This is a genomic window from Enterobacter cloacae complex sp. 309I3 (genome assembly GCF_050031595.1).
Taxonomy (GTDB): Bacteria; Pseudomonadota; Gammaproteobacteria; order Enterobacterales; family Enterobacteriaceae; genus Enterobacter; species Enterobacter cloacae.
Window position 1 is genome coordinate 4,568,275 of sequence record NZ_JBLGWI010000001.1, and the last position, 378,990, is coordinate 4,947,264.

323 protein-coding genes, 11 tRNA genes, 9 rRNA genes, 3 pseudogenes and 1 riboswitch (1 of these 347 only partly in view) are annotated in these 378,990 nt (G+C 55.5%); of the genes and pseudogenes, 137 read left to right on the top strand and 209 right to left on the bottom strand.

From position 1 onward, the window contains the following. On the bottom strand, nucleotides 1-409 hold the 5' portion of the coding sequence (gene bioH, locus ACQG22_RS21945) for a pimeloyl-ACP methyl ester esterase BioH (RefSeq protein WP_038420750.1). It extends 374 nt beyond the left edge of the window; the window shows 409 of its 783 coding nt (coding positions 1-409); it begins with the start codon at nucleotides 407-409; the stop codon falls past the left edge of the window. 35 nt (nucleotides 410-444) lie between these two features. Between bioH and gntX the strand changes: the two genes are divergently transcribed. The 3 genes from gntX (at nucleotide 445) to gntT (ending at nucleotide 3,470) form a co-directional block, all read left to right on the top strand. Then, entirely contained in the window at nucleotides 445-1,128 is a 684-nt protein-coding gene (gene gntX, locus ACQG22_RS21950) for a DNA utilization protein GntX (protein ID WP_038420751.1), read from the top strand. Nucleotides 1,129-1,189: 61 nt separating this feature from the next. Then, nucleotides 1,190-1,765, top strand: coding sequence for a Fe-S biogenesis protein NfuA (gene nfuA / locus ACQG22_RS21955; RefSeq protein ID WP_013099096.1), 576 nt, complete (start codon nucleotides 1,190-1,192; stop codon nucleotides 1,763-1,765). 388 nt (nucleotides 1,766-2,153) lie between these two features. After that, complete coding sequence (gntT, locus tag ACQG22_RS21960) at nucleotides 2,154-3,470, top strand: gluconate transporter (RefSeq protein ID WP_013099097.1); 1,317 nt, start codon at nucleotides 2,154-2,156, stop codon at nucleotides 3,468-3,470. Between the two features lie 111 nt (nucleotides 3,471-3,581). Here gntT and malQ read toward each other — a convergent pair whose 3' ends face one another. Both malQ and malP read right to left on the bottom strand, forming a co-directional pair. Beyond that, nucleotides 3,582-5,660, bottom strand: a complete 2,079-nt coding sequence (gene malQ, locus ACQG22_RS21965) for a 4-alpha-glucanotransferase (protein ID WP_023619865.1) — start codon at nucleotides 5,658-5,660, stop codon at nucleotides 3,582-3,584. Between the two features lie 9 nt (nucleotides 5,661-5,669). After that, nucleotides 5,670-8,063 carry a maltodextrin phosphorylase gene (malP, locus tag ACQG22_RS21970; RefSeq protein ID WP_369706720.1) on the bottom strand — a complete coding sequence of 798 codons (2,394 nt, stop codon included), beginning with the start codon at nucleotides 8,061-8,063 and terminating at the stop codon, nucleotides 5,670-5,672. A 585-nt stretch (nucleotides 8,064-8,648) separates the two neighbouring features. Here malP and malT point away from each other — a divergent pair. Further along, the gene (gene malT / locus ACQG22_RS21975; RefSeq protein WP_029883766.1) at nucleotides 8,649-11,354 is read left to right on the top strand and encodes an HTH-type transcriptional regulator MalT; all 2,706 of its coding nucleotides are present in this window, start codon (nucleotides 8,649-8,651) and stop codon (nucleotides 11,352-11,354) included. A 61-nt stretch (nucleotides 11,355-11,415) separates the two neighbouring features. Here malT and ACQG22_RS21980 read toward each other — a convergent pair whose 3' ends face one another. The 3 genes from ACQG22_RS21980 to glpE are packed head-to-tail and all read right to left on the bottom strand — an operon-like array spanning nucleotide 11,416 to nucleotide 13,401. Then, nucleotides 11,416-12,174 (bottom strand): DeoR/GlpR family transcriptional regulator, encoded by a 759-nt coding sequence (locus ACQG22_RS21980; RefSeq protein ID WP_013099103.1) that lies wholly within the window; start codon nucleotides 12,172-12,174, stop codon nucleotides 11,416-11,418. Nucleotides 12,175-12,190: 16 nt separating this feature from the next. Next, nucleotides 12,191-13,021, bottom strand: coding sequence for a rhomboid family intramembrane serine protease GlpG (gene glpG, locus ACQG22_RS21985; protein ID WP_013099104.1), 831 nt, complete (start codon nucleotides 13,019-13,021; stop codon nucleotides 12,191-12,193). 47 nt (nucleotides 13,022-13,068) lie between these two features. Next, nucleotides 13,069-13,401 carry a thiosulfate sulfurtransferase GlpE gene (glpE, locus tag ACQG22_RS21990; RefSeq protein WP_014833569.1) on the bottom strand — a complete coding sequence of 111 codons (333 nt, stop codon included), beginning with the start codon at nucleotides 13,399-13,401 and terminating at the stop codon, nucleotides 13,069-13,071. A gap of 250 nt (nucleotides 13,402-13,651) precedes the next feature. Between glpE and glpD the strand changes: the two genes are divergently transcribed. After that, the gene (glpD, locus tag ACQG22_RS21995) at nucleotides 13,652-15,160 is read left to right on the top strand and encodes a glycerol-3-phosphate dehydrogenase (protein WP_040020737.1); all 1,509 of its coding nucleotides are present in this window, start codon (nucleotides 13,652-13,654) and stop codon (nucleotides 15,158-15,160) included. Between the two features lie 86 nt (nucleotides 15,161-15,246). Here the strand turns inward: glpD and glgP are convergent, their stop codons facing one another. The 6 genes from glgP to asd form a co-directional block, all read right to left on the bottom strand. Then, nucleotides 15,247-17,694: a glycogen phosphorylase gene (glgP, locus tag ACQG22_RS22000; RefSeq protein ID WP_013099108.1), complete on the bottom strand. Its 2,448-nt coding sequence runs from the start codon at nucleotides 17,692-17,694 to the stop codon at nucleotides 15,247-15,249. Between the two features lie 18 nt (nucleotides 17,695-17,712). Further along, nucleotides 17,713-19,146, bottom strand: coding sequence for a glycogen synthase GlgA (gene glgA / locus ACQG22_RS22005; protein WP_013099109.1), 1,434 nt, complete (start codon nucleotides 19,144-19,146; stop codon nucleotides 17,713-17,715). Next, nucleotides 19,146-20,441, bottom strand: a complete 1,296-nt coding sequence (gene glgC, locus ACQG22_RS22010; RefSeq protein WP_013099110.1) for a glucose-1-phosphate adenylyltransferase — start codon at nucleotides 20,439-20,441, stop codon at nucleotides 19,146-19,148. Before glgC ends, glgA begins: the two co-directional genes overlap by 1 nt. Beyond that, nucleotides 20,434-22,431 (bottom strand): glycogen debranching protein GlgX, encoded by a 1,998-nt coding sequence (gene glgX, locus ACQG22_RS22015; protein WP_047351998.1) that lies wholly within the window; start codon nucleotides 22,429-22,431, stop codon nucleotides 20,434-20,436. The genes glgC and glgX overlap by 8 nt, the downstream gene beginning before the upstream one ends. Continuing rightward, on the bottom strand, nucleotides 22,428-24,614 hold the full coding sequence (glgB, locus tag ACQG22_RS22020) for a 1,4-alpha-glucan branching enzyme (RefSeq protein WP_013099112.1): 2,187 nt from the start codon (nucleotides 24,612-24,614) through the stop codon (nucleotides 22,428-22,430). The genes glgX and glgB overlap by 4 nt, the downstream gene beginning before the upstream one ends. A 239-nt stretch (nucleotides 24,615-24,853) precedes the next feature. Further along, a complete protein-coding gene (gene asd / locus ACQG22_RS22025) occupies nucleotides 24,854-25,957 on the bottom strand; it encodes an aspartate-semialdehyde dehydrogenase (protein ID WP_029883894.1) in 1,104 nt (367 codons plus the stop codon). Nucleotides 25,958-26,134: 177 nt separating this feature from the next. Here asd and yhgN point away from each other — a divergent pair, with 177 nt between their 5' ends. Together yhgN and ACQG22_RS22035 are read left to right on the top strand one after the other, a co-directional pair. Beyond that, nucleotides 26,135-26,728, top strand: coding sequence for an NAAT family transporter YhgN (yhgN, locus tag ACQG22_RS22030; protein WP_003861574.1), 594 nt, complete (start codon nucleotides 26,135-26,137; stop codon nucleotides 26,726-26,728). Nucleotides 26,729-27,134: 406 nt separating this feature from the next. After that, entirely contained in the window at nucleotides 27,135-27,581 is a 447-nt protein-coding gene (locus ACQG22_RS22035) for a hypothetical protein (protein ID WP_029883906.1), read from the top strand. A 147-nt stretch (nucleotides 27,582-27,728) separates the two neighbouring features. Here the strand turns inward: ACQG22_RS22035 and gntU are convergent, their stop codons facing one another. The 5 genes from gntU to ACQG22_RS22060 all read right to left on the bottom strand — a co-directional run bounded on the left by gntU (nucleotide 27,729) and on the right by ACQG22_RS22060 (nucleotide 32,680). Then, nucleotides 27,729-29,069, bottom strand: a complete 1,341-nt coding sequence (gntU, locus tag ACQG22_RS22040; RefSeq protein ID WP_014833577.1) for a gluconate transporter — start codon at nucleotides 29,067-29,069, stop codon at nucleotides 27,729-27,731. Between the two features lie 3 nt (nucleotides 29,070-29,072). Further along, nucleotides 29,073-29,600, bottom strand: a complete 528-nt coding sequence (gene gntK / locus ACQG22_RS22045; protein WP_038420757.1) for a gluconokinase — start codon at nucleotides 29,598-29,600, stop codon at nucleotides 29,073-29,075. 126 nt (nucleotides 29,601-29,726) lie between these two features. Then, on the bottom strand, nucleotides 29,727-30,722 hold the full coding sequence (gntR, locus tag ACQG22_RS22050) for a gluconate operon transcriptional repressor GntR (RefSeq protein WP_014833579.1): 996 nt from the start codon (nucleotides 30,720-30,722) through the stop codon (nucleotides 29,727-29,729). 101 nt (nucleotides 30,723-30,823) lie between these two features. Then, nucleotides 30,824-31,519: a pirin family protein gene (locus tag ACQG22_RS22055; RefSeq protein ID WP_048972508.1), complete on the bottom strand. Its 696-nt coding sequence runs from the start codon at nucleotides 31,517-31,519 to the stop codon at nucleotides 30,824-30,826. A 123-nt stretch (nucleotides 31,520-31,642) separates the two neighbouring features. Continuing rightward, the gene (locus tag ACQG22_RS22060; protein ID WP_023621444.1) at nucleotides 31,643-32,680 is read right to left on the bottom strand and encodes an oxidoreductase; all 1,038 of its coding nucleotides are present in this window, start codon (nucleotides 32,678-32,680) and stop codon (nucleotides 31,643-31,645) included. Nucleotides 32,681-32,989: 309 nt separating this feature from the next. Here ACQG22_RS22060 and yhhY point away from each other — a divergent pair, with 309 nt between their 5' ends. Then, entirely contained in the window at nucleotides 32,990-33,478 is a 489-nt protein-coding gene (gene yhhY / locus ACQG22_RS22065) for an N-acetyltransferase (RefSeq protein ID WP_013099120.1), read from the top strand. A gap of 54 nt (nucleotides 33,479-33,532) precedes the next feature. Here the strand turns inward: yhhY and ggt are convergent, their stop codons facing one another. Then, complete coding sequence (gene ggt, locus ACQG22_RS22070; protein ID WP_173675158.1) at nucleotides 33,533-35,278, bottom strand: gamma-glutamyltransferase; 1,746 nt, start codon at nucleotides 35,276-35,278, stop codon at nucleotides 33,533-33,535. Nucleotides 35,279-35,400: 122 nt separating this feature from the next. Between ggt and ACQG22_RS22075 the strand changes: the two genes are divergently transcribed. Beyond that, on the top strand, nucleotides 35,401-35,778 hold the full coding sequence (locus ACQG22_RS22075; RefSeq protein ID WP_013099122.1) for a DUF2756 family protein: 378 nt from the start codon (nucleotides 35,401-35,403) through the stop codon (nucleotides 35,776-35,778). Here the strand turns inward: ACQG22_RS22075 and ugpQ are convergent. From ugpQ to livK, 10 genes are all read right to left on the bottom strand, one after another. After that, nucleotides 35,762-36,508, bottom strand: coding sequence for a glycerophosphodiester phosphodiesterase (gene ugpQ, locus ACQG22_RS22080; protein ID WP_013099123.1), 747 nt, complete (start codon nucleotides 36,506-36,508; stop codon nucleotides 35,762-35,764). The two genes, ACQG22_RS22075 and ugpQ, sit on opposite strands and share 17 nt — an antisense overlap. After that, nucleotides 36,505-37,575 carry a sn-glycerol-3-phosphate import ATP-binding protein UgpC gene (locus ACQG22_RS22085; RefSeq protein ID WP_020687753.1) on the bottom strand — a complete coding sequence of 357 codons (1,071 nt, stop codon included), beginning with the start codon at nucleotides 37,573-37,575 and terminating at the stop codon, nucleotides 36,505-36,507. Before ACQG22_RS22085 ends, ugpQ begins: the two co-directional genes overlap by 4 nt. A 1-nt stretch (nucleotide 37,576) precedes the next feature. After that, nucleotides 37,577-38,422 (bottom strand): sn-glycerol-3-phosphate ABC transporter permease UgpE, encoded by an 846-nt coding sequence (gene ugpE / locus ACQG22_RS22090; RefSeq protein WP_150057914.1) that lies wholly within the window; start codon nucleotides 38,420-38,422, stop codon nucleotides 37,577-37,579. Then, nucleotides 38,419-39,306 (bottom strand): sn-glycerol-3-phosphate ABC transporter permease UgpA, encoded by an 888-nt coding sequence (ugpA, locus tag ACQG22_RS22095; RefSeq protein ID WP_040020748.1) that lies wholly within the window; start codon nucleotides 39,304-39,306, stop codon nucleotides 38,419-38,421. Before ugpA ends, ugpE begins: the two co-directional genes overlap by 4 nt. Nucleotides 39,307-39,408: 102 nt before the next feature. Beyond that, nucleotides 39,409-40,725 (bottom strand): sn-glycerol-3-phosphate ABC transporter substrate-binding protein UgpB, encoded by a 1,317-nt coding sequence (gene ugpB / locus ACQG22_RS22100; RefSeq protein ID WP_369706719.1) that lies wholly within the window; start codon nucleotides 40,723-40,725, stop codon nucleotides 39,409-39,411. Nucleotides 40,726-40,981: 256 nt separating this feature from the next. Further along, a complete protein-coding gene (livF, locus tag ACQG22_RS22105) occupies nucleotides 40,982-41,695 on the bottom strand; it encodes a high-affinity branched-chain amino acid ABC transporter ATP-binding protein LivF (RefSeq protein ID WP_013099128.1) in 714 nt (237 codons plus the stop codon). Nucleotide 41,696: 1 nt separating this feature from the next. Beyond that, nucleotides 41,697-42,464, bottom strand: coding sequence for a high-affinity branched-chain amino acid ABC transporter ATP-binding protein LivG (gene livG / locus ACQG22_RS22110; protein ID WP_013099129.1), 768 nt, complete (start codon nucleotides 42,462-42,464; stop codon nucleotides 41,697-41,699). Next, nucleotides 42,461-43,738 carry a branched chain amino acid ABC transporter permease LivM gene (gene livM, locus ACQG22_RS22115; RefSeq protein WP_013099130.1) on the bottom strand — a complete coding sequence of 426 codons (1,278 nt, stop codon included), beginning with the start codon at nucleotides 43,736-43,738 and terminating at the stop codon, nucleotides 42,461-42,463. Before livM ends, livG begins: the two co-directional genes overlap by 4 nt. Then, nucleotides 43,735-44,661 carry a high-affinity branched-chain amino acid ABC transporter permease LivH gene (livH, locus tag ACQG22_RS22120; protein WP_013099131.1) on the bottom strand — a complete coding sequence of 309 codons (927 nt, stop codon included), beginning with the start codon at nucleotides 44,659-44,661 and terminating at the stop codon, nucleotides 43,735-43,737. Before livH ends, livM begins: the two co-directional genes overlap by 4 nt. 46 nt (nucleotides 44,662-44,707) lie before the next feature. Continuing rightward, nucleotides 44,708-45,817: a high-affinity branched-chain amino acid ABC transporter substrate-binding protein LivK gene (livK, locus tag ACQG22_RS22125; protein ID WP_028028112.1), complete on the bottom strand. Its 1,110-nt coding sequence runs from the start codon at nucleotides 45,815-45,817 to the stop codon at nucleotides 44,708-44,710. Nucleotides 45,818-46,241: 424 nt separating this feature from the next. Between livK and panM the strand changes: the two genes are divergently transcribed. After that, a complete protein-coding gene (gene panM, locus ACQG22_RS22130) occupies nucleotides 46,242-46,625 on the top strand; it encodes an aspartate 1-decarboxylase autocleavage activator PanM (protein WP_057072388.1) in 384 nt (127 codons plus the stop codon). A 91-nt stretch (nucleotides 46,626-46,716) separates the two neighbouring features. Here panM and livJ read toward each other — a convergent pair whose 3' ends face one another. The 6 genes from livJ to ftsY form a co-directional block, all read right to left on the bottom strand. Further along, nucleotides 46,717-47,817, bottom strand: coding sequence for a branched chain amino acid ABC transporter substrate-binding protein LivJ (livJ, locus tag ACQG22_RS22135; protein ID WP_014833593.1), 1,101 nt, complete (start codon nucleotides 47,815-47,817; stop codon nucleotides 46,717-46,719). Nucleotides 47,818-48,013: 196 nt separating this feature from the next. Further along, nucleotides 48,014-49,279 carry a 4-aminobutyrate--2-oxoglutarate transaminase gene (locus ACQG22_RS22140; RefSeq protein ID WP_369706718.1) on the bottom strand — a complete coding sequence of 422 codons (1,266 nt, stop codon included), beginning with the start codon at nucleotides 49,277-49,279 and terminating at the stop codon, nucleotides 48,014-48,016. A 136-nt stretch (nucleotides 49,280-49,415) separates the two neighbouring features. Continuing rightward, nucleotides 49,416-50,273 (bottom strand): RNA polymerase sigma factor RpoH, encoded by an 858-nt coding sequence (gene rpoH / locus ACQG22_RS22145; RefSeq protein ID WP_008500093.1) that lies wholly within the window; start codon nucleotides 50,271-50,273, stop codon nucleotides 49,416-49,418. A 251-nt stretch (nucleotides 50,274-50,524) separates the two neighbouring features. Then, the gene (gene ftsX / locus ACQG22_RS22150; protein ID WP_013099139.1) at nucleotides 50,525-51,580 is read right to left on the bottom strand and encodes a permease-like cell division protein FtsX; all 1,056 of its coding nucleotides are present in this window, start codon (nucleotides 51,578-51,580) and stop codon (nucleotides 50,525-50,527) included. Further along, a complete protein-coding gene (gene ftsE / locus ACQG22_RS22155; protein ID WP_013099140.1) occupies nucleotides 51,567-52,238 on the bottom strand; it encodes a cell division ATP-binding protein FtsE in 672 nt (223 codons plus the stop codon). Before ftsE ends, ftsX begins: the two co-directional genes overlap by 14 nt. 2 nt (nucleotides 52,239-52,240) lie before the next feature. Then, a complete protein-coding gene (ftsY, locus tag ACQG22_RS22160) occupies nucleotides 52,241-53,698 on the bottom strand; it encodes a signal recognition particle-docking protein FtsY (RefSeq protein ID WP_038985055.1) in 1,458 nt (485 codons plus the stop codon). Nucleotides 53,699-53,825: 127 nt separating this feature from the next. On the opposite strand from ftsY, the gene rsmD reads away from it, so the two are divergent. Both rsmD and ACQG22_RS22170 read left to right on the top strand, forming a co-directional pair. After that, nucleotides 53,826-54,428 carry a 16S rRNA (guanine(966)-N(2))-methyltransferase gene (rsmD, locus tag ACQG22_RS22165; RefSeq protein WP_029883606.1) on the top strand — a complete coding sequence of 201 codons (603 nt, stop codon included), beginning with the start codon at nucleotides 53,826-53,828 and terminating at the stop codon, nucleotides 54,426-54,428. Then, nucleotides 54,412-54,693 carry a DUF1145 family protein gene (locus ACQG22_RS22170; protein WP_013099143.1) on the top strand — a complete coding sequence of 94 codons (282 nt, stop codon included), beginning with the start codon at nucleotides 54,412-54,414 and terminating at the stop codon, nucleotides 54,691-54,693. Before rsmD ends, ACQG22_RS22170 begins: the two co-directional genes overlap by 17 nt. Nucleotides 54,694-54,747: 54 nt before the next feature. On the opposite strand, the gene ACQG22_RS22175 is transcribed toward ACQG22_RS22170, so the two are convergent. Further along, entirely contained in the window at nucleotides 54,748-55,104 is a 357-nt protein-coding gene (locus tag ACQG22_RS22175; RefSeq protein WP_029883607.1) for a DUF2500 domain-containing protein, read from the bottom strand. Nucleotides 55,105-55,233: 129 nt separating this feature from the next. On the opposite strand from ACQG22_RS22175, the gene ACQG22_RS22180 reads away from it, so the two are divergent. The 5 genes from ACQG22_RS22180 to ACQG22_RS22200 all read left to right on the top strand — a co-directional run bounded on the left by ACQG22_RS22180 (nucleotide 55,234) and on the right by ACQG22_RS22200 (nucleotide 61,097). Continuing rightward, the gene (locus ACQG22_RS22180; RefSeq protein WP_013099145.1) at nucleotides 55,234-55,860 is read left to right on the top strand and encodes a lysoplasmalogenase; all 627 of its coding nucleotides are present in this window, start codon (nucleotides 55,234-55,236) and stop codon (nucleotides 55,858-55,860) included. Nucleotides 55,861-55,936: 76 nt separating this feature from the next. After that, nucleotides 55,937-58,111, top strand: a complete 2,175-nt coding sequence (zntA, locus tag ACQG22_RS22185; RefSeq protein ID WP_369706717.1) for a Zn(II)/Cd(II)/Pb(II) translocating P-type ATPase ZntA — start codon at nucleotides 55,937-55,939, stop codon at nucleotides 58,109-58,111. Between the two features lie 196 nt (nucleotides 58,112-58,307). Then, the gene (locus tag ACQG22_RS22190) at nucleotides 58,308-59,279 is read left to right on the top strand and encodes a TRAP transporter substrate-binding protein (RefSeq protein ID WP_013099147.1); all 972 of its coding nucleotides are present in this window, start codon (nucleotides 58,308-58,310) and stop codon (nucleotides 59,277-59,279) included. Between the two features lie 11 nt (nucleotides 59,280-59,290). Then, a complete protein-coding gene (locus ACQG22_RS22195; RefSeq protein ID WP_013099148.1) occupies nucleotides 59,291-59,800 on the top strand; it encodes a TRAP transporter small permease in 510 nt (169 codons plus the stop codon). A gap of 10 nt (nucleotides 59,801-59,810) precedes the next feature. Next, nucleotides 59,811-61,097 carry a TRAP transporter large permease gene (locus ACQG22_RS22200; protein ID WP_369706716.1) on the top strand — a complete coding sequence of 429 codons (1,287 nt, stop codon included), beginning with the start codon at nucleotides 59,811-59,813 and terminating at the stop codon, nucleotides 61,095-61,097. Between the two features lie 5 nt (nucleotides 61,098-61,102). Here ACQG22_RS22200 and tusA read toward each other — a convergent pair whose 3' ends face one another. Further along, nucleotides 61,103-61,345 (bottom strand): sulfurtransferase TusA, encoded by a 243-nt coding sequence (tusA, locus tag ACQG22_RS22205; protein ID WP_014833603.1) that lies wholly within the window; start codon nucleotides 61,343-61,345, stop codon nucleotides 61,103-61,105. A gap of 167 nt (nucleotides 61,346-61,512) precedes the next feature. On the opposite strand from tusA, the gene ACQG22_RS22210 reads away from it, so the two are divergent. After that, nucleotides 61,513-62,178, top strand: coding sequence for a 7-cyano-7-deazaguanine/7-aminomethyl-7-deazaguanine transporter (locus tag ACQG22_RS22210; protein ID WP_013099151.1), 666 nt, complete (start codon nucleotides 61,513-61,515; stop codon nucleotides 62,176-62,178). Between the two features lie 72 nt (nucleotides 62,179-62,250). Next, on the top strand, nucleotides 62,251-62,808 hold the full coding sequence (locus ACQG22_RS22215; RefSeq protein ID WP_013099152.1) for a DcrB family lipoprotein: 558 nt from the start codon (nucleotides 62,251-62,253) through the stop codon (nucleotides 62,806-62,808). A gap of 4 nt (nucleotides 62,809-62,812) precedes the next feature. Here ACQG22_RS22215 and ACQG22_RS22220 read toward each other — a convergent pair. Further along, nucleotides 62,813-64,065, bottom strand: a pseudogene (locus ACQG22_RS22220) (MFS transporter). 109 nt (nucleotides 64,066-64,174) lie between these two features. On the opposite strand from ACQG22_RS22220, the gene ACQG22_RS22225 reads away from it, so the two are divergent. Both ACQG22_RS22225 and acpT read left to right on the top strand, forming a co-directional pair. After that, nucleotides 64,175-65,224, top strand: a complete 1,050-nt coding sequence (locus tag ACQG22_RS22225; protein ID WP_013099154.1) for an AI-2E family transporter — start codon at nucleotides 64,175-64,177, stop codon at nucleotides 65,222-65,224. 104 nt (nucleotides 65,225-65,328) lie between these two features. Next, entirely contained in the window at nucleotides 65,329-65,928 is a 600-nt protein-coding gene (gene acpT, locus ACQG22_RS22230; RefSeq protein ID WP_095908371.1) for a 4'-phosphopantetheinyl transferase AcpT, read from the top strand. Here acpT and arnF read toward each other — a convergent pair. The 8 genes from arnF to ACQG22_RS22270 form a co-directional block, all read right to left on the bottom strand. Then, entirely contained in the window at nucleotides 65,879-66,283 is a 405-nt protein-coding gene (arnF, locus tag ACQG22_RS22235) for a 4-amino-4-deoxy-L-arabinose-phosphoundecaprenol flippase subunit ArnF (RefSeq protein WP_369706715.1), read from the bottom strand. The genes acpT and arnF overlap by 50 nt on opposite strands. Beyond that, nucleotides 66,280-66,618: a 4-amino-4-deoxy-L-arabinose-phosphoundecaprenol flippase subunit ArnE gene (gene arnE / locus ACQG22_RS22240; protein WP_013099172.1), complete on the bottom strand. Its 339-nt coding sequence runs from the start codon at nucleotides 66,616-66,618 to the stop codon at nucleotides 66,280-66,282. Before arnE ends, arnF begins: the two co-directional genes overlap by 4 nt. Continuing rightward, nucleotides 66,615-68,270, bottom strand: a complete 1,656-nt coding sequence (gene arnT / locus ACQG22_RS22245; RefSeq protein WP_369706714.1) for a lipid IV(A) 4-amino-4-deoxy-L-arabinosyltransferase — start codon at nucleotides 68,268-68,270, stop codon at nucleotides 66,615-66,617. The genes arnE and arnT overlap by 4 nt, the downstream gene beginning before the upstream one ends. After that, on the bottom strand, nucleotides 68,267-69,169 hold the full coding sequence (gene arnD / locus ACQG22_RS22250) for a 4-deoxy-4-formamido-L-arabinose-phosphoundecaprenol deformylase (RefSeq protein ID WP_062935252.1): 903 nt from the start codon (nucleotides 69,167-69,169) through the stop codon (nucleotides 68,267-68,269). Before arnD ends, arnT begins: the two co-directional genes overlap by 4 nt. Beyond that, on the bottom strand, nucleotides 69,166-71,148 hold the full coding sequence (arnA, locus tag ACQG22_RS22255; protein WP_013099175.1) for a bifunctional UDP-4-amino-4-deoxy-L-arabinose formyltransferase/UDP-glucuronic acid oxidase ArnA: 1,983 nt from the start codon (nucleotides 71,146-71,148) through the stop codon (nucleotides 69,166-69,168). Before arnA ends, arnD begins: the two co-directional genes overlap by 4 nt. Beyond that, nucleotides 71,145-72,128: an undecaprenyl-phosphate 4-deoxy-4-formamido-L-arabinose transferase gene (gene arnC / locus ACQG22_RS22260; RefSeq protein WP_013099176.1), complete on the bottom strand. Its 984-nt coding sequence runs from the start codon at nucleotides 72,126-72,128 to the stop codon at nucleotides 71,145-71,147. Before arnC ends, arnA begins: the two co-directional genes overlap by 4 nt. Before the next feature lies 1 nt (nucleotide 72,129). Then, on the bottom strand, nucleotides 72,130-73,269 hold the full coding sequence (gene arnB, locus ACQG22_RS22265) for a UDP-4-amino-4-deoxy-L-arabinose aminotransferase (RefSeq protein WP_058650531.1): 1,140 nt from the start codon (nucleotides 73,267-73,269) through the stop codon (nucleotides 72,130-72,132). 324 nt (nucleotides 73,270-73,593) lie between these two features. Further along, complete coding sequence (locus ACQG22_RS22270) at nucleotides 73,594-74,100, bottom strand: phenolic acid decarboxylase (protein ID WP_058661219.1); 507 nt, start codon at nucleotides 74,098-74,100, stop codon at nucleotides 73,594-73,596. Between the two features lie 99 nt (nucleotides 74,101-74,199). Between ACQG22_RS22270 and ACQG22_RS22275 the strand changes: the two genes are divergently transcribed. The 3 genes from ACQG22_RS22275 to ACQG22_RS22285 all read left to right on the top strand — a co-directional run bounded on the left by ACQG22_RS22275 (nucleotide 74,200) and on the right by ACQG22_RS22285 (nucleotide 76,677). Beyond that, nucleotides 74,200-75,081, top strand: a complete 882-nt coding sequence (locus ACQG22_RS22275) for a LysR family transcriptional regulator (protein ID WP_045294878.1) — start codon at nucleotides 74,200-74,202, stop codon at nucleotides 75,079-75,081. Nucleotides 75,082-75,113: 32 nt separating this feature from the next. Further along, nucleotides 75,114-75,908, top strand: coding sequence for an SDR family NAD(P)-dependent oxidoreductase (locus tag ACQG22_RS22280; protein ID WP_040020772.1), 795 nt, complete (start codon nucleotides 75,114-75,116; stop codon nucleotides 75,906-75,908). Nucleotides 75,909-76,014: 106 nt separating this feature from the next. After that, entirely contained in the window at nucleotides 76,015-76,677 is a 663-nt protein-coding gene (locus ACQG22_RS22285; RefSeq protein ID WP_013099181.1) for an HAD family hydrolase, read from the top strand. Between the two features lie 60 nt (nucleotides 76,678-76,737). Here the strand turns inward: ACQG22_RS22285 and ACQG22_RS22290 are convergent, their stop codons facing one another. Then, nucleotides 76,738-77,763 (bottom strand): TerC/Alx family metal homeostasis membrane protein, encoded by a 1,026-nt coding sequence (locus tag ACQG22_RS22290; RefSeq protein ID WP_014833633.1) that lies wholly within the window; start codon nucleotides 77,761-77,763, stop codon nucleotides 76,738-76,740. Between the two features lie 330 nt (nucleotides 77,764-78,093). On the opposite strand from ACQG22_RS22290, the gene ACQG22_RS22295 reads away from it, so the two are divergent. Then, entirely contained in the window at nucleotides 78,094-79,428 is a 1,335-nt protein-coding gene (locus ACQG22_RS22295) for an MFS transporter (protein ID WP_038983925.1), read from the top strand. A 35-nt stretch (nucleotides 79,429-79,463) separates the two neighbouring features. Here the strand turns inward: ACQG22_RS22295 and ACQG22_RS22300 are convergent, their stop codons facing one another. Beyond that, entirely contained in the window at nucleotides 79,464-80,201 is a 738-nt protein-coding gene (locus tag ACQG22_RS22300) for an IclR family transcriptional regulator (protein WP_040020775.1), read from the bottom strand. 169 nt (nucleotides 80,202-80,370) lie between these two features. On the opposite strand from ACQG22_RS22300, the gene ACQG22_RS22305 reads away from it, so the two are divergent. Next, complete coding sequence (locus ACQG22_RS22305; protein ID WP_013099185.1) at nucleotides 80,371-81,063, top strand: RraA family protein; 693 nt, start codon at nucleotides 80,371-80,373, stop codon at nucleotides 81,061-81,063. Continuing rightward, nucleotides 81,063-82,016: an NAD(P)-dependent oxidoreductase gene (locus ACQG22_RS22310; RefSeq protein WP_045294873.1), complete on the top strand. Its 954-nt coding sequence runs from the start codon at nucleotides 81,063-81,065 to the stop codon at nucleotides 82,014-82,016. Before ACQG22_RS22305 ends, ACQG22_RS22310 begins: the two co-directional genes overlap by 1 nt. 16 nt (nucleotides 82,017-82,032) lie before the next feature. On the opposite strand, the gene ACQG22_RS22315 is transcribed toward ACQG22_RS22310, so the two are convergent. Continuing rightward, nucleotides 82,033-83,229, bottom strand: coding sequence for an NAD(P)/FAD-dependent oxidoreductase (locus tag ACQG22_RS22315; protein ID WP_038983950.1), 1,197 nt, complete (start codon nucleotides 83,227-83,229; stop codon nucleotides 82,033-82,035). Between the two features lie 228 nt (nucleotides 83,230-83,457). Between ACQG22_RS22315 and pitA the strand changes: the two genes are divergently transcribed. Continuing rightward, nucleotides 83,458-84,957, top strand: a complete 1,500-nt coding sequence (gene pitA, locus ACQG22_RS22320) for an inorganic phosphate transporter PitA (RefSeq protein ID WP_013099193.1) — start codon at nucleotides 83,458-83,460, stop codon at nucleotides 84,955-84,957. A gap of 54 nt (nucleotides 84,958-85,011) precedes the next feature. Here the strand turns inward: pitA and uspB are convergent, their stop codons facing one another. Further along, nucleotides 85,012-85,347 carry a universal stress protein UspB gene (gene uspB, locus ACQG22_RS22325; RefSeq protein ID WP_003861224.1) on the bottom strand — a complete coding sequence of 112 codons (336 nt, stop codon included), beginning with the start codon at nucleotides 85,345-85,347 and terminating at the stop codon, nucleotides 85,012-85,014. 282 nt (nucleotides 85,348-85,629) lie between these two features. Between uspB and uspA the strand changes: the two genes are divergently transcribed. After that, nucleotides 85,630-86,067, top strand: coding sequence for a universal stress protein UspA (gene uspA, locus ACQG22_RS22330; RefSeq protein WP_003861223.1), 438 nt, complete (start codon nucleotides 85,630-85,632; stop codon nucleotides 86,065-86,067). Nucleotides 86,068-86,158: 91 nt separating this feature from the next. Here the strand turns inward: uspA and rsmJ are convergent, their stop codons facing one another. Together rsmJ and prlC are read right to left on the bottom strand one after the other, a co-directional pair. Continuing rightward, complete coding sequence (gene rsmJ, locus ACQG22_RS22335) at nucleotides 86,159-86,911, bottom strand: 16S rRNA (guanine(1516)-N(2))-methyltransferase RsmJ (protein WP_369706713.1); 753 nt, start codon at nucleotides 86,909-86,911, stop codon at nucleotides 86,159-86,161. Nucleotides 86,912-86,918: 7 nt separating this feature from the next. Beyond that, nucleotides 86,919-88,961: an oligopeptidase A gene (gene prlC, locus ACQG22_RS22340; protein ID WP_013099196.1), complete on the bottom strand. Its 2,043-nt coding sequence runs from the start codon at nucleotides 88,959-88,961 to the stop codon at nucleotides 86,919-86,921. A gap of 213 nt (nucleotides 88,962-89,174) precedes the next feature. Here prlC and ACQG22_RS22345 point away from each other — a divergent pair, with 213 nt between their 5' ends. The 3 genes from ACQG22_RS22345 to ACQG22_RS22355 all read left to right on the top strand — a co-directional run bounded on the left by ACQG22_RS22345 (nucleotide 89,175) and on the right by ACQG22_RS22355 (nucleotide 93,274). Then, nucleotides 89,175-90,017, top strand: a complete 843-nt coding sequence (locus ACQG22_RS22345) for a 23S rRNA (adenine(2030)-N(6))-methyltransferase RlmJ (protein WP_369706712.1) — start codon at nucleotides 89,175-89,177, stop codon at nucleotides 90,015-90,017. A gap of 71 nt (nucleotides 90,018-90,088) precedes the next feature. Continuing rightward, the gene (gene gorA / locus ACQG22_RS22350; protein ID WP_149897019.1) at nucleotides 90,089-91,441 is read left to right on the top strand and encodes a glutathione-disulfide reductase; all 1,353 of its coding nucleotides are present in this window, start codon (nucleotides 90,089-90,091) and stop codon (nucleotides 91,439-91,441) included. A gap of 183 nt (nucleotides 91,442-91,624) precedes the next feature. After that, on the top strand, nucleotides 91,625-93,274 hold the full coding sequence (locus ACQG22_RS22355) for an alpha,alpha-trehalase (protein WP_013099199.1): 1,650 nt from the start codon (nucleotides 91,625-91,627) through the stop codon (nucleotides 93,272-93,274). Nucleotides 93,275-93,332: 58 nt separating this feature from the next. Here the strand turns inward: ACQG22_RS22355 and ACQG22_RS22360 are convergent, their stop codons facing one another. After that, nucleotides 93,333-94,922, bottom strand: a complete 1,590-nt coding sequence (locus ACQG22_RS22360) for an STY4199 family HEPN domain-containing protein (protein WP_094916687.1) — start codon at nucleotides 94,920-94,922, stop codon at nucleotides 93,333-93,335. 148 nt (nucleotides 94,923-95,070) lie between these two features. Here ACQG22_RS22360 and ACQG22_RS22365 point away from each other — a divergent pair, with 148 nt between their 5' ends. Continuing rightward, on the top strand, nucleotides 95,071-95,610 hold the full coding sequence (locus ACQG22_RS22365) for a GNAT family N-acetyltransferase (protein ID WP_038983930.1): 540 nt from the start codon (nucleotides 95,071-95,073) through the stop codon (nucleotides 95,608-95,610). A gap of 71 nt (nucleotides 95,611-95,681) precedes the next feature. Beyond that, a complete protein-coding gene (locus tag ACQG22_RS22370) occupies nucleotides 95,682-96,008 on the top strand; it encodes a glycoside hydrolase family protein (RefSeq protein WP_369706711.1) in 327 nt (108 codons plus the stop codon). On the opposite strand, the gene ACQG22_RS22375 is transcribed toward ACQG22_RS22370, so the two are convergent. Beyond that, nucleotides 95,987-96,589, bottom strand: a complete 603-nt coding sequence (locus tag ACQG22_RS22375; RefSeq protein ID WP_038420781.1) for a helix-turn-helix transcriptional regulator — start codon at nucleotides 96,587-96,589, stop codon at nucleotides 95,987-95,989. The two genes, ACQG22_RS22370 and ACQG22_RS22375, sit on opposite strands and share 22 nt — an antisense overlap. 173 nt (nucleotides 96,590-96,762) lie before the next feature. Further along, on the bottom strand, nucleotides 96,763-97,521 hold the full coding sequence (locus tag ACQG22_RS22380; RefSeq protein ID WP_020686105.1) for an SDR family NAD(P)-dependent oxidoreductase: 759 nt from the start codon (nucleotides 97,519-97,521) through the stop codon (nucleotides 96,763-96,765). 119 nt (nucleotides 97,522-97,640) lie between these two features. On the opposite strand from ACQG22_RS22380, the gene ACQG22_RS22385 reads away from it, so the two are divergent. From ACQG22_RS22385 to ACQG22_RS22395, 3 genes are all read left to right on the top strand, one after another. Continuing rightward, on the top strand, nucleotides 97,641-98,540 hold the full coding sequence (locus ACQG22_RS22385) for a LysR family transcriptional regulator (protein WP_029883692.1): 900 nt from the start codon (nucleotides 97,641-97,643) through the stop codon (nucleotides 98,538-98,540). Between the two features lie 50 nt (nucleotides 98,541-98,590). Then, nucleotides 98,591-99,616: an inner membrane protein YhjD gene (yhjD, locus tag ACQG22_RS22390; protein WP_013099206.1), complete on the top strand. Its 1,026-nt coding sequence runs from the start codon at nucleotides 98,591-98,593 to the stop codon at nucleotides 99,614-99,616. A 263-nt stretch (nucleotides 99,617-99,879) separates the two neighbouring features. Then, a complete protein-coding gene (locus ACQG22_RS22395) occupies nucleotides 99,880-101,202 on the top strand; it encodes an MFS transporter (RefSeq protein WP_013099207.1) in 1,323 nt (440 codons plus the stop codon). A 93-nt stretch (nucleotides 101,203-101,295) separates the two neighbouring features. Here the strand turns inward: ACQG22_RS22395 and ACQG22_RS22400 are convergent, their stop codons facing one another. Both ACQG22_RS22400 and pdeH read right to left on the bottom strand, forming a co-directional pair. After that, nucleotides 101,296-103,338 carry an AsmA family protein gene (locus ACQG22_RS22400; RefSeq protein ID WP_368267668.1) on the bottom strand — a complete coding sequence of 681 codons (2,043 nt, stop codon included), beginning with the start codon at nucleotides 103,336-103,338 and terminating at the stop codon, nucleotides 101,296-101,298. Between the two features lie 66 nt (nucleotides 103,339-103,404). Then, nucleotides 103,405-104,178, bottom strand: a complete 774-nt coding sequence (pdeH, locus tag ACQG22_RS22405) for a cyclic-guanylate-specific phosphodiesterase (RefSeq protein ID WP_013099209.1) — start codon at nucleotides 104,176-104,178, stop codon at nucleotides 103,405-103,407. Between the two features lie 229 nt (nucleotides 104,179-104,407). Between pdeH and ACQG22_RS22410 the strand changes: the two genes are divergently transcribed. Next, a complete protein-coding gene (locus ACQG22_RS22410; protein ID WP_013099211.1) occupies nucleotides 104,408-105,337 on the top strand; it encodes a sugar kinase in 930 nt (309 codons plus the stop codon). 62 nt (nucleotides 105,338-105,399) lie between these two features. Here the strand turns inward: ACQG22_RS22410 and ACQG22_RS22415 are convergent, their stop codons facing one another. The 9 genes from ACQG22_RS22415 to bcsR form a co-directional block, all read right to left on the bottom strand. After that, nucleotides 105,400-106,893, bottom strand: a complete 1,494-nt coding sequence (locus ACQG22_RS22415) for a M16 family metallopeptidase (RefSeq protein WP_023620051.1) — start codon at nucleotides 106,891-106,893, stop codon at nucleotides 105,400-105,402. 226 nt (nucleotides 106,894-107,119) lie between these two features. After that, entirely contained in the window at nucleotides 107,120-108,406 is a 1,287-nt protein-coding gene (locus ACQG22_RS22420; RefSeq protein WP_013099213.1) for a dicarboxylate/amino acid:cation symporter, read from the bottom strand. Between the two features lie 159 nt (nucleotides 108,407-108,565). After that, nucleotides 108,566-110,572, bottom strand: coding sequence for a biofilm formation regulator HmsP (gene hmsP, locus ACQG22_RS22425; protein ID WP_369706710.1), 2,007 nt, complete (start codon nucleotides 110,570-110,572; stop codon nucleotides 108,566-108,568). Nucleotides 110,573-110,691: 119 nt separating this feature from the next. Next, nucleotides 110,692-114,174, bottom strand: a complete 3,483-nt coding sequence (gene bcsC, locus ACQG22_RS22430) for a cellulose synthase complex outer membrane protein BcsC (protein ID WP_369706709.1) — start codon at nucleotides 114,172-114,174, stop codon at nucleotides 110,692-110,694. After that, on the bottom strand, nucleotides 114,156-115,259 hold the full coding sequence (bcsZ, locus tag ACQG22_RS22435) for a cellulose synthase complex periplasmic endoglucanase BcsZ (RefSeq protein WP_023620049.1): 1,104 nt from the start codon (nucleotides 115,257-115,259) through the stop codon (nucleotides 114,156-114,158). The genes bcsC and bcsZ overlap by 19 nt, the downstream gene beginning before the upstream one ends. A 6-nt stretch (nucleotides 115,260-115,265) precedes the next feature. Next, nucleotides 115,266-117,689, bottom strand: coding sequence for a cellulose biosynthesis cyclic di-GMP-binding regulatory protein BcsB (gene bcsB, locus ACQG22_RS22440; protein ID WP_048972551.1), 2,424 nt, complete (start codon nucleotides 117,687-117,689; stop codon nucleotides 115,266-115,268). A 10-nt stretch (nucleotides 117,690-117,699) separates the two neighbouring features. Next, nucleotides 117,700-120,315 carry a UDP-forming cellulose synthase catalytic subunit gene (bcsA, locus tag ACQG22_RS22445; protein ID WP_262819614.1) on the bottom strand — a complete coding sequence of 872 codons (2,616 nt, stop codon included), beginning with the start codon at nucleotides 120,313-120,315 and terminating at the stop codon, nucleotides 117,700-117,702. After that, entirely contained in the window at nucleotides 120,312-121,064 is a 753-nt protein-coding gene (gene bcsQ, locus ACQG22_RS22450; protein ID WP_013099219.1) for a cellulose biosynthesis protein BcsQ, read from the bottom strand. The genes bcsA and bcsQ overlap by 4 nt, the downstream gene beginning before the upstream one ends. A gap of 11 nt (nucleotides 121,065-121,075) precedes the next feature. After that, nucleotides 121,076-121,264 (bottom strand): cellulose biosynthesis protein BcsR, encoded by a 189-nt coding sequence (bcsR, locus tag ACQG22_RS22455; protein ID WP_013099220.1) that lies wholly within the window; start codon nucleotides 121,262-121,264, stop codon nucleotides 121,076-121,078. 173 nt (nucleotides 121,265-121,437) lie between these two features. Here bcsR and bcsE point away from each other — a divergent pair, with 173 nt between their 5' ends. The 3 genes from bcsE to bcsG are packed head-to-tail and all read left to right on the top strand — an operon-like array spanning nucleotide 121,438 to nucleotide 124,863. Further along, on the top strand, nucleotides 121,438-123,000 hold the full coding sequence (gene bcsE, locus ACQG22_RS22460) for a cellulose biosynthesis c-di-GMP-binding protein BcsE (RefSeq protein ID WP_214453276.1): 1,563 nt from the start codon (nucleotides 121,438-121,440) through the stop codon (nucleotides 122,998-123,000). Next, on the top strand, nucleotides 122,994-123,191 hold the full coding sequence (bcsF, locus tag ACQG22_RS22465) for a cellulose biosynthesis protein BcsF (RefSeq protein WP_028027931.1): 198 nt from the start codon (nucleotides 122,994-122,996) through the stop codon (nucleotides 123,189-123,191). The genes bcsE and bcsF overlap by 7 nt, the downstream gene beginning before the upstream one ends. Beyond that, nucleotides 123,184-124,863, top strand: coding sequence for a cellulose biosynthesis protein BcsG (gene bcsG, locus ACQG22_RS22470; protein ID WP_013099223.1), 1,680 nt, complete (start codon nucleotides 123,184-123,186; stop codon nucleotides 124,861-124,863). The genes bcsF and bcsG overlap by 8 nt, the downstream gene beginning before the upstream one ends. 101 nt (nucleotides 124,864-124,964) lie before the next feature. Here the strand turns inward: bcsG and birA are convergent, their stop codons facing one another. The 11 genes from birA to pepQ all read right to left on the bottom strand — a co-directional run bounded on the left by birA (nucleotide 124,965) and on the right by pepQ (nucleotide 136,484). Further along, entirely contained in the window at nucleotides 124,965-125,927 is a 963-nt protein-coding gene (birA, locus tag ACQG22_RS22475) for a bifunctional biotin--[acetyl-CoA-carboxylase] ligase/biotin operon repressor BirA (RefSeq protein ID WP_013099224.1), read from the bottom strand. Then, nucleotides 125,924-126,952, bottom strand: coding sequence for a UDP-N-acetylmuramate dehydrogenase (gene murB / locus ACQG22_RS22480; protein ID WP_100168881.1), 1,029 nt, complete (start codon nucleotides 126,950-126,952; stop codon nucleotides 125,924-125,926). Before murB ends, birA begins: the two co-directional genes overlap by 4 nt. 126 nt (nucleotides 126,953-127,078) lie before the next feature. Beyond that, nucleotides 127,079-127,194 (bottom strand): 5S ribosomal RNA (gene rrf / locus ACQG22_RS22485). Nucleotides 127,195-127,260: 66 nt separating this feature from the next. Beyond that, nucleotides 127,261-130,164, bottom strand: a 23S ribosomal RNA gene (locus ACQG22_RS22490). A 171-nt stretch (nucleotides 130,165-130,335) separates the two neighbouring features. Further along, a tRNA-Ala gene (locus tag ACQG22_RS22495) sits at nucleotides 130,336-130,411 on the bottom strand. Nucleotides 130,412-130,448: 37 nt separating this feature from the next. After that, nucleotides 130,449-130,525 (bottom strand) — tRNA-Ile (locus ACQG22_RS22500). Between the two features lie 70 nt (nucleotides 130,526-130,595). After that, nucleotides 130,596-132,135, bottom strand: a 16S ribosomal RNA gene (locus ACQG22_RS22505). The 16S, 23S and 5S rRNA genes sit together here with 2 tRNA genes alongside, the layout of an rRNA operon. Before the next feature lie 355 nt (nucleotides 132,136-132,490). Continuing rightward, complete coding sequence (hemG, locus tag ACQG22_RS22510) at nucleotides 132,491-133,036, bottom strand: menaquinone-dependent protoporphyrinogen IX dehydrogenase (RefSeq protein ID WP_013099226.1); 546 nt, start codon at nucleotides 133,034-133,036, stop codon at nucleotides 132,491-132,493. A 10-nt stretch (nucleotides 133,037-133,046) separates the two neighbouring features. Further along, nucleotides 133,047-134,498: a Trk system potassium transporter TrkH gene (gene trkH, locus ACQG22_RS22515; RefSeq protein WP_013099227.1), complete on the bottom strand. Its 1,452-nt coding sequence runs from the start codon at nucleotides 134,496-134,498 to the stop codon at nucleotides 133,047-133,049. A gap of 40 nt (nucleotides 134,499-134,538) precedes the next feature. After that, nucleotides 134,539-135,153 carry an IMPACT family protein gene (locus tag ACQG22_RS22520; protein ID WP_013099228.1) on the bottom strand — a complete coding sequence of 205 codons (615 nt, stop codon included), beginning with the start codon at nucleotides 135,151-135,153 and terminating at the stop codon, nucleotides 134,539-134,541. Then, on the bottom strand, nucleotides 135,153-136,484 hold the full coding sequence (pepQ, locus tag ACQG22_RS22525) for a Xaa-Pro dipeptidase (protein WP_013099229.1): 1,332 nt from the start codon (nucleotides 136,482-136,484) through the stop codon (nucleotides 135,153-135,155). The genes ACQG22_RS22520 and pepQ overlap by 1 nt, the downstream gene beginning before the upstream one ends. Nucleotides 136,485-136,674: 190 nt before the next feature. Between pepQ and fadB the strand changes: the two genes are divergently transcribed. Beyond that, nucleotides 136,675-138,864, top strand: coding sequence for a fatty acid oxidation complex subunit alpha FadB (gene fadB, locus ACQG22_RS22530; RefSeq protein WP_155022880.1), 2,190 nt, complete (start codon nucleotides 136,675-136,677; stop codon nucleotides 138,862-138,864). Nucleotides 138,865-138,873: 9 nt separating this feature from the next. Beyond that, nucleotides 138,874-140,037, top strand: a complete 1,164-nt coding sequence (fadA, locus tag ACQG22_RS22535; RefSeq protein WP_020688730.1) for an acetyl-CoA C-acyltransferase FadA — start codon at nucleotides 138,874-138,876, stop codon at nucleotides 140,035-140,037. 161 nt (nucleotides 140,038-140,198) lie between these two features. Here fadA and fre read toward each other — a convergent pair whose 3' ends face one another. Together fre and ubiD are read right to left on the bottom strand one after the other, a co-directional pair. Next, nucleotides 140,199-140,900, bottom strand: coding sequence for an NAD(P)H-flavin reductase (gene fre / locus ACQG22_RS22540; protein WP_013099232.1), 702 nt, complete (start codon nucleotides 140,898-140,900; stop codon nucleotides 140,199-140,201). 30 nt (nucleotides 140,901-140,930) lie between these two features. Beyond that, on the bottom strand, nucleotides 140,931-142,433 hold the full coding sequence (gene ubiD / locus ACQG22_RS22545; protein WP_161496900.1) for a 4-hydroxy-3-polyprenylbenzoate decarboxylase: 1,503 nt from the start codon (nucleotides 142,431-142,433) through the stop codon (nucleotides 140,931-140,933). Nucleotides 142,434-142,606: 173 nt separating this feature from the next. Between ubiD and rfaH the strand changes: the two genes are divergently transcribed. Then, nucleotides 142,607-143,098 carry a transcription/translation regulatory transformer protein RfaH gene (rfaH, locus tag ACQG22_RS22550; RefSeq protein WP_013099234.1) on the top strand — a complete coding sequence of 164 codons (492 nt, stop codon included), beginning with the start codon at nucleotides 142,607-142,609 and terminating at the stop codon, nucleotides 143,096-143,098. Here rfaH and tatD read toward each other — a convergent pair. The 9 genes from tatD to udp form a co-directional block, all read right to left on the bottom strand. Then, a complete protein-coding gene (tatD, locus tag ACQG22_RS22555) occupies nucleotides 143,095-143,877 on the bottom strand; it encodes a 3'-5' ssDNA/RNA exonuclease TatD (protein WP_013099235.1) in 783 nt (260 codons plus the stop codon). The genes rfaH and tatD overlap by 4 nt on opposite strands. Nucleotides 143,878-143,918: 41 nt before the next feature. Continuing rightward, nucleotides 143,919-144,689, bottom strand: coding sequence for a Sec-independent protein translocase subunit TatC (gene tatC / locus ACQG22_RS22560; protein ID WP_013099236.1), 771 nt, complete (start codon nucleotides 144,687-144,689; stop codon nucleotides 143,919-143,921). Nucleotides 144,690-144,691: 2 nt separating this feature from the next. Further along, entirely contained in the window at nucleotides 144,692-145,234 is a 543-nt protein-coding gene (gene tatB / locus ACQG22_RS22565; protein WP_023621768.1) for a Sec-independent protein translocase protein TatB, read from the bottom strand. A 3-nt stretch (nucleotides 145,235-145,237) separates the two neighbouring features. Beyond that, entirely contained in the window at nucleotides 145,238-145,492 is a 255-nt protein-coding gene (tatA, locus tag ACQG22_RS22570) for a Sec-independent protein translocase subunit TatA (RefSeq protein WP_013099238.1), read from the bottom strand. A gap of 76 nt (nucleotides 145,493-145,568) precedes the next feature. Next, entirely contained in the window at nucleotides 145,569-147,209 is a 1,641-nt protein-coding gene (gene ubiB, locus ACQG22_RS22575; RefSeq protein ID WP_057071190.1) for a ubiquinone biosynthesis regulatory protein kinase UbiB, read from the bottom strand. Next, a complete protein-coding gene (gene ubiJ, locus ACQG22_RS22580; protein ID WP_369706807.1) occupies nucleotides 147,206-147,811 on the bottom strand; it encodes a ubiquinone biosynthesis protein UbiJ in 606 nt (201 codons plus the stop codon). The genes ubiB and ubiJ overlap by 4 nt, the downstream gene beginning before the upstream one ends. A 13-nt stretch (nucleotides 147,812-147,824) precedes the next feature. Next, nucleotides 147,825-148,580, bottom strand: coding sequence for a bifunctional demethylmenaquinone methyltransferase/2-methoxy-6-polyprenyl-1,4-benzoquinol methylase UbiE (ubiE, locus tag ACQG22_RS22585; RefSeq protein WP_013099241.1), 756 nt, complete (start codon nucleotides 148,578-148,580; stop codon nucleotides 147,825-147,827). Between the two features lie 66 nt (nucleotides 148,581-148,646). Continuing rightward, nucleotides 148,647-150,104, bottom strand: a complete 1,458-nt coding sequence (gene rmuC, locus ACQG22_RS22590; RefSeq protein WP_048972351.1) for a DNA recombination protein RmuC — start codon at nucleotides 150,102-150,104, stop codon at nucleotides 148,647-148,649. 138 nt (nucleotides 150,105-150,242) lie between these two features. After that, nucleotides 150,243-151,004: a uridine phosphorylase gene (gene udp / locus ACQG22_RS22595; protein ID WP_003860792.1), complete on the bottom strand. Its 762-nt coding sequence runs from the start codon at nucleotides 151,002-151,004 to the stop codon at nucleotides 150,243-150,245. Between the two features lie 255 nt (nucleotides 151,005-151,259). Here udp and ACQG22_RS22600 point away from each other — a divergent pair, with 255 nt between their 5' ends. Beyond that, nucleotides 151,260-152,066, top strand: a complete 807-nt coding sequence (locus tag ACQG22_RS22600) for a dienelactone hydrolase family protein (protein WP_013099243.1) — start codon at nucleotides 151,260-151,262, stop codon at nucleotides 152,064-152,066. 59 nt (nucleotides 152,067-152,125) lie between these two features. Here the strand turns inward: ACQG22_RS22600 and metE are convergent, their stop codons facing one another. Next, a complete protein-coding gene (gene metE, locus ACQG22_RS22605; RefSeq protein ID WP_061772247.1) occupies nucleotides 152,126-154,387 on the bottom strand; it encodes a 5-methyltetrahydropteroyltriglutamate--homocysteine S-methyltransferase in 2,262 nt (753 codons plus the stop codon). Nucleotides 154,388-154,502: 115 nt separating this feature from the next. Here metE and metR point away from each other — a divergent pair, with 115 nt between their 5' ends. Next, nucleotides 154,503-155,456: an HTH-type transcriptional regulator MetR gene (metR, locus tag ACQG22_RS22610; RefSeq protein WP_013099245.1), complete on the top strand. Its 954-nt coding sequence runs from the start codon at nucleotides 154,503-154,505 to the stop codon at nucleotides 155,454-155,456. Here the strand turns inward: metR and ACQG22_RS22615 are convergent. From ACQG22_RS22615 to pldB, 3 genes are all read right to left on the bottom strand, one after another. Continuing rightward, a complete protein-coding gene (locus ACQG22_RS22615; protein ID WP_023621553.1) occupies nucleotides 155,344-156,243 on the bottom strand; it encodes a carboxylate/amino acid/amine transporter in 900 nt (299 codons plus the stop codon). The two genes, metR and ACQG22_RS22615, sit on opposite strands and share 113 nt — an antisense overlap. Before the next feature lie 82 nt (nucleotides 156,244-156,325). Beyond that, nucleotides 156,326-157,126 (bottom strand): sugar/pyridoxal phosphate phosphatase YigL, encoded by an 801-nt coding sequence (gene yigL / locus ACQG22_RS22620; RefSeq protein ID WP_013099247.1) that lies wholly within the window; start codon nucleotides 157,124-157,126, stop codon nucleotides 156,326-156,328. Nucleotides 157,127-157,151: 25 nt separating this feature from the next. Continuing rightward, nucleotides 157,152-158,144, bottom strand: coding sequence for a lysophospholipase L2 (gene pldB, locus ACQG22_RS22625; RefSeq protein WP_013099248.1), 993 nt, complete (start codon nucleotides 158,142-158,144; stop codon nucleotides 157,152-157,154). 111 nt (nucleotides 158,145-158,255) lie between these two features. Between pldB and rhtB the strand changes: the two genes are divergently transcribed. Beyond that, nucleotides 158,256-158,876, top strand: coding sequence for a homoserine/homoserine lactone efflux protein (gene rhtB / locus ACQG22_RS22630; protein ID WP_013099249.1), 621 nt, complete (start codon nucleotides 158,256-158,258; stop codon nucleotides 158,874-158,876). Here rhtB and rhtC read toward each other — a convergent pair. The 3 genes from rhtC to pldA all read right to left on the bottom strand — a co-directional run bounded on the left by rhtC (nucleotide 158,873) and on the right by pldA (nucleotide 162,344). Continuing rightward, on the bottom strand, nucleotides 158,873-159,493 hold the full coding sequence (gene rhtC, locus ACQG22_RS22635) for a threonine export protein RhtC (protein WP_014833703.1): 621 nt from the start codon (nucleotides 159,491-159,493) through the stop codon (nucleotides 158,873-158,875). The genes rhtB and rhtC overlap by 4 nt on opposite strands. Nucleotides 159,494-159,554: 61 nt before the next feature. Further along, nucleotides 159,555-161,384, bottom strand: a complete 1,830-nt coding sequence (recQ, locus tag ACQG22_RS22640; protein ID WP_029883130.1) for an ATP-dependent DNA helicase RecQ — start codon at nucleotides 161,382-161,384, stop codon at nucleotides 159,555-159,557. A 90-nt stretch (nucleotides 161,385-161,474) separates the two neighbouring features. Next, nucleotides 161,475-162,344, bottom strand: a complete 870-nt coding sequence (gene pldA, locus ACQG22_RS22645) for a phospholipase A (protein ID WP_013099252.1) — start codon at nucleotides 162,342-162,344, stop codon at nucleotides 161,475-161,477. A 162-nt stretch (nucleotides 162,345-162,506) separates the two neighbouring features. Between pldA and yigI the strand changes: the two genes are divergently transcribed. Both yigI and rarD read left to right on the top strand, forming a co-directional pair. Then, nucleotides 162,507-162,974 (top strand): acyl-CoA thioesterase YigI, encoded by a 468-nt coding sequence (yigI, locus tag ACQG22_RS22650; protein ID WP_013099253.1) that lies wholly within the window; start codon nucleotides 162,507-162,509, stop codon nucleotides 162,972-162,974. Nucleotides 162,975-163,025: 51 nt separating this feature from the next. Next, nucleotides 163,026-163,922 carry an EamA family transporter RarD gene (gene rarD / locus ACQG22_RS22655; protein WP_029883129.1) on the top strand — a complete coding sequence of 299 codons (897 nt, stop codon included), beginning with the start codon at nucleotides 163,026-163,028 and terminating at the stop codon, nucleotides 163,920-163,922. 71 nt (nucleotides 163,923-163,993) lie between these two features. Here rarD and corA read toward each other — a convergent pair whose 3' ends face one another. The 8 genes from corA to lptM all read right to left on the bottom strand — a co-directional run bounded on the left by corA (nucleotide 163,994) and on the right by lptM (nucleotide 170,955). After that, nucleotides 163,994-164,944 (bottom strand): magnesium/cobalt transporter CorA, encoded by a 951-nt coding sequence (corA, locus tag ACQG22_RS22660; protein ID WP_008501540.1) that lies wholly within the window; start codon nucleotides 164,942-164,944, stop codon nucleotides 163,994-163,996. Nucleotides 164,945-165,095: 151 nt separating this feature from the next. After that, the gene (gene ysgD, locus ACQG22_RS22665; protein ID WP_212743980.1) at nucleotides 165,096-165,152 is read right to left on the bottom strand and encodes a YsgD/CorL family protein; all 57 of its coding nucleotides are present in this window, start codon (nucleotides 165,150-165,152) and stop codon (nucleotides 165,096-165,098) included. A gap of 149 nt (nucleotides 165,153-165,301) precedes the next feature. Next, on the bottom strand, nucleotides 165,302-167,464 hold the full coding sequence (uvrD, locus tag ACQG22_RS22670; RefSeq protein WP_013099255.1) for a DNA helicase II: 2,163 nt from the start codon (nucleotides 167,462-167,464) through the stop codon (nucleotides 165,302-165,304). A 108-nt stretch (nucleotides 167,465-167,572) separates the two neighbouring features. Further along, nucleotides 167,573-168,289, bottom strand: coding sequence for a 5-amino-6-(5-phospho-D-ribitylamino)uracil phosphatase YigB (gene yigB / locus ACQG22_RS22675; RefSeq protein WP_369706808.1), 717 nt, complete (start codon nucleotides 168,287-168,289; stop codon nucleotides 167,573-167,575). Next, the gene (gene xerC, locus ACQG22_RS22680) at nucleotides 168,289-169,191 is read right to left on the bottom strand and encodes a tyrosine recombinase XerC (protein WP_013099257.1); all 903 of its coding nucleotides are present in this window, start codon (nucleotides 169,189-169,191) and stop codon (nucleotides 168,289-168,291) included. The genes yigB and xerC overlap by 1 nt, the downstream gene beginning before the upstream one ends. Next, a complete protein-coding gene (locus ACQG22_RS22685; RefSeq protein WP_013099258.1) occupies nucleotides 169,188-169,895 on the bottom strand; it encodes a DUF484 domain-containing protein in 708 nt (235 codons plus the stop codon). Before ACQG22_RS22685 ends, xerC begins: the two co-directional genes overlap by 4 nt. Continuing rightward, complete coding sequence (gene dapF / locus ACQG22_RS22690; RefSeq protein ID WP_013099259.1) at nucleotides 169,892-170,716, bottom strand: diaminopimelate epimerase; 825 nt, start codon at nucleotides 170,714-170,716, stop codon at nucleotides 169,892-169,894. Before dapF ends, ACQG22_RS22685 begins: the two co-directional genes overlap by 4 nt. A 35-nt stretch (nucleotides 170,717-170,751) precedes the next feature. Next, nucleotides 170,752-170,955: an LPS translocon maturation chaperone LptM gene (gene lptM, locus ACQG22_RS22695; RefSeq protein WP_013099260.1), complete on the bottom strand. Its 204-nt coding sequence runs from the start codon at nucleotides 170,953-170,955 to the stop codon at nucleotides 170,752-170,754. Between the two features lie 135 nt (nucleotides 170,956-171,090). On the opposite strand from lptM, the gene cyaY reads away from it, so the two are divergent. Then, nucleotides 171,091-171,411: an iron donor protein CyaY gene (gene cyaY, locus ACQG22_RS22700; protein WP_013099261.1), complete on the top strand. Its 321-nt coding sequence runs from the start codon at nucleotides 171,091-171,093 to the stop codon at nucleotides 171,409-171,411. A gap of 73 nt (nucleotides 171,412-171,484) precedes the next feature. On the opposite strand, the gene cyaA is transcribed toward cyaY, so the two are convergent. Continuing rightward, nucleotides 171,485-174,028 (bottom strand): class I adenylate cyclase, encoded by a 2,544-nt coding sequence (cyaA, locus tag ACQG22_RS22705; protein ID WP_369706809.1) that lies wholly within the window; start codon nucleotides 174,026-174,028, stop codon nucleotides 171,485-171,487. A 350-nt stretch (nucleotides 174,029-174,378) separates the two neighbouring features. On the opposite strand from cyaA, the gene hemC reads away from it, so the two are divergent. From hemC to ACQG22_RS22730, 5 genes are all read left to right on the top strand, one after another. After that, nucleotides 174,379-175,320, top strand: a complete 942-nt coding sequence (gene hemC / locus ACQG22_RS22710; RefSeq protein WP_032618596.1) for a hydroxymethylbilane synthase — start codon at nucleotides 174,379-174,381, stop codon at nucleotides 175,318-175,320. Continuing rightward, the gene (gene hemD / locus ACQG22_RS22715; protein ID WP_047352127.1) at nucleotides 175,317-176,057 is read left to right on the top strand and encodes a uroporphyrinogen-III synthase; all 741 of its coding nucleotides are present in this window, start codon (nucleotides 175,317-175,319) and stop codon (nucleotides 176,055-176,057) included. Before hemC ends, hemD begins: the two co-directional genes overlap by 4 nt. A gap of 21 nt (nucleotides 176,058-176,078) precedes the next feature. Continuing rightward, on the top strand, nucleotides 176,079-177,275 hold the full coding sequence (gene hemX / locus ACQG22_RS22720) for a uroporphyrinogen-III C-methyltransferase (RefSeq protein WP_038420796.1): 1,197 nt from the start codon (nucleotides 176,079-176,081) through the stop codon (nucleotides 177,273-177,275). A 2-nt stretch (nucleotides 177,276-177,277) separates the two neighbouring features. Beyond that, nucleotides 177,278-178,477 carry a protoheme IX biogenesis protein HemY gene (hemY, locus tag ACQG22_RS22725; protein WP_014833715.1) on the top strand — a complete coding sequence of 400 codons (1,200 nt, stop codon included), beginning with the start codon at nucleotides 177,278-177,280 and terminating at the stop codon, nucleotides 178,475-178,477. Nucleotides 178,478-178,632: 155 nt separating this feature from the next. Further along, nucleotides 178,633-179,844, top strand: a complete 1,212-nt coding sequence (locus ACQG22_RS22730) for an MFS transporter (RefSeq protein ID WP_222169264.1) — start codon at nucleotides 178,633-178,635, stop codon at nucleotides 179,842-179,844. A 506-nt stretch (nucleotides 179,845-180,350) separates the two neighbouring features. On the opposite strand, the gene ACQG22_RS22735 is transcribed toward ACQG22_RS22730, so the two are convergent. The 17 genes from ACQG22_RS22735 to trxA all read right to left on the bottom strand — a co-directional run bounded on the left by ACQG22_RS22735 (nucleotide 180,351) and on the right by trxA (nucleotide 195,502). Continuing rightward, nucleotides 180,351-180,427, bottom strand: a tRNA-Pro gene (locus ACQG22_RS22735). 42 nt (nucleotides 180,428-180,469) lie between these two features. Beyond that, nucleotides 180,470-180,556, bottom strand: a tRNA-Leu gene (locus tag ACQG22_RS22740). A 20-nt stretch (nucleotides 180,557-180,576) separates the two neighbouring features. After that, nucleotides 180,577-180,652: transfer RNA gene (locus tag ACQG22_RS22745), tRNA-His, on the bottom strand. 67 nt (nucleotides 180,653-180,719) lie between these two features. Further along, nucleotides 180,720-180,796, bottom strand: a tRNA-Arg gene (locus ACQG22_RS22750). Nucleotides 180,797-180,898: 102 nt separating this feature from the next. After that, nucleotides 180,899-182,284, bottom strand: coding sequence for a bifunctional threonine/serine APC transporter ThrP (gene thrP / locus ACQG22_RS22755; RefSeq protein WP_038985266.1), 1,386 nt, complete (start codon nucleotides 182,282-182,284; stop codon nucleotides 180,899-180,901). 197 nt (nucleotides 182,285-182,481) lie between these two features. After that, nucleotides 182,482-183,222 (bottom strand): lipopolysaccharide N-acetylmannosaminouronosyltransferase, encoded by a 741-nt coding sequence (gene wecG, locus ACQG22_RS22760; protein ID WP_369706810.1) that lies wholly within the window; start codon nucleotides 183,220-183,222, stop codon nucleotides 182,482-182,484. Between the two features lie 12 nt (nucleotides 183,223-183,234). Next, the gene (wzyE, locus tag ACQG22_RS22765) at nucleotides 183,235-184,587 is read right to left on the bottom strand and encodes an ECA oligosaccharide polymerase (protein ID WP_014833719.1); all 1,353 of its coding nucleotides are present in this window, start codon (nucleotides 184,585-184,587) and stop codon (nucleotides 183,235-183,237) included. After that, complete coding sequence (locus ACQG22_RS22770; RefSeq protein WP_369706811.1) at nucleotides 184,584-185,663, bottom strand: TDP-N-acetylfucosamine:lipid II N-acetylfucosaminyltransferase; 1,080 nt, start codon at nucleotides 185,661-185,663, stop codon at nucleotides 184,584-184,586. The genes wzyE and ACQG22_RS22770 overlap by 4 nt, the downstream gene beginning before the upstream one ends. Then, nucleotides 185,660-186,910, bottom strand: coding sequence for a lipid III flippase WzxE (gene wzxE / locus ACQG22_RS22775; RefSeq protein ID WP_102752782.1), 1,251 nt, complete (start codon nucleotides 186,908-186,910; stop codon nucleotides 185,660-185,662). The genes ACQG22_RS22770 and wzxE overlap by 4 nt, the downstream gene beginning before the upstream one ends. Before the next feature lies 1 nt (nucleotide 186,911). Continuing rightward, nucleotides 186,912-188,042, bottom strand: a complete 1,131-nt coding sequence (rffA, locus tag ACQG22_RS22780; RefSeq protein ID WP_014833721.1) for a dTDP-4-amino-4,6-dideoxygalactose transaminase — start codon at nucleotides 188,040-188,042, stop codon at nucleotides 186,912-186,914. A gap of 4 nt (nucleotides 188,043-188,046) precedes the next feature. Next, the gene (gene rffC, locus ACQG22_RS22785) at nucleotides 188,047-188,724 is read right to left on the bottom strand and encodes a dTDP-4-amino-4,6-dideoxy-D-galactose acyltransferase (RefSeq protein WP_038420802.1); all 678 of its coding nucleotides are present in this window, start codon (nucleotides 188,722-188,724) and stop codon (nucleotides 188,047-188,049) included. Then, nucleotides 188,721-189,983: a UDP-N-acetyl-D-mannosamine dehydrogenase gene (gene wecC / locus ACQG22_RS22790; protein ID WP_038420803.1), complete on the bottom strand. Its 1,263-nt coding sequence runs from the start codon at nucleotides 189,981-189,983 to the stop codon at nucleotides 188,721-188,723. Before wecC ends, rffC begins: the two co-directional genes overlap by 4 nt. Next, nucleotides 189,980-191,110 (bottom strand): non-hydrolyzing UDP-N-acetylglucosamine 2-epimerase, encoded by a 1,131-nt coding sequence (gene wecB, locus ACQG22_RS22795; protein ID WP_028028026.1) that lies wholly within the window; start codon nucleotides 191,108-191,110, stop codon nucleotides 189,980-189,982. Before wecB ends, wecC begins: the two co-directional genes overlap by 4 nt. A gap of 56 nt (nucleotides 191,111-191,166) precedes the next feature. Continuing rightward, entirely contained in the window at nucleotides 191,167-192,213 is a 1,047-nt protein-coding gene (gene wzzE / locus ACQG22_RS22800) for an ECA polysaccharide chain length modulation protein (RefSeq protein WP_028028025.1), read from the bottom strand. 13 nt (nucleotides 192,214-192,226) lie between these two features. Next, nucleotides 192,227-193,330, bottom strand: coding sequence for a UDP-N-acetylglucosamine--undecaprenyl-phosphate N-acetylglucosaminephosphotransferase (gene wecA / locus ACQG22_RS22805; protein ID WP_014833726.1), 1,104 nt, complete (start codon nucleotides 193,328-193,330; stop codon nucleotides 192,227-192,229). 242 nt (nucleotides 193,331-193,572) lie between these two features. Continuing rightward, complete coding sequence (gene rho, locus ACQG22_RS22810) at nucleotides 193,573-194,832, bottom strand: transcription termination factor Rho (RefSeq protein ID WP_001054528.1); 1,260 nt, start codon at nucleotides 194,830-194,832, stop codon at nucleotides 193,573-193,575. A gap of 340 nt (nucleotides 194,833-195,172) precedes the next feature. Beyond that, a complete protein-coding gene (gene trxA / locus ACQG22_RS22815) occupies nucleotides 195,173-195,502 on the bottom strand; it encodes a thioredoxin TrxA (protein WP_004386384.1) in 330 nt (109 codons plus the stop codon). 144 nt (nucleotides 195,503-195,646) lie between these two features. Between trxA and rhlB the strand changes: the two genes are divergently transcribed. Together rhlB and gppA are read left to right on the top strand one after the other, a co-directional pair. Continuing rightward, nucleotides 195,647-196,912 (top strand): ATP-dependent RNA helicase RhlB, encoded by a 1,266-nt coding sequence (rhlB, locus tag ACQG22_RS22820; RefSeq protein WP_013099279.1) that lies wholly within the window; start codon nucleotides 195,647-195,649, stop codon nucleotides 196,910-196,912. A 6-nt stretch (nucleotides 196,913-196,918) separates the two neighbouring features. Continuing rightward, nucleotides 196,919-198,403, top strand: coding sequence for a guanosine-5'-triphosphate,3'-diphosphate diphosphatase (gppA, locus tag ACQG22_RS22825; protein ID WP_013099280.1), 1,485 nt, complete (start codon nucleotides 196,919-196,921; stop codon nucleotides 198,401-198,403). Nucleotides 198,404-198,454: 51 nt separating this feature from the next. On the opposite strand, the gene rep is transcribed toward gppA, so the two are convergent. After that, complete coding sequence (gene rep / locus ACQG22_RS22830; protein ID WP_013099281.1) at nucleotides 198,455-200,479, bottom strand: DNA helicase Rep; 2,025 nt, start codon at nucleotides 200,477-200,479, stop codon at nucleotides 198,455-198,457. Nucleotides 200,480-200,564: 85 nt separating this feature from the next. Between rep and ppiC the strand changes: the two genes are divergently transcribed. After that, nucleotides 200,565-200,846 (top strand): peptidylprolyl isomerase PpiC, encoded by a 282-nt coding sequence (ppiC, locus tag ACQG22_RS22835; RefSeq protein WP_013099282.1) that lies wholly within the window; start codon nucleotides 200,565-200,567, stop codon nucleotides 200,844-200,846. An 85-nt stretch (nucleotides 200,847-200,931) separates the two neighbouring features. On the opposite strand, the gene ilvC is transcribed toward ppiC, so the two are convergent. Beyond that, nucleotides 200,932-202,407 carry a ketol-acid reductoisomerase gene (gene ilvC, locus ACQG22_RS22840; RefSeq protein ID WP_013099283.1) on the bottom strand — a complete coding sequence of 492 codons (1,476 nt, stop codon included), beginning with the start codon at nucleotides 202,405-202,407 and terminating at the stop codon, nucleotides 200,932-200,934. 152 nt (nucleotides 202,408-202,559) lie between these two features. On the opposite strand from ilvC, the gene ilvY reads away from it, so the two are divergent. After that, nucleotides 202,560-203,450 carry an HTH-type transcriptional activator IlvY gene (gene ilvY, locus ACQG22_RS22845; protein WP_013099284.1) on the top strand — a complete coding sequence of 297 codons (891 nt, stop codon included), beginning with the start codon at nucleotides 202,560-202,562 and terminating at the stop codon, nucleotides 203,448-203,450. Nucleotides 203,451-203,495: 45 nt separating this feature from the next. On the opposite strand, the gene ilvA is transcribed toward ilvY, so the two are convergent. From ilvA to ilvL, 7 genes are all read right to left on the bottom strand, one after another. Next, on the bottom strand, nucleotides 203,496-205,040 hold the full coding sequence (gene ilvA / locus ACQG22_RS22850) for a threonine ammonia-lyase, biosynthetic (RefSeq protein WP_014833732.1): 1,545 nt from the start codon (nucleotides 205,038-205,040) through the stop codon (nucleotides 203,496-203,498). A gap of 2 nt (nucleotides 205,041-205,042) precedes the next feature. After that, the gene (gene ilvD, locus ACQG22_RS22855; protein WP_013099286.1) at nucleotides 205,043-206,893 is read right to left on the bottom strand and encodes a dihydroxy-acid dehydratase; all 1,851 of its coding nucleotides are present in this window, start codon (nucleotides 206,891-206,893) and stop codon (nucleotides 205,043-205,045) included. A 60-nt stretch (nucleotides 206,894-206,953) separates the two neighbouring features. Continuing rightward, nucleotides 206,954-207,883, bottom strand: a complete 930-nt coding sequence (ilvE, locus tag ACQG22_RS22860; RefSeq protein ID WP_013099287.1) for a branched-chain-amino-acid transaminase — start codon at nucleotides 207,881-207,883, stop codon at nucleotides 206,954-206,956. 18 nt (nucleotides 207,884-207,901) lie between these two features. Next, nucleotides 207,902-208,165, bottom strand: a complete 264-nt coding sequence (gene ilvM / locus ACQG22_RS22865) for an acetolactate synthase 2 small subunit (protein WP_003860184.1) — start codon at nucleotides 208,163-208,165, stop codon at nucleotides 207,902-207,904. Next, a complete protein-coding gene (ilvG, locus tag ACQG22_RS22870; protein ID WP_013099288.1) occupies nucleotides 208,162-209,808 on the bottom strand; it encodes an acetolactate synthase 2 catalytic subunit in 1,647 nt (548 codons plus the stop codon). Before ilvG ends, ilvM begins: the two co-directional genes overlap by 4 nt. A gap of 2 nt (nucleotides 209,809-209,810) precedes the next feature. After that, the gene (gene ilvX, locus ACQG22_RS22875) at nucleotides 209,811-209,861 is read right to left on the bottom strand and encodes a peptide IlvX (protein WP_153908367.1); all 51 of its coding nucleotides are present in this window, start codon (nucleotides 209,859-209,861) and stop codon (nucleotides 209,811-209,813) included. An 86-nt stretch (nucleotides 209,862-209,947) separates the two neighbouring features. Next, the gene (gene ilvL / locus ACQG22_RS22880) at nucleotides 209,948-210,046 is read right to left on the bottom strand and encodes an ilv operon leader peptide (RefSeq protein ID WP_023620831.1); all 99 of its coding nucleotides are present in this window, start codon (nucleotides 210,044-210,046) and stop codon (nucleotides 209,948-209,950) included. Between the two features lie 341 nt (nucleotides 210,047-210,387). Here ilvL and ACQG22_RS22885 point away from each other — a divergent pair, with 341 nt between their 5' ends. Continuing rightward, nucleotides 210,388-211,908 carry a YifB family Mg chelatase-like AAA ATPase gene (locus ACQG22_RS22885; RefSeq protein WP_102752780.1) on the top strand — a complete coding sequence of 507 codons (1,521 nt, stop codon included), beginning with the start codon at nucleotides 210,388-210,390 and terminating at the stop codon, nucleotides 211,906-211,908. A gap of 32 nt (nucleotides 211,909-211,940) precedes the next feature. On the opposite strand, the gene ACQG22_RS22890 is transcribed toward ACQG22_RS22885, so the two are convergent. Continuing rightward, a complete protein-coding gene (locus ACQG22_RS22890) occupies nucleotides 211,941-212,279 on the bottom strand; it encodes a DUF413 domain-containing protein (protein WP_013099290.1) in 339 nt (112 codons plus the stop codon). A gap of 118 nt (nucleotides 212,280-212,397) precedes the next feature. Here ACQG22_RS22890 and hdfR point away from each other — a divergent pair, with 118 nt between their 5' ends. After that, a complete protein-coding gene (gene hdfR, locus ACQG22_RS22895) occupies nucleotides 212,398-213,219 on the top strand; it encodes an HTH-type transcriptional regulator HdfR (RefSeq protein WP_020685959.1) in 822 nt (273 codons plus the stop codon). Nucleotides 213,220-213,321: 102 nt separating this feature from the next. Here hdfR and ACQG22_RS22900 read toward each other — a convergent pair. From ACQG22_RS22900 to btuB, 9 genes are all read right to left on the bottom strand, one after another. Next, a tRNA-Trp gene (locus ACQG22_RS22900) sits at nucleotides 213,322-213,397 on the bottom strand. 53 nt (nucleotides 213,398-213,450) lie between these two features. Continuing rightward, nucleotides 213,451-213,527: transfer RNA gene (locus tag ACQG22_RS22905), tRNA-Asp, on the bottom strand. Between the two features lie 55 nt (nucleotides 213,528-213,582). Next, nucleotides 213,583-213,698: ribosomal RNA gene (rrf, locus tag ACQG22_RS22910) — 5S ribosomal RNA — on the bottom strand. 63 nt (nucleotides 213,699-213,761) lie between these two features. After that, nucleotides 213,762-216,665: ribosomal RNA gene (locus tag ACQG22_RS22915) — 23S ribosomal RNA — on the bottom strand. A 171-nt stretch (nucleotides 216,666-216,836) separates the two neighbouring features. After that, nucleotides 216,837-216,912 (bottom strand) — tRNA-Ala (locus tag ACQG22_RS22920). 107 nt (nucleotides 216,913-217,019) lie between these two features. Next, a tRNA-Ile gene (locus tag ACQG22_RS22925) sits at nucleotides 217,020-217,096 on the bottom strand. A gap of 70 nt (nucleotides 217,097-217,166) precedes the next feature. Further along, a 16S ribosomal RNA gene (locus ACQG22_RS22930) occupies nucleotides 217,167-218,706 on the bottom strand. 384 nt (nucleotides 218,707-219,090) lie between these two features. Continuing rightward, complete coding sequence (gene murI / locus ACQG22_RS22935; protein WP_102751775.1) at nucleotides 219,091-219,942, bottom strand: glutamate racemase; 852 nt, start codon at nucleotides 219,940-219,942, stop codon at nucleotides 219,091-219,093. Further along, nucleotides 219,887-221,740 carry a TonB-dependent vitamin B12 receptor BtuB gene (gene btuB / locus ACQG22_RS22940; protein WP_020686926.1) on the bottom strand — a complete coding sequence of 618 codons (1,854 nt, stop codon included), beginning with the start codon at nucleotides 221,738-221,740 and terminating at the stop codon, nucleotides 219,887-219,889. Before btuB ends, murI begins: the two co-directional genes overlap by 56 nt. 66 nt (nucleotides 221,741-221,806) lie before the next feature. Continuing rightward, a riboswitch (cobalamin riboswitch) is annotated at nucleotides 221,807-221,982 on the bottom strand. 104 nt (nucleotides 221,983-222,086) lie between these two features. Between btuB and trmA the strand changes: the two genes are divergently transcribed. Further along, a complete protein-coding gene (trmA, locus tag ACQG22_RS22945; RefSeq protein ID WP_369706732.1) occupies nucleotides 222,087-223,187 on the top strand; it encodes a tRNA (uridine(54)-C5)-methyltransferase TrmA in 1,101 nt (366 codons plus the stop codon). Nucleotides 223,188-223,266: 79 nt separating this feature from the next. Here trmA and ACQG22_RS22950 read toward each other — a convergent pair whose 3' ends face one another. Both ACQG22_RS22950 and fabR read right to left on the bottom strand, forming a co-directional pair. Beyond that, nucleotides 223,267-223,626, bottom strand: a complete 360-nt coding sequence (locus ACQG22_RS22950; RefSeq protein WP_340347263.1) for a YijD family membrane protein — start codon at nucleotides 223,624-223,626, stop codon at nucleotides 223,267-223,269. 9 nt (nucleotides 223,627-223,635) lie between these two features. Further along, nucleotides 223,636-224,274 (bottom strand): HTH-type transcriptional repressor FabR, encoded by a 639-nt coding sequence (gene fabR / locus ACQG22_RS22955; RefSeq protein ID WP_008501784.1) that lies wholly within the window; start codon nucleotides 224,272-224,274, stop codon nucleotides 223,636-223,638. 196 nt (nucleotides 224,275-224,470) lie between these two features. Between fabR and sthA the strand changes: the two genes are divergently transcribed. Next, the gene (sthA, locus tag ACQG22_RS22960; protein ID WP_014833741.1) at nucleotides 224,471-225,871 is read left to right on the top strand and encodes a Si-specific NAD(P)(+) transhydrogenase; all 1,401 of its coding nucleotides are present in this window, start codon (nucleotides 224,471-224,473) and stop codon (nucleotides 225,869-225,871) included. Here sthA and oxyR read toward each other — a convergent pair. From oxyR to argC, 4 genes are all read right to left on the bottom strand, one after another. Further along, nucleotides 225,854-226,771 (bottom strand): DNA-binding transcriptional regulator OxyR, encoded by a 918-nt coding sequence (oxyR, locus tag ACQG22_RS22965; protein ID WP_014833742.1) that lies wholly within the window; start codon nucleotides 226,769-226,771, stop codon nucleotides 225,854-225,856. The genes sthA and oxyR overlap by 18 nt on opposite strands. 326 nt (nucleotides 226,772-227,097) lie before the next feature. Continuing rightward, entirely contained in the window at nucleotides 227,098-228,471 is a 1,374-nt protein-coding gene (gene argH / locus ACQG22_RS22970; protein ID WP_095428051.1) for an argininosuccinate lyase, read from the bottom strand. A gap of 74 nt (nucleotides 228,472-228,545) precedes the next feature. Then, nucleotides 228,546-229,322 (bottom strand): acetylglutamate kinase, encoded by a 777-nt coding sequence (gene argB / locus ACQG22_RS22975; RefSeq protein ID WP_020686923.1) that lies wholly within the window; start codon nucleotides 229,320-229,322, stop codon nucleotides 228,546-228,548. Between the two features lie 6 nt (nucleotides 229,323-229,328). Continuing rightward, a complete protein-coding gene (gene argC, locus ACQG22_RS22980) occupies nucleotides 229,329-230,333 on the bottom strand; it encodes an N-acetyl-gamma-glutamyl-phosphate reductase (RefSeq protein ID WP_369706744.1) in 1,005 nt (334 codons plus the stop codon). A gap of 88 nt (nucleotides 230,334-230,421) precedes the next feature. Between argC and argE the strand changes: the two genes are divergently transcribed. From argE to gldA, 5 genes are all read left to right on the top strand, one after another. After that, nucleotides 230,422-231,573 (top strand): acetylornithine deacetylase, encoded by a 1,152-nt coding sequence (gene argE, locus ACQG22_RS22985; RefSeq protein WP_013099301.1) that lies wholly within the window; start codon nucleotides 230,422-230,424, stop codon nucleotides 231,571-231,573. A 271-nt stretch (nucleotides 231,574-231,844) separates the two neighbouring features. Next, complete coding sequence (ppc, locus tag ACQG22_RS22990; protein ID WP_013099302.1) at nucleotides 231,845-234,496, top strand: phosphoenolpyruvate carboxylase; 2,652 nt, start codon at nucleotides 231,845-231,847, stop codon at nucleotides 234,494-234,496. A gap of 93 nt (nucleotides 234,497-234,589) precedes the next feature. Further along, the gene (locus tag ACQG22_RS22995; protein WP_094916776.1) at nucleotides 234,590-235,354 is read left to right on the top strand and encodes a helix-turn-helix transcriptional regulator; all 765 of its coding nucleotides are present in this window, start codon (nucleotides 234,590-234,592) and stop codon (nucleotides 235,352-235,354) included. Between the two features lie 128 nt (nucleotides 235,355-235,482). Beyond that, complete coding sequence (gene fsa, locus ACQG22_RS23000; RefSeq protein WP_369706733.1) at nucleotides 235,483-236,145, top strand: fructose-6-phosphate aldolase; 663 nt, start codon at nucleotides 235,483-235,485, stop codon at nucleotides 236,143-236,145. A 12-nt stretch (nucleotides 236,146-236,157) separates the two neighbouring features. Beyond that, the gene (gene gldA / locus ACQG22_RS23005) at nucleotides 236,158-237,261 is read left to right on the top strand and encodes a bifunctional L-1,2-propanediol dehydrogenase/glycerol dehydrogenase (protein WP_108454033.1); all 1,104 of its coding nucleotides are present in this window, start codon (nucleotides 236,158-236,160) and stop codon (nucleotides 237,259-237,261) included. 39 nt (nucleotides 237,262-237,300) lie between these two features. Here gldA and katG read toward each other — a convergent pair whose 3' ends face one another. The 4 genes from katG to metB all read right to left on the bottom strand — a co-directional run bounded on the left by katG (nucleotide 237,301) and on the right by metB (nucleotide 244,337). Next, a complete protein-coding gene (katG, locus tag ACQG22_RS23010) occupies nucleotides 237,301-239,481 on the bottom strand; it encodes a catalase/peroxidase HPI (protein ID WP_246932920.1) in 2,181 nt (726 codons plus the stop codon). A gap of 147 nt (nucleotides 239,482-239,628) precedes the next feature. Continuing rightward, nucleotides 239,629-240,516 (bottom strand): methylenetetrahydrofolate reductase, encoded by an 888-nt coding sequence (gene metF / locus ACQG22_RS23015; RefSeq protein WP_013099307.1) that lies wholly within the window; start codon nucleotides 240,514-240,516, stop codon nucleotides 239,629-239,631. Between the two features lie 225 nt (nucleotides 240,517-240,741). Next, the gene (locus ACQG22_RS23020) at nucleotides 240,742-243,174 is read right to left on the bottom strand and encodes a bifunctional aspartate kinase/homoserine dehydrogenase II (RefSeq protein WP_038420815.1); all 2,433 of its coding nucleotides are present in this window, start codon (nucleotides 243,172-243,174) and stop codon (nucleotides 240,742-240,744) included. A 2-nt stretch (nucleotides 243,175-243,176) separates the two neighbouring features. Continuing rightward, nucleotides 243,177-244,337 carry a cystathionine gamma-synthase gene (gene metB, locus ACQG22_RS23025; protein ID WP_013099309.1) on the bottom strand — a complete coding sequence of 387 codons (1,161 nt, stop codon included), beginning with the start codon at nucleotides 244,335-244,337 and terminating at the stop codon, nucleotides 243,177-243,179. Between the two features lie 276 nt (nucleotides 244,338-244,613). Between metB and metJ the strand changes: the two genes are divergently transcribed. Continuing rightward, nucleotides 244,614-244,931: a met regulon transcriptional regulator MetJ gene (gene metJ / locus ACQG22_RS23030; protein WP_003862042.1), complete on the top strand. Its 318-nt coding sequence runs from the start codon at nucleotides 244,614-244,616 to the stop codon at nucleotides 244,929-244,931. Between the two features lie 48 nt (nucleotides 244,932-244,979). On the opposite strand, the gene rpmE is transcribed toward metJ, so the two are convergent. Further along, on the bottom strand, nucleotides 244,980-245,192 hold the full coding sequence (gene rpmE / locus ACQG22_RS23035) for a 50S ribosomal protein L31 (RefSeq protein WP_003862040.1): 213 nt from the start codon (nucleotides 245,190-245,192) through the stop codon (nucleotides 244,980-244,982). Between the two features lie 200 nt (nucleotides 245,193-245,392). Between rpmE and priA the strand changes: the two genes are divergently transcribed. From priA to rraA, 7 genes are all read left to right on the top strand, one after another. Further along, a complete protein-coding gene (gene priA / locus ACQG22_RS23040) occupies nucleotides 245,393-247,588 on the top strand; it encodes a primosomal protein N' (RefSeq protein ID WP_020686910.1) in 2,196 nt (731 codons plus the stop codon). Nucleotides 247,589-247,707: 119 nt separating this feature from the next. Beyond that, nucleotides 247,708-248,733, top strand: coding sequence for a DNA-binding transcriptional regulator CytR (gene cytR / locus ACQG22_RS23045; RefSeq protein WP_013099311.1), 1,026 nt, complete (start codon nucleotides 247,708-247,710; stop codon nucleotides 248,731-248,733). 93 nt (nucleotides 248,734-248,826) lie between these two features. After that, nucleotides 248,827-249,828 carry a cell division protein FtsN gene (ftsN, locus tag ACQG22_RS23050; protein ID WP_028028089.1) on the top strand — a complete coding sequence of 334 codons (1,002 nt, stop codon included), beginning with the start codon at nucleotides 248,827-248,829 and terminating at the stop codon, nucleotides 249,826-249,828. A gap of 94 nt (nucleotides 249,829-249,922) precedes the next feature. Then, a complete protein-coding gene (hslV, locus tag ACQG22_RS23055; protein WP_008501802.1) occupies nucleotides 249,923-250,453 on the top strand; it encodes an ATP-dependent protease subunit HslV in 531 nt (176 codons plus the stop codon). Between the two features lie 9 nt (nucleotides 250,454-250,462). Beyond that, nucleotides 250,463-251,794: an HslU--HslV peptidase ATPase subunit gene (hslU, locus tag ACQG22_RS23060; protein ID WP_013099313.1), complete on the top strand. Its 1,332-nt coding sequence runs from the start codon at nucleotides 250,463-250,465 to the stop codon at nucleotides 251,792-251,794. Between the two features lie 67 nt (nucleotides 251,795-251,861). After that, nucleotides 251,862-252,782 (top strand): 1,4-dihydroxy-2-naphthoate polyprenyltransferase, encoded by a 921-nt coding sequence (menA, locus tag ACQG22_RS23065; RefSeq protein ID WP_013099314.1) that lies wholly within the window; start codon nucleotides 251,862-251,864, stop codon nucleotides 252,780-252,782. A gap of 92 nt (nucleotides 252,783-252,874) precedes the next feature. Next, nucleotides 252,875-253,360 carry a ribonuclease E activity regulator RraA gene (gene rraA, locus ACQG22_RS23070; protein WP_013099315.1) on the top strand — a complete coding sequence of 162 codons (486 nt, stop codon included), beginning with the start codon at nucleotides 252,875-252,877 and terminating at the stop codon, nucleotides 253,358-253,360. Between the two features lie 583 nt (nucleotides 253,361-253,943). On the opposite strand, the gene zapB is transcribed toward rraA, so the two are convergent. After that, nucleotides 253,944-254,183: a septal ring assembly protein ZapB gene (gene zapB / locus ACQG22_RS23075; RefSeq protein WP_013099316.1), complete on the bottom strand. Its 240-nt coding sequence runs from the start codon at nucleotides 254,181-254,183 to the stop codon at nucleotides 253,944-253,946. Nucleotides 254,184-254,581: 398 nt separating this feature from the next. Here zapB and ACQG22_RS23080 point away from each other — a divergent pair, with 398 nt between their 5' ends. From ACQG22_RS23080 to fpr, 4 genes are all read left to right on the top strand, one after another. Further along, nucleotides 254,582-255,427 carry an MIP/aquaporin family protein gene (locus ACQG22_RS23080; RefSeq protein WP_013099317.1) on the top strand — a complete coding sequence of 282 codons (846 nt, stop codon included), beginning with the start codon at nucleotides 254,582-254,584 and terminating at the stop codon, nucleotides 255,425-255,427. A 21-nt stretch (nucleotides 255,428-255,448) separates the two neighbouring features. After that, on the top strand, nucleotides 255,449-256,957 hold the full coding sequence (gene glpK / locus ACQG22_RS23085; protein ID WP_038420817.1) for a glycerol kinase GlpK: 1,509 nt from the start codon (nucleotides 255,449-255,451) through the stop codon (nucleotides 256,955-256,957). A 123-nt stretch (nucleotides 256,958-257,080) separates the two neighbouring features. After that, nucleotides 257,081-258,091: a class II fructose-bisphosphatase gene (gene glpX, locus ACQG22_RS23090; protein ID WP_369706734.1), complete on the top strand. Its 1,011-nt coding sequence runs from the start codon at nucleotides 257,081-257,083 to the stop codon at nucleotides 258,089-258,091. A 96-nt stretch (nucleotides 258,092-258,187) separates the two neighbouring features. After that, nucleotides 258,188-258,934 carry a ferredoxin--NADP(+) reductase gene (gene fpr, locus ACQG22_RS23095; protein WP_013099320.1) on the top strand — a complete coding sequence of 249 codons (747 nt, stop codon included), beginning with the start codon at nucleotides 258,188-258,190 and terminating at the stop codon, nucleotides 258,932-258,934. Here the strand turns inward: fpr and ACQG22_RS23100 are convergent, their stop codons facing one another. Next, nucleotides 258,935-259,354 carry a DUF805 domain-containing protein gene (locus ACQG22_RS23100; protein WP_020686904.1) on the bottom strand — a complete coding sequence of 140 codons (420 nt, stop codon included), beginning with the start codon at nucleotides 259,352-259,354 and terminating at the stop codon, nucleotides 258,935-258,937. It abuts the gene before it with no gap. 112 nt (nucleotides 259,355-259,466) lie between these two features. Here ACQG22_RS23100 and ACQG22_RS23105 point away from each other — a divergent pair, with 112 nt between their 5' ends. Together ACQG22_RS23105 and tpiA are read left to right on the top strand one after the other, a co-directional pair. Continuing rightward, nucleotides 259,467-260,063, top strand: coding sequence for a DUF1454 family protein (locus tag ACQG22_RS23105; protein ID WP_013099322.1), 597 nt, complete (start codon nucleotides 259,467-259,469; stop codon nucleotides 260,061-260,063). Between the two features lie 111 nt (nucleotides 260,064-260,174). Further along, nucleotides 260,175-260,942 carry a triose-phosphate isomerase gene (tpiA, locus tag ACQG22_RS23110; protein ID WP_003862019.1) on the top strand — a complete coding sequence of 256 codons (768 nt, stop codon included), beginning with the start codon at nucleotides 260,175-260,177 and terminating at the stop codon, nucleotides 260,940-260,942. Between the two features lie 47 nt (nucleotides 260,943-260,989). Here tpiA and ACQG22_RS23115 read toward each other — a convergent pair whose 3' ends face one another. The 6 genes from ACQG22_RS23115 to cpxP all read right to left on the bottom strand — a co-directional run bounded on the left by ACQG22_RS23115 (nucleotide 260,990) and on the right by cpxP (nucleotide 267,137). Next, nucleotides 260,990-262,294, bottom strand: coding sequence for an SLC13 family permease (locus ACQG22_RS23115; RefSeq protein ID WP_102751770.1), 1,305 nt, complete (start codon nucleotides 262,292-262,294; stop codon nucleotides 260,990-260,992). A gap of 73 nt (nucleotides 262,295-262,367) precedes the next feature. Beyond that, nucleotides 262,368-263,111: a CDP-diacylglycerol diphosphatase gene (locus ACQG22_RS23120; protein WP_102751769.1), complete on the bottom strand. Its 744-nt coding sequence runs from the start codon at nucleotides 263,109-263,111 to the stop codon at nucleotides 262,368-262,370. A 110-nt stretch (nucleotides 263,112-263,221) separates the two neighbouring features. Continuing rightward, nucleotides 263,222-264,211, bottom strand: a complete 990-nt coding sequence (locus ACQG22_RS23125; RefSeq protein WP_013099326.1) for a sulfate ABC transporter substrate-binding protein — start codon at nucleotides 264,209-264,211, stop codon at nucleotides 263,222-263,224. A gap of 235 nt (nucleotides 264,212-264,446) precedes the next feature. Then, the gene (gene pfkA, locus ACQG22_RS23130; protein ID WP_013099327.1) at nucleotides 264,447-265,409 is read right to left on the bottom strand and encodes a 6-phosphofructokinase; all 963 of its coding nucleotides are present in this window, start codon (nucleotides 265,407-265,409) and stop codon (nucleotides 264,447-264,449) included. A 174-nt stretch (nucleotides 265,410-265,583) separates the two neighbouring features. Beyond that, a complete protein-coding gene (gene fieF / locus ACQG22_RS23135; RefSeq protein ID WP_013099328.1) occupies nucleotides 265,584-266,477 on the bottom strand; it encodes a CDF family cation-efflux transporter FieF in 894 nt (297 codons plus the stop codon). 153 nt (nucleotides 266,478-266,630) lie between these two features. Beyond that, nucleotides 266,631-267,137, bottom strand: coding sequence for a cell-envelope stress modulator CpxP (gene cpxP / locus ACQG22_RS23140; protein WP_013099329.1), 507 nt, complete (start codon nucleotides 267,135-267,137; stop codon nucleotides 266,631-266,633). A 150-nt stretch (nucleotides 267,138-267,287) separates the two neighbouring features. Here cpxP and cpxR point away from each other — a divergent pair, with 150 nt between their 5' ends. Then, nucleotides 267,288-267,986, top strand: coding sequence for an envelope stress response regulator transcription factor CpxR (gene cpxR / locus ACQG22_RS23145; RefSeq protein WP_003862004.1), 699 nt, complete (start codon nucleotides 267,288-267,290; stop codon nucleotides 267,984-267,986). Then, nucleotides 267,983-269,356, top strand: a complete 1,374-nt coding sequence (cpxA, locus tag ACQG22_RS23150) for an envelope stress sensor histidine kinase CpxA (RefSeq protein ID WP_013099331.1) — start codon at nucleotides 267,983-267,985, stop codon at nucleotides 269,354-269,356. The genes cpxR and cpxA overlap by 4 nt, the downstream gene beginning before the upstream one ends. A 98-nt stretch (nucleotides 269,357-269,454) precedes the next feature. Here the strand turns inward: cpxA and yiiM are convergent, their stop codons facing one another. Further along, on the bottom strand, nucleotides 269,455-270,129 hold the full coding sequence (yiiM, locus tag ACQG22_RS23155; protein WP_013099332.1) for a 6-hydroxyaminopurine reductase: 675 nt from the start codon (nucleotides 270,127-270,129) through the stop codon (nucleotides 269,455-269,457). 66 nt (nucleotides 270,130-270,195) lie between these two features. Further along, nucleotides 270,196-270,816: a superoxide dismutase [Mn] gene (sodA, locus tag ACQG22_RS23160; protein ID WP_003861999.1), complete on the bottom strand. Its 621-nt coding sequence runs from the start codon at nucleotides 270,814-270,816 to the stop codon at nucleotides 270,196-270,198. A 288-nt stretch (nucleotides 270,817-271,104) separates the two neighbouring features. On the opposite strand from sodA, the gene rhaT reads away from it, so the two are divergent. Continuing rightward, entirely contained in the window at nucleotides 271,105-272,139 is a 1,035-nt protein-coding gene (gene rhaT / locus ACQG22_RS23165) for an L-rhamnose/proton symporter RhaT (RefSeq protein ID WP_013099333.1), read from the top strand. Here rhaT and rhaR read toward each other — a convergent pair whose 3' ends face one another. Both rhaR and rhaS read right to left on the bottom strand, forming a co-directional pair. Continuing rightward, nucleotides 272,140-272,988: an HTH-type transcriptional activator RhaR gene (rhaR, locus tag ACQG22_RS23170; protein WP_013099334.1), complete on the bottom strand. Its 849-nt coding sequence runs from the start codon at nucleotides 272,986-272,988 to the stop codon at nucleotides 272,140-272,142. A gap of 73 nt (nucleotides 272,989-273,061) precedes the next feature. After that, entirely contained in the window at nucleotides 273,062-273,898 is an 837-nt protein-coding gene (gene rhaS / locus ACQG22_RS23175; RefSeq protein WP_013099335.1) for an HTH-type transcriptional activator RhaS, read from the bottom strand. Nucleotides 273,899-274,199: 301 nt separating this feature from the next. Here rhaS and rhaB point away from each other — a divergent pair, with 301 nt between their 5' ends. The 5 genes from rhaB (at nucleotide 274,200) to rhaM (ending at nucleotide 279,378) form a co-directional block, all read left to right on the top strand. Further along, nucleotides 274,200-275,669 carry a rhamnulokinase gene (gene rhaB / locus ACQG22_RS23180; RefSeq protein ID WP_369706735.1) on the top strand — a complete coding sequence of 490 codons (1,470 nt, stop codon included), beginning with the start codon at nucleotides 274,200-274,202 and terminating at the stop codon, nucleotides 275,667-275,669. Next, the gene (gene rhaA, locus ACQG22_RS23185; protein ID WP_094916571.1) at nucleotides 275,666-276,925 is read left to right on the top strand and encodes an L-rhamnose isomerase; all 1,260 of its coding nucleotides are present in this window, start codon (nucleotides 275,666-275,668) and stop codon (nucleotides 276,923-276,925) included. The genes rhaB and rhaA overlap by 4 nt, the downstream gene beginning before the upstream one ends. 116 nt (nucleotides 276,926-277,041) lie before the next feature. After that, the gene (rhaD, locus tag ACQG22_RS23190; protein WP_369706736.1) at nucleotides 277,042-277,872 is read left to right on the top strand and encodes a rhamnulose-1-phosphate aldolase; all 831 of its coding nucleotides are present in this window, start codon (nucleotides 277,042-277,044) and stop codon (nucleotides 277,870-277,872) included. Between the two features lie 46 nt (nucleotides 277,873-277,918). Then, complete coding sequence (gene fucO / locus ACQG22_RS23195) at nucleotides 277,919-279,067, top strand: lactaldehyde reductase (RefSeq protein ID WP_020686896.1); 1,149 nt, start codon at nucleotides 277,919-277,921, stop codon at nucleotides 279,065-279,067. Then, a complete protein-coding gene (gene rhaM / locus ACQG22_RS23200) occupies nucleotides 279,064-279,378 on the top strand; it encodes an L-rhamnose mutarotase (RefSeq protein WP_013099341.1) in 315 nt (104 codons plus the stop codon). Before fucO ends, rhaM begins: the two co-directional genes overlap by 4 nt. On the opposite strand, the gene ACQG22_RS23205 is transcribed toward rhaM, so the two are convergent. From ACQG22_RS23205 to ACQG22_RS23220, 4 genes are all read right to left on the bottom strand, one after another. Further along, nucleotides 279,366-280,643 (bottom strand): MFS transporter, encoded by a 1,278-nt coding sequence (locus ACQG22_RS23205; protein WP_129252938.1) that lies wholly within the window; start codon nucleotides 280,641-280,643, stop codon nucleotides 279,366-279,368. The two genes, rhaM and ACQG22_RS23205, sit on opposite strands and share 13 nt — an antisense overlap. A gap of 44 nt (nucleotides 280,644-280,687) precedes the next feature. Further along, entirely contained in the window at nucleotides 280,688-282,811 is a 2,124-nt protein-coding gene (locus ACQG22_RS23210; protein WP_369706737.1) for an alpha-galactosidase, read from the bottom strand. Between the two features lie 104 nt (nucleotides 282,812-282,915). Continuing rightward, nucleotides 282,916-284,010, bottom strand: a complete 1,095-nt coding sequence (locus ACQG22_RS23215) for a LacI family DNA-binding transcriptional regulator (protein ID WP_369706738.1) — start codon at nucleotides 284,008-284,010, stop codon at nucleotides 282,916-282,918. Next, nucleotides 283,929-284,477 (bottom strand): helix-turn-helix domain-containing protein, encoded by a 549-nt coding sequence (locus ACQG22_RS23220; protein WP_013099345.1) that lies wholly within the window; start codon nucleotides 284,475-284,477, stop codon nucleotides 283,929-283,931. Before ACQG22_RS23220 ends, ACQG22_RS23215 begins: the two co-directional genes overlap by 82 nt. A gap of 101 nt (nucleotides 284,478-284,578) precedes the next feature. Between ACQG22_RS23220 and ACQG22_RS23225 the strand changes: the two genes are divergently transcribed. Further along, nucleotides 284,579-285,238, top strand: coding sequence for an AzlC family ABC transporter permease (locus tag ACQG22_RS23225; RefSeq protein WP_058660926.1), 660 nt, complete (start codon nucleotides 284,579-284,581; stop codon nucleotides 285,236-285,238). After that, nucleotides 285,238-285,561, top strand: a complete 324-nt coding sequence (locus tag ACQG22_RS23230; RefSeq protein WP_058660924.1) for an AzlD domain-containing protein — start codon at nucleotides 285,238-285,240, stop codon at nucleotides 285,559-285,561. Before ACQG22_RS23225 ends, ACQG22_RS23230 begins: the two co-directional genes overlap by 1 nt. 39 nt (nucleotides 285,562-285,600) lie before the next feature. On the opposite strand, the gene ACQG22_RS23235 is transcribed toward ACQG22_RS23230, so the two are convergent. The 6 genes from ACQG22_RS23235 to fdhD form a co-directional block, all read right to left on the bottom strand. Further along, nucleotides 285,601-286,191, bottom strand: a complete 591-nt coding sequence (locus ACQG22_RS23235) for a hypothetical protein (RefSeq protein WP_336340757.1) — start codon at nucleotides 286,189-286,191, stop codon at nucleotides 285,601-285,603. Continuing rightward, the gene (locus tag ACQG22_RS23240) at nucleotides 286,182-288,611 is read right to left on the bottom strand and encodes a fimbrial biogenesis outer membrane usher protein (RefSeq protein ID WP_038985300.1); all 2,430 of its coding nucleotides are present in this window, start codon (nucleotides 288,609-288,611) and stop codon (nucleotides 286,182-286,184) included. The genes ACQG22_RS23235 and ACQG22_RS23240 overlap by 10 nt, the downstream gene beginning before the upstream one ends. Nucleotides 288,612-288,631: 20 nt before the next feature. Beyond that, nucleotides 288,632-289,315, bottom strand: a complete 684-nt coding sequence (locus ACQG22_RS23245; protein ID WP_369706739.1) for a fimbria/pilus chaperone family protein — start codon at nucleotides 289,313-289,315, stop codon at nucleotides 288,632-288,634. Nucleotides 289,316-289,389: 74 nt separating this feature from the next. After that, entirely contained in the window at nucleotides 289,390-290,088 is a 699-nt protein-coding gene (locus ACQG22_RS23250) for a DUF1120 domain-containing protein (RefSeq protein WP_013099351.1), read from the bottom strand. Nucleotides 290,089-290,495: 407 nt separating this feature from the next. Then, nucleotides 290,496-290,708: a DUF1471 domain-containing protein gene (locus ACQG22_RS23255; protein WP_013099352.1), complete on the bottom strand. Its 213-nt coding sequence runs from the start codon at nucleotides 290,706-290,708 to the stop codon at nucleotides 290,496-290,498. 114 nt (nucleotides 290,709-290,822) lie between these two features. Further along, nucleotides 290,823-291,659 (bottom strand): formate dehydrogenase accessory sulfurtransferase FdhD, encoded by an 837-nt coding sequence (gene fdhD / locus ACQG22_RS23260; RefSeq protein WP_369706740.1) that lies wholly within the window; start codon nucleotides 291,657-291,659, stop codon nucleotides 290,823-290,825. Nucleotides 291,660-292,042: 383 nt separating this feature from the next. Between fdhD and fdnG the strand changes: the two genes are divergently transcribed. Genes fdnG through fdhE form a run of 4 tightly spaced genes read left to right on the top strand, consistent with a single transcriptional unit; the run spans nucleotide 292,043 to nucleotide 297,566 of the window. After that, a complete protein-coding gene (gene fdnG, locus ACQG22_RS23265) occupies nucleotides 292,043-295,093 on the top strand; it encodes a formate dehydrogenase-N subunit alpha (RefSeq protein ID WP_086527976.1) in 3,051 nt (1,016 codons plus the stop codon). A gap of 12 nt (nucleotides 295,094-295,105) precedes the next feature. Continuing rightward, nucleotides 295,106-296,008 (top strand): formate dehydrogenase subunit beta, encoded by a 903-nt coding sequence (fdxH, locus tag ACQG22_RS23270; RefSeq protein ID WP_014833793.1) that lies wholly within the window; start codon nucleotides 295,106-295,108, stop codon nucleotides 296,006-296,008. Then, the gene (gene fdoI / locus ACQG22_RS23275) at nucleotides 296,005-296,640 is read left to right on the top strand and encodes a formate dehydrogenase cytochrome b556 subunit (protein ID WP_013099357.1); all 636 of its coding nucleotides are present in this window, start codon (nucleotides 296,005-296,007) and stop codon (nucleotides 296,638-296,640) included. Before fdxH ends, fdoI begins: the two co-directional genes overlap by 4 nt. Beyond that, nucleotides 296,637-297,566: a formate dehydrogenase accessory protein FdhE gene (fdhE, locus tag ACQG22_RS23280; protein ID WP_029882351.1), complete on the top strand. Its 930-nt coding sequence runs from the start codon at nucleotides 296,637-296,639 to the stop codon at nucleotides 297,564-297,566. Before fdoI ends, fdhE begins: the two co-directional genes overlap by 4 nt. Nucleotides 297,567-297,608: 42 nt before the next feature. On the opposite strand, the gene ACQG22_RS23285 is transcribed toward fdhE, so the two are convergent. Continuing rightward, nucleotides 297,609-297,899: a helix-turn-helix domain-containing protein gene (locus ACQG22_RS23285; protein ID WP_013099359.1), complete on the bottom strand. Its 291-nt coding sequence runs from the start codon at nucleotides 297,897-297,899 to the stop codon at nucleotides 297,609-297,611. Then, the gene (locus ACQG22_RS23290; RefSeq protein ID WP_013099360.1) at nucleotides 297,900-298,211 is read right to left on the bottom strand and encodes a hypothetical protein; all 312 of its coding nucleotides are present in this window, start codon (nucleotides 298,209-298,211) and stop codon (nucleotides 297,900-297,902) included. A gap of 229 nt (nucleotides 298,212-298,440) precedes the next feature. Here ACQG22_RS23290 and ACQG22_RS23295 point away from each other — a divergent pair, with 229 nt between their 5' ends. Next, on the top strand, nucleotides 298,441-299,358 hold the full coding sequence (locus ACQG22_RS23295) for an alpha/beta hydrolase (protein WP_114519389.1): 918 nt from the start codon (nucleotides 298,441-298,443) through the stop codon (nucleotides 299,356-299,358). A 12-nt stretch (nucleotides 299,359-299,370) separates the two neighbouring features. On the opposite strand, the gene fabY is transcribed toward ACQG22_RS23295, so the two are convergent. The 6 genes from fabY to ACQG22_RS23325 all read right to left on the bottom strand — a co-directional run bounded on the left by fabY (nucleotide 299,371) and on the right by ACQG22_RS23325 (nucleotide 304,116). Then, nucleotides 299,371-300,312, bottom strand: a complete 942-nt coding sequence (gene fabY, locus ACQG22_RS23300; RefSeq protein ID WP_013099362.1) for a fatty acid biosynthesis protein FabY — start codon at nucleotides 300,310-300,312, stop codon at nucleotides 299,371-299,373. Nucleotides 300,313-300,356: 44 nt separating this feature from the next. After that, a complete protein-coding gene (dtd, locus tag ACQG22_RS23305; protein ID WP_013099363.1) occupies nucleotides 300,357-300,794 on the bottom strand; it encodes a D-aminoacyl-tRNA deacylase in 438 nt (145 codons plus the stop codon). Continuing rightward, nucleotides 300,791-301,672 (bottom strand): virulence factor BrkB family protein, encoded by an 882-nt coding sequence (locus ACQG22_RS23310; protein ID WP_013099364.1) that lies wholly within the window; start codon nucleotides 301,670-301,672, stop codon nucleotides 300,791-300,793. Before ACQG22_RS23310 ends, dtd begins: the two co-directional genes overlap by 4 nt. After that, nucleotides 301,666-302,265: a glucose-1-phosphatase gene (gene yihX / locus ACQG22_RS23315; RefSeq protein ID WP_013099365.1), complete on the bottom strand. Its 600-nt coding sequence runs from the start codon at nucleotides 302,263-302,265 to the stop codon at nucleotides 301,666-301,668. The genes ACQG22_RS23310 and yihX overlap by 7 nt, the downstream gene beginning before the upstream one ends. A gap of 119 nt (nucleotides 302,266-302,384) precedes the next feature. Further along, nucleotides 302,385-303,185, bottom strand: coding sequence for a DeoR/GlpR family DNA-binding transcription regulator (locus ACQG22_RS23320; RefSeq protein WP_369706741.1), 801 nt, complete (start codon nucleotides 303,183-303,185; stop codon nucleotides 302,385-302,387). 34 nt (nucleotides 303,186-303,219) lie between these two features. Continuing rightward, nucleotides 303,220-304,116, bottom strand: coding sequence for a sugar kinase (locus ACQG22_RS23325; protein ID WP_058651831.1), 897 nt, complete (start codon nucleotides 304,114-304,116; stop codon nucleotides 303,220-303,222). 155 nt (nucleotides 304,117-304,271) lie between these two features. Between ACQG22_RS23325 and yihU the strand changes: the two genes are divergently transcribed. The 7 genes from yihU to ompL all read left to right on the top strand — a co-directional run bounded on the left by yihU (nucleotide 304,272) and on the right by ompL (nucleotide 313,009). Beyond that, the gene (gene yihU, locus ACQG22_RS23330) at nucleotides 304,272-305,162 is read left to right on the top strand and encodes a sulfolactaldehyde 3-reductase (RefSeq protein WP_335281776.1); all 891 of its coding nucleotides are present in this window, start codon (nucleotides 304,272-304,274) and stop codon (nucleotides 305,160-305,162) included. A gap of 17 nt (nucleotides 305,163-305,179) precedes the next feature. Further along, a complete protein-coding gene (gene yihT, locus ACQG22_RS23335) occupies nucleotides 305,180-306,055 on the top strand; it encodes a sulfofructosephosphate aldolase (RefSeq protein ID WP_029882357.1) in 876 nt (291 codons plus the stop codon). Between the two features lie 14 nt (nucleotides 306,056-306,069). Further along, on the top strand, nucleotides 306,070-307,311 hold the full coding sequence (yihS, locus tag ACQG22_RS23340; protein WP_058651826.1) for a sulfoquinovose isomerase: 1,242 nt from the start codon (nucleotides 306,070-306,072) through the stop codon (nucleotides 307,309-307,311). Nucleotides 307,312-307,328: 17 nt separating this feature from the next. Then, a complete protein-coding gene (locus ACQG22_RS23345) occupies nucleotides 307,329-309,353 on the top strand; it encodes an alpha-glucosidase (protein ID WP_369706742.1) in 2,025 nt (674 codons plus the stop codon). A gap of 45 nt (nucleotides 309,354-309,398) precedes the next feature. Next, nucleotides 309,399-310,781: an MFS transporter gene (locus tag ACQG22_RS23350; RefSeq protein WP_013099372.1), complete on the top strand. Its 1,383-nt coding sequence runs from the start codon at nucleotides 309,399-309,401 to the stop codon at nucleotides 310,779-310,781. 42 nt (nucleotides 310,782-310,823) lie between these two features. After that, entirely contained in the window at nucleotides 310,824-312,248 is a 1,425-nt protein-coding gene (locus ACQG22_RS23355) for an MFS transporter (RefSeq protein WP_369706743.1), read from the top strand. Nucleotides 312,249-312,322: 74 nt separating this feature from the next. After that, complete coding sequence (gene ompL, locus ACQG22_RS23360; protein WP_013099374.1) at nucleotides 312,323-313,009, top strand: porin OmpL; 687 nt, start codon at nucleotides 312,323-312,325, stop codon at nucleotides 313,007-313,009. A 78-nt stretch (nucleotides 313,010-313,087) separates the two neighbouring features. Here ompL and typA read toward each other — a convergent pair whose 3' ends face one another. Then, nucleotides 313,088-314,911, bottom strand: a complete 1,824-nt coding sequence (typA, locus tag ACQG22_RS23365) for a ribosome-dependent GTPase TypA (protein ID WP_008501854.1) — start codon at nucleotides 314,909-314,911, stop codon at nucleotides 313,088-313,090. 386 nt (nucleotides 314,912-315,297) lie between these two features. On the opposite strand from typA, the gene glnA reads away from it, so the two are divergent. The 4 genes from glnA (at nucleotide 315,298) to ACQG22_RS23385 (ending at nucleotide 319,587) form a co-directional block, all read left to right on the top strand. After that, a complete protein-coding gene (gene glnA, locus ACQG22_RS23370) occupies nucleotides 315,298-316,707 on the top strand; it encodes a glutamate--ammonia ligase (protein ID WP_013099376.1) in 1,410 nt (469 codons plus the stop codon). Nucleotides 316,708-316,892: 185 nt separating this feature from the next. Next, on the top strand, nucleotides 316,893-317,942 hold the full coding sequence (glnL, locus tag ACQG22_RS23375; protein WP_008501857.1) for a nitrogen regulation protein NR(II): 1,050 nt from the start codon (nucleotides 316,893-316,895) through the stop codon (nucleotides 317,940-317,942). An 11-nt stretch (nucleotides 317,943-317,953) separates the two neighbouring features. After that, nucleotides 317,954-319,366 (top strand): nitrogen regulation protein NR(I), encoded by a 1,413-nt coding sequence (glnG, locus tag ACQG22_RS23380; RefSeq protein WP_013099377.1) that lies wholly within the window; start codon nucleotides 317,954-317,956, stop codon nucleotides 319,364-319,366. Between the two features lie 110 nt (nucleotides 319,367-319,476). Next, nucleotides 319,477-319,587, top strand: coding sequence for a YshB family small membrane protein (locus tag ACQG22_RS23385; RefSeq protein WP_032618432.1), 111 nt, complete (start codon nucleotides 319,477-319,479; stop codon nucleotides 319,585-319,587). Nucleotides 319,588-319,654: 67 nt separating this feature from the next. Here ACQG22_RS23385 and hemN read toward each other — a convergent pair whose 3' ends face one another. Both hemN and yihI read right to left on the bottom strand, forming a co-directional pair. Beyond that, on the bottom strand, nucleotides 319,655-321,028 hold the full coding sequence (gene hemN, locus ACQG22_RS23390; RefSeq protein ID WP_040020365.1) for an oxygen-independent coproporphyrinogen III oxidase: 1,374 nt from the start codon (nucleotides 321,026-321,028) through the stop codon (nucleotides 319,655-319,657). A gap of 188 nt (nucleotides 321,029-321,216) precedes the next feature. After that, a complete protein-coding gene (gene yihI, locus ACQG22_RS23395) occupies nucleotides 321,217-321,729 on the bottom strand; it encodes a Der GTPase-activating protein YihI (RefSeq protein WP_040020367.1) in 513 nt (170 codons plus the stop codon). Between the two features lie 579 nt (nucleotides 321,730-322,308). On the opposite strand from yihI, the gene yihA reads away from it, so the two are divergent. Then, nucleotides 322,309-322,938, top strand: coding sequence for a ribosome biogenesis GTP-binding protein YihA/YsxC (gene yihA / locus ACQG22_RS23400; RefSeq protein ID WP_020686870.1), 630 nt, complete (start codon nucleotides 322,309-322,311; stop codon nucleotides 322,936-322,938). A 312-nt stretch (nucleotides 322,939-323,250) separates the two neighbouring features. Here the strand turns inward: yihA and polA are convergent, their stop codons facing one another. Then, nucleotides 323,251-326,043, bottom strand: coding sequence for a DNA polymerase I (polA, locus tag ACQG22_RS23405; protein ID WP_248048768.1), 2,793 nt, complete (start codon nucleotides 326,041-326,043; stop codon nucleotides 323,251-323,253). Between the two features lie 439 nt (nucleotides 326,044-326,482). Here polA and ACQG22_RS23410 point away from each other — a divergent pair, with 439 nt between their 5' ends. Continuing rightward, a complete protein-coding gene (locus ACQG22_RS23410; protein WP_013099384.1) occupies nucleotides 326,483-327,391 on the top strand; it encodes an acyltransferase in 909 nt (302 codons plus the stop codon). Between the two features lie 23 nt (nucleotides 327,392-327,414). Here the strand turns inward: ACQG22_RS23410 and dsbA are convergent, their stop codons facing one another. From dsbA to ACQG22_RS23425, 3 genes are all read right to left on the bottom strand, one after another. Continuing rightward, nucleotides 327,415-328,038 carry a thiol:disulfide interchange protein DsbA gene (gene dsbA / locus ACQG22_RS23415; RefSeq protein ID WP_013099385.1) on the bottom strand — a complete coding sequence of 208 codons (624 nt, stop codon included), beginning with the start codon at nucleotides 328,036-328,038 and terminating at the stop codon, nucleotides 327,415-327,417. Nucleotides 328,039-328,065: 27 nt separating this feature from the next. Beyond that, entirely contained in the window at nucleotides 328,066-329,052 is a 987-nt protein-coding gene (locus ACQG22_RS23420; RefSeq protein ID WP_013099386.1) for a serine/threonine protein kinase, read from the bottom strand. Between the two features lie 75 nt (nucleotides 329,053-329,127). Beyond that, on the bottom strand, nucleotides 329,128-329,397 hold the full coding sequence (locus tag ACQG22_RS23425) for a YihD family protein (RefSeq protein ID WP_013099387.1): 270 nt from the start codon (nucleotides 329,395-329,397) through the stop codon (nucleotides 329,128-329,130). A gap of 68 nt (nucleotides 329,398-329,465) precedes the next feature. Between ACQG22_RS23425 and mobA the strand changes: the two genes are divergently transcribed. After that, nucleotides 329,466-330,050 carry a molybdenum cofactor guanylyltransferase MobA gene (gene mobA / locus ACQG22_RS23430; RefSeq protein ID WP_347480564.1) on the top strand — a complete coding sequence of 195 codons (585 nt, stop codon included), beginning with the start codon at nucleotides 329,466-329,468 and terminating at the stop codon, nucleotides 330,048-330,050. After that, entirely contained in the window at nucleotides 330,047-330,550 is a 504-nt protein-coding gene (gene mobB / locus ACQG22_RS23435) for a molybdopterin-guanine dinucleotide biosynthesis protein MobB (RefSeq protein WP_347480563.1), read from the top strand. Before mobA ends, mobB begins: the two co-directional genes overlap by 4 nt. A 78-nt stretch (nucleotides 330,551-330,628) precedes the next feature. Here mobB and rrf (ACQG22_RS23440) read toward each other — a convergent pair. The 4 genes from rrf (ACQG22_RS23440) to ACQG22_RS23455 all read right to left on the bottom strand — a co-directional run bounded on the left by rrf (ACQG22_RS23440) (nucleotide 330,629) and on the right by ACQG22_RS23455 (nucleotide 335,594). Beyond that, nucleotides 330,629-330,744, bottom strand: a 5S ribosomal RNA gene (rrf, locus tag ACQG22_RS23440). A gap of 63 nt (nucleotides 330,745-330,807) precedes the next feature. Further along, nucleotides 330,808-333,711, bottom strand: a 23S ribosomal RNA gene (locus ACQG22_RS23445). A gap of 183 nt (nucleotides 333,712-333,894) precedes the next feature. After that, a tRNA-Glu gene (locus ACQG22_RS23450) sits at nucleotides 333,895-333,970 on the bottom strand. A gap of 84 nt (nucleotides 333,971-334,054) precedes the next feature. Continuing rightward, nucleotides 334,055-335,594 (bottom strand): 16S ribosomal RNA (locus ACQG22_RS23455). 455 nt (nucleotides 335,595-336,049) lie between these two features. On the opposite strand from ACQG22_RS23455, the gene ACQG22_RS23460 reads away from it, so the two are divergent. Both ACQG22_RS23460 and mdtD read left to right on the top strand, forming a co-directional pair. After that, complete coding sequence (locus ACQG22_RS23460; RefSeq protein ID WP_013099390.1) at nucleotides 336,050-336,757, top strand: FadR/GntR family transcriptional regulator; 708 nt, start codon at nucleotides 336,050-336,052, stop codon at nucleotides 336,755-336,757. Next, the gene (mdtD, locus tag ACQG22_RS23465) at nucleotides 336,754-338,187 is read left to right on the top strand and encodes a multidrug transporter subunit MdtD (RefSeq protein ID WP_020690262.1); all 1,434 of its coding nucleotides are present in this window, start codon (nucleotides 336,754-336,756) and stop codon (nucleotides 338,185-338,187) included. The genes ACQG22_RS23460 and mdtD overlap by 4 nt, the downstream gene beginning before the upstream one ends. Here mdtD and rbsR read toward each other — a convergent pair. The 7 genes from rbsR to kup form a co-directional block, all read right to left on the bottom strand. Beyond that, the gene (gene rbsR, locus ACQG22_RS23470; protein ID WP_013099392.1) at nucleotides 338,153-339,145 is read right to left on the bottom strand and encodes a ribose operon transcriptional repressor RbsR; all 993 of its coding nucleotides are present in this window, start codon (nucleotides 339,143-339,145) and stop codon (nucleotides 338,153-338,155) included. The two genes, mdtD and rbsR, sit on opposite strands and share 35 nt — an antisense overlap. A gap of 3 nt (nucleotides 339,146-339,148) precedes the next feature. Next, the gene (gene rbsK / locus ACQG22_RS23475) at nucleotides 339,149-340,078 is read right to left on the bottom strand and encodes a ribokinase (protein ID WP_028028127.1); all 930 of its coding nucleotides are present in this window, start codon (nucleotides 340,076-340,078) and stop codon (nucleotides 339,149-339,151) included. Between the two features lie 107 nt (nucleotides 340,079-340,185). After that, a complete protein-coding gene (rbsB, locus tag ACQG22_RS23480) occupies nucleotides 340,186-341,076 on the bottom strand; it encodes a ribose ABC transporter substrate-binding protein RbsB (protein ID WP_013099394.1) in 891 nt (296 codons plus the stop codon). 27 nt (nucleotides 341,077-341,103) lie between these two features. After that, entirely contained in the window at nucleotides 341,104-342,069 is a 966-nt protein-coding gene (gene rbsC, locus ACQG22_RS23485; protein WP_029883505.1) for a ribose ABC transporter permease, read from the bottom strand. Nucleotides 342,070-342,073: 4 nt separating this feature from the next. Beyond that, the gene (gene rbsA, locus ACQG22_RS23490) at nucleotides 342,074-343,579 is read right to left on the bottom strand and encodes a ribose ABC transporter ATP-binding protein RbsA (RefSeq protein WP_020690258.1); all 1,506 of its coding nucleotides are present in this window, start codon (nucleotides 343,577-343,579) and stop codon (nucleotides 342,074-342,076) included. 7 nt (nucleotides 343,580-343,586) lie between these two features. Then, nucleotides 343,587-344,006, bottom strand: a complete 420-nt coding sequence (gene rbsD, locus ACQG22_RS23495; RefSeq protein ID WP_340346712.1) for a D-ribose pyranase — start codon at nucleotides 344,004-344,006, stop codon at nucleotides 343,587-343,589. Between the two features lie 194 nt (nucleotides 344,007-344,200). Beyond that, nucleotides 344,201-346,069 carry a low affinity potassium transporter Kup gene (gene kup / locus ACQG22_RS23500; protein ID WP_013099398.1) on the bottom strand — a complete coding sequence of 623 codons (1,869 nt, stop codon included), beginning with the start codon at nucleotides 346,067-346,069 and terminating at the stop codon, nucleotides 344,201-344,203. Between the two features lie 223 nt (nucleotides 346,070-346,292). Between kup and ravA the strand changes: the two genes are divergently transcribed. Continuing rightward, nucleotides 346,293-347,789 (top strand): ATPase RavA, encoded by a 1,497-nt coding sequence (gene ravA / locus ACQG22_RS23505; protein ID WP_045901846.1) that lies wholly within the window; start codon nucleotides 346,293-346,295, stop codon nucleotides 347,787-347,789. Then, the gene (gene viaA, locus ACQG22_RS23510) at nucleotides 347,783-349,234 is read left to right on the top strand and encodes an ATPase RavA stimulator ViaA (protein WP_013099400.1); all 1,452 of its coding nucleotides are present in this window, start codon (nucleotides 347,783-347,785) and stop codon (nucleotides 349,232-349,234) included. The genes ravA and viaA overlap by 7 nt, the downstream gene beginning before the upstream one ends. Here the strand turns inward: viaA and asnA are convergent, their stop codons facing one another. Continuing rightward, on the bottom strand, nucleotides 349,235-350,227 hold the full coding sequence (asnA, locus tag ACQG22_RS23515) for an aspartate--ammonia ligase (protein WP_013099401.1): 993 nt from the start codon (nucleotides 350,225-350,227) through the stop codon (nucleotides 349,235-349,237). Between the two features lie 151 nt (nucleotides 350,228-350,378). Between asnA and asnC the strand changes: the two genes are divergently transcribed. From asnC to phoU, 20 genes are all read left to right on the top strand, one after another. Further along, entirely contained in the window at nucleotides 350,379-350,837 is a 459-nt protein-coding gene (gene asnC, locus ACQG22_RS23520) for a transcriptional regulator AsnC (RefSeq protein WP_008500198.1), read from the top strand. 90 nt (nucleotides 350,838-350,927) lie between these two features. After that, nucleotides 350,928-351,377, top strand: coding sequence for an FMN-binding protein MioC (gene mioC / locus ACQG22_RS23525; RefSeq protein WP_013099402.1), 450 nt, complete (start codon nucleotides 350,928-350,930; stop codon nucleotides 351,375-351,377). 374 nt (nucleotides 351,378-351,751) lie between these two features. Beyond that, complete coding sequence (gene mnmG / locus ACQG22_RS23530; RefSeq protein WP_032644275.1) at nucleotides 351,752-353,641, top strand: tRNA uridine-5-carboxymethylaminomethyl(34) synthesis enzyme MnmG; 1,890 nt, start codon at nucleotides 351,752-351,754, stop codon at nucleotides 353,639-353,641. Between the two features lie 107 nt (nucleotides 353,642-353,748). Next, the gene (rsmG, locus tag ACQG22_RS23535; protein ID WP_013099403.1) at nucleotides 353,749-354,372 is read left to right on the top strand and encodes a 16S rRNA (guanine(527)-N(7))-methyltransferase RsmG; all 624 of its coding nucleotides are present in this window, start codon (nucleotides 353,749-353,751) and stop codon (nucleotides 354,370-354,372) included. A gap of 616 nt (nucleotides 354,373-354,988) precedes the next feature. Beyond that, nucleotides 354,989-355,369 carry a F0F1 ATP synthase subunit I gene (gene atpI / locus ACQG22_RS23540; protein ID WP_008500194.1) on the top strand — a complete coding sequence of 127 codons (381 nt, stop codon included), beginning with the start codon at nucleotides 354,989-354,991 and terminating at the stop codon, nucleotides 355,367-355,369. An 8-nt stretch (nucleotides 355,370-355,377) separates the two neighbouring features. Then, entirely contained in the window at nucleotides 355,378-356,193 is an 816-nt protein-coding gene (gene atpB / locus ACQG22_RS23545; protein WP_013099405.1) for a F0F1 ATP synthase subunit A, read from the top strand. Nucleotides 356,194-356,242: 49 nt separating this feature from the next. Then, the gene (atpE, locus tag ACQG22_RS23550; protein WP_000429386.1) at nucleotides 356,243-356,482 is read left to right on the top strand and encodes a F0F1 ATP synthase subunit C; all 240 of its coding nucleotides are present in this window, start codon (nucleotides 356,243-356,245) and stop codon (nucleotides 356,480-356,482) included. Nucleotides 356,483-356,530: 48 nt separating this feature from the next. Next, on the top strand, nucleotides 356,531-357,001 hold the full coding sequence (gene atpF / locus ACQG22_RS23555) for a F0F1 ATP synthase subunit B (protein ID WP_013099406.1): 471 nt from the start codon (nucleotides 356,531-356,533) through the stop codon (nucleotides 356,999-357,001). Between the two features lie 14 nt (nucleotides 357,002-357,015). Then, nucleotides 357,016-357,549: a F0F1 ATP synthase subunit delta gene (gene atpH, locus ACQG22_RS23560; protein ID WP_013099407.1), complete on the top strand. Its 534-nt coding sequence runs from the start codon at nucleotides 357,016-357,018 to the stop codon at nucleotides 357,547-357,549. A 12-nt stretch (nucleotides 357,550-357,561) separates the two neighbouring features. Continuing rightward, nucleotides 357,562-359,103 (top strand): F0F1 ATP synthase subunit alpha, encoded by a 1,542-nt coding sequence (gene atpA, locus ACQG22_RS23565; protein ID WP_003862367.1) that lies wholly within the window; start codon nucleotides 357,562-357,564, stop codon nucleotides 359,101-359,103. 51 nt (nucleotides 359,104-359,154) lie between these two features. Then, nucleotides 359,155-360,018: a F0F1 ATP synthase subunit gamma gene (gene atpG / locus ACQG22_RS23570; protein ID WP_003862364.1), complete on the top strand. Its 864-nt coding sequence runs from the start codon at nucleotides 359,155-359,157 to the stop codon at nucleotides 360,016-360,018. Nucleotides 360,019-360,049: 31 nt separating this feature from the next. Further along, nucleotides 360,050-361,432: a F0F1 ATP synthase subunit beta gene (atpD, locus tag ACQG22_RS23575; RefSeq protein WP_003862362.1), complete on the top strand. Its 1,383-nt coding sequence runs from the start codon at nucleotides 360,050-360,052 to the stop codon at nucleotides 361,430-361,432. Nucleotides 361,433-361,452: 20 nt separating this feature from the next. After that, a complete protein-coding gene (locus ACQG22_RS23580; RefSeq protein WP_006177560.1) occupies nucleotides 361,453-361,872 on the top strand; it encodes a F0F1 ATP synthase subunit epsilon in 420 nt (139 codons plus the stop codon). A 137-nt stretch (nucleotides 361,873-362,009) separates the two neighbouring features. Further along, nucleotides 362,010-363,380, top strand: coding sequence for a bifunctional UDP-N-acetylglucosamine diphosphorylase/glucosamine-1-phosphate N-acetyltransferase GlmU (gene glmU / locus ACQG22_RS23585; protein WP_045293067.1), 1,371 nt, complete (start codon nucleotides 362,010-362,012; stop codon nucleotides 363,378-363,380). A gap of 237 nt (nucleotides 363,381-363,617) precedes the next feature. After that, complete coding sequence (gene glmS, locus ACQG22_RS23590; RefSeq protein ID WP_020690250.1) at nucleotides 363,618-365,447, top strand: glutamine--fructose-6-phosphate transaminase (isomerizing); 1,830 nt, start codon at nucleotides 363,618-363,620, stop codon at nucleotides 365,445-365,447. Between the two features lie 322 nt (nucleotides 365,448-365,769). After that, nucleotides 365,770-366,810 (top strand): phosphate ABC transporter substrate-binding protein PstS, encoded by a 1,041-nt coding sequence (gene pstS / locus ACQG22_RS23595; RefSeq protein WP_013099410.1) that lies wholly within the window; start codon nucleotides 365,770-365,772, stop codon nucleotides 366,808-366,810. A 127-nt stretch (nucleotides 366,811-366,937) separates the two neighbouring features. Beyond that, nucleotides 366,938-367,897 (top strand): phosphate ABC transporter permease PstC, encoded by a 960-nt coding sequence (gene pstC / locus ACQG22_RS23600; protein ID WP_013099411.1) that lies wholly within the window; start codon nucleotides 366,938-366,940, stop codon nucleotides 367,895-367,897. Next, a complete protein-coding gene (gene pstA / locus ACQG22_RS23605; RefSeq protein WP_013099412.1) occupies nucleotides 367,897-368,787 on the top strand; it encodes a phosphate ABC transporter permease PstA in 891 nt (296 codons plus the stop codon). Before pstC ends, pstA begins: the two co-directional genes overlap by 1 nt. A 47-nt stretch (nucleotides 368,788-368,834) precedes the next feature. Beyond that, nucleotides 368,835-369,608, top strand: a complete 774-nt coding sequence (gene pstB / locus ACQG22_RS23610) for a phosphate ABC transporter ATP-binding protein PstB (RefSeq protein WP_008500183.1) — start codon at nucleotides 368,835-368,837, stop codon at nucleotides 369,606-369,608. 14 nt (nucleotides 369,609-369,622) lie between these two features. Further along, nucleotides 369,623-370,348 (top strand): phosphate signaling complex protein PhoU, encoded by a 726-nt coding sequence (gene phoU, locus ACQG22_RS23615; RefSeq protein WP_008500182.1) that lies wholly within the window; start codon nucleotides 369,623-369,625, stop codon nucleotides 370,346-370,348. Between the two features lie 50 nt (nucleotides 370,349-370,398). Here phoU and yieH read toward each other — a convergent pair whose 3' ends face one another. Further along, a complete protein-coding gene (gene yieH, locus ACQG22_RS23620) occupies nucleotides 370,399-371,064 on the bottom strand; it encodes a 6-phosphogluconate phosphatase (RefSeq protein WP_013099413.1) in 666 nt (221 codons plus the stop codon). Nucleotides 371,065-371,229: 165 nt separating this feature from the next. Between yieH and adeP the strand changes: the two genes are divergently transcribed. After that, the gene (adeP, locus tag ACQG22_RS23625; protein WP_023621401.1) at nucleotides 371,230-372,567 is read left to right on the top strand and encodes an adenine permease AdeP; all 1,338 of its coding nucleotides are present in this window, start codon (nucleotides 371,230-371,232) and stop codon (nucleotides 372,565-372,567) included. A 61-nt stretch (nucleotides 372,568-372,628) separates the two neighbouring features. On the opposite strand, the gene ACQG22_RS23630 is transcribed toward adeP, so the two are convergent. The 9 genes and pseudogenes from ACQG22_RS23630 to rpmH all read right to left on the bottom strand — a co-directional run bounded on the left by ACQG22_RS23630 (nucleotide 372,629) and on the right by rpmH (nucleotide 378,353). After that, nucleotides 372,629-373,195 carry an NADPH-dependent FMN reductase gene (locus ACQG22_RS23630; protein ID WP_013099415.1) on the bottom strand — a complete coding sequence of 189 codons (567 nt, stop codon included), beginning with the start codon at nucleotides 373,193-373,195 and terminating at the stop codon, nucleotides 372,629-372,631. Nucleotides 373,196-373,231: 36 nt separating this feature from the next. Then, nucleotides 373,232-373,978, bottom strand: a complete 747-nt coding sequence (locus ACQG22_RS23635) for a 4'-phosphopantetheinyl transferase family protein (protein ID WP_013099416.1) — start codon at nucleotides 373,976-373,978, stop codon at nucleotides 373,232-373,234. Between the two features lie 149 nt (nucleotides 373,979-374,127). Next, a pseudogene (locus ACQG22_RS23640) lies at nucleotides 374,128-374,208 on the bottom strand (hypothetical protein); the annotation flags it as partial. Between the two features lie 60 nt (nucleotides 374,209-374,268). Beyond that, nucleotides 374,269-374,436, bottom strand: a pseudogene (locus tag ACQG22_RS23645) (multidrug transporter subunit MdtL); the annotation flags it as partial. Nucleotides 374,437-374,535: 99 nt separating this feature from the next. Then, entirely contained in the window at nucleotides 374,536-375,900 is a 1,365-nt protein-coding gene (gene mnmE, locus ACQG22_RS23650; protein ID WP_058678965.1) for a tRNA uridine-5-carboxymethylaminomethyl(34) synthesis GTPase MnmE, read from the bottom strand. Nucleotides 375,901-375,972: 72 nt separating this feature from the next. Further along, nucleotides 375,973-377,613, bottom strand: coding sequence for a membrane protein insertase YidC (yidC, locus tag ACQG22_RS23655; protein ID WP_020685445.1), 1,641 nt, complete (start codon nucleotides 377,611-377,613; stop codon nucleotides 375,973-375,975). Between the two features lie 2 nt (nucleotides 377,614-377,615). Beyond that, nucleotides 377,616-377,873 carry a membrane protein insertion efficiency factor YidD gene (yidD, locus tag ACQG22_RS23660; RefSeq protein WP_001307474.1) on the bottom strand — a complete coding sequence of 86 codons (258 nt, stop codon included), beginning with the start codon at nucleotides 377,871-377,873 and terminating at the stop codon, nucleotides 377,616-377,618. Continuing rightward, nucleotides 377,837-378,196, bottom strand: coding sequence for a ribonuclease P protein component (gene rnpA, locus ACQG22_RS23665; protein WP_028028049.1), 360 nt, complete (start codon nucleotides 378,194-378,196; stop codon nucleotides 377,837-377,839). Before rnpA ends, yidD begins: the two co-directional genes overlap by 37 nt. 16 nt (nucleotides 378,197-378,212) lie before the next feature. Further along, nucleotides 378,213-378,353, bottom strand: coding sequence for a 50S ribosomal protein L34 (gene rpmH, locus ACQG22_RS23670; protein ID WP_000831330.1), 141 nt, complete (start codon nucleotides 378,351-378,353; stop codon nucleotides 378,213-378,215). Between the last annotated feature and the right edge of the window lie 637 nt (nucleotides 378,354-378,990).

The following is a 378,990-nucleotide window of genomic DNA, read 5'->3' on the forward strand; positions in this document are numbered from 1 at the left end:
GGTAATCTTCGCTCAACTGCCGCTGGAAGTTGCTCAGTACGTCCGGCTTAATACCCGGCCACTCCTCCTGCGCACTGAAGTTCGGCGACGAGGCCACCGTTACCAGCGCCTGCACGCGTTCAGGATTCGTTAATGCAACCTCACTTGCCACCAGCCCGCCCAGACTCCAGCCGAGCCAGATAGCCTGTTGCGGTGCGGCGGCCAGAACCTGCTGCGCCATTTCGTCAAGCGACATCGCCCCATAGCCGCGGCTGCGGCCAAAACCGGGTAAATCCACCAGATGCAGCGTGAAATGCGAGGCAAGTTCCTCATTTACGCAATGCCATACTTCCGCATTCAGTCCCCATCCGTGCAGCAGCACAAGATGGCGATTTCCCGTCCCTACGGTCTGCCACCACAGCGTCTTCATCAGTTACTGTTCTCTTTTTTACATGGAGGTTGTCTATGCTAACAGTGCCCGGCTTGTGCTGGCTATGTCGAATGCCACTTGCGCTGAGCGCGTGGGGAGTCTGTTCCGTCTGCACGCGTTCGCTGGCAAGCCGCATCACGACCTGCCCGCAGTGCGGTTTACCGGCGTACAGTCCACAGTTTCCCTGCGGTCGCTGCCTGAAAAAGCCACCACCGTGGAGCGCCCTGGTGGCGATCGATGATTACGTTCCACCGTTAAGCAGGCTTATCCACGCGCTGAAGTTTTCCGGCCAGATTGCGCTGGCTCGCCCTCTCGCCCGCCTGTTATTGCTGGCGGTGTTGCAGGCACGGCGCACGCGCGCGCTGCCGAAAGTGGATATGGTGCTGAATGTGCCCTTATACCGGCGCCGTCACTGGCGACGCGGCTACAACCAGAGCGACCTGCTCTGTCGCCCGCTCGCCCGGTGGCTCGGCTGTCAGTACCCAGCCGCTGCGCTGACGCGCCGCCATGCCACTGCCATTCAGCATCAGCTGAGCGCCCGGCTTCGCAAAAGGAACCTCAAAAACGCCTTTCGCCTTGAATTCGCCGTCAAAGGGCTCCATATCGCGATTGTGGATGATGTCGTCACCACAGGCAGTACCGTTGCTGAACTTTCCCGACTGCTTTTGCAAAGCGGCGCCGCGTCGGTTCAGGTATGGTGTCTGTGCCGTACCTTGTAGCCCTTCTCCAATGGGCGTATGATTATACCCAGGTAATTTAGTCAACTATTAGGCCAAAGCTATGATCCGTATTTCCGATTCTGCACAAGCGCACTTTGCCAAACTGCTGGCAAATCAGGAAGAAGGGACGCAGATCCGCGTGTTTGTGATCAATCCAGGCACTCCGAATGCAGAATGTGGTGTCTCCTATTGTCCGCCAGACGCGGTGGAAGCAACTGACACTGCCCTTAAATTTGACCAGCTCACGGCATATGTTGATGAGCTGAGCGCGCCGTATCTTGAAGATGCGGAGATCGACTTCGTCACCGACCAGCTGGGCTCGCAGCTGACGCTGAAAGCGCCAAACGCCAAAATGCGTAAAGTATCTGACGATGCCCCGCTGATGGAGCGCGTAGAGTATCTGCTGCAATCCCAGATCAACCCGCAGCTGGCCGGTCACGGTGGTCGCGTTTCCCTGATGGAAATCACCGACGAAGGCTACGCAATTTTGCAGTTTGGCGGCGGCTGTAACGGTTGCTCCATGGTCGATGTGACCCTGAAAGAAGGGATCGAGAAGCAGCTGCTGAACGAGTTCCCGGAACTGAAAGGCGTGCGTGACCTGACCGAACACCAGCGCGGCGAGCACTCTTACTACTGATTCATTGCCCGTCTGTATTGCCCGGTGGCGCTGCGCTTACCGGGCCTACAAAAATAGTGCGGTCTGATGCCCTCACCCCGCCCTCTCCCACGGGAGAGGGTGAAAACATTAAAAACGGTAACCTTGCGGTTACCGTTTTGCGTTTACCTCCATATGTTGACCTGCGTCTCATAATTTAAATTTTGCCCTCCAGGGTGATTCTCAATCACGTCATGTTACCCGTATCATTCTCATGGGCACTAAACACACTCATAACAGCCGACTAAACTAAATAGTTTCCAAGGTATCAGTATTAGTGCCGTTAACCACTCTGTTCCCAGTTGGGACAACCGGAACGTGTCGTTGAAACAATGACGTTACCCATAACAATTCAAAGGCCAGGTAAATCATGCCATTAGTCATCGTTGCTATCGGTGTTGTGTTATTACTGCTCTTGATGATCCGTTTCAAAATGAACGGGTTTATCGCTCTGGTTCTGGTGGCACTTGCAGTCGGTCTGATGCAAGGGATGCCGCTGGTCAAAGTTATTAGCTCCATTAAAGCGGGTGTCGGCGGCACGCTCGGCAGCCTGGCGTTGATCATGGGCTTTGGCGCCATGCTCGGCAAAATGCTGGCGGACTGCGGTGGCGCACAGCGTATCGCCACCACGCTTATCGACAAATTTGGTAAGAAGAACATCCAGTGGGCAGTTGTGTTAACCGGTTTTACCGTCGGTTTCGCACTGTTCTATGAAGTGGGCTTCGTGCTGATGCTGCCGCTGGTCTTCACCATTGCGGCGGCGGCGAGCATTCCGCTGCTGTATGTCGGTGTGCCAATGGCAGCAGCGCTGTCCGTGACGCACGGCTTCCTGCCACCGCACCCGGGCCCAACCGCTATCGCCACCATTTTCCACGCCGATATGGGTAAAACCCTGCTGTTCGGTACGATTCTGGCCATCCCAACCGTGATTCTGGCAGGCCCTGTTTATGCCCGCTTCCTGAAAGGCATTGATAAGCCGATTCCGGAAGGTCTGTACAGCGCGAAAACCTTCACCGAAGAAGAAATGCCTGGCTTTGGCGTCAGCGTCTGGACCTCTCTGGTCCCGGTGATCCTGATGGCGATGCGCGCCGTGGCAGAGATGGTTCTGCCGAAAGGTCACGCGTTCCTGTCCGTTGCTGAGTTCCTCGGCGACCCGGTGATGGCCACGCTGATTGCGGTGTTGATCGCGATGTTCACCTTCGGCCTGAACCGCGGTCGTTCCATGGATCAGATCAACGACACGCTGACCTCTTCCATCAAAATCATTGCCATGATGCTGTTGATCATCGGCGGTGGCGGTGCGTTCAAGCAGGTTCTGGTCGATAGCGGTGTGGATAAATACATCGCGGCCATGATGCATGAAACCAACGTGTCGCCGCTTCTGATGGCCTGGTCTATCGCCGCAGTTCTGCGTATCGCGCTGGGTTCTGCAACCGTTGCGGCAATCACCGCGGGCGGTATCGTTGCGCCACTGATTGCCACCACGGGCGTCAGCCCTGAGCTGATGGTTATTGCCGTCGGTTCCGGTAGCGTGATTTTCTCACACGTGAACGACCCGGGCTTCTGGCTGTTCAAGGAGTACTTCAACCTGACTATCGGTGAAACCATCAAGTCCTGGTCCGCGCTGGAAACCATTATTTCGGTGTGCGGTCTGGTCGGGGTGCTGCTGTTGAATATGGTGGTCTGATGCCATAAGTCGGGTGGCGGCTTCGCCTTACCCGACCTACTCGCTCCATGTAGGCCCGGTAAGCGTAGCGCCACCGGGCAATAAAAAACCCGCCAGTGGCGGGTTTTTTTATCACTTCTTCGCGACTGCTTTTCGCCGCTTGTCCAAATCCTTAATCAGCCTGTTCACCCCGTCATCAGCAAACATCGTCTCAAGCGTGGTGGATAACTTGCGGCGCCAGTTCTTGTACTGATAGCTGGTGCCCGGGATGTTCACCGGCTCCGCCATATCAATCCAGTCTTCCGGCTGCAGGCCCAGCAGGGCGCTGTTGCTGTCGGCAATGTAGCGCTGCAATCCGCGGTTGAGCGTCGGCGTCATCGACATCAGCGACGCTTTATGCCCGGCGCGTTTCGGCAGACAGCCGTGCTTATGCAGTGCATCCAGCAGACCCTGCTTCGCCAGCTCGCGATCCTGATACAGGCCGCGAAGGACATCTTCATCCGGATAGAGACCCAGGGTTTTACCGAGCGTCAGATCGCCGCTTTCCCAATAGCCACGAAGCGTAGGAAGGTCATGCGTCGTCGCGACTGCCATTGACTGTTCAGGGTACGCTTGCGGCGCGCGGAAGGTTTTCTCATGGTCGTTTTCAAAATAGAGCACTTTATAGGAGTAAACGCCGCTGTCGCGAAGCTTACTGACGATTTCTACCGGCACGGTACCGAGATCTTCGCCGATCACCATGCACTGATGGCGCTTGCTTTCCAGCGCCAGGATCGACAGCAGATCGTCAACCGGATACTGAACATACGCCCCGTGATCGGCCGTCTCACCGTAGGGGATCCACCACAGGCGCAGCACCGACATCACGTGGTCGATACGCAGCGCGCCGCAGTTCTGCATGTTGGCGCGCAGCAGGTCGATAAACGGCTCGTAGGCACGCGCCGCCATTACGTGCGGATCCATCGGCGGCAGGCCCCAGTTCTGGCCGAGCGGGCCCAGAATATCCGGTGGTGCGCCTACGGAGGCCTTCAGGCAGTACAGCTCACGGTCACACCAGGTTTCCGCCCCGCCTTCTGCCACGCCAACGGCCAGGTCGCGATACAGACCGATCGGCATCTTATAGCCCTGGCTCACCTGCCAGCAGTCGGCAAACTGGCTGTACGCCAGCCACTGCAGCCACAGGTAGAAGTCCACTTCATCGGCGTATTTTTTACAGAACGCTTTGACTTCAGGCGTGTCGACGGATTGATACGCCTCTGGCCAGACCGGCCAGCCCCAGCGCATTTCGTCCTCTTTCACCTGATACGCATGCAGCGCATCGAACGCCGCCTGCCAGTAGAGGCTCTCGCCCTCCTGCGCCACAAACTGACGGAAGGCGGCCATCTCCTCGTCATCACGCTGAGAAAAGCCTTTCCACGCCAGACGCAGGGCAGCCATCTTCAGCGCCGTCACGGTGGAATAGTCCACCCAGTCTGCTTCGCGCGCCTGCTTCAGCGCCTGCTGAGTGGTGCTAAGTGCCCACCACGCCTGCGCTTCCGGGCTGTTTTTGAAATCGTCTAACGCATTCACGTCGATGTAAATCACGTTCAGCCAGCGACGGGACGACGGGCTGTACGGGCTGGCACTCTCCGGGTTAGCCGGATAGAGGGCGTGGATCGGGTTGAGGCCGATAAACGCGCCGCCGCGCTCCCCCACCGATGCCAGCATCTTTTTCAGGTCACCAAAATCGCCGATGCCCCAGTTGCTGTCAGAGCGCAGGGTGTAGAGTTGCACGCAGGCACCCCACAGCTTTTTGCCTTCGAGCAACGCCTGCGGCTCATAACAACGTTTTGGCGCCACGATCAACCGGCAGTGAAAGCGCAGCTCGTCCTGGGTGAGCGTTAGGGTGTGGTAACCCTCCGGCAGCTTCGCCGGAAGGGTGAGTGCTTTGCCGCCGGTGGCGTGACCTTTGTGCTGATGTCCCTCTTCGGTGGTCAGCAGCCAGGTAAACTCGCCGCGTCCTTCCACCGCCAGCGACATCTTTTTGCCCGCGGTGAAGACTTTAACGTTCGGTACCGGCGTGGCCGACGCTTTCGCGTCGGTTTTGTGCATGGCATCCAGCAAACGTCTTTTGGTGTCGGCGCCAATAGACTGTGGTTTGCCGTGAGCATTAATGTAACTGAGGCTGATCCCCGCCGCCTGCGCGGCACTGTCCAGACGTTTACTCTCCATCGCGCTTCCTTAGCGTTTTGCCTGCCAGATACGAGTCTGATAATCCCGGATTGAACGGTCAGAGCTGAACATTCCGCAGCGGGCGGTGTTCAGAATGCACGCCTGGGTCCACGCTTCCTGGTCACGGTACAACACGTCGACCTGTTTTTGCGCTTCCACGTAGGCCGTGAAGTCCGCCATCACCAGATACGGGTCGCCGCCGTGTTTGTCCATGCTGTGCAGCATCTGGTCAAACGTGTGCTTATCGCCATCGCTGTATTTACCGCTTTCCAGCTCTTTCAGCACCGCATCCAGCACTTTGTCCTTCTTACGCCATTTCACCGGATCGTAGCCTTTGGCCTTGAGGGCTTTCACCTCTTCAACCGTATGACCAAAGATAAAGATGTTCTCTTTTCCGACCTTCTCGGCAATCTCTACGTTCGCACCGTCTAGCGTACCAACAGTCAGCGCGCCGTTCAGCGCCAGCTTCATGTTGCCGGTACCAGACGCTTCTTTACCCGCGGTCGAGATCTGCTCGGAGATATCCGCCGCCGGGATCAGCATCTCTGCGGCAGAGACGCAGTAGTCCGGCAAGAACACCACTTTCAGCTTGTCGCCCACTTTCGGATCGTTGTTGATAGCCTCCGCCACTTTATTGATGGCGAGGATAATGTTTTTCGCCAGGTAGTAGCCCGGTGCCGCTTTCGCGCCGAACAGGAACACGCGCGGCACGCGGTCAGCCTGCGGGTTCTCGCGGATCTCTTTGTACAGCGCGAGGATATGCAGCAGGTTCAGGTGCTGACGTTTATATTCGTGCAGACGCTTAATCTGGATGTCGAAAATGGCGTTCGGGTTAATCTCGATCCCGGTACGCGCTTTCACAAACGCCGCCAGACGCACTTTGTTATCCCGCTTGATGGCGCGGTATTGTTCGCGGAATTTCGCGTCGTCCGCGTATTTTTCCAGGTTGATCAGCTGGTCCAGATCGTTGGCCCACTCTTTCTTCAGCGTTTTGTCCAGCAGACCGGCCAGCAGCGGGTTGCACTGTTTGATCCAGCGACGCGGCGTGATGCCGTTGGTCACGTTATGGAATTTGGTCGGCCACAGCTGGTGATATTCCGGGAACAGGTCTTTCACCACCAGATCCGAGTGCAGCGCCGCCACACCGTTCACCGCAAAGCCGCTCACCACGCACATATTTGCCATGCGCACCTGTTTGTCATGCACCACGGCCAGCTTCGCCCAGACCGCTTTGTTGCCCGGCCAGGTTTTATCCACCAGCGTTTTAAACTGGTCGTTAATCTTGTTGATGATCTGCATATGGCGCGGCAGCAGCGTTTTCACCAGCTTCTCGTCCCAGCACTCCAGCGCTTCTGGCATCAGGGTGTGGTTGGTGTAAGCAAAGGTGCGGCTGGTGATCGCCCAGGCATCATCCCAGCTCAGCTGGTGCTCGTCGATCAGCACACGCAGCAGTTCAGGAATAGCGATGGTCGGGTGCGTGTCGTTAAGTTGAATCACTTCAAAGTCAGGCAGCTGTGCCAGCTTGCGGCCCGCCAGGTGGTGACGACGCAGAATATCCGCCACAGAGCAGGCGCACTGGAAGTACTGCTGCATCAGACGCAGTTTCTTGCCCGCCAGATGGTTGTCGTTCGGGTAGAGCACTTTGGTCAGCTTCTCGGCGTCGATGCCCTGCTGTTCGGCACGCAGGAAATCGCCGTCGTTAAATTTGGTCAGGTTAAACGGATGCGCATGCTTCGCCTGCCACAGACGCAACGGTTGCGCCACGCCGTTACGGTAACCGAGCACCGGCAGGTCCCAGGCTTCGCCGATAAACGTAAATGCCGGTTCCCAGAGGCCTTGTTTTGATACTTTACCGCCAATGTTCACCTGCACATCCAGCTGCGCGTTGTGGCGGAACCACGGGTAGGTGTTACGGTGCCAGTCGTCCGGCGCTTCCATCTGATGCCCGTCTGCAAATGACTGACGGAACAGACCGTATTGATAGTTCAGGCCGTAACCAATGGCCGACTGCCCAACCGTTGCCATCGAATCGAGGAAACAGGCCGCCAGACGTCCCAGACCACCGTTGCCCAGCGCCGGGTCAATCTCTTCTTCCAGCAGGTCGGTCAGGTTAATGTCGTGTTCTTTCAGCACATCCCCAACCTCCTGATACCAGCCGAGGTTCAGCAGGTTGTTGCCGGTCAGACGACCGATCAGGAATTCCATCGAGATATAGTTGACGTGGCGCTGACCTTTTACCGGTTTTGCCAGAGGTTGAGCATCCAGCTGCTCTGCGAGCGCACCGCTCACCGCCTGCCACCACTGGTGAGGCGTCATCTCGTTAGCAGCATGAAGGCCAAAACGCTGCCACTGACGCGTCAGGGCAGCCTGGAATTGAGCTTTGTTGAAGGTAGGCTGTGACATAGGGGATCGGCATCCTTTAGAAAGAAAACACAAGTTGGCGCTAGTGTGCCTGGCTCATTTCTCCTCTTCCTCCTCCCGCAGGGGATTAGGCAGGGAGGAGTAGCGGGGATGAGCATAAAAGTGTGATCGAGGCCACTCTGAGAGCATAGTCGGAGTGTGTCAGGAAGATAAAAAGATAACCGGGAAGCGTGTCAGGAAAATGAAATGCAGTTTCGGGTGAAATTAAAACGCGCTGAAATGATTACTTACGTAGAATAATATTTCTGCAACCGGGTCAGAACGAAGAAGATTATTAATTTCACTAAACTTTACCCCGCGTTTATTAAATTTGACGTCACTATACCTTTCTGAAACCAGTTTCAGCGCAGCCGCAGCACAGCCATACAAGCCAGCATTGACGCGGCATCACAGCCCTTTCCAGAAAGTTCCATCATCTGTCTGAATGTTTTGTGACAGAGTGCAAATTCAGAGCCACCAAAACCAGACATAACTTGCAATAGTTCTCTTTCTGGCCGACCTTATATCTATTAATTACGAAGCGCAAAAAAAATAAATTCTCTCGTTCCCCACAGTGAAGTGAAACCTATGTTGATTCCGTCTAAATTAAGTCGCCCGGTTCGTCTTGACCATACAGTGGTCCGCGAGCGTCTGTTGGCTAAACTTTCCGGCGCGCATAATTTCCGACTGGCGCTGGTTACGAGCCCTGCAGGTTATGGAAAAACAACGCTCATTTCGCAATGGGCCGCAGGTAAAAGCGATCTTGGCTGGTACTCCCTTGATGAGGGCGATAACCAGCAAGAACGTTTTGCCAGCTATCTGATTGCCGCCATTCAGCAGGCCACCAACGGGCACTGCGTGGCCAGCGAAGTGATGGTGCAAAAGCGCCAGTACGCCAGCCTGTCCTCCCTGTTCTCTCAGCTGTTTATTGAACTGGCTGAGTGGCACCGCCCGCTTTACGTGGTCATTGATGATTATCATCTGATCACTAACCCGGTGATCCATGAGTCCATGCGCTTCTTCCTGCGCCATCAGCCGGAAAACCTGACCCTGGTGGTGCTGTCGCGTAACCTGCCGCAGCTGGGCATTGCCAATCTGCGCGTGCGCGATCAGCTGCTGGAAGTGGGTAGCCAACAGCTGGCCTTTACCCATCAGGAAGCCAAACAGTTCTTTGACTGCCGCCTGAACTCACCGATTGAGGCCGCTGAAAGCAGCCGCCTGTGCGATGATGTCGCCGGTTGGGCGACAGCGCTGCAGCTGATTGCCCTCTCCGCCCGGCAAAATAACAGCCCGACGCATCAGTCCGCGCGTCGCCTGGCGGGGATCAACGCCAGCCATCTTTCTGATTACCTGGTGGATGAGGTGCTGAACAGCGTCGATCCTTCGACCCGCCATTTCCTGCTGAAGAGCTCCCTGCTGCGTTCCATGAACGACGCGTTGATTGTGCGCGTCACCGGCTGCGAAAACGGTCAGCTGCAGCTTGAAGAGATTGAACGCCAGGGGTTGTTCCTGACGCGGATGGACGATCCCGGCGAATGGTTCAGCTATCACCCGCTGTTTGGCAGTTTCCTGCGCCAGCGTTGCCAGTGGGAGCTGGCGACTGAATTGCCGGACATCCACCGGGCTGCCGCTGAGAGCTGGATGGCGCAAGGCTTCCCGAGCGAGGCTATCCATCATGCGCTCGCCGCCGGTGATGCCAGCATGCTGCGCGATATCCTCCTCAACCACGCGTGGGGGTTGTTTAACCACAGCGAACTGACGCTGCTGGAAGAGTCGCTGAAAGCGTTGCCGTGGGAGAGCCTGCTGGAGAACCCGCGTCTGGTGCTGCTGCAGGCCTGGCTGATGCAGAGCCAGCACCGCTACAGCGAAGTGAATACCCTGCTGGCGCGTGCCGAGCAGGAGATGGAAAGCGATATGGATACCACCCTGCACGGCGAATTTAACGCCTTGCGGGCCCAGGTAGCAATCAACGATGGCGATCCGGAAGAAGCAGAGCGGCTGGCAATGGTCGCGCTGGATGAGCTGCCGCTGGCCAATTTCTACAGCCGCATTGTGGCGACGTCGGTACACGGCGAGGTACTGCACTGCAAGGGTGAGCTGACGCGCTCCCTGTCGCTGATGCAACAAACCGAACAGATGGCCCGCCGTCATGATGTCTGGCATTACGCGCTGTGGAGCCTGATCCAGCAAAGCGAAATTTTATTTGCTCAGGGGTTCCTGCAGGCGGCCTGGGAGAATCAGGAAAAAGCGTTCCAACTGATTCGCGAACAGCATCTTGAACAGCTGCCAATGCACGAGTTCCTGTTGCGTATTCGCGCCCAGCTTCTGTGGGCGTGGTCACGCCTGGATGAAGCAGAGAGCTGTGCCCGTCAGGGCGTAGAGGTGCTTTCCGGCTTCCAGCCGCAGCAGCAACTGCAGTGCCTGGCCCTGCTGGTGCAATGCTCGCTGGCGCGTGGGGATCTGGATAATGCCCGCAACCACCTGAACCGTCTGGAGAACCTGCTCGGCAATGGTCAGTATCACAGCGACTGGGTTTCGAACGCCGATAAGGTGCGGGTGATTTACTGGCAGATGACGGGTGATAAGAAATCCGCCGCCAACTGGCTGCGCCAGACGCCAAAACCTGAATTTGCAAATAACCACTTCCTGCAAAGTCAGTGGCGAAACATTGCCCGCGCGCAGATCCTGCTCGGTGAGTTTGAACCGGCTGAGATTGTGCTGGAAGAGCTGAACGAGAACGCCCGCAGCCTGCGTCTGATGAGCGATCTCAATCGTAACCTGCTGCTGCTTAACCAGCTCTACTGGCAGGCCGGGCGTAAAAATGATGCCCAGCGCGTACTGCTGGAGGCGTTGCAGCTGGCGAACCGTACCGGGTTTATCAGTCACTTTGTGATTGAGGGCGAAGTGATGGCTCAACAGCTGCGTCAGCTTATTCAGCTCAACACGCTGCCGGAGCTGGATCAGCACCGTGCCCAGCGCATCCTGCGCGAGATTAACCAGCACCATCGCCACAAGTTCGCCCACTTCGACGAGAACTTCGTTGAACGCCTGCTGAACCATCCGGAAGTGCCTGAACTTATTCGCACCAGCCCGCTGACGCAGCGCGAATGGCAGGTACTGGGGCTTATCTATTCAGGCTACAGCAATGAGCAGATTGCCGGTGAGCTGGCGGTGGCGGCAACCACCATCAAAACGCATATCCGCAATCTGTATCAGAAGCTGGGCGTGGCGCACCGTCAGGATGCGGTGCAGCATGCGCAGCAGTTGTTGAAGATGATGGGGTATGGGGTGTAGGTTTGTGCGGGCTGATGCCCTCACCGCGGCCCTCTCCCCGTGGGAGAGGGAGAATGGCTTCTCAACATAACTCTAACTGCACATTATTATCTTTAATCACCTGCATCACGCCCGCCGGTGGCATCACATCGGTATAAACCGCATTTACCATGCTGATGCTGCCCATGTTGACCATCGCGTTACGGCCAAATTTGGAGTGGTCCACCACCAGCATCACGTGACGTGAGTTTTCAATGATCGCGCGCTTGGTGCGCACCTCGTGATAATCAAACTCCAGCAGTGAGCCGTCGCTGTCGATGCCGCTGATCCCCAGAATGCCGAAGTCGAGACGGAACTGAGAGATAAAATCGAGCGTCGCTTCGCCAATGATGCCGCCGTCGCGGCTGCGCAGTTCGCCCCCGGCGAGGATGATGCGGAAATCATCTTTCTGCATCAGGGTATTGGCCACGTTCAGGTTGTTGGTCACGATGCGCAGGTTTTCGTGATCCAGCAGCGCATGGGCGACCGCTTCAGGCGTGGTGCCGATATCAATAAACAGCGTCGCCCCGTTGGGGATTTGGCTCGCCACTTTACGGGCAATGCGCTCTTTCTCTGCCGTCTGCGTGGCTTTGCGGTCATGCCACGAGGTGTTAACCGAACTGGACGGCAGCGCCGCCCCGCCGTGATGGCGCAAAATACGGTTTTGATCGGCAAGATCGTTCAGGTCGCGGCGGATGGTTTGTGGGCTGACGGCAAACTGTTCCACCAGCTCTTCGGTGCTGACGTATCCCTGTTTTTTTACCAGTTCGATAATGGCGTCATGACGTTGTGTTTGTTTCATGAAATATCCCTGGGAATTATGTTCGTTTTCGCGCATGGAGCGTGTCGGCAAACGCCATTGCCAGCCCGACGGCCAGCCCGGTGACGTGTGCACCATTGGCGATAGACATACCAAACAGATCAAACCATCCGGCAATTAGCCATATTAACGCAAAGGTTATCAATCCGCGCTGCAGATAGATGCCACTTTCGGGGTCGCGCTCGCCTCTGAGCCAGACATAGCCCATCAGGGCATACACCACGCCGGATAAACCACCGAACCACGGGCCGCTGAATTTATGCTGCACATAGCCGCTCAGCAGAGCGCTGATAAGGGTGATAACAATCAGCTTGCCGCTGCCCAGACGCTTCTCCACCGCGCCACCGAGATACCACCACCACAGCAGGTTAAAGAGAATATGCATCACCGAGAAGTGCATCAGCGCGTGGGTGAAATAGCGCCAGACGTCAAAATCGAGAGACGGGTCGTACGGCCACGCAAGCGCGATCATCACGCTCTGGTCGCCCACCACGTTCATAATGATGAAGACGATAATGCAGGCCGCCATCAGTAGCAGCGTAAACGGACCTGCGCGCTCGCGAATGGTGGCAAGGAAGGGGAAGCGCCGATAGTGCAGTCCGCTCCCCGTCTGCCCCGACTGCCAGCTCGCGGCGAGATAGCGAGGGTCGCCGGGATTCTCAAGAAAGCGGGCCAGTTCCGCATTCACGCGATCGGCCTGGCTTTCATCCGCCAGCCAGACATCGGTTTTCGTGTGCTGCTGAACGGTCAGGATGATGCCCTGGGTTGCCATATAGTCGACAAACGCCTGGGCGACGCGCGGATTGGTAAAAGAGGTGATCATCAACATGGGCGGCGGTCGCTTATTTCCACACAAAAGGGGACAGTATAGCGGGATCAGCGCTCAAAAGCGTATTCCACTTCTGCCGGGAAATGACGATGCCAGGCATCGAAACCGCCGTCGACGCTGTAGACCGCATCATAGCCCTGCTGAATAAGGTACTGCGCCGCACCTTTGCTGCTGTTGCCGTGATAGCACATCACCATCACCGGCGTATCGAAGTCGTTATCGCGCATAAACGCGCCCAGCGTATCGTTGGTGAGGTGGAACGCACCCGGGGTGTGGCCCATCGCAAAACTCTGCGGATCGCGGATATCCACCAGCACCGCCGTTCCCTGGTGCATCTTCTGGTGGGCTTCTTCTACGTTAATACATTCAAACTGATCCATGGTGTTCTCTTTCTGTTGTTCAGGTTGGGTGCGCTCTGATGCCCTCACCCCAGCCCTCTCCCACGGGGAGAGGGAGAAAAGTTAGTCGCACTATTTTACCCCGTAGTGTACGTCCTGGCGGCGGGTAAACGCCATTATGTTATCCATATCACTCTAAATTGTTTTTTTGATGTTACCAAAAGCTCGTTCCTTTGCTATTATGAGCGATATCGAACATTTCTGAGCTTTAACGAAAGTGCGTGAGGGTGTTATGGAAACCAAAGATCTGATTGTGATAGGCGGTGGCATCAACGGTGCCGGTATTGCGGCAGACGCCGCAGGACGCGGATTATCCGTACTGATGCTGGAAGCTAACGACCTCGCCTGCGCGACGTCGTCCGCCAGCTCCAAACTGATTCACGGTGGCCTGCGCTACCTGGAACACTATGAATTCCGTCTGGTCAGTGAAGCGCTGGCCGAACGTGAAGTGCTGCTGAAGATGGCACCGCACCTGGCCATCCCGATGCGCTTCCGCCTGCCCCATCGCCCGCATCTGCGTCCGGCGTGGATGATTCGAATCGGTCTGTTTATGTACGATCATCTGGGTAAACGCACCAGCCTGCCGGGTTCAAACGGTTTGCGTTTTGGCTCAGAATCGGTCCTTAAGCCTGAAATCGTGCGCGGTTTCGAATATTCCGACTGCTGGGTGGACGATGCGCGTCTGGTGCTGGCTAACGCACAGATGGTTGAGAAGAAAGGCGGCGAAGTGAAAACCCGCACCCGCGCCACCGCTGCGCGCCGTGAAAACGGCCTGTGGATCGTCGAAGCGGAAGACGTGGATACAGGCGAGAAGTTCAGCTGGAAAGCGCGCGGTCTGGTGAACGCCACCGGCCCATGGGTGAAACAGTTCTTCGACGAGGGGATGCATCTGCCATCTCCATACGGTATCCGCCTGATCAAAGGCAGCCACATTGTGGTTCCACGCGTGCACACCCAGAAGCAGGCCTACATTCTGCAGAACGAAGACAAGCGCATCGTGTTTGTGATCCCGTGGATGGACGAATTCTCCATCATCGGCACCACCGACGTGGAGTACAAAGGCGATCCGAAAAACGTCGAGATCGACGAGAGCGAAGTGAACTACCTGCTGAAGGTGTATAACGCGCACTTCAAGAAACAGCTGTCCCGCGATGACGTGGTCTGGACTTACTCCGGCGTGCGTCCGCTGTGCGATGACGAATCTGACTCACCGCAGGCGATTACCCGCGACTATACGCTCGATATTCACGACGTGGACGGTCAGGCACCGCTGCTCTCCGTGTTTGGTGGCAAGCTCACCACCTACCGTAAGCTGGCCGAGCACGCGCTGGAAAAACTGGCGCCGTACTACAAAGGCATTGGCCCGGCATGGACCAAAGGCGCGGTACTGCCTGGCGGTGATATCGGCGACAACCGCGATGATTACGCCGCGAAGCTGCGTCGTCGCTATCCATTCATCACAGAAGGCATGGCGCGCCACTATGCCCGTACCTACGGCAGCAACACGGAATTGATCCTGAGTGACGCGAAAGAGATTGCCGACCTGGGCGAACATTTTGGTCACGAGCTGTACGAAGCCGAACTGCGCTATCTGGTGGAACATGAGTGGGTTCGCCGTCTGGATGATGCCATCTGGCGTCGTACCAAAGAGGGTATGTGGCTGAATGCCGAACAGCAGTCGCGTGTGGCGCAGTGGTTGCTGCAGCATGCGGGGAAGCGTGAGCTGTCGTTGGCGTCGTGATGTAAAAAAGCCGGGTGGCGGCTCCGCCTTACCCGGCCTGCTCGATCCCGTAGGCCCGGTAAGCGCAACGCCACCGGGCTTTGTTTTTACAACCGCACCGGATCAATATGCCAGATATTCTCGGCATACTCCTTAATGGTCCTGTCGGACGAGAAATACCCCATATTGGCGATGTTATGCATCGCGACGCAGGTCCACTTCTCCTGCTGACGATAAAGCTCGTCCACCCTGTCCTGACAATCCACGTAGCTGCGGTAATCCGCCAGCACCTGATAGTGGTCGCCAAAGTTAATCAGCGAATCCACCAGGTCCCGATAGCGCCCTGGCTCGTCTGGGCTAAACACCCCGGTGGCGATTTGCGTCAGCACCTGACGTAGCTCCTCATCCTCTTCGTAATACTCACGCGGCGAGTAGCCTTTCTTGCGCAGCGCCTCCACCTCTTCCGTGGTATTCCCGAAGATAAAGATATTTTCCGCCCCCACGTGCTCCAGCATTTCGACATTGGCCCCGTCCAGCGTGCCGATGGTCAGCGCGCCGTTAAGGGCAAACTTCATGTTACTGGTGCCGGACGCTTCCGTCCCGGCGGTGGAGATCTGCTCAGAGAGATCGGCCGCCGGAATGATCAGCTGCGCCAGGCTGACGCTGTAGTTAGGAACAAAGACCACCTTCAGCTTGTCGCCGATATCCGGATCGTTGTTGACCACCTTCGCCACATCATTGATGAGGTGAATGATGTGCTTCGCCATGTAGTAAGCGGACGCCGCCTTACCGGCAAAGATCTTCACACGCGGCACCCACTCCGCCGTCGGATCGGCCTTGATGCGGTTATAGTGGGTGATCACATGCAGCACGTTCATCAGCTGGCGCTTGTACTCATGAATACGCTTGATCTGTACGTCGAACAGCGCTTTCGGGTTCGCCACCACGTTCAGATGTAACGCCAGCCAGACTGACAGACGTTTCTTGTTCAGCAGCTTGGCTTCTCGTACGGCTTTGTTCACCGCCGGAAAATCAATGTGCTGTTCAAGCTCGCTCAGCTGGCTGAGATCGGTTCGCCAGGTGCGGCCAATGTGCTCATCCAGCACCTCAGAAAGCGGCTGGTTTGCCAGCGCCAGCCAGCGACGCGGCGTGACGCCATTGGTCACGTTGCAGAAACGCGTCGGGAAGATCTTCGCAAAGTCCGCAAACAGCGACTGCACCATCAGGTTCGAGTGCAGCTCTGAAACCCCGTTCACCTTGTGGCTGATCACCACCGCCAGCCAGGCCATGCGTACGCGACGACCGTTCGATTCATCGATGATAGAAGCGCGGCTCAGGAGGCCGGTATCGTTCGGATACTGCTCCTGCAGCGTCTTGAGGAAGTAGTCATTAATTTCAAAGATGATCTGCAGGTGGCGCGGCAAAATTTTGCCGAGCATATCCACCGGCCAGGTTTCCAGCGCTTCGCTCATCAGCGTGTGGTTAGTGTAAGAGAAGACCTGACAGGTCACCTCAAACGCATCGTCCCAGCTGAACTTATGCTCGTCGATAAGCAGACGCATCAGCTCCGGGATCGACAGCACCGGATGGGTATCGTTGAGGTGAATGGCGGTTTTTTCCGCCAGATTGGCGTAGGTCTTGTGCAGCTGATAGTGACGGCTGAGGATATCCTGAATCGTCGCGGAGACGAGGAAATACTCCTGACGCAGGCGCAGCTCGCGCCCGGAATAGGTCGAGTCGTCCGGGTAGAGCACGCGGGAGACGTTCTCGGAGTGGTTTTTATCTTCCACCGCCGCGAAGTAGTCGCCCTGGTTAAATTTACCCAGGTTAATCTCGCTACTGGCCTGCGCGTTCCACAGACGCAGCGTATTGGTCGCATCGGTATCGTAGCCCGGGACAATCTGGTCATAGGCGACGGCAAGGATCTCTTCGGTTTCCACCCAGCGGGACTTTTTCCCTTCCTGCTGAATACGTCCGCCAAACCGCACCTTATAGCGCGTATTGTGACGTTTAAACTCCCACGGGTTACCGTATTCCAGCCAGTAGTCCGGGGACTCTTTCTGACGTCCGTCCACAATGTTCTGCTTGAACATCCCGTAGTCGTAGCGAATGCCGTAGCCACGCCCCGGCAGGGCCAGCGTCGCCAGCGAGTCGAGGAAGCAGGCGGCAAGTCGCCCCAGGCCACCGTTACCGAGCCCCGGGTCGTTCTCTTCGTCAATCAGCTCTTCTAAGTCCAGCCCCATCTCTTCCAGCGCGGTTTTAACGTCATCGTAAATACCGAGCGATAACAGCGCGTTAGAGAGGGTGCGGCCAATCAAAAATTCCATCGACAGGTAGTAAACCTGACGCGTTTCCTGCGATAGCTGGGCGCGGTTGGAGCGCAGCCAGCGTTCAACCATGCGGTCACGCACCGCAAACAGGGTGGCGTTGAGCCACTCGTGTTTGTTGGCGATGACCGGATCTTTCCCGATGGTAAACATCAGCTTATAGGCGATAGAGTGCTTCAACGCCTCAACGCTGAGCGTGGGGGAAGAGTAGCTAAAAGGAGCGTTCATATCAGTAACTTCGCCTCGTTACATCAAGCGTTGATAGAGATCGCGGTATGACTGCGCCGCAACGTGCCAGCTAAAGTCCATGGACATCGCCTGACGTTGAACGTAACGCCACAGCGACGGACGGGACCACAAGACGAAAGCACGCCGAATCGCCCGAAGCAGCGACCAGGCATTACTGTCCTCAAAGACAAACCCGCTGGCGATACCGTCCGCCAGGTTTTCCAGTGAGCTGTCAGATACCGTATCCGCCAGCCCGCCCGTGCGTCGCACCAGCGGCAGGGTGCCGTACTTCAGGCCGTAGAGCTGCGTCAGGCCGCAAGGTTCAAAACGGCTCGGCACCAGAATGACGTCCGCGCCGCCCATGATCCGGTGCGAGAACGCTTCGTGATAGCCAATCTGCACGCCCACCTGCCCCGGGTGTTCCGCCGCTGCCGCCAGGAAGCCTTCCTGCAATACCGGGTCGCCCGCGCCGAGCAGCGCCAGCTGTCCGCCCTGCTCCAGCAGACCCGGCAGGGCCTCCAGCACCAGGTCCAGCCCTTTCTGGCTGGTCAGACGGCTCACCACCGCAAACAGCGGCACTTTGTCGTTGACCTTCAGCCCCATCGCAATTTGTAACTGGCGTTTGTTTTCCGCTTTGTCTTCCACGGAATCACGGCCATAGCGGGCCGCGAGCAGCAGGTCGGTCTCCGGGTTCCAGATCTGTTCATCGACGCCGTTAAGGATCCCCGACAAACGCCCTTCACGATGGCGCTGACGGAGCAACCCTTCCAGGCCGTAGCCGAACTCCGGCTGCGTAATTTCACGGGCGTAGGTCGGGCTCACGGCCGTGATGTGGTCGGCATAGTAAAGCCCGGCCTTCAGGAACGAGATCTGCCCGTTAAACTCCAGCCCGTGCATGTTATAGAACGACCATGGCAGATCGATGTCATTCATGTGATGGGCGTAGTACATGCCCTGATACGCCAGGTTATGCACCGTAAAGACCGATTTCGCCGGATGGCCGCGCGCCGCCAGATATGCCGGAGCGAGCCCCGCGTGCCAGTCGTGTGCGTGCACAATGTCCGGGCGCCAGAACGGATCCAGCCCTACCGCCATTTCAGCCCCAACCCAGCCGAGCAGCGCAAAACGCAGCACGTTGTCGGTATAGGCAAACAGGTTCGTATCGTGATACGGGCTACCTGGTCGGTCATATAAGTGCGGCGCGTCAATCAGGTAGATGCCCACGCCATTGTAATGTCCATACAACAGGGTAATGCGTCCGGCGAAGGTGTCACGGCGCGTCACCACCTTTGCATCGGGAATGCCGCGCCGGATATCCGGGAAGGCAGGCAGCAGGACTCGGGTATCGACTCCGCCGGCGATTTGCGCCGCGGGTAATGCACCAAGAACATCCGCCAGGCCGCCCGTTTTTAACAACGGGAACATCTCAGAACATACGTGTAAAACCTGCATCATCGCTCCTGTTTGATCTGCAGCTTCCGCAACATTTCCCGTGTGACTAACACGATCCCCTCTTCAGAACGGTAGAAGCGACGTGCATCTTCTTCCGCGTTTTCACCAATCACCATTCCTTCAGGAATGACGCAGGCACGGTCGATCACGCAGCGACGCAGACGACACGAACGCCCGACCCAGACATCCGGCAGCAGCACCGCCGAATCGATATTACAGAATGAGTTTATACGCACGCGCGGGAACAGCACCGACTGCACCACCACCGAGCCGGAGATAATGCACCCGCCAGAGACCAGCGAGTTCAGCGTCATGCCGTGGCTGCCGGAGCGGTCCTGAACGAACTTCGCTGGCGGCAGGGATTCCATATGGGTACGGATCGGCCAGTTCTGGTCGTACATATCCAGCTCAGGCGTGACGGAGGCCAGATCGAGGTTGGCTTTCCAGTACGCTTCCAGGGTTCCCACATCGCGCCAGTAAGGTTCCGCATTCGGATCTGACTGCACGCAGGACAGCGGGAAAGGATGTGCATAGGCCATGCCAGCTTTGGTAATTTTCGGAATGATGTCTTTACCGAAGTCGTGGCTGGAGTGTTCGTCTTTGTCGTCTTCTTCCAGCAGCTCATAAAGGTAATCTGCATCAAAGACATAGATCCCCATGCTGGCGAGCGATTTGGTGTCATCTCCCGGCATGGTTGGTGGGTTGGCCGGTTTTTCAACGAAGTCGATAATTTTATCGTCCGCGTCCACGTGCATCACGCCAAACGCCGTCGCCTCGGCAACGGGCACCGGCAGACACGCCACGGTGCAGCGCGCCCCTTTCTCGACGTGGTCGATGAGCATGTGGGAGTAGTCTTGCTTGTAGATGTGATCCCCGGCGAGGATCACGATGTACTCCGCGTTGTAGCGGCGAATGATATCGAGGTTCTGGGTCACCGCATCAGCGGTGCCGCGGTACCAGTTTTCACCGTGAACACGCTGCTGGGCAGGCAGGAGATCGACAAACTCATTCATCTCTTCGCTGAAGAATGACCAGCCGCGCTGAATATGCTGCACCAGGGTGTGCGACTGATACTGCGTAATGACGCCAATGCGGCGAATACCTGAGTTCAGGCAGTTGGACAGTGCAAAATCGATAATTCGGAACTTACCACCAAAGTGAACAGCCGGCTTGGCGCGCTTGATGGTCAAATCTTTAAGACGGGTTCCGCGCCCGCCAGCGAGGATCAGGGCAACCGTTTTTAAGGGGAGCTGGCGTGCCAACATTAAGGGATCGTTCTTCTCTAATCTAACCATGACTAACTCCTTTTTTATCATCTTGGAATACGCACACTCCGTGCGCAGGCCCGTGCCAGACAGCCATTACTACCGGATTATCCGCTCCGGCAAAGGGGGGAACGGCGCGCCATTCCCCGTCAGGTAAAACAATCTCAGCGACGTCATCCGTCGCGTTCAGCGTAACCAGCCAGCGATCCGAAAGCAGGATCTGCAGGCGCGGTACGCCGTGTTGCCACTCTTGCGCGCTTAACGGTTGCGCGTCTTTATTCAGCCAGCGAACGTTGCCGTCGCCCTCCTCCCACCAGCGGTTGGCGGTGAGCGCGGGGATCTGCTGACGAAGGTGGATCAGCGCCGCGGTAAAGTGGATCAGGCCGCTGTTCGCTTCTCCCCAGTCGAGCCAGGTTAAGGTGTTGTCCTGGCAATAGGCGTTGTTGTTACCGTGCTGGCTGTGGCCATGTTCATCCCCTGCCAGCAGCATCGGCGTGCCCTGCGACAACAAAAGCGTCGTCAGCAGCGCATGCACGCTGGCGCGTCGCCGCTCAATAACATCCAGACTTCCGCCTAACCCTTCTATACCATGATTAAAGCTATGGTTATTGTTAGTGCCATCGCGATTCTCCTCGCCATTTGCCTCATTGTGTTTCTGATTGAAACAAACGCAGTCCCGGAGCGTAAAACCGTCATGCGCGGTCACCAGGTTGACGGTAGCAGACGGTCGTTTGCCATCACGTTTAAACAGATCGCTGGAAGCGGCAAAGCGTCCGGCGAACTCCCCCAGCGACAGGCTTCTCTCCAGCCAGAAGCGGCGTACGGCATCGCGATAGTGGTCGTTCCATTCGGCAAACAGCGGCGGGAAGTTCCCCACCTGGTAGCCACCTTCACCAATGTCCCACGGCTCGGCAATCAGCTTCACCCGCGAGAGCACCGGGCAGTTTTTGATCGCCTCAAACAGCGGCGCCTGCTGGCTGAACCCCGGCGTGCGGCCCATCACCGGCGCCAGGTCAAAACGAAAACCGTCGACGTGGAACGTTTCCACCCAATATTTCAGGCATTCATACGCAAAATGCGTCACCGCCGGATGGCTGAGGTTGAGCGTGTTACCGCAACCGGTCCAGTTGTGGTAATCACCATCCTCTCTGATCCAATAATAGCTACGGTTATCAATTCCGCGCATGGAGAGCGTCGGACCGTCGAGATCGCTTTCCGCGCTGTGGTTCAGCACCACGTCCAGAATCACTTCGATACCGGCCGCATGAAGCGCTTTCACCGCATCACGAAACTCGTCCCGCGCCTTGTCCGGGTGGGCGGCGTAGCGGGGGTCGAGCGCAAACATCGCCAGCGGGTTGTAGCCCCAGTAGTTGCTCAGCCCCAGTCGCTGCAGGCGAGGCTCGCTGGCGAAATGGGCGATGGGCAACAACTCCAGCGCGGTGATCCCGAGATGTTTCAGATAGGCGATCATGGTCGGATGGCCGAGCGCCTTATAGGTGCCGCGCATCTCTTTGGGAATAGACGGATGGAGATAGGTCAGCCCTTTTACATGGGCCTCGTAAATCACGGTGTTGCCCCACGGCGTGCCCGGCGGGGCATCGTCTTCCCAGTCGTAGCGATCGCCCACCACCACGCTTTTTGGGGCCACGTGGGCGCTGTCGCGGTGGTCTGGTTCCCCGTAGCCGACGTGGAACAGCGGGTCGTCTTTAAACTCGCCTTCCACGCGGTGGGCACACGGGTCAATCAGCAGCTTTGCCGGGTTAAACCAGTGCCCCTGAGCAGGCGCCCAGGGACCGTGAACGCGAAAACCGTAATGCATCCCTGGCCGTCCACCGGCCAGGTAACCGTGCCAGGTATCCCCGGTGCGCGCCGGTAAATCGTAACGATGTTCGTTACCTTCCCCGTCAAACACACAGAGTTCGACCCGCTCCGCGTGAGCAGAAAAGAGGGTGAAATTCACACCCTTTCCGTCAAAGCTCGCCCCGAGCGGTTCGGGTTTACCTGCCGTAAGCTGCGTCATTCGCCCTCCCGCACCAGCCAGATGGTACCGAGCGGCGGCAGCGTCAGGCTCAGGGAGTTGGGGCGCCCGTGGCTTTCGATGGCATCACTCTGGACCAGTCCGCCGTTACCGGCGTTACTGCCGTGGTAATGAATGGAATCGGTGTTGAGGATTTCGCGCCATTTACCGGCCTGATTAATGCCAAAGCGGTAATGATGACGTGGAACCGGCGTAAAATTACTGGCAACGATAATCTCGTTACCCGCTTTATCCCGGCGCACAAAGACAAATACCGAGCGCTCATGGTCGTCCACCACCAGCCACTCAAAACCGTACGGATCGAAGTCCAGCTCGTGCAGTGCTTTATGGTGGCGGTAGGTCAGGTTCAGATCGCGGACCAGCCGCTGCACGCCGTGGTGCCAGTTGTCAGCGCCCTCCAGCAGATGCCAGTCGAGGCTGGTATCGTGGTTCCACTCGCGCCCCTGGGCGAACTCGTTGCCCATAAACAGCAGTTTTTTGCCCGGGAAGGCGAACATCCAGCCGTAGTAGGCGCGCAGGTTGGCAAACTTCTGCCACGCGTCGCCCGGCATGCGGTCGAGAATGGATTTTTTACCGTGCACCACTTCATCGTGCGACAGCGGCAGCATGAAGTTTTCGGTGTAGTTGTAGAGCAGCCCGAAGGTAAGCTTATCGTGATGATACTGACGATAAACCGGGTCGAGCTTCATGTAATCGAGCGTGTCGTGCATCCAGCCCAGGTTCCACTTGTACCAGAAGCCCAGGCCACCCATTGACGGCGGACGGGAAACGCCCGGGAAGTCGGTGGACTCTTCCGCCATCGTCACCGCGCCCTCGACCTGCTCGCCAATAATGCGGTTGGTGTTGCGCAGAAACTCAATCGCTTCCAGGTTCTCGCGACCGCCATACTCGTTCGGGATCCACTCGCCCTCTTTGCGGCTATAGTCGCGATAGATCATCGACGCCACCGCATCCACGCGCAGGGCATCAATGCCGAAACGCTCGATCCAGTAAAGCGCGTTCCCGACCAGGTAGTTCGCGACTTCACGACGACCGTAGTTGTAGATCAGCGTATTCCAGTCCTGGTGATAGCCTTCGCGCGGGTCGCTGTGCTCGTACAGTTTTGTGCCGTCGAACTCGGCCAGCGCAAAATCATCCGACGGGAAGTGGCCCGGCACCCAGTCAAGAATGACGTTCAGCCCGGCGGCGTGTGCGGCATCAACGAAATAGCGGAAGTCGTCGCGCGTGCCAAAGCGGCGCGTCGGTGCGTATAACCCGGTGGGCTGATAGCCCCAGCTTCCGTCGAACGGATGTTCGTTAACCGGCAGCAGCTCCAGATGGGTAAAGCCCATCCATTTGGCGTACGGTACCAGCTGGTCAGCCAGCTCACGATAGCTCAGCCAGAAATTGTCATCGGTGTGGCGACGCCAGGAGCCGAGATGCACCTCATAAACGGAGATTGGCGCGTCGAAGCGGTTAGCCTGCTTGCGCTCTTCCGTCTGGACCACCTTCTCCGGCAGGCCGCAAATAAGCGAGGCAGTATTCGGGCGCAGCTCCGCTTCAAAGGCGTACGGGTCAGCCTTAATGCGCAGCTTGCCGTTGGCATCGATCATCTCAAATTTATAGAGCTGACCGTTATGCGCGCCGGGGATGAACAGCTCCCAGATGCCGGTTTCCCGACGCAGGCGCATGGGGTGACGACGACCGTCCCAGTAGTTGAACTGCCCGACGACGGAGACGCGCTGGGCGTTTGGCGCCCACACGGCAAACCGCGTGCCGGTAATACCATCCATGGTATCCGCATGGGCACCCAGCGTTTCATAAGGCCGCAGATGGGTACCTTCGGACAGCAGCCAGGCATCCATCTCTTTTAAGAGCGGGCCAAAGCTATAGGGATCGTCAATCAGGTTTTGCTGACCGTGCCAGATGACGGCAAGCTGATAACGAAAGGGGTTTTTACGACGGGGCATGACGCCCGAGAAGAAGCCACGTGAGTCGAGGCATTCCAGATTACCCACCTTGCGGCCGGTTTTGGGTTCGATGACCCACACTTCTGTGGCATCCGGTAACAGCGCGCGAACTTCCAGCCCGGCCTCTGTACGGTGCATCCCTAGCACAGAAAAGGGGTCGGCAAAATGACCCGCAATAAGCGCATTAATCACGTCTCTCGAAATACGATCGGACATGGTATTCATCCTGTTTTTTTATGTCGCCCTTTTTATTCGCTCCGGGACGACTTTTAATGTGACCTAAACGGTGCAGCTCATCCTCTCTGCTCCGCCCTACCCTCAGGTGAGAAATAAATCTTCCTTAAAGCATAGCCAACGACGAGGTTCCTCCTGATAAAAAATAAGACATCTGCGTTTTACTCCATGTAGTACGCAAAAAAAGGGGGTGAAAATCACCCCCGGTAGTTAACAAATTATTACGCCAGCTGGCGCAGCATGCGGCGCAGCGGCTCTGCGGCACCCCACAGCAGCTGGTCACCCACGGTGAACGCGGAGAGGTACTCTGGCCCCATGTTCAGCTTACGCAGACGGCCAACCGGCGTGGTCAGCGTGCCGGTAACGGCCGCAGGCGTCAGTTCGCGCATGGTGATATCGCGATCGTTTGGCACCACTTTCGCCCACGGGTTGTGTGCGGCAAGCAGCTCTTCCACGGTTGGAATAGACACATCTTTTTTCAGTTTAATGGTGAAGGCCTGGCTGTGGCAGCGCAGCGCGCCGATACGCACGCACAGACCGTCAACCGGAATGGTGTTCGCGGTAGCGAGGATTTTGTTGGTCTCCGCCTGACCCTTCCACTCTTCACGGGTCTGGCCGTTATCCAGCTGTTTGTCGATCCACGGGATCAGGCCACCGGCCAGCGGTACGCCAAAGTTATCGACCGGCAGTTCGCCGCTGCGGGTCAGCTCGGTGACCTTACGCTCGATATCGAGGATCGCGGACGCCGGATTTGCCAGCTCGGTCGCAACGCTCTGGTGCAGCTGGCCCATCTGGGTCAGCAGTTCACGCATGTGACGCGCACCGCCGCCGGATGCGGCCTGGTAGGTCGCCACGGAGACCCACTCAACCAGGTCCTGCGCGAACAGGCCACCGAGGGACATCAGCATCAGGCTGACGGTGCAGTTACCGCCGACAAAGGTTTTCACGCCGTTGTTCAGGCCGTCGGTGATCACGCCCTGGTTCACCGGGTCGAGGATGATGATGGCATCGTCTTTCATACGCAGCGAAGAGGCCGCGTCAATCCAGTAGCCCTGCCAGCCGCTTTCACGCAGCTTTGGATAGATTTCGTTGGTATAATCGCCGCCCTGGCAGGTCACAATAATGTCGAGTGCCTTCAGCGCTTCCAGATCGTAAGCATCCTGCAACGTCCCTGTGGTACCACCAAAGGACGGTGCAGCCTGGCCGAGCTGGGAAGTGGAGAAGAAGACCGGGCGGATAGCGTCGAAATCGCGCTCTTCAACCATGCGTTGCATGAGTACAGAGCCGACCATACCGCGCCAGCCGATAAAACCAACGTTTTTCATAGCATTTGTTTCCTGCAGAGGGTGTGTGCTGTTTGTGCAAGCCAGTATTGAACTGGGATATGCTTCACATTACAAAATGCTGCCAAAGTCGCAAGCGAAATTAATCGATGATTGCCCGGCAATCAGAAAAAGAGCTAATCATCCTAATAACCATAGAGAAATTCAGGGCTAATTTACATGAGTGAAATCATTTCTGCGGCGGTTTTATTGATCCTGATAATGGATCCACTGGGAAACCTGCCGATTTTCATGTCGGTGCTGAAGCACACCGAACCCAAGCGCCGCCGGGCGATCATGATCCGCGAGCTGCTCATCGCCCTGCTGGTGATGTTTATCTTCCTTTTTGCCGGCGAAAAAATTCTCGCCTTCCTGAATCTGCGTGCCGAAACGGTCTCCATTTCCGGCGGAATTATTCTGTTCCTGATTGCCATTAAGATGATTTTCCCGAGCGCGGAAGGCAGCAGCAGCGGCCTGCCTGCCGGTGAAGAGCCGTTTATCGTACCGCTGGCGATCCCGCTGGTCGCCGGGCCGACCATTCTGGCCACATTGATGCTGCTGTCGCATCAGTATCCCAACCAGATGAGCCATCTGGTGATTGCTTTGCTGATTGCCTGGGGCGGAACGTTCATCATTCTGCTGCAATCGTCGCTGTTCCTGCGCCTGCTGGGCGAGAAAGGGGTCAATGCGCTGGAACGCTTGATGGGGCTGATTCTGGTGATGATGGCGACGCAGATGTTCCTGGACGGGATACGTGCGTGGATGAAGGGATAGCAAGGTAAATGCAAAACGGCAATCTTAGATTGCCGTTTTTAGTGGTTGCTCCCTCTCCCCGTGGGAGAGGGCCGGGGTGAGGGCAACAGGCCGCACTCCTCAAAAATAATATTTCGTTTTGCGAGCCGCCTTCCAGAGCCTCTCTTGCCACCCCATCCCCAACGCAGTATCTTCTTGCCGCGCCTGCAAAATCAGGCGTCGGGATTAGCCTCCTGAACTTCCTCATCAGCAACACGAGTGTTATCGTGTCGCGCGCTTAGCTACACTCCAATGGTGGGCCAGGCGGGGGCGTCGCAAGACGCGCCGGTAGCTGATGAGGCCGGTAAGGCTAACCCTGTCTGGTTCCACCACCCGTGAGATTAGCCTCTCCAGTGGTGGATATACATTACGCATCAGAGGCGGTCTTATGACTACTACCCTTAGCTTTTCTCACTCCTTATTCACCACACCGTTCGATCACACAACCGACTTCACCGAGCAGGCAGACAACTGCGCGCGGTTTGTCGACGTGCTGGTTGAATGTGACGATCCAACCCAGAAGATGGCGCTGTGTGGACGACTTTCCGCCTGCCTCACCCTGCTTCAGCCCACGCTGCTTGAACCTGTACCAGAATATTTAAAAGCCAGCCTGACGGTGGATGACCTGCCGTTGGACGTGCCGGTATTCGAACCGGAAGTTGATCAGTTAGGGCGATATTGCCAGCTGTTAACGCAAATGCTGTTAGCGCATTCGCTGTCAGAAAGCGATGAGAGAGTGGCGGGAGATCTGCTGCAGGAGTTGGTGCGATTTTACAGCGATACGCTAAAAGCGCCGCGCTGGCTGCGCACAACGGAAGGCACAGTGCTGCTGTAAAAAAGCCGGGTGGCGCTTGCGCTTACCCGGCCTACGGGAACTGAGTTTTTTGTAGGTCGGGTAAGGCGAAGCCGCCACCCGACAAAATAAGATCTCTGCAGCCTGATGCCCTCACCCCAACCCTCTCCCAGAGGGAGAAAACCGGGGTTAGCTCAGCAGCGTAAACGCAATCATCCCGACAATCGCACCCGTAGTGCCGAGGATAGTTTCCATCAGCGTCCAGGTTTTCAGGGTTTGCGCTTCGGTCGCACCGGTAAATTTACCGAACAGCCAGAAGCCCGCATCGTTCACGTGCGACACCACAATCGAACCACCCGCGATACAGATAGACAGCGCCGCCATCTGCGCACCGGAATAGTTCAGCTGTTCAATCACCGGCATCACCAGGCCAACAGCCGTTAAACAGGCAACGGTCGCGGAGCCCTGAATGATACGCACCGCCGCCGCCAGCACAAAGCAGGTGACCGCGATGGGCAGTCCCATTCCGGTCAGCGCTTCACCCAGCGCCGGACCGACGCCTGAATCCACCAGCACCTGCTTGAACACGCCACCCGCACCGATCACCAGCAGGATAATGCCCGCTGGCTGCAGCGCAGCACCGCAGATTTCCATCACGCGGTCTTTCGGCATCCCCTGACGCATCGCCAGGCCATAAATCGCCACCAGACACGCCACCAGAATTGCCGTGAACGGGTGACCGATAAATTCGAACCATTCGTACGCGGTAGAGCCCACCGGTACAAAGCGCGCGGCAATGGTTTTCAGACCCACCAGCACCAGCGGCAGCAGGATCAGAGACAGGCTGAAGCCGAAGGACGGCATTTTACCTTCGCCCAGATGCGGCTCGGTAATATCATCAGGAATATGCAGTTCAACGTAGCGGCTGATGAAATTGCCCCACAGCGGACCGGCGATAATCATTCCCGGGATTGCCGCGCACAGGCCAATCAGGATCATCCAGCCAAAGTCAGCGTGCATCTGGGAAGCCAGCAGCATCGGTGCCGGTCCCGGCAAGAGAAACGCCGCCGCCGCGGCCACGCCCGCAAACAGCGGAATAACCAGCTTCACAAGGTTAGTACCGGTATGGCGTGCCATGGAGAACGCCACGCTAATCAGCAGCACCACGGCCACTTCAAAGAACAACGGCAGCGCGCAGATCAGACCGGCCAGGCCAATTGCATAGTGTGCACGACTGTGACCAAACGATTTCAGCATCTTGACGGCAATCTGGTCGACCGCGCCCGTCTCATGCAGAATCTTGCCAAACATCGCGCCCAGCGCGACCACAATAGCCAGGAAGCCCAGTGTGCCCCCCATCCCTTTTTCCATCGTCGCAGCGATCTTGTCGAGCGGCATGCCGGAAAAGAGACCTGCACCAATAGAAACCACCATCAAAGCAACAAAAGCATGCATACGCGCTTTCATCACTAAAAACAGCAGCAGCAATACCGAACCCACTGCTGTCAAAACTAGCGTTAATGTACTCAAAACTTACTGCCTTTTATTAATGACCTCGATGGTGCTGGCAACAACACCCTCCAGTGACTGATCGATATCAACCACTAAGACGTCTTTTTCATCTTCACCTGGCTCCTGCAGCGCTTCGAACTGTGTGACCAGCATCTGGGTTTTGAAGAAGTGGCCTTTGCGCGCCTTGAGACGGCTTTCGATGACGTCGAAATCGCCTTTCAGGTAGATGAAAGAGAGGTTCGGGTTGCCGTCACGCAGCAGATCGCGGTAGGTTTTTTTCAGCGCAGAGCAGACGATCAGGGAAACTTTATTGGTGCGCTGCATGGCAAACGCGGCATCGTTCAGCGCCTGTAACCACGGTTTACGGTCGTCGTCGTTCAGCGGCTCGCCGGAGGCCATCTTCATGATGTTGCTGCGCGGATGGAGGAAGTCGCCATCAAGAAACGCCGCATTAAGTTGATGCGCCACTTCGCTTGCCACGGCAGATTTACCGCTACCGGAAACGCCCATCAGGACGTAAACGTGGTGATCATGATTAGTCGTGCTCAAAGGGTGTCCCTCAGTCAATTGTTACGGGTAACAGTTATCGGTAACATTGTCCTGCCGGGGCAAAAGAGAAGCAATATCCAAACGTGCGCGATGTGAATAAGTGTGAGCTACTTCAAATTTGTCGGATTAAATAGATCCACCCGGTGACAAGGTGAAACCTAAATCTAACATTTTTGGCGTAACCGCTTCACCGCGAATGCGCGCCAGCAGGCGTTCTGCGCCAATGCGACCCATGCGTTCACGCGGTGTCAGGACGCTCGCCAGACGCGGCTCCATCACCTGGCCGATGTCATGGCCGTGGAAACCGGCTATCGCCATATCATCGGGGATCTTCAGCCCCAGACGCTGGCATTCGAACGCTGCACCGACCGCAAGGTCATCGTTGGTACAGAAAATACCGTCCAGTTGTGGATACTCGCGCCGTGCCTGCCGCATCAGCTCAATACCCGACGTATAGGAAGAGGACTGCTCCACCATCACGCTGTACGGGGTTAAATTTGCGTCAAGCATCGCCTGCTCGTATCCCTTCTGTTTGATGATAGTACGTTCATCAAGACGCGCACCCAGGTAGGCGATATGACGATGACCACGCGCGATGATCGCCGCCGTCATCTGCCGCGCCGCTTCGAAGTTGTCAAAACCCACGGCAATATCAAGGCACGGCGACTGGCTGTCCATCAGTTCCACCACCGGGATCCCGGCCACTTCGATCATCTTCAGCGTACGGGGGGTGTGAGTACGTTCAGTTAAAATCAGGCCATCGATGTTCCAGGAAAGCATCGATTCAAGACGTTCTTCTTCCAGTTCCGGTTTGTAGCCGTAGTGTGCCAGCATGGTCTGGTAACCAAACGCATCCGTGACGCTTTCAATACCGCGCAACACTTCGGCAAAGACCTGGTTAGTTAAAGAAGGCAGGAGGACGCCCACCGCACGACTGGTGGCATTAGAAAGAATATCGGGTGCGCGGTTAGGGATATAACCCAGTTCATCGAGAGCAGCGGCAATCTTGCCACGCAACGCTACGGAAACCTGTTCCGGGTTACGTAAAAAACGGCTGACCGTCATTTTGGTCACACCAACACGATCGGCGACATCCTGAAGTACGGGGCGTTTCTTTTTCATCGTCCTGAGAAATCTTGAAGAGAGAGATTTGCTCAGTTTATCACGGACAAAGCCCATCCTTCCCCTGTCAAAGGGAAGGATGGGCATTTATTTATGATTTATTACACCGGTGGCAGATCAAACAGCAGAATTTCACTTTCGCTGTCGGCATGCACGGAGAGCGCTTGCTCATCCCAGATGGCCAGACCATCCGCCGTTGTCGCTTTGGTGCCGTTGATGGACACTTCACCTTTCACCACCTGGATCCAGACGCGGCGGTTCGCGGCGATCTGGTGTACAGACTGTTCGTCTTTCGCCAGCGCCCAGCGGTACAGTTCCATATCCTGATGCACTTTCAGCGAACCTTCACGCGCATCCGGGGAGAGCACCAGCTGTTTGCCCTGTTTGGCGTCGAAGCGGCGCTGCTCGTAGCGCGGCTTGATGCCGGTTTCTTCTGGAATGATCCAGATTTGATACAGGTGCAGTTTTTCCGTTTTGCTCGGGTTGTACTCCGAGTGACGAACACCGGTACCCGCACTCATGATCTGGAACTCGCCCGCCGGAACCTGCTCTTTGTTGCCCATGCTGTCCTGGTGCTCAACCGCCCCTTCAAGCACATAGGTCAGGATTTCCATGTCTTTATGCGGGTGGGTACCGAAGCCCTGGCCTGCATCAATCACGTCATCGTTAATCACGCGCAGTGCGGAGAAGCCCATGAAGTTCGGGTCGTAGTAGTCGGCAAACGAGAATGAATGCCATGAGTCCAGCCAGCCATGATTCGCGTGACCACGTTCGTTTGCTTTGCGTAAGTAGATCATTGTTTTCACCCTCAGTTCGTTTCGATGGAGTAAGTGTGGACGCAAACCGCCTGGGATCATAGAGGGTGAAAATTGACTCCTCTGTTCAAAAATTATGAACAAGTGCAGAGGAGCCATTTTTGCTTATTTCGCAAGGGTTACCGTGGCAGGAGAAGCCTGTTCGAAGGCCCGTTCGAGGATTTCGAGGTTGGTCAGAACGTCAGATTCCTTGACGTAATTCGCCACGCCGCGGGTCAGGGTTGCATGCAGCGCGTCGTAGACGCGACCATAGTCGCCGGTTTCAGGCGTCAGCTCTTCTCTGACCGTCACACCTTCTGCGTTCACATACTCCAGTACGCCAACCGAATCATCCGCCGCAAAGCCCGGTTCACCCGGCATGATATTGGCCTTCAGGCTGGTCTCCTGCTGATCGATACCGTACTTGATAAACGAACCTTTCGTGCCGTGAACGATAAATTTCGGGTAGTCGATTTTCACCAGATGGCTGGTTTTAACGATGGCTTTCAGGTCGCCGTAGAACAGCTGCGCTTCAAAAGTATCGTCCGGGTTGGCTTTATTACGCAGGCTGCGAATGTCATACGCCACGTGGTCCGGGCGGCCAAACAGGGAGATGATTTGGTCCATGGTATGGACGCCAAGACCGTAGAAGGAACCGTCCTGCGGCAGGCCGGGCTTGGTCTCCGCCACCGGGCGGTAATAGTCAAAATGGCTTTCCATTTCGACGATGTCGCCAAGCTTGCCGCTCTCAATCGCCTTTTTCGCCGTCAGGAAGCAGCTGTCGAAGCGACGGTTCTGATACGGCGTGACGGTCAGCCCTTTGCTTTTCGCCAGTGCGAAGAGCGTTTTCGCTTCAGCGATGGTCGGGGTGAAGGGTTTTTCTACCAGCACGTTTTTACCCGCCTCGAGCGCGCGTTTCGCATAGTCGAAATGGCTGTCGGCATGGGTACAGACGATGACCAGTTTAACCTGCGGGTCGCCCAGGACTTCATTGAGATCGCTGGTGAAATGAATATGGGAATACTGCGGAGACTGCTCTTCCGGCTTCGCGCTGCGGCGGTAGATATGCGCCACATGCCAGCTGTCTTTACGGTTGAGAACATACGGAAGGTGATAGCGGGTCGTACTTTTACCAAATCCAATAAATGCGCAATGTAAGGTCATAGCTCAGTCCTTTTGGAAGGTTACTGGGTTTTACCATAGCGCATGTTTTGCCCTCACCCCAGCCCTCTCCCACGGGGAGAGGGCGAAAAAGGACAAAAAAAAGCCAGCTAAAAGCTGGCTAAAGTAATACTGGAAGCAATGTGAGCAATGTCGTGCTTTCAGGTTCCCGTAGTGGTCTTCCTGAATGCAGAGCAATAATAATCATTCTCATTCGCACTTGTCCAATACTTTTTGCAAAAAATAGCGGTTGACTCAAATTTCAAAGTCACTGATGTTGGAAAGGATGTTTAACTGACTGAGGAATAAGGAATGAGTGAGATAGTGATACGCCATGCGGAACCGAAAGATTATGACGCCATTCGTCAGATCCACGCCCAGCCGGAGGTGTACCACAACACGCTACAGGTTCCTCATCCCTCTGAGCAGATGTGGCAAGAGCGGCTATCCGACCAGCCGGGCATTAAACAGCTGGTCGCATGTATCGACGGCACCGTTGCCGGACACCTGTGCATCGCCGTTGCGCAACGCCCGCGCCGCAGCCATGTGGCTGATTTTGGGATCTGTGTAGGCGCGCAGTGGCAAAACCGGGGCGTTGCCAGCGCACTGATGCGCACCATGATTGATATGTGCGATAACTGGCTGCGCGTTGACCGCATTGAGCTGACGGTGTTTGTCGATAACGAGCCGGCGATTGCGGTGTACAAAAAACACGGATTTGAGATTGAAGGCACAGGCAAGCGTTATGCCCTGCGCAACGGCGAGTATGTGGATGCGTATTATATGGCGCGAATGAAGTAGTTAGTTGCCCTCACCCTAACCCTCTCCCACCGGGAGAGGGAATTACACAACAGATTAATACCCCGCCGTTAAATCATCCACCGACCGCGGGTCTGACGCGCCAAACAGCGCCCCGTCCGGCCCCACCATAATGCTCTGGGTGCTGCCCATCGCCTCTTTCACCGCTACCTTCTGTCCGCGCTGCTCCAGCAGTTTGAGGGTGTCCGGGCTAAAGCCCTTCTCGACGCGCAGTTCATCCGGCAGCCACTGGTGATGGAAGCGTGGGGCGTTGGTCGCCTCCGCCACGTTCATACCAAAGTCGATACTGTTCACCACCATCTGCAGCACGGTGGTGATAATTCGGCTGCCGCCCGGGCTGCCGGTTACCAGCCAGGTTTTGCCGTCTTTCACCACAATGGTTGGTGACATCGACGACAGCGGACGTTTCTTCGGCCCCACCGCGTTGGCATCCCCACCGACCAGCCCGTAGACGTTCGGTACGCCCGGTTTGGCAGAGAAGTCATCCATCTCGTTGTTCAGCAGAATGCCGCTGTTACCCGCCACAATACCGGTTCCAAAGGTGGTATTGAGCGTATAGGTAACCGCCACCGCGTTACCGTCTTTATCCACCACCGAGAAGTGGGTGGTCTGGTTACTTTCATACGGTGCCAGCTTGCCGGGGCGGATCTCGCTCGACGGCTTAGCCTTATTGATGTCGATCTGATCGGCAATGGATTTGGCATACGCTTTGTTGGTCAGCGCCTGCCACGGCACCTTCACAAAGTCCGGGTCGCCAAGGTATTCCGAGCGGTCGGCATAGGCGCGTTTTTCCGCCTCGGCCATCACCTGGATGGCATCGGCACTGCCGAAGCCAAACTTGTGCATATCGAAGTTTTCCAGAATATTGAGGATCTGCACGATGTGGATCCCGCCGGAGGACGGCGGCGGCATGGAGAAGACCTCATAGCCACGGTAGGTGCCGCTAATTGGCTCGCGCTCCACCGCCTTATACTCCGCCAGATCCGCTTTGGTGATGAGCCCGCCGTTCTTTTGCATCTCTTCGGCAATCTGGTCGGCAATCGCCCCTTTGTAGAAGGCGTCCGGGCCGTGCTCCGCAATCAGCTCCAGGCTTTTGGCAAGGTTCTTCTGCACCAGCTTATCGCCCTTCTTCAGCGGCTCTCCGTCTTTCCAGAAGATCGCCTTGCTGTTTTCATGGTTCGGAATGACTTCGCTGCCGTAGGTTTTAAGGTCATCGGCCAGGGCGTCGTTCACCACAAAGCCGTCGCGCGCCAGCTTAATGGCAGGCTGGACCACTTTGTTCAGCGGCATTGTGCCGTATTTTTCCAGCGCCAGCGAGAAGCCTGCGACGGTGCCCGGCGTGCCGGACGCAAGGTGCGAGGTCAGCGATTTTTTACTGTCCGGATTGCCCTGATCGTCAAGGAACATATCGCGGGAGGCCTGAGCAGGCGCCATTTCGCGGAAGTCGATAGCCGTCGTCTTCCCGTCTTTCGTGCGCAGCATCATAAAGCCGCCGCCGCCCAGATTCCCCGCCTGCGGGTGTGTTACCGCCAGCGCATAGCCGACCGCCACCGCGGCATCCACCGCATTACCGCCCTGTTTGAGAATATCGACGCCCACTTTCGTTGCCAGCGCATCCACCGAGGCCACCATCCCGTGCGTGGCCCGCACGGGATGAAACACATCTTCCTCCACGCCATAAGAGACCGGAGGAGCCGCAGGCGGGTTAGCCGCCACGCTAAATGTACCGCCTGCCATCAGCGCAGCGATGGCGACCCAGCGCAAAAGGGTTGGTTTCATCATTATTGTTCTCCAGGTGAAGGGAGCCATATTCCCCGCTTAAGCCTGGTTCACAACTCCTAAAAAATCATCGTCATGGTGAATTCGGGGTAAACTTAAGAGAAACCTCAAAGAAGGAGAAGATCATGAAACGCTTCCTGATCCTTACGGCGTTGCTCCCGTTTGCCGCACTTGCACAGCCACTCAATACGATGAATAACCCTAACCAGCCGGGCTATGTCATTCCGAGCCAGCAGCGTATGCAGACGGAGATGATGAGTCAGCAGCAACAGCAAAAAGGGATGCTGAACCAGCAGTTGAACACGCAGACCCGAATGCAGCAGCAGAGCCTGCAAAATCAGATGAACACAAACACCCAGCGCGTGCAGCAGGGGCAGATGCGCGAGCAACCGCTGCCGAATAAAAACGGCGGGATGCTTGGAGGGATGAGTTCGTCAGGCAGCGGACAGCAGCATATGCTGCCGTCGCAGTCTAATGGCAGTATGCTTAATCCGCAGAACTAAAGTCCGGGCCGATCAGGTCAATCGCATCGGTACAGATGCTGTCCACACCCCAGCGCAGCAGCTCAGCCGCACGCTGGGGTTTGTTGACGGTATACACCAGAATATGCAGCCCTGCCGCTTTCAGCATCTTAACCCTCGCCTCATCCAGCAGCTTATGATTGAGATGGATCGACACGCACGCTAAGCGGGTGGTCAGCTCACGCCAGTCCTCGCGCCACTCGTCCAGCAGCAGCCCGCGCGGCAGCTCCGGTACCGCAGCCTGTGCCGCTTCAAGGGCATCAATTTCAAATGACGACAGCAGCGGTGGCGTCATGCCTTCCCACAGCTCGCGTGCGGCCAGCGCAATCACGTTGCCCGTGAGCGGCCCGGTACCGGTCGTCGGTTTGATTTCGATGTTAGCCATCATCCCGTGTTGACGACAACGGTCGGCCACTTCCGCCAGCAGCGGCAGCGGTTCGCCTTTGTACTCGCCGCTGAACCAGCTTCCGGCATCCACCTTCAGCAGATCGCGCCACGGCAGTTCCCCCGCCACGCCCCAGCCGTTGCTGGTGCGTTCGAGATTGTCATCATGCAGCAGGAAAATTTCGCCGTCTTTCGACAGCTTGGCATCGAACTCAATCATCGTGTGGCCGTAGCGTGCGCCAACATCAATTGCCGCCAGGGTATTTTCCGGCGCCAGTTTACCGCCGCCACGGTGGGCGACGATGTGGGGATAAGGCCAGTTGCTCATACTCGTTGTCCTGTTTCACCGTCAAATAAGTGCAGGTGATTTTCCGGCAGGTGCAGCCACAGCGTGCTGCCTGCTTTCGGGCGTTCCTGATGCGGCAGACGCACCACCATTTTTTGCTCGCCCCAGCGTCCATGCGCCAGGTTATCTGCACCCAACATCTCCAGCGTGTCCATCACCAGCGGCACACCGCCGTCCGCCTGAGAGGTTAAACCAATATGCTCCGGGCGAATACCGAGCGTCATCTTACGCCCGGCGTAGCCACGATAGTACCAGTTGATGGGCAATGCCATCCCGCTTTCCAGCTCAAAGTGGGTGCCCGCGCTGCTGATCCGCCCTTCCAGCAGGTTCATTGCCGGGCTGCCGATAAAGCTCGCCACAAAACGGCTGGCCGGTTTTTCGTACACCTCCACCGGCGTGCCAATCTGTTCGGCAACGCCTTTGTTCATCACCATCACCCGCTGGGCAAGGGTCATGGCTTCGACCTGATCGTGCGTCACGTACAGGGAGGTGGTTTTAAGACGGCGATGCAGTTGCTGCAGCTCCAGACGCATCTGCACGCGCAGCTTGGCGTCGAGGTTAGAAAGCGGTTCATCGAACAGAAACACCGCCGGATCGCGCACGATGGCACGCCCCATCGCCACGCGCTGGCGCTGGCCGCCGGAGAGCTCGCGCGGACGGCGCTTAAGCAGGCCATCCAGCTCCAGAATGCGCGCCGCCTCTTTCACCCGCTCCTCGATATGCCCCTTGCCCATGCCGCGGATTTTCAGCCCCCAGGCCATATTCTCTTCCACGCTCATGTGCGGATAGAGGGCGTAGTTCTGGAACACCATCGCGATGCCGCGATCTTTGGGCTCCATCTCGGTCACGCGCTGGCGGTCAATCCAGATATCGCCGGAGGAGACGCGCTCAAGCCCGGCCACCATGCGCAGCAGCGTGGATTTGCCGCAACCGGACGGGCCGACCATCACGATGAACTCCCCGTCCGCCACGTCGAGGGTAAGCGGCTGAATCACCTGGGTTTTGCCATCCCAGCTTTTGGTCACTGCCTGAAGTTTTAAACCTGCCATCTTATTTCTCACTGTCCACTAAACCACGCACAAACGCACGCTGCATGGCTAAAACGATAACGATCGGGGGAATAAGGGTGAGCAGCATCGCCGCCATCACCTGGTTCCAGAGGGTGGTGCCTTCGCCGGTGGCGATCATGCCCTTGATGCCCGCCACGGCGGTGCCGAGGTTGACGTCCTGAATAATCAGCAGCGGCCACAGGTACTGGTTCCAGCCGTAGATAAAGGTGATCACAAACAGCGCCGCGAGGTTGGTTTTCGACAGCGGCAGCACGATGTCGCGGAAAAAGCGCATCGGTGAGGCGCCGTCAATGCGCGCGGCTTCAATCAGCTCGTCCGGCAGCGTCATAAAGAACTGGCGGAACAGGAAGGTGGCGGTCGCAGATGCCATCAGCGGCAGAGTTAAGCCCGCGTAGCTGTCGAGCATCTTCAGGTTGGCGATCACTTCCACCGTCGGGAAGATACGCACCTCCACCGGCAGCATCAGGGTGATAAAAATCATCCAGAAGAAGAGGTTACGCAGCGGAAAGCGGAACCAGACGATGGCGAAGGCCGAGAGCATCGACACCGTGATTTTGCCCACCGTAATGCCGAACGCCATGATGAAGCTGTTGAGCATCATCAGCCAGAACGGCGCGCTGTTGGCCCCCACACCCTGGGTCCAGATTGTTTTCATGTTCTCAAAAAGATGCGTGCCTGGGATCAGCGTCATCGGCGTGTCGAACACCGCTTTGGTGTCCAGCGTGGCGGCGACAAACGCCACGTACAGCGGAAAGAGGATGACGATAATCCCCAGAATCAGCATGGTATGGCTGAAAATCGTCAGCCCGCGACGGTTCTCAATCATTGGTAGCGCACCTTACTTTCGACATAGCGGAACTGCACCACCGTGAGGATGATGACAAGGAACATCAGCACGACGGACTGCGCGGCGGAGGCCGAGAGATCCAGCCCGGCAAACCCTTCGCGGTAGATTTTATAAATCAGCGTCGTCGTGGCCTGCACCGGGCCACCGGCGGTGGCCGCGTCGATGACCGGGAAGGTGTCGAAAAAGGCATACACCAGGTTCACCACCAGCAGGAAGAAACTCACCGGGGCAATCAGCGGCAGCGACAGCCTGAAGAAGCGGCGGATCGGGCCTGCGCCGTCAATGGCGGCGGCTTCCACCAGCGAACGCGGAATGGACTGTAGCGCGGCAAAGAAGAACAGGAAGTTGTAGCTGATCTGCTTCCACACCGAGGCGAACACCACCAGGAACATCGCCTGGCCGCTATTCTGGGCGTGGTTCCAGTCGTATCCGAATTCCGCCAGAAAATGGGTAATTAACCCGCGTCCGGGGTTAAACAGGAAGATCCACAGCACGGCGGCGACCGCTGGTGCCACGGCGTAGGGCAGCAGCATCAGGGTCTGATACAGACGGCTGCCACGCACCACGTAATCCACCAGCGCGGCGAAGAACAGCGAGGCAACAAGGCCGCTCACGGTGACCAGCGCGCTGAATTTGATCGTCGTCCAGAAAGAATCCAGGTAGTAGCTGTCGTGGAACAGCGCGATAAAGTTGTCCAGGCCAACAAACTGGCTGGAGAGCCCAAACGGATCAACGCTTTGCACCGAGTACCAGAGCGCTTCGCCCGCAGGCCAGATAAAGAAGATAACGGTGATGACCAGCTGAGGCGCGACCAGCAGATACGGCAGCCAGCGGGAACGAAACACCGGACGGGATGATGACATTGAGATTTGGTTCCTGAACAGTGCCGGGTGGCGGCTACGCCTTACCCGGCCTACATATGGCACGTCGTAGGCCCGGTAAGCGCAGCGCCACCGGGCATTTTTTTACGATTTGGTGGACTGCTCAAAGCGGCGCAGCAGCTGATTTCCGCGCTCTACCGCTGAATCCAGCGCCTGCTGTGGCGTTTTCTTGCCGGTCCAGACGCTTTCCAGCTCTTCGTCGACAATGGTGCGGATCTGCGGCATGTTGCCCAGACGCAGCCCTTTGGTGAACGGCAACGGCGGCTTGTTCAGCATCTGACGCGTTGCGATATCCGCACCCGGATTCTTGCTGTAGAAGCCCTGCTCGCGGGTCAGGTCATAGGCAGCTTTGGTGATCGGCAGGTAGCCGGTTTTCTGGTGCCATTCGGCCGCGTTTTCAGGTTTCGCCAGGAAGTCGAGGAACTCGGCCACTCCTTTGTAGGTGCCGGCGTCTTTGCCCTGCATCACCCACAGGCTTGCTCCGCCGATGATGGCGTTCTGTGGCGCGCCTTTCACGTCTGCGTCGTACGGCATCATGCCCACGCCATAGTTGAATTTGGCATAGTGACGGATATCCGCCAGCGAGCCGGACGAGGCGGTGGTAATGGCGCAGTCACCGTTGTAGAACTTCTCGGTGGATTCGTCTTTACGTCCGAAGTAGCTGAAATCACCCTTCTTGTTCAACTCTTCCAGCAGCGCGATGTGCTTCACCTGCTCTGGCTTGTTGAACTCCAGTACCGCGTCGGTGCCATCGAAACCGTTGTTTTTGGTGGCTACCGGCAGGCCGTGCCAGGCGCTGAAGTTTTCAATCTGGATCCAGCCCTGCCAGCCGCTGGCGTAGCCGCACTTCATCCCCGCCGCTTTCAGCTTCGCGGTGTACTCCGCCAGATCCTGCCAGGTTTTTGGCGGCTGCTCCGGGTCTAAACCGGCTTTCTTAAAGGCGTCTTTGTTGTAGTACAGCACCGGCGTCGAGCTGTTAAACGGCTGAGACAGCAGATGGTCGGTTTTAGAATCGGTGTAGTAACCCGCTACGGTCGGCACAAACTGGGATTCGTCGAAGTTGATCCCCGCCTCTTTGAACACTTCGTAGACCGGTTTGATGGCTTTGGAGGCCATCATGGTCGCTGTGCCTACTTCGTACACCTGCAAAATGGCAGGCGCATTACCGGTACGGAAGGCGGCAATGCCCGCGCTCAGGCTCTGCTCGTAGTTACCTTTGTACACCGGCACAATTTTGTAATCCGGATGGGAGTCGTTGAAACGCTGCGCCAGGGAGTCAACCTCTTTACCCAACTCCCCTTCCATGGAATGCCAGAACGGAATGGTCGTCACAGCCATTGCGTTCGTCGCAAAAGCCAGACCCAGTGCCAGACCCAAAGCTGTGTGTCGTAACGATGTCATTGTCATCTCTCTTATTGTGCCGGATGCGCGATATCACGCGTTTTATGCTCGCGAGGTAACATGACATGCTCGAATGACAGAAAAATAACTGTTTGTTTACAGATAAGTGACAACAAAAGGTCAGCGGGATGATGGTTGTGTGAAGGGGTTTGGGGTGTGGTTGGGTGCGGTCTGGTGCCCTCACCCCGGCCCTCTCCCACGGGGGAGAGGGAGAAAACACTAAAAATGGCAACGTGCGTTGCCATTTTGCTTTTACCTATCCGCCTAAATACGCACTCCGCACCGCTTCATTGGCCAGCAGCGCATCGCCGGTATCCTCAAGCACCACGTGGCCGTTCTCCAGCACGTAACCGCGATCGGCGAGCTTCAGCGCCTGGTTGGCGTTCTGCTCGACGAGGAAGATGGTCATCCCCTCTTTACGCAGCTGTTCAATGGTGTCGAAGATCTGCTGAATGATAATTGGCGCAAGACCCAGCGACGGTTCATCCAGCAGCAGCAGGCGCGGCTGGCTCATCAGGGCGCGGCCGATCGCCAGCATTTGCTGCTCACCGCCGGACATGGTCCCCGCACGCTGAATACGACGCTCCCACAGGCGCGGGAAGAGTTCGTACACCCACTTGATACGGGACTGATACTGGTCGCGGTCAGCGAAGAAGCCGCCCATTGCCAGGTTCTCTTCCACCGTCATGCGCGAGAAGACGCGACGCCCTTCAGGGACTATCGCCACCGCTTCACGCATGATTCTGGCGGTCTGCCAGTCGGTGATGTCTTTGCCATCAAACACAATCCGCCCGCTGGTGGCGCGCGGGTCGCCGCACAGGGTACCAAGCAGCGTGGTTTTGCCCGCGCCGTTAGCCCCAATCAGGGTGACGATTTCGCCCTGATTGATATGCAGGCTGACGTCGTGCAGCGCCTGGATCTTGCCGTAGTGGGCACTTACCTTGTCAAACGTTAACATCGCTTTTTCCATCTTATGCCTCACCCAGGTATGCGCGGATCACGTCCGGGTTGTTGCGGATTTCATCCGGCGTGCCGTTTGCCAGCGGCGTTCCCTGGTTCACCACGTAGATACGGTCAGAGATCCCCATTACCAGCTTCATATCGTGCTCAATCAGCAGGATAGTGGTGTCGTGATGATCGCGAAGCTCAGCAATCAGCTCGTCCAGCTCTTTGGTCTCTTTCGGGTTCAGACCCGCAGCGGGTTCATCGAGCATCAGGATTTCCGGCTGCGTTACCATGCAGCGCACAATCTCAAGGCGACGCTGGTCACCGTACGCAAGGTTACTTGCCTGGCGGTTGGCATGCGGCAGCAGACCGATACGGTCAAGCCATGTTGCCGCACGATCCAGCGCTTCGCTCTGCGCACGGCGGAAGGCTGGCGTCTTCAGCAGGCCGGAGAACAGACCGGTTTTCAGCTGCTGATGCTGTGCCACCAGCAGGTTCTCAATCACCGTCATCTCGCGGAACAGACGCACGTGCTGGAAAGTACGCACCACGCCCATACGGGCAATCTGCTGGCCCGGCAGCCCTTCCAGATGCTGGTCGCGCAGCATGATGGTGCCGCCCGTCGGCTTGTAGAAACCGGTCAGGCAGTTAAAGACCGTGGTTTTTCCCGCACCGTTCGGGCCAATCAGGGAGACGATCTCTTTCTTGTGCAGATCCAGATTCACATTGTTGACCGCCAGCAGGCCGCCAAAACGCATCATCAGACCGTTAACGGATAATAATGGCTGACTCATGCCTGCTCTCCTTTTGCTTGCCCGTTCTTCAGCTTCAGCTGTGGACGAGTCATCGGCAGCAGACCCTGCGGACGCCAGATCATCATCAGCACCATCAAACCACCCAGCATCAGCATGCTGTATTCGTTAAAGTCACGCATCAGCTCGCGTGAAACCACCAGCAGAATGGCGGCGAGGATAACAGCAAACTGCGAACCCATCCCGCCGAGTACCACAATCGCCAGCACAAAGGCGGATTCGGCAAAGGTGAACGATTCCGGGCTGACAAAGCCCTGACGCGCGGCAAACAGCGTGCCGGCAAAACCGGCGAACGCGGCGCTGATGGTGAACGCAGTCAGCTTAATGCGGGTCGGGTTGAGGCCCAGGGAGCGGCAGGCGATTTCATCTTCACGCAGCGCTTCCCACGCGCGGCCCAGCGGCATACGCAGCAGGCGGTTAATCACGAACAGGGTGATGACCACCAGCAGCAGCGCCACCAGATAGAGCCAAATCACGCGATCGGACGGATCGTATTTCACGCCGAAGAAGTTGCTGAAGGTATCCCAGCCGCCTTCACGGGCGGTACGGCTGAACTCCAGACCAAAGAAGGTTGGTTTCGGAATCTGGCTGATGCCGTTCGGGCCGCCGGTCACCTCGGTATTGTTGAGCAGCAGGATACGGACGATTTCGCCGAAGCCTAAGGTCACAATCGCCAGGTAGTCACCGCGCAGGCGCAGCACCGGGAAGCCAAGCAGGAAACCTGCCGCGGCAGAGACCAGCCCCGCCAGCGGCAAGCACGTCCAGAAGCCGAGACCGTAATAGTGGTTCAGTAGCGCAAAGGTATACGCGCCAATGGCGTAGAAACCGCCGTAGCCCAGTACCAGCAGGCCAGAGAGCCCCACCACCACGTTCAGGCCCAGACCCAGAATAACGTAGATCATGGTCAGGGTGGCGATATCTACCGTGCCGCGCGAGACCACGAACGGCCACGCCACCGCAGCCACCAGCAGCGCCACGAGGAACAGCTTCTGCTTAACGGTGGAGCCATCGATAGCCGGCAGGACAAACTTCGGTCCTGAGACGCCTTTCAGCGTTTTCTGGAACAGCGGACGCAGCAGCTGGAACAGGAACACCACGGCGGTGCCGATAAAGACCCACTGCCAGCGAATGTCAGCGGCGGTGTCTACCACAAGCTTTGTGCCGTTCAGCTCTAACTGAACGCCCATAAAGACGCCCGCCAGCACGAAGAACATGGCGGCAGAGAGCAGCGCCATTGCAAAATGCATCGGTTTCATACTTTCTCTACCTCCGGACGACCCAGAATACCGGTAGGCATTACCAGCAGAACCAGAATCAGCAGGGCAAACGACACCACGTCTTTATACTCGGTACTCAGATACGCTGAGGAGAGCGCTTCTGCCACGCCCAGAATCAGGCCGCCAATCATCGCGCCAGGAATACTGCCGATACCGCCCAGTACCGCCGCGGTAAAGGCTTTCATCCCGGCCATAAAGCCGATGTACGGGTTAATTACGCCGTAGAACTGGCCGAGCAGGACGCCTGCGACGGCCGCCATCGCGGCGCCAATCACGAAGGTCAGGGCAATCACGCGGTCGGTGTTGATCCCGAGCAGGCTCGCCATCTTCAAATCTTCCGCGCAGGCGCGGCAGGCGCGTCCCATGCGCGAGTAGCGGATGAAGAGCGTCAGGGCGAGCATCGCAATAAAGGTCACCACCCAGATCACCAGTTGCATGGTGGTGATAGAGGCAGAGAAGTTTTCGCTGGCGCCGACAATCCACTGGCCGTTGAACAGGCTTGGCAGCGCCACATCGCGCGAGCCTTCGGTCAGGCTGACGTAGTTTTGCAGGAAGATAGACATCCCAATCGCGGAGATCAGGGCAATCAGGCGCTTGGAGCTGCGTACCGGCCGGTAGGCCACCCGCTCGATGCTCCAGCCGTAGGCGCTGGCAATCACAATCGCGCCGACAAACCCGGCGGCGACCAGCAGCCAGCTGCTGTCGATACCCATCATCATCAGGGCGGCGATAATCATAAAGGAGACGTAGCTACCGATCATGTACACCTCGCCGTGGGCGAAGTTGATCATGCCGATAATGCCGTACACCATCGTATAGCCGATGGCAATCAGCGCGTAGGTGCTTCCCAGCGTGACGCCGTTAAACATCTGCTGCAGGAAATAGAGAAACTGCTCGGACATATGCAAACCTTTTTATACCCGCCCGGCGGTCCGGGCGGCGGGATAATTATTTGGCGGCCGAAGACGAACCGTCGGCGTGCCACTTAAAGACACCAAATTCAAATCCCTTCAGATCGCCTTTCTCATCCCAGTTCAGCGGCCCAATCACGGTGTTCGCCCCGTGTGCTTTTAAATCTTTCACCAGATCCAGCGGTTCTTTGCTGCCAGTACGGTCCAGCGCGGTGGCCAGTGACTGCACGGCGGCGTAGGTGATCCAGACGTATGGACCACTTGGATCTTTCTTCTGCGCCTTGAGCGCATCCACGATAGCCTTGTTCGCCGGATCCTGGTCATAGCGTTTTGGCATCGTCACCAGCATGCCTTCAGCGGCATCCCCGGCGATGTTAGACAGGGAGGCGTTACCCACGCCTTCTGGCCCCATGAACTGGGTTTTCAGACCGACCGAGCGCGCCTGGCGCAGCATCTGGCCCATTTCCGGGTAATAACCACCGTAGTAAACGAAGTCGATATTCTCTTTTTGCAGACGGGCGATCAGCGCAGAGAAATCTTTCTCACCCGCAGTAATCCCGTCGAAGAAGACGATGTTTGCGCCGCCTTTTTTCAGCCCGTCCTGAACGGAACGCGCCAGGCCTTCGCCGTACTGCTGTTTGTCATGAATAATGGCAATGCGCTGCGGTTTAACCGTCTCGAGGATGTATTTCGCCGCGGTTGGCCCCTGGGAGGAGTCCAGACCGGCGGTACGCATAATGTGCTGGTAGCCGCGCTGGGTCAGCTCCGGGTTGGTGGCACCAGGGGTAATCATCAGAATACCTTCGTCTTCGTAGATATCAGACGCAGGCTGAGTGGACGATGAGCACAGATGGCCGATCACATACTGGATGCCATCGTTCACGATTTTGTTCGCCACCGCGACGGCCTGTTTTGGATCGCAGGCGTCGTCGTATTCCACGCCTACCAGCTTGTCGCCTTTGATGCCACCTTTGGCGTTGATGTCTTTAATTGCCTGACGTGCGCCGTTGAACTCCATGTCACCCCACTGGGCAACAGGCCCGGACATGGCACCGACCACCGCAACTTTAATCTCTTCCGCCATGGCTGCATGCGAGAGAGACAATGCAACCATGCCCGCGATTAACGTCTTCGCGTTCCTTTTCATCTCTGAATCCCCATTCGTGATGTCGTGTATATATTTTGTTTTATTATGGTTAAAAAGCATTCTGTACTTTTAATGCACAACGCTATTTTTACCAGTGCCTTTAATGGTTTAGCGCAGGTTTTTATCAAAAACCAGACTAAAATCTCTATTTTTCAGGCGATTAAGCAAAGATAATATTCTGAAATCAGGCAGAGATAAACAAATAAAAGTGCAGTTTGCAGCATAAAATAACGGCACAAAGCGCCGAATAAATCACTGCCATTCAGGTTAAAATTCTGCTTATTTTTCGATCCATGTGTTTTCAAACTGCACTTCGCTCTGGCAAAAAACTAATCACCTGGTAACGGGGAATAAAAAGAGGAAGCCGCTGAGCGAATAAATTGAGTACACTGCCTCTACTCAATTTGATTTGGACAAGCAGCTAATGAAACTGACTATCGTTCGTCTGGTGACCTTTAGCGACCAGGATCATATCGACCTGGGCAAGATCTGGCCGGAATATTCCCCTTCGTCGCTGAGCGTTGACGAAACCCACCGTATTTATGCCGCGCGCTTCAACGAGCGTCTGTTGGCTGCTGTGCGCGTGACGCTGAGCGGCACGGAAGGGGCGCTGGACTCTCTACGCGTGCGCGACGTCACCCGTCGTCGCGGCGTAGGACAGTACCTGATCGAAGAAGTGATCCGTGAAAACCCGAGCATTAACTCCTGGTGGATGGCCGACGTAGGCGTGGAGGACCGTAGCGTGATGGCGGCGTTTATGCAGGCGTTAGGGTTTACGGCGCAGAAAAATGGGTGGGAGAAGCGCTAGATTTGTGCGGCCTGATGCCCTCACCCCAGCCCTCTCCCACGGGGAGAGGGGGCAAACATTAAAAAAGGCAACTTACGTTGCCTTTTTGCTTTTATTTGGCGTCAGTAGCAGTACCGTTGGCATGCCAGTCAAACACGCCGAACTCGAAGCCCTTCAGATCGCCCTTCTCATCCCAGGAGAGCGGCCCCATCACGGTATCAACAGAGTTCGCTTTCAGCCAGGTGGCAATCTCAGCCGGATCGGCTGACTGGTTCAGACCCGCCTGCAGAGACTGCAGTGCTGCGTAGGTTGTCCAGACGAACGCGCCGCTTGGATCCTGTTTCTTCGCCTTAATGGCATCTACAATCGGTTTGTTCGCAGGGACCTGGTCGTAGTTCTTCGGCTTGGTCACCAGCAGGCCTTCCGCAGACTCACCGGCAATGTTAGACAGGGAAACGTTCGCCACCCCTTCCGGCCCCATGAACTGGGTTTTCAGACCCGCTGCACGAGCCTGACGCAGGATCTGCCCCATTTCCGGGTGGTAGCCACCGTAGTAAACGAAGTCGATATTCTCTTTCTTCAGACGCGCCACCAGGGTAGAGAAGTCTTTCTCACCGGCGGTGATACCATCAAAGAACACGACGTCAGCATTCGCTTTCTTCAGGTTGTCCTGCACGGAGCGCGCCAGACCTTCACCGTACTGCTGTTTGTCATGAACGATCGCGATACGCTTCGGCTTCACTTTTTCGACAATGTATTTGGCGGCCGTTGGGCCCTGATCGGAGTCCAGACCGGTGGTGCGCAGGATCAGCTTATAGCCGCGCGACGTCAGCTCCGGTGCCGTTGCCGCCGGGGTGATCATCAGGATGCCTTCGTCTTCGTAGATATCAGACGCAGGCTGGGTGGAAGAGGAGCACAGGTGACCGATAACGTATTTGATGCCGTCGTTCACCACTTTGTTCGCCACGGCAACCGCTTGTTTCGGGTCACAGGCATCATCATATTTTACGATCTGCAGTTTTTCGCCTTTGATACCGCCCTTCGCATTAATGTCGGCAACCGCCTGTTCTGCGCCCGTAAATTCCTGGTCGCCATACTGTGCTACCGGACCGGACATCGCGCCCACCACGGCCACTTTAATATCGGCCTGCGCCATGGTGCTGAATGCCAACGCGATACATCCTGCCAGTAACGCTTTACCCTTCATGTTCATCCTGAGATTCCCCATTATTATGGTTATTACGATTGTTGTGATGTTGTTGTGTAGCGCTTTATTTCAGTTATAGGTATACCAGTCGCGCTTTTTCAGCATACTCTGCTAAAACATACCCCATTTTTATGATTTTGGAATAGCAAATTTGAAATGAATATATGATAAGCCCGGCAGGAATTTCACCGGGCTTCTGGCTTTAACGAGTCAGCGACGCAGAAATAATGTCCAGCGCTTTACGGAACTGCACTTCAGGGATTGTGAGCGGATAGAGGAAACGGATGACGTTACCGTACACGCCGCAACTCAGAAGCAGAAGGCCTTCCTGCAGGGCTCGCTCCTGAACCTGACGTGTGAATTCCGGTGACGGCTGCCCGGATTGCGGATCGTTAAACTCCACCGCCACCATTGAGCCTTGTGCGCGGATATCCGCGATATACGGACAGTGTTCCTTCGCTTTGTTCAGTACTTCCACCAGATGATGACCCAGGTGCGCTGAGCGCGTGCAAAGATCGTCTTCACCAATCACGTCCAGCACGGCATGTGCGGCGGCGATCGCCAGTGGGTTACCGGCGTAGGTACCGCCCAGTCCGCCAGGCGCAGGCGCGTCCATCACCTCGGCGCGGCCCGACACCGCCGAGAGCGGCATGCCACCCGCCAGGCTTTTCGCCATGGTGATCAGATCCGGCTTCACGCAGTGGTGTTCCATTGAGAACAGTTTTCCGGTACGCGCAAAACCGCTTTGCACCTCGTCGGCAATCAGCAAAATACCGTGGGTATCGCACAGGGCGCGCAAGGCCTGCATAAAATCCGCCGGTGCAATGTTGAAACCGCCCTCACCCTGAACCGGTTCAAGAATAATGGCCGCGACCTGGTCCGGGGCAATGTCCGCTTTGAAGATACGCTCCAGGCTTTTTAATGCCTCCGCCGTACTGACACCGTGCAGTTCATTGGGGTATTGGGCGTGATATACCGAGCCAGGAAACGGCCCGAAACCCAGCTTGTAAGGGGCAACTTTCCCCGTCAGCGCCATGGTCATCGAGGTGCGTCCATGAAAAGCACCGCCAAAGGCGATCAGGCCAGGGCGTCTGGTGTATGCGCGGGCAATTTTTACCGCGTTTTCGACGGCTTCTGCCCCCGTTGAGAAGAAGGCGGTTTTGGCCGGGCCGTCAATCGGCACACGCGCGTTGATTCGCTCGGCAAGCGACACATAGCCCTCGTACGGCACAATCTGGTACGCCGTGTGGGTGAAGGCATGAAGTTGTTTTTCAATGGCGGAAATGATTTTTGGATGGCGATGCCCGGTGTTCAGCACCGCTATTCCGGCGGCAAAGTCGATATACTCGTTGCCCTCGACGTCCCACACCGTGGCGTTTTCAGCTTTATCGGCATAGAAGTTACACATCACGCCGATGCCGCGCGGCGTCGCCTGTAAACGCCGGTCGTTCAGTTCGTTATTTTTCACCCTGTCCCCCTGAGAAAGTCGCCTGCTTAGCGCATCAGTAAGTGTTTGCCAGGGGGGAGAAATTCGCCAGAGCGGGCGCTAAAAAAACAAAACCCCCGGATTCGCATCCAGGGGCTCTCGTCATACTTCGCGGAAATTACGCTTCAATCGCGGCGCGAAGTTTTTTCATGGCGTTCTTTTCAAGCTGACGCACACGTTCAGCGGACACGCCGTAGCGGTCGGCCAGCTCCTGCAGCGTGGACTTGTTGTCTTCGTCCAGCCAGCGGGCACGGATAATATCCTGGCTACGCTCGTCAAGGCCTTCCATCGCATAGCTCAGCTTGTTCGCGGCCTGATCTTCCCAGTTGTCCTCTTCAATGCCGTCAGCAAAGTTAGAGGTCTTATCCTGCAGATACAGTACCGGCGCCATTGGCTGGCTGTCGGACGCATCGTCATCGGAAGACATGTCAAAAGTCATGTCCTGCGCGGCCATACGGGATTCCATCTCACGCACGTCTTTGCTGGAAACACCCAGCTCGCGCGCCACCATTTCTACTTCATCCTGATTGAACCAGCCCAGACGCTGCTTGGTTTTACGCAGGTTGAAGAAGAGTTTGCGTTGCGCTTTTGTCGTGGCGACTTTCACGATACGCCAGTTGCGCAGCACGTATTCGTGAATCTCTGCTTTGATCCAGTGCACAGCGAAGGAGACCAGTCGTACACCCACTTCCGGGTTAAAGCGACGTACAGCCTTCATCAGGCCGATGTTACCTTCCTGAATCAAGTCCGCCTGCGGCAGGCCATAGCCCGCATAATTACGAGCAATGTGAACAACAAAGCGCAGGTGAGACAGGATCAGCTTTTTCGCTGCTTCCAGATCGCCCTGGTAATGCAGCTTTTCAGCAAGCTCCTTTTCTTCCTCGGCCGTTAACATCGGCCAGGTGTTCGCAGCCCGGATATACGATTCCAGGTTACCAACAGGGGCTAAAGCTAAAGTTTGCATTTCTTTGGTCATTCATTCCTCTCAATGTTTCTTCTGGTCCAGGTTGTCCCCATCAGGCAACAACCATGCCAAAGCGTTTGAGCAACGAGATTAGCATTCACTCTTTTATCAGACAGTGATTTTATCCACAAGTTCCAGGTGCAACGGTGAATAAATTACGCACAAAATGTGACATGGAGATGATAACAGGGGAAGAGACAACAGGGACGCTTTCCCTGCAGAGCGAACATCTCGGTGCAGGGAAAGATTATATCACGCTTTTCTTAGTCGGGAGTAAAGTGGCGTAAATGTTGAACCGTCGCCAGCCATGCTGCCACCCAGCCAATCATGGAGCAGACCAGCAGCAGAAGAAGGCACTCATCGAACCCTAAACCACTGATATCAAACTTAGTTCCGAAGACCTGCGCCACCTCGGTCACGGCGGAGGAGAGCCGCATCACCAAAATTTCTGACAATATCAGTGAAAGAAATGCGCCGGAAAAACCGAGCAATGCGCCGCCGTAAAGGAACGGACGCAGGATGAAGCCATCCGTCGCACCAATCAGCTTTTGCACGTTGATGGTATCGCGGCGGGCGAAAATGCTCAGGCGCACGCTGTTACCGATGACGAGGAACACCGCCGCAACCATCAGCACGCCAATCATCGCCGACACGCGCCCCACCAGCCCGGTCAGTGCGGCAAGACGCGCAAACCAGCTGTCGTCCATACGCACTTCATCAATGCCTTTAATGGTAGAGATGCGGTCGCGCAGCGTATTAAGTGAATCCGTTCCCTGGAAGTCGAGCTTCGGGATCACCACCGCCACGGCCGGCAGCGGGTTCTCTTCGAGCATATCCAGCGCGCCGCCAAAGCCTGACCAGTTACGGAACTCACCCAGCGCTTCTTCGCGGGAAAGGTAGTTCACCTTCTCCACGCCCTTCTCGGCCTGGATTTGCCCCACCACCTGCGCCGCGGCGTTATCGTCGAGCGCTTTGTCCAGATAGACCGTGATCTGCGGAGACGGATAATACTGCGACGCCGCCTGATTCACGTTCTTATAGACCATATAGCAGACGCTTGGCAGCGTCAGCGAAATGGCGATAACCATCACCGTCAGGAACGTCGCCAGCGGTTTACTTTTCAGATCCTGCAACGCGCCGTGGAAGGCGTAGCGTACCTGTTCATTGAACACGTTGGTTTTGCGGGAGTTTGGCTTCGGCGCGGCTTTCGCCCGCTTCGGCGCATTACGGTTACCGTCACCACCACCCTGCGGCTTACGGAAACGGTCAAACCGGTTCCCGAACTGCCGAATCTGGTTCATTGCATCACGCTTGTTCACCGTGGCCTCCATGCAAATGCCCGTCGCTCAGGGTCAGCATGCGGTACGAACGGCGGGAAATGAGCCCGATGTCGTGCGTCGCCATCAATACCGTCACCCCAACGCGGTTGAATTCCTCAAACAGACGCAAAATCCCTTCAGAAAGGGCGTCGTCCAGGTTACCGGTCGGTTCATCCGCCAGCAATACCGCAGGCTTGTTCACCACCGCACGGGCAATGCCCACACGCTGCTGTTCACCGCCAGAGAGCTGGATCGGAAAGTTCTTCGCTTTGTCCAGCAGCCCGACCTTATCCAGCGCCGCAGAGACGCGACGGCGGATATCATCATAGCTGGCACCGGCAATAATCAGCGGGATCGCCACGTTATCGAAAACGGTGCGATCCATCAGCAGGTGGTGATCCTGGAAAATCATCCCGATCTGGCGACGCAGGAACGGCACTTCGCGGTTCTTAAGACGGCTAATTTCATGGCCGCTGAACCAGATTTTCCCGGCGCTTGGCCGTTCAATCCCACAGATAAGCTTGAGCAGGGTACTTTTCCCCGCGCCGGAATGGCCGGTCAGGAATGCCATCTCGCCTGGCTGCAGGTGGAAGGTCACCCCCTGCAGCGCTTGTCTCCCACCGAGATAGGCCTTGCTGACGTGTTCAAAGCGAATCATTGTTAGTCCTCTCGGGCAAATAATGCCTCAATAAAGTCGTCCGCCTTAAACGGACGCAAATCCTCAATACGCTCGCCCACACCGATGTAACGAATAGGAATGCCGAACTGATCGGCCACGGAGAAGATCACCCCGCCTTTCGCGGTGCCGTCCAGTTTGGTCAGCGTGATCCCGGTCAGTCCTACCGCTTCATGGAACAACTTCGCCTGGCTGACGGCGTTCTGTCCGGTGCTGGCATCGATGGTCAGCATAATTTCATGCGGTGCGTCTTCGTCCAGCTTCTTCATGACGCGGACGATTTTCTTCAACTCTTCCATCAGGTGCGATTTGTTCTGCAAACGCCCTGCGGTATCGGCAATCAGGACATCCACATTTCGCGACTTCGCCGCCTGGATGGCGTCAAAGATCACGGACGCGGAATCTGCACCGGTGTGCTGCGCAATCACCGGAATGTTGTTGCGCTGACCCCACACCTGCAGCTGTTCAACCGCCGCCGCGCGGAAGGTATCACCCGCCGCCAGCATCACCGATTTACCCTGCTGCTCGAACTGACGCGCCAGTTTGCCGATGGTGGTGGTCTTCCCGACACCGTTAACGCCAACCATCAGAATAACAAATGGCGTTTTGCCTTCAATATTAAGCGGTTCGTCAACTTTTGCGAGAATTTCACCCATCTCGTCTTTCAGCAGGCCGTACAGCGCTTCGGCGTCGCGCAACTGTTTGCGGCTCGCCCCTTCGGTCAGGTTGGCGATGATCTTACGGGTGGTTTCCACCCCAACGTCCGCAATCAGCAACTGCTCTTCCAGCTCTTCAAACAGATCGTCGTCGATCTTTTTGCCGCGGAACAGACTGATAAATCCGGAACCTAAATTTTCTTTGGTTTTTAACAGGCTGCGTTTCAGGCGGGCAAAGAAACCTTCTTTGGTCGGTTTTTCCTGCTCCTGAACGATCTCCTCTTCGGCCTGCTCTTCCACCGGCACGACGATAACCGCTTCTTCAGCCGCCTGAGCGGCCAGCGCCTGGGCTTCCAGCTCTTCATCGGTCAGCGCCGGCTCATGTGCCGCTTCTTCTTCCACCGCGTCGACAATTTCCACGGTTTCCGCTTCGGCCTGCCACTCTTCAGGGGAAACGTCCTCCGCTTTTACCTCTTCCGGCAGCGGCAACTCTTCATGTTCGATAACGGCCTGCGGCGCTTCAGTAACCGCTTCAACAACAGGTTCTGGCTTTTCGCTCTCCTGAACCTGTTCGGTGACCTCAACCACCTCTTCAGCAAAGGCTTCAGTCTCTTCTTTGCTGTGCGCATGCTCTTCCGCTTCGACAACCGCGGCGGTTTCTACAGGCGTTTCAGGCTGAGACTGCTCTTCAACGGCTTGTTGTTCTTCGGTTTTCTGTTCTGTTTCTTGCTCTTTTTCACCGAAACCCAGCCAGGAAAAGAAGCCACGTTTTTTTTGTTTTGCCATCTGCGACTACACTCCTCGCGGCGCTATATACATGGAAGCTAAAAAAATGATGAAATAGTCTAACACTTTACTTAATTGACATCACCGCCCGCAATCGCAGGCCAATTGTTAACAGAGCTTTCCTGAGATGAAGAAACCCAACCGCGCCCCAGCCGGTCAAATTCGTATTATCGGTGGCCAGTGGCGAGGCCGGAAACTCCCGGTGCCGGACAGCCCCGGTTTACGCCCAACCACCGACCGCGTGCGTGAAACGCTGTTTAACTGGCTGGCCCCGTCAATGGTAGACGCCCACTGCCTCGACTGCTTTGCGGGCAGCGGCGCATTAGGGCTGGAAGCCCTCTCGCGCTACGCCGCCAGCGCCACGCTGCTGGAGATGGAACGCGGTGTCGCGCAGACGCTGCAGCAAAATCTGGCGACGCTGAAAGCCACCAACGCCAAAGTGGTGAACACCAATACGCTCAGTTTCCTCGCGCAGCCAGGCACGCCGCACAACGTGGTGTTTGTCGATCCGCCGTTCCGTAAGGGGCTGCTGGAAGAGACGTTATCCCTGCTGGAAAGCAACGGCTGGCTGGCGGATGACGCGCTGATTTACGTTGAAAGCGAAGTGGAAAACGGGCTACCGCCAGTGCCGGTTCACTGGGATTTACACCGCGAAAAAGTGGCGGGTCAGGTCGCTTATCGTCTGTATCATCGTCAGGCACAAGGAGAATCCAATGCCAGTACTGATTAATCTGGGACGTTTGCTGATGCTGTGCGTCTGGGCGTTTTTACTGCTCAATCTGGTGCATCCGTTCCCGCGCCCGATGAATATCTTTGTGAACGTGGCGTTTATCTTTACCACCTTCATGCATGCCCTGCAGATGGTGATGCTGAAAAACGGCCTGCCAAAAGACGGCCCGCAGATGACCGGCTGGCAGCAGCTGCGCGTGTTTATTTTCGGCGTGTTTGAACTGCTGGTGTGGATGAAGAAGTTTAAGGCGCAGGTGAAGAAGTAAGGTGCGGTCTGATGCCCTCACCCTAACCCTCTCCCACTGGGAGAGGGGATCGTATTATTCAGCCCTGAACCCTTCAAACCGCGACCCTTTGTAACTCAGCATCCCTTTCTCACCTACCGTCAGCTGATGGTACTGCTGCGCCTCCAGGCGGAAGGTCATCTCCAGGCCGCCCGTTTCCGGCTTAAAGCTCGCTTCATAGCGCATGGTCGTTCCCGCAGGGGTAACCTGTTGCTGGCGCGAGCGCCGGTCATTAAGGGGTTTTTCGCGTTTATTGCTCACCACCACGCGCTTTTGCATCAACGGCGCGGCGTCGTTATCCGCTTTCTCGCGGCGCTGCTGCACAAAACGGAACGAGGCGGCAATGACGATAATCGCCACCACGATAATGAAAAACAGCGGCATCTTGCTCATTCAACAATCCCATAAGATTATGCGGAATTCAGGATACCCTGACTCCCCCGGCATTGCCAAACGCCTGCCCGCATCACTACACTGAAGATGAAACTGATTATTCAGCCTTAACAGATACAGGGAGTTAATATGCTTTGGTCATTTATCGCTGTCTGTTTTTCCGCATGGCTTTATGTCGATGCGTCATACCGCGGTCCGGCCTGGCAGCGCTGGTTGTTTAAACCCGTCACGCTGTTGCTGCTCCTGCTGCTTGCCTGGCAAGCGCCGATGTTTAACGCCATCAGCTACCTGGTCCTCGCCGGGCTGTGTGCTTCTCTGATTGGCGATGCCTTAACCCTGCTGCCGCGTCAGCGTCTGCTGTATGCCGTGGGGGCGTTCTTCCTGTCGCATCTGCTTTACACCATCTACTTTGCCAGCCAGATGACGCTATCCTTCTTCTGGCCGCTCCCGCTGGTGCTGCTGGTGATCGGCGCGCTGTTGATCGCGGTGATCTGGTCACGCCTGGAAGAGATGCGTCTGCCCGTCTGCACGTTTATTGCCATGACGCTGGTGATGGTGTGGCTGGCCGGTGAACTGTGGTTCTTCCGCCCAACCTCACAGGCGATGTCCGCTTTCTTTGGCGCGGCGCTGCTGTTAATCGGCAATATCGTCTGGCTGGGCAGCCACTATCGCCGTCGTTTCCGGGCTGATAACGCGATTGCCTCCGCCTGTTACTTTGCCGGGCACTTCCTGATTGTGCGTTCGCTGTATATCTAAATAAGCCTTGACTCTGGAGTCGACTCCAGAGTGTATGCTGCGGTTAATGAGAAAATTATCATTACCGGAGAGTGCCATGTCGACTCCAGAAACACCTAAAAAAGCCCCACAATTTTCAGCATTTAAGCTCAGCCCGGTGCCAGCGAAAGATGACTGCTGCTGTGACGGGGCATGCGAAACGCAAAACGCGCAGCCGCTGCCTGAAAGCGGAAACCATTACAGCTGGGTGGTTGACGGCATGGATTGCGCGGCCTGCGCCCGCAAAGTCGAAAATGCGGTAAAACAGATCCCCGGCGTCAGCCACGTGCAGGTGCGCTTTGCGACCGAAAAACTGCTGGTCAGCGCCGAGAGTGACGTTAGCGAGCAGGTTGTGTCCGCCGTCAGCCAGGCCGGTTATTCCCTGCGTAGCGAAACGGCCCCCGCCGAAAAAACCGCTCCGCTGCGAGAAAATCTGCCCCTTATCGCGCTCGTGATGATGATGGCCCTGAGCTGGGGTCTGGAGCAGATCAACCACCCGTTTGGCAATCTGGCGTTTATCGCCACCACGCTTGTCGGGTTGTATCCCATTGCCCGTCAGGCGCTGCGGCTGATGAAAAGCGGCAGCTGGTTCGCCATCGAAACGCTGATGAGCGTGGCAGCTATCGGCGCGCTGTTCATTGGTGCCACAGCGGAAGCGGCCATGGTGCTGCTGCTGTTCTTAATTGGCGAACGTCTTGAAGGCTGGGCGGCAAGCCGGGCGCGTAAAGGGGTCAGCGCCCTGATGGCGCTTAAGCCCGAAACCGCCACACGAGTAGCAGGAAACGAACGCCAGACGGTGGCCATTAACGCGCTGCGTCCAGGCGATGTGATTGAAGTCGCTGCCGGAGGGCGCCTGCCTGCGGACGGTACCCTGCTCACCGCCACCGCGAGCTTCGACGAAAGCGCCCTCACCGGGGAGTCGATTCCGGTTGAACGCACGGCCGGTGAAAAAGTACCTGCGGGCGCCACCAGTGTCGACCGTCTGGTCCAGCTCACGGTACTTTCCGAACCCGGTGACAGCGCCATCGACCGTATCCTGAAGCTGATCGAAGAGGCCGAGGAGCGTCGCGCCCCCGTCGAGCGATTTATTGACCGCTTCAGCCGGATTTACACCCCCGCCATCATGCTGGTTGCCCTGCTGGTCACTATCGTTCCGCCGCTGTTCTTTGGTGCGCCGTGGGAAGGCTGGATTTATAAAGGTCTGACCCTGCTGCTGATTGGCTGTCCGTGTGCGCTAGTGATCTCCACCCCGGCGGCCATTACCTCCGGTCTGGCGGCAGCGGCACGTCGTGGCGCCCTGATAAAAGGCGGCGCGGCGCTGGAACAGTTAAGCCAGGTGCAGCAGGTGGCGTTCGATAAAACCGGCACGCTGACCGTGGGGAAACCGCAGGTCACCGGCGTGTATCCGCAGGATATCGGTGAAGATGAACTGCTTACGCTGGCCGCCGCCATAGAGCAGGGTTCCACTCACCCGCTGGCGCAGGCGATTGTGCGTGAAGCGCAGTCGCGCGGGCTGGCAATTCCGACGGCAACGGCACAGCGGGCGCTGGTTGGGTCCGGGATTGAGGCCGACATCGACGGTAAAAAGGTGCTGATTGTCGCGGCGGGTAAGTCTTCTAACTCAGAGGTTGAGGCGTTAGAACAGACCGGACAAACTGTCGTAACCGTCATGCAGGACGGCGTCGCCAAAGGCATGCTGGCACTGCGCGATACCCTGCGTGATGATGCGAAAGAGGCCGTCGCGGCGCTCCATCAGCTGGGCGTCCAGGGTGTGATCCTCACCGGCGATAACCCGCGTGCCGCCGCCGCGATTGCCGGAGAGCTGGGGCTGGACTTTAAGGCCGGATTACTGCCTGCGGACAAGGTCAGTGCCGTGACGGAGCTGAACAGCCATGCTCCGCTGGCGATGATCGGCGACGGAATCAACGATGCGCCAGCGATGAAAGCATCCACCATCGGGATTGCCATGGGCAGCGGTACCGACGTGGCGCTGGAAACCGCCGATGCCGCGCTCACCCATAACCGCCTGACCGGGCTGGCGCAGATGATTTCCCTGGCACGCGCCACGCGCGCCAATATTCGCCAGAACATCAGCATCGCCCTGGGGCTGAAAGGGATTTTCCTCGTCACCACCCTGCTCGGCATCACCGGGCTGTGGCTGGCGGTGCTGGCGGATACCGGCGCGACGGTGCTGGTGACGGCCAACGCGCTCCGCTTACTGCGACGCAAATAACACGCAATGCACGCCTGGCCGGGTAAAGCGTAACGGCAACCCGGCCTTCCCTTCTCAAAAATCTAAACCAGCGTTTCAGAAATTAACGCTTTTGTGAGGCGCTTCACCTCCGTTTTCCAGGCCATAGTGTAATTTTTAAACGTACAAAACTAAAACACCGTTTTAACACTTACCTCACTACCCTGGAGTTGACTTGATGAAAACGACCCTCAAGCCGTTACTGGCCGCTCTGTGTCTGTCTGCTTTTGCCTGCTCCGTTTCTGCGCAAACCATTAAAGCCGCCGATGTGCATCCTGAAGGCTACCCGAACGTGGTAGCCGTACAGCACATGGGGGAGAAACTCAAACAACAAACCGACGGCAAGCTGGAGATCAAGGTCTTTCCCGGCGGCGTGCTCGGGGATGAAAAGCAGATGATTGAACAGGCGCAGATGGGGGCGATCGACATGATCCGTGTCTCCATGGCTCCGGTGGCGGCGATCCTGCCCGATATCGAAGTCTTTACCCTGCCCTATGTGTTCCGCGATGAAGACCACATGCACAAAGTCATCGACGGCGATATCGGCAAGCAGATTGGCGACAAACTGACCGCCAACCCCAAATCGCGGCTGGTGTTTCTCGGCTGGATGGATTCCGGCACCCGTAACCTGATCACCAAAACGCCGATCGTCAAACCGGAGGATCTGAAAGGCAAAAAAATCCGCGTTCAGGGAAGCCCGGTGGCGCTGGCGACACTGAAAGACATGGGGGCTAACTCGGTGGCAATGGGGGTCAGTGAGGTCTACAGCGGCATGCAGACCGGCGTAATCGACGGCGCTGAGAATAATCCGCCGACCTTCATCGCCCATAACTATATGCCGATCGCCAAAAACTATACCCTCAGCGGCCACTTCATTACCCCGGAAATGCTGCTCTACTCGAAAGTGAAATGGGACAAGCTCAGCGCAGACGAACAGCAGAAAATCCTGACCCTGGCGCGCGAAGCGCAGTTCGAACAGCGCAAGCTGTGGCAGGCCTATAACGCCGAGGCGCTGGCGAAGATGAAAGCCGGTGGCGTGCAGTTCCACGAGATCGACAAATCGGTATTTATCAAAGCCACAGAGCCGGTGCGCGCGCAGTATGGCGAAAAGCATCAGGACCTGATGAAAGCCATTGCTGACGTTCAGTAAACGGAGAACGTATGTCCGAACTCTACCTAAAGTGGATGGACCGGCTGTATCTGCTCGCCATGGGCGTAGCGGGATGCGCGCTGCTGGTGATGACGGTGGTGATCCCGATTGGCATCTTCTCGCGCTATGTGCTGAATCGCGGTGAATCCTGGCCGGAGCCGATTGCCATCATCTGCATGGTGACCTTTACGTTTATCGGCGCGGCGGTGAGCTACCGTGCCGGGTCACACATCGCGGTGAACATGCTGACCGACCGACTGCCGGACATGCTGAAAACAGCGTGTGCGCGCGTGGTGGATCTGCTGATGCTGCTGATCTCGCTGATTATGTTCTGGTACAGCTACTGGCTGTGTGTCGAGCTCTGGGAGCAGCCGGTCGCCGAGTTTCCGATCCTGACGTCAGGGGAGAGTTATCTGCCGCTGCCGATTGGTTCTGCGGTGCTGATCCTGTTTGTCATTGAACGTCTGCTGTTTGGCTCACAGGAAAACCGTCCTGTGGTGCTGATCGGCAACCACAGTTAAGGGGTGAACAATGGATGCATTCGTTTTGTTATTCACCCTCGCCATTTTGCTGGCGCTGGGTATGCCGGTGGCGTTTGCCGTCGGCTTAAGCGCCGTCGCGGGCGCGTTGTGGATCGAGTTACCGCTCGAGGCGCTGATGATCCAGATCACCAGCGGGGTTAACAAATTTACCCTGCTGGCGATCCCGTTTTTCATCCTGGCGGGGGCGATCATGGCGGAAGGCGGCATCGCCCGTCGACTGGTGAATTTCGCGTATGTTTTTGTCGGTTTTATTCGCGGCGGACTGTCGCTGGTGAATATCGTGGCCTCCACCTTTTTCGGCGCGATTTCCGGTTCATCGGTGGCGGATACGGCCTCCATCGGCAGCGTGATGATCCCGGAGATGGAGAGAAAGGGGTATCCCCGCGAGTATGCGGCGGCGGTCACCGCCAGCGGGTCGGTGCAGGCGATTTTAATCCCGCCCAGCCACAACTCGGTGATCTACTCGCTGGCCGCAGGCGGTACGGTCTCCATTGCCACGCTGTTTATCGCAGGCGTGCTGCCGGGGCTGCTGCTGGGACTGTGCCTGATGACGCTGTGTCTGTGCTTTGCCCATAAGCGCGGCTATCCAAAAGGCGAAAAGATCCCCTTTAAACAGGCGCTGAAGATTTTGCTGGACGCTCTCTGGGGGCTGATGACGGTGGTGATTATCCTCGGCGGCATATTGTCCGGGATATTTACTGCCACCGAATCGGCGGCGGTCGCCTGCCTGTGGGCGTTCTTTGTCACCATGTTTATCTACCGCGACTATAAGTGGAGCGAACTGCCGAAGCTGATGTGCCGGACGGTGAAAACGGTCACTATCGTGATGATCTTGATTGGCTTTGCGGCGGCGTTTGGCGCGGTGATGACCTACATGCAGTTGCCTGTGCGTATCACGGCGTTCTTCACCTCGCTCTCGGATAACAAGTACGTGATCCTGATGTACCTCAACATCATGCTGCTGCTGATTGGCACCCTGATGGATATGGCGCCGATCATTCTGATCCTGACGCCGGTGCTGTTGCCGGTGACCCAGTCGCTTGGGATCGACCCGGTCCATTTCGGGATGATCATGATGGTGAATCTGGGGATCGGGCTTATCACGCCGCCGGTAGGATCGGTGCTGTTTGTGGCCAGTGCGGTAAGCAAGCAGAAAATCGAGCATGTGGTGCGCGCGATGCTACCGTTTTACGGCATGCTGCTGCTGGTGCTGGGAATGATAACATACATCCCGGCGATTTCGCTGTGGCTGCCGGGATTGTTAGGCATGCAGTAAGGGGGTTACCCCTTGCGGATCAAATACCGGTACGGCAGCGCTTCGGTCTGCTGTGCCACCAGTTCATGCTCCATAAAGGTACAAAAACCGGGGATATCGCGGGTGGTTGCCGGATCGTCAGCGATGATCAGCAGCGTTTCGCCGGTTTGCATATTGCGCACGGTTTTGCGCACCATCATTACCGGCTCAGGGCAGCGGAGGCCCTGCGCATCAAGGGTGTGGTCTGGAGTGGAAAACAGATCGGTCATGGTGTTCTCGGTCAGATAAAAACGGCTGTAGTTTACGCCCCGTAGCCAGCAATGCAAACCAGGTTAACGGTTGCGTAAAAACTAACCATTGCATTGTCCTGCCAAAGCAGTATCATGCTGCGGTTTTTATTGGGTTCCCTCACCCCAACGTATAAAAAGGTCACAATATGACGCCGTTTTCTGAATCGCAGCGCGTAAAAGCGTTGTTCTGGCTTTCGCTTTTTCATCTGCTGGTGATCACCTCCAGTAACTATCTGGTGCAGCTGCCGATTGCCATCTTTGGTTTTCATACCACCTGGGGCGCGTTCAGCTTCCCGTTTATTTTTCTCGCCACCGATCTGACCGTGCGTATTTTTGGCGCACCGCTGGCTCGCCGCATTATTTTTGCGGTCATGCTGCCGGCGCTGTTCGTGTCGTACGTTATTTCCTCCCTGTTTTACATGGGAAGCTGGCAGGGCTTTGAGGCGTTAACCCACTTCAACCTGTTTGTTGCCCGAATCGCTACTGCAAGCTTTATGGCCTATGCGCTGGGGCAGATCCTCGACGTGCACGTATTTAACCGCCTGCGTCAGAATCACCGCTGGTGGATGGCCCCCACCGCCTCGACGCTGTTCGGCAACGTCAGCGATACGCTGGCCTTCTTCTTCATTGCCTTCTGGCACAGCCCGGATGCGTTTATGGCCGAACACTGGATGGAAATTGCGCTGGTGGACTACTGCTTCAAGGTGCTTATCAGCATTGTCTTCTTCCTGCCGATGTACGGCGTGCTGCTGAATATGCTGCTGAAAAGACTGGCAGATAAATCTGAAATCACAGCATTGCAGGCTGGTTAAGGGTTCGCTTTATCAGTTGTGATAAGATGGACAAATGAGCCGTTATGGCCGTTTATCGAAAGGAAGAAGTCAATGCGCAATCTGGTTAAATATGTCGGGATTGGCCTGCTGGTTGTCGGCCTTGCAGCCTGTGATAACAGCGACACGAAAACGCCTGCTCAGGGCGCGTCTGCAGAGAGCAACGCAACCGGTCAGCCGGTGAACCTGCTGGACGGTAAACTCAGCTTCTCTCTGCCAGCGGATATGACTGACCAGAGCGGCAAGCTGGGTACCCAGGCGAACAACATGCACGTCTATTCCGATGCAACCGGGCAGAAAGCGGTGATTGTGATTGTGGGCGATGATACCAGCGAAGACCTGGCCGTGCTGTCCAAACGTCTGGAAGATCAGCAGCGCAGCCGCGACCCGCAGCTGCAGGTGGTGACAAACAAGTCCATCGAACTGAAAGGCCACACGCTGCAGCAGCTGGACAGCATTATCTCTGCAAAAGGTCAGACAGCTTACTCTTCCGTGGTGCTGGGTAAGGTTGATAACAAACTGCTGACCCTGCAGATCACCCTGCCAGCGGAAGATCAGCAGAAAGCGCAGACTGCCGCTGAAAACATCATCAACACCATCGTGATTCAGTAACACGTCAGGATGATGACGTGGCCTCCGGTGCCTGCACCGGGGGCCATTTTTTTAGCCGCCACGTGAGCATCAGGGCCATCACCACCAGACCCGCAGCCGCAAGATAGATAACCGGCACACCTGCCCAGGCCATGACCAGCCCTGCCAGCGGCCCGGTAATGCCCAACGACATATCCATAAACACCGTGTAGGTTGCCAGCGCCGCCCCCTGATTCTGCGGCGGCACGGCTTTCACCGCCACCACACCCAGCGCCGGGAAGACCAGCGAAAAACCGGCTCCGGCGAAGAACACGCCAACTTTTGCCATCCACGGCGCGGTCGCTATACCGGTCAGCAGCAGCCCGACAATCTCAACCGCAAAGCAGATCATCGCCACATTCAGCCCACCCAGGCGGTTAATACCGTTCGGGAAGAGCAAACGGGCACCCACAAACGCACAGCTGAACAGGGTTAACGCAAAGGCCGCCCCATCCCAGCCTTTGGCGTCATAAAACAGCGTGATAAAGGTGGCGATCACCCCAAAGCCGGTGGTTGCCAGCGCCAGTGCCATACCATACGGCCAGACGCACCCCAGCACTGCCCGGAACGGCAGCGGTTTACCTTTGCTGGCCTTCACTTTCGGACGCGGCAGGGCAAACAGGATCGCCACCAGCGCGACCACCATAATGGTGCCCGCCAGCCCGTACAGTCCGCCATACGCATAGCACATCACCCCAAGCGGGGCGCCAAGCGCCATTGCCCCGTAGGTGACAATGCCGTTCCAGGAGATGACCCGGCCAATGTGCGGTGCCCCGACCACGCCTACGCCCCACAGCGTCGAGCCGGTTCCTGCCAGGCTTTGCCCAATACCGAGGATCACCCGGCCCAGGCACAGCAGCACCAGGCTGACCAACGGCCAGTGGCTGGTCGTTGCCGCCAGCAGGTAACTCAGGCCACTGAGAAAACAGCCGCATAATCCTGTGATCACAATGCTCTTCGGCCCGAACAGATCCGCGTAGCGACCCGCATGCGGGCGGCTCAACAGCGTGGCGAAGTACTGCAGGCTAATCACCAGCCCCGCCCAGAATGCGTTAAACCCCATCACGTCATGCACATAGCCCGGCAACACCGCCAGCGGCAGGCCAATCGTCAGATAACTGGCAAAGTTAAAAATCACAACGGAGACAATGCGCAGATTAAGGCGTAATCCGCTTAATGCCGGTTCGGCGGCGGGTTCGGGCATGAGGTTTTACCTGGATTTTTGCAACAGTGTTTCACTATTACCACGACGCCAGCAGAAAATCAGCAGCGACTTTCAGATTAACGGTGCCAGACGAAGCGAAACCCGCGCACTACACTTAACGGGCAATCACATTAAGGAACACGAATGACCCCTAACCCGCCCGACAAAGCAGGACTCCACATCCTGTTAAAACTCGCCTCTCTGGTGGTGATCCTCGCCGGTATCCATGCTGCCGCCGATATTATTGTCCAGCTTCTGCTGGCGCTCTTTTTTGCCATTGTGCTTAACCCGCTGGTGACCTGGTTTTTGCGCCGGGGTATCAGCCGCCCGGTGGCCATAACCATTGTGGTTATCGTGATGCTGATTGCCCTCACCGCCCTTTTCGGCGTGCTGGCCGCCTCGCTGAGCGAATTCTCCACGATGCTGCCGCAATACAACAAAGAGCTGACGCGCAAGATCGTGGCGCTTCAGGAGATGATGCCGTTTCTGAACCTGCATATTTCGCCGGAACGGATGTTGCGCCGGATGGATTCAGAAAAAATCATGACCTACGCCACCACGCTGATGACCGGCCTGTCCGGCGCTATGGCCAGCATTTTGCTGCTGGTCATGACGGTGGTGTTTATGCTGTTCGAAGTGCGCCACGTGCCCTATAAGCTGCGCTTTGCGCTGAATAATCCGCAAATTCACATCGCCGGTTTACACCGCGCGTTAAAGGGCGTCTCCAAATATCTGGCCTTAAAAACCCTGTTGAGCGTCTGGACCGGCGTGATTGTCTGGCTGGGGCTGATGCTGATGGGCGTGCAGTTCGCGCTGATGTGGGGAGTGCTGGCGTTTTTGCTGAACTACGTGCCCAACATTGGCGCGGTACTCTCCGCCGTGCCGCCCATGATTCAGGCGTTTCTGTTTAATGGCTTCTATGAGTGCATGCTGGTGGGGGCGCTGTTCCTCGTGGTGCATATGGTGCTGGGGAATATTCTTGAGCCAAGGATGATGGGCCACCGGCTGGGCATGTCGACGCTGGTGGTGTTCTTATCCTTACTGATTTGGGGATGGCTGCTGGGCCCGGTTGGGATGCTGCTGTCGGTACCGCTCACCAGCGTCTGTAAAATCTGGATGGAGACCACCAAAGGCGGCAGCAAACTGGCGATACTGCTGGGGCCGGGCCGACCCAAGAGTCGATTGCCCGGGTGATTTTCCGTTACTGATTAGCCATTGTTGAGGTCAATGGATTATAGTAATGGTTTCGCCGCGCAACTTTACAGCTATCGCGTTTTTGACTGAAGGCCAGACGTTATATGTACCAGGTTTTGCTGGGAAAAATCTCCTCGCTGAGCACAGACCAGTGGGCGCAAGCCCTCTCCCAATACGCTCCGCAGGGTGCTCAACGCGCCCGTTGGCTGGCGGGTCGAGGGCTACTGTCGCGTGTGCTGGCACCACAGCCTTTACCGGAGATTGTCTACCGTGAACAGGGCAAACCCGTGTTTGCCGACGAGTATCCTCTGTGGTTCAGCGTGAGTCACTCGGAAGATGATATTGCGTTAATTATCAGCGATGAAGGTGACGTAGGCTGTTCGCTGGAGCATATCCGTCTGCAGGAAAACTGGCCTACGCTCGCCAATGCCGTATTTAGCAATGCCGAGCATGACGCGCTGGAAAAGGAAACATCCGAAAACAAACTCAGCACATTCTGGCGTATCTGGACCCTAAAAAAGGCCATCCTTAAACAACGCGGTGGTCATTCCTGGCAAATGGTCAGCATTGACAGCAGTGCCGCGCTGCACTCAACGAGCCAGTGCCGGACAGGTTTGCTGAGCCTCGCCGTTTGCACCACCACGCCCTTTGAGATTACGGCGTCTCTGATCCATTCTGTACACGCTGAGCTGGCCGAAAAATAACCAGCACGCCCAGCATAATCAACCCGACACCCGCCAGCCCCTGCCACGAGAACGACTCACCCCAGCCGGGCAGCAGGATCGCCGCGGCCCACACCAGAATATAACTGAGGCTCAGCAAGGCATACGCTTTGCTGAACGCCATGCGATGCAGCGCCAGATACCAGCAGCCCATAGAGGCCACATAGCCCATCAGCCCCAGCAGCAGCGCGCCGGTACCGGACGAAAAATGCCAGAGAGCCCTGAAAAATGCCAGCGCCTCGCCGACGGGCGGAAGCGCCTGCATGGCGCTGCGCAGCAGCAACTGCGCGGCACTGACTAACGCCACGCTGCATAACGCCCAGCACGCCCCTTTCACAGGCTTCCTCCCAGCAGAACAATCCCGATCATAATCAACCCTACGCCCAGCCAGTGATGTCGGGCCACCTTCTCATGCCAGAGCCCCTTCGCCGCCAGCGTCACCCAGACAAAATTAAGGCTCAGCATGGGATAGGCGACCCCGACGGGAAGACGCTGCAATACCACCAGCCAGACCAGCATGCCGCAGCCCAGCGCCAGCAAGGCGAGCCCCAGCCAGAGCACAATATGTGCACCACGCCGCCCGGTTTTCGCCGGACGGGTCGCTTGCTTCTGACAGAGCTGTCCCGCGCAGGTCAGCAGGCTTGCCAGCACCAGCCAAAGCCAGGTCATCATTGCGGCAGATACTGCAGGTAAGCCAGCCGCCCCTGGATATACAGGTAGTCCGGCTTTGGCAGGTTATCCCGGTTCAGAACGTCGTTCTTCGACAGCAGGATCACCAGCGACACGCTCCCCTGCTGGCGATGCCTCGCCAGCCACTGCGCAAAGTCATCTTTAGTGATAAAGCGGTCTTTCACGTCCGGATAATCCAGCCCGTAACGCAGCTCACCGCTCTGACCAAACATGATGATGTCATTACGTTTAAGCTCCCACGCCAGCCCTGCCGCCACGCCGACGTTATCGGCCAGCACGAACCGGCTCTGCTGGAGCGGGTCGCGCACGGTATCCACCAGCGACTGTGGCTGTTTGGAGTCCACCACCAGGTTGGGAATGGCAAAACCAATCAGCAACGCCAGCCCGGCAGGGCACAGCGCCGCCAGCCACCAGCGCTGCTGGCTCCGTCTGAAGCTAAACCAGCCCACCACGGCCCAGACGAGGAAGGCCACCACCGCGCAGAAGACTTTATACAGCTCGACCGACGTCCAGACCGGGTGCTTAGCCAGCCCCCACGGCGACACGACTAACGCCGCGATGACACCGAGGGTACCGAACGCCAGGTTGATCCCGGCATTGATACGTAACACGCTGGCCCCCTTTTCCGCAGCGAGGCAGGCATAGCGCGCCATCAGGATCGCCAGCGGGGCAAAACACGGCAGGATGTAGGTAGGCAGCTTGCCTTTGGCAATGCTGAAGAATAAAAGCGGCATCACCACCCAACCGAGCAGATAAAGCCCGCCGCCTGCCGGATGTTTTTCACGCCAGCCCAGACGCAGCGCACCGGGCAACAGCGCCAGCCACGGCAGACTGCCCGCGACCAGGAATGGCAGGTAATACCAGAACGGGGCTTTGTGCTGGGCGTCGCTCTGGGCAAAACGCTGAATGTGTTCAACCCAGAAGAAGTAGCGCCAGAAATCGGGTTCACGCTGGGCAATCGCCAGCCCCCAGGGCAGGACAATGAGCACGCAGCTCAGGATCGCAAGCCCGCCAAAACTCAGCACCTCTTTCCAGCGCTTTTGGGCAATCACCCACGGCAGGACGCCAAGGACCGGCACCGCCAGGGCGAGAAAGCCTTTGGTCATCACCCCCATACCGCAGGCCAGCCCCAGCACGATGTAGCCCCCCGCTTTGCCAGCCAGGGTCTGCGCCTGCGAGGCCAGCCAGAAACTGCACATCGCCGCCGCCAGCCACAGGGAGATGATGGGGTCGAGCACGGCATAGGTGCCAATGCCATAGACCAGAAACAGCGTCAGGAAGATAAGGCCGGAGAACAGGGCAACGCGTTTATCGCGCCAGAGTTGCCAGGCCATCCAGATAACCAGTAGCGCCGTCAGGCCGGTGGAAAAGATGGCCCCGGCGCGCACGGCAAAGTTTGTATGGCCAAACAGCAGTTGCCCGAGGCTGTTGACCCAGTAGCCAGCAATCGGCTTTTCAAAGTAACGCAGCCCCAGAAAATGCGGCACAATCCAGTTGCCGGAGGCGAGCATTTCACGGCTGATTTCCGCATAGCGCGTTTCATCAGGCTGCCATAACAGACGGATATCAACCGGAATGAGATAGTAAACAATAAACAGGGCGAAAAGCCCTAAGCCATAACGGGCGACTTTCATGGTACCGGACTCACGGTTTGTTGATAGCCAAGCCAGCCTTCCCGGCCAGCCATTTCACTTCGCACAATTTTGCCGACGGGCAGCGTACTGAGATCGTCTGGCAGCAGGTCGATCAACGGGCAGAACTGAATCCCCTCCTGCGCCGCCAGCGTCAACAGCGCATCGAAATCATGCTGATACGCAATCCCTTCCACCTCGGCGTGGATGGTGTAGACCGGCGTGCCGGTGTCGCGATGTATACGGTCCAGAATGTAGCGGTTGAAGCCATCGGCGGTCACCTCGCGCCCCACCACTTCATCCCAGGTGGGCAGTGTGACCGGGATTTGCACCGTGCCAACGCGGTTTTCACCGAGCTGCGGTAAAAATGGTCCGCTGCCCCGGCAATCGCTGTTGTAGCGAAACGCGAACGGCTCTTTGGCTTTCACGACGCGTTGATCCGCACGCCATCCGGCCACGGCGGAGCAGCGCACCGACTGCCCGATAATGGCCTCCAGCTCCCGCAGACCACGCTCGATTTCCCGGGCCAGGCGAGGAATGTCCCAGACGCCCGCCCAGGCCTGCCAGGCATGGTGATCCCAGGCATGCAGGCCGACCTCATGGTGCTGCGCCGCTTCACGGATGATGGCTTCGTTACCCGCGCCGATACGCCTGCCGGGCCATGCGGTACCGGCCAGCAAAATATCCCAGCCGTAGAGCGATGCTGCGCGCGAGCGCAGCATTTTGAACAGAAATGCCGGTTTAACCAGACGCCATAAATGACGTCCCATGTTGTCTGGCCCCACGCTGAAGAAGATGCTGGCACGCACATCGTGCTTGCTCAGCAGCGTCAGCAGTCCGGGAACGCCGTCACGCGTTCCCCTGAAGGTATCGACATCAATGCGTAAACCGACTTTTTTCATGAGGCCTGTTCCGACAGCTCCACGGTGCGCAGGAAGAAATCGAGCGTCTCATCAATGGTCTGCTCCATCTTCACCGTTGGCGTCCAGTTCAGGCAGCGCTTCGCATTGCGAATGCTCGGCTTGCGGTGCTCAACGTCCTGGTAGCCTTTGCCATAGTAGCTGCTGCTTTCCACTTCGCGGAATCCTGCAAACGGCGGGAACTGGTTACGCAGCGGATGGCGCTCAAAGCTTGCCAGCAGCATTTCGGCCAGTTCACGAATGCTCGCTTCGTTATCCGGGTTGCCGATGTTGATGATCTCCCCGTTGCAGCGGCCATCCTTGTTTTCAATGATGCGGAACAGGGCTTCGATGCCGTCGCTGATGTCGGTGAAGCAGCGTTTTTGTTTACCGCCTTCAATGAGCTTAATGGGCGAGCCTTCCACCAGGTTCAGGATCAGCTGGGTAATGGCGCGGGAGCTACCAATGCGCGCCGCGTTCAGGTTATCCAGACGTGGCCCCATCCAGTTGAACGGCCGGAATAGGGTAAAGCGCAGCCCTTCTTTCTCGCCGTAAGCCCAAATTACGCGGTCCAGCAGCTGTTTAGAGACGGAGTAAATCCAGCGCTGCTTGTTGATCGGCCCAACCACCAGGTTAGAGGTATCTTCATCGAAGTTTTTATCAGTACACATGCCGTACACTTCGGAGGTGGACGGGAAGATGATGCGCTTATCGTATTTCACGCAGTCGCGGATAATCTTCAGGTTCTCTTCAAAGTCCAGCTCGAATACGCGCAGCGGATTGCGGGTGTACTCAATCGGCGTGGCAATGGCGACCAGCGGCAGCACCACGTCGCATTTTTTGATGTGGTACTCGATCCACTCGGAGTGGATGCTGATATCCCCTTCCACGAAATGGAAGCGCGGGCAGTCAAGGAAACGGCTGATGGCATCGGAGCCAATGTCGAGGCCATAAATTTCGTAGTTATCGTCTTTCAGCAGACGCTCGGTCAGGTGGTTACCAATAAAACCGTTTACGCCGAGGATCAGCACGCGGGTGCGGCGCTTAATTGCCACCACCGGGGCGCTGGTGATCAAGGCGCCGGGAACCAGCCCCAGAGACTGCGCCAGCTGCGCGCCCTGCACATAAACGCCGTTGTCGGTCTGACCGGTCACGATCTCCAGCGCCTGCTCGCCGCAGCTAACAATCAGCGGAGAGACAGAGACGATGGTGCCCGGTTTCGCGGCCGGGACATCGTCGCGCACGCGGGATTTCCAGACGATGAATTTGCTGACGCCGGCAAAGCTATACGCCCCCGGCCAGGGGTCGGTCACTGCGCGCACCAGGTTGTGCAGCTGGCGGGCGGGCTTGTTCCAGTCCAGACGGCCGTCTTCCGGCGTGCGGCGGCCAAAACAACTCGCCTTGCTCTCGTCCTGAGCGGTCTCGCTGAAGGTGCCGTTCAGGATGGTCGGCAGTGCATCGCGCAGCAGGCTTTGCGCCACCGAGCAGAGTTTCTGATGAAGCTGCAGCGCCGTCTCATCCGCATCAATGGCAACACGCTGCTGCGCGATGATGGCACCCGCATCCGCGCGGTGCACCATGCGGTGCAGGGTCACGCCGGTTTCAGTTTCGCCATTCACCAGCACCCAGTTCAGCGGCGCGCGGCCACGGTAGGCGGGCAGCAATGAGCCGTGAAGGTTAAATGCCCCTTTCGTCGCCAGACGTAAAATATCGTCGCAAATCAGGTTGCGGTAGTAGAACGAGAAGATGACATCCGGGGCGGTGTCGCGAATGCGATCCACCCACAGCGGGTGGTTGATATCGTCCGGCGCGTAGACCGGAATGCCGCGCTCGGCGGCGATACGCGCCACGGAGCCAAAGAAGTTATTCTCGCCTGCGGCGTCCGGATGCGTGAAGATGGCAGCGATATCATAACCCGCTTCAAGCAGGGCAAGCAGGCCCGCGCACCCCATATCGTGATAGGCAAAGACAACAGCTTTCATGGGTGTTTTTCCTCTTGAGAGACTTTGTGTTCCTGGCGGACAACACGTTGAATAAAGTAGCGCGGACGTGCGCGAACATCGTTATAGATACGGCCAATGTACTCACCGAGCAGGCCCATCCCGACAAACTGGGCGCCGATGAACATGAACAGCACGGCAAAGAGCATGAAGACCCCTTCCGCCGCCCACTGGGGGCCAAAGACCAGACGCAGGACGACCAGCAAAACGGAAAGCGTGAACCCGGCCAGCGCGATAATGCTGCCAAAGACGCTCAGCAGGCGCAGCGGCGTGGTGGTCAGGCAGGTGATGAGGTCGTACATCAGGTTGATAAGACGCATAAAGCTGTACTTCGACTCCCCGTGCTCACGCTCGGCGTGCAGCACCGGGATCTCCGTCGCCTTACGGGCAAAGGTATTCGCCAGAATCGGAATGAAGGTGCTGCGTTCATGGCAGTGCAGCATGGCGTCGACAATATGGCGGCGATAGGCGCGCAGCATGCAGCCGTAATCGCCCATCGCTTTGCCGGTGGTGCGCTGGATCAGGCGGTTGATGGTGCGGGAAGCCAGCTTGCGGAACAGGCTATCCTGACGATTCTGCCGTACCGTACCCACCACGTCGTACCCTTCGTCGGCTTTGGCGACCAGCCGGGGGATCTCCTCCGGCGGGTTTTGCAGATCGGCATCCAGCGTGATGACCAAATCCCCCGTCACGTGGCTGAACCCGGCCATAATGGCCGAGTGCTGGCCATAGTTGCGGTTAAGCAGCACCGCGACGATATGGCTGCCTTCGGCCTGCGCAGCCTCGGTCAACATCAGGGCGGAGTTATCGCTGCTGCCGTCATCCACCAGCAGGATTTCGTAGGCTTTGCCCAGCGTCTCGCAGGCGGCGGTGGTGCGGCGGATCAGTTCGGGCAGGCTCTCCTGCTCGTTATAAACGGGGATCACCACAGAAACTTTTTGTACAGGCGGCGCACTGAACATATCAATGTCCTGCAAGCTGATGGAGCGCGGTAATGACGCGGGTTGTGTCGTCATGAGTCATGTCCGGGAAAAGTGGGAGAGAACAAATACGCGCGCTGTTCCATTCAGAATGCGGGAGCGATACATCAGGAAAACGCTCGCGGTAGTATTTTTGGGTGTGTGCCGCGCGGAAATGCAGGCCAGTGCCGATGCCCTTCTCCTTCAGGGCCGCCATCAGGTTATCGCGGGAGATCCCGCAACGGGCTTCATCCACGCGAATAATAAACAGGTGCCAGGCGTGCACATGCGGCCATGATGGAATAGTGAGCGGCTGGAACGGCGTGTCGGCCAGCTCGCGCAGGTAGCGTTCGGCGATGTCCTGACGGCGTTTATTGGCCTGTTTCAGTTTGCCCAACTGCACCAGCGCCAGCGCGGCGTTGATATCCGCGAGGTTGTATTTAAAGCCGGGCGCGATCACTTCGGCCTGCGGCGCGCGGCCGTGGGTCTGGCGGTCATAGGCATCGACGCCCAGACCGTGGAATTTCAGGCTGCGGATTTTTTGTGCCAGCTGTTCGTCATCCGTCACCACCAGACCGCCCTCGGCGCAGGTCATGTTTTTAATGGCGTGGAAGGAGAAAATTGCCGTGCCCTGCCAGCCCACGTGACGGTCTTTGTAGTACGTGCCCGCGGCGTGTGCCGCGTCTTCGATCACCGGAATACCGTGACGTTCCCCCACCGCGCGGATAGCATCGATATCACACGGCGCACCGGCGTAATGCACCGGGATAATCGCTTTGGTACGCGGCGTAATCGCGGCGTCTACCGCGTCCGGGGTGACCATCAGGGTATCTTTGTCCACATCGATCATCACCGGGTTTGCCCCCAGCAGAACGATCATATTCAGCGTGGAGACCCAGGTCAGGGAGGGGGTGATGACGTCATCGCCAGGGCCAATACCCAGCGCCATCAGGGTGACGTGCATCCCGGCCGTTGCCGAACTGACGGCAATGGCGTGGTGATTCCCGGTCAGCTGACAAAATGCCTCTTCAAGCGCCTGATTTTTCGGCCCGGTCGTGATCCAGCCAGAGGTTAATACCTCCTGCAACGCCGCGATTTCCTCATTACCCATTGAGGGGCGGGAAAAAGGCAAAAAATCACTCATCATTAATTTCCTTGCAATAAGAATGGCATGCTTTTGATATTAACCAATTAGCGGACCGTTTATTTCAACGGTTCATAAACTCATATCAAGGTAGCGCTCATTTCTTAGGGAAAAATTAAGAGAGGGAATTAAAATGTTTTCACATGAATATAAATATCTTTAAAAACATAAAGTTATAAAATTATGAATTATTTATTTTGTGACAGCACTCAATTTTTTCAAAATGTAACGTTTAAACCAAAGCTCAACAAACAAAAAAAATCCCGGTTATTTCTTTAAAAACAGAAATAACCGGGAACTTTTCTTTTTAGTTAATTGTCGCGCTTATTTTAAATTATTTGGGAAGTCAGCGGGCAATTCACTGGCCGCACACGCAATTACGCTGTCATCGTTAGCCCCACAGTCGCGCACGAAGGTAATGGTGGCAAATTCATCAATCACTTCTGTTGGATAGGCCGGACCTGCATCGCGATAGCTGTTCATCAGTGGAATGTGATCGTTCTGGAAGCAGACGGTTTTTTCCGGGTTGTTCATGACCCAACGCGGGAAGAAGATAGTGCCATGGAACAGTTTGTCCCCAAGGTTCACGATCAGGCTAACGTCGGTGCCGGTGGGTTCAGTCCAGGAAATTTTATAAATACTCTCACCTACGCGAACAACATATACCTGCTGATCTTTTACCCAACGATTTCCCACCAGGCCGCTGTGAATACGGTAGTCGATGGTATTTTCATTTTTGATATAAATCTCGTAGTTCCAGCCATTATCGTAGGTATAAATCAGATGTTTGCCGATGAAGCCGCTTAAGTCGTGTTTGTCGAAGGTGCTCATATAATGTCTCCTTTGTTTTGATGAGACGATCCTACCCCTTCAAAAAATGAATGAATAACGCTATGTTTGAATCAAATTCATCCAAATTTTAGATTGATTATGCACAAGACGACGCTCGAACAATGGTCCTTGCTGGAGAAGGTGGTGGATGCGGGCAGTTTTGCCAGAGCCGCGGAAGAGACGCACCGCAGCCAGTCTTCCGTCAGCTATAACCTGGCGCTACTGCAGGAACGGCTGGGGGTGGCGCTTCTGGTGCAGGAAGGCCGTCGGGCAGTGTTGACCCCTGCCGGGGAACTGCTGCTCAACCAGGTCAAACCGCTGCTGAAAGCCTTCGCGTACGTTGAGACACGCGCGCTTACCCTGCGTAACGGAATGCGCACGCGGCTGGATCTGGTGGTGGATAATATCTTCCCCCGCCGTCGTCTGTTTGCCATCCTGCGTCAGTTCCAGCAGCAGTATCCGCAGACTCAGGTCCGTCTCACCGAAGTGCTGGAAAATACCCGCGCCGATGCCATCAATGATGAAGCCGATGTAATGGTCTTAACCCGCCGCCAGGATATGACCGGGCTTGGCGAATGGCTGATGAATATCGACTTTGTTGCCGTGGCCCATCACCAGCATCCGCTCTTTCAGCTCGACGCGCCGCTGAACGACGACATGCTCCGCCCGTGGCCGCTGATTAAAATTGCGGACAACCAGACCGCGGCGCACTCCGCCAGTGGCTCGTGGACCTTTTCCACCATTGACGCGGCCATTGAGGCGGTGATGTCGCAGGTGGGTTACGGCTGGCTGCCGGAGGAGCGCATTCAGACTCAGCTGGAACAAGGGGTACTGAAGATGCTGCCGCTCAGCCATGGCGTGCGGCGAGCCACGCCGCTGCACCTGATTGTGAAGCGCTCGCTTAGCCCGCTGGACGAACAGGTTGAGACGCTATTGCGCCTTTTTAGCCAGGAGCCGTCATCGTCACCTGCTACGCTTTAAGGTCCGAACGTTAAAACGATAAGGAGCAGATGATGAAAATCGATTTTACGGGGAAAGTGGCGCTGGTCACCGCCTCAACGGGTGGAATTGGCTTCGCCATTGCCAGAGGGCTGGCAGAAAGCGGTGCGGAAGTGATCGTCAATGGCCGCAGTACCGAGTCGGTGAATAAAGGTATTCAGCAGCTGCAGCAGGTGGTGCCGGGCGTGCAGGTGCGTGCCGCGATAGCCGATCTCAGCACGCCGGAAGGGGTCGAGTCGCTGCTGAAGGTGGCGAATAACGTGGACATTCTGGTCAACAATGCCGGGATTTACGGGCCGCAGGATTTCTATGCCACCGACGATGACACCTGGGAACGTTACTGGCAGACCAACGTGATGTCCGGCGTGCGTCTCTCCCGCGCGCTGCTTCCCGGCATGGTGAAGAAAGGCTGGGGCCGCGTGGTATTTATCTCCTCCGAGTCGGCCTGCAATATCCCGGCGGACATGATCCACTACGGCGTGACCAAAACGGCACAGCTCTCGCTGGCACGCGGACTGGCGAAGTTCGTGGCGGGTAGCGGCGTGACGGTCAACAGCGTATTGCCGGGGCCGACGATGTCTGGCGGATTCGCAGAGATGATGAAAGACGAGATCGAGAAGACCGGTAAATCGCTGGAACAGCTGGCAAAAGAGTTTGTGATGGCCAACCGCCCCAGCTCGGTGATCCAGCGAGCGGCCACGGTTGAAGAGGTCGCCAATATGGTGGTCTATGTCTGCTCAGCGCAGGCCTCCGCCACGTCTGGCGCGGCGTTGCGCGTCGACGGTGGCGTGGTGGATGACATTATCTGAGTGGCTCAGGCCGCAAGAATGAGAAAAAAAGCGTGAGGTTTAAGGACTGTGGCGCCAAAGCAGGTAAACTAACGAGCAGAATGTGTATTTCAGCTAAGACGTATTTATGACCAATATGATTGCCGACGAGACCGTGGCCAAATCTAACGTGCTCTCTGTCTTCGACTTTGATGGAACGTTAACACACCACGATAGCTTCATCCCTTTCCTGCGTTTTGCCTTCGGGAAACGTTACTTCGCGGGACGACTGGTGCGTATGGCATTGCCGACGCTCCACTGCGTACGCCGCAAGCTAACGCGTGATGAGCTAAAAGAGGTGCTGATCAAAACGTTCCTGACGGGGGTGGATGAACACTGGTTACGTCAGCAGGCGGAAGCGTTTTGCGAAAAATACTGGAACAAGCTGATGCGCCCCGAGGGGGTGCTGGCGGTGGCGGCGGAGGTGAACTCTGGCGCGGAAGTGACCATCTGTTCCGCCTCTCCGGCACTGGTGCTCCAGCCGTGGGCTGACAAGCTTGGCATCAAGCTGATTGGCACACAACTGGAAGTGAAAGACGGTAAGCTGACCGGGCGCATTACCGGCAACAACTGCCGCTGCGCCCAGAAAGTCGCCAGACTGGAAAAGGTGTATGGCAATCTGAACGAGTACCACCTGCGCGCCTGGGGGGATACCCGTGGCGACCACGAACTGCTGGCCGCAGCGCAGGATCCACACTGGCGGCACTTCCACCCACCGCGCAAGCGCCGCAACTCACCGATTAAGGGTTAGGTGCGGTCTGGTGCCCTCACCCCGGCCCTCTCCCACAGGGAGAGGGAGAAGAGCGTTGCATCAGGCCTCACGTTTCCCAGGGAACATCACGCTCGCAATAATCCCCAGCGCCAGCACGCCTAATACCACGAACAGACTGGTCGTCGCGCCAATGCTGTAGCCGTGATGCCAGAAGTGATCTGTTGCATTCAACCCGAGCTTGAACGCCACGAAGAACAGCAGCAGGACCACTGCTTTCTCCAGGTGAACCAGATACTGCTTCAGCGCTTCCAGTACGAAATAGAGCGTACGCAGGCCGAGGATGGCAAACATCATGGCGCTGTAGATAATCAGCGGCTCGCGGCTGACGGCGATAATGGCCGGTACGGAGTCAAACGCGAACATCACATCAGACAGCTCCACGACCGCCACGCAAAGTAATAATGGCGTCGCGTAACGTTTCGCTTTTTTGACGCGCCCAACCATTACGTCCTGGTTTTCTGGTTTTTCCAGCTCCGCATCCACCTCTTTCTGGGTCAGAATAAAGGCGTGGCTGCTGATTTTCGGCCAGACAGGATAGAAGCGTTTCACCAGCCGATAGGCCAGGTGACCGGAGTAATCTTCAACCTCGTCGCTCTCTTCGTTGCGCCTGAGCATCATCACCGCCGTCCAGCCAACGACCAGCGCAAAAATAACCTCCACGTACGGCCCCAGACTCAGCAGGCTGGTCCCAATGGCCACGAAGATACCGCGGAAGACAATCGCCCCCAGCACACCCCAGTAGAGTACGCGGTGACGGTACTTATCCGGCACGCCGAACCAGGCAAAAATCGCCATCATCACAAACAGGTTATCGACCGAGAGCACCTCTTCCAGCGCGTAGCCGGTGAGGAACAGGCTCGCCATCTCGGCACCGTGGTGAACATACAGGAACCCGGCAAACGCCATCGCCATCGAGAACCAGAAAACGGACCACATCGCGGCACTTTTCAGCGAGACAGGCTTATCGTGACGGTGCATGAAGAGGTCGATAAACATCGCCCCGACAGCCATCACCACAAAGACAACAACGGTTTCCGTCGGGAAACCGAGATGAGCAGCAGACATACACAACCCTTTTGTAGAGGCAAAACACAAAAACCATGCAGACTGGCATATGCCAGCAGAGAAAAAGATGGAACGGTTTTACAACGGTTCCCCCCTTCAAACCGCAGCTCTATGGCTGCGCAAGGCGTGTACTTTACCTCACAACGTGGGGTGACGCATCTGCCGTTTAGGCGCTTTGCGTAACGCGCCTGATATGTGAGTCACCTCTTATTTACATAATTTAAACCTTCCATTCACTGGATAAAAATAACACAACGTCGCTATAGTGGTTTTGTTAAATAAAACTGAGTTGTACCTGATAAAACCAAGAACAGACCCTGCGAGGACACAATGACAGAACAAACGCGTTATGGCGCTACCACCAGTGAGGGGATAGAAAAGGAGACGATGCGGAAGGTGATCTGGCGTATCCTCCCGTTTCTCATCGTCAGCTACCTGATCTCCATTATCGATCGCGGGAACATCGGCATGGCATCGCTGCAGATGAATGAGGATCTCGGTCTTAGCAAAGCGGCATTTGGTTTCGCCAGCAGTCTCTACTTTGTGGCCTATTTTTTGTTTGAAGTTCCAAGCAATCTGGCGATGCAAAAAGTCGGCGCACGACTGTGGATCCCGCGCATTATGATCAGCTGGGGCGTCGTTTCAATGTGTATGTCATTGGTTCAGAACACTACGTCGCTCTATATCGTACGTTTTCTGCTCGGCGCTGCTGAAGCGGGCTTTTTCCCGGGCGTCGTACTTTATCTGACCTGGTGGATCCCTTCCCGCTACCGCGCACGCATTATTGCGTCATTTATGGTTGCCATCCCGCTCGCCAACTTCATCGGCTCCCCACTCTCCGGGCTGATTCTGTCAATGGATGGCTGGTTGGGTCTTCGCGGCTGGCATCTGCTGTTTATTATTGAAGGCTTACCCGCCGTGCTGCTGGGCATTGCCGCCTGGTTTATTCTTCGCGATCGTCCTCATCAGGCGAACTGGCTCAGCAGTGAGCAGAAACAATGGCTGGAAAGCACGCTGGAGAGCGAGCGTAATCAGCAAAAGAACATTGGACATCAAACGACGTGGCAGCTTTTGAAGCATCGCCAAATCTGGCTGATGGCACTCATTTACGCGGGCGCATCGTCTGCAGGCACCACCATCAGCGTCTGGTCTCCTCAACTGCTTAAATCCTTCCACCTCGATAACCTGGAAACAGGCCTGCTGAACGCTATCCCTTACGGTCTGGCATCCGTTCTCATGATTATTTGGGGGCGAAACTCGGATCGTACCAACGAGCGCCGCTGGCACACCGCACTGACACTGTTCATGATTGCCGCAGGCGTATTCGCTGCATTTGTGAGCGTGTCGCTGCCGGCGACTATCGTGATCCTCAGCATCATGTTGATAGGTGCGTATTCCATGAAAGGGCCTTTCTGGGCGCTGGCATCCAGTTGGATGAGCAGTACTTCAGCGGCTGCAGGGCTGGCTGCGATTGGCGCTATTGCTAACCTGATCGGCGGCGCGGTCATGGTCAATGCATACGGTATTATCAATGAGCGGACGGGCAGCTACACGCTGGCTATGCTTCCGCTGGCCACGCTGTGTGTGGCGGGAGGTATCGCAGTTCTCATTATGGGACGACAGGCCCGTAACGCTCAGCTACACGAAAAACAGGTCACGCATTAGTGATGACAAAAGCGGGACGCGTGTCCCGCTTTTCGTTAACCGTTTTCTTCCGCTGTATCGCTCGTTTCCCCGTAGAACTGCTGACAGAAGGGCTTGCTGGCCCCCATTTTCTGTGACAGGCGGCTGGCGGTATCGTGCATCAACTGACGAATACCTTGCTCCCTGCGATCTTCCGTCAGTCGCGAGATGGGGCCGGTCAATGCCAGCGCCGCAATCAGTTTGTCATGAACGCCGAAGACGGGCATCGCAAACGCCGCGGTATGGGGATCGCGGGCACCTGCCGTGTAGAGCGGAAGCGCAGGCTCACCGCCCGACAGGGGCTCATTGAGGCCCCAATGGCGTAGAACCTTACTGATAGCAGAATCATCCAGCGGGAACTGAGTGCCGGGGAGATTGCTGTGACGGAGCCCATGTGAGGCTTCTGCCCGAAACAGGCACAGACGTTGTCCGCCTTCTAATACATACCAGCTGGCGCTCTCCTGGGAAGCCAGGGATAAGGCCTGTAGTTCAGGCTGCACCACCCGGGAAAGATGGAAAGACTGTTCATAAAGCTTACCGAGATAAAGCAGACGAGGACCAAGCGCATAATTGCCGTCATCATGTCTGACGACATAGTTCATCCGTTCAAGAGAGTTCATTAAGCGGTAAACCGTGGTTTTGTGGTAACCCGATAGCTGCGCCAGGGCGGTTAACGTCAGGCTTTCATCGCCAGGACGGAAGCAATCCAGTAAAGCCAGCGCCTTCTCAACCGCTACAACGCCTTCATTCCCCATCATTATCTCCTTTTCAGCCCGGCAGAGAGTGTACCTCAAATTTTGTGAGTCACTTCGTGTTTACATCACAAACCCCTTCTCAGGTCTGGCTAAAAGGAAAGCAACACCGCTATAGTTGTTTTGTATTGTACACCTGCATTGTACACAGTAAAACAATATGGAGAGAGTCATGTCCGTTTCTGAAAAATCATTGATAAACCGCCAGTTCGAACGCGTATCGGCTGAAGAGGTACGCCAGGCCGCCGAATATCAGGCAGCCATACTGGCGGATGTCGCCGGGCGCCGCGGTACGCTGCATGGACGAATCAAACCGTTGGCATCGCACATGTCCGTTGCGGGTCCGGCTGTTACCGTTGAGGTGCGTCCGGGAGATAATCTTGCCATTCATGCCGCGATGGCCGTTGCCCAGCCCGGCGATGTCCTGGTTGTCGATGGAAAAGGCGATCTGAGCTGCGCGCTACTGGGTGAAATCATGGCCACCCAGGCTCAGGCGAGCGGTATTGCAGGGATCATTATCGACGGAGCGGTACGTGACGCCGACACACTGAGCAAGGGTAACTATCCCGTTTTCTCTGCTGGTCTGAATCCCTGCGGCCCGACAAAGTCCATTTCTGGCCGGGTGAACCATCCCATTTCCGTTGCCGGGGCGACAGTGCATGCCGGAGATTTGGTAGTGGCCGATATCGACGGCGTGGTGGTGATCCCACGCGAGGAAGTTAAGCAGATTATCAGTCTGGCAAAAGGGAAGCTGGAGATGGAGACCAAACGTCTTGCTGCTATCCGTGAGGGCGATTTACGCCCACACTGGCTCAATGACGCGCTGCGTAAGGCGGGCATGCTGGCAGACGGGGAGACGCTGTAATGGCAAATAAGAAGGTGGTCCTGGTAACCGGGAGCGACCTGGCAGAGCAGGCCATGGCGATATTGCACGACTTTGAGGTGGTGTTTGCGGGTCGTCAGCCCACGGAGGATGAGCTGATTGCACTGTGTGAACAGCATAATCCGGTGGCAATACTGGTACGTTACGGCAAGATTAGCGCGAAAATCATGGATGCAGCACCAGCCCTGCAGGTTATTTCCAAGCACGGAAGCGGGATTGATGTGATAGACCAGGCGGCAGCGGCTGAGCGTAATATCGCCGTCCGCTCTGCACCGGGAGCTAACGCGGCGGCGGTGGCTGAACACACCTGGGCATTAATTCTCGCCTGCGCCAAATCGGTGGTATCGCTGGATACGCGACTGCGACAGGGGCACTGGGATAAAGCCACGCATAAATCCATCGAACTGGAAGGACTCACGCTGGGACTGATCGGGCTGGGGGCTATTGGCTCACGGGTAGCACAGATCGGTCACGTCTTTGGTATGCGGGTTCTTGCTTACGATCCCTATGCTCAATCAATGCCTTCCATATGCGAGCGTACTGATACTCTGACCGACCTACTTTCCCGTTCCGATGTGATTTCTTTGCATTGTCCGCTCACCGACGATAATCGGGGCATGATCAATACGAAAACGCTCGCATACGTTAAGCCAAACGCTATTCTGGTGAATACGGCACGCGGCGGCTTGATTGACGATCGGTCATTGCTCGCGGCGCTAGAGAATCGAACCTTGCACAGCGCGGGGCTGGACAGCTTTACCAGCGAACCACTGACCGCTCCGCACCTCTGGCAGGGGGTCGAGAACGTCATTATCTCTCCGCATATTGGCGGCGTCAGCGCAGCATCGTATATCAAAATGGGCACCGCGGCGGCCAGCAATATTGTAGACGTTGTAAGTGAAGCTGAAGAAACAACGCTTACCGCGAGCCGCTAATCCAAAATGAACTCCCTCAGGGCTTCTCTGCCAGCGCCTGCGCACACGCCCAGGCACTGGCCCACGCCCACTGGAAGTTATACCCGCCGAGCCAGCCGGTCACATCCATCACTTCACCGATGAAGTAGAGGCCCGGCACGTTGCGTGCCTCCATCGTGCGAGAGGAGAGCTCATTCGTGTCGACACCGCCCAGCGTGACCTCCGCCGTGCGGTAGCCTTCGGTGCCGTTGGGCTGCACGCGCCAGTTTGTCAGGGTCTCTACCAGCGTCTCCTGCTCGCGGCTGTTAAGCTGCTTAAGGGAAACATCCGGGATCTGCCCTAACCCCTGCAAACACTCCACCAGACGCTTCGGCAACTGCATCGCCAGGGTATTTTTCAGGCTCTGATTCGGGTGCGCCGCACGCTGTTCATTGAGGAACGCATCCAGATCGCACTCCGGCAGCAGGTTAACCGTGACGAACTCGCCCGGCTGCCAGTAGCTGGAGATTTGCAGCACCGCCGGGCCGGAGAGGCCGCGGTGGGTAAAGAGGAGGTTTTCGCGGAACACCGTTCCGTCTTCGGCGGTAATAACGGAAGGAACAGAAACGCCAGAAAGCGTCTGAAGCTGTTCCAGAAGCGGTTTGTGCAGAGTAAAAGGAACCAGTCCCGCACGCGTTGGCAGCACCTTCAGGCCAAACTGCTCGGCAATTTTGTAGCCGAACGGCGAGGCGCCCAGCCCCGGCATCGACAGACCGCCGCTGGCAATGACCAGGTTATCGGCGCTGACGCTTTCGCCGTTGAGCTGCAGCGTATAGCCCTGCTCGTCGCGGGATACGTCCAGCACCTCTGTACGCAGGCGCATTACCACGCCGCCCTTCTCGCACTCGGCCACCAGCATATCGACAATCTGCTGCGCGGAGTCGTCGCAGAACAGCTGCCCCAACGTCTTCTCATGCCACGCGATACCGTGCTTACCCACAAGATCGATAAAATCCCATTGGGTATAACGCGCCAGCGCAGATTTACAAAAATGGCGGTTCTGGCTCAGATAGGCCGCAGGTTCGACATACAGGTTCGTAAAGTTGCAGCGCCCGCCGCCAGACATCAGGATCTTGCGCCCAGGCTTTTTACCGTTATCCAGCAGCAGCACACGACGACCCGCCTGTCCGGCCATCGCCGCACAAAACATACCCGCCGCACCGGCGCCAATTACCACGGCATCAAACCTTTCCACGTCAAAACCCTCGTTGTTCACTGCCGCGGATTGTAAAGTTTCCTCTGTGGTCACACCAGCGTAAAAAGATATTACAAAGCCATTTCATTGAAATTTAAAGAATATCCTTTCAGGCACTTTTCCCAAATCAGGTGGTATGTCAAAAAAAGTCTATATTTCACTTTGCCCGCCGTGCATTTGTCCTGGATAATGCGCCGCGTTCATGTCCTCAAAATGGCGTAACGTCCTATGCTACATTTGTTTGCCGGCCTGGATTTACATACCGGGCTTTTATTATTGCTTGCTCTGGTTTTTGTACTGTTTTACGAAGCGATCAACGGCTTCCACGACACTGCAAACGCAGTAGCAACGGTTATCTACACTCGCGCAATGCGATCGCAACTGGCGGTCGTTATGGCGGCGGTATTTAACTTTTTTGGTGTCCTTCTGGGCGGACTGAGCGTTGCGTATGCCATTGTGCATATGCTGCCAACGGATCTGCTGCTTAACGTAAGTTCTGGCCATGGCCTCGCTATGGTGTTCTCAATGCTGCTTGCTGCAATTATCTGGAACCTTGGTACCTGGTATTTCGGCCTGCCTGCATCCAGTTCTCACACCCTCATCGGTGCCATTATCGGTATCGGGTTAACCAACGCCCTGATGACCGGCACCTCGGTTGTTGATGCGCTTAACCTGCCTAAAGTACTGGGTATTTTCGGTTCTCTGATCATCTCCCCTATCGTCGGTCTGGTGGTTGCGGGTGGATTGATTTTCATTCTGCGTCGCTACTGGAGCAACACGAAAAAACGTGCACGTATCCACCTGACGCCAGCAGAGCGTGAGAAGAAAGACGGCAAGAAAAAGCCACCATTCTGGACGCGTATCGCCCTGATCATTTCCGCCATCGGCGTGGCCTTCTCTCACGGCGCGAACGACGGGCAGAAAGGCATCGGTCTGGTGATGCTGGTTCTGATTGGCGTTGCACCGGCGGGCTTCGTGGTTAACATGAATGCCTCCGGTTATGAAATCACCCGTACCCGTGATGCGGTCAATAACGTTGAAACCTATTTCCAGCAGCACCCTGAACTGCTGAAAAAAGCGACCGGCGTTGACCAGCTGATCCCGTCGCCTGAAGCGGGTGCGACCACCGCGCCGGGCGAGTTCCATTGCCACCCGGCAAACGCGATTAACGCGCTGGAACGTGCGAAAGGCATGCTGGGCGATATCGAAAGCTACGACAAACTGGCCGTTGAGCAACGTGGTCAGCTGCGTCGCATTATGCTCTGCATCTCTGACGTGACCGACAAAGTCGCGAAGCTGCCAGACGTGAATGCTGACGACAAGCGTCTGCTGAAGAAACTGAAAAGCGATATGCTCAACACCATTGAGTACGCGCCAATCTGGATCATCATGGCTGTCGCGCTGGCACTGGGTATCGGTACGATGATTGGCTGGCGTCGTGTGGCAACCACCATCGGCGAGAAGATCGGTAAGAAAGGCATGACCTATGCGCAGGGCATGTCCGCGCAGATGACGGCGGCGGTCTCTATCGGTCTGGCAAGCTACACCGGTATGCCGGTCTCCACCACCCACGTACTCTCTTCGTCCGTGGCAGGTACCATGATTGTTGATGGCGGCGGTCTGCAACGCAAAACCGTGACCAACATTCTGATGGCCTGGGTGTTTACGCTTCCGGCGTCTATCCTGCTCTCGGGTGGGTTGTACTGGATTGCGCTGAAGCTGATTTAATTGGCTGAAGGCGACAAAAAAGCGGGTCAGGAAACTGACCCGCTTTTTTTATGCTCAGTGCCAAATCATTAAGGCAATCATACTGACGACGACCAGGCCACACAGGGCGCTGGTCAAAATGAACTGGCGACGCAGGCGCTCGCAGCGGCGGATAAACTCTTCATCGTGATGATCCCGGTAGCGCTGGTAGTAGATATACCCGACCAGGCGCATCTGTTTGCTGGGCTGTCCATGCGAGGTGAAGAACCCTCCACCGTCCACATACTGATAAAGCAACGGATCGCAACCACGAAGTACCACTAACAGCGCACGTAACGATGAGAAGTAGCGCGCCATATTCACTATGCAAACTACGCATAACGCCCAAAACAATGCGACGGTGCTAATCATACATCCTCCCCGGCGTCCGCCCACGAAGCAAGGCTTCTGAGCTACCGCACCCCAATGCCCTGACAGACAGTTCAGTGAAAGAATGACCAAAAGTCGATCCGGTTCGCGTTTTAATATCCGAACGGTTCATTAAATAGTGTAGGAGATCCGTTAATTTTTTTGCCACAAGGTTAATCGTTATCAACACCAAAGCTTGAAAAATATGTTTAACTGGGCCGTAATGAAAGCATCAGACGACGGCTTTCTGTTTAGTCATCGATAACTTAAGGAAGGAGTAACACTATGGCTTACAAACACATTCTCATCGCGGTAGACCTCTCCCCGGAGAGCAAAGTGCTGGTTGATAAAGCAGTATCCATGGCACGCCCTTACAACGCGAAAGTTTCGCTGATTCACGTTGATGTGAATTACTCCGACCTTTACACCGGTCTGATCGACGTGAATCTCGGCGATATGCAAAAACGCATCTCCGAAGAGACACACCACGCCCTGAGCGAGCTGTCCACCAACGCAGGTTACCCGATCACTGAAACCTTAAGCGGTAGCGGCGATCTGGGCCAGGTGCTGGTCGATGCGATTAAGAAATACGATATGGACCTGGTGGTTTGCGGTCATCACCAGGACTTCTGGAGCAAGCTGATGTCCTCAGCGCGTCAGCTGATCAATACCGTTCACGTGGATATGCTGATTGTTCCGCTGCGTGACGAAGAAGACGAGTAAGTGCAAAAAAGCCCGGTGGCGCTAACGCTTACCGGGCCTACAAATGGCACTGAACGTAGGCCGGGTAAGGCGAAGCCGCCACCCGGCTTTTTTATTCCGGCGTACCCGAATAAATATCAAACCGGTGCCCTTTGGTGGTCACCGCGTTGGTCGTCGCAACGTCCGCCAGCGGCGGCGCGTAGTCCGGGCGCTTCACCACCACCCGCTTCGTTGCAAGCTGACGGGCAGGCTCAAGCAGGCCGTCCGCATCCAGATCCGGCCCCACCAGCGACTGAAACACCCGCATCTCTTTTTTCACCAGCGCGCTTTTCTGCTTATGAGGGAACATCGGATCGAGATAGACCACCTGTGGGCGCGGGGTGATATCGGTCAATGCCGTCAGGCTGGAGGCGTGGATCAGCTGTAAACGTTCCTGAAACCAGGGGCCGATTTCCGGGTCCGTGTAGCCACGGGTCAGGCCGTCATCCAGCAACGCGGCCACCACCGGGTTGCGCTCCAGCATCCGCACGCGGCAGCCGACAGACGCCAGCACAAACGCATCGCGCCCCAGCCCCGCCGTGGCATCCACCACGTCCGGAAGATAGCTCCCTTTGATGCCGACGGCTTTTGCAACAGCCTCACCGCGGCCGCCGCCAAACTTGCGCCGGTGCGCCATCGCGCCCCCGACAAAATCGACAAAAATCCCGCCGAGTTTCGGTTCGTCGCGTTTACGTAATTCGAGATGCTCTGGCGTCATCACCAGCGCCATCAGGTTTTCTTCATCGTGCTCCAGCCCCCAACGGGCGGCCAGAACAGATAAGGCGCCGTCTCCGGCGCCTGTTTCATCCACTAAGCAGATCTTCACGTAGCAATCAGCCTTTGATCCCGTAATGCTCAAGCATCGCATCCAGCTGCGGCTCGCGGCCACGGAAGCGTTTGAACAGCTCCATCGGCTCTTCTGAGCCGCCGCGGGTCAGGATGTTATCGAGGAACGACTGACCGGTTTCACGGTTAAAAATCCCCTCTTCTTCAAAGCGAGAGAAAGCATCCGCCGCCAGGACATCGGCCCACAGGTAGCTGTAATAACCTGCCGCATAGCCGCCCGCGAAGATGTGGCTGAACGCGTGCGGGAAGCGACCCCAGGTTGGCCCTGGAATAACCGCGACCTGCTTTTTAATCTCAGCCAGGGTTTCGAGGATTTTTGCCCCCTGCTCCGGGCTAAACTCGGCGTGCAGGCGGAAGTCGAACAGGCCGAACTCCAGCTGGCGCAGAATAAACATTGCCGCCTGGTAGTTCTTGGCTGCCAGCATTTTATCCAGCAGTTCTTTCGGCAGCGGTTCACCGGTCTCGTAGTGGCCGGAGATAAACGCCAGCGCGTCCGGCTCCCAGCACCAGTTTTCCATAAACTGGCTCGGCAGCTCGACCGCATCCCACGGCACACCGCTAATACCGGCCACTCCTGCGGTTTCAATGCGGGTCAGCATATGGTGCAGACCGTGACCGAACTCATGGAACAGGGTGATCACTTCGTCGTGGGTGAACAGCGCCGGCTTGCCGTTGACCGGGCGGTTGAAGTTACAGGTCAGGTAAGCGACCGGCTTCTGCAGGGAACCGTCGGCTTTACGCATCTGGCCGACGCAGTCATCCATCCACGCCCCGCCGCGCTTGTTCTCACGCGCGTAGAGATCGAGGTAGAAGCTGCCGCGCAGTTCGTTTTTCTCGTCATACAATTCGAAGAAGCGCACGTCCGGATGCCAGACGTCGATATCGGTACGCTCTTTAGCGGTGATGCCGTAGATGCGTTTCACCACTTCGAACAGGCCATTAACGGCTTTGTTTTCCGGGAAGTACGGGCGCAGCTGCTCGTCGCTGATGCTGTAGAGGTGCTGCTTCTGTTTTTCGCTGTAATACGCGATGTCCCACGGCTGCAGCTCATCCACGCCGAACTCCGCTTTGGCGAAGGCGCGCAGCTGGGCCAGCTCTTTTTCACCCTGAGGACGGGCGCGTTTCGCCAGATCGGTCAGGAAATCGAGCACCTGCTGCGGGTTCTCGGCCATTTTGGTGGCGAGGGATTTGTCCGCGTAGCTGTCAAAGCCCAGCAGCTGTGCCAGCTCGTGACGCAGGGCGAGGATTTCCGCCATCACCGGGCTGTTATCCCACTTACCGGCATTCGGCCCCTGATCGGAGGCGCGGGTGCTGTAGGCGCGGTACATCTCTTCACGCAATGCCTGGTTGTCGCAGTAGGTCATCACCGGCAGATAGCTTGGGATATCCAGCGTTAACAGGAAACCTTCCTGCTCTTTCGCTTCGGCCTGGGCTTTTGCCGCCGCCAGTGCGCTTTCCGGCATACCCGCCAGCTCTGCTTCGTCGGTAATCAGCTTCGTCCAGCCCATGGTGGCGTCGAGCACGTTGTTGCTGTACTGGTTACCCAGCTCAGACAGGCGCGCCGCGATTTCGCCGTAGCGAACCTGCTTCTCTTTTGGCAGGCCAATTCCGGAAAGCTCGAAATCACGCAGGGCGTTATCGACGGATTTTTTCTGTGCGGTGTTCAGTTCGGCATAGTGGTCGCCGTCGCGCAGATCGCGATACGCCTTGTAGAGCCCTTCGTGCTGGCCGACCCAGGTGCTGTACTCGGAGAGCAGCGGCAGGGTTTGTTCGTAGGCTTCACGCAGCTCCGGGCTGTTTTTTACCGAGTTAAGGTGGCTTACCGGGGAGAAGATACGCCCCAGCACGTCATCCACTTCGGCCAGCGGCTGACACAGATTTTCCCAGGTGTACGGCCCACCCTGCGCGACCACGCTTTCTACCGCCGCGCGGCAGTTGTCCAGCGCTTGCGTAACGGCTGGAACCACATGCTCAGGGAGGATTTTAGAAAACGGTGGCAACGAAAAAGGCGTCAGTAATGGATTGGTCATAAACGCTGTCCTGTTGAATTTGATGAATGAAGCGCGCATCCGGCGCTGTGCATATGGTTCAGTAATGGGGTTAAGTGTAGAGGATTTCAATGCCGGGCGTTGCGCTTTCGCGGCCGTGGAAACTTTTCTGTATACTGTGGCGATACGCTCTATTTTTGCCCGATGGCGCTACGCTTATCGGGCCTACGTTGACTACCCGGAACACATTCATCCATGCTCAGTTATCGCCATAGCTTTCACGCAGGCAACCACGCCGACGTCCTCAAACACACCGTTCAGACCCTGATCATCGAATCACTCAAAGAGAAAGAGAAGCCGTTTCTTTATCTGGACACCCACGCGGGCGCGGGCCGCTATCAGCTGAGCGGCGAACACGCCGAGCGTACCGGTGAATATCTGGAAGGGATCGCCCGTATCTGGCAGCAGGACGATCTGCCTGCCGAACTGGAACCGTACATTGGTGTGGTGAATCATTTCAACCGCAACGGCCAGCTGCGCTACTACCCGGGCTCGCCATTGATTGCCCGTCAGCTGCTGCGTGAGCAGGACAGCCTGCAGTTGACCGAGCTGCACCCAAGCGATTTCCCGCTGCTGCGTTCTGAGTTTCAGAAAGACAGCCGCGCCCGCGTGGACAAAGCCGATGGCTACCTGCAGCTGAAAGCCAAACTGCCGCCGGTCTCCCGTCGCGGCCTGGTACTGATCGACCCGCCATACGAAATCAAAACCGACTATCAGGCGGTGGTCACCGGCATTAACGAAGGTTACAAACGTTTTGCGACCGGCACCTACGCCCTGTGGTACCCGGTGGTCCTGCGCGCGCAGATCAAGCGCATGATCAAAGATCTGGAAGCGACCGGCATCCGCAAAATCTTGCAGATTGAGCTGGCCGTCCGTCCGGACAGCGACCAGCGCGGCATGACCGCCTCCGGCATGATTGTCATTAACCCGCCATGGAAGCTCGAAGCGCAGATGAACAACGTTCTGCCATGGCTGCATAAAACGCTGGTACCTGCCGGGACAGGTCACGCCACCGTCAGCTGGATCGTGCCAGAGTAATCGCAGCCATCGGTGGAAACTATTGATTTCAGGTATACAATCGCGGCAATTCACGATTAAGGATAAAAGCTATGACTAAGCATTATGACTACATCGCAATCGGCGGCGGTAGCGGCGGCATCGCCTCCATCAACCGTGCGGCCATGTATGGCCAGAAGTGTGCGCTGATTGAAGCCAAAGCGCTGGGCGGCACCTGCGTCAACGTGGGTTGTGTACCGAAAAAGGTGATGTGGCATGCGGCGCAAATCCGTGAAGCCATCCATATGTATGGCCCGGACTACGGCTTTGACACCACGATCAACCACTTCGACTGGGAGAAGCTGATCGCCAGCCGTACCGCCTACATCGACCGCATTCACACCTCGTACGATAACGTGCTGGGTAAGAACAACGTAGATGTGATCCACGGCTTCGCCCGGTTTGTGGACGCGAAAACGATCGAAGTGAACGGGGAGACGATCACTGCCGATCATATCCTGATCGCTACCGGCGGCCGTCCGAGCCACCCGAACATCCCGGGTGCCGAATACGGCATCGACTCCGACGGTTTCTTCGAGCTGCCAGCCCTGCCAAAGCGCGTTGCGGTGGTGGGCGCGGGTTATATCGCGGTCGAGCTGGCCGGTGTGATTAACGGTCTGGGCGCTGAAGCGCACCTGTTCGTGCGTAAACATGCGCCGCTGCGCAGCTTTGATCCGCTGATCGTCGACACCTTAGTAGAAGTGATGAACACCGAAGGTCCAACCCTGCATACCAACGCCGTGCCAAAAGCGGTGATTAAAAATGCAGACGGCAGCCTGACCCTGGAGCTGGAAGATGGTCGCAGCCAAACCGTCGACTGCCTGATCTGGGCAATTGGCCGTGAACCGGTGACTGACAATCTGAATCTGGCGGCAACGGGGGTGGGAACCAACGCAAAAGGCTATATCGTCGTCGATAAATTCCAGAACACCAGCGTACCGGGCATTTACGCGGTGGGCGATAACACCGGTGCCGTTGAACTGACCCCGGTGGCCGTTGCGGCGGGGCGTCGCCTTTCCGAGCGTCTGTTCAACAACAAGCCGGACGAGCACCTGGATTACAGCAACATCCCGACCGTGGTCTTCAGCCACCCGCCTATCGGCACCGTCGGTTTAACCGAGCCGCAGGCGCGCGAGCAGTATGGCGACGATCAGGTGAAAGTGTATAAATCTGCGTTTACCGCGATGTATACCGCCGTCACCTCACACCGTCAGCCGTGCCGCATGAAGCTGGTCTGCGTGGGTCCGGAAGAGAAGATTATCGGTATCCACGGCATTGGTTTTGGCATGGATGAGATCCTGCAGGGCTTTGCGGTGGCGCTGAAGATGGGCGCGACGAAGAAAGACTTCGATAATACCGTGGCGATCCACCCGACCGCGGCCGAAGAGTTTGTGACCATGCGCTAGTCCTGATGCCCCTCCACTGAGGGGCATTCTTTTTTACATTCACAAATCGTTGCAAAACGAATGCTCCGAAAAGAGTGATCTACCGCACATATTCCTCCCCATCTACCGAAGCGAATGTCTACGCTTATAAGACGCCCGGATAAACCTGTCTTCAAGAACACCTAACCGGAGGTCCTTATCATTATGTTCAACCAGAAACTACAGGCTAACGAGAACATCGCGTTCGAGATCGCAGAAGAGCTGCGCTACGAGACCGATCCCTGCGAGTTGAAACTGGATGAGATGATTGAGGCGGAGCCGGAGCCAGAAATGATCGAGGGGCTACCCGCCTCCGATGCCCTGACCCCCGCTGACCGTTACCTTGAGCTGTTCGAACATGTGCAGTCAACAAGGCTGTTTGCGGATAGCAAAACCTTTCCCGACTGCGCGCCGAAGATGGATCCGCTGGATATTTTGATCCGCTATCGTAAGGTGCGACGCCACCGGGATTTCGACCTGCGCCAGTTCGTGGAGAATCACTTCTGGCTGCCCGAGACCTATAGCACGGAGTATGTGTCCGACCCGGGGCTGTCGCTTAAAGAGCATATCGACAGCCTGTGGCCCGTGCTGACGCGCGAGCCGCAGGATCATATTCCCTGGTCTTCCCTGCTAGCTCTGCCGCAGGCCTATATCGTCCCCGGCGGACGATTCAGTGAGACCTACTACTGGGATTCCTACTTCTCGATGCTGGGGCTGGCCGAGAGCGGCCGTAACGATCTGCTGAAGTGTATGGCGGATAACTTCGCGTGGCTGATCGAGCGTTACGGTCATATCCCGAACGGCAACCGAACCTACTACCTCAGCCGCTCCCAGCCGCCGGTCTTTGCCCTGATGGTTGAGCTGTTTGAAGAGGACGGGGTGCGCGGTGCGAAGCGCTACCTTGAGCACCTCAAAATGGAGCACGCCTTCTGGATGGACGGCGCGGAGTCGCTACTGCTGAATCAGGCCTATCGCAGCGCGGTGCGTATGCCGGATGGCTCATTGCTGAACCGCTACTGGGATGACCGTGACACTCCGCGCGACGAATCGTGGATTGAGGACGTGGAGACGGCCCGCCATTCCGGTCGACCACCCAATGAGGTGTATCGCGATCTGCGTGCAGGGGCGGCCTCCGGCTGGGATTACTCCTCCCGCTGGCTGCGCGAACCGGGCCGACTGGCCAGCATTCGCACCACGCAGTTTATCCCTATCGACCTGAACGCCTTCCTGTTCAAGCTGGAAAGCGCTATCGCCAATATCTCGGCGTCGAAAGGAGATAAGGAGACGGCTGACCTGTTCCGCCAGAAAGCCAGCGATCGCCGGGCAGCGGTGAACCGCTACCTGTGGGATGAAGAAAATGGCTGCTACCGCGATTACGACTGGCGTCGGGAAAATATGGCGCTGTTCTCTGCGGCGAGCATTGTGCCGCTGTATGTCGGAATGGCGACCCATGAGCAGGCAGAACGCTTGTCTGATGCGGTTAAATCACGTCTGCTCACCCCGGGCGGTATCCTGGCGACTGAGTACGAAACCGGCGAGCAGTGGGATAAACCCAATGGCTGGGCACCGCTGCAGTGGATGGCCATTCAGGGCTTCAAGCAGTACGGCAACGACTCGCTGGGCGATGAGATCGCCTGGAGTTGGCTGCACACGGTGAATCATTTTTATAAGACTCACCATAAGCTGATTGAGAAGTATCACATCGCCAGCAGTACCCCACGCGAAGGGGGCGGCGGTGAGTATCCATTGCAGGATGGCTTTGGCTGGACGAATGGCGTGGTGCGGCGGTTGATTGGGTTGTATGGGGAGCCTTGAGTGGGGTGCGGTCTGGTGCCCTCACCCCGCCCTCTCCCACCGGGAGAGGGCGTTACGATCAGCGGATCACCTCATAAATGGCAGACTGAATAGCCTGCCATTTTTTTGTGCTGGCATTCGGCTGTGACTCGGCGCGGCGCGTTGCCATATCCAAATCGTGCTGCTGGCGTTTCACCACGGCCGGGACGGTACAAAACGCTTTCAGGTACTGTTTACGCAGGGATGTCAGCGATTCGCCATTCGCCATGGCATGGGTGAGCGTATTGATAAACCGGCGGCACGGCTTCTCTTCCACCATGTGCTGTCGGTAGCGCAACATCAGCTCCAGCACGTCGTCATGGTTGGATGACATCGCCTCTTCCGTCCATGAGAGCTTCCAGTCCATTCCACCCTGCAAAAAGAGCTGCGCAATGCGGGTGTCGTTGCGGTTGATGGCCGAGCGGAAATTATTCTCGTCCCAGGTAATGCCCATGCGCGTCAGCGTCTCCCGCGAGGAGGGCGTTTCCCGCATCTCCTGCGGCGCAGGCGTTTCGGTGGCGGCCACCGCGGTCTCTGCTGGCGAGCTGCTGGTCACCAGCCAGAATCCTCCCACAACAATCGCAATGACCATCACGCCCACTGCGCCCCATAACACGCCGGAGATGAGCTGCTCGCGTTGTTCTGGCGTGCGCGGGGCGCGCTGGGTCGGTTTTTCGATGGTGTCACGGACTTCAAATAAATCCCCGCCGGTGACCCGATCCCTTTTCTGTGCTTTTTCCCAGAAAGCGTGCAGTTCGCTGGCATCCACCGCCATTATCCCGGCCGGGTTGACGCGGGTTCGCCCCTCTTCAAACGCACGCTGTACGGGCCGGGTGATCTGGGTGTAGTAGTTGTCGAGTAGCTGGATTTGCGCCGAGGTTAACGCTTTCTGAACGGTAAGGTTGTTGCGGATCTGGCGGATGTCATCAAGGAAGGTTTGCAGCGTTTTGCGCGGCTCCACCAGCAGCGTCAGCATGGACGGATCGCTGAACAGCGACGCGTAGTAGCGGCTGTACTCTTTTTTATCCACCAGCATCTGGGCCAGCTCGCTGAACATCATGCCGCTTAGCACATCGTTGATGTCGCCAAGCTTTAGCCAGCGCCGCACGCGGTCAGCGTTAAACAGGGTCTTCAGATGGTTGTTCAGACGGACCTGATCGGGCCACGCCTGCTGGATAAGCCCTTTAATCATCAGTTCAATTGCACGCACCTGCTTGTGCGCCTGCTGCTGTTCAAGATCGCTGCCCGGCGCCAGCTCGGTACTGTAGGTGAGAAGAGGCTGTTGCAGACGAAGATGTTCCAGCGCGGTGACAAACCGCATTGCCGCAATAAGCTGATTTTCACTGACATCCTGCCCGCTTTCATACTGCGGTACGCGCTGCTGCAACAGGCGCAGTTGCAGGGTAAATTCTGACATCTCGGCATCGTTAAGGTTGAGCTTCTTCGCCACGGCCCCCCATCCGCCCAGGCCTAAACGGGCGCTATCCAGCTGCTCCAGAAACCAGCGTGGATCTTTTCCCTCAGAAACATGTACATTCAGGAGAAGCAATATTTCCACAGAGGCCTGACGAATGACCGCCAGACAGTGTTCAAACTGTTCGCGGTTATGGTGTGATGTGCTGAGCGTCATTGTTTTCCTTAAAAGACCACGAAAACATCCAAAAGGGGCCCGGAACGGCCGTTTTTCTTTTTATTTATACGCGCTTAACCATACCTGACTTTCTGTTGAAATAAAGTGACAGTCCTAAAATCATTTATATTGTTTCAGGAGAATCTGAATGCCTCAGCTAACCACCTCGCGTCTTATCTGCTCGCCGTTACAGGAAGATGACTGGCCCTTTTTTCTGGCGCTACAGCAAGACCCGGATGTGATGCGCTTTGTCGCGCAGGATCGCACTGTGGCGGACATTCGTGAGGCCTTCGACTCCCGACTGACGCCATGGACGCCCGGCTGCATGCACTGGCTCTGCCTCGTGGTTCGCGATAACGCCAGCCAGACTCCGCTGGGGGTGACCGGCTACAAACACCACGAAGCAGATTGCGCCGAAGTCGGTTTCCTTTTCGCTCCCGCGGCCCAGGGAAAAGGCTACGGCTTTGAATCCCTGCAGGCACTCTGTGATTATGCCTTCCACCAGGGGGGGATCCGCCGCCTCACCGCCACCGTCACGGCAGGGAATATCGCCTCCCGGCGTCTGCTGGAAAAAGCCCGCTTCCGGCTGGAGGGTGAGCTGCGTGAGAGCTATTACCTTGGCGGCCGCTGGCATAATGACTGGCTATTCGGTTTATTACAGCGCGACTATCTGGAAAATATCAGCTGAGCAACGGCCATTTGGCGGATATGTTTCGTGCCGTATTTCCTCTACAGTAGTGTCTGAAAGAGGAAAATACCATGTTGAAGCTATCTTCTGCTGCCGTTGAATTAATTAAAAAACAGCAAGGGCTGTCTCTGGAAAAATACCGTGATGAGCACGGTACTGAGGTTATTGGGTATGGTCACGTTATTCAGCAATGGGAGAAGTTCCATGGTCTTATTACCGTTGCTGAAGCAGAGCGCTTGTTAGATAACGATATTCAGATTTATGAGACGTTAATTCAGGAAAATATCGCCCAGTCATTAACGCAACACCAGCACGATGCGCTGGTGTTGTTAATGTTCAGTTTTAGTGACACACCGTGTCCGATAAACGCCATCGCTCAGGCGGTGAGCCGGGTATAGCACATTGCCGCCTGCGTGCGATTTTTTACATCCAGCCGCCGGAAAAGTGACTCCAGATGGGCCTTTACCGTTGCCGCACTGATATTGAGCGTGCGGCCAATCTCTTTATTCGACTCCCCGGCGGCCAGTAACTTGAGCACTTCACGCTGGCGCTCGCTTAAGGATAACAACGCCTGGTGTGACGCCTGCTGCGCAAGCCATTCGCCGGGAAAACAGACCATCCCCCGGGAGACCGAATCCAGCACTGCGGCAAACCGCTCGGGACTGGCATTACGGGGAATAATCGCCTTCACGTTGCGCTGAAACATCTGTTCAGCCCATCGGGTCTCTTTTTTCGTCAGCACCATCACGACACGTATCGCAGGGAAACGCGTGATAATGTCTTTCAGAAAGCTGATGCCCTCATTCTGAATTAATGCGCCGTCAATCATGACGATAGCGGATGGCGACGCGGACAACTGCGCCCATAATTCATCTGCCTGACGGGTTCCTGTCATATTTATTTCAGGAATTAACGTCTGCAAACTGTTTATCGCTCCATGAATAAATATCGACTGCCTGTCAAACATGATTACTCGCATCGTTTTTCTCCCTCTGAGAATAGCGAGGGGGGATTGTATAGAGGCGTTATTTGAGAAAAAACTCAATGAACGGAGAGGTTACAAATTCATCGCCGTTCTTTATATCTGCCCGTATCTGGACACATCTCTTTTAAGGATTTCCTTAAGAGGTTCCGTCCCCTTAAGGAGGCGTATTACAGGAACATCCCACCAGACACTTCAATACGTTGCGCATTCATCCAGCCCAGTTTATCGCTGAGCAGCGCGGCGATGGCATCACCAATATCATCCGGCAGGCCAACACGCCCCAGCGCAGTTTGCGACGCAAGCAACTGATTAAGCTGCGCGTCATCGCGTACGCGTCCGCCGCCAAAATCGGTCTCAATTGCCCCCGGCGCGATGATATTGACGGAGATCCCGCGTGCGCCCAGCTCTTTGGCCTGATAGCGGGTCAGTACTTCCATCGCCCCTTTCATGGCCGCATAGGTCGCGGAGCCTGGCTGTGTAAAACGCGCCAGCCCGCTGGAGACGTTGAGGATCCGTCCGCCATCTTTCAACAACGGCAGCAGGCGCTGGGTCAGGAAAAACGGCCCTTTTAAATGTACATTCATTACCTCATCGAACTGCGCTTCTGTCGTCTCGGTATAGGGGGCGTATAAACCCGTTCCGGCATTGTTCAATAAATAATCAAAGGTATCACGCTGCCAGACGGTTCGGAGAGTTTCCTGCAACTGTTGAGCAAAATGTTCGAAATGGGTGATATCTCCGACGTTAAGCTGTAATGCCGCCGCGTTTACCCCTTTTCCCTGAATTTCTTGCACAACATCCAGCGCATCCTGCTGATTGTGATGATAAGTCAGGACAATACCTGTTCCCTCTGCTGCCAGCTTCAGGGCTGCGTTTTTACCCAAACCACGGCTACCACCGGTCACTAAAGCGATACGTTCAGTCATAAGAAACCTCATTTCGGTTGTCAGGGAGATTGAGAAAGAGCTTATTAGCTGATAGAAGATCAATAAAGATGTGACAGAACGCTTCACTGTTTCATTTACAACAACAATGAGCGCTACCGATGGATAAAATTAACGCAATGCAGTTGTTTGTTCGGGTCGCGGAGCTGGAGAGTTTTTCCCGCGCAGCGGAGACGTTGACCCTGCCAAGAGGCAGCGTGTCGCGGCAGATTCAGGCGCTGGAAAATCGCCTGGGCACCCAACTGCTGCACCGCACCACGCGCCGCGTCAGCCTCACGCAGGACGGCATGGTCTATTACGAACGGGCAAAAGATCTGCTGGCGAACCTTGATGAACTGGACGGTATGTTCCAGCACGATCCCTCCAGTATCAGCGGGCGGCTACGCGTCGATATGCCGGTGGGGGTTGCACGAAATTTAGTCATTCCCAAACTGCCTGCGTTTTTGCAGCAGTATCCGGGTATTGAACTGGAGCTCAGCAGCAGCGATCGTCTGGTGGATGTGATCCGCGAGGGGTTCGACTGTGTGGTGCGCGTCGGCACCCTGAAAGATTCCGGGCTTATCGCCCGCCCACTGGGCAAGCTTACGGTTATCAACTGCGCCAGCACGGATTATCTGACGCGGTTTGGTTATCCGGAAACGCTGGACGATTTGGCCTCACATGCGGTAATCCACTACGCCGCGATGCTGGGCACGCGCCCGCAGGGCTTTGAGTTTTATAACGGCAGTGCGACCCAGTGGGTTAAAACGGGCGGCGTCTTAACGGTCAACAGTACCGAGACGTACCATGCCGCCTGCATCGCCGGGCTGGGTATTATCCAGGTTCCCCGCGTGGGCGTTCGTGATTCTCTGCGCACGAAAAAGCTGATTGAAGTTCTGCCGCAATACCGGGCTGAACCCATGCCGGTTTCCCTGATTTACCCCCACCGCCGTAACCTTTCCCGCCGGGTACACCTGTTTATGGAGTGGCTTACGGAAATCACAAAAGCTTACGTGGATTAGTCGCAAGCTATAATTCAATGACATCCAGCTCAACGAAAAGGAAAAAACGCGTGACGCCGGAAAATAACCCGCAACGACCGACTCAACAATTAGATTATGATCCCATCAAGAAGATGGAGACCGGGCCCGAAGAGCCCAGCACACCCGGCAAAGCCAGCAAAGCGCTGGGGACGGTCACTACGCTGGCGGAGAGAGTTCAGCAGATCCCCATGATTGCGCACCTGATACGCGCCGCGGAACGTTTCAACGACCGGATGGGAAATCAGTTTGGTGCAGCGATTACCTATTTTTCCTTTTTGTCGATGATCCCGATCCTGATGGTCTCGTTCGCGGCGGCCGGTTTTGTGCTCGCGTCTCATCCGACGCTGCTGCAGGATATTTTCAATAAGATCCTGAATAACGTCAGTGACCCGACCCTCGCCACCACGCTAAAAAGCACCATCAATACTGCCGTGCAGCAGCGCACCACGGTGGGTATTGTCGGTTTGCTGATTGCGCTCTATTCCGGTGTGAACTGGATGGGTAACCTGCGCGAGGCCATTCGCGCCCAGTCGCGCGAGGTATGGGAGCGTAAGCCTCAGGATCAGGAGAAAATTTGGGTTAAGTATTTCCGCGATTTTGTTTCGCTGATTGGTCTGCTGGTGGCGCTGGTCGTCACGCTCTCCATCACCTCGGTCGCCGGTTCCGCGCAGCAGATGATTATCTCCGCGCTCTATCTTGATTACATCGACTGGCTCAAGCCTGCGTGGCGCGGCATCGGGCTGGCGATTTCCATTTTCGCCAACTACCTGCTGTTCTTCTGGATCTTCTGGCGCTTGCCGCGTCATCGTCCGCGCAAAAAAGCGCTGATCCGCGGAACACTGCTCGCGGCAATAGGCTTTGAGGTTATTAAGATCGTTATGACTTATACCCTGCCGTCACTGGTGAAATCCCCTTCTGGCGCCGCGTTTGGCTCCGTTCTGGGGCTGATGGCGTTCTTCTACTTCTTCGCCCGCCTGACGCTGTTCTGCGCGGCGTGGATTGCCACCGCCGAATACAAAGGCGACACGCGCATGCCGGGGAAAACACACCGCTAATTCCCCCTTTCGGGCTGAAAGTTTCAGCCCGATTCATCATTTCAGCATATATATCCAGTCCGTAACTTTTATTTAACTGAAAACCAGTTTTATCCACTGATATTTAAAATCTGTGAAGCATTTCATGGAAGTGTTTTGGCTGGCCTGAACATTATCCGCTTTTTGTTGCTTTTATCACCGGTTCGCGGCTTTGTTACAGATTGAAATGTCGCTTTTGCTGTGCGTAATATGGCCTTTCGTCCGACATAAAATAAGAAAATATTATGCAAGCAACCGCCACAACACTCGATTCCGGGAGCGAAAACGTTCCGGTCAACTCACGCAATAAAGTTGTCGTCGCCTCGCTGATTGGCACCGCCATCGAGTTCTTCGACTTTTACATTTACGCCACCGCAGCGGTCATCGTCTTTCCGCATATTTTCTTCCCGCAGGGCGACCCGACGGCGGCCACGCTACAGTCTCTGGCAACCTTTGCTATCGCCTTCGTCGCGCGTCCGATTGGCTCTGCGCTGTTTGGTCATTTTGGCGATCGCATCGGGCGTAAAGTGACGCTTGTGGCCTCGTTGCTGACGATGGGTATTTCTACCGTCGCCATCGGCCTGCTGCCCACCTACGAGACCATCGGCATTCTGGCACCGGTGCTGCTGGCGCTGGCGCGTTTTGGTCAGGGTCTGGGTCTGGGCGGTGAATGGGGCGGTGCGGCACTGCTGGCGACCGAGAACGCCCCGGCGCGTAAACGGGCGCTGTATGGCTCCTTCCCGCAGCTTGGCGCACCGATTGGCTTCTTCTTTGCGAACGGCACCTTCCTGCTGCTCTCCTGGCTGCTGACCGACGAGCAGTTCATGAGCTGGGGCTGGCGTATTCCGTTCGTCTTCTCGGCCGTGCTGGTGCTGATTGGTCTGTATGTTCGCGTTTCTCTGCACGAAACGCCGGTGTTCGCGAAAGTGGCGGCGGCAAAAAAACAGGTAAAAGTGCCGCTGGGCACGCTGCTGACCAAACATGTCCGCGTGACCGTGCTGGGCACCTTTATCATGCTGGCTACCTATACGCTGTTCTATATCATGACCGTCTACTCCATGACGTTCAGCACCGCTGCCGCGCCGGTTGGGCTGGGTCTGCCGCGTAACGAAGTGCTGTGGATGCTGATGATGGCGGTGATTGGGTTTGGTGTCATGGTGCCGATTGCCGGCCTGCTGGCGGATAAATTTGGCCGTCGCTCCAGCATGATCACCATCACGACGCTTATCATTCTGTTCGCCCTGTTTGTCTTCCCGCCGCTGTTAGGCTCGGGCAGCCCGGCGCTGGTGATGGCGTATCTGCTGATTGGTCTGAGCTTGATGGGATTAACCTTCGGCCCGATGGGCGCGCTGCTGCCGGAGCTGTTCCCGACGGAAGTGCGTTATACCGGCGCGTCGTTCTCCTATAACGTCTCGTCTATTCTGGGAGCGTCCGTTGCGCCGTATATCGCTACCTGGCTGCAGGCAAATTATGGCCTGTTCTACGTGGGCGTGTATCTGGCGGCCATGGCGGCACTGACGCTGATTGCGCTGCTGCTGACGCACGAGACTAAGCATCAGGCGCTTTAAGCTAATACCGGGTGGCGCTGCGCTTACCCGGCCTACATTTGAATCGTAGGCCGGGTAAGGCGTAGCCGCCACCCGGCAAATACAGACCGCACCTTACCTCTTCATCTGTGACAAAATCGTCCGGCACTGATTGGCTTCCCCTTCTGATGGCGAAATCAACGCCAGCAGCGCCGCAGCTGGCGTGACCAGCGTTGCGAGCGCTGCCGCCACCGCACCGCGTGCAATCAGCGGCCCGGGTTTTACCCCCGCCTGCGGATTTTTGAAAGTGCCGCGCACGTAGAGCGGCGAGCGCAGGGTGATGATACGGATCCCTTTGCTTTCCGGGTCGATGGTTAAATCAAGCTGCTCAGAGGCCATGCTGGCGGTTCCGGTCACGTTGATTACCGCGTTTTCCGTGTCGAAGGCAAAAATCTGCGGTCGCGCCACGCCGTTAACCAGATCCAGATTCGCCGCCGCGCAGTTCACCCGCACCTCATCGTCACCAAAGATCTGCCCGATGATGTAGTTCCCGACGTTCAGCCCCAGGATCTCCATCAGGTTGCGGCTCACCAGCCCGTCGTTCATCAGTAGCTTGAGGTTGCCGTTACTGCTCCCGAGCAGCGCCGCCACGGAGTTCCCCACCCCGCGAATGTCCGCGTCACCGTTCATTTCACCAAGGGTCTTCTGCATTAGCTCCACGTTGGGCATCAGCTCTTTCAGCTTAAGCCTGCGCGCCTGTATATCAGCCCGACCCTGCATCGGCTTTTTATCGCCTTCCAGATGAATGTTCGAGGAGATGGTTCCGCCCGCCATGCCAAACTTCAGCGGCTGCAGACGCAGGTCGGCATTTTTAAGCAGAATATGGGTTGAGAGGTTGCTGATCGGCAGCGTGCTGCCGTGCTCGATTTTTCGCCCTTTGAAGCGCACATCCGCATCCATTACATCCCACTTGTCGGTTTCAAAGCGATCGTAGGGCAGCACTTTCCCCGCGGGCTGAAGGTCTTTTTTGACCTCTTTCGACTTCGTGCCTTTGCCGGAATCAACGCCGATCAGAGGGCCCAAATCGGCAAGCCTCAGCTGGCGGGACTCCACATCCCCTTCCAGTTTCGGACGCGGTTTGCCAGTGGTGTAGGTCAACGTACCGTGGATATCGCTGTCACCGATACGGCCGTTGAAATCCCGATAGTCAAAGACAGACGATTTTTCCGTATCGAGTTTGGCCACCAGATGCCCGTCCGTCTCAAACGGCGGCGTATCCGGCAGCAGCACGCCGGTGAGTTCGTAGAGCTCCCCCAGCGAATCTCCGGCGAACTTCAGCCGCAGATCGACCCCGCCCATGTTCATTGGATCGTTGACCGTGCCGGTAAAGGCGACTCGCGTGTTGCCGGAGCGGAAGTCCCCCTGCACCGGGAACGGGGTACCTGCGCTTCGCAGCGCCAGCATGCCGCCAATTTTACCGGTGCCGGTCAGTGGCTGTCCGTTGTAGCGCCCGGTGGCCCGCAGGCCGAAAACGTAATCGCCCGCGCTGGCGTTATCCCCTTTCGCTTTGGTGCCGGTCACTTCACTGAACGGCAGCGGCTTACCCAGCGGATCGACCAGGATCTCCACGTCGGCCTTGCTGACTTTATCGTCGATGGCGATCCGCCCGCGATCGAACAGAATGTTATCGAGACGGAATGACCACGAAGAGGGCTGGGCATTGGGATCTTTCTCGCCGCTACTGGCGAGGTTAAAGGTCCAGTTATTGTTTTTTTCCGAGAGACGGATCAGGCGTGCATCGGGCTGCTGAAGCTTGATCCACGGCAGGTAGACGGTTTTTGTCAGAAGCGCTAACGGCGCCAGCGTGGCTTCAACCCGCGGAAGATGCACCATGGTGACGGCAGGAATATCCGGCGGATTGCCCAGAACGATGTCGTCGGCGTGAACGTGCGGCCAGGGGATCCAGCTTCGCCAGCCGGTCTCTTCTTTCTGACGCTCCCAGACCACGCCCAAATCACCGCGTATCGCGAAGGGGCGGTTCAGTTCAGTTGAGACTTTCTGGTTGATGGTCGGCTTAAGACGGTTCCAGTCGAATGTCGCAATAATGATGATAGCGACCACGATCAACAACAAGAAAATCCCTGCTGTCCAGGAGATTACCCTGGTTGTTTTAGTCATTTTGATCCCCTTTTCCTGATGACCTGTCCTGTAAAACTATAGTCCAGACAAAGGGAAACGGGCGGTTCAGAGGTTGGTTATCACACCGTCGAGGGTATCCATGGGCACCGGACGTGAGAGGTAATAGCCTTGCGCGGCGGCGGCGGGTGAGTTTTGCACATCGCGCCACTCTTCCAGCGTTTCCACACCTTCCACAATGACGCCTTTGCAATAGCGGTTCATCAGCTGTAATAACAGCGTAAACAGATTCCGCCCTTCCGGGGTCTGGCGCAGCATAATGAACAGATCGCGGGCCACTTTGATGTAGTCGTAACGCACTTCGCTGAGGGCGGAGAAGTTCGCCATGCCGGTGCCAAAGTCATCCAGCCACAGGGGGCCAAATTCACACATCGAGGCAAAGGAGGATTCCTGCGGCAGGCGGACATGCTCCACCAGTTCAAAGCGCATCCACGGCAGGGTGGCGATAAGCTCCTGCAACTTCGCGTTCTGGCGCAGCGCCAGCAGGGTTGGGCCATCCACGTTGACCGAGGCCAGAATATCGTGCTGTTCGAAAAAGGCCTTTTTCGTTTCCAGCATGCGCAACTGCTCTTCCAGCACGTCCAGGCGCTGGCGCACGGCGACTTCGGCAAAATAGCGGTCCGGCGCGATACGCTGAGAAGGGTTAGAGGGGTGTGTAACGACCGTCAAAATTTCAATCGCCATCAGTCGACCGTCGGTACGATAGATCGGCTGGTAGGTGTACACACGCTCACATTGCAGCCAGTAGCGATGCTCCTGCAAGTTCTCAATACTTGCCTCAGGCGTAGTGCTCAGCCGCTGGATAACCTGCTCTGACTTCATTTCAGATGTCCTGTTGTTGGGATGGCCTTTCTGGACTCGTCACTGGGTTATCGGCGCGATAATTGAGAACTTTATGTTCAATTCACCGGGAAAATGAAATTAAGATGACAGAAATGAACAGGAACACGCGCTGGTTCAAAAAAAATAATGGAACGATGTTTTAATATAGTTGACCTGATAATTCACACAGCGCACACTGCTTTTAAATACTCTGTTCAGGTTCATGATTATGTCCAAAAAAATTGCCGTTATTGGCGAATGCATGATTGAGCTGTCACAAAAAGGCGCGGACGTTAGCCGCGGTTTTGGTGGCGATACCTTAAACACCTCCGTGTATATTGCCCGTCAGGTGCCGCCGGAGGCCCTCACCGTGAACTACGTCACCGCACTGGGTACGGACAGTTTCAGCCAGCAAATGCTGGACGCCTGGCAGAGCGAACACATTGATACCTCGCTGATTCAGCGCATGGAAAACCGACTGCCGGGTTTGTATTACATTGAAACCGATGATACCGGCGAGCGCACCTTCTACTACTGGCGAAACGAAGCCGCGGCCAAATACTGGCTGGAAAGCGACGACGCAGCCGCCATTTGCGAAACGCTGGCGACGTTTGATTATCTCTATCTGAGCGGGATTAGCCTCGCCATATTAAGCCCGACCAGTCGTGAAAAGCTGCTGTCGCTGCTGCGCGAATGCCGCGCCAATGGCGGGAAGGTCATTTTTGATAACAACTACCGTCCGCGCCTGTGGGCCAGCCGTGAAGAGACGCAGCAGGTTTACCAGCAGATGCTGCAGTGCACCGACATCGCGTTCCTGACGCTCGACGACGAAGATGCCCTGTGGGGCGAGAAACCTGTTGATGAGGTTATTGCGCGCACCCAGGCCGCTGGCGTGAGCGAAGTGGTGATTAAGCGCGGCGCGGCATCGTGCCTGGTGGCCGTAGCAGGTGAGGCGGTGATTGACGTCCCGGCGGTGAAACTGGCGAAGGACAAAGTGGTGGATACTACGGCAGCGGGAGATTCCTTCAGCGCGGGCTATCTGGCGGTGCGCCTGACGGGCGGCACGCCTGAAGCGGCTGCACAGCGCGGGCACCTGACGGCCAGCACGGTGATTCAGTATCGCGGGGCGATTATTCCGCGTGAGGCGATGCCTGCTTAAATAAGGTGCGGGCTGGTGCCCTCACCCTGACCCTCTCCCACCGGGAGAGGGAATTTTTTAGATTACTGCCCCTGTGGAATATCCGTCGCGTCCTGATGCAGATCATCAGACGTTGCCGCCTGTGGAGGTTGCGGCGCGGCGGTCATGATTGAATCCCATGTCGCCTGCAGCTCCTTCATGTTGTATTCCGGCTCGCCTTTCGGCTGCAGAAGGACTAATCCCATATCCTGCGACAGCTGCTGACGTAAATCCTGATTTAACATATCGACGGTCAGCCCATTCAGGAAGTCCTGACGGAGCTTCTGGTACTGTTCCGGTGCGATGTCCACCACCTGATTCTGCAAGGAGCGAATACGCTGGCTGATCAGGATATCCGTATCGGCGCGGGCATAGGTGGCAAACAGCTTCTGCAGTTCCAGCTTTTTCTGCGCGACCAGCGCGTTGAACTCTTCTTCAGACAGGCCCTCTTTGCGCACTTTTGCCAGCTCTTTCGCCACCACGCCCAGATTGGCATTCAGCTTATCGCCAGGCGATTCGATATTAATGGCGCACTGGGCGCGCTGGAACAGCACCCGGCAGTCGAAGCCCAGCGCAATGTTCTTCACGCTGTTCTTACTGAGGCTCTGCTGAACGTGCCAGAACAACGCCTCACGCGTCAGATCCGCACGCCAGTAGCGCAGCAGCGCGGCGGATTCGCGGATAGGCTGCCAGGCGGTATCCCACATCATGGAGAGCCGGTCCTGACGCACGGCATCAGTGGAGATGCTGACTGGCTCTGTCCGCAGCGGGGAGAGCGTCGGGACAGGAGCAGGCGTTTCACGCTTGCCTTTCAGCTCGCCGAAGGCTTTGTTGATCTGCTCAACCACCGCGCGGCTATCCACATTCCCGACCACGATCAGCGTCATCGCGTCCGGGGTGTACCATTTCTGATAGAACGATTTTACCTGTTCGGCATCGACCGGCTGTTTCAGCGGCTCTGCCGGGTCGTGCCCAAGCAGCGCTGAGCCTTTCAGGCGATAACGCCACCAGCCCTCTTTGGTATCCGCAGGCCAGGTCGCCACCATATCGCTGTTGCTCAGCGCATAGTTAACGGTTTCCGGCGTGATCGCCAGATTGCCAGTGGCATCGGAGAGATACGTAAGGGCTTCTTTGAGCAGATCGTTACGGTTATTCGGCAGGCTCAGGTTAAACATGGTGTAGTCATACGAGACGACAGCCGGCGGCAATGGACGCTTCGGGTCAATGCCCTGCTGCCAGAGCGAACGCACCTGAACAGCCTGTAAACTGCCGCTCTGGGTGAGCGCCAGTCGGGGAATAAAATGGCTAAAGCCGGTCTGCTGGGTGCTTTCGGTGAGGGAGCCGGTATTCACAGACAGACGGATCTCAATACGATCGCTGGGACGCTGCGGCGTGGCTAACACCTGCCACTGAAAACCATTCGCCAGGGTCCCTTGTTGCCATGCCGGGTCTGGCTGGAGCGCATCTGCCTGCACATAACTGGCTGCTGCCATCATCAGCAAACCGCCGGTTAAGAGTCGAATTTTTGTGCCCTGCATGTGAACCCCTGATCAACATTCCTGGTTAAAAAGAGTGTCTCGCGACGCGCTTCACTCTAAAAGATGACGATGAAAACACGTCGATTAGACCGCGCGTTCGGCAAAACGTCACGGTGAGAAGTGCAATATACCCAAAAAAAATCTTGTCGAATTATGACAGGTACGAACAGTCATTATGCGCAGGAGCCCGCATTCCGACAAGGGAATGCGGGAATTTAGCGGAAAATCAGGAGGATAAACCCGGGTTTTTGCTATCAGAAGAGCGATTATTCAGCGTATCGTCGAGCTTTTTGTGATCCAGCTCTTTAACCCATTTTGCCACCACAACCGTAGCCACGCCGTTACCCACCAGGTTGGTTAACGCACGCGCTTCAGACATAAAGCGGTCAATACCGAGAATCAACGCCAGACCGGCCACCGGCAGATGTCCCACAGCGGAAATGGTCGCCGCCAGCACGATAAAGCCACTGCCCGTTACGCCCGCAGCCCCTTTCGACGAGAGCAGCAGCACCACCAGCAGGGTGATCTGATGGAAGATATCCATATGGCTGTTGGTTGCCTGTGCAATAAACACTGCCGCCATGGTCAGGTATATCGAGGTACCGTCGAGGTTAAAGGAGTACCCTGTCGGGATCACCAGCCCCACCACCGATTTACGACAACCCAGCTTCTCCATCTTATCGAGCATGCGCGGCAGCGCCGACTCAGAGGAGGAGGTCCCCAGCACAATCAGCAGCTCTTCGCGGATATAGCGGATAAATTTGAAGATGCTGAAACCGGCCGCGCGGGCAATCGACCCCAGCACCACCACCACAAACAGAATACAGGTGATATAGAAGCAGATAATCAGCTGGCCGAGCTGTACCAGCGTGCCGACGCCGTATTTACCGATGGTGAACGCCATTGCTCCGAAGGCACCAATCGGCGCCAGGCGCATGATCATATTGATGATGCCAAAGATGACCTGCGAGAAGCTTTCAATGACGTTAAAGATCAGCTGGCCTTTGCTGCCCAGACGATGCAGGGCAAAACCAAACATGACGGCGAACAGCAGCACCTGCAGAATGTTTCCGCTGGCAAACGCCCCGATCACACTGCCGGGAATGACGTCCAGCAGGAAGGCGACCACGCCCTGATCTTTCGCCTGCTCAGCGTAAACCGCCACCGCTTTGGCATCCAGCGTCGACGGGTCGACGTTCATGCCAGCGCCAGGTTGTACCACGTTGACAATGATCAGACCGATAATCAGTGCCAGGGTGCTGACCACTTCGAAATAAAGCAGCGCCACTGCACCGGTACGCCCTACCGCCTTCATGCTTTCCATGCCAGCGATACCGGTTACCACCGTACAGAAGATCACCGGGGCGATGACCATTTTAATGAGCTTAACGAACGCGTCGCCAAGCGGTTTCATTTGCGCACCCAGTTCCGGGTAGTAGTGACCCAGTAAAATACCGATTGCGATGGCTGTCAGGACCTGGAAGTAAAGACTTTTGAAGAGTGAGGTTTTCATAGAATGTCCTTGGGAAGAAAAACCACAGGCTTTGTAAGGTTATGGTTAACCTGCGGCTCTAAAATAACACCCGCATAACAGGACAGAAATAAACTCAGTTCAAATTTGAAACACAAATGTTAAGAACTTTGAGCTGGCTCGCACAAGCCAGCAACAAAATTACACTTTTGCGTTATTGCCAGCGCCGGAAAGGTACCGTTGTTCAAAGACATCCGACGGGACGGCACGGGCAAAGAGGAAGCCCTGGCCTTTACCGACACCCGCCTCAGCCAGCCAGCGGCGCTGCGCTTCCGTCTCGATACCCTCAGCAATCAGATTCAGGTTGAGACTACGCGCCATCTGAATAATGGCCTGCACCATGCTGCTGTCTTCCGGCAGCCCATCGACAAACGCTTTGTCGATTTTCAGGACATCCACCGGCAGCGTTTTCATGTGCTGAAGCTGACGCAGTCCGGCATAGCCCATGCCAAAATCATCCAGCGCGATGCGGATACCGGCGTTGCGCAGCGGTTTGAGGATCGCGACCGCCTCATTCGGGTCGTCAATACGACGGCTTTCCGTCACTTCCAGAATCAGCGTATCCGGCTGGATCCGGTAGCGATTGATGAGCTCCAGCATCTCCGAGACCATAGTGGGATGCATCAACTGCAGGGCAGAGAGATTGACCGACAGCGGCAGGTTGACACCACGCTCCTGCCAGGCGGCAAGCTGGCGGCATGACTCCTCAAGCACCCAGTAGCCCACCGTGACCATCAGACCACAGGACTCAATACGTTCGATTAACCCTTCCGGCAGCTCCCAGCTGCCATCCGGCTGCTGCACGCGCAACAGTGCTTCCGCGCTTTCCACTTCACCCGTCAGCAAATTGACCTGCGGCTGGAGCCAGAGGGCAAACTGGTGGTTATCCAGCGCGGTGAGGATGTCGCTCTCTTCCGTCAGACGCTGCTGCGCCTTTTCCATCTGATCCGGGTCGAAGAACTGGATCTGGTTTTTCCCTTTGCGACGGGCGGTGAATGCCGCCGAGAAGGCGCGACGATAGAGCTGCTCTGCGGTCAGATCGCCATAGAACATGGCAATCCCGATACTGGCGCTGGGGCGAAGCTGCATACCCTGAATGGGCAGCCGCTCATTAATGACAGTGAGTACTTGCTGACCTAACGTGATCGCATGCCACGGCTCTTGCACGCCGTTCGCAATCACCACCAGGTCATAACCGCTGACCTGAGTCAGCACCATACGTGGAGCAAGCACCGATTTAACCTTTTCGACCAGCGTCAGTAACAGCATTTCACGCTGGCTCTCCTTGAGCACCCCAGCGGTATCCTGCAGGGTTTCACAGGCGATGACCATCAGCGCCGTGGTCTGCTGGCGCGCCACGGTCTGCTCCAGCATCGCCATCAGGAACGCTTTATTAGGAAGCTCCGACACCGGAAAACGGGTGGCGCTACTGTTCAGTTCATCCTGCTGACGCTGAATGCGCTGCTGGTTGAGGTTGTAGCTGCGCACCAGCATGCCGATCTCATCGTCATGATGCAGGCGGGGCAGCTCAAGCTGATGACCCATCTGCTCCTGGGGAGAAAGCGCGTTCAGCTCCCGGGCGATACGCCGCAGCGGGTGGACAATCAGCCGGTTAATGCACCAGGTCAGCGCCACGCTCAGTATCAGCGTCATAAGTAAGCAAGTGGTCACTAACGTGATAAACCAACTCATGACGAATTTATACATGCGGTACGAGTCCGCCTGCAGAACAAGATAGGCCAGCGGCTGCGGATTTGCAGGGCGTTCAAGCGAGTAGATGGGAAGCGAAATTTGTACCGGCAGTTCAAACAGGCGCATCACCATCATCGGGACGGGACGTTCGGGGATAAAACTCATCCGCAGCGCCTGGAACTGGTTCGGCAGCACCACGTCTGCGCGGCTGACGACGCCCGCAGGCTGAATACGTTTTAAAATGGTTTCCGCTTCGGGAATATCGCCTTTCAGAATAGAAGCCGAAAGCGGGCCACGCACCGAGCGGGCAATACTTTCTAATTGCGAAGCCGTGTTATAGCGATTCTGCTGTACGGAATGAAACAGCAAAATGACGCAAAATAGCAGTACAAACAGCAAGGTGACAGCAGAAACCATCGCCATCTGTTTGATCGTTAAGGAACGACTGACACGCAAAATGACTCTCCACAGAACTCGAAGCGCAGGGCGCACCAGGGTGTAAACCTGGCGCGCCTGAGTATACCCGATCGACGCACTTTTAAGAGAGACTTACAAATGGATTAAGTAAAATCCGATTACCAGTCCGCGTAGGGAATGAGCGGCTGTGGCGGTAAGTCCATATCACCCTGCCAGCCTGCGGCGGAGTAGCGTACATAGAGCAGCGCATGGCTTGGGGTATAGTCTTTCGCTTCCTGAATATCCACGCCAAGACCCACAAACCAGTTGGACGTGACCCGGCGCTCGACAATGGCCCGCGCGGTATAACCGGTGCCTGAGGAGCTGCTGCCGGTTTCCATCGCCCCCCTGTCGGTGTAGCGGCCTGGCTCATCGACGGGAATGAGTCCCTGAAGGGGATAGCGCAGCACATCGTTGGTTTTAGAGTGAGACCATGAGACAGACCCGCCCAGCTCCCAGGACCAGTTCTCCGTGCGTTTACGCCAGGTGACCGGCAGCGCAAAGGAGACATATTCCTGCGGGCTATAATAGCCGCCCTGACCCAGGGTATAGCCGCTCAGATCTTTATCGTAGTGCCAGAGCATGTTAGAGACACCGACAGTCAGGCGCTCGTTGTTTTTATTAATCAGCTTGTAGTAGTAACCGGTCATCCAGCGGACGCGCCAGTTATCCTCTACATTTTTCCCGGTCAGCGATTCCGCATTCAGGCTTGACCAGATGCCGTTCGCCTCGCCTTTATCGTAGCTGATGCTCACGCCACCGCCGGTGGCGCGCACGCCGCCCCAGGTGGTGCCGGTATTGGTGTCTTTTTGCCCGGCAAAGGCCAGCAGAGAGCTGGAGATCGGGCGACGGTGGGCGTTAATGGTGTAGCCGATAGGACCGAGATCGTTGCTATAGCTCACCCCGCCGACCACATCCACCACGTCAAAGCCCATTGGCGTGGTGCCGATATCCCATGCCCAGGTTTTATTCTGCCAGCCCACGGCCACGCTTGCGCCGTTTGACGTCTGACTGGTGTTGCCGCGACATGGCGTTTCGGCACAGGTCCCCCATTTGGGATCGTAGGTGCCGTTGTTAGTGGCAAACGAACCGGCATCCATATTGACCAGATCGCTGCGGAAGAACATCCGTCCATCAGAGAGCGGCGCATCCACCTGCAGCATGGTGGTGTGGGCTTTCAGGTCGGAGTAGCCGCCGGTACCGCTGGAGCCCCAGTAGTCGTGCTGCAGCGTAACGTTAACATCCTGCTGGCGATACAAATCACCGGCATCGCTACGCACGCCGCGCTTCAGCCAGTCATCTTTTTCGTCGTTACGCGTCAGGCGCGTAAAGGTGTCATTGTCTGCCGGACGGGTGGTGGTGATGCCAGAGGAGACCATGGCATCTTTATAGGTTTCCAGCGCCTGCTGAGGCTGGCCATTTTGCGTCTGAAAACGTGCCGCATCACGCAGCACCAGCGCGTTTTCCATTGATGCAGGCTGTGATTTTGCCTGCGGAATGATGCTGTTGAACGTCTTTTCTGCCGCAGCAGAATCACCCAGCCCCGCCTGCGCCATCGCGATGCGGCGCTGCATGTTGAGCGACAACGGCTGGCCATTTTGCGTCGCAGGCAGTTTCGCCAGTTCGGCACGCGCAGCGTCTTTGTCGCCCTGCGCACTGTAGATTTCGGTCAGGCCGAGGATCGCATCTTCGTTTTGTGGCTCGCGCTGCAACACGCCGCTGTATGCCGTTTTTGCTGCACTGAGATCGCCCCGCTGCTGCGCCCAGTCCGCCAGGGTTAAATCGATACGGGTAGAAGCAGGTTGTTGACGAAGAAGATTTTCCGCCTCCTGCTCTTTGCCGCTGTCGCGCAGGCGATTGGCGGTTTCGAGCACCTGATTACTTTGCAGGCGGTCGGCAAGCTCCTGAATATTGCCGTTCCACTGGCTGCGCGGCAGCGTCTCCAGATGGGCCAGCGCGGCACGATCCTGGTCGTTACCGGAAAGATAGAGCCCGTTGGCATACACCTGATCCGGGTCGGTCGGTTTCTGGCTGGCAAGCTGACGCATCAGGGTATCTGCCTGACTGCGCTGGCCCGCGCTGTAGAGATCGCGCGACAGGCGATAGGTGATCCACACGTCGCCTGGAGAGAGCGCCAGACGACGACGCTGAATCTCGGCGGCCTGGGCATATTTGCCCTGGTTCTCCAGCTGCTCGGCCTGGGCGGAGAGCTGTTCGTTGGTCAGGCTACGTTCAATATCATCAATGCTGCGACGCTGGCTGGCGGAGAGCGACTGGATAAACTGCGAGGCTTTCTCCGGTGACTGTGCGCGATAAATATTGGCCAGTCCGCGGACCGCGTTACTGTTGCCGCTGTCCATGCGTAATGCCTGGCGATAATAGCGCTCGGCGGCGTCGTTATCTTTACGTGCCGCTGCAGCATCACCCAGCCCCAGCACCGCATAACTGTCGCTATTGTCGATAGTGCGCGCCTGTTGATAATAGCGCTCCGCCTGTGCCGGGTTATTCGCTTTCAGCGCCGCATCCCCCTGCTGGATCAGCAGCCAGTAACGGTTCACCTTCAGCAAACTGTCCCATTTGCCGCGGTTATCGCTCTGCGGATCGAGGGCGATCGCCTTTTCAAACTGTGCCACCGCGCGAGCACGGTCGCCTTTCTGGGAGTACGCCTGGCCCAGCGCGCCAATGGCTTCGCTGTCGGCATGGTTTGCGCTGACCGCCTTTTGCAGTTCCGCCACCGCCTTATCACCCTGTCCGGCATCCACTGCCGCCAGGCCTTGCGCTTTCGCACGGAAAGTTGGATCGGCGAGCTGTTTTTGCTGCGCTTCAAGCTGTGAACGCGCGGCGGTTACGTTCTCACCGTCACTGAATACGCTCAGGTACTTTTGCAGCGCGGAGACGCTGGCACTGCTGACAGACTGGTCTTTGATCTGCGCATACCACATATCCGACGCCTGGCTGCGGCCATTGCTGGATTTGGCCATCTCCTGCAGCACCGCAAAGCCTTCATCACGGCGCCCGGTCTGGAACAGCAGCTGGGCCAGCGTCGACTGCAGCTGCGTATTGCCGGGGCTGCTGCTGTTGATCTTTTTCAGCTGGTTAATGGCCGCATTGCGGCGGGCGGGATCTTTCGCCACCACATTCCAGTATTCTGTTGCCACGTCGCCGCCCGGCGGGTTGCCGTCGAACAGCTTGTCATAGGCGGCAATCGCTTCCTGGGTATGGCCTGTCGTGGCGAGTAAGCGAGCCTGCTGTAACTGCTGGCGGCCATCCGGCGTGGAAAGCAGCATCGTATTGCGCGAGGACTGGTACGCGCTGGAACCGGGGGCGATCCCTTTCAGTCTATCCAGCTCTTTTTGCGCGCCGGCGTTGTCGCCCTGACGAAGCAGATAGCGAAAACGTGCCGCAATAACGTCAGGGTTGTTCGGGTCGATCAGCTCAAGACGATAGAGCGACTGACGCACCAAATCTTCACGCTGCGTCGATTCCCCCAGGCGCACCTGTTCCAGCAGCTGTTGCTGCTGTGGAGAGTTGACGGCCTGAGCCAGCGGCATCAGCGCCAGGCCAAGCGATAAACTGAGTAGATTTACTGTGAACTTGCGCATTCCTGGCCCCAATCCGGTATTAATTCACCTTTTGTGGTGAAACGAAAACGATGCTGATCCCATCCTTGTCCAAAGAGAGTCAGTACATAACTGTAGTAAGCATTATTATCAGGAAAGTGGTCAGCCACGCGCTGGCGCTGGACGGCCTGCGCATCACGCTGTTGTAAAAAAGGCAGCATGGCGGCAGAGAAGCCGACCGGGCCATTGCCCGTGCGTGCTCCACTCGCCACATTCACTTTCTCCGGTGGTACGCCCTGTTTTGTTGTGGTGGCGGCCATTGGCCTGAAGCGCGCCAGCAGCCGGGCTTTCTGAGGATCGTTATCGTTCATCATCCCCACCCAGAGATAGACGCGGATGGCGTCATATCCCCCCACCAGCGGCGGCTCCTGCTGTAACCGCCAGCCTTTGTTTTTCTGGTATTGCACCCAGTCCGGCGAAAAACCTTTCGGCGCACTCTCCAGCAGCAAGCGCAGATTGGTCTCACGCAGGGTGGTCCACGGGGTGCCAAAACGCGTGAAGTAGCTTGCGAGCTGTGGTGGAAGATAGCTGGGATTAAAACGCCAGGCGTTCTCATCGACAAAGCCAACTTTACCGGGCAGCAGCATCAGACCGAGGCCAGGTACTTTCACCACTTCTTCGCGGGCGATACGCTCGAGTAGCGCCTTGCCCGTACGGGTATAGTCAGCGTCTTTCCATAACCGCCCCGCTTCAAGCAGGGACCAGGCGATCCAGATATCGGCATCCGAGGCGGAATTGGTATCGATAACCGCCCAGGTGTCTTTGTCTTTTTGCCCCCATAACCAGGCGGGGAGCGTGTCGTCGAGATGCCCCCCGGCAAGGTTATCCCGCGTCCATGCCAGCACCTTGTCGAACGCTTTACGGTCATTCGCGGCGAGGGCAAAGAACAGCGCGTAGCTTTGCCCTTCCGAGGTAGTGATTTTACGCGTGTCGCTGGGATCAATGACCCGCCCACCCTCGCTGATGTAATCCTGTTTAAATTTCTCCCAGGCAGGCCAGGTACAGGCGGCGCGCAGAGGCGCCGCTGCCAGCATCAACGCAATGACACACCAGCGAAAGGCTTTCATCACATCTTACTCATGATCCGGATTCAGGCGACGACGGCTGATGATACGCAGCAGACGCCACAGCACCCAGGCCAGCAGCACCACGCTGACGGCGGCCAGGATAGCGAGCAGAATCGGATGGTTAGAGAGCGCATACCACAGACGTTCGAACCATGGCAGATGCCCTACATAGTACACATCGCCTACGCGCAGGCTGTTCACGCCCGACTCACGGATCACCGACACAGAGCCGAACATCGCGGCACGTTTACCGCTGTCGTTCATCGCACTGTTGAGCAGTTCGTAGCCACGCGGGCTGTCTGCGAGCAGGGCAATCACGCTACGCTGATCGTTGTACGGTGACTGGAAGCCGACCACGGCCGCCATCGCCCCCTGAGACGTGACAGCCGTCTGCGCGCTGGCTTTACGATCGTTGATATCCGGCATGATGCTCGGGAACTCGGTCTGACGCAGCGGCGTGTTAACCCAGGACTGGGCTGCCTGAACCAGCAGATCGATACGCTTCTCATCCTTCAGCTTATCCGGGATGGAACCGATCACCATGATGTCCGCATCTTTGTTCTGAATTTGAGCGCCATCATCCGTCAGGGTAACGTTAATCGCCGGCAGGCCCGTTTGCGCGCCTACGGTCGCCATGGTGTCCAGCAGCGTCGTCACCTGCCCTTCATTTGGCGCTTTTGGCATCACAACAATGGATTCAGACAGGTCCGCCATACGGCTGAACGGGAAGCCCGCGTTAGCAAACGCCCGCAGATCCGGCATGGCGAGGAAGTGATAGTACTTCGAGAAGTCGATGGTCGATTCATCGCCAATCACGACGTGGTTCTGCACCGGCTGGAAGGTGATGCAGTTGTCCACCGAACCGCCCGGCATTGGATTCATGTACTGGAAATCAAAGCGCAGCTGGTTTACCGCCCCGAGCTTCAGCGCCGGGATGGAGACATCGGTTTTACCATCCAGCAGCCCCTGCAGTACCGGCAAACGCAGCAGCAGACGGTTCGTTTCCTGATTATTCATCAGATTAAACGACTGCAGGAACTGGTTATTCAGGCTGATATCCATGCGCGAACTGTCTTTGGTTGACGGCGCGGTGTAACGATAGTTGAGGTTCATATCGATACCGGTGGTGCGCAGCAGATACAGGTCCGGCGGCAGGTTCAGCGACAGGCTGACAGGAGACGGCTCAATCCCTGTCGACTGTAGCTGCTCTTCATAGGTTTTCAGCTCCCCGAAGGTGACGGCGCGGTCGGTACGTACCCAGTTTGGCGCGTCATAAGGTTTACGTGCCAGCAGCGGCTTGACCTCATCGACAACCACGCTGCTGCCGCGGAACAGGATATTCCCCTGCGCAATCGCTTTTGCCGCCTGAACCAGGTCTTTCTCATCACGCCCGAAAACCACCAGCAGTTTCACATACGGGTTATCCGGGTGGCTTATCATCTCAATGGTCGGCGCTTTGACATCCGGGTGCTCACGCAGGAAAGCAGGACGCTTCGCGTTGGTCGCAAAGATGATGGCATTTCTGTCAGGGATCTTGTCATACATAACCGGGAAGTTCTGCCCGCGCCAGCCGGAACGGGAGCCGAACCAGGAGGCCACGATGGTCGCTGCCAGTTGCTCCGTGACGTCCGGTGAGGACGCAAAGACCATCGGCAGATTTAACGGGCGATTATCACGCGGATCGAAGAACGGCACCGGGAACGCCGAGAGATCGTTTTTCAGCGCCAGCGACTGGTAGGTCATCTGCAGCGATGAGTTACGCCCGACATCCATCCACAGCGTGTTGCTGGCCGGGTTTTCGCAGACGTCACGGTAGTGGCCCACGAATTCCAGACGGATACGGTTAAAGTCGGTGATAAACAGCGGGTTGATCGGCACCTGAGCCAGGGTTTTCTTACCCAACTGCTCTTTGGTGACCGGCAGCACGTCCATCAGCTCGTCATTCAGGTAGACCTTCAGCTGAGACTGGGTCGGCAGCAGCGAAGGAGAAGGGGTATATTCCAGGTTCAGCACCGCCTTCGACACGACCTCATCGCTGCGCATACCAAACTCAACGCCGCCTTTAGGATTGACGCCGCGCAGCACCATGCTGCCCGGAGGCGGCGCAATCTGCGCAAAGGTGAGCTTCACGTCCCGCGACGGGGCATTCTCCGTGACAACAGGCGCATTAGCCCCCGGAACGCCCGGCATCACCTGCCCCACAACCTGCGCGTCGGCCGGCAGGGTATTTCCCGCTGTCGGCTGGTTGGGAACGAGGTTTTCTGTTTGACCGGGCGCCGCGGTGACTACCGGTTCGGTCGCTTGCGACACCACAGGCACCGTAGGAGCTGGCGTGGCCGCGGCGTTATCAGGCGCTGCGTTAGCCATTGTTGCAGGGAGCGTACTCATCCCCATTGCCACTGCACATAACCAGGAAAGTTTTGTTTTCATCGCGTTATCATCATTGTTGAGCCATAACCGGGTCCGCCTGCTTCGCCTCATCCCGCTCAGGACGACGAGGAATGAACGACACGACCCAGGAAACCAGCGAAGTAAGTGACCGGAAAATTATTTTCACCGACGACGGGGCAAATTCTGCAAGGTGACGATAGCCACGGAACCCCAGCTTCAGAATATCCAGCAGGCTTTCCAGAGGCTTATCTTCCGGGAAGCTGTCCTGCCAGAGAGCCCACGTATCCGCGCGGGCAAACGTACACTGCACAAAATCAATATGTTGCTTCCTGGTCAGCGGCATCAGCTGCAGACCCACTTCATTGCCTGCCACACGCACAACCTGTGTCGGGAAGACATACTCCTGCTGGCCACGCTTAAGCAACAGGTTAACCTTCTGCCCTTCCAGCACCTTCGCCTGACCGTTGATTTTGATACCCAGACCACCGTCGGAGAAGTCATGAACGGTACAGGAGAAGAGATGACCATCTTCACGGGCTATCGCCGCAGGCATGCTGATTTCAACACGATGCGCGCGACGTACCTGCTTGCTCTCCACTGATACCGCCACTGCGCCGCCAAGGATAATCAGGTTGTAAAATACCCATGCCATACTGACGAACACCGTCAGGATTTCGTTTTCCGGACCGTAGAAGTAGCGCCAGATACCGGCAATCACCCCCACAATGTTCAGCAGCACCAGGAAGATGTACGGACGGGAGATCACCCAGTCGACATACTCCTCTTCCACCAGGCCCCCCTTCGCGGTGACGTTAAACTTGCCTTTATGCGGGTTAATCAGCGCCACCATCGTTGGCGGCGCGATGTACCAGGCCAGCACCGTTTCGTAGATTTCACTCCAGAATGAGTGGCGATACTTGCCCTGAATCTTCGAGTTGGTCAGGCTCGCGTGGATCATGTGCGGCAGAACAAACAGCGCAATCATCAGCGCGGGCGCGTAGATGATATAGGCGTGAAGAAGCAGGAACGCCAGCGGCGCGGTCAGGAAGATCAGCCGCGGAATACCGGATAAGAAGTGGAACATGGCGTTGACGTAGCACAGACGTTGCGCCAGCTTGAGGCCTTTACCCAACAGCGGGTTATCAAGACGGAAAATCTGTACCATCCCGCGCGCCCAGCGAATACGCTGGCCGATATGCGCCGACAGGGATTCCGTCGCCAGACCGGCCGCCTGAGGGATACGCATATAGGCCGAGGTATAGCCGCGACGGTGCAGGCGTAGCGAGGTATGGGCATCTTCAGTGACCGTTTCAACCGCGATGCCGCCAATTTCATCCAGCGGTTTACGGCGGATAACCGCACAGGAACCGCAGAAGAAGGTCGCATCCCACATGTCGTTGCCGTCCTGCACCAGGCCATAGAACAGCGTGCCTTCGTTCGGGGTCTTACGGAAACGGCCGAGGTTACGTTCAAACGGATCCGGCGAGAAGAAATGGTGCGGCGTCTGCATCATCGCCAGCGCTTTCTCTTTCAGGAACCAGCCCATCGTCATCTGCAGGAATGAGCGCGTCGGCACGTGGTCGCAGTCAAAGATGGAGACAAACTCCCCTGTCGCATACTTCAGCGCGTTGTTGATGTTCCCGGCTTTGGCATGTTCGTGAGAGGTACGGGCGATATACTCAACGCCCACCTCTTGCGCGAACTCACGGAACGCGGCCCGACCGCCGTCATCCAGGATCCAGATTTTGAGCTTATCTTTGGGCCAGTCGATACCCAGCGCGGCGTAAATGGTATTTTTCACCACGCTCAGATCTTCGTTATAGGTCGGCACAAAGAGATCGACAGTCGGCCACTGCGACGTATCTTTTGGCAGCGGAACCGGCTGGCGGTTGAGCGGCCAGATCACCTGGAAATAGCCCAACACCAGCACGATCCAGGCGTACGTTTCAGCAAACAGCAGCACCAGACCGCATACCAGACTAACCGGATCATCCCAGTTCAGCGTTGAGGTATAACGCCACCAGATATAGCGGCAGGAGACGGTCAGTGATAACACAATCAACATCAGGGCGGAGAAGCGCCCCGGTATACGCCGCACCAGCAGCGCCACGCCCCACAGCAGGATCAGGAAAGTGAACTGCGCCAGCGGGTTAAAGGGTTGCGTGATACAGACCAGCGCCAGAATGAGCGAGAAGACAACAATCACGCCCAGAATAAAACGCCGTAAACCCGGATGCAGATGCCCGAGTTCTTTATGGTTATCCAGATGGCTGGTCTTATCGCCCACGCGGTCAGGCAGCCTGTCCAGCCACTGATGATAGCGTTCGCGTAAAAGCTGGACCCGGCTGAAGCTGCGCCAGTGCGGCGTCTTTTTCTCCTGCCGCGGCGACGTGACCACCAGCCAGATGGCCTGAATGATGTACCGCGCCGGATCTAACGGCCGTGGACGGTCAGGATTAATGTGCGGATACAATTCACTGTGTCGCGCACGAATGCGCTGCCAGCGGGGGTGCTCGAGGGGGATGAACATCCAGGCCAGAATCATCCAGAAACAGCCGAACGCGGCGCTAAATACCGAGGCACCATGCCGGCGATAATGCCGGTAATGGTCGCTTAAACGCGAACTGACCGGTGGGATGAGTAACCAGCTGGCGAGTCGACTCATACCGTACCCCTGGCAGGATCCGCCTCTTGGGCGAAGTGCAGCAGACACCAGTTCGCCAGCGTCAGGATCTCTTCTGCCGCCAGCGAATCGCTACGATACTCGCCAAGTGGCTGTTTGGAGGCGAGGCATTCCGCCATCCCCTCATCACGATGGATCACAATCGGCAGCAGACGACGCTGGCTTTGCAGCCAGACCTGATACAGATCGTCCTGGATCTGGCTGCCAATGCGTAAATCGTTAATCAGGATATGGCTATTCTGGGGCAATCCCTGCTGATGTAGACGGATATGGCAATTAGCATCGACGTTCACAATGGAGAGCACGTGGTCGCACTGGGCAATCAGCTGTCGGGTCAGCGTGCCGGCACCGTGCGGCAGATCCAGCAGGATCCACTGATAATGGCCTTTTTCTTTGAGGCTCTGCAGCGCGAGTGTGAATTGCGAAAATAAACGCTGGTAGGCGGCTTCATTCTCACGCTCTGTCGTGGTCAGTTGACCAAACGGCAGGAGATCGAGCTGGGAGGTGTAACGCAGACCCGCATCACGCCAGTCTTTATCATCAAGCAACGCGCGGGCCCAACCCTCTGTACGGGTAAAGTCGACGTTAAATGACATACGCAGCAAATTGTCGGCGCAGGCGTCAATCACCAGCACCGATTCACCTAAAAGCTGTAATGACCACGCCAGCGCCGCGGTAACGGATGTTGTACCCACTCCACCACGGACGCCCTGTAATCCGAGTATGGCCATCAATGGCTCCCTTATTGTTGTTGGGTAAATTCAGCTAATAACGGCCAACGTTTAATAGCCGCAGCCAACTGTTCCCGCTGGGAAATATCGGTGTAATCTATTTCAGGTAAAGAAAAGGCCTGCGTCAGCGCCAGAAAATCGTTTTGGAATGTGTAACCCAGGGTCGAATCGACTGGGGTTCCGGGTTCGTTATTATCCATTTTTTTCCATCCCTTTGAGTATCGTTTTACTCTCTGAAGTCGCGAGGCTTCCTGCCCTGTGAAATTTCATTTACATGCTAAATCTGATGCTCTTTAATTTCAATGTTAGGTTTATTTCTACGCTTTCGCTAGTAAACTGATATACAGATAAATTAGACGAAAAGAGGGACACCGTGGACTCCATATTTTCTATTGGCATCCAGTCATTATGGGACGAATTGCGCCACATGCCAGTCGGAGGAGTCTGGTGGGTTAATTCGGATCGTAATGAAGATGCTATCAGTCTGGTAAACCAGACAATTGCCGCGCAGGGTAAGGACTCCCGGGTCGCTGTCATTAGTATGGGCGAAGACCCGAAGCAAATTATTACGCTTGAGCGAGACCGCGGTCCACAGACGGTACGCTTGTTTTCCATGCCGTCGGAAGTAGATAGTCTATACTATTTGTCCCGCGACATTCAGTGTTCCATCAATCCAGACCGCTTTTTATTGATTCTTAAATGTTCACATAACGCCCTGCAAAATATCCCGACGGAGAAACTGCTGCAGTGGCTGGAAAAAATCAATAAATGGGCAAAATTTCAAAATTGCACGCTATTGATAATCAATCCCGGCAGTAATAACGACAAGCTGTTCTCACTTTTAATGGCGGAGTATCGCTCGCTATTCGGCCTGGCGAGTCTGCGCGACCAGGCGGGCAGCTATCTCTACGATATTGCATTCTGGTGTAATGAAAAAGGCGTGAGCGCCAGACAGCAACTTACGCTTAAACATATTGACGGCGAGTGGCACCTTGCCCAGCAAGAAGAAACCGTGGTGCAACCGCGCAGCGATGAAAAACGGATCCTGAGCCATATTGCGGTACTGGAGGGGGCGCCCGCGCTGTCTGAAAACTGGTCCCTGTTTGAGTCCAATGAAGCGCTTTTTCATGAAGCCCGCACGACGCAGGCAGCAACCCTTGTTTTCTCGCTGATGCAGAACAATCAGATTGAAACGCTGGCACGACAAATTCATACCTTACGTCGTCAACGCGGCAGCGCGTTAAAAATTGTGGTACGCGAAAACAATACCAGCCTGCGTGCCACGGATGAGCGTCTGCTTTTGGGCTGTGGCGCAAACATGGTTATCCCGTGGAATGCCCCTCTGTCACGCTGCCTGACGCTTATCGAAAGTGTCCAGGGGCAGCAGTTCAACCGCCACGTACCGGAAGATATTTCCACGCTGCTTTCCATGACGCAGCCGATGAAACTGCGTGGTTATCAGAAATGGGATACCTTCTGCGATGCCGTTGGCAACATGATGAACAACACGCTGCTTCCTGCAGACGGGAAAGGGGTAATGGTTGCCCTGCGTCCTGTACCGGGGATCCGCGTGGAACAGGCGCTCACCTTATGCCGCCCGAACCGTACCGGGGACATCATGACGATTGGCGACAACCGCCTGGTTCTGTTTTTGTCTTTTTGTCGGGTGAACGATCTCGATACCGCGCTGAACCATATCTTCCCGCTGCCTACCGGGGATATTTTCTCAAACCGTATGATTTGGTTCGAAGACAATCTGATCAGCGCTGAGCTGGTGCAGATGCGTGCCCTCGCGCCTGAAAACTGGGTGAAACCGCTACCTGTCACGAGCGATGTCAAACCGATCCTCAATGCACGGCATGACGGCCATGTCTGGCGTCGGGTTCCGGAACCCCTTCGCTTATTAACTGAGAATGGGGAGAACGCACCATCATGAATATCAGCGATATCATTCAACTGGTTGTATTCTGTGCGCTGATCTTTTTCCCGCTTGGTTATTATGCACGCCATTCACTGCGCCGTATTCGCGATACGGCCAGAATGGCGTTTGGCAAACCTCGCTATGTCAAACCAGCCGGAACACTGACACGGGCAACACACGTCAAGGCAGACCGAAAACATGACTAACTCAACTTATACCGCTTCGTCACCATCGCCTCTGTGGCAATACTGGCGCGGCCTTTCCGGCTGGAACTTCTACTTTCTGGTGAAGTTTGGTCTGCTGTGGGCTGGCTATCTGAACTTCCATCCTCTGCTGAACCTGGTGTTTATGGCTTTCCTGCTGATGCCGCTGCCCAATATCAGGCTGCATCGCTTGCGTCACTGGGTTGCCATCCCGCTGGGTTTTGCGCTGTTCTGGCATGACACCTGGCTGCCGGGGCCGGACAGCATCATGAGTCAGGGTTCGCAGGTCGCCGGGTTTAGCGCCAGCTATATCCTCGACCTGACCGAGCGCTTTATTAACTGGCAGATGATTGGCGCGGTCTTTGTGCTGCTGGTTGCCTGGCTGTTTCTGTCACAGTGGATCCGCGTCACGGTGTTTGTCGTTGCCATTATGATTTGGCTGAACGTTCTGACGCTGGCTGGGCCAAGTTTTTCCCTGTGGCCTGCCGGTCAACCGACCAGCACGGTGACCACCACCGGAGGAAGCGCGGCAGCAACCGTTGCCACGGCAGGCGACACGCCGGTGGTGGGCGATATTCCAGCACAGACCGCACCGCCGACCTCAACCAACCTGAATGCCTGGCTTTCCAGCTTCTACACCGCGGAAGATAAGCGTCAGACTAAATTCCCGGATGCACTCCCGGCAGATGCTCAGCCGTTTGAACTGCTGGTAATTAACATCTGCTCCCTCTCCTGGGCTGACGTTGATGCGGCTGGTTTAATGTCGCACCCGCTGTGGTCGCATTTCGATATCCAGTTTAAAGACTTTAACTCTGCCACCTCGTACAGCGGCCCGGCGGCCATCCGCCTGCTGCGAGCAAGCTGCGGCCAGCCATCGCACAAGAATTTGTATCAGCCCGCTGGCAACCAGTGTTATCTGTTCGATAACCTGGCGAAACTGGGCTTTACGCAGCATCTGATGCTGGGGCATAACGGTCAATTCGGTAACTTCCTGAAAGAGGTACGTGAAGAAGGGGGTATGCAGGCACCGCTGATGGATCAAACCGGGCTGCCGGTCACGCTGCTGGGCTTCGACGGCTCGCCAGTCTATGACGATACCGCCGTGCTACAGCGCTGGCTGCAGACCATTGAAAAAGACAGCAATCCGCGCAGCGCCACGTTCTATAACACCCTGCCCCTTCACGACGGTAACCATTTCCCGGGCGTGAGCAAAACGGCGGATTACAAAGTGCGTGCGCAGAAGTTCTTTGATGAGCTGGATGCGTTCTTCACTGAGCTGGAAAAATCTGGCCGTAAAGTGATGGTGGTTGTCGTTCCGGAGCACGGTGGGGCGCTGAAAGGCGACAGAATGCAGGTGTCCGGCCTGCGCGATATCCCCAGCCCGTCCATTACCAACGTGCCTGCCGGGATTAAATTCTTTGGTATGAAGGCACCGCATCAGGGCGCACCGATTGAGATCACTCAGCCAGTCAGCTATCTGGCCATCTCTGAGCTTGTGGCCCGCGCGGTCGATGGTAAGCTGTTTGTGGAAGATAGCGTGAACTGGGATCAGCTCACCAGCAATCTGCCGCAAACCGCGGAAGTGTCAGAGAATGCGAATGCGGTTGTCATTCAGTACCAGAACAAACCGTACGTTCGCCTGAACGGCGGAGACTGGGTACCTTATCCGCAGTAAGTTCTCCAGACCCTCTTCCCCTCGGGGAGAGGGAATGATTGTTCCGCGAGCCAGACGAGCATTTTCAGGCTCGCGGAATATCCTCTAGGGCGCATACTCATTTATTCAGCGCTGCGCAGGGAGATCTCACCGCCCACCCAGGGCTTGATGACGCCATCCTGCTCCAGGAGCAGGGCACCCTGTGCATCAATGCCGCGAGAGATACCGTAGATCTCCTTATCACCAATCAGCAGTTTCACCGGCCGGTTGATAAAGTTATCAAGTTTTTCCCAGCGAGACAGGAACGATGCCAGCCCTTCCTGTTCAAAGAGAGACAAGGAGGTACGCAGCTCTTTAATCATACGCACGGCAAGCGTGTTGCGATCGATGGTGATCCCCGCTTCCTGCAGGTTGGTCCACGCCTGATTCACCACATCGCTTTGCACATTTCGCATTACCATATTGAGACCGGCACCAATGACAATTTGCGCCGCATCGCCTGTTTTTCCCGTCAGTTCGACCAGAATACCGGCAAGCTTACGATCGTTCAGGTAAAGGTCGTTTGGCCATTTTACCCGTACTTTATCCGCGCCAAGCTCGTGCAGAACTTCCGCCATAACGATACCAATCACCAGACTCAGACCCACTGCGGCGGCAGGCCCCTGCTCAAGGCGCCAGTACATGGAAAGATAGAGGTTTGCGCCAAACGGCGAGAACCACTTACGCCCGCGACGGCCGCGCCCGGCCTGCTGGTACTCTGCAACGCAGGCATCCCCTGATTCCAGCTCGCCTATCCGCTCCAGCAGGTACTGGTTTGTCGAATCGATGACCGGCAATACGGCCACGTTACCCTGCCCTATCTGGCTGCGGATGAGTTCTTCATTCAGGAGCTGAATAGGCTCCGGCAGGCTGTAGCCTTTTCCGGGCACGGTGAAGACATCAACCCCCCAGTCGCGGAGGGTCTGAATATGTTTATTAATGGCAGCACGGCTCATGCCCAATTGCTCGCCTAATTGCTCGCCAGAATGAAACTCACCGTCGGCAAGGATGCCAATCAGGGTTAACGGGATGGTATTGTCCTTCACGCGATAGTCTCCACAGCATTCACTTCACCCGTACGACCAATGAAGCGGACTTCCGGCTCCAGCCAGACGTTAAATTTCTCACCCACTTGCTGACGCACATGGTGCGCCAGTTGCACCACGTCGTCGCTGGTCGCATCGTGTTGATTGATCAGCACCAGTGCCTGCTGACGGTGAACCGCTGCGCCGCCCACGGCAGTACCTTTTAACTGGCACTGATCGATAAGCCACCCTGCGGCCAGCTTCACGCTGCCATCCGCCTGCGGGTAATGCGGGGCAGTAGGCCATTTAGCCAGCAATGCTTTCGCGTTTTCGCTGCTTATGACGGGGTTTTTAAAGAAACTGCCGGCATTTCCGTTTATTTTGGGATCGGGCAGTTTGGTCATGCGCATATGGCAAACCGAGTCAAACACATCGCGAGGGGTGACGGTTGCCGGATCGAGGCGCGTTAAATCACCATAGGTCAGCACCGGCTGCCAGGTTTTGGACAGACGCAGGCCCACAGCGACAATGACGTAGCGATCCTGATATTCATGTTTGAAGATGCTGTCACGGTAGCCAAAACGGCACTGCTCTGCCGTTAAACGCTGAGCCGTACCGGTCGCCAGCTCAATGCAGTCGACATAGTCGCACACGTGTTTGAGTTCGATGCCATACGCACCGATATTTTGAATGGGCGATGATCCCGCACAGCCCGGGATGAGAGCCAGGTTTTCCAGTCCCGGCATCCCTTTTTCGAGGGTATATTGCACCAGTTGATGCCAGTTTTCGCCGGCACCTACGCGCAAACGCCAGCTATCGGCGCACTCTTCGACCTCAATTCCCATGATGCGGTTAATAATGACCGTCCCGGCAAAATCATCGAGAAACAGGACATTGCTGCCTTCGCCCAGAATCAGTACGGGTTCGTTGTTTTCTGTTGCGCGTTGCCATGCATCCAGCAGTTGCTGGGCCGTATCGGCGCGTACAATGTGATTAGCATTCCGTTGAATACCAAAGGTATTCCAGGGCTTAAGGGAGTGGTTCATAGGCGCTATCCTGATGCAAAAACGCAGGTAGTTTACCGTATAAGCAGTACGTTGTGGGGGATTAGTTTGTGCAACGCAGAAACGCAAAAAGGCCATCCTTTCGGATGGCCTCTTCACTTATTTGATGCCTGGCAGTTCCCTACTCTCACATGGGGAGACCCCACACTACCATCGGCGCTACGGCGTTTCACTTCTGAGTTCGGCATGGGGTCAGGTGGGACCACCGCGCTAAAGCCGCCAGGCAAATTCTGTTAATCTGTATCAGGCTGAAAATCTGTCTCTCTTCGCCAAAACATCTTCGGCGTTGTAAGGTTAAGCCTCACGGTTCATTAGTATCGGTTAGCTCAACGCATCGCTGCGCTTACACACCCGACCTATCAACGTCATCGTCTTTAACGTTCCTTCAGGAGACTTAAAGTCTCAGGGAGAACTCATCTCGGGGCAAGTTTCGTGCTTAGATGCTTTCAGCACTTATCTCTTCCGCATTTAGCTACCGGGCAGTGCCATTGGCATGACAACCCGAACACCAGTGATGCGTCCACTCCGGTCCTCTCGTACTAGGAGCAGCCCCCCTCAATTCTCCAGCGCCCACGGCAGATAGGGACCGAACTGTCTCACGACGTTCTAAACCCAGCTCGCGTACCACTTTAAATGGCGAACAGCCATACCCTTGGGACCTACTTCAGCCCCAGGATGTGATGAGCCGACATCGAGGTGCCAAACACCGCCGTCGATATGAACTCTTGGGCGGTATCAGCCTGTTATCCCCGGAGTACCTTTTATCCGTTGAGCGATGGCCCTTCCATTCAGAACCACCGGATCACTATGACCTGCTTTCGCACCTGCTCGAGCCGTCACTCTCGCAGTCAAGCTAGCTTATGCCATTGCACTAACCTCCTGATGTCCGACCAGGATTAGCTAACCTTCGTGCTCCTCCGTTACTCTTTGGGAGGAGACCGCCCCAGTCAAACTACCCACCAGACACTGTCCGCAACCCGGATCACGGGTCTACGTTAGAACACCAGCCATTAAAGGGTGGTATTTCAAGGACGGCTCCACGCAGACTGGCGTCCACGCTTCAAAGCCTCCCACCTATCCTACACATCAAGGACCAGTGTTCAGTGTCAAGCTATAGTAAAGGTTCACGGGGTCTTTCCGTCTTGCCGCGGGTACACTGCATCTTCACAGCGAGTTCAATTTCACTGAGTCTCGGGTGGAGACAGCCTGGCCATCATTACGCCATTCGTGCAGGTCGGAACTTACCCGACAAGGAATTTCGCTACCTTAGGACCGTTATAGTTACGGCCGCCGTTTACCGGGGCTTCGATCAAGAGCTTCGCGTTGCCGCTAACCCCATCAATTAACCTTCCGGCACCGGGCAGGCGTCACACCGTATACGTCCACTTTCGTGTTTGCACAGTGCTGTGTTTTTAATAAACAGTTGCAGCCAGCTGGTATCTTCGACTGATTTCAGCTCCACCCGCAGGGGCTTCACCTACATATCAGCGTGCCTTCTCCCGAAGTTACGGCACCATTTTGCCTAGTTCCTTCACCCGAGTTCTCTCAAGCGCCTTGGTATTCTCTACCTGACCACCTGTGTCGGTTTGGGGTACGATTTCGTGTTACCTGATGCTTAGAGGCTTTTCCTGGAAGCAGGGCATTTGTTACTTCAGCACCGTAGTGCCTCGTCATCACACCTCAGCGTTAAAAGGTACCGGATTTACCTGGAACCTCCGCCTACATGCTTAAACCGGGACAACCGTCGCCCGGCTAACATAGCCTTCTCCGTCCCCCCTTCGCAGTAACACCAAGTACAGGAATATTAACCTGTTTCCCATCGACTACGCCTTTCGGCCTCGCCTTAGGGGTCGACTCACCCTGCCCCGATTAACGTTGGACAGGAACCCTTGGTCTTCCGGCGAGCGGGCTTTTCACCCGCTTTATCGTTACTTATGTCAGCATTCGCACTTCTGATACCTCCAGCAACCCTCACAGGCCACCTTCAACGGCTTACAGAACGCTCCCCTACCCAACAACGCATAAGCGTCGCTGCCGCAGCTTCGGTGCATGGTTTAGCCCCGTTACATCTTCCGCGCAGGCCGACTCGACCAGTGAGCTATTACGCTTTCTTTAAATGATGGCTGCTTCTAAGCCAACATCCTGGCTGTCTGGGCCTTCCCACATCGTTTCCCACTTAACCATGACTTTGGGACCTTAGCTGGCGGTCTGGGTTGTTTCCCTCTTCACGACGGACGTTAGCACCCGCCGTGTGTCTCCCGTGATAACATTCTTCGGTATTCGTAGTTTGCATCGGGTTGGTAAGCCGGGATGGCCCCCTAGCCGAAACAGTGCTCTACCCCCGAAGATGAGTTCACGAGGCGCTACCTAAATAGCTTTCGGGGAGAACCAGCTATCTCCCGGTTTGATTGGCCTTTCACCCCCAGCCACAGGTCATCCGCTAATTTTTCAACATTAGTCGGTTCGGTCCTCCAGTTAGTGTTACCCAACCTTCAACCTGCCCATGGCTAGATCACCGGGTTTCGGGTCTATACCCTGCAACTTAACGCCCAGTTAAGACTCGGTTTCCCTTCGGCTCCCCTATACGGTTAACCTTGCTACAGAATATAAGTCGCTGACCCATTATACAAAAGGTACGCAGTCACACCCGAAGGTGCTCCCACTGCTTGTACGTACACGGTTTCAGGTTCTTTTTCACTCCCCTCGCCGGGGTTCTTTTCGCCTTTCCCTCACGGTACTGGTTCACTATCGGTCAGTCAGGAGTATTTAGCCTTGGAGGATGGTCCCCCCATATTCAGACAGGATACCACGTGTCCCGCCCTACTCTTCGAGTTCACAGCCTGTGCATTTTCGTGTACGGGACTTTCACCCTGTACCGTGCGACTTTCCAGACGCTTCCACTAACACACAAGCTGATTCAGACTCTGGGCTGCTCCCCGTTCGCTCGCCGCTACTGGGGGAATCTCGGTTGATTTCTTTTCCTCGGGGTACTTAGATGTTTCAGTTCCCCCGGTTCGCCTCGTTAACCTATGTATTCAGTTAACGATAGTGTGACGAATCACACTGGGTTTCCCCATTCGGACATCGCCGGGTCAAGGGTTCATATCACCTCGCCGGCGCTTTTCGCAGATTAGCACGTCCTTCATCGCCTCTGACTGCCAGGGCATCCACCGTGTACGCTTAGTCGCTTAACCTCACAACCCGAAGATGTTTCACTTCTGATTGCGAAAATTTGAGAGACTCGAACACACCATTAAAGATGTGTCGTTTCAATTTTCAGCTTGATCCAGATTTTTAAAGAGCAAAACTTCGCAGTGCACCTTTTCAGGTTCACTCTGAAGTTTTCTTGTGTTCGCAGTAAAAGATGGTGGAGCTATGCGGGATCGAACCGCAGACCTCCTGCGTGCAAAGCAGGCGCTCTCCCAGCTGAGCTATAGCCCCATCGTTTTGCAACCTCTTCAAATTTGCTGTGCAAATTTGGTAGGCCTGAGTGGACTTGAACCACCGACCTCACCCTTATCAGGGGTGCGCTCTAACCACCTGAGCTACAAGCCTGTAGAGGTTTTTTACTGCTGTTTTTCATCAGACAATCTGTGTGAGCACTGCAAAGGCAGGTTCTTTAAGGTAAGGAGGTGATCCAACCGCAGGTTCCCCTACGGTTACCTTGTTACGACTTCACCCCAGTCATGAATCACAAAGTGGTAAGCGCCCTCCCGAAGGTTAAGCTACCTACTTCTTTTGCAACCCACTCCCATGGTGTGACGGGCGGTGTGTACAAGGCCCGGGAACGTATTCACCGTAGCATTCTGATCTACGATTACTAGCGATTCCGACTTCATGGAGTCGAGTTGCAGACTCCAATCCGGACTACGACGCACTTTATGAGGTCCGCTTGCTCTCGCGAGGTCGCTTCTCTTTGTATGCGCCATTGTAGCACGTGTGTAGCCCTGGTCGTAAGGGCCATGATGACTTGACGTCATCCCCACCTTCCTCCAGTTTATCACTGGCAGTCTCCTTTGAGTTCCCGGCCGGACCGCTGGCAACAAAGGATAAGGGTTGCGCTCGTTGCGGGACTTAACCCAACATTTCACAACACGAGCTGACGACAGCCATGCAGCACCTGTCTCACAGTTCCCGAAGGCACCAATCCATCTCTGGAAAGTTCTGTGGATGTCAAGACCAGGTAAGGTTCTTCGCGTTGCATCGAATTAAACCACATGCTCCACCGCTTGTGCGGGCCCCCGTCAATTCATTTGAGTTTTAACCTTGCGGCCGTACTCCCCAGGCGGTCGATTTAACGCGTTAGCTCCGGAAGCCACGCCTCAAGGGCACAACCTCCAAATCGACATCGTTTACGGCGTGGACTACCAGGGTATCTAATCCTGTTTGCTCCCCACGCTTTCGCACCTGAGCGTCAGTCTTTGTCCAGGGGGCCGCCTTCGCCACCGGTATTCCTCCAGATCTCTACGCATTTCACCGCTACACCTGGAATTCTACCCCCCTCTACAAGACTCCAGCCTGCCAGTTTCGAATGCAGTTCCCAGGTTGAGCCCGGGGATTTCACATCCGACTTGACAGACCGCCTGCGTGCGCTTTACGCCCAGTAATTCCGATTAACGCTTGCACCCTCCGTATTACCGCGGCTGCTGGCACGGAGTTAGCCGGTGCTTCTTCTGCGGGTAACGTCAATTGCTGTGGTTATTAGCCACAACACCTTCCTCCCCGCTGAAAGTACTTTACAACCCGAAGGCCTTCTTCATACACGCGGCATGGCTGCATCAGGCTTGCGCCCATTGTGCAATATTCCCCACTGCTGCCTCCCGTAGGAGTCTGGACCGTGTCTCAGTTCCAGTGTGGCTGGTCATCCTCTCAGACCAGCTAGGGATCGTCGCCTAGGTGAGCCGTTACCCCACCTACTAGCTAATCCCATCTGGGCACATCTGATGGCAAGAGGCCCGAAGGTCCCCCTCTTTGGTCTTGCGACATTATGCGGTATTAGCTACCGTTTCCAGTAGTTATCCCCCTCCATCAGGCAGTTTCCCAGACATTACTCACCCGTCCGCCACTCGTCACCCGAGAGCAAGCTCTCTGTGCTACCGTTCGACTTGCATGTGTTAGGCCTGCCGCCAGCGTTCAATCTGAGCCATGATCAAACTCTTCAATTTAAAAGTTTGATGCTCAATGAATTAAACTTCGTAATGAATTACGTGTTCACTCGTTGAGACTTGGTATTCATTTTTCGTCCGAGGACGTTAAGAATCCATGTCACTTTGAGTGCCCACACAGATTGTCTGATAAATTTTTAAAGAGCAGTGCCGCTTCGTTTTCGCTGCGGCGCGGGGTGTGCATATTACGCCTTCCCGCTTCAGAGTCAAGTGTTTAATTTGCTTTTCTCTGCTGACCCGGCGGCGTGTGTGCCGTTGTTCCGTGTCAGTGGAGGCGCATTATAGGGAGTTATTCTGAAGTGACAAGCACAAAATACAAAAAACTTTTCGTTCGCTCACTTTTCAAACTCCACGCTTAAATACGCCGCGATTCGGGTGATAAATGCGCGATTTCCCGGGCAAAACTGCTCACCTGCGTCCAGTCGGTATAAACCACTTCTTTACGCGTATCGGTTTCACCGCCGGTCATTTTCATAATCAGCCGAATCATAAAGCGGTCATACCAGCGATAGCGGGGATAACGCAGCGCCCCTGCAAAGACGGCACACAGGTCTGGCTGCCACGGCGAATTCAGCAAAAACTTGCGCGTGTAGCTGTTGGTCTGCGGTGTACGTTTTTCAGGTTTGCGGGCCACCAGATTGACCGAGTAGAACGCCCCGGGCAGCTTATTGAGCGCTGCCGTATGCTTTTTCACAAAGCGATCCAGCGCAGGATGGAAATGCCCGTAACGGATAGACGCCCCAATCACCACGCGGTCGTAATCCTGCCAGGCGATTTGCTCCGTACGGTTCAGGTTCACCACATCAGAGTAAATGCCCAGCTCTTGTAGTTCAGAAGCCAGATAAGAGGCAATCTCACGCGTTTGCCCGTCTCGCGTAGAGAATAGAATAAGTGTTTTCACCGACGACTCCTTACTCGCGCCAGAATGTTGGGGTGAACAGCACCAGCAGCGTAAAGACCTCAAGACGCCCAAACAGCATATTGGCGATTAGGATCCATTTCGCGACCGGGTTCATACTGGCAAAGTTATCCGCCACGACCCCCAGGCCAGGCCCGAGGTTATTAAGTGTTGCCACAACGGACGCAAAGGCAGAGAAATCATCCACCCCCGTCGCGATAATTGCCAGCATACTGACGATAAAGACCAGGGCATACGCCGAGAAGAACCCCCACACCGCTTCGAGAATACGTTCCGGCAGGGCACGGTTGCCCAGCTTGATGCTATAGACTGCATTCGGGTGAACCAGGCGTTTTAATTCACGGTTCCCCTGCTTGAAGAGCAGCAGAATACGAATCACCTTCAGGCCACCGCCCGTCGACCCGGCGCAACCACCAATAAATGCCGAGCACAGCAGCAGCACAGGCAGGAACAGCGGCCAGCGCGCAATGCTGTCCGTGGTAAAACCTGCGGTTGTCGCCATCGACACCACCTGGAAGAACGCCTGGTTTAGCGTGGTCAACGCCGAGTTATAGACATCATGGAACCAGAGCACCAGCGTACAGATGACCACCAGCGTGAGCTGGACGCCAATAAACATACGGAACTCCGGGTCGCGCCAGTACACCTTCAGGCTACGTCCGCTGAGTAATGAGAAGTGTAGACCGTAGTTACAGCCGGAGATCAGCAGGAAAATAGCAATAATCGTGTTGATCGTTGGACTATCAAAGTAGCCCACGCTGGCATCGTGGGTAGAGAACCCGCCGATGGCGATTGTCGCAAAGCTGTGCCCGATGGCATCGAACGCGGGCATACCGGCAAACCACAGCGCCAGCGCACAGGCAACAGTCAGTAAAACATAAATCAGCCACAGGGTCTTCGCCGTCTCGGCAATACGCGGGCGCATCTTGTTATCTTTCAGTGGCCCTGGCATTTCTGCCCTGTATAGCTGCATGCCCCCGACGCCCAGGATAGGAAGGATGGCCACCGCCAGAACAATGATCCCCATACCACCGAACCATTGCAGCATCTGGCGATAAAAGAGAATGGCGTGGGGTAACGAATCCAGCCCAACCAGCGTAGTCGCGCCGGTAGTCGTTAAGCCGGAGAAGGATTCAAAAAAGGCATCCGTGATGCTCAGATTGGGCTGTTCAGAGAAGATAAAGGGCAGCGAACCGACGCTTCCCAGCACCGTCCAGAACAGCACCACAATCAGAAACCCTTCACGTGATTTCAGCTCACCTTTCTGACGACGGTTTGGCCACCACAGCAGCGAGCCAATCGCCAGCGCAACAAAGAAGGTCTGGGTAAATGCCCGCCCCGCGCCGTCCCGGTAGATAAGCGCCACCAGTCCTGGGAGAATCATTGTCCCGGAAAAAAGTATGACCAGCAGTCCAACGATTCGGGTTATGGCACGAAAATGCATCTCTGCCGCTTCCTTTGGTATTCAAAAAGTAAGGTGGGGATTATTCTTCAATCGGCAGCAATTGCAACGAACCGCGACTAAAATCCGCCAGTTTTGCCGAAAAAGCAGCCTGTTCAGCCTGAGGAAGCGCCACGCGCAATTGCACCATTGCCTGGTAATCACTGTGTGCAATCACACCGTTAAACTGTTTAAGCAGCGCTTCGACACCCGATAGCTGGGCGTAGTCGCACAACAAAGTATATTCGGTGAGTGGCGTTTTGCGGGTGGTGACCAACATATTAAGCGCCTGCTGTACGCCCCCGCCATACGCTTTCACCAGCCCACCGGTACCTAATAAAATGCCGCCGTAGTAGCGAACAACCACGGCGGTGATTTCACCCACGCCACTGCCCATGAGCTGGGAAAGCATAGGTTTACCGGCAGTACCCGCCGGTTCACCGTCATCAGAAAAACCCAGCTGCTGCGAATCGTCTGGCGGCCCGGCGACCCACGCCACGCAGTGGTGACGGGCGTCGGGATGCGCAGCGCGGACAGACTCAACAAACGCCTTTGCCGCCTCTACGCCATCGGTGTGTGCCAGCAGCGTAATAAAGCGGCTTTTCTTGATTTCTTCAACAAAGGTGACCGGCTCAGCCGGTATCAGCCAGCTTTCCATCAGGCCAGCTTCAGGTCTCGCGTCATATTCTCGATACCGTTCTCATGAATCACGACGTTATCTTCGATACGAATACCGCCAAACGGTTTCAGCGCGTCAATTTTTTCCCAGTTGAAGTGCTTGCTGAACTGACCTTCGCGCCATGGCGCTAACAGCGATTCGATAAAGTAGATCCCCGGCTCGATGGTCAGCACCATGCGCGGCTCAAGGATACGCGTGCAGCGCAGGTAAGGATATTTAGACGGCGCGGCGAGGTGCGTGCCGGTATCATCCTGCATAAAGCCCGCAACATCATGAACCTGCAGACCCAGCGGGTGGCCGATACCATGCGGCATAAAGGGTCCGGTCAGATCGTTTTCGACCATCGCCTCTTCGCTCATGTCTTTCACAATCTGGTGTTTACGCAGCAGTTTAGCGATGCGCTGATGGAACTGGATATGGTAATCCACATAGCTGGTTCCGGCTTTCATGGTGCTGATAAGCGCCAGTTGCTCATCGTTAACGTCTTTAATCAGATGCGCAAAATCGGTATCAGCATTGGCCGCCCAGGTACGGGTCAGGTCAGCCGCATAGCCGTTGTACTCTGCGCCTGCGTCCAGCAGGAAGCTGCGCATCTCAGACGGCACATGGTGATCCAGTTTGGTGTAATGCAGAACAGAGGCATGCTCATTCAGGGCGACGATGTTGCTGTACGGCACATCGGTGTCACGGTGACCGGTCGCGGTGAGGTACGCCTGATTGATATCGAACTCGCTCATACCGGACTGGAAGGCTTCATGCGCTGCACGGTGACCATTCACCGCCGTTTTTTGCGCTTCACGCATGCAGTAAAGTTCGTAGTCGGTTTTATACGCGCGGTAATAGTGCAGGAAATCCAGCACCCCTTTCGGGTTGAGTTTGTCTGCCGGGATATCCAGACCCAGCGCACGCTCCGGGACCGGGCCAATGTAGGCAATATTGCCACGCGCGGCAGGCAACTGGCTGCCAATACCATCGGCTTTTGGTAAAGCCATGACGTCCACTTCTTCTGTCCAGAAGCTGGTCGGCAGCGGCTCAACGTTGTGCCAGTAATCCACAGGCAGATAGAACCACAGTTTCGGCTTGTTCACGCCATCCACCAGCAACCAGCAATTTGGCACCTGTGTTACCGGCACCCAGGCTTTAAACTGCGGGTTAACCTTAAACGGATACGCATGGTCATCCAGGAAGGTATTCATCAGCTCGCCGGAGTGGATTAACAGCGCATCCAGCTTAAAGCGGGCAAGTACATCACGGGTACGTTCCTGTAGGGTAACGATATGATTTTTATAAAGCGAAGCCAGTGAGTCCATCATTCTTCCTTTCGTTTTTTTGACCTCAAGTCCTCGCATCTTAGCACACCTGTCTCCGGCTGCGTGATTTCCACCGACCGTGATCAATGCAGCAATTTCTTAATGAGTAATTTGCATTTTATTAACACAAATCCCACACTCCGACTCATCTGGTATGACCAGATCCACTTGCTGGATTCAGGAGACTGACATGCTCTACAAAGGCGACACCCTGTACCTCAACTGGCTGGAAGATGGCATTGCCGAACTGGTGTTCGATGCCCCCGGCTCAGTCAACAAGCTCGATACCGCGACGGTGGCCAGTCTTGGCCAGGCGCTGGATGTACTTGAAAAGCAAACTGATTTAAAGGGGCTGCTGCTGCGCTCGAACAAAGCGGCCTTTATTGTTGGTGCCGATATCACCGAATTTCTTTCACTGTTCCTGGTGCCTGAAGAACAGCTGAGCCAGTGGCTGCACTTTGCCAACAGCGTCTTTAATCGTCTGGAAGATCTGCCTGTCCCGACCCTTTCCGCCGTTAACGGCTACGCGCTGGGCGGCGGCTGTGAATGCGTGCTGGCCACCGACTACCGCCTCGCCACGCCGGATCTGCGCATCGGCCTGCCGGAAACCAAACTGGGCATTATGCCGGGCTTTGGCGGCTCCGTACGTATGCCGCGCATGCTGGGTGCCGACAGCGCGCTGGAAATTATTGCCGCAGGTAAAGATGTTGGCGCAGAGCAGGCGCAAAAAATCGGCCTGGTTGATGGCGTCGTGAAGCCAGAAAAACTGATTGAAGGCTCCCTCGCCATTCTGCGTCAGGCCATTAACGGCGATCTCGACTGGAAGGCCAAACGCCAGCCGAAACTGGAGCCGTTAAAGCTCAGCAAGATTGAAGCAGCCATGAGTTTCACCATCGCCAAGGGCATGGTGATGCAGACGGCGGGTAAACACTACCCGGCGCCGATCACGGCGGTGAAAACCATCGAAGCCGCAGCCCGCTTTGGTCGTGACGAAGCCCTGAAACTCGAAAACCATAGCTTTGTCCCGCTGGCACATACCAATGAAGCCCGCGCGCTGGTGGGTATCTTCCTCAACGATCAGTTCGTGAAAGGCAAAGCAAAACAGCTGACGAAAAACGTTGAGACGCCAAAACATGCGGCGGTACTTGGCGCTGGCATTATGGGCGGTGGCATCGCTTACCAGTCCGCCTGGAAGGGCGTGCCGGTGGTGATGAAAGACATCAGCGAGAAATCCCTGACGCTGGGGATGACCGAAGCGGCCAAGCTGCTCAATAAACAGCTGGAACGCGGCAAAATTGACGGTCTGAAACTCTCAGGCGTGATCTCTACTATCCAGCCCGTACTGGAATACACCGGTTTTGACCGCGTCGATGTGGTGGTTGAGGCCGTGGTAGAGAACCCGAAAGTGAAGAAAGCGGTGCTGGCCGAAACGGAAGAGAAAGTGCGTCCGGAGACCGTACTGGCCTCTAACACCTCGACGATTCCGATTAGCGAGCTGGCAAGCGTCCTGAAGCGCCCGGAAAACTTCTGCGGAATGCATTTCTTCAACCCGGTGCACCGCATGCCACTGGTTGAAGTGATCCGCGGCGAAAAAACCTCTGACGACACCATCGCAAAAGTGGTGGCGTGGGCCAGTAAGATGGGCAAAACCCCGATTGTGGTCAACGACTGCCCGGGCTTCTTTGTCAACCGCGTACTGTTCCCTTACTTCGCTGGTTTCAGCCAGCTACTGCGCGACGGCGCGGACTTCCGCAAAGTCGACAAAGTGATGGAAAAACAGTTCGGCTGGCCGATGGGGCCGGCGTATCTGCTGGATGTGGTTGGCATTGATACCGCGCATCACGCGCAAGCGGTTATGGCGGCGGGCTTCCCACAGCGCATGCAGAAAGATTATCGCGATGCGATTGACGCCCTGTTTGACGCCAACCGCTTTGGTCAGAAAAACGGTCTGGGCTTCTGGCGCTATAAAGAAGACAGCAAAGGCAAACCGAAGAAAGAAGAAGATCCGGCGGTGGATAGCCTGCTGGCCGGGGTTAGCCAGCCAAAACGTGACTTCACGGACGATGAAATCATCGCCCGGATGATGATTCCGATGATCAACGAAGTGGTGCGTTGCCTGGAAGAAGGCATTATCGCCAGTCCGGCAGAAGCCGATATGGCGCTGGTCTATGGCCTGGGCTTCCCTCCGTTCCACGGCGGCGCGTTCCGCTGGCTGGATACGCTCGGCAGCGCCCGCTATCTCGATATGGTGCAGCAGTATCAGCACCTCGGCCCGCTGTATGACGTGCCGGAAGGGCTGCGTAATAAAGCGCGCCATAACGAATCCTATTACCCAGCAGTTGAGCCAGCCCGTCCGGTTGGCGAGCTGAAAACGGCTTAAGGAGTCACAATGGAAAAGGTTGTCATTGTTGATGCGATTCGCACCCCGATGGGCCGTTCAAAAGGCGGCGCATTCCGTAACGTGCGTGCAGAGGATCTCTCAGCGCACCTGATGCGTAGCCTGCTGGCGCGTAATCCGGCGCTGGACCCGGCTGCGCTCGACGATATCTACTGGGGCTGTGTGCAACAGACGCTTGAGCAGGGCTTCAACATCGCCCGCAATGCTTCGCTGCTGGCGGAGATCCCACATTCGGTGCCGGCAGTTACCGTCAACCGTCTGTGCGGCTCCTCAATGCAGGCACTGCATGATGCGGCGCGTATGATCATGACCGGTGACGCGCAGGCCTGCCTGGTCGGCGGCGTGGAGCACATGGGCCATGTGCCAATGAGCCACGGGGTCGATTTCCACCCGGGCATGAGCCGTAACGTGGCGAAAGCCGCAGGAATGATGGGCCTGACCGCTGAAATGCTGTCCCGCCTGCACGGAATTAGCCGTGAAATGCAGGATACCTTCGCCGCGCGTTCTCATGCTCGTGCATGGGCCGCCACGCAATCCGGCGCGTTTAAGAATGAGATCATCCCGACCGGCGGCCATGATGCTGATGGCGTTCTGAAGCAGTTCAGCTACGACGAAGTGATCCGCCCGGAAACCACCGTTGAAGCGCTATCCACCCTGCGCCCGGCGTTTGACCCGGTCACCGGTACGGTCACGGCAGGTACCTCGTCGGCGCTGTCTGACGGAGCGGCCGCGATGCTGGTAATGAGCGAAAGCCGCGCCCGCGAGCTGGGGTTAACGCCTCGCGCCCGGGTGCGCTCAATGGCGGTGGTAGGCTGCGATCCTTCTATCATGGGTTACGGCCCGGTTCCGGCCTCGAAGCTGGCGCTGAAGAAAGCGGGATTGACCACCAGTGATATCGACGTGTTCGAGATGAACGAAGCCTTCGCCGCGCAGATCCTGCCGTGCATTAAAGATTTGGGGCTGATGGAGCAGATCGACGAGAAAATTAACCTCAACGGCGGCGCGATCGCCCTCGGTCACCCGCTGGGCTGCTCCGGGGCGCGTATCAGCACAACGCTGATTAACCTGATGGAACGCAAAGATGCGCAGTTTGGTCTGGCAACGATGTGTATTGGGTTGGGTCAGGGTATCGCAACGGTGTTTGAGAGAGTGTAAGGCTATAACGTAGGCCCGATAAGCGTCGCGCCATCGGGCTTTTGCCGGGAGGCGCTGCGCTTTCCCGGCCTACGAGAGGTACCTCGCCGCAAGTGACGCCATTTGCGAAGAGAGACAGTTTAGTTGCCGTTCTTCCCGCCTGTCAGGGGCGGGTTTTTTATTTAGATAAACGCAAAAGCATCGCCAAACAGACGATCTTCACGCGCATCTCGTTCGTTACAGAACAGGTCACGGGCAATTTTCGCCATCTCAAAGCGGCCAGCGATATAGATATCGTGCCCTGCCAGCGTGCCATGATCCTGCAGTACCGCCGTCAGCACTGTGCCGCTACGCCCACGCCAGCCCTCTTCCGGCTGCTCAACCACCGGTTCAACACGCAGGTTGGGATGGTTAACGCTCAGCGCTTCAAGCTCAGAGAGATCGTAGAGATGTTTCTCTTCGCGGCCACCCCAGTAGATAGTGATATCACGGTTCGGGTTACGCGCCAGGGCCGTCAACAGAATAGAGCGCACGTAGGAGAAGCCTGTACCACCGGCAATCAGGATCAGCGGACGGTCTTCATCGTCACGCAGCCATGCATCACCGTGGGGAATATCCACCACGATCTCGCGCTCTTTTAGAATGCGGTCCATGACGGCCATTGCATACAGGTTAAGCTCTGACGCACCAATATGAAGCTCAATAAATTCCTGCTCCGCTGGCGTTGAGGCCATAGAGAAAGGACGCTTATCACGTTCATCCATCACGACCATCAGGTACTGACCAGCACGGAAAGAGAATGCCGCTTCAGGCACTAAACGGACGCGATATACGGTGTCGGTGATAGCATCTACCGAGGTCACTTTACAGCTTAAGGTTGTCATTCGCTCTCTCTGTCGGGAAGTCTATAGGGCTTAACGGTCAGCCTGCGGTTTACCGTTATTCATTATGGCCAGTTCGTCCCAGATCGCGTCAATTCGCGCGGTCACAGCAGGATCTTTCTTGATCGGGCGACCCCATTCACGGTCGGTTTCGCCAGGCCATTTATTTGTGGCATCCAGTCCCATTTTTGAGCCAAGACCGGAGACCGGCGAGGCAAAATCCAGATAATCTATCGGCGTGTTTTCCACTAACACCGTATCGCGCGCCGGATCCATTCGCGTGGTAATGGCCCAGATAACATCATTCCAGTCGCGGGCGTTAACGTCATCATCGCAGACAATCACAAATTTGGTATACATAAACTGGCGCAGGAAAGACCATACGCCCATCATCACGCGTTTAGCGTGACCAGGATACTGCTTCTTCATTGTGACCACCGCCAGGCGATACGAGCATCCTTCCGGCGGCAGATAGAAATCAACAATTTCCGGGAACTGCTTTTGCAGGATCGGCACAAACACCTCATTCAGCGCCACGCCCAGTACTGCAGGTTCATCCGGTGGACGTCCGGTATAGGTGGAGTGATAAATCGCATCTTCACGCTGGGTAATGTGCGTGACGGTAAACACCGGGAAGTTATCCACTTCGTTATAATAGCCCGTGTGGTCGCCGTACGGACCTTCGGGTGCCAGCTCGCCCTGTTCAATGTAACCTTCCAGGACAATCTCTGCACTCGCGGGCACTTCGAGGTCGTTAGAGATACACTTCACGACTTCCGTTTTGGTGCCACGCAGCAGTCCTGCAAAGGCATATTCAGAGAGTGTATCCGGCACTGGCGTTACCGCGCCCAGAATGGTGGCGGGGTCAGCCCCTAATGCCACTGAGACCGGAAAACGCTCGCCCGGGTGTGCAGCGCACCACTCCTGGAAATCCAGCGCGCCGCCGCGATGCGACAGCCAGCGCATGATGAGCTTATTCTTGCCAATCAGCTGCTGGCGGTAAATACCCAGATTTTGACGCTCTTTATGCGGCCCGCGTGTGACGGTGAGCCCCCAGGTAATGAGTGGCGCGGCATCTTCAGGCCAACACTGCATGATCGGGATTTTGGTCAGATCTACCGCATCCCCTTCCAGCACTTTCTGCTGGCACGGCGCACCGCGCAGACGTTTGGTTGGCATGTTCAGCACCTGCTTAAACTGCGGCAGTTTGTCGAACAGATCGCGGAAGCCTTTCGGTGGCTCCGGCTCTTTCAGAAACGCCAGCAGTTTACCCACTTCACGTAACGCCGTGACGTCCTCCTGGCCCATGCCCAACGCCACACGGCGAGGGGTTCCAAACAGGTTGCACAGCACCGGCATTGAATAACCCTTCGGGTTTTCAAACAGAAGCGCCGGGCCACCGGCACGCAGGGTGCGGTCAGCAATTTCTGTCATTTCCAGATAAGGATCGACAGGAAGCGTAATGCGTTTGAGTTCGCCCTGCTTTTCAAGCAGCGTCAGGAAGTCGCGGAGATCGTGGTATTTCATGCAGTTAATCATGGCCTCTCTGTAAGCGCTTCATTATACGGCGTAAGCCTGCGTGATGCTGTAATTTTGTTAAATTAGCGTGAACTTCTGCATCCTGTTCCCTTTTCGGCCATTATAATCAACTTAGCGATCCCGCCAGGGTTTTGATATGCTTGCGCCCGAAACTAAGGGAAAGAGTGATTATGCAGGCCTGGTATTTACTGTATTGCAAACGCGGGCAACTTCAGCGCGCGCAGGAACATTTAGAACGTCAGTCTGTAAATTGCCTGACACCCGTGATCACGCTTGAAAAAATGCAGCGCGGGAAGCGCACAACCGTCAGTGAGCCGCTATTTCCGAACTATTTGTTCGTGGAATTCGACCCAGAAGTGATCCACACCACCACCATCAGCGCCACGCGCGGCGTCAGCCATTTTGTTCGTTTTGGTGCGCACCCGGCAACGGTGCCGTCGACGGTGATCCATCAGCTTTCGGTTTATCAACAACCTGAAGATATTACCGACCCGGAAACCCCGTACGCGGGAGACAGTGTCGTCATCACCGAAGGTGCCTTCGAAGGCCTGCAGGCGATTTTCGCCGAGCCGGACGGTGAAGCACGCTCCATGTTATTGCTCAATCTGCTTAATAAGCAGGTGCTACAGAGCGTGAAAAACACCGACTTCCGCAAAGTTTAAAAATCAATGCCAAACAGGCGACGCACGTTGTCATCCGTCTGCGCAGATAACCCGTGCGGATCCTCTCCGCGCCACTGCGCCACGCTCGTGACAATATGCCCCAGCCATGCCGGTTCGTTACGTCGCGATGCCGGTTTTGGTTTCATATCACGCGGCAATAAATAAGGCGCGTCGGTTTCGAGGAGCAACCGGTCGGCCGGGATCACCGGCAACAGTTCGCGAAGCTCCAGCCCGCGGCGTTCATCGCACACCCAGCCGGTAATCCCCAAATAAAGCCCACGATCCAGACAGTCCAGCGCCTCCTGACGTGAACCGGTAAAACAGTGCAGCACCGCGCCTGGCAGTTTATCCAGCCAGGGATCCAGCAGCGCGAGGAAGCGCTCATGCGCGTCGCGACAGTGCATAAACACCGGCATTTCAAGCTCGGCCGCCAGGGCAAGTTGCGCCGTAAACGCTTTTTCCTGCTCGGCAGGGGTGGAAAAATTGCGGTTGAAATCGAGCCCACATTCCCCGATAGCCACCACTTCGGCAGTTTTCGCCAGCCTGTGAATGATATCAGCGCTCTCCGACGTCCACTGGCTGCTGTCATGAGGATGCACGCCCGCGGTAGACCAGCAACGGTCGTAGCGTTGGGCCAGCTGTTGCGCCTGCTCGCTTTCATGCAGGTTGGTGCCTGTCAGCAACAATCCTTTTACGCCAGCGGCAAACGCGCGCGCCACGACGTCGTCGCGATCTTTGGCAAACTGTGAACTGGTCAGGTTAAGTCCAATATCAAACATGCAATTCCCCATATGACAACCGCCCTGACGGGCGGCTGGTTTTACTCTTCAGTGCTCTTTTCAGAGACGTCGTCTTCGTCCTCTGACCGACGCCCTTTCCCCACATAGAAACGTGAGAAGAAGACGCCTACCTCAAACAGACAGTACATCGGTATGGCCAGCAGCGTTTGCGAGAAGACATCGGGCGGCGTCAGCAGCATGCCGACCACAAATGCGCCGACCAGAATATACGGACGCTTTTTACGCAGGTCTTCTGGTGTGGTTACACCCACCCAGCAAAGCAGCACAATCGCAACCGGCACTTCGAACGCCACGCCGAATGCCATAAACAGCGCCATCACAAAGCTGAGGTAGCTGGCAATATCGGTCGACACCTGTACCCCTTCCGGCGCGGTATGCGTCAGGAAGCCAAAGGCCAGCGGGAAGACAACAAAATAGGCAAACGCCATGCCGATATAGAACAGCAGCGAGCTGGAGACCAGCAGTGGGATCACCAGTTTGCGTTCATGCTTATACAGAGCGGGCGCCACAAACGCCCAGATCTGATACAGCAGGATGGGTGCAGAAGCGATCAACGATACCCAGAACGTGAGCTTAATGGGCGTAAAGAACGGCGAAGCAACGTCCGTCGCGATCATCGTTGCGCCCAGCGGCATCTGCTTTATCAGCGGCGCGGAGACAACCTGGTAGATGTCGTTGGCGAAATAAACCAGGCATAAGAAAATAACGAAAACCGCAATAATGCAGTTTAACAGGCGCTTACGCAGCTCAATGAGGTGCGTAATGAGCGGTTGAGTATCATCTACTGCCATGTTTACGCTTTATCACTCGACGAGGGGGATGATTCGGTAACAGGCGCGGCGGGCTTTGCTTCAGCCGCGTTGACCACAGGGTCTTCCGGCTGCGCCTGTTTTTTCAGTTCAGGTTCCTGCGGCGTATGTTCAGGCGCGGTGGCCTGATGCTCCGCGCTGGCAGGCGTTACGCCCTCGCGCTGCGCTTCACTGTTCTTCACCACCGGGTTATGAATGGTGTTCGCTTCATCGCTCGCTTTTTCAGGATCGTTGACGCTGTAGGAACGCTTCATGGATTCTGCCGCTTCGCGCAGTTCATCCATGGAGGCTTTCAGTTCCGGCGTCAGGTTATCCATGCTCGCCTTCTCAACCTTTTTCAGGCTTTCCTGAAACTCCTGCAGCTTAAGTTCCTGCGCCAGCTCGTTCTGTACGGTGGATGCCAGCGAACGAAGCGCACGCACCCACCCCACAACCGTTTTGACTGCAACGGGTAAACGCTGTGGCCCCAGCACGATGAGGCCAATCACAAAGACCAGCAGCAGCTCACTAAAACCAATGTCGAACACGACTTACACCTGCTCTTTATCGTGGCGTTTAGCGTCTTCCTTTTTGGCATCTTCTTGCTTGTCGGAGATGGATTTAGCAGTAAAGTCAGCGTCCTGGCTGGTTTTATCCTGCTTGCTCTCATCATCGCTCATTGCTTTCTTGAAGCCTTTGATAGACGCGCCCAGATCGGAACCGATAGAACCGAGCTTTTTGGTGCCAAACAGCAGCACGACGATGACGGCAATAATGACTAATTGCCAGATACTGATACCACCCATACATATTCCTCAGAGATAGATGATTAATTAGTCAGACCGCATTATACGTATGCGACCTGGTGATAGCGATGCCTGTTCAGCGCGTCTTTCTCCAGCCAACGAACCAGACCACTATTCCGGCAGCCATTAGCCAGGCGGGCATCATCTGCCAGTCCGGACGGTTGATTAACAACAACGTACCACTGAGCAGTAGGGTTGCGCCAATGCCAAACAGATAGCGAGACTGGCCCTGGCGTATGCGGTTCGACTGAAGCTCGTGGGCGATTTTATCCATGCTGAGCTGAAGGTTCTTGCTCTGACGCAAACTGTCATACACCAGTTCAGGAAGTTCCGGCATTTTTTCAACCCAGAACGGGGCTTTCTCTTTGAAAGCCCGCACCAGAGCCGGAATGCCAACCTGATCCTTAATCCAGGATTCCAGGAACGGTTTCGCGGTCTTCCACAAGTCTAACTGAGGATAGAGCTGTCGACCTACACCTTCAACGTAAAGTAATGTTTTCTGAAGTAAAACAAGCTGTGGCTGCACTTCCATATTGAAGCGGCGAGCGGTGTTAAACAGATTCAGCAACACGTGACCGAACGAGATTTCCGCCAGCGGTTTTTCAAAAATCGGTTCACAGACGGTACGGATGGCAAACTCAAACTCTTCGACATTGGTGTCCGGCGGAACCCAACCTGAGTCAACGTGCAGTTCAGCCACTTTACGGTAGTCACGATTAAAGAAGGCGATAAAATTCTCCGCCAGATAACGCTTATCTTCTTTATTGAGCGAGCCGACAATGCCGCAATCAATGCCGATATATTGCGGGTCGTCCGGATGCTCATAGCTCACAAAGATATTGCCCGGATGCATGTCTGCGTGGAAAAAGCTGTCGCGGAAGACCTGAGTAAAGAAGACCTGTACGCCACGTTCAGCCAGCAGCTTCATGTTCGTTCCCTGTTTCTCCAGGGCCACGACATCCGAGACGGGAATACCGTAAATACGTTCCATGACCATCATGTTCTGGCTGCAGTAGTCAGAATAGACTTCAGGAACATACAGCATCGGGCTGTTTTCAAAATTGCGCCGTAGCTGAATGGCGTTTGCCGATTCGCGCAGCAGGTTTAGTTCATCGATCAGCGTTTTTTCATATTCCCGTACCACTTCCAGCGGGCGCAGGCGGCGTCCGTCAGGGAGCAGACGCGGAACCCAGCGCGCCAGACGATAGATAAGCTTCATGTCCGCTTTGATGATCGGCAGAATATCCGGGCGGATAACTTTGATAACGACTTCTTTGCCATTCTCTTTCAGACGCGCGGTATGCACCTGGGCAATGGAGGCAGAAGCCAGCGGCTGAATGTCGAAATCGTCGAACCAGGTCTCAACAGGAATATTGCCCATCGCCTCTTCGATCTGTTTTTTCGCGCGCACGCCGTCAAACGGGGCCACGCGATCCTGCAGCAGTGCCAGCTGATCGGCAATCTGGGGCGGGAAAAGATCGCGACGGGTCGAGAGCATTTGGCCGAACTTAATCCATACCGGGCCCAGCTCCTGTAGCGCCAGACGCAGGCGTTCACCCAGCGGCTGTCCTTTGTGGCGATTAGGCATCCAGAACAACATCCGCCGCCAGATACGAAGCGGCAGCGTGATACGCATTTTGGGGATAAGCTCGTCGAGCCCGTAACTCAAAAAGGTGTGGACGATAAAATAGAGGCGCCGAATTTCACCAGGCGTCATTTGCCCTCCAGTTTTTCCAGCCGTTTGGTTAACGCATCAACCGCACGTTCAACAGCCGCAGTCTCTTCCGCGAACCAGGCCACTTCCAGCGGTCCAGGGGCCATACGCCACTCTTCAGTCAGCACTTCTGCCGCATAGCGCTGCTGACGTTGCAGGCTTTTACGCAGGAAGGCGGTACCACCATGCAGGGCTTTGCCGATCCCTTCCGCTGCAATGTCGCCAATAAACGGGGCAAGCAGTTCCGCCGGGTCAAACTCGGCTAAATCGCTGAGCGCAACGAAATTTTGTACGACCTGAATGTCGCCTCCCACTTCCAGCTCACCGCTGCGGATCAGCGCCGTCAGCTGCTGACGGTCACGCAGTTTTGGCAGCACGCTCATGCGCGTGATGACAGAGCAATCGGCGTCTCCTTCCCACTCCCCCAGAACATCAAGCTGGCGTTCGCTGAAGACCAGCACAAGCGGCGTCGAGAACTCTTTTAAAACGATCCGCAATACCTTCCCGTTAAGTCGCTGCCGCGCGGCTTTTAGCGCTGGCGCACGATAGAGAAAGGCATTCAGTACATTTTCGATGCCTGCGGTGACTAAGGGTTTAAAGGGCACAGGACACCTCCACTCAGAACTTATAACCGCGATGCAGTGCGACGACACCCGCCGTCATGTTGAAATACTCAACGTTTTCAAACGCCGCATCCTGCATCATGGCCTTCAGGGTGTCCTGATCCGGGTGCATGCGAATGGATTCCGCCAGATAGCGGTAGCTTTCTGCGTCGTTTGCCACCAGTTCGCCAATACGCGGCAGAACATGGAATGAATAGGCGTCGTAGGCTTTGCTCAGTGGCTCGATAATCGGTTTGGAGAACTCAAGCACCAGCAGACGTCCGCCCGGCTTCAGCACGCGATACATTGAGCGCAGCGCTTTTTCTTTATCGGTGACGTTACGCAGGCCAAAAGAGATAGTGATGCAGTCAAAGGTATTGTCCGGGAACGGCAGCGCCTCGGCGTTTGCCTGCACATATTCCACATTCCCCACCACGCCGATGTTACGCAGCTTCTCACGCCCCATTTTCAGCATGGAGTCGTTAATATCAGCCAGAACAACACGCCCGGTTTCACCCACCAGACGGGAGAATTTCGCGGTCAAATCGCCCGTGCCGCCGGCAAGGTCCAGTACCGTTTGTCCACGACGCACACCGCTACAGTCGATGGTGAAGCGCTTCCACAAGCGATGAATGCCGAATGACATCAAGTCATTCATCACATCGTACTTCGCCGCCACGGAATGAAATACGTGGGCCACCATGTCAGCTTTCTGCGCTTTGGCGACAGTCTGAAAGCCAAAGTGCGTTGTGTCTTGTGAATCGTCAACCATCTCAGAGCCTGCTTATCAGTAAAATGTTCGTGAAGTGTAACAGATTGGGCGCGTTTGCCCTACGTTTCAACCACCACGTAAGAAACGCGCCAGATGCGGGTCTGGCGATAACTCTGCCGCTAACTCGTTGTCTTCACTGTCTCTCTTTTGTCCATCAGCGCCTTCGCGCAGGCGAAACTCTTCGTCCTGTACCGTGGCTTGCTCAACCAGTTCCGGATTAATCTCGCGTTTAACCTCCACCCCCAGGCCGCGGAAGGCTTCGGCTTGCGCCAGCAGATTGCCCCGCCCGGAGGCGAGTTTTTTCATCGCCTGGCGGTAGTTGTCCTGCGCGCGGTCCAGGCTTTGCCCGACCGAGGACATATCATCCACAAAGAGGCGCATTTTGTCGTACAGCTTGCTGGCGCGATCGGCAATCTGCTGCGCGTTGCGGCTCTGATGTTCATAGCGCCACAGGTTGGCAATGGTGCGTAACGCCACCAGCAGTGTGGTGGGGCTGACCAGCATAATGTTGTTTTTCAGCGCTTCAGTTATCAGTTCCGGCTGTCTGTCGAGTGCCAGCAGAAAAGCAGGCTCTACCGGGATAAACATCAGAACATAGTCAAGCGAGCGCAAACCCGGCAACTGCTGATAGTCTTTTCTGCCCAGCAGACGAATATGGTTCCGCACGGAGGCAATGTGCTCCTGCAACGCCGATTCGCGGGTGTAGTCATCCTCCGCGTTGAAGTAACGCTCATAGGCCACCAGCGTCATTTTGGCATCAATCACCACATCTTTACCCTGCGGAAGACGCACGATGACATCTGGCTGCATTCGCGAGCGGGCGTCGTTTTCTATGCTGACCTGGGTTTCGTATTCATACCCTTCGCGCAGTCCAGAGGCTTCCAGCACCCGCGTGAGGACGACTTCACCCCAGTTACCCTGTGTTTTGTTATCCCCTTTCAGGGCGCGGGTCAGGTTGACCGCTTCCTGCGCCATTTGTGCATTCAACTGCTGCAGATTACGAATTTCGTGTGCCAGGGTGTGCCGCTCGCGGGCCTCCTGACCAAAGCTGTCCTGCACCTGACGACGGAAACCGTCCAGTTGCTCACGCAGAGGCGTCAGGAGACTGTTCAGACTCTGGCGGTTTTGTTCGTCAACGCGGCGGTTGCTGTGCTCAAAAATGCGGTTCGCGAGATTCTCAAACTGTTCGCTGAGGCGCTGCTCGCTGTTCATCATCTGGCGGATTTTGTCTTCCGCATGCAGTTGAGTGGATTCCAGGCGGGTCGTGACTTCACGGAGATCGGCTTCCAGTGAGGTGTTGATATCACGCAGATTGCGCAGTTCGTTGTTGAGTAACTCGCACTCGTCTCGCCAGTGTTCACTCAACGCAAGTTGCTGTTTTGTCGCGCTTAACTCGGCGACTATCTCTTCACGCTCTGCCAGCTGATCGGCCTTTTGCTGCGCGTGCTGATAGCTGGAAATCAGCCAGCCTATCGCCACGCCCGCGAGCGCAATCACCGCGTAAATCAGGATTGAGAGATCCACAATGCCCCCTGCATCAACGTATTACCGCACAAAATAAGATTGTGCTGTATAAACGTCCAGTTTGAAAGGGTTTTCCTGCGAGGCGCTACGCAAAAAATAAAGGCCGAACGTGTCGGCCTTTGATGTCAGAAAAGAGGATTAGATCAGACGACGGGCCGCTTCAACCACGATTTTTACCGCATGACTTTCGGTTTGTTTCATGGTTTCGGCGTTCGGGATTTCCTGCTGGGTACGGTTGACGATAACCCCCGCCACCATACCGGCACGCAGACCCTGGCTTGCGCACATGGTCAGCAGCGTTGCGGATTCCATTTCATAGTTCATCACGCCCATAGACTGCCACTCTTCCATAGAGCCTTTAAAACGGCTCACCACACGGCCAGAGAAGGTGTCGTAACGCTCCTGACCCGGGTAGAAGGTGTCCGACGAGGCGGTTACGCCCACGTGCGTGGTTGCGCCAACGGATTTCGCCGCTTCAACCAGCGCCGTCGTACATTCAAAATCGGCAACCGCCGGGAATTCCATTGGTGCAAAGTGCAGACTCGCCCCATCCAGACGCACGGACGCGGTAGTCACCAATACATCACCCACGTTGATATGCGGCTGGATCGCACCGGTCGTCCCGATACGCAGGAACGTCCGGATGCCCAGCTGCGCCAGTTCTTCAACGGCAATGGAGGTAGATGGGCCACCGATACCGGTAGAGCACACAATCACGGCCTTACCATCCAGCTCTGCACGCCAGGTGGTGAATTCACGATGGGCTGCCAGCTTAACCGGCTTATCCATCAGCGCGGCGATCTTTTCCACACGCTCAGGATCGCCCGGGACGATCGCGAGCGTAGCCCCTTGTAAATCGTTTTTGGTGAGGCCGAGATGAAAAACATCAGACTTAGACATAGGTGACTCCTCTGTGGGTCGGTTAGTCAGAAGAAGTAAAACGGTACTTTACAGAAGCGATACGCATAATTTCGTGACACATCTCACCATGAATGAAAATGATTGCAGTAGATTTCCATAAAAGAGTGATTTACATCACATTAACAAGTTATATCGTGGTGTGCTGCACAAAAGATAGACCGTTTAAGGCACTGTGGGTTGTTAACCTGGTGTCTATATTTACCTTTGCGCTAACTCATTGGTACGGAGAATGCCATGACTGAAAAAACCGGTTTTGCACCTGCTGCGGCTCCGCATGCCTCAACCATCGTCTCAACGCCTGAAGACGCCATTACGGCGGGAGAGACCTCCATTCCCTCGCAGGGGGAAAATATGCCTGCTTACCACGCGCGACCAGCATCGGCAGACGGTCCGCTGCCGATCGTGATTGTGGTTCAGGAAATTTTCGGCGTTCACGAACATATTCGCGACCTCTGCCGCCGACTGGCGCTGGAAGGTTACCTGGCCGTTGCGCCAGAGCTCTATTTCCGTCAGGGCGATCCGAACGACTACAGCGATATCCCAACGCTTTTGAGCAACCTTGTCAGTAAAGTGCCGGATGCACAGGTGTTGGCCGATCTGGATCATGTTGCCAACTGGGCGGCGCGTAACGGCGGTGATGCGCATCGACTGATGATAACGGGGTTCTGCTGGGGGGGACGCATTAGCTGGCTGTATGCCGCGCACAATCCGCAGTTGAAAGCTGCTGTGGCCTGGTACGGTAAACTGGTGGGCGAAAAAACGCTGAACTCGCCAAAACATCCGGTTGATATCGCCACAGACTTAAATGCCCCGGTGCTGGGACTGTACGGTGGTCAGGACACGGGTATTCCGCTCGACACGGTAGAGACCATGCGCCATGCGCTACGCGCGGCGAATGCAAAGGCCGACATTGTCGTGTACCCGGATGCCGGACACGCGTTTAACGCCGATTATCGTCCGAGCTATCACGCGGAATCAGCCAAAGATGGCTGGCAGCGGATGCTGGCGTGGTTTAGCCAGTACGGCGGCAAGAAAGCGTAAACATAAAAGCCCGGTGGCGGCGATGCCTTACCGGGCTACATAATGGGATCGACTCTGTCTTAACCCTGACGCAAATTCTGCGCCGCTTTCACCATATTCGCCAGCGCCGCGCGGGTTTCCGGCCAGCCGCGGGTTTTCAGACCGCAGTCCGGGTTCACCCACAGGCGCTCTGCCGGAATGCGCTGGGCGGCTTTCTTCAGCAGGGCTTCGATCCACTCCACGCTCGGCACGTTCGGGGAGTGAATGTCATATACGCCCGGCCCGATTTCGTTCGGGTAATCGAACTCTTCGAATGACTCCAGCAGTTCCATATCTGAACGCGAGGTCTCGATGGTGATCACGTCGGCATCCAGTGCGGCAATGGAATCCATGATGTCGTTAAATTCGCAGTAACACATGTGGGTGTGGATCTGGGTGTCGTCCTTCGCCACTGCGGCATTGATGCGGAACGCTTCCACACCCCACTGCAGGTAGGCGTCCCAGTCGCTGCGACGCAGCGGTAATCCCTCGCGCAGGGCCGGTTCGTCAATCTGGATGATGCCAATGCCCGCCGCTTCCAGATCCGCCACTTCATCGCGCAGCGCCAGCGCAATTTGCCTGGCGATGGTTTCACGGGTCACGTCCTCACGCGGGAAGGACCAGCAAAGAATGGTCACCGGACCGGTCAACATGCCTTTTACCGGCTTGTCGGTCAGGGACTGGGCATATTTAGCCCATTCGACGGTGATCGGGTGCGGACGGCTGACGTCACCGATCACCACCGGTGGTTTTACACAGCGGGAACCATAGCTCTGTACCCAGCCGTTTTGGGTAAAGACGAAACCGTCCAGATGTTCACCGAAGTACTCCACCATGTCGTTACGCTCTGCCTCCCCGTGAACCAGCACGTCCAGGCCTAAGCGCTCCTGCTCCACAATCGCCTGTTTGATATGTTCCGCGATGCCGGTGCGATAGTTGGCCGCATCAAGGTTGCCCTTTTTGAAGTCCAGGCGCAGGCCGCGGATCTCGGTAGTTTGCGGGAAGGAACCGATGGTGGTGGTTGGCCACGCAGGCAAGTTGAATCGGGCGCGCTGGGCTTCTGCACGCACTTCATAGGGGCTTTGACGCTGGCTGTCCTGCGCGGTGATAGCCGCCAGACGTTTTTCCACCGCCGGGTTGTGAACGCGAGACGAATGACGACGGGCCTGAATCGGAGCGCTCCATTCGGTAATCGCCGCCGTGTCACCGCTGTTCAGGGCATCACGCAGCAGAGCCAGTTCTTCACATTTCTGCAAGGCAAAGGCAAACCAGCTTTTCACTTCCGCATCCAGGCGGGTTTCAACGCTGAGATCGATAGGGCTGTGCAGCAGTGAACACGAAGAGGCCACCCATAGCTCACGTTTGCCGACGATGTCTTTAATCTGAGCATATTTTTCTGTCAAATCGGCGCGCCAGACGTTACGACCGTTTACCAGCCCGGCAGAGAGCAGCCACTCCGCTGGCAGGCGCTTGTGCAGTTCTGCAACATCATCTTTTCCATGCACCAGGTCAACGTGCAGGCCCTGCACTGGCAATTTGGTGATGGTGCCGAGGTTCGGTGTCACACCTTCAAAGTAGGTGGTAAGCAGCAGCTTCACCTGCCCGGTCAGTGCATCGTAAGCCGGTTTGAAGGCATCGAGCCACGCTTGCGGCAGTTCGAGCACCAGTGCCGGTTCGTCGATTTGCACCCACTGAATACCGCGTTTGCCCAGCTCAATCAGCACCTGTTTGTAGACCGGCAGGATATCCTTCAGCAGGCTCAGACGATCGAACGGCTCGCCTTTGACTTTTCCTAACCACAGGTAGGTCACTGGCCCCAGCAGCACCGGTTTCACCTGGTGCCCCAGCGCCAGCGCTTCGTCCACTTCATCCAGCAACTGGGTCCAGGTCAGTTTGAACTGCTGACCTTTAACAAACTCCGGCACCATATAGTGATAGTTGGTGTTAAACCACTTGGTCATTTCCGCCGCTGCCGCTGGCTCACCGGTTGGCGCACGGCCACGGCCGATGCGGAACAGCGTGTCGATATCTACCGATCCATCGTTGTTCTGATGACGAGCCGGGACATTGCCAAGCAGCAGGCTGGTCGTCAGAACATGGTCGTACCAGGCGAAATCGCCCACCGGCAGCAGGTCTACGCCCGCCTGTTTTTGCTGCTCCCAGTGGCGGGCACGCAGTTCGCGGCCCACTGCCAGCAGTTCTTCACGCGTGGTGTTTCCTGCCCAGTAGCTTTCTTGTGCTTTTTTTAGCTCGCGACGCAGGCCAACGCGAGGGAAACCGAGAGTGTGATTGCGGATTGTCATGTCATGCCCCTTGTGAAATTCGTTATTTAGACGTCCAGATGTTTACACATCTATAATTGGCAGGTACTGTATATTCCTCAAGCGCAAAATGTTCATGGCGAAGTGAAGGACTTTCATGATCGAGATAAAACACCTGAAAACGCTACAAGCGTTGCGAAACTGCGGTTCTCTCGCGGCGGCGGCGGCCTCACTGCACCAGACTCAGTCCGCCCTTTCTCACCAGTTCAGCGATCTGGAACAACGTCTCGGCTTTCGTCTTTTTGTGCGTAAGAGCCAGCCGCTGCGCTTTACCCCCCAGGGCGAGATCCTCCTGCAGCTGGCAAATCAGGTGCTGCCGCAGATTGCCAGCGCGCTTCAGTCCTGCAATGAGCCGCAGCAAACTAAATTGCGTATCGCCATTGAGTGCCACAGCTGTATTCAGTGGCTGACCCCCGCGCTTGAGAACTTCCGCCAGAAGTGGCCGCAGGTAGAAATGGACTTTACCTCCGGCGTGACGTTTGACCCGCAGCCGTCACTCCAGCAGGGCGAGCTGGATCTGGTGATGACGTCAGACATTCTGCCGCGTAGCGGCCTGCATTATTCGCCAATGTTCGATTATGAGGTGCGTCTGGTGCTGGCACCGGATCATCCGCTGGCCAGCAAGACGCGTATCACCCCGGAAGACCTGGCGACTGAAACGCTGCTGATATACCCGGTGCAGCGCAGTCGCCTGGATATCTGGCGCCATTTCCTGCAGCCGGCGGGCATCAGCCCACAGCTGAAAAGCGTGGATAATACGTTGCTGTTGATTCAGATGGTTGCCGCCAGAATGGGCATCGCGGCGCTGCCGCACTGGGTGGTAGAGAGTTTTGAACGCCAGGGCCTGGTGGTCACCAAAACCCTGGGAGAAGGACTGTGGAGCCGGCTGTACGCCGCCGTGCGCGATGGCGAGCAGCGTCAGCCGATCACGGAAGCGTTTATTCGCTCAACGCGGAACCACGCGTGCGACCATCTTCCGTTTGTGCGGAGCGCGGAGCGACCCAACGGCGATGTACCCACAGCGAAGCCAGGATCACCGCTCCCCCAATAAGGAAACTCGGCCAGTGGGGCTGTTGCTGCCAGATAGCAAGGTTTACCAGTAGCCCCGCGGGCACGTGCACGTTGTTCATGATGCCCAGCGTACCGGCGTCTACCTGAGTTGCGCCATAGTTCCACATGAAGTACCCCAGCCCCGAGGCCACCACGCCCAGCCAGACCAGAATGCCCCACTGCACGGTAGTGGTAGGTAATTTTTGCGGGTTACCCAGCATAAACCAGGCTGCGACCGCGACCACCGCCGCCCCCATATAGAACCAGGCAAACGCGTTGTGCTGCGGCATCGGGCGGGTTTCCATCAGGCGCTTGTAGCCCACCATACCAATAGCGAAGCTGATGTTTGCTAACTGCACGAACATCAGGCCGGTCCAGAAGTGATCGCTCACTTTATCGTAGCGAATAATCGCCGCGCCAATCACCGCCAGCGCCGCGCTCAACAGATAGCCCCAACGCAGACGACGCCTGCTGAGCAGGTCGTAAATCAGCGTGATATAGAGCGGCGTCAGCACTGTAAAGAGCAGAAACTCCGAGACGGACAAGTAGATATACGCCCGAAAGCTAAACAGATACATGATGCCGAGCTGCATCGCCCCCACCAGCATATACAGCAAAACGGTTTGCAGGGATTGTCCGCGCGTACGCAAAAAGGGCAGGAACACCAGCGCCGCCAGCCCCACGCGCATCAGCACCGAGAAATAGCTGTCGACCGATCCGGCAAGGTATTCGCCAATCAGGCTAAAGGAGAAGGCCCACAGGATAGTGGTGATAATGAGTAGCGCCACAATGCTTGTCTCTCAGAAAGAAGGAGAGGCATTGTAGCGAACTCTTTAGTTGACAACTGAGCAATAAACAACCAAATGAAGATTATTCAAGGAACAGCTTGCGCAGATATTTTGGTACCGCATTGTCTGCGTTGGTGCCGATCACTTCCAGCTCCGGGTGCAGGTCTTTCAGGCGCTGGTGCGCGTTCTGCATGATGCAGCCTTTACCCGCCATCGAGAGCATCTCAGCATCGTTCATGCCATCACCAAAGGCGATACAATCTTTCAGCTCAAAGCCCATGCGTTTGGCCACCGCTTCCAGAGCGTGCCCCTTGGAAACGCCACCCGCCATCACTTCCAGGCAGGTCAGCGTGGAGAAACTTACGTTGACGCGATCGCCCCAGCGGGCGTTGATCGCCTGCTCCAGCGGCAGCAGTTCTTCGTGACTTTCGCAGGTAAAGAAGACTTTGCTGATCCCTTCCGGCTCGAGCAGACCTGGCTCATACAGGGAGTAGTTAAACACCGCTTCTTTGAAGAAGCGCATCTCTTCCGGGCGGTGGCGGTTCATGAACCAGTCATCGTCGCGGTAAACGTTCGTGACAATAGCCGGATTATTGTGCACCACACCGAACAGATCGGCGGCAATATCGCGATCCAGGTTGTGGGTAAAGATCAGATTGCCATCGGTGTCGTGAACGCGCGCACCGTTGGAGGTGATCATGTACGATTTAATCTCAAGATTATCGCGGATCTGCCCCACATCCACGTGGTGGCGCCCGGTGGCAAACACAAAGTGCACGCCACGGGCAGTCAGCAGCTTTAAGGTCTCTTTCGCGTACGGCGACAGGGTGTGGTCGGGGGAAAGCAGCGTGCCATCTAAATCAGATGCAACAACCTGGTACATAGGAAAATTTAACCTCAATAGAAAATCAGTTATGCCGGTCGAAAAACTCGACGATGGCGTTAAGCGCGACTGAGCGCATAGCGTCCTTTTCAAAAAGGATCTCATGGTACGCGCCGTTGATGACCAGCGGTTTACCCCCTTCACAAGGGTGACCGGCGGCAGCGCGCAGTTCACAGAAACGGTCATGCATGCGGTTATCCACCACACGCTCTTCTTCAGCCTGAATCAGGAGTGTCGGCGTGTCATCATCACCAACGCCCGCCAGAACCTGCTCCCCGGCATGTATCCCCTCCCGCACCCAGTGCCAGGTGGGGCCGCCAACGCGCAAGCGAGGCTCATCGGCATAGAAGCGCAGGTTGCGGCGATAACGCTGACGGCTATGGGTTAAGACGTTGAGGGCAAACGGCAAAGCCCGCCAGCGCCCTGTTCCGATGGCGTAGCCTTCACGAATGCGCTGATGGCCCTCAGCCCAGTCGAGAAGATGGCGCACCATCCAGTCCGGAAAACGTATCACAATGCCATACATCGGCGCGGTCAGCGCAATGGCATCGCACTGGTGATCGTAGCGCTGCAAAAAGAGCGTAGAGATCGCGCCGCCCATGGAGTGCGCAAGAATATAGCGCTTACGCCACGGGCCAGGCTGCACTTCCTGCTGCCAGAAGGCGGCAAGATCGTCGACATAATCGCTGAAGTTATCGACATGGCCACGATGGGTATCCGGCAACATTCGACCGGAAAGCCCCTGCCCGCGATGGTCGATAATTAACACGTCAAAACCCAGATGGAACAGGTCGTACGCCAGCTCGGCATATTTGATGTAGCTTTCGATACGCCCGGGGCAGACCACAATCACCCGGTCATTTTTTTCATCACGGAAACGAACAAAGCGTACCGGGATATTCCCGACGCCCGTAAACTCATCTTCCTCACGCTGACGCCAGAAATCGGTCAGCGGCCCCATGGAGAAAGCAGCAAATGCGTTTTCTCGTGTTTCCCAGTCCTTTTTCTGCTGCAACATCGGGTTTCCACCCCCCGTCATTCAGGGAATATCGTTTTTTTCGTAACTGGTCACAAAATGACTCAACAATAGCGTATTGTGGCATAAAAACAGACGATTCGGGAGTTTCAAATGACCTTCGAGTGGTGGTTCGCTTACCTGCTGACATCCATCATCCTCAGCCTGTCACCGGGTTCGGGGGCAATTAATACCATGACAACCTCCATTAACCACGGTTATCGCGGGGCGGCAGCATCCATTGCCGGTTTGCAAACCGGACTGGGGATTCACATTGTGCTGGTGGGCGTGGGTTTAGGGACGCTCTTCTCCCGCTCGGTGCTGGCATTTGAAGTGCTGAAATGGGCCGGTGCGGCATATCTGATTTGGCTCGGCATTCAGCAGTGGCGCGCAGCAGGCTCAATTGATCTCAACACTCTTGCCCGGACGCAAACGCGCGGTCGCCTGTTTAAGCGGGCGGTGTTTGTGAATCTGACCAACCCAAAAAGCATCGTTTTTCTGGCTGCCCTGTTCCCGCAGTTTATCGTCCCGCATCAGCCGCAGGTCATGCAGTATGTAGTCCTGGGCGTGACCACCATTGTTGTCGATATTATTGTGATGATTGGCTACGCGACGCTGGCGCAGCGGATTGCAGCATGGATTAAAGGGCCTAAGCAAATGAAGGCCCTGAACAAAGTGTTTGGTTCGCTGTTTATGCTGGTTGGCGCGCTGCTTGCGTCAGCGCGTCATGCTTAGCGAGAGATAATAAGATGGATACCAAAGCCGGCGAACAGCGCGCCGGCGAAGCCGTCAATCCACTTCGCGATGCGCTGATAGCCACGGCGCATCGCCGGTAAGGCAAACAGGCTGGCAACAACGGTGAACCACGCAAACGTCTCAACCACAATCAGCAGGAAGATACCCCAGCGTGCACCCGCCCCCACGCTGTCGCCCACGAACAGAGAGAAGACGGAACCGAAATAGATAATCGCTTTCGGGTTCGCCAGGTTGGTCAGCAGCCCTTTCACAAAGCTACGGCCGCCCGTTGCCAGCTCAACTTTTGGCTCTTGCGGTTTTTTCTCTTCTTTCTTCAACGCTCCGCGCAGCATCTGGTAGCCCATCCAGCACAGGTACAGACCGCCACCAACCATGATGATGTTATGCAGCCACGCCATCTTCGCCAGGATCAGGTTCAGGCCAAGCAGCGCCACGGCCGCCCAGACCATAACACCCATAGTGATACCCAACACCCCCATCATTGCTTCTTTGCGGGAGCGGCTGACGGCGGTTTGTGACACGAAGAAAAAGTCAGGGCCCGGGCTCATCAGCGCAACAATGTGCACCAACGCCACGGTAAGAAATAGCATTAACATAATTCGCTCGCGGGGAAATAATTCAGTGAGTCATCATCCTGGCACTTTTTTGCGCGGCTGACTACTCCTCATCATCACCATCGACATGTGAACGGATGAGCGCCATGAATTCTTTACCAAAGCGCTCCAGCTTGCGCGTGCCCACGCCGTTGACGCTGAGCATTTCGCTGGCGCTGAGCGGCATCTGCTCGGCCATCTCGATCAGCGTCGCGTCGTTGAAGACCACATATGGCGGAATGTTCTCTTCATCGGCAATCGCTTTACGCAGCTTACGCAGTTTGGCAAACAGCTTGCGGTCGTAGTTGCCGCCGTAGGATTTCTGCATCACCCGCGGTTTCAGGGCAACTACGCGCGGGACGGCGAGCTTGAGTTCAACATCCCCTCGCAGCACCGGGCGCGCGGCTTCGGTGAGCTGAAGCGCGGAGTGCTGGGCGATGTTCTGTGTGGCAAAACCGAGGTGAATCAACTGACGAATAATGCTGACCCAATGCTCGTGGCTTTGGTCTTTGCCAATACCGTAGACAGGCAGCTTATCGTGGCCCATGTCGCGGATACGCTGGTTATTGGCGCCGCGCAGCACTTCCACCACGTAGCCCATCCCGAAGCGCTGATTAACACGGTATATGGTCGAAAGCGCCTTACGCGCGTCCATCAGGCCATCGTACTGCTTTGGCGGGTCGAGACAGATATCGCAGTTGCCGCACGGCTCCTGACGCCCTTCACCAAAGTAGTTGAGCAGCACCAGACGACGGCAGGTCTGCGCTTCCGCAAACGCGCCCATGGCGTTGAGTTTGTGACGCTCGATATCCTGCAGCTGTCCCTGCGGTTTCTCTTCAAGGCAGCGGCGCAGCCACGCCATATCGGCCGGATCGTAAAACAGCATCGCTTCCGCAGGCAGGCCATCACGGCCGGCGCGACCGGTTTCCTGGTAGTAGGATTCGATATTTCGCGGAATGTCGAAGTGCACCACAAAGCGGACGTTGGGCTTGTTAATGCCCATGCCGAACGCCACCGTCGCCACCACAATCTGCAGGTCATCACGCTGGAATTTTTCCTGCACGTCGGCGCGGATGTGGTTTTCTAACCCGGCATGATAGGCCGCCGCGCTAAAGCCGCGGTTTTGCAGACGCGCAGCGGTGTCTTCCACCTTCGCGCGGCTGTTGCAGTAGATGATGCCTGACTTGCCGCGTTGCTCCTGCACATAGCGCAGAAGCTGATCCAGCGGCTTGAATTTTTCCATCAGCATATAGCGGATGTTCGGGCGGTCGAAGCTGCTGACCTGGATCAGCGGGTCGTTCAGCCCCAGCAGGCGGACGATATCCAGCCGCGTGGTGTCATCTGCCGTGGCGGTCAGCGCCATAAACGGCAGTTCAGGGAAGCGCTGACGCAGCTGACCAAGTGCCGCATATTCCGGGCGGAAATCGTGGCCCCACTGCGAGATACAGTGTGCTTCATCAACGGCCAGCAGAACGGGATTCCAGTGCGCCAGATGGTCGAGGAAGTTATCCAGCATCAGACGTTCTGGTGCGATATACAGCAAGCGAACCTGTCCGGTACGGCAACCGGCCATCACCTCTTGCTGCTGCTCGCGGGTTTGCGTGGAGTTAAGACAGGCCGCCGCCACGCCGTTGGCGAGCAGCTGGTCAACCTGGTCTTTCATCAGAGAAATCAGCGGCGATACCACGACCGTCAGGCCATTAAGTACCAGCGCGGGCACCTGATAGCAGAGCGATTTACCGCCACCGGTCGGCATTACCACCAGGCAATCACGGCCTTCCAGCACGGTTTCAATGATGGTTTCCTGGCCAGGACGGAACTGCTGGTAGCCAAAGGTTTCATGCAAAACCTGTTTAGCCAGCGACTCCTGATTCAATACTTCCGCCTGCGCCACGTTAACCCCATATGCCAGAAATGAAACAGGCGCTATTTTCAGCGCCTGAGAGAGAAACTTCAACGTTTAACGCAAAAACATTCGAGCGTCTTAGAAAATATCGTTCAGCATTACGCCGACACCCACGCGGGTCTGATTGAAGTTGTAATCGATGAGCGACTCGCCGTAACCGCTGTAGACCTGCGTATAGATACGCACGTGTTTGGTCATCGGGTAGCTTAAGCCCACTTCTGCGCCGCCGTAACCGGTGTTCCAGTTGTACTGGCCCCTGGCGCTCAGCACCGCATCACCCAGCTGATAGCCAATCCTGAGCTGATAGTAGCCCATATATTTGGTGATATCCGGGTTGTCATCGGTGCTGCCCACCACGTACCACGGCTTCACTTCCACCATCATATTACCGTTTTGCGCCATCAGGCGCGTATAGGCGCGGTTCCAGCTACGTGAGGTTGGATCGGAACGGCCGTTGGAGTCATGGTTGAAGCCCACTTCAACGTCACGCAATGTCCAGCCTGCAAACTCATAATCCGTTGCGAACCCCAGGAACAGCTGGGGCTCATAGTTGGTTTCACGGAACGGTGAAGATTCACCGCTGTTGGAAAGCTGCCACCAGGATTTCTGGGTATAAGATGCACCGAGAACCGAATTCGGCCCCAGAATGCCGCGCCAGAACGGAAATGCGAGACTGAGCTGATATTTCACCTCATCTTTGCGCGCATTCTCAGCCCAGTCATAGGAGCGAATCGCCTCTTTGTTGAGATCGCTGGTCCAGGTATAGAGCACATAGTTGGTGTCGTACGGGTAGAGCGTGAAGGGATTATCATGCTCCTGCAGCAGGTTAGCGATAATGCTACCGCGAACTGCTGGCGTATCATGCACCTCTTTGACTGTCGCTTCCTGCGCATAGGCTGTGAGGGGCAGCGCAACCGCTGCCAGTAACCCTGCCAGATACGTCCGCATCGGTGGTGTTCTCCTGCAAAATGTTAAATGATCTGAATCGTTATATGGCGCACATTCTACAGACTTCTGCAGCAACTGCTGCATCCTCGTTTCTGAAAGTGGCATTCTTGTCTGTCCGGGCATAAAATCAACATTTTATTAACATTAAGGATGTGATGTCTCATGTCAGCCATGCTAACCGCCGAAGAAGCGTTAAAACTCGTGGGCGAGATTTTTGTTTACCATATGCCGTTTAACCGTGCGCTGGGACTGGAGCTGGAGCGTTACGAAAAAGACTTTGCCCAGCTCAGTTTTAACAACCAGCCGATGATGGTAGGCAACTGGGCACAGAGCATTTTACATGGCGGGGTGATTGCCTCCGCGCTGGACGTGGCTGCAGGGCTGGTATGTGTTGGCAGCACCCTGACCCGCCATGACACCATCAACGAAGACGAGCTGCGTCAGCGCTTATCCCGCATGGGTACCATCGATTTACGCGTCGATTATCTGCGTCCCGGGCGCGGAAACCGCTTCACCTGCAGCAGCAGCCTGCTCCGTGCGGGTAATAAGGTCGCCGTGGCGCGTGTTGAATTGCATAACGAAGAACAACTTTATATCGCCAGCGCAACCGCCACTTATATGGTGGGTTGAAGCTGAAAAATCGGGTAAAGTTAATTCACTTTTTTGTCACGGATTTTCCCGATGGATGCTAAACAGACGCGGCAGGGCGTGTTACTCGCCCTTGCCGCTTATTTTATTTGGGGTGTCGCCCCCGCCTACTTTAAATTTATCGCTTACGTACCGGCTGATGAGATCCTCACTCACCGCGTCATCTGGTCCTTCTTCTTCATGATCGCGCTGATGAGCGTCAGCCGTCAGTGGTCTGGCGTCAAAACGCTGCTACAAACCCCGAAGAAGATCTTCCTGCTGGCACTCTCGGCAGTACTGATTGGCGGAAACTGGCTGCTGTTTATCTGGGCGGTGAATAACCATCACATGCTCGAAGCGAGTCTGGGCTACTTTATTAACCCGCTGGTGAATATTGTGCTGGGGATGATTTTCCTCGGCGAGCGCTTCCGCCGGATGCAGTGGCTGGCGGTGATCCTCGCCTTCTGCGGCGTGCTGGTTCAGCTGTGGACCTTCGGTTCGCTGCCTGTTATTGCGCTGGGGCTGGCGTTCAGCTTTGCGTTCTACGGGCTGGTGCGTAAGAAGATTGCCGTGGAAGCGCAAACCGGCATGCTGTTTGAAACCCTGTGGCTGTTGCCGGTGGCCGCTATCTATCTGTTCGGCATTGCCGACAGCCCGACCAGCCACATGGGCAGCAACCCGTGGTCCCTGAATGTAATGCTGATGGCCGCAGGCGTGGTGACGACCATCCCACTGCTCTGCTTTACCGGTGCGGCAACGCGCCTGCGTCTGTCCACGCTGGGCTTTTTCCAGTACATCGGCCCGACGCTGATGTTCCTGCTGGCGGTGGTGTTTTACGGCGAAGTGCCGGGTGCGGATAAGATGGTGACGTTCGCGTTTATCTGGGTGGCGCTGGCGATTTTTGTCGCTGATGCGATTTATACCCAGCGCCGGGTGCGTAAAGGGCTGTGATTTTCCCCTCTCCCGGTGGGAGAGGGAATTCGATCGTAGGGCGGGTAAGCGCAGCGCCACCCGCCAGATTTTTACAGCCAGTTGCGACGCTTGAAATAGAGATACGGCGCCAGCCCGGCGAGGATCATAAAGATAATCGCCCCAGGATAGCCGAAACTCCACTTCAGCTCTGGCATAAACTCAAAGTTCATCCCATAGCTGGATGCCACCAGCGTCGGCGGCAGGAACACCACGGATACCACCGAGAAGATCTTGATAATGCGGTTCTGCTCGATGTTGATAAAGCCCATCGCCGCCTGCATCAGGAAGTTGACCTTCTGGAACAGTGATTCGTTGTGCGGCAGCAGGGATTCGATATCGCGCAGGATCTCACGCGCCTGTTCCAGCTGGCCGCCCGGCAGACGCGCCTTGCGCACCAGGAAGTTCAGCGCGCGTTGGGTATCCATCAGACACAGACGCACCTTCCAGCCGATATCTTCCAGCTCCGCCAGCGTGGAGAGCGCTTCGTCGTATTCATCACCCTGATGGCCTTCCATGATGACGCGGCTCAGTTTTTCCAGATCGCTGTATATATTTTCAATCTCATCCGCCAGCTGCTCAATTTTGGTTTCGAACAGATCGAGCAGCAATTCGTAAGCATTGCCGTCCACCATCGCCTGGCTGCGGGCGCGCATGCGATAGAGACGAAACGCCGGCAGTTCGCGCTCGCGCAGGGTAAACAGGCGACCGTCGCGAATGGTAAATGCCACGGTGGAGTTCCCCGCGTGGTCTTCGGCATCTTCAAAGAAGAAGAAGGAGTGAATGTGCAGGCCGTCTTCGTCTTCAAAAAAACGTGCGGATGCTTCGATGTCTTCCAGTTCCGGGCGAGTTGCCAGACTCTGCCCCAGCTCAGATTGTACGCGCAGGCGTTCATCGTCGTCCGGCTCGACCAGATCCACCCATACGGCATCAATGAGGGGCTGTGACTCTTCGGCTTCAAGCCGAGTCAGTCGGTTATTTTCGAGTTGAAATGCGCTCAACATGACCGGGACTCCCAATGCAAAAAATATCGGACAGTTCGGTGGGCACACAGAAACAAATTGGGTTTCAGACCATTAAACAGCCTGACTCAGCGCGACGGGAATAATGCAGGTCGCTGACAACCACTAAGGCCATCAGCAAGAGGAGATAGCCTTAGGAGTTGTTCCTGGATGACAGGGAATTGAGCCAGTATCTACTGGGTGTGTCCAAGGCGAATGTCCTCTTAGCGTAATCGTGCGCGCATGTTACGCCAGCAGCAACTGTGGCGTCAACACGCAACGAAACGCTGAAGAGCATTAATTGACCTTCAACGTATAAGGCTAGCAGATTATTACAAAATAATTATATTTTTCTGAAAGTTACACTGCTTCCAGCTTGGCATACGCGGCCACCAGCCATTTGATCCCCTGCCCTTGGAACGCCACCTGCAGGCGACTGTGCTCGCCGCTGCCTTCCAGATTGACGATGGTGCCTTCGCCAAACTTCGAATGGCGCACGCGCTGGCCCAGCTTGTAGCCAGTGTCGGTTTCCGCAATCGGCGAGCCCATCCGCTGATGGCTGACCGGGCGGCTGATACTGGCACGCAGACGAACCTCTTCGACACACTCTTCCGGCAATTCGCCGATAAAGCGCGACGGACGGTGATAGACCTCTTTACCGTACAAACGGCGGGTTTCAGCGTAGGTCAGCGTCAGCTTCTGCATCGCTCGCGTCACGCCCACGTAAGCCAGACGGCGCTCCTCTTCCAGACGCCCGCCTTCATCCAGCGACATCTGGCTCGGGAACATGCCCTCTTCCATGCCGACGATAAACACCTGCGGGAATTCGAGGCCTTTGGCAGAGTGCAGGGTCATCAGTTGAACCGCATCCTGCCAGGTATCTGCCTGCCCTTCGCCCGCTTCCAGCGCGGCGTGAGAAAGGAACGCCTGCAGCGGCATCAGGTCTTCGTCTTCTTCGTTGTAGCTGAACTGGCGCGTTGCCGTCACCAGTTCCTCTAAGTTCTCAATACGGGTCTGGCCCTTCTCGCCTTTCTCCTGCTCGTACATGGTGCGCAGGCCGGAGTCTTTGATCACCCGGTCAGTCTGCACGTGTAGCGGCATGTCGGCGGTTTCCTGCGCCAGCGCGTCAATTAATTCCAGGAAGCGCTGCAGCGCGCTGGCAGCGCGTCCGGCGAGGGCTTTTTCCTGCAACAGCTCGCGGCACGCCTGCCAGAGCGTAAGCTGGCGATCGCGCGAGGCCTGACGCACCACGTCCAGCGTTCGGTCACCAATGCCGCGGGTTGGCGTATTCACCACACGTTCAAACGCCGCATCGTCGTTTCGGTTAGCGATCAGGCGCAGATACGAGAGCGCGTCTTTGATCTCCTGACGTTCGAAGAAGCGCATGCCGCCGTAGATACGGTACGGCATGCTCACCTGCAGCAGCGCCTCTTCCAGCACGCGCGACTGGGCGTTGCTGCGGTAGAGAATGGCGCACTGTTCCAGCGCGCCACCGTTGTCCTGCCAGGTTTTGATGCGGTTCACCACGAAACGTGCTTCGTCGAGCTCGTTGAAGGCGCAGTAAATCGAAATCGGCTCACCGTCGACCCCATCGGTCCACAGCTTTTTACCCAGGCGCCCGTTGTTGTTTTCAATCAGGGCGTTGGCCGCGCTGAGGATATTGCTGGTCGAGCGGTAGTTCTGCTCCAGACGGATGGTTTCGGCGCCGGGGAAGTCGTTGAGGAAGCGCTGAATGTTTTCCACCTGCGCGCCACGCCAGCCGTAGATGGACTGGTCGTCATCGCCTACGATCATCACCTTGCCGGTATCCCCGGCCAGCAGGCGGATCCAGGCGTACTGGATGTTGTTGGTATCCTGGAATTCGTCCACCAGGATATTGGTGAAGCGTTCACGGTAATGCTGCAGGATATGCGGTTTGTTCAGCCACAGCTCGTGGGCGCGCAGCAACAGTTCGGCAAAGTCCACCAGCCCGGCGCGGTCACACGCTTCCTGGTAGGCCTTGTAAACGTTCTGCCAGGTCTGCTCCACCGGATTGCCAAAGCTCTGAATATGGTGCGGGCGCAACCCTTCGTCTTTCTGGCCGTTGATGTACCACATCGCCTGACGCGGCGGCCACTGTTTCTCGTCGAGATTCATCGCCTTAATCAGGCGTTTCAGCAGACGGAGCTGGTCTTCACTGTCGAGGATCTGGAAATCCTGCGGCAGATTGGCGTCCATATGGTGCGCACGCAGCAGACGGTGCGCCAGACCGTGGAAGGTGCCGACCCACATGCCGCCCTGGCTGGTGCCCATCAGTTGGGCAATACGGTGGCGCATCTCCGCCGCCGCCTTGTTGGTAAACGTGACCGCCATGATGGAGTACGGAGAGCAGTTTTCCACGCTCTGCAGCCAGGCGATACGGTGAACCAGCACGCGCGTCTTACCACTGCCCGCCCCAGCCAGCACCAGCAGGTTGGTACGCGAGGCGGCAACCGCGTCACGCTGTTTGTCATTAAGGCTGTCGAGCAGGTAAGAAACGTCCATTGGCACCGTCACATAGTATTCAGGAACACAGCAAAGCGCCCGGTGGCGCTTTGCTTACCGGGCCTACAACTGCAAAAACCCTGGTAATTTATACAATATTACTGGTGATTATATCAGCGTCGTGAGGGATGCCAACCGTGAAATTTCCAGGTGCGGCAGAAGACGGCTGTCCGGGGCGATCATCAGGTCCGTCTTTTCTGGCTTGATCCAGCAGGCCTGCATACCGCAGCGGATGGCACCCGCTACGTCTGTGGTCAGGTCATCACCCACATGCAACATTTCGCCGAGCGGCAGGTTCAGCTTCTCCGCCGCCAGATGATACATATCGTTAAACGGCTTCGAGCGCCCGTGCGGACCCGCCCGCAGCACAAATTCGAAGTAATCCCCCAGACCAAACAGATCCGGCTGCGCATTGCCATTGGTGATTGCGACCAGCGGCCATTTTTCTGCCAGTTTTGCCAGCGTGTCGTGCGTTTCCTGCGGCACGTCGATACGGCTGCGCCATTTGGCGAAGTTTTCCATTGCGGCTTCAGCTCCGACTGCCGCATCCTGTGCGCTCAGCCCAGCGTTGAGCATCGCCTGCTCCACCGCACGGCGACGCCATTCGGTTACATCGTGATAAATATCCGGCTCGGTCTCACGCAGGGACTGGCGCAGCAGCTGAAAGTCCTTGTTCTGCATCGTCTTCAGCGCCGGATGGTAGTTCTGAACAAACGCCAGCGACTCCTGCTCAGTACGCAGGATCACTTCACGGTTGTCATAAAGGGTGTCATCAAGATCAAAAGTCAGGGCTGAGATGTGACCCAGTGGGCGGTAAAAACGCATTATTTCCCCCGTTTGGCGCGTGGATGCGCCGCGTCATACACCGACGCAAGGTGTTGAAAGTCTAAGTGGGTATAGATTTGGGTGGTGGAGAGATTCGCGTGGCCGAGCAGTTCCTGCACGCCACGCAGATCGCCACTCGATTCCAGCATATGGGTAGCAAAGGAGTGGCGCAGCTTGTGCGGATGGACGTGGCTGTTGAGCCCCTGCTTAATGCCCCACTCTGCAAAGCGTTTCTGCACGTTACGCGCCGAGATCCGTTTGCCGAGTTTCGACAGGAACAGCGCATCCTCCTCGGCGCCAAAAAGCCCGCGCAGATCCAGCCAGTGCTCAATCCACGAGACGGCATTACGGCCAATTGGCAGGCGGCGCTCTTTGCTGCCCTTACCCATCACCCACACTTCGCCGGACTCCAGATCGAGATGTTTTAAATCGAGATTAACCAGTTCGGAAAGACGCAGACCCGCACCGTACATGACCTCCAGCATCGCGCGATCGCGCACGGCCAGCGGGTCGTTGAGGTCAATATCCAGCAGGCGGTTTACATCGTCGACGTCGATATTTTTCGGCAGGTGACGCGGGGCTTTCGGCGTGGCGATGCCTTTCGCCGGGTTGGCTTTTAAGCCGCCCTGGCTCACCAGCCAGTCGAAGAAACTGCGCAGCGCAGAAAGCCTGAGTGCCAGACTCGCCGGGCTTAGGTTTTTTTTACGGCTGCGCACAACAAACCCACGGACGGTTGCAGCGTCACATTGTTGCCAGCTTTTCAGGCCGATCTCATCGGCAATCTGCATGATGGCATCAAGCTGACGCTGATAGTTCAGCAGCGTAATGGGGCTTAGCTGACGTTCAACGCCCAGGTAGCGCAGAAAGCGCGAGACGTCAGTCGCGAGCAGGGCGTCCGTCATACACGTTCAATCCAGCGCTCCAGCAGCTCAGGCAGCATCAGGGCGATCTCCTGCAGCAGCTGCGTGCCTTGTCCCTGCTCGTAATGATGCGCGTCGCGGCTGGTAAATAACATCACCCCCAGATCGCCATCACGCCCCATCATCGACATCGCCACCGAACCTATCGCTTTCGCCTCCGGCAGTACCACCAGCAGTTCCGGCCCGTTAAGCGGCCCAAGATAGTGATGTTCGTGGCCCAGACGCTGAATACGCAGGGGTTCAAACGCCTGGCGACTCAACGCCAGATGGGTAAAACCGGACGGCGCGCCAATGCGCCAGCGGTCAGGGAAAAGACGAATCGTTGCACCAGCCAGCCCCAGTTCACGCGCCCAGCGGTGGAAGCGGCTGAGAAATTCTTCAAGGCTGTGCGCCGAGGCCAGACGCGCCTGCAGATGCAGAAGACGATAGAACAGGCTTTCGTTCGTGTTGGCCTGCTCCATCAGCAGCGTCATGTTCTCTTCAAGCTGATTGATGTGGTTGCGCGAGCGTGCCATGTGCCATTCGACCAGCGACACGGTCCCGCGAACCGGATGCGGCACACGCATCGCTTCGACGACGCGTGCATTGCGAATAAAAAACTCAGGATTGCGCAGCAGATAATCAACAACAGCCCTGTCGTCCAGTTCCGTCACCGTTTCCTGCAGTTCTTCCCCTGGTTGTTTCATAGATGGATAAACCCGTCATAGACATGTGCCGCCGGGCCAGTCATATACAGTGGATGACCCGGTCCTTTCCAGGCGATATCAAGACGACCGCCTGGTAACTCCACGCGAACCTCTTCGGCCAGTAACCCCTGAGAGATGCCGACGGCCACCGCAGCACAGGCACCGCTTCCGCAAGCCTGCGTTTCGCCCGCGCCGCGCTCGTACACGCGCAGACGGATATGCTCACGCTTCACCACCTGCATAAAACCGATATTCGCCCGTTCCGGGAAACGTTCATGGCTTTCCAGCACCGGACCCAGGGTTTCAACCGCGGCCGTTTCCACGTTATCGACCTGAATCACACAGTGTGGGTTGCCCATCGAGACGACGCCACACAATACTGTCTGCTCGGCCGCACGCATAATATAGGTCTTTTCCGCTTTGTTTGCGCGAAACGGCACCGCAGAAGGTTCGAAGTTTGGCTCGCCCATGTTCACGCGCACCAGCTCGTCATCGGTAACGCTGAGCACCATGCGGCCATTCGCCGTGCTGACTCGGATATCGCGTTTGTTGGTCAACCCTTTCAGGCGGACAAAGCGGGCAAAACAGCGCGCGCCGTTGCCGCACTGATTCACCTCGCTGCCATCCGCATTGAAAATACGGTAGTGGAAATCGAGGTCGGGATCGTACGGCGGTTCAACCACCAGCAGCTGATCGAACCCCACGCCCAGGTGTCGATCCGCCAGGCGGCGGATCAGTTCCGGGGAGAAAAAGACATTCTGCGTTACCGCGTCGACGACCATAAAATCGTTACCAAGGCCATGCATTTTAGAGAACTGCATCATTTGCTCCATTGCGCGGGTACAGAACGTGATCGTCAGAGATTAACCTGAGTCGGGCCACCGTTGTTGCCACGATCGTTAGTGTCTGGCGTAGATGACTCAATGCCGCTGTTCACAGGTTTCGTCGGCGGCGGCGCGGTTTTATCCGCTGGCGGGAAGTACAGCGGCCCCTTCAGCCCACAGCCAGTCAGACTAAACAGCGTGATGAGAACGGCAAGCGTTCGGAAAGCGTTTTTCATTATAAAGTTGCCCGTAAGTTCAAATCTGTTTCTATCATCGCAGGAGAAGACACAAAAGCAAGAGTTTGCCGCTTTCCTGCAACGGGAATTATTTAGGGTTATACTGCCGGCATCACGAAAAACAGGAACAAAACCATGAACGACAGTGAATTCCATCGCCTTGCCGACACCCTGTGGATGACCATTGAAGAGCGCCTGGACGACTGGGAAGGCGACAGCGATATCGATTGTGAAATCAACGGCGGTATCCTGACCCTCAGTTTCGAAAACGGCAGCAAAATTATTATTAACCGCCAGGAGCCGCTTCACCAGGTATGGCTGGCGGCCAGACAGGGTGGCTACCATTTCGATCTGAAAGGGGATGAATGGGTTTGTGACCGTAGCGGCGAAACCTTCTGGGATCTGCTGGAGCAGGCTGCAACCGCGCAGGCGGGTGAAGATGTGAGTTTCAGGTAGTGTTGTTGCCCGGTGGCGGCTACGCCTTACCGGGCCTACAACGGCTCGGACCGTAGCCACCCGGCGAAAAGCATCACGAGAAATACTGCTGCAACAGCGGTGCGGTATCCTGATTCGCAGGCACGGCAGGCGTGACGGCCTGAGTACGGAACGGAATCACCTGCGCACGGCCATCGACATTAACAATCTGGTAGAACTGCGGCAGGTTGAAGTTGATGAAGCTGGAGCCGTAGGTGAAGCGGTCGTGTGATGAGGAGTAGAAGCGGCTAACGTCACGCACCAGCTCCTCTTTACTGCCTTCGCAGTGGTGATACACCTCTGCGCGGTTGGTCTCATCAAGAATATAGATGTTGAAACCGGCATCGTCTCCCGACTCTTCAAAGAAGAACTGGATAATCCCTTCACTGGCAAATCCATCCACCACCTGCGGCAGCTTGACGTGGTTAGTCTCCACCTGAACCGACAGGCCATGCAGTTTGTTGTGGGAAATCGCGCCGTAAAACTCAATGGCGTTCTCCAGCTTCTGCACCGACACGTTCAGGCGTTCGAAGAACAGACCCCAGGTTTGCCCTGAAACACGCAGCGCTTTAAAGCGACCGGTTTCCTGACGGGTACTGGAAAGACGCAGCTCAATACACTCTGAAACTAACTGCTGCACGCGGGTACGAATCAAACCACGCAGGTGCTGGCTGTAGCAGAACACTTCCACGCTGTCCGGCGGCGCGGCATCCTGGTGCATCTTACCGAGAATGGTTTTCAACGCTTCGATCATCGCCTGCTCGCCGTTGAAGTGCAGCGTACGCACTTCGTTCCACGAGTTGCGGTACAGCAGATCCACGCTGCCGACCAGGCAATTTTGCTGCTCGCCAAAGCTGAAGACGTCCAGCTTGCGGAAGTCAAAATGCACGACCTGATTGCGGAAGGCCGCCGTCGGGTCATATTCCAGGTTGACGATAATCGCCAGATGACGAATTTCACACGGGCTGTAGAGCGCTTTTGGCGTGGGTGCTGGCAGACGCAGCGGGAAGTGATGGGAGACATCTGCCACCATCTCCTGCAGTTTGGCTAAATCGACCACCTCGTTGCCTTTGATAAACAGGCGGGTGCGCGAGGTCAGCAGGCCGTTAAACCAGGCCCAGGCCACCAGCTTGTTCAGGTAACGGTTATACTCCAGCGGCTGATGGCTAATGATCGAATCCATGCTTGGGGCACGGTTATACAGATACCACCCGGTGCGGTTCGCGCGGCCCGGCGGCACATAGATAAAGGTCAGGTTTGGCTCTGACAGATCGGGCGAAATTTGCGGGTTAACCAGGGTGACTTTGCCCGGCAGCGCTTCAAACGCGGCATACAGTTTGCGGGTCAATACCCCGATGTCCTGCGGGCTGGCGGACACGCTGAGGTTGTTACGGCGCGCAAAGCGGATCAGGTTACGGTAGCTTTGCATCATCGCATCAAGCAGTTCGTTGTGCGCTTCACGCACCTGATCGATTTTCCAGTTGGCGCGATTGTCGAGCATGGAGAGACGGTCTTCGCCCCATCCCCACTCTTTGACGAGCTGAGAAACTACTTCACGACGCCAGCCCACGCAGGCGCGTTCGCGGCTCAATTTCTCACAAACTTTGAGATAGAAACATCGACGCACCAGGTCGAGACGCGTGGTGTCATCAATGGCTTTCAGGTACTCGGTAACGCGTTCCAGCATCATGCAGTAGGCGTCAAGCCCAAAGGAGACAATCTCCCCGTCGTGCAGACGCTGCTTGATATCTTTCGCCAGCAGGCGTGGGGTTGGGTATTCCCAGGAATAGGCTTCGAGCAACAGCGTTTTCAGCACCGCTTTGTACGGTGAGTCGATGCTCTTATAAAGCTGCCAGAGGCTCGCGCCAAAGTACTCTTCGGCTGACAGGGAGCTCAGGCCGCCCAAATCCAGCCATTCGTTTGGCGTCAGTACGCCCTGCGCGTAGAGCGACATCACGTAATCATCGTAATGCTCTTCTTCTTCGCACGGGACCATATTCCACAGAATACGCTTCCCGGCCAGACGCACTGCCGTACGGTAAAATTCGTCCAGCAATAAAATGTGCTGCGTTGAGCCACAGTCCTCACCACCCAGACTGCCGCTTTCGTTATGGCGGAAACGGTTTTCATCAATCAGGAAGAAGCTCACTTCCACGCCAAGCGATGCCGCCCAGCTTTCCAGCAGGCTACATTTACGCTGCAGCAACTGACGCTCTTCGTTATCGAGCCAGGATTGATGGCAGACCCAGATGTCCAGGTCAGACGAACAGCTTTGCCCTACCGAAGAGGTGCTCCCCATGGAGTAAACGCCGGTGATAGGCAGTTCACCTTTCGGGGATTCCTGCGGCGGCATGCCACGGTAGAGTTCAAGTTCGTTGAGATAATGCTGTTGGGTTTCATCAGGCGTGAAAAGGCAAATGCCCTTGGGAACGTTACCGTCAAGGTAACCCGGCATCAGCGGATGGTGATAGTGCAATAATGTCGGCAGCAGACTGTATACCTGCTGGAAAGCAGGGCCCATGGCAGCAAGCGCGCGATCCACACGCAGTTGATTGATGGCATCCAGTCTCTGTTTCAGAGTCTCAATATAGAGGTACAAGACGTATCGCCTGATGTTTCCGGGTGTCGCAAGCTATTCAAAAACCAAAATAACAGCGAGCCCGCAGTATTTCAAAAAGATAACCGTTACCCTTTTTCGCCCTTATCATTATGCTGGTACCGACGAAAAAATGGTCTAAAACGTGATCAATTTAACACCTTGCCGATTGACCGTAAAGAAAGTTGCGCTACATACAAAGTGTAGCACCGTTCTGTACGTGTAAATTCCTTAATACGGCTGTGGCTGACGAGAACTCCCGCCCTGTCCCTCTCTTCTTCATCACCGTAAAACTGCCATCCCAGAGTCAACAATGTTAGGATGGTTAGCGATTGATAATGACGGTAACAAGCATGTTAGACAATGTTTTGAGAATTGCCACACGCCAAAGCCCTCTTGCGCTCTGGCAGGCACATTATGTTAAGCAGCGCCTGGAAGCCTGCCACAGCGGCTTGCGCGTCGAGCTGGTGCCCATGGTCACGCGCGGCGATGTGATCCTTGATACGCCGCTGGCGAAAGTGGGCGGCAAAGGCTTGTTTGTCAAAGAACTGGAACTGGCATTGCTTGAGAACCGCGCCGATATCGCCGTGCATTCGATGAAAGACGTGCCCGTCGAGTTCCCGGAAGGGCTGGGGCTGGTGACCATTTGCGAGCGCGAGGATCCGCGCGATGCGTTTGTCTCTAACCAGTTTGACTCGCTTGATGCGTTGCCCAAAGGCAGCGTGGTTGGCACGTCCAGTTTACGCCGCCAGTGTCAGTTGGCTGAACGCCGTCCGGATCTGATCATACGCTCGCTGCGCGGTAACGTTGGCACGCGTCTGGGCAAGCTGGATAACGGCGATTACGATGCCATTATCCTCGCGGTAGCAGGACTTAAGCGTCTGGGGCTGGAGTCACGCATTCGCGTCGCGTTGCCACCGGAGCTCTCTTTGCCGGCCGTGGGACAGGGCGCTGTAGGTATTGAGTGCCGTCTGGATGACAGGCGTACCCGTGAACTGCTTGCGCCGCTGAATCATGACGAGACGGCCATTCGCGTCAAAGCCGAGCGTGCGATGAATACCCGCCTTGAAGGGGGGTGCCAGGTGCCGATTGGCAGCTATGCTGAATTAATTAACGGTGAACTGTGGCTGCGTGCGCTGGTTGGCGCGCCGGACGGTTCGCAGATGGTACGCGGTGAGCGCCGCGGTAAACCGCAAGATGCTGAGCAGCTTGGCGTTTCGCTGGCGGAAGAGTTACTGGATAACGGTGCCCGCGAGATTCTGGCTGACGTTTACGATGGAGAGCCCCCTGCATGAGTATTCTCGTCACCCGCCCTTCTCCCGCAGGAGAGCAGTTAGTGAGCCGTCTGCGCGCACTGGGGCAGGTGGCCTGGAGTTTTCCGCTTATTGAATTCTCCCCGGGTCGGGAGTTGTCCGCGCTCGCCGACCATATGAATACCCTTCAGGAAGGCGACCTGCTGTTTGCCTTGTCGCAACATGCCGTGGAATTTGCCCATGCGCAGCTACAACAGCAGGGACTGAACTGGCCTACCGCGCCACGCTATTTCGCGATTGGCCGTTCCACCGCCCTGGCGCTGCATACCGTAAGTGGAGCAGACGTACGTTACCCGTTAGATCGGGAAACCAGCGAAGTCTTGCTACAATTACCTGAATTACAAACCCTAATCGGAAAACGTGCGCTGATTTTACGCGGTAACGGCGGACGCGAACTGTTAGGCGAAAAGCTGCGTGAACGCGGAGCTGACGTCACGTTTTGCGAATGTTATCAACGCTGTGCAAAACATTACGATGGTGCACAAGAGGCGATGCGCTGGCATACGCGCGGCATTACAACGCTGGTAGTGACCAGCGGCGAAATGCTGCAGCAACTCTGGTCGCTGGTGCCGCTTTGGTATCGTGAAAACTGGTTACTCCACTGTCGGCTTTTGGTCGTCAGTGAGCGTCTGGCGAACCTCGCCCGGGAACTGGGCTGGCAAGATATTCGGATCGCTGATAACGCCGACAACGATGCGCTGCTGCGCGCATTACAATAACTCTCATAATGGGATGCCATAATGACGGAACACGACAAATCCTCCGCCGTGGTTGAAGAGACCAGGGAGACTGTGGACATGACGCCACAGTCAGAAACGACTGAGAAAACCGTTGAGAAGAAAAACGGCAGCAACAAGACCAGCCTCGCGCTGAGCGCGATTGCCATCGCCATTGCGCTGGCAGCAGGCGTCAGCCTCTACGGCCTGGTGAAACAGCAAAGCACCAATCAGACGGCAACCAGCGACGCGCTGGTTAATCAGCTCGCCGCGCTGCAAAAAGCGCAGGAGACACAAAAAACCGAGCTGGAAGGCGTCATCAAACAGCAGGCCGCCGCGCTTGCCGATGCGAACAGCAAACAGGAAGAGCTAACCAAACAGCTGGACGAAGTACAGCAAAAAGTGGCCACCATTTCCGGTACCGATGCCAAAACCTGGCTGCTTTCTCAGGCTGATTTTCTGGTGAAACTGGCCGGGCGTAAGCTCTGGAGCGATCAGGATGTCACCACCGCCGCCGCTCTGCTGAAAAGCGCAGATGCGAGTCTGGCGGACATGAACGATCCAAGCCTCATCACCGCACGTCGCGCCATTACCGAAGACATCGCCAGCCTCTCCGCCGTTTCTCAGGTGGATTATGACGGCATCATCCTCAAGGTAAATCAGCTCTCGAACCAGATTGATAACCTGCAACTGGCAGATAACAACGACGACGATTCGCCCATGGATTCCGACGGCACCGAGCTGTCCAGCTCCCTGAGCGAGTGGCGTGTAAACCTGCAAAAAAGCTGGCAGAACTTTATGGACAGCTTCATCACCATTCGTCGCCGTGATGAAACCGCCGTGCCGCTGTTAGCGCCGAACCAGGATATCTACCTGCGTGAGAACATTCGTTCCCGTCTGCTGGTCGCGGCCCAGGCCGTGCCACGTCATCAGGAAGAGACCTACAAACAGGCGCTGGATAACGTCTCCACATGGGTACGTGCTTACTACGATACCGATGATGCCACCACCACGGCGTTCCTCGATGACATCGACAAACTGAGTCAGCAGAACATCACCATGAACGTGCCGGATAAACTGGCCAGCCAGCCGATTCTGGAAAAGCTGATGCAAACGCGCGTACGTAACCTGCTGGCACAGCCGGGCGTTCCGGCTGAGCAGACGGGTGAACCTGCACCAGCCGCCGCGCCCGCGCCTGAAAGCGCCCCACAAGGAGAGTAACGATGCTTAAAGTACTCTTACTCTTTATCCTGCTGATCGCCGGGATCGTCCTTGGGCCGATGCTTGCCGGTCACCAGGGATACGTGTTGATCCAGACCGACAATTACAACATCGAAACCAGCGTAACGGGTCTGGTGATCATTCTGATCCTGGGCGTTGTGGTGCTGCTGGCGCTGGAGTGGATCCTGCGCCGTATTTTCCGCACCGGTGCCCATACCCGTGGCTGGTTCGTTGGCCGCAAGCGCCGTCGCGCCCGTAAGCAGACCGAGCAGGCGCTGATTAAGCTCGCCGAGGGCGACTATCAGCAGGTGGAAAAGCTGATGTCCAAAAACGCCGATCACGCCGAACAACCCGTCGTGAACTATCTGTTGGCTGCTGAAGCAGCTCAACAGCGTGGTGACGAGGCCCGCGCCAATCAGCATCTGGAGCGCGCGTCGGAGATGGCGTCCGACAACCAGATCCCGGTTGAGATCACCCGCGTTCGCCTGCAGCTGGCACGTAATGAAAACCATGCGGCGCGCCACGGCGTTGACCGTCTGCTGGAAATCACTCCTCGCCACCCTGAAGTGCTGCGCCTTGCCGAGCAGGCCTATATCCGTACCGGTGCATGGGGTTCACTGCTGGACATTATTCCTTCGATGGCGAAAGCCGACGTGGGTGATGATGAACATCGTGACGAACTCCAGCGCATGGCGTGGATTGGTTTGATGGATCAGGCGCGTGCCGATCTGGGTAGCGATGGTCTGAAAACCTGGTGGAAGAATCAGAGCCGCAAAACGCGTCAGCAGGTTCCTCTGCAGGTGGCAATGGCGGAACACCTGATTGAATGTGACGATCATGACACGGCTCAGGAGATCCTCCTCGACGGTCTGAAGCGCCAGTACGACGATCGTCTGGTCATGGTGATCCCGCGTCTGAAAACCAACAACCCTGAGCAAATCGAAAAAGTGCTGCGTCAACAGATCAAAACCGTTGGCGATCGTCCGCTGCTCTGGAGCACGCTGGGCCAGTCGCTGATGAAACACGGTGAATGGCAGGAGGCGAGCCTCGCCTTCCGTGCGGCGTTAAAACAGCGCCCGGACGCGTTTGACTACGCGTGGCTTGCCGATACGCTCGACAAGCAGCATAAACCGGAAGAAGCTGCCGCCATGCGGCGCGACGGTCTGCTTTTGACATTGCAGAATAACGGAAATCAGCAATAATCGTTAAGGAGGCCGGACGGCCTCCTTTTTTACGCACCCTTTTTGCATATCCATCAGGAAACGTTCCGACCAATGTAACGATCTCTTTTCATTAACCTTTTTACACACACGCGCATCAGCCGCGTGGACTAAATCGTTTTTGAAAGGAAATCGTCATGAACTCGCTTTTGTATGCGCTTGTTGAAGCGCTGCGCTGTCATCGCTGGCTGCGTTTGCTGGCCTGCGCCTTTATTTTTACGTCGTTGGGAAATGGGTTAACTCAGGTTGTTGTCTTCGGTTTACTTTTAGACTGGTCGGCACCAGCCACTCTGCTTACGCTCGCCTTTCTTTTTGCAACGGTGCCTGGTTTTATCGGCAGCATCATCAGCGAAAAACTGTGCGCACACTATTCTCCCGTCTCTTTGTTGATCCTGTCAGAGGGGTTGGGCTTACTCGCCCTGTTATTCCCACTGCTGGGTATTCATTATCACAGTATTTCAGCGCTGCTTGCTGTGCAATCCACCGAAGCCCTGTTGAATGGGATGAGCTGGCCGGCCCTAACGTTGCTCTTTAAACGCGGACTCAGTAAAGCAGAGCTTCCTGCAGCAACCTGTCTTGAAAACGTGATTTTTGCGGCTCAGGTACTGCTCGGTACCGGACTGGGCGTAGTACTTTTCCAGCGAATATCGGTGATGACATTGCTGGCAATCGATGCTGCCAGCTTTCTGGGGTCAATGTTTATGCTGTGGCTGGCTGGAAGGACATTTACTGCGCAAGCACGCTCTTTATCCCCAGACGAAGGCTCCCCGGTTATGCTGCGGTGGCATGCGCTGACCCTCCGGCAAAAACGCAGTTTACTCATTTTGCCCGTTCTGGCAGCCGTCGGTTCACCCGCCATGGCGCTTTTACCGGCGCTAGCGCAGCAGATCCAACCGGAGGATGCTGCGGATCTCGCCTTACCGCTTCTCTTTGCCAGGAGTATGGGGCAGCTTTGCGGCCCTATACTGCTGAAGAGAGACAGCCTGCCGCGGCTCACTGCGCACACACCATTGTTAATGCTCTGCCTTAGCCTCTTTTTAGCGGCTTACGGTGTGATCCCGTTTTTATCTGGTTGGATGGTGTGTGCACTGGGGATGATTTTTATTGCACATCTGGCATCAAACGTTGTTTTCGCGGTGGGAACATATGGTGTGCTCAGCAACTTTCACTCTACGCAGACTGCTTCAGCGAGTGGAAAAGTCTGGCGCTGGCAAACGCTCAGTGCCTCTTTGTTCACCGGTATTGCAGCGGCATTAACCGCCGCGTTAGAGGCACTACAGGCAATGTATATTGTCTCTGCGGGTGCGCTGCTTCTGGCAGCCCTGGTCATGTTTCGTTACCGTGAATAAGGCATAAAAAAACGCCTGCTATAAAAGCAGGCGTTAAAACAGGTCTGTAAGACAACATATTTGGTGCTTCACTCAACGTTATGCCCATGGTGTCTGATGAGGCAGAAGCGACATCTGTCAGTGGACGATAAGCACCGTAAATGGCTCTGCATCATTCCTGAGTTTATGAGGCACGAAGGCGAACATAAGAGATAGAATGAGCATCTACACGTATATTATTGCACGTTACATGCCAACGTTACACGAACAAATTTTACATCGCGCAACATTTTAAGATAAAAGGAATTTCTGCTGCTAAGACCCGTCTGACGCACCATAAGATATCGGTAAAAGCGCAGAAGTGTCGTCAGAAAGAGACGGTTAAGACGCTGATGCAATATTATTTTAGTTTTCAATTAATTAAGTGTCGCTGGTTCGCGACAACAGGAAACGCGTATGTTGGGGAATGGATACAGAGGTGAAAAGCCGCAGAAAACAAAAAACCCCGCCGAAGCGGGGTTCAAAATTGGTCGGCGAGAGAGGATTCGAACCTCCGACCCACTGGTCCCAAACCAGTTGCGCTACCAAGCTGCGCTACTCGCCGATGTACTGCTTTTTGAATTTTTAGTTCAATTCATTAAAGTCGTGGTGCGAGGGGGGGGACTTGAACCCCCACGTCCGTAAGAACACTAACACCTGAAGCTAGCGCGTCTACCAATTCCGCCACCTTCGCAATTCACAACTCTTCAATAATGGGGTGGCTAATGGGATTCGAACCCACGACAACTGGAATCACAATCCAGGGCTCTACCAACTGAGCTATAGCCACCACTGTATTCTTTCACGCGGTACTGACTACTTCTCAGACCACCGCAGCTCTAGCGCCGGGACTAAAATGGCGCGCCCGACAGGATTCGAACCTGAGACCTCTGCCTCCGGAGGGCAGCGCTCTATCCAGCTGAGCTACGGGCGCTTAGCGCCGTTGCGGGGCTGGATATTACGTACCTCCGACCCCGCTGTCTAGTGCTTTTTTGAAAAAAATGCGCGTTTGGTTATGGTTTGCACATTTTGCCGCTTATTCCTCCACTTTCTGCGTGGTGACGCGGCGCCCCAGCCCAAATAGCTTATAGGCTGCAGTGACTGCCGCCAGGAAGATCATCCCGACAAACAGCGACATGCGGGTATCATCATTAAAGTACATCCCGATTAATACGCAAATCAGGAACGCCATCGTCAAATAGTTCGCATACGGGAACAGAATCGAGCGGAACGGATGGCTGGCAATCGCCTGTTTATGCGCATGGCGGAAACGCAGCTGGCTAATCAGAATAACGAACCACGGCACCATCCCCGGCAGCACGCTGGCGCTGTAGACATAAACAAATACGCGCTGCGGATTTGGAATAATGTAGTTCAGACATGAGCCAATCAGCAGGATGGCAATCGACACCGCCACACCCGCAACAGGCACACCCGCGCGGGACACTTTACTCATTGCCGCAGGCAATTGATTGTTCTTCGAAAGCGCATAGAGCATACGACCACAGCTGTACATTCCGCTGTTACAGCCAGACAACGCCGCCGTCAGGACGACAAAGTTGATAATACCTGCTGCCGCCGTAATACCAATCTTCGCGAATGTTAAGACAAACGGGCTGCCTGTCGTGCCGATCTCATTCCACGGGAAGATGGTCACGATAACGAAGATCGCCCCCACATAGAAAATCAGGATACGCCACAGCACCTTACCCACCGCACTACGCAGCGTGACCTGCGGGTTCTTCGCTTCACCGGCTGTAATACCGATAAGCTCAACGCCCTGATAGGACGCGACAACGATACACAGCGCCGTCAGGAAGCCTTTCCAGCCACCAGCGAAGAAGCCACCGTGCCCGGTCAGGTTACCGAAGCCAATCGCGTGACCACCGTTGCCAAAGCCGAAGAAAATGACGCCGAGTCCAACCACAATCATCACGATGATGGTGGTGACTTTAATCATCGCAAACCAAAACTCGATTTCACCATAAAGGCGAACGGCTGCCAGGTTTGCCATTGCCACCAGCCCCACAGCAATCAGCGCCGGTATCCACTGGACCATATCCGGGAACCAGAACTGCACATACACCCCGATTGCGGTAATCTCCGAGATACCCACCGCCATCCACATAAACCAGTATGACCAGGCCGTCAGGTAGCCGAAGAACGGGCTCATGTAGCGGTGCGCATAGACGGCGAAAGAGCCGGTCACTGGCTCCAGGAAAAGCATTTCGCCCATCGAACGCATGATGAAGAAAACGAACAGGCCAGCAATAATATACGCCAGCAGAACGGATGGCCCGGCCCATTTGAGCGTGCTTGCAGAGCCCATAAACAGGCCCACACCAATAGTGCCGCCCAGCGCTATCAGTTCAATATGACGAGCTTCCAGCCCACGCTGTAGCTCCGGTTTTTTCTCTGCCATAGATCCTCGGTTGTGTTTGCTGTTTCCCGGCTTAATACCAGGTATTGTTTTTTAGGGGTACTAAAATACGGAGCGAATGGTTTCTTAAATTCTGCAAAATGGCAAACAATGCATTAAAAAAATAAATGCATTGCACAGTTTCGCAGCAGTTTTGCAGGGGAGTTGCAGCGCGAACAGCATATCGCGCTACATTTTGATTACATTTTCCCGGTGTAGTGCCAGGCGAGATAACGCAGCAGACGGAGCTGGCGTTTAATACGTGTTGGTTGCGACAGCAGGCGGTACAGCCACTCCAGTCCCAGGTTTTGCCATACCTTCGGCGCACGTTTTACATGGCCAGTGAAGACGTCATAGGTCCCGCCGACGCCCATATAGAGGGCATCCGGGCAAACCAGACGGCAATCACGCATCAGGATTTCCTGGCGCGGTGAGCCCATCGCCACGGTGACAATTTTCGCCCCGCTGTCGCGCACGCGGTCAAACAGCGCCTGCCGGTCCTCGGGTTTAAAATAGCCGTCCTGGCTACCCACAATATTAACATTCCACTGACGCCGCAGCTTCTGCTCGGTCTGCGCCAGGACCTCAGACTTACCGCCAATAAGAAATACGGGCGTGCCTTCTGCCCCTGCACGTGCCATCAACTGTTCCCAGAGATCGGCCCCCGCGACGCGTGAAACATTAGCACCAGGAAACTTTTTGCGGATCGAGCGTACCACGCTGATACCGTCCGCGTATTTAAACTCGGCGGCCTCGATCAGACTTCTGACTTCAGCGTTATCTTCTACCGCCAGCATCTTCTCTGCATTGATGGCGACCAGCGTACCGAATTTCATCTGGCCACCCGCAAAGAGAAAATCCAGCGCGTGTTGCATATCGCGCCAGCCAATAAGCTGCAGGCCACGCAGCGCGTAGCGCGGTGCAGAGGTTGTGTCGGTCATGACTATCCTTACTCAGACTTGCGACAGCGTTCTGCTGCCCTGTGGCTCGCGCTTATGCACAAGCCCTGCACTGTCAAACAGCCAGTACAGCAGTTTGGCCAGCAGCAGGCAGACGCCGAAAACGACCATGAAGAAAACCACGCGCGAGACGAATGAATCCAGCCCCTCGCGCGCCAGAACGATCATATTGAAAATGGCACCAAAGCAGAAACTGTGCAAAATGGCGGCCTTGTAGCGATTGGTCTCTTCGTTGCCGAGCACATAGAGCCAGTCAAACCATTTGATAATCAGCCCTACCACAACCGCGCCCGGCAGAATAAACCAGCTTCCGCCCATCACCACCAGCGAACCAATCAGCGTAGGGGAAATTGCCAGGCCTGAATGGTTGTTCAGCACTTCCCAGGTGAAGTAGTTCGCCGTATTGAGCACGGCACCCGGGCGGTCAGGCCACAGCCACGACGGGATAAACACATAGAAGTCACGCACAATGGGCGCCAACCCCTGGAAATCGATCTTGTCGTAGTTTTGCAGCAGTAAAGCGAGGTTTTCCCACGGCGAGAAGGTGTCGCGCGTGAGATACAGGAAGGTGTAAAACGCTTCGTCACCGGCCACGTTCAGTCCATAGCGCTTAAGGGCCAGCCAGAACATCCCCACAATGCCAAACACGCCCGCTGCCGCCAGCATCCACAGGGAGATCCATCCGCGAATGATGCCGATAAACAGGAAAATCGCAAAGGCGATAATAATGTTGGCGCGCGTCCCACCCACAATCATGTAGGTCAGGAAACCAAAGGCGACCGTGCTCACCAGGAAGAAGAGCCAGGCCTTACTGTCCTGGCGCAGGAAAAAGATCACCAGCATTGCCGGGATGAAGAAATAGAAGAAGCGCTTGAGCGCCACGCCCGAAACTTCCGCAGAAAAAATCTGACTGTAGGAGTGCAGCTTAAACAGCAAAAAGCCGTTATGCATGAAGAAGATCCCCACGCTGACCAGCGCGATGGTCATCAGCATTACCCACGTCAGATGGGTCTCTACCCTGTTCATGGTGAACAGCGGACGACGCGGCGCACTCGCTTTCACCGCACGCAGACGCGTTTTATAGGTGACGTAGTACACCGCATAGAAGCAGGTCGCCGACAAGAGTGCCTGGAGCAGGATTTCCGGCGGCGCGACACTCACGTCAAAACGGAAAACCAGAATACTGGTCAGCGGAAAACCGAAGAAGAAGGTCAGAAGAAACAGTAACGAGAAGAAGACGTTAAAGTTAAAACGCACGCGGCGGAACTCAAACCAGGTCAGAGTGGCGATAAATAGCGTGCTCAGAAGCCATACCACTAACAAGCCGCTGAATTGCAACTGGCTCATGCGTTGTCTCCTGAAGCGATACGCAGCGCACGGTGCCACGGCGTAAGGTAGTTCGGACTAAAGAAATCGATGGTACTTTTATCCACCAGCGCCAGTTGACGCTGAGCTTCACGTACCACCTCCACGTTCAGGGTATCCGTGGTGAACAGCACCGGAATATGTTGTTCAGCCATATCCTGCCAGAACGGATTATCGCGATTAAGCACACAGGGAACGCCTGCCTGAATCAGCAGGCACAGCGTGCCAATCCCCTGCTGGCGGGCAAAGATGAAATAGCCGAGATCGCACTGGCGAAGCAGCGCCAGATATTCATCAAATTCCAGCTTATCGCGCAGGATGTTCACATTCTCCGGGCTAAACAATCCCAGGGCCTGCTGGCGAACGTCATTGATGTAAGCATCATTGTTGGCCGGATAGCCCATCGGCACAACGACATTCACCGTGTCACCAAACTGCTGATGTACCGCCTTCAGCGCAGCAATATGCTCATTGCTGCGATCGCCAGAGTTACCCACCAGGATCGTCAGCTTACCCTCACGCGGCGTATCGTTTGCCATGTTATTCAGCGCCGGATTCATGCGTGTCGGGAAATAGAGCAACTCACCGCGAACGTTGGGGTGCTGTTTCGCAAAGTAATTGAGATCGCCACGGGTGGCGAAAACACAGCCGAACCGCCCCTGCGCTATACGCCGTAGCGGGTAAAAGAGTCGGAACTTCCAGCCGCGGGAGACTTCATAGAGATCGGCTCCCCAGATATGCCAGCTGCACTGGGAAGGTTTAATCCCGCCACTCAGAAGAGCCAGCCACAGACCGGTATTAAATTGTCCATGGAAGAAGAAGCGCTGCTCACGATCCGCTTTCGCTTTCGCGACAACTGCCTTCGCCAGGGCGGCTTTATCCGGCCAGAAGGTAAGCGTCAGCGCCGGACACATCTCGCTAAGCCCCCTGTCCTGGCCTGCAACCATAAACTCGCGTGCATCGGGATTGTCCGGGGCCAGCTCATCGTTGAAGAACCGCAAAACGGTCTGGTTATGGTGTGGGATATCCGATCCCAGTATGTGAATCAGTGCAGTCATGCGCGTTTACGCCAAAGTAAAAATACGCCGCAACAGGCAGCGAAATAAACGATATAGGTTGCCATATAGGCCTGAGCCGCCCCCAGTGCACCGTGTGCCGGGATCAGCCAGTGTGAGAACGCCGTCAGGAGCGTAAACTGGCTTATCTCTGCCAGGATATACAAACGCAGCGAGGCTTTCGCAATCACCAGATACCCGAATACGTAAGCGCCTACTTTCAGTACATCCCCCACCAGCTGCCAGGCAAACAGATCGCGCATGGCGATGAATTTCGCCGAAAAGAGCAGCCAGATGGCGACATCGCGCAATAACCACACGGTAAAACTGGCCGCCGCCACGGCGGGAAGCACAAAACGCAGCGAGCGGGTAATCTCGCGGGTAATATCCTGTCGGGAGCTCAGACGAGATAAGGTTGGCAGCAACCAGACGCTAAAGGAAGCCGTTATAAATTGGAGGTAGGCGTCAGAAATGCTGCTTACGCCCTGCCAAATTCCCACCACATCCCAGCTGTAATGCGCCGCCAGCAGGTTTCGCATCATCACGTAAGCCACTGGCAGCGTAACAGAGGTAATGAGCGCCATCAGGGTAAATTTACCCAGTTGACCCGCAAGCACCTTGTCCCACTGCGGTTTCAGGTAGCTTAAGGGGATAACGCCACGACGCATCAGCATAAACGCCGCCGGAACGACCACTAACGCAGGTACCAGCGCCAGACCCAGCAGCGCGCCTTCATACCCGCCCAGGCGGTAGCAGAAGTAATAGGCGATAACACCTATAACGCTGCCCAGGATCAGCGCAAGCGCGTTCCCGGCTGCATCACGAAATCCTTTCATCAGCGCCAGTAGCAGGTTAGCCCACGCGATCCCCATCTGAACCAGAGCGACCAGACGCACCAGCCCTTCATAATGCATGTGTCCAAACAGCCCCTGGCTAATGGGGGCCGCCGCCAGCAGAAACACCGCGGCCAGCAGAGTAGAGAAACCTAACACCATCGCCGACGATGTGCCGACGACTTTGCGCAACTGCGCTGCGTCATCCTGATGCTGTGCAACGTATTTCGTAACGCCGTTGAAGATCCCGGCGCCGGCCAATACCCCAAGGACGGTGACAAGCTGGCGGAAATTGCCCGCCAGACCCACCCCAGAAGGGCCGAATGAGACGGCCAACAGCTTGACGACCAGCAGCCCGGCGCCAATTTTGACAAGCGTGGACGCGGCGGTCCACACCGATGCTTTTGCCAGAGACATATCAGCCGAAATAGCTCAGAAGGGTATTAATCACCGTACGCTGGTTAACCGGCGCGAGGTTGTAGAACAGTGGTAAGCGAAGCAAACGCTCACTTTCTTTCGTGGTATAGCGGTCTTCACCCGCGAATGTCCCGAACGCTTCACCGGCCGGGCTGGAGTGCAGCGGAATGTAGTGGAACACCGCCATAATCTCAGCCTCTTTCAGCCAGGCAATCAGCTTGCTGCGATCGTCGTTATCGCGCAGTTTGATGTAGAACATATGGGCATTGTGGACGCAGTCTGCCGGAATGGTCGGCAGCGCAATACGCCCGGCTTTTGCCAGCGGTGCCAGCGCGTCGTAATAGGTCTGCCACAGGGACAAACGCTGCAAGTTAATGCGCTCTGCCGCCTCCAGCTGTGCCCACAGGTACGCCGCCTGCAGATCCGCCATCAGATAGCTTGAGCCAATATCGCGCCAGGTATACTTATCAACCTGGCCACGGAAGAACTGGCTGCGGTTGGTGCCTTTTTCGCGGATCACTTCCGCACGCTCAACCAGCGCGCGGTCGTTAATCAGCGTCGCGCCACCTTCACCACCTGCGGTGTAATTTTTGGTTTCGTGGAAGCTAAAGCAGCCGATGTGGCCGATGGTGCCGAGCGCGCGTCCTTTGTAGGTGGACATCACGCCCTGAGCGGCATCTTCCACAACAAACAGGTTATGCTTTTTCGCGATCGCCATAATGGTGTCCATTTCACAGGCCACGCCCGCGTAATGGACCGGAACAATCGCCCGCGTTTTATCAGTGATCGCCGCTTCAATCAGCGTTTCATCGATATTCATGGTGTCCGGACGAATATCCACAAAGACGATTTTCGCCCCGCGTAACACAAACGCGTTCGCCGTGGAGACGAAGGTGTAGCTCGGCATAATCACTTCATCACCGGGCTGAATATCGAGCAACAGCGCAGCCATTTCCAGCGACGCCGTACAGGAGGGGGTCAGCAGCACTTTAGCGCTGTGAAAACGCTGTTCCATCCACTGCTGGCAGCGACGGGTAAACCCACCATCACCGCAGAGTTTGCCGCTGCCCATAGCAGACTGCATATAGTCGAGTTCGGTTCCCACGACGGGTGGTGCGTTAAATGGAATCATCTTGTCACCTGTATAACCAGTAGGCGGTGGCGTCGATGTTGGCACCACTCGCAATATAACGTTTAAGCGCAGCGGTGTTGCCCATCTGGGTTGCCACCCGCAGCGTCGAGACCTGTTGCTGCTGCGCCCAGTGTAGCGCCGCCTGCATGAGTTTCTCGCCCACACCCCGGCCAGCTAATAAGCCGATACGCGCCTCGCGCTCGTTGAGCTTGCGAAGCGAAACAAAACCCTGGATCTGGCCGTCCGCCGCGCGGAACACCAGACAAACATGATCGAACGTCCCTTTTACCGCATTCTCAATCCACTGGGCATAGAAACGTCCGCTGTCCTCAGGTGCATACCAGGGCGCACGAAAGCGGCTGCGGGCAAACGCCTGCGCCGCCATTTCGCGCAGCACCGGGATATCCTGCTCAGCGGCAACCTCCGCGCCTGGCGCCTCATGCCGGGTTAGCGTAATGGCAAGATCGACTTCGCCTTCCACCAGCTGAAAACCGTGTTGCTGAAGCGCATCCAGCAGGTCGGCGCGGTCCGCCGGGATCTTCGCCTGTACCCGCTGCCAGACGCGAAAGTCGGCGTCAGTCAGTGCCGGTGCAGTTTCGCGCAAACGCAGAATGGCTGAAGGCAGACCAAAAAAATGGCTCTCCCACTCTAGGGACTCAAGCGTCCCGTTCAGGTTGCTCAACGCCAGACACCTTTGGTATCAACAATGTAACGCTGCTGTACGGCATCAGCGGGGGTCGCTTTAAACTCTTTATGATCCACCAGCAGCACCAGTACGTCCGCCGTGGCCAGCGCGTCATCCAGCGCGGTAAGCGTGCAGTGCCCCGCCAGTTTTGCCGGCAGTTCATGAATATTCGGCTCGACTACCAGCGTTTCGCCCGTGTGCCATTGGGCAATCATCTCAGCAATTTCCATCGCCGGGCTTTCGCGCAGATCGTCGATGTTAGGTTTGAATGCCAGGCCAAAGCAGGCAATTTTCAGTTCACTGGCCCGTTTGCCACTCTCAGCCAGACAATCTGCCACCGTGGTTTTAACCTGGTTGAGAACCCAGTGTGGCTTGCTGTCGTTAACTTCACGCGCGGTGCGGATCAGGCGTGCCTGATCGGGGTTTTGCGCCACGATAAACCATGGATCGACGGCGATACAGTGACCGCCCACGCCCGGGCCTGGCTGCAGAATATTAACGCGCGGATGACGATTCGCCAGGCTGATTAATTCCCAGACGTTAATCCCCTGATCGGCACAAATGAGCGAAAGTTCGTTGGCAAAAGCGATGTTCACATCGCGAAAGCTGTTTTCCGTCAGTTTGCACATTTCTGCGGTACGGGAGTTCGTCACCACGCATTCGCCTTCGAGGAAAATCTTGTACAGCGCGCTGGCACGAGCGGAACAAACAGGCGTCATCCCGCCAATCACGCGGTCATTTTTAATCAGTTCGACCATCACCTGCCCCGGCAGCACGCGCTCCGGACAGTAGGCGATATTGATATCGGCCTGCTCTCCCGCCTGCTGCGGGAAGCTTAAATCCGGCCGGGCTTCTGCCAGCCACTGTGCCATCTGCTCGGTTGCGCCAACCGGAGAAGTGGACTCCAGGATCACCAGCGCCCCTTTCTTGAGCACAGGTGCAATAGATTTCGCAGCGGCCTCGACGTAGACCATGTCGGGTTCATGGTCGCCTTTGAATGGCGTCGGCACAGCAATGAGATAAGCATCGGCTTCAACCGGCGTGGTACTGGCGCGCAGGAATCCCCCATCAACGGCCTCTTTGACCACGCGGTCGAGATCGGGCTCCACAATATGGATTTCGCCACGGTTAATGGTTTCCACCGCGCGCGCATTGATGTCCACGCCTACAACCTGTTTTTGACGAGAGGCAAATGCTGCCGCAGTAGGCAAGCCAATGTAGCCAAGACCAATGACAGAGATGGTAGTAAAACTCATAGCGATACCCGATTGTGTTTAAGTGCATGCAAAATACGGCCACAAGCCAGCCCATCACCGTACGGGTTATGGGCCCGGCTCATCGCCTGATACGCTTCTTCGTCGTGCAGCAGGTGTGTCACTTCATCGACGATACGCTGCTTATCCGTGCCGACCAGACGCACCGTGCCCGCTTTTACCGCCTCCGGGCGCTCGGTGGTTTCACGCATTACCAGCACCGGCTTGCCGAGTGAAGGTGCTTCTTCCTGAATACCGCCTGAATCGGTGAGGATCAGCCAGGCATGATTCATAAGCCAGACAAACGGCATGTAGTCCTGCGGCTCAATCAGAAGGACATTTTCAACATGTCCCAGAATGCGGTTGACCGGCTCGCTGACGTTAGGGTTGAGATGCACCGGATAGACAATCTGCACATCTTCGTTTTGCGCGGCGATTTCAGCCAGCGCATGACAGATTTGCTCGAAACCCCGGCCAAAGCTTTCACGACGGTGGCCGGTGACCAGAATGGTTTTTTTGCCGTTGTTCAGGAACGGGTAGCGCGCAGCGAGTTCTGCCTGAAGTTCGTTGTTAGCCAGCACACGGTCACGCACCCAAATCAGGGCATCAATAACCGTATTGCCGGTCACAAAGATTTTTTTGTCGGCAATATTTTCACGCAGCAGGTTCTGGCGCGAATTTTCGGTGGGTGCAAAGTGGTACATCGCCAGATGTCCGGTAAGCGTGCGGTTGGCTTCTTCCGGCCACGGCGAATAAAGGTTGCCGGTGCGCAGGCCCGCTTCAACGTGGCCGACAGGAATACGTTGATAAAACGCTGCCAGACTGGTTGCCACGGTGGTGGTGGTGTCGCCATGCACCAGCACGACATCAGGCTTAAAGGATTCCAGAATGGGCTTTAACTCTTGCAAGATACGGCAGGTAATCTCCGTTAATCCCTGCCCCGGCTTCATTATATTGAGGTCGTAGTCCGGGACGATGGAAAAGAGCGTTAAAACCTGATCGAGCATCTCCCGGTGTTGCGCCGTGACGCACACTTTCGCTTCAATATCAGGATCGCTGGCCAGCGCATGCACCAGAGGCGCCATCTTGATGGCCTCCGGCCTGGTGCCAAATACGGTAAGTACTTTCACATCGATTCTCTTCGATTAGGCGATGAAGGCCGTAGCCTTCATCGTAGACGGCGTTCTTAATTTGTGCGACGACGTATTAACGCCACGCCAGCGCCCGTCAGTGCGCCTACAATCCCCCACATGATCATCAGGAATGCACGACGCGGACTATCGCGTTTTACAGGTTCTTCAGGCGTTCGCAAATAACGATAGGTCTGAAAACGCGGGTCCAGCGTTGGACCAACATTCAGGGTGGTGAGCATGGCGCGGTTTTGATCGTAGTCGAGGTCAAAATCAGGGCCAACGGCCTGCAGGTTTTCCAGACGAGCCTGCAGCATTGGACGACCAAGCAGGAACATTTCAGAATCAGGCAGTTCATCCGCCGGAACGTCCGTTTCGCTGCGAGAAATATTGTGCTGTTCCGCAATTTTGAGTGCCTGTTCAATGTTATGAACACGGCGGGAGAATATGGCTTTAGCCACCTCTTCCTGACGTTTTACCTGCGCTTTCATCTGGATGGTACGGGCCGCCCAGGCGCCTTTGAGTTCTTCATTAAGATGACTTGCGGCGCGCTGGCTGGCAAAAGCGACATACTGGCGCAACAGGTTATTGGCATCCGGCGCCGTCTCTGCAATCAGTTTGACGCTGTCATTAACATTACGCAGCGCATCGCCCGGCATAAACTGAATGTTGTTAATCAGGTCATCCAGCAGCGCGGCATCGGCTTTGCTGTTGCCCACCATGCGTTGCTTGTAATAATCCGTCTGGCTCCAGAAATCACGACGCGTGTCCCAGGAGGCCAGCTGCATGACAAACTCTTTATACGCCTCATCCATAACGGAAGCCTGATCGGGCGTCGCCAGATTCGCCTTGATATCCAGGTTGCGCAGGAACTGCTGCTGGGAATAAAACCCGCCGAGCATGTTAACCGTTGGTCTGTCTGTAATTGCCGTGGCGCTCCACTCCTGCTTTGCAAAGAAAGTGTAGGCCAGCGCTAACAGTGCGAACCCCAGCGCGATCCCCGCAATCCAAAGTTTGCCTGCCCATAACACGCGAAACAAACCCCGAATATCCAGTTCATTCTCAGTTACCACTGATTTCGCTCCCGCCAACGGTTGAGTCATCATAGTCCCGGTTTTACTTAGTTAATGTTGTGTTTTTGTCATTGTTACGACGCATCCTGCGTTTCAGACGTTTAATGAATCGCGCCACTTTCCATGCGCGCTTAATGCAGTAGCCGTACAGGAAAAATGCTAGCAAGAATAATACCAACATTACCCATTCAGGAATGAAATGAGCATATTCTGCGGCAACGCCAATCGCGGCCAGAATAGCGGCGGCAAGGGTAATCAGGACAAACGCCTGACGGGAAGTAAAGCCCGCACGCATGATGAGATGATGAATATGCTGGCGATCGGGAGAGAAAGGACTCATCCCTTTACGCAGACGGCGATACATAATCGCCACCATATCCATTAACGGAATGGCGATAATCCACAGCGCGGTTACCGGGCTAATCGGGTGAGTTTTACCCTGCGTAGTTTCGAGCAAAATCCAGATAACGGTAAAACCGATTAGCGTACTGCCGGCGTCACCCATAAAGACTTTATAGCGACGCCCCAGCGCACCGAGATTAAGGAGAATATAAGGCAGGATGGCGGCAATCATGGCAAAACACCACATTGACAGGCTGTACTGACCATCAAACCAGAGAATGATGCCGATTGCGGCAAACGAAACCGATGACAATCCGCCAAGCAGACCGTCAATACCATCCACCATGTTGAAAGCGTTAATCGCTGCCCAGACAGCAAAAAGCGTCAGGAAGAAGCCAAATGGACCCAGGACTAATTCCCATGGGCCAAAGACATAGCCGAGGCTTCTCAGGTAAAGTCCGCCGACGACCATCATAATCACGCCAATCGCCGCCTGAACGGTGGCGCGGATTTTCACCGCGATATCGAATCGGTCATCCAGTGCCCCGACAAGGACCAGGACACCCGCACAGGCAAGATAGAGGGCTGCGTGTGGAATATAATAATCCGCAATGCCAAATGTGAAACAAATGCCAGCGTAAACAGAAATCCCTCCAACCAGAGGAATAAGTCCCTGATGACGTTTACGGAAATTGGGCTTATCCACCAACCCTATTCTTTTTGCCACCTTACGCGCGATGAACAAAAAACAGGTTGTGAATAAAAAAATACTGATCAGCTCAGTAACGGCGGTGAGTAGATTCACAATGGATTGCTCTCAACAAATGTTAGTCCCGGAAGTATAACCATGAAGCCTCCGCCTCAGAAGTATTAAAGGTGGCTTATTACAACTCCCTTTGTATATATTTCAATCAATTATTTCTTTGACTGTACAAACGGTCCTATTGTCGCACCGACCGGTCAAAATTGGGAGTGTGTGGTAATAGCGTATAGTCCATAAAAGAAAAACGCCACGTAAAAACGTGGCGTTCACTGGCTTTATTTGCGTTACGAGCGCTTCATCATGTCGAAGAAATCGTCGTTGGTTTTGGTCATCGCCAGTTTGTTAATGAGGAATTCCATTGCGTCGATTTCACCCATTGGGTGGATAATTTTGCGCAGGATCCACATTTTCTGCAGCTCTTCCTGAGTGGTGAGCAGCTCTTCCTTACGGGTACCGGAACGGTTGTAGTCGATAGCCGGGAAGACACGTTTTTCTGCAATCTTACGAGAGAGGTGCAGTTCCATGTTACCTGTCCCTTTAAACTCTTCGTAGATCACTTCGTCCATTTTGGAGCCAGTATCGATCAGCGCCGTCGCGATGATGGTCAGGCTACCGCCCTCTTCCACATTACGTGCAGCACCGAAGAAGCGCTTCGGACGATGCAGGGCGTTGGCATCCACACCACCGGTCAGTACTTTACCGGAAGCCGGAACCACGGTGTTGTAGGCACGCGCCAGACGGGTGATAGAGTCGAGCAGAATGATAACGTCTTTCTTGTGCTCAACCAGGCGTTTCGCCTTCTCAATAACCATTTCCGCAACCTGAACGTGACGGGATGCTGGCTCGTCAAAGGTCGACGCCACTACTTCACCTTTCACCAGACGCTGCATCTCGGTCACTTCTTCCGGACGTTCGTCAATCAGCAGTACCATCAGCACACAGTCAGGGTGGTTGTAGGCAATGCTCTGCGCGATGTTCTGCAGCAGCATGGTTTTACCCGCTTTTGGCGGTGCCACAATCAGACCACGTTGACCACGACCAATTGGCGAAGCCAGATCCAGCACGCGCGCGGTTAAGTCTTCGGTAGAACCGTTACCACGCTCCATACGCAGACGAGAGTTCGCATGCAGCGGCGTTAAGTTCTCGAAGAGGATCTTATTACGCGAGTTTTCCGGTTTGTCGTAGTTAACTTCGTTAACTTTCAACAGCGCAAAGTAGCGTTCACCCTCTTTTGGAGGACGAATCTTACCTGAAATGGTGTCACCAGTGCGGAGGTTGAAACGGCGGATTTGGCTGGGGGATACGTAGATGTCGTCAGGGCCGGCGAGGTAGGAGCTGTCTGCAGAGCGGAGGAAACCAAATCCGTCTTGCAATATCTCCAGCACACCGTCGCCAAAGATATCTTCGCCACTCTTAGCGTGCTGCTTCAGGATGGCGAAAATGATGTCCTGCTTGCGCATACGAGCCTGGTTTTCCAGTCCCATATTTTCGCCGAGAGTGATCAGCTCAGAAACCGGCGTATTCTTTAATTCGGTAAGATTCATAATGGTGTGGGTTCTTAAACTCGGGGTGATTCTCGAACTTAATGTTGTGAATGGTATGGCAGGGTCATCCATGCCTGTTTAGCGGCCATCAACTCATGTCTGTTCGCTGTCTGGTCACAGGGAAAGAACGCAGATCTGAAACGACAAGACGGATTGAGTGACAAGCCCGGAATCTAGCCACTTCACGCACTGTTTATGTTAACAACGGGAAGTTTCGGGTAAAACAAGATTCAAACAACAAGATATGTTTAAAACGAAGTCATAGCTAACTTAGCACGACTTAAGCCGGGCGTCCAGAGTTGCACATCATTTTGGCCTCTGGACGCGCAGCGGAGAAACCTTACGCCAGGTTAGCGTCGAGGAACTCTTTCAGTTGACCTTTGGACAGTGCGCCCACTTTGGTCGCCGCCACTTCGCCGTTTTTAAACAGCAGCAGGGTCGGGATGCCACGGATGCCGTATTTTGGCGCGGTACCCGGGTTCTGGTCGATGTTCAGCTTGGCAACGGTCAGTTTGCCCTGATATTCGTCAGCGATCTCATCCAGAATCGGGGCGATCATTTTGCAAGGACCACACCATTCAGCCCAGAAATCGACGAGGGTCAGCCCGTCAGCCTTAAGTACGTCCGTGTCAAAACTGTCGTCAGTCAGGTGAATAATTTTATCGCTCATATATAACTCCACAGGAATAAGCCTGGTGCGTTGGTTTCGCCTTCATCAACGACGTGTTGATGTCGCATTAACCAACTAAAGGTTGACTTTATTTCACCGGATACGCTTTCGTAAAGCAATAGTAAGCTGATATTCTACCACACTATGAGCAAAACACATTTAACAGAACAGAAGTTTTCCGACTTCGCCCTGCACCCAAAAGTGATTGAAGCCCTTGAAAATAAAGGGTTTCATAACTGCACGCCCATTCAGGCTCTCGCCCTGCCGCTGACGCTGGCCGGTCGTGACGTAGCAGGGCAGGCGCAAACCGGTACTGGCAAAACGATGGCGTTTTTAACGTCAACGTTTCACTATTTACTTTCTCATCCAGCGATTGCAGACCGCAAAGTTAACCAGCCGCGCGCGCTTATCATGGCTCCGACGCGAGAACTGGCGGTACAGATCCACGCAGACGCTGAACCTCTGACGCAGGCGACCGGCCTGAAGATTGGCCTGGCTTACGGCGGCGATGGCTACGATAAGCAGCTGAAAGTGCTGGAAAGCGGCGTGGATATCCTGATCGGTACCACTGGCCGTCTTATCGATTATGCAAAACAGAATCACATTAACCTCGGCGCAATCCAGGTTGTGGTGCTGGATGAAGCCGACCGCATGTACGATCTGGGCTTTATCAAAGACATCCGCTGGCTGTTCCGTCGCATGCCCCCAGCGAACCAGCGTCTGAACATGCTGTTCTCCGCTACCCTTTCTTATCGCGTACGCGAGCTGGCGTTCGAGCAGATGAACAACGCCGAATATGTGGAAGTGGAGCCGGAGCAGAAAACAGGTCACCGCATTAAAGAAGAGCTCTTCTATCCTTCCAATGAAGAGAAAATGCGCCTGCTGCAAACGCTGATCGAAGAAGAGTGGCCAGATCGCGCCATTATCTTCGCGAACACCAAACACCGCTGTGAAGATATTTGGGGCCATCTGGCTGCGGATGGTCACCGTGTGGGTCTGCTGACCGGCGATGTGGCACAGAAAAAACGCCTGCGTATTCTCGACGAATTTACCCGTGGCGATCTCGATATTCTGGTCGCAACCGACGTGGCCGCGCGTGGTCTGCATATACCCGCCGTCACGCACGTCTTCAACTATGACCTGCCGGATGACTGCGAAGACTACGTACACCGCATTGGTCGTACCGGTCGTGCAGGCGCAAGCGGTCACTCCATTAGCCTTGCGTGTGAAGAATATGCGCTGAATCTCCCGGCGATTGAGGCCTACATTGGTCACTCTATTCCACAGAGTAAATACAATCCGGATGCGCTGTTAAGCGAACTGCCGCCGCCTAAGCGCCTTACCCGCGCCCGCTCCGGCAATGGCCCGCGTCGTTCTGGCGCACCGCGTAATCGTCGTCGTTCAGGTTAAGAAAATATGCTCAGCTCCACCTCGCTTTATGCGGCAATTGATCTCGGTTCGAATAGTTTTCATATGCTGGTTGTGCGCGAGGTGGCGGGAAGCATACAAACGCTGACGCGCATTAAGCGCAAGGTCCGCCTCGCGGCGGGCCTGAGCAGCGATAATTATCTCTCTCCCGAAGCCATGGAACGTGGCTGGCAGTGTCTGCGTCTCTTTGCCGAACGCCTGCAGGATATCCCCCATTCGCAAATTACCGTTGTCGCCACCGCGACGCTACGCCTGGCAGTAAACGCCGTGGATTTTATTGCCAAAGCGCAGGAAATTCTCGGGTGCCCGGTTCAGGTTATCAGCGGTGAAGAAGAAGCACGTCTGATCTATCAGGGTGTTGCGCACACGACGGGCGGCGACGATCGCCGTCTGGTCGTCGATATCGGGGGTGCCAGCACCGAGCTCGTCACCGGCACGGGCGCGCAGGCGACTTCGCTGTTCAGCCTGTCGATGGGCTGTGTGACCTGGCTTGAGCGCTACTTTGCCGATCGAAATCTGGGTAAAGAAAACTTCGACGAAGCGGAAAATGCCGCCCGCGAGGTGTTACGTCCGGTGATGGACGAACTGCGCTATCACGGCTGGAAAGTCTGCGTGGGTGCGTCAGGTACCGTGCAGGCGTTGCAGGAAATCATGATGGCCCAGGGGATGGACGAGCGGATCACGCTTACCAAGCTCCAGCAGTTAAAACAGCGCGCGATTCAATGTGGTCGCCTGGAAGAGCTGGAAATAGAAGGCCTGACGCTGGAACGCGCGCTGGTCTTCCCGAGCGGCCTGGCCATTTTGATCGCCATTTTTACCGAGCTGAACATCCAGTGTATGACGCTGGCCGGTGGTGCGCTGCGTGAAGGGCTGGTCTACGGAATGCTGCATCTTTCGGTTGATCAGGACATCCGCACCCGAACCCTGCGTAACGTACAGCGTCGCTTTATTGTCGATACCGATCAAGCGCAACGGGTAGGTCAGCTGGCATCACTGTTTGCCGATCAGGTAAAAAATAGCTGGGATATTGACCCGTTGAGCCGCGATCTGCTGCTAAGTGCCTGCGCGCTGCATGAAATTGGGCTGAGCGTCGAGTATAAGCAGGCGCCGCTGCACGCAGCCTGGCTGGTGCGTAATCTCGATCTGCCGGGCTACACGCCGGCACAAAAGAAACTGCTGGCAACGTTACTGCTGAACCAAACCAACGCCGTTGACCTCTCCTCGTTACATCAGCAAAACGCCGTGCCGCCGCGCGTGGCCGAGCATCTGTGCCGCCTGCTGCGTCTGGCAATTCTGTTTGCCAGCCGACGTCGCGATGATTTGCTGCCCAATATTCATCTGGTGGCGGATGACGAAAGACTGTCTCTGACGCTGCCGGAAAACTGGATTGATAATCACCCGCTTGGGGCAGAGATGATTGAGCAGGAGTGCCAGTGGCAGAGCTATGTCCACTGGGCGCTTGAAGTGAAGTAACACGCTGTGCATTGCCGGGCGGCGGCTTCGCCTGACCCGGCCTGCAAATTCTTATCCCTTCTCTTTGGCTTTAGCCAGCATGGCGCGAATGTTGGCGACGTTAGCCTGACCTTTGTGCATTCGTTCTTCAGCGGTAATCACCTTGCGCTCCTGCTCCCAGATCAGGTCATCCTGCGGCAACTCCAGCAGGAAACGGCTCGGCTCAGGGCGAACCAGCTCGCCATACTGACGGCGCTCTTTACACAGCGTGAACGTTAGTTCTTTCTGTGCGCGGGTAATGCCCACGTAGGCCAGACGACGCTCTTCATCGACGTTATCTTCATCAATGCTGCTCTGGTGCGGCAGTAAGCCCTCTTCCATGCCGACCAGGTAAACATACGGAAACTCCAGCCCTTTAGACGCATGCAGCGTCATCAGCTGAACCTGATCGGCTTCCTCTTCGCTCTCACCGCGCTCCATCATGTCGCGTAGCGTAAAGCGGGTAACGACCTGGGTCAGGGTCATCGGCTCGTCGATTTCTGAGCCTTCCAGCATTTCCGTCATCCAGCTGAATAGCTGGTTAACGTTTTTCATGCGCATCTCTGCCGCCTTCGGGCTGGCAGAGGTTTCATACAGCCAGGACTCGTAGTCGATGCCGTGGATCAGATCGCGAACGGCGGCAACCGGTTCGCGCTCCGCCAGACGCTGGACTTCGCCAAGCCAGTGGGTAAAGCGGGTTAAGGAATCATAACCGCGCCCGGTTAACGTCTGGCTCAGCCCCATATCGAAGCTGGCGGTGAACAGGCTTTTGTTGCGCGTCATCGCCCATTCACCGAGCTTTTGCAGCGTCGCCGGGCCGATTTCACGTTTCGGCGTGTTCACGATACGCAGAAAGGCGCTGTCGTCATCCGGGTTGGTGAGCACACGCAGATAGGCCAGCAGATCTTTGATTTCAGGGCGCGAGAAGAAGGAGGTTCCGCCGGAAATTTTGTACGGGATGCGGTTCTGCATCAGCATCTTTTCAAAGACGCGCGACTGGTGGTTGCCGCGATAGAGGATCGCGTAATCTTTATATTCCGTTTTATTGACGAAGTGGTGCGCAATTAGCTCGCCCGTCACGCGCTCCGCTTCATGCTCTTCATTATTAGCACTGAGTACTTTGAGCTCCGTGCCATAGCCAAGTTCCGAGAAAAGGCGTTTTTCGAAGACGTGCGGGTTATTGGCAATCAGGATATTTGCCGCTTTCAGGATGCGCCCGGATGAGCGGTAGTTCTGTTCCAGCTTGATCACCTGCAGCGCCGGAAAATCTTTGCTCAGCAGCACCAGGTTTTGTGGGCGCGCACCGCGCCAGGAGTAGATAGACTGGTCATCATCGCCTACCACGGTGAAACGCGCGCGCTGTCCCACCAGCAGCTTCACCAGCTCATACTGGCTGGTGTTGGTGTCCTGGTATTCATCCACCAGCAGATAGCGGATTTTGTTCTGCCAGCGTTCACGCACCTCTTCATTACGCTGCAACAGCAGCGTGGGCAGTAGGATCAGATCGTCAAAATCCAGCACGTTACACGCTTTCATATGTGCATCGTACAGACCGTAGCAGTGAGCGAAGATCCGATCCCGCTCACCTTTGGCGCTTGCCGCCGCCTGAGCGGGGGTCATCAGATCGTTTTTCCAGTTGGAGATCGTCGAGATCAGCTGCTGCAACAGCACTTTGTCATCTTCGATCAGCCCCTCGGTAAGCTCTTTAAGCAATGCCACCTGATCGGTGTCGTCGAAGAGCGAGAAGTTAGACTTCATCCCCAGCGCCGCGTATTCACGTTTGATGATATCCAGCCCCAGCGTGTGGAACGTGGAGATCATCAGGCCTCGCGCCTCTTTACGCCCCAGCGTCTGGCCGACACGCTCTTTCATTTCGCGCGCCGCTTTGTTGGTAAAGGTCACCGCAGCGATATGCCGGGCCTGATAGCCGCAGCCGCGGATCAGGTGGGCGATTTTGTTCGTGATCACACGCGTTTTGCCGGAGCCAGCCCCCGCCAGCACCAGACACGGTCCGGTGACAAATTCGACAGCTTGTTGTTGTCCGGGGTTTAAACGCATAAATGATCACTCAATGAAAGTCAGGAGGGGAGAATAACAGCGTGGTAGTATAGCGAGCCTAATCCATACCACTCAAGGCACGATCATGGCAAAAACAGCAGCAGCACTGCATATCCTTGTTAAAGAAGAGAAACTGGCTCTGGATCTTCTGGAGCAGCTCAAAAACGGCGCCGACTTCGGCAAGCTGGCGAAGAAGCACTCCATTTGCCCGTCAGGCAAACGCGGCGGTGACTTAGGTGAATTCCGTCAGGGTCAGATGGTTCCGGCGTTCGACAAAGTGGTCTTCTCCTGCCCGGTACTGGAGCCGACTGGCCCACTGCATACGCAGTTCGGCTATCACGTGATCAAGGTCCTCTATCGCAAATAAAAAGCCGGGTGGCGGCTGCGCCTTACCCGGCCTACGTCTTAGCGTTTTGTAGGTCGGGTAAGCGAAGCGTCACCCGACAAGGTTGTTAACCCGCTACCGCGATACGTTTCATATCGGTCATGTAGCCACGCAGTTTGTGACCTACTTTCTCGATCTGGTGGCTGCGAATCGCTTCGTTCACATCGCGCAGTTGCGCGTTGTCTACCGCACCTTCCGCAATGGCTTTGCCCAGATCGCCCGGTTGCAGGGTGGTCATGAACTCTTTCAGCAGCGGTACGCATGCATAAGAGAACAGGTAGTTGCCGTACTCAGCGGTATCGGAGATAACCACGTTCATTTCGTACAGACGCTTACGGGCGATGGTGTTCGCGATCAGCGGCAGCTCGTGCAGTGATTCGTAGTACGCAGACTCTTCGATGATGCCGGAATCCACCATGGTTTCGAACGCCAGCTCAACACCTGCTTTCACCATCGCGATCATCAGTACGCCTTTGTCGAAGTACTCTTGCTCGCCGATTTTACCTTCATACTGTGGCGCAGTTTCGAACGCGGTCTTACCGGTCTCTTCACGCCAGGTCAGCAGTTTCTTATCATCATTCGCCCAGTCAGCCATCATGCCGGAAGAGAACTCGCCGGAGATGATGTCGTCCATATGTTTCTGGAACAGCGGCGCCATAATGGTTTTCAGTTGTTCGGACAGCGCGAAAGCACGCAGTTTCGCCGGGTTGGACAGACGATCCATCATCAGCGTGATACCGCCCTGCTTCAGCGCTTCGGTGATGGTTTCCCAGCCGAACTGAATCAGTTTTTCTGCGTATGCCGGGTCGGTACCCTCTTCCACCAGCTTATCGAAGCACAGCAGTGAACCGGCCTGCAGCATGCCGCACAGAATGGTCTGCTCGCCCATCAGGTCAGATTTCACTTCAGCCACGAAGGAAGATTCCAGAACGCCCGCACGGTGGCCACCGGTAGCCGCTGCCCATGCTTTAGCGATCGCCATCCCTTCGCCTTTCGGATCGTTTTCCGGGTGAACCGCGATCAGCGTCGGCACGCCGAAGCCACGCTTGTACTCTTCACGGACTTCTGTACCCGGACACTTCGGAGCCACCATCACTACGGTGATGTCTTTACGGATCTGCTCGCCCACTTCAACGATGTTGAAGCCGTGAGAGTAACCCAGCGCCGCGCCGTCTTTCATCAGCGGCTGAACGGAGCGCACAACATCAGAGTGCTGTTTGTCTGGCGTCAGGTTAACAACCAGATCCGCCTGCGGGATCAGCTCTTCGTAGGTACCCACTTTGAAGCCGTTTTCGGTCGCTTTACGCCAGGAAGCGCGTTTTTCAGCAATTGCTTCTTTGCGCAGGGCGTAAGAGATATCCAGCCCGGAGTCACGCATGTTCAGGCCCTGGTTCAAACCCTGCGCGCCACAGCCGACGATGACCACTTTTTTACCCTGAAGGTAGCTCGCGCCATCAGCAAATTCATCGCGCGCCATGAAGCGGCATTTGCCCAGCTGCGCCAGCTGCTGGCGCAAGTTCAGTGTATTAAAGTAGTTAGCCATGGGTGATACCTCGTGATGTTGTGTGTCTTATTGTTCGGTTCGCGTTTCAGCGAGAATGTACCCACATTACAACAGGAAATTTATTGCGGAAATTGATATATTCACAACGTCACGTTGCAATATCTGCAATGTAAAAAGGGGGAGTGGAATCCGTGGATTTACGCGATCTGAAAATGTTCCTGCATCTGGCGGAAAGCCGCCATTTTGGCCGTAGCGCCCGGGCCATGCACGTCAGCCCGTCCACGCTTTCGCGCCAGATCCAGCGCCTTGAAGAGGACCTCGGCCAGCCGCTGTTTGTGCGGGATAATCGCACCGTTACACTCACGGAAGCGGGCGAAGAGCTGCGGGTCTTTGCTCAGCAGACGTTGCTGCAGTATCAGCAGCTACGACACGCCATCGATCAGAAAGGGCCGTCTTTATCCGGCGAGCTACATATTTTCTGTTCCGTAACGGCCGCCTATAGCCATCTTCCCCCTATCCTTGACCGCTTCCGCGCGGAGCATCCCTCGGTTGAAATTAAGCTCACCACCGGCGATGCCGCCGATGCCATGGAAAAAGTCGTCACAGGCGAAGCCGATCTGGCCATTGCCGGGAAGCCCGAAACCCTGCCGGGCGCGGTGGCGTTCTCCATGCTGGAGAATCTGGCGGTGGTGCTGATCGCCCCGGCGCTACCCTGCCCGGTGCGTAATCAGGTGTCGGTGGAAAAGCCGGACTGGTCATCGGTGCCGTTTATCATGGCCGATCAGGGTCCGGTGCGACGCCGTATCGAACTCTGGTTCCGTCGTCAGAAAATCAGTAATCCGTCGATTTACGCGACGGTGGGTGGACACGAGGCGATGGTCTCGATGGTGGCGCTTGGCTGCGGCGTGGCGCTGCTGCCGGAAGTGGTGCTGGAAAACAGCCCGGAACCGGTGCGCAATCGCGTGATGATTCTGGAGCGCAGCGACGAGAAGACGCCGTTTGAGCTTGGCGTGTGTGCACAAAAAAAGCGGCTGCATGAGCCGCTTATTGATGCGTTCTGGAAGATATTGCCGAACCATTAAAGTCGGGTGGCGCTACGCTTACCCGACCTATACGCAGACCTCCCCTTAGCCCGCGAGGAAGAAGCGGAACGCCGGGTTGTGGGTTTCATCATGGCACTCATAGCCCAGCTCATTCAGACGCGTTTCGAAATCCGGCTCGTGCTCGGCCAGTTCAAACGCGGCCAGCACGCGGCCATAGTCGGTGCCGTGGCTGCGGTAGTGGAACAGGGAGATGTTCCAGTGCGTGCCCAGCGTATGCAGGAACTTCAGCAACGCGCCCGGGGATTCCGGGAACTCAAAGCTGTAGAGACGTTCCTTAAGCGGCTTAGACGGACGACCGCCGACCATATAACGTACGTGCAGCTTCGCCATCTCATCGTCAGAGAGATCGACCACGCTGTAGCCGCCTTCGTGCAGCAGGTTGAGGATCTCTTTGCGCTCTTCCAGACCGCGGCTTAAACGCACGCCGACAAAAATACAGGCGTCTTTCGCATCGGCAAAACGGTAGTTGAACTCCGTTACCGAACGGCCGCCAAGCAGCTGACAGAACTTCAGGAAGCTGCCCTTCTCTTCCGGAATGGTCACCGCCAGCAGGGCCTCACGCTGCTCACCCAGCTCGCAGCGTTCAGAAACGTAACGCAGACCGTGGAAGTTGACGTTAGCACCCGAGAGCACGTGCGCCAGGCGCTCGCCGCGAATGTTGTGCTGGGCAATGTATTTTTTCATTCCAGCCAATGCCAGCGCACCGGACGGTTCCGCCACCGCACGCACATCCTCGAAGAGATCTTTCATCGCCGCACAGATCGCATCGCTGTCGACGGTGACGATGTCGTCAAGATACTCCTGGCACAGACGGAAGGTTTCGTCGCCAATACGTTTCACCGCCACGCCTTCGGCAAATAGCCCAACGCGCGGAAGATCGACCGGATGACCCGCATCCAGCGCGGCCTTCAGGCAGGCTGAATCTTCCGCTTCCACGGCAATCACTTTGATCTGCGGCATCAGCTGTTTGATCAGCACCGCCACGCCTGCGGCTAAGCCACCGCCGCCCACCGGAACAAAAACGCGGTCAAGATGGGCATCCTGCTGCAGCAGTTCCAGCGCCAGGGTACCTTGTCCTGCAATCACCATCGGATGGTCGAACGGCGGTACCCAGGTAAAGCCCTGCTGCTGCGCCAGCTCGATCGCTTTGGCTTTTGCTTCGTCAAAGTTAGCGCCGTGGAGCAGCACTTCGCCGCCGAAGCCACGCACCGCATCCACTTTGATATCCGCCGTGGCAACCGGCATCACGATCAGCGCTTTCAACCCCAAACGGGCAGACGAGAACGCCACACCCTGCGCGTGGTTGCCCGCCGACGCGGTAATCACGCCGCGTGCTTTTTGCTCGTCGGTCAACCCGGCCATCATCGCGTAGGCCCCGCGCAGCTTGAAGCTGTGCACCGGCTGACGATCTTCGCGCTTCACCAGAATCACGTTGTCGAGGCGCGAAGAGAGTTTTTCCATTTTCTGCAGCGGGGTGACCTGCACCGCTTCATAGACCGGCGCGCGTAGCACTGCCCGGAGATATTCCGCCCCCTCAGGGGCGGCGGATAAGGGTTGTGACTCGGCCATCATTAGCCCCCAAGTTTCGATTTATCGCGTACCGCGCCTTTGTCTGCACTGGTCGCAAGGCTCGCGTAAGCGCGCAGGGCGAAGGAGACTTCACGCTGGCGGTCCTTTGGCGTCCAGGCTTTATCGCCGCGCGCTTCCTGTGCTTCACGACGAGCCGCGATCTCCTGATCGCTCAGCTTGAGCTGGATCCCGCGATTCGGAATGTCGATTTCAATCAGGTCACCGTCTTCGATGATCGCAATGTTGCCGCCACTCGCTGCTTCCGGTGATACGTGGCCGATGGAGAGACCGGACGTACCGCCCGAGAAACGTCCGTCGGTGATCAACGCACAGGCTTTACCAAGGCCCATCGATTTCAGGAAGGTGGTTGGGTAGAGCATCTCCTGCATGCCTGGACCGCCTTTCGGCCCTTCGTAACGGATGACTACCACGTCGCCTTCCACAACTTTGCCGCCCAGGATGGCGTCTACCGCCTCGTCCTGGCTTTCGTACACTTTGGCCGGGCCGGTGAATTTGAGGATGCTGTCATCCACGCCCGCGGTTTTTACGATACAGCCGTTTTCCGCAAAGTTGCCGTACAGCACGGCCAGACCGCCGTCTTTACTGTAGGCGTGCTCCAGCGAACGGATGCAGCCTTCGGCGCGGTCATCATCCAGGGTGTCCCAGCGACAATCCTGAGAGAAGGCCTGCGTGGTACGAATACCGGCCGGACCCGCGCGGAACATGTTTTTCACCGCCTCATCCTGAGTCAGCATCACGTCATATTTATCCAGCGTCTGCGGCAACGTCAGACCGAGAACGTTCTTCACATCGCGGTTCAGCAGCCCGGCGCGATCCAGCTCGCCAAGAATACCGATGACGCCACCCGCACGGTGTACGTCTTCCATGTGGTATTTCTGGGTGCTTGGCGCGACTTTACACAGTTGCGGCACTTTGCGGGACAGCTTATCGATATCGCTCATGGTGAAGTCGATTTCCGCTTCCTGCGCCGCAGCCAGCAGGTGCAAAACGGTGTTAGTAGAACCGCCCATGGCGATATCCAGCGTCATGGCATTTTCGAACGCCGCCTTGCTGGCGATGTTACGCGGCAGCGCGCTGGCATCGTCCTGCTCGTAGTAACGTTTGGTCAGTTCAACAATGCGCTTACCGGCGTTGAGGAACAGCGCTTTACGGTCAGCGTGCGTCGCCAGAAGCGAACCGTTACCCGGCTGAGAGAGGCCCAGTGCTTCGGTCAGACAGTTCATGGAGTTGGCGGTGAACATCCCGGAACAGGAGCCGCAGGTTGGGCACGCGGAGCGTTCCACCTGGTTGCTCTGCTCGTCAGACACTTTTGGATCCGCGCCCTGGATCATCGCATCGACCAGGTCGAGCTTGATGATTTTGTCAGAAAGCTTGGTCTTGCCCGCTTCCATAGGACCACCGGAGACGAAAATTACCGGAATGTTCAGACGCAGGGAAGCCATCAGCATCCCCGGGGTGATTTTGTCGCAGTTGGAGATACAGACCATGGCATCCGCACAGTGAGCGTTAACCATGTATTCCACCGAGTCGGCAATCAGCTCGCGCGACGGCAGTGAATAGAGCATGCCCCCGTGCCCCATCGCGATACCGTCATCCACCGCAATGGTGTTGAATTCTTTCGCCACACCGCCCGCAGCTTCAATTTGCTCAGCAACCAGTTTGCCGAGATCGCGCAGGTGCACATGGCCCGGCACAAACTGGGTGAAGGAGTTCACCACGGCGATGATAGGTTTACCGAAATCAGCGTCGGTCATCCCGGTGGCGCGCCACAGTGCGCGGGCACCCGCCATGTTACGGCCGTGGGTGGTGGTGGCGGAACGATACTTAGGCATGCTTTATTTACTCCCGTCTGACTATTAAATGGGACGGTGCGTGCCGTCCCATATTTATGCTTATTGATTAACCTGATCCAACCAGCCGTATTTATCTTCTGTTTCGCCGGTGAAGAGGCCGAAGAAGGCTTGCTGAATACGTTTGGTAACCGGGCCACAGCGGCCTGCGCCCACCTGAATACCGTCTACACTGCGAACCGGCGTGATCTCAGCCGCCGTACCGGACATAAAGACTTCATCGGCCAGATACAGGGATTCGCGGGACAGAACCTGTTCACGCACTTCGATACCCAGATCTTTCGCCAGCTTAATGATGGCGTCACGGGTAATACCCGGCAGGGCTGAAGAGGTAAACGGCGGGGTGAACAGGATACCGTCTTTCACTTCAAACAGGTTTTCACCTGCGCCTTCAGAGATATAACCGTTCACATCCAGCGCGATGCCTTCCTGATAGCCGTGGCGGCGCGCTTCGCTGCCGACCAGCAGTGAGGAGAGGTAGTTACCGCCCGCCTTGGCCGCAGTTGGGATGGTATTAGGCGCCACGCGGTTCCAGGACGAGACCATTGCGTCGATCCCTTGCTCCAGCGCTTCTGCACCCAGGTACGCCCCCCACGGGAACGCAGCAATGATCACGTCTGTGGTGTAACCGGCTGGCGGGTTTACGCCCATGCCCACGTCACCCACGAAGACCAGCGGACGAATATAGGCGCTGGTCAGGTTGTTCTTACGAATCACCTCGCGGCAGGCTTCCATCAGCTCATCAACGCTCTGAGAAACCGGGAAACGATAAATTTTGGCTGAGTCATGCAGACGCTGCATATGTTCACGATGACGGAACACCACTGGCCCTTTGTGAGAGTCGTAGCAACGGATGCCTTCAAACACAGACGTACCGTAGTGCAGCGCATGGGACATCACGTGGACCTTCGCATCCTCCCAACGAACCATCTCACCATTGAACCAAATGTAATCAGCTTTTTTTGTCGTCATTTTCTCTTCCTGTCACGCTCAGGCGCGGATTTGTTGTGATGTGGTTGTGCTCTGGCAGATGGCAACATGGGCAACATCCACCAGCTTTGATAATTGACTAAACAGTAAGTCGACCGGGCGCGGGCTGGCAACGGTTAATTCGATACTGATGTTTTGGGCGTCAGTGGCCGTCTCCATATTCATAGAGCAAATCTGAAAGCCACGATGACGGACTACGCGCAAAACGCGTTCTAATGTCTCTGGATTGAAGCGAGCCTGAACGGCGACCTGATGTTGCATCATGATAATTTCTCCAGCATTTGTGAGTTACTGGCACCTGGCGGTACCAACGGCCAGACGTTCTCAAGCTCGTCGATTGAGACATGAAGCAGGTAAGGCCCTTCGCTTGACAGCATGGTGTCGAGTGCCGCTTCAACCTGGTCTTTACGGGTGATGTGCTGTCCAGGAATGCCAAAGGCGCTGGCCAGAGTGAGGAAATCGGGGTTATCAGTCAGGGTGGTTTCGCTGTAGCGCTCCTCGAAGAACAGCTGCTGCCACTGGCGCACCATCCCTAAACGCTGGTTATCGAGCAACACGATCTTCAGCGGCAATTGTTTACGCTTAACGGTGCCCAACTCCTGAACGTTCATCATGAAGGAGCCGTCACCGGAGATACAAATGACCGTATCGTTTGGACGCGCAACCTGAGCACCCACCGCGGCAGGCAGGCCGAAGCCCATCGTGCCTAATCCGCTGGAGGTGATGAAGTTTTCCGGGCGGGTGTAGGTCATGTGCTGCGCAGACCACATCTGGTGCTGGCCGACATCGGTCGTCACTACGCTGTCTGCCGGTTTACGATCAGACAACTGCTTCAACAACAGCGGCGCATAGATGGCCTCACCCGGATGGTCGTAACGCCAGGCGTGCTCGGCACGCATTTCAGCCGTGTGCTGGCGCCACTCGCCGATATTCAAAGGCTGCTGTAACGCCGGCAGCAACGTGTTGAGATCGCCCTGCAGCGCAACATGCGCCTGACGCAGTTTGTTCATTTCCGCCGGGTCGATATCCATATGGATAACTTTGGCGTTTGGCGCGAAGGTATTCAGCTTGCCGGTCACGCGATCGTCAAAACGGGCACCGACGGCAATCAGCAAATCACACTCCTGCACCGCCAGGTTTGCCGCTTTGGTGCCGTGCATCCCCAGCATGCCCAGGTAGTATGGGTAGTCAGCATCCACTGCGCCCAACCCTTTCAGCGTGCAGGTGACAGGCATTTGCGTTACCGCGATAAATTCGCGCAGGGCCGGAACTGCCTGTGCCATGCCAACGCCGCCGCCGACGTACAACATCGGCTGGGCTGCCTGCGCCAGCATCCGACGCGCCTCTTCGACTTCCGCATGTGGGAACGCGTCGTCACTTTCAACGGTGGAGAAGTGCGGTTCCAGCTCGCCGAGTGCGACCTGAATATCTTTCGGGATATCCACCAGAACCGGGCCAGGACGGCCAGAGCTGGCAATACGGAACGCTTCCGCCATCACGCCTGGCAGTTCTTCGAGGGACTGCACGAGGAAGCTGTGTTTGGTGCAGGCCAGCGACAAGCCGAGCACATCGACTTCCTGGAAGGCATCGGTACCGATGAAGGGTGAGGCCACCTGGCCGGTGATCGCCACCACGGGAACGGAATCGAGCAGCGCGTCAGCCAGACCGGTGATCAGGTTTGTGGCGCCCGGTCCAGACGTTGCCATGCAGACGCCCGTTTTACCGGTGGCACGTGCATAGCCAATGGCCGCCATGGCTGCGCCCTGCTCGTGTCGGCACAAGAGGTGTTCCACGCCGCCGTCATACAGTGCATCGTAAATCGGCATAATTGCGCCTCCCGGATAACCAAAGACGGTTTCGACTCCCTGTGCGCGCAACGCATGTACTACCCACTGTGCCCCATTCATAGTTAGTTCCCCGTCATAAATCGGGAGAAACAGAATTTTGTGCTATTTATCATTCTCTGCTCCTCGTTTAAGTTTTTTAGTCATAAAAAAACCCCCGGACCTTTCGGTGCGGGGGTCTTAGTTCGTTAAGGCTTGATTTCTAAGCCTTTCCTCGTCCAAGTGCAGCCCCGCACGGTGGGATAATAATCACCACCACGCTAATCACGACCAGGCTAATCACTAGTAGAAGGGCTGTCATTTTCAGTTCTTTGTGCATCTTGTTCGAAGGAATGCCTAAAGAGTTATCACAGTTATCAAACCAAACACAAGATTTATTTATGACGGATTTGATTAGCAGGCAAATCATATTCCTGAAAAGCTTTGTTTTATATAAGGAAATTAGAGAGTGAATATTTTTCATTTTTTTGGCGTGTTTTAGCGCTCTGCAACGTTCCGTCCTTCTCTTTGCGAGATAGCTTCCGAATGAGTGAAATAGTTACACTATGTCGCTAAAAAGCAGGAATGAGCGTCGTAAATCAGCCAACTGACGCTCAACAGGCAAAATCAATACTGACATAGTGACTCACTGAGGAGGTGCTTATGTCACTGTCAGTTGTTTACACGCGCGCGGCTATCGGAGTAAAGGCACCGCTTATTTCTGTGGAGGTTCATCTGAGTAATGGGCTCCCTGGGCTAACGCTTGTCGGCTTGCCAGAAACCACGGTCAAAGAAGCCAGAGATCGGGTTCGCAGCGCAATTATCAATAGCGGTTATACCTTCCCCGCAAAGAAGATTACGATCAATCTTGCCCCCGCGGATCTGCCCAAGGAGGGCGGACGATACGATTTACCTATCGCTATTGCGCTTCTCGCAGCCTCTGAGCAGCTCAACACAGCGAGGCTAGGCTCGTACGAGTTCATTGGCGAACTGGCGCTTACAGGCGCGTTAAGAGGCGTTCCTGGCGCCATCTCTGGTGCGCTGGAAGCCATTCATGCTGGTCGACAAATTATTGTAGCCAATGAAAATGCCTCAGAAGTGAGCCTGATTGCCGAGAAAGGGTGCCTGGTCGCGGGGCATTTGCAGGAAGTCTGCGCGCACCTTGAAGGCCGACATACGCTCTCCGAGCCAGAGGAAACCGGAGATATCCTGCCTGAAAGCCCGGACGACCTCAGCGATATTATCGGGCAGGAGCAGGGGAAGCGGGCACTGGAGATCACCGCAGCCGGAGGACATAACCTGTTGCTGATTGGCCCGCCGGGAACAGGGAAAACCATGCTGGCGAGCAGGCTGAATGGGTTATTGCCACCACTCAATAATCATGAGGCACTTGAAAGCGCAGCGATATTTAGCCTGGTGAGCTCTGCATCATTGCAAAAACAGTGGCGACGACGCCCTTTTCGCTCTCCCCATCACAGTGCCTCCCTGACGGCCATGGTCGGAGGGGGCTCCATTCCGGGGCCGGGAGAGATCTCGCTGGCACACAATGGCATCCTGTTCCTTGATGAACTGCCTGAGTTTGAACGCCGCGTACTGGATGCCCTGCGGGAACCTATCGAATCTGGCGAGATCCATATCTCCCGCACGCGCGCCAAAATAAGCTACCCGGCACAGTTCCAGCTGGTTGCCGCCATGAACCCCAGCCCATCAGGCCATTATCAGGGAAATCATAATCGCTGCACGCCTGAGCAGACGCTGCGCTATCTGGGGAAGCTGTCAGGCCCTTTCCTCGATCGTTTTGATTTATCCCTGGAGATCCCATTACCGCCCCCTGGTTTGCTCAGCCAGACAACGATACGCGGTGAGAGCACAGCGAAGGTTCGCGAACGGGTTATCGCCTCACAGGCCCGACAGTACGCTCGTCAACATAAGCTGAATGCGCGTCTGGATAATGCTGAGATTCGGCAGTTTTGCCATCTTAAGGCTGAGGATGCCTGCTGGCTTGAAGAGACATTGACGCGATTTGGGCTCTCGATCCGTGCATGGCAGCGCCTGCTGAAAGTGGCTCGCACTATTGCCGATGTGGAAGGAGACCCAGAGATTGAAAAACACCATCTGCAGGAAGCGCTGAGCTATCGCGCCATAGATCGGTTGTTGCTGCACCTGCAAAAATTACTGGCATAAAAAAAGGAGCCGAAGCTCCTTTTCTCATCAACTTAGTCGTCAGACTCGGTGTAGTCTTCAGCACCTTCCATCTGCGGCTTACCGCCAGACAGCGTATGGAAACGCTTTGGACGCTTGATGCGTGCCATGTACTTGATCCATACACGTTCTGCTTCAGACTGCGGCTCACGCTCACCGCGACAAACAGCAACAAACTGTTTTTCGTCTTCAGTCGCAGGCTCACGTTTACCCAGATCCAGCTCGTTAAAGGCATAACCATGACGCTCAAGCAATTGCGCCTCTTTGATGGTGAAATCGCCGTGACGAGAGAACCCGCGTGGATAATTTTTATTGTCGAAAAAACGATTAGTCGTCGTAAAGCTTTCCGCCATCCTACACGCTCCTAATTCTTTGGCCGAGCTATTTATGGCGCGGAGTATTAGTTACGCTTGACAGAGTGTAAAACAAAACATTTAAATCATAACGACAAATAATTTTGTGGAGAAAGATGTGGATACGGAATTGCTAAAAACTTTCCTTGAAGTGAGCAGGACACGCCACTTCGGGCGAGCAGCTGAAGCCCTCTATCTGACGCAGTCAGCGGTCAGTTTTCGTATTCGACAGCTGGAAAATCAATTGGGTGTGAATCTATTTACCCGCCACCGCAACAATATCCGCTTAACGCCGGCCGGTGAGAAACTGCTCCCGTATGCAGAAACGTTGATGAATACCTGGCAGGCGGCCCGTAAAGAGGTGGCTCATACGTCCAGGCACAATGAGTTCTCGATCGGGGCCAGCGCCTCCCTGTGGGAATGTATGCTCAGTCAGTGGCTTTCGCGGTTATACCATTCGCATGGGCATTTGCAATTTGAGGCCAGAATTGCGCAACGGCAGTCGCTGGTTAAGCAACTTCACGAGCGCCAGCTTGATCTGCTGATCACCACTGAAGCCCCCAAGATGGACGAATTTAGCAGCCAGATTGTTGGGCAGTTTGGTCTGGCTCTGTATGCTTCTGAGCCTGCGATGATGAAGTCCGATCTAACCTATCTGCGGCTTGAATGGGGCCCCGATTTTCAACAGCATGAAACCGGTTTGATCGCCCCTGACGATGTTCCACAGCTAACAACCAGCTCAGCGGAGATCGCCTGCCAACAGCTTTCCTTGCTAAAGGGCTGCACGTGGTTACCCGTTTGCTGGGCAGACAGTAAACCGGGACTCCATACCGTACTGGATTCCACTACGCTTTCCAGGCCGCTGTATGCAATCTGGCTGCAGAACAGCGATAAGCAATCGCAGATAAAAGATCTATTAAAAATCAATATTATGGAATGATTGACCAGCCAGCATAATAGCTGGCTGCAGTTTTTGATTAGGAAGGGATTTTGGCCATGTTGAAGGCAAAAAAAATCCTTTGCCGAAGCAAAGGATTCTATATGGCAGGGGCGGAGAGACTCGAACTCGCGACACCCGGTTTTGGAGACCGGTGCTCTACCAACTGAGCTACGCCCCTAAAGTTTTTTGCCATTAAGCCTGCCGATAAGGCAGGCTTAATGTCTTAATAAGTGGCGGAACGGACGGGACTCGAACCCGCGACCCCCTGCGTGACAGGCAGGTATTCTAACCGACTGAACTACCGCTCCACCGAAGACTGCTGTAACCACCGGATTGATGCACCGGCTTACTACTTAATTTGATGCCTGGCAGTTCCCTACTCTCACATGGGGAGACCCCACACTACCATCGGCGCTACGGCGTTTCACTTCTGAGTTCGGCATGGGGTCAGGTGGGACCACCGCGCTAAAGCCGCCAGGCAAATTCTGTTAATCTGTATCAGGCTGAAAATCGTCTCTTCGCCAAAACATCTTCGGCGTTGTAAGGTTAAGCCTCACGGTTCATTAGTATCGGTTAGCTCAACGCATCGCTGCGCTTACACACCCGACCTATCAACGTCGTCGTCTTCAACGTTCCTTCAGGAGACTTTAAGTCTCAGGGAGAACTCATCTCGGGGCAAGTTTCGTGCTTAGATGCTTTCAGCACTTATCTCTTCCGCATTTAGCTACCGGGCAGTGCCATTGGCATGACAACCCGAACACCAGTGATGCGTCCACTCCGGTCCTCTCGTACTAGGAGCAGCCCCCCTCAATTCTCCAGCGCCCACGGCAGATAGGGACCGAACTGTCTCACGACGTTCTAAACCCAGCTCGCGTACCACTTTAAATGGCGAACAGCCATACCCTTGGGACCTACTTCAGCCCCAGGATGTGATGAGCCGACATCGAGGTGCCAAACACCGCCGTCGATATGAACTCTTGGGCGGTATCAGCCTGTTATCCCCGGAGTACCTTTTATCCGTTGAGCGATGGCCCTTCCATTCAGAACCACCGGATCACTATGACCTGCTTTCGCACCTGCTCGAGCCGTCACTCTCGCAGTCAAGCTAGCTTATGCCATTGCACTAACCTCCTGATGTCCGACCAGGATTAGCTAACCTTCGTGCTCCTCCGTTACTCTTTGGGAGGAGACCGCCCCAGTCAAACTACCCACCAGACACTGTCCGCAACCCGGATCACGGGTCTACGTTAGAACACCAGCCATTAAAGGGTGGTATTTCAAGGACGGCTCCACGCAGACTGGCGTCCACGCTTCAAAGCCTCCCACCTATCCTACACATCAAGGACCAGTGTTCAGTGTCAAGCTATAGTAAAGGTTCACGGGGTCTTTCCGTCTTGCCGCGGGTACACTGCATCTTCACAGCGAGTTCAATTTCACTGAGTCTCGGGTGGAGACAGCCTGGCCATCATTACGCCATTCGTGCAGGTCGGAACTTACCCGACAAGGAATTTCGCTACCTTAGGACCGTTATAGTTACGGCCGCCGTTTACCGGGGCTTCGATCAAGAGCTTCGCGTTGCCGCTAACCCCATCAATTAACCTTCCGGCACCGGGCAGGCGTCACACCGTATACGTCCACTTTCGTGTTTGCACAGTGCTGTGTTTTTAATAAACAGTTGCAGCCAGCTGGTATCTTCGACTGATTTCAGCTCCACCCGCAGGGGCTTCACCTACATATCAGCGTGCCTTCTCCCGAAGTTACGGCACCATTTTGCCTAGTTCCTTCACCCGAGTTCTCTCAAGCGCCTTGGTATTCTCTACCTGACCACCTGTGTCGGTTTGGGGTACGATTTCGTGTTACCTGATGCTTAGAGGCTTTTCCTGGAAGCAGGGCATTTGTTACTTCAGCACCGTAGTGCCTCGTCATCACACCTCAGCGTTAAAAGGTACCGGATTTACCTGGAACCTCCGCCTACATGCTTAAACCGGGACAACCGTCGCCCGGCTAACATAGCCTTCTCCGTCCCCCCTTCGCAGTAACACCAAGTACAGGAATATTAACCTGTTTCCCATCGACTACGCCTTTCGGCCTCGCCTTAGGGGTCGACTCACCCTGCCCCGATTAACGTTGGACAGGAACCCTTGGTCTTCCGGCGAGCGGGCTTTTCACCCGCTTTATCGTTACTTATGTCAGCATTCGCACTTCTGATACCTCCAGCAACCCTCACAGGCCACCTTCAACGGCTTACAGAACGCTCCCCTACCCAACAACGCATAAGCGTCGCTGCCGCAGCTTCGGTGCATGGTTTAGCCCCGTTACATCTTCCGCGCAGGCCGACTCGACCAGTGAGCTATTACGCTTTCTTTAAATGATGGCTGCTTCTAAGCCAACATCCTGGCTGTCTGGGCCTTCCCACATCGTTTCCCACTTAACCATGACTTTGGGACCTTAGCTGGCGGTCTGGGTTGTTTCCCTCTTCACGACGGACGTTAGCACCCGCCGTGTGTCTCCCGTGATAACATTCTTCGGTATTCGTAGTTTGCATCGGGTTGGTAAGCCGGGATGGCCCCCTAGCCGAAACAGTGCTCTACCCCCGAAGATGAGTTCACGAGGCGCTACCTAAATAGCTTTCGGGGAGAACCAGCTATCTCCCGGTTTGATTGGCCTTTCACCCCCAGCCACAGGTCATCCGCTAATTTTTCAACATTAGTCGGTTCGGTCCTCCAGTTAGTGTTACCCAACCTTCAACCTGCCCATGGCTAGATCACCGGGTTTCGGGTCTATACCCTGCAACTTAACGCCCAGTTAAGACTCGGTTTCCCTTCGGCTCCCCTATACGGTTAACCTTGCTACAGAATATAAGTCGCTGACCCATTATACAAAAGGTACGCAGTCACACCCGAAGGTGCTCCCACTGCTTGTACGTACACGGTTTCAGGTTCTTTTTCACTCCCCTCGCCGGGGTTCTTTTCGCCTTTCCCTCACGGTACTGGTTCACTATCGGTCAGTCAGGAGTATTTAGCCTTGGAGGATGGTCCCCCCATATTCAGACAGGATACCACGTGTCCCGCCCTACTCTTCGAGTTCACAGCCTGTGCATTTTCGTGTACGGGACTTTCACCCTGTACCGTGCGACTTTCCAGACGCTTCCACTAACACACAAGCTGATTCAGACTCTGGGCTGCTCCCCGTTCGCTCGCCGCTACTGGGGGAATCTCGGTTGATTTCTTTTCCTCGGGGTACTTAGATGTTTCAGTTCCCCCGGTTCGCCTCGTTAACCTATGTATTCAGTTAACGATAGTGTGACGAATCACACTGGGTTTCCCCATTCGGACATCGCCGGGTCAAGGGTTCATATCACCTCGCCGGCGCTTTTCGCAGATTAGCACGTCCTTCATCGCCTCTGACTGCCAGGGCATCCACCGTGTACGCTTAGTCGCTTAACCTCACAACCCGAAGATGTTTCACTTCTGATTGCGAAAATTTGAGAGACTCGAACACATCATTAAAGATGTGTCGTTTCAATTTTCAGCTTGATCCAGATTTTTAAAGAGCAAAACTTCGCAGTGCACCTTTTCAGGTTCACTCTGAAGTTTTCTAGTGTTCGCAGTAAAAGATGGTGGAGCTATGCGGGATCGAACCGCAGACCTCCTGCGTGCAAAGCAGGCGCTCTCCCAGCTGAGCTATAGCCCCATCGTTTGCAAACCTCTGTACCGGTAATTTTTCCTGAGACAAGGCGTGGTAACGCGACGCATACATCAGTATGTGAGCGTTGCCGCAACGCAGTATCAGGGAAAATTTGGTAGGCCTGAGTGGACTTGAACCACCGACCTCACCCTTATCAGGGGTGCGCTCTAACCACCTGAGCTACAAGCCTGTAGAGGTTTTTTACTGCTGTTTTTCATCAGACAATCTGTGTGAGCACTGCAAAGGCAGGTTCTTTAAGGTAAGGAGGTGATCCAACCGCAGGTTCCCCTACGGTTACCTTGTTACGACTTCACCCCAGTCATGAATCACAAAGTGGTAAGCGCCCTCCCGAAGGTTAAGCTACCTACTTCTTTTGCAACCCACTCCCATGGTGTGACGGGCGGTGTGTACAAGGCCCGGGAACGTATTCACCGTAGCATTCTGATCTACGATTACTAGCGATTCCGACTTCATGGAGTCGAGTTGCAGACTCCAATCCGGACTACGACGCACTTTATGAGGTCCGCTTGCTCTCGCGAGGTCGCTTCTCTTTGTATGCGCCATTGTAGCACGTGTGTAGCCCTGGTCGTAAGGGCCATGATGACTTGACGTCATCCCCACCTTCCTCCAGTTTATCACTGGCAGTCTCCTTTGAGTTCCCGGCCGGACCGCTGGCAACAAAGGATAAGGGTTGCGCTCGTTGCGGGACTTAACCCAACATTTCACAACACGAGCTGACGACAGCCATGCAGCACCTGTCTCACAGTTCCCGAAGGCACCAATCCATCTCTGGAAAGTTCTGTGGATGTCAAGACCAGGTAAGGTTCTTCGCGTTGCATCGAATTAAACCACATGCTCCACCGCTTGTGCGGGCCCCCGTCAATTCATTTGAGTTTTAACCTTGCGGCCGTACTCCCCAGGCGGTCGATTTAACGCGTTAGCTCCGGAAGCCACGCCTCAAGGGCACAACCTCCAAATCGACATCGTTTACGGCGTGGACTACCAGGGTATCTAATCCTGTTTGCTCCCCACGCTTTCGCACCTGAGCGTCAGTCTTTGTCCAGGGGGCCGCCTTCGCCACCGGTATTCCTCCAGATCTCTACGCATTTCACCGCTACACCTGGAATTCTACCCCCCTCTACAAGACTCCAGCCTGCCAGTTTCGAATGCAGTTCCCAGGTTGAGCCCGGGGATTTCACATCCGACTTGACAGACCGCCTGCGTGCGCTTTACGCCCAGTAATTCCGATTAACGCTTGCACCCTCCGTATTACCGCGGCTGCTGGCACGGAGTTAGCCGGTGCTTCTTCTGCGGGTAACGTCAATTGCTGCGGTTATTAACCACAACACCTTCCTCCCCGCTGAAAGTACTTTACAACCCGAAGGCCTTCTTCATACACGCGGCATGGCTGCATCAGGCTTGCGCCCATTGTGCAATATTCCCCACTGCTGCCTCCCGTAGGAGTCTGGACCGTGTCTCAGTTCCAGTGTGGCTGGTCATCCTCTCAGACCAGCTAGGGATCGTCGCCTAGGTGAGCCGTTACCCCACCTACTAGCTAATCCCATCTGGGCACATCTGATGGCAAGAGGCCCGAAGGTCCCCCTCTTTGGTCTTGCGACATTATGCGGTATTAGCTACCGTTTCCAGTAGTTATCCCCCTCCATCAGGCAGTTTCCCAGACATTACTCACCCGTCCGCCACTCGTCACCCGAGAGCAAGCTCTCTGTGTTACCGTTCGACTTGCATGTGTTAGGCCTGCCGCCAGCGTTCAATCTGAGCCATGATCAAACTCTTCAATTTAAAAGTTTGATGCTCAATGAATTAAACTTCGTAATGAATTACGTGTTCACTCGTTGAGACTTGGTATTCATTTTTCGTCCGAGGACGTTAAGAATCCATGTCACTTTGAGTGCCCACACAGATTGTCTGATAAATTGTTAAAGAGCAGTGCAACGCGGCTTTCGCTCACCGTTGCGAGGTCCCGTATAATACGTTTTCCTCATTCAGAGTCAAGTGATTATTTTCACTTTTCTCTGTCGGCATTCATCTCTGAACCCCGCTAACCCGGCGGCTTGCAAGCCGTTGTTCCGTGTCAGTGGAGGCGCATTATAGGGAGTTCTCAGACGTTGACAACCCCTCTTTAAAAAAAAACGTTCAACCGTCTCTTTTTTGCTCAAAACCGTGCTACAGCGCGAGTTTTTCGAGCGTTTCAAACCCATAACGGCGCAAAACGGGTAAAAGTTGTTCAGTCTCGTTTGTTAGTGCCATACAAAAAGCGATATTCGCATCGGCAGATTTGGCATCCGGCGCTTCATGTTCCAGCAGCCAGGCAGTACGACGGGCAATAGCCGCACCGGAATCCACCAGACGCGTCCCCTCCGGCAGTACTTCTAACAATTCTTCCTGTAAGAGCGGGAAATGAGTGCAGCCCAGAACGACGGTATCCGGCGGTTCCGGCATACGCAGCCACGGGCGAAGAATACGACGCAGCTCCTCAAGTGGCACCGTCTTTCCATGCAGCTTCGCTTCAGCCATCTCCACCAGCTCTGCCGAACCGAGCATCGCGATCTGACATTCATTGGCAAAACGATCGATCAATTCACGCGTATAAGGACGCTTCACCGTGCCGCGCGTAGCCAGCAGACCCACAATACCATTCGCAGTCAGGCGCGCAGCAGGCTTTATTGCGGGAACCACGCCCACAACCGGGAACTGAAATTTTGCGCGCAAGGCTGGCAGCGATACCGTGCTTGCCGTATTACAGGCGATGACCGCCAGCGCAAGGGGATAACGCTGCTGTACCGCGGTGACGATTTCAACGACACGCTCAACAATAAAGTCCTCGCTCTTCTCCCCATAAGGGAAAGCGACGTTATCGAAGGCGTAGATATAATGGAGATCCGGCAGGAGATGCCGAATCTCATCATAGACCGAAAGCCCACCGACGCCGGAATCAAATACCAGCACGGTGGGACGCGAATTAGAAGGTGTAGCTGCCAGACAAGGTGTATTCCCGTCCTGCAGTTTGGTAGCCATAAACTGTCTCGTAATCTTTATCGAACAGGTTGGCTATTTTACCACGAACTGTAAGGTGAGAGGTGACAGGATATGAAACTGCGACATCCCACAGGCTTACCCCGCCCATTTTCACGCGTTCTGACGCATACGTGTCTGGATCGATTGCGACATCATAGCGGGTGCCGAGGTAACGGTAAGCGAGGTTCCAGTCGAGATCCCATACCTGCCAGTCAAGCTGATACTTAACCTGCTGCTTAGAACGGCGGGCCAGCACTTCATGAGTTTTGGCGTTACGCGGGTCAACATAATCATAGGAGATCTGGTGTCCAACCGGTCCAGTTTCGAACTGTGCCGTCGCTTCCACACCTTTAATACGCGCTTCGTCAACGTTGTAGTACCGATACGTATGCGGATCGCTGCTGATCAGGTTATCAATATCATTACGATAACCGGTGATACGCCAGTTGACCGGTCCCGTCAGGCCTTCAAAGCCCCCTTCCCACTGTTTACTCTCCTCCGGTTTAAGGTCCGGATTGCCGTAAGAAGCGCTGTGGATCTGGCTCATCGTCGGTGCTTTAAAAGCGGTGCCGTAGGAGGCAATCACGCGATAGCCATCCACAAACTCCCACGCTGCGCTGGTTTGCCACGTGCCATGGTTGCCAAAGTTGGAGTTGTCGTCATTACGCGCCGCCGCTTCCAGCGTCACGCTGTTGAACTGCTGCATCGCAGACGCGAACACACCGGTATTACGTTGCTCGTAACCTTTTTCCAGGTAACCGGTCCCGGCCTGCGTCTTCTGCTTTTGCCAGTCCAGGCCTGCACCGATATTGCCATGGCCAACTTCTATAGTGTTGAGCCATTGGGTGGTGTACTGCTTCACGTCATCCATGGTTGCGGAATCAGCGTAGCGCCCTTTCTTCGGATCATAGTTCTGATCTTTACTGCGGCCGTAACCCGCCACCAGTTGTGACTGGAAAATCCCCTGGCTGTAACGCAAACCGGTATCCCAGTTCTGGCTGTAAAGCTGGCGAGTATCAGGTCGTCCATCCACCATAAAATTGGCGTCGTAATGATCGTAACCGTCATACGCGGTGCGGTTGTCATAACCAAAGCCACGGAAGAACCCGCTCACGCTGTCGGTAATTTGCTGTTCCACGGAGCCGTACAGCGATTTACTCATAAAACCATCGCGGTCAGGCTGGCGCGGCGCATCCTGGGCAGCAATATCAAAGCCGCGGGTATAGGTGTAGTTACCCGCCATAGTGATTTTGGTTTTATTCAGCACCTGCTGGAAAGCGCCATCATAGGTCTGGTAGCCCTTAGAGCCGACGCCCGCTGAGATTTCCGCACCCGGCTTATCACGCCCGGTGATGATGTTAATCACGCCGCCAATCGCGTCGGAGCCATACAGCGCAGAACGCGGGCCACGGACGTATTCGATTCGCTGAATCAGCGAGGTTGGGATTTGGCTCAGATCGGGAACGTTGCTAATCCCGGCGCTGTTCAACGGTACGCCGTCAATCAGGACCAGAACATGACGGGATTCAGTGCCGCGAATAAAGGTAGAAGAGGTGGCACCCAGGCCACCGCTTTGCGCGATATCTACGCCCGGCAGACGTGACATAATCTCCACAACGCTCTTTGCCTGCCAGCGCTCAATATCTTCACGCGTCACCACGGACGTCGGTGCCAGAACTGTTTTTGCCGGTTGTTCAAAACGATTTGCTGTCACCACCAACGAGTCAGCGCTATCCTGCGCCCAGCCCGAAAATGCCGTAACGGACAACGCCGTTAACAGCGATACTTTTTTAATCATTGTTAAAGCATCCACAATATAAGAAGGATGCCGCAGGCCTCATCTATAGCACGCGATGATGAAACCAAATGCGACGTGATCCCGGCAGGTCTTCGGGCTGGGTGGCGTTTTGTGGATGAAGACTTCCCATTTTCACAGTGTCTGCAACTCTCATCCCGCCAGTCTTTACCGCTGCGCGTCAGCTCCAGATTTACACTGGATTCCCTTTTCACTCTCAGGAGACCGGAAACAGAATGCTACAATTAGACACGTATAGATGTCCAGATAGCTATTAGCCATTAAATCTGGACATCCACTGCACAATCCCTACAATCCCCGCGTAATTCTTTATCACTCAGGACGCATCATGACCCCCGAACACCTCCCGACAGAACAGTACGACGCACAGCTGGCAGAGAAAGTTGTCCGCCTGCAAAGTATGATGACGCCTTTCAACGCGCCCGTTCCTGAGGTGTTCCGTTCCCCCGTCAGCCACTACCGTATGCGCGCCGAGTTCCGCATCTGGCACGATGGCGACGACCTGTATCACATCATTTTCGATCAGCAGACTAAATCCCGTATCCGGGTTAACAGCTTCCCGGCGGCGAGTGAGCTGATTAACCAGCTCATGACTTTGATGATTGACGGTGTGCGCAACAACCCGGTGCTGCGCCATAAGCTGTTCCAGATTGACTACCTGACCACCCAAAGCAATCAGGCCATTGTCTCTCTGCTGTACCACAAGGCGCTTAACGACGAGTGGCGCGAGCAGGCAGAAGCGCTGCGCGATGCGCTACGGGCGCAAAACATCAACGTTCACCTGATTGGCCGCGCGACAAAAACCAAAATCATGCTGGATCAGGATTACATCGATGAGCGCCTGTCGGTGGCAGGAAAAGAGATGGTTTACCGTCAGGTAGAGAACAGCTTCACCCAACCTAACGCGGCGATGAACGTGCAAATGCTGGAGTGGGCGCTGAAAGCGACCGAAGGGTCAAAGGGCGATCTGCTTGAGCTGTACTGTGGGAATGGCAACTTCTCGCTGGCACTGGCGCGCAATTTCGAGCGCGTACTGGCAACGGAAATTGCCAAACCGTCCGTTGCGGCCGCGCAGTACAACATTGCCGCCAACCATATCGACAACGTGCAGATTATTCGTATGGCAGCAGAAGAGTTTACGCAGGCCATGAACGGCGTGCGCGAATTTAACCGTCTTGAGGCGATCGATCTGAAGGGCTATCAGTGCGAGACGATTTTTGTCGATCCGCCGCGCAGTGGCCTGGACAGCGAAACCGAGAAGATGGTGCAGGCATACCCGCGTATTTTGTACATTTCCTGTAACCCGGAAACGCTGTGCAAAAACCTGGAAACATTAAGCCAGACGCACAAGGTTGAACGTCTGGCGCTGTTCGATCAGTTCCCGTATACGCACCATATGGAGTGCGGTGTTTTACTTACCGCACGGTGATCTGTAGGCCGGATAAGCGTAGCGCCATCCGGCGTTTTTGGCAGGTGGCGCTTCGCTTACCTGCCCTACAAATAATTCCTTACTCTGGCAACTGGCTATTGCGGCTGCGCATGCGAGAGCCAATCCAGAACACCAGCGCCACAGACAGAACAGCAGGGAAGAAGTTAGAGCCGATATCCGGGTACTCTGCGCGCACCACCGTGCTGTACAGCAACACACCCAGAATAAAGCAGGCAGCGGCCAGACCCGGTAACCCCACCGGCATGGTGCGGTTCAGATAACGCTGGTGCAGGCAGTAAACCGTCAGCACCAGGGCGATAAGCGGGAAAATCGAGAAGGGTACGATGGAGCTAAAAATAGCGGCAAACGTACCATTAATGGATAAGCCAGCGATCAATGCCAGCAACAGCGTCCCTTTATCCTGACCTGACTGTTTCATTACTCACCTTCACTCTTCGGTTTGATGTGCCAGTTTCTCTTGTTCACGGCGATACCAGTAGTACGCACCTTTGGAGATCATCCTGAGCTGCAATACCAGTCGCTCTTCGAGTTGCTTACGTTGTTCAATGCTGACATCCAGCGCTTCGGCACCTGCACTGAAAACAATCGTCACCATTGCTTCAGCCTGTGCTTCGGTGAACGCACGCGGCATATGGTTTTCGAGTTCAAGATAGTCGGCAAGTTCCGCAATGAAATGCTGAATTTCACGCGCGACAGCGGCACGAAATGCCGCTGACGTCCCTGAACGCTCGCGCAGCAACAGGCGAAACGCGTTGGGGTTATTGCCGATAAATTCCATAAAGGTCGACACGGAGGTACGGATAACGCTACCGCCTTTCGCGATACGCTGCCGCGCCTGGCGCATCAACTGGCGCAGCATGAGCCCACTCTCGTCGACCATGGTCAGACCCAGTTCATCCACATCACGGAAATGGCGATAGAAGGACGTTGGCGCAATCCCGGCCTCGCGTGCGACTTCACGCAGGCTCAAACTGGCAAAACTCCGCTCAGCACTCAGTTGACTGAATGCAGCTTCCACCAGCGAACGCCGGGTTTTCTCTTTTTGTTGTGCTCTTACGCCCATCACGATAGTTGAATCCTTCCAAAGGTCTGATGGCACTATACCAGAGAATAAAATTAATCTGTTTACCTGGCTTTGTGAATGATTGTTTACGCGCGCTTTGTGCTCCACTGCCGGAAAAAAGCACAACGATAATTGGGTTACCCTGGCAATGATGTTATGATTCTGTTGCTTTTATGTATAAGAACAGGTAAGCCTTGCCATGCCACATTCCTACGATTACGACGCAATAGTTATTGGTTCCGGCCCCGGCGGCGAAGGCGCTGCTATGGGTCTGGTAAAACAGGGAGCCAGAGTAGCGGTCATTGAGCGCTACCATAATGTTGGCGGCGGTTGCACCCACTGGGGCACCATCCCTTCCAAAGCCCTCCGCCACGCCGTTAGCCGCATTATTGAATTTAACCAGAACCCTCTTTACAGCGACCACTCCCGACTTCTTCGTTCCTCTTTTGCCGATATCCTGAATCACGCAGATACCGTTATTAACCAGCAGACACGCATGCGTCAGGGTTTTTACGAGCGTAATCACTGCGAAATACTTCAGGGTAACGCGCATTTTGTGGATGAACATACGCTGGCGCTGGAGTGTCACGACGGTTCGGTTGAAACCCTCACCGCTGAAAAATTTGTTATCGCCTGTGGTTCCCGCCCGTATCATCCGGCAGACGTGGATTTCTCCCACCCACGCATTTACGACAGCGATTCCATCCTCAGCCTGCACCATGAACCACGCCATGTGATTATCTATGGCGCGGGGGTGATCGGGTGTGAATATGCGTCTATCTTCCGCGGAATGGATGTCAAAGTTGATCTGATTAACACGCGCGACCGCCTGCTGGCTTTCCTGGATCAGGAGATGTCAGACTCGCTCTCCTACCACTTCTGGAACAGCGGTGTGGTGATTCGCCACAACGAAGAGTACGAGAAGATCGAAGGCTGCGACGACGGCGTGATCATGCATCTGAAGTCTGGCAAAAAGCTGAAAGCCGACTGCCTGCTGTATGCCAACGGCCGTACCGGTAACACCGATTCACTGGCGCTGGAAAACATCGGTCTGGAGACGGACAGCCGTGGTCAGTTGAAGGTTAACAGCATGTACCAGACTGCCCTGCCGCACGTTTACGCGGTCGGTGACGTGATTGGTTACCCGAGCCTCGCTTCCGCGGCCTATGACCAGGGGCGCATTGCTGCGCAGGCGCTGGTAAAAGGCGAAGCGACGGCGCATCTGATCGAAGACATTCCAACGGGGATTTACACCATTCCGGAAATCAGCTCCGTAGGGAAAACCGAGCAGCAGCTGACCTCCATGAAGGTGCCTTACGAGGTGGGTCGCGCCCAGTTTAAACATCTGGCGCGGGCGCAAATTGTTGGCATGAGCGTGGGAACGCTGAAGATCCTGTTCCATCGCGAGACGAAAGAGATCCTCGGTATTCACTGCTTTGGTGAACGCGCGGCGGAAATCATTCATATCGGCCAGGCGATAATGGAGCAAAAAGGTGGCGGTAACACCATTGAGTACTTCGTTAACACCACCTTTAACTACCCGACCATGGCGGAAGCCTATCGGGTTGCCGCGCTGAACGGTTTAAACCGCCTGTTTTAACGCATTGTCAAAATGGCCATCCATCGCACCACGGATGGCCTCTGCCAGCTGCTCATAGCGGCTGCGCAGCGGTGACCCCGGACGATAAACCAGACCTATAGTACGACGTGGCTCTGGTTTAATGCACGGCAGGTAAACCACACCGTCGCGTTTACGCTCGCGCGGCACGGCCAGCGCAGGCAGCAACGTAATACCACTTCCCGCCGCCACCATATTACGCAGCGTTTCCAGGCTGGTTGCGCGGAAATGGGTATCTTCATCCGCACCCGCTTCAAAACAGAAGCCCATCGCCTGATCGCGCAGGCAGTGGCCATCTTCCAGCATCAGCAGCTTTTCACCGGCCAGATCGGCCATCGGCACGCGATCGCGGTTCGCCCACGGGTGATCTTCGTAGATCGCCAGCATCATCGGCTCGTCAAACAGCGGCACTTCGATAAAGGCTTCGCTCTCTTTTACCAGCGCCAGAATGGCGCAGTCGAGCTTGCCGCTATCTAACTGTGCCAGCAGCTGATGGGTTTGCGCTTCATGCAGATACATTTCGAGTTTCGGGAACGTCTGGTGCAGCATCGGAATGATGTGCGGCAGAAGGTACGGACCAACGGTTGGGATCAGGCCAATATGCAGCGGGCCGGACATGGTCTCCCCTTGCTGACTTGCCATTTCCTTGAGCACTTTGACCTCGCGCAGCACGGTGCGCGCCTGATCCACCAGCAGCAAACCCGCCTGAGTGAACAGCACTTTACGACTGGTGCGCTCCAGCAGCATCACGCCCAGCTCATCTTCCAGCTTGCGGATCTGGCCGCTCAGCGTAGGCTGGCTGACGTGGCAGGAATCTGCCGCACGGCGAAAGTGGCGATGCTCGGCTAACGCTACCAGGTATTCAAGATCACGAATATTCATTATTCATCCTCCGTCGCCACGATAGTTCATGGCGATAGATAGCATAGCAACGAACGATTATCCCTATCAAGCATTCTGTTGAATAATACACCACATAGACGAGGCGGCACGTGTTTGACCCTTGACGTCCCCGCACCGTCAGCGAGTTTCTCTCAAAACTCGAACAACTAAAGCCAACGTGAACTTTTGCGGACCCCGTGGTCCGCTTTTTTTTGCGTAAAAAAACCCGGGGGTAAAAGCAAAATGGCAACCGAAGTTGCCATTTTTAGGGTTTGCTCCCTCTCCCTGTGGGAGAGGGCCGGGGTGAGGGCACCAGCCCGCACAAATCAAACCAACCGGTTTTTCGCGTCCGCAATCGCCTGCGCCACCTGCTTCGGCGACACACCGCCTTTCGCCGCACGCTTATCCAGGCATGACTGCAACGACAGAATCGGGTACACATCCTCCCCGATAACCGCACTGAATTTCTGCAGGTCGGCAAGCGCCAGCTCTTCCAGCGGTTTCCCCTGACGAATCGCTTCCACTACCGCTTCGCCCACAATGTGGTGCGCTTCACGGAACGGTACGCCTTTCGCCACCAGGTAATCCGCCAGTTCGGTCGCGTTTGCATAACCCTGCTGCGCCGCTTCCTGGCAACGAGAACGTTTCACCTGAATGCCGTCCAGCACCAGCGCGCCCATATGCAGGCAGTCCAGCCAGGTGTCGAGCGCGTCGAACAGCCCTTCTTTGTCTTCCTGCATATCTTTGTTGTACGCCAGCGGCAGCCCTTTCAGGGTCATCATCATGCCGGTCAGTGCGCCCTGTACGCGGCCACACTTCCCGCGGATCAGCTCCAGCGCATCCGGGTTTTTCTTCTGCGGCATCAGGGAAGAGCCGGACGTCACACGGTCAGACAACTCCACAAATCCGGCTTCGCCAGAGTTAAAGAAGATCAGGTCTTCGGCAAAGCGTGACAGGTGGACCATCCCGATAGAAGCATTCGACAGCAGTTCCAGCACGTGGTCACGGTCAGAGACGCTGTCCAGACTGTTACGGGTGGCAGACGCAAAGCCCAGCCAGCCTGCCAGCTGCTCGCGGTCAATTTCATATGCCGTACCCGCCAGCGCACCGCTGCCCAGCGGGCTAACGTCCAGGCGCTTCAGGGTATCCTGCAGACGGCTTTCGTCACGCGCCAGCATCTCGACATAGGCCAAACACCAGTGCGCAAAGGTCACCGGCTGCGCACGCTGCAAATGGGTATAACCCGGCATCACCGCGTCCTGGTTGTTCTGCGCCGTGTCTACCAGCGCGCTCTGCAACTGACGGTTAGCCGCCAGCAGCTCCGCGACGGTATCTTTACACCACAGCTTCAGATCGGTCGCGACCTGGTCGTTACGGCTACGGCCGGTGTGCAGCTTTTTACCCAGCTGGCCAACTTTGTCGATCAGTTTGCCTTCTACCCAGCTGTGAATATCTTCGGCATCGCTCTGCAGAATTTGCTGCGGATCCAGACGCACTTCTTCCAGCAGATTATTGAGCGCCTCTTCCAGCTGCTGCTGCTCCTCTGCGGTCAGCACGCCCACCGTCACCAGCGCTTTGGACCAGGCCACAGAGCCGACGATATCCTGTTCGGCCAGGCGGTAGTCGAAGCGCAAAGAGTCGTTGAACTGTTTGAACCGTTGATCCGCTGCCTGTGTAAAACGCCCACCCCAAAGTGCCATAACATCGTTCCTTTATTCGTTAGTTCCGCCGGGTGGCGCTGCGCTTACCCGGCCTACGGTCATTCATTAATAACTTACGCTAAAATACGCGTGCCAATCGGCGTGCCGTTAAACAGCGCCGGAAGCTGCTCCGCGTGACGCCAGGAAGCGATATCCACCGGGCGCCCGAGCGTACGGGCGGCATCCAGCGCGGCATTCACTTTGACGATCATCCCGTCGGTAATAATGCCCTGGGCGATCAGCTGTTCGGCTTTTGCCGCGGTCATTTCCGCAATGCGCTGGCCTTTGCCGTCCAGAATACCGCTCACATCGGAGAGCAGGATCAGGTCCGCGCCCAGCGTTGCCGCCAGTGCCGTCGCCGCCTGGTCCGCATTCACGTTCATCAGCTCACCCTCTTCGGTCACCCCGATAGAGCTCACCACCGGCAGGAAACCGCCTTCCAGCAGCGTGTTAATCAGCTTAGGCGAACCTGGCTGCGCCAGTCCAACGTGGCCGAGTTCTTCATCGAGCTGGGTCACTTTTACGCTGTCACCGTCGCCCAGATAGAGGCCAACGGAGGCAATGTGGTGTTTCTTCGCCCAGGACAACAGAGTCTTATTCGCCGTACCTGCCAGCGCACCGGTGATGATGTCAATCTGGTCGGCAGGCGTCACGCGCAGGCCGTTTTTCTTTTTCACCGGCAGGTTGAGCCCTTTCATCAACTCATCCACTACGCAGCCGCCGCCGTGCACAATCACCAGCGGACGCTGGTGTGATTCGCGATAGTTAACCAGCGCGGTAAACAGACGCTCCAGCGCTTCTTCGCTGTCCAGCAGTACACCACCGAGTTTGATAATTAATGGGTTCATCATCACACCTTAAATAAGAGCCTGCGTTTCCGGGAAACCGAAACGAATATTTGCACACTGCATTGCCTGAGCGGCAGCGCCTTTGAGTAAGTTATCTTCTGCTGCCACCACGATCAGATGCTCGCCCTGCACGGCATAGCCGATGTCGCAGAACGGCAGGCCAACCACGTTTTTCAGCGCGGGCACGCCTTTGTCGTAGAGACGCACCAGCGGTTTATCCGCATACGCCTGAGTAAAGGCCTCGCTCACCTGGTCTTTGGTCACGCCCGGTTTCAGGCGGCAGGTAATGGTTTCGAGGATCCCACGCGGGAAGCTGCCCAGGTGCGGTGTAAAGATGACATTGGCCCCCAGATGGGTGGTGATTTCCGGATGATGGCGGTGATTAAACACGCCATACGGCTGCAGGCTGACTTCACAGAAGCTGTTAGAAATAGCAGCCTTGCGTCCGGCACCGCTGACACCACTGGTGGCGTTGATCACCGGCCACTGGTTCAGATCCAGCAGGTCTGCGTCGATCAGCGGCTTCAAAGAAAGCTGTGCGGCCGTCGGGTAGCAGCCCGGCACGGCAATCAGATCGGCTTCTTTCAGCTTGTCTGCGCTCCACTCCGCCAGCCCATACACGGCTTTTGCAAGCAGGTCCGGGTGCTGATGGTTAAAGCCATAATATTTTTCGTAGAACGCGCCGTCGTTAACACGGAACGCGCCGGAGAGGTCGAACACCACGCAACCGGCCGCCAGGAATTGCGGCGCCAGGTCGTGACTGACCTCGTGCGCGGTGGCCAAAAACACCACGTCGACGCCGTCAGTGAACTCGCTGATGTCAGACATTGGCTGCAGTGGCAAGTCGACAATGCCCTTAAGCCACGGATGCAAATCGGAAATTAACTTTCCTGCATCATTGCTTTGCGCTGACACGGTCAAAGCGGTTATGGTCATATGTGGATGGCGATTCACGTAGCTTACAAGCTCTGCGCCCGCATAACCGCTAGCGCCTACAATCAGCGTATTCAATATCGGGTTCCTTTATGCTCAACGTTAATGTATTTTTATTCACATTTATTGCATGAATATTGATACTATCACGACCTAAGGTGTGTCAACAATGAAAATGAACTTACCGCCATTTATCGAGATTTACCGCGCCCTGATTGCCACACCCTCCATCAGCGCGACCGAAGAAGCGCTGGATCAGAGCAATGAGTCTTTAATCAATCTGCTGGCGGGTTGGTTTAGCGATCTTGGCTTTAACGTTGAGGTTCAGCCTGTTCCCGGAACACGCCATAAATTTAACCTGCTCGCCAGTACCGGACACGGCGCAGGCGGACTGCTGCTGGCCGGTCATACCGACACGGTGCCGTTTGACGATGGCCGCTGGACCCGCGACCCGTTTACCCTGACCGAGCATGACAATAAGCTTTACGGCCTTGGCACCGCCGACATGAAAGGCTTCTTCGCCTTTATCCTTGACGCGCTGCGTGACGTGGACGTGACAAAACTGAAAAAGCCGCTCTACATTCTGGCGACCGCCGATGAAGAGACCAGCATGGCGGGGGCGCGTTACTTCTCAGAAAACACATCGATTCGCCCGGATTGCGCCATCATCGGTGAGCCAACGTCATTACAACCGATCCGTGCGCATAAAGGCCATATCTCCACGGCAGTGCGCGTGATGGGCCAGTCCGGCCACTCCAGCGATCCGGCGCGTGGCGTGAACGCCATTGAACTGATGCACGACGCCATCGGCCGCATCATGACTCTACGCGACGAACTGAAAGAGCGGTATCACTACGACGCCTTCACCGTGCCGTATCCGACGCTGAACCTCGGGAGCCTGCACGGTGGCGATGCCTCTAACCGTATCTGCGCTTGCTGTGAGCTGCACATGGATATCCGTCCGCTGCCGGGCATGACGCTGAGCGATCTCGACGGCTTGCTGACCGAAGCGCTGGCCCCGGTGAGTGAACGCTGGCCTGGCCGCCTGACGGTGTCTGAACTGCATCCACCGATCCCGGGTTATGAATGTCCACCGGATCATCAGCTGGTTGAAGTGGTGGAAAAACTGCTCGGCGAGAAAACCGACGTGGTGAACTACTGCACCGAAGCGCCGTTTATTCAGACGCTGTGCCCGACGCTGGTACTTGGCCCAGGCTCCATCAACCAGGCGCACCAGCCGGATGAATACCTGGAAACCCGCTTCATCAAGCCCACCCGCGAACTGATTACCCAGGTCGTGCATCACTTCTGCTGGCATTAAAACCGCACCGATTAGTCCCCTCTCCCGGTGGGAGAGGGTTAGGGTGAGGGCAACAAATCCCGCGATCTCCGTCACATTCCCATAAGCATCTCTTATCTGACGCAATGCGAATTAAATTTCGTAAATTGCCCGCATTTATTCGTTTGCTGAACCGTTTTCGCAGCAATTGACGACGGGGGTTTTACGTGGCTTTATAAAGGGAGATGACAAAATAATGTCCAGAAGATTTTCGCATGGGCATAAACAAAAATGATGGGGTGACTGGGTTTTTATGAACGAACAATATTCCGCGTTGCGTAGTAATGTCAGTATGCTCGGCAAAGTGCTTGGAGATACCATCAAAGATGCGTTGGGGGAAAACATCCTCGACCGCGTTGAAACCATCCGCAAGCTGTCTAAATCTTCCCGTGCCGGTAACGAAGCGAGTCGTCAGGAGCTGCTCACTACCTTGCAGAACCTCTCTAACGATGAGCTGCTGCCCGTTGCACGCGCATTCAGCCAGTTCCTGAACCTGGCAAACACGGCTGAGCAATACCATAGCATTTCGCCAAACGGCGAAGCTGCCAGCAACCCGGAAGTCATTGCCCGTACGCTTCGTAAACTCAAAGACCAGCCAAACCTCAACGAAGCCACCATTAAAAAAGCGGTGGAGTCCCTTTCGCTGGAGCTGGTGCTGACCGCCCACCCAACCGAAATCACCCGTCGTACCCTGATCCACAAAATGGTTGAAGTGAACAACTGTCTGAAACAGTTGGATAACAAAGACATTGCCGACTACGAACGTAACCAGCTGATGCGCCGTCTGCGCCAGCTGATTGCGCAGTCCTGGCACACCGATGAAATTCGTAAGCATCGCCCAAGCCCGGTAGACGAGGCCAAATGGGGCTTTGCGGTGGTGGAAAATAGCCTGTGGGAAGGGGTGCCGAACTACCTGCGTGAGCTGAACGAACAGCTGGAAGCAAACCTGGGCTACCGCCTGCCGGTAGATTTTGTTCCGGTACGCTTTACCTCCTGGATGGGCGGTGACCGCGACGGTAACCCGAACGTGACGGCAGAAATCACCCGCCACGTGCTGCTGCTGAGCCGCTGGAAAGCCACCGATCTGTTCCTGAAAGACATTCAGGTGCTGATCTCCGAGCTGTCGATGGTGGAAGCAACGCCAGAACTGCGCGCGCTGGCCGGTGAAGAAGGTGCCAGCGAGCCGTATCGTTTCCTGATGAAAAAACTGCGTAGCCAGCTGATGGCGACCCAGGCCTGGCTGGAAGCACGCCTGAAAGGCCAGCGCCTGCCGAAGCCGGAAGGTCTGCTGAGCCAGAACGAACAGCTCTGGGAACCGCTATACGCTTGCTATAAATCGCTGCAGGCCTGCGGGATGGGCATCATCGCCAATGGCGAACTGCTCGACACCCTGCGCCGCGTGAAGTGTTTTGGCGTGCCGCTGGTGCGTATCGACGTGCGTCAGGAGAGCACCCGCCATACCGAAGCGCTGGGCGAACTGACCCGTTATCTTGGCATTGGCGACTACGAAAGCTGGTCTGAAGCCGACAAACAGGCCTTCCTGATCCGCGAGCTGAACTCCAAGCGTCCTCTGCTGCCGCGCAACTGGGAGCCAAGCAACGAAACCCGCGAAGTGCTCAACACCTGTAAAGCGATCGTGGATGCGCCAAAAGGATCGGTCGCCGCCTATGTGATCTCGATGGCGAAAACCCCGTCCGACGTGCTGGCCGTTCACCTGCTGCTGAAAGAAGCCGGTATCGACTATGCCCTGCCGGTCGCCCCGCTGTTTGAAACCCTCGACGACCTGAACAACGCCAATGATGTAATGACCCAGCTGCTGAACATCGACTGGTATCGCGGCTTTATTCAGGGCAAACAGATGGTGATGATCGGCTATTCCGACTCCGCAAAAGATGCGGGCGTGATGGCGGCATCCTGGGCGCAGTATCAGGCGCAGGACGCGCTGATCAAAACCTGCGAGAAAGCCGGTATTGAGCTGACGCTGTTCCACGGTCGCGGTGGCTCCATTGGCCGTGGCGGTGCGCCTGCGCACGCGGCGCTGCTCTCTCAGCCGCCGGGAAGCCTGAAAGGCGGCCTGCGCGTGACCGAACAGGGCGAGATGATCCGCTTCAAATACGGCCTGCCGGAAGTGACCATCAGCAGCCTGTCGCTCTATACCAGTGCGATTCTCGAAGCAAACCTGCTGCCACCGCCGGAGCCGAAAGAATCCTGGTGTCGCATTATGGATGAGCTGTCTGACATTTCGTGCGACCTGTACCGCGGCTACGTGCGTGAAAACAAAGACTTCGTACCTTACTTCCGCTCTGCTACGCCAGAGCAGGAGTTGGGCAAACTGCCGCTGGGTTCACGTCCGGCCAAGCGTCGTCCGACCGGCGGCGTGGAGTCTCTGCGTGCAATCCCGTGGATCTTCGCCTGGACGCAGAACCGTCTGATGCTGCCAGCCTGGCTGGGTGCCGGTGCGGCGCTGCAGAAGGTGGTTGAAGATGGCAAACAGAACGAACTGGAAACCATGTGCCGCGACTGGCCATTCTTCTCTACCCGTCTGGGTATGCTGGAGATGGTCTTCTCGAAAGCTGACCTGTGGCTGGCGGAATACTACGATCAGCGTCTGGTGAAACCAGAGCTGTGGGCGCTGGGTAAAGAGCTGCGCGAACTGCTGGAAGGCGACATCAAAGTGGTGCTGGATATCGCCAACGACTCCCATCTGATGGCCGATCTGCCGTGGATTGCCGAGTCTATCCAGCTGCGTAACATCTATACCGACCCACTGAACGTCCTGCAGGCGGAGCTGCTGCACCGTTCGCGTCTGGCGGAAGAGGAAGGTAAAGATCCGGATCCACGCGTTGAACAAGCGCTGATGGTGACGATTGCGGGCGTTGCAGCGGGTATGCGTAACACCGGCTAATGCTCACTGCCCGGCGGCGCTTCGCTTGCCGGGCCTACGACAAGTAGGCCGGGTAAGCGTCAGCGCCACCCGGCACATTTCGGTAGTCTCCTGATGCATTCCGATATCACCCGAATTTTGACAGAGCTGGTTAACCGCACGTTATCGCTGGGTCAGATCCATTTCTCAGCCAGGGCTGAGCAGTCCCCCCGAACAGCGCCCTGCCTCGTTATTACCCTGAATAATTCCTGTGAGGCGATATTTTCCTCATCCGGGCACATGACTCATCACCCGGCTAACTTCCTAAGAATCAACTTCGGTAAGCAGCAAATGGCCATTGAGTTACAGCGTGAGAACGTGCCTGCGCAGCAGGTCCAGGTCGCCCGGCGTGGCCCGCGAACCGGTGCGTTTCTCCTCCAGACACTAGCCGAATTACAGATGCAACCGGATGAACAAGACACCGCGAGGCTGGTGGTACTGAGTCTGCTCAGCCACTGCCGGGATCTTTTTGGCAGCGACATTCGCACCGCCAACCGCAGCCGCGCGCTCTTCGAAGCGATTCGTAGCTATATCGACGAACATCACGCCTCTTTGTTAACGCGTGAATCGGTGGCGCAGGCGTTCTACATCTCCCCAAACTATCTTTCCCATCTCTTTCAGAAAGTTGGCAGTGTCGGATTCAATGAATACCTGACCCAAACCCGACTTGAACATGCCCGACAGTTGCTTAAAGGCTACGATCTCAAAATCAAGGATATCGCCGCACGATGCGGTTTTATGGACAGCAACTACTTCTGCCGCCTGTTTCGCAAACACACCGAACGTTCTCCTTCCGAATATCGCCGCCAGTATCACAGCCAGTTAACCGCCAAAAAATAGCACTGTGATCGGCATCGCACATCGCTAAGCACATTACATTTGTCCAGTATTTGGCAAAATTGACCTGTATATCCCGCCTGCCGCCCCGCCTTATCCTTAAATCAATCTTTCTGACTTAAGGAAAAATAATGGAACTGTATCTGGATACCGCCAACGTGGCAGAAGTAGAACGCCTTGCGCGCGTTTTCCCCCTTGCAGGCGTCACCACCAATCCGAGCATCATTGCCGCCAGCCGTGAGTCAATCTGGGAGGTACTGCCGCGCCTGCAAAGCGCCATTGGTCCGAAAGGCAGGCTGTTCGTCCAGACAATGAGCCGCGACGCAGAAGGCATGGTGGCCGAAGCCAAACGCCTGAGCAATGCTATCCCGGATATCGTGGTGAAAATCCCGGTCACCGCCCAGGGGCTTATCGCCATTAAGGCGCTAAAAACAGCGGGCATCACTACGCTGGGTACCGCCGTGTACAGCGCCGCGCAAGGCCTGCTGGCCGCGCTGGCCGGGGCAAAATATGTCGCGCCATACGTAAACCGCGTGGATGCCCAGGGCGGGGACGGCATTTGCATGGTTCAGGAGCTGCAATCCCTGCTGGAACAGCATGCACCGGAGAGCAAGGTGCTGGCAGCCAGCTTCAAAACGCCACGCCAGGCGCTGGACTGCCTGCTCGCCGGATGTGAAGCAATCACGCTTCCCTTAGATGTAGCGCAACAAATGCTCGGCACGCCGGCGGTAGAGTCAGCAATAGAGAAGTTCGAGCAGGACTGGAAAAACGCGTTTGGTAACCTCAACCTCTAAGGGAGATATGTTATGGACCGTATCATTCAATCGCCGGGAAAATATATCCAGGGCGCTGATGTTCTCACCCGTCTCGGCGACTATCTGAAACCTCTGGCTACACGCTGGCTGGTTGTTGGCGATAAATTTGTGCTGGGTTTTGCCGAAGAGACCCTGCGCCAGAGTTTTAAAAATGCAGAGCTACATACCGAAATCGCGCCGTTTGGCGGCGAATGTTCGCAGAATGAGATCGATCGTCTGAAAAAACTGGCCGACAGTGCCGACTGCATGGCGGTGCTGGGTATTGGCGGCGGTAAAACGCTGGATACCGCCAAAGCGCTGGCACATTTTATGGACGTGCCGGTCGCTATCGCCCCGACTATCGCCTCCACCGATGCCCCGTGCAGCGCCCTTTCTGTGATTTATACCGACAGCGGCGAATTCGAACGCTATCTGATGCTGCCGCATAACCCCAATATGGTGATTGTCGACACCAAAGTGGTGGCTGGTGCGCCGCCGCGTCTGCTGGCCGCCGGAATTGGCGATGCCCTTGCCACCTGGTTTGAAGCACGCGCCTGCTCGCGCAGCGGCGCCACGACCATGGCGGGCGGCAAGTGCACGCAGGCCGCGTTAGCGCTCGCCGAGCTGTGCTACAACACGCTGATTGAAGAGGGCGAGAAAGCGATGCTGGCCGCCGAGCAGCACGTAGTAACCCCGGCGCTGGAACGCATTATCGAAGCCAATACCTATCTGAGCGGCGTAGGGTTTGAAAGCGGCGGGCTGGCGGCAGCGCATGCCATTCACAATGGGATGACGGCAGTGCCGGATGCGCATCACTTCTATCACGGTGAAAAAGTGGCGTTTGGTACGCTGACGCAACTGGTGCTGGAAAACGCGCCGGTTGAGGAGATCGAAACCGTCGCGGCGCTTTGCCACAGCGTTGGATTGCCGATCACGCTGGCGCAGCTGAACATCAAAGAAGACATTCCGGCCAAAATGCGCCTGATTGCCGAAGCGTCTTGCGCTGAGGGAGAGACCATTCACAACATGCCGGGTGGCGTGTCGCCGGATCAGGTTTACGCGGCACTGCTGGTTGCCGACCAGTATGGACAGCGTTTCCTGCAGGAGTGGGAGTAACAAAAACGCCGGGTGCGCTATGCGTACCCGGCTCAATGGTTATTTCACGTCAAAACGGTCCAGATCCATCACCTTCGCCCACGCTGCAACGAAGTCGCGAACGAACTTCTCGTGAGCATCACTGCTGGCGTACACCTCTGCCAGCGCGCGAAGGACAGCGTTAGAGCCGAAGACCAGGTCAGCGCGAGTGGCAGTGTATTTCACTTCACCGCTGGTGCGATCGCTTCCGGCAAACAGCTCGTTCGATTCATCGGTCGCCTTCCACTGGGTGTTCATATCCAGCAGGTTCACGAAGAAGTCATTGCTCAGCACGCCTTCGCGGCTGGTAAACACACCATTTTTACTGCCGTCAAAGTTTGCACCCAGTACGCGCAGGCCGCCGATCAGCACCGTCATTTCTGGTGCGGTTAACGTCAACTGCTGGGCTTTATCAATCAGCAGCGATTCGGTGGTGGAGACATCAACCTGCGCACGATAGTTACGGAAACCGTCAGCAATCGGTTCAAGCAGGTTAAACATATCGATATCCGTCTGATCCTGACGTGCATCCACACGGCCCGGCGTGAACGGTACGGTGACGTAAACGCCAGCCGCTTTCGCCGCCTGTTCAACGCCTACCACACCCGCGAGCACGATGATATCGGCCAGTGAGGCTTTATTGGTGGTGCGCTGAATAGCTTCCAGAGCAGGCAATGCACGTACGGCTGCGGCGTTAACATCCCAGTTGCGCTGAGGCGCAAGCGCCAGACGCGCACCGTTGGCACCGCCACGCTTGTCACCGCCGCGGAAGGTTGAGGCCGACGCCCATGCCACGGAAATCAGTTCGCTGACGGAGAGCCCGGATGCTGCAATTTCCGCCTTCAGGCTCTCAATGTCCTCTTTGGTCGGATTGAATACTGCCTCCGGCAGCGGATCCTGCCAGATCAGATCTTCTTTCGGCACTTCCGGGCCAAGATAACGCGATTTTGGCCCCATATCGCGGTGGGTCAGTTTGAACCACGCGCGGGCGAAGGCTTCGTTGAAAGCCTGCGGATCGTTCAGGAAGCGACGGGAAATTTTTTCGAATTCCGGGTCAAAACGCAGCGTCAGGTCGGTAACCAGCATAGTCGGTTTGCGTTTTTTCGACGGGTCGAACGGGTCTGGCATGATCTCAGGCGCGTCCACGGCTTCAAACTGAATCGCACCGGCCGGGCTACGGGTTTGTACCCATTCGTATTTGAACAGGTTCTCGAAGAAGTAGTTGCTCCACTGGGTCGGGGTTTGTGACCAGATGACTTCCAGACCGGAAGTAATGGCGTCAGCGCCAATACCGGTACCGTGCGTGCTGGCCCAGCCCAGGCCCTGCGCTTCAATCGGAGACGCTTCCGGATCTGTGCCAACGTGCGTTGCTTCACCCGCACCGTGGGTTTTACCGAGCGTATGCCCCCCGGCAATCAGCGCCACGGTCTCTTCGTCGTTCATTCCCATGTTACCGAAGGTGGCGCGAATGGCTGCCGCCGCGGACAGCGGTTCACCGCTGGCGTTTGGTCCTTCCGGGTTGACGTAGATCAGCCCCATTTCAGTGGCCGCCAGCGGACGTTTCGCCAGTGCTTCCGGGTCACGATGGGTCAGCCAGGCTTTTTCATCCCCCCAGTTAACGTCGAGATCCGGTTCCCAGACATCTTCACGCCCGGCACCAAAACCAAAGGTGCGGAAGCCGGAGTTTTCCAGCGCCACGTTACCCGCAAGAATAAACAGGTCAGCCCAGGAGATTTTTTGACCATATTTTTGCTTGATCGGCCACAGCAGACGGCGAGCTTTATCCAGACTGACGTTATCTGGCCAGGAGTTCAGCGGCGCAAAGCGCTGTTGACCGCGTCCGGCACCGCCGCGTCCGTCAACGGAGCGATAGGTTCCCGCACCGTGCCAGGCCATGCGAATAAACAGGCCCGCATAGCTGCCCCAGTCGGCAGGCCACCACGGTTGAGAGTCGGTTAAGAGTGCTTTGAGATCGCCCTTGAGGGCGGAGTAATCCAGCTTGCTAAATTCTTTGCGGTAGTCGAAGTCTTCACCCAGAGGGTTCGAACGATTGGAATGTTGGTTAAGAAGATCGATGCGGAGTTGTTTTGGCCACCAGTCGCGGCTGCCTGTACCTGCCCCCGCGCTGTGATCGACGCCGCCCTGGTGGAACGGGCATTTGCCGACTGATGCCGCTTTATTGCTCTCGTCTGACGTGCTCATCGCTATGCTCCCTTTTACAGTGTTACCGTTACGATATACACCACTAGCAATAAGATATAGTTGAATTAATCCACAGATTCGATAGCTAATACCTTTTAACTTTTAGCCAGACTAAAAAGCCCTCCATTCAGGAGGGCTTGATGTTTATTACGCCGGGCGAACACCGAGCGTATGACAAATGGCGTAGCTCATTTCCGCGCGGTTCAGCGTGTAGAAGTGGAAATCTTTTACCCCTTCCCGACTTAAAATTTTCACCATGTCCATTGCGATATTGGCACCCACCAGCTTGCGCGTTTCCGGATCATCGTCCAGCCCTTCGTACATTTTGGACATCCACAGCGGAATGCGTACGTTGGTCATATCGGCAAATTTCTTCGCCTGTTTGAAGTTAGAGACCGGCAGAATACCCGGGATGATTTCCACGTCGATACCCGCAGAAACGCAGCGGTCGCGGAAGCGCAGGTAGCTTTCCACATCAAAGAAGAACTGAGTAATGGCCCGGTTCGCACCGGCATCCACTTTACGCTTCAGGTTAAGGAGGTCAGCCTGAGCGCTTTTCGCTTCCGGATGCACTTCCGGGTACGCCGCCACGGAGATATCAAAATCGGCAACGTCTTTCAGCAGCGCGACCAGATCCGCCGCATACATTTCGGGCTTACCGCTACCCGGCGGCAGGTCGCCGCGCAGGGCGACGATATGACGAATCCCGTTATTCCAGTAATCCTGGGCGATAGCACGCAGCTCGTCACCGGTGGCGTCGATACAGGTCAGATGCGGCGCCGCTTCCAGACCGGTTCTGTCTTTAATGCCTTTAATAATGCTGTGCGTACGGTCACGCTCGCCGGAGTTCGCGCCGTAGGTCACGGAGACAAATTTCGGTTTCAGGCTGCTCAGGCGATCGATAGAGCTCCAGAGGGTTTGCTCCATTTCACTGGTGCGCGGCGGGAAAAATTCAAAAGAGACGTTAATCTGGCCGTTTACTTCGGCCAGGCTCTGATTCAGGGCTTCCCGCTGGTTGGCGTGAAAAAAGCTCATACCTTACCTCTATCTTTCGCGTGTCGTTGTTTGTTGTGTTGTGAACTTCTATACGTTTAGACGTCCAGATGTAAAAATGACGGAAAAGCGGGGTGACGTCAACAGAAATAATCAACAATAACGGTGAGGAATGCTCAGGGAAGATGAAGGAAATTCAAGATGGGGTGAGTGCGGTCTGATGCCCTCACCCTAACCCTCTCCCACCGGGAGAGGGAAATACAGGGGTTACAGTAGCTTAGCGAGACGATTGATGTCCGACTGGATCGCCCCGGCGGTGACATCGCGCCCTGCACCCGGGCCACGGATCACCAGTGGGTTATCGCGGTACCAGCGGCTTTCGATTGCAAAGACGTTATCGCACGGCAGCAGCGCCGCCAGCGGATGTTCAGGACGCACCGCCTCAACCCCCACACGCGCTTTACCGTTGGCCTCGAAACGCGCCACATAGCGCAGCACCAGCCCCATCTCGTTTGCGGCTTCCAGACGTTGCAGCATCTGCTCGTTCAGTTCATCACCGTTTTCAAAGAAGTGATCAATGGATCCTTCCTCGCAGCCTGCCGGCACCAGCGACTCGACGCGAACAGCGCCGGGTTCAATGTCATAACCGGCTTCACGCGCCAGGATCACCAGCTTACGCATCACATCTTTACCGGAAAGATCGACGCGGGGATCGGGTTCGGTTAGCCCCTGCTGCCACGCCTGATCCACCAGGTCAGTGAACGGTACGGTGCCATCAAACTGCAGGAACAGCCAGGAGAGCGTACCGGAGAAAATACCGCTCAGCGCCAGAATGCTGTCGCCGCTTTCAATCAGATCGCGCACGGTATGGTTAACCGGCAGACCCGCGCCTACGGTGGCGTTATAGAGCCAGTGACGACCGGTTTTTTCGAACGCGTCGTGGATCTGACGGTACTTATCGGTGCTGCTTGCCCCCGCCAGTTTGTTCGCACTGATGACGTGGAAACCGTGGCTGGCGAAATCAAGATACTGATCGGCAAGCTGTTCGCTGGCAGTAACGTCCAGCACCACCAGATCGTCATATGGGTGCGCGCGCATCCACAGGAACAGCGACTCTTCGTCTTGTTCAACCGCTTCATCATTAAAGAAGGCAAGCGCGCGGCTGGCATCCAGCCCCTCGTAGTTCAACAGACTGCGGCGGCTGTCCACCACTCCGGCGAGGATAAATTCAAAGCCGGTACGTGCTGAGAGCGTGACCTGCTCGCGCGCGAACAGCTCCAGCCAGCGAGAACCGATGTTGCCTTTACCGAACAACACCAGGCCGATGCGTTTTTCCGCACGGAACAGAGAGGTATGCAGACCCTGAATCAGGCTCTCAGTTGGTCCTTTACGCAGGACGGCAACGAGGCTGATGCCCTCTTCCGACTGCCAGGTAAATTCAACCGGTTGCCCTTTCAGCTGTTGCCAGAAGCGGTGGCAGTGCAGTGGGTTACGGGTGACGCCCGCGCCCACCATCGCCACCAGCGCTAGCCCCTGACGCAGACGAAGCTCGCCCGGCAGGCCCGCTTCATCCAGAATTTTTAGCGCGCTGTCCGCCACTTCGGCGGTGTAGCAGAACTGCAGCAGTTGACGGTCGTTATGTACGCCAACCGCCAGCGGACGCACCTGAGCACGTTTGAGGATCGTGTCGATATCTTTATGCGCCAGTTTGAAGTCCTGGCCCGCCGGGACCTGGAACTCAATCAGGCAGATATCGTCGTGGCTGGTGACAATACGCGCCCCCGTACCGGATGCCAGCACGCGTTCGATGCGCGTGGAGCCCTGATCCGGGGTGTAACTGCAGCGCAACTGCAGATCGATGTCGCTACCGGAAACCGGCTGCAGCGTACGCGCGTGCAGAACCGGCGCGGCCAGACGTGCCAGCTCGCTGGCTTCATCCAGGCGCAGCAGCGGCAGCAGGCAGGCGTCTTTCACCTTACGTGGATCAGCGCTGTAAACACCGGCGACGTCACTCCAGATGGTGACGCGGGACACGCCCGCCAGGGCACCGATCTGCGTCGCCGAGTAGTCAGAGCCGTTACGCCCCAACAGCACGGTTTCCCCGGCATTGCTGCGGCTGATAAAGCCGGTCACCACAATGCGTTTACCCGGATGCTGTACCAGCAACTGTTGCAGCAGCGGGTAGGATAGACCTTCGTCCACCTGTGGCTGTGCGGCGCGTTCGGCACGCAGGAAATCACGCGCGTCGAGCCAGGCAGCCTCAACGCCCAGATGTTGCAGCACGGCGGCCATCAGGCGCGCAGACCACACTTCACCGTGCCCCACCACTTCGGCGTACACCGCATCGGTAATACCGCTGTCCAGCAGGGCGGCCAGACGCTCAAGGTCATGCGTAAAAGCGCTAATCAGCCCATCCGCCACGTCTGCAGGCAGCAAACCGGCAATCAGCTCACTCTGGTAACGGCGTAAGGACTGTTGCACCTGATGCGCAGAGAGGCGATCGGTCTGGCTCAATTTCAGCCAGCTAATCAGCTGGTTGGTGGTGCTGCCCGCCGCGGAGACAACCATCATGTCACCCGGCTGTGAATACTCTGTCATGATCCCTGCAACGCGCAGGTAACACTTCACATCAGCAAGACTACTACCACCAAACTTGTGCAGTTGACGACCCTTCGCCCCTGCCTGCGCTATCACACTCATGATTACCCCTTGGCTGCGACCCGGAAGCCATTTTCCAGATCGGCAATTAAATCTTCAGAATCTTCAATACCGGTTGAGATCCGCAGCAGCGTCTCAGAAATCCCGGCGGCGGCACGTGCCTCTGGTGCCATACCTGCGTGCGTCATGGTTGCGGCGTGGGAGATCAAACTTTCAACCCCACCTAACGATTCCGCCAGCGTAAACAATGACAGCCCGCTCAGGAAGCGACGCAGCGTTTGCTCGTCACCGTCCAGTTCAAAACTTAACATCGCGCCAAACCCTTTCTGCTGACGCGCGGCAATCTCGTGCCCCTGGTTTTCAGGCAGCGACGGGTGATAAAGCTTCTTCACCAGCGGCTGCGTTTTCAGGAAATCGACAATCGCCTGGGCATTGCGCTGTGCCACCTCCATACGCGGCGACAGCGTGCGAATCCCGCGTAACAGCAGATAGCTGTCGAAGGCCCCGGCGGTGACGCCAATGTTATTGGCCCACCATGCCAGTTCGGTGACAACGTCGGGATCTTTTGCAATCACCACGCCTGCGACGACATCAGAATGACCGTTCAGATATTTAGTGCATGAATGCAATACCAGATCTGCACCCAGCGCCAGTGGGTTCTGAAGGGCCGGACTGAGGAACGTATTATCCACTACACTTATCGCTCCCGCATCCCTTGTGAGCTGACAAATTTTCGCAATATCGACAACGCGCAACAATGGATTACTTGGACTTTCCACCAGCACCAGCTTCGGCTTCTCTGCCAGCGCCTGTTTCAGCGCCTGTTCGTCATTTTGATCGACAAACAGTACCCGGTAACAGCCGCGTTTTGCCAGGCTATCAAACAGACGATAGCTGCCGCCGTAACAGTCGTGCGGCGCAACCAGCAGATCGCCCGGCTTCAGGAACACGGTAGTCACCAGATGAATGGCAGACATACCGGTATTGGTTAATACTGCCCCTGCGCCACCTTCCAGTTCCGCCAGCGCGCGCTGGGTAACATCACGCGTAGGGTTGCCACGACGCGAGTAGTCATGCGCACGGGGTTCATTAAATCCGGTGAAATTATAGGTACTGGAAAGATGAATCGGCGGGACAACACAGCCGTACTGCTCGTCATCATTCAATCCGCTACGCACTGCGATGGTGGCCTGTTTACGCGTCATGGTGAAGGCTTCCTGGCTAATTAGGTGAAAAGTCAGGCACCAGAGTAAACATTGAAAGTATGGACGTCAATACATCTGGACATCTAAACTTCTTTGCGTATAGATTGAGCAATGCGCAAATAGCCGTTAAAATTATATGCTTTAGTGCACGCTGCAGCGGCAATATCCGTGCCACGGTATCGTCTCTACGGTAAACTACGCAGGTTTACGGTTCAAAACCGACGGTTACAGGTTTTGCACCTTTAGATTAATGACTGAGAGGATTAAAGGTATCTCATGGCTGAATGGAGCGGCGAATATATCAGCCCATACGCTGAGCACGGTAAGAAGAGTGAGCAAGTAAAGAAAATTACGGTTTCCATTCCTCTGAAGGTGTTGAAGATCCTCACCGATGAACGTACGCGTCGTCAGGTGAACAACCTGCGCCACGCAACCAACAGCGAACTGCTGTGCGAAGCGTTTCTGCATGCGTTTACCGGCCAACCGTTGCCGAACGATGACGACCTGCGCAAAGAGCGTAGCGACGAAATCCCGGAAGAGGCGAAGGTGATCATGCGTGAACTGGGTATCGACCCGGAGACGTGGGAATACTGATAAGCGGATACAAAAAAGGCACCTTGCGGTGCCTTTTTTTCGGGAAACTTATTTAGCGCCCGGGATGCTGAAACGCTTGTTGAAGCGGTCAACACGGCCACCGGTTGCAACGTCACGCTGCTTACCAGTGTAGAACGGGTGGCATTTGCCGCACACGTCCAGGTTCAGATCGTGACCCACGGTAGAGCGGATCTGGATAGAGTTACCGCAAGAGCAGTTTGCAGTAATCATTTCGTATTTCGGGTGAATATCTTTTTTCATGGGAGAACCTCAGTTAAGGCCGCGTCGCTCTTCCAGCCCTAACGCCAGACACCACGCGATGTTGAATGTAAGTTCTTTGGCGTAAAGTACACCAAAGGCGGCGAATCATACAGAATTTGACCAACGTATGCAAACTGATCCGCACGCCGCTTTCACTAATGTGTATACTAACGCGCCACTTTTCAAGTCAGGAAGATTCGATGCCCGTCGCTCACGTTGCCCTGCCCGTTCCGCTTCCCCGCACGTTTGACTATCTGCTGCCCGACAGCATGAGCGTTAAAGCGGGCTGTCGCGTGACCGTGCCCTTTGGCAAACAGCAGCGCGTAGGGATCGTCGTCTCCGTCAGCGACAAGAGCGAATTGCCGCTTAACGAACTGAAATCGGTCGTTGAGGTGCTCGACAGCGAGCCCGTTTACTCCACCAGCACCTGGCGACTGCTACTATGGGCGGCGGATTATTATCATCATCCGATTGGCGATGTTCTGTTCCACGCTTTACCGATTATGCTGCGCCAGGGCAAAAGCGCCAGCCACGCGCCAATGTGGTACTGGTTTGCGACCGAACAGGGCCAGGCGGTGGACATTAACAGCCTGAAGCGCTCCCAGAAACAACAGCAGGCGCTGGCCGCCCTGCGTCAGGGGAAAATCTGGCGCCATCAGGTCGATGAGATGGAAGTCAGCGAAACCGCGCTCCAGGCACTAAGAAAAAAAGGGCTGAGCGAACTGGCAAGCGAGGCTCCGGCCCTGTATGACTGGCGGGAGCGATTTTCCGTCTCGGGCGATCGCCTGCGCCTGAACACCGAGCAGGCCACCGCCGTGGGGGCGATCCACAGTGCCTCCGGCCATTTCTCCGCCTGGCTACTGGCCGGGGTCACCGGTTCTGGCAAGACAGAAGTCTATCTCAGTGTGCTGGAAAACGTGCTCGCGCAGGGCAAACAGGCGCTGGTGATGGTGCCGGAAATTGGCCTGACGCCGCAAACCATCGCGCGCTTTCGCGAGCGGTTTAATGCGCCGGTTGAGGTGCTGCACTCTGGCCTGAATGACAGCGAACGCCTCAGCGCCTGGCTGAAAGCGAAAAACGGCGAAGCGGCGATCGTGATTGGCACCCGTTCATCACTGTTTACACCGTTCAAAAATCTTGGCGTCATCGTCATTGATGAAGAACACGACAGCTCTTATAAGCAGCAGGAAGGCTGGCGGTATCACGCCCGCGATCTGGCCGTCTATCGCGCGCACAGCGAGCAAATCCCCATTATTCTGGGCTCTGCTACCCCGGCGCTCGAAACGCTGCATAATGTTCGTCAGCGTAAATACCATATGCTGCGCCTGACGCGTCGCGCGGGGAATGCGCGTCCGGCCATTCAACACGTGCTGGATCTGAAAGGTCAGCAGGTGCAGGCGGGGTTAGCACCTGCCCTTATCACCCGGATGCGTCAGCATTTGCAGGCGGGCAATCAGGTTATTTTGTTCCTCAACAGACGCGGCTTTGCCCCGGCACTGCTGTGTCACGACTGCGGCTGGATCGCAGAATGCCCGCGCTGCGACCACTACTACACCTTCCATCAGGCCCAGCGCCATTTGCGCTGCCACCACTGCGACAGCCAGCGCCCGGTGCCGCGTCAGTGTCCATCATGCGGGTCAACGCACATCGTGCCGGTCGGTCTGGGCACTGAACAACTGGAACAGGCCCTGGAGCCGTTCTTCCCGGATGTGCCCATTTCCCGAATCGACAGGGACACCACCAGCCGTAAAGGGGCGCTGGAACAGCAGCTGGCAGAAGTGCATCGCGGTGGCGCGCGCATCCTGATTGGCACCCAGATGCTGGCTAAAGGTCATCACTTCCCGGACGTGACGCTAGTTGCCCTGCTGGATGTCGATGGCGCACTGTTCTCTGCCGATTTCCGCTCAGCCGAGCGTTTTGCCCAGCTTTATACCCAGGTGGCCGGACGCGCGGGACGCGCCGGGAAACAGGGCGAAGTGGTACTGCAAACGCACCATCCTGAGCATCCGTTGCTGCAAACCCTGCTGCATAAAGGCTATGACGCCTTTGCCGAGCAGGCGCTGGCTGAACGCCAGACCATGCAGCTTCCCCCGTGGACCAGCCACGTGATCATCCGCGCGGAAGATCATAACAACCAGCAGGCGCCGCTTTTCCTGCAGCAGTTGAGGAACCTTCTGCAGGCCAGCCCGCTGGTTGATAATCAACTGTGGATTTTAGGGCCGGTTCCGGCGCTGGCCCCCAAGCGCGGCGGACGTTTTCGCTGGCAGATTTTGCTGCAACACCCTTCGCGCATCCGTTTACAGCACATCGTCAGCGGCACGCTGGCCTTGATCAACACCCTGCCAGAAGCGCGCAAAGTGAAGTGGGTGCTTGACGTTGATCCCATCGAAGGCTGAAGCCGGATCGAAAAATTTAACGTCCCTCACACTTTTTATGAAAATTCTGTAACCGATTCCATTAACTATCTGTAAAAATGGTGGCGTCAGAAGTTCGGTGTTCAGGCGAGGAGAAGACGTTGAAGTCCAGGAAAGAGGTTGCCACGGCGACCATGAAAGACGTTGCCCAGAAAGCACAAGTCTCTACGGCAACCGTGTCCCGCGCATTAATGAACCCGGATAAAGTCTCTCAGGCGACCCGCAACCGGGTAGAACAGGCCGCGCTGGAAGTGGGGTATTTCCCACAGGCGATGGGGCGTAACGTTAAACGTAATGAGTCGCGGACCATCCTGGTGATTGTGCCGGACATCTGCGATCCCTTCTTCAGCGAAATTATTCGCGGCATCGAAGTGACCGCTGCGGAGCAAGGGTATCTGGTGCTCATTGGCGACTGCGCGCACCAGAATCAGCAGGAAAAAACCTTTATCGACCTCATTATCACCAAGCAGATCGACGGCATGCTGCTGCTTGGTTCGCGCCTGCCGTTTGATGCCAGCATTGAAGAGCAGCGCAATTTACCGCCGATGGTGATGGCCAACGAGTTTGCGCCGGAGCTGGAACTGCCAACGGTGCATATTGATAACCTGACCGCCGCGTTCAACGCCGTTAACTACCTGCAGGAGCTGGGGCATAAACGGATTGGCTGCATTGCCGGGCCAGAAGAGATGCCGCTGTGTCACTATCGCCTGCAGGGCTATGTTCAGGCGCTTCGCCGAACCGGCGTGACGGTTGATCCGCACTACATTGCGCGCGGTAATTTTTCCTTCGAAGCCGGTGGTCAGGCGCTGGAAAAACTACTGGCATTGCCTGAGCCGCCTACCGCAGTGTTCTGCCACAGCGACGTGATGGCGCTGGGGGCATTATCGTATGCGAAACGCCGCGGCCTGCGCATACCGAAAGATTTGTCGATTATCGGTTTCGATAATATTTCGCTTTCAGAATTTTGCGATCCCCCGCTCTCAACCGTTTCGCAGCCACGCTACGACATTGGCCGTGAAGCGATGCTTCTTTTGCTCGATCAGTTGCAGGGTCAAACAGTTAGCAGCGGATCGAGGTTGCTGGACTGCGAACTGATTATTCGTGGTTCTACCCAGGCATTGACTTAAAGTAAATGTCTTTAGGACACCCTTATCTGGTCAAAGCCCCGCCGCTTAAGTAACATGGCGGACTGACGAACGAATAAATACAGCGAAACGATAGTGGCACAACGAGATTATGTACGTCGCGGCCAGCCGGCACCTTCGCGACGCAAAAAGAGTAGCGCAAAGAAAAAGCAACGTAACCTGCCTGCTGTCTCGCCAGCAATGGTCGCTATTGCTGCGGCGGTACTGGTGGCCTTCATCGGCGGCCTGTACTTTATCACGCATCATAAAAAAGAAGAGGCTGAAGCCCTTCAGGGCAACAAAGTGGTTGGAAATGGTCTGCCACCGAAGCCTGAAGAGCGCTGGCGCTATATTAAAGAGCTGGAAAGCCGTCAGCCTGGCGTGCGTGCGCCGACCGAGCCATCCGCCGGTGGCGAGGTGAAAAATGCCGATCAGCTAACGGACGAACAGCGTCAGTTGCTGGCACAGATGCAGGCCGATATGCGCCAGCAGCCTACGCAGCTGAATGAAGTGCCGTGGAATGAACAAACGCCGGCGCAGCGTCAGCAAACACTGCAACTGCAGCGCCAGCGTCAGGCACAGATTCAGCAGCAACAACAACAGCAGCAGTGGACGCAAAACCAGCCGGTACAGCAGCCTAAAGCGCAGCCGCGCGTGACGGAACAGCCGTACCAGCAGCCGCAAACGCGAACGGCGCAGTCTCAGCCTGCTCAGCAGCCAAAGGCCCAGACGCAGAAGCAAACGGCTCAACCGTATCAGGATCTGCTGCAGACGCCTGCGCATACCACCGCGCAGCAGCCGAAAACACAGCAGGCCGCACCGGTCACCAAAGAGACCGAGGCACCGAAGCAGACGGCTGAGAAGAAAGACGAACGCCGCTGGATGGTGCAGTGCGGTTCGTTCAAAGGTGCCGAGCAGGCCGAAACGGTCCGCGCTCAGCTGGCATTTGAAGGATTTGACTCGCGCATTACCACCAATAACGGCTGGAATCGCGTGGTGATTGGCCCGGTCAAAGGCAAAGAAAATGCCGATGGCACCATTTCTCGTTTGAAAGTCGCCGGTCACACAAACTGCATCCGACTTGCTTCCGGGGGTTGAAACCCCCAAATTCCCCCCCATCTATCTTTCTATTCAGCCCTGAGCACAGGCTCAGGGCTTCTGTTTCCCGATTCTGTAACCAGGGGGTCTGCTCGTGACAACAATAGTAAGTGTACGCCGTAACGGCCACGTGGTAATCGCCGGTGATGGCCAGGCCACGCTGGGTAATACCGTAATGAAAGGCAACGTGAAAAAAGTCCGTCGTTTATACAACGACAAAGTGATCGCCGGTTTTGCAGGCGGCACGGCTGATGCTTTCACGCTGTTTGAACTGTTTGAACGTAAACTGGAAATGCACCAGGGTCATCTGGTGAAAGCCGCCGTTGAGCTGGCGAAAGACTGGCGAACCGACCGCATGCTGCGCAAACTCGAAGCGCTGCTGGCCGTGGCCGATGAAACCGCATCGCTGATCATCACCGGTAACGGTGACGTCATTCAGCCAGAAAACGACCTGATTGCCATCGGCTCTGGCGGCCCTTATGCCCAGGCTGCGGCTCGCGCACTGTTGGAGAATACCGACATGAATGCGCGTGATATCGCTGTGAAGGCGTTGGATATTGCGGGTGATATCTGCATCTATACCAACCACAACCACACCATCGAAGAATTGACCTCTAAAGCGTAAGGATCTCCCATGTCTGAAATGACCCCACGCGAAATTGTCAGCGAACTGGACAAACATATTATCGGCCAGGATAACGCCAAGCGTTCCGTGGCTATTGCTCTGCGTAACCGCTGGCGCCGCATGCAGCTCGACGAAGAGCTGCGCCATGAAGTGACGCCAAAAAACATTCTGATGATCGGCCCAACCGGTGTCGGTAAAACCGAAATCGCTCGCCGTCTGGCGAAACTGGCTAACGCGCCGTTCATCAAAGTTGAAGCCACTAAATTCACCGAAGTGGGCTATGTAGGTAAAGAAGTTGACTCTATCATCCGCGATCTGACCGACTCGGCAATCAAGATGGTTCGCGTTCAGGCGATCGAGAAAAACCGCTATCGCGCGGAAGAGATGGCTGAAGAGCGTATTCTTGACGTGCTGATCCCGCCGGCGAAAAACAACTGGGGTCAGGCTGAACAGCAGGCTGAACCTTCTGCGGCACGTCAGGCATTCCGCAAAAAGCTGCGCGAAGGCCAGCTGGATGACAAAGAGATTGAGATCGATCTCGCCGCCGCGCCAATGGGTGTGGAAATCATGGCACCTCCTGGCATGGAGGAGATGACCAGCCAGCTGCAGTCCATGTTCCAGAACCTGGGCGGTCAGAAACAGAAAGCGCGTAAGCTGAAAATCAAAGATGCGATGAAGCTGCTGATTGAAGAAGAAGCAGCAAAGCTGGTGAACCCGGAAGAGCTGAAGCAGGATGCGATCGACGCGGTTGAGCAGCACGGTATCGTGTTTATCGACGAAATCGATAAGATCTGTAAGCGCGGTAACGCGTCCGGCCCGGACGTCTCCCGTGAAGGCGTGCAGCGCGACCTGCTGCCGCTGGTAGAAGGTTGCACCGTCTCCACCAAGCACGGCATGGTTAAAACGGACCACATCCTGTTTATCGCGTCCGGTGCGTTCCAGATTGCCAGCCCGTCTGACCTGATCCCGGAACTGCAGGGTCGTCTGCCTATCCGCGTTGAGCTGCAGGCGCTGACCACTGAAGATTTCGAACGTATCCTGACCGAGCCAAACGCGTCTGTGACCGTACAGTACAAAGCGCTGATGGCGACCGAAGGCGTGAACATTGAGTTCACCGAAGACGGTATCAAACGCATCGCCCAGGCGGCCTGGCAGGTCAACGAAACTACCGAGAACATCGGTGCGCGTCGTCTGCACACGGTGCTGGAACGCCTGATGGAAGATATCTCTTATGATGCGAGCGACCTGAACGGTCAAACCATTACCATTGACGCAGAATATGTGGGTAAACACCTGGATGCGTTAGTGGCAGATGAAGATCTGAGCCGTTTTATCCTATAATCGCGGTTACTGCATTCTCATCACATTTAATGGGGGCTAATGCCCCCATTTTTTTGGCTTAATAACTATGACTGATATCAGCCGTACTCAGGCGTGGCTCGAAAGTCTGCGCCCTAAAACCCTTCCTCTGGCCTTTGCCGCGATTATCGTCGGTACCGTCCTTGCCTGGTGGCAGGGGTATTTCAATCCGCTGGTTGCCGTGCTGGCGCTGGTCACCGCCGGTTTGTTGCAGATCCTCTCTAATCTCGCCAACGACTACGGCGATGCGGTTAAGGGTAGCGATAAGCCTGACCGTATCGGCCCTCTGCGCGGGATGCAGAAAGGGGTGATTACGCAGGCACAGATGAAGCGCGCGTTGATTATCACCGTGGTACTGATTTGTTTATCCGGCCTGGCGCTGGTGACGGTCGCCTCGAAAACCACCAGTGATTTCATTGGTTTTCTGGTGCTGGGCCTGCTCGCTATTATCGCCGCCATTACCTATACCGTCGGCACGCGCCCTTACGGTTATATCGGCCTGGGTGATATTTCCGTGCTGGTATTTTTTGGCTGGCTGAGCGTGATGGGCAGCTGGTACTTACAGGCGCATACGCTTATTCCTGCCCTGTTCCTGCCCGCCACCGCCTGCGGTCTGCTGGCAACGGCGGTACTTAACATCAACAATCTGCGCGATATCGACAGCGACCGTGAGAACGGCAAAAACACGCTGGCCGTGCGTCTGGGGCCGGTTAACGCGCGTCGCTATCATGCCTGCCTGCTGATGGGCGCCCTGCTCTGCCTCGCACTGTTCAACCTGATCTCGCTGCATAGTCTCTGGGGCTGGCTGTTTGTGCTCGCCGCGCCGCTGCTGATTAAACAGGCCCGCTTTGTGATGCGTGAGCTCAGCCCGGCAGCCATGCCACCGATGCTTGAGCGCACGGTAAAAGGCGCACTGCTCACTAACCTGTTGTTCGTGATAGGGATTGTCCTGAGCCAGACGCTGAGTTAACTGACAAATATCAATTAACAATTGATGATTTTGCCAACAACGCATTTCGCACGATATACTGAACACATTCGCAGCAACAGAGCGTTAAACCTATGAAATACGATACCTCCGAGCTTTGTGACATCTACCAGGAAGATGTCAACGTCGTTGAACCGCTGTTCTCCAACTTTGGTGGACGGTCTTCGTTTGGCGGACAAATCATCACGGTGAAATGTTTCGAGGATAACGGGTTGCTGTACGATCTGCTCGAACAGAACGGTCGTGGTCGCGTGCTGCTGGTTGATGGCGGCGGCTCCGTACGTCGTGCATTGATTGACGCAGAACTGGCCGGAATTGCCGTGCAAAACGAATGGGAAGGCATTGTGGTCTACGGTTCAGTACGCCAGGTGGACGATCTCGAAGACCTCGATATCGGCATTCAGGCGATTGCCGCCATTCCGGTTGGCGCCGCAGGTGAAGGCATTGGCGAAAGCGATATCCGCGTCAATTTCGGCGGCGTGACCTTCTTCTCCGGCGACCATCTCTATGCCGATAACACCGGCATTATCCTCTCCGAAGATCCGCTGGATATTGAGTAGTAAACAGTAAGCGAGCGCCATAAAAAAACCGCCAACAGCAATGTGGCGGTTTTTTTGTCCCTCGGGATTCGCGGTCCGTTGGGAAGGCTTGCAGGCTAATACCAAGGATCTTCATCATACTCTCGTCCAAACCTTGGGCAACCCCTCAGAAGCTTTATAAAATCCTAATTCTTTATGAATACCTTAACACCAGGGTTGCTGCTTATTATGATGCAGCGTCCCTTTCCGCCATCTCGCAAATGGGCATCGGTCCAGGGAAAGGTGTATTCACAACCGTAAAACAGGCTAATACCAGGGCTTGTGTCCACCGACTTATCACCGGTGGTGAACGGTGGAGCGGTTAGCTGCAGGGACCGCATAATGAAACGCTAATTATGTATCGCGTTCATTGTCGCCAGCGTACTCGTTGTGAAGAGTGATGAACCCAATGTGTTCTTTGCTTTTGCTACGACAGCGCAGGACAAGTAGCGTTAAGGCCGCCTTGGGCGGCCTTTTTTATGGTTATTACCAATTCGCGATAACCATAAAAAAGCCGGGTGGCGGCTTCGCCTTACCCGGCCTACTCAGTTCAATCCCAGGGGAATTAAACCTCTTCCATACGTCCAAGCAGTGCCTGCAGACGTTCCTGCCAGCCGTTCTGCTGTTCACGCAGCTGGTTGTTTTCGCGCTCCAGTTCTTCACGGCCGTGCTGAGCTGTCTGCACTTCTTGCGCCAGGCTGTTGTTCTTTTCTTTCAGCTCTTCAATTTCCATCTGCAGCAGCGTGATGGTGTCAATCGCCTGCTGTACTTTCGATTCCAGTTTCTCAAACACTTCTAAAGACATGATCCTACCTCTCCTGAATTGCAAGGCGACGCTTTAACGTAAACGCGCACAACATCTATGCCGATTGTATGAAGCCCCGTCGCCCCTGTCCAGCGACACACCGCGCAGATCGCGGTTTGCAACATTTTTCGGCCTCGTCCTGGTGCGTTCGCGGCAATTACCCCTAAGTTGTTAACTCATTAGTTAATGAAATGATTCAGCTCACACTCTCGCGCTGATGCAAAAATGCGCTTTATGGCGCGTAAACGCTCATTTTATTGACACAGACCACACATTTTGATTTCGATATTTCTCGTTTTTGCTCGTTAACGATAAATTAACACTATGTCTACAGGACATCATGGCTGTCACGGGCGGCCATGCTAACAATAAACATCAATCTCTTCAGGATTCCGATTATGAGTCAGACATCAACCTTAAAAGGCCAGTGCATTGCCGAGTTCCTTGGTACCGGGTTGTTGATATTCTTCGGAGTGGGCTGTGTTGCTGCACTGAAAGTGGCGGGTGCCAGTTTTGGTCAGTGGGAAATCAGTATTATCTGGGGTCTGGGTGTGGCGATGGCCATCTACCTGACTGCAGGTGTTTCTGGCGCACATCTTAACCCGGCGGTGACCATCGCACTGTGGCTGTTCGCGTGCTTCGACGGACGCAAAGTTGTTCCTTTCATTATTTCTCAATTTGCCGGCGCGTTTTGCGCAGCGGCGTTAGTTTACGGGCTTTATTACAATCTTTTCATCGACTTCGAACAGACGCATCATATGGTGCGCGGCAGCGTCGAAAGTCTGGATCTGGCAGGTATCTTCTCTACATATCCAAACCCGCATATCAATTTTGTGCAGGCGTTCGCAGTTGAAATGGTGATTACCGCTATTCTGATGGGCGTTATCCTGGCGCTGACCGACGACGGAAACGGCATTCCGCGCGGCCCGCTGGCACCTCTGCTGATTGGCCTGCTGATTGCGGTGATCGGCGCATCCATGGGCCCGCTGACCGGCTTCGCAATGAACCCGGCGCGTGATATCGGACCAAAAGCGTTCGCCTTTATCGCAGGCTGGGGCGACGTGGCCTTCACCGGTGGCAAAGACATTCCTTACTTCCTGGTTCCGCTGTTTGCGCCGGTTGTCGGGGCTGCGCTGGGTGCGTTTAGCTATCGCAAATTAATTGGTCGCCACTTACCGTGCGACACCTGTGTGGACGAGGAGAAAGAGACGACTTCTACCGCACAACAAAAAGCTTCGCTGTAATCTGACTACGGGACTTACACCATGACCGAAAAAAAATATATCGTTGCGCTCGACCAGGGCACCACCAGCTCCCGCGCTGTCGTAATGGATCATGACGCGAACATTGTCAGCGTGTCACAGCGTGAATTTGAGCAAATCTATCCTCGTCCAGGCTGGGTAGAGCACGACCCGATGGAGATCTGGGCATCGCAAAGCTCCACGCTGGTCGAAGTGCTGGCGAAAGCCGATATCAGTTCTGACGAAATAGCCGCGATTGGTATTACCAACCAGCGTGAAACGACAATCGTCTGGGAACGTGAAACCGGCAAGCCAATTTATAACGCCATCGTCTGGCAGTGTCGTCGTACGTCAGAGATTTGCGAACAGCTGAAGCGCGACGGTATGGAAGAGTACGTCCGCAGCGCCACGGGCCTGGTGGTTGACCCGTATTTCTCGGGTACCAAAGTGAAGTGGATCCTTGACCACGTGGAAGGTTCACGTGAGCGTGCAAAACGCGGCGAACTGCTGTTCGGTACCGTCGATACCTGGCTTATCTGGAAGATGACCCAGGGTCGCGTCCACGTCACGGACTACACCAACGCCTCGCGCACCATGCTGTTCAACATCAACACGCTGGAGTGGGATGACAAGATGCTGGACGCGCTGGATATTCCACGCGCTATGCTGCCAGAAGTACGTAAATCTTCTGAAGTGTACGGTCAGACCAACATCGGTGGTAAAGGCGGCACGCGTATTCCTATCGCCGGTATCGCCGGTGACCAGCAGGCGGCGCTGTTCGGCCAGCTGTGCGTTAAAGAAGGGATGGCGAAAAACACCTACGGTACCGGCTGCTTTATGCTGATGAATACCGGCGAGAAAGCGGTGAAATCAGAAAACGGTCTGCTGACCACCATCGCCTGCGGCCCACGCGGTGAAGTGAACTATGCGCTGGAAGGTGCGGTGTTCATGGCGGGTGCATCCATCCAGTGGCTGCGCGACGAGATGAAGCTTATCAGCGATGCGTTCGACTCCGAGTACTTCGCCACCAAAGTGAAGGATACCAACGGCGTGTACGTGGTACCTGCGTTTACCGGTCTGGGCGCACCGTACTGGGATCCGTATGCACGCGGCGCGATTTTCGGCCTGACGCGTGGCGTGAATGCTAACCACATTATTCGCGCCACCCTGGAATCTATCGCCTATCAGACGCGCGACGTACTGGAAGCGATGCAGGCTGACTCCGGCATCCGTCTGCACGCTCTGCGCGTGGACGGCGGTGCGGTCGCGAACAACTTCCTGATGCAGTTCCAGTCCGACATTCTGGGCACCCGCGTGGAACGCCCGGAAGTGCGCGAAGTGACCGCGCTGGGTGCGGCGTACCTTGCGGGTCTGGCGGTCGGCTTCTGGCAGAATCTGGACGAGCTGCAGGAAAAAGCAGTTATCGAACGTGAATTCCGCCCTGGCATCGAAACCACCGAGCGTAACTACCGCTACAGCGGCTGGAAGAAAGCGGTGAAACGCGCCCTGGCGTGGGAAGAGCACGAAGAGTAATCATACATTCCCTCTCCCCCGGGGAGAGGGTCAGGGTGAGGGGCTCCGGCTGCACCGGTCCCCTCGCCTCGCCCCACTCTGTGATAAACTTCGTGCAATTCCTTTTGATTGCACGAGTACCTCATGAAACGTGAACTTGCTATCGAGTTTTTCCGCGTTACCGAAGCCGCTGCCCTGGCAGGCTATAAATGGCTTGGCCGTGGCGACAAAAATACCGCCGACGGTGCGGCTGTCCATGCCATGCGCATTGTCCTCAATCAGGTCAATATTGACGGCACTATTGTGATCGGCGAAGGCGAGATCGACGAAGCGCCAATGCTCTACATCGGTGAAAAAGTGGGTACCGGCAAAGGCGATGCCGTGGATATCGCCGTCGACCCGATCGAAGGCACACGCATGACGGCGATGGGTCAGGCCAACGCGCTGGCCGTGCTGGCCGTGGGTGATAAAGGCTGCTTCCTCAACGCACCGGATATGTACATGGAAAAGCTGATCGTCGGTCCAGGCGCGAAAGGCGCCATCGACCTCAGCCTGCCGCTGGAAGAGAACCTGCGTAACGTCGCCAGCGCGCTGAACAAACCGCTGAGCGAACTCACCGTCACCATTCTGGCGAAACCGCGTCACGACGCTACCATCGCACAGATGCAAAAGCTGGGCGTACGCGTGTTTGCCATCCCGGATGGCGACGTGGCGGCCTCCATTCTGACCTGCATGCCAGACAGTGAAGTGGATGTCCTGTACGGTATTGGCGGCGCGCCGGAAGGCGTGGTCTCTGCTGCGGTGATCCGCGCGCTGGATGGCGACATGCAGGCCCGCCTGCTGCCCCGTCATGAGGTCAAAGGCGACAACGAAGAGAATCGCCGCATTGGCGAAGATGAGCTGGCGCGCTGTGAGGCAATGGGTATTGAAGCCAATAAAGTCCTCGCACTTCACGAAATGGCCCGCAGCGACAACGTTGTTTTCTCCGCGACCGGCATCACCAAAGGCGATCTGCTGGATGGCATCACCCGCAAAGGCAACATGGCGACCACGGAAACGCTGCTGATCCGCGGTAAATCGCGCACCATTCGTCGCATTCAGTCAATTCACTATCTCGATCGTAAAGACCCGGACGTACAGACGCACATTCTGTAAAACCGTTTGATCGATAGAGCTTTCCAGCCCGAATGGGCTGGATATCTTCATCACAAATACGGAAGATAGATCCGAGAAACAGCACAGGAGAAGATCATGGCGGACTGGGTAACAGGTAAAGTCACTAAGATAAAATTCTGGACCGATGCGCTATTTAGTCTCACCGTGCACGCCCCCATCCATCCGTTTACGGCCGGACAGTTTGCCAAACTGGGGCTGGATATCGACGGCGAACGCGTGCAGCGCGCTTACTCGTACGTCAACGCGCCCGATAATCCGGATCTCGAGTTCTATCTGGTTACCGTCCCGGACGGCAAACTCAGCCCGCGCCTGGCGGCGCTTAAACCCGGTGATGATGTCCAGATTGTGAGTGACGCAGCAGGTTTCTTCGTGCTGGACGAAATTCCGGACTGCGAAACCCTGTGGATGCTGGCAACCGGCACGGCCATCGGCCCCTATCTCTCCATTCTGCAGTACGGCAAAGACCTGGAGCGGTTTAAAAACATCGTGCTGGTGCATGCCGCGCGTTACGCCGCAGACTTAAGCTATCTGCCGCAGATGCAGGAGCTGGAGCGGCAGTATGCCGGAAAGCTGAAAATCCAGACCGTGGTAAGCCGCGAAACGGCAGCAGGTTCGCTGACCGGCCGCGTGCCGGCATTAATTGAGAGTGGAGCCCTGGAAGAGGCCGTTGGCTTGCCGATGCGTGCCGAAACCAGCCACGTGATGCTGTGTGGTAACCCGCAGATGGTACGGGACACTCAGCAGCTTCTGAAAGATACCCGGCAGATGACGAAACACCTTCGCCGCCGACCGGGTCATATGACCGCCGAACACTACTGGTGATCAGCGGTATTTCACCTCAAGAGTGTCTTTACCGTATTTGTTTTCGCTCTGGGTGCCGATGAACGCACCCAGATCGATAACCATCATCACAAAGATAATGGTCGGTAGCAGTCTGCCCACCACCCAGGGGAGGATGGACGGAAGTATTGACCAGTTCCCGGCGACCAGCATCCACGCCAGAATAATCAGAAAAGCCCATGCACCGGAACGACCGCGATCGTGCAGGCGTTTCACCACCACGGCCGCGGTTGGCCACAGTAAACAAACCAGCGCAAACGCCGCGGTTTGCGTGCTCAGCCATGCGTTATAGGCCACAAAAAACAGAAGCAGCATAGCGATAATCCACGTCGCCATCCAGATCCAGAAATCACGGCGTCCAATACGCCCTTTGAATGAAAACAACCACTGCTGTATGGTCATGTAAGGTTCCTTATTATCATATCGTGCGCATTTTACCCTGGAGTTGTGACCTTTTGACAAGCCGACCAGATATCGATTTAATCATGAGCACTTACGGCCAGGGACAATGTTGATGAAAAATTCGGCACACCTTCTTTTCCTGTGTTTCGCGATGCTGAGCGCCGGTCTCCCCCTGCACGCCGCCGAACCCCCTGCTCCGACAACCGCGCCCTACCTCCTGGCGGGTGCGCCATCGTTCGATCAGTCCATCAGTCAGTTTCGTGAAACGTTTAACAAAACCAATCCAACGCTGCCGCTGGATGAATTTCGCGCCATTGATGGCGCGCGCGATACTCCAAACCTGACCCGTGCCGCCAGCAAGATTAACGAAAACTTGTACGCTTCCACTGCGCTGGAGCGCGGTACGCTAAAAATCAAAAGTATGCAGATCACCTGGCTGCCGATTCAGGGGCCAGAGCAGAAAGCCGCCAAGGCGAAGGCGCTGGAGTACATGAGCGCGGTGCTGCAGGCATTTACGCCCGCACTGACAAAAAAACAGAGCCAACAAAAGCTGCAAAAACTGCTGGTTACGGGTAAAAACAAGCGCTATTACACCGAAACCGAAGGCGCGGTGCGCTATGTGGTGGCGGATAACGGCGAAAAAGGCCTGACCTTCGCTGTTGAACCGATTAAGCTGGCACTATCTGACACACTCGGAGGGGCGAATTAATGACAAAAAGCAAAGCCTTTCGAGGGAAAATCTCTATACTGATTCACAGACCATGCTGCCCGTCAGGGTGGCCATATTCCTTAATTCGCTTATTTAGCGTGGAGAATTGAAATGCGACATCCTTTAGTGATGGGTAACTGGAAACTGAACGGCAGCCGCCACATGGTAAACGAACTGGTTGCGAACCTGCGTAAAGAGCTGGCTGGCGTGACTGGCTGCGCGGTTGCTATCGCTCCGCCGGATATGTACCTGGATCTGGCTAAACGTGCCGCTGACGGCAGCCACATCATTCTGGGCGCACAGAACGTTGACGTTAACCTGTCTGGCGCATTCACCGGTGAAACCTCCGCTGAAATGCTGAAAGATATCGGCGCCAAATACATCATCATCGGCCACTCTGAGCGTCGCACCTACCACAAAGAATCCGACGAGTTCATCGCGAAGAAATTTGCGGTGCTGAAAGAGCAGGGTCTGATCCCGGTTCTGTGCATCGGTGAAACCGAAGCAGAAAACGAAGCAGGCAAAACGGAAGAAGTGTGCGCACGTCAGATCGACGCTGTGCTGAAGACGCAGGGCGCGGCAGCATTCGAAGGCGCGGTTATCGCTTACGAGCCAGTCTGGGCGATCGGTACCGGCAAATCTGCAACCCCAGCGCAGGCTCAGGCGGTTCACAAATTCATCCGTGACCACATTGCTAAAGCCGACGCGAAAGTGGCAGAGCAGGTCATCATCCAGTACGGCGGTTCCGTAAATGCCTCTAACGCGGCAGAACTGTTCACCCAGCCAGACATCGATGGCGCGCTGGTTGGCGGTGCATCCCTGAAAGCTGACGCTTTCGCGGTAATCGTTAAAGCGGCAGAAGCGGCTAAACAGGCGTAATGCTGTTGTGGCGGGTGGCGCTTGCGCTTACCCGCCCTACAAAATCGCTACAAACGACCTAAAACGCTAAACCACAGATAATCCAGCGGCAGCAGCACCAGATACGTGGCAATTGCCAGCGCCAGACAGAGCACCATCCCCGCCCTTGCAGGCACCTTTCCTAAGCCCATCGCCACCACTATCGGCGACGCCTGATACGGCAGCAGCGGCGTGGAATAGCCCAGCACCTGAATCATGATGACAGACAATAGCGGAAAGCCCGTCGCCTCCGAAAAGTTTTGCGCCAGCGTGGTGTAAAGCGCCGGAACACCGTTAGCCGTCATAATAAAGTTCAGTGCCGTAGTGATCCCGGTCAGCGCCAGGAAACTGGTGAACGGTCTGTCGGCGTCCAGCGGCATTATCTTCAGCAACGCCTCCCCCACCGCCGGACCGATACCGGTTTGCGTCACCACAATGGCCAAACCGAGGATGCCTGCCACATAAATACAGGTGCGCATATTCACCCCCGCCGAGAACTCTTCTCCGGTGATAAAACCTACGCGTGGCAGCATCACAATGACCGATGCCGCAAGTCCGGTCCATGCCGGCCCCACACCGTGCCAGCTCTCCGTCACCCACATTCCCAATACCACCGCCAGCAGCCAGGCAAGGCGTTTTTCATCTCGCCCCATCGGTTCAGCGGGTGCCAGATCCTTGGGCGGCTTCGGGCTGCCGGGGAATAACCAGCAGATTAAACCAATCAGAATCAACCCTTTGAGAATACCGAGCACGGGCGTGTGCAGCAGCAGATAAGGCACGTAGTTCAGATGAATACCGTATGATCCCTCTGCCGCGCCGCTCATCACCAGATTGGGAACGTTGGCAGGCAGGATGGTGGCCGAAAGCTGGAAGGTGCCGAAACCAACGGCCAGCGCCAGGCCAAACCAGGCGCGCGACCCGTCGGCAATACCGGCACGTTTTGCCATCGCGGCCACGATGGGCATCAGCAGCGCGATACGCCCCATGTTCGACGGCATCACAAACGCCAGGGCATAACTCAGCAGAACCACGCTGGCCACCATTAGCACCCAGGAGTCAGTAAGCCGGGCGGAGAGCGCCCGTGCAGCCCTGTCAGCCAGACCGGTTTTCCGGATTGCCACACCAAGCACAAAGCCGCTGAACACCAGCCAGAAGGCAGACGAAGCAAAGCCGCCAAAAATGACCTCCGGCGGGGCAATTCTGGCGGTCATCGCTGCCGTGAAGAACAGCAGCGCGGTAATGAATTCCGGCAATAGCGACGTCGCCCATAACACAATGGTGACGCCGACGATCGCTGAGGGCACAAACAGAGGGTGGGTTAACCAGAGCGACATGCCTGTCTCCTGTCGTTTTTTTCAGCAAGTCTACGGCGACAGGCAGGACGAGTAAACGCTATTTATGGTGGGGTCACTTCAGGATATCGCATTGATGATCCTGCAATTCCTCAGCCGACGCGCGGTTAAGCATCAGCAGATTACGTTCGGTTGCCAGCAACACAAACGAGCCATCAGACTGCTGGGCCATCGCCAGCGCGAAGCGCCCCATATGGTCACGCGCTTCCGGCAGCTCTTCCGCCAGCATCATAAACGGACTCCGCTGCACCAGCTCGTTCTCCGTCACCCGGCGGGCGAGATATTCATGTCCTTCCAGTCCACCGGGAAGTGGCAGCCATTGGGTGCTGATTTGCCCCTGCGCGGCATTGAGCTTCTCGCGCACGTCCGGGCGCAGGCAGGAGATGTGGATATGGAAATGATTCTGCGTGCGGCCCGTGGGTGAGTTGATGGTCAATGAAATTGCGCTGTCTGGCACCTCGGATCCGTGCTTCATGCTCATAAAGCTACGGGCCTGCCATGCCAGCCAGAAGAAGTTCGGTGTTTGAGGCTTTGTCAGAAGCGGACTTTCGGTGCCGTTGAGGCGGTAGGTGGGCATCAATAAGTACTGCAGCGGACCGTTGCGATCCTTGAACACCACATAGCCCGCGTCAGGTTTCACCTGTGCACACGGCGCCGGATTGCGGTGCTGGATCTGATTCGGCACACACTGGTCCAGCACGATGTGACGCAACGCATTCGGATTACCTGCTTTCATCCAGTACACGCCACCCGCAGCAAGGGCGATAACAATCAGAATCAGTAAGATAATTTTTTTCACAATGCGTTCCCTGTTTTCAGTAGAGGCCAAAGAGTAACGCAAAATGATGACCAAATAAAAAACCCGGCGGATTTCTCACACCGGGTCACCGTGTCGTTCGTTACAAAAGCCTAGCGTTTGCTGATCTGATCGAATGTACCGCCGTTAGAGAAGTGGTCTTTCTGGGCTTTTGTCCAGCCGCCAAACTCATCATCAATGGTGAAGAGCTTCAGTTTCGGGAATACGCTGTCGTATTTCTTCGCAACCGCCGGATCGCGTGGGCGATAGAAGTTCTTCGCCGCAATTTCCTGGCCTTCTGGCGAATAGAGATACTTCAGGTAGGCTTCCGCCACCGCTTTGGTCCCTTTCTTATCGACCACCTTATCCACCACAGAAACGGTCGGCTCGGCGAGGATAGATTCGCTCGGGGTCACGATCTCGAATTTGTCTTTACCCAGCTCGTTGGTCGCCAGCAGGGCTTCGTTTTCCCAGGCAATCAGCACATCGCCAATGCCGCGCTCTACGAAGGTATTGGTGGCGCCACGTGCGCCGGAGTCGAGCACTTCAACGTTTTTATACAGCGCTTTAACGAACTCCTGAGCCTTGGCCTGATCGCCATTGTTGTGATGCAGGGCATAGCCCCAGGCTGCCAGGTAATTCCAGCGTGCGCCGCCGGAGCTTTTCGGGTTCGGCGTGATGACCGATACGCCAGGTTTAACCAGGTCGTTCCAGTCATGGATCTGTTTCGGGTTGCCTTTACGCACCAGGAAAACGATGGTCGAGGTATATGGCGCGGAGTTATCCGGCAGGCGTTTGATCCAGTTTTTGTCGATGCGGCCACGTTCGGCAATTGCGTCCACATCGTAGGCCAGCGCCAGAGTCACCACATCCGCTTCAATGCCGTTGATGACGGAGGTCGCCTGCTTACCAGAGCCGCCGTGAGACTGGCGAACCACCACGTTGTCGCCCGTTTCCTGTTTCCAGTGTGCCGCAAAGGCTTTGTTGTACTGCTCGTACAGCTCACGCGTCGGGTCGTATGACACGTTCAGTAACTGGATGTCCTTAGCCAGAACGCTGGTCGATGCCAGCAATAATGTTAAACCCACGCCCCATTTATTCATCGCCCAGCTCTCATGTGTAGTGTTTTGATGAATGCAGCGTGCCAGAAACGGAATTGATGATTAAAGAATAAAAAAAGATTGGCTATAACTTTGAGGAATAAAAAAGTGGATGAGTGGCCTGATGCCCTCACCCCAACCCTCTCCCACGGGAGAGGGCGCAACCATAAAAAACGGTAACCCTGGGGTTACCGTTTTGCATTTACCTTGCCGCCACCCGGCACAATACAAACACCGATCAGTACAGTTTTTTCGCGCAGTCCAGCCAGTCACCTTTGAACGGACGCTTCATGTTTTCGATGGCGTCGATGATGTCATGGTGAACCAGTTTTTCGTTCTGAATACCGACGCAACGACCGCCGTGACCCTGCAGCAGCAGTTCAATGGCGTACGCACCCATGCGGGAAGCCAGGATACGGTCGTATGGACCCGGGGAACCACCACGCTGGATGTGACCCAGAACGGTCGCGCGGGTTTCGCGTTTGGTTTCTGCTTCGATGTACTTCGCCAGCTCATCAACATCACAGATATGCTCTGTGATCGCAACGATGGCGTGTTTCTTACCTTTGGCGATACCGGCTTTGATTTCTGCAACCAGATCTTCACGGCTGAATTCCACTTCCGGAACCACGACGAACTCACAACCGCCCGCGATAGCCGCAGCCAGGGTCAGGTCACCACAGTAACGGCCCATCACTTCAACGATGGAGATACGCTGGTGAGAAGAAGAGGTGTCACGCAGACGGTCAATCGCTTCCACAACGGTACCCAGGGCGGTGAAGTAACCGATGGTGTAGTCAGTACCTTTGATGTCGTTGTCGATGGTGCCAGGCAGACCGATGCACGGAAAGCCCATTTCAGTCAGACGTTTTGCACCCATGTACGAACCATCACCACCGATAACAACCAGTGCGTCGAGGCCGCGTTTTTTCATGTTCTCGATAGCCACTTCACGCACGTGTTCGTCGCGGAATTCCGGGAAGCGCGCAGAACCGAGGAAAGTACCACCGCGGTTGATCATGTCAGATACGCTGTAACGGTCGAGCTGAACCATACGGTCTTCATACAGACCCAGATAACCATCATAGATACCAAAAACTTCCAGACCTTCCGTCAGCGCTGCACGAACAACCCCACGAATTGCCGCGTTCATGCCCGGCGCATCACCGCCGCTTGTCAACACACCGATTTTCTTAATCATGACTACCTCTGAACTTAGGAATGCAAAATTGAAATCTGTTGCCGGAAGAAACTTGTCGACCAACGAATACTGCAAATAGTATATCAACCACTTCCAGCTGAATTGATTCAGGTCAGACCAAATGGCGGTAATTTATACACAAAATGCTGGCCTGGCTCACTTTTTTACAACGAATTACGAAAGCCCAACATAACCGGGTACAACCGAGCAGGGATCCTGGTGAATAATGACGTCTGACCCAGGAAAACGCTGCAAAATCGCCTGCTCCACCTGCTCAGCAATAACGTGAGCCTGAACCAATGGCAGGTTGTCTTCCATTTCTATGTGAATCTGAATAAAGCGGGTCGGCCCTGACTGCCGCGTACGAAGATCGTGAGCACCACTGACACCCGGCCAGGAGGTCACGATAGTATAAATTTCATCGCGTTCTGCGTCGGGGAGCGCACGGTCAAGAAGCGATTGCACCGCGTCATACCCCATCCGCAAAGCGCTGTATAAAATATAGATGCCAATCCCTAACGCAAATAACGCATCGGCCCGATGCCAGCCATACCAGGCAAGACCGAGCGCAATAAGAATAGCGCCATTCATCATAACATCAGACTGATAATGAAGCATATCCGCCCGTACAGCCTGACTTTGCGTTTTTCGAACCACCCAGCGCTGGAACGTTACAAGAACAAGGGTGCATATAAGTGCAGCCACCGTCACCACCACGCCCACGCCGGGATCGTTCATGGGTGATGGCGAAACAAGATGCTGAATGCCGGTTAAAAACAGAAACAGCGCAGAGCCGGAAATAAACATACTTTGCGCCAGCGCCGCCAGCGATTCGGCTTTGCCGTGCCCGAAGGTGTGCTCTTCATCCGCCGGTTGCAGCGAGTAACGCACCACCAGCAGGTTGGTCAGCGAGGCGGCAATATCCATCAGCGAGTCCACCAGCGCCGCCAGAATACTGACCGAGCCCGTGTACCACCACGCGAATATTTTGATGACCAGTAAGCTTGAGGCCACGACCGTCGCGGCAATGGCGGCCCGGCTGACCAGTCTTCCATAGGATTGATTCATAAATACTCCTGTCATGCCATGCCGCTAGTATAACGGAAGGTTACGGAGTCAAAGGATGAATAAACGGTTAACACATCAGAATGAAGGGCAAAAAAAACCCCCACATCATGTGGGGGAAGACAGGGATGGTGTCTATGGCAAGGAAAACAGGGTTTACTGGTTACTACGGGTACTGCTATTGCTACTGAAAAGCGTCGTTTCTGAGCTTCGCTGCATCCGTGCAACCTTACGCAATTGGTCCATACGTTGCTGATGTTTCTGGTTCAAAACCGCTTGCTGCTCGGGCGACAACAGGTGGAACATCTGGTTGCGAACCTTCGCCATCTCTACCTGGCGGGCAACCTGCTCCTGTGCCATTTTTTCTGCCTGAGCACGTACAGCGTTTTCGTCAAAATTTTCTGCGGTGACAAGGCGATGCATTGTCTCCATTTCGCTAACATTAACAGGGGGCTGATCGTGTCGTGCCCTCTGCATCAGATCTCGCATCTGTTGACGCTGATGTTCGGTTAAACTTATGCCGTCAAACATATGGCTTTGGCTGCTGTGCTGCGCGATGCCCTCTTGTGAGGACGCGTTATCGCCGATGATAGCTACAGCGGCCTGGCTAAACGCACTGAACGCCAGCGTTGAGGCCATGACGGCAGCGGTAACTTTGCGCATCACTTGCTCCCAAAATCTTTCATGTCGCGATTCAACGAGAGACAGTCTACGATTCAGGCTGCAAACATGCGTCAGGGGGTGTAAAACAACGTAAAGTCATGGATTAGATAGCCTTGATGTCGTAATTTCTGCCTCGGAGGTATTTAAACAATGAATAAAATCCTGTTAGTTGATGATGACCGAGAGCTCACATCTCTTTTAAAGGAGTTGCTCGACATGGAAGGTTTCAACGTTCTGGTCGCCCATGATGGCGAGCAGGCGCTGAGTCTCCTTGACGACAGCATCGATCTACTTTTGCTCGACGTCATGATGCCGAAGAAAAACGGCATTGATACGCTGAAAGAGCTTCGCCAGACACACCAGACCCCCGTTATCATGCTGACCGCACGCGGCAGCGAACTAGACCGTGTACTCGGCCTTGAGCTGGGTGCAGATGACTATCTACCGAAGCCGTTCAACGACCGCGAACTGGTCGCCCGTATTCGCGCTATCCTGCGTCGTTCCCACTGGAGCGAACAGCAGCAAAATACTGACAACAGTTCACCGACGCTGGAAGTGGACTCCCTGAGCCTCAATCCGGGTCGTCAGGAAGCGAGCTTTGACGGTGAAACGCTGGAGCTGACCGGTACCGAGTTCACGCTGCTGTATCTGCTGGCGCAGCACCTCGGCCAGGTGGTATCGCGCGAACACTTAAGCCAGGAAGTGCTGGGTAAACGCCTCACGCCGTTTGACCGTGCCATCGATATGCATATCTCGAACCTGCGCCGCAAACTGCCGGAGCGTAAAGACGGTCATCCGTGGTTTAAAACCCTGCGTGGTCGCGGCTATCTGATGGTTTCCGCTTCATGATAGGAAGCTTAACCGCCCGCATCTTCGCCATCTTCTGGCTGACGCTGGCACTGGTTTTAATGCTGGTTTTGATGTTGCCAAAACTCGACTCACGCCAGATGACGGAGCTTCTCGACAGCGAGCAACGTCAGGGCGTGATGATCGAGCAGCACGTAGAAGCCGAGCTGGCAAACGATCCGCCAAACGATTTGATGTGGTGGCGCAGACTGTTTCGCGCTATCGACAAATGGGCACCTCCCGGACAACGCCTGCTGCTGGTGACCAGCGAAGGCCGAGTGATTGGCGCGGATCGCAATGAAATGCAGATCATCCGCAACTTTATTGGCCAGGCGGATAACGCCGATCATCCGCAGAAGAAAAAATATGGTCGGGTTGAGATGGTGGGCCCTTTCTCAGTCAGGGATGGGGAAGATAACTACCAGCTCTATCTGATTCGCCCGGCGAGCAATTCCCAGTCCGATTTTATCAACCTGCTGTTTGACCGTCCGCTTCTGCTGCTGATTGTGACGATGCTGGTCAGTTCTCCACTGCTGTTATGGCTGGCGTGGAGCCTGGCAAAACCGGCGCGTAAGCTGAAAAACGCCGCCGACGAAGTGGCGCAGGGTAACCTGCGACAGCACCCTGAGCTGGAAGCCGGACCGCAGGAGTTTCTTGCCGCCGGGGCCAGTTTCAACCAGATGATCACCGCTCTTGAGCGCATGATGACCACGCAGCAGCGGCTGCTGTCGGATATCTCGCACGAACTGCGTACGCCGCTCACGCGACTCCAGCTGGGCACCGCACTGCTGCGTCGCCGCAGCGGTGAGAGCAAAGAGCTGGAACGTATCGAAACCGAAGCCCAGCGTCTGGACAGCATGATCAACGATCTGCTGGTGATGTCGCGCAATCAGCAGAAAAACGCGCTGGTGAGCGAAACGGTGAAAGCCAATCAGCTGTGGCATGAAGTGTTAGACAACGCGGCGTTCGAAGCGGAACAGATGGGTAAATCGTTCACCGTCAACTTCCCGCCGGGGCCATGGCCGCTGTACGGTAACCCCAACACGCTTGAGAGCGCGCTGGAGAATATCGTGCGTAACGCCCTGCGCTACTCGCATACGAAGATTGAGGTGGCCTTCTCGGTGGATAAAGACGGTATCACCATCATTGTGGATGACGATGGTCCAGGCGTAAGCCCGGAAGATCGCGAGCAGATTTTCCGTCCGTTCTACCGCACCGACGAGGCGCGGGACCGTGAATCTGGCGGTACCGGGCTGGGTCTGGCGATTGTTGAAACCGCTATGCAGCAGCATCGCGGCTGGGTGAAAGCCGACGACAGTCCGTTGGGCGGGCTGCGGTTAACGCTGTGGCTACCGTTGTATAAGCGCGCGTAATCCCCTCACCCTAACCCTCTCCCCAAAGGGGAGAGGGCACTGCTCGGTGCGGTTTTTTCACCCTCGCCCCTTTGGGGAGAGGGCCGGGGTGAGGGGCACTATTTCCCCCACAATCTCCGCGAATTATCCTCAATCTGCCGACTAGTGCGGCGTTTCTGCATCGTTCTTGTCCAGCTGGTGGATAACCCTGCCGCCGACAACAGCCGATGATATTGCTCGTCATCAAACGGCATATGCCAGGCAATGGCACAGGCGTCATACACCGACACATCGCTCAGGCGCGACACCAGCTCCAGCGGCGCATCCGCAGACACCTGCCCCGCCAGCACCACTCGGTACAACCAGCCGGTTTTGCCCGCGCTCTGCAGCCGTGCGGACATGTCGTTAATGCCGAAATGGAAGTTAAGCTTGAAGCATGGCGAGCGCGGTTGCGTTACCTGAATCAGGGCATCACCCCAGCGGAAAATATCACCGATGAAGACGTTCTTCTCCGTCAGCCCTTCGGTGGAGAGATTCTCACCGAACGCGGGGGCGACGAACAGGTCCGCCTGTTCAGGGAATTCGGTTATCCAGTATTGATAATGCTCGCGCGGATAGTGGCACAGCGCGCGTTCGGGCCCGCCGTGGATTTTCTTCTCGGCCTGCTCGTCGCCCGCAAGCCCGAGCTCGGTTAACGTCAGCTCTCCGTCGACCTGCACTTTGGCGATGGCGCTCGGGCGGCTGCCGTCGTATTCCCTTACCTTGCCTGTAAACACATTCACCGGGTAATGCATCTCTACTCCTTCAGATACAAAAAAAGCGAGTCAACAGACTCGCTTCTCACAGGCGTCAATGCAACCTTATTTTTTCGCGGCGAAACGCGCTGCAGCTTCGTCCCAGTTCACCACATCCCAGAAGGCTTTGATGTAGTCCGGGCGACGGTTCTGGAACTTCAGGTAGTAAGCGTGTTCCCACACGTCCAGACCCAGAATTGGGAAACCAGATGCGCCAGAGATCGCTTCACCCATCAGCGGGGAGTCCTGGTTTGCGGTAGAAACGACCGCCAGTTTGTCACCTTTCAGAACCAGCCACGCCCAGCCAGATCCGAAACGGGTTGCAGCCGCTTTTTCGAATTCCGCTTTGAAGTTATCAACAGAACCGAAGTCGCGCTCGATAGCCGCTTTCAGGTCGCCCTGCAGGGTGGTACCGGTTTTGAGGCCTTTCCAGAACAGGCTGTGGTTAGCGTGGCCGCCCGCGTTGTTACGCAGTACGGTTTTCTTGTCCGCTGGCAGCTGGTCCAGTTTGGTGATCAGCTCTTCAACAGGCAGGTTAGCGAACTCTGGCAGGCTTTCCAGCGCAGCATTCGCGTTGTTCACATAGGTCTGGTGGTGTTTAGTGTGATGGATTTCCATCGTCTGCTTGTCGAAATGCGGTTCCAGTGCGTCATAGGCATACGGCAGGGATGGCAGTGTATAACTCATAATCCTCTCCATTAGTGTCGGGCGGCACAGCTGTTAATGCCGCGTAAGCAGTTGGTTCATTATAGTTAATTAAATGATATTGAAAATGATTATCAATGCCGTAGTTTTTATAAGGTTATTTGGGTTTTGCCAAATGACAAAATTGTGAGTCTGCTCACCCGGTTAACGTGCTGATTGCCATCCAGAACCAAAGTGCGGCAACCTTCTGAAGGTTCCTGAACCGCCTAATTTTTACACTCATCAAGTCGGGGGGAAGCCACCGGCTATAAAAACGATGAGGACGTAAAAATGAATCATGCGATTACGATGGGTATCTTCTGGCATTTGATAGGCGCAGCCAGTGCAGCCTGTTTCTATGCCCCGTTCAAAAAGGTGAAAGGGTGGTCGTGGGAAACCATGTGGTCGGTTGGCGGTACCGTCTCCTGGCTGATTTTGCCCTGGACCATTAGCGCCATGCTGCTCCCGGATTTCTGGGGCTACTTCACCTCCTTCAGTGCCTCCACCCTGCTGCCGGTGTTTCTGTTCGGTGCGATGTGGGGCATCGGCAACATCAACTATGGCCTGACCATGCGCTACCTCGGGATGTCGATGGGTATCGGCATCGCAATTGGCATTACCCTGATCGTCGGCACGCTGATGACGCCCATTCTTAACGGCAATGTCGATGTGTTGCTCAACACCAAAGGCGGGCAGATGACGCTGCTGGGCGTGCTTGTCGCGGTGATCGGCGTGGGTATCGTCACCCGTGCGGGTCAGCTGAAAGAGCGCAAGATGGGCATCAAAGCCGAGGACTTTAACCTGAAGAAAGGGCTGCTGCTGGCAGTGATGTGCGGCATCTTCTCGGCGGGCATGTCGTTCGCCATGAACGCCGCAAAACCTATGCACGAAGCGGCCGCCGCGCTGGGCGTCGACCCGCTGTACGTGGCGCTACCAAGCTACGTGGTGATCATGGGCGGCGGCGCGCTGGTAAACCTCGGCTTCTGCTTCATTCGTCTGGCAAAAGTGAAGGATCTGTCGGTAAAAGCCGATTTCTCTCTGGCAAAATCCTTAATCATCACCAATGTGCTGTTGTCGATGCTGGGCGGTCTCATGTGGTATCTGCAGTTCTTTTTCTACGCCTGGGGTCACGCCAGCATTCCACCGCAGTACGACTACATAAGCTGGATGCTGCACATGAGCTTCTACGTACTGTGTGGCGGACTGGTTGGGCTGGTACTGAAGGAGTGGAATAACGCCGGGCGTCGTCCGGTGGGCGTCCTGAGCCTGGGCTGCGTGGTGATCATCATTGCCGCTAACATTGTCGGCCTCGGCATGGCGAACTGACTACGCTGCCTTTCGACTGCGATGACGCCACTGAACCGGCGTCATCCCCACCTCGCGGTTAAACACCACCGAAAAGTAATTACTGTCCTCAAACCCGCAGCGCATCGCCACCTCACTGACCATCAGCTCCGTATGCTGCAACAGATACTGGGCGTGGCAGATGCGCAGCTGGCGCAGGTAGTGATTCACCGTCATCCCCGTCTGGGTGCGGAACTGCTGGCGCAGCGCGCGCTCGCTGCACTGCTCCTGCTCGCAGAACTTTTCCAGCACGAAACTTTTGTTCAGGCTGCCCGCAAGCCGGGCGATCAGCTTGTCCAGCAGCGCTTCCTGAACGGTCGCTGAGGGGTTATCGGTAGCGTAACGATGGCGTTTGAGAGTCATGACCAGCTGGGCGAACAGCAGTTCCGCCATCGGGTTTGCCACCGGATCGTGCTTCTGGCTCTCCTGCTCCAGCTGGGAGATCGTCTGGCGCACCTGTGCCATGCCGCTGCTGCTCAAGCGCCAGTGGGGTTCGCCTCTGGCATTGAGAAAACCGGGGATATGGGCCGCCCAGTCGACGTTCAGTTTGAGCCTGTCCGGGCAGTAGATCACGTTCTGCAACACCAGATCGTTAACCGAGGCGTAGGCGTGTTTGTCTTCGGCGCGGATATAAAACAGATCGCCACGCGTAATGCGGTAGGGCCTGTCATTGAGGATGTGTAAGCCGTTGCCGCGCCACACTAGCACCAGCTCGCAAAATTCGTGGGTATGCTCGGCAAAGACATTTTGCGGGTAGCGGTCGGCCACCGCGACGGCCTGACTCGCGGAGGCAAAAAAATCATCTTTGCGAAGAATTAACTGAGCGGCCACACCACAACCTCTACGGTGAATAACCGGACATTATTAGCCTTTTTGCGGCAATAAAACGGTGATTGCCTTCGCGTTACTGGAGTGAAGCATCCTTCCCCTGACGGATATCGCGCGGCGACCAGCTAAACTCGCGGCGAAAAAGGGTCGAAAAGTGATTACTGTCGCCGAAACCGCAGCGATAGGCGATATCCGTGACGCTTTCATCGGTGTGACGTAAAAGATGACGCGCCTTAATCAGGCGCAGACGATTGAGGTAGCGCTGGGGCGTTAGCCCGGTGTGCTGCTTGAGCTGACGATGGAGCGTGCGTAACGACAGCGAAAAATCATCCGCCAGCGTTTCCCAGCACACATCCTCGGCGAAATGGTCCTCCAGCCAGGCCATCAGCTGGTTCAGCCGCGCGTCGTTATTTGCCAGCCCTTCCACCAGAGAGCTGCGACGCAGCAGCACCAGCAGCTGCATAAACAGCAGCTCGCGGGTGGCAATGGCATGGGTCTCCTGCCCGTCCTCGCTCTGCTCCAGTTGATTCACCAGCTGGCGCACCTGCTGCAGCGTGGACTGATTCACCCGCCAGTGAGACGGGTAGTGCCCATCCTGCTCCTGAGGCAGGAGCTTGTTCAACCCCGACAGAAACTGGAACGCGTCCGGCGAACGATAGAGCACGTTGGTCAGGCACAGATTGTCGGTATGTTCATACAAATGCCTGTCGTGATCGCGCACGAAGCACACCATACCGCCGCTGATGGTGTACGGCTGGCCGTTAAAGACGTGAATGCCTGTCCCATGCTCGACAATCACAATTTCATGAAAATCATGATGATGTTCAGGAAACGCAGCCTGCGGGAGCCGTGGCTCAATCGCGACCGGAGACGTTCCCGACGGGAAAAAATCGACGCTGTGCAGTACGGTCATAACGGCCCCCACCAATGAGAAAAGTTCTCAAAATAGTAATTAAGGCCTTCCACACTCACCTTAAATTTTTGACAGCAAACGTCGCAAAAGCTGTCCATTTTTCAAGAAACAGGCGGAAAAATCGGGAAATGCGGTCAACGTCACATTGCCCGAAAACCCCGCCCTGACTGGAAATTGTGAACTCCCTCACGTTCATCTTTGCTTTCTTGCCAGCGCGAGATTCGGGCTGTCAGTGACGAGAAGGTGGTCTTTTCTTCCCTTTTTTACACTCAACACCAATGACTTAAGAAGGGACCTGACCATGACTTTTCGCCATTGTGTGGCTGTCGATTTAGGCGCATCCAGCGGCCGCGTAATGCTCGCCACCTGGGACTGCGGCAAGCGCACACTTACGCTTCGCGAAATGCACCGTTTCGCCAACTGCCTGCAAAAACAGGACGGTTTTGATACCTGGGATATTGATGCCCTGGAAGCGGAGATCCGCACCGGGCTGAACAACATCTGCAACGACGGCATTCGCATCGACAGCATCGGCATTGATACCTGGGGGGTGGACTACGTTCTGCTCGACAGCCACGGCGAACGTGTCGGCCTGCCCGTCTCGTATCGCGACAGCCGCACCGACGGGCTGATGGCACAGGCCATCGCGCAGCTTGGCAAGGACAACATCTATGGCCGCAGCGGCATTCAGTTTCTGTCCTTTAACACGCTGTATCAGCTGCGCGCGCTGGTTGAGCAGCAGCCGGAGCTGGTCAAAAAGGTGGCGCACACGCTGCTGATCCCGGATTACTTAAGCTACCGGCTGACCGGCAACATGAACTGGGAATACACCAACGCCACCACCACGCAGCTGGTCAACATCAACACCGACAGCTGGGATGAAACCCTGCTGGCCTGGACCGGCGCTTCGCCTTCCTGGTTCGGCACGCCGACCCATCCGGGTAACATAATCGGTTACTGGATTTGCCCACAGGGGAATGAAATCCCGGTGGTCGCCGTCGCCAGTCACGACACCGCCAGCGCGGTGATTGCATCGCCGTTGGCCGGTAAAGACGCGGCCTATCTCTCTTCCGGCACCTGGTCGCTGATGGGCTTTGAGAGCAAAACGCCGTACACCAGCGACGCCGCAATGGCAGCAAACATCACTAACGAAGGCGGTGCTGAAGGCCGCTACCGCGTGCTGAAGAACATCATGGGGCTCTGGCTGCTCCAGAGGATGCTGAAAGAGCAGCACATTGCCGACCTGCCTGCGCTTATCGCAGAGACCGAAAAGCTGAAGGCCTGTACGTTCCTGATCAACCCGAACGACGACCGCTTTATTAACCCGGTGCATATGAGCGCCGAAATCCAGGCCGCCTGTTTCGAAGCCGGTCAGCCGGTGCCTTCCCGTCCTGCCGAGCTGGCGCGCTGCATTTTTGACAGCCTGGCCCTGCTCTACGCGGATGTTCTGAGCGAGCTGGCGAGCCTTCGCGGCAAACCGTTCAGCCAGCTGCATATCGTGGGCGGCGGCTGCCAGAACCAGCTGCTGAACCAGCTCTGCGCCGATGCCTGCGGCATCACCGTGGTGGCGGGTCCGGTGGAGGCCTCAACGCTCGGCAACATCGGTATTCAACTGATGACTCTGGACGAACTTTCAGACGTCGACGAATTCCGTTCGGTGGTCACCGCGAATACCCGCCTGACCACCTTCCCCCCTAATCCCTGCCATGAAATTGCCCGCTACCGGGCGCAGTTTCAGCAAAAACGACTGACTAAGGAGCTTTGCGCATGACCACTCAACTTGAACAAGCCTGGGACCTGGCTAAACAGCGTTTCGCCGCCGTCGGCGTGGATGTCGACGCGGCGCTGCGCCAGCTCGACCGTCTGCCTGTCTCCATGCACTGCTGGCAGGGCGATGACGTCGCCGGCTTCGAGAACCCGGGCGGTTCTCTGACGGGTGGCATTCAGGCGACGGGTAACTATCCGGGCAAAGCGCGCAACGCCACCGAACTGCGTGCGGATCTGGAACTGGCGCTGAGTCTGATCCCGGGGCCAAAACGCCTGAACCTGCACGCGATCTATCTGGAGTCCGACGAGCCGGTGGCGCGTAACGCAATCAAACCGGAGCACTTTAAAAACTGGGTGGAATGGGCCAAAGCCAACAAGCTGGGTCTGGACTTTAACCCGTCCTGCTTCTCGCACCCGCTGAGCGCAGAGGGGTTTACCCTTGCGCATGCCAACGACGAGATCCGTCAGTTCTGGATCGACCACGTTAAAGCCTGCCGGCGCGTCTCAGCCTGGTTTGGCGAGCAGCTTGGCACGCCGTCGGTGATGAACATCTGGATCCCGGACGGCATGAAAGACATCACCGTCGACCGTCTCGCCCCGCGTCAGCGCCTGCTGGCCGCGCTGGATGAGGCCATTAGCGAAAAACTCAACCCGGCGCACCACATCGACGCGGTGGAGAGCAAGCTGTTCGGCATTGGCGCGGAGAGCTATACCGTCGGCTCGAACGAGTTCTACATGGGTTACGCCACCAGCCGCCAGACCGCGTTGTGCCTGGACGCCGGTCACTTCCACCCCACAGAAGTGATCTCCGACAAAATCTCCGCCGCCATGCTCTTCGTGCCGCGCCTGCTGCTGCACGTCAGCCGTCCGGTGCGCTGGGACAGCGACCACGTGGTGCTGCTGGATGACGAAACCCAGGCGATTGCCAGCGAAATCATCCGTCATGACCTGTTTGACCGCGTGCACATTGGCCTCGACTTCTTTGACGCCTCCATCAACCGCATCGCGGCATGGGTGATCGGCACCCGCAATATGAAAAAAGCCCTGCTGCGCGCGCTGCTGGAGCCAACCGCAGCGCTGAAACAGCTGGAAGCAAACGGCGACTACACCGCGCGCCTGGCGCTGCTGGAAGAGCAGAAATCCCTGCCGTGGCAGGCCGTGTGGGAGATGTACTGCCAGCGTAACGACACGCCGGCAGGCAGCCAGTGGCTGGAAAACGTGCGGGCGTATGAGAAAGACGTGTTAAGTCAGCGCGGGTAATTTTGCCCTCACCCTAACCCTCTCCCACAGGGAGAGGGAACTTTTACCCCCTCTCCCTGTGGGAGAGGGCTGGGGTGAGGGATTTCACCTCACCGCGATAACTGGAAAAGAAAACTATGCAGACCATCACCACCTCCTGGTTCGTCCAGGGCATGATCAAAGCCACCTCCGATGCCTGGCTGAAGGGCTGGGACGAGCGTAACGGCGGCAACCTCACGCTGCGCCTGGACGACGCGGATATCGAACCCTACACCGCCGATTTCCACCAGAAGCCGCGCTATATTGCCCTGAGCCAGCCCATGCCGCTGCTCGCCAATACGCCGTTTATCGTCACTGGATCCGGCAAGTTCTTCCGTAACGTCCAGCTCGATCCAGAGGCCAACCTTGGCGTGGTGAAAGTGGACAGCGACGGCGCGGGCTACCACATCCTGTGGGGCCTGACCGATGAAGCGGTACCCACATCTGAACTGCCGGCGCACTTCCTCTCGCACTGCGAGCGCATCAGGGCGACCAACGGCAAAGACCGCGTGATCATGCACTGCCACGCCACCAACCTGATCGCCCTGACCTACGTGCTGGAAAACAGCTCTGACTTCATCACCCGCAAGCTGTGGGAAGGCAGCACCGAGTGTCTGGTGGTCTTCCCGGACGGGGTCGGCATTCTGCCGTGGATGGTACCGGGCACCGACGAAATCGGCCAGGCGACAGCCAGAGATATGCAAAAACATTCGCTGGTGCTGTGGCCGTTCCACGGCGTCTTCGGCAGCGGCCCTACGCTTGATGAAACCTTCGGCCTGATCGACACCGCCGAGAAATCCGCTGAAGTGCTGGTAAAGGTTTATTCCATGGGCGGTATGAAGCAAACCATTACCCGCGAAGAACTTATTGCGCTCGGCAAGCGCTTCGGCGTAACCCCGCTCCGATCAGCGCTGGAAATATATGCATAAACCCTCGCTGACCGGACGGTCCGGGCGATAGTTAAGGAGAATTATCATGAGCTTTATGTTGGCACTGCCAAAAATCAGCCTGCACGGCGCGGGCGCTATTGGCGACATGGTCAGGCTGGTGGCGAACAAACGGTGGGGCAAAGCGCTGATTGTCACTGACGGCCAGCTGGTGAAGCTGGGCCTGCTGGACAGTCTGTTTACCGCGCTGGATGCGCACCAGATGTCATATCAGCTGTTTGACGCGGTCTTTCCCAACCCGACGGAGGCGCTGGTGCAAAAAGGCTATGCAGCATACCGGGACGCGGAATGTGATTATCTTATCGCCTTTGGTGGCGGCAGCCCGATTGATACCGCCAAAGCGATTAAAATCCTCACCGCCAATCCGGGTCCGTCCACCGATTATTCCGGCGTCGGCAAGGTGAAAAACCCGGGTGTGCCGCTGGTGGCGATCAACACCACCGCAGGCACGGCGGCGGAGATGACCAGCAACGCGGTGATTATTGACTCCGCGCGTCAGGTGAAAGAGGTGATCATCGACCCGAACATCATTCCGGATATCGCCGTGGATGATGCCAGCGTTATGCTGGATATTCCTGCGTCCGTCACTGCCGCAACGGGAATGGATGCGTTAACCCATGCCATTGAAGCCTATGTGTCCGTTGGCGCGCACCCGCTGACCGATGCCAACGCGCTGGAAGCAATTCGCCTGATTAACCTCTGGCTGCCCAAAGCGGTCGACGACGGTCATAACCTGGAAGCACGTGAGCAGATGGCGTTTGGTCAGTATCTGGCGGGCATGGCGTTTAACAGTGCTGGCCTCGGCCTCGTGCATGCCCTGGCGCACCAGCCGGGCGCGACGCACAATCTGCCGCACGGCGTGTGTAACGCCATCCTGCTGCCGATCGTTGAAAACTTTAACCGCCCGAACGCCGTAGCACGGTTTGCTCGCGTGGCGCAGGCGATGGGCGTCGACACGCGCGGCATGAGCGACGAGGCGGCCAGCATGTCAGCGATTCAGGCGATTCGCGACCTGAGCGCCCGCGTCGGCATTCCGTCCGGCTTCAGCCAGCTTGGTGTCACCAAAGCCGATATCGAAGGCTGGTTGGATAAAGCCCTCGCCGACCCGTGCGCGCCATGCAACCCGCGCACCGCCAGCCGCGACGAGGTGCGCGAGCTGTATCTGGAGGCATTATGATCCGCAAAGCCTTTGTGATGCAGGTAAACCCGGACGCGCACGAGGAGTACGCGCGTCGCCACAACCCCATCTGGCCCGAGCTGGAAGCGGTGCTGAAGGACCACGGCGCGCACCACTACGCTATTTATCTCGACCGGGAACGTAACCTGCTGTTTGCCACCGTAGAGATTGAATCGGAGGAGCGCTGGAACGCGGTCGCGAATACCGACGTCTGCCAGCGCTGGTGGAAACACATGCGTGATGTAATGCCGTCGAACCCGGACAATAGCCCGGTGAGTACCGGGCTGGAAGAGGTGTTTTATCTGGACTGACTGGTTAACGCTGCCGCGCCCGCGGCAGCGGCTATCTCCTGCCTGCTGCTCAGCGTAAACGCCGACACCACCGTAATTGCCAGCACGAAGCAGCCCAGCATCAGATACGTCTCCTGGAAGCCGATCCGGTCATACATATTTCCGGCAAAGGCGGAGAGGAAAATGGCCGCTGACTGTTTGGCAAACTGGAAGCCAATCAGATAGATAGTGGCCGAGAGTCGCGTATCAAACACGCCGGTGATGTACTTGAATGCCCCCACCAGCAGGAACGGGACTTCCAGGGCGTGCAGCATTTTCAGGGCGATGACCTCCACGGCGGTGGTGGCAAACGACGAGCCGATGATGCGCGTCGCCATAATCAACCCGGCGATCAGCAGCGTATTTTTCGCCCCAATACGGTTAATGATCCACGGCGAGCAGAACATGATGATGGCGTTACAGATCTCCCCCGCCGTCGTCGCGAAACCAAAGGCGCGAGTGCCCTCCTGCGGCGTGGCGAAGAAGGTTTTGAAGAAGGTGGCGAACTGCTGATCAAAAACGTCATAGACGCAGGCCACGCCAATCACGTACAGAATAAACATCCACATTCTGCGCTGACGGAACAGGTTAAAGACCGTTTTCGCGGTGATCTGCGGCAGGTTGGCCCCCAGGGCATTCATCACCTGTACCGTCTGATTGGGCTTCGGCTTTGCGACCACCAGCAGCAGCATCAGCAACAGCGCCGCCGCCGATCCCATCCAGAAAACGTATGACGGATCGATACCAAACAGGATGCCCCCCGTTGAGGCGCACAGCCCCCAGCCAAGGCAGCCGAACATGCGCGCCTTGCCGTATTCAAAGGCGCTGTTGCGGCTCACGCGTTCGATATAGGCCTCAATCGCCCCGGACCCGGCCGAGAAAACAAAGCCGATATACAGCCCGCCGCTCAGCGCGCCCAGCCAGATGTTGGTTTTCAGCAGCGGCGCGAAGACGTACAGGAAGAAGGGCGCGAACAGAAACAGCAGTACAGAGATAATCCACAGCAGATGCTTTTTCAGCCCCAGCTTGTCCGAAATCACCCCCAGCACCGGCTGGAAGGCGATAGCCGACAGCGAAATGCAGGAGAAAACAATGCCGGTATGGGTTTTGTTCAGGCCGATGATGTCCGACAGCCAGATAGGCAGGAACGGAAAGCAGGTGGCCATGATGAAGAAGTAGAGAAAGAAGAACAGCCCGAAGATCCAGAAGTTAGGGTTGTCTTTGTGGGTACAGGTTGTTGTGTTCATTATTTTTATCCTCAACGGAGGGCCAGTTTCCCGGCCCGTCACCCTTACACGCGTTCCACACCAATCAGAATGGCGGTTTCCGGATCGAGAATCGGCAGCGCAATACCCGCCTGCATCAGCCACTCACCGTTCACCGTTTGCGGTGTCTCAATCCATGCCGGCAGCTTGCGCATGGTGTGCCCGCCCTCTCCCGTAATCTGAATATTCGGGTGATCGAGCAGCGAGATACGGTACTGCGCGCTGGCCTCCAGCCCCGGCATGCGCAGCGGCATCATCAGGGTATAATCCGGCATCGCGAGCTGGCTGATGATAAACAGCCCCTGCGACTTATCTTCGCTCACGATCCCCTGCGCCAGCGTGGTAGCGTCCGGCATATCCACACGCCACTGGATGCCGTGGTGGATCACCTCGCGCCACTGCTTGTGCAGCGCAGCGTAATGGCGATAACCTTCGCGCTCTTTCTCATCGACAGTGAGCGGATCCAGCTCCAGCCCCATATGGCCAAACAGCGCCGTCAGGCCGCGGAAGGCAATGCTGTGCTGGCGAAACGTCGCGTGGCATTTATGATGACCGATATGCGCGCCCATCACCTCCGGCGGGAAGAAGTAGCTCATGCCGCGCTGAATAGCGTTGCGCTCCAGCGCGTCGTTGTTGTCGGACACCCAGAAGCGATGGCAGCGGGTCAGCACCTCGTAATCGATTCGTCCGCCACCGGAGGAGCAGGATTCAAATTCAATATGCGGGAAACGCTCGCCCAGCACATCTAAAAGTCGATAAAACTGGCGGGTCTGCGCGTCGGCGGCGGCTCTGCCGTTATGGCCAGGCTGCACCAGCTCGCGGTTCATATCCCATTTCACATAATCAACCGCATGCTCGCCCAGCAGCCAGCTCATGCGCTCCACCAGGTAATCAAACGCTTGCGGAATGTTCAGGTTGAGCACCAGCTGGTGTCGTCCGGTCGCCTGCGCGTATCCCGGCAGCGCCAGAACCCAGTCAGGATGCGCGCGGTAGAGATCGGAATCCGGGTTGATCATCTCCGGTTCAATCCAGATGCCGAACTCCATCCCGAGGTTTTTGACATGGTCGATCACTGGCCGCAGGCCGTTCGGGTATTTTTTTTCATCCAGATACCAGTCGCCCAGCGCAGCATGGTCGTCGTTGCGCCCTTTAAACCAGCCGTCGTCGATGATAAAGCGTTCCACACCCAGCGCGGCCGCCTCGTCAGCCATACGCATGATGTAGTTCGGATCATGGTTGAAGTAGATCCCCTCCCAGGTGTTGAGATGGACCGGACGCGGTTTGTTTTCCGGGAAACGGATGATGTTGTCGCGCAGGTAGCGGTGAAACTGCTGGCTCATCCCGTTCAGCCCGTGCGCGGAGTAGCTCGCATAAAGGCGTGGCGTCCAGAGCGTTTGTCCCTCTTCCAGCGTCATCTCCCCTGGCAGGTAGAGCGCTTCCGCTTGCAGATAGCGACGGCCATCGGTTTTGGCTTCAGCGCGAAGGCGATGGTTGCCGCTCCAGCCCAGATGCACACCCCAGACATCGCCGTGCATTTCGCTGAACGACGGCGTGCCTGAAATGAGCGCCGGGAAGTGTTCGTGAGACGTTCTACCCCGGCGGTTCTCAATCACAAAGCTGTCATGCTCCAGCATGACGCGGTGCGGCTGGAATTCACGGATCCAGCGGCCATGAAACGCCATCACCTCCCGGGCGCGCTCCGCCACGGGCAGCGTGACGGCAAAACGGTCCACCTGCCACGCCTGCGATTTCAGGTTGGTTACGCCGTGCCGCACGACCAGCACGCCGCTGGCGTCCAGCGCCAGCTCGCTGGTCAGGCGCAGGCCCGCGTGTTCATCTTCTGCCGTTATCGTCAGGGTTTGTCCCTGCTGCTGCACGTCGGTGGTGCTGAAAACCGGGGAACCATCCAGCCCCTGCCGGTGCCCCTCAATGCCGGGTGAACCAAACAGGCCGTGTCCAGGTTCAGCCATCAGCGTAACCGGGGAATCCACGTCAAGCCTGCCGTTAGCCACCGGGCGTGCGAGCGTAGCGGCATCCTGCGGCGAAAAGTGCTGAAGGTGCGGCCCCCAGTAGAGAATTTCGGCAAACGGGTGCGTTTTTATCACCACGTCCACCGTGTTGCTTACGAGTCGAAAAACGGAATCTTGCATCAGACATCTCCTGTCATCGGGATGTCCTGAGTGTTGATCCGAAACGTTTCGGATACAAACCAAAACGTTTCGGATCTGTGATCGGGTTTGGAATTTTGCGTGGTTTACGCCGTCTGGCCTGGGGAGAATTCCGGCTGCCAGAGCACCTGAAGTTTGTCGATGTCGTCGCCATTAATCAGCTGGCGCACCATATCGGCAATCTGCTTCCCGACGCCCTGACGGGTAGACTGGATCACCGCCGCCACGTCGATATCGACGATGCTGTCCTGGGGCAAACCGTCGTAGACCACCAGCGATACGGCATTCTCACCGGTTAAACGGCCAAGCTGTGCCAGCGCCATTGCCGCGCCGTCGCCGTGGGTATTGCAGTCGGTGATGATGGCCGTGGGGGGTTGCGGCAGAGAGAGCAGCTCTTTTGTTGTGGCGTAGCCGACCCGGCGGGAAGGCGGCATGGCGCGCAGCCACTCGCTGGACAGCCCGGCTTCACGCAGCGCATCCAGATACCCCTGGCGACGCTGGGTGATGAACGCCTGGTTGTTACTTTCGCCGAGCAAAGCAATACGCTGATGGCCTTTTTCGCTCAGCCAGCGGGTGGCCTGATACGTACCGGCGTAGTTGTCAAAATCAAACCACGCGTAGGGCTGCGGCAGCTGACTGCGTCCGAGAGCCAGAAAGGGGAACCCGGCAGCCTGAAGCTGCTCCAGGCGCGGATCGTGATCCAGCGTGTGCGCCACAATCAGCGCATCCACGCGACGGCTTTGCACCATGCGCATATAGCTGTGTTTATCGGCCAGATCGTCATCGGCAATCAGCAGGAGATCGATTTCATGTCGCGCCAGTTCGTGGCTAATTTCGCCGACCATGTCCATAAATACGCTATTATTGAGCGGAACAGGATGTACCGGGAAAACCAGCCCCACCGCGTCGATCTTGCCCATCTTCAGACGACGGGCAAAGGTATTGGGCCGATAGCCGCGTCGCTGGGCTTCCGCTTCCACGCGGGCGCGCGTCTCGCTGGAGACGTCGTCATATCCGTTGAGGGCACGACTGACGGTGGTAACCGAAAGCCCCAGTTCTTTGGCGATAGCTTTAAGCGACATGCGTTTCCGTTTCCTGGTTAATTTTGTTCCGCCACCAGTAGCGCGTAGGTGTCTGGCTCCAGGGCCTTGAAGATATGCGGCTCGTCGGCGGGATAGCAAATGTAATCCCCTGCCTCCAGCACCTCCGCGGCATCAAGCAGACCGACCAGTGCCCGGCCCTGGGTCACAATAATATGTTCAACCGACCCCGGTGAATGGGGCTGGGAAATACGATCGGCACCTGGCTGGGTGATGAGCAGGTAGACATCGCGCCGTGCGCCCGGGGGGCATGCCGCCAGCAGAATGGCTTCGTAATTGGCCTGCCCGGCGACCACTTTTGTGCCTTCACCGCGGCGGATCACCTGCGTGGTCGGCTGCTGCGGCTCCAGCAACCGTGCAAAGGGAATATCCAGCGCCACACATAGCGACCACAGCGTCTCAAGGCTGGGATTGCCATTGCCGGACTCCAGCTGCGAAAGTGTGGATTTGGCGATACCGGCACGGCGGGCAATTTCCGCCAGTGAAAGTCCGGTTCGCAGGCGTTCTCGCACCAGACTTTTGGCGATCACGCTGATTGGCTGCGTCATAAACGGCCTCTTGTTCTATAAATCGAACGATTCGTTCATCTTGTAAACCGAATCTGATCCGTTCATTATAATGGATACACGTTCGATATGGCTAAAATTGTATGAAACGTTCTCTCTCTTGCCTGAAAGGCGACACCATCAAAGCAATTATCCTCGTTTGCCTCGCCGTTGGCGTGGTGGGGATGTCATACGGCTCGCTGGCGATGGCCTACGGTTTCCCGCTGTGGGTACCGTTTGTACTGTCTATTACCGTGCTGGCGGGGGCCTCGGAGTTTATGTTTATCGGTATCGTGGCGAGCGGGGGTAACCCACTGGCGGCGGCCGCGGCCGGGCTGCTGGTGAACGCCCGCCATGTGCCGTTTGGCGTTACGGTGCGCGAGCTGGTGGGTAAACGCGGTTTAAGTTTTTTGGGCTGCCACATCATGAACGACGAAAGCGTGGTGTTTGGGCTGTCGCAAAAAACCCCGGAGCAGCGCAAAACGGCCTACTGGCTGTGCGGCCTGGGCGTTGCCATCCTCTGGCCGCTGGGTACCCTGCTGGGTGCCATGGTCGGAAAACTGTTGCCGGCCCCGGAAACCATCGGGCTGGACGCGGTATTTCCGGCCATTTTGCTGGCCTTAGTGGTTCCGGCGTTTAAAAACCGCACCACGCTTATCCGCGCCTGCAGCGGCGCCACCCTGTCGCTGGCCGCCGTACCGTTCGCTCCGGTGGGCTTACCGGTACTGCTCTCTTTACTCGGTCTCGCCGCGAGGAAAAAATAATGGAAAACATGACCCTCTTTATCCTCGGTATCGCCATTCTGTCAGCAGGGACCTATCTGATGCGTCTTGGCGGGGCGAAACTGGGTAGCCGACTGGCGCTGTCCGAGCGATCTCAGGCGCTGCTGTCGGATGCGGCAACGGTGTTGCTGTTTTCCGTGGCGCTGGCGACCACCTTCTATGAAGGGGAACATTTCGCCGGGATGGCGCGGGTGCTGGGCGTGGCGTTTGCGGTGTTTCTGGCCTGGCGAAAAATGCCGTTAATTGTGGTGATCGTGGTGGCGGCGGTCGTTACGGCGCTGCTGCGTCTGGCGGGCATGGCATAAAAAAGCCCGACAGCACGCGTCCGTCGGGCAAGGCGGCGTTTACTGCGCCGCGAGGGTAACGTAATTCACCGTCAGCATTTCTTCGAGTTCCGCCGTGTTGCCGGTCCTGAACGCGTTATCGTTGAGATAAGTGACCACCGAGAGCGTAACGACCAGCTGTTTTCCCGCCACCTCGCTGCCGTTCACCGCCACAAGCGACGTATCCGGTGGCAGCGTAACCTCCGCTGCACCCGCGGTGACCTGCGCCGCGCCGCGCGGCACGGCCGCCAGCTGCACGGCACCATTATCCATGCGGGCCTCTTTCGCCGTGATTTTCAGCACCCCGTTGTCGCTAAAGCGATACGCTTTATTTCCACGGGCCGGGCCGTCCACCTGCAGACGGATCTTGCGCGCGTCCGGGCAGATCACCGACACCTGGATCTCACGTTCTGACGAGGCATAACCCCGGTACGTTTTTCCGCCAATATCCGTGCTGACCTCGCGCATCGCCTCCCGACGTAGCAGACCATTATTGATACTCTTTACTGACGAAACCACCTGACACTCTTCTTCTGCCAGGACGAAGGGAGCATGGCTGAGGGCGACGCAGGCCAGCAGCAGTAAGCACGTGCGATGAATAATCAGAGACATTTTCCGTTTATCTCCTCGTAGAATTGAGTGGGATCCGCTTCCGGCAAGGTGAAACTCAGCGTGCAACGGCCAGTATCCTGCTTCGCATACAGCGTCTGGCTGGCGGAAATATCATTTAGGAAAATGATGCCGTCTTCCGGTGCAGAGGTGATGTACTCCCCTTTCCCGTTCACGACAGAGACGCCTTTCGGTAACGGCGTACCGTCCGCGCGCGTAATGTTCAGCAGCACGCGGCGCTGGCTCAGCGTGGTGAACTTCCAGTGAGCAAATGCTCCGTGGGAGGCCTTCAGCGACGCATGACCGTTGCTGACGTCCACATTGCCCGGCAGGCTTTGGGTATCTATTTCAACCGTACTTTCGCTGAACGGTGTCAGGGCGGGCACAACCGCTCTGCCCCATTTGTCCGTCCAGACATTACCGCGCGGGGTACCTATCGCCACCCCGGCAACGGGCTTGTCCAGCGCCACTACCGCATAGGTATCTGTTACCGGATAAGGTGAGAAGGTGACGCCATCACCGTGCGCGACAATGCCGCCGCTCAGCGCGATCGAGGAGTTACGGTTACTTTCATTGTCACCGCCAATCCCCAACGCGAGCGTGGTGTAGTGCAGGTTACTGTTCAGCGAACCATCCCAGTTGGTTACGCTGTCATCGTGATCCTGAGAGACGCCCACCGTGTAGGTGTTTTCATCGTTAAATGACCCCATGGCGCGGGTCCCGTAAGAGGCTTTGCCCTCGTTTTCACGGTACCAGCTGTTGGTGGACACGCCGGTGCGGCCCAGCGGCACAGAGACGTTCACATAAAACATATCGCTGTCGCTGGTGTACTTATCACCGTGGCTGATGTCTGATTCCCAGTTTACGCTGACGTTAAAATAGCGGAACGACCGCGACCATGACGAAATGATGCGGCGGCTGTCGTATTCGCTGTTCCAGGTCTGGTTGTTGTAATAGCTCAGAGAGAAACGGCCCAGCGTCGGGTTCGACCAGCTCACGCCAACGTTGGTGTCGTATTTCGTGGTCGAGTAGTCATCGTCATCGCTGTATAACTCCTGCATTTCACGATACTTCGGCGTACCGTAGCTCCCGCCAAGGGACAGGCCGAGCCCCCACGGTAAGGCGTAGCCGAGATCCAGCGTGGTTTTGTTACCGTCGGTTTGCGAGAGGTTATCAATGGAGCCGAGAAAACCCAGCGAGGCATACATATGCTGCATCGGCACGGTGTCAATGTTGGCGGAGAAACCGTAATAGTGATTATCTGCCATCACCATGCCGGCGAGAAAGTTCATCCGGTTGTTAATGGACCAGCCGTTTGATGCGGCGACAATCCACGGCTGCGTAAAGTTTGTCTCCATGTCCTCTGCACGCCCGACGGCCAGTGAAAACCCCGGCGCGCGGCCCACGTGGTTGCTACGGAAGGTGCTGGCGGCAACCGTAAAATGGCTTTCGCTGCCGTCGGTTTCTGTCACCGTGACCTTTAAATCCGTGTTCAGGTTAGCAACCGGCACATCGCTTAAGGTGAACGGCCCGGCTGGCACCAGCGTGGAGAAGATCAGCTGTCCACCCTGGCGAATGTCCACGCGCGCCTGGGCGTTGCGGGCAATACCACTCACCTCAATACCGCTGCTGTAGCCCGGCAGGAGAGCGTTATCCGGCATCATCTGTACGCCATAGATGCCGGGGATACTGAAGCGGCTGTTGGCGATGTTAATTTGCCCCCCCTGCACCATCACGCCGTAGTCGGTAAAAGTGCGCTGTGCATAGGTGTAGAGCGAGTCGCTCTCGAACGACATGCCGCTGCCGTCGCTGATAAACTGCGAACTGCGCACAATCCAGTCGCCTGCGTTAAAGCCAAATTCAAACGAAGACTGAAAGCGATCGGACTTATCATCATCAAAGTCGTAATGGGTGCCAAACATGGAGTAGTTCAGCATAGCCGCGCGTCCGCCACGCACGTCAGCCACCTGGCGGCCACTTTCCGGGTTAATGGCCTCCGGCGGAACAACCAGTGAAATTTCGTCTACGTCTGGAGAAGTGACGACCGTTGCGTTTTTCCAGTACTGGTGAATTGAAGGGCACGTTTCACGCTTGAGTTTTTTATATAACCCGGCGGCGTCCAGAAATTCCCCATCAATACACGGAAGGCCTTCATCATTAAATTTCACGGGCATAATGCCGCGCTTTTTGCCGTTAATAAGCACGGTGACATTATGGTAACCCGGCATGAATCGCGGGGCGACGGCATAATAGTCAGCAATAGCCGGATCGAGGCCATTCTCTTTTAACGCCTGGGTATCGAAAAACGCTCTTGCCAGCTCCATAGTGGGCGCTGCCGTTGGCAGAATCTCTGCACGAATTCCGAATGCCACCGCGCTCAGGCAAAATGCCAGCACGCCTGTTTTACAGGGGGAAATTTTCATGGCCACTCCGTCGGGTATTATTATTTTACTTCAGCAACGTAAGAACTGGCTTTATAGCCAAAGCGGGTAGCAGGGTACATTTCTACCTTGTTATTCTGCCCGGATATTTTGTTTTCTGACGTCGCTATCATCGTCTGGCCGGGAAGGATATAGCTTTTGTCAAATTTGACCTTAATTCGTGACGGTAATAACGTGGCGTTTTGCTCCATACGCACCACATAAGGCGTATCGTTTACCACCGTCAGGTGGCCATTTTTAATCTGCCAGCGCAGATCTTTCCACGGCTCCATATTCACGTCGAGACCCGCCGGGTGAATAATGACCGGGAGATTCTGGCTGAACACCATTTTCACTTTATTCTGCTCTCGTTGCGGAATAGTGGAAAAAATGACGCGTTTTAAGTGTTCTGTTTTTAATTTTTCCGTGCTGTCTTTTAAGACAAAGCGGACACGCTGCGTTTTACCGGCATTTACACGCACCACCGGTTGAGTAACAATAACACCGGGTGTGGGATCATCCGGTAAATCGACAATACGGGTATAAAGAAGCTGGGCGGTATCGTCGCTATTTTTCACATCCATGCTCGCTCCCCGCTCTTCTTCGTTAATCAACAGCAGGGAAGTATCTGGCACCATACCGGCGGCAAATGTCTGCAACGACGAAAAGAGGCAAACGCAGAACAACGTTTTTTTAGAGAGAATCATAATATTAGTCCGTTAATATTGATGGAGACTGCTCCCCTAATCAGAGGAGCAGTGAATTATCAGCACTGTGATAATCAGAGGTAAACCAGCTCAACGTTGGTTAAACCGTCCAGCGTCACTTCATCCGTGACGTTTAAATCGTTGGTTGGGTTGATTGTGGCGCTCACAGCAACCTTAAAGTTGATCTTGCTTTCTGCAGAAGGCGCGCCACTCGTTTTATCTGAAGCAAAGGCATAAATTTCAGAATTGTCACTGTAAATTTGCATATAGTCGGCGCCTCTAACAACCCAGCCTTTTCCACCATCTATACTCGCCAATGGATAAAGCGGGTCCCCATTACTGTTAGTGTTTGCACCTTGAGTACGGAATAACGCTAATGCATAGGCACCAATTTTTTTATCGTTATACATTCCCAGACCAAACACAGTAGATGGCGAACCGGTAAAGCCATTACCCATTACGACTTTTTCAGTGGGTGAAGAGTCATCACGCGAATCGGTAAACTTCACAGCAACACGCGTGGCTTCTTCACAGGTAATGGCAACAGGAATTTCTTTCATTTCCGTCAGCGGGGTCATGCTGGTCGAGTTGAGTGAGGCAACCTTCATGGTACCAAAGTCAGCCACACCGCCACCGCTTGGGAAGGCTGGAGTGCATGAGGATGGAAGGATTTTACCTGTTACTTTAATATCAATGCTTTGTGCAGCCATAGCTGTATTAACCGACATGGCTAACGCTGTAACCAGCATTCCTTTTTTGATCAATGCGTTCATTCAATTTCCTTATTAAGGTGAAATACAAAAGAAAGCCAAATGCCAACATTTGGCCGAGGGTATCGATAAGCAATATTAATTGCCGGAAAATACCAGCATCAATAACCGCTATCAATTGTCTGACCCATCTTTAGGATTTAGACCTGAGGAATTCCTTAACTATTAAGATCAACTATTTGGAATATGAATGTAAATAGCGCCAGCGGCTTAAAAGCATTGAAGGGAATTATGTTATCGACAGTCTTATCAGACAAATTATTTAAGAGGGTTATTTAACGATAAGCGTTAAACAGGAATAACAATTGAGAAGAGGGGGGGGAAGTATCGCCTTTGCAAGCGAGAAGCAGGATGGCTTTATGTTTACACCTGTCCCCGCTCCGAAGAGCAAGGGACAGTGGCAACACAACTTATTTGTTCAGTTCCGCGGTCATATGTACGCGGTTACCAGAGAATGCCTGAGTAATTTTGTAAGAGGACGCGCCCGCTTCCTGAGCCTGAGCGGCGATTTTCGCTTCTGCGCCATCCAGCGTGGAGGCGGAAGCGGTGACAGTCTGTGCAGCGAAAGAACCGAATGAAGCAGCCAGAGCGATTACAGCGACAAAAGTTTTGATGCTTTTCATGATATAAACCCTTTCGTTAAGTTGTTTTGATAAGGCACCGTGCCTTGATGAGATAAATACTAGACCTCATGACCGACAACTAAAAGCGGAAGGATTTGCTAATATCATTCAAAATTACTGATCAACAATTAAACGCTGAGGATGCGTGTAAACGGTAGCCCTTCCCGGTTTGCAGAAGCCGACCAGCGTCAGGTTACAACGCTCTGCCACCTCTACCGCCAGCGTCGTTGCCGCCGAGACCGCAAACAGGATTTCGACGCCGCACATCGCAGACTTTTGCACCATCTCGTAGCTGGCGCGGCTGGAAACCAGCGCTGCGCCGTGCTGCCAGAGATCGCTCTCCCGCGCCCGACGCCCCATCAGTTTATCCAGTGCCACATGACGTCCCACGTCTTCATGCCCACCGGCGATGTCGCCTGATGGCAGAACCCATACCGCCGCATGCGTACAGCCGCTCAACTGACCAATGGGCTGCACGTCGTTGAGGTGGGCAAGCGCGTGGTCGAGGTTGGCCAGATTGAAGGTCTGCGTAAAGGGCAGCGGCGTGACCGGTTTGCCGATATCGTTCAGTTGCTCAACGCCACAGACGCCGCACCCTGTTCGCCCGGCCAACGCGCGACGACGCTCCTTCAGCCCCATAAAGCGACGACTGGAGAGTTCGATCTGCACTTCCAGACCGTTGCAGGCCTGAACCACATCCATGCCGTAAATGTCCTGCGGATGCGCAATGATGCCTTCCGAGAGCGAAAACCCGATGGCGAACAGTTCAAGATCTTTTGGCGACGCCATCATCACAACGTGCGAGATGCCGTTGTACACCAGGGCGACGGGAACTTCTTCCGCCAGAAAATCGGGCGTGGCGTGGGTAATGTGAGGGGGTCGATGTACCGACAGCGCCACAATGCCTGCTGGCAGCGGTGACGAGTGGGTAGCACGGTTTTGTTTAGACACAACGGTTTTCCTGAACAACCACGGAGGTGAGCCTGCTATTGCAGCATAAACCACAGGCCTTACGCATAGTATGGATCAACTTTTCAGCACCCAACCGCCTCAAGTTTACCTACTCATTCTGGAGAGGTGCAACCGGCGCCATGCTACACCCCTGTAACATGCGGGGTTAATAATGTGATTGATATCACACTTTATAATCAACACGGTGATAATACGTTCACTTTGTATTAACGCCATTGGAACAGGCGTACCGACATTGTGGTATTCTGGTGATATCCCCCGGAGAAATGAGGGATTAACGCAAATTTTTCTCCTTTGCGGTCATTATTCAACCGCGAAGTCAAAACTACATATGTAAGCAATGTCGAAACAAGGAGTGACCCATGCAGGTCAGCAGAAGGCAGTTCTTTAAGATCTGCGCTGGCGGTATGGCAGGCACCACGGCAGCGGCACTGGGCTTTGCGCCTGGCGTAGCGCTGGCGGAAACGCGGCAGTATAAACTGCTGCGCACCCGTGAAACCCGTAATACCTGTACGTACTGCTCTGTCGGTTGCGGGCTGTTAATGTATAGCCTCGGCGACGGTGCTAAAAACGCCAAAGCGTCTATCTTCCACATCGAAGGCGACCCGGACCATCCGGTCAACCGCGGCGCGCTGTGCCCGAAAGGGGCCGGTCTGGTGGACTTTATCCACTCCGAAAGCCGTCTGAAATTCCCGGAATATCGCGCGCCTGGCTCTGATAAATGGCAGCAAATCAGCTGGGAAGAAGCATTTGACCGCATCGCTAAACTGATTAAAGAAGACCGCGATGCCAACTTTATTGCGAAGAACGCCGACGGCGTGACGGTCAACCGCTGGCTCTCGACCGGGATGCTGTGTGCATCGGCTTCCAGTAACGAAACCGGCTATTTAACCCAGAAATTCACGCGCGCACTCGGTATGCTCGCGGTCGACAACCAGGCGCGTGTCTGACACGGACCAACGGTAGCAAGTCTTGCTCCAACATTTGGTCGCGGTGCGATGACCAACCACTGGGTCGACATCAAGAACGCCAACCTCATTGTGGTGATGGGCGGTAACGCCGCTGAAGCGCACCCTGTCGGGTTCCGCTGGGCGATGGAAGCCAAAATCCACAACGGTGCGAAACTGATTGTGATCGATCCCCGCTTTACGCGTACAGCGTCAGTGGCGGATTTCTACACCCCTATTCGTTCAGGTACTGACATCACTTTCCTGTCAGGCGTATTGCTGTACCTGATGACTAACGAAAAATACAACCGCGAATACACCGAAGCCTATACCAACGCCAGCCTGATCGTGCGTGAGGATTACCACTTCGAAGATGGCCTGTTCAGCGGTTACGATGCCGAAAAACGCAAGTACGACAAAACCAGCTGGAACTACGAGCTGGACGAGAACGGCTTTGCGAAGCGCGACACCACCCTGCAACACCCGCGCTGCGTGTGGAACCTGCTGAAAGAGCACGTTTCTCGCTATACGCCGGACGTTGTTGAGAACATCTGTGGTACGCCAAAGGCTGACTTCCTGAAGGTCTGCGAGCTTATCGCCGAAACCAGCGCGAAAGACAAAACCGCGTCGTTCCTGTATGCCCTCGGCTGGACGCAACACTCCATTGGTGCGCAGAACATCCGTACCATGGCGATGGTCCAGCTGCTGCTCGGCAACATGGGGATGGCAGGCGGCGGCGTGAACGCCCTGCGCGGTCACTCCAACATTCAGGGTCTGACCGACCTCGGCCTGCTGTCACAAAGCCTGACGGGTTATATGAACCTGCCAAGCGAGAAACAACCGGACCTGCAAACCTACCTGACAGCCAGCACGCCAAAACCGCTGCTTGAAGGCCAGGTGAACTACTGGGGCAACTATCCGAAGTTCTTCGTCTCGCTGATGAAAGCCTTCTACGGCGACAAAGCGACGGCGGAAAACAGCTGGGGCTTTGACTGGCTGCCGAAGTGGGACAAAGGTTACGACGTTCTGCAGTACTTCGAGATGATGCACCAGGGTCAGGTCAACGGCTACATTTGCCAGGGCTTTAACCCGGTCGCCTCGTTCCCGAACAAGAACAAGGTTGTCGAGTCGCTGTCGAAACTGAAGTTCCTGATTACCATCGACCCGCTCAACACCGAGACCTCGACCTTCTGGCAGAACCACGGTGAATCGAACGATGTCGATCCGTCAAAAATTCAGACCGAAGTGTTCCGTCTGCCATCAACCTGCTTCGCGGAAGAGAACGGTTCTATCGTCAACTCTGGCCGCTGGTTGCAGTGGCACTGGAAAGGTGCGGACGCCCCGGGCATCGCCATGAACGACGGCGAGATCCTGGCCGGTATCTTCTTACGCCTGCGTAAGATGTACGCGGCAGAAGGCGGCGCGAACCCGGAACCGGTTCTGAACATGACCTGGAACTACTCGACGCCGGAGAATCCATCCCCGGAAGAAGTGGCGATGGAGAGCAACGGTAAGGCGCTGGCGGACGTTATCGACCCGGCCACCGGTACCGTGCTGGCGAAAAAAGGCGATCAGCTCAGCACCTTCGCGCACCTGCGTGATGACGGCACCACCTCAAGCGGTTGCTGGATCTTTACCGGTAGCTGGACGCCGAAAGGCAACCAGATGGCCAACCGCGATAACGCTGACCCATCGGGCCTTGGCAATACGCTGGGCTGGGCTTGGGCATGGCCGCTGAACCGCCGCATCCTCTATAACCGTGCCTCCGCTGACCCGCAGGGCAACCCGTGGGATCCGAAGCGTCAGCTTCTGAAATGGGACGGCGCGAAATGGGGCGGCGTGGATATTCCGGACTACAGCACTGCCGCACCAGGCAGCGATGTCGGGCCGTTTATCATGCAGCCTGAAGGGATGGGACGCCTGTTTGCCATCGATAAAATGGCGGAAGGGCCGTTCCCGGAACACTACGAGCCGTTTGAAACGCCGCTGGGTACCAACCCGCTGCACCCGAACGTGGTCTCTAACCCGGCTGCCCGTATCTTTAAGGGCGACTTTGAAGCGCTGGGTAAAAAAGACAAGTTCCCGTATGTGGGCACCACTTACCGTCTGACCGAGCACTTCCACTACTGGACCAAGCACGCGCTACTTAACGCCATCGCGCAGCCGGAACAGTTTGTGGAGATCGGCGAGAAGCTGGCGAACAAGCTCGGCATTGCCCATGGCGATACCGTGAAGGTATCCTCCAACCGTGGCTATATCAAGGCCAAGGCGGTAGTGACCAAGCGTATTCGCACGCTGAACGTACACGGTCAGCAGGTGGATACCATCGGTATTCCGATTCACTGGGGTTATGAGGGCGTGGCGAAGAAAGGGTTCATTGCGAACACCCTGACGCCATTCGTCGGTGATGCTAACACGCAGACGCCGGAGTTTAAGGCCTTCCTCGTGAACGTGGAAAAGGTGTAACGGAGACGACTTATGGCTTATCAATCTCAGGACATTATTCGTCGTTCCGCGACTAACGGTTTCACGCCCGCGCCTCAGGCGCGGGACCACCAGCAGGAAGTGGCGAAGCTTATCGACGTTACCACCTGTATCGGCTGTAAAGCCTGTCAGGTGGCCTGTTCAGAGTGGAACGACCTCCGTGACGAAGTGGGTCACAACGTCGGGGTGTACGACAACCCGGCCGACCTGACCGCCAAGTCCTGGACGGTAATGCGTTTCTCTGAAGTGGAGCAGAACGACAAACTGGAATGGCTTATCCGCAAAGACGGCTGTATGCACTGTGCGGATCCGGGCTGCCTGAAGGCGTGTCCGTCAGAAGGGGCTATCATTCAGTATGCCAACGGCATTGTCGACTTCCAGTCCGAGCAGTGCATCGGCTGCGGCTACTGCATCGCGGGCTGCCCGTTTGACGTGCCGCGACTGAACCCGGAAGACAACCGCGTCTACAAATGTACGCTGTGCGTTGACCGCGTGAACGTTGGCCAGGAGCCAGCCTGCGTGAAAACCTGTCCAACCGGCGCCATCCACTTTGGCTCCAAAGAGGATATGAAAACGCTGGCGGCCGAACGAGTAGGTGAACTGAAAACCCGTGGTTACGATAACGCTGGCCTGTACGATCCGGCCGGTGTGGGCGGTACGCACGTCATGTACGTGTTGCACCATGCCGACAAGCCGAATCTGTATCACGGCCTGCCGGAGAACCCGGAAATCAGCGCCACCGTGAAGTTCTGGAAAGGCATCTGGAAACCGCTGGCAGCGGTAGGCTTTGCTGCCACTTTCGCAGCGAGCATCTTCCACTACGTCGGCGTCGGTCCGAACCGCGCGGAAGAGGAAGACGACAACCTGCATGAAGAGAAAGACGAGGTGCGCAAATGAAAAAACGTGACACCATCGTGCGCTACACCGCGCCGGAACGCATCAACCACTGGGTCACCGCCTTCTGCTTCATGCTAGCGGCGATAAGCGGGCTGGGGTTCTTCTTCCCGTCCTTCAACTGGCTGATGCAGATACTGGGTACGCCACAGCTGGCGCGCATCCTTCACCCGTTCGTGGGTGTGGTGATGTTTGCCTCGTTTATCATCATGTTTTTCCGTTACTGGCACCATAACCTAATCAATCGGGATGATATCTTTTGGGCGAAGAATATTCGTAAGATCGTCGTCAACGAGGAAGTGGGTGACACCGGGCGTTATAACTTCGGCCAGAAGTGCGTATTCTGGGCGGCGATTATCTTCCTGGTCCTGTTGCTGGTGAGCGGCGTGATCATCTGGCGTCCGTACTTTGCGCCTGCTTTCTCAATCCCGGTGATCCGATTCGCGCTGATGCTGCATTCATTTGCCGCAGTGGCGTTAATTGTGGTTATCATGGTGCATATTTACGCCGCCCTCTGGGTGAAAGGCACCATTACCGCGATGGTGGAAGGATGGGTAACCAAAACGTGGGCGAAGAAACATCACCCGCGTTGGTACCGTGAAGTCCGCCAGAAACAGGAAAAGTCATCTGAATGAGTATTCGCATAATCCCGCAAGATGAGCTGGGCTCGAGCGAGAAACGCACGGCGGAATATATTCCGCCGTTGTTATTCCCCAGACTCAAGAACCTCTACAACCGCCGTGCAGAGCGCCTGCGCGAGCTGGCAGAGAACAACCCGCTGGGCGATTTTCTGCGTTTTGCCGCGCTGGTTGCCCATGCGCAGGAAGTGGTGCTGTACGACCACCCGCTGCAAATGGATCTGACTGCGCGCATCAAAGAAGCCAGTGAGCAGGGCAAGCCGCCGCTGGATATTCACGTCCTGCCGCGTGACAAGCACTGGCATAAGCTGCTGCATTCTCTGATTGCCGAGCTGAAGCCCGAGATGAGCGGCACCGCGCTGGCGGTCATTGAGAACCTGGAAAAAGCCTCCGATCAGGAGCTGGAAGAGATGGCGAGCGCGCTGTTTGCCTCTGACTTCTCGCTGGTCAGCAGCGATAAAGCGCCGTTTATCTGGGCTGCGCTGTCGCTCTACTGGGCGCAAATGGCCAGTCTGATCCCCGGTAAAGCGCGCGCCGAATACGGCGAAGCGCGCCAGTTCTGTCCGGTGTGTGGCTCAATGCCAGTCTCCAGCATGGTACAGATCGGCACCACCCAGGGGCTGCGCTACCTGCATTGCAACCTGTGTGAAACCGAGTGGCATGTGGTGCGCGTGAAGTGTAGCAACTGCGAGCAGACCCGCGATCTGAACTACTGGTCGCTGGAAAATGAAGACGCGGCGGTAAAAGCCGAAAGTTGCGGCGATTGCGGAACGTATCTGAAGATTCTGTATCAGGAAAAAGACCCGAAAGTTGAAGCGGTGGCCGACGATCTCGCCTCGCTGATTCTGGACGCCAAAATGGAGCAGGAGGGCTTTGCCCGTAGCTCTATCAACCCGTTCCTGTTCCCGGGTGAAGGGGAGTAATCTCCCTCATTAGCCCGGCAAGCTACTTTGCTGTCGGGCTAATTAATCTGATAAAGCCGAAATAACGTGCTGTGGATCATTCGCAATTGCACGCAACAATGCCTTTGCGGGACCGGTAGGCGAACGTCGTCCTTGTTCCCAGTTACGCAACGTATCAACGCTGACTGAGATTAAGTTCGCGAATTTACTTTGGGACAACCCAGACGCCTGACGAATTTCTTTGATTTTCATCGCATCGATTTGAAAGGTGCGCGACGGCTCGCGTTTCCCCCCGACAATGTCATCCATCTGAGCTATGCTTTGTGTTAATCGCTCAAACAGCGCCTTATCCATTTACCACCTCTCGATCATCTTTTTCAGAATGGCTTTTTCTCTCGCGGACAGGTCATCTTTGATCCCTTTGCGATAGATGAGCAGCAATCTGATTTCAAACTCGTGGGTACGATGAAAATAAATAACCCTTACTCCACCGCGCTTTCCCCTGCCTCCTGAAAGCCAACGAATCTTTCGCAGCCCCCCGGTATTCTGGATCAGATCGCCATAATCAGGTTGTGTTGCCAGGAACACCTGGAGCTTATGGTATTCGTCGTCATCCAGTAACGTTTTGACGTCTTCTGTGAAGATATCCGTTTCAATGAATAGCATAAATTATACGCCATTGGCTTAGAGTAACACATCTCCAATGTACGTCAATGACGTACCCTTATGTGAGGTACGTTATTGAGTTTTCAGTAACATATCCATTTATTTCATTGAGTGAAGTTGGTTTCTGCGAGCCTTTTTCCAAATCTCTGGTTCTACTTAATTTGATTGTTTTCATCTGCTTTCATACAGGTTATAAGACTGTGCATACATACAGCAAAAGGACATCACCATGGCACTGGAAAAGGGTATTGATAAGCTTGTGCAGGATTTTATCGCTGCAGGCCGACCCGGCGCGCGTAAGCAGAGTATTGATGACCGGAGAGCCGGATATGTAGCCAGCACTGTACTTGCCGGCGAGACCGAAACCCGCGTGCAGGTTGAAACGCTTGTCATTGATGGCCTTACCTTTCGGGTATTCTCGCCTCTCAATGTCGCTGAAACGTTACCTTGTGCCCTCTACTACCATGGCGGTTGTTTTGTCAGCGGTGGGTTTGCAACCCATGACAATCAGCTCCGCCAGCTGGCATTTTACGGTCAGTGTCGGGTGATTGCGGTTCAGTACAGGCTGGCACCGGAGCACACCTTCCCCGCAGCGCATGACGATGCAGAGAGAGCGGCGGAGCTTGTCTGGCAACATGCAGAAAAAGTCGGCGTGGATAAAAACCGCATCACGCTTTGTGGTGACAGTGCAGGCGGCCATCTGGCGCTGGTCACCGCGCTGCGGCTCAAGGCTAAAACACAGTGGAATCCGGCCCAGCTTATCCTTATCTACCCTATGCTCGACGCCACAGCCAGCTTTGCAAGCTACACCCATAATGGGCAGGACTACGTTATCACGCGCGATACGCTGCTGAGTGGTTATGACATGTACCTGGCAGAGACAGACCGCCGGGACCCTGAAGCCAGCCCACTCTGGCGGGATGATTTCAACGGCCTGCCGCCGGTGCATATTATTACCGCCGAGTACGATCCGCTATGCGACGAGGGTCAGGCGCTTTATCAACATATGACAGAACAAGGGGTTATTTGCACAGCGCAGCATTGGCTGGGTGTCATCCACGGCTTCTTCCAGCTTGGCGGCGTCAGTCCATCAGCGCGAGATGTTCTTCGGGACATCGCCTGGCGGATCAACTCCGCCCGGCGATAACAACGGGGAACCTTACTCCTCCTCGTTCCCGCCCTCTTCATACGCGCCAAACGGCTTCGCAGGCAGAACGATATAGGTGCCTTCAAACACCGCGCCTGGGGTTTCATCGCCAAAGAGTTCAACCTGCATCTGTACACGGGCTTTGCGGCCGCGCGCCAGGCGGTCGAGATCACCCCCCAAAGAGCCGAGATCGGCCACGGCGCTCGGTTTGCCGCTTATGGGGGCGCTGTAGCGAATATGGGCATCAGCCAGAATGATCGTGCCGCCAAGGTGGCGTTCACGCAGCATCAGCCAGATAAGTCCCCAGCCGGTGAGCGTGGCGAGCGAAAACAGGCTGCCGGCAAATAGCGTGTGGTGCGGGTTCTGGTTGCCGGTTTCCGGCATGGTGGTAATGAATTTTTGCCCGGTGTACTGCTGAATACGCACCCCCATCTTTTCACTCAGAGGGATGTGCTGATACCAGGCCTGCTGAAGCTGTCCGCACCAGTCCGCGCGGTGGAGAATATCATCCAGCGTGGCGATGGGTTTAATCATCAAAAAGTGGCGAATCGGCGTGGTTTGCGGGGTCGTAATTTCCCCCTGATTAACAAAACCGAGTTTGGCGAAGAACTCAACGGCATCTTCGCGGGCGCTACAGGTCACGCGTTTAACGCCTTCCTGACGGGCCACTGACTCCAGGGTCATGGCCATCAGCGTACCTAACCCTTTGTCCTGCACGGAGGGATGAACCGCCATAAAACGAATAGAGGCTTCGTTATCGGCATTAATATACAGACGCCCGACGGCAACGAGGTTACCCTCTTCGTCCATCACCATCTGATGATGTGCCATGGCGTCCCAGGCGTCGCGTTCAGACCCTTTAGGCTGATGTAATGGCTTGCGCAGCATTTCCCAGCGGAACTGGTAATAGGCTTCTAACTCTTCTTCCGTTTGCGGTACTCGAAGGTGATACATAGCTGTACTCTCTCTTGTTACCCGCGGCCACGCCGCCAGTTGGCTCATACCTGGAGCCAGAATGTGACGGGGCCATCGTTCACCAGCGATACCTGCATATCTGCAGCAAATCGTCCGGTTTGCGTATTCATTTCCTGTTGGCGACAACGCTCAACAAAGTACTCGTAAAGCGCTTCTGCCCGATCCGGGGCCGCACCTTTTGAGAAACTCGGGCGCATGCCGCGTTCGGTATCGGCGGCCAGCGTAAACTGGGAAACCACCAGCACGCTTCCGCCCGATTGCTGGACGTTAAGGTTCATCTTGCCTTCCGCATCACTGAAGATACGGTAGCCCAGCACGCGTTCACATAAGCGGTTGGCTTTTTGTTCGTCGTCATCCTTTTCGACACCTAACAACACTAAAAGTCCTGGGCCAATTTCACCCGTCACCTCTCCCTCCACGGTGACGCTGGCACGGGTTACGCGCTGTATCAATGCAATCATGGTTGGTCTGCTTCTTGTTGTTTTTCAGCTTCTGCTGCTTTTTTAAGTTCGCGGTATACGCCGAGAGTGACAGTTATTTCCGCACCAAGCAAGACGATACACCAGGTCCAGTAAACCCAGACAAACAAAATGGGGATCACCGCCAGTACGCCGTAAATGAGCTGATAGGAGGGGAACATGGTGATGTAAAGGGCAAACCCCTTTTTGCCCAGTTCGAAGAGTACCGCTGCCACCAGTGCGCCAACAACCGCATCACGGTTCGGCACGCGCGTGGTCGGTACCACACTGTAGAGCAGCCAGAAAGAGAGCCACGATAAAATCAGCGGGAAGATACGCAACACGTTATCAATGGCACCGTTGAGATCGCTGGCCCAGCGCAGGGAGAGCAGATAGGAGCTAATCGCCAGGCTCGCCCCCGCCAGCAGCGGGCCGAGAGTTAAAATCATCCAGTAAACAGCAAAGGAGTAGACCTTCGGGCGGACTTTTTTACTCCGCCAGATCGTATTAAGCGCACTGTCGATGGAGTACATCAGCAGCAGCGCGGTGACGATAAGCCCGCACGCCCCCACTGCCGTCATCTTGCTGGAGTTTGCGACAAACTGTTCAATGTAGTTCTGGATCACATCGCCAGTGGCAGGAATAAAATTCGCAAAGACGAAGTGGCGCAGCTGCAGGCTGACCTCTGCAAACATGGGAAAAGCGGAAAAAAGAGCAAAAATAACCGCCACCAGCGGTACCAGGGAGAGCAACGACACGTAGGCGAGGTTACCCGCCAGCGTGGTCATGTTGTCCTCATCAATACGGTGCCAGAGGAGTTTTAGCCAGGCCCTGAGCGGGCGAGTATGGTGCGTGGCTTTTTGATGAACGGTTTTTAGCATAACTGCTTCGCAAAGTAGTTCGGTATCGTCTCTTTTCCGGTCACCAGAATTGACGTAATACCCAACTGGTTAGCTCCCTCTATATTATCGGCATTGTCATCGAAAAAGACCGCATCGGACGCGGAGAATCCTTCCGCTTGCAGTACCGCCTGATAAATCCGCGCTTCGGGTTTACGCATCCCCATCTCCTGCGAGAGGTAGATTTTATCTGCTGCAGCCTTAACTTCTGGATATTCCTCTGGCCAGAACGTGGTGTGCAGGCGGTTGGTGTTCGACAGCACGACGACCCGGTGACCCTGCTCGCGAAGTTTATGCATGATGTCGATAACCTCAGGGCGGATAGCGACAAATACAGCCTGCCAGCCGTGGGAGAACTGTTCGTAGCTTAACGGCAGATCCATTTCATGGCACAGACGTTCAGCAAACACTTCGTCGCTGATCTCACCCCGTTCATGCTGATGGAATGTCTCGCCCATGGCGAAACTCTGTTTCAACGTCGCCAGCGGGACACGGCTAAAATCGCTCCATGCGCCCAGCACCCGATTGAAATCGATATCGACGATTACATTTCCTAAGTCAAAGATATAAAGCATGTTTATCTCCTGCTCGCCGTGGAAAAGTAACTGTAGCGGGAAAGATAAGGTTTGGCTATGCGCCAGATTCAGCTTAAAGAAAGGAACGGCCCGAAGGGATTTTCGGGCCGTCAGAGAGGTTATCCAGCCTGCTGCTCGTCGCCTGTGCTGACTTCGACAACTTCTACCTTGCTGAATTTGAGATGATTATGTAGCGCAGAGCCGGGCAGTTCATTGGTAAAGAGCGCCGTTGCCTGCGCCACGTTGCCAATTTCCACGGCGGCAGAGGCGGTGTATTTCGTATGATCGGCCGCCAGTAAAATATGTCTGGCATGAGCCATCATCGTTTTCACCACGCTGGCTTCATTAACGTCAAACTCCATCATCGCGCCGTCGTGTTCAATCGCCCCCACGCTGGTCACCAGATAATCCGCCCGAAAGCCAGACACGAACGCCGTCGCCGCCGGACCGATAATGCCGCCGTTATGTGGACGCAGCGTACCGCCGGGCACCATCACCTCAAAACGCGGATTTTTATAGAGGATATGTGCCACCCGCAGACTGTTAGTGATGATACGCAGATGGTTATGGTTGAGCAGCGCACGGGCCACGTGCTCCACGGTCGTGCCAATGGTGATGAAAATAGTCGAACCATCAGGAATATAGTCTGCAATCGCTTCGGCAATCGCCCGCTTCTCTTCAGTCAGCGACACTTCGCGCTGCTCAAAGGCCGTGTTCACCACGCTGGATGCCCTGCCCGCACCGCCATGATGTCGCGTAATCAGTCCCTGTTCGCTCAGCTTGCGGATATCCCGGCGCACGGTTTGCGTCGAGACGTCCAGCAGCTGCGCCAGTTCATCAATGTTCATATATCCGCGATCGGCTATCAGCGTCAGCAGCTGATCGTGACGCGGGTTGCCGGTCAGTTCGGTAAGGCTCATGGGCTGTCCTCTGAAAACCATCACGCCCCGCATTTTATACAAAAAGTGACAAAAAAGAGCGGGTTTGATCACAGTCGGGTATACCTGCGCGACCGCCGGGCTGAGTACATTTCAGCGCGGCGACGGCGCTGGCGAAACGCACGGCTTGCGCTGGAGATAACCGTTGCGCCAGGCTGACCGCCAGGGCACCGTGGAAAACATCCCCCGCCCCGGTGGTATCAACCACCTCGACCTCAAAACCCGGCTGATGGCACAGGGCATCGTTCTCCAGCCAAAAGCAGCCGTCCCGGCCCTGCGTGACATAGACATGTCCATTTGTGAGCGTTTGTGCTTTTTTAAGCGCACCTTCCGTTTCCTCAAGATGGCTTACCCGACGCAGCCCCGGCGCGGAAAAGGCAGCATGATCGCTGAGGGCGATAAGTTCCGCGATGTCCTGAGGGGTTGTGTCCGCATCGAGCAACGTGGGGACGCCTTGCTGGCGGGCAAGGGTAAACGCCTGCTTCGCCCCTTCATGCCAGCGCACATCGGCTAAAACAATGTCCCATTGCGAGAAGTCGATGCCCTGCAGCCAGTCTGCCGCAGCGGGAAGATCGGGGCTGGGATAGTTCGCGATAATGCGTTCCCCGCTGCCGTCCACCAGCACTGCCGATTGTGACGAGCGGGCATCTTTCACTATACGCGTGTAGCGGGTGTTCACCCCCAGGGATTCCAGCTCCGCAAGCAGCCTTCTGCCGGTATCGTCGTCACCCACCCGGCCAATAAAATCCACGGATGCCCCCAGTTTTGCCGCCGCCACCGCCGCAGTTGCCGCCGGGCCGCCGCCCACTTCCGTATAGTCTTTTGCGACATATTTCCCACCTTCTTTCGGTAAATCATCGAGATACCAGATGCGATCCAGCACGGTTATGCCGACACAAACGATGCGAGTCATGGTGCTTCCTTCTGCAATTTCTGATGCCTTCATTTTAATTTCATCAAATGTTTAAAAAGTGACCCCTGTCAATTTTTTGACTATAAATTACAAATACGATCAAAAACAGACAACATAAACGCGCAAAAATTGACACGATATGACAGGAGAGAGGCATGTCAGCAATCGCATTTATCGGTTTAGGGCAGATGGGCGCGCCAATGGCGAAGAATCTGTTGAAGCAAGGTCACCAGCTTCAGGTCTTTGATGTGAACCCGCAGGCGGTTCAGATCCTGGTGGAGAGCGGTGCGAAGGCGGCGGCAACGCCCGCGCAGGCCGCAACGGATGCCGAGTTCGTCATTACCATGCTGCCCAACGGCGACCTGGTGCGCAGCGTGTTGTTTGGCGAACACGGCGTTTGCGAAGGCTTATCTCGCAACGCGCTGGTGATCGATATGTCGACCATTCATCCCCTGGAAACCGACGCGTTGATCCGCGACATGGCCGGGCGTGGCTTCAGCCTGATGGACGTACCTGTCGGGCGCACCTCAGACCATGCCATCGCCGGCACGCTGCTCCTGCTGGCAGGCGGCACGGCGGAGCAGGTTGAGCGCGCCACCCCCGTGTTAATGGCGATGGGCAATGAGCTGATTAACGCCGGCGGGCCGGGCATGGGCATCCGCGTGAAGCTTATCAATAACTACATGAGCATTGCGCTAAACGCCCTGTCCGCCGAGGCGGCCGTGCTGTGTGAAGCGCTCGGCCTCTCCTTTGAGGTGGCGCTCAAGGTCATGAGCGGCACGCCTGCAGGTAAAGGCCATTTCACCACCTCCTGGCCGAACAAGGTGCTGAAAGGGGATCTTTCACCCGCCTTCATGATCGACCTTGCACATAAAGATCTGGGGATCGCCCTGGACGTGGCCAACCAGCTCCACGTTCCGATGCCGCTGGGCGCGGCTTCCCGCGAAGTTTACAACCAGGCACGCGCCGCCGGGCGCGGGCGCGAAGACTGGACAGCCATTCTTGAACAGGTTCGCGCATCTGCCGGGCTGAAAAAATCACACTGATACGAAAGGACTGAGGAATGACGATGTACACCCTGAAAGATATCACCCGACCTTCCGGCGGTTTTGCGATGCTGGCCGTCGATCAGCGCGAAGCGATGCGCCTGATGTTTGCCGCAGCAGGTGCGCCGGTGCCGGTCACTGACCAGCATCTGACGGATTTTAAGGTCAGTGCGGCGAAAATTCTGTCGCCGTACGCCTCTGCCATTCTCGTCGACCAGCAGTTCTGCTATCGCCAGATTGTGGAGCAGCAGGCCGTAGCTAAAAGCTGCGCGCTGATTGTGGCGGCCGACGAGTTTATTCCAGGGAACGGTATTCCCGTCGACAGCGTGACGATCGACAAGAACGTCGATGCGCAGGCGGTCAAACGCGATGGCGGCAAGGCGCTGAAATTACTGGTGCTGTGGCGTAGCGATGAAGACGCGCAGCAGCGTCTTGAGATGGTGAAGGCATTTAACTCCCTGTGCCACGACAACGGCCTGCTGAGCATTATCGAGCCGGTGGTGCGTCCACCGCGTCGCGGCGCCGGGTTTAACCGCGAACAGGCGATTATCGATGCGGCCAAAGAGCTGGGTGACAGCGGTGCGGACCTCTACAAAGTGGAGATGCCGCTGTTGGGTAAAGGCACGCAGCAGGAACTGCTGGCGGCCTCGCAGAAGCTGAACGAGCACATCGCCATGCCGTGGGTGATCCTCTCCTCCGGCGTGGACGAAAAATTATTCCCGCGCGCCGTGAGCGTTGCCATGCAGGCGGGGGCATCAGGCTTTTTAGCCGGTCGCGCCGTCTGGTCATCGGTGATTGGCCTGCCGGACACCGGGCTGATGCTTCGCGATATTTCCGTACCTAAACTGCAGCGTCTGGGTGAGATCGTCGACGAAATGATGGCTCGCCGTTGAGAAAGGACCCGAACATGAAATGGTTTAACACCCTGAGCCATAACCGCTGGCTCGAACAAGAGACCGACCGCATTCTTGATTTCGGTAAAAACGCAGCCGTACCGACCGGCTTCGGCTGGCTGGGCAATAACGGGCAGGTTCGCAGCGATATGGGCACGCATCTGTGGATCACCGCCCGTATGCTGCACGTTTACGCGGTGGCGGCGAACATGGGTCGTCCCGGTGCGTATGCCCTGGTTGAGCACGGCATCAATGCCCTGAACGGCCCGCTGCGCGACAAACAGTACGGCGGCTGGTACGCCTGTGTTAACGATGAAGGCGTGGTGGATACCTCCAAGCAGGGCTATCAGCACTTCTTCGTGCTGCTGGGTGCGGCGAGCGCCGTCACCACCGGACATCCTCAGGCGCGCAGGCTGCTGGACGACGCCATTGAGGTGATTGAGCGCTACTTCTGGAGCGAACAGGAGCAGATGTGCCTGGAGTCCTGGGATGAAGCGTTCAGCAAAACGGAAGATTACCGCGGCGGTAACGCCAACATGCACGCCGTGGAAGCCTTCCTCATCGTGTATGACGTAACCCACGATCGTAAATGGCTCGACCGCGCCCTGCGCATCGCCTCGGTGATTATTCACGACGTGGCGCGCAAAGGTGAGTATCGCGTTAACGAGCATTTCGATACCAACTGGAACCCGATCCGCGACTACAACATCGATAATCCCGCCCACCGTTTTCGCGCCTACGGCGGCACACCAGGGCACTGGATTGAGTGGGGCCGCCTGATGCTGCACCTGCGTGCCGCGCTGGAAGCCCGCTTCGAAACCCCACCGGCGTGGCTGCTGGAAGACGCAAAAGGACTGTTCCACGCCACCATCCGCGATGCCTGGGCGCCAGACGGAGCCGATGGGTTCGTCTACTCCGTTGGCTGGGACGGCAAGCCTATCGTGCGCGAACGCGTGCGCTGGCCGATCGTCGAGGCGATGGGCACAGCGTATGCGCTCTACACCGTAACCGGCGAGGCGCAGTACGAAGCCTGGTATCAGAAATGGTGGGATTACTGCATCAAATACCTGATGGATTACGAGAACGGATCCTGGTGGCAGGAGCTGGACACCAACAACGAAGTGACCACCAAAGTCTGGGACGGCAAGCAGGATATTTACCACCTGCTGCACTGCCTGGTGATCCCCCGCCTGCCGCTGGCTCCGGGCTTAGCCCCTGCCGTAGCCGCCGGATTACTGGATTGCCAGGCCAAATAATAAAGACGGAGTTTTCTATGCGTACCCTACACAATATTGATCTGAAAAATAACGAACATGGCTTCACCCTGCGCTGGCAGGACCGTCTGATTTTATCCCACTCCACCGATGAACCTTGCCTGTGGATCGGCGCGGGCGTTGCTGATATCGAAATGTTTCGCGGCAACTTCAGCATCAAAGACAAGCTCAACGAAAAAATCGCCCTGACGGACGCGACCGTTACACAGCAAAGCGCAGGCTGGGCGATCCGCTTTACCCGTGGCGATGCGGTGAGCGCGACGCTGCTGGTGGGTGTGGATGCGGAAGGCCGTCTGGAACTGAAGCTTAAAAATGATGCCACCTGTCACAACCGCATCTGGCTGCGGCTGGCGGCCCAGCCTGAAGATCATATCTACGGTTGCGGCGAACAGTTCTCGTACTTTGATCTGCGCGGCAAGCCGTTCCCGCTGTGGACCAGCGAACAGGGGGTGGGCCGCAATAAGCAGACCTACGTGACCTGGCAGGCCGACTGCAAAGAGAACGCGGGCGGCGATTATTACTGGACCTTCTTCCCCCAGCCTACCTTCGTGAGCACCCAAAAGTACTACTGTCACGTGGATAACAGCTGCTACATGAACTTCGACTTCAGCGCGCCGGATTTCCACGAACTGGCGTTCTGGGAAGATAACGCCACGCTGCGCTTCGAATGTGCAGAAACCTACGTCGATCTGCTGGAAAAACTCACCGGCCTGCTGGGGCGTCAGCCGGAGCTGCCGGACTGGGTTTACGACGGCGTGACGCTGGGCATTCAGGGCGGCACCGGGGTGTGTCAGCACAAGCTCGACGTCATGCGTCAGGGCGGGGTGAAGGTGAACGGCATCTGGGCGCAGGACTGGTCCGGCATCCGCATGACCTCCTTTGGCAAACGCGTGATGTGGAACTGGAAGTGGAACAGCGAGCTGTATCCGCAGCTTAATGAGCGTATTGCACAGTGGAAACAGGAAGGCGTGCAGTTCCTCTCCTATATCAACCCGTACGTCGCCAGCGACAAAGATCTCTGTGAAGAGGCGGCAAAACGCGGCTATCTGACCAAAAATGCCGACGGCAAGGACTACCACGTCGAGTTTGGCGAGTTCTACGCGGGCGTTATCGACCTGACCAACCCGGAAGCCTACGGCTGGTACAAAGAGGTGATCAAAAAGAACCTGATCGAACTGGGCTGCGGCGGCTGGATGGCCGATTTTGGCGAATATCTGCCAACCGATACCTTCCTGCACAACGGCGTCAGCGCGGAGATCATGCATAACGCCTGGCCTGCCCTGTGGGCCAAATGTAACTACGAGGCGCTGGAAGAGACCGGCAAGCTCGGCGAGATCCTGTTCTTCATGCGCGCAGGTTATACCGGCAGCCAGAAGCACTCGGTGATGATGTGGGCGGGAGATCAGAACGTCGACTGGAGCCTGGACGACGGTCTGGCGTCCGTCGTACCTGCTGCGCTGTCTCTGGCGATGACCGGTCACGGGCTGCACCACAGCGACATCGGCGGCTATACCACCCTGTTCGAGATGAAACGCACCAAAGAGCTGTTGCTGCGCTGGTGCGATTTCAGCGCCTTTACGCCGATGATGCGTACCCACGAAGGTAACCGCCCAGGTGACAACTGGCAGTTCGACGGCGACGCCGAAACCATCGCGCACTTTGCATGTATGACCACCGTGTTCACCACCCTGAAGCCGTACATCAAAGCTGCGGTTGCGCAGAACGCGAAAAGTGGCCTGCCGGTGATGCGCCCGCTGTTCCTGCATTATGAAGACGACGCGCGTGCCTATACGCTGAAATACCAGTACCTGTTTGGCCGCGATCTGCTGGTGGCACCGGTTCATGAAGAGGGCCGCCGCGACTGGACGCTCTATCTTCCGCAGGACAACTGGGTGAATGTGTGGACGGGTGAAACCTGCCAGGGCGGTGAGGTGACCGTTGCTGCCCCGCTCGGCAAACCGCCGGTCTTCTATCGCCAGCAAAGCGAATGGGCAGATCTGTTTAATACCTTACGTCATATCTGATAAGGCTCGCCCGCGGGGAAACCTGCGGGCAGACGGAGAACAATAATGAGTCAACATACTTCTGATCCGGCAACCCTACGCCTGCCGTTTAAAGAAAAACTCGCCTACGGGATGGGCGATCTCGGCTCTAACATCCTGCTGGATATCGGCACGCTGTATCTGCTGAAGTTTTATACCGACGTGCTGGGCCTGCCGGGTACCTACGGCGGGATTATCTTCCTGATTGCCAAATTCTTTACCGCTTTCACCGATATGGGTACCGGGATCATGCTCGACTCCCGGCGCAACATCGGCCCGAAAGGGAAATTCCGCCCGTTCGTGCTGTATGCCGCCTTCCCGGTGACCTTGCTGGCGATTGCCAACTTCGTCGGTACGCCGTTTGAAATCACCGGTAAAACGGTGATGGCAACGGTGCTGTTCATGCTGTACGGCCTGTTCTTCAGCATGATGAACTGCTCTTACGGCGCGATGGTACCCGCCATTACCAAAAACCCGGACGAGCGCGCCTCGCTGGCCGCCTGGCGTCAGGGCGGCGCCACGCTTGGCCTGCTGCTCTGTACCGTCGGTTTTGTCCCGGTAATGAACCTGATTGAGGGCAACGATCAGCTTGGCTATATCTTTGCCGCCACGCTTTTCTCGCTGTTCGGGCTGTTCTTTATGTGGTGGTGCTACAAGGGCGTGACCGAGCGTTACGTCGAGACGCAGCCTGCTCATCCGGCGCAAAAACCGGGGCTGTTGCAGTCGTTTCGCGCCATTGCCGGAAACCGTCCGCTGTTTATCCTGTGCATCGCCAACCTCTGCACGCTGGGTGCCTTTAACGTCAAACTCGCCATCCAGGTTTACTACACGCAGTACGTGCTGAACGACCCGATCCTGCTGTCTTACATGGGTTTCTTCAGCATGGGCTGTATTTTTATCGGCGTCTTTATGATGCCCGGCGCGGTGCGGCGCTTCGGCAAGAAAAAAGTCTATATCGGCGGGCTGATGGTTTGGGTGGCGGGCGATCTGCTCAACTACTTCTTCGGCGGCGGCTCGGTGAGCTTTGTGGCGTTCTCCTGCCTGGCCTTCTTCGGCTCCGCGTTCGTGAACAGCCTGAACTGGGCGCTGGTATCCGATACCGTGGAATACGGCGAGTGGCGCACCGGCGTGCGATCTGAAGGGACGGTTTACACCGGCTTTACCTTCTTCAGGAAGGTATCCCAGGCACTGGCGGGCTTCTTCCCGGGGATCATGCTCACGCAAATTGGCTATGTGCCCAATGTGGTGCAATCCGCCGGAACGGTTGAAGGACTGCGGCAGCTGATTTTTATCTATCCGAGCCTGCTGGCGGTCATCACCATTGTGGCGATGGGCTGTTTCTACAATCTCAACGAGAAGATGTATGTGCGCATCGTGGAAGAGATCGAACTGCGTAAACGTACGGCATAAATGACGAGATAGAGCGCCCTGCGGGCGCTCTGAGGATCGACCATGACACATAACACTGATCCGTTAACCCTGAAATTGAGCCTGCGAGAGAAGTGCGCCTACGGGATGGGCGATTTTGGCTCGAATCTGATGCTGTGTATTGGCACGCTGTATCTGCTGAAGTTTTACACCGACGAACTGGGCATGCCCGCCTTCTATGGCGGCATTATTTTCCTGGTAGCGAAGTTTTTTACCGCGTTCACCGACATGCTGACCGGCGTGCTGCTGGACTCCCGGCGTAACATCGGCGCGAAGGGAAAATTCCGGCCATTCATTCTTTATGCCTCCGTCCCGGTGGCGCTGGTCGCGACGGCGCAGTTTATGGCCAACGACTTTAGCCTGACGGTGAAAACGGCGCTCGCCACCGTGCTCTTCATGATGTTTGGCCTCTGCTATAGCCTGATGAACTGCGCCTACGGTGCGATGGTCCCGGCCATTACCAAAAACACGAACGAGCGCGCGCAGCTTGCGGCGTGGCGTCAGGGCGGCGCAACCGTGGGGCTGTTGCTCTGCACCGTCGGCTTTATGCCCATTCAGGCGCTGTTCGTCAGCCAGCCCTCCCTCGGCTATCTGGTGGCGGCGCTGGTGTTCGTCACCGGTGGCCTGTTCTGCATGTGGTGGTGCTACAGCGGCGTGAAAGAGCGCTACGTGGAGCTTACGCCCGATCACCATAAGCCCGGCATTCTGAAATCATTCTGCGCGATTTTCCGCAATCCGCCGCTGCTGGTGTTGTGTATCGCCAACCTGTGTACCCTTGCCGCCTTTAACATCAAGCTGGCGATTCAGGTCTATTACACCCAGTACGTGCTAAACGATCTGCATTTGCTGTCGTGGATGGGCTTTTTCAGCATGGGCTGCATTCTGATTGGCGTGTTTCTGGTGCCCGGCGCGGTGAAGCGCTTTGGCAAAAAACCGGTTTATCTGGGTGGGCTGGCGCTGTGGGCAGTGGGCGACGTGCTGAACTTCTTCTGGGGGACCAGTTCCCTGCTGTTCGTGCTGTTTTCCTGCATGGCCTTTTTCGGCACGGCGTTTGTGAACAGCCTGAACTGGGCGCTGGTACCGGATACCGTTGATTACGGCGAGTGGAAAACGGGCATTCGTGCTGAAGGGTCGGTTTATACCGGCTATACCTTCTCGCGCAAAATCTCTGCCGCCCTCGCCGGTTTTCTGCCTGGCATCATGCTGACCCAGATTGGCTACGTTCCCCATGCGGTGCAGAGCGCTGGCACGCTACTTGGTCTGCGTCAGCTTATTTTCCTCTGGCCGTGCGGCCTGGCCGTCGTTGCCGCCGTGACCATGGGGCTGTTTTATAAACTCAACGAAGCGCGCTTCGCCTTTATTATCGAGGAGATTGGAAAACGGAAAAAACAAACCGCGAATACCCCTGAGATAACCACCAACAATAAAGCGTCAGCAGTCACTTTATAACAATAAAACCGGCCACTATGTCCTTCCTGTTCATCAGGAGGGAGGCCTTTCTGTACCTGATACATGGACAAATTATGAAAAGAATCATTACTGTACTGATCGTGTCGTCTGTGTCCTGCCCGGTATTTGCCGGGGCTTATGTCGAAACCCGCGAAGCATACAATACGGCCTCTGAGCTGCACGAGGTGATCCTGCGTGCAGGCTATAACTTCGATATGGGCGCGGGGCTGATGTTCACCAATGCCTATAACGTGGGGAAATGGGATGAGCTTAAGCACAGCTATAACGAAATAGAGGGGTGGTATCCGCTCTTTAAACCCACCGACAAGCTCACCTTCCAGCCCGGCGGATTGATTAACGACAGCAGCGCAGGATCGGGTGGTGCGGTCTATTTAGATACCAATTATAAATTTACGGACGGGTTCAACCTGACGTTCCGCTATCGCTATAACCATAACAATTACGATACGCCGGACTATAACGGGCAGATGGATAAGAACGATACGCATGAGTTTGCTAACTACTGGAATTTCAAAGTGACGGATGCGTTTTTTTATACCTTTGAACCGCACTTTTTCCAGCGGGTGAATGATTACCACAGCAAAAATGGCAAAGATCATCACTGGGAAATTACCAATAAATTCAGCTACAAGATCGACAAAAACTGGCTGCCATATCTTGAACTGCAGTGGCTGGACAGATGGAATGATTACAACCGGGAGCAGTACCGGATTCGCCTGGGATTGCGGTATTCGTTCTAATAAAAAAGCCGCTGAGCAATCAGCGGCTTTTTACTGCCGGGCGGCGCATGCGCTTACCCGGCTAACGGAATGACCGTATTACTCTTCTTTCGCACCGCGCATTGCACGTTTACGATCGTTCTCGGTCAGGTGACGTTTACGGATACGGATAGACAGTGGAGTCACTTCTACCAGTTCGTCGTCATCGATGAATTCCAGAGCCTGCTCCAGCGTCATCTTGATCGGTGGAACCAGAACCGTTGCTTCGTCAGTACCGGACGCACGCATGTTGGTCAGTTTCTTACCGGTCAGGCAGTTTACAGTCAGGTCGTTAGAACGACTGTGAATACCGATGATCTGGCCTTCATACACTTCAGCACCGTGACCCAGGAACAGCTTACCGCGATCCTGCAGACCGAACAGCGCAAACGCAACCGCTTTACCCTGACCGTTAGAGATCAGCACGCCGTTGTTACGCTGGCCCACTTCACCCGGACGTACGTCGTCGTAGTGGCTGAAGGTGGAGTACAGCAGACCAGTACCGGAAGTCATGGTCATGAACTCAGAACGGAAGCCGATCAGGCCACGGCTTGGGATCACGTAGTCGAGACGTACGCGGCCTTTGCCATCTGGATTCATGTTTTTCAGGTCGCCTTTACGCTCACCCAGAGCCTGCATCACAGAACCCTGGTGCTGCTCTTCAACGTCCAGCGTTACGTTTTCGAACGGCTCTTGTTTACGGCCGTCGATTTCGCGGAAGATAACTTTCGGACGGGAAACCGCCATCTCGAAACCTTCACGACGCATGTTTTCGATCAGAACAGACAGGTGCAGTTCACCACGACCGGATACGCGGAAGGCATCAGCGTCTTCCGTTTCTTCAACGCGCAGCGCAACGTTGTGCACTAGCTCTTTGTTCAGGCGGTCAAGGATCTGACGAGAGGTAACGAATTTACCTTCTTTACCACAGAACGGAGAGGTGTTGACGTTGAAGAACATGGTTACCGTTGGTTCATCAACAGACAGGGCTGGCAGCGCTTCCACGTTCTGCGGGTCGCAGATGGTGTCAGAGATGTTCAGCTCGCCCAGACCGGTGATTGCGATGATATCGCCCGCTTCAGCCAGATCGCTGTCGATACGCTCCAGACCCAGGTGAGTCAGCACTTTGCCCACTTTACCGTTACGGGTTTTGCCTTCGCTATCGATGATAGTAACCTGCTGGTTCGGCTTCACTTTACCGCGTTTGATGCGGCCGATACCGATAACGCCAACGTAGTTGTTGTAGTCCAGCTGGGAGATCTGCATCTGCAGAGGACCATCAAGATCAACATCCGGAGCCGGTACGTGATCGACAATCGCCTGATACAGCGGGGTCATGTCTTCCGCCATATCTTCGTGATCCAGACCCGCAATACCATTCAGCGCCGAAGCGTAGATGATAGGGAAGTCCAGCTGCTCGTCGGTCGCGTCAAGGTTAACGAACAGGTCGAACACCTGATCAACAACCCAGTCAGGACGTGCGCCAGGACGGTCAACCTTGTTGATAACAACAATAGGCTTCAGGCCATGGGCAAATGCTTTTTTGGTCACGAAACGCGTTTGCGGCATTGGGCCGTCAAAGGCGTCAACCACCAGCAGCACGGAATCCACCATGGACATCACGCGCTCAACTTCACCACCGAAGTCGGCGTGCCCTGGGGTATCAACGATGTTGATACGGTAGTCATTCCATTTGATAGCGGTGTTTTTCGCGAGGATGGTAATCCCACGCTCTTTCTCCAAATCGTTGGAGTCCATCACACGCTCTTGAGTTTCGGCACGTGCATCAAACGTACCGGATTGCTGCAGCAGCTTATCAACCAGGGTAGTTTTACCATGGTCAACGTGCGCGATGATGGCGATGTTACGCAAATTTTCGATCACAACTTTGCCTCAGGCATTAGAAATAGCGCGTTATTGTACACGGATTAATCGCACTACAAAACAGGATCACAAACATCCCCCGCAAACAAGTATTGCAGAGATGCTTTGTGATCGCTTTCACGGAGCGTAAAAAGGGCACTTTAACGAAAATTGCACCAATATGGTGCTCAGTGTTCACACTGAAGCACTATACTGGTGCAACATAACCATTGTGGTGCAGCACTTTTGCACTATGGTGCGCATGATAACGCCTTTTTGGGGTGTTTTAAAAGTTGGCACAGATTTCGCTTTATAAAAATACGGCAAAAAGATGGCCTCATAGCCACCTTGATAGAAGTTGAAGACCTCGTTACCACGACGACAATGACCAATCTGGAGAGTTAAGTATGTCCGCTGAACACGTTTTGACGATGCTGAACGAACATGAAGTGAAGTTTGTTGATCTGCGCTTCACCGATACTAAAGGTAAAGAACAGCACGTCACTATTCCTGCTCATCAGGTAAACGCCGAATTCTTTGAAGAAGGCAAAATGTTTGACGGCTCCTCCATTGGTGGCTGGAAAGGCATTAACGAATCTGACATGGTTCTGATGCCAGACGCGACCACGGCGGTCATTGATCCGTTCTTCGAAGAGCCAACCCTGATCATCCGTTGCGATATCCTCGAGCCAGGCACGCTGCAGGGCTACGACCGTGACCCACGCTCCATCGCTAAACGTGCAGAAGAGTACCTGCGTTCTACCGGCATCGCAGACACCGTTCTGTTCGGGCCAGAGCCAGAATTCTTCCTGTTCGATGACATTCGTTTCGGTGCCTCTATCTCTGGCTCCCACGTGGCTATCGACGACATCGAAGGTGCATGGAACTCCTCCACCAAATACGAAGGTGGTAACAAAGGTCACCGTCCTGGCGTGAAAGGCGGTTACTTCCCGGTTCCTCCGGTCGATTCTTCACAGGACATCCGTTCCACCATGTGTCTGGTGATGGAAGAGATGGGCCTGGTAGTTGAAGCTCACCACCACGAAGTGGCGACTGCTGGTCAGAACGAAGTGGCAACCCGCTTCAACACCATGACCAAAAAAGCGGACGAAATTCAGATCTACAAATACGTTGTGCACAACGTTGCACACCGTTTCGGTAAAACCGCGACCTTCATGCCAAAACCAATGTTTGGCGACAACGGTTCCGGTATGCACTGCCACATGTCCCTGTCCAAGAACGGTACCAACCTGTTCTCTGGTGACAAATATGCAGGTCTGTCTGAGCAGGCGCTGTACTACATTGGCGGCGTAATCAAACACGCTAAAGCGATCAACGCCCTGGCGAACCCAACCACCAACTCTTACAAGCGTCTGGTCCCAGGCTACGAAGCACCTGTTATGCTGGCTTACTCAGCGCGTAACCGTTCTGCTTCTATCCGTATCCCGGTGGTGGCTTCTCCTAAAGCGCGTCGTATCGAAGTGCGCTTCCCGGATCCAGCAGCTAACCCATACCTGTGCTTCGCAGCACTGCTGATGGCCGGTCTGGACGGTATCAAGAACAAGATCCACCCAGGCGAAGCAATGGACAAAAACCTGTATGACCTGCCGCCAGAAGAAGCGAAAGAGATCCCACAGGTTGCAGGCTCTCTGGAAGAAGCCCTGCAAGCACTGGACGCAGACCGCGAGTTCCTGACTGCGGGTGGCGTGTTCACTGACGACGCTATCGATGCTTACATCGCCCTGCGTACTGAAGAGAACGACCGCGTGCGCATGACTCCGCATCCGGTTGAATTCGAACTGTATTACAGCGTTTAAGTTACAACGGGTTTCGCGCCCCCCTTCAGGCGCGGCCCCGAAAGCTTTTTTTTGTTGCCGTGGAAACTTTCAGCCCATCTCCGGATGGGCTTTTTTCTCCACCAACAACCTGATCTCACGCGCTTTTTACGACGAAAAAGCTATACTGCACTAAATTAGTGCAACCAACTCCAGGAGACTGCTGAATGGCAACTGGCACGCTGCCCGATGCTGGGCAGATCCTCAATTCGTTAATTAACAGCATTTTGCTGGTCGACGACGAGCTGGCTGTTCATTACGCCAACCCGGCGGCGCAGCAACTGCTCGCCCAAAGCGCACGCAAACTGTTTGGCACTCCGCTGCCAGAATTATTGAGCTATTTTTCGCTGAACATTGGCCTGATGCAGGAAAGTCTGCAGGCCGGTCAGGGGTTCACCGATAACGAAGTGACGCTGGTGATCGACGGGCGCTCGCATATTTTGTCGCTTACCGCGCAACGTCTTCCTGAAGGGCTGATCCTGCTCGAAATGGCGCCGATGGACAATCAGCGCCGACTGAGCCAGGAGCAACTTCAGCATGCGCAGCAAATTGCTGCCCGCGATCTGGTGCGGGGCCTGGCGCATGAAATCAAAAACCCACTGGGCGGATTACGCGGGGCGGCGCAGCTGTTAACCAAAGCGCTGCCGGACCCTGCGCTGGCGGAGTATACCAACGTCATCATTGAGCAGGCCGATCGTCTGCGTAACCTGGTTGACCGCCTGCTCGGGCCGCAACAGCCGGGTATGCACGTCACCGAAAGCATTCATAAAGTGGCTGAACGGGTGGTGAAGCTCGTCTCCATGGAGCTGCCGGAGAACGTTACGCTGGTGCGTGATTATGACCCCAGCCTGCCGGAACTGGCGCACGATCCGGACCAAATTGAGCAGGTCCTGCTGAATATTGTGCGTAATGCGCTGCAGGCTCTGGGACCGGAAGGCGGCGAAATCATTTTGCGTACCCGTACCGCATTCCAGCTCACCTTGCATGGCGTGCGCTATCGGCTGGCGGCACGCATCGACGTTGAGGACAACGGGCCGGGGATCCCATCTCATCTGCAGGACACCCTGTTCTACCCGATGGTCAGCGGTCGCGAAGGCGGTACCGGGTTGGGATTATCCATTGCCCGCAGTTTGATCGATCAACACTCTGGAAAAATTGAATTTACCAGTTGGCCGGGACATACCGAGTTTTCGGTTTTCCTGCCGATTAAAAAATAAAGGTGACGTTTATGCAACGAGGGATAGTCTGGGTAGTCGATGACGATAGCTCCATCCGTTGGGTGCTTGAACGCGCGCTCACAGGGGCGGGATTAAGCTGCACGACGTTTGAGAGCGGCAGCGAAGTGCTCGACGCACTCACCACCAAAACGCCGGATGTTCTGCTGTCGGATATTCGTATGCCGGGTATGGACGGGCTGGCGCTTTTAAAGCAGATCAAACAACGCCACCCTATGCTTCCGGTCATCATAATGACGGCACACTCCGATCTGGATGCCGCCGTTAGCGCCTATCAGCAAGGGGCATTCGACTACCTGCCCAAGCCATTTGATATCGACGAAGCGGTCGCGCTGGTTGAGCGCGCCATTAGCCATTACCAGGAGCAGCAACAGCCCCGTAATGCGCCCGATTTCGGCCCTACCACGGACATCATTGGCGAAGCACCGGCGATGCAGGATGTGTTTCGCATTATTGGCCGTCTGTCGCGTTCGTCCATCAGCGTATTGATTAATGGCGAATCGGGCACCGGTAAAGAGCTGGTCGCGCACGCCTTACATCGCCATAGCCCGCGGGCAAAAGCGCCGTTTATCGCCCTGAATATGGCGGCTATCCCGAAAGATTTGATTGAATCCGAACTGTTCGGCCACGAAAAAGGCGCCTTTACCGGAGCGAATACCATTCGTCAGGGCCGCTTCGAACAGGCTGACGGGGGGACATTATTCCTGGATGAAATTGGCGATATGCCGCTGGATGTTCAGACCCGTCTTCTGCGCGTGCTGGCTGACGGACAGTTTTATCGCGTAGGCGGTTATGCGCCGGTGAAAGTGGATGTACGCATTATTGCCGCGACACACCAGAACCTGGAGCAACGCGTGCAGGAGGGAAAATTCCGTGAGGATTTATTCCATCGCCTGAACGTCATCCGCGTCCATCTACCGCCACTACGTGAACGTCGTGAAGATATCCCTCGCCTGGCGCGTCACTTCCTGCAGGTCGCCGCGCGTGAACTGGGCGTAGAAGCCAAACAGCTTCACCCGGAAACCGATGCCGCCCTCACCCGCCTGGCCTGGCCGGGTAACGTGCGTCAGCTGGAAAATACCTGTCGCTGGCTCACCGTCATGGCCGCCGGACAGGAGGTCTTGATTCAGGATCTGCCGGCCGAGCTGTTTGAAGCAACTGCCCCTGAAAGCAGTACGGGCCATGCGCTGCCGGACAGCTGGGCGACGCTGCTGGCGCAGTGGGCCGATCGCGCGCTGCGTTCCGGTCATCAAAATTTGCTCTCTGAGGCGCAGCCGGAGATGGAACGCACGCTGTTAACCACCGCGCTTCGTCATACGCAGGGCCATAAACAGGAAGCAGCCCGCCTGCTGGGGTGGGGACGTAATACCCTGACGCGTAAGCTTAAAGAGCTGGGAATGGAGTAATCTTCACCGCTGTGTAAAGATTACTAATTGAGCGCAAATTGCCGTTATTTTGCGCTTTACTGTGTCGATGAGTTTTGTATGATCGTGCCCGGAAATTGGGGGTGAACATCATGCTGGAAACATTAGTACATATGCTCTCTAGCGGAGCCGCAGAAAGCCACACGCCGCAAACCGCAGTTGCTGCAGTGTTGTGTGCGGCGCTGGTTGGTCTGTTTAGCTAGCGGGTAAAAATGTAAAAGCCGGGTGGCGGCTTCGCCTTACCCGGCCTACGTTTCATGCTTTTGCGGCTTAAATCACCCGCGAGAACTGCTGCATACGCGCTTTCTGCCGAAGGTAAGCGTCAAAACACATGCAGATATTACGAATCAACAAACGTCCTTTTGGCGTGACCTCAATCGCATTCTCCGACACATCCACCAGCCCGTCCTTCGCCAGCGGCACCAGCAGCTTCAGGTCTTCTGCAAAATAATCGCTAAAGTGCAGATCCCACTGTGACTCAACGTCGCTGAAATCGAGACGGAAGTTGCAGATAAGCGCCTTAATCACATCACGACGAATGCAGTCGTCACGTGTTAACGCGATGCCGCGCCACAGCGCGTTGCCCTTTTCATCCACCTGCTGATAGTAGAGCTTCAACTCTTTCTGGTTTTGCGCGTAGCAATCGCCAATCATGCTGATGGCGGAAACACCCATCCCCAGCAAATCGGTATCGCCCTGGGTGGTATAGCCCTGGAAATTACGGTGCAGTACCCCTTCGCGCTGAGCAACAGCCAGCTCGTCATCCGGACGGGCAAAGTGATCCATACCGATAAACTGATAGCCGGTCTCGGTCAGCGAGGTAATGGTTTCCTGGAGAATATCCAGTTTCTGTTGAGCAGAAGGCAGATCGGCATCTTTGATTTTGCGCTGCGCAGCAAAGAGCGTCGGCAGATGCGCATAGTTGAACACGCTCAGGCGGTCCGGGTTAAGTTCAGCCACGCGTTTCAGCGTAAAAGCAAAGCTCTCCGGCGTCTGCTTTGGCAGGCCATAAATCAGATCGATATTGGTTGAGGTGAAACCAATTTCACGCGCATGGTTGAGTAAGGCAAAGATAAATTCTTCGTCCTGCTCGCGGTTCACCAGACGCTGGACCTCTTTATTGAAGTCCTGAACGCCCATACTCAGGCGATTGAAGCCTTCGGCACGTAAATGATCCAGCACATCCAGCTCAATTTCACGCGGATCGACCTCGATCGAGATTTCGGCGTCGTCATTAAAATGGAAATTGCCGCGAAGAAGCGCCATCAAACGGCTGATCTGCGCTTTATTCAGATAGGTTGGCGTACCGCCGCCCCAGTGAAGCTGGCTGACATGACGGCCAGTAAACAACGGCGCGCGATGCAAAATTTCCTGCTCCAGCGCATCCAGATACTGATCGGCTTTATGCTGCTGACGGGTGACAATTTTATTGCAGCCGCAGAAGTAGCAGAGCTTATGGCAGAACGGAATATGGACGTAGAGCGACAGCGGGCGCTCTGGATAGCGCGCGACGGCCTGCTGAAAATCACCCTCGCCGAAGGCATCAGAGAACTCCAGCGCGGTGGGGTATGAGGTATAACGCGGCCCGGAATAGTTATATTTCTGGATCAGGGCCAAATCCCAGTCGATAGATGGTACAGACATGCTCACTCCTTCCGTTGGTGTCGCGTTCGTATACGGCGGCCCGTTCTGGCCCCATTGCGGACCATCATTCGGGTGCGCAGCCACTTTTGTCGCCGCGACAACCGCCGTAGTTTAACGAATAACCACACCAGATAACATATAACCGGAAGGGTTATAAGCAGGACTATCGTTCCTGCCGGGTGCAAATGTTAGTTTCCACCCTTCAGAAGACGCATCATATCTTCCTGCTTTTCATCTTCTTCATCTTCGTCATCGTCGTATGACAGGCCCAGCTTCTGCATCAGTTCGTCGATGCGATCCAGTTTGGCATCCACCCAGGACTGCTCTTCAGCGGTCAGGGTTTCACCCTCTTCAAGACGTTCCAGCAGCGCGTCCAGGCGCTCATCGTTCTCCAGCAAATCCAGCTCAGCCTGCGGTGAAAGCATAGGTTTCTCGCTCTTTGGTTTGTGCTGCTTAGTGACCGGGGTGTCTGTCACGCCCAGTGGAATGGGAGTTTTACTGCCGATACGTGGATCTTTCTGCGGCTTATTTTTAGCAGAAGCGCCAGATGCACCGCCACCGTTTGCACGGCTACCCGCAGCATGACCGCGATGTTTTTTTTCGCGTTTGCGATCGCGCGCTTCCTGGTTCAGTTCTTCGCGCGTTTTGCGGCGTGCTTTGGCAGGGCGTTTCACGCCCGCTGCGGAGGTCGGTTTTTTCATGATGTTTTATCTTTAAGTCGTTTTCTTCAGTATAGAATTGCGGCGAAATCTAGCAGAAAGCAAGCAAAGAAAAAAGGCGACAGAGCAATCTGTCGCCTTTTTTCCTGACTCATAACCCTTAACGGGTCAGACATTCCGTGTTTGCCTACAACAAACCCTGTTTATCCGTTGGCTGATACCGTCCGTGATACGGTTCCTTTTCCTGTTAAAACGCCTCCAGGCGCTGGTCATCCTGACAATCCTGCGTCTTCGCCTCCTGGCGCTCCTGACCCTTATCCCTAAGTCATTATCCTGTTGGCATCCCCGCCTTGACGCACACTTTACCTTGTTCATTTAAACTAACAAGCAACGAAAGGGTACAAAAACGGATTTTCAGATAATCACTCAATATTAATCTTATGATTTAAAACAGTTTGTATTTTTTTACACCTGCGATTTCTCTGAAATTTCTCATAACATCTATAGCCGATGTCTCACATCGGCCAGGGCTTAAGCCTACAGACCAGGTGCAATCAAAAAAGTCTTTTGCCTGCATTCAGGTATAATCCCCCGCAGATTACGATTTTTGGAGACGACCACGTGACTACCTGGAACTACCAACAGACGCATTTTGTCACCAGTGCGCCCGATATTCGCCACCTGCCCTCTGATACCGGCATCGAAGTGGCCTTTGCTGGCCGCTCGAATGCGGGGAAATCCAGCGCACTGAATACGCTGACCAATCAGAAGAACCTGGCGCGTACCTCAAAAACACCTGGCCGTACCCAGCTGATTAACCTGTTTGAAGTGGCCGAAGGAAAACGCCTGGTCGATTTACCGGGGTACGGTTACGCGCAGGTACCGGAAGAGATGAAGATCAAGTGGCAGCGCGCGCTGGGTGAATACCTGGAAAAGCGCATGTGCCTGAAAGGCCTGGTGGTGCTGATGGATATTCGCCACCCGCTGAAAGACCTTGATCAGCAGATGATCGACTGGGCTGTGGCAAGCGATATTGCCGTTCTGGTGCTGCTGACAAAAGCGGATAAGCTGGCGAGCGGCGCGCGTAAAGCGCAGGTGAATATGGTTCGTGAAGCGGTACTGGCATTCAACGGAGATGTGCAGGTTGAAGCGTTCTCCTCGCTGAAAAAGCAGGGTGTGGATAAGCTGCGTCAGAAGCTCGACAGCTGGTTCAGTGAGCTGGAGCCCGCAACAGAAGCGGAAGAAGAGTAATACCGTGCGCGGCCATGGCCGCGCTTTTTTTTGTCCGAAATTTTCTTTGCCGCAATAAAAAACGCCCCAGTCATTACTGACTGGGGCGGCTAAAATATTCAGCCAAATCCGATTACGTGAAGTAAAAGGTCTGAAAGATAGAACATCTTACCTCTGTACCCTACGCCGCTAACTCTACCCCTTTTTTTGCTGCAGAAAAAGCACTTTTTGTAGTTTTTTTTCATTCTTTACATAGGGAATTCTAATGATCGTCACAAAACGCACGTCGTTATGTTGCTAACTTACATAAAAAGCGCGTTATTCGCCGAACCATTAGTGAGCCTGATCCCAGTTTTCACCACTTCCCACTTCCACCAGCAACGGCACATCGAGTTTCATGCTGTTTTCCATCAGTTCGTGGATCGTCTTCGACACGCTATCGAGATCGTCTTTGTGCACTTCGAACACCAGTTCATCGTGTACCTGCATGATCATTTTCACGCGCGGTTTCTCTTTTTCCAGCCAGGCATCCACGGCGATCATCGCGCGCTTGATGATGTCAGCTGCGGTTCCCTGCATCGGGGCGTTGATTGCAGCACGTTCTGCCCCGGCACGGCGCGCCGCGTTGCTGGATTTAATGTCGGGTAAGTAGAGACGACGACCGTCCAGGGTTTCAACGTAGCCTTTTTCCTTCGCCTGCGCGCGGGTGCGTTCCATATATTCCAGTACGCCCGGATATCGCTCGAAGTAGAGATCCATATACTTCTGCGACTCTTTACGCGGAATATTGAGCTGGCGTGAAAGGCCGAAGGCGCTCATGCCGTAAATCAGGCCGAAGTTGATTGCTTTCGCGCTGCGGCGTTGCTCGTTTGTCACGCTGTCCAGCGGCAGACCAAAGACTTCCGCAGCGGTTGCACGGTGGATGTCTTTCCCTTCCGCAAAGGCCGTCAACAGGCCCTTATCACGCGAGAGGTGCGCCATAATGCGCAGCTCGATTTGCGAGTAGTCAGCAGAGACAATCAGATAGTCATCAGGTGCAATAAACGCCTGACGAATGCGACGCCCTTCTTCATTTCGAACCGGAATGTTCTGCAGGTTTGGATCGGTCGAGGAGAGACGTCCGGTGGCCGCCACAGCCTGATGGTATGAAGTATGCACACGACCCGTTTTCGGGTTGATCATCAGCGGCAGCTTATCGGTGTAAGTCGATTTCAGCTTTGCCAGACCACGGTACTCCAGAATGACTTTTGGCAGTGGATAATCCAGCGCCAGCTCCTCCAGCACCTCTTCAGAGGTGGACGGTGCGCCGCCAGGGGTTTTCTTCAGCGGTTTGATCCCCTGCTTTTCAAACAGGATGGTTTGCAGCTGTTTTGGGGATGAGAGGTTAAACGGCTCACCGGCAAGCTCATGCGCCTTTTGCTCCAGTTCGGTCAGACGCTGGGCGAGTTCGCCCGAGTGGTTATGCAGTACCGTCGGATCGATTTTTACGCCGTTGCGCTCGATGCGTGAAAGAACAGGTACCAGCGGCATCTCAATGTTCTGAAACACATTCAGCGGCCCTTCGTGCTTCTGCAGTTTTGGCCACATTTTCAGATGCAGCTGCAGCGTGACGTCGGCATCTTCTGCCGCATAGCGTCCCGCCTCTTCCAGCGCTATCTGGTTAAAGGTGAGCTGATTTTTGCCCTTACCGGCAATCTCTTCAAACGTGATGGTTTTGTGCTTCAACCAGCGGTCAGACAGGGAGTCCATATCATGACGACCTGCTACGCTGTCCAGAATGTAGGATTCCAGCATGGTATCAAACGCGATACCGCGCAGCTCAATACCGTAGTTTTGCAGAATACCGCGATCGTATTTGAGGTTTTGCCCCACCTTCAACGCGTTGTCGTCTTCCAGAATCGGCTTCAGCAGTTCCAGTACGCGTTCGCGAGAGAGTTGCTCCGGTGCGTCCAGGTAATCATGCGCGACGGGAACATAGGCAGCGATACCCGGCTCTGTCGCAAAGGACAGGCCCACCATATTGGCGGTAATGTTATCCAGGCTGTCGGTTTCCGTGTCGAAAGCAAACACCGGTGCTTTATTCAGTTTCTCGATCCAGGCAACCAGCTGTGACTCTTCAAGAATGGTTTCGTAGTGCTCAAAAGAGAGCGCTGCGGCTTCTTCTTCAGCCTGATCGTCGGCATCAATGACAATCGTCTCTTTTGGCTTCGCAGCCGGTTTGGCGCCTTTTGCCTGCAGCCATTTACCGGCTTCCACGTCGGTGGTCCAGCGCTTAAATTCATATTTCTTAAACAGGCTCAGCAGGTCATCCGCAGACGGTTGTTGCACCTCAAGCTGCTCACATCCCAGTTCCAGCTCAACATCGGTTTTAATCGTCGCCAGCTTATAGGAGAGATAAGCCACCTCTTTATTCTCTTCCAGCTTCCCGGCCATGGTTTTTGCGCCACGGAAGGAGAGCCCGGCGATTTTGTCAGACTCTGCATACAGCGTATCCAGCCCGCCCAGTCCCTGAAGGAGTGCCTGTGCCGTTTTTTCGCCAACGCCTGGCACGCCTGGGATGTTATCCGATGAGTCGCCCATCAACGCGAGGAAATCGATAATCAACTCTGGCGGCACGCCATATTTTGCGACCACCTCTTCAGGGCCGAGGATGGTGTTGGTCATGGTGTTAATCAGGGTGATCCCTGGCGTCACCAGCTGCGCCATATCTTTATCACCAGTACTGATGAGAACCGGACGGCCCATTTTTTCGGCTTCACGCGCCAGGGTGCCAATGACGTCATCCGCTTCCACACCAGAAACCGCCAGCAGTGGCAGCCCCATCGCTTTCACCATCGCGTGCAGCGGCTCAATCTGCGCACGCAGATCGTCAGGCATTGGCGGACGGTGAGATTTGTAATGCTCAAATAACTCGTCGCGGAAAGTTTTGCCTTTCGCATCAAAAACGACTGCCGCGTGGGTTGGCTGATACTGAAGGATCAGGCTACGCAGCATGTTAAGTACACCGTACATCGCGCCGGTGGGTTCTCCTGCGCTATTGGTCAGAGGAGGAAACGCATGATACGCCCGATACAGGTAAGAAGAGCCGTCGACGAGAATAAGAGGGTTTTCTGGGATCTGAACCATAATGTCCGTGCCTTTAATCAATTTATGACTAAAGGATGCCACAGAAGGATGAAAACATCAGTTATTAGCGCCTGATACAGGAAAAGATTTTACGATCGTGAGGATCGCTCGCAAAATTCAAACTGTGGATAAGTTTGTGAATACTTTCACTTCATATGACTAACAAAGGCAAAAAAAGCGTGAAGACACATAATTATCATCTATTTATCAATTAGTTATGTGAGGATGGTGATTTATATTGCTAGCTAATGAGAATATAGCATATGTGGATATATGCCCGGTTTGCTGCGTAATAGTAGTGAAATCTTCTGCAGCGAAATGCTGCCTGTCAACTCTCCGTATGAAAGCGCCATTATTTTGTCTGATTTCTGATAAAATCAGCGCCCTGCACCGGATAGTCGGTCGCTAACTTACAGCTAACCATTTGAAAAAGCTCATCATGTCGAGATTGCTCGCTGCAATAACATTACTGTTAAGCATCATTTTAACTATTCTGGTAACGATCGCCTGTTCTGTACCGATCATCATCGCCGGGATAATTAAACTGCTGTTACCTTTGCCTACGGTTTGGCGAGCCGTGTCGGCGTTTTGTAATTTCATGATGTACTGCTGGTGCGAAGGGTTGGCCATCCTGCTGCGCCTGAATCCTCACCTGAAGTGGGATGTTGAGGGTCTGGAAAGACTCAACAAAAAGAACTGGTATCTGCTGATCTGTAATCACCACAGCTGGGCCGACATCGTGGTGTTATGTGTGCTGTTCCGTAAGCATATCCCGATGAACAAATACTTCCTGAAGCAACAGCTGGCCTGGGTACCGTTTATCGGCCTGGCCTGCTGGGCGCTGGATATGCCGTTTATGAAACGCTATTCGCGCAGCTATTTGATTCGCCACCCGGAGCGGCGTGGTAAGGATGTGGAAACGACGCGTCGTTCCTGCGAGAAGTTTCGCGCACATCCGACAACGATTGTGAATTTTGTCGAAGGCTCGCGGTTTACAGAAGAGAAGCGTCTTCAGACTCGCTCCCCTTATCAGAACCTGCTGCCCCCCAAGGCGGCGGGTATTGCCATGGCGCTTAACGTGCTGGGGGCACAGTTCGATAAATTACTGAACGTGACGCTCTGCTATCCGGAAAACGATAAGACGCCTTTCTTCGATATGCTCAGCGGCAAGCTGACGCGTATTGTGGTTCGTGTCGATCTGGTGCCAATTGATACCGAACTGCATGGGGATTACGTTAACGATAAGAACTTCAAACGTCGTTTCCAGCTTTGGCTTAATACGCTCTGGAAAGAGAAAGATGAGCAGATAGAGAACATCAAAGCTTCAAACAAAAACGCCGGTCATTGACCGGCGTTTTTATATCATTGGGTTTACTTCTTCTCGACCAGGTATTTCACGGTGTCTGCGTACTGCTGTACGAAGATATCCATGCTGCTGGTGTCCATGCCCTGCATGTTCAGCTGATATTTGCCGTTAACATACATCGCCGGAACGCCCTGGAGCTGCAGATCGGCTGCGGCTTTTTCCTGTTGAGCAACCAGCGATTTCACGACAAAGCTGTTCCATGCGGCGTCGTAGTCTTCACCTTTCACGCCTGCGTCAACGAACACTTTACGAATATCTGCTGCGGTCTGGACGGTCTGGGTTTTCTGCACCGCTTCAAACATAGGGGAGGTGATCTTATCTTCCACACCCAGCGCAATCGCAACCGCCCACGCCTGAGTCAGGTCTTTACCCAATGGGCCCAGGAACTCAACGTGGTATTTGGTCATTTTGGTGCCTTCCGGCAGCTTTTTCTTCACGTTGTCAGCAACATGCAGCACCTGCTCAAACTCATAGCAGTGTGGGCAATAGAACGAGAAGAACTCGAGAACCTGTGGCTCGCCAGCGACGGGCTTGTCCAGCGTGATGTACTGTTTGCCGTCGGTAAACTGTGCAGCAGAAGCGCTAAATGCCAGAATCATACCTGCCAGCGCCAGCCAAATTTTTTTCATGATTAACTCTCTCCTGGGTGTGTCCAATTAATACATCGGCGTTAGTTGCAGTGGGGGTTCCTGAAGAACCTTAACCTGCTCAGTAAATGTGGATATCTGGTTGCGCCAGTAATCCTCTCCGGTAAGCCACGGGAAATTACGAGGAAATGCGGGATCATCCCAACGCCTGATTAACCATGCGAGATAATAAACAAAACGCATCGCACGTAAAGGTTCTATCAGGGCAATTTCGTCTGAATTAAAAGGGCTAAACTCTTCATAGGCTTCAATAATCGTTTCAAGCTGCATACGTTGCTCGGCTTTGTCGCCGTTGAGCAACATCCACAAATCCTGCACTGCAGGCCCCATCCTCGCATCATCGAGGTCAACAAACAGAGGGCCATCGCGCCAGAGAATATTCCCGGCATGACAATCACCATGCAAACGCAGGACAGAAATATCATCGCGCCAGCAGGCTTTTACCGCCCCAATAAGTTTATCCGTCGCGCTGAGAAACGCGTCCTTTAACGCAGAGGGAATAAACGCTGAGGTTTCGAAGACCTGGCGGGGTTCAATAAGGTATTCCTGAATTCCGATAGTCGGGCGGGCAATAAACGACGTTTTGCGTCCCGTCTGGTGGATGCGCCCCAGATAGCGGGCGACCCACTCCATTTGGTCGATATTATCCGCTTCAAACTGGCGGCCACCCAGACTGGGAAATACGGCGTAATAGAACCCTTCGTGCGTAAGGAGCGTTTGGTTATTGAATTTTATCGGTGCGGCAACAGGAACTTCATCATTCAGTAAATCGTGAGCAAACTGATGCTCTTCCTGAATTTGTTCAGCGGACCAGCGCTTGGGGCGATAGAACTTAACAACGAAGCGCTGACGATCCTCGTCCTGGAATTGATAGACGCGGTTTTCGTAGCTATTTAGCGGGGTTAGCCCGGAATCCACCCGAATACCCTGCTCAAACAGCGCATCCATAATGGTATCCGGGTGTAATGTCTGGAAAGTAAAAGCCTGGTCGTTCATCCGATCATCCGGAAATTATACGAATGATTCAGGATATCATCTTGTGGCGATTTCGGTGCCGCCGCTTACAAGCTTTTACTCTTTAATTACGCCTCGGGCGCGCAGCAATGCGGTTTTAAAATCTTCCTCATAATCTTTCTGAATACCAGGAATAACAGCATCTTTGGCAGAGTCACGCATTTTGAGGTGATAGATCAGGATGTCGTCAGAAAGGTCTGTCAGTTCACCTTCAAAACCTGACTCTTTCGCCAGTTTCTGTAAAAATTGCATCAGATTCAGCTCTGGCTCTTTTTGCCAGGCTGGCTGGAGGAGTTCAATGACTTCATTCAGACGTTTACATTTCATGGTGGTGCTCCTTTCATTTAGAGTGACACGTTAGCAGGGTCAATCCCACAATAAAAGAGGCGATATTCGTGAATCCGGGTCAGGAAATCATCGGAGTGGTTCTGGCGGGTGGCAGAGCAACGCGCATGGCGGGAAAAGATAAGGGGCTTCAGCAGCTTAACGGTAAGCCACTTTGGCAGCATGTTGCTGACACGCTTGCAGATCAGGTTGCGGCAATGGCCATCAGTGCCAATCGCCATATCGATATTTATCAGCGCAGCGGATACCCCGTTTATCAGGATACTCTTGGGGATTACCCAGGACCGTTGGCCGGCATGCTCTCGGTCATGCAGCAGTCTGAGGCAGAGTGGTTTGTTTTCTGCCCGTGTGATACGCCGTTTATTCCCTCCTGCCTTGTCGAGCGTCTCGTGCAATTTCGTGATGGTGCATTGGTTGTCTGGGTGCATGACGGTGAGCGCGACCATCCTGCTATTACGCTGATTCATAGATCATTAGTTCCAGCGCTGCAGGATTACCTGACGGCGGGAGAGCGAAGAGTCATGGTGTTTATGCGTCAGTCAGGCGGCCATTCCGTTGATTTTAGCGACTGGAAGTCTGCATTTGTGAACGTGAATACGACGGAAGATTTACAGACCATGCAGGAGAAAAAATGACGCCTGTTTTAGCTATCGCCGCCTGGAGTGGTACCGGGAAAACGACGCTGCTTAAAAAGCTGATACCCGCACTTTGTGCCAGAGGCATCCGCCCAGGGCTGATTAAGCATACCCACCACAATATGGACGTCGATAAACCGGGTAAAGACAGCTATGAACTGCGTAAGGCAGGTGCCGCGCAAACCATGGTGGCAAGTCGTGAGCGGTGGGCATTGATGACGGAAACGCCCGATGAAGCACCGCTGGATCTCGTGTATCTGGTCAGTCGGATGGATCACTCCACGCTTGATCTGGTGCTGGTTGAGGGGTTTAAGCATGAGGCCGTTGCAAAGATCCTGCTGTTCAGAAGCGATGCCGGGCATGATGTTAGCGAGTTAACGCTGGATGAGCATGTCATTGCGGTGGCCAGCGATGTCGCTCTCGATGTTGAGGTTCCGGTGCTGGATTTAAATGATGAGGATAAGATTGCTGCGTTTATTGTGGGGTGGTGTGCGGTCTGATGCCCCTTCCACAGGGTGAGGGAGAAAACAAAAGCAAAAAACCCCGCACCTTACGGTACGGGGTTCTTCTTATTTAATGCCTGGCAGTTCCCTACTCTCACATGGGGAGACCCCACACTACCATCGGCGCTACGGCGTTTCACTTCTGAGTTCGGCATGGGGTCAGGTGGGACCACCGCGCTAAAGCCGCCAGGCAAATTCTGTTAATCTGTATCAGGCTGAAAATCGTCTCTTCGCCAAAACATCTTCGGCGTTGTAAGGTTAAGCCTCACGGTTCATTAGTATCGGTTAGCTCAACGCATCGCTGCGCTTACACACCCGACCTATCAACGTCGTCGTCTTCAACGTTCCTTCAGGAGACTTTAAGTCTCAGGGAGAACTCATCTCGGGGCAAGTTTCGTGCTTAGATGCTTTCAGCACTTATCTCTTCCGCATTTAGCTACCGGGCAGTGCCATTGGCATGACAACCCGAACACCAGTGATGCGTCCACTCCGGTCCTCTCGTACTAGGAGCAGCCCCCCTCAATTCTCCAGCGCCCACGGCAGATAGGGACCGAACTGTCTCACGACGTTCTAAACCCAGCTCGCGTACCACTTTAAATGGCGAACAGCCATACCCTTGGGACCTACTTCAGCCCCAGGATGTGATGAGCCGACATCGAGGTGCCAAACACCGCCGTCGATATGAACTCTTGGGCGGTATCAGCCTGTTATCCCCGGAGTACCTTTTATCCGTTGAGCGATGGCCCTTCCATTCAGAACCACCGGATCACTATGACCTGCTTTCGCACCTGCTCGAGCCGTCACTCTCGCAGTCAAGCTAGCTTATGCCATTGCACTAACCTCCTGATGTCCGACCAGGATTAGCTAACCTTCGTGCTCCTCCGTTACTCTTTGGGAGGAGACCGCCCCAGTCAAACTACCCACCAGACACTGTCCGCAACCCGGATTACGGGTCTACGTTAGAACACCAGCCATTAAAGGGTGGTATTTCAAGGACGGCTCCACGCAGACTGGCGTCCACGCTTCAAAGCCTCCCACCTATCCTACACATCAAGGACCAGTGTTCAGTGTCAAGCTATAGTAAAGGTTCACGGGGTCTTTCCGTCTTGCCGCGGGTACACTGCATCTTCACAGCGAGTTCAATTTCACTGAGTCTCGGGTGGAGACAGCCTGGCCATCATTACGCCATTCGTGCAGGTCGGAACTTACCCGACAAGGAATTTCGCTACCTTAGGACCGTTATAGTTACGGCCGCCGTTTACCGGGGCTTCGATCAAGAGCTTCGCGTTACCGCTAACCCCATCAATTAACCTTCCGGCACCGGGCAGGCGTCACACCGTATACGTCCACTTTCGTGTTTGCACAGTGCTGTGTTTTTAATAAACAGTTGCAGCCAGCTGGTATCTTCGACTGATTTCAGCTCCACCCGCAGGGGCTTCACCTACATATCAGCGTGCCTTCTCCCGAAGTTACGGCACCATTTTGCCTAGTTCCTTCACCCGAGTTCTCTCAAGCGCCTTGGTATTCTCTACCTGACCACCTGTGTCGGTTTGGGGTACGATTTCGTGTTACCTGATGCTTAGAGGCTTTTCCTGGAAGCAGGGCATTTGTTACTTCAGCACCGTAGTGCCTCGTCATCACACCTCAGCGTTAAAAGGTACCGGATTTACCTGGAACCTCCGCCTACATGCTTAAACCGGGACAACCGTCGCCCGGCTAACATAGCCTTCTCCGTCCCCCCTTCGCAGTAACACCAAGTACAGGAATATTAACCTGTTTCCCATCGACTACGCCTTTCGGCCTCGCCTTAGGGGTCGACTCACCCTGCCCCGATTAACGTTGGACAGGAACCCTTGGTCTTCCGGCGAGCGGGCTTTTCACCCGCTTTATCGTTACTTATGTCAGCATTCGCACTTCTGATACCTCCAGCAACCCTCACAGGCCACCTTCAACGGCTTACAGAACGCTCCCCTACCCAACAACGCATAAGCGTCGCTGCCGCAGCTTCGGTGCATGGTTTAGCCCCGTTACATCTTCCGCGCAGGCCGACTCGACCAGTGAGCTATTACGCTTTCTTTAAATGATGGCTGCTTCTAAGCCAACATCCTGGCTGTCTGGGCCTTCCCACATCGTTTCCCACTTAACCATGACTTTGGGACCTTAGCTGGCGGTCTGGGTTGTTTCCCTCTTCACGACGGACGTTAGCACCCGCCGTGTGTCTCCCGTGATAACATTCTTCGGTATTCGTAGTTTGCATCGGGTTGGTAAGCCGGGATGGCCCCCTAGCCGAAACAGTGCTCTACCCCCGAAGATGAGTTCACGAGGCGCTACCTAAATAGCTTTCGGGGAGAACCAGCTATCTCCCGGTTTGATTGGCCTTTCACCCCCAGCCACAGGTCATCCGCTAATTTTTCAACATTAGTCGGTTCGGTCCTCCAGTTAGTGTTACCCAACCTTCAACCTGCCCATGGCTAGATCACCGGGTTTCGGGTCTATACCCTGCAACTTAACGCCCAGTTAAGACTCGGTTTCCCTTCGGCTCCCCTATACGGTTAACCTTGCTACAGAATATAAGTCGCTGACCCATTATACAAAAGGTACGCAGTCACACCCGAAGGTGCTCCCACTGCTTGTACGTACACGGTTTCAGGTTCTTTTTCACTCCCCTCGCCGGGGTTCTTTTCGCCTTTCCCTCACGGTACTGGTTCACTATCGGTCAGTCAGGAGTATTTAGCCTTGGAGGATGGTCCCCCCATATTCAGACAGGATACCACGTGTCCCGCCCTACTCTTCGAGTTCACAGCCTGTGCATTTTCGTGTACGGGACTTTCACCCTGTACCGTGCGACTTTCCAGACGCTTCCACTAACACACAAGCTGATTCAGACTCTGGGCTGCTCCCCGTTCGCTCGCCGCTACTGGGGGAATCTCGGTTGATTTCTTTTCCTCGGGGTACTTAGATGTTTCAGTTCCCCCGGTTCGCCTCGTTAACCTATGTATTCAGTTAACGATAGTGTGACGAATCACACTGGGTTTCCCCATTCGGACATCGCCGGGTCAAGGGTTCATATCACCTCGCCGGCGCTTTTCGCAGATTAGCACGTCCTTCATCGCCTCTGACTGCCAGGGCATCCACCGTGTACGCTTAGTCGCTTAACCTCACAACCCGAAGATGTTTCACTTCTGATTGCGAAAATTTGAGAGACTCGAACACACCATTAAAGATGTGTCGTTTCAATTTTCAGCTTGATCCAGATTTTTAAAGAGCAAATATCTCAAACATGACTCGCAAGTCAGTTTTGAGATATGACGGCAGGTGACTTTCACTCACGAACCAGCAAGTGGCGTCCCCTAGGGGATTCGAACCCCTGTTACCGCCGTGAAAGGGCGGTGTCCTGGGCCTCTAGACGAAGGGGACGTACAGTCTCAATCGCAAGACGCCTTGCTATTTACTTTTCATCAGACAATCTGTGTGAGCACTGCAAAGGCAGGTTCTTTAAGGTAAGGAGGTGATCCAACCGCAGGTTCCCCTACGGTTACCTTGTTACGACTTCACCCCAGTCATGAATCACAAAGTGGTAAGCGCCCTCCCGAAGGTTAAGCTACCTACTTCTTTTGCAACCCACTCCCATGGTGTGACGGGCGGTGTGTACAAGGCCCGGGAACGTATTCACCGTAGCATTCTGATCTACGATTACTAGCGATTCCGACTTCATGGAGTCGAGTTGCAGACTCCAATCCGGACTACGACGCACTTTATGAGGTCCGCTTGCTCTCGCGAGGTCGCTTCTCTTTGTATGCGCCATTGTAGCACGTGTGTAGCCCTGGTCGTAAGGGCCATGATGACTTGACGTCATCCCCACCTTCCTCCAGTTTATCACTGGCAGTCTCCTTTGAGTTCCCGGCCTAACCGCTGGCAACAAAGGATAAGGGTTGCGCTCGTTGCGGGACTTAACCCAACATTTCACAACACGAGCTGACGACAGCCATGCAGCACCTGTCTCACAGTTCCCGAAGGCACCAATCCATCTCTGGAAAGTTCTGTGGATGTCAAGACCAGGTAAGGTTCTTCGCGTTGCATCGAATTAAACCACATGCTCCACCGCTTGTGCGGGCCCCCGTCAATTCATTTGAGTTTTAACCTTGCGGCCGTACTCCCCAGGCGGTCGATTTAACGCGTTAGCTCCGGAAGCCACGCCTCAAGGGCACAACCTCCAAATCGACATCGTTTACGGCGTGGACTACCAGGGTATCTAATCCTGTTTGCTCCCCACGCTTTCGCACCTGAGCGTCAGTCTTTGTCCAGGGGGCCGCCTTCGCCACCGGTATTCCTCCAGATCTCTACGCATTTCACCGCTACACCTGGAATTCTACCCCCCTCTACAAGACTCCAGCCTGCCAGTTTCGAATGCAGTTCCCAGGTTGAGCCCGGGGATTTCACATCCGACTTGACAGACCGCCTGCGTGCGCTTTACGCCCAGTAATTCCGATTAACGCTTGCACCCTCCGTATTACCGCGGCTGCTGGCACGGAGTTAGCCGGTGCTTCTTCTGCGGGTAACGTCAATTGCTGCGGTTATTAACCACAACACCTTCCTCCCCGCTGAAAGTACTTTACAACCCGAAGGCCTTCTTCATACACGCGGCATGGCTGCATCAGGCTTGCGCCCATTGTGCAATATTCCCCACTGCTGCCTCCCGTAGGAGTCTGGACCGTGTCTCAGTTCCAGTGTGGCTGGTCATCCTCTCAGACCAGCTAGGGATCGTCGCCTAGGTGAGCCGTTACCCCACCTACTAGCTAATCCCATCTGGGCACATCTGATGGCAAGAGGCCCGAAGGTCCCCCTCTTTGGTCTTGCGACATTATGCGGTATTAGCTACCGTTTCCAGTAGTTATCCCCCTCCATCAGGCAGTTTCCCAGACATTACTCACCCGTCCGCCACTCGTCACCCGAGAGCAAGCTCTCTGTGCTACCGTTCGACTTGCATGTGTTAGGCCTGCCGCCAGCGTTCAATCTGAGCCATGATCAAACTCTTCAATTTAAAAGTTTGATGCTCAATGAATTAAACTTCGTAATGAATTACGTGTTCACTCGTTGAGACTTGGTATTCATTTTTCGTCCGAGGACGTTAAGAATCCATGTCACTTTGAGTGCCCACACAGATTGTCTGATAAATTGTTAAAGAGCAGTGCCGCTTCGTTTTCGCTGCGGCGCGGGGTGTGCATATTACGCTTTCCCGCTTCAGAGTCAAGCGTTTAATTTGCTTTTCTCTGCTGACCCGGCGGCGTGTGTGCCGTTGTTCCGTGTCAGTGGAGGCGCATTATAGGGAGTTATTCTGAAGTGACAAGAGGAAATTTAAAAAAAGTTTCCGTCCGTGTTTTTTTTCACCAATAGCGATGAAATCAAGCTACAAAGTGTTCTATTTGATGTATCTGCAACCACAATCACATTCACGGTGGCATACTTATCGACAAGAATCATTAAGGAATAAAAGCAATGCCATTGAGCGCACAACAGCTGGCAGCCCAAAAAAACCTGTCTTATGTGCTGGCAGAAAAGCTGGCTCAGCTGATTTTAGCGGGTAAATATGCCCCGGGTAGCATCCTGCCGGGTGAAATGGAGCTGGGCGAGCAGTTTGGCGTGAGTCGTACCGCCGTTCGCGAAGCAGTGAAAACCTTAACAGCAAAAGGCATGGTGCTACCGCGTCCGCGCATTGGTACGCGGGTAATGCCACAAAGCAACTGGAACTTCCTCGATCAGGAACTTCTCTCCTGGTGGATGACAGAAGACAACTTCAATCAGGTCGTCGATCACTTTCTGGTGATGCGCAGCAGTCTTGAGCCGCAGGCCTGCCTGCTTGCCGCCACGCTCGGGACAGCAGAACAAAAAGCCCAGCTCAACACCTTAATGGAAGAGATGGTATTCCTGAAAAAGCACTTCAACCGCGAGCGCTGGGTTGAGGTCGATATGGCCTGGCATGAACATATCTATATGATGAGCGCCAATCCGTTCCTTACCTCTTTTGCTTCTTTATTCCATTCGGTGTACCACACCTACTTTACCTCTATTACTCAGGACGAAGTGGTGAAGCTGGATCTGCATCAGGCCATTGTCGATGCCATTCAGGAGAGCGACGGGCAACGAGCCCTGAGCGCGTGCCAGGCGTTACTGGCCGCGCCAACCCACCAGCAGGTGAATAAATGACAAAGAAAAAAGCACGCAGCATGGCCGGGCTGCCGTGGATTGCAGCCATGGCGTTCTTTATGCAGGCACTGGATGCCACCATCCTCAACACCGCACTTCCCGCCATTGCGCAAAGCCTTAACCGATCGCCGCTGGCGATGCAGTCCGCCATCATCAGTTACACCCTGACGGTTGCAATGCTGATCCCGGTGAGCGGCTGGCTGGCCGATCGCTTCGGCACCCGTCGCGTATTTATGTTGGCCGTAACGCTCTTTACGCTCGGTTCGCTGGCTTGTGCATTATCATCCTCTCTGACCGAACTGGTTATCTTCCGCGTTCTGCAGGGAATTGGCGGCGCGATGATGATGCCCGTGGCGCGCCTGGCACTTTTGCGCGCCTATCCGCGCAGTGAATTGCTTCCCGTGCTCAACTTCGTCACCATGCCCGGCCTGGTCGGCCCGATACTTGGCCCGGTGCTGGGCGGTGTGTTTGTCACCTGGGCCAGCTGGCACTGGATCTTCCTGATTAACATTCCAATTGGCGTAGCGGGGCTGCTGTATGCCCGCAAATATATGCCGAACTTCACCACGCCAAGACGCAGTTTCGATATGGGTGGTTTTTTCCTGTTTGGTCTGAGCCTGGTATTGTTCTCCAGCGGGATGGAGCTGTTTGGTGAGAAGATAGTGGCAACATGGCTTGCGCTGGCTGTCATTCTTGGCGGTATTTTGCTGTTCCTTCTTTATATACGTCATGCACGCCGTCACCCGACACCGCTGATTTCGCTGTCTCTCTTTAATACGCGTACTTTCTCGGTAGGTATCGCGGGGAATATTGCTTCGCGCCTGGGGACGGGCTGCGTACCGTTTTTGATGCCTCTGATGCTGCAGGTCGGTTTCGGCTATCCGGCCCTGATAGCTGGTTGCATGATGGCGCCCACGGCAATGGGCTCAATTCTGGCCAAATCAACCGTCACGCAGGTGCTGCGCTGGTTTGGCTATCGGAAGACGCTGGTTGGCGTAACGGTCTTTATCGGGCTGATGATTGCGCAGTTCTCGCTACAATCTGCCTCGCTTCCCGTCTGGATGCTGATCCTGCCGCTGTTTGTGCTGGGTATGGCAATGTCAACGCAGTTCACGTCGATGAACACGATTACTCTCGCGGATCTGACTGACGACAACGCCAGTAGTGGCAACAGCGTGCTGGCGGTGACTCAACAGTTATCAATCAGCCTTGGGGTGGCTGTCAGTGCCGCGGTACTGCGGTTCTATGAAGGTTTTGACAGCGCGAACACCGTCGAGCAGTTCCACTATACCTTTATCACGATGGGCGTACTTACCGTCGTTTCAGCGCTGGTCTTTATGCTGTTAAAACCGAAAGATGGTCGAAACCTGATTAAAGAACGCCACAAAACAAAAGCTAAACCGAACCCCGTTCCATCAGAACAGGAGTAAGCTGCAGACGTTGCTGCTGCAGCGTGGGCTGCGCCATTCGGTGGATTAATACATCAATGGCCAGCTCACCCAGTTCATCTTTTGGCTGATGGATCGTGGTCAGCGGCGGGGTCATGTAGCTGGCCAGTTCGATATCATCGTAGCCAATCACCGCCATATCGTCAGGAATACGCAATCCCGCCTGGTACAACGCCTTATACGCCCCAAATGCCATGGCATCGTTGCCAATAAAGACGGCCTGCGGGCGTGGTGTCTGCGCCAGCAATGTCTGCATCGCCTCGAAACCGCCCTGAAATTCAAAATCGCCGGTAATACGGTACCCCTCCGGAACCGCGAGTCCCGCCCGAGCCATCGCGGAAAGGTACCCCTCCAGACGTAGCCGCGCCGGGGTTTTATCCAACGGGCCAGTAATGCAGGCGATGCGGGTATGGCCTTTGTCGATCAGATACTGGGTTGCCATATCTCCGCCCAGCAGGGAGTTATCCTGAATCAGATCGCTGGTCCCGTCGAACGGCGCCCAGTCCATCATCACCGTGGGGATAGACGGATAACGCTGAATGATCTCTTTCGAGGGTTGATGCGTTTCGGTACACAGCAGCAGTAATCCGTCGACGCGTTTTTGCATCAGCGTCTCCAGATTACGGTTCATGCGCTGCTCATCCCCTTCGGTATTGCACAGCACCAGACTGTAGCCGCGTTCGAAGCAGCTGCGTTCCACCCCGCGGACAAGTTCAGAATAAAAGGGATTCGTACTGGCGGTGATCAGCATGCCAATGGTGCGCGTCTGGTTGAGCTTCAGGCTGCGGGCCAGCGCAGACGGCGCATAGTTGAGATCTTTCACTGCGGCTTCGACTTTCTCCCGAATCGCCTCGCTGACGAAGCGATCGTTATTAATGACGTGGGAGACTGTCGACGTAGAAACGCCCGCCAGGCGGGCGACATCTTTCATTGTGGCCAAGCGTTACCCCTGCTGACTTAAGAATTCATCGATCTCTTTACGCCACGGAACGGAGGGCTGGGCACCTTTGCGCGTGACGGCGATAGCCGCAGCAGCATGCGCAAAGCGGATAGCATCATCCATTCCCTTTCCTTCCAGCAGCGCTGTCACCAATGCTCCGTTAAACGTATCGCCTGCCGCGATGGTGTCAATCGCCTTGACCTTAAAGCCCGGCACGCGACGGCCTTCGCCGTTTACGCTTGCCCACACGCCGCGGCTACCGAGGGTAATGATAACGGTGCCGATGCCTTTATCATGCAGCGCTTTCGCGGCACGTGCTGCGTCATCATCATTTTCAACACCAATGCCCGTCAGTTTTTCCGCTTCGGTTTCGTTCGGTGTAATGATGTCCACCCGCGCCAGCAGTTCGTCTGATAATACACGGGCAGGCGCAGGATTAAGTACGACAGTGGTATGATTTTGATGCGCAATGTCAGCGGCCGCCAGTACGCTTTCTACGGGCGATTCCAGTTGCATCAGTAACGCGTCGGCATTAGCAATAAGCTCGCGCTGTGCTTCAACGCGGTCCGTCGTAAGACGGGCATTCGCGCCTGCATGAATACCGATGACATTCTCACCTTCCGCGTTGACGAAAATCAGCGCCACGCCGGTCGATTCCCCTGCAACAACGCTGACTGGCGCAACATCGATGTTATCGCTGGCGAGCTGTTTACGCACGCGCTCACCGGTATCGTCATCACCTGTACAGGCGATAAACGCGATATTTGCCCCACTGCGTCCTGCTGCAACCGCCTGGTTGGCACCTTTACCGCCAAATGCCACCTGATAATGGTTGCCGGTGACGGTTTCGCCCGGCGTCGGGAAGGATTCAAGGTTAAGAATGTGATCGGCATTGATACTGCCAAGGACGACGAGGTTGCCTGCGGTTTTCATGGTTGAGCTGTCCATCTGAGAGCGCCACCGGTGTGACCCGGTGGCGTATGCCACACTTTTCTTTATTGGTGTCCCTCAGGCAGCCAGCGACTGCCTGAATCGCCTTTTTACTGCTTGATGACCAGTTTCAGGTCAACTGGATATTTAGCCTGAACTTTTTCGCCCTTCAGCACTTTGTCAGCAGTCTGCACGCCAGTCGCGCCGATCTGCTCAGGCAGCTGAGCGATGGTCGCCGCCAGTTTGCCATCATTTACCGCTTTTTCTCCATCTGGTGTGCCGTCAAATCCGACAACCATCACATCAGATTTACCTGCAGTCTGCAGGGCACGCAGCGCGCCGAGCGCCATTTCGTCGTTCTGTGCGAACACCGCCTGCACGTCTGGGTGCGCGGTCAGCAGGTTCTGCATGACGTTCAGACCTTTAGTACGGTCGAAGTCAGCAGGCTGGCTGGCCAGGACGTTAAATTTGTGAGCCGCAACCGCCTGCTGGAAACCTTCGCCACGTTCGCGGGCTGCGGACGTACCGGCAATACCCTGCAGTTCGATAACTTTCGCGCCTTCACCTGCTTTCTTCGCGATGTAGTCACCCGCGATTTTACCGCCCAGCACGTTATCAGACGCAATGTGGCTCACAACGTCGCCTTTCGTTGCCTGACGGTCCAGGGTGATCACCGGGATCTTCGCCTGGTTTGCCATCTTAACGGCGTTACCCACCGCGTCAGAATCGGTTGGGTTGATCAGCAGGATTTTGGTGCCGCGAACGGTTAAGTCCTGCACGTTAGCCAGCTCTTTCGCCGGGTTGTTCTGTGAATCCAGCACCACCAGGTTGTAGCCCAGTTTGTCGGCTTCTTTCTGTGCGCCATCCTTCAGGGAGACGAAGAACGGGTTGTTTAGCGTGGAGATAACCAGCGCGATGGTGTCTTTCGCCATAGCGTTAGCACTTACGGTTGCGCTCAGCGCGACAGCAGAAACCAGGGTAGCCAGTTTTTTCATGTTCATATCTAAGATGTCCTGTAGTGTCGTCAGTTACTGTTTTTTGTTGTCTACCAGGACCGCCAGCAAAATCACCACTGCTTTAACGATCATCTGGTAATAGGAGGAAACACCTAACAAATTCAAACCATTATTCAGGAAACCGAGAATCAGTGCGCCGATCAATGTCCCAACAATGCGACCTTTACCGCCCGCAAGACTCGTACCGCCCAGAACCACTGCCGCAATGGCATCCAGCTCATACCCCGTACCCGCCGTTGGCTGCGCGGAAGAGAGGCGCGCCACTTCGATGATGCCCGCAAGAGAGGCCAGCAAACCGCACAGTGAGTAAACGATAATTTTAACTTTGTTGACGCTGATACCGGACAGACGCGTTGCCGCTTCGTTACCGCCCAGTGCATAAATATAGCGGCCCAGACGCGTGTGGTGCAGCATGTACCACGCCGCCAGGAAGACGATGGCCATGATCCAGACCGGCGTCGGGATACCCAGCGGGCGACCGATACCGAACCAGCCAAACAGATCGGCGTTGTCCGTAAAGCCGGTGTTAACCGGGCTGCCGTTGGTATACACCATGGTGACACCGCGCAGCAGCAGCATCATGACCAGCGTCGCAATAAACGCCTGAACACGACCTTTCGCCACAATAACCCCGGTGACAGCACCAATTGCCGCACCCAGCGCCAGCGCAGCGGCAACGGCCACCAGCGCGTTGACCTCAATCCCGACGATTGAAGCAGCAACCGCACCGGTGAGCGCCAGCAGGGAACCGACGGACAGATCGATACCCGATGTCAGGATCACCAGCGTCATCCCGACCGCCATAATGGCGTTCACGGAGGTCTGCTGAAGAATGTTGAACAGGTTATTAACGGTGAAGAAATTGGGGCTCATGGTCGACACAATCGCGATCAGCACCAGCAGGGCAATCAGCGATTTTTGTTCCATCAGCCATGCCTTTGTGAAATAACGGCGACCAGAAACAGCCTGGGTAGTCATCTTCTTACTCCTGATTCACGCGATTAAGCTTGCCCACAGCGGCAGCCATCAGAACTTCCTGGGTGGCCTGCTCGCGAGTGAATTCACCGCCGAGATGCCCTTCATGCATGACGATAATGCGATCGCTCATGCCTAATACCTCTGGCATCTCGGAAGAGACCAGAATGATGCTCAGACCGTCGGCCTTGAACTGGTTAATCAGCTGATAGATCTCTTTTTTAGCCCCTACGTCCACGCCGCGGGTAGGTTCATCAAGGATCAACACTTTCGGGCGCGTCATCAGCCCGCGTGCAATCGCCACTTTCTGTTGATTACCGCCGGACAGCAGGCCAATCGCCTGTTCCATCGAGGGGGTTTTCACATTAAAGAGGCGGATAAAATCGCTGACTGCCTGCTGTTCATCTTTATGTTTCAGGCTGCCGCCGCTGCGGCTGAAATAGCGCAGGGCGGTAAGAGACATGTTCTCTTTCACCGACATGCCCAGCACTAAGCCGTCGCGCTTACGGTCTTCGGAGATATAAACAATACCATTCGCCAGGCCATCCTGCGGAGAGCGCGTCACCACTTCATGCCCGTCGAGAGTGACATAACCGCTGGATCGCGGCAGCGCACCGTACAGCACTTTCATCAGCTCGGTACGGCCGGCGCCCATTAGCCCTGCCACGCCAAGAATTTCCCCTTTGCGCAGGGTAAAGGAGACATTATCCACGCCCGGGCCACAGAGATTATCCACCTTCAGGCGGATCTCACCCGGTGCTTTGTCGAGGTGCGGGTATTGATCTTCGAGCTTGCGTCCCACCATCATTTCGATAAGCGTATCTTCCGTCAGCGATGCCACTTCACGCTCGGCAATAAACTGCCCGTCGCGGAAGACGGTAACGTCGTCGCAGATCTCGAAAATCTCTTTCATACGGTGAGAGATATAGACAATTCCACGTCCCTGCGATTTCAGCTCGCGGATGACGCGGAACAGGGATTCGGTTTCGGTATCGGTCAGGGCGTCCGTCGGTTCATCCATAATGATGACCTTCGACTCAAAGCTCAGCACTTTCGCGATCTCCACCATCTGCTGGTCGCCAATGGAGAGTTCGCCCACCAGACGGTCGCTTTTGAAGCGCAGGTTGAGCTTCGCCAGCAGCTTATCCGCTTCGGCATACATCGTTTTCCAGTCAATTTTGCCAAACCGGTTAACAAATTCGCGGCCAAGGAAGATGTTCTCCGCAATAGTGAGCTGCGGGATCAGGTTCAGTTCCTGGTGAATAATGCCGATCCCCGCTTCCTGCGAAGCTTTTGGACCGCTGAAGGTGGTCTCTTTACCCAGCCACAAAAGTGAACCGGCATCGCGTTGATAGATACCGGTCAGTACTTTCATCATGGTGGATTTGCCGGCGCCATTCTCGCCCACCAGCGCCATTACGCGTCCGGCATAAACGTTCAGCGCCGCGCCAGAAAGGGCTTTTACGCCCGGGAACGATTTATCGATCCCTTTAAGTTGCAGTAATGCGTCCATGATGGCCTCAGAAGGTGACGCCAGCACAGAGAATGATATTCGCATACGGGGAACACTCCCCGCTGCGAATCACCGCCTGACTGTCTGCGGTTTGTTGTTTGAACTGTTCATGCGTTGTGTAACGAATTTCTATGGTGTTTCCCTGGTGTTGTTGCAGTTGCTCAATGTGATTGAGCAACGTTTCGTGGAGTTGCGGATTATGTTGTTTGATTTCCGCTGCGAGAATGGCCGCCTCAACCTGCATCTCCGCGGTCACTACATCCAGTACCTGCATAAACGAGGGCACGCCCTGCGTTAACGCCATATCAATACGGGTTGTGTTGCGCGGAACCGGTAAGCCTGCATCGCAAACCACCAGCGTATCGGTATGCCCAAGACGGGAAATAACCGACGAGATTTCTGAGTTGAGAACCGTGCCTTTCTTCATTTTCTTGCTCCACTAGCGAAACGTTTCGCTGAAATCAGTTTAGTCTTAAGAGTGTTCAGAAAACCACCATGACGTAACAGAATTGTGATCGGTGTCGAAACGTTTCGCTAAGTGAAATGAGACGTAAATTTTGGCGGGAATATTGAGTATGAATAGGCCGGGTAAGCGAAGCGCCACCCGGCATTTTAAGAAGCTTAAATCTCGACCTGGGTTCCCAGTTCAATCACGCGATTAGGCGGGATCTCAAACTGGTCCGGCGCACGCAGGGCATTTCGCTGCAGAATAAGATACAGCTTGCCGCGCAGGCGCAAATACCACGGACGTTTACCGATAATCAGCGACTCATGCGACATAAAGAACGATGTTTCCATCATGCGGCAGCTTAAGCCTTCCAGACCGCAGCGGTGGAAGACCTCTTCCACGTTCGGCGTCTCACGCCAGCCGTAGCTCGCCACCACGCGCCAGAAGGTTGGCGACAGTTGCTCAATTTGAACACGGCGCACATTGTGAACATACGGTGCATCTTCGGTGCGCAGGGTCAGCAGGATAACCCGCTCATGCAGCACCTTGTTGTGCTTGAGGTTATGCATCAATGCGAACGGAATAACGTTCAACGCACGAGACATATACACCGCCGTGCCCGGTACGCGAACCGGTGGGGATTTCTCCAGCGAGGCAATCATCGCCTCCAGGGAGTTTCCATGTTCATGCATACGACGCAGCAGACGGAAACGCTCGCTTTTCCACGTGGTCATCACAATGAACATCAACAGACCAAGCGTCAGCGGTAGCCAGCCGCCGGAGACAATCTTATCGAGGTTTGCCGAGAACAGCGGTACGTCGATGCACAGGAAGCCCACCAGAATCATCGCCACGAGGAACTTGTTCCAGTGCCAGTTTCGGTACGCCACCGTGGTGGAAAGAAGCGAAGTCAGCACCATGGTGCCTGTTACCGCAATACCGTACGCCGCGGCCAGGTTGCTGGAGTGCTCAAAGCTGACGATCACGATCACCACAGCAAAATAGAGCAGCCAGTTAACAAACGGGATGTAGATCTGGCCTGACTCCATCTCTGAGGTATGGATGATACGCATGGGAGAGAGATACCCCAGACGCACGGCCTGGCGCGTCAGAGAGAACACGCCGGAAATGACCGCCTGAGATGCGATAACGGTGGCCAGCGTGGCCAGAATAAGCATCGGCACCAGCGCCCAATCCGGGGCCAGCAGGAAGAAGGGGTTTTTAATCGCTTCCGGGTTTTTCAGCAGCAGCGCCCCCTGCCCGAAGTAGTTCAATACAAGCGATGGCAGGACAACTAAAAACCACGCCACGCGAATCGGCAGTTTGCCGAAGTGCCCCATATCTGCATACAGCGCTTCGACACCGGTAATAGAGAGCACAACGGCGCCGAGCGCCACGAAGGAAACGACTTTGTATTCAAGGAAGAAATGGATAGCCCAGTATGGGTTCAGCGCCTGCAGAACCTCCGGGTTGCCAATAACTCCGCGCAAACCGAGCGCCGCCAGAATCAGGAACCAGGCCAGCATAATCGGTGCGAACAGTTTCCCCACCAGCCCGGTACCGTGCTTCTGGATAATAAACAGCAACGTCAGAACGATTATCGCCAGCGGAACCACCCACGTATCAAGCTGCGGTGCGATAATCTCAAGCCCCTCAATCGCCGAAAGCACCGAGATAGCAGGCGTGATGACCACTTCCCCATAGAAGAAGCTGCCACCAATCAGGCCAATAATAACCAGTACCGACGTCATTCTGGCCGAGGTGTTGCGCCCCGCAAGAGACATCAGGGTCAGGATCCCCCCCTCACCTGCGTTATCTGCACGCATCACAAAGGAGAGGTATTTAACAGAAACCACCAGGATCAGCAGCCAGAAGATGAGGGACAGGAAGCCAAATACGGCATCGCGTTCAACACCAAAGCCAAACTGGCCGGACAGACATTCACGAAGCGTATAAAGCGGGCTGGTGCCGATATCACCGTAGACAACCCCGATCGCCGCAAGCGTAATTGCGGGTAATGATTGCTTATTATCAGTGCTCATAGACTAGTCTTTTCGTTTAAATAACAAATGTGTTCCTGTTCCCTTGGTCCACAAAAAGCGCACAGTATGCACGATTCGTTGCAAAATCGAACCCCTAAATGCAACCGCATTAATGTAGCGCAAAGAAAATTGCGCCGCACTTCAGCCTATTACCAGCCCTGACTGAAACGTCTATACTCGCTTCAATTAGCCGCCACGACGGCGAAAGGATGCAAAAACTATTATGGCTCACTCACATTTATTAGCAGAAAGAATTTCCCGTCTCAGCAGCGCACTGGAGAAAGGTCTTTTCGAACGCAGTCACGCCATCCGCCTCTGTTTACTGGCGGCGTTGAGCGGTGAAAGCGTATTTCTGCTTGGCCCGCCGGGCATTGCCAAAAGCCTGATTGCCCGTAGGCTGAAATTTGCCTTTCAGAATGCACGCGCCTTCGAATACCTGATGACCCGCTTTTCCACCCCTGAAGAGGTTTTCGGCCCGCTGTCCATCCAGGCGCTGAAAGATGAGGGGCGTTATCAACGCCTTACCGAGGGGTATCTGCCGGAAGCAGAGATTGTTTTTCTCGATGAGATCTGGAAAGCGGGACCGGCCATTCTGAATACCCTGCTCACGGCGATTAACGAACGCCGGTTCCGTAACGGCGCCAGCGAAGAGAAAATCCCGATGCGCCTGCTGGTGGCCGCCTCGAACGAACTTCCCGAGGCCGACAGCAGCCTTGAAGCGCTGTATGACCGCATGCTGATCCGCCTGTGGCTGGACAAAGTGCAGGATAAATCGAACTTCCGCTCCATGCTGATCAGCCAGCAGGATGAAAATGAAAACCCGGTAACCGCTTCACTGCAGGTCACGGACGAGGAGTATCAGCAGTGGCAGGTGGATATCGGCAAAATCACACTGCCGGACGCGGTCTTTGAGTTGATCTACCAGCTCCGTCAGCAGCTCGATCTCCTTCCTTCTGCACCTTATGTTTCCGACCGTCGCTGGAAAAAAGCAATTCGTCTGCTGCAGGCCAGCGCCCTGTTCAGCGGGCGCGACGCGGTTGCCCCTATCGATCTGATCCTGCTGAAAGACTGCCTCTGGCACGATGCCGAAGGGATGAATCTGATGCAGCAGCAGCTTGAAATATTGATGACCGGACACGCCTGGGGCCAGCAATCAATGCTCAACCAGCTTGGGGCGATAGCCCAACGGCGCATTCAGCTACAGCAGCAGCAAAGTGATAAAACAGCACTGAAGGTGAACCGTCTTGGCGGCATGTTCGCCCGTAAACCGCACTACGAACTGCCCGCTGAGCTGACCAGCCCAACGCTGACGCTGCTTCTCCAGCAGCCGCTTAAACTCCATGACATGCAGGTGGTGCACATTACGCTTGAGCGTGACGCGCTGGCCCAGTGGCTTGATAAGGGCGGAGAGATCCGCGGTAAGCTTAACGGTATAGGCTTCGCGCAGCCGCTGAATATGGAAGTGGACAGCAGTCAGCACCTGGTGATCCGCGACGTAAGCCTGCAGGGGTCACGCCTTGCCCTCCCGGGAAGCGCCTCTGACAGCATTCCGGAAGAGATCACGCAGCAGCTGGAGGCGCTGGATACCGAATGGCATCAGCAGCATACGCGCTTCAGCGAACAGCAAAAGTGCCTCTTTATTCACAGCGACTGGTTAGGTCGCATTGAAGCCAGCCTGCAGGATGTGAGCGCGCAGATCAAACAGGCTCGTCAATGCTAACGCTGGATACGCTTAACGTCATGCTGGCCGTCAGCGAAGATGGGTTGATCGAAGAGGTGATCATTACTCTTCTGGCGTCTCCTCAGCTGGCGGCTTTTTTTGAAAAATTCCCGAAGCTAAAAAAAGCGATGACGGACGATCTCCCGCGCTGGCGGGACAACCTGCGACAGCGGTTTAAAGAGACCGAAGTGCCACAGGAGTTAACCGAAGAGGTGGCCTGCTATCAGCAGTGCCAGCGCCTTTCCACGTCGCAGTTTATTGTTCAGATCCCGCAAACCCTGACGTTACTCGATAAAGTACACTCCCCATTTGCCAGCCAGGCCCGGGCGCTAGTCACCGATAACGCCACCTTCACCCCCGCCTTACACACACTCTTTTTACAGCGCTGGCGTCTCAGTCTTGTGGTTCAGGCCACGACGCTGAACCAGCAACTGCTGGATGAAGAGCGTGAACAATTGCTCAGCGAAGTTCAGGAACGCATGACCTTAAGCGGTCAGCTGGAGCAGGTACTGGTAGAGAATGAAAACGCCGCCGGACGTCTCTGGGATATGAGTGCAGGCCAAATCAGGCGTGGGGATTATCAGCTGATTGTCCGGTATGGTGATTTCCTGGCGCAGCAGCCCGAGCTGATGAAGCTTGCGGAACAGCTGGGTCGCTCAAGGGAGGCTAAATCGGTCCCAAAGAAGGATGCCCCGATGGAAACCTTCCGCACCCTGGTGCGGGAACCGGCCACCGTGCCGGAACAGGTGGATGGGCTCCAGCAAAGCGATGACATTTTACGCCTGCTGCCTACGGAGCTGAGCACGCTCGGGATGACCGAGCTGGAATATGAGTTTTATCGTCGGCTGGTGGAAAAACAGCTTCTGACCTATCGCCTGCATGGCGAAGCCTGGCGCGAAAAAATCAGTCAACGTCCGGTGGTCCATCAGGATTTTGATGAGCAACCGCGCGGCCCATTTATTGTTTGTGTGGATACATCTGGATCGATGGGCGGTTTCAACGAACAGTGTGCCAAAGCGTTCTGCCTGGCGCTGATGCGCGTGGCGCTCGCTGACCGGCGTCGCTGCTTTATCATGCTCTTTTCCAGCGAAGTGGTGAGCTATGAGCTGACCCATCAGCAGGGTATTGAGCAGGCGATCCGCTTTTTAAGCCAGCGTTTTCGCGGCGGTACCGATCTGGCCAGCTGTTTTCGCAGCATTGTGGAACGTATGCAGGGCGGCGACTGGTACGACGCTGACGCGGTGGTGATTTCCGATTTTATTGCCCAGCGGCTGCCGGATGACGTGGTGAATAAAGTGAAGGAGTTACAGCGGGTGCATCAGCACCGTTTCCACGCAGTGGCGATGTCCGCCCATGGAAAACCCGGCATCATGCGCATCTTCGATCATATCTGGCGCTTTGATACCGGGTTGCGTAGCCGCCTGCTCAGGCGCTGGCAGCGTTAATTACAGAAGCGAGCTGACGCTTTCACGTACCTGCTGCGGCCAGACACCACACTGCACCTGACCAATATGCGACAGTTGCAGCAGCAGCATGGTCAGACGGGACTGGCCGATGCCGCCGCCAATGGTCTGCGGCATCTCACCGCGCAGCAGCGCCTGGTGCCATTCCAGCGTGAGACGATCTTCATCACCGGTCACCGCCAGCTGGCGTTTCAGCGCATCAGCATCCACGCGGATCCCCATTGAGGAGAGTTCAAACGCATCTTCCAGCACGGGGTTCCAGACCAGAATATCGCCGTTGAGACCGGCAAATTCGCCCTCGCTCATGGTGCTCCAGTCATCATAATCCGGTGCACGAACATCATGACGTTTACCATCCGACAGCTTACCGCCGATCCCCATCAGGAAGACGGCACCCAGTTCTTTAGCGATCGCACGTTCACGACCTTTAGCATCCAGATCCGGGAAACGACTCAGCAACTCCTGGCTGTGAACAAAGTGGATCGATTCCGGCAGGAACGGTGCCAGACCAAACTCTTTGCTTACGGCCGCTTCGGTCGCTTTGATCCCGGCGTAGATCGCCTCAACGGTGGATTTCAGCGTGCCGACATGGCGCTCGCCATCACCCATTACGCGCTCCCAGTCCCACTGGTCAACGTAAACGGAGTGAATGGCAGACAAGCGGTCTTCATCGGGGCGAAGGGCTTTCATGTGCGTGTAGAGTCCTTCGCCCGCGCTGAAGTCGTGCTGTCCCAGGGTTTGACGCTTCCACTTCGCGAGGGAATGAACCACTTCGAACTGGGCGTCTGGCAGTGTTTTCACTTTCACCTGCACCGCTTTTTCGCATCCGGACAAGTTATCCTGCGTCCCATCACCCACGCGGCTGAGAATCGGTGCCTGAACTTCAATCAGACCCAGCTTCTCTTCCAGCTGGCGGGAAAAATGGGATTTAACGAAACTGATCTGGCGTTGTTTTGCGATATAAGCGGTTTTCATTATTTATACTCCTGCGTCCTGTTGGTATTGATTAAGCAACAGAAAAGGCATTCAATTCAATAATCAAACAACAAAAAGCCACCTTCACTTTTGATTCGTTAAAATTTAACGCTAGAATAGAGTGATTCATTAATCTTCATAAGAAAAAGCTATGGAAAATTATCAGATCGATAATCTGGACCGCGGCATCCTGGAGGCGTTAATGGCCAATGCCCGTACCGCCTATGCCGAACTGGCGAAGCAGTTTGGCGTCAGCCCGGGGACGATTCACGTTCGTGTAGAGAAGATGAAACAGGCGGGGATCATTACCGGGGCTCGTATCGATGTCAGCCCAAAACAGCTGGGTTATGACGTCTGCTGCTTTATTGGCATTATTCTTAAAAGCGCAAAAGATTATCCTTCCGCGCTGGCGAAGCTGAACGCGCTCGATGAAGTCACAGAGGCGTACTACACCACCGGCCACTACAGCATCTTTATCAAGGTGATGTGTCGATCCATAGATGCCCTGCAGCAGGTACTTATCAACAAGATCCAAACAATCGATGAAATTCAGTCCACCGAGACGTTGATCTCGCTGCAAAACCCGATCATGCGTACCATTCGCCCCTGATCGGGCAAATCCATACCCACATTTTCCACAGGTAGATCCCAGCCCGTTCACAGCGTACAATGATCCCCTCTTTATCTGAGCGAGCGATCAATGGCGGACATTACCCTTATCAGTGGCAGCACCCTTGGCGGCGCGGAATATGTAGCGGAACATCTGGCTGAGAAGCTGGAGGATGCGGGATTTTCCACACAAACGCTGCACGGGCCTTTGCTTGAAGATCTCCCGACTGATGGGGTCTGGCTGGTGATCACCTCCACGCATGGTGCAGGCGATCTTCCGGATAACCTGCAACCTTTATATGACGAACTGCAGGAACAGCAGCCAGACCTGTCAAACGTGCGTTTTGGCGCAGTGGGTATTGGCAGCCGTGAATATGACACCTTCTGCGGTGCTATAGAGAAAGTGGAAGCCGCTGTCACCGCCTGCGGAGCTAAACAGGTGGGTGAAACGCTTAAGATCAACATCCTCGATCATGATATTCCGGAGGATCCGGCTGAGATCTGGCTGGGTGAATGGAAAAATTTACTCAAAAACGATTAAAGATCGCGCGAACAGATGTGGATAACTCTGGTTAAAAGCTCGTATTAAGCAGTAGTTATCCAAAGAACAACGTTGAAGTCGTTTTTGCCCTGTGTATAAAGTCGCGATCTGATCCCAGCTTATACGGGCCAGGATCACCGATCATTCACAGCAAACGATCCTTTCTAACCCCATGATCTTCTTTATGAGATCGGACTTATCCACAAAGGTCCTCGATCCTAATAAGAGATCACAATAGAACAGATCTCTAAATAAAAAGATCTTCTTTTTAATAGCCCAGGATCCCAATGCTTTCTCGAAAGACTAAAGTTGAGTAGAATCCACGGCCCGGGCTTCAATCCATTTTCATACCGCTTTACGCGAGGCAGACCACCATGTTTTATCAGGATCCTTTTGACGTCATCATCATTGGCGGGGGTCACGCAGGCACTGAGGCCGCAATGGCCGCAGCGCGAATGGGTCAGCAGACCCTGCTTTTGACACACAATATCGACACGCTGGGACAAATGTCCTGTAATCCGGCGATTGGCGGCATTGGGAAAGGACACCTGGTAAAAGAAGTGGATGCACTTGGCGGCCTGATGGCGAAAGCGATCGATCGCGCAGGCATTCAGTTTAGGATACTAAACGCCAGTAAAGGCCCCGCTGTGCGTGCGACCCGCGCTCAGGCAGACCGCGTGCTTTATCGTCAGGCGGTGCGTACCGCCCTGGAGAACCAGCCGAACCTGATGATCTTCCAGCAGGCAGTGGAAGATCTTATCGTGGAGAACGATCGTGTCGTTGGCGCGGTTACCCAGATGGGGCTCAAATTCCGCGCCAAAGCGGTTGTTCTGACCGTCGGGACATTCCTGGACGGTAAGATCCATATCGGTCTGGATAATTACAGCGGTGGACGTGCTGGCGATCCGCCATCTATCCCATTGTCACGCCGTCTGCGTGAACTGCCGCTGCGTGTCAGCCGTCTGAAAACCGGTACTCCACCGCGTATTGATGCGCGCACCATTGATTTCAGCGTGCTGGCACAACAGCACGGTGATAACCCAATGCCGGTCTTCTCGTTCATGGGCAATGCAGCGCAGCATCCGCAGCAGGTACCGTGCTATATCACGCATACCAACGAAAAAACCCATGACGTGATCCGCAATAACCTCGATCGCAGCCCGATGTACGCCGGCGTGATCGAAGGGATCGGCCCACGCTATTGCCCGTCGATCGAAGACAAAGTCATGCGCTTTGCCGATCGTAACCAACACCAGATCTTCCTGGAGCCAGAAGGGCTGACCTCGAACGAAATCTATCCGAACGGCATCTCCACCAGCCTGCCGTTCGATGTGCAGATGCAAATTGTTCGCTCAATGCAGGGGATGGAGAATGCGAAAATCGTTCGCCCTGGCTACGCTATTGAGTACGATTTCTTCGATCCGCGTGACCTGAAGCCAACCCTGGAGAGCAAATTCATCCACGGTCTGTTCTTCGCAGGTCAGATTAACGGCACCACCGGTTACGAAGAAGCTGCTGCACAGGGCCTGCTGGCCGGTCTGAACGCCGCCCGTTTCTCTGCCGAGAAAGAGGGCTGGGCTCCGGCGCGTTCTCAGGCTTATCTGGGCGTGCTGGTCGACGATCTCTGCACGCTGGGCACCAAAGAACCGTACCGTATGTTTACCTCTCGCGCGGAATATCGCCTGATGCTGCGCGAAGATAACGCCGACCTGCGTCTGACCGAAATGGGTCGTGAGCTGGGTCTGGTGGATGACGAACGCTGGGCGCGCTTCAACGAGAAACTGGAGCGCATTGAGCAGGAACGTCAGCGCCTGAAAACGACCTGGGTTAATCCGCAGGCCGAAACCGCTGCGGAAGTGAACGCTCACTTAACTGCGCCGCTCTCGCGCGAAGCCAGCGGTGAAGATCTGCTGCGTCGCCCGGAAGTGACCTATGAGAATCTGGTGAAACTCACCGCCTTTGCCCCGGGTCTTGAAGACGCTGAAGCGGCAGAGCAGGTTGAGATCCAGGTTAAATACGAAGGTTACATCGCGCGTCAGCAGGATGAGATCGAAAAGCAGCAGCGTAACGAAAACACGCTGCTGCCGGAAATGCTGGACTATCGTCAGGTGACGGGGCTGTCCAACGAGGTGATCGCCAAACTGAACGATCACAAACCGGTGTCGATCGGCCAGGCCTCCCGCATCTCGGGCGTTACCCCAGCAGCGATTTCGATTCTGCTGGTGTGGCTGAAAAAGCAGGGCATGCTGCGCCGCAGCGCGTAATATGTGTAATTCGCCCGGTGGCGCTGCGCTTACCGGGCCTACAGCACTCCGTAGGGCGGGTTAGCGAAGCGCCACCCGCCACTTAAGTCTCTCAACAGGTATTCACCGTGCTCAATAAACTCTCTCGTCTGCTGGATCAGGCAGGTATTTCGCTCACCGATCACCAGAAAAATCAGCTGGTGGCCTATGTCGATATGCTGAACAAATGGAATAAAGCGTACAACCTCACCTCCGTACGCGACCCCAACGAGATGCTGATTCGCCATATTCTCGATAGCATTGTGGTTGCGCCGTACCTGAACGGTGAGCGCTTTATCGATGTGGGCACGGGTCCTGGCCTGCCGGGTATTCCCCTGTCAATTGTCCGCCCGGAAAGCCATTTCACGCTGCTGGATAGCCTTGGCAAGCGCGTGCGTTTTTTGCGCCAGGTACAGCATGAGCTGAAGCTTGAGAACATCACGCCTGTGCAAAGCAGGGTAGAGGAGTTTCCGGCAGAGCCACCGTTCGACGGGGTTATCAGCCGTGCGTTTGCTTCGCTTAATGACATGGTGAGCTGGTGTAAGCACTTACCGGCAGAGAATGGCCGTTTTTATGCGCTGAAAGGGCAGTTGCCCGGCGATGAAATTGAACAGCTTCCGGACGGTTTTGCCGTCGAGTCCATTGAGAAATTACAGATTCCTCAGCTCGAAGGCGAACGTCATCTGGTGATAATTAAGCCAAACAATTTTTAAAAATTTAATAAAAAATGTGGAATTTGTGCTGTTCTGTCAGTGTTAAAAAACAGCACAACACAACGGATTTTGCCGGAGAGAATTTAACCGTGTTTTTACTAAGGGTTTTCTAATGGTTAACTTCCTCACCATTGTTCACCCTGAAGATAATCAACCACGAAAATATCAGCCTGCTAAAAGTGGAAAGCAGCAACCAGAATGCAATGTTAAATATTTATTAAGAATGTCAATAAAAGGTTTTTATTGTATACGGGGCTGTTTTGAAAATAGTTGCGACATTTTATCTTTAATTTCAGAAAGATGAAATTAAGCGATTTACGAGTTTGATAAATACAACCTTATCGCAAATGTGTATTTTGTGATCTCGTGCACGCTTTGTAGTCAACGTTTTCGCGCTGTTTGCAGTTTTGCTCGAAGGTCGGGGCTTTCATCAAAAGTTGAAAAATAGCGGCGGGGAAAAATATTTAAACATTTATTCACCTTTTCGCTACTTAATGTTTGAAATCACGGGTGCGCACCGTATAATTTGACCGCTTTTTGATGCTTGACTCTGAGCCTTAAAGGACGTTTTATACGACACGCGGCATACCTCGAAGGGAGCAGGAGTAAAAACGTGATGTCTGTGTCGCTCTTGAGTAGAAACGTTGCTCGTAAGCTTCTGTTCATTCAGTTTCTGGCTGTGATAGCAAGTGGACTGCTGTTTAGCCTCAAAGACCCCTTCTGGGGCATCTCCGCCGTGTGCGGGGGTTTGGCGGTTGTGCTGCCAAACGTGTTGTTTATGATTTTTGCCTGGCGTCATCAGGCGCATACACCTGCCAAAGGCCGCGTGGCCTGGTCCTTCGCCCTCGGCGAAGTGTGTAAGGTGTTGCTGACCTTTGCTCTACTGGTGATGGCGCTGGCGGTTTTGAAAGTGGTATTCATGCCGCTAATAGCTACGTGGGTTTTGGTGCTGGTGGTACAAGTTCTGGCTCCAGCTGTAATCAATAACAAAGGGTAAAAGGCATCATGGCTTCAGAAAATATGACGCCGCAGGATTACATAGGTCACCATCTGAATAACCTTCAGCTGGACCTGCGTACATTCTCGCTGGTGGATCCGCATAACCCCCCGGCCACCTTCTGGACGATCAACATCGACTCCATGTTCTTCTCGGTGGTTTTGGGTCTTCTGTTCCTGGCCATGTTCCGCGGTGTTGCTAAAAAGGCGACCAGCGGTGTTCCAGGGAAATTCCAGACGTTCGTTGAGATGATCATCGGCTTCGTCCATGGCAGCGTGAAAGACATGTACCATGGTAAGAGCAAGCTGATTGCGCCACTGGCACTGACCGTGTTCGTGTGGGTCTTCCTGATGAACCTGATGGACCTTCTGCCTATCGATTTCCTGCCGTGGATTGGCGAGCATGTCTTCGGTCTGCCTGCTCTGCGCGTGGTTCCGTCTGCTGACGTGAACATCACCCTGTCGATGGCGCTGGGCGTGTTTATCCTGATTCTTTTCTACAGCATCAAAATGAAAGGCGTAAGCGGCTTTGTGAAAGAGCTTACCTTGCAGCCGTTCAACCACTGGGCGTTTATTCCGGTCAACCTGATCCTGGAAGGCGTTAGCCTGCTGTCCAAACCTGTTTCACTGGGTCTGCGACTGTTCGGCAACATGTATGCGGGTGAGCTGATTTTCATTCTGATCGCGGGTCTTCTGCCGTGGTGGTCACAGTGGGTTCTGAATGTGCCGTGGGCCATTTTCCACATCCTGATCATTACGCTGCAAGCCTTTATCTTCATGGTTCTGACGATCGTCTATCTGTCGATGGCGTCTGAAGAGCACTGATTTTTTACCAACACTACTACGTTTTAATTGAAACAAACTGGAGACTGTCATGGAAAACCTGAATATGGATCTGCTGTACATGGCTGCCGCTGTGATGATGGGTCTGGCGGCTATCGGTGCTGCGATCGGTATCGGCATCCTCGGGGGCAAATTCCTGGAAGGCGCTGCGCGTCAACCTGATCTGATTCCTCTGCTGCGTACTCAGTTCTTTATCGTTATGGGTCTGGTGGATGCTATCCCAATGATCGCTGTAGGTCTGGGTCTGTACGTGATGTTTGCTGTCGCGTAGTAGTTGTTTTAAAACCCCAAGCCACAGAAATTTAAGAGGTATTGTGCTGTGAACATGAACGCAACAATCCTCGGCCAGGCCATCGCGTTTATTATCTTTGTCTGGTTCTGCATGAAGTATGTATGGCCGCCTTTAATGGCTGCCATCGAAAAACGTCAGAAAGAAATTGCTGACGGTCTGGCTTCTGCAGAACGTGCAAAGAAAGATTTGGACCTTGCACAGGCCAACGCGACAGACCAGCTGAAAAAAGCGAAAGCGGAAGCTCAGGTAATCATCGAACAGGCTAACAAACGCCGTTCTCAGATCCTGGACGAAGCCAAAGCTGAAGCAGAACAGGAACGTACTAAGATCGTGACACAGGCTCAGGCTGAAATTGAAGCTGAGCGTAAACGTGCTCGTGAAGAACTGCGTAAGCAGGTTGCGATTCTGGCTGTTGCTGGCGCCGAGAAGATCATCGAACGTTCCGTGGATGAAGCTGCTAACAGCGACATCGTGGACAAACTTGTCGCTGAACTGTAAGGAGGGAGGGGCTGATGTCTGAATTTGTTACGGTAGCTCGCCCCTACGCCAAAGCAGCTTTTGACTTTGCTGTCGAACACCAAAATGTCGATCGCTGGCAGAATATGCTGGCGTTTGCCGCTGAGGTGACGAAAAACGAACAAATGGCCGAGTTGCTTTCTGGTGCATTAGCACCTGAAACCCTCGCCGCGTCGTTCATCGCCGTGTGCGGAGAGCAACTGGATGCCAACGGCCAGAACCTGATTAAGGTAATGGCAGAAAATGGTCGTCTCCGTGTGCTCCCGGATGTTCTCGAGCAGTTTGAGCACTTACGTGCCCTTAGTGAAGCTACTGCTGAAGTTGAAGTAACTTCTGCGACTGAACTGAGTCATGAACAGCTTGCGAAAATTACCGCCGCGATGGAAAAACGTCTGTCACGCAAAGTTAAGCTGAATTGCAAAATCGATAAGTCTGTAATGGCAGGCGTAATCATCCGCTCGGGTGATATGGTCATTGATGGCAGCGTACGCGGCCGTCTTGAGCGCCTTGCAGACGTCTTGCAGTCTTAAGGGGACTGGAGCATGCAACTGAATTCCACCGAAATCAGCGAACTGATCAAGCAGCGCATTGCTCAGTTCAATGTTGTGAGCGAAGCTCATAACGAAGGTACTATTGTTTCTGTAAGTGACGGTGTTATCCGCATCCACGGCCTGGCCGATTGTATGCAGGGTGAGATGATTTCCCTGCCGGGTAACCGTTACGCTATCGCACTGAACCTGGAGCGCGACTCCGTAGGTGCAGTTGTGATGGGTCCATACGCTGACCTCGCCGAAGGCATGAAGGTTAAGTGTACTGGCCGTATTCTGGAAGTTCCGGTTGGCCGTGGCCTGCTGGGTCGTGTTGTTAACACCCTGGGTGCACCAATCGACGGTAAAGGTCCGGTTGAGCACGATGGCTTCTCTCCAATCGAAGTTATCGCACCGGGCGTTATCGACCGTCAGTCCGTAGATCAGCCTGTTCAGACGGGTTATAAGTCCGTTGATGCCATGATCCCAATCGGTCGTGGTCAGCGTGAACTGATCATCGGTGACCGTCAGACCGGTAAAACCGCGATGGCTATCGATGCCATCATCAACCAGCGTGACTCCGGCATCAAATGTGTGTACGTGGCTATCGGCCAGAAAGCGTCCACCATTTCTAACGTGGTTCGTAAACTGGAAGAGCACGGCGCGCTGTCTAACACCATCGTTGTTGTGGCTACCGCTTCTGAATCTGCTGCACTGCAATACCTGGCGCCATACGCCGGTTGTGCAATGGGTGAATACTTCCGTGACCGCGGTGAAGATGCACTGATCGTATACGATGACCTGTCTAAACAGGCTGTTGCTTATCGTCAGGTTTCCCTGCTGCTCCGTCGTCCACCAGGACGTGAAGCGTTCCCTGGCGACGTATTCTACCTCCACTCTCGTCTGCTGGAGCGTGCTTCCCGCGTTAACGCGGAATACGTCGAGAACTTCACCAAAGGTGAAGTGAAGGGTAAAACGGGCTCTCTGACCGCGCTGCCGATCATTGAAACCCAGGCGGGTGACGTTTCTGCGTTCGTTCCGACCAACGTAATCTCCATTACCGATGGTCAGATCTTCCTGGAAACCAACCTGTTTAACTCCGGTATTCGTCCGGCGGTTAACCCGGGTATCTCCGTATCCCGTGTAGGTGGTGCTGCTCAGACCAAGATCATCAAGAAACTGTCCGGTGGTATCCGTACCGCGCTGGCACAGTATCGTGAACTGGCTGCGTTCTCTCAGTTCGCATCCGATCTGGACGAAGCAACCCGTAAACAGCTGAGCCACGGTCAGAAAGTGACCGAGCTGCTGAAGCAGAAACAGTACGCACCAATGTCTGTTGCTCAGCAGGGCCTGGTACTGTTCGCGGCTGAACGCGGTTACCTCGAAGATGTGGAACTGGCGAAAATCGGTAGCTTCGAAGCCGCTCTGCTGGCTTACGTCGACCGTGATCACGCTCCGCTGATGCAAGAGATCAACCAGACCGGTGGCTATAACGACGAAATCGAAGGCAAGCTGAAAGCTATCCTCGATTCCTTCAAAGCAACCCAATCCTGGTAATCGTCCGGCGGCTTGTCTCAGGACAAGCCGCCTGGCATTGAGGAGAAGCTCATGGCCGGCGCAAAAGAGATACGTAGTAAGATCGCAAGCGTCCAGAACACGCAAAAGATCACTAAAGCGATGGAGATGGTCGCCGCTTCCAAAATGCGTAAATCGCAGGATCGCATGGCGGCCAGCCGTCCTTATGCAGAAACCATGCGCAAAGTGATTGGTCACCTTGCAAACGGTAATCTGGAATATAAGCACCCTTACCTGGAAGAACGCGACGTTAAGCGCGTGGGCTACCTGGTGGTGTCGACCGACCGTGGTCTGTGTGGCGGCTTGAACATTAACCTGTTCAAAAAACTGCTGGCGGATATGAAAGGCTGGTCCGATAAAGGCGTTCAGTGCGACCTCGCATTGATCGGCTCTAAAGGCGTCTCTTTCTTTAACTCCGTTGGTGGCAACATTGTCGCTCAGGTGACCGGTATGGGTGATAACCCGTCCCTGTCCGAACTGATCGGCCCGGTTAAAGTGATGTTGCAGGCCTATGATGAAGGCCGTCTGGACAGACTGTACGTTGTCAGCAACAAATTTATTAACACCATGTCTCAGGTGCCAACGCTCACTCAGATGCTGCCTTTACCGGCTTCAGAAGATGACGAGCTGAAACAGAAAGCCTGGGATTACCTGTATGAACCCGATCCGAAACCGCTGCTGGATACCCTGCTGCGTCGTTACGTTGAATCTCAGGTTTATCAGGGCGTTGTAGAAAACCTGGCCAGCGAGCAGGCCGCACGAATGGTGGCGATGAAAGCCGCGACCGATAATGGCGGCAGCCTGATTAAAGAGCTGCAGTTGGTTTACAACAAAGCTCGTCAGGCCAGCATTACTCAGGAACTCACCGAGATCGTCTCGGGGGCCGCCGCGGTTTAACCAGGTTTACGAATTACGTAGAGGATTCAAGATGGCTACTGGAAAGATTGTCCAGGTAATCGGCGCCGTGGTGGACGTCGAGTTCCCTCAGGACGCCGTACCACGCGTGTACGACGCGCTTGAGGTACAGAATGGTAACGAGAGCCTGGTGCTGGAAGTTCAGCAGCAGCTCGGCGGCGGTATCGTGCGTACCATCGCGATGGGTTCTTCCGACGGTCTGCGTCGTGGTCTGGAAGTTAAAGACCTTGAGCACCCGATCGAAGTCCCGGTAGGTAAAGCAACACTGGGTCGTATCATGAACGTATTGGGTCAGCCAATCGACATGAAAGGCGACATCGGTGAAGAAGAGCGTTGGGCTATCCACCGCGCGGCACCTTCCTACGAAGAGCTGTCCAGCTCTCAGGAACTGCTGGAAACCGGTATCAAAGTTATCGACCTGATGTGTCCGTTTGCGAAGGGCGGTAAAGTTGGTCTGTTCGGTGGTGCGGGTGTAGGTAAAACCGTAAACATGATGGAGCTGATCCGTAACATCGCGATCGAGCACTCCGGTTACTCCGTATTTGCGGGCGTAGGTGAACGTACTCGTGAGGGTAACGACTTCTACCACGAAATGACCGACTCCAACGTTCTGGACAAAGTATCCCTGGTTTACGGCCAGATGAACGAGCCACCAGGAAACCGTCTGCGCGTTGCGCTGACTGGTCTGACGATGGCTGAGAAGTTCCGTGACGAAGGCCGTGACGTTCTGCTGTTCGTTGATAACATCTACCGTTACACCCTGGCCGGTACTGAAGTATCTGCACTGCTGGGTCGTATGCCTTCAGCGGTAGGTTATCAGCCTACGCTGGCGGAAGAGATGGGTGTTCTTCAGGAACGTATCACCTCTACCAAAACCGGTTCTATCACCTCCGTTCAGGCGGTATACGTACCTGCGGATGACTTGACTGACCCATCACCAGCAACCACCTTTGCGCACTTAGATGCAACCGTGGTACTGAGCCGTCAGATCGCGTCTCTGGGTATCTACCCGGCCGTTGACCCGCTGGACTCCACCAGCCGTCAGCTGGATCCACTGGTTGTTGGTCAGGAACACTACGACACCGCGCGTGGCGTACAGTCCCTGCTGCAGCGTTACCAGGAACTGAAAGACATCATCGCCATCCTGGGTATGGATGAACTGTCTGAAGAAGACAAACTGGTGGTAGCACGTGCGCGTAAGATCCAGCGCTTCCTGTCCCAGCCGTTCTTCGTTGCGGAAGTATTCACCGGTTCTCCAGGTAAATACGTTTCCCTGAAAGACACCATCCGTGGCTTTAAAGGCATCATGGAAGGCGAATACGATCACCTGCCAGAGCAGGCGTTCTACATGGTTGGTTCCATCGAAGAAGCTGTGGAAAAAGCCAAAAAACTTTAACGCCTTAATCGGAGGGTGATATGGCAATGACTTACCACCTGGACGTCGTCAGCGCAGAGCAACAAATGTTCTCTGGTCTGGTCGAGAAAATCCAGGTAACGGGTAGTGAAGGTGAACTGGGTATCTTCCCGGGTCACGCACCGCTGCTCACCGCCATTAAGCCTGGTATGATCCGCATCGTTAAACAGTTCGGTCACGAAGAGTTTATCTATCTGTCCGGCGGCATTCTTGAAGTGCAGCCTGGCAGTGTGACCGTTCTGGCCGATACCGCTATTCGTGGCCAGGATCTCGACGAAGCGCGAGCCCTGGAATCGAAGCGTAAGGCTGAAGAGCACATTAGCAGCTCTCATGGTGACGTGGATTACGCTCAGGCGTCTGCGGAGCTGGCCAAAGCGATCGCCAAACTGCGCGTTATCGAGTTGACCAAAAAAGCGATGTAACACCGGCTTGAAAAGCACAAAAGCCAGTCTGGATACCAGGCTGGCTTTTTTTTCGTCCTTAATTCATGACGAAAAAGATGTAGAATTTTAAGCACCAAACGTTTTTACTTCTCACTCAAACTACCGTCAGGATGCGTATGTCAAACAGTGCGATGAGCGTGGTGATCCTTGCCGCAGGCAAAGGTACCCGCATGTATTCCGATCTGCCTAAAGTGCTTCATACACTGGCAGGAAAGCCAATGGTGCAGCATGTTATTGATGCAGCAAATGAATTGGGCGCTCGCCAGGTTCACTTGGTCTATGGCCACGGCGGCGATCTGCTTAAAAAAACGCTGAGCGATGACAAGCTCAACTGGGTGCTTCAGGCTGAACAGCTGGGAACCGGCCACGCAATGCAGCAGGCAGCACCGTTCTTTGCCGATGACGAAGACATTCTGATGCTCTACGGCGATGTTCCGCTGATCTCCATCGACACATTGACTCGCCTGCGTGAAGCCAAACCGCAGGGCGGTATCGGTTTATTAACCGTCGTGCTGGACGATCCGACCGGCTACGGCCGCATCACCCGTGAAAACGGCAACGTCACGGGTATCGTTGAACATAAAGACGCCAGCGAAGCACAGCGCCAGATTCAGGAGATCAACACCGGTATCCTGATGGCTAACGGCGCGGACATGAAGCGCTGGCTGTCTAAGCTCAACAACAACAACGCGCAGGGTGAATACTACATCACCGACATCATTGCGATGGCGTACCAGGAAGGGCGTGAGATTGCGGCGGTTCACCCGGCGCGTATCAGCGAAACCGAAGGGGTGAATAACCGCCTTCAGCTTTCCCGTCTGGAGCGTGTTTATCAGTCCGAACAGGCCGAAAAACTGCTGCTGGCCGGCGTGATGCTGCGCGATCCGGCGCGTTTCGATCTGCGTGGAACGTTAACGCACGGGCGCGACGTTGAAATTGATACTAACGTTATCCTGGAAGGTAACGTCACGCTGGGTAACCGCGTCAAAATTGGTGCGGGCTGTGTGATTAAAAACAGCATCATCGGTGATGATTGCGAAATTAGCCCATACAGCGTGGTGGAAGATGCCCGTCTTGACGCAGCGTGCACTATTGGGCCGTTCGCGCGTCTGCGCCCGGGGGCTGAGCTGCTGGAAGGCTCACATGTTGGAAACTTCGTTGAGATGAAAAAAGCGCGTCTGGGTAAAGGCTCTAAAGCCGGTCATTTGACCTATCTGGGCGATGCGGAAATTGGCGACAACGTGAATATTGGCGCAGGAACGATTACCTGCAACTATGACGGCGCGAATAAGTTTAAAACCATCATCGGTGATGATGTGTTTGTCGGTTCCGACACTCAGCTGGTGGCGCCTGTTACCGTGGGTAACGGCGTAACGATTGCCGCCGGGACAACCGTTACGCGCGATATCGCCGATAACGAACTGGTATTAAGCCGTGTGCCGCAGGTGCACAAGCAGGGCTGGAAACGCCCGGTGAAGAAGAAGTAACGGATTTACCCCTCACCCTAACCCTCTCCCCAAAGGGAGAGGGGATCGTTCGGTGCGGTGTTTTTCTCCCTCGCCCCTTTGGGGAGAGGGCCGGGGTGAGGGGATAACATAATCCTCCCCCCACAAGCAATACCCATAACAATAACCCCACTCTCTACAAGGCTCGGGGCGCCCGGAAAGGGCAAATACAGGTCAGCGACAACGCATGGCATAACGCCATAATCAGGAAATCTAACTATGTGTGGAATTGTTGGCGCAGTTGCGCAGCGTGATATTGCTGAAATCCTTCTCGAAGGTTTACGTCGTCTGGAATACCGTGGCTACGACTCTGCCGGTCTGGCAGTGGTGGATGCAGAAGGTCATATGACCCGTCTGCGTCGCCTCGGTAAAGTGCAGATGCTGGCCCAGGCCGCGGAAGAACATCCGCTGCACGGTGGCACCGGTATTGCGCATACCCGCTGGGCGACACACGGCGAACCGTCTGAAGGCAACGCGCACCCGCATGTGTCTGAACACATCGTGGTCGTGCATAACGGCATTATCGAAAACCACGAACCGCTGCGCGAAGAACTGAAAGCGCGCGGCTATACCTTCGTTTCTGAAACCGATACCGAAGTGATTGCGCACCTGGTGCACTGGGAGCTGGCACAGGGCGGCACGCTACGTGACGCGGTGCTGCGCGCAATCCCACAGCTGCGCGGTGCGTACGGTACGGTGATCATGGACTCCCGCGATCCGTCCACCCTGCTGGCGGCGCGTTCCGGTAGTCCAATGGTTATCGGTATGGGCATGGGCGAAAACTTTATCGCTTCTGACCAACTGGCGCTCCTGCCGGTCACCCGCCGCTTTATCTTCCTGGAAGAGGGTGATATCGCAGAAGTGACTCGCCGCAGCGTGACGGTATTCGATACCAAAGGCGAGCAGGTGAAGCGCCCTGAAATTGAATCCAATCTGCAGTACGACGCGGGCGACAAAGGCGCTTACCGTCACTACATGCAGAAAGAGATTTACGAGCAGCCAAACGCCATCAAAAACACCCTGACCGGTCGTATCAGCCACGGCGAAGTGGACCTGAGCGAACTGGGTGCCAACGCAAACGAGCTGCTCAGCAAGGTTGAGCACATTCAGATTGTGGCCTGCGGTACCTCCTACAACTCCGGGATGGTCTCTCGCTACTGGTTTGAGTCGCTGGCTGGCGTGCCGTGCGATGTGGAAATCGCCTCTGAATTCCGCTATCGCAAATCCGCCGTGCGCCGTAACAGCCTGATGATCACCCTTTCTCAGTCTGGCGAAACGGCAGATACCCTGGCGGCGCTGCGTCTCTCTAAAGAGCTGGGTTACCTGGGATCGCTGGCTATCTGTAACGTGCCGGGCTCATCGCTGGTGCGTGAATCCGATCTGGCTCTGATGACCAAAGCGGGCACTGAAATCGGCGTGGCCTCCACCAAAGCGTTTACCACGCAGCTGACGGTTCTGCTGATGCTGGTGGCGAAACTGGCGCGTCTGAAAGGGCTGGATGCTTCTGTTGAGCATGACATTGTTCATGGTCTGCAGGCGCTGCCAAGCCGTATTGAGCAGATGTTGTCTCAGGATAAGCGCATTGAAGCCCTGGCTGAAGATTTCTCTGACAAGCACCACGCCCTGTTCCTCGGCCGTGGCGACCAGTACCCCATTGCGCTGGAAGGCGCGCTGAAGCTGAAAGAGATCTCCTACATTCACGCTGAAGCCTACGCGGCAGGCGAGCTAAAACACGGCCCGCTGGCGCTGATTGACGCGGATATGCCGGTTATCGTTGTGGCACCTAACAACGAACTGCTGGAAAAACTGAAGTCCAACATTGAAGAAGTTCGCGCCCGCGGTGGTGTGCTGTACGTCTTCGCTGATAAGGACGCCGGTTTTGCCAGCAGCGACAACATGCATATCATCGAGATGCCGCATGTAGAAGAGGTTATTGCCCCTATCTTCTACACCGTGCCGCTGCAGTTACTGGCTTACCACGTTGCGCTGATCAAAGGCACCGACGTTGACCAGCCGCGTAACCTGGCGAAATCGGTCACCGTAGAATAATCCCTCCAGGCTCCACCTTCGGGTGGAGCTTTTTTACCCTGCCTGGTTTGTTTTTAATCAACGCATTCGCGTTTTTATTTATGACAATCTGTCATCTTCAGCTACTTTTTTCAGTGTCACATAAAGAAAATATTTCTGAAAAGTTGTTGTCATGATAGTGGCTAACATGATGATAAATAAGAAATCTTTCTCTGGTTTTTAAGCTAAATTTCCATTGTCATAAAACTGTCATAATTCGTACATTTATCTGTCACCTGTTTGTCCTATTTTGCTCATCGTAGCCACTTAAACAATGATTTACGAAATCCTTGCAGGAGACATTATGAAAGTTATGCGTACCACTGTCGCAACTGTTGTCGCCGCGACCTTATCTCTGAGCGCTTTCTCTGTATTCGCAGAAGCAAGCCTGACTGGCGCTGGTGCAACCTTCCCTGCGCCGGTGTATGCCAAATGGGCGGATACCTACCAGAAAGAAACCGGTAACAAGGTTAACTATCAGGGTATCGGCTCCTCCGGTGGCGTGAAACAAATTACCGCAAACACCGTTGATTTCGGCGCATCCGACGCTCCGCTGTCTGATGACAAACTGGCTCAGGAAGGCCTGTTCCAGTTCCCGACCGTAATCGGTGGTGTGGTTCTGGCGATCAACCTGCCGGGCGTGAAGTCGGGTGAGCTGGTGCTGGACGGCAAAACCCTGGGTGATATCTACCTGGGCAAAATCAAAAAATGGGATGACGAAGCCATCGCTAAGCTCAACCCTGGCCTGAAGCTGCCTTCTCAGAACATCGCCGTGGTTCGCCGCGCGGATGGTTCTGGTACCTCTTTCGTCTTCACCAGCTACCTGGCGAAGGTGAACGAAGAGTGGAAATCTAAAGTCGGTTCCGGCTCTACCGTTAACTGGCCAACCGGTCTGGGCGGTAAAGGGAACGACGGTATCGCCGCGTTCGTACAGCGTCTGCCAGGTTCTATCGGTTACGTAGAATATGCATACGCCAAGCAGAACAACCTGTCCTACACCAAACTGGTTTCTGCTGATGGCAAACCTGTCAGCCCGACTGAAGAGAACTTTGCCAACGCTGCAAAAGGCGCTGACTGGAGCAAATCCTTCGCTCAGGACCTGACTAACCAGAAAGGTGAAGACGCGTGGCCAATCACCTCTACCACCTTCATTCTGGTTCACAAAGAGCAGAAGAAACCTGAGCAGGGTGCAGAAGTGCTGAAGTTCTTCGACTGGGCATACAAAAACGGCGGCAAACAGGCTAATGACCTGGATTACGCCAGCCTGCCAGACAGCGTGGTTGAGCAGATTCGTGCTGCATGGAAAACCAACGTGAAAGACAGCAGCGGTAAAGCGCTGTACTAACAGGATATATTTAACGAAGATGGCGGGTGGCGCTACGCTTACCCGCCCTACGGTTAACGCTGTAGGCCCGGTAAGCGTCAGCGCCACCGGGCATATTCGTAAAACGTCTCAAACAGAAGAGTAATTTATGGCTGCAACCAAGCCTGCATTTAACCCTCCGGGTAAAAAAGGTGACATGATTTTCAGCGCGCTGGTAAAACTGGCTGCGCTGATTGTGCTATTGCTGCTGGGCGGCATTATCGTGTCTCTGATTTTCTCCTCCTGGCCGAGCATTCAGAAATTCGGTTTCTCCTTCCTGTGGACCAAAGAGTGGGACGCGCCGAATGATATCTACGGTGCGCTGGTGCCGATTTACGGCACGCTGGTCACCTCGTTCATCGCCCTGCTGATTGCAGTTCCGGTAAGCTTTGGTATCGCCCTGTTCCTGACGGAACTGGCACCGGGCTGGCTGCGACGCCCGCTGGGTATCGCCATTGAACTGCTGGCGGCCATTCCAAGTATCGTGTACGGCATGTGGGGTCTGTTTATCTTTGCGCCACTGTTTGCCACGTATTTCCAGGAGCCGGTGGGTAATGTTCTTTCCGCTATTCCGTTTGTGGGGGCGCTGTTCTCCGGCCCGGCATTCGGTATCGGTATTCTGGCGGCTGGTGTGATCCTCGCCATCATGATTATTCCGTACATTGCGGCAGTTATGCGCGATGTGTTCGAACAAACCCCGGTGATGATGAAAGAGTCGGCTTACGGCATTGGCTGCACCACCTGGGAAGTGATCTGGCGTATCGTTCTTCCGTTCACCAAAAATGGGGTGATTGGGGGTGTGATGCTGGGCTTAGGGCGTGCGTTGGGTGAGACCATGGCGGTGACCTTTATCATCGGTAACACCTACCAGCTCGACAGTGCTTCGCTCTATATGCCGGGCAACAGTATTACCTCCGCACTGGCAAACGAGTTCGCCGAAGCGGAATCCGGGCTGCACGTGGCGGCGCTGATGGAGCTGGGTCTGATCCTGTTCGTGATTACCTTCATCGTACTGGCGATCTCCAAGCTGATGATCCTGCGTCTCGCGAAAAATGAGGGGGCACGCTAATGGCAACTCTCGAAATGCAAAGCCCTGCTCAGCTTGCGGAATCCCGCCGCAAAATGCAGGCGAAGCGTCGTTTTAAAAACCGTATCGCGCTGACGCTCTCGATGGCGACGATGGCATTCGGTCTGTTCTGGCTGATCTGGATCCTCTTCTCTACCGTGGTTCGCGGTATCGACGGCATGTCTCTGGCGCTGTTCACCGAAATGACGCCTCCGCCGAACACGGCGGGTGGTGGACTGGCGAACGCCCTGGCAGGCAGCGGATTGCTGATCCTGTGGGCGACGGTATTCGGTACGCCGCTTGGCATCATGGCGGGTATCTATCTGGCGGAATATGGCCGTAAATCCTGGCTCGCAGAAGTGATTCGTTTCATTAACGACATTCTGCTCTCTGCGCCGTCTATTGTGGTGGGTCTGTTTGTTTACACCATTGTTGTGGCACAAATGGAACACTTCTCCGGCTGGGCGGGTGTGATTGCGCTGGCGCTGCTGCAGGTGCCTATCGTCATTCGTACCACCGAGAACATGCTCAAACTGGTGCCGGACAGTCTGCGTGAAGCGGCGTATGCGCTGGGTACACCAAAGTGGAAAATGATCTCCGCGATTACGCTTAAAGCCTCTGTCTCCGGGATCATGACCGGTATTCTGCTGGCCATTGCCCGTATCGCGGGTGAAACGGCACCGCTGCTGTTTACCGCCCTCTCCAACCAGTTCTGGAGCACGGACATGATGCAGCCGATCGCCAACCTGCCGGTGACGATCTTTAAATTTGCGATGAGCCCATTCGCGGAATGGCAGCAGCTGGCCTGGGCCGGGGTGCTGATCATCACCCTTTGCGTATTGTTGCTGAACATTCTGGCGCGCGTCATTTTCGCGAAGAAGAAACACGGTTAAATTTTTACGGCGCGGCAGCTCGCGGCGCCGAATGAGGAAATGAGTCAATGAGTATGGTTGATACTGCCCCGGGTAAGATTCAGGTTCGTGATTTGAACTTCTACTACGGCAAATTCCATGCCCTGAAGAATATCAACCTGGATATCGCGAAGAACCAGGTAACGGCATTCATCGGTCCGTCCGGCTGTGGTAAATCCACGCTGCTGCGCACCTTTAACAAAATGTACTCGCTCTATCCAGAGCAGCGTGCCGAAGGCGAAATCATCCTGGACGGTGAAAACATTCTGACCCAGGCTCAGGACATCGCCCTGCTGCGCGCGAAAGTGGGCATGGTTTTCCAGAAACCGACGCCGTTCCCGATGTCGATATACGACAACATCGCGTTTGGCGTACGCCTGTTTGAAAAGCTCTCCCGTGCCGATATGGACGAGCGCGTGCAGTGGGCGTTGACCAAGGCCGCATTATGGAACGAAACCAAAGATAAGTTGCACCAGAGCGGTTACTCTCTCTCCGGCGGGCAGCAGCAGCGTCTGTGCATTGCGCGTGGAATCGCGATCCGCCCGGAAGTGCTGCTGCTGGATGAGCCGTGTTCAGCGCTGGACCCGATCTCCACCGGTCGTATCGAAGAGCTGATCACCGAGCTGAAGCAGGATTACACCGTGGTTATCGTGACCCACAACATGCAGCAGGCTGCGCGTTGCTCCGACCACACGGCATTTATGTACCTGGGCGAGTTGATTGAGTTCAGTAACACGGACGATCTGTTCACCAAGCCCGCTAAAAAGCAAACAGAAGACTATATCACCGGTCGTTACGGTTGATTCAGGAGCGCGCTATGGACAATCTCAATCTTAATAAACACATTTCCGGCCAGTTCAATGCAGAGCTGGAAAGTATTCGCACTCAGGTCATGACCATGGGTGGCATGGTCGAGCAACAGCTTTCTGATGCGATCACGGCGATGCATAACCAGGACAGCGAACTGGCGAAGCGCGTTATCGAAGGCGATAAAAACGTCAACATGATGGAAGTGGCGATTGACGAAGCGTGTGTGCGCATCATTGCCAAGCGTCAGCCGACGGCGAGCGACCTGCGTCTGGTGATGGCCATCATCAAAACCATCGCCGAGCTGGAACGTATCGGTGACGTTGCGGATAAAATCTGCCGCACCGCGCTGGAGAAATTCTCTCAGCAGCACCAGCCGTTGCTGGTGAGCCTGGAGTCGCTGGGCCGCCACACGGTGCAGATGCTGCACGACGTGCTGGATGCCTTTGCGCGTATGGATCTGGATGAAGCGGTACGTATCTACCGTGAAGACAAGAAAGTCGACCAGGAGTATGAAGGCATCGTGCGCCAGCTGATGACCTACATGATGGAAGATTCACGTACGATCCCAAGCGTACTGACCGCCCTGTTCTGCGCGCGCTCTATCGAGCGTATCGGCGACCGCTGCCAGAACATTTGCGAATACATTTTCTACTTCGTGAAAGGTCAGGACTTCCGTCACGTGGGCGGCGACGAGCTGGACAAGCTGCTGGCGGGTAAAGATCCGAAAGAGTAATCAGTGGTTAAAATGCCCGGTGGCGCTGCGCTTACCGGGCCTACAAAAACCTATCGTGTAATATTCCACCCGCGCGCCTTCCACAATTCCGGCAACTGCGCCAGATCGGTAAAGGTCGTCACTTTTGGATGATCGATCGGCTTGTTGTGCGGGTCGGCACAGAAATAAAACACTTCCATTCCTGCATCAATGCCCGACTGCGCGCCCGCGGACGAGTCATCCACCAGAATACAGTTCTCTACGTTGACGTTCATCGCGTTTGCCGCATGGAACATCAGCGCAGGATCTGGCTTCCAGCGTTGAATATCGTAGCCGCTGAACAATTTTTCCGGGAAGTGGTGCAGCATCTCAAGCTTACCCAGCGAGTGCTGCATTTTGCTGACCGGTCCGTTAGACACCACGCAGATCGGTACCGTCATGGCATCCAGCAGCGCGTTTGCGCCAGCAATGACCTCCAGCTCAGAATCGAACAGGCGTGCGACCTCGGCGCGGTACACCGGTTCCAGATCCGTTTTCGCCAGATCCACACCGTGTTCGGCGTTAATGATGTCGATGATCTCGTACAGTTTCACGCCCTTAAAGCGTTTGAACACCTCGTCGAGATCGAGCGTAATACCAAATTCCTGGAACATGGCGACATACGCGCGGGAACAAATGACCTCACTGTCGACCAGCGTACCGTCGCAGTCGAAAAATACCGCTTCAATTCCGGACATGCCTTTCCCTTTTTACAAGTTTAACGTTTACGTACTGCAGTTCAACGAGACGCAATCGTTGCCGTATAAGCAAAATCAATGAAAAAAGTATCTCGTAACCGCCACTATTGTCGCATTTTGGTATAGGATAGCGACGAATTTTCCCTCCTTGTTCGGAAATTGATGATGAGTCAACAACACACAACCCAGACATCGGGTCAGGGTCTGCTTGAGCGCGTGTTTAAACTGCGCGAGCACGGCACAACGGCACGCACCGAAGTGATCGCCGGTTTTACCACCTTCCTGACGATGGTCTATATCGTTTTTGTTAACCCACAAATTCTGGGCGTTGCTGGCATGGATACCAGCGCCGTCTTCGTGACTACTTGCCTGATCGCTGCACTTGGCAGCATTCTGATGGGCGTGTTTGCTAACCTGCCGGTCGCACTGGCCCCGGCGATGGGTCTTAACGCATTCTTTGCGTTCGTGGTGGTTCAGGCGATGGGGCTGCCGTGGCAAGTCGGCATGGGCGCTATCTTCTGGGGCGCGGTTGGTCTGCTGCTGCTGACTATTTTCCGCGTGCGTTACTGGATGATTGCTAACATTCCTGTCAGCCTGCGCGTGGGTATCACCAGCGGTATCGGTCTGTTCATCGGTATGATGGGGCTGAAAAATGCCGGTGTTATCGTCGCTAACCCGGAGACGTTGGTCAGCATCGGTCACCTGACCTCCCATAACGTGCTGCTGGGCGTGCTGGGCTTCTTTATCATCGCGATTCTCGCTTCCCGCAATATTCATGCGGCGGTGCTGGTATCCATCGTAGTGACCACCCTGCTGGGCTGGATGCTGGGTGACGTTCACTATAACGGCATTGTCTCCGCACCACCGAGCGTCTCTACCGTTATTGGCCATGTTGATCTGGCGGGTTCCCTGAATCTGGGTCTGGCGGGGGTGATTTTCTCCTTTATGCTGGTGAACCTGTTTGACTCCTCCGGCACGCTAATTGGCGTGACCGACAAAGCGGGCCTGGCGGATGAGAAAGGTAAATTCCCGCGCATGAAGCAGGCGCTGTTTGTGGACAGCATCTCCTCTGTCAGCGGTGCTTTTATCGGGACCTCTTCTGTTACCGCTTACATTGAGTCCTCTTCCGGTGTCTCCGTAGGGGGCCGTACCGGTCTGACCGCGGTAGTGGTGGGTATTCTGTTCCTGCTGGTGATCTTCCTTTCTCCACTGGCTGGCATGGTTCCACCGTATGCGGCTGCCGGTGCGCTGATTTACGTGGGGGTACTGATGACCTCCAGCCTGTCGCGCGTGAAGTGGGATGATTTAACCGAAGCGGTACCGGCGTTTATTACCGCGGTAATGATGCCGTTCAGTTTCTCTATTACTGAAGGTATCGCGCTGGGCTTTATCTCTTACTGCGTGATGAAGATTGGCACTGGTCGTTTCCGCGACCTCAGCCCGTGCGTCATCATTGTGGCGCTGCTGTTTGTGCTGAAGATTGTGTTTATCGACGCGAAATAAACATGTTTGCACCCTCTCCCGTGGGAGAGGGCTGGGGTGAGGGCATCAGCCCGCACCTCACTTAAGCCTTCACCCTCTTGATATAATCCCCAAACGCCGTCAGTTGGCCAGAGAGATGGTCACGCGTGCTCTGATCCACCACTTCACCCGTCTGCGGGTCGACTTTATTCTGAATCACACCACCCATAAATTCCGGCTTGTTCATGACCATTGCATCCAGGAATACCAGGATCTGGCGCAGGTGATACTGGCAGCGCGCACCGCCAATGGCACCCATTGAACTGGTCTGAATCAGCACCGGCTTACCGGAAAGCGGCTGCTCCGGCAGGCGGGATAGCCAGTCAATTGCGTTTTTCAGACCACCCGGAACCGAGTAGTTATACTCTGGCGTCACAATCACGACCCCGTCAGCCTGGCGAATCTGCTCGGCCAGCGCTTCGACGCTCTGCGGAAAGCCTTCTTCCTGCTGCACGTCCGCATCGTAAAGGGGAATGTCACCAATGGACGGCAGGGCGCTAATCTCCATACCCGCCGGAGCCAACTGTGGCAGCGTACGGGCAACCATCCCGTTAAATGAACCTTTGCGCAGGCTTCCCAGTAATGTAACGACTTTCAACGTTTCAGACATGATTACTCCTGTTTCATCATGATGACCCTGAACGGATCAGCTAAGGGTATATGCTTTTTCTGCCGGTAAACTGGTTAATCTCATCAGGCGCGCGGCGGGCTCGTTGGCACGTTCGGGCACATCCGGAAGGCTACTCCATCCCTGTTTACTGTCAAATTCCCAGATTTTCAGCCGTTCAATGGCAGGTGTCACTGCTACAGACCAGATCAGTACGTCCTCAACATCGCTGAGCGCTTCTACCAGCGCGGCTTGCGTGGAGCGCAGGCGTCCGGAGCCCGGCAGGAGTTGCAGCTGACTGGCATCGTCTGACGCGCAACCACAGAGCTTACGAATGCTCTGACGCAAGGTGATAAGCTGAGCCCGGGCTTCAGTGGGATCGTTCTGGTTGCGCACCCATAGCTGTTCATTGCTGGAGAGCGGGTAATCATCATGCGGGCTGGCGCCGTGAAAACCGCGTGTCGCGCGCTGAAGCTCCATATCCAGCCCGCAATCGCCTTCGGTGGTGAGTGCCACGCCAATAATATTGCCCGTATAGGCAATGGAGAAACGCGGCAGCTCCGGGTCGGCAAAGACCGGACGACCTTCAGGTTGGATGATGATGTCCGGCAGCTCACTGGTGCCGTACAGCATAAACAGCAGTTCAGCAAGAAGCGCCCGGGACGCCAAAAAACGCGACCGACGGTGCTCAGGAAGTTTGAGCGCTTCACTGTGACACGCTGAAGAAATTCTGGCCGATACGAGACGACCTTCTGTCAGTATCCCTCTTGCAAAGTGCGTAGCCATTTTTCGCTCCTTGATAATGGTCGTAGTCGGTTAAACGGTTACATCATTATCGCTTAACTCAACTCCTGTTTTAATCAGTAAATGATAGTAAGAAAAGGCTGAGGACCGAACTTTACATTTTCTTAGGCGAAAATTGGATTGCTGACACCCTATAACGCCTTGATGGTCTCGCGTAGCCAGAGGATTTTCGGATTATGGCTGTTCCGTTTATGCCAGATCAGCGTGAAGGGCTGGAGGACCATAAGTAAAGGGATGCAGAGCATGCTACAGCCAATCAGAATCCCGATCAGCATATTGAGCGCAAACGGCGTCAAGAACGAGACCGCCATGCTGACCATCGTGGAATACTGCTCGCGATTAAAACCCATGGTTTCCATCAGCAGCACCAGGGAAACGGTTACATAGGTGAGGATCGCCGCCACGCACAGGGTAGCGATCAATAATCGGCTAATAAAAAACGCTTCAGAAACTTTTCGGCCGGATGGCTCTCTTTGAGTACGGCAATCGACTGGACAAGGGTGATTTCCTGGGGGGAAATCACCCTTCAGTAACGGGGGTCACTTACCGATACAGAAGCTCGAGAAGATCCTCCCAAGCAGATCGTCCGACGTAAACTCCCCGGTGATCTCACTCAGATTCTGCTGCGCCAGGCGCAGCTCTTCCGCCAGCAATTCCCCCGCCCATGCGCCAATCAGCTGCGCTTTGCCCTGCTCAAGGTGACGTGCCGCCTCTTCCAGCGCCTGCAGGTGGCGACGCCGCGCCAGGAAGCCGCCTTCCATGCTGGTGTCAAAGCCCATGCTCTGCTTGAGATGGTTACGCAGGTCGTCAACGCCCTCGCCGGTGCGGGCCGACAGACGGATAAGTGAGTGACCATTCACATCGCTGATGCCCAGCGTTTCGCCGGTGACGTCTGCTTTGTTACGCACCACGGTGATCGGCAGTTTAGCTGGCAGACGGGCGATAAAGTCCGGCCAGATCTCCGCCGGGTCTACGGCGTCGGTCGTGGTGCCATCTACCATAAACAGCACACGGTCGGCCTGCTCAATCTCCTGCCAGGCGCGCTCGATACCAATACGCTCCACTTCGTCGCTGGCATCACGCAGACCCGCAGTGTCGATGATATGCAACGGCATGCCGTCGATGTGAATATGCTCGCGCAGCACGTCGCGGGTGGTCCCGGCGATGTCGGTCACGATCGCCGCCTCACGGCCCGCGAGGGCGTTCAGCAGGCTCGATTTACCGGCGTTTGGACGACCCGCGATGACCACCTTCATCCCTTCACGCAGCAGGCTCCCCTGGCGCGCTTCGGCGCGAACGGCATCGAGATCGGCCATCACGTCATTGAGCTGGGCTTCAATTTTACCGTCAGAGAGAAAGTCGATTTCTTCATCCGGGAAGTCAATCGCTGCTTCGACGTAGATCCTGAGGTGAGTAAGTGCTTCCACAAGGTGATTTACGCGTGCGGAAAACACGCCCTGCAACGAGTTCAGAGCAGAGCGAGCCGCCTGTTCAGAGCTGGCGTCGATCAGGTCTGCAATCGCCTCGGCTTGCGCCAGGTCGAGCTTGTCGTTGAGGAAGGCACGTTCGGAGAACTCGCCCGGCTTCGCAATGCGCAGGCCCGGCAGAGTCAGAATACGTTTTAACAGCAGGTCGAGGATGACCGGGCCACCGTGACCCTGCAGCTCCAGCACGTCTTCACCAGTAAAGGAGTTCGGGCCGGGGAACCACAGCGCAATGCCCTGGTCCAGTGGGGTACCGTCGCTGTCTTTAAACGGCAGATAATCAGCGTAGCGCGGCTTTGGCAGTTTACCCAGCACCGCTTCAGCGACCTCGCGCGCCTTCAGGCCGGAGATACGCAAAATGCCTACACCACCGCGTCCCGGTGGGGTTGCCTGGGCGACGATAGTGTCGTTATGGCTCATGGTTGCTCTCGTTCAATACAAATAAAAAAGGCGGTCAATCGACCGCCCTTATTTTAGCGTTAACTTACCGAATCAGGACTTTTTCTTTTCGCGGCTATGCAGGCCACGTTTTTCCAGACCACGGTAAATCAGCTGCTGCTGGATGATGGTCACCAGGTTGCTGACGATATAGTACAGCACCAGACCTGACGGGAACCACAGGAAGAACACGGTGAAGATGACCGGCATAAAGGTCATGATCTTCTGCTGCATCGGGTCGGTCACGGTGGTCGGAGACATCTTCTGGATGAAGAACATCGTCACGCCCATCAGGATCGGCAGGATGTAGTACGGGTCCTGTGCGGACAGGTCATGGATCCACAGGGCGAACGGCGCATGGCGCAGCTCAACGGAACCCATCAGCATGTAGTACAGCGCAAGGAAGATTGGCATCTGAATCAGCAGAGGGAAGCAGCCACCCAGCGGGTTCACTTTCTCTGCTTTATACAGGGCCATCATCTCCTGGCTCTGACGCTGTTTGTCATCGCCCAGACGCTCGCGCATTGCCTGAATCTTCGGCTGCAGCATACGCATCTTCGCCATGGAGGTGTACTGCGCTTTGGTCAGCGGGTACATGATGCCACGTACGATGAAGGTGATAACGATGATGGAGAAGCCCCAGTTACCCAGGAAGCTGTGGATGAACTTCAGCAGCTTGAACAGCGGCTGAGAGATGAACCACAACCAGCCGTAGTCAACGGTCAGATCCAGGTGCGGTGCAACAGCAGCCATTTTGTCCTGGATTTCCGGGCCGACCCACAGGGTGCTTGCCAGCTTACCGGTTTGACCCGGCTGAACCAGAACCGGCTGAGATTTGTAGCCGATAGCCGCAATACCGTTGCCCAGATTCGCGGTGTAGAAGTTATTGGTACCGTCGTTATTTGGGATCCATGCCGTTGCGAAATACTGCTGCAACATTGCCACCCAACCGCCTTTGGAGCTGACGTTCAGGTTTTCGTTATCGGCAATGGTGTCGAATTTGTATTTCTCATACTTCGCGTCAGGCGTGGAGTATGCCGCGCCACGGAAGGTATGCAGCGCAAAGTTGCTGCTTCCGGTGTCACGGTGAGACGGCAGATTGATGGACTGCTTCAGCTGACCAAAGGTCGATACTTCAAGCGGTTTCGCACCGGCGTTCTGTACGCTGTAGCCCACGTTCACTGCATATTCACCGCGTTTCAGGGTGAAGGTTTTAGTGAAGGTGTTGCCTGCCGCGTCGGTGTAGGTCATCGGAATAACGAGTTCGTTCTGGCCATCAGCCAGTACAAAGGTGTCGTTTTCGACGTTGTACAGTGGACGCGCACCGTTAGCCGGGTTATCCGGGCCATCACGACCGGTCAGGCCGCTCTGCGCCTGGTAGATAAACTCTGGCGTGGTTTCCAGTAACTGGAACGGCTCGGTAGACTTCAGCTCTTTCGGGTAGGTCAACAGCAGCGCCTGCTCAACATCACCACCACGGGTGTTGATAGTCAGCTCAAGCACATCGGTCTTAACCGTAATCTGTTTCCCCTGGCCACTGGCCGGTACGCCCTGGTCGGCGGCACTCCCCTGGCTGCTCGTTGTCTGCGTGGTCTGCTGCTGGGGTTGAGGATTTTTATCCTGCTCCCATGCCTGCCAGATCATGAAAGACACGAACAACAAAGCGATGATAAGAAGATTGCGTTGCGAATCCATCGTTAGTGTTCTCTGGTATCAAAGGGTCCTGGGGGGACGGGGTCGTCTCCACCTGGGTGTAAAGGGTGGCATTTTAATACGCGTTTCACCGTCAACCAACTGCCTTTTATCACTCCAAACCTGCGCAATGCCTCAATTCCGTAGCTTGAGCATGTTGGCGTGAAACGGCAGTGTGGCCCGAGTAGCGGACTAATCAGGCGTTGATAGACCCGAATGAGGGCTATCAGGACCCGCGAGCCAGGCGACAGTGGCGGCGCCATAATTTTTCCAACGCTTCCGAGAGAGCACGGTTATCGAGGTCGGCAACCCCTTTTTTCGCCACCACCACGAAATCCATAGAAGGCAGTTCGTGCTGACGTAAACGGAAGCTTTCACGCGTCAGACGTTTAATCCGGTTGCGTTCATGCGCACGCTTAACGTTTTTCTTGGCGACAGTAAGACCGATGCGGGGATGCCCCAGCGAATTTTGGCGGCCGAGGATGGTGATTTGCGGCGTGCCAGCCCGTAGTGGCTGCTGGAAGACGAAAGTGAAATGAGCGGGAGTTAACAAACGTAACTCCCTGGGAAATGCTAGCTTAACCACTCAGGGGTTAGCTTTATTACTTGGAAACGGTCAGACGAGCGCGGCCTTTAGCACGACGACGTGCCAGAACCTGACGACCATTTTTAGTAGCCATACGAGCACGGAAGCCGTGAGAACGGTTGCGCTTCAGTACAGACGGTTGAAAAGTGCGTTTCATGGCGATTTCTACCTAAACTTGAATAAATTCACTGACTTTTGCGTATACCCGAACGAGATTCGAACGACTAACGCCTCAGCGTGGGTGATTAAAGAGGCCGGATTGTAATAATTGTACACTCCGGAGTCAATTCTCTTTCCTTATTTCCCGCGTATTTCCGCACGATTTCGCGTGGAAAATGAGCAACGGACGACGCAGGAAGAAGAGCATCACGCGCCGGGTCGAGGATTATACGGTCTCATCAACAAAGCGCAAGGATCGTCCTGGATCTTCGTTAGATCATTTAAGCAAAAAATTGTCTGTTCTCATTAAATTTTCCAATATGCGGGCTAAATCGTGGGGCACTCCCGCCAGGATCGTTTACACTTACCCGGTTTCGGATCTTCCTGTGGATAAATCGGGAAGAATCTGTGAGAAACAGAAGATCTCTGGCTCAGTTTAGGCTATGATCCGCGGTCCCGATCGGGATCCAGCGATCCTGGCCGGGCATAAACACAATATCGTTCAGGTTGTTTCAACGATGGCGTGTATAACCGCAGATAGCGGTTCGCACATCCCCCTCATTGGGTCATGTCGATGTGCGCCAACAATCATGAATATTCAATAGTTTTCTTTTATTGTTCGAGTGGAGTCCGCC

Excerpts from the sequence above, each read along its gene's own strand:
- gntX (WP_038420751.1), top strand. The coding sequence starts at position 445 with ATGCTAACAGTGCCCGGCTTGTGCTGGCTATGTCGAATGCCACTTGCG.
- nfuA (WP_013099096.1), top strand. The coding sequence starts at position 1,190 with ATGATCCGTATTTCCGATTCTGCACAAGCGCACTTTGCCAAACTGCTG.
- gntT (WP_013099097.1), top strand. The coding sequence starts at position 2,154 with ATGCCATTAGTCATCGTTGCTATCGGTGTTGTGTTATTACTGCTCTTG.
- malQ (WP_023619865.1), bottom strand. The coding sequence starts at position 5,660 with ATGGAGAGTAAACGTCTGGACAGTGCCGCGCAGGCGGCGGGGATCAGC.
- malP (WP_369706720.1), bottom strand. The coding sequence starts at position 8,063 with ATGTCACAGCCTACCTTCAACAAAGCTCAATTCCAGGCTGCCCTGACG.
- malT (WP_029883766.1), top strand. The coding sequence starts at position 8,649 with ATGTTGATTCCGTCTAAATTAAGTCGCCCGGTTCGTCTTGACCATACA.
- ACQG22_RS21980 (WP_013099103.1), bottom strand. The coding sequence starts at position 12,174 with ATGAAACAAACACAACGTCATGACGCCATTATCGAACTGGTAAAAAAA.
- glpG (WP_013099104.1), bottom strand. The coding sequence starts at position 13,021 with ATGTTGATGATCACCTCTTTTACCAATCCGCGCGTCGCCCAGGCGTTT.
- glpE (WP_014833569.1), bottom strand. The coding sequence starts at position 13,401 with ATGGATCAGTTTGAATGTATTAACGTAGAAGAAGCCCACCAGAAGATG.
- glpD (WP_040020737.1), top strand. The coding sequence starts at position 13,652 with ATGGAAACCAAAGATCTGATTGTGATAGGCGGTGGCATCAACGGTGCC.
- glgP (WP_013099108.1), bottom strand. The coding sequence starts at position 17,694 with ATGAACGCTCCTTTTAGCTACTCTTCCCCCACGCTCAGCGTTGAGGCG.
- glgA (WP_013099109.1), bottom strand. The coding sequence starts at position 19,146 with ATGCAGGTTTTACACGTATGTTCTGAGATGTTCCCGTTGTTAAAAACG.
- glgC (WP_013099110.1), bottom strand. The coding sequence starts at position 20,441 with ATGGTTAGATTAGAGAAGAACGATCCCTTAATGTTGGCACGCCAGCTC.
- glgX (WP_047351998.1), bottom strand. The coding sequence starts at position 22,431 with ATGACGCAGCTTACGGCAGGTAAACCCGAACCGCTCGGGGCGAGCTTT.
- glgB (WP_013099112.1), bottom strand. The coding sequence starts at position 24,614 with ATGTCCGATCGTATTTCGAGAGACGTGATTAATGCGCTTATTGCGGGT.
- asd (WP_029883894.1), bottom strand. The coding sequence starts at position 25,957 with ATGAAAAACGTTGGTTTTATCGGCTGGCGCGGTATGGTCGGCTCTGTA.
- yhgN (WP_003861574.1), top strand. The coding sequence starts at position 26,135 with ATGAGTGAAATCATTTCTGCGGCGGTTTTATTGATCCTGATAATGGAT.
- ACQG22_RS22035 (WP_029883906.1), top strand. The coding sequence starts at position 27,135 with ATGACTACTACCCTTAGCTTTTCTCACTCCTTATTCACCACACCGTTC.
- gntR (WP_014833579.1), bottom strand. The coding sequence starts at position 30,722 with ATGAAAAAGAAACGCCCCGTACTTCAGGATGTCGCCGATCGTGTTGGT.
- ACQG22_RS22055 (WP_048972508.1), bottom strand. The coding sequence starts at position 31,519 with ATGATCTACTTACGCAAAGCAAACGAACGTGGTCACGCGAATCATGGC.
- ACQG22_RS22060 (WP_023621444.1), bottom strand. The coding sequence starts at position 32,680 with ATGACCTTACATTGCGCATTTATTGGATTTGGTAAAAGTACGACCCGC.
- yhhY (WP_013099120.1), top strand. The coding sequence starts at position 32,990 with ATGAGTGAGATAGTGATACGCCATGCGGAACCGAAAGATTATGACGCC.
- ggt (WP_173675158.1), bottom strand. The coding sequence starts at position 35,278 with ATGATGAAACCAACCCTTTTGCGCTGGGTCGCCATCGCTGCGCTGATG.
- ACQG22_RS22075 (WP_013099122.1), top strand. The coding sequence starts at position 35,401 with ATGAAACGCTTCCTGATCCTTACGGCGTTGCTCCCGTTTGCCGCACTT.
- ugpQ (WP_013099123.1), bottom strand. The coding sequence starts at position 36,508 with ATGAGCAACTGGCCTTATCCCCACATCGTCGCCCACCGTGGCGGCGGT.
- ACQG22_RS22085 (WP_020687753.1), bottom strand. The coding sequence starts at position 37,575 with ATGGCAGGTTTAAAACTTCAGGCAGTGACCAAAAGCTGGGATGGCAAA.
- ugpE (WP_150057914.1), bottom strand. The coding sequence starts at position 38,422 with ATGATTGAGAACCGTCGCGGGCTGACGATTTTCAGCCATACCATGCTG.
- ugpA (WP_040020748.1), bottom strand. The coding sequence starts at position 39,306 with ATGTCATCATCCCGTCCGGTGTTTCGTTCCCGCTGGCTGCCGTATCTG.
- ugpB (WP_369706719.1), bottom strand. The coding sequence starts at position 40,725 with ATGACATCGTTACGACACACAGCTTTGGGTCTGGCACTGGGTCTGGCT.
- livF (WP_013099128.1), bottom strand. The coding sequence starts at position 41,695 with ATGGAAAAAGCGATGTTAACGTTTGACAAGGTAAGTGCCCACTACGGC.
- livG (WP_013099129.1), bottom strand. The coding sequence starts at position 42,464 with ATGAGTCAGCCATTATTATCCGTTAACGGTCTGATGATGCGTTTTGGC.
- livM (WP_013099130.1), bottom strand. The coding sequence starts at position 43,738 with ATGAAACCGATGCATTTTGCAATGGCGCTGCTCTCTGCCGCCATGTTC.
- livH (WP_013099131.1), bottom strand. The coding sequence starts at position 44,661 with ATGTCCGAGCAGTTTCTCTATTTCCTGCAGCAGATGTTTAACGGCGTC.
- livK (WP_028028112.1), bottom strand. The coding sequence starts at position 45,817 with ATGAAAAGGAACGCGAAGACGTTAATCGCGGGCATGGTTGCATTGTCT.
- panM (WP_057072388.1), top strand. The coding sequence starts at position 46,242 with ATGAAACTGACTATCGTTCGTCTGGTGACCTTTAGCGACCAGGATCAT.
- livJ (WP_014833593.1), bottom strand. The coding sequence starts at position 47,817 with ATGAACATGAAGGGTAAAGCGTTACTGGCAGGATGTATCGCGTTGGCA.
- rpoH (WP_008500093.1), bottom strand. The coding sequence starts at position 50,273 with ATGACCAAAGAAATGCAAACTTTAGCTTTAGCCCCTGTTGGTAACCTG.
- ftsE (WP_013099140.1), bottom strand. The coding sequence starts at position 52,238 with ATGATTCGCTTTGAACACGTCAGCAAGGCCTATCTCGGTGGGAGACAA.
- ftsY (WP_038985055.1), bottom strand. The coding sequence starts at position 53,698 with ATGGCAAAACAAAAAAAACGTGGCTTCTTTTCCTGGCTGGGTTTCGGT.
- rsmD (WP_029883606.1), top strand. The coding sequence starts at position 53,826 with ATGAAGAAACCCAACCGCGCCCCAGCCGGTCAAATTCGTATTATCGGT.
- ACQG22_RS22170 (WP_013099143.1), top strand. The coding sequence starts at position 54,412 with ATGCCAGTACTGATTAATCTGGGACGTTTGCTGATGCTGTGCGTCTGG.
- ACQG22_RS22175 (WP_029883607.1), bottom strand. The coding sequence starts at position 55,104 with ATGAGCAAGATGCCGCTGTTTTTCATTATCGTGGTGGCGATTATCGTC.
- ACQG22_RS22180 (WP_013099145.1), top strand. The coding sequence starts at position 55,234 with ATGCTTTGGTCATTTATCGCTGTCTGTTTTTCCGCATGGCTTTATGTC.
- zntA (WP_369706717.1), top strand. The coding sequence starts at position 55,937 with ATGTCGACTCCAGAAACACCTAAAAAAGCCCCACAATTTTCAGCATTT.
- ACQG22_RS22190 (WP_013099147.1), top strand. The coding sequence starts at position 58,308 with ATGAAAACGACCCTCAAGCCGTTACTGGCCGCTCTGTGTCTGTCTGCT.
- ACQG22_RS22195 (WP_013099148.1), top strand. The coding sequence starts at position 59,291 with ATGTCCGAACTCTACCTAAAGTGGATGGACCGGCTGTATCTGCTCGCC.
- ACQG22_RS22200 (WP_369706716.1), top strand. The coding sequence starts at position 59,811 with ATGGATGCATTCGTTTTGTTATTCACCCTCGCCATTTTGCTGGCGCTG.
- tusA (WP_014833603.1), bottom strand. The coding sequence starts at position 61,345 with ATGACCGATCTGTTTTCCACTCCAGACCACACCCTTGATGCGCAGGGC.
- ACQG22_RS22210 (WP_013099151.1), top strand. The coding sequence starts at position 61,513 with ATGACGCCGTTTTCTGAATCGCAGCGCGTAAAAGCGTTGTTCTGGCTT.
- ACQG22_RS22215 (WP_013099152.1), top strand. The coding sequence starts at position 62,251 with ATGCGCAATCTGGTTAAATATGTCGGGATTGGCCTGCTGGTTGTCGGC.
- ACQG22_RS22225 (WP_013099154.1), top strand. The coding sequence starts at position 64,175 with ATGACCCCTAACCCGCCCGACAAAGCAGGACTCCACATCCTGTTAAAA.
- acpT (WP_095908371.1), top strand. The coding sequence starts at position 65,329 with ATGTACCAGGTTTTGCTGGGAAAAATCTCCTCGCTGAGCACAGACCAG.
- arnE (WP_013099172.1), bottom strand. The coding sequence starts at position 66,618 with ATGATGACCTGGCTTTGGCTGGTGCTGGCAAGCCTGCTGACCTGCGCG.
- arnT (WP_369706714.1), bottom strand. The coding sequence starts at position 68,270 with ATGAAAGTCGCCCGTTATGGCTTAGGGCTTTTCGCCCTGTTTATTGTT.
- arnD (WP_062935252.1), bottom strand. The coding sequence starts at position 69,169 with ATGAAAAAAGTCGGTTTACGCATTGATGTCGATACCTTCAGGGGAACG.
- arnA (WP_013099175.1), bottom strand. The coding sequence starts at position 71,148 with ATGAAAGCTGTTGTCTTTGCCTATCACGATATGGGGTGCGCGGGCCTG.
- arnC (WP_013099176.1), bottom strand. The coding sequence starts at position 72,128 with ATGTTCAGTGCGCCGCCTGTACAAAAAGTTTCTGTGGTGATCCCCGTT.
- arnB (WP_058650531.1), bottom strand. The coding sequence starts at position 73,269 with ATGAGTGATTTTTTGCCTTTTTCCCGCCCCTCAATGGGTAATGAGGAA.
- ACQG22_RS22270 (WP_058661219.1), bottom strand. The coding sequence starts at position 74,100 with ATGAGCACCTTCGACAAACACGACTTAAGCGGCTTCATCGGCAAACAT.
- ACQG22_RS22275 (WP_045294878.1), top strand. The coding sequence starts at position 74,200 with ATGCACAAGACGACGCTCGAACAATGGTCCTTGCTGGAGAAGGTGGTG.
- ACQG22_RS22280 (WP_040020772.1), top strand. The coding sequence starts at position 75,114 with ATGAAAATCGATTTTACGGGGAAAGTGGCGCTGGTCACCGCCTCAACG.
- ACQG22_RS22285 (WP_013099181.1), top strand. The coding sequence starts at position 76,015 with ATGACCAATATGATTGCCGACGAGACCGTGGCCAAATCTAACGTGCTC.
- ACQG22_RS22290 (WP_014833633.1), bottom strand. The coding sequence starts at position 77,763 with ATGTCTGCTGCTCATCTCGGTTTCCCGACGGAAACCGTTGTTGTCTTT.
- ACQG22_RS22295 (WP_038983925.1), top strand. The coding sequence starts at position 78,094 with ATGACAGAACAAACGCGTTATGGCGCTACCACCAGTGAGGGGATAGAA.
- ACQG22_RS22300 (WP_040020775.1), bottom strand. The coding sequence starts at position 80,201 with ATGGGGAATGAAGGCGTTGTAGCGGTTGAGAAGGCGCTGGCTTTACTG.
- ACQG22_RS22305 (WP_013099185.1), top strand. The coding sequence starts at position 80,371 with ATGTCCGTTTCTGAAAAATCATTGATAAACCGCCAGTTCGAACGCGTA.
- ACQG22_RS22310 (WP_045294873.1), top strand. The coding sequence starts at position 81,063 with ATGGCAAATAAGAAGGTGGTCCTGGTAACCGGGAGCGACCTGGCAGAG.
- pitA (WP_013099193.1), top strand. The coding sequence starts at position 83,458 with ATGCTACATTTGTTTGCCGGCCTGGATTTACATACCGGGCTTTTATTA.
- uspB (WP_003861224.1), bottom strand. The coding sequence starts at position 85,347 with ATGATTAGCACCGTCGCATTGTTTTGGGCGTTATGCGTAGTTTGCATA.
- uspA (WP_003861223.1), top strand. The coding sequence starts at position 85,630 with ATGGCTTACAAACACATTCTCATCGCGGTAGACCTCTCCCCGGAGAGC.
- prlC (WP_013099196.1), bottom strand. The coding sequence starts at position 88,961 with ATGACCAATCCATTACTGACGCCTTTTTCGTTGCCACCGTTTTCTAAA.
- ACQG22_RS22345 (WP_369706712.1), top strand. The coding sequence starts at position 89,175 with ATGCTCAGTTATCGCCATAGCTTTCACGCAGGCAACCACGCCGACGTC.
- gorA (WP_149897019.1), top strand. The coding sequence starts at position 90,089 with ATGACTAAGCATTATGACTACATCGCAATCGGCGGCGGTAGCGGCGGC.
- ACQG22_RS22355 (WP_013099199.1), top strand. The coding sequence starts at position 91,625 with ATGTTCAACCAGAAACTACAGGCTAACGAGAACATCGCGTTCGAGATC.
- ACQG22_RS22360 (WP_094916687.1), bottom strand. The coding sequence starts at position 94,922 with ATGACGCTCAGCACATCACACCATAACCGCGAACAGTTTGAACACTGT.
- ACQG22_RS22365 (WP_038983930.1), top strand. The coding sequence starts at position 95,071 with ATGCCTCAGCTAACCACCTCGCGTCTTATCTGCTCGCCGTTACAGGAA.
- ACQG22_RS22370 (WP_369706711.1), top strand. The coding sequence starts at position 95,682 with ATGTTGAAGCTATCTTCTGCTGCCGTTGAATTAATTAAAAAACAGCAA.
- ACQG22_RS22375 (WP_038420781.1), bottom strand. The coding sequence starts at position 96,589 with ATGCGAGTAATCATGTTTGACAGGCAGTCGATATTTATTCATGGAGCG.
- ACQG22_RS22380 (WP_020686105.1), bottom strand. The coding sequence starts at position 97,521 with ATGACTGAACGTATCGCTTTAGTGACCGGTGGTAGCCGTGGTTTGGGT.
- ACQG22_RS22385 (WP_029883692.1), top strand. The coding sequence starts at position 97,641 with ATGGATAAAATTAACGCAATGCAGTTGTTTGTTCGGGTCGCGGAGCTG.
- ACQG22_RS22395 (WP_013099207.1), top strand. The coding sequence starts at position 99,880 with ATGCAAGCAACCGCCACAACACTCGATTCCGGGAGCGAAAACGTTCCG.
- ACQG22_RS22400 (WP_368267668.1), bottom strand. The coding sequence starts at position 103,338 with ATGACTAAAACAACCAGGGTAATCTCCTGGACAGCAGGGATTTTCTTG.
- pdeH (WP_013099209.1), bottom strand. The coding sequence starts at position 104,178 with ATGAAGTCAGAGCAGGTTATCCAGCGGCTGAGCACTACGCCTGAGGCA.
- ACQG22_RS22410 (WP_013099211.1), top strand. The coding sequence starts at position 104,408 with ATGTCCAAAAAAATTGCCGTTATTGGCGAATGCATGATTGAGCTGTCA.
- ACQG22_RS22415 (WP_023620051.1), bottom strand. The coding sequence starts at position 106,893 with ATGCAGGGCACAAAAATTCGACTCTTAACCGGCGGTTTGCTGATGATG.
- ACQG22_RS22420 (WP_013099213.1), bottom strand. The coding sequence starts at position 108,406 with ATGAAAACCTCACTCTTCAAAAGTCTTTACTTCCAGGTCCTGACAGCC.
- bcsC (WP_369706709.1), bottom strand. The coding sequence starts at position 114,174 with ATGCGCAAGTTCACAGTAAATCTACTCAGTTTATCGCTTGGCCTGGCG.
- bcsZ (WP_023620049.1), bottom strand. The coding sequence starts at position 115,259 with ATGAAAGCCTTTCGCTGGTGTGTCATTGCGTTGATGCTGGCAGCGGCG.
- bcsB (WP_048972551.1), bottom strand. The coding sequence starts at position 117,689 with ATGAAAACAAAACTTTCCTGGTTATGTGCAGTGGCAATGGGGATGAGT.
- bcsA (WP_262819614.1), bottom strand. The coding sequence starts at position 120,315 with ATGAGTCGACTCGCCAGCTGGTTACTCATCCCACCGGTCAGTTCGCGT.
- bcsQ (WP_013099219.1), bottom strand. The coding sequence starts at position 121,064 with ATGGCCATACTCGGATTACAGGGCGTCCGTGGTGGAGTGGGTACAACA.
- bcsR (WP_013099220.1), bottom strand. The coding sequence starts at position 121,264 with ATGGATAATAACGAACCCGGAACCCCAGTCGATTCGACCCTGGGTTAC.
- bcsG (WP_013099223.1), top strand. The coding sequence starts at position 123,184 with ATGACTAACTCAACTTATACCGCTTCGTCACCATCGCCTCTGTGGCAA.
- murB (WP_100168881.1), bottom strand. The coding sequence starts at position 126,952 with ATGAACCACTCCCTTAAGCCCTGGAATACCTTTGGTATTCAACGGAAT.
- trkH (WP_013099227.1), bottom strand. The coding sequence starts at position 134,498 with ATGCATTTTCGTGCCATAACCCGAATCGTTGGACTGCTGGTCATACTT.
- ACQG22_RS22520 (WP_013099228.1), bottom strand. The coding sequence starts at position 135,153 with ATGGAAAGCTGGCTGATACCGGCTGAGCCGGTCACCTTTGTTGAAGAA.
- pepQ (WP_013099229.1), bottom strand. The coding sequence starts at position 136,484 with ATGGACTCACTGGCTTCGCTTTATAAAAATCATATCGTTACCCTACAG.
- fadB (WP_155022880.1), top strand. The coding sequence starts at position 136,675 with ATGCTCTACAAAGGCGACACCCTGTACCTCAACTGGCTGGAAGATGGC.
- fadA (WP_020688730.1), top strand. The coding sequence starts at position 138,874 with ATGGAAAAGGTTGTCATTGTTGATGCGATTCGCACCCCGATGGGCCGT.
- fre (WP_013099232.1), bottom strand. The coding sequence starts at position 140,900 with ATGACAACCTTAAGCTGTAAAGTGACCTCGGTAGATGCTATCACCGAC.
- rfaH (WP_013099234.1), top strand. The coding sequence starts at position 142,607 with ATGCAGGCCTGGTATTTACTGTATTGCAAACGCGGGCAACTTCAGCGC.
- tatD (WP_013099235.1), bottom strand. The coding sequence starts at position 143,877 with ATGTTTGATATTGGACTTAACCTGACCAGTTCACAGTTTGCCAAAGAT.
- tatC (WP_013099236.1), bottom strand. The coding sequence starts at position 144,689 with ATGGCAGTAGATGATACTCAACCGCTCATTACGCACCTCATTGAGCTG.
- tatA (WP_013099238.1), bottom strand. The coding sequence starts at position 145,492 with ATGGGTGGTATCAGTATCTGGCAATTAGTCATTATTGCCGTCATCGTC.
- ubiB (WP_057071190.1), bottom strand. The coding sequence starts at position 147,209 with ATGACGCCTGGTGAAATTCGGCGCCTCTATTTTATCGTCCACACCTTT.
- ubiE (WP_013099241.1), bottom strand. The coding sequence starts at position 148,580 with ATGGTTGACGATTCACAAGACACAACGCACTTTGGCTTTCAGACTGTC.
- udp (WP_003860792.1), bottom strand. The coding sequence starts at position 151,004 with ATGTCTAAGTCTGATGTTTTTCATCTCGGCCTCACCAAAAACGATTTA.
- ACQG22_RS22600 (WP_013099243.1), top strand. The coding sequence starts at position 151,260 with ATGACTGAAAAAACCGGTTTTGCACCTGCTGCGGCTCCGCATGCCTCA.
- metE (WP_061772247.1), bottom strand. The coding sequence starts at position 154,387 with ATGACAATCCGCAATCACACTCTCGGTTTCCCTCGCGTTGGCCTGCGT.
- metR (WP_013099245.1), top strand. The coding sequence starts at position 154,503 with ATGATCGAGATAAAACACCTGAAAACGCTACAAGCGTTGCGAAACTGC.
- yigL (WP_013099247.1), bottom strand. The coding sequence starts at position 157,126 with ATGTACCAGGTTGTTGCATCTGATTTAGATGGCACGCTGCTTTCCCCC.
- pldB (WP_013099248.1), bottom strand. The coding sequence starts at position 158,144 with ATGTTGCAGCAGAAAAAGGACTGGGAAACACGAGAAAACGCATTTGCT.
- rhtB (WP_013099249.1), top strand. The coding sequence starts at position 158,256 with ATGACCTTCGAGTGGTGGTTCGCTTACCTGCTGACATCCATCATCCTC.
- rhtC (WP_014833703.1), bottom strand. The coding sequence starts at position 159,493 with ATGTTAATGCTATTTCTTACCGTGGCGTTGGTGCACATTGTTGCGCTG.
- pldA (WP_013099252.1), bottom strand. The coding sequence starts at position 162,344 with ATGCGGACGTATCTGGCAGGGTTACTGGCAGCGGTTGCGCTGCCCCTC.
- yigI (WP_013099253.1), top strand. The coding sequence starts at position 162,507 with ATGTCAGCCATGCTAACCGCCGAAGAAGCGTTAAAACTCGTGGGCGAG.
- rarD (WP_029883129.1), top strand. The coding sequence starts at position 163,026 with ATGGATGCTAAACAGACGCGGCAGGGCGTGTTACTCGCCCTTGCCGCT.
- corA (WP_008501540.1), bottom strand. The coding sequence starts at position 164,944 with ATGTTGAGCGCATTTCAACTCGAAAATAACCGACTGACTCGGCTTGAA.
- uvrD (WP_013099255.1), bottom strand. The coding sequence starts at position 167,464 with ATGGACGTTTCTTACCTGCTCGACAGCCTTAATGACAAACAGCGTGAC.
- yigB (WP_369706808.1), bottom strand. The coding sequence starts at position 168,289 with ATGCGTTTTTACCGCCCACTGGGTCACATCTCAGCCCTGACTTTTGAT.
- xerC (WP_013099257.1), bottom strand. The coding sequence starts at position 169,191 with ATGACGGACGCCCTGCTCGCGACTGACGTCTCGCGCTTTCTGCGCTAC.
- ACQG22_RS22685 (WP_013099258.1), bottom strand. The coding sequence starts at position 169,895 with ATGAAACAACCAGGGGAAGAACTGCAGGAAACGGTGACGGAACTGGAC.
- dapF (WP_013099259.1), bottom strand. The coding sequence starts at position 170,716 with ATGCAGTTCTCTAAAATGCATGGCCTTGGTAACGATTTTATGGTCGTC.
- lptM (WP_013099260.1), bottom strand. The coding sequence starts at position 170,955 with ATGAAAAACGCTTTCCGAACGCTTGCCGTTCTCATCACGCTGTTTAGT.
- cyaY (WP_013099261.1), top strand. The coding sequence starts at position 171,091 with ATGAACGACAGTGAATTCCATCGCCTTGCCGACACCCTGTGGATGACC.
- hemC (WP_032618596.1), top strand. The coding sequence starts at position 174,379 with ATGTTAGACAATGTTTTGAGAATTGCCACACGCCAAAGCCCTCTTGCG.
- hemD (WP_047352127.1), top strand. The coding sequence starts at position 175,317 with ATGAGTATTCTCGTCACCCGCCCTTCTCCCGCAGGAGAGCAGTTAGTG.
- hemX (WP_038420796.1), top strand. The coding sequence starts at position 176,079 with ATGACGGAACACGACAAATCCTCCGCCGTGGTTGAAGAGACCAGGGAG.
- hemY (WP_014833715.1), top strand. The coding sequence starts at position 177,278 with ATGCTTAAAGTACTCTTACTCTTTATCCTGCTGATCGCCGGGATCGTC.
- ACQG22_RS22730 (WP_222169264.1), top strand. The coding sequence starts at position 178,633 with ATGAACTCGCTTTTGTATGCGCTTGTTGAAGCGCTGCGCTGTCATCGC.
- thrP (WP_038985266.1), bottom strand. The coding sequence starts at position 182,284 with ATGGCAGAGAAAAAACCGGAGCTACAGCGTGGGCTGGAAGCTCGTCAT.
- wecG (WP_369706810.1), bottom strand. The coding sequence starts at position 183,222 with ATGACCGACACAACCTCTGCACCGCGCTACGCGCTGCGTGGCCTGCAG.
- wzyE (WP_014833719.1), bottom strand. The coding sequence starts at position 184,587 with ATGAGCCAGTTGCAATTCAGCGGCTTGTTAGTGGTATGGCTTCTGAGC.
- ACQG22_RS22770 (WP_369706811.1), bottom strand. The coding sequence starts at position 185,663 with ATGACTGCACTGATTCACATACTGGGATCGGATATCCCACACCATAAC.
- wzxE (WP_102752782.1), bottom strand. The coding sequence starts at position 186,910 with ATGTCTCTGGCAAAAGCATCGGTGTGGACCGCCGCGTCCACGCTTGTC.
- rffA (WP_014833721.1), bottom strand. The coding sequence starts at position 188,042 with ATGATTCCATTTAACGCACCACCCGTCGTGGGAACCGAACTCGACTAT.
- wecC (WP_038420803.1), bottom strand. The coding sequence starts at position 189,983 with ATGAGTTTTACTACCATCTCTGTCATTGGTCTTGGCTACATTGGCTTG.
- wzzE (WP_028028025.1), bottom strand. The coding sequence starts at position 192,213 with ATGACTCAACCGTTGGCGGGAGCGAAATCAGTGGTAACTGAGAATGAA.
- rho (WP_001054528.1), bottom strand. The coding sequence starts at position 194,832 with ATGAATCTTACCGAATTAAAGAATACGCCGGTTTCTGAGCTGATCACT.
- trxA (WP_004386384.1), bottom strand. The coding sequence starts at position 195,502 with ATGAGCGATAAAATTATTCACCTGACTGACGACAGTTTTGACACGGAC.
- rhlB (WP_013099279.1), top strand. The coding sequence starts at position 195,647 with ATGAGCAAAACACATTTAACAGAACAGAAGTTTTCCGACTTCGCCCTG.
- gppA (WP_013099280.1), top strand. The coding sequence starts at position 196,919 with ATGCTCAGCTCCACCTCGCTTTATGCGGCAATTGATCTCGGTTCGAAT.
- rep (WP_013099281.1), bottom strand. The coding sequence starts at position 200,479 with ATGCGTTTAAACCCCGGACAACAACAAGCTGTCGAATTTGTCACCGGA.
- ppiC (WP_013099282.1), top strand. The coding sequence starts at position 200,565 with ATGGCAAAAACAGCAGCAGCACTGCATATCCTTGTTAAAGAAGAGAAA.
- ilvC (WP_013099283.1), bottom strand. The coding sequence starts at position 202,407 with ATGGCTAACTACTTTAATACACTGAACTTGCGCCAGCAGCTGGCGCAG.
- ilvA (WP_014833732.1), bottom strand. The coding sequence starts at position 205,040 with ATGGCCGAGTCACAACCCTTATCCGCCGCCCCTGAGGGGGCGGAATAT.
- ilvD (WP_013099286.1), bottom strand. The coding sequence starts at position 206,893 with ATGCCTAAGTATCGTTCCGCCACCACCACCCACGGCCGTAACATGGCG.
- ilvE (WP_013099287.1), bottom strand. The coding sequence starts at position 207,883 with ATGACGACAAAAAAAGCTGATTACATTTGGTTCAATGGTGAGATGGTT.
- ilvM (WP_003860184.1), bottom strand. The coding sequence starts at position 208,165 with ATGATGCAACATCAGGTCGCCGTTCAGGCTCGCTTCAATCCAGAGACA.
- ilvG (WP_013099288.1), bottom strand. The coding sequence starts at position 209,808 with ATGAATGGGGCACAGTGGGTAGTACATGCGTTGCGCGCACAGGGAGTC.
- ilvL (WP_023620831.1), bottom strand. The coding sequence starts at position 210,046 with ATGACAGCCCTTCTACTAGTGATTAGCCTGGTCGTGATTAGCGTGGTG.
- ACQG22_RS22885 (WP_102752780.1), top strand. The coding sequence starts at position 210,388 with ATGTCACTGTCAGTTGTTTACACGCGCGCGGCTATCGGAGTAAAGGCA.
- ACQG22_RS22890 (WP_013099290.1), bottom strand. The coding sequence starts at position 212,279 with ATGGCGGAAAGCTTTACGACGACTAATCGTTTTTTCGACAATAAAAAT.
- murI (WP_102751775.1), bottom strand. The coding sequence starts at position 219,942 with ATGGCTACCAAACTGCAGGACGGGAATACACCTTGTCTGGCAGCTACA.
- btuB (WP_020686926.1), bottom strand. The coding sequence starts at position 221,740 with ATGATTAAAAAAGTATCGCTGTTAACGGCGTTGTCCGTTACGGCATTT.
- trmA (WP_369706732.1), top strand. The coding sequence starts at position 222,087 with ATGACCCCCGAACACCTCCCGACAGAACAGTACGACGCACAGCTGGCA.
- ACQG22_RS22950 (WP_340347263.1), bottom strand. The coding sequence starts at position 223,626 with ATGAAACAGTCAGGTCAGGATAAAGGGACGCTGTTGCTGGCATTGATC.
- sthA (WP_014833741.1), top strand. The coding sequence starts at position 224,471 with ATGCCACATTCCTACGATTACGACGCAATAGTTATTGGTTCCGGCCCC.
- oxyR (WP_014833742.1), bottom strand. The coding sequence starts at position 226,771 with ATGAATATTCGTGATCTTGAATACCTGGTAGCGTTAGCCGAGCATCGC.
- argH (WP_095428051.1), bottom strand. The coding sequence starts at position 228,471 with ATGGCACTTTGGGGTGGGCGTTTTACACAGGCAGCGGATCAACGGTTC.
- argB (WP_020686923.1), bottom strand. The coding sequence starts at position 229,322 with ATGATGAACCCATTAATTATCAAACTCGGTGGTGTACTGCTGGACAGC.
- argE (WP_013099301.1), top strand. The coding sequence starts at position 230,422 with ATGAAAATGAACTTACCGCCATTTATCGAGATTTACCGCGCCCTGATT.
- ppc (WP_013099302.1), top strand. The coding sequence starts at position 231,845 with ATGAACGAACAATATTCCGCGTTGCGTAGTAATGTCAGTATGCTCGGC.
- ACQG22_RS22995 (WP_094916776.1), top strand. The coding sequence starts at position 234,590 with ATGCATTCCGATATCACCCGAATTTTGACAGAGCTGGTTAACCGCACG.
- fsa (WP_369706733.1), top strand. The coding sequence starts at position 235,483 with ATGGAACTGTATCTGGATACCGCCAACGTGGCAGAAGTAGAACGCCTT.
- gldA (WP_108454033.1), top strand. The coding sequence starts at position 236,158 with ATGGACCGTATCATTCAATCGCCGGGAAAATATATCCAGGGCGCTGAT.
- katG (WP_246932920.1), bottom strand. The coding sequence starts at position 239,481 with ATGAGCACGTCAGACGAGAGCAATAAAGCGGCATCAGTCGGCAAATGC.
- metF (WP_013099307.1), bottom strand. The coding sequence starts at position 240,516 with ATGAGCTTTTTTCACGCCAACCAGCGGGAAGCCCTGAATCAGAGCCTG.
- ACQG22_RS23020 (WP_038420815.1), bottom strand. The coding sequence starts at position 243,174 with ATGAGTGTGATAGCGCAGGCAGGGGCGAAGGGTCGTCAACTGCACAAG.
- metB (WP_013099309.1), bottom strand. The coding sequence starts at position 244,337 with ATGACGCGTAAACAGGCCACCATCGCAGTGCGTAGCGGATTGAATGAT.
- metJ (WP_003862042.1), top strand. The coding sequence starts at position 244,614 with ATGGCTGAATGGAGCGGCGAATATATCAGCCCATACGCTGAGCACGGT.
- rpmE (WP_003862040.1), bottom strand. The coding sequence starts at position 245,192 with ATGAAAAAAGATATTCACCCGAAATACGAAATGATTACTGCAAACTGC.
- priA (WP_020686910.1), top strand. The coding sequence starts at position 245,393 with ATGCCCGTCGCTCACGTTGCCCTGCCCGTTCCGCTTCCCCGCACGTTT.
- hslU (WP_013099313.1), top strand. The coding sequence starts at position 250,463 with ATGTCTGAAATGACCCCACGCGAAATTGTCAGCGAACTGGACAAACAT.
- menA (WP_013099314.1), top strand. The coding sequence starts at position 251,862 with ATGACTGATATCAGCCGTACTCAGGCGTGGCTCGAAAGTCTGCGCCCT.
- rraA (WP_013099315.1), top strand. The coding sequence starts at position 252,875 with ATGAAATACGATACCTCCGAGCTTTGTGACATCTACCAGGAAGATGTC.
- zapB (WP_013099316.1), bottom strand. The coding sequence starts at position 254,183 with ATGTCTTTAGAAGTGTTTGAGAAACTGGAATCGAAAGTACAGCAGGCG.
- ACQG22_RS23080 (WP_013099317.1), top strand. The coding sequence starts at position 254,582 with ATGAGTCAGACATCAACCTTAAAAGGCCAGTGCATTGCCGAGTTCCTT.
- glpK (WP_038420817.1), top strand. The coding sequence starts at position 255,449 with ATGACCGAAAAAAAATATATCGTTGCGCTCGACCAGGGCACCACCAGC.
- glpX (WP_369706734.1), top strand. The coding sequence starts at position 257,081 with ATGAAACGTGAACTTGCTATCGAGTTTTTCCGCGTTACCGAAGCCGCT.
- fpr (WP_013099320.1), top strand. The coding sequence starts at position 258,188 with ATGGCGGACTGGGTAACAGGTAAAGTCACTAAGATAAAATTCTGGACC.
- ACQG22_RS23100 (WP_020686904.1), bottom strand. The coding sequence starts at position 259,354 with ATGACCATACAGCAGTGGTTGTTTTCATTCAAAGGGCGTATTGGACGC.
- ACQG22_RS23105 (WP_013099322.1), top strand. The coding sequence starts at position 259,467 with ATGAAAAATTCGGCACACCTTCTTTTCCTGTGTTTCGCGATGCTGAGC.
- tpiA (WP_003862019.1), top strand. The coding sequence starts at position 260,175 with ATGCGACATCCTTTAGTGATGGGTAACTGGAAACTGAACGGCAGCCGC.
- ACQG22_RS23115 (WP_102751770.1), bottom strand. The coding sequence starts at position 262,294 with ATGTCGCTCTGGTTAACCCACCCTCTGTTTGTGCCCTCAGCGATCGTC.
- ACQG22_RS23125 (WP_013099326.1), bottom strand. The coding sequence starts at position 264,211 with ATGAATAAATGGGGCGTGGGTTTAACATTATTGCTGGCATCGACCAGC.
- pfkA (WP_013099327.1), bottom strand. The coding sequence starts at position 265,409 with ATGATTAAGAAAATCGGTGTGTTGACAAGCGGCGGTGATGCGCCGGGC.
- fieF (WP_013099328.1), bottom strand. The coding sequence starts at position 266,477 with ATGAATCAATCCTATGGAAGACTGGTCAGCCGGGCCGCCATTGCCGCG.
- cpxP (WP_013099329.1), bottom strand. The coding sequence starts at position 267,137 with ATGCGCAAAGTTACCGCTGCCGTCATGGCCTCAACGCTGGCGTTCAGT.
- cpxR (WP_003862004.1), top strand. The coding sequence starts at position 267,288 with ATGAATAAAATCCTGTTAGTTGATGATGACCGAGAGCTCACATCTCTT.
- cpxA (WP_013099331.1), top strand. The coding sequence starts at position 267,983 with ATGATAGGAAGCTTAACCGCCCGCATCTTCGCCATCTTCTGGCTGACG.
- yiiM (WP_013099332.1), bottom strand. The coding sequence starts at position 270,129 with ATGCATTACCCGGTGAATGTGTTTACAGGCAAGGTAAGGGAATACGAC.
- sodA (WP_003861999.1), bottom strand. The coding sequence starts at position 270,816 with ATGAGTTATACACTGCCATCCCTGCCGTATGCCTATGACGCACTGGAA.
- rhaT (WP_013099333.1), top strand. The coding sequence starts at position 271,105 with ATGAATCATGCGATTACGATGGGTATCTTCTGGCATTTGATAGGCGCA.
- rhaS (WP_013099335.1), bottom strand. The coding sequence starts at position 273,898 with ATGACCGTACTGCACAGCGTCGATTTTTTCCCGTCGGGAACGTCTCCG.
- rhaB (WP_369706735.1), top strand. The coding sequence starts at position 274,200 with ATGACTTTTCGCCATTGTGTGGCTGTCGATTTAGGCGCATCCAGCGGC.
- rhaA (WP_094916571.1), top strand. The coding sequence starts at position 275,666 with ATGACCACTCAACTTGAACAAGCCTGGGACCTGGCTAAACAGCGTTTC.
- rhaD (WP_369706736.1), top strand. The coding sequence starts at position 277,042 with ATGCAGACCATCACCACCTCCTGGTTCGTCCAGGGCATGATCAAAGCC.
- fucO (WP_020686896.1), top strand. The coding sequence starts at position 277,919 with ATGAGCTTTATGTTGGCACTGCCAAAAATCAGCCTGCACGGCGCGGGC.
- rhaM (WP_013099341.1), top strand. The coding sequence starts at position 279,064 with ATGATCCGCAAAGCCTTTGTGATGCAGGTAAACCCGGACGCGCACGAG.
- ACQG22_RS23205 (WP_129252938.1), bottom strand. The coding sequence starts at position 280,643 with ATGAACACAACAACCTGTACCCACAAAGACAACCCTAACTTCTGGATC.
- ACQG22_RS23210 (WP_369706737.1), bottom strand. The coding sequence starts at position 282,811 with ATGCAAGATTCCGTTTTTCGACTCGTAAGCAACACGGTGGACGTGGTG.
- ACQG22_RS23220 (WP_013099345.1), bottom strand. The coding sequence starts at position 284,477 with ATGACGCAGCCAATCAGCGTGATCGCCAAAAGTCTGGTGCGAGAACGC.
- ACQG22_RS23225 (WP_058660926.1), top strand. The coding sequence starts at position 284,579 with ATGAAACGTTCTCTCTCTTGCCTGAAAGGCGACACCATCAAAGCAATT.
- ACQG22_RS23230 (WP_058660924.1), top strand. The coding sequence starts at position 285,238 with ATGGAAAACATGACCCTCTTTATCCTCGGTATCGCCATTCTGTCAGCA.
- ACQG22_RS23235 (WP_336340757.1), bottom strand. The coding sequence starts at position 286,191 with ATGTCTCTGATTATTCATCGCACGTGCTTACTGCTGCTGGCCTGCGTC.
- ACQG22_RS23240 (WP_038985300.1), bottom strand. The coding sequence starts at position 288,611 with ATGAAAATTTCCCCCTGTAAAACAGGCGTGCTGGCATTTTGCCTGAGC.
- ACQG22_RS23245 (WP_369706739.1), bottom strand. The coding sequence starts at position 289,315 with ATGATTCTCTCTAAAAAAACGTTGTTCTGCGTTTGCCTCTTTTCGTCG.
- ACQG22_RS23250 (WP_013099351.1), bottom strand. The coding sequence starts at position 290,088 with ATGAACGCATTGATCAAAAAAGGAATGCTGGTTACAGCGTTAGCCATG.
- ACQG22_RS23255 (WP_013099352.1), bottom strand. The coding sequence starts at position 290,708 with ATGAAAAGCATCAAAACTTTTGTCGCTGTAATCGCTCTGGCTGCTTCA.
- fdxH (WP_014833793.1), top strand. The coding sequence starts at position 295,106 with ATGGCTTATCAATCTCAGGACATTATTCGTCGTTCCGCGACTAACGGT.
- fdoI (WP_013099357.1), top strand. The coding sequence starts at position 296,005 with ATGAAAAAACGTGACACCATCGTGCGCTACACCGCGCCGGAACGCATC.
- fdhE (WP_029882351.1), top strand. The coding sequence starts at position 296,637 with ATGAGTATTCGCATAATCCCGCAAGATGAGCTGGGCTCGAGCGAGAAA.
- ACQG22_RS23285 (WP_013099359.1), bottom strand. The coding sequence starts at position 297,899 with ATGGATAAGGCGCTGTTTGAGCGATTAACACAAAGCATAGCTCAGATG.
- ACQG22_RS23290 (WP_013099360.1), bottom strand. The coding sequence starts at position 298,211 with ATGCTATTCATTGAAACGGATATCTTCACAGAAGACGTCAAAACGTTA.
- ACQG22_RS23295 (WP_114519389.1), top strand. The coding sequence starts at position 298,441 with ATGGCACTGGAAAAGGGTATTGATAAGCTTGTGCAGGATTTTATCGCT.
- fabY (WP_013099362.1), bottom strand. The coding sequence starts at position 300,312 with ATGTATCACCTTCGAGTACCGCAAACGGAAGAAGAGTTAGAAGCCTAT.
- dtd (WP_013099363.1), bottom strand. The coding sequence starts at position 300,794 with ATGATTGCATTGATACAGCGCGTAACCCGTGCCAGCGTCACCGTGGAG.
- ACQG22_RS23310 (WP_013099364.1), bottom strand. The coding sequence starts at position 301,672 with ATGCTAAAAACCGTTCATCAAAAAGCCACGCACCATACTCGCCCGCTC.
- yihX (WP_013099365.1), bottom strand. The coding sequence starts at position 302,265 with ATGCTTTATATCTTTGACTTAGGAAATGTAATCGTCGATATCGATTTC.
- ACQG22_RS23320 (WP_369706741.1), bottom strand. The coding sequence starts at position 303,185 with ATGAGCCTTACCGAACTGACCGGCAACCCGCGTCACGATCAGCTGCTG.
- ACQG22_RS23325 (WP_058651831.1), bottom strand. The coding sequence starts at position 304,116 with ATGACTCGCATCGTTTGTGTCGGCATAACCGTGCTGGATCGCATCTGG.
- yihU (WP_335281776.1), top strand. The coding sequence starts at position 304,272 with ATGTCAGCAATCGCATTTATCGGTTTAGGGCAGATGGGCGCGCCAATG.
- yihT (WP_029882357.1), top strand. The coding sequence starts at position 305,180 with ATGACGATGTACACCCTGAAAGATATCACCCGACCTTCCGGCGGTTTT.
- yihS (WP_058651826.1), top strand. The coding sequence starts at position 306,070 with ATGAAATGGTTTAACACCCTGAGCCATAACCGCTGGCTCGAACAAGAG.
- ACQG22_RS23345 (WP_369706742.1), top strand. The coding sequence starts at position 307,329 with ATGCGTACCCTACACAATATTGATCTGAAAAATAACGAACATGGCTTC.
- ACQG22_RS23350 (WP_013099372.1), top strand. The coding sequence starts at position 309,399 with ATGAGTCAACATACTTCTGATCCGGCAACCCTACGCCTGCCGTTTAAA.
- ACQG22_RS23355 (WP_369706743.1), top strand. The coding sequence starts at position 310,824 with ATGACACATAACACTGATCCGTTAACCCTGAAATTGAGCCTGCGAGAG.
- ompL (WP_013099374.1), top strand. The coding sequence starts at position 312,323 with ATGAAAAGAATCATTACTGTACTGATCGTGTCGTCTGTGTCCTGCCCG.
- glnA (WP_013099376.1), top strand. The coding sequence starts at position 315,298 with ATGTCCGCTGAACACGTTTTGACGATGCTGAACGAACATGAAGTGAAG.
- glnL (WP_008501857.1), top strand. The coding sequence starts at position 316,893 with ATGGCAACTGGCACGCTGCCCGATGCTGGGCAGATCCTCAATTCGTTA.
- glnG (WP_013099377.1), top strand. The coding sequence starts at position 317,954 with ATGCAACGAGGGATAGTCTGGGTAGTCGATGACGATAGCTCCATCCGT.
- ACQG22_RS23385 (WP_032618432.1), top strand. The coding sequence starts at position 319,477 with ATGCTGGAAACATTAGTACATATGCTCTCTAGCGGAGCCGCAGAAAGC.
- hemN (WP_040020365.1), bottom strand. The coding sequence starts at position 321,028 with ATGTCTGTACCATCTATCGACTGGGATTTGGCCCTGATCCAGAAATAT.
- yihI (WP_040020367.1), bottom strand. The coding sequence starts at position 321,729 with ATGAAAAAACCGACCTCCGCAGCGGGCGTGAAACGCCCTGCCAAAGCA.
- polA (WP_248048768.1), bottom strand. The coding sequence starts at position 326,043 with ATGGTTCAGATCCCAGAAAACCCTCTTATTCTCGTCGACGGCTCTTCT.
- ACQG22_RS23410 (WP_013099384.1), top strand. The coding sequence starts at position 326,483 with ATGTCGAGATTGCTCGCTGCAATAACATTACTGTTAAGCATCATTTTA.
- dsbA (WP_013099385.1), bottom strand. The coding sequence starts at position 328,038 with ATGAAAAAAATTTGGCTGGCGCTGGCAGGTATGATTCTGGCATTTAGC.
- ACQG22_RS23420 (WP_013099386.1), bottom strand. The coding sequence starts at position 329,052 with ATGAACGACCAGGCTTTTACTTTCCAGACATTACACCCGGATACCATT.
- ACQG22_RS23425 (WP_013099387.1), bottom strand. The coding sequence starts at position 329,397 with ATGAAATGTAAACGTCTGAATGAAGTCATTGAACTCCTCCAGCCAGCC.
- mobB (WP_347480563.1), top strand. The coding sequence starts at position 330,047 with ATGACGCCTGTTTTAGCTATCGCCGCCTGGAGTGGTACCGGGAAAACG.
- ACQG22_RS23460 (WP_013099390.1), top strand. The coding sequence starts at position 336,050 with ATGCCATTGAGCGCACAACAGCTGGCAGCCCAAAAAAACCTGTCTTAT.
- mdtD (WP_020690262.1), top strand. The coding sequence starts at position 336,754 with ATGACAAAGAAAAAAGCACGCAGCATGGCCGGGCTGCCGTGGATTGCA.
- rbsK (WP_028028127.1), bottom strand. The coding sequence starts at position 340,078 with ATGAAAACCGCAGGCAACCTCGTCGTCCTTGGCAGTATCAATGCCGAT.
- rbsB (WP_013099394.1), bottom strand. The coding sequence starts at position 341,076 with ATGAACATGAAAAAACTGGCTACCCTGGTTTCTGCTGTCGCGCTGAGC.
- rbsC (WP_029883505.1), bottom strand. The coding sequence starts at position 342,069 with ATGACTACCCAGGCTGTTTCTGGTCGCCGTTATTTCACAAAGGCATGG.
- rbsA (WP_020690258.1), bottom strand. The coding sequence starts at position 343,579 with ATGGACGCATTACTGCAACTTAAAGGGATCGATAAATCGTTCCCGGGC.
- rbsD (WP_340346712.1), bottom strand. The coding sequence starts at position 344,006 with ATGAAGAAAGGCACGGTTCTCAACTCAGAAATCTCGTCGGTTATTTCC.
- kup (WP_013099398.1), bottom strand. The coding sequence starts at position 346,069 with ATGAGCACTGATAATAAGCAATCATTACCCGCAATTACGCTTGCGGCG.
- ravA (WP_045901846.1), top strand. The coding sequence starts at position 346,293 with ATGGCTCACTCACATTTATTAGCAGAAAGAATTTCCCGTCTCAGCAGC.
- viaA (WP_013099400.1), top strand. The coding sequence starts at position 347,783 with ATGCTAACGCTGGATACGCTTAACGTCATGCTGGCCGTCAGCGAAGAT.
- asnA (WP_013099401.1), bottom strand. The coding sequence starts at position 350,227 with ATGAAAACCGCTTATATCGCAAAACAACGCCAGATCAGTTTCGTTAAA.
- asnC (WP_008500198.1), top strand. The coding sequence starts at position 350,379 with ATGGAAAATTATCAGATCGATAATCTGGACCGCGGCATCCTGGAGGCG.
- mioC (WP_013099402.1), top strand. The coding sequence starts at position 350,928 with ATGGCGGACATTACCCTTATCAGTGGCAGCACCCTTGGCGGCGCGGAA.
- mnmG (WP_032644275.1), top strand. The coding sequence starts at position 351,752 with ATGTTTTATCAGGATCCTTTTGACGTCATCATCATTGGCGGGGGTCAC.
- atpI (WP_008500194.1), top strand. The coding sequence starts at position 354,989 with ATGTCTGTGTCGCTCTTGAGTAGAAACGTTGCTCGTAAGCTTCTGTTC.
- atpB (WP_013099405.1), top strand. The coding sequence starts at position 355,378 with ATGGCTTCAGAAAATATGACGCCGCAGGATTACATAGGTCACCATCTG.
- atpE (WP_000429386.1), top strand. The coding sequence starts at position 356,243 with ATGGAAAACCTGAATATGGATCTGCTGTACATGGCTGCCGCTGTGATG.
- atpH (WP_013099407.1), top strand. The coding sequence starts at position 357,016 with ATGTCTGAATTTGTTACGGTAGCTCGCCCCTACGCCAAAGCAGCTTTT.
- atpA (WP_003862367.1), top strand. The coding sequence starts at position 357,562 with ATGCAACTGAATTCCACCGAAATCAGCGAACTGATCAAGCAGCGCATT.
- atpG (WP_003862364.1), top strand. The coding sequence starts at position 359,155 with ATGGCCGGCGCAAAAGAGATACGTAGTAAGATCGCAAGCGTCCAGAAC.
- atpD (WP_003862362.1), top strand. The coding sequence starts at position 360,050 with ATGGCTACTGGAAAGATTGTCCAGGTAATCGGCGCCGTGGTGGACGTC.
- ACQG22_RS23580 (WP_006177560.1), top strand. The coding sequence starts at position 361,453 with ATGGCAATGACTTACCACCTGGACGTCGTCAGCGCAGAGCAACAAATG.
- glmU (WP_045293067.1), top strand. The coding sequence starts at position 362,010 with ATGTCAAACAGTGCGATGAGCGTGGTGATCCTTGCCGCAGGCAAAGGT.
- glmS (WP_020690250.1), top strand. The coding sequence starts at position 363,618 with ATGTGTGGAATTGTTGGCGCAGTTGCGCAGCGTGATATTGCTGAAATC.
- pstS (WP_013099410.1), top strand. The coding sequence starts at position 365,770 with ATGAAAGTTATGCGTACCACTGTCGCAACTGTTGTCGCCGCGACCTTA.
- pstC (WP_013099411.1), top strand. The coding sequence starts at position 366,938 with ATGGCTGCAACCAAGCCTGCATTTAACCCTCCGGGTAAAAAAGGTGAC.
- pstA (WP_013099412.1), top strand. The coding sequence starts at position 367,897 with ATGGCAACTCTCGAAATGCAAAGCCCTGCTCAGCTTGCGGAATCCCGC.
- pstB (WP_008500183.1), top strand. The coding sequence starts at position 368,835 with ATGAGTATGGTTGATACTGCCCCGGGTAAGATTCAGGTTCGTGATTTG.
- phoU (WP_008500182.1), top strand. The coding sequence starts at position 369,623 with ATGGACAATCTCAATCTTAATAAACACATTTCCGGCCAGTTCAATGCA.
- yieH (WP_013099413.1), bottom strand. The coding sequence starts at position 371,064 with ATGTCCGGAATTGAAGCGGTATTTTTCGACTGCGACGGTACGCTGGTC.
- adeP (WP_023621401.1), top strand. The coding sequence starts at position 371,230 with ATGAGTCAACAACACACAACCCAGACATCGGGTCAGGGTCTGCTTGAG.
- ACQG22_RS23630 (WP_013099415.1), bottom strand. The coding sequence starts at position 373,195 with ATGTCTGAAACGTTGAAAGTCGTTACATTACTGGGAAGCCTGCGCAAA.
- ACQG22_RS23635 (WP_013099416.1), bottom strand. The coding sequence starts at position 373,978 with ATGGCTACGCACTTTGCAAGAGGGATACTGACAGAAGGTCGTCTCGTA.
- mnmE (WP_058678965.1), bottom strand. The coding sequence starts at position 375,900 with ATGAGCCATAACGACACTATCGTCGCCCAGGCAACCCCACCGGGACGC.
- yidC (WP_020685445.1), bottom strand. The coding sequence starts at position 377,613 with ATGGATTCGCAACGCAATCTTCTTATCATCGCTTTGTTGTTCGTGTCT.
- yidD (WP_001307474.1), bottom strand. The coding sequence starts at position 377,873 with ATGGCGCCGCCACTGTCGCCTGGCTCGCGGGTCCTGATAGCCCTCATT.
- rpmH (WP_000831330.1), bottom strand. The coding sequence starts at position 378,353 with ATGAAACGCACTTTTCAACCGTCTGTACTGAAGCGCAACCGTTCTCAC.